The sequence below is a fragment of the Frigoribacterium sp. PvP121 genome (genome assembly GCF_017833115.1).
Classification (GTDB): Bacteria; Actinomycetota; Actinomycetes; order Actinomycetales; family Microbacteriaceae; genus Frigoribacterium; species Frigoribacterium endophyticum.
In genome coordinates, this window is record NZ_JAFIBR010000001.1 from 966,831 (window position 1) to 1,420,836 (window position 454,006).

Annotated in this window: 407 protein-coding genes, 4 tRNA genes, 3 rRNA genes and 1 pseudogene (2 of these 415 only partly in view); 230 read left to right on the forward strand and 185 right to left on the reverse strand. The window is 73.6% G+C overall.

Annotated features, from left to right (window positions below; all coding sequences use genetic code 11):
- The 4 genes in view from JOE43_RS04585 to JOE43_RS04600 are tightly spaced (each overlapping or abutting the next) and all read left to right on the forward strand, a layout consistent with a single transcriptional unit that may run on beyond the window.
- Positions 1–71: the end of a phosphopantetheine-binding protein gene (locus JOE43_RS04585; protein WP_209515128.1), read on the forward strand. 163 nt of this gene lie to the left of the window's left edge; the window shows 71 of its 234 coding nt (coding positions 164–234); its start codon lies off the left edge, out of view; it ends in the stop codon at positions 69–71.
- Positions 68–817: an SDR family NAD(P)-dependent oxidoreductase gene (locus JOE43_RS04590; protein ID WP_209515130.1), complete on the forward strand. Its 750-nt coding sequence runs from the start codon at positions 68–70 to the stop codon at positions 815–817. Before JOE43_RS04585 ends, JOE43_RS04590 begins: the two co-directional genes overlap by 4 nt.
- Positions 814–1,485, forward strand: coding sequence for an acetyltransferase (locus JOE43_RS04595; protein WP_209515132.1), 672 nt, complete (start codon positions 814–816; stop codon positions 1,483–1,485). The genes JOE43_RS04590 and JOE43_RS04595 overlap by 4 nt, the downstream gene beginning before the upstream one ends.
- Positions 1,482–2,504 carry a ketoacyl-ACP synthase III gene (locus JOE43_RS04600; protein ID WP_307803242.1) on the forward strand — a complete coding sequence of 341 codons (1,023 nt, stop codon included), beginning with the start codon at positions 1,482–1,484 and terminating at the stop codon, positions 2,502–2,504. The genes JOE43_RS04595 and JOE43_RS04600 overlap by 4 nt, the downstream gene beginning before the upstream one ends.
- Positions 2,505–2,611: 107 nt before the next feature.
- Here JOE43_RS04600 and JOE43_RS04605 read toward each other — a convergent pair whose 3' ends face one another.
- Positions 2,612–4,165, reverse strand: a complete 1,554-nt coding sequence (locus JOE43_RS04605; protein ID WP_209515147.1) for a polysaccharide biosynthesis tyrosine autokinase — start codon at positions 4,163–4,165, stop codon at positions 2,612–2,614.
- 60 nt (positions 4,166–4,225) lie between these two features.
- On the opposite strand from JOE43_RS04605, the gene JOE43_RS04610 reads away from it, so the two are divergent.
- Positions 4,226–5,563: a glycosyltransferase family 4 protein gene (locus JOE43_RS04610; RefSeq protein WP_209515149.1), complete on the forward strand. Its 1,338-nt coding sequence runs from the start codon at positions 4,226–4,228 to the stop codon at positions 5,561–5,563.
- Here the strand turns inward: JOE43_RS04610 and JOE43_RS04615 are convergent.
- The gene (locus JOE43_RS04615; protein ID WP_209515151.1) at positions 5,560–7,488 is read right to left on the reverse strand and encodes a nucleoside-diphosphate sugar epimerase/dehydratase; all 1,929 of its coding nucleotides are present in this window, start codon (positions 7,486–7,488) and stop codon (positions 5,560–5,562) included. The genes JOE43_RS04610 and JOE43_RS04615 overlap by 4 nt on opposite strands.
- 26 nt (positions 7,489–7,514) lie before the next feature.
- Here JOE43_RS04615 and JOE43_RS04620 point away from each other — a divergent pair, with 26 nt between their 5' ends.
- The gene (locus JOE43_RS04620; RefSeq protein ID WP_209515153.1) at positions 7,515–8,177 is read left to right on the forward strand and encodes an RNA methyltransferase; all 663 of its coding nucleotides are present in this window, start codon (positions 7,515–7,517) and stop codon (positions 8,175–8,177) included.
- A gap of 82 nt (positions 8,178–8,259) precedes the next feature.
- On the forward strand, positions 8,260–8,676 hold the full coding sequence (locus JOE43_RS04625; RefSeq protein WP_209515155.1) for a DUF3151 domain-containing protein: 417 nt from the start codon (positions 8,260–8,262) through the stop codon (positions 8,674–8,676).
- Positions 8,677–8,686: 10 nt separating this feature from the next.
- Here the strand turns inward: JOE43_RS04625 and JOE43_RS04630 are convergent, their stop codons facing one another.
- From JOE43_RS04630 to JOE43_RS04640, 3 genes are read right to left on the reverse strand one after another with little or no spacing between them, the layout of a single operon-like run.
- Complete coding sequence (locus JOE43_RS04630; RefSeq protein WP_209515157.1) at positions 8,687–10,774, reverse strand: YhgE/Pip family protein; 2,088 nt, start codon at positions 10,772–10,774, stop codon at positions 8,687–8,689.
- A complete protein-coding gene (locus tag JOE43_RS04635) occupies positions 10,771–11,493 on the reverse strand; it encodes a hypothetical protein (RefSeq protein ID WP_209515159.1) in 723 nt (240 codons plus the stop codon). The genes JOE43_RS04630 and JOE43_RS04635 overlap by 4 nt, the downstream gene beginning before the upstream one ends.
- The gene (locus tag JOE43_RS04640) at positions 11,490–12,203 is read right to left on the reverse strand and encodes a TetR/AcrR family transcriptional regulator (protein ID WP_307803243.1); all 714 of its coding nucleotides are present in this window, start codon (positions 12,201–12,203) and stop codon (positions 11,490–11,492) included. Before JOE43_RS04640 ends, JOE43_RS04635 begins: the two co-directional genes overlap by 4 nt.
- Before the next feature lie 332 nt (positions 12,204–12,535).
- Here JOE43_RS04640 and JOE43_RS04645 point away from each other — a divergent pair, with 332 nt between their 5' ends.
- Both JOE43_RS04645 and JOE43_RS04650 read left to right on the forward strand, forming a co-directional pair.
- Entirely contained in the window at positions 12,536–13,498 is a 963-nt protein-coding gene (locus JOE43_RS04645) for a GDSL-type esterase/lipase family protein (protein WP_209515163.1), read from the forward strand.
- A gap of 53 nt (positions 13,499–13,551) precedes the next feature.
- On the forward strand, positions 13,552–14,451 hold the full coding sequence (locus tag JOE43_RS04650) for a hypothetical protein (protein ID WP_209515171.1): 900 nt from the start codon (positions 13,552–13,554) through the stop codon (positions 14,449–14,451).
- A 522-nt stretch (positions 14,452–14,973) separates the two neighbouring features.
- Here the strand turns inward: JOE43_RS04650 and xylA are convergent.
- The gene (gene xylA, locus JOE43_RS04655; RefSeq protein ID WP_209515174.1) at positions 14,974–16,167 is read right to left on the reverse strand and encodes a xylose isomerase; all 1,194 of its coding nucleotides are present in this window, start codon (positions 16,165–16,167) and stop codon (positions 14,974–14,976) included.
- 260 nt (positions 16,168–16,427) lie between these two features.
- On the opposite strand from xylA, the gene JOE43_RS04660 reads away from it, so the two are divergent.
- From JOE43_RS04660 to JOE43_RS04685, 6 genes are all read left to right on the forward strand, one after another.
- Complete coding sequence (locus JOE43_RS04660) at positions 16,428–17,444, forward strand: LacI family DNA-binding transcriptional regulator (protein ID WP_245187109.1); 1,017 nt, start codon at positions 16,428–16,430, stop codon at positions 17,442–17,444.
- A gap of 155 nt (positions 17,445–17,599) precedes the next feature.
- Positions 17,600–18,892: an ABC transporter substrate-binding protein gene (locus JOE43_RS04665; protein WP_209515178.1), complete on the forward strand. Its 1,293-nt coding sequence runs from the start codon at positions 17,600–17,602 to the stop codon at positions 18,890–18,892.
- A gap of 6 nt (positions 18,893–18,898) precedes the next feature.
- On the forward strand, positions 18,899–19,921 hold the full coding sequence (locus tag JOE43_RS04670; RefSeq protein WP_209515180.1) for a carbohydrate ABC transporter permease: 1,023 nt from the start codon (positions 18,899–18,901) through the stop codon (positions 19,919–19,921).
- Positions 19,921–20,835, forward strand: coding sequence for a carbohydrate ABC transporter permease (locus JOE43_RS04675; RefSeq protein WP_209515182.1), 915 nt, complete (start codon positions 19,921–19,923; stop codon positions 20,833–20,835). The genes JOE43_RS04670 and JOE43_RS04675 overlap by 1 nt, the downstream gene beginning before the upstream one ends.
- Before the next feature lie 76 nt (positions 20,836–20,911).
- Positions 20,912–23,215, forward strand: coding sequence for an alpha-xylosidase (gene yicI, locus JOE43_RS04680; RefSeq protein WP_209515184.1), 2,304 nt, complete (start codon positions 20,912–20,914; stop codon positions 23,213–23,215).
- 28 nt (positions 23,216–23,243) lie between these two features.
- Positions 23,244–24,446 (forward strand): ROK family protein, encoded by a 1,203-nt coding sequence (locus JOE43_RS04685; protein ID WP_307803244.1) that lies wholly within the window; start codon positions 23,244–23,246, stop codon positions 24,444–24,446.
- Between the two features lie 130 nt (positions 24,447–24,576).
- Here JOE43_RS04685 and JOE43_RS04690 read toward each other — a convergent pair whose 3' ends face one another.
- Entirely contained in the window at positions 24,577–25,299 is a 723-nt protein-coding gene (locus JOE43_RS04690; RefSeq protein WP_209515186.1) for a metal-dependent transcriptional regulator, read from the reverse strand.
- 55 nt (positions 25,300–25,354) lie between these two features.
- The gene (xylB, locus tag JOE43_RS04695; RefSeq protein ID WP_209515187.1) at positions 25,355–26,821 is read right to left on the reverse strand and encodes a xylulokinase; all 1,467 of its coding nucleotides are present in this window, start codon (positions 26,819–26,821) and stop codon (positions 25,355–25,357) included.
- Positions 26,822–26,944: 123 nt separating this feature from the next.
- Here xylB and JOE43_RS04700 point away from each other — a divergent pair, with 123 nt between their 5' ends.
- On the forward strand, positions 26,945–28,231 hold the full coding sequence (locus JOE43_RS04700) for an adenylosuccinate synthase (protein WP_056056131.1): 1,287 nt from the start codon (positions 26,945–26,947) through the stop codon (positions 28,229–28,231).
- Positions 28,232–28,283: 52 nt separating this feature from the next.
- On the opposite strand, the gene JOE43_RS04705 is transcribed toward JOE43_RS04700, so the two are convergent.
- On the reverse strand, positions 28,284–28,892 hold the full coding sequence (locus JOE43_RS04705; RefSeq protein ID WP_209515189.1) for a maleylpyruvate isomerase family mycothiol-dependent enzyme: 609 nt from the start codon (positions 28,890–28,892) through the stop codon (positions 28,284–28,286).
- Between the two features lie 76 nt (positions 28,893–28,968).
- On the opposite strand from JOE43_RS04705, the gene JOE43_RS04710 reads away from it, so the two are divergent.
- From JOE43_RS04710 to JOE43_RS04725, 4 genes are all read left to right on the forward strand, one after another.
- Positions 28,969–29,595 carry a GNAT family N-acetyltransferase gene (locus tag JOE43_RS04710; protein WP_209515192.1) on the forward strand — a complete coding sequence of 209 codons (627 nt, stop codon included), beginning with the start codon at positions 28,969–28,971 and terminating at the stop codon, positions 29,593–29,595.
- 21 nt (positions 29,596–29,616) lie between these two features.
- Positions 29,617–30,036, forward strand: coding sequence for an organic hydroperoxide resistance protein (locus JOE43_RS04715; RefSeq protein WP_056056163.1), 420 nt, complete (start codon positions 29,617–29,619; stop codon positions 30,034–30,036).
- A gap of 168 nt (positions 30,037–30,204) precedes the next feature.
- On the forward strand, positions 30,205–30,561 hold the full coding sequence (locus JOE43_RS04720) for a chorismate mutase (protein WP_056056136.1): 357 nt from the start codon (positions 30,205–30,207) through the stop codon (positions 30,559–30,561).
- Positions 30,562–30,566: 5 nt separating this feature from the next.
- The gene (locus JOE43_RS04725) at positions 30,567–31,658 is read left to right on the forward strand and encodes a beta-propeller fold lactonase family protein (RefSeq protein WP_209515194.1); all 1,092 of its coding nucleotides are present in this window, start codon (positions 30,567–30,569) and stop codon (positions 31,656–31,658) included.
- A gap of 10 nt (positions 31,659–31,668) precedes the next feature.
- Here the strand turns inward: JOE43_RS04725 and JOE43_RS04730 are convergent, their stop codons facing one another.
- Positions 31,669–32,235, reverse strand: coding sequence for a TetR/AcrR family transcriptional regulator (locus JOE43_RS04730; RefSeq protein WP_209515196.1), 567 nt, complete (start codon positions 32,233–32,235; stop codon positions 31,669–31,671).
- Between the two features lie 103 nt (positions 32,236–32,338).
- On the opposite strand from JOE43_RS04730, the gene JOE43_RS04735 reads away from it, so the two are divergent.
- From JOE43_RS04735 to JOE43_RS04785, 11 genes are all read left to right on the forward strand, one after another.
- Positions 32,339–33,871 (forward strand): MFS transporter, encoded by a 1,533-nt coding sequence (locus JOE43_RS04735; RefSeq protein WP_209515198.1) that lies wholly within the window; start codon positions 32,339–32,341, stop codon positions 33,869–33,871.
- Positions 33,872–34,009: 138 nt separating this feature from the next.
- Complete coding sequence (locus JOE43_RS04740; protein WP_209515200.1) at positions 34,010–35,092, forward strand: 3-isopropylmalate dehydrogenase; 1,083 nt, start codon at positions 34,010–34,012, stop codon at positions 35,090–35,092.
- 25 nt (positions 35,093–35,117) lie between these two features.
- Complete coding sequence (locus tag JOE43_RS04745; RefSeq protein ID WP_185231082.1) at positions 35,118–36,239, forward strand: branched-chain amino acid aminotransferase; 1,122 nt, start codon at positions 35,118–35,120, stop codon at positions 36,237–36,239.
- Entirely contained in the window at positions 36,236–37,006 is a 771-nt protein-coding gene (locus tag JOE43_RS04750; RefSeq protein WP_056056144.1) for a fumarylacetoacetate hydrolase family protein, read from the forward strand. Before JOE43_RS04745 ends, JOE43_RS04750 begins: the two co-directional genes overlap by 4 nt.
- A gap of 10 nt (positions 37,007–37,016) precedes the next feature.
- On the forward strand, positions 37,017–38,039 hold the full coding sequence (locus tag JOE43_RS04755; protein WP_209515202.1) for a YeiH family protein: 1,023 nt from the start codon (positions 37,017–37,019) through the stop codon (positions 38,037–38,039).
- Between the two features lie 624 nt (positions 38,040–38,663).
- A 16S ribosomal RNA gene (locus JOE43_RS04760) occupies positions 38,664–40,185 on the forward strand.
- Positions 40,186–40,661: 476 nt separating this feature from the next.
- Positions 40,662–43,785, forward strand: a 23S ribosomal RNA gene (locus tag JOE43_RS04765).
- A gap of 218 nt (positions 43,786–44,003) precedes the next feature.
- A 5S ribosomal RNA gene (gene rrf, locus JOE43_RS04770) occupies positions 44,004–44,120 on the forward strand.
- The 16S, 23S and 5S rRNA genes sit together here, the layout of an rRNA operon.
- A 108-nt stretch (positions 44,121–44,228) precedes the next feature.
- Positions 44,229–45,719: a glutamate--tRNA ligase gene (gltX, locus tag JOE43_RS04775; protein WP_209515205.1), complete on the forward strand. Its 1,491-nt coding sequence runs from the start codon at positions 44,229–44,231 to the stop codon at positions 45,717–45,719.
- Complete coding sequence (locus JOE43_RS04780) at positions 45,716–46,651, forward strand: NAD(P)/FAD-dependent oxidoreductase (RefSeq protein WP_209515207.1); 936 nt, start codon at positions 45,716–45,718, stop codon at positions 46,649–46,651. The genes gltX and JOE43_RS04780 overlap by 4 nt, the downstream gene beginning before the upstream one ends.
- A 55-nt stretch (positions 46,652–46,706) precedes the next feature.
- Positions 46,707–46,778, forward strand: a tRNA-Gln gene (locus tag JOE43_RS04785).
- A gap of 321 nt (positions 46,779–47,099) precedes the next feature.
- On the opposite strand, the gene purL is transcribed toward JOE43_RS04785, so the two are convergent.
- The 4 genes from purL to JOE43_RS04805 form a co-directional block, all read right to left on the reverse strand.
- Complete coding sequence (purL, locus tag JOE43_RS04790; RefSeq protein ID WP_374072748.1) at positions 47,100–49,442, reverse strand: phosphoribosylformylglycinamidine synthase subunit PurL; 2,343 nt, start codon at positions 49,440–49,442, stop codon at positions 47,100–47,102.
- Entirely contained in the window at positions 49,439–50,134 is a 696-nt protein-coding gene (gene purQ / locus JOE43_RS04795; protein WP_192129049.1) for a phosphoribosylformylglycinamidine synthase subunit PurQ, read from the reverse strand. The genes purL and purQ overlap by 4 nt, the downstream gene beginning before the upstream one ends.
- On the reverse strand, positions 50,134–50,418 hold the full coding sequence (locus JOE43_RS04800) for a phosphoribosylformylglycinamidine synthase subunit PurS (protein ID WP_056055429.1): 285 nt from the start codon (positions 50,416–50,418) through the stop codon (positions 50,134–50,136). Before JOE43_RS04800 ends, purQ begins: the two co-directional genes overlap by 1 nt.
- A 309-nt stretch (positions 50,419–50,727) precedes the next feature.
- The gene (locus tag JOE43_RS04805) at positions 50,728–52,029 is read right to left on the reverse strand and encodes an acyltransferase (RefSeq protein WP_209515209.1); all 1,302 of its coding nucleotides are present in this window, start codon (positions 52,027–52,029) and stop codon (positions 50,728–50,730) included.
- A 126-nt stretch (positions 52,030–52,155) separates the two neighbouring features.
- On the opposite strand from JOE43_RS04805, the gene JOE43_RS04810 reads away from it, so the two are divergent.
- Positions 52,156–53,079 carry a ribokinase gene (locus JOE43_RS04810; RefSeq protein ID WP_209515211.1) on the forward strand — a complete coding sequence of 308 codons (924 nt, stop codon included), beginning with the start codon at positions 52,156–52,158 and terminating at the stop codon, positions 53,077–53,079.
- 41 nt (positions 53,080–53,120) lie between these two features.
- On the opposite strand, the gene JOE43_RS16115 is transcribed toward JOE43_RS04810, so the two are convergent.
- Positions 53,121–54,473, reverse strand: coding sequence for a GAF domain-containing protein (locus JOE43_RS16115; protein WP_209515214.1), 1,353 nt, complete (start codon positions 54,471–54,473; stop codon positions 53,121–53,123).
- Positions 54,474–54,709: 236 nt separating this feature from the next.
- Between JOE43_RS16115 and JOE43_RS04820 the strand changes: the two genes are divergently transcribed.
- The gene (locus tag JOE43_RS04820; RefSeq protein WP_209515222.1) at positions 54,710–55,213 is read left to right on the forward strand and encodes a Fur family transcriptional regulator; all 504 of its coding nucleotides are present in this window, start codon (positions 54,710–54,712) and stop codon (positions 55,211–55,213) included.
- Between the two features lie 81 nt (positions 55,214–55,294).
- Positions 55,295–56,797, forward strand: a complete 1,503-nt coding sequence (locus JOE43_RS04825; protein WP_209515224.1) for a catalase — start codon at positions 55,295–55,297, stop codon at positions 56,795–56,797.
- 210 nt (positions 56,798–57,007) lie between these two features.
- On the opposite strand, the gene JOE43_RS04830 is transcribed toward JOE43_RS04825, so the two are convergent.
- The 4 genes from JOE43_RS04830 to purD form a co-directional block, all read right to left on the reverse strand.
- Entirely contained in the window at positions 57,008–57,616 is a 609-nt protein-coding gene (locus JOE43_RS04830; protein WP_209515226.1) for a GNAT family N-acetyltransferase, read from the reverse strand.
- 134 nt (positions 57,617–57,750) lie between these two features.
- The gene (locus JOE43_RS04835) at positions 57,751–58,587 is read right to left on the reverse strand and encodes a VOC family protein (protein ID WP_209519060.1); all 837 of its coding nucleotides are present in this window, start codon (positions 58,585–58,587) and stop codon (positions 57,751–57,753) included.
- 308 nt (positions 58,588–58,895) lie between these two features.
- A complete protein-coding gene (locus JOE43_RS04840) occupies positions 58,896–59,798 on the reverse strand; it encodes a phosphoribosylaminoimidazolesuccinocarboxamide synthase (RefSeq protein ID WP_209515228.1) in 903 nt (300 codons plus the stop codon).
- On the reverse strand, positions 59,795–61,072 hold the full coding sequence (purD, locus tag JOE43_RS04845) for a phosphoribosylamine--glycine ligase (RefSeq protein WP_209515230.1): 1,278 nt from the start codon (positions 61,070–61,072) through the stop codon (positions 59,795–59,797). Before purD ends, JOE43_RS04840 begins: the two co-directional genes overlap by 4 nt.
- A gap of 64 nt (positions 61,073–61,136) precedes the next feature.
- Between purD and JOE43_RS04850 the strand changes: the two genes are divergently transcribed.
- Positions 61,137–61,517 carry a sterol carrier family protein gene (locus JOE43_RS04850; RefSeq protein WP_056051822.1) on the forward strand — a complete coding sequence of 127 codons (381 nt, stop codon included), beginning with the start codon at positions 61,137–61,139 and terminating at the stop codon, positions 61,515–61,517.
- Positions 61,518–61,579: 62 nt separating this feature from the next.
- The gene (locus JOE43_RS04855; protein ID WP_209515232.1) at positions 61,580–62,005 is read left to right on the forward strand and encodes a hypothetical protein; all 426 of its coding nucleotides are present in this window, start codon (positions 61,580–61,582) and stop codon (positions 62,003–62,005) included.
- 14 nt (positions 62,006–62,019) lie between these two features.
- Here JOE43_RS04855 and JOE43_RS04860 read toward each other — a convergent pair whose 3' ends face one another.
- The 3 genes from JOE43_RS04860 to purF form a co-directional block, all read right to left on the reverse strand.
- The gene (locus JOE43_RS04860) at positions 62,020–63,594 is read right to left on the reverse strand and encodes a transporter (RefSeq protein ID WP_209515234.1); all 1,575 of its coding nucleotides are present in this window, start codon (positions 63,592–63,594) and stop codon (positions 62,020–62,022) included.
- Positions 63,576–64,418, reverse strand: a complete 843-nt coding sequence (locus JOE43_RS04865) for an ABC transporter ATP-binding protein (RefSeq protein ID WP_209515236.1) — start codon at positions 64,416–64,418, stop codon at positions 63,576–63,578. The genes JOE43_RS04860 and JOE43_RS04865 overlap by 19 nt, the downstream gene beginning before the upstream one ends.
- A gap of 89 nt (positions 64,419–64,507) precedes the next feature.
- A complete protein-coding gene (gene purF, locus JOE43_RS04870) occupies positions 64,508–65,968 on the reverse strand; it encodes an amidophosphoribosyltransferase (RefSeq protein WP_056051828.1) in 1,461 nt (486 codons plus the stop codon).
- A gap of 71 nt (positions 65,969–66,039) precedes the next feature.
- Between purF and purM the strand changes: the two genes are divergently transcribed.
- On the forward strand, positions 66,040–67,164 hold the full coding sequence (gene purM, locus JOE43_RS04875) for a phosphoribosylformylglycinamidine cyclo-ligase (protein WP_185231091.1): 1,125 nt from the start codon (positions 66,040–66,042) through the stop codon (positions 67,162–67,164).
- A gap of 352 nt (positions 67,165–67,516) precedes the next feature.
- Complete coding sequence (locus tag JOE43_RS04880) at positions 67,517–67,708, forward strand: hypothetical protein (protein ID WP_209515238.1); 192 nt, start codon at positions 67,517–67,519, stop codon at positions 67,706–67,708.
- A 25-nt stretch (positions 67,709–67,733) separates the two neighbouring features.
- Here the strand turns inward: JOE43_RS04880 and JOE43_RS04885 are convergent, their stop codons facing one another.
- The 6 genes from JOE43_RS04885 to JOE43_RS04910 form a co-directional block, all read right to left on the reverse strand.
- Positions 67,734–68,081, reverse strand: coding sequence for a VOC family protein (locus JOE43_RS04885; RefSeq protein WP_209515240.1), 348 nt, complete (start codon positions 68,079–68,081; stop codon positions 67,734–67,736).
- A gap of 45 nt (positions 68,082–68,126) precedes the next feature.
- Positions 68,127–68,327: a DUF3073 domain-containing protein gene (locus JOE43_RS04890; protein ID WP_209515242.1), complete on the reverse strand. Its 201-nt coding sequence runs from the start codon at positions 68,325–68,327 to the stop codon at positions 68,127–68,129.
- 155 nt (positions 68,328–68,482) lie between these two features.
- Positions 68,483–70,507 (reverse strand): glycogen debranching N-terminal domain-containing protein, encoded by a 2,025-nt coding sequence (locus tag JOE43_RS04895; protein ID WP_209515243.1) that lies wholly within the window; start codon positions 70,505–70,507, stop codon positions 68,483–68,485.
- A gap of 49 nt (positions 70,508–70,556) precedes the next feature.
- Positions 70,557–71,483, reverse strand: a complete 927-nt coding sequence (locus JOE43_RS04900) for a carbohydrate ABC transporter permease (RefSeq protein ID WP_209515245.1) — start codon at positions 71,481–71,483, stop codon at positions 70,557–70,559.
- On the reverse strand, positions 71,480–72,568 hold the full coding sequence (locus tag JOE43_RS04905; protein ID WP_209515247.1) for a carbohydrate ABC transporter permease: 1,089 nt from the start codon (positions 72,566–72,568) through the stop codon (positions 71,480–71,482). The genes JOE43_RS04900 and JOE43_RS04905 overlap by 4 nt, the downstream gene beginning before the upstream one ends.
- A 9-nt stretch (positions 72,569–72,577) precedes the next feature.
- Positions 72,578–73,846, reverse strand: coding sequence for an extracellular solute-binding protein (locus tag JOE43_RS04910; protein ID WP_209515250.1), 1,269 nt, complete (start codon positions 73,844–73,846; stop codon positions 72,578–72,580).
- Positions 73,847–74,070: 224 nt separating this feature from the next.
- Between JOE43_RS04910 and JOE43_RS04915 the strand changes: the two genes are divergently transcribed.
- Positions 74,071–75,114: a LacI family DNA-binding transcriptional regulator gene (locus tag JOE43_RS04915; protein ID WP_307803245.1), complete on the forward strand. Its 1,044-nt coding sequence runs from the start codon at positions 74,071–74,073 to the stop codon at positions 75,112–75,114.
- 323 nt (positions 75,115–75,437) lie between these two features.
- Here JOE43_RS04915 and JOE43_RS04920 read toward each other — a convergent pair whose 3' ends face one another.
- Together JOE43_RS04920 and JOE43_RS04925 are read right to left on the reverse strand one after the other, a co-directional pair.
- Positions 75,438–77,699, reverse strand: a complete 2,262-nt coding sequence (locus JOE43_RS04920; RefSeq protein WP_245187348.1) for an APC family permease — start codon at positions 77,697–77,699, stop codon at positions 75,438–75,440.
- A 140-nt stretch (positions 77,700–77,839) separates the two neighbouring features.
- Positions 77,840–78,577 carry a YitT family protein gene (locus JOE43_RS04925; RefSeq protein ID WP_209515255.1) on the reverse strand — a complete coding sequence of 246 codons (738 nt, stop codon included), beginning with the start codon at positions 78,575–78,577 and terminating at the stop codon, positions 77,840–77,842.
- Between the two features lie 62 nt (positions 78,578–78,639).
- Here JOE43_RS04925 and JOE43_RS04930 point away from each other — a divergent pair, with 62 nt between their 5' ends.
- The 5 genes from JOE43_RS04930 to JOE43_RS04950 all read left to right on the forward strand — a co-directional run bounded on the left by JOE43_RS04930 (position 78,640) and on the right by JOE43_RS04950 (position 88,219).
- Complete coding sequence (locus JOE43_RS04930) at positions 78,640–80,139, forward strand: PLP-dependent aminotransferase family protein (protein ID WP_209515257.1); 1,500 nt, start codon at positions 78,640–78,642, stop codon at positions 80,137–80,139.
- 92 nt (positions 80,140–80,231) lie between these two features.
- Complete coding sequence (locus tag JOE43_RS04935) at positions 80,232–83,468, forward strand: efflux RND transporter permease subunit (protein WP_209515258.1); 3,237 nt, start codon at positions 80,232–80,234, stop codon at positions 83,466–83,468.
- A 1,177-nt stretch (positions 83,469–84,645) separates the two neighbouring features.
- On the forward strand, positions 84,646–86,742 hold the full coding sequence (locus JOE43_RS04940; protein ID WP_209515259.1) for a DEAD/DEAH box helicase: 2,097 nt from the start codon (positions 84,646–84,648) through the stop codon (positions 86,740–86,742).
- 146 nt (positions 86,743–86,888) lie between these two features.
- Entirely contained in the window at positions 86,889–87,569 is a 681-nt protein-coding gene (locus JOE43_RS04945) for a hypothetical protein (RefSeq protein ID WP_209515262.1), read from the forward strand.
- Positions 87,566–88,219 (forward strand): hypothetical protein, encoded by a 654-nt coding sequence (locus JOE43_RS04950; RefSeq protein ID WP_209515263.1) that lies wholly within the window; start codon positions 87,566–87,568, stop codon positions 88,217–88,219. Before JOE43_RS04945 ends, JOE43_RS04950 begins: the two co-directional genes overlap by 4 nt.
- 60 nt (positions 88,220–88,279) lie before the next feature.
- Here JOE43_RS04950 and JOE43_RS04955 read toward each other — a convergent pair whose 3' ends face one another.
- Complete coding sequence (locus JOE43_RS04955) at positions 88,280–88,786, reverse strand: DinB family protein (RefSeq protein ID WP_209515265.1); 507 nt, start codon at positions 88,784–88,786, stop codon at positions 88,280–88,282.
- Between the two features lie 64 nt (positions 88,787–88,850).
- Positions 88,851–89,408 (reverse strand): MarR family winged helix-turn-helix transcriptional regulator, encoded by a 558-nt coding sequence (locus JOE43_RS04960; RefSeq protein ID WP_209515268.1) that lies wholly within the window; start codon positions 89,406–89,408, stop codon positions 88,851–88,853.
- A gap of 328 nt (positions 89,409–89,736) precedes the next feature.
- On the opposite strand from JOE43_RS04960, the gene JOE43_RS04965 reads away from it, so the two are divergent.
- The 3 genes from JOE43_RS04965 (at position 89,737) to JOE43_RS04975 (ending at position 93,366) form a co-directional block, all read left to right on the forward strand.
- The gene (locus tag JOE43_RS04965; protein WP_167261745.1) at positions 89,737–90,366 is read left to right on the forward strand and encodes a hypothetical protein; all 630 of its coding nucleotides are present in this window, start codon (positions 89,737–89,739) and stop codon (positions 90,364–90,366) included.
- A gap of 418 nt (positions 90,367–90,784) precedes the next feature.
- Positions 90,785–92,287: a signal peptidase I gene (locus JOE43_RS04970; RefSeq protein WP_209515270.1), complete on the forward strand. Its 1,503-nt coding sequence runs from the start codon at positions 90,785–90,787 to the stop codon at positions 92,285–92,287.
- 95 nt (positions 92,288–92,382) lie between these two features.
- Positions 92,383–93,366 carry a magnesium and cobalt transport protein CorA gene (locus JOE43_RS04975; protein WP_209515272.1) on the forward strand — a complete coding sequence of 328 codons (984 nt, stop codon included), beginning with the start codon at positions 92,383–92,385 and terminating at the stop codon, positions 93,364–93,366.
- Between the two features lie 130 nt (positions 93,367–93,496).
- Here the strand turns inward: JOE43_RS04975 and JOE43_RS04980 are convergent, their stop codons facing one another.
- Together JOE43_RS04980 and JOE43_RS04985 are read right to left on the reverse strand one after the other, a co-directional pair.
- On the reverse strand, positions 93,497–94,144 hold the full coding sequence (locus JOE43_RS04980) for a hypothetical protein (RefSeq protein ID WP_209515275.1): 648 nt from the start codon (positions 94,142–94,144) through the stop codon (positions 93,497–93,499).
- 1 nt (position 94,145) lies between these two features.
- A complete protein-coding gene (locus JOE43_RS04985; RefSeq protein ID WP_209515277.1) occupies positions 94,146–94,862 on the reverse strand; it encodes a B3/4 domain-containing protein in 717 nt (238 codons plus the stop codon).
- A gap of 90 nt (positions 94,863–94,952) precedes the next feature.
- Here JOE43_RS04985 and JOE43_RS04990 point away from each other — a divergent pair, with 90 nt between their 5' ends.
- Complete coding sequence (locus JOE43_RS04990; protein WP_209515280.1) at positions 94,953–95,759, forward strand: DUF805 domain-containing protein; 807 nt, start codon at positions 94,953–94,955, stop codon at positions 95,757–95,759.
- Positions 95,760–95,788: 29 nt separating this feature from the next.
- Here JOE43_RS04990 and JOE43_RS04995 read toward each other — a convergent pair whose 3' ends face one another.
- On the reverse strand, positions 95,789–98,110 hold the full coding sequence (locus JOE43_RS04995; protein ID WP_209515283.1) for an alpha-galactosidase: 2,322 nt from the start codon (positions 98,108–98,110) through the stop codon (positions 95,789–95,791).
- Between the two features lie 157 nt (positions 98,111–98,267).
- On the opposite strand from JOE43_RS04995, the gene JOE43_RS05000 reads away from it, so the two are divergent.
- Positions 98,268–99,464, forward strand: a complete 1,197-nt coding sequence (locus JOE43_RS05000; RefSeq protein ID WP_209515286.1) for an ROK family protein — start codon at positions 98,268–98,270, stop codon at positions 99,462–99,464.
- A 204-nt stretch (positions 99,465–99,668) separates the two neighbouring features.
- Here JOE43_RS05000 and JOE43_RS05005 read toward each other — a convergent pair whose 3' ends face one another.
- Entirely contained in the window at positions 99,669–100,613 is a 945-nt protein-coding gene (locus tag JOE43_RS05005; RefSeq protein WP_209515289.1) for a cation-transporting ATPase, read from the reverse strand.
- A gap of 104 nt (positions 100,614–100,717) precedes the next feature.
- Complete coding sequence (locus tag JOE43_RS05010; RefSeq protein WP_209515293.1) at positions 100,718–101,059, reverse strand: hypothetical protein; 342 nt, start codon at positions 101,057–101,059, stop codon at positions 100,718–100,720.
- Positions 101,060–101,262: 203 nt separating this feature from the next.
- On the opposite strand from JOE43_RS05010, the gene JOE43_RS05015 reads away from it, so the two are divergent.
- Complete coding sequence (locus JOE43_RS05015) at positions 101,263–101,583, forward strand: SHOCT domain-containing protein (protein WP_209515296.1); 321 nt, start codon at positions 101,263–101,265, stop codon at positions 101,581–101,583.
- Positions 101,584–101,693: 110 nt separating this feature from the next.
- Positions 101,694–102,458: an alpha/beta hydrolase gene (locus JOE43_RS05020; RefSeq protein ID WP_209515299.1), complete on the forward strand. Its 765-nt coding sequence runs from the start codon at positions 101,694–101,696 to the stop codon at positions 102,456–102,458.
- A gap of 92 nt (positions 102,459–102,550) precedes the next feature.
- Here JOE43_RS05020 and JOE43_RS05025 read toward each other — a convergent pair whose 3' ends face one another.
- On the reverse strand, positions 102,551–102,913 hold the full coding sequence (locus JOE43_RS05025) for a hypothetical protein (RefSeq protein ID WP_209515302.1): 363 nt from the start codon (positions 102,911–102,913) through the stop codon (positions 102,551–102,553).
- A 702-nt stretch (positions 102,914–103,615) separates the two neighbouring features.
- On the opposite strand from JOE43_RS05025, the gene JOE43_RS05030 reads away from it, so the two are divergent.
- Complete coding sequence (locus tag JOE43_RS05030; RefSeq protein WP_056051908.1) at positions 103,616–104,683, forward strand: magnesium and cobalt transport protein CorA; 1,068 nt, start codon at positions 103,616–103,618, stop codon at positions 104,681–104,683.
- A gap of 88 nt (positions 104,684–104,771) precedes the next feature.
- Here JOE43_RS05030 and JOE43_RS05035 read toward each other — a convergent pair whose 3' ends face one another.
- Complete coding sequence (locus JOE43_RS05035; RefSeq protein WP_209515305.1) at positions 104,772–106,064, reverse strand: acyl-CoA dehydrogenase; 1,293 nt, start codon at positions 106,062–106,064, stop codon at positions 104,772–104,774.
- 203 nt (positions 106,065–106,267) lie between these two features.
- Here JOE43_RS05035 and JOE43_RS05040 point away from each other — a divergent pair, with 203 nt between their 5' ends.
- The 3 genes from JOE43_RS05040 (at position 106,268) to JOE43_RS05050 (ending at position 109,156) form a co-directional block, all read left to right on the forward strand.
- Positions 106,268–107,335, forward strand: a complete 1,068-nt coding sequence (locus JOE43_RS05040; RefSeq protein ID WP_209515308.1) for a MetQ/NlpA family ABC transporter substrate-binding protein — start codon at positions 106,268–106,270, stop codon at positions 107,333–107,335.
- Between the two features lie 140 nt (positions 107,336–107,475).
- Positions 107,476–108,498: an ATP-binding cassette domain-containing protein gene (locus tag JOE43_RS05045; protein ID WP_209519062.1), complete on the forward strand. Its 1,023-nt coding sequence runs from the start codon at positions 107,476–107,478 to the stop codon at positions 108,496–108,498.
- Positions 108,491–109,156, forward strand: coding sequence for a methionine ABC transporter permease (locus JOE43_RS05050; protein WP_056051911.1), 666 nt, complete (start codon positions 108,491–108,493; stop codon positions 109,154–109,156). Before JOE43_RS05045 ends, JOE43_RS05050 begins: the two co-directional genes overlap by 8 nt.
- 134 nt (positions 109,157–109,290) lie before the next feature.
- Here the strand turns inward: JOE43_RS05050 and JOE43_RS05055 are convergent, their stop codons facing one another.
- From JOE43_RS05055 to JOE43_RS05065, 3 genes are read right to left on the reverse strand one after another with little or no spacing between them, the layout of a single operon-like run.
- A complete protein-coding gene (locus JOE43_RS05055; RefSeq protein WP_209515311.1) occupies positions 109,291–110,007 on the reverse strand; it encodes a response regulator transcription factor in 717 nt (238 codons plus the stop codon).
- A complete protein-coding gene (locus JOE43_RS05060) occupies positions 110,004–111,446 on the reverse strand; it encodes a sensor histidine kinase (RefSeq protein ID WP_209515314.1) in 1,443 nt (480 codons plus the stop codon). Before JOE43_RS05060 ends, JOE43_RS05055 begins: the two co-directional genes overlap by 4 nt.
- On the reverse strand, positions 111,446–113,554 hold the full coding sequence (locus JOE43_RS05065; protein ID WP_209515317.1) for a serine hydrolase: 2,109 nt from the start codon (positions 113,552–113,554) through the stop codon (positions 111,446–111,448). The genes JOE43_RS05060 and JOE43_RS05065 overlap by 1 nt, the downstream gene beginning before the upstream one ends.
- Before the next feature lie 170 nt (positions 113,555–113,724).
- On the opposite strand from JOE43_RS05065, the gene JOE43_RS05070 reads away from it, so the two are divergent.
- The gene (locus JOE43_RS05070) at positions 113,725–114,429 is read left to right on the forward strand and encodes a DUF4232 domain-containing protein (protein WP_209515319.1); all 705 of its coding nucleotides are present in this window, start codon (positions 113,725–113,727) and stop codon (positions 114,427–114,429) included.
- Positions 114,430–114,555: 126 nt separating this feature from the next.
- Here JOE43_RS05070 and JOE43_RS05075 read toward each other — a convergent pair whose 3' ends face one another.
- On the reverse strand, positions 114,556–115,263 hold the full coding sequence (locus JOE43_RS05075; protein WP_245187110.1) for a hypothetical protein: 708 nt from the start codon (positions 115,261–115,263) through the stop codon (positions 114,556–114,558).
- A gap of 234 nt (positions 115,264–115,497) precedes the next feature.
- Here JOE43_RS05075 and JOE43_RS05080 point away from each other — a divergent pair, with 234 nt between their 5' ends.
- Complete coding sequence (locus JOE43_RS05080) at positions 115,498–116,790, forward strand: SpoIIE family protein phosphatase (protein WP_209515322.1); 1,293 nt, start codon at positions 115,498–115,500, stop codon at positions 116,788–116,790.
- A gap of 65 nt (positions 116,791–116,855) precedes the next feature.
- Here JOE43_RS05080 and JOE43_RS15880 read toward each other — a convergent pair whose 3' ends face one another.
- Positions 116,856–118,217: a PP2C family protein-serine/threonine phosphatase gene (locus JOE43_RS15880; protein ID WP_209515324.1), complete on the reverse strand. Its 1,362-nt coding sequence runs from the start codon at positions 118,215–118,217 to the stop codon at positions 116,856–116,858.
- A gap of 150 nt (positions 118,218–118,367) precedes the next feature.
- On the opposite strand from JOE43_RS15880, the gene JOE43_RS05090 reads away from it, so the two are divergent.
- From JOE43_RS05090 to JOE43_RS05120, 7 genes are all read left to right on the forward strand, one after another.
- Positions 118,368–118,700, forward strand: a complete 333-nt coding sequence (locus tag JOE43_RS05090) for an STAS domain-containing protein (protein WP_209515327.1) — start codon at positions 118,368–118,370, stop codon at positions 118,698–118,700.
- Complete coding sequence (locus JOE43_RS05095; RefSeq protein ID WP_056051933.1) at positions 118,693–119,100, forward strand: ATP-binding protein; 408 nt, start codon at positions 118,693–118,695, stop codon at positions 119,098–119,100. Before JOE43_RS05090 ends, JOE43_RS05095 begins: the two co-directional genes overlap by 8 nt.
- Before the next feature lie 204 nt (positions 119,101–119,304).
- Positions 119,305–119,685, forward strand: a complete 381-nt coding sequence (locus JOE43_RS05100; protein ID WP_056055461.1) for a LexA family transcriptional regulator — start codon at positions 119,305–119,307, stop codon at positions 119,683–119,685.
- Positions 119,678–120,964, forward strand: coding sequence for a Y-family DNA polymerase (locus JOE43_RS05105; protein WP_209515330.1), 1,287 nt, complete (start codon positions 119,678–119,680; stop codon positions 120,962–120,964). The genes JOE43_RS05100 and JOE43_RS05105 overlap by 8 nt, the downstream gene beginning before the upstream one ends.
- 143 nt (positions 120,965–121,107) lie before the next feature.
- Positions 121,108–123,000 carry a BCCT family transporter gene (locus tag JOE43_RS05110; RefSeq protein ID WP_245187111.1) on the forward strand — a complete coding sequence of 631 codons (1,893 nt, stop codon included), beginning with the start codon at positions 121,108–121,110 and terminating at the stop codon, positions 122,998–123,000.
- A 52-nt stretch (positions 123,001–123,052) separates the two neighbouring features.
- On the forward strand, positions 123,053–123,598 hold the full coding sequence (locus JOE43_RS05115; RefSeq protein ID WP_209515333.1) for an RNA polymerase sigma factor: 546 nt from the start codon (positions 123,053–123,055) through the stop codon (positions 123,596–123,598).
- The gene (locus JOE43_RS05120; protein WP_209515335.1) at positions 123,595–124,242 is read left to right on the forward strand and encodes a hypothetical protein; all 648 of its coding nucleotides are present in this window, start codon (positions 123,595–123,597) and stop codon (positions 124,240–124,242) included. Before JOE43_RS05115 ends, JOE43_RS05120 begins: the two co-directional genes overlap by 4 nt.
- A gap of 36 nt (positions 124,243–124,278) precedes the next feature.
- On the opposite strand, the gene JOE43_RS05125 is transcribed toward JOE43_RS05120, so the two are convergent.
- Positions 124,279–125,550, reverse strand: a complete 1,272-nt coding sequence (locus JOE43_RS05125; RefSeq protein WP_209515338.1) for a DUF2254 domain-containing protein — start codon at positions 125,548–125,550, stop codon at positions 124,279–124,281.
- Positions 125,551–125,622: 72 nt separating this feature from the next.
- On the opposite strand from JOE43_RS05125, the gene JOE43_RS05130 reads away from it, so the two are divergent.
- Complete coding sequence (locus JOE43_RS05130) at positions 125,623–126,645, forward strand: LLM class flavin-dependent oxidoreductase (RefSeq protein ID WP_209515341.1); 1,023 nt, start codon at positions 125,623–125,625, stop codon at positions 126,643–126,645.
- 46 nt (positions 126,646–126,691) lie between these two features.
- Here the strand turns inward: JOE43_RS05130 and JOE43_RS05135 are convergent, their stop codons facing one another.
- Positions 126,692–127,534 carry a FadR/GntR family transcriptional regulator gene (locus JOE43_RS05135; protein ID WP_209515344.1) on the reverse strand — a complete coding sequence of 281 codons (843 nt, stop codon included), beginning with the start codon at positions 127,532–127,534 and terminating at the stop codon, positions 126,692–126,694.
- A 99-nt stretch (positions 127,535–127,633) separates the two neighbouring features.
- On the opposite strand from JOE43_RS05135, the gene JOE43_RS05140 reads away from it, so the two are divergent.
- The 3 genes from JOE43_RS05140 to JOE43_RS05150 all read left to right on the forward strand — a co-directional run bounded on the left by JOE43_RS05140 (position 127,634) and on the right by JOE43_RS05150 (position 131,129).
- A complete protein-coding gene (locus JOE43_RS05140; RefSeq protein WP_245187112.1) occupies positions 127,634–128,536 on the forward strand; it encodes a proline iminopeptidase-family hydrolase in 903 nt (300 codons plus the stop codon).
- A gap of 146 nt (positions 128,537–128,682) precedes the next feature.
- Positions 128,683–130,146 (forward strand): APC family permease, encoded by a 1,464-nt coding sequence (locus JOE43_RS05145; RefSeq protein WP_209515352.1) that lies wholly within the window; start codon positions 128,683–128,685, stop codon positions 130,144–130,146.
- A complete protein-coding gene (locus JOE43_RS05150; RefSeq protein WP_209515356.1) occupies positions 130,143–131,129 on the forward strand; it encodes an acetamidase/formamidase family protein in 987 nt (328 codons plus the stop codon). The genes JOE43_RS05145 and JOE43_RS05150 overlap by 4 nt, the downstream gene beginning before the upstream one ends.
- Positions 131,130–131,244: 115 nt before the next feature.
- Here JOE43_RS05150 and JOE43_RS05155 read toward each other — a convergent pair whose 3' ends face one another.
- Complete coding sequence (locus JOE43_RS05155) at positions 131,245–131,943, reverse strand: hypothetical protein (protein ID WP_209515359.1); 699 nt, start codon at positions 131,941–131,943, stop codon at positions 131,245–131,247.
- 207 nt (positions 131,944–132,150) lie between these two features.
- On the reverse strand, positions 132,151–133,206 hold the full coding sequence (locus JOE43_RS05160; RefSeq protein WP_209515362.1) for a GTP-binding protein: 1,056 nt from the start codon (positions 133,204–133,206) through the stop codon (positions 132,151–132,153).
- 46 nt (positions 133,207–133,252) lie between these two features.
- Here JOE43_RS05160 and ykgO point away from each other — a divergent pair, with 46 nt between their 5' ends.
- The 3 genes from ykgO (at position 133,253) to JOE43_RS05175 (ending at position 134,075) form a co-directional block, all read left to right on the forward strand.
- Positions 133,253–133,375 (forward strand): type B 50S ribosomal protein L36, encoded by a 123-nt coding sequence (gene ykgO / locus JOE43_RS05165; RefSeq protein ID WP_209519065.1) that lies wholly within the window; start codon positions 133,253–133,255, stop codon positions 133,373–133,375.
- A gap of 155 nt (positions 133,376–133,530) precedes the next feature.
- Positions 133,531–133,686: a hypothetical protein gene (locus JOE43_RS05170; RefSeq protein WP_056051970.1), complete on the forward strand. Its 156-nt coding sequence runs from the start codon at positions 133,531–133,533 to the stop codon at positions 133,684–133,686.
- Positions 133,687–133,781: 95 nt separating this feature from the next.
- Positions 133,782–134,075: a helix-turn-helix transcriptional regulator gene (locus JOE43_RS05175; protein WP_056051972.1), complete on the forward strand. Its 294-nt coding sequence runs from the start codon at positions 133,782–133,784 to the stop codon at positions 134,073–134,075.
- Between the two features lie 36 nt (positions 134,076–134,111).
- On the opposite strand, the gene JOE43_RS05180 is transcribed toward JOE43_RS05175, so the two are convergent.
- Positions 134,112–135,275, reverse strand: a complete 1,164-nt coding sequence (locus tag JOE43_RS05180; RefSeq protein WP_209515365.1) for a M20/M25/M40 family metallo-hydrolase — start codon at positions 135,273–135,275, stop codon at positions 134,112–134,114.
- 295 nt (positions 135,276–135,570) lie between these two features.
- On the opposite strand from JOE43_RS05180, the gene JOE43_RS05185 reads away from it, so the two are divergent.
- On the forward strand, positions 135,571–136,749 hold the full coding sequence (locus JOE43_RS05185) for an exonuclease SbcCD subunit D (protein ID WP_209515368.1): 1,179 nt from the start codon (positions 135,571–135,573) through the stop codon (positions 136,747–136,749).
- Positions 136,746–139,973: an AAA family ATPase gene (locus JOE43_RS05190; RefSeq protein ID WP_209515371.1), complete on the forward strand. Its 3,228-nt coding sequence runs from the start codon at positions 136,746–136,748 to the stop codon at positions 139,971–139,973. The genes JOE43_RS05185 and JOE43_RS05190 overlap by 4 nt, the downstream gene beginning before the upstream one ends.
- A gap of 290 nt (positions 139,974–140,263) precedes the next feature.
- On the opposite strand, the gene JOE43_RS05195 is transcribed toward JOE43_RS05190, so the two are convergent.
- From JOE43_RS05195 to JOE43_RS05205, 3 genes are all read right to left on the reverse strand, one after another.
- Complete coding sequence (locus JOE43_RS05195) at positions 140,264–140,524, reverse strand: DUF6458 family protein (protein WP_056051981.1); 261 nt, start codon at positions 140,522–140,524, stop codon at positions 140,264–140,266.
- Between the two features lie 412 nt (positions 140,525–140,936).
- Positions 140,937–141,728, reverse strand: a complete 792-nt coding sequence (aroD, locus tag JOE43_RS05200; RefSeq protein WP_209515374.1) for a type I 3-dehydroquinate dehydratase — start codon at positions 141,726–141,728, stop codon at positions 140,937–140,939.
- Between the two features lies 1 nt (position 141,729).
- A complete protein-coding gene (locus tag JOE43_RS05205) occupies positions 141,730–142,593 on the reverse strand; it encodes a shikimate dehydrogenase (RefSeq protein ID WP_307803247.1) in 864 nt (287 codons plus the stop codon).
- A gap of 144 nt (positions 142,594–142,737) precedes the next feature.
- Here JOE43_RS05205 and JOE43_RS05210 point away from each other — a divergent pair, with 144 nt between their 5' ends.
- Positions 142,738–143,181, forward strand: a complete 444-nt coding sequence (locus JOE43_RS05210; protein WP_209515379.1) for a GNAT family acetyltransferase — start codon at positions 142,738–142,740, stop codon at positions 143,179–143,181.
- A 31-nt stretch (positions 143,182–143,212) separates the two neighbouring features.
- Here the strand turns inward: JOE43_RS05210 and JOE43_RS05215 are convergent, their stop codons facing one another.
- On the reverse strand, positions 143,213–144,157 hold the full coding sequence (locus tag JOE43_RS05215; protein WP_307803418.1) for an EamA family transporter: 945 nt from the start codon (positions 144,155–144,157) through the stop codon (positions 143,213–143,215).
- Positions 144,158–144,362: 205 nt separating this feature from the next.
- Between JOE43_RS05215 and JOE43_RS05220 the strand changes: the two genes are divergently transcribed.
- From JOE43_RS05220 to recQ, 3 genes are all read left to right on the forward strand, one after another.
- Positions 144,363–146,642, forward strand: coding sequence for a bifunctional UDP-sugar hydrolase/5'-nucleotidase (locus tag JOE43_RS05220; RefSeq protein ID WP_209515387.1), 2,280 nt, complete (start codon positions 144,363–144,365; stop codon positions 146,640–146,642).
- 96 nt (positions 146,643–146,738) lie between these two features.
- On the forward strand, positions 146,739–147,683 hold the full coding sequence (locus JOE43_RS16120) for a type II CAAX endopeptidase family protein (protein ID WP_209515390.1): 945 nt from the start codon (positions 146,739–146,741) through the stop codon (positions 147,681–147,683).
- Between the two features lie 31 nt (positions 147,684–147,714).
- Positions 147,715–149,919 carry a DNA helicase RecQ gene (gene recQ / locus JOE43_RS05230; protein ID WP_209515406.1) on the forward strand — a complete coding sequence of 735 codons (2,205 nt, stop codon included), beginning with the start codon at positions 147,715–147,717 and terminating at the stop codon, positions 149,917–149,919.
- Positions 149,920–150,035: 116 nt separating this feature from the next.
- Here the strand turns inward: recQ and JOE43_RS05235 are convergent, their stop codons facing one another.
- The gene (locus tag JOE43_RS05235) at positions 150,036–150,617 is read right to left on the reverse strand and encodes a hypothetical protein (protein WP_209515409.1); all 582 of its coding nucleotides are present in this window, start codon (positions 150,615–150,617) and stop codon (positions 150,036–150,038) included.
- Positions 150,618–150,843: 226 nt separating this feature from the next.
- Between JOE43_RS05235 and JOE43_RS05240 the strand changes: the two genes are divergently transcribed.
- The 10 genes from JOE43_RS05240 to JOE43_RS05285 all read left to right on the forward strand — a co-directional run bounded on the left by JOE43_RS05240 (position 150,844) and on the right by JOE43_RS05285 (position 160,509).
- Positions 150,844–151,593 (forward strand): 1-acyl-sn-glycerol-3-phosphate acyltransferase, encoded by a 750-nt coding sequence (locus JOE43_RS05240; protein WP_056052002.1) that lies wholly within the window; start codon positions 150,844–150,846, stop codon positions 151,591–151,593.
- A 97-nt stretch (positions 151,594–151,690) separates the two neighbouring features.
- Positions 151,691–152,620 (forward strand): NAD(P)-dependent oxidoreductase, encoded by a 930-nt coding sequence (locus tag JOE43_RS16125; RefSeq protein WP_307803248.1) that lies wholly within the window; start codon positions 151,691–151,693, stop codon positions 152,618–152,620.
- Between the two features lie 209 nt (positions 152,621–152,829).
- Positions 152,830–153,915, forward strand: coding sequence for an alkene reductase (locus tag JOE43_RS05250; protein ID WP_209515415.1), 1,086 nt, complete (start codon positions 152,830–152,832; stop codon positions 153,913–153,915).
- Between the two features lie 157 nt (positions 153,916–154,072).
- Positions 154,073–155,215, forward strand: a complete 1,143-nt coding sequence (locus tag JOE43_RS16130) for a septum formation family protein (RefSeq protein ID WP_209515418.1) — start codon at positions 154,073–154,075, stop codon at positions 155,213–155,215.
- A gap of 272 nt (positions 155,216–155,487) precedes the next feature.
- Entirely contained in the window at positions 155,488–156,129 is a 642-nt protein-coding gene (locus JOE43_RS05260; protein WP_056052014.1) for a CDP-alcohol phosphatidyltransferase family protein, read from the forward strand.
- 8 nt (positions 156,130–156,137) lie between these two features.
- The gene (locus JOE43_RS05265) at positions 156,138–156,659 is read left to right on the forward strand and encodes a GNAT family N-acetyltransferase (protein WP_209515421.1); all 522 of its coding nucleotides are present in this window, start codon (positions 156,138–156,140) and stop codon (positions 156,657–156,659) included.
- A gap of 9 nt (positions 156,660–156,668) precedes the next feature.
- Positions 156,669–157,256: a hypothetical protein gene (locus JOE43_RS05270; protein ID WP_209515425.1), complete on the forward strand. Its 588-nt coding sequence runs from the start codon at positions 156,669–156,671 to the stop codon at positions 157,254–157,256.
- 64 nt (positions 157,257–157,320) lie between these two features.
- Positions 157,321–158,277, forward strand: a complete 957-nt coding sequence (locus JOE43_RS05275; RefSeq protein WP_209515428.1) for an SDR family NAD(P)-dependent oxidoreductase — start codon at positions 157,321–157,323, stop codon at positions 158,275–158,277.
- Between the two features lie 294 nt (positions 158,278–158,571).
- Positions 158,572–159,150, forward strand: a complete 579-nt coding sequence (locus tag JOE43_RS05280) for a hypothetical protein (RefSeq protein ID WP_209515431.1) — start codon at positions 158,572–158,574, stop codon at positions 159,148–159,150.
- A gap of 330 nt (positions 159,151–159,480) precedes the next feature.
- Positions 159,481–160,509: a hypothetical protein gene (locus tag JOE43_RS05285; protein ID WP_209515434.1), complete on the forward strand. Its 1,029-nt coding sequence runs from the start codon at positions 159,481–159,483 to the stop codon at positions 160,507–160,509.
- A gap of 39 nt (positions 160,510–160,548) precedes the next feature.
- On the opposite strand, the gene JOE43_RS05290 is transcribed toward JOE43_RS05285, so the two are convergent.
- The 3 genes from JOE43_RS05290 to JOE43_RS15895 form a co-directional block, all read right to left on the reverse strand.
- Positions 160,549–160,881 carry a hypothetical protein gene (locus JOE43_RS05290; RefSeq protein ID WP_209515437.1) on the reverse strand — a complete coding sequence of 111 codons (333 nt, stop codon included), beginning with the start codon at positions 160,879–160,881 and terminating at the stop codon, positions 160,549–160,551.
- A gap of 637 nt (positions 160,882–161,518) precedes the next feature.
- The gene (locus JOE43_RS05295; RefSeq protein ID WP_056052024.1) at positions 161,519–161,731 is read right to left on the reverse strand and encodes a hypothetical protein; all 213 of its coding nucleotides are present in this window, start codon (positions 161,729–161,731) and stop codon (positions 161,519–161,521) included.
- A gap of 157 nt (positions 161,732–161,888) precedes the next feature.
- The gene (locus JOE43_RS15895) at positions 161,889–162,020 is read right to left on the reverse strand and encodes a hypothetical protein (protein WP_255354126.1); all 132 of its coding nucleotides are present in this window, start codon (positions 162,018–162,020) and stop codon (positions 161,889–161,891) included.
- A 212-nt stretch (positions 162,021–162,232) separates the two neighbouring features.
- On the opposite strand from JOE43_RS15895, the gene JOE43_RS05300 reads away from it, so the two are divergent.
- The 3 genes from JOE43_RS05300 to JOE43_RS05310 are packed head-to-tail and all read left to right on the forward strand — an operon-like array spanning position 162,233 to position 165,803.
- Positions 162,233–164,041, forward strand: coding sequence for a circularly permuted type 2 ATP-grasp protein (locus JOE43_RS05300; protein ID WP_374072789.1), 1,809 nt, complete (start codon positions 162,233–162,235; stop codon positions 164,039–164,041).
- The gene (locus tag JOE43_RS05305; RefSeq protein WP_167257887.1) at positions 164,035–164,964 is read left to right on the forward strand and encodes an alpha-E domain-containing protein; all 930 of its coding nucleotides are present in this window, start codon (positions 164,035–164,037) and stop codon (positions 164,962–164,964) included. The genes JOE43_RS05300 and JOE43_RS05305 overlap by 7 nt, the downstream gene beginning before the upstream one ends.
- Positions 164,961–165,803: a transglutaminase family protein gene (locus JOE43_RS05310; protein WP_056052028.1), complete on the forward strand. Its 843-nt coding sequence runs from the start codon at positions 164,961–164,963 to the stop codon at positions 165,801–165,803. The genes JOE43_RS05305 and JOE43_RS05310 overlap by 4 nt, the downstream gene beginning before the upstream one ends.
- A 15-nt stretch (positions 165,804–165,818) precedes the next feature.
- Here JOE43_RS05310 and JOE43_RS05315 read toward each other — a convergent pair whose 3' ends face one another.
- The 4 genes from JOE43_RS05315 to JOE43_RS05330 form a co-directional block, all read right to left on the reverse strand.
- Positions 165,819–166,643, reverse strand: a complete 825-nt coding sequence (locus tag JOE43_RS05315; protein ID WP_307803249.1) for an endo alpha-1,4 polygalactosaminidase — start codon at positions 166,641–166,643, stop codon at positions 165,819–165,821.
- A gap of 22 nt (positions 166,644–166,665) precedes the next feature.
- A complete protein-coding gene (locus JOE43_RS05320) occupies positions 166,666–167,313 on the reverse strand; it encodes a hypothetical protein (protein ID WP_209515440.1) in 648 nt (215 codons plus the stop codon).
- A 107-nt stretch (positions 167,314–167,420) separates the two neighbouring features.
- Positions 167,421–168,758: an MFS transporter gene (locus tag JOE43_RS05325; RefSeq protein ID WP_056052033.1), complete on the reverse strand. Its 1,338-nt coding sequence runs from the start codon at positions 168,756–168,758 to the stop codon at positions 167,421–167,423.
- A complete protein-coding gene (locus JOE43_RS05330) occupies positions 168,755–169,234 on the reverse strand; it encodes a MarR family winged helix-turn-helix transcriptional regulator (protein WP_209515443.1) in 480 nt (159 codons plus the stop codon). Before JOE43_RS05330 ends, JOE43_RS05325 begins: the two co-directional genes overlap by 4 nt.
- 183 nt (positions 169,235–169,417) lie before the next feature.
- Between JOE43_RS05330 and JOE43_RS05335 the strand changes: the two genes are divergently transcribed.
- From JOE43_RS05335 to JOE43_RS05360, 6 genes are all read left to right on the forward strand, one after another.
- Complete coding sequence (locus JOE43_RS05335) at positions 169,418–170,170, forward strand: SDR family NAD(P)-dependent oxidoreductase (RefSeq protein ID WP_209515448.1); 753 nt, start codon at positions 169,418–169,420, stop codon at positions 170,168–170,170.
- Between the two features lie 295 nt (positions 170,171–170,465).
- Positions 170,466–171,143: a response regulator transcription factor gene (locus JOE43_RS05340; protein WP_167257897.1), complete on the forward strand. Its 678-nt coding sequence runs from the start codon at positions 170,466–170,468 to the stop codon at positions 171,141–171,143.
- The gene (locus JOE43_RS05345) at positions 171,136–172,656 is read left to right on the forward strand and encodes a HAMP domain-containing sensor histidine kinase (protein ID WP_307803250.1); all 1,521 of its coding nucleotides are present in this window, start codon (positions 171,136–171,138) and stop codon (positions 172,654–172,656) included. Before JOE43_RS05340 ends, JOE43_RS05345 begins: the two co-directional genes overlap by 8 nt.
- Positions 172,657–173,008: 352 nt before the next feature.
- On the forward strand, positions 173,009–173,653 hold the full coding sequence (locus JOE43_RS05350; RefSeq protein WP_209515462.1) for a PepSY domain-containing protein: 645 nt from the start codon (positions 173,009–173,011) through the stop codon (positions 173,651–173,653).
- 109 nt (positions 173,654–173,762) lie between these two features.
- A complete protein-coding gene (locus tag JOE43_RS05355) occupies positions 173,763–174,632 on the forward strand; it encodes an alpha/beta hydrolase (RefSeq protein ID WP_209515466.1) in 870 nt (289 codons plus the stop codon).
- A gap of 73 nt (positions 174,633–174,705) precedes the next feature.
- The gene (locus JOE43_RS05360) at positions 174,706–175,755 is read left to right on the forward strand and encodes a biotin/lipoate A/B protein ligase family protein (protein ID WP_209515469.1); all 1,050 of its coding nucleotides are present in this window, start codon (positions 174,706–174,708) and stop codon (positions 175,753–175,755) included.
- Positions 175,756–175,842: 87 nt separating this feature from the next.
- Here JOE43_RS05360 and JOE43_RS05365 read toward each other — a convergent pair whose 3' ends face one another.
- Entirely contained in the window at positions 175,843–176,127 is a 285-nt protein-coding gene (locus JOE43_RS05365) for a GNAT family N-acetyltransferase (RefSeq protein WP_056052050.1), read from the reverse strand.
- A gap of 47 nt (positions 176,128–176,174) precedes the next feature.
- On the opposite strand from JOE43_RS05365, the gene JOE43_RS05370 reads away from it, so the two are divergent.
- Positions 176,175–177,089, forward strand: a complete 915-nt coding sequence (locus JOE43_RS05370) for a site-specific DNA-methyltransferase (RefSeq protein ID WP_374072799.1) — start codon at positions 176,175–176,177, stop codon at positions 177,087–177,089.
- A gap of 43 nt (positions 177,090–177,132) precedes the next feature.
- On the opposite strand, the gene JOE43_RS05375 is transcribed toward JOE43_RS05370, so the two are convergent.
- Both JOE43_RS05375 and JOE43_RS05380 read right to left on the reverse strand, forming a co-directional pair.
- Complete coding sequence (locus tag JOE43_RS05375; protein ID WP_209515477.1) at positions 177,133–177,741, reverse strand: MarR family winged helix-turn-helix transcriptional regulator; 609 nt, start codon at positions 177,739–177,741, stop codon at positions 177,133–177,135.
- Positions 177,742–177,983: 242 nt separating this feature from the next.
- Positions 177,984–179,846 carry an MDR family MFS transporter gene (locus tag JOE43_RS05380; protein WP_245187114.1) on the reverse strand — a complete coding sequence of 621 codons (1,863 nt, stop codon included), beginning with the start codon at positions 179,844–179,846 and terminating at the stop codon, positions 177,984–177,986.
- A 205-nt stretch (positions 179,847–180,051) separates the two neighbouring features.
- Here JOE43_RS05380 and JOE43_RS05385 point away from each other — a divergent pair, with 205 nt between their 5' ends.
- Complete coding sequence (locus tag JOE43_RS05385; protein WP_209515480.1) at positions 180,052–180,924, forward strand: M15 family metallopeptidase; 873 nt, start codon at positions 180,052–180,054, stop codon at positions 180,922–180,924.
- A gap of 95 nt (positions 180,925–181,019) precedes the next feature.
- Here the strand turns inward: JOE43_RS05385 and pgm are convergent, their stop codons facing one another.
- Positions 181,020–182,639, reverse strand: coding sequence for a phosphoglucomutase (alpha-D-glucose-1,6-bisphosphate-dependent) (gene pgm / locus JOE43_RS05390; RefSeq protein ID WP_056052061.1), 1,620 nt, complete (start codon positions 182,637–182,639; stop codon positions 181,020–181,022).
- Positions 182,640–182,708: 69 nt separating this feature from the next.
- On the opposite strand from pgm, the gene pheA reads away from it, so the two are divergent.
- Complete coding sequence (gene pheA / locus JOE43_RS05395; RefSeq protein ID WP_167257910.1) at positions 182,709–183,662, forward strand: prephenate dehydratase; 954 nt, start codon at positions 182,709–182,711, stop codon at positions 183,660–183,662.
- 51 nt (positions 183,663–183,713) lie between these two features.
- On the opposite strand, the gene JOE43_RS05400 is transcribed toward pheA, so the two are convergent.
- A complete protein-coding gene (locus tag JOE43_RS05400) occupies positions 183,714–184,742 on the reverse strand; it encodes a diacylglycerol kinase family protein (RefSeq protein WP_209515483.1) in 1,029 nt (342 codons plus the stop codon).
- A gap of 127 nt (positions 184,743–184,869) precedes the next feature.
- On the opposite strand from JOE43_RS05400, the gene serS reads away from it, so the two are divergent.
- The 3 genes from serS to JOE43_RS05415 all read left to right on the forward strand — a co-directional run bounded on the left by serS (position 184,870) and on the right by JOE43_RS05415 (position 187,213).
- Complete coding sequence (gene serS / locus JOE43_RS05405) at positions 184,870–186,135, forward strand: serine--tRNA ligase (protein ID WP_167257914.1); 1,266 nt, start codon at positions 184,870–184,872, stop codon at positions 186,133–186,135.
- A gap of 5 nt (positions 186,136–186,140) precedes the next feature.
- Positions 186,141–186,992, forward strand: coding sequence for an HAD family hydrolase (locus tag JOE43_RS05410; RefSeq protein ID WP_307803251.1), 852 nt, complete (start codon positions 186,141–186,143; stop codon positions 186,990–186,992).
- A gap of 136 nt (positions 186,993–187,128) precedes the next feature.
- Positions 187,129–187,213: transfer RNA gene (locus JOE43_RS05415), tRNA-Ser, on the forward strand.
- Between the two features lie 103 nt (positions 187,214–187,316).
- Here the strand turns inward: JOE43_RS05415 and arfB are convergent.
- A complete protein-coding gene (arfB, locus tag JOE43_RS05420) occupies positions 187,317–187,739 on the reverse strand; it encodes an alternative ribosome rescue aminoacyl-tRNA hydrolase ArfB (RefSeq protein ID WP_056052070.1) in 423 nt (140 codons plus the stop codon).
- Positions 187,740–187,830: 91 nt separating this feature from the next.
- Here arfB and JOE43_RS05425 point away from each other — a divergent pair, with 91 nt between their 5' ends.
- The 5 genes from JOE43_RS05425 (at position 187,831) to JOE43_RS05445 (ending at position 192,586) form a co-directional block, all read left to right on the forward strand.
- Positions 187,831–188,541, forward strand: coding sequence for an NYN domain-containing protein (locus tag JOE43_RS05425; RefSeq protein ID WP_209515487.1), 711 nt, complete (start codon positions 187,831–187,833; stop codon positions 188,539–188,541).
- A gap of 198 nt (positions 188,542–188,739) precedes the next feature.
- Positions 188,740–190,296, forward strand: coding sequence for a sodium:proton antiporter (locus JOE43_RS05430; protein WP_209515491.1), 1,557 nt, complete (start codon positions 188,740–188,742; stop codon positions 190,294–190,296).
- A 31-nt stretch (positions 190,297–190,327) separates the two neighbouring features.
- Complete coding sequence (locus JOE43_RS05435) at positions 190,328–191,014, forward strand: MSMEG_4193 family putative phosphomutase (protein WP_209515493.1); 687 nt, start codon at positions 190,328–190,330, stop codon at positions 191,012–191,014.
- A 105-nt stretch (positions 191,015–191,119) separates the two neighbouring features.
- Positions 191,120–191,785, forward strand: a complete 666-nt coding sequence (locus tag JOE43_RS05440; RefSeq protein WP_185231242.1) for a DUF3090 domain-containing protein — start codon at positions 191,120–191,122, stop codon at positions 191,783–191,785.
- Between the two features lie 33 nt (positions 191,786–191,818).
- Positions 191,819–192,586 (forward strand): SCO1664 family protein, encoded by a 768-nt coding sequence (locus tag JOE43_RS05445; RefSeq protein ID WP_209519072.1) that lies wholly within the window; start codon positions 191,819–191,821, stop codon positions 192,584–192,586.
- A 90-nt stretch (positions 192,587–192,676) separates the two neighbouring features.
- On the opposite strand, the gene JOE43_RS05450 is transcribed toward JOE43_RS05445, so the two are convergent.
- Together JOE43_RS05450 and JOE43_RS05455 are read right to left on the reverse strand one after the other, a co-directional pair.
- Positions 192,677–194,680, reverse strand: a complete 2,004-nt coding sequence (locus tag JOE43_RS05450) for a VWA domain-containing protein (RefSeq protein WP_209515496.1) — start codon at positions 194,678–194,680, stop codon at positions 192,677–192,679.
- Positions 194,673–196,058, reverse strand: coding sequence for an AAA family ATPase (locus JOE43_RS05455; protein ID WP_056052084.1), 1,386 nt, complete (start codon positions 196,056–196,058; stop codon positions 194,673–194,675). The genes JOE43_RS05450 and JOE43_RS05455 overlap by 8 nt, the downstream gene beginning before the upstream one ends.
- Before the next feature lie 370 nt (positions 196,059–196,428).
- Here JOE43_RS05455 and JOE43_RS05460 point away from each other — a divergent pair, with 370 nt between their 5' ends.
- A complete protein-coding gene (locus tag JOE43_RS05460) occupies positions 196,429–197,460 on the forward strand; it encodes a glycoside hydrolase family 6 protein (RefSeq protein ID WP_209515499.1) in 1,032 nt (343 codons plus the stop codon).
- A 20-nt stretch (positions 197,461–197,480) separates the two neighbouring features.
- On the opposite strand, the gene JOE43_RS15900 is transcribed toward JOE43_RS05460, so the two are convergent.
- On the reverse strand, positions 197,481–199,289 hold the full coding sequence (locus JOE43_RS15900; protein ID WP_209515502.1) for a serine/threonine-protein kinase: 1,809 nt from the start codon (positions 199,287–199,289) through the stop codon (positions 197,481–197,483).
- A 266-nt stretch (positions 199,290–199,555) separates the two neighbouring features.
- Here JOE43_RS15900 and JOE43_RS05470 point away from each other — a divergent pair, with 266 nt between their 5' ends.
- A complete protein-coding gene (locus JOE43_RS05470) occupies positions 199,556–200,989 on the forward strand; it encodes an LCP family protein (RefSeq protein WP_307803252.1) in 1,434 nt (477 codons plus the stop codon).
- Between the two features lie 527 nt (positions 200,990–201,516).
- Positions 201,517–201,606 (forward strand) — tRNA-Ser (locus JOE43_RS05475).
- A gap of 63 nt (positions 201,607–201,669) precedes the next feature.
- Here JOE43_RS05475 and JOE43_RS05480 read toward each other — a convergent pair.
- The gene (locus tag JOE43_RS05480) at positions 201,670–202,287 is read right to left on the reverse strand and encodes a Pr6Pr family membrane protein (RefSeq protein WP_209515509.1); all 618 of its coding nucleotides are present in this window, start codon (positions 202,285–202,287) and stop codon (positions 201,670–201,672) included.
- Positions 202,288–202,400: 113 nt separating this feature from the next.
- Here JOE43_RS05480 and JOE43_RS05485 point away from each other — a divergent pair, with 113 nt between their 5' ends.
- From JOE43_RS05485 to JOE43_RS05495, 3 genes are all read left to right on the forward strand, one after another.
- Positions 202,401–205,022, forward strand: coding sequence for an ATP-binding protein (locus JOE43_RS05485; RefSeq protein ID WP_209515511.1), 2,622 nt, complete (start codon positions 202,401–202,403; stop codon positions 205,020–205,022).
- Positions 205,019–205,729 carry a response regulator gene (locus JOE43_RS05490; protein ID WP_056052098.1) on the forward strand — a complete coding sequence of 237 codons (711 nt, stop codon included), beginning with the start codon at positions 205,019–205,021 and terminating at the stop codon, positions 205,727–205,729. The genes JOE43_RS05485 and JOE43_RS05490 overlap by 4 nt, the downstream gene beginning before the upstream one ends.
- A 273-nt stretch (positions 205,730–206,002) precedes the next feature.
- Positions 206,003–207,817 (forward strand): amino acid transporter, encoded by a 1,815-nt coding sequence (locus tag JOE43_RS05495; RefSeq protein WP_245187373.1) that lies wholly within the window; start codon positions 206,003–206,005, stop codon positions 207,815–207,817.
- Positions 207,818–207,855: 38 nt separating this feature from the next.
- Here JOE43_RS05495 and JOE43_RS05500 read toward each other — a convergent pair whose 3' ends face one another.
- Positions 207,856–208,944 (reverse strand): hypothetical protein, encoded by a 1,089-nt coding sequence (locus JOE43_RS05500; protein WP_209515514.1) that lies wholly within the window; start codon positions 208,942–208,944, stop codon positions 207,856–207,858.
- Between the two features lie 327 nt (positions 208,945–209,271).
- Between JOE43_RS05500 and glgX the strand changes: the two genes are divergently transcribed.
- Positions 209,272–211,338: a glycogen debranching protein GlgX gene (gene glgX, locus JOE43_RS05505; RefSeq protein WP_209515516.1), complete on the forward strand. Its 2,067-nt coding sequence runs from the start codon at positions 209,272–209,274 to the stop codon at positions 211,336–211,338.
- A gap of 189 nt (positions 211,339–211,527) precedes the next feature.
- On the opposite strand, the gene JOE43_RS05510 is transcribed toward glgX, so the two are convergent.
- Positions 211,528–211,806, reverse strand: coding sequence for a hypothetical protein (locus tag JOE43_RS05510; protein WP_192128617.1), 279 nt, complete (start codon positions 211,804–211,806; stop codon positions 211,528–211,530).
- Positions 211,807–212,152: 346 nt separating this feature from the next.
- Here JOE43_RS05510 and JOE43_RS05515 point away from each other — a divergent pair, with 346 nt between their 5' ends.
- Entirely contained in the window at positions 212,153–212,620 is a 468-nt protein-coding gene (locus JOE43_RS05515) for a DUF4383 domain-containing protein (protein WP_209515519.1), read from the forward strand.
- A gap of 7 nt (positions 212,621–212,627) precedes the next feature.
- Positions 212,628–213,722 (forward strand): SDR family oxidoreductase, encoded by a 1,095-nt coding sequence (locus tag JOE43_RS05520; RefSeq protein ID WP_209515522.1) that lies wholly within the window; start codon positions 212,628–212,630, stop codon positions 213,720–213,722.
- Between the two features lie 33 nt (positions 213,723–213,755).
- Here JOE43_RS05520 and JOE43_RS05525 read toward each other — a convergent pair whose 3' ends face one another.
- From JOE43_RS05525 to JOE43_RS05545, 5 genes are all read right to left on the reverse strand, one after another.
- Positions 213,756–214,664: an aminodeoxychorismate lyase gene (locus JOE43_RS05525; protein ID WP_307803253.1), complete on the reverse strand. Its 909-nt coding sequence runs from the start codon at positions 214,662–214,664 to the stop codon at positions 213,756–213,758.
- 340 nt (positions 214,665–215,004) lie between these two features.
- Complete coding sequence (locus JOE43_RS05530) at positions 215,005–215,280, reverse strand: hypothetical protein (RefSeq protein WP_209515524.1); 276 nt, start codon at positions 215,278–215,280, stop codon at positions 215,005–215,007.
- Between the two features lie 101 nt (positions 215,281–215,381).
- Positions 215,382–216,398, reverse strand: a complete 1,017-nt coding sequence (locus JOE43_RS05535) for an NAD-dependent epimerase/dehydratase family protein (protein WP_209515526.1) — start codon at positions 216,396–216,398, stop codon at positions 215,382–215,384.
- 131 nt (positions 216,399–216,529) lie between these two features.
- Complete coding sequence (locus tag JOE43_RS05540) at positions 216,530–217,423, reverse strand: metallophosphoesterase (protein WP_209515529.1); 894 nt, start codon at positions 217,421–217,423, stop codon at positions 216,530–216,532.
- Positions 217,424–217,487: 64 nt separating this feature from the next.
- Positions 217,488–217,919 (reverse strand): hypothetical protein, encoded by a 432-nt coding sequence (locus tag JOE43_RS05545; protein WP_056052120.1) that lies wholly within the window; start codon positions 217,917–217,919, stop codon positions 217,488–217,490.
- A gap of 119 nt (positions 217,920–218,038) precedes the next feature.
- Here JOE43_RS05545 and JOE43_RS05550 point away from each other — a divergent pair, with 119 nt between their 5' ends.
- Entirely contained in the window at positions 218,039–218,455 is a 417-nt protein-coding gene (locus JOE43_RS05550; protein ID WP_209515532.1) for a YchJ family protein, read from the forward strand.
- A gap of 42 nt (positions 218,456–218,497) precedes the next feature.
- Here the strand turns inward: JOE43_RS05550 and JOE43_RS05555 are convergent, their stop codons facing one another.
- A complete protein-coding gene (locus JOE43_RS05555) occupies positions 218,498–218,887 on the reverse strand; it encodes a hypothetical protein (RefSeq protein WP_209515536.1) in 390 nt (129 codons plus the stop codon).
- Between the two features lie 51 nt (positions 218,888–218,938).
- Positions 218,939–220,372 (reverse strand): GNAT family N-acetyltransferase, encoded by a 1,434-nt coding sequence (locus JOE43_RS16135; protein ID WP_209515539.1) that lies wholly within the window; start codon positions 220,370–220,372, stop codon positions 218,939–218,941.
- A gap of 166 nt (positions 220,373–220,538) precedes the next feature.
- Here JOE43_RS16135 and JOE43_RS05565 point away from each other — a divergent pair, with 166 nt between their 5' ends.
- Both JOE43_RS05565 and JOE43_RS05570 read left to right on the forward strand, forming a co-directional pair.
- Entirely contained in the window at positions 220,539–221,747 is a 1,209-nt protein-coding gene (locus JOE43_RS05565; protein ID WP_209515542.1) for a VIT1/CCC1 family protein, read from the forward strand.
- A gap of 280 nt (positions 221,748–222,027) precedes the next feature.
- On the forward strand, positions 222,028–226,029 hold the full coding sequence (locus JOE43_RS05570; protein WP_209515546.1) for an Ig-like domain-containing protein: 4,002 nt from the start codon (positions 222,028–222,030) through the stop codon (positions 226,027–226,029).
- Between the two features lie 114 nt (positions 226,030–226,143).
- Here JOE43_RS05570 and JOE43_RS05575 read toward each other — a convergent pair whose 3' ends face one another.
- The gene (locus JOE43_RS05575) at positions 226,144–226,824 is read right to left on the reverse strand and encodes a response regulator transcription factor (RefSeq protein WP_245187115.1); all 681 of its coding nucleotides are present in this window, start codon (positions 226,822–226,824) and stop codon (positions 226,144–226,146) included.
- A 118-nt stretch (positions 226,825–226,942) separates the two neighbouring features.
- On the opposite strand from JOE43_RS05575, the gene JOE43_RS05580 reads away from it, so the two are divergent.
- Positions 226,943–227,221: a GlsB/YeaQ/YmgE family stress response membrane protein gene (locus JOE43_RS05580; RefSeq protein WP_056052134.1), complete on the forward strand. Its 279-nt coding sequence runs from the start codon at positions 226,943–226,945 to the stop codon at positions 227,219–227,221.
- A gap of 73 nt (positions 227,222–227,294) precedes the next feature.
- Here JOE43_RS05580 and JOE43_RS05585 read toward each other — a convergent pair whose 3' ends face one another.
- Genes JOE43_RS05585 through JOE43_RS05595 form a run of 3 tightly spaced genes read right to left on the reverse strand, consistent with a single transcriptional unit; the run spans position 227,295 to position 230,166 of the window.
- A complete protein-coding gene (locus tag JOE43_RS05585) occupies positions 227,295–228,158 on the reverse strand; it encodes a phosphatase PAP2 family protein (RefSeq protein WP_209515564.1) in 864 nt (287 codons plus the stop codon).
- 35 nt (positions 228,159–228,193) lie between these two features.
- Positions 228,194–229,573 (reverse strand): MFS transporter, encoded by a 1,380-nt coding sequence (locus tag JOE43_RS05590; protein ID WP_209515567.1) that lies wholly within the window; start codon positions 229,571–229,573, stop codon positions 228,194–228,196.
- Complete coding sequence (locus JOE43_RS05595; protein ID WP_209515570.1) at positions 229,570–230,166, reverse strand: helix-turn-helix domain-containing protein; 597 nt, start codon at positions 230,164–230,166, stop codon at positions 229,570–229,572. The genes JOE43_RS05590 and JOE43_RS05595 overlap by 4 nt, the downstream gene beginning before the upstream one ends.
- A 129-nt stretch (positions 230,167–230,295) precedes the next feature.
- On the opposite strand from JOE43_RS05595, the gene JOE43_RS05600 reads away from it, so the two are divergent.
- Entirely contained in the window at positions 230,296–230,568 is a 273-nt protein-coding gene (locus tag JOE43_RS05600; protein ID WP_056052142.1) for a hypothetical protein, read from the forward strand.
- Positions 230,569–230,655: 87 nt separating this feature from the next.
- Positions 230,656–230,728 (forward strand) — tRNA-Arg (locus tag JOE43_RS05605).
- 204 nt (positions 230,729–230,932) lie between these two features.
- Here JOE43_RS05605 and JOE43_RS05610 read toward each other — a convergent pair.
- Together JOE43_RS05610 and JOE43_RS05615 are read right to left on the reverse strand one after the other, a co-directional pair.
- Positions 230,933–232,162 carry an acyl-CoA dehydrogenase family protein gene (locus JOE43_RS05610; RefSeq protein ID WP_209515573.1) on the reverse strand — a complete coding sequence of 410 codons (1,230 nt, stop codon included), beginning with the start codon at positions 232,160–232,162 and terminating at the stop codon, positions 230,933–230,935.
- 24 nt (positions 232,163–232,186) lie between these two features.
- Positions 232,187–232,813, reverse strand: a complete 627-nt coding sequence (locus JOE43_RS05615) for an AmiS/UreI family transporter (protein WP_209515576.1) — start codon at positions 232,811–232,813, stop codon at positions 232,187–232,189.
- 293 nt (positions 232,814–233,106) lie between these two features.
- Here JOE43_RS05615 and JOE43_RS05620 point away from each other — a divergent pair, with 293 nt between their 5' ends.
- Both JOE43_RS05620 and JOE43_RS05625 read left to right on the forward strand, forming a co-directional pair.
- The gene (locus JOE43_RS05620) at positions 233,107–233,463 is read left to right on the forward strand and encodes a VOC family protein (RefSeq protein ID WP_209515579.1); all 357 of its coding nucleotides are present in this window, start codon (positions 233,107–233,109) and stop codon (positions 233,461–233,463) included.
- A 250-nt stretch (positions 233,464–233,713) separates the two neighbouring features.
- Positions 233,714–235,180, forward strand: a complete 1,467-nt coding sequence (locus tag JOE43_RS05625; RefSeq protein ID WP_209515582.1) for an MFS transporter — start codon at positions 233,714–233,716, stop codon at positions 235,178–235,180.
- Between the two features lie 101 nt (positions 235,181–235,281).
- Here JOE43_RS05625 and JOE43_RS05630 read toward each other — a convergent pair whose 3' ends face one another.
- A complete protein-coding gene (locus JOE43_RS05630) occupies positions 235,282–235,902 on the reverse strand; it encodes a cysteine hydrolase family protein (RefSeq protein ID WP_209515593.1) in 621 nt (206 codons plus the stop codon).
- Positions 235,903–236,301: 399 nt separating this feature from the next.
- Here JOE43_RS05630 and JOE43_RS05635 point away from each other — a divergent pair, with 399 nt between their 5' ends.
- The 10 genes from JOE43_RS05635 to JOE43_RS05680 all read left to right on the forward strand — a co-directional run bounded on the left by JOE43_RS05635 (position 236,302) and on the right by JOE43_RS05680 (position 256,668).
- On the forward strand, positions 236,302–237,279 hold the full coding sequence (locus tag JOE43_RS05635) for a LacI family DNA-binding transcriptional regulator (RefSeq protein WP_307803420.1): 978 nt from the start codon (positions 236,302–236,304) through the stop codon (positions 237,277–237,279).
- A 238-nt stretch (positions 237,280–237,517) separates the two neighbouring features.
- Positions 237,518–239,077 (forward strand): sugar ABC transporter ATP-binding protein, encoded by a 1,560-nt coding sequence (locus JOE43_RS05640; RefSeq protein ID WP_245187118.1) that lies wholly within the window; start codon positions 237,518–237,520, stop codon positions 239,075–239,077.
- A gap of 179 nt (positions 239,078–239,256) precedes the next feature.
- Complete coding sequence (locus tag JOE43_RS05645) at positions 239,257–240,240, forward strand: ABC transporter substrate-binding protein (RefSeq protein ID WP_056052154.1); 984 nt, start codon at positions 239,257–239,259, stop codon at positions 240,238–240,240.
- Positions 240,241–240,357: 117 nt separating this feature from the next.
- On the forward strand, positions 240,358–241,932 hold the full coding sequence (locus JOE43_RS05650) for a sugar ABC transporter ATP-binding protein (RefSeq protein ID WP_209515598.1): 1,575 nt from the start codon (positions 240,358–240,360) through the stop codon (positions 241,930–241,932).
- A complete protein-coding gene (locus JOE43_RS05655) occupies positions 241,929–243,020 on the forward strand; it encodes an ABC transporter permease (protein ID WP_209515602.1) in 1,092 nt (363 codons plus the stop codon). Before JOE43_RS05650 ends, JOE43_RS05655 begins: the two co-directional genes overlap by 4 nt.
- Positions 243,017–244,075, forward strand: coding sequence for an ABC transporter permease (locus JOE43_RS05660; protein ID WP_209515606.1), 1,059 nt, complete (start codon positions 243,017–243,019; stop codon positions 244,073–244,075). The genes JOE43_RS05655 and JOE43_RS05660 overlap by 4 nt, the downstream gene beginning before the upstream one ends.
- A 348-nt stretch (positions 244,076–244,423) precedes the next feature.
- Entirely contained in the window at positions 244,424–247,747 is a 3,324-nt protein-coding gene (locus JOE43_RS05665) for a family 43 glycosylhydrolase (RefSeq protein WP_209515609.1), read from the forward strand.
- Between the two features lie 547 nt (positions 247,748–248,294).
- The gene (locus JOE43_RS05670; protein ID WP_209515612.1) at positions 248,295–251,240 is read left to right on the forward strand and encodes an immunoglobulin-like domain-containing protein; all 2,946 of its coding nucleotides are present in this window, start codon (positions 248,295–248,297) and stop codon (positions 251,238–251,240) included.
- A gap of 131 nt (positions 251,241–251,371) precedes the next feature.
- Positions 251,372–254,941 carry a LamG-like jellyroll fold domain-containing protein gene (locus tag JOE43_RS05675; RefSeq protein ID WP_209515614.1) on the forward strand — a complete coding sequence of 1,190 codons (3,570 nt, stop codon included), beginning with the start codon at positions 251,372–251,374 and terminating at the stop codon, positions 254,939–254,941.
- 281 nt (positions 254,942–255,222) lie between these two features.
- Complete coding sequence (locus tag JOE43_RS05680) at positions 255,223–256,668, forward strand: glycoside hydrolase family 43 protein (protein ID WP_209515617.1); 1,446 nt, start codon at positions 255,223–255,225, stop codon at positions 256,666–256,668.
- Between the two features lie 83 nt (positions 256,669–256,751).
- On the opposite strand, the gene JOE43_RS15530 is transcribed toward JOE43_RS05680, so the two are convergent.
- From JOE43_RS15530 to JOE43_RS05710, 7 genes and pseudogenes are all read right to left on the reverse strand, one after another.
- Positions 256,752–257,303 carry a hypothetical protein gene (locus JOE43_RS15530; protein WP_245187119.1) on the reverse strand — a complete coding sequence of 184 codons (552 nt, stop codon included), beginning with the start codon at positions 257,301–257,303 and terminating at the stop codon, positions 256,752–256,754.
- A 144-nt stretch (positions 257,304–257,447) separates the two neighbouring features.
- Positions 257,448–257,873, reverse strand: a pseudogene (locus tag JOE43_RS16255) (hypothetical protein); the annotation flags it as partial.
- Between the two features lie 98 nt (positions 257,874–257,971).
- Positions 257,972–258,598, reverse strand: a complete 627-nt coding sequence (locus JOE43_RS05690) for a hypothetical protein (RefSeq protein ID WP_056052186.1) — start codon at positions 258,596–258,598, stop codon at positions 257,972–257,974.
- A 67-nt stretch (positions 258,599–258,665) separates the two neighbouring features.
- Complete coding sequence (locus JOE43_RS05695) at positions 258,666–260,891, reverse strand: family 43 glycosylhydrolase (RefSeq protein ID WP_209515622.1); 2,226 nt, start codon at positions 260,889–260,891, stop codon at positions 258,666–258,668.
- Between the two features lie 126 nt (positions 260,892–261,017).
- Positions 261,018–262,562, reverse strand: a complete 1,545-nt coding sequence (locus tag JOE43_RS05700; RefSeq protein ID WP_235491120.1) for a sugar ABC transporter ATP-binding protein — start codon at positions 262,560–262,562, stop codon at positions 261,018–261,020.
- A gap of 98 nt (positions 262,563–262,660) precedes the next feature.
- A complete protein-coding gene (locus JOE43_RS05705; RefSeq protein ID WP_235491121.1) occupies positions 262,661–263,686 on the reverse strand; it encodes a LacI family DNA-binding transcriptional regulator in 1,026 nt (341 codons plus the stop codon).
- A gap of 136 nt (positions 263,687–263,822) precedes the next feature.
- Positions 263,823–265,061, reverse strand: a complete 1,239-nt coding sequence (locus JOE43_RS05710) for an MFS transporter (RefSeq protein ID WP_209515625.1) — start codon at positions 265,059–265,061, stop codon at positions 263,823–263,825.
- Between the two features lie 420 nt (positions 265,062–265,481).
- Between JOE43_RS05710 and JOE43_RS05715 the strand changes: the two genes are divergently transcribed.
- Positions 265,482–265,688 carry a hypothetical protein gene (locus JOE43_RS05715; RefSeq protein ID WP_156369869.1) on the forward strand — a complete coding sequence of 69 codons (207 nt, stop codon included), beginning with the start codon at positions 265,482–265,484 and terminating at the stop codon, positions 265,686–265,688.
- An 89-nt stretch (positions 265,689–265,777) separates the two neighbouring features.
- On the opposite strand, the gene JOE43_RS05720 is transcribed toward JOE43_RS05715, so the two are convergent.
- The 3 genes from JOE43_RS05720 to JOE43_RS05730 all read right to left on the reverse strand — a co-directional run bounded on the left by JOE43_RS05720 (position 265,778) and on the right by JOE43_RS05730 (position 268,326).
- On the reverse strand, positions 265,778–266,416 hold the full coding sequence (locus tag JOE43_RS05720; protein WP_209515628.1) for an isochorismatase family protein: 639 nt from the start codon (positions 266,414–266,416) through the stop codon (positions 265,778–265,780).
- A 184-nt stretch (positions 266,417–266,600) separates the two neighbouring features.
- Positions 266,601–267,830, reverse strand: coding sequence for an ATP-binding protein (locus JOE43_RS05725; protein ID WP_209515630.1), 1,230 nt, complete (start codon positions 267,828–267,830; stop codon positions 266,601–266,603).
- A gap of 106 nt (positions 267,831–267,936) precedes the next feature.
- On the reverse strand, positions 267,937–268,326 hold the full coding sequence (locus tag JOE43_RS05730; RefSeq protein WP_209515633.1) for a hypothetical protein: 390 nt from the start codon (positions 268,324–268,326) through the stop codon (positions 267,937–267,939).
- Positions 268,327–268,430: 104 nt separating this feature from the next.
- On the opposite strand from JOE43_RS05730, the gene JOE43_RS05735 reads away from it, so the two are divergent.
- Entirely contained in the window at positions 268,431–268,910 is a 480-nt protein-coding gene (locus JOE43_RS05735) for a nucleoside deaminase (protein ID WP_209515636.1), read from the forward strand.
- A 137-nt stretch (positions 268,911–269,047) separates the two neighbouring features.
- On the opposite strand, the gene JOE43_RS05740 is transcribed toward JOE43_RS05735, so the two are convergent.
- Positions 269,048–269,191: a hypothetical protein gene (locus JOE43_RS05740; RefSeq protein ID WP_156369870.1), complete on the reverse strand. Its 144-nt coding sequence runs from the start codon at positions 269,189–269,191 to the stop codon at positions 269,048–269,050.
- A gap of 270 nt (positions 269,192–269,461) precedes the next feature.
- On the opposite strand from JOE43_RS05740, the gene JOE43_RS05745 reads away from it, so the two are divergent.
- A complete protein-coding gene (locus JOE43_RS05745; RefSeq protein WP_209515638.1) occupies positions 269,462–272,962 on the forward strand; it encodes a TIM-barrel domain-containing protein in 3,501 nt (1,166 codons plus the stop codon).
- Between the two features lie 109 nt (positions 272,963–273,071).
- Here the strand turns inward: JOE43_RS05745 and JOE43_RS05750 are convergent, their stop codons facing one another.
- Entirely contained in the window at positions 273,072–273,425 is a 354-nt protein-coding gene (locus JOE43_RS05750; RefSeq protein WP_167257974.1) for a hypothetical protein, read from the reverse strand.
- 216 nt (positions 273,426–273,641) lie between these two features.
- Between JOE43_RS05750 and JOE43_RS05755 the strand changes: the two genes are divergently transcribed.
- Positions 273,642–274,610 carry a nuclease-related domain-containing protein gene (locus JOE43_RS05755; protein WP_209515641.1) on the forward strand — a complete coding sequence of 323 codons (969 nt, stop codon included), beginning with the start codon at positions 273,642–273,644 and terminating at the stop codon, positions 274,608–274,610.
- A 244-nt stretch (positions 274,611–274,854) separates the two neighbouring features.
- Here JOE43_RS05755 and bla read toward each other — a convergent pair whose 3' ends face one another.
- Complete coding sequence (gene bla / locus JOE43_RS05760; RefSeq protein WP_209515644.1) at positions 274,855–275,871, reverse strand: class A beta-lactamase; 1,017 nt, start codon at positions 275,869–275,871, stop codon at positions 274,855–274,857.
- Between the two features lie 218 nt (positions 275,872–276,089).
- Here bla and JOE43_RS05765 point away from each other — a divergent pair, with 218 nt between their 5' ends.
- Positions 276,090–276,248, forward strand: a complete 159-nt coding sequence (locus JOE43_RS05765; protein ID WP_156369872.1) for a hypothetical protein — start codon at positions 276,090–276,092, stop codon at positions 276,246–276,248.
- Between the two features lie 121 nt (positions 276,249–276,369).
- Complete coding sequence (locus JOE43_RS05770; RefSeq protein WP_209515649.1) at positions 276,370–277,212, forward strand: hypothetical protein; 843 nt, start codon at positions 276,370–276,372, stop codon at positions 277,210–277,212.
- Between the two features lie 57 nt (positions 277,213–277,269).
- Here JOE43_RS05770 and JOE43_RS05775 read toward each other — a convergent pair whose 3' ends face one another.
- Positions 277,270–277,518: a zinc-ribbon domain-containing protein gene (locus tag JOE43_RS05775; protein WP_209515651.1), complete on the reverse strand. Its 249-nt coding sequence runs from the start codon at positions 277,516–277,518 to the stop codon at positions 277,270–277,272.
- A gap of 113 nt (positions 277,519–277,631) precedes the next feature.
- Here JOE43_RS05775 and JOE43_RS05780 point away from each other — a divergent pair, with 113 nt between their 5' ends.
- From JOE43_RS05780 to JOE43_RS05805, 6 genes are all read left to right on the forward strand, one after another.
- On the forward strand, positions 277,632–277,952 hold the full coding sequence (locus JOE43_RS05780; protein ID WP_209515655.1) for a hypothetical protein: 321 nt from the start codon (positions 277,632–277,634) through the stop codon (positions 277,950–277,952).
- A 234-nt stretch (positions 277,953–278,186) separates the two neighbouring features.
- Complete coding sequence (locus tag JOE43_RS05785; protein WP_209515659.1) at positions 278,187–279,509, forward strand: ice-binding family protein; 1,323 nt, start codon at positions 278,187–278,189, stop codon at positions 279,507–279,509.
- Positions 279,510–279,633: 124 nt separating this feature from the next.
- The gene (locus JOE43_RS05790; RefSeq protein WP_209515662.1) at positions 279,634–280,074 is read left to right on the forward strand and encodes a hypothetical protein; all 441 of its coding nucleotides are present in this window, start codon (positions 279,634–279,636) and stop codon (positions 280,072–280,074) included.
- A complete protein-coding gene (locus JOE43_RS05795) occupies positions 280,071–281,222 on the forward strand; it encodes a Vms1/Ankzf1 family peptidyl-tRNA hydrolase (protein WP_209515665.1) in 1,152 nt (383 codons plus the stop codon). The genes JOE43_RS05790 and JOE43_RS05795 overlap by 4 nt, the downstream gene beginning before the upstream one ends.
- 119 nt (positions 281,223–281,341) lie before the next feature.
- On the forward strand, positions 281,342–281,677 hold the full coding sequence (locus JOE43_RS05800; protein ID WP_209515668.1) for a hypothetical protein: 336 nt from the start codon (positions 281,342–281,344) through the stop codon (positions 281,675–281,677).
- A 104-nt stretch (positions 281,678–281,781) separates the two neighbouring features.
- Positions 281,782–282,036 carry a DUF4287 domain-containing protein gene (locus tag JOE43_RS05805; RefSeq protein ID WP_209515671.1) on the forward strand — a complete coding sequence of 85 codons (255 nt, stop codon included), beginning with the start codon at positions 281,782–281,784 and terminating at the stop codon, positions 282,034–282,036.
- Positions 282,037–282,154: 118 nt separating this feature from the next.
- Here JOE43_RS05805 and JOE43_RS05810 read toward each other — a convergent pair whose 3' ends face one another.
- Positions 282,155–282,790: a hypothetical protein gene (locus tag JOE43_RS05810; protein WP_209515673.1), complete on the reverse strand. Its 636-nt coding sequence runs from the start codon at positions 282,788–282,790 to the stop codon at positions 282,155–282,157.
- 71 nt (positions 282,791–282,861) lie between these two features.
- The gene (locus JOE43_RS05815; RefSeq protein ID WP_307803254.1) at positions 282,862–284,082 is read right to left on the reverse strand and encodes an MFS transporter; all 1,221 of its coding nucleotides are present in this window, start codon (positions 284,080–284,082) and stop codon (positions 282,862–282,864) included.
- 278 nt (positions 284,083–284,360) lie between these two features.
- Here JOE43_RS05815 and JOE43_RS05820 point away from each other — a divergent pair, with 278 nt between their 5' ends.
- Positions 284,361–284,819, forward strand: coding sequence for a VOC family protein (locus JOE43_RS05820; RefSeq protein WP_209515676.1), 459 nt, complete (start codon positions 284,361–284,363; stop codon positions 284,817–284,819).
- Positions 284,820–284,840: 21 nt separating this feature from the next.
- Here JOE43_RS05820 and JOE43_RS05825 read toward each other — a convergent pair whose 3' ends face one another.
- Both JOE43_RS05825 and JOE43_RS05830 read right to left on the reverse strand, forming a co-directional pair.
- Entirely contained in the window at positions 284,841–285,053 is a 213-nt protein-coding gene (locus JOE43_RS05825; RefSeq protein ID WP_209515680.1) for a hypothetical protein, read from the reverse strand.
- Positions 285,050–285,409, reverse strand: a complete 360-nt coding sequence (locus JOE43_RS05830; protein ID WP_209515683.1) for an ATP-dependent DNA ligase — start codon at positions 285,407–285,409, stop codon at positions 285,050–285,052. The genes JOE43_RS05825 and JOE43_RS05830 overlap by 4 nt, the downstream gene beginning before the upstream one ends.
- 256 nt (positions 285,410–285,665) lie before the next feature.
- On the opposite strand from JOE43_RS05830, the gene JOE43_RS05835 reads away from it, so the two are divergent.
- The 5 genes from JOE43_RS05835 (at position 285,666) to kdpC (ending at position 290,485) form a co-directional block, all read left to right on the forward strand.
- A complete protein-coding gene (locus JOE43_RS05835) occupies positions 285,666–285,827 on the forward strand; it encodes a hypothetical protein (protein ID WP_192128571.1) in 162 nt (53 codons plus the stop codon).
- Positions 285,824–285,913 carry a potassium-transporting ATPase subunit F gene (locus tag JOE43_RS16140; RefSeq protein ID WP_156369875.1) on the forward strand — a complete coding sequence of 30 codons (90 nt, stop codon included), beginning with the start codon at positions 285,824–285,826 and terminating at the stop codon, positions 285,911–285,913. Before JOE43_RS05835 ends, JOE43_RS16140 begins: the two co-directional genes overlap by 4 nt.
- Complete coding sequence (gene kdpA, locus JOE43_RS05845) at positions 285,913–287,586, forward strand: potassium-transporting ATPase subunit KdpA (protein WP_209515686.1); 1,674 nt, start codon at positions 285,913–285,915, stop codon at positions 287,584–287,586. Before JOE43_RS16140 ends, kdpA begins: the two co-directional genes overlap by 1 nt.
- A gap of 3 nt (positions 287,587–287,589) precedes the next feature.
- Positions 287,590–289,806, forward strand: coding sequence for a potassium-transporting ATPase subunit KdpB (gene kdpB, locus JOE43_RS05850; protein WP_209515703.1), 2,217 nt, complete (start codon positions 287,590–287,592; stop codon positions 289,804–289,806).
- 73 nt (positions 289,807–289,879) lie between these two features.
- Entirely contained in the window at positions 289,880–290,485 is a 606-nt protein-coding gene (gene kdpC / locus JOE43_RS05855; protein WP_056052256.1) for a potassium-transporting ATPase subunit KdpC, read from the forward strand.
- 133 nt (positions 290,486–290,618) lie between these two features.
- On the opposite strand, the gene JOE43_RS05860 is transcribed toward kdpC, so the two are convergent.
- Complete coding sequence (locus JOE43_RS05860) at positions 290,619–291,311, reverse strand: YceI family protein (RefSeq protein ID WP_209515706.1); 693 nt, start codon at positions 291,309–291,311, stop codon at positions 290,619–290,621.
- 198 nt (positions 291,312–291,509) lie between these two features.
- On the opposite strand from JOE43_RS05860, the gene JOE43_RS05865 reads away from it, so the two are divergent.
- Positions 291,510–292,019 carry a sigma-70 family RNA polymerase sigma factor gene (locus JOE43_RS05865; RefSeq protein ID WP_056052262.1) on the forward strand — a complete coding sequence of 170 codons (510 nt, stop codon included), beginning with the start codon at positions 291,510–291,512 and terminating at the stop codon, positions 292,017–292,019.
- The gene (locus tag JOE43_RS05870) at positions 292,016–292,885 is read left to right on the forward strand and encodes an anti-sigma factor (RefSeq protein ID WP_209515709.1); all 870 of its coding nucleotides are present in this window, start codon (positions 292,016–292,018) and stop codon (positions 292,883–292,885) included. The genes JOE43_RS05865 and JOE43_RS05870 overlap by 4 nt, the downstream gene beginning before the upstream one ends.
- A 240-nt stretch (positions 292,886–293,125) precedes the next feature.
- On the opposite strand, the gene JOE43_RS05875 is transcribed toward JOE43_RS05870, so the two are convergent.
- Entirely contained in the window at positions 293,126–293,581 is a 456-nt protein-coding gene (locus JOE43_RS05875) for an Hsp20/alpha crystallin family protein (RefSeq protein ID WP_056052267.1), read from the reverse strand.
- A 300-nt stretch (positions 293,582–293,881) separates the two neighbouring features.
- On the opposite strand from JOE43_RS05875, the gene ppk2 reads away from it, so the two are divergent.
- Positions 293,882–294,793 carry a polyphosphate kinase 2 gene (gene ppk2, locus JOE43_RS05880; RefSeq protein ID WP_209515712.1) on the forward strand — a complete coding sequence of 304 codons (912 nt, stop codon included), beginning with the start codon at positions 293,882–293,884 and terminating at the stop codon, positions 294,791–294,793.
- Between the two features lie 56 nt (positions 294,794–294,849).
- On the opposite strand, the gene JOE43_RS05885 is transcribed toward ppk2, so the two are convergent.
- Both JOE43_RS05885 and JOE43_RS05890 read right to left on the reverse strand, forming a co-directional pair.
- The gene (locus tag JOE43_RS05885; RefSeq protein ID WP_209515715.1) at positions 294,850–295,389 is read right to left on the reverse strand and encodes a hypothetical protein; all 540 of its coding nucleotides are present in this window, start codon (positions 295,387–295,389) and stop codon (positions 294,850–294,852) included.
- A gap of 110 nt (positions 295,390–295,499) precedes the next feature.
- Positions 295,500–296,075, reverse strand: a complete 576-nt coding sequence (locus JOE43_RS05890) for a CGNR zinc finger domain-containing protein (RefSeq protein ID WP_209515719.1) — start codon at positions 296,073–296,075, stop codon at positions 295,500–295,502.
- Positions 296,076–296,147: 72 nt separating this feature from the next.
- Between JOE43_RS05890 and JOE43_RS05895 the strand changes: the two genes are divergently transcribed.
- Together JOE43_RS05895 and JOE43_RS05900 are read left to right on the forward strand one after the other, a co-directional pair.
- Positions 296,148–297,131: a DMT family transporter gene (locus JOE43_RS05895; protein ID WP_209515723.1), complete on the forward strand. Its 984-nt coding sequence runs from the start codon at positions 296,148–296,150 to the stop codon at positions 297,129–297,131.
- Between the two features lie 114 nt (positions 297,132–297,245).
- Positions 297,246–297,701 carry an SRPBCC family protein gene (locus JOE43_RS05900; RefSeq protein ID WP_056052276.1) on the forward strand — a complete coding sequence of 152 codons (456 nt, stop codon included), beginning with the start codon at positions 297,246–297,248 and terminating at the stop codon, positions 297,699–297,701.
- Positions 297,702–297,811: 110 nt separating this feature from the next.
- On the opposite strand, the gene JOE43_RS05905 is transcribed toward JOE43_RS05900, so the two are convergent.
- Complete coding sequence (locus tag JOE43_RS05905; RefSeq protein WP_209515725.1) at positions 297,812–297,991, reverse strand: hypothetical protein; 180 nt, start codon at positions 297,989–297,991, stop codon at positions 297,812–297,814.
- A 246-nt stretch (positions 297,992–298,237) separates the two neighbouring features.
- The gene (locus tag JOE43_RS05910) at positions 298,238–298,948 is read right to left on the reverse strand and encodes an SDR family oxidoreductase (RefSeq protein WP_056052281.1); all 711 of its coding nucleotides are present in this window, start codon (positions 298,946–298,948) and stop codon (positions 298,238–298,240) included.
- 154 nt (positions 298,949–299,102) lie between these two features.
- On the opposite strand from JOE43_RS05910, the gene JOE43_RS05915 reads away from it, so the two are divergent.
- Together JOE43_RS05915 and phoA are read left to right on the forward strand one after the other, a co-directional pair.
- A complete protein-coding gene (locus tag JOE43_RS05915; protein WP_167258025.1) occupies positions 299,103–299,708 on the forward strand; it encodes a TetR/AcrR family transcriptional regulator in 606 nt (201 codons plus the stop codon).
- A 229-nt stretch (positions 299,709–299,937) separates the two neighbouring features.
- On the forward strand, positions 299,938–301,812 hold the full coding sequence (phoA, locus tag JOE43_RS05920; protein ID WP_209515728.1) for an alkaline phosphatase: 1,875 nt from the start codon (positions 299,938–299,940) through the stop codon (positions 301,810–301,812).
- Between the two features lie 88 nt (positions 301,813–301,900).
- Here the strand turns inward: phoA and JOE43_RS05925 are convergent, their stop codons facing one another.
- Complete coding sequence (locus tag JOE43_RS05925; protein ID WP_167258029.1) at positions 301,901–302,287, reverse strand: MmcQ/YjbR family DNA-binding protein; 387 nt, start codon at positions 302,285–302,287, stop codon at positions 301,901–301,903.
- Positions 302,288–302,728: 441 nt separating this feature from the next.
- On the opposite strand from JOE43_RS05925, the gene JOE43_RS05930 reads away from it, so the two are divergent.
- A complete protein-coding gene (locus JOE43_RS05930; protein WP_209515731.1) occupies positions 302,729–303,133 on the forward strand; it encodes an ATP-dependent DNA ligase in 405 nt (134 codons plus the stop codon).
- Positions 303,134–303,164: 31 nt separating this feature from the next.
- On the opposite strand, the gene JOE43_RS05935 is transcribed toward JOE43_RS05930, so the two are convergent.
- The 5 genes from JOE43_RS05935 to JOE43_RS05955 form a co-directional block, all read right to left on the reverse strand.
- Positions 303,165–303,362, reverse strand: coding sequence for a hypothetical protein (locus JOE43_RS05935; protein WP_209515734.1), 198 nt, complete (start codon positions 303,360–303,362; stop codon positions 303,165–303,167).
- Positions 303,363–303,565: 203 nt separating this feature from the next.
- The gene (locus JOE43_RS05940; protein WP_056052293.1) at positions 303,566–305,260 is read right to left on the reverse strand and encodes a ribonuclease J; all 1,695 of its coding nucleotides are present in this window, start codon (positions 305,258–305,260) and stop codon (positions 303,566–303,568) included.
- 335 nt (positions 305,261–305,595) lie between these two features.
- Positions 305,596–305,943, reverse strand: coding sequence for a hypothetical protein (locus JOE43_RS05945; protein WP_209515737.1), 348 nt, complete (start codon positions 305,941–305,943; stop codon positions 305,596–305,598).
- A gap of 102 nt (positions 305,944–306,045) precedes the next feature.
- Positions 306,046–306,282: a hypothetical protein gene (locus JOE43_RS05950; protein ID WP_209515740.1), complete on the reverse strand. Its 237-nt coding sequence runs from the start codon at positions 306,280–306,282 to the stop codon at positions 306,046–306,048.
- A complete protein-coding gene (locus JOE43_RS05955) occupies positions 306,254–307,219 on the reverse strand; it encodes a helix-turn-helix transcriptional regulator (protein WP_209515743.1) in 966 nt (321 codons plus the stop codon). Before JOE43_RS05955 ends, JOE43_RS05950 begins: the two co-directional genes overlap by 29 nt.
- Positions 307,220–307,400: 181 nt before the next feature.
- Between JOE43_RS05955 and JOE43_RS05960 the strand changes: the two genes are divergently transcribed.
- Together JOE43_RS05960 and JOE43_RS05965 are read left to right on the forward strand one after the other, a co-directional pair.
- Entirely contained in the window at positions 307,401–308,888 is a 1,488-nt protein-coding gene (locus tag JOE43_RS05960) for an alpha/beta fold hydrolase (RefSeq protein WP_209515753.1), read from the forward strand.
- A gap of 11 nt (positions 308,889–308,899) precedes the next feature.
- Complete coding sequence (locus JOE43_RS05965) at positions 308,900–310,483, forward strand: GMC family oxidoreductase (RefSeq protein ID WP_245187120.1); 1,584 nt, start codon at positions 308,900–308,902, stop codon at positions 310,481–310,483.
- Positions 310,484–310,589: 106 nt separating this feature from the next.
- Here the strand turns inward: JOE43_RS05965 and JOE43_RS05970 are convergent, their stop codons facing one another.
- Complete coding sequence (locus tag JOE43_RS05970) at positions 310,590–311,558, reverse strand: hypothetical protein (RefSeq protein WP_209515758.1); 969 nt, start codon at positions 311,556–311,558, stop codon at positions 310,590–310,592.
- 49 nt (positions 311,559–311,607) lie between these two features.
- Positions 311,608–312,453 carry a Cof-type HAD-IIB family hydrolase gene (locus JOE43_RS05975; RefSeq protein ID WP_307803255.1) on the reverse strand — a complete coding sequence of 282 codons (846 nt, stop codon included), beginning with the start codon at positions 312,451–312,453 and terminating at the stop codon, positions 311,608–311,610.
- A 220-nt stretch (positions 312,454–312,673) separates the two neighbouring features.
- Here JOE43_RS05975 and JOE43_RS05980 point away from each other — a divergent pair, with 220 nt between their 5' ends.
- Positions 312,674–313,252: a PadR family transcriptional regulator gene (locus tag JOE43_RS05980; protein ID WP_209515762.1), complete on the forward strand. Its 579-nt coding sequence runs from the start codon at positions 312,674–312,676 to the stop codon at positions 313,250–313,252.
- Between the two features lie 69 nt (positions 313,253–313,321).
- Here the strand turns inward: JOE43_RS05980 and JOE43_RS05985 are convergent, their stop codons facing one another.
- A complete protein-coding gene (locus tag JOE43_RS05985; RefSeq protein WP_209515763.1) occupies positions 313,322–314,977 on the reverse strand; it encodes a HAMP domain-containing sensor histidine kinase in 1,656 nt (551 codons plus the stop codon).
- Positions 314,974–315,642 (reverse strand): response regulator transcription factor, encoded by a 669-nt coding sequence (locus JOE43_RS05990; RefSeq protein ID WP_209515766.1) that lies wholly within the window; start codon positions 315,640–315,642, stop codon positions 314,974–314,976. The genes JOE43_RS05985 and JOE43_RS05990 overlap by 4 nt, the downstream gene beginning before the upstream one ends.
- 149 nt (positions 315,643–315,791) lie before the next feature.
- Here JOE43_RS05990 and JOE43_RS05995 point away from each other — a divergent pair, with 149 nt between their 5' ends.
- Together JOE43_RS05995 and JOE43_RS06000 are read left to right on the forward strand one after the other, a co-directional pair.
- A complete protein-coding gene (locus JOE43_RS05995; protein ID WP_209515768.1) occupies positions 315,792–316,436 on the forward strand; it encodes a hypothetical protein in 645 nt (214 codons plus the stop codon).
- Between the two features lie 205 nt (positions 316,437–316,641).
- Positions 316,642–317,304 (forward strand): hypothetical protein, encoded by a 663-nt coding sequence (locus JOE43_RS06000; RefSeq protein ID WP_209515771.1) that lies wholly within the window; start codon positions 316,642–316,644, stop codon positions 317,302–317,304.
- Positions 317,305–317,376: 72 nt separating this feature from the next.
- On the opposite strand, the gene JOE43_RS06005 is transcribed toward JOE43_RS06000, so the two are convergent.
- On the reverse strand, positions 317,377–318,702 hold the full coding sequence (locus tag JOE43_RS06005) for a glycosyltransferase (protein WP_209515775.1): 1,326 nt from the start codon (positions 318,700–318,702) through the stop codon (positions 317,377–317,379).
- Positions 318,699–320,969, reverse strand: a complete 2,271-nt coding sequence (locus tag JOE43_RS06010; RefSeq protein ID WP_209515777.1) for a glycosyltransferase — start codon at positions 320,967–320,969, stop codon at positions 318,699–318,701. The genes JOE43_RS06005 and JOE43_RS06010 overlap by 4 nt, the downstream gene beginning before the upstream one ends.
- 222 nt (positions 320,970–321,191) lie before the next feature.
- On the opposite strand from JOE43_RS06010, the gene JOE43_RS06015 reads away from it, so the two are divergent.
- A complete protein-coding gene (locus tag JOE43_RS06015; RefSeq protein WP_307803256.1) occupies positions 321,192–322,067 on the forward strand; it encodes a serine hydrolase in 876 nt (291 codons plus the stop codon).
- Here JOE43_RS06015 and JOE43_RS06020 read toward each other — a convergent pair.
- Both JOE43_RS06020 and JOE43_RS06025 read right to left on the reverse strand, forming a co-directional pair.
- Positions 322,064–322,921: a hypothetical protein gene (locus JOE43_RS06020; protein WP_209515780.1), complete on the reverse strand. Its 858-nt coding sequence runs from the start codon at positions 322,919–322,921 to the stop codon at positions 322,064–322,066. The genes JOE43_RS06015 and JOE43_RS06020 overlap by 4 nt on opposite strands.
- Entirely contained in the window at positions 322,914–323,516 is a 603-nt protein-coding gene (locus tag JOE43_RS06025; protein WP_209515783.1) for a sigma-70 family RNA polymerase sigma factor, read from the reverse strand. Before JOE43_RS06025 ends, JOE43_RS06020 begins: the two co-directional genes overlap by 8 nt.
- A gap of 193 nt (positions 323,517–323,709) precedes the next feature.
- Between JOE43_RS06025 and JOE43_RS06030 the strand changes: the two genes are divergently transcribed.
- The 6 genes from JOE43_RS06030 (at position 323,710) to JOE43_RS06055 (ending at position 329,034) form a co-directional block, all read left to right on the forward strand.
- Positions 323,710–324,432, forward strand: coding sequence for a CHRD domain-containing protein (locus tag JOE43_RS06030; protein ID WP_209515786.1), 723 nt, complete (start codon positions 323,710–323,712; stop codon positions 324,430–324,432).
- A 5-nt stretch (positions 324,433–324,437) separates the two neighbouring features.
- Entirely contained in the window at positions 324,438–325,106 is a 669-nt protein-coding gene (locus tag JOE43_RS06035; protein ID WP_307803257.1) for a class F sortase, read from the forward strand.
- A gap of 143 nt (positions 325,107–325,249) precedes the next feature.
- Positions 325,250–326,533 carry a polysaccharide pyruvyl transferase family protein gene (locus tag JOE43_RS06040; protein WP_209515789.1) on the forward strand — a complete coding sequence of 428 codons (1,284 nt, stop codon included), beginning with the start codon at positions 325,250–325,252 and terminating at the stop codon, positions 326,531–326,533.
- Between the two features lie 214 nt (positions 326,534–326,747).
- Positions 326,748–327,512 carry an SDR family NAD(P)-dependent oxidoreductase gene (locus tag JOE43_RS06045; RefSeq protein WP_209515792.1) on the forward strand — a complete coding sequence of 255 codons (765 nt, stop codon included), beginning with the start codon at positions 326,748–326,750 and terminating at the stop codon, positions 327,510–327,512.
- A 137-nt stretch (positions 327,513–327,649) separates the two neighbouring features.
- Positions 327,650–328,240 carry a sigma-70 family RNA polymerase sigma factor gene (locus JOE43_RS06050; protein WP_307803258.1) on the forward strand — a complete coding sequence of 197 codons (591 nt, stop codon included), beginning with the start codon at positions 327,650–327,652 and terminating at the stop codon, positions 328,238–328,240.
- 224 nt (positions 328,241–328,464) lie between these two features.
- A complete protein-coding gene (locus tag JOE43_RS06055; protein WP_209515795.1) occupies positions 328,465–329,034 on the forward strand; it encodes a recombinase family protein in 570 nt (189 codons plus the stop codon).
- Positions 329,035–329,073: 39 nt separating this feature from the next.
- Here the strand turns inward: JOE43_RS06055 and JOE43_RS06060 are convergent, their stop codons facing one another.
- Both JOE43_RS06060 and JOE43_RS06065 read right to left on the reverse strand, forming a co-directional pair.
- Positions 329,074–329,499, reverse strand: a complete 426-nt coding sequence (locus tag JOE43_RS06060) for a hypothetical protein (RefSeq protein WP_209515798.1) — start codon at positions 329,497–329,499, stop codon at positions 329,074–329,076.
- A 102-nt stretch (positions 329,500–329,601) separates the two neighbouring features.
- A complete protein-coding gene (locus JOE43_RS06065) occupies positions 329,602–330,477 on the reverse strand; it encodes a cyclase family protein (protein WP_209515801.1) in 876 nt (291 codons plus the stop codon).
- 117 nt (positions 330,478–330,594) lie between these two features.
- Between JOE43_RS06065 and JOE43_RS06070 the strand changes: the two genes are divergently transcribed.
- Positions 330,595–331,080: a MarR family winged helix-turn-helix transcriptional regulator gene (locus JOE43_RS06070; protein ID WP_209515804.1), complete on the forward strand. Its 486-nt coding sequence runs from the start codon at positions 330,595–330,597 to the stop codon at positions 331,078–331,080.
- 69 nt (positions 331,081–331,149) lie between these two features.
- A complete protein-coding gene (locus JOE43_RS16260; protein WP_209515806.1) occupies positions 331,150–331,449 on the forward strand; it encodes a DUF2283 domain-containing protein in 300 nt (99 codons plus the stop codon).
- On the opposite strand, the gene JOE43_RS06080 is transcribed toward JOE43_RS16260, so the two are convergent.
- Positions 331,446–332,009 carry a helix-turn-helix domain-containing protein gene (locus JOE43_RS06080; protein WP_307803259.1) on the reverse strand — a complete coding sequence of 188 codons (564 nt, stop codon included), beginning with the start codon at positions 332,007–332,009 and terminating at the stop codon, positions 331,446–331,448. The genes JOE43_RS16260 and JOE43_RS06080 overlap by 4 nt on opposite strands.
- Before the next feature lie 120 nt (positions 332,010–332,129).
- Here JOE43_RS06080 and JOE43_RS06085 point away from each other — a divergent pair, with 120 nt between their 5' ends.
- The gene (locus JOE43_RS06085; protein ID WP_209515812.1) at positions 332,130–332,795 is read left to right on the forward strand and encodes an SDR family oxidoreductase; all 666 of its coding nucleotides are present in this window, start codon (positions 332,130–332,132) and stop codon (positions 332,793–332,795) included.
- Between the two features lie 82 nt (positions 332,796–332,877).
- On the opposite strand, the gene JOE43_RS06090 is transcribed toward JOE43_RS06085, so the two are convergent.
- Positions 332,878–333,519, reverse strand: a complete 642-nt coding sequence (locus JOE43_RS06090) for a TetR/AcrR family transcriptional regulator (RefSeq protein ID WP_209515815.1) — start codon at positions 333,517–333,519, stop codon at positions 332,878–332,880.
- Between the two features lie 113 nt (positions 333,520–333,632).
- Here JOE43_RS06090 and JOE43_RS06095 point away from each other — a divergent pair, with 113 nt between their 5' ends.
- From JOE43_RS06095 to JOE43_RS06105, 3 genes are all read left to right on the forward strand, one after another.
- Positions 333,633–334,760, forward strand: a complete 1,128-nt coding sequence (locus tag JOE43_RS06095) for an FAD-dependent monooxygenase (protein WP_209515817.1) — start codon at positions 333,633–333,635, stop codon at positions 334,758–334,760.
- 321 nt (positions 334,761–335,081) lie between these two features.
- Entirely contained in the window at positions 335,082–336,578 is a 1,497-nt protein-coding gene (locus JOE43_RS06100; protein WP_209515820.1) for an ABC transporter permease, read from the forward strand.
- 89 nt (positions 336,579–336,667) lie between these two features.
- Positions 336,668–337,348, forward strand: coding sequence for an ABC transporter ATP-binding protein (locus tag JOE43_RS06105; RefSeq protein ID WP_209519087.1), 681 nt, complete (start codon positions 336,668–336,670; stop codon positions 337,346–337,348).
- 191 nt (positions 337,349–337,539) lie between these two features.
- Here the strand turns inward: JOE43_RS06105 and JOE43_RS06110 are convergent, their stop codons facing one another.
- Together JOE43_RS06110 and map are read right to left on the reverse strand one after the other, a co-directional pair.
- Entirely contained in the window at positions 337,540–338,850 is a 1,311-nt protein-coding gene (locus JOE43_RS06110) for a cytochrome P450 (protein ID WP_209515823.1), read from the reverse strand.
- A gap of 27 nt (positions 338,851–338,877) precedes the next feature.
- Entirely contained in the window at positions 338,878–339,654 is a 777-nt protein-coding gene (map, locus tag JOE43_RS06115) for a type I methionyl aminopeptidase (RefSeq protein WP_209515826.1), read from the reverse strand.
- 112 nt (positions 339,655–339,766) lie between these two features.
- Between map and JOE43_RS06120 the strand changes: the two genes are divergently transcribed.
- Positions 339,767–340,078, forward strand: coding sequence for a helix-turn-helix domain-containing protein (locus tag JOE43_RS06120; protein ID WP_209515829.1), 312 nt, complete (start codon positions 339,767–339,769; stop codon positions 340,076–340,078).
- 470 nt (positions 340,079–340,548) lie between these two features.
- On the opposite strand, the gene JOE43_RS06125 is transcribed toward JOE43_RS06120, so the two are convergent.
- Together JOE43_RS06125 and JOE43_RS06130 are read right to left on the reverse strand one after the other, a co-directional pair.
- The gene (locus tag JOE43_RS06125; protein ID WP_209515834.1) at positions 340,549–342,045 is read right to left on the reverse strand and encodes a hypothetical protein; all 1,497 of its coding nucleotides are present in this window, start codon (positions 342,043–342,045) and stop codon (positions 340,549–340,551) included.
- Positions 342,046–342,303: 258 nt separating this feature from the next.
- On the reverse strand, positions 342,304–342,849 hold the full coding sequence (locus JOE43_RS06130) for a cysteine hydrolase family protein (RefSeq protein ID WP_209515837.1): 546 nt from the start codon (positions 342,847–342,849) through the stop codon (positions 342,304–342,306).
- Between the two features lie 174 nt (positions 342,850–343,023).
- On the opposite strand from JOE43_RS06130, the gene JOE43_RS06135 reads away from it, so the two are divergent.
- Positions 343,024–344,430: a heparan-alpha-glucosaminide N-acetyltransferase domain-containing protein gene (locus JOE43_RS06135; protein WP_307803260.1), complete on the forward strand. Its 1,407-nt coding sequence runs from the start codon at positions 343,024–343,026 to the stop codon at positions 344,428–344,430.
- Here the strand turns inward: JOE43_RS06135 and JOE43_RS06140 are convergent.
- Genes JOE43_RS06140 through JOE43_RS06150 form a run of 3 tightly spaced genes read right to left on the reverse strand, consistent with a single transcriptional unit; the run spans position 344,378 to position 346,007 of the window.
- Complete coding sequence (locus JOE43_RS06140) at positions 344,378–344,770, reverse strand: hypothetical protein (protein WP_209515840.1); 393 nt, start codon at positions 344,768–344,770, stop codon at positions 344,378–344,380. The genes JOE43_RS06135 and JOE43_RS06140 overlap by 53 nt on opposite strands.
- Positions 344,767–345,435: an Asp23/Gls24 family envelope stress response protein gene (locus tag JOE43_RS06145; protein WP_209515843.1), complete on the reverse strand. Its 669-nt coding sequence runs from the start codon at positions 345,433–345,435 to the stop codon at positions 344,767–344,769. Before JOE43_RS06145 ends, JOE43_RS06140 begins: the two co-directional genes overlap by 4 nt.
- Positions 345,432–346,007, reverse strand: coding sequence for a sigma-70 family RNA polymerase sigma factor (locus tag JOE43_RS06150; RefSeq protein WP_307803422.1), 576 nt, complete (start codon positions 346,005–346,007; stop codon positions 345,432–345,434). Before JOE43_RS06150 ends, JOE43_RS06145 begins: the two co-directional genes overlap by 4 nt.
- Positions 346,008–346,407: 400 nt before the next feature.
- Here JOE43_RS06150 and JOE43_RS06155 point away from each other — a divergent pair, with 400 nt between their 5' ends.
- The 8 genes from JOE43_RS06155 to JOE43_RS06190 all read left to right on the forward strand — a co-directional run bounded on the left by JOE43_RS06155 (position 346,408) and on the right by JOE43_RS06190 (position 351,212).
- Positions 346,408–347,409: a helix-turn-helix transcriptional regulator gene (locus JOE43_RS06155; RefSeq protein WP_209515846.1), complete on the forward strand. Its 1,002-nt coding sequence runs from the start codon at positions 346,408–346,410 to the stop codon at positions 347,407–347,409.
- A gap of 173 nt (positions 347,410–347,582) precedes the next feature.
- Positions 347,583–348,020, forward strand: a complete 438-nt coding sequence (locus tag JOE43_RS06160) for an Asp23/Gls24 family envelope stress response protein (protein WP_209515848.1) — start codon at positions 347,583–347,585, stop codon at positions 348,018–348,020.
- Positions 348,017–348,205, forward strand: coding sequence for a DUF2273 domain-containing protein (locus JOE43_RS06165; protein WP_056052392.1), 189 nt, complete (start codon positions 348,017–348,019; stop codon positions 348,203–348,205). The genes JOE43_RS06160 and JOE43_RS06165 overlap by 4 nt, the downstream gene beginning before the upstream one ends.
- Positions 348,202–348,555, forward strand: a complete 354-nt coding sequence (locus JOE43_RS06170) for a hypothetical protein (RefSeq protein ID WP_209515851.1) — start codon at positions 348,202–348,204, stop codon at positions 348,553–348,555. Before JOE43_RS06165 ends, JOE43_RS06170 begins: the two co-directional genes overlap by 4 nt.
- Entirely contained in the window at positions 348,552–349,133 is a 582-nt protein-coding gene (locus JOE43_RS06175) for a DUF6286 domain-containing protein (RefSeq protein ID WP_209515853.1), read from the forward strand. Before JOE43_RS06170 ends, JOE43_RS06175 begins: the two co-directional genes overlap by 4 nt.
- A complete protein-coding gene (locus JOE43_RS06180; RefSeq protein WP_209515855.1) occupies positions 349,130–349,735 on the forward strand; it encodes a hypothetical protein in 606 nt (201 codons plus the stop codon). The genes JOE43_RS06175 and JOE43_RS06180 overlap by 4 nt, the downstream gene beginning before the upstream one ends.
- Positions 349,736–349,880: 145 nt before the next feature.
- Positions 349,881–350,741, forward strand: coding sequence for an Asp23/Gls24 family envelope stress response protein (locus JOE43_RS06185; RefSeq protein WP_209515858.1), 861 nt, complete (start codon positions 349,881–349,883; stop codon positions 350,739–350,741).
- Between the two features lie 57 nt (positions 350,742–350,798).
- Positions 350,799–351,212, forward strand: a complete 414-nt coding sequence (locus JOE43_RS06190) for a hypothetical protein (protein WP_209515861.1) — start codon at positions 350,799–350,801, stop codon at positions 351,210–351,212.
- 94 nt (positions 351,213–351,306) lie between these two features.
- On the opposite strand, the gene JOE43_RS06195 is transcribed toward JOE43_RS06190, so the two are convergent.
- From JOE43_RS06195 to JOE43_RS16145, 3 genes are all read right to left on the reverse strand, one after another.
- Complete coding sequence (locus tag JOE43_RS06195) at positions 351,307–351,879, reverse strand: hypothetical protein (RefSeq protein ID WP_209515864.1); 573 nt, start codon at positions 351,877–351,879, stop codon at positions 351,307–351,309.
- 168 nt (positions 351,880–352,047) lie between these two features.
- Complete coding sequence (locus tag JOE43_RS06200) at positions 352,048–352,998, reverse strand: aminoglycoside phosphotransferase family protein (RefSeq protein WP_209515867.1); 951 nt, start codon at positions 352,996–352,998, stop codon at positions 352,048–352,050.
- A 41-nt stretch (positions 352,999–353,039) separates the two neighbouring features.
- Complete coding sequence (locus JOE43_RS16145; RefSeq protein ID WP_209515870.1) at positions 353,040–353,678, reverse strand: TetR/AcrR family transcriptional regulator; 639 nt, start codon at positions 353,676–353,678, stop codon at positions 353,040–353,042.
- Positions 353,679–353,814: 136 nt separating this feature from the next.
- Between JOE43_RS16145 and JOE43_RS06210 the strand changes: the two genes are divergently transcribed.
- The 3 genes from JOE43_RS06210 to JOE43_RS06220 all read left to right on the forward strand — a co-directional run bounded on the left by JOE43_RS06210 (position 353,815) and on the right by JOE43_RS06220 (position 355,463).
- Positions 353,815–354,270: a hypothetical protein gene (locus tag JOE43_RS06210; protein ID WP_209515873.1), complete on the forward strand. Its 456-nt coding sequence runs from the start codon at positions 353,815–353,817 to the stop codon at positions 354,268–354,270.
- On the forward strand, positions 354,267–354,566 hold the full coding sequence (locus JOE43_RS06215) for a transcriptional regulator (RefSeq protein WP_056052422.1): 300 nt from the start codon (positions 354,267–354,269) through the stop codon (positions 354,564–354,566). Before JOE43_RS06210 ends, JOE43_RS06215 begins: the two co-directional genes overlap by 4 nt.
- 102 nt (positions 354,567–354,668) lie before the next feature.
- Complete coding sequence (locus JOE43_RS06220; RefSeq protein WP_209515876.1) at positions 354,669–355,463, forward strand: SDR family NAD(P)-dependent oxidoreductase; 795 nt, start codon at positions 354,669–354,671, stop codon at positions 355,461–355,463.
- Positions 355,464–355,573: 110 nt separating this feature from the next.
- On the opposite strand, the gene aztA is transcribed toward JOE43_RS06220, so the two are convergent.
- Positions 355,574–356,269, reverse strand: coding sequence for a zinc ABC transporter ATP-binding protein AztA (aztA, locus tag JOE43_RS06225; protein ID WP_307803261.1), 696 nt, complete (start codon positions 356,267–356,269; stop codon positions 355,574–355,576).
- A 45-nt stretch (positions 356,270–356,314) separates the two neighbouring features.
- On the opposite strand from aztA, the gene aztB reads away from it, so the two are divergent.
- Genes aztB through aztD form a run of 4 tightly spaced genes read left to right on the forward strand, consistent with a single transcriptional unit; the run spans position 356,315 to position 360,777 of the window.
- Positions 356,315–357,208 (forward strand): zinc ABC transporter permease AztB, encoded by an 894-nt coding sequence (aztB, locus tag JOE43_RS06230; protein ID WP_245187396.1) that lies wholly within the window; start codon positions 356,315–356,317, stop codon positions 357,206–357,208.
- On the forward strand, positions 357,205–358,548 hold the full coding sequence (locus tag JOE43_RS06235; protein WP_209515892.1) for an ABC transporter: 1,344 nt from the start codon (positions 357,205–357,207) through the stop codon (positions 358,546–358,548). The genes aztB and JOE43_RS06235 overlap by 4 nt, the downstream gene beginning before the upstream one ends.
- 5 nt (positions 358,549–358,553) lie before the next feature.
- The gene (gene aztC, locus JOE43_RS06240; RefSeq protein WP_209519096.1) at positions 358,554–359,483 is read left to right on the forward strand and encodes a zinc ABC transporter substrate-binding protein AztC; all 930 of its coding nucleotides are present in this window, start codon (positions 358,554–358,556) and stop codon (positions 359,481–359,483) included.
- 28 nt (positions 359,484–359,511) lie between these two features.
- Positions 359,512–360,777 (forward strand): zinc metallochaperone AztD, encoded by a 1,266-nt coding sequence (aztD, locus tag JOE43_RS06245; RefSeq protein ID WP_209515895.1) that lies wholly within the window; start codon positions 359,512–359,514, stop codon positions 360,775–360,777.
- Positions 360,778–360,872: 95 nt separating this feature from the next.
- Here the strand turns inward: aztD and JOE43_RS06250 are convergent, their stop codons facing one another.
- From JOE43_RS06250 to JOE43_RS06285, 8 genes are all read right to left on the reverse strand, one after another.
- Positions 360,873–362,156, reverse strand: a complete 1,284-nt coding sequence (locus tag JOE43_RS06250; RefSeq protein ID WP_209515897.1) for a hypothetical protein — start codon at positions 362,154–362,156, stop codon at positions 360,873–360,875.
- A complete protein-coding gene (locus JOE43_RS06255; RefSeq protein WP_209515900.1) occupies positions 362,153–362,920 on the reverse strand; it encodes an ABC transporter ATP-binding protein in 768 nt (255 codons plus the stop codon). The genes JOE43_RS06250 and JOE43_RS06255 overlap by 4 nt, the downstream gene beginning before the upstream one ends.
- 48 nt (positions 362,921–362,968) lie before the next feature.
- Positions 362,969–363,805, reverse strand: coding sequence for an ABC transporter ATP-binding protein (locus JOE43_RS06260; RefSeq protein WP_209515903.1), 837 nt, complete (start codon positions 363,803–363,805; stop codon positions 362,969–362,971).
- Complete coding sequence (locus JOE43_RS06265; protein ID WP_307803262.1) at positions 363,802–364,920, reverse strand: iron ABC transporter permease; 1,119 nt, start codon at positions 364,918–364,920, stop codon at positions 363,802–363,804. Before JOE43_RS06265 ends, JOE43_RS06260 begins: the two co-directional genes overlap by 4 nt.
- Positions 364,917–365,960 (reverse strand): iron ABC transporter permease, encoded by a 1,044-nt coding sequence (locus JOE43_RS06270; protein WP_209515907.1) that lies wholly within the window; start codon positions 365,958–365,960, stop codon positions 364,917–364,919. Before JOE43_RS06270 ends, JOE43_RS06265 begins: the two co-directional genes overlap by 4 nt.
- Positions 365,960–366,988, reverse strand: coding sequence for an iron-siderophore ABC transporter substrate-binding protein (locus tag JOE43_RS06275; protein ID WP_209515911.1), 1,029 nt, complete (start codon positions 366,986–366,988; stop codon positions 365,960–365,962). The genes JOE43_RS06270 and JOE43_RS06275 overlap by 1 nt, the downstream gene beginning before the upstream one ends.
- A gap of 183 nt (positions 366,989–367,171) precedes the next feature.
- Positions 367,172–367,528 carry a hypothetical protein gene (locus JOE43_RS06280; RefSeq protein WP_209515914.1) on the reverse strand — a complete coding sequence of 119 codons (357 nt, stop codon included), beginning with the start codon at positions 367,526–367,528 and terminating at the stop codon, positions 367,172–367,174.
- Positions 367,529–367,635: 107 nt separating this feature from the next.
- Positions 367,636–368,241: an ArsR family transcriptional regulator gene (locus tag JOE43_RS06285; RefSeq protein WP_209515917.1), complete on the reverse strand. Its 606-nt coding sequence runs from the start codon at positions 368,239–368,241 to the stop codon at positions 367,636–367,638.
- A gap of 40 nt (positions 368,242–368,281) precedes the next feature.
- Between JOE43_RS06285 and JOE43_RS06290 the strand changes: the two genes are divergently transcribed.
- From JOE43_RS06290 to JOE43_RS06305, 4 genes are all read left to right on the forward strand, one after another.
- Positions 368,282–369,346: a spore photoproduct lyase family protein gene (locus tag JOE43_RS06290; RefSeq protein WP_209515920.1), complete on the forward strand. Its 1,065-nt coding sequence runs from the start codon at positions 368,282–368,284 to the stop codon at positions 369,344–369,346.
- 22 nt (positions 369,347–369,368) lie between these two features.
- On the forward strand, positions 369,369–369,539 hold the full coding sequence (locus JOE43_RS06295; RefSeq protein ID WP_209515923.1) for a hypothetical protein: 171 nt from the start codon (positions 369,369–369,371) through the stop codon (positions 369,537–369,539).
- Positions 369,540–369,610: 71 nt separating this feature from the next.
- Positions 369,611–370,921 carry a Na+/H+ antiporter NhaA gene (gene nhaA / locus JOE43_RS06300; RefSeq protein WP_209515926.1) on the forward strand — a complete coding sequence of 437 codons (1,311 nt, stop codon included), beginning with the start codon at positions 369,611–369,613 and terminating at the stop codon, positions 370,919–370,921.
- 9 nt (positions 370,922–370,930) lie between these two features.
- Positions 370,931–371,551 (forward strand): maltose acetyltransferase domain-containing protein, encoded by a 621-nt coding sequence (locus JOE43_RS06305; RefSeq protein WP_056052449.1) that lies wholly within the window; start codon positions 370,931–370,933, stop codon positions 371,549–371,551.
- 49 nt (positions 371,552–371,600) lie between these two features.
- On the opposite strand, the gene JOE43_RS06310 is transcribed toward JOE43_RS06305, so the two are convergent.
- Positions 371,601–372,032, reverse strand: a complete 432-nt coding sequence (locus JOE43_RS06310; protein WP_056052452.1) for a BLUF domain-containing protein — start codon at positions 372,030–372,032, stop codon at positions 371,601–371,603.
- 243 nt (positions 372,033–372,275) lie between these two features.
- Here JOE43_RS06310 and JOE43_RS06315 point away from each other — a divergent pair, with 243 nt between their 5' ends.
- Entirely contained in the window at positions 372,276–372,881 is a 606-nt protein-coding gene (locus JOE43_RS06315) for a class I SAM-dependent methyltransferase (RefSeq protein ID WP_307803263.1), read from the forward strand.
- 30 nt (positions 372,882–372,911) lie between these two features.
- Here the strand turns inward: JOE43_RS06315 and JOE43_RS06320 are convergent, their stop codons facing one another.
- The 5 genes from JOE43_RS06320 to JOE43_RS06340 are packed head-to-tail and all read right to left on the reverse strand — an operon-like array spanning position 372,912 to position 377,223.
- Entirely contained in the window at positions 372,912–373,316 is a 405-nt protein-coding gene (locus JOE43_RS06320) for a Rid family detoxifying hydrolase (RefSeq protein ID WP_209515929.1), read from the reverse strand.
- Entirely contained in the window at positions 373,313–374,464 is a 1,152-nt protein-coding gene (locus tag JOE43_RS06325) for an aminotransferase class V-fold PLP-dependent enzyme (RefSeq protein ID WP_209515943.1), read from the reverse strand. Before JOE43_RS06325 ends, JOE43_RS06320 begins: the two co-directional genes overlap by 4 nt.
- Entirely contained in the window at positions 374,461–375,276 is an 816-nt protein-coding gene (locus tag JOE43_RS06330) for an amino acid ABC transporter ATP-binding protein (protein ID WP_307803264.1), read from the reverse strand. Before JOE43_RS06330 ends, JOE43_RS06325 begins: the two co-directional genes overlap by 4 nt.
- Positions 375,273–376,250 carry an amino acid ABC transporter permease gene (locus tag JOE43_RS06335; RefSeq protein WP_209515947.1) on the reverse strand — a complete coding sequence of 326 codons (978 nt, stop codon included), beginning with the start codon at positions 376,248–376,250 and terminating at the stop codon, positions 375,273–375,275. The genes JOE43_RS06330 and JOE43_RS06335 overlap by 4 nt, the downstream gene beginning before the upstream one ends.
- Before the next feature lies 1 nt (position 376,251).
- On the reverse strand, positions 376,252–377,223 hold the full coding sequence (locus JOE43_RS06340; RefSeq protein WP_209515950.1) for an ABC transporter substrate-binding protein: 972 nt from the start codon (positions 377,221–377,223) through the stop codon (positions 376,252–376,254).
- Between the two features lie 113 nt (positions 377,224–377,336).
- Between JOE43_RS06340 and JOE43_RS06345 the strand changes: the two genes are divergently transcribed.
- Positions 377,337–378,068: a transcriptional regulator gene (locus tag JOE43_RS06345; protein ID WP_209515952.1), complete on the forward strand. Its 732-nt coding sequence runs from the start codon at positions 377,337–377,339 to the stop codon at positions 378,066–378,068.
- Here the strand turns inward: JOE43_RS06345 and JOE43_RS06350 are convergent.
- From JOE43_RS06350 to JOE43_RS06375, 6 genes are all read right to left on the reverse strand, one after another.
- Positions 378,040–380,397 carry an ATP-binding protein gene (locus JOE43_RS06350; RefSeq protein ID WP_209515955.1) on the reverse strand — a complete coding sequence of 786 codons (2,358 nt, stop codon included), beginning with the start codon at positions 380,395–380,397 and terminating at the stop codon, positions 378,040–378,042. The genes JOE43_RS06345 and JOE43_RS06350 overlap by 29 nt on opposite strands.
- A gap of 22 nt (positions 380,398–380,419) precedes the next feature.
- Entirely contained in the window at positions 380,420–381,361 is a 942-nt protein-coding gene (locus JOE43_RS06355; RefSeq protein WP_245187123.1) for a hypothetical protein, read from the reverse strand.
- A gap of 41 nt (positions 381,362–381,402) precedes the next feature.
- Positions 381,403–382,329, reverse strand: coding sequence for an NAD-dependent epimerase/dehydratase family protein (locus tag JOE43_RS06360; RefSeq protein WP_209515958.1), 927 nt, complete (start codon positions 382,327–382,329; stop codon positions 381,403–381,405).
- Entirely contained in the window at positions 382,326–382,973 is a 648-nt protein-coding gene (locus tag JOE43_RS06365) for a MerR family transcriptional regulator (protein WP_209515962.1), read from the reverse strand. The genes JOE43_RS06360 and JOE43_RS06365 overlap by 4 nt, the downstream gene beginning before the upstream one ends.
- 113 nt (positions 382,974–383,086) lie before the next feature.
- Positions 383,087–384,916, reverse strand: coding sequence for an amidase family protein (locus JOE43_RS06370; RefSeq protein WP_209515965.1), 1,830 nt, complete (start codon positions 384,914–384,916; stop codon positions 383,087–383,089).
- Between the two features lie 95 nt (positions 384,917–385,011).
- The gene (locus tag JOE43_RS06375) at positions 385,012–385,764 is read right to left on the reverse strand and encodes a cohesin domain-containing protein (protein WP_209515968.1); all 753 of its coding nucleotides are present in this window, start codon (positions 385,762–385,764) and stop codon (positions 385,012–385,014) included.
- 211 nt (positions 385,765–385,975) lie between these two features.
- Between JOE43_RS06375 and JOE43_RS06380 the strand changes: the two genes are divergently transcribed.
- A complete protein-coding gene (locus JOE43_RS06380; RefSeq protein WP_209515972.1) occupies positions 385,976–386,416 on the forward strand; it encodes a hypothetical protein in 441 nt (146 codons plus the stop codon).
- 21 nt (positions 386,417–386,437) lie between these two features.
- Here JOE43_RS06380 and JOE43_RS06385 read toward each other — a convergent pair whose 3' ends face one another.
- Positions 386,438–387,400 carry a LysM peptidoglycan-binding domain-containing protein gene (locus JOE43_RS06385; RefSeq protein ID WP_209515975.1) on the reverse strand — a complete coding sequence of 321 codons (963 nt, stop codon included), beginning with the start codon at positions 387,398–387,400 and terminating at the stop codon, positions 386,438–386,440.
- Positions 387,401–387,637: 237 nt separating this feature from the next.
- Between JOE43_RS06385 and pgi the strand changes: the two genes are divergently transcribed.
- Positions 387,638–389,365 (forward strand): glucose-6-phosphate isomerase, encoded by a 1,728-nt coding sequence (gene pgi / locus JOE43_RS06390; protein ID WP_209515978.1) that lies wholly within the window; start codon positions 387,638–387,640, stop codon positions 389,363–389,365.
- 103 nt (positions 389,366–389,468) lie between these two features.
- Here pgi and JOE43_RS06395 read toward each other — a convergent pair whose 3' ends face one another.
- On the reverse strand, positions 389,469–390,458 hold the full coding sequence (locus tag JOE43_RS06395; protein ID WP_307803265.1) for a diacylglycerol kinase family protein: 990 nt from the start codon (positions 390,456–390,458) through the stop codon (positions 389,469–389,471).
- A 140-nt stretch (positions 390,459–390,598) separates the two neighbouring features.
- Between JOE43_RS06395 and JOE43_RS06400 the strand changes: the two genes are divergently transcribed.
- Together JOE43_RS06400 and JOE43_RS06405 are read left to right on the forward strand one after the other, a co-directional pair.
- Entirely contained in the window at positions 390,599–391,351 is a 753-nt protein-coding gene (locus tag JOE43_RS06400; RefSeq protein WP_209515981.1) for an alpha/beta fold hydrolase, read from the forward strand.
- A 171-nt stretch (positions 391,352–391,522) separates the two neighbouring features.
- Entirely contained in the window at positions 391,523–396,634 is a 5,112-nt protein-coding gene (locus JOE43_RS06405) for a glycoside hydrolase family 3 N-terminal domain-containing protein (protein WP_209515985.1), read from the forward strand.
- A gap of 86 nt (positions 396,635–396,720) precedes the next feature.
- Here JOE43_RS06405 and JOE43_RS06410 read toward each other — a convergent pair whose 3' ends face one another.
- The 4 genes from JOE43_RS06410 to JOE43_RS06425 all read right to left on the reverse strand — a co-directional run bounded on the left by JOE43_RS06410 (position 396,721) and on the right by JOE43_RS06425 (position 403,084).
- Positions 396,721–398,793, reverse strand: a complete 2,073-nt coding sequence (locus tag JOE43_RS06410) for a fructose-specific PTS transporter subunit EIIC (protein ID WP_209515988.1) — start codon at positions 398,791–398,793, stop codon at positions 396,721–396,723.
- Between the two features lie 33 nt (positions 398,794–398,826).
- A complete protein-coding gene (locus JOE43_RS06415) occupies positions 398,827–399,795 on the reverse strand; it encodes a 1-phosphofructokinase family hexose kinase (RefSeq protein ID WP_209519107.1) in 969 nt (322 codons plus the stop codon).
- Between the two features lie 280 nt (positions 399,796–400,075).
- Complete coding sequence (locus JOE43_RS06420) at positions 400,076–402,679, reverse strand: lamin tail domain-containing protein (protein ID WP_209515991.1); 2,604 nt, start codon at positions 402,677–402,679, stop codon at positions 400,076–400,078.
- Positions 402,680–402,832: 153 nt separating this feature from the next.
- On the reverse strand, positions 402,833–403,084 hold the full coding sequence (locus tag JOE43_RS06425; RefSeq protein ID WP_056052492.1) for a hypothetical protein: 252 nt from the start codon (positions 403,082–403,084) through the stop codon (positions 402,833–402,835).
- 125 nt (positions 403,085–403,209) lie between these two features.
- Between JOE43_RS06425 and JOE43_RS06430 the strand changes: the two genes are divergently transcribed.
- Both JOE43_RS06430 and JOE43_RS06435 read left to right on the forward strand, forming a co-directional pair.
- Positions 403,210–403,653, forward strand: coding sequence for an SRPBCC family protein (locus JOE43_RS06430; protein ID WP_209515995.1), 444 nt, complete (start codon positions 403,210–403,212; stop codon positions 403,651–403,653).
- 76 nt (positions 403,654–403,729) lie between these two features.
- The gene (locus JOE43_RS06435; RefSeq protein ID WP_209515998.1) at positions 403,730–404,116 is read left to right on the forward strand and encodes a cupin domain-containing protein; all 387 of its coding nucleotides are present in this window, start codon (positions 403,730–403,732) and stop codon (positions 404,114–404,116) included.
- Between the two features lie 59 nt (positions 404,117–404,175).
- Here the strand turns inward: JOE43_RS06435 and JOE43_RS06440 are convergent, their stop codons facing one another.
- Positions 404,176–404,937, reverse strand: a complete 762-nt coding sequence (locus JOE43_RS06440) for an SDR family NAD(P)-dependent oxidoreductase (RefSeq protein ID WP_209516001.1) — start codon at positions 404,935–404,937, stop codon at positions 404,176–404,178.
- 102 nt (positions 404,938–405,039) lie between these two features.
- Here JOE43_RS06440 and JOE43_RS06445 point away from each other — a divergent pair, with 102 nt between their 5' ends.
- Both JOE43_RS06445 and JOE43_RS06450 read left to right on the forward strand, forming a co-directional pair.
- On the forward strand, positions 405,040–405,903 hold the full coding sequence (locus JOE43_RS06445; protein WP_209516004.1) for a helix-turn-helix domain-containing protein: 864 nt from the start codon (positions 405,040–405,042) through the stop codon (positions 405,901–405,903).
- A 283-nt stretch (positions 405,904–406,186) separates the two neighbouring features.
- Positions 406,187–406,336, forward strand: a complete 150-nt coding sequence (locus JOE43_RS06450) for a hypothetical protein (protein WP_156369883.1) — start codon at positions 406,187–406,189, stop codon at positions 406,334–406,336.
- Between the two features lie 142 nt (positions 406,337–406,478).
- On the opposite strand, the gene JOE43_RS06455 is transcribed toward JOE43_RS06450, so the two are convergent.
- Both JOE43_RS06455 and JOE43_RS16150 read right to left on the reverse strand, forming a co-directional pair.
- Positions 406,479–407,144, reverse strand: coding sequence for a TetR/AcrR family transcriptional regulator (locus tag JOE43_RS06455; protein ID WP_209516006.1), 666 nt, complete (start codon positions 407,142–407,144; stop codon positions 406,479–406,481).
- A gap of 128 nt (positions 407,145–407,272) precedes the next feature.
- On the reverse strand, positions 407,273–407,875 hold the full coding sequence (locus JOE43_RS16150) for a TetR/AcrR family transcriptional regulator (RefSeq protein WP_209516009.1): 603 nt from the start codon (positions 407,873–407,875) through the stop codon (positions 407,273–407,275).
- A 238-nt stretch (positions 407,876–408,113) separates the two neighbouring features.
- Here JOE43_RS16150 and JOE43_RS06465 point away from each other — a divergent pair, with 238 nt between their 5' ends.
- The gene (locus tag JOE43_RS06465; RefSeq protein WP_056052536.1) at positions 408,114–408,392 is read left to right on the forward strand and encodes a DUF4190 domain-containing protein; all 279 of its coding nucleotides are present in this window, start codon (positions 408,114–408,116) and stop codon (positions 408,390–408,392) included.
- Between the two features lie 122 nt (positions 408,393–408,514).
- Here the strand turns inward: JOE43_RS06465 and JOE43_RS06470 are convergent, their stop codons facing one another.
- From JOE43_RS06470 to JOE43_RS06480, 3 genes are all read right to left on the reverse strand, one after another.
- The gene (locus tag JOE43_RS06470; RefSeq protein WP_209516011.1) at positions 408,515–408,673 is read right to left on the reverse strand and encodes a hypothetical protein; all 159 of its coding nucleotides are present in this window, start codon (positions 408,671–408,673) and stop codon (positions 408,515–408,517) included.
- 173 nt (positions 408,674–408,846) lie between these two features.
- The gene (locus JOE43_RS06475; protein ID WP_209516014.1) at positions 408,847–409,278 is read right to left on the reverse strand and encodes a hypothetical protein; all 432 of its coding nucleotides are present in this window, start codon (positions 409,276–409,278) and stop codon (positions 408,847–408,849) included.
- Between the two features lie 57 nt (positions 409,279–409,335).
- Entirely contained in the window at positions 409,336–410,289 is a 954-nt protein-coding gene (locus JOE43_RS06480) for a helix-turn-helix domain-containing protein (protein WP_209516018.1), read from the reverse strand.
- Positions 410,290–410,532: 243 nt separating this feature from the next.
- Here JOE43_RS06480 and nadE point away from each other — a divergent pair, with 243 nt between their 5' ends.
- Complete coding sequence (gene nadE / locus JOE43_RS06485) at positions 410,533–411,360, forward strand: ammonia-dependent NAD(+) synthetase (RefSeq protein WP_209516031.1); 828 nt, start codon at positions 410,533–410,535, stop codon at positions 411,358–411,360.
- Between the two features lie 151 nt (positions 411,361–411,511).
- Positions 411,512–412,360 carry an alpha/beta fold hydrolase gene (locus JOE43_RS06490; protein ID WP_209516034.1) on the forward strand — a complete coding sequence of 283 codons (849 nt, stop codon included), beginning with the start codon at positions 411,512–411,514 and terminating at the stop codon, positions 412,358–412,360.
- Between the two features lie 74 nt (positions 412,361–412,434).
- Here JOE43_RS06490 and JOE43_RS06495 read toward each other — a convergent pair whose 3' ends face one another.
- Entirely contained in the window at positions 412,435–413,880 is a 1,446-nt protein-coding gene (locus tag JOE43_RS06495) for a nucleobase:cation symporter-2 family protein (RefSeq protein WP_209516037.1), read from the reverse strand.
- A 286-nt stretch (positions 413,881–414,166) separates the two neighbouring features.
- Between JOE43_RS06495 and JOE43_RS06500 the strand changes: the two genes are divergently transcribed.
- Together JOE43_RS06500 and JOE43_RS06505 are read left to right on the forward strand one after the other, a co-directional pair.
- The gene (locus JOE43_RS06500) at positions 414,167–414,442 is read left to right on the forward strand and encodes a GlsB/YeaQ/YmgE family stress response membrane protein (RefSeq protein WP_056052552.1); all 276 of its coding nucleotides are present in this window, start codon (positions 414,167–414,169) and stop codon (positions 414,440–414,442) included.
- Between the two features lie 114 nt (positions 414,443–414,556).
- Positions 414,557–414,874, forward strand: a complete 318-nt coding sequence (locus JOE43_RS06505; RefSeq protein ID WP_209516052.1) for a putative quinol monooxygenase — start codon at positions 414,557–414,559, stop codon at positions 414,872–414,874.
- 10 nt (positions 414,875–414,884) lie between these two features.
- On the opposite strand, the gene JOE43_RS06510 is transcribed toward JOE43_RS06505, so the two are convergent.
- Positions 414,885–415,691, reverse strand: coding sequence for a hypothetical protein (locus tag JOE43_RS06510; RefSeq protein ID WP_209516055.1), 807 nt, complete (start codon positions 415,689–415,691; stop codon positions 414,885–414,887).
- A gap of 256 nt (positions 415,692–415,947) precedes the next feature.
- Between JOE43_RS06510 and JOE43_RS06515 the strand changes: the two genes are divergently transcribed.
- Both JOE43_RS06515 and JOE43_RS06520 read left to right on the forward strand, forming a co-directional pair.
- A complete protein-coding gene (locus tag JOE43_RS06515) occupies positions 415,948–417,375 on the forward strand; it encodes a hemolysin family protein (protein ID WP_209516058.1) in 1,428 nt (475 codons plus the stop codon).
- Positions 417,368–418,408, forward strand: a complete 1,041-nt coding sequence (locus JOE43_RS06520) for a hemolysin family protein (protein WP_209516061.1) — start codon at positions 417,368–417,370, stop codon at positions 418,406–418,408. Before JOE43_RS06515 ends, JOE43_RS06520 begins: the two co-directional genes overlap by 8 nt.
- On the opposite strand, the gene JOE43_RS06525 is transcribed toward JOE43_RS06520, so the two are convergent.
- Together JOE43_RS06525 and JOE43_RS06530 are read right to left on the reverse strand one after the other, a co-directional pair.
- The gene (locus JOE43_RS06525; RefSeq protein ID WP_209516064.1) at positions 418,405–419,097 is read right to left on the reverse strand and encodes a GntR family transcriptional regulator; all 693 of its coding nucleotides are present in this window, start codon (positions 419,095–419,097) and stop codon (positions 418,405–418,407) included. The genes JOE43_RS06520 and JOE43_RS06525 overlap by 4 nt on opposite strands.
- Positions 419,098–419,342: 245 nt before the next feature.
- Positions 419,343–421,088, reverse strand: coding sequence for an FAD-dependent oxidoreductase (locus tag JOE43_RS06530; protein ID WP_374072866.1), 1,746 nt, complete (start codon positions 421,086–421,088; stop codon positions 419,343–419,345).
- A 124-nt stretch (positions 421,089–421,212) separates the two neighbouring features.
- Here JOE43_RS06530 and JOE43_RS06535 point away from each other — a divergent pair, with 124 nt between their 5' ends.
- The 5 genes from JOE43_RS06535 to JOE43_RS06555 all read left to right on the forward strand — a co-directional run bounded on the left by JOE43_RS06535 (position 421,213) and on the right by JOE43_RS06555 (position 433,322).
- On the forward strand, positions 421,213–422,175 hold the full coding sequence (locus tag JOE43_RS06535) for a sugar-binding domain-containing protein (RefSeq protein WP_354555055.1): 963 nt from the start codon (positions 421,213–421,215) through the stop codon (positions 422,173–422,175).
- A 283-nt stretch (positions 422,176–422,458) separates the two neighbouring features.
- Positions 422,459–430,459 (forward strand): pectinesterase family protein, encoded by an 8,001-nt coding sequence (locus JOE43_RS06540; RefSeq protein ID WP_209516073.1) that lies wholly within the window; start codon positions 422,459–422,461, stop codon positions 430,457–430,459.
- A gap of 144 nt (positions 430,460–430,603) precedes the next feature.
- Positions 430,604–431,179: a DJ-1/PfpI/YhbO family deglycase/protease gene (locus tag JOE43_RS06545; protein ID WP_056052581.1), complete on the forward strand. Its 576-nt coding sequence runs from the start codon at positions 430,604–430,606 to the stop codon at positions 431,177–431,179.
- 153 nt (positions 431,180–431,332) lie between these two features.
- Positions 431,333–431,926, forward strand: coding sequence for a hypothetical protein (locus tag JOE43_RS06550; protein WP_209516077.1), 594 nt, complete (start codon positions 431,333–431,335; stop codon positions 431,924–431,926).
- Between the two features lie 148 nt (positions 431,927–432,074).
- On the forward strand, positions 432,075–433,322 hold the full coding sequence (locus JOE43_RS06555; protein WP_209516080.1) for a GAF domain-containing protein: 1,248 nt from the start codon (positions 432,075–432,077) through the stop codon (positions 433,320–433,322).
- A gap of 258 nt (positions 433,323–433,580) precedes the next feature.
- Here JOE43_RS06555 and JOE43_RS15915 read toward each other — a convergent pair whose 3' ends face one another.
- From JOE43_RS15915 to JOE43_RS06570, 3 genes are read right to left on the reverse strand one after another with little or no spacing between them, the layout of a single operon-like run.
- Positions 433,581–435,971 (reverse strand): GNAT family N-acetyltransferase, encoded by a 2,391-nt coding sequence (locus JOE43_RS15915; RefSeq protein WP_209516081.1) that lies wholly within the window; start codon positions 435,969–435,971, stop codon positions 433,581–433,583.
- Positions 435,968–437,320, reverse strand: coding sequence for a lysine N(6)-hydroxylase/L-ornithine N(5)-oxygenase family protein (locus JOE43_RS06565; RefSeq protein ID WP_209516084.1), 1,353 nt, complete (start codon positions 437,318–437,320; stop codon positions 435,968–435,970). The genes JOE43_RS15915 and JOE43_RS06565 overlap by 4 nt, the downstream gene beginning before the upstream one ends.
- Complete coding sequence (locus JOE43_RS06570) at positions 437,317–438,858, reverse strand: pyridoxal-dependent decarboxylase (RefSeq protein ID WP_209516086.1); 1,542 nt, start codon at positions 438,856–438,858, stop codon at positions 437,317–437,319. The genes JOE43_RS06565 and JOE43_RS06570 overlap by 4 nt, the downstream gene beginning before the upstream one ends.
- A 292-nt stretch (positions 438,859–439,150) precedes the next feature.
- Between JOE43_RS06570 and JOE43_RS15920 the strand changes: the two genes are divergently transcribed.
- From JOE43_RS15920 to JOE43_RS06580, 3 genes are all read left to right on the forward strand, one after another.
- Complete coding sequence (locus tag JOE43_RS15920) at positions 439,151–439,285, forward strand: hypothetical protein (RefSeq protein ID WP_280921575.1); 135 nt, start codon at positions 439,151–439,153, stop codon at positions 439,283–439,285.
- A 129-nt stretch (positions 439,286–439,414) separates the two neighbouring features.
- Positions 439,415–440,581, forward strand: coding sequence for an RtcB family protein (locus tag JOE43_RS06575; RefSeq protein ID WP_209516088.1), 1,167 nt, complete (start codon positions 439,415–439,417; stop codon positions 440,579–440,581).
- Between the two features lie 462 nt (positions 440,582–441,043).
- Complete coding sequence (locus JOE43_RS06580; protein WP_209516091.1) at positions 441,044–441,358, forward strand: hypothetical protein; 315 nt, start codon at positions 441,044–441,046, stop codon at positions 441,356–441,358.
- Positions 441,359–441,371: 13 nt separating this feature from the next.
- On the opposite strand, the gene JOE43_RS06585 is transcribed toward JOE43_RS06580, so the two are convergent.
- Genes JOE43_RS06585 through JOE43_RS06600 form a run of 4 tightly spaced genes read right to left on the reverse strand, consistent with a single transcriptional unit; the run spans position 441,372 to position 445,830 of the window.
- Positions 441,372–441,719: a LysR family transcriptional regulator gene (locus JOE43_RS06585; RefSeq protein WP_056052618.1), complete on the reverse strand. Its 348-nt coding sequence runs from the start codon at positions 441,717–441,719 to the stop codon at positions 441,372–441,374.
- A gap of 57 nt (positions 441,720–441,776) precedes the next feature.
- On the reverse strand, positions 441,777–442,604 hold the full coding sequence (locus tag JOE43_RS06590) for a hypothetical protein (protein WP_056052621.1): 828 nt from the start codon (positions 442,602–442,604) through the stop codon (positions 441,777–441,779).
- A 23-nt stretch (positions 442,605–442,627) separates the two neighbouring features.
- Positions 442,628–445,012, reverse strand: a complete 2,385-nt coding sequence (locus tag JOE43_RS06595; RefSeq protein WP_209516094.1) for an SDR family oxidoreductase — start codon at positions 445,010–445,012, stop codon at positions 442,628–442,630.
- Positions 445,009–445,830 carry a hypothetical protein gene (locus tag JOE43_RS06600; protein WP_209516097.1) on the reverse strand — a complete coding sequence of 274 codons (822 nt, stop codon included), beginning with the start codon at positions 445,828–445,830 and terminating at the stop codon, positions 445,009–445,011. Before JOE43_RS06600 ends, JOE43_RS06595 begins: the two co-directional genes overlap by 4 nt.
- Before the next feature lie 86 nt (positions 445,831–445,916).
- On the opposite strand from JOE43_RS06600, the gene JOE43_RS06605 reads away from it, so the two are divergent.
- The 5 genes from JOE43_RS06605 (at position 445,917) to epsC (ending at position 450,972) form a co-directional block, all read left to right on the forward strand.
- Positions 445,917–446,696 (forward strand): SDR family oxidoreductase, encoded by a 780-nt coding sequence (locus JOE43_RS06605; protein WP_209516099.1) that lies wholly within the window; start codon positions 445,917–445,919, stop codon positions 446,694–446,696.
- Entirely contained in the window at positions 446,693–447,616 is a 924-nt protein-coding gene (locus JOE43_RS06610) for a 1-acyl-sn-glycerol-3-phosphate acyltransferase (RefSeq protein WP_209516102.1), read from the forward strand. The genes JOE43_RS06605 and JOE43_RS06610 overlap by 4 nt, the downstream gene beginning before the upstream one ends.
- The gene (locus JOE43_RS06615) at positions 447,613–449,319 is read left to right on the forward strand and encodes an FAD-binding oxidoreductase (RefSeq protein WP_307803266.1); all 1,707 of its coding nucleotides are present in this window, start codon (positions 447,613–447,615) and stop codon (positions 449,317–449,319) included. The genes JOE43_RS06610 and JOE43_RS06615 overlap by 4 nt, the downstream gene beginning before the upstream one ends.
- Positions 449,320–449,468: 149 nt before the next feature.
- The gene (gene cysK / locus JOE43_RS06620) at positions 449,469–450,419 is read left to right on the forward strand and encodes a cysteine synthase A (protein WP_209516104.1); all 951 of its coding nucleotides are present in this window, start codon (positions 449,469–449,471) and stop codon (positions 450,417–450,419) included.
- Position 450,420: 1 nt separating this feature from the next.
- A complete protein-coding gene (epsC, locus tag JOE43_RS06625; protein ID WP_209516108.1) occupies positions 450,421–450,972 on the forward strand; it encodes a serine O-acetyltransferase EpsC in 552 nt (183 codons plus the stop codon).
- A gap of 336 nt (positions 450,973–451,308) precedes the next feature.
- Here epsC and JOE43_RS06630 read toward each other — a convergent pair whose 3' ends face one another.
- Complete coding sequence (locus JOE43_RS06630; RefSeq protein WP_209516110.1) at positions 451,309–452,070, reverse strand: ABC transporter permease; 762 nt, start codon at positions 452,068–452,070, stop codon at positions 451,309–451,311.
- A gap of 55 nt (positions 452,071–452,125) precedes the next feature.
- The gene (locus JOE43_RS06635) at positions 452,126–453,037 is read right to left on the reverse strand and encodes an ABC transporter ATP-binding protein (protein WP_209516113.1); all 912 of its coding nucleotides are present in this window, start codon (positions 453,035–453,037) and stop codon (positions 452,126–452,128) included.
- A gap of 130 nt (positions 453,038–453,167) precedes the next feature.
- Between JOE43_RS06635 and JOE43_RS06640 the strand changes: the two genes are divergently transcribed.
- On the forward strand, positions 453,168–454,006 hold the 5' portion of the coding sequence (locus tag JOE43_RS06640) for a sensor histidine kinase (RefSeq protein ID WP_209516118.1). It continues 391 nt past the right edge of the window; the window shows 839 of its 1,230 coding nt (coding positions 1–839); its start codon is at positions 453,168–453,170; its stop codon lies off the right edge, out of view.

Genomic DNA, 454,006 nt, shown 5'->3' on the forward strand with positions numbered 1-454,006 from the left:
ACGCGCAGCGCCTCGCCGACTGCACCACCGTGCGCGACCTGCACGACCTCACCCTCCCGTCCGTCGCGTGAGCGCGTCGCCCGCCCCGCTCGTCCTCGTCACCGGCGCCTCGTCGGGCATCGGCCGCGCCACCGCGCTCGACCTCGCCGCGAGGGGGCACCGGATCGCCGCGGCCGGCCGTGACGTCGACCGGCTCGCCGGCGTCCTGGCGGAGCTCCCCGGTGACGGCCACGCCTCCTGGGTCGCCGACCTGGCCGAGGCCGACGCGTGCAGCAGCCTCGTCGACCGCGTCGTCACCGACCAGGGCCCCCTGAGCGGGCTGGCGCACTGCGCCGGCGTCCAGGCCGTCCAGCCCGTCCGGGCGTCGTCGGCCGAGCTGGTCGACCAGATGCTGGCGATCAACGTGCGGTCGGCGCTGCAGCTGACGCGGGCGTTCCGTCGGCGGTCCTGCCGGGTCCCGGGCGCCTCCGTCGTCCTGGTCTCGTCGGTGCTGGGCCTCGTCGGCCAGCCCGGCGCGGCCGCGTACTCGGCCTCGAAGGGGGCGATCGTCACGATGACCAAGTCGTTGGCGCTCGAGCTCGCCCGCGAGTCCCTCCGGGTCAACTGCGTCTGCCCGGGCACCGTGGTGACGCCGATGATCGACCAGCTCCGGCGTGCCGTCGGGCCGGCGGGGCTCCAACGGGTCGTCGACGCCCACCCGCTCGGGCTGGGCCGCGCGGAGGACGTCGCGGCCGCCGTGCGCTTCCTGCTCTCCGACGACGCGAGGTGGATCACCGGCAGCTCGCTCGTCGTCGACGGCGGGTACACCGCGCGATGACCCCGTCACCGTCCGCAGCGGGCTCCGCCCGTCTGGTCCTCGTGGGGGCCGGGGGCGCCGGCCACGAGGTCGCCGCGATGATCTCGTCCGCGGTCGGCTGGCGTGGCGCGCACGGCATCGGCGACGTCGTGTTCGTCGACGACACGGCGCGCGGGCCCGGCGTCGTCTCGACCGTCGAGGCGCACGTGCCCCGGCCCGGCGACCTCGCTCTCTGCACCATCGCCGACCCGTCCGCCCGGCGCCGGGTGACGGGAGCCCTCGCCGAGAAGGGCGCCGTCTTCACCACCTTCGTGCACGAGACCGCCATCCTCCTGGCCGGGGCGGAGCTCGGCGAGGGCTCGGTGCTCTTCCCCCACGTGGTCGTGTCGACCTCGACCCGCATCGGGCGTCACGCCCTGTTCAACACCGGGGCCCTCGTCGGCCACCACGTCGTCGTCGGCGACCACGTCTCCGTCCACGGCTACGCACAGTTGCTGGGCAACGTGACGGTCGGCGACGCCGCGGTCGTGGGCAGCTCGGCCACCGTGCTGCCCCGGGCGCGCGTCGGTGCCGGGGCGACCGTCGGGGCCGGGAGCGTCGTGCTCCGGAGGGTCGCGCCCGGTGACACCGTCTTCGGCAACCCGGCGGTCGTGGTCGCCCCCGCCGGCCGTGGCGCGGGCCGCACGTGAGCGTGCCGAGGCGGTACGCGGCCCTGCGGGCGGTCGCCGGCCACGTTCCCGCCACCGTCGTCGACAACGCTCAGCTCGACGCCGAGCTCGCCCCGGTCAGCGTCGCGAAGATCGCGGCGAAGACCGGCATCGCGAGCCGACGCGTCGTGGCGCCCGGCGAGACGACCGCCGACCTCGCCGTGGCCGCCGCGGAGGCCCTCTTCCGCGAGCAGGGGCTGGAGCGGTCGAGCATCGACTTCGTGCTGCTCTGCACCCAGACCCCCGACCACGCCATGCCGTCGACCTCCTGCCTCGTGCAGGACCGCCTCGGCCTGCGCACCGACATCGGCGCGTTCGACCTCGGCATGGGCTGCTCGGGCTACGTCTACGGCCTCGGCACCGCGTCCGCGCTCATCGACTCCGGGCAGGCCGACTCCGTGCTGCTGCTCACCGCCGACACGCTGAGCCGCTACGTGAACCCCTCCGACGCTCCGCTCCGCACCATCTTCGGCGACGGGGCGAGCGCGAGCCTCGTCACCGCGTCGGCCGGGTCACCGGCGTTCCGGGGCTTCAGCTACGGCACGGACGGCTCCGGCGCGCGGCACCTCATCGTGCCCACCGGGGGCCTCGCCGACAGCGACCGCCTCGCTCCCGCGGCGTCGCCGGGCGCACGCGGCCTCGAGAGCAACGGCCACGACCTCTTCATGGACGGCGCCGAGGTCTTCGGCTTCGCGCTGAGGGCGGTGCCGAGAGCCGTCACGGAGACGCTCGCCCGCGCCGACCTCGCCCTCGACGACATCGACGCCGTCGTGCTGCACCAGGCGAACGCCTTCATGCTCGAGACGCTGCGGCGCAAGCTCGACCTCCCGACGGAGAAGTTCGTGGTCGAGATGAGCGACGTCGGCAACACGACCTCGTCGTCGATCCCCCTGGCGCTGGCGGCGGCGGTGCGGTCGGGCCAGGTCCGCCCGGGCATGCGGCTCCTGCTGGTCGGCTTCGGCGTCGGGCTCTCCTGGGGGGCCGTGGTCGTCGAGCTCTGACGCCCTCCTGGTGACGAGGCGGCGGACCGTCGAGCCTGGTGACGAGGCGGCGGACCGTCGAGCCCGACCGCTCGAGACGGTGCCCGGTCAGCGATCGCGAGGCGCCGTCAGGCGCCCCGGTCGTCGGCGGCCCGGCGCGGCGCCGCGCGGCGGCCGCGGGCGCGGCGCTCGGAGCCCAGGGGGGAGGAGCGGGTCGTCGGCGCTGCCGAGACCGTCGGCTCGAGCCCCGACGCCGTGGTCGCGGGCGTCGTCGCGGACGCTCCCGCCGACGCGGCGTCGCGCTCGACCGAGCCGTGTGCCACGACCGGCGCGGAGGGTGCGTACGCCGCGCTGTAGGCGCCTCCGCGGCCGACGGGGTGCATGGTCAGGACGACGCCGACCACCCGCGTGCCGATGCGGTGCAGATGGGCGAGGGCCTCCTCCAGGCGGGCCCGAGGGGTGCGGCCGAGCGCGGCGACGACCAGGGCTCCGTCGGCGACGTGGCTCAGGACTGCCGCGTCGGTGACCGGCAGCAGCGGCGGAGCGTCGAAGAGGACGTAGTCGTAGGTGGCTCGCAGCTCGACCAGCAGCTCACGCATGCGCGTCGAGCCGAGCAGCTCGCTCGCGTTCGGCGGCACCTGGCCGGCCGCGACGACGTCCAGGCCGTCGCGGCCCCACGGCTGGGCGACGTCGCGGAGCCCGGCCCGGCCGATGAGGACGTCCGTCAGGCCCGCCGCGCCCTCCAGCCCCATCATCTCCGCGAGGCGGGGCCGGCGGAGGTCGGCGTCGACCAGCGCCACCCGGGCGCCGGTCTCCGCCAGCGTCACGGCGAGGTTCGCCGTGGTCGTGGTCTTGCCCTCGCCGGGCAGCGCCGAGGTCACCACGACCACCCGGGCGTCGCTGCCCGCGTCGGCGAACTGCAGGCTCGTCCGGAGCGAGCGGTACGCCTCCGCGCGCGTGCCGCGGGGGTCGTGCTGCACGGTCAGCGGGCGGAGCTGGGCGTCGGGGTCGTGGAGCGTGGCCCCGAGGACGGTCTCGCCCGCCGCCTCGACGTCGTCGCCGGAGCGCACCCGCGTGTCGAGCAGGTGCCGGGCGAGGGCACCCAGGTAGCCGACGGCGGCGCCGAGGGCGAGGCCCAGGGGCAGGTCGCGGGAGGTGCGGGGCGAGACGGGCGCGCTGCTCGCGACCGCGGGCTCCAGCACCTCGAGGCCGACGAGGCTCGCCCCGCCGTCGGGCGAGGCCTCGAGGCTGCCGACCACGACGTCGCGGAAGCTCTCGCTGACCGCGTCGGTGATGAGGGCCGCGCGGGCGGGGTCGGTGTCGCGGACGCTGATGGTCAGGACGACGCTGTTCGCGGCCACGGTCGCGGTGACGGCCTCGGCGAGCTCGCTGGTGCTCATCGGCAGGGCGAGCCGCAGCACGACCGGCTCCAGCACGCGTGAGCTGGTCACGACGTCGGTGTAGCTGCGGACCTTCTGCTGCGCGGCGGCGCTGCCCTGGCCGACCTCGATCGCGGTGCTCGTGCTCGTGCCGCGCACGGAGACGAAGAGCTGCGTGCTCGACTCGTACACCCGCGGGGAGGCGCCCGAGACGACGGCCGTCACCGCGAGCCCCAGCAGGGTCACGAGGGCGACGAGCCACCAGGAGCGGCGCAGGACGTGGAGGTGGTCGGACAGGGACATCGGCTCTCGCTCCGATCGGGTGCGGACTCTCGACGGCGAGCCGAGCAGTCGGTATTGTACATGTGCAACATCACAGGCGGGGGAGTGCCCACGACCTGCCGTCTCCGTCGGAAGGCCGCCGTGCGCGTCGTCTACCTCCACCAGTACTTCCTCACCCCCGCGCAGGCCGGCGGAGTGCGCTCGTTCCACGTCGCGACGGCCCTCGCCCGCCGCGGGCACGACGTCCACGTCGTCACGGCCACGCCGCCCGTCGACGCGGTGCCCCTCGGTCGCCGGGGTGCGGTCGGCGACGAGGTCCACGACGGCGTCACGGTCCACCGGGTCGCCGTCGACTACGACGCCGCCATGGGCGACCGGCGACGCATCGTGGCGTTCCTCGCCTTCGCTCTCCGCTCCTCCCGCCTCGCCCGGTCGCTCCGCGGCGACGTCGTCGTGGCGACCAGCACCCCGCTGACGATCGCCGTGCCGGGCATCGCAGCGACCCTCCTCCGCCGGGCGCCGCTCGTCTTCGAGGTGCGTGACAGCTGGCCCGAGGTGCCCATCGCGATGGGGGCGCTGCGGCACCCCGTCCTGCGGGCGTCCGCGCGCCTCCTCGAGCGCCTGGCCTACGCCTCGTCGTCGACCGTGGTGGCCCTCTCCCCCGACATGGCCGACTCGGTGGTCCGCACGGGGCACCCCCGTGGCCGCACCGTGGTGGTGCCGAACATGAGCGACCTCGAGCGGTTCGACCCGGCCCGCGCACGGCCGGAGGCGTTCACGGGTCGCCACCCGCGCCTCCTCGGGCGTCGGCTGGCCGTCTACTGCGGCACCTTCGGCCGGGCCAACGGGCTCGACCACCTGGTCGACGTCGCCGTGGAGCTCGACCGGCAGGGCCACGACCTCGTCGTCGTGCTGCTCGGGGCGGGGGCCGAGAAGGAGGCGGTGCGCGAGCGGGCGCGCCGGCTCGGAGTCCTCGACCGGTCGCTCGTCGTCCTCGACGCCGTGGCCAAGGCCGACCTGCCCGACGTCCTCGCGGCGTCGACGATCGCGCTCAGCTCGTTCGCCGACGTGCCGGCCCTCCGCGCGAACAGCGCGAACAAGTACTTCGACGCGCTCGCGGCGGCGCGGCCCGTCGCGGTCACCATCGGGGGCTGGCAGGCGGAGGCGCTGGTCGAGACGGGCGCGGGCCTCCAGCTGGATCGTGACCCCGGTCGGGCTGCCCGTGCGCTCGCCGACTTCGTCGACGACGCCGCCGGGCTCCGGCGGGCGGGGCAGGCGGCCCGGCGCCTGGCGGAGGAGCGCTACGCCCAGCCCCTGCTGGTCGCCCGGCTCTGCGACGTCGTCGAGCGCGACGCCGCGAGTGCGGCGTCGCGCTCGGGTCGGCGTCGGCGTCGAGGCCGCGGGGCCGGCCGCGGCTAGGCCGTCGCGACGCGGCGCTCGCCCGCCGGGGGAGGGTCGCTCGTCATCGACCGCACGTCGAGGTCGCCGGCGGCGAGGGGCGGCACCACGGTGTGCGAGATGAGCGGGTGGACAGGCCGCTCGTCGACCTCGCCCGCCCCCGTGAGCTCCTCGTGGAGCTTCTCGCCCGGCCGCAGCCCGGTGAACACGACCTCGACGTCACGGCCCGACAGGGCGATCAGCCGCTCGGCGACGTCGAGCACCCGCACGGGCTCGCCCATGTCGAGCACGAGGACCTCGCCGGGCCCGCCGATCGCCCCGGCCTGGAGGACGAGCTGGCACGCCTCGGGGATGGTCATGAAGAAGCGCGTCGCCTCCGGGTGCGTGACCGTGAGGGGCCGGCCCGCCGCGATCAGGTCGCGGAACAGCGGCACCATGCTGCCGCGGCTGCCCAGGACGTTGCCGAACCGCACCGAGAGGTAGCGGCGGCCGGTGGCCTGGGCCGCGTGCGCCGTGAGCCGCTCGGCCACGCGCTTCGAGCGACCGAGGACGCTGGTGGGGTTCGCCGCCTTGTCGGTCGAGATGGTCACGAAGGTCTCGACGCCGACGGCCTGCGCGGCCTCCAGCACGTGGAGGGTGCCCATCACGTTGGTCTGCCAGGCCTCCCCGGGGTACTGCTCCAGCAGCGGCAGGTGCTTGAGCGCCGCGGCGTGGAACACCACCTCGGGCCGGCGGGCCCGGAAGACGGCCCCGAGCGCGACGGGGTCGCGGATGTCGGCGAGGACGACCTCGCGGGTGTCGAGCAGGCCGTGGCCGGCGAGCGACACCTGGACGGACTGCAGGGCCGTCTCGTCGCGGTCGAGCAGCAGGAGCTCGGCGGGGCCGAGCGCCGCCAGCTGGCGACAGAGCTCGCTGCCGATGGAGCCGCCCGCCCCGGTGACGAGCACCCGTCTGCCCCGGACGCTCGCGGCGACCGCCGCGACGTCGGTCTCGACCGGGCGCCGCCCGACGAGGTCCTCGAGCGAGACGTCGCGGAGGTCGGCGACGCCCGACCTCCCCTCGAGGATCTCGTCGATGGTGGGGACGGTGAGCACGCGGAGACCCGCGGACTCGCCCTGGTCGGTCAGCTCGCGGACCAGCGCGGCGTCGGCCCGGGCCATCGCGAGCACGAGGGTGCCGGCGCCCGTGCGGGCGGCGGCCTCGGCCAGCACCTCACGGCCGCCGAGGACCTTGAGCCCCGCGATCCGCATGCCGTGCGTGGCCGGGTCGTCGTCGAGCAGCGCGACCGGGCGGTGTCGGCAGGTCGGATCGGTGAGCATGCGCCGCACGACGTGCTCGCCCACCGACCCCGCGCCGAGCACGAGGGCCGGCGACGGGGCGCCGCGGGGGCGGAGGCGCGCTTCGAGGCGGCCCCGGAGGAGCGCCCGGGCGGCGCCCATCGCGAGGGCGGCGACGCCGAGCGCGACGAGGGGCAGGGCCGGTGGCCAGTCGACCCACGGGCCGAGCCGCGAGGGCGAGACCAGGGGCACCAACGAGACGGTGACCGCGACGACCGCGGCGCAGGCGACGAGGCCGCGGGCCTCGGCGGCGCTGCCGGCCACCCACCGGGGGCGGTAGAGGCCCCAGGCCGTGCCGACGGCGAGCTGTACGGCGGCGGCCGTGAGGGCGCAGGCGGCGACGTGCGGCGCGGTGCCCGGCCCGACCAGGTCGACGAGCACCGCCACGGTCGTGACGGCCACGAGCCAGGCCGCCCCGTCGGCCGTCACGAGGGCTCCGCGGACGGCGGCGGCGCTGCCCGGCCAGCCGAGGCGAGCCGGGGGAGCGGGGTCGGGGACGGTCTCGCTGATGGGGCACCTCTGCGGGTCGGGCCGGCGCTCGTCGATCGGCTCGAGCAGGGTAACATTCCACGTGTCACACGTGCAATGACCGATCGGTCTGCGGACCATCGCGCTGGCCGCCGTACCCTGGGGTCGTGCCCGTCGACGACCCCCGTCCCACACCGCTCCCGGACGACCCTGACGAGCCCCGGCTCGCGCACGGCGTCGGGCCCTGGCCCGGGGGCGAGACCGCCTGGCCCGACGACCCCCGGTACGACCCTGAGCTCCTCCGGGACGGCGACTCCCGGAACGTCGTCGACCGGTACCGCTGGTGGCGCATGGAGGCGATCGTCGCCGACCTCGACGAGCACCGGCACCCCTTCCACGTCGCCGTCGAGAACTGGCAGCACGACATGAACATCGGCTCGATCGTCCGCAGCGCCAACGCGTTCGCGGCCGACACCGTGCACATCGTCGGGCGCCGCCGCTGGAACAAGCGCGGCGCGATGGTGACCGACCGCTACCAGCACGTCGTCCACCACCCCGACGTCGAGACGTTCGTCGCCTGGGCGCGCGACCACCGCCTCCCCGTCCTCGGCGTCGACAACGTCGAGGGGTCGGTGCCCGTCGAGACCTTCGACCTGCCCGAGCGCTGCGTGCTCCTCTTCGGGCAGGAGGGGCCGGGCCTCAGCGAGGAGGCGGTCGCCGCCTCGGAGGCGCTGCTCGCGATCTCGCAGTTCGGCTCGACCCGCAGCCTCAACGCGAGCGCGGCGGCGGCCGTGGTCATGCACGCCTGGGTGCGGCAGCACCGCTTCTGACCCCGCGCCCCGGCGGCGGCCCGGGGGAGCCGCGGCCCGGGCCCGGGCGGGGTCGTCGGGGAGCACGGGCTACCGTGGGGGCATGCCCTCCCAGAACCTCCTCGGCGTGCCCGAGACGCTGCTGCCCGCCGAGCCCGACGTGCTCGCCGACCTCGCCTCCCTCGAGCTGGCCGACGTCGTCGTGGCCCACCCGACCTCGTCCCTCGCCTGGGCGCTGCTCAGCGACGAGGCCGCCGCGCGCGGCGCCGACCTCGAGGCGTACGCCTACGCCCGTGTCGGCTACCACCGCGGTCTCGACTCCCTGCGCCGGGCGGGCTGGCGGGGCCAGGGGCCCGTGCCGTGGTCGCACGAGCCCAACCGCGGCGTCCTGCGCTCGCTCTGGGCGCTCCGCCGCGGCGCCGCCGCGATCGGCGAGGCCGACGAGGTCGAGCGCCTGACGACCTTCCTCGACGACGCCGACCCGGCCGCCGCCCCGGCGCTCGAGGCCGAGCGCGCCTGAGGCCCGGCCGCTAGCCGATCAGCGACGGTCTCAGGTCGCGCAGCGTGCGGCGACGGGTCATCCGTCGCGTCGCGAGCAGCGAGAGCAGCAGCGCCCCGAGGCCCCAGAGGGCGAGCACGCCCGCGTCGCCCCAGGCCGTGGCCGTGCTGCCGCCGTACATCAGCTGGCGGAGGCCGTCGGTCGCGTAGCTCATCGGCAGCACGAAGTGCAGGGCCGCGAGCGGCGCCGGCAACGTCTGCCACGGGAACGTGCCGCCCGCCGTCACGAGCTGCACGACCATGAGCACGAGGCCGAGGAACTGCCCCACGCTGCCGAGCAGCACGTTGAGGGTCATGATGATCGCCGCGAAGGTGACCGAGGCGAGGGCCATCAGGCCGATCGTCGCCCAGGGGTGCACGACGTCGAAGCCGAGCACGAACCGCACGATCGTGAACAGCGCGAGCATCTGGACGACGCCGAGCAGCGCGGGGGCCGCCCACCCCGCCACGACCACGCGCCCGGGGGCGCGCACCGCGGTGACGGCCCGCTTCGAGAAGGGCTTCACGATCAGGAAGAGCGCGTAGATGCCGATCCACGCCGCGAGGCTGATGAAGAACGGCGCGAGCCCCGCGCCGTAGGTGCCGGCGCTGGTGACGGCCTGGTCGGAGACGGACACCGGGTCGCTGATGGCCTCCGACTGCGCGTCGCGGGTCTGCTCGGTGCTCGCGGGGATCTCGCCGAGGCCCGTCTGCAGCCCGTCGCGGAGCTGCGTCGCGCCCGTGTCGAGCGCGCCGAGCCCCTCGCGGAGGCTCACCGTGCCGTCGCTCAGCGTGTGCAGCCCGCTCGAGAGCGTGGCCGCGCCGGTGTCGAGGGTGCCGAGCCCGGTGGCGAGCGAGTCGGCGCCCGTGGCGGCGGACGCGGCGCCCGCGTCGAGCTGCCGTGCCCCGGCGGCGGCGTCGGAGATGCCCGTCGCGAGGGCGGGGGCCTGCGCGTCGAGCGCGGCGGCGCCGTCCGAGACCTGCCGCGCGCCGGTGGCGAGCTGCCCGACCTGGGCGGCCAGCCCCTGCGCCTGGGTGTTCGCGTCGCTCAGCGACTGCGAGAGCGGGGCGAAGTAGCTCGCCACCTCGGCCGCCGAGGCGGCCGCCTGCTCCGGGGTCTGGCCCTGCCCGACGAAGTACTCGACGAGCTGCTGCCCGATCGCCTGCTGCGTCGCCGGGGCGTCGTCGATCGCGGCCTGGCTCGCCGCGGCGGCCTGGGCGACGCCGGCGGCCAGGGCCTCGTTGCCGTCGGCGACATGGTCGGCCCCCGTCGCGAGCTGGTGCGCGCTGTCCGGCAGCGTGGCCGTCGCGGTCTCGAGCTGGTCGAGCCCGCTCGACAGGGTCGTGGCCCCGGCGCTCAGCTGGTCGGTGCCGTCGGAGAGGGTCCGGGCGCCCGCCGCGGCCGACGACGCGCCGGCCGAGAGCTCGTCGGCTCCCGCGGACGCGTCCGAGGCGCCGGTCACCAGCTGGTCGGTGCCCTCCTCCGCGGAGACGACGCCGCCGACGAGCTGGTCGGCACCGTCCGCCGCGTCGCCGATCGACGTCCTGATGTCGGCGAGCCCGACGAGCAGCTGGGCCGCCGCCTCCTTGCCGACCTTCTCGGTCACCGAGGCCCGGATCGTCTTGCCGGCCTGCCCGGCGATCGTGGTCGCCAGGTAGCTGTTGGTGTCGTTCGTCGCGAGGGTGATCTGCGCGCGGGTCGGGTCGTCGGTCGTGGCGCTCGTGAGGTCGGCGCTGAAGTCGCGGGGGATGGTGAACGTGAAGTCGTACGTGCCGTCGCGGAGCCCGGCCGCGGCCTCGGCGGCGCTGACCGTGTGCCAGTCGAAGTCGCCGCCGTCGACGACCTCGTCGGTCACCTCGTCGCCGTAGTTCGTCGTCGTGCCGTCGACCGTGGTGCCGGCGTCGTCGTTGACGAGCGCCGCGGGCACCTGGTCGAGCTTCGCGTACGGGTCCTGGTTGGCCCAGAGGTAGAGGCCGCCGTAGAGCAGCGGCACGGTCATCAGGGCGACGAGGGCGAGGCGGGCGAGCCCGGTCGACGTGAGCCGCTGCAGCTCGGAGCGGACGAGGGCGATGATCTTCACGAGCGGGGGCTTCCTGGGGTCGGGGCAGCGTCGTCGTCGTCGGGGCGGGCGGCGGTGTCGAGGTCTGTGTCTGTGTCGTCGTCCGTGTCGAGCCCGGACTCGTCGTCCTCCCCGAGGTCGGGTGCGGGCAGGGCGCGCACGGTCGCCAGCGCGGCGAAGCCCGTCACGGTGAGCACGACGACCCCGCGGCGGGCGAGGTCGTGCACGACGCCGAGCCAGGCGGCGACGTCGCCGCCGTGCCGCTCGGGGCTGGTGAGCACGAGGCCCTCCACGCCCGGCCGCAGCAGCGCCAGCTCGCAGAGCAGCCGGACGCGCAGCTCGGTCGGCAGCGACGCCAGGCGGGTGCGGCGGTGCTCCGCCAGCCCGACGACGTCGAGGAACTCGGCGACGGAGGCGCGGCCGGCCCGGTGCCCGGCCAGCGCCAGCTCCTCCCGGGCCACCTGCGCGACGGTCAGCGAGCCGAAGGGCTCGGCCACCGTGGGCGTGTCGACGAGGGCGAAGGAGGCGCGGACCGCGTCGGCGTCGTCCCTCCCGTCGAGCGTCACCCGGCCGTGGTCCGGCGCCATCCGGCCGCCGGCGACGAGGGAGGCGAGCGTGGGGGCGCCCTCCGTCTCGACGGCGACGAAGCCGGGTGCGCGACGGTCGGCGACCACCGAGACGGCGGGGAGGGGAGCGCCGGGGCCGTCGCCGAGGGCGACCTGGTCGAGTTCGAGTCTCATGCGGCGGGCTCCGGGGTGACGGTGGGGCGGGTGGCGGTCGGGCGGGGGTCGGCGGGGAGTGGCTGCGGCCCCGGCGGCGGCGCGACGGCCAGCTCCGGGGTCGTCCTCACCAGTTCGTCGGCCTCGCGCCAGCCGAGGCCGACCATGGCCAGCACGGCGAGCATCACCAGACGGTGACCCTCGGCGCTGTCGAGGTCGCGGGCGGTCGCCTCGTCGAGCACGGTGAGCGCGGCGCCCTCGACCAGCCGGGCCAGCGTGTCGACGGCGATGTCGTCGCGCATGCGCCCGTCGGCCACGCCGCGTCGGACGGTCTCGCGGAGGAAGGCCCTCAGCGGCGCCAGCGCGCCGCCGACCTCTGCGGCCAGGGGCCCGCGCACCGTGAGCTGGGCCAGCACGCGCACGTGCTCGACCTCCGACCAGAGCCTCGCGCCGAGGGCGGCGAGCTGGACGACCGGGTCGTCGACGGGGTCGGGCAGCGCGGCCACGCCGATGCGGGCGGCGCCGCGCAGGGTGACCTCGCGGACGAGGTCGTCCCGGGTCGCGAAGTGGCCGTAGACGCTGCGGCGCGACAGGCCCGCCTCGGCGGCGATCGCCTCGAGGGGGACGGCGGCGTCGACGTTCAGGAGCCGGACCGCGGCGGCCATGAGGGCCTCGCGGTTGGCGGCGGCGTCGCGGCGAGGCGCTCGCGGGGTCTGCTCGGTCGTGGTCACGAGGTCCATCGTACGATCTTGCACACTGCTGTGCAAGATCGGATCGGGAACGCGGCGACAGGGCAGGGACATGCCCCCAGTTGGTGGGGTGGGTGGATGGCTGCCGAGGCGCGTCCCATGGGGCGCGACTGCGCCTCCTCGGGTCCTCGAGTGGTTCTGACCTGGACTTTCCCTCGAGGTGTGTCCTCCTTTCGGCCGACCCGGGTCCATGCGTCTGCATTGTCCACGAAGCGCACCGGCCGCTCGCGGCGCTCCTCCGGCGGCGAGACTCGAGACGGGCCCCAGGACGGGTCCGCCGAGGAGACTCGGTCACCGCACGGACGCAGGACACGATGGACCACCGCACCGCCCCCGACGACGCCCCGACCCCGCTCGTCGCCCCCCGCCGCTCCCGAGGCGTGCCCGCGCCCCTCGCGGCGCTGCTCGTCGCCGCGGCCCGACCGCTCTTCCGCGTGCACCTGGAGCTCTACCGCCGCGAGATGGCGTCGTCGATCTTCCCGCGCGACGAGCGTGCCCCGCTCATCGCGGGCCCGCGGCCCGAGCGCCTCGCGTTCATCGGCAGCGTCGCGGTCTCCGGCCTCGGCGTGCTGAGCCACGGCATGACCACCTCGAGCCAGACCGCCGCCCGCGTCGCCGACCGTCGCGGCCGCGGCCTCAGCTGGAGCGAGCTCACCTCGCCCGTGCTCACGATGCACACGGCCGCGACCATGCCCTCGCTCACGACGGAGGGCGCCGACGTCGTCGTCGTGCTCCTCGGCATCGCGGACGTGCTCGCGGCGACGAGCGCCGCCTCGTGGGAGGCCGACCTCCGTCTGCTCGTCGAGCGCGTGCGCGAGGAGGCCGGCCCCGAGGTCGGGGTCGTGGTCGCCGAGCTGCCGCCGATGGCCGAGTTCCGTCCGATCCCGCCCGTCGCCCGCCGCGTGATCACCGCCCAGATCGCTCGCCTCGACGCGGCGAGCCGTCGGGTCGCCGCCGACGACGACGCGGTCACCGTCGTGCCGTTCCCCTCGTGGAGCCTCGACGGCCTCTACGTCCAGGAGCTCTTCTCCTGGGCCTCCATGCACCGCAAGTGGGCCGAGGCCCTGGCCCCCCGGGTGGTGGCCGCCCTCGAGGCGGTCGATGATCGTCGGTCGGCACCGCGACGGCGGCACCGCGCGGCGTCGGCGCTCGCCGGGGCCGTCGCGGCAGAGCTCGCGAGCGTGGCGGGCGAGGTGCGCACCGGTGCGCCGGCTCCGGCCCGTCGACGCGCACGACGACGTGCGGCCCGCGCCGCCGGGGCGCTCTCGGCGCCCTGACCGCCGCCGGGCGGCGACGGCCGGTCGACGGCGTCGGTGGGTACGGTCGATCGATGACCCTCGCCGACGCCGCGCAGCAGCTCTACGCCCTGGCGCCCGGCGAGTTCGTGGCGGCTCGCGACGCGCTCGCCGCCGACGTGCGCCGCGCCGGCGACCGCGACCTGGCGGGCAGGATCCGCCGACTGCCGCGTGCTGCTCCGGCGGCCTGGGCGGTCGACCTGCTCGCCCGCGACGACGCCGGCCGCGGGCTCGCAGGCGCCGCGGCCCTGGGCGACCGGTTCCGTGCGGCGCAGGCGGAGGGCGACCGAGCAGCGCTCGCCACGGCGGCGGACGAGCGGAAGGCCGTGCTCGCGCAGCTCCTCGCCCGCGGCCGTGAGCTCGCCGAGCAGGCGGGCGCGCCCCTGGCCGGCCCGGCCGTCGTGGCCCTCGAGCAGACCCTGCGAGCCGTCGTGGCCGACGCCGACGCGGCCGAGGCCGCCCGCTCGGGCGTGCTCGTCCGGCCGCTCGCGGCGGACGGCCTCGAGCCCGCCGACCTCGACGGGGCCCTGGCCGGCGACGCGGTCGACCGGCCCCGTCCGCGCCGCGCCGGCTCATCGACGTCCGAGCGGCCCGACCCCGCCGGTGGCCCCGACCGCCGGAGCCGGCAGCGGGACGCGCGCCGCGGCGCGCGGGAGGAGCTGCGGCGCGCCGAGCAGGCCGCCGACCGCGCCGAGGCGGACCGGGACGAGGTGGAGTCGCGGGTCGCCGAGCTGGACGAGGCGCGCGACCGCGTCGCCGACGACCTGCGTCGCCTGCGTGACGAGTTCGCGGCCGCCGAGGCTCGTCGAGCCGAGCTCGACGACCGCGAGCGGTTCCTGCGCCGCGAGCGCCGTCGGGCCGGCGAGGACGCCACGGCCGCGCGGCGAGAGGCGGAGCGCGCCCGCGAGGCGCTCGACCAGCTCGACGCCGACTGATCGTCCGCGCCGGGCCCGGGTGGGGCGAGGGGGGATCTCAGTGGGCGTGAAGCCACGCCCCGAGTCGGGCCCGCCAGCCCCGGGGAGGCGCGGCGACGGCCTCGGTCGCGCTCCGCTCGGCCCGCGGCGGGAACGAGATCGCCTGGCACCGCGTGCAGACCTGGATCTGCCGGTGCACCGAGAGCCCCGTGCCGAAGTACGGATTGTCGGCGAGCCGAGCTGGCGCACGGCAGATGCGACAGCGGAGCTCCGCAGCGGCGCCCTCGACCATGTGGCCTCCTCGTTCGAGGGACACCATCGGACGCCCTGGTCGCTCGGTCAGCAGCGGAGGGGGATCGTACGCATCCCGGACAGGGGGTGCGCTGCCGTGCGGGACGGCGGGCGTGGCGACGCCCGGCCCCGAGGGTCGGGGCCGGGCGTCGTGGGTGGGCTAGCGGCGGCGCGCCTGCTCCTAGCTCCGTCTGACGCGCTGACGCGCTGGAGCGCGTCAGCGCGCGCCACGCAGTCGCTTCGCGCCTGCTCTCAGTGGCGCGCGCCCATCAGGTGCTCGAGGGCGAGCTGCTGCAGGCGGACGAAGCCGTAGCCGTGGCCGCCGAAGTGCGCGGAGGCGTCGTACTCCTCGTAGGAGGCGCGGTCGGCCAGGAGCTGCTCGTAGCCCTCGCCGTCGCCCAGGGTCGGCACCGAGAGCTCGGCGACCTGGCTGGCGGCCAGCGCCTCCTGCACCTCGGGGTCGGCACGGAAGGCCTGTGCGCGCTCCTTCAGCAGCAGGTACATGCGCATGTTGGCGGCCGCGGACTCCCAGACGCCGTCGATCGACTCCGTGCGGGAGGGCTTGTAGTCGAAGTGGCGAGGCCCGTCGTAGGAGGGGCCGCCCTGCGGGGAGCCGTGCTCGAGCAGGTCGACGAGCGAGAACGCGTTCTGCAGGTCGCCGTGGCCGAAGACGAGGTCCTGGTCGTACTTGATGCCGCGCTGGCCGTTGAGGTCGATGTGGAAGAGCTTGCCCTGGTAGAGCGCCTGGGCGATGCCGGCGGTGAAGTTCAGGCCCGCCATCTGCTCGTGGCCGACCTCGGGGTTCACGCCCGCCATCTCGGGGTGCTCGAGGGTCTCGATGAACGCGATCGCGTGGCCGAGCGTCGGCAGCAGGATGTCGCCGCGGGGCTCGTTCGGCTTGGGCTCGATGGCGAAGCGCAGGTCGTAGCCCTTGTCGAGCACGTACTGCGAGAGCATGTCGACGCCCTCCTTGTAGCGCGAGAGCGCCGCCTGGACGTCTTTCGCGGCGTCGTACTCCGCGCCCTCGCGGCCGCCCCACATGACGAAGGTCTTCGCGCCCAGCTCGGCGGCGAGGTCGATGTTGCGGAGCACCTTGCGGAGCGCGAAGCGGCGCACGCCGCGGTCGTTCGAGGTGAACCCGCCGTCCTTGAAGACGGGGGCGCTGAAGAGGTTGGTGGTCACCATCGGGACGACGATGCCGGTCGCGTCGAGGGCGCCCTTGAGGCGGTCGATCTGCGTCTGGCGCTCCGCGTCGGTCGAGCCGAAGGCGAAGAGGTCGTCGTCGTGGAAGGTGAGGCCGTAGGCGCCGAGGCGGTCGAGGTTCTCCACGGCCTCGATGACGTCGAGGTCGGGGCGCGTGGGCCCGCCGAACGGGTCGGCGCCCGTGTAGCCGACCGTCCAGAGGCCGAACGAGAACTTGTCTTCGCGAGTGGGGGTGACGGACATCGATGTCCCTTTCCGAGAGTGCGTCTGCGACGTGGCCGGTCGTCGCGACGGGGCCGCGACGAATGTTGTGCGCCTCAACATATCCGGTCCGCGGCGCGAACGGAAGCCCGGTCGGCATTTGTCGTCCGCGGCAACGAAACACTTGCGCTGGCCGTCGTGGCTGTCGTAGTGTCTCGAACCGCGAGCAGTCGAAGCGCTTCCGCACCGAGCGGGAGAGCGTCGGCCTCGCGTCTCTCCACCACCTAGACAGCGAGGTCCCGATGGCGACGATCCACGACGTGGCAGAGGCCGCCGGCGTGTCCATCTCCACGGTCTCGTACGCCCTCTCCGGCAAGCGCTCGATCGCGTCGACGACGCGCCAGCGCGTGACGGAGGCGGTCGACCGGCTCGGCTACCGCCCCCACGCCGGGGCCCGGATGCTGGCCGGCGCCCGCACGAACATCCTCGCGCTGAGCGCCCCGGTGCGGCCCGACAACCACCAGCCCACCCAGATGCGCTTCGTCACCGCGGTCGTCGAGGCCGCCCGCCGCCGCGACTACGACGTCCTGCTGCTGGCCACCGACGACGAGGTGTCGGGCATCCGTCGCGTCGCGTCGAGCTCGCTGGTCGACGGAGTCGTCGCGATCGGCGTCGCCACGGTCGACGAGCGCGTCGACCTCGTCCGCGAGCTCGCGCTGCCGGCCGGCTTCATCGGCATCCCGCAGGGGGCCGACGACCTCGCCTGCATCGACCTCGACTTCGAGTCCGCCGCCGCGATGAGCGTCGACCGCCTCGCCGACGCGGGCCACCGCGTCGTCGGCGTGGTCGGCCACCCCGCCTCCTACCAGGAGCGCGACACCGGCTTCATCCGGCGCTTCGACGACGCGTTCGCGGCGCGGGCCCAGCTGCGCGGTCTCGAGACCGTCACCATCCCGACCGACCTCAGCCGCGCCTCCGGCGGGCGGGCCTTCGACGAGCTGCGGGCCCGCCTCCCCGGCATGACCGCGCTCGTGCTGCACTGCAGCGAGCCGACGGCCGAGGCCGTGCTGCAGCGCATCCGGCAGCTGGGCCTCGAGGTCCCCCGCGACCTCTCCGTGCTCGCCGCCGCCGCGAGCTACGCGGCCGACGAGCTCGAGCCGGCGCTCGACATGATCCCGCTGCCGATCGACGAGATGTGCCGCCGTGCGGTCGAGGCCGCCTTCGAGCGCATCGACGGCCGGCTCGACCGTGGGGTCGAGCTCATCGCCCCCGTCTACCTCGCGCAGGGCTCGGTCACCGTGCCGACCCGCGCCTCCTAGCCTTCCCTGTCCCTCACCCACCCGCACCGCGCACCACCGCACCACGCACCACCGCACCACCGGCACCACCACCGCACGACACCGCAGATCACCGCCCCACGACGATCGTCGAAACGCTTCGACGACGACAGGGGCCTCTACGAGGAGGTAGAACCATGAAGAAACGACGCGTGCTCGCAGTCGGCACGGCCCTCGCGGCCACCGCCGGGCTGCTCACCGGCTGCTCGGCCGGCGGCGGGTCCTCCGACCCCGACACCCTCAAGCTCTGGCACTTCGAGAGCGAGACCAGCGCGATGGGCATCGCGTGGGACCAGGCCATCGAGACCTTCGAGGAGGAGACCGGCGCGACCGTCGAGTTCGAGGCGAAGAGCTTCGAGCAGATCCGCTCGACGGCCAGCCAGGTGCTGAACTCCGACGAGGCGCCCGACATCCTCGAGTACAACAAGGGCAACGCCACGGCGGGCCTGCTCGCCAGCCAGGGCCTGCTGGCGAACCTCGACGACGCCGTCGCCGAGTACGGCTGGGACGACGACCTCGCCCCGTCGATCGCCACGACGTCGAAGTACGACGAGCGCGGCATCATGGGCTCCGGCAGCTGGTACGGCATCCCGAACTACGGCGAGTACGTCGAGGTGTACTACAACAAGGAGGCCTTCGCGGCGCAGGGCATCGAGGTGCCCACGACCTACGACGAGTTCGAGGCCGCGCTGCAGACCTTCGCCGACGCGGGCATCACCCCGCTCGCCGAGGCCGGCGCCGAGTACCCGCTCGGCCAGCTCTTCTACCAGCTGGCCCTCTCGCAGGCCGACCGCTCGTTCGTCGACGACTACCAGCTCTACGAGGGCGACGTCGACTGGCAGGGCCCCGAGCTCACCTACGCGGCCGACAAGCTGCAGGAGTACGTCGAGAACGGCTGGATCTCGAAGGACGTCACCGGCATCAAGGCGGAGGACATGGGCACGACCTTCATGAGCGGCGGCGCGCCGATCATGGTCTCCGGCAGCTGGTGGGCCGGCCGCGTCGCCGACGAGGCGACCTTCGACTGGGGCACGTTCCTCTTCCCCGGCAGCGAGATGGCTCCGGGCTCGGGCGGCAACCTCTGGGTGATCCCCGAGAACGCCGCCAACAAGGAGCTCGCCGAGAAGTTCATCGACATCACGATGCGCCCCGAGATCCAGAACCTGATCGGCAACAACGGCGGCGTGCCCGTGAAGGCCGACCCGGCCGACATCACCGACCCGAAGAGCCAGGAGCTGATCGCGAACTTCAACACGCTGCTCGAGCGTGACGGCCTCGCCTTCTACCCCGACTGGCCCACGCCGACCTTCTACGACCAGCTGGTCGCCGGCACGCAGGGGCTCGTCAACGGCTCGGCCACGCCGGAGGAGATGCTCGAGACCCTGGGCGGCCAGTACCAGAGCGGCGTCGACGACATCACCGGGGAGTAGCCGCCCATGACCTCCCTCGACACGAAGGAGGCGCGGGAGACCCGGGAGGGCCGGCGCGCGACGTCGGCCCTCCCGGGCTCCGGCCCCCGCGCCGCCCGCCCGGCCCGCGCGGCGGAGGAGAGCCTTCTGCCGGGCTCCGGCCGCCGTGGCTTCTGGCTCTATCTCATCCCCGGCTTCGCGCTGTTCGCGGTCGTCGTCCTGGTGCCCCTGGTCTGGAACGTCTACCTCAGCTTCACCGACTACCGAGGCATCCGGCCGCCGACCTGGGCCGGGCTCGACAACTGGCGTGAGCTGATGGCAGACGAGCGCTTCTGGACGTCGTTCCTCAACAGCGTCTTCCTGATCATCGCCATGGTCGTCGTGCCGACCGTCCTCGGCCTGCTGCTCGCCGCGATGCTGTTCGACCTGATCGGGCGCAAGTTCGGCGGCCGCCTGGCGTCGTTCCTCCGGGCCACCTACTACCTGCCGCAGATCCTGCCCGTGGCCATCGCCGCGATCGTGATCGGCTGGATCCTCCGGCCCGAGAACGGCGCGCTGAACAGCGTCCTCGACGCCGTCGGGCTCGGCGCCCTCCAGCACAACTGGCTCGGCAGCCCCGACACGGCGCTGCTCAGCATCATGGTGGTGATGGTCTGGGTCCAGCTCGGCTACCCGGTGGTCATCTTCATGGCGGCCCTCCAGCGCGTCGACCCCGAGCTCTACGAGGCCGCCGAGCTCGACGGCGCCGGCTGGTTCCAGCGCTTCCGCGCGATCACGGTGAGCATCATCCGCCCCGAGATCTTCGTGGTCGTGCTCACCTGCACCATCGCGGCGCTGAAGGTCTTCGGGCCGATCTACGCCCTCACGCGCGGCGGCCCCGGCGACTCCACGATCGTGCCGAGCTACTACGCCTACAGCGAGTTCTTCCAGAGCCAGCAGGTCGGCTACGGCGCGACCATCGCGACGGCGCTGACGCTCGTCATCGTCGTCATCACCATCTTCTTCATCCAGGCCCAGAACCGGGTCGAACGAGCAGAGAGGAGCCGCTGATGGCCACGACCGTCGTCGCGCCGGTGGAGGGCGACCGCATCCGCCCCGCGGTGCCCAGCCCGCGCCTCCCGAAGGCGAAGCAGCGGAAGAAGAAGAAGACGGCCACCGACTGGGTGATCCTGGCCGCGGCCCTGCTCTTCGGGCTGCTGATCGCGCTGCCCTTCCTGCTGATCCTGGTGAACTCGTTCAAGTCGCCCGCCGACTACACGAGCGGCGGGCCGCTGAGCCTGCCGACGTCGCTCTACTTCGACGGCCTGGTGAACTTCTGGAACAGGGTCGAGTTCCCGACCAAGCTCTGGAACAGCTTCGTCATCGCGGGCCTCGTCGCCCTCTTCGCCGTCGTCATCTCGGTGTTCAACGCGTACGCCCTCGGCATCGGCCGGGTGCGCGGCCGCACCTGGATCATCGTGCTCTTCCTGCTCGCGAACATGCTGCCGCAGGAGGCGCTGCTCTACCCGCTGTACTTCCTCTTCAAGCAGGTGGGGCTCTACGACAACATCTGGGCCGTCATCATCATCTTCACCGTGATCCAGAGCGCGTTCGGCACGTACCTGCTGTCGAGCGTCTACGGCACCTTCCCCAAGGAGGTGCTCGAGGCCGCGTCGCTCGACGGGGCCAGCCGGTGGCAGATCCTCTGGCGCGTCATCGTGCCGATCAGCCGCCCGACGCTCTCGGTGCTCGCGATCTTCTTCTTCATCTGGACCTGGAACGAGTTCCTCATCCCGCTGACGTTCCTCGTGTCGAACGACAACCAGACGGTGCCCGTCGCCATCACGGCGCTGCAGGGCGACCGCCTGATGGACGTCACGACGACGAGCGCCTCGGCGCTGCTCGGGCTCATCCCGACGCTCGTCTTCTTCCTGCTGTTCCAGCGCACGCTCACCCGCGGCATCACGGCCGGGGCCGTCAAGTGACCGGGCTCCGCGCCCGCCGCGCCCGCCGCGCGCTCCGGCCCCTCGCCCCGCGACTCCCCTCGAAAGGCACCGCATCGTGAAGTTCACCGACGGCTTCTGGCAGACGCGCCCCGGCGTCTCCTCCCTCTTCGCCCAGGAGGCCTACGACGTCGAGCAGGGGGCCGACGGCCGCTCGCTCGTCGTGACGGCCCCGACCAAGGTCATCGCGTCGCGGGGCGACACCCTCAACCGGCCGGTCATGACCGTCACGCTGCGCTCGCCGATGGAGGGCGTGATCGGCGTCACCGTCGAGCACTTCTCCGGCGGCCGCGACGAGATCGGCTTCGACCTCGTCGGGGCCGAGGGCGGCGAGGCCGGGGTCGGCACGACGACGGTGACCGAGGGAGGCGCCACCCTGACCTCGGGCCGGCTCACGGCCACCGTGGGTCGCGGCGCCCCCTTCGCCCTCTCCTTCCGCGACGGCGACACCGTGCTCACCCGCTCGGGCGCGAAGTCGGTCGGCTACCACTCGGTGGCCGCCGACGCGCAGCTCGACGGCGCGATGGTGGGCAACGCCCGGGCGGGCACCGCGCGTGCGTTCGCCCCGCACTACGTGTCGCAGCAGCTGTCGCTCGGCGTCGGCGAGTTCGTCTACGGCCTCGGCGAGCGCTTCGGCCCGCTGGTGAAGAACGGCCAGACGGTCGACGTCTGGAACGCCGACGGCGGCACGTCGAGCGAGCAGGCCTACAAGAACGTGCCCTTCTACCTGACGAGCCGCGGCTACGGCGTGCTCGTCGACCACCCCGGCCACGTCTCGTACGAGATCGGCTCGGAGGCGGTCGAGCGGGTGCAGTTCTCGGTCGCGGGCGAGGGCCTGACGTACTACGTGATCGCGGGGCCGACCCCGGCCGACGTCCTCGACCGGTACACGCGCCTCACCGGCCGGCCGGCCCACGTGCCGGCCTGGTCGTACGGGCTCTGGCTGTCGACGTCGTTCACGACCGACTACGACGAGGCGACCGTCACCTCCTTCGTCGACGAGATGGCCCGGCGCGACATGCCGGTCAGCGTCTTCCACTTCGACTGCTTCTGGATGCGCGAGTTCCAGTGGTGCGACTTCGAGTGGGATCCCCGGGTCTTCCCCGACCCCGAGGGCATGCTCGCCCGCCTGCACGAGCGCGACCTGCGCGTCTGCGTCTGGATCAACCCCTACATCGGCCAGCGGTCGGCGCTCTTCCGCGAGGCGGCCGACGCCGGCTACCTCGTGCGGAACCCCGACGGCAGCGTCTGGCAGTGGGACCTCTGGCAGGCCGGCATGGGCCTCGTCGACTTCACGAACCCCGAGGCGACCGCGTGGTTCCAGGGCAAGCTCCGGGCGCTGCAGGCACAGGGCGTCGACGCGTTCAAGACCGACTTCGGCGAGCGGATCCCCACCGGGGTGGTCTGGCACGACGGCTCCGACCCTGAGCGCATGCACAACTGGTACACGCAGCTCTACAACCAGGCCGTCTTCGAGGTGCTCGAGGAGGTCCGTGGCGAGGGCGACGCCGTCGTCTTCGCCCGCTCGGCGACCACGGGCGGTCAGCGCCTGCCGGTGCACTGGGGCGGCGACTCGACGTCGACCTTCGAGTCCATGGCCGAGACGCTCCGCGGCGGGCTCTCGATCGCGATGAGCGGGTTCGCGTTCTGGAGCCACGACATCGGCGGCTTCGAGGGCACCCCCGACGCCGAGGTCTACAAGCGCTGGACGGCCTTCGGCCTGCTGTCGAGCCACAGCCGCTTCCACGGCAGCGGCTCGTACCGGGTGCCGTGGGCCTTCGACGAGGAGGCCGTGGAGGTGACCCGGCGCTTCACGACGCTGAAGCTCTCGCTGATGCCGTACCTCTACGCCGCCGGGCTCGAGGCCTCCCGCACCGGCCTGCCGGTGATGCGGCCGATGGCCCTGGCCTTCCCCGCCGACCGCGCCGTCGCCCACGTCGACACGCAGTACATGCTGGGCGACGACCTGCTGGTGGCCCCGGTGTTCTCCGCCGACGGCACCGTCGAGGTCTACCTGCCCGCCGGCCGCTGGACGAGCTGGTTCACCGGCGAGGTCGTCGACGCGGGCACCGGCACCTGGCGCACCGAGGTGCACGACGTCCTCTCGCTGCCGCTCTACGTGCGCGAGGGCGCGGTCGTCCCCGTCGGCGGTCGCGACGACCGCCCCGACCACGACTACCTCGACGGCCTCGTGCTGCGGGTCTTCCCCGGGGGCGACGGCGACCGCACGGTCACCGTGACCACGCCCGACGGCGAGCGGGCCGACTTCGTCGTCCGGCGTGCGGGAGGCGCGGTGACGGTCGAGACCACCGCCTCCGGCTGGAGCCTGGACGAGGTCGGGGGAGACCCCGCGCCGCAGTAGGGTCGGAACGACGAAGGGGGGCGGCATCGTGACGATCGACCAGGTCGCGCGGACCGAGGGCGCTCGCCAGTCGAACCTGGCGGCCGTGCTCGGCCTCGTGCACGCGCGCGGCCCGCTCTCCCGGTCGGAGCTGACGCGCCTCACCGGCCTCAACCGCTCCACCATCGCGACGCTCGTCGGCGACCTCGTCGACCGGCAGCTGGCCCACGAGGCGGACCCCGTGGGGGTCTCGCGCGTGGGCCGGCCGAGCCCGGTCGTCGAGGCGCGCTCCGACGTCGTGGCCTGGTCGGTCAACCCCGAGATCGACGCGGTGACCGTCGGGGCCGTGGGCCTCGGCGGGGCCGTCCGCGCGAGGGTCCGTCGAGAGACGGCGAGCGTGCCCACGGCCGCCGAGGCCGCCGCGCTCGCCGCGGAGACCATCGACGAGCTGCGCCAGGTGCTGCGGCGCAGCGGGGGAGTGGTGGCCGAGGTGGGCGTCGGCGCCGCGGTGCCGGGCCTCGTCCGGGCCGACGGCGGCCTGGTCCGCCTCGCGCCGCACCTCGGCTGGGTCGACGAGCCGTTCGCGGCCCTCGTCTCGGAGGCGACCGGCCTGCCGACCGAGGCGGCCAACGACGCGTCGCTCGCGGCGATGGCCGAGGGCCGCTTCGGGGCCGGGCGCGGGGTCGACGACCTGGTCTTCCTCAACGGCGGCGCGAGCGGCGTCGGCGGCGGCGTCATCGCGGCGGGCCGACCGCTCGCCGGGGTGGGCGGCTACGCCGGCGAGATCGGCCACACCCTGGTCAACTCGGTCGGTCGGCTCTGCCACTGCGGCGCCACCGGCTGCCTCGAGACCGAGGTGGGCCAGGCCTCGCTGCTCGCCGCGACCGGCCTGTCGCGCGCTCAGGCCGACGAGCTCGACGCGGCCCTGCAGGAGGCGCGCCCCGGCTCCGAGGCGCGGGCCGAGGTCGAGCGCCAGGTCGACCAGCTCGCGGTCGCCCTGCGCACGGTCGTCAACGCCTTCGACCCGTCGATGATCGTGCTCGGCGGGTTCCTGGGGTCGCTGCTCGCGGCCGCCCCCGACCGGCTGCTCGACCGCGTCACGCGGCAGGCGCTGCCCGGCCCGGCCGACGACGTCAGCATCGTGCGGGCGCAGCTGGGGGCCGACCGCCTCGTGATCGGGGCCGCCGAGCTCGCGTTCGCGCCGCTGCTCTCCGACCCGGCGTCGGCCTCGCTGCCGCGCACGGCGCGCTAGGCCCGGCCCCGGCCTGCGGCCCCGGCCTGCGGCCCCGGCCTGCGGCCCCGGCCTGCGGCCCCGGCCTGCGGCCTGCGCCGGCCAGGTCAGGACGGCGGCCCGATCCGCCTCCGCCCGACGTGCGGCGTGGTCAGGCGTGCGTGTGCGGCTCGGAGTTCGCCCACACCGACGAGGCGGCCGCGCCCGCGAGCTCGACGGTGCCGAGCGGCCGGTCGTGCGCGTCGGTCAGGACGACCTGCAGCGAGCCCGCGTAGTCCCGGCGCTCGCCGACGCGCACGTGGGCGCCCACGCGCAGGTCGAGCGACGCGAGGTACCGCAGCAGCTCGGGCTCGTCGTCCGAGACGCGGACGACGAACCCGCACTCGCCGCTCGCGAACTGCTGCAGCGGGTGCGCGACGGGCCGGGTCACCGTGCCGTCGGCGGCGGGGATCGGGTCGCCGTGCGGGTCGGCGGCCGGGCGGCCGAGCTCGACGTCGAAGGCCTCGAGCAGCCGGTCGCTGACTGCGTGCTCGAGCACCTCGGCCTCGTCGTGCACCTCGTCCCAGCCGTAGCCGAGCCGCTCGACGAGGTACGTCTCGATCAGCCGGTGGCGGCGGACCATGCCGACCGCGACGCGTCGCCCGAGCTCGCTGAGGGCGATGCGCCGGTAGGGCTCGTAGTCGATGTAGCCGTCGCGCTCGAGCTTGCGGAGGTTGCCCGACACCGTCGAGGCGCCGACCCCGAGCGTCGCCGCGATCTCGTTCGTGGTGATGCCGCGGTCGCTCTCGTCGGAGGCCCACTCCTCGGCCTTCCAGATGACCTTGAGGTAGTCCTCGGTCATCGTGGAGGGGGTCGGCTGGGCGTCCGTCGGCATGCCACCGATCCTAGGTGTCGCGCCCTGCCGACCCGGCCCGCGCCTCCGCCCCCGCTCAGCCGCGGGGCAGCGACCCGAGCTGCTGCGCCGCGCGGTACCGCTCGGCGATGGCGGGCACCGGCGACGCGTCGGCCGACGACCGGATCGCGACCTCCCACCGGGGGCGGCCCCCGGTGAGCGCCCACGCCGCCTGCCGCGCGGCCCCGTCGGCGACGTACTCGCCCGGTGACGGCACCGAGACGGGCACGTCGAAGACCTGGGCGGCGACGGCCTGCACGGCCGGGTTCAGCGCGGCCCCGCCGATGAGCAGCACGCGGTGCACCTCGACGCCCAGGTCGCGGACGGCGGCGGCGCCGTCGGCCAGCGCCGAGAGCATGCCCTCGACCGCGGCGCGCGCGAGGTTCTCACGGGTCGTGGAGGCGAGGGTCAGGCCGGCGAGGGTGGCCGTCGCGCGGGGCAGGTCGGGAGTCCGCTCGCCCTCGAAGTACGGCACGAGCGAGACCCCGCCCGAGCCGGGCTCGGCGGCGAGGGCGAGCCGGGCGAGCTCGTCGTGGTCGACGCCGAGCAGCGACCCGACCGACGAGAGCACCCGGGCGGCGTTGAGGGTCGCGACCAGGGGCAGGAACCCGCCGGCCGCGTCGGCGAAGCCCGCGACCGTGCCGCTGGAGTCCGCCACGGGGTGGTCGGTGACGGCGAAGGCGGTGCCGCTCGTGCCGATGCTGATCACGAGGTCGCCGACCCCGGCGTCGAGGCCGAGCGCGGCGCCCGCGTTGTCGCCGGCGCCGGCCGCGACGACCAGGCCGGCCGGCACGCTCGCGTGGGCGACCGTCGTGCCCGCCGCCTCCGACGGGCCGAGCACGCGGGGCAGCACGACGCCCGTGCCGTCGCCGCCGGCCACCCGGCCGGGGCGGCCGAGCGCGCGCTCGAACAGCTCGAGGTCGTAGCCGTCGTCGGCCGGGCTCCAGTACGAGGTGCCGCTCGCGTCGCTGCGGTCGGTGACGAGCTCGTCGAGGTCGGGGCCGAGGGGCGAGGAGTCGCGGGGTCCGTACCCGAGCAGCCGCCAGGTCAGCCAGTCGTGCGGCAGCGCCACCGCGGCCACGCGCTCGGCGGAGGCCGGCTCGGCGTCGCGCAGCCACCGCAGCTTCGTCGCGGTGAAGGAGGCGACCGGCACCGTGCCGGTGCGCCGGGCCCACTCGTCGGCGCCGAGCTCGTCGACGAGGTCGCGCGCGGCGTCGGCGCTGCGGGTGTCGTTCCAGAGGAGGGCGTCGCGGACGACCTCGCCCTCGGCGTCGAGCGCGACCATGCCGTGCTGCTGGCCGGCGACGGAGATCGCGTCGACGTCGTCGAGGCCGCCCGCCGCCGCGATCGCCTCGAGCAGGGCGGCCCACCAGGCCGACGGGGCGACCTCGGTGCCCTCGGGGTGCCGCGCGCTCCCGGAGCGCACCAGCGCGCCCGAAGACGCGTCGCGGACGACGACCTTGCAACTCTGGGTCGAGGAGTCGACCCCGGCGACGAGACTCATGGTGGGTAGTTTGTCGTACCGCGCAACGAATGCGCCAGCCCCGGCCCCGACCGGCGTGGCGCACCTGTCGGTAGACTCAAGTGCACCTCACCCGGTGCAGTCCCCCGACGTGAGGAGCCCCCCATGCCCGCAGTAGTGATCATCGGTGCCCAGTGGGGCGACGAGGGCAAGGGCAAGGCCACCGACCTGCTCGGCAGCCGCATCGACTACGTCGTCAAGTTCAACGGCGGCAACAACGCCGGCCACACGGTCGTCATCGGCGACCAGAAGTACGCGTTGCACCTGCTGCCCTCCGGCATCCTCTCGCCCGGCGTCACCCCGATCATCGGCAACGGCGTCGTCGTCGACATCGAGGTCCTCTTCGACGAGCTCGACGCGCTGATCGCCCGCGGCGTCGACGTCTCGCGCCTCAAGGTCAGCGCCAACGCGCACGTCATCACGCACTACCACCGCACGCTCGACAAGGTGACCGAGCGCTTCCTCGGCAAGCGCCAGATCGGCACCACCGGTCGCGGCATCGGCCCGACCTACGCCGACAAGATCAACCGCGTGGGCATCCGCGTGCAGGACATCTTCGACGAGGGCATCCTGCGGCAGAAGGTCGAGGCGGCCCTCGACCAGAAGAACCACCTGCTCGTCAAGATCTACAACCGCCGCGCCATCGAGGCCGACGAGATCGTCGAGTCGCTGCTCTCGTACGCGCCCCGCCTGAAGCCGATGGTGGCCGACACGGCGCTCGAGATCCACCAGGCGCTCGAGGCCGACAAGACCGTCCTGTTCGAGGCCGGCCAGGCGACGATGCTCGACGTCGACCACGGCACCTACCCCTTCGTGACGTCGTCCTCCGCGACCGCGGGCGGCGCCTCCACCGGCTCCGGCATCGGCCCGGGCCGCATCGAGCGCGTCATCGGCATCGTGAAGGCGTACACGACCCGCGTCGGGGCCGGGCCCTTCCCGACCGAGCTGTTCGACGCCTCGGGCGAGTTCCTGCGCGCCAACGGCTTCGAGTTCGGCACGACGACCGGCCGCCCGCGTCGCTGCGGCTGGTACGACGCCCCGATCGCCCGCTACTCGGCCCGCATCAACGGCGTCACCGACTTCGTGCTGACGAAGCTCGACGTCCTCACGGGCCTCGAGACGATCCCCGTCTGCGTCGCGTACGACGTCGACGGCGTCCGTCACGACGAGGTGCCCGTGTCGCAGAGCGACTTCCACCACGCCGTGCCGATCTACGAGGAGTTCCCCGGCTGGTCGGACGACATCACCGGCGCTCGCGAGTTCTCCGACCTGCCTCAGGCTGCTCAGGACTACGTGCTCGCCGTCGAGGCGATGAGCGGCGCCCGCATCTCCGCCATCGGCGTCGGCCCCGGCCGCGACGCCATCGTCACGCGCCACGACCTGCTCGGCTAGGCGACCGCCCGCCCCCGCGGCCGCGCCGTGCCCCTCAGGAGGCGCGGCGCGGCTAGACGACGCTGAACCCGTCGGTGAGGCGGCCGCGCCCCGTGAGCGCGAGCAGCACCTCCTCGCCGTGCCCCTGCATCGTGGCGGCGCGCGCCGCCAGCGCGGCCGTGTCGGCGACGGCGGTCGCGGGCAGGGTGTGCGGCAGCCCGGTCGCCCGCGAGAGGTCGATCGTGTGCACGACGAGCTCGAAGACCCGGGTGCGCAGGTACTCGTCGAGGGGGATGCCCATGCCGCCGATCGAGACGATCCGGTTCGGGAGCGCCCGGGCCAGCGCCGCCCGCGAGTCGGCGAGGGCCGCCGCGACGACGGTCGAGGGCGAGTCGCCGAGCCAGGCACCGGCCTCCACGCCGCGCTGGAAGACGCCGTCGGCGTCGGTGAACTGCGAGGCGTAGGCCGAGTACCAGGCCTCCGCCGAGGGGATCGTCACGTCGCCCGGCTCGTCGAGCGCGAGGTACGTCGAGACCGTGAGCACCGCGCGGGAGGCGTGGCCCGCGAGGTCGCGGACGGTCCAGCGGCCGAGCCCGGGCTCGCTCCACTGCTCGGGGCCGACGCGCGACAGGAGGTCGACGAACGACTCGGCGGACTGGCTGAAGGCGGCGGCGGGGCTCATGGCCACGATCATGCCGGACGCACGCCGGTGCCGCGGCCCGCTCGACGGCGACGGCGGGTGCTGGCACCATCGGGGGATGACCGCCACGCGCCCGCCCCTCGCCCCGCTCGTGGGCCGCCACGTCGTGGTCGAGCCGATCACCCCCGACGACCTCGCCGAGCTGCACGCCGCCATCGCCCGGCCGGAGGTCTTCGCCGGGGGCTGGGGCGGCGGCTCGGCGGCCTTCCGCGCCGACCTCGAGGGCTGGTCGGACTTCATGCGGGGCTACCTGCTGTGGGGCACGGGCAACGTCTACGGGGTCCGGCTCGTCACCGACGGAGCACCGGGGGCGCTGGTGGGCACGACGACCCTCGCCGAGTTCCAGCTCGCGAACGAGAGCGCCCACCTCGGCTGGACGGCCTACGCGCCCGAGACCTGGGGCACGGCGGTCAACGTCGAGACGAAGCTGCTCGTGCTCGGCACGGCGTTCGAGCACGGCTTCGGCCGCGTGCAGATCCAGGCCGACGCGGCGAACGCGCGGTCGCGGGCCGCGATCGAGAAGCTCGGGGCCGCCCCCGAGGGCGTCCTCCGCCGCACCCAGCCCCGGGCCGACGGCACCTGGCGCGACACTGCGGTGTACTCCGTGCTCGCCGACGAGTGGCCGCGCGTGCAGGAGGGTCTCACGGCGCGCCTCGCTGGCCATCAGCAACCGTCCAGACTCTAGGTCGACCCTGGAGCCATGACACTGGAGATCGCCTACACCGCCATCGCCCACGCCACCGGGGGCGGCCGCGACGGCCACGTCCGCAGCGAGGACGACCGTCTCGACTTCGAGACCCGCCCGCCGAAGGAGCTCGGCGGCAACGGCGAGGGCACCAACCCCGAGCAGCTCTTCGCGGCCGGCTACGCCGCCTGCTTCCTCAGCGCGATGCACTCCGTCGCCCGCGGCCTCGGCGTCGACACGAAAGACAGCTCGGTCAGCGCGAGCGTCGGCATCGGCTCGAACGGCGAGGGCGGCTTCGGCCTCGCGGTCGAGCTCGACATCTACACGCCGAACGTCCCCGCCGAGCGCCGCCAGGAGCTCGCCGACGCCGCGCACCACGTCTGCCCCTACTCGAACGCCACCCGCGGCAACGTCGAGGTGACCCTGACGCTGGTCGACTGACCCGCTCGCTGCATGGCAGCACCGCAGCACCGAGGAGGCGCGCCCCGCGATCGCGGGGCGCGCCTCCTCGTCCGTCCGCCCCGTGGTGGCCCCTGCCCCACCGGGCCCTCCGTGTCGAGCCCCTCGTCCCGCCCGTCGGGCGCGGGGCGTCGCCGCTAGGCTCGGCCCATGGCACTCGACAGTCCCCTCGGGGCGGACAGCCCCCTCAGCGACGACGACAAGACCGCGATCGAGCAGCTCTCCGGCATCCGGCAGAGCATCGACAACATCGACGCCGCGCTGGTGCACCTCCTCGCCGAGCGCTTCAAGTTCACGCAGTCGGTCGGCCACCTCAAGGCCGCGGCGGGAATGCCCGCGAGCGACCCGGAGCGCGAGCGCGTCCAGATCCAGCGCCTCCGCCAGCTCGCCGAGCAGTCGCACCTCGACCCCGCCTTCGCGGAGAAGTTCCTGAACTTCATCGTCGGCGAGGTCATCCACCACCACGAGCGCATCGCGGCCGACGCCGCGGCGACGCCGGGCGAGTGACCGCGGTGAGCGACGGCACGCCTCCCGAGCAGGTGCCCGCGGGCTCGCCGGAGGCGTCCCCGGCGAGCCCCGCCTCGGCCGCGGCTCCCCACCGGCTCTACATCGGCTCCTACACGGCCTCGAGCGGGGGCTCCGGCACCGGCATCACCGTGCTCGAGCGCAGCGCGCCCGGGTCGCCGTGGCAGGCGGTGCAGACCGTCGAGGCCGACGACCCGTCCTTCCTCGTCGCGACGGAGGGCGCCCTGCACGCGGTCTCCGAGACGACCGAGGGGCGGGTGCTGTCGTACACCGTCTCCGCCGGCCAGCTGGTCGCGGCCTCGAGCGCCGCCGCGGGCGGGGCGGCGCCCTGCCACGTGCACCACGACCCGGCCTCCGGCGCGCTCGTCGTCGCCAGCTACGTGGGCGGCACCGTGGGCGTCCTGTCGAGCGACCCGTCGCACCCGAGCCGCGTCGTGCGGACCCTCGCGCTGCCCTTCGGCCACGGCCCCGTCCTCGAGCGCCAGGAGCGTCCGCACGCCCACCAGGTCGTGGCGACCCCCTGGGGCACCACCCTCGTGAGCGACCTCGGCACGGACCGCCTCGTCGAGATCGTCGTCGACCCGATCTCGCTCGACCCCGAGGTCGTGGCCGTGCACCCGCTGCCCTCCGGCGCCGGGCCGCGCCACCTGGCGTGGCTCGACGACGGCCGGCTGGTCGCCGTCGGCGAGCTCGACGCCCGGCTGCACGTGCTGCGCCGCGTCGAGGGCAAGCTCGTGCTCGACCACTCGATCGAGGTCTTCGAGGGCGCGGCGTCGACGCCGGGCGTGCTGCCCTCGCACCTGGCGGTCGACGCCGGCCGCGTGTACGTCGCGACGCGGGGGCGCGACACCATCAGCGTCTTCACGGTGGGCGACGACGAGCGGCTGCGCCTCGTCGGCGAGTCGTCGTGCGGGGGCCGGTGGCCGCGCCACTTCGCGATCACGCCGGGCGTGCTCTACGTCGCGAACCAGGGCTCCGACACGGTGGCGGTGCTGCCGCTCGACCCCGAGACCGGGGTGCCGGGCGAGCCCGTCGACGTGTTCTCGCTGGGCAGCCCCGCCTGCATCGTCGCCGTCTGAGGGCGGCGGCCTAGGCGCCCCGGTGCGACAGTCCCTGCAGGAGGCCGATGACGTCGCCGATCGGTGCCCGGGCGGCCGCGGGGTCGACCGTCGCCTGGTCGAACGGCCCCGGGGTGAACCAGAGGCCGTCGGCGACGAGGCAGACGAGCCGGGCGACGACCGGGTCGCCCACCTCGTCGAGGACGACGTCGTACCACCGGCGCTGCATCGCGCTCAGCGCCTCCACCGCCCGGGGCCACCGGCCGCTCGCCGCGAGGTTGGTCACCGCGGTGATGCACCGGTCGAAGGGGTCGTCGTCGGCCACCGCGTCGGGTGACGAGGTGCGGATGAAGTAGTCGACGGCGCCGTCCGGGGCGTTCGTCATCGCCGTGACGTCGGCGTCGATCAGGGTCTCGAGCCGCTCGACCAGGCCGTCGACGAGCGCTTCCCGCGAGGGGAAGTGGTAGAGCAGGCCGCCCTTCGAGACCCCCGCCTCGGCGGCGACCGCGTCGAAGGTGGCGGTGCGCTCGCCGCTGGTGGTGACGAGGTGCTCGAACGCGTCGAGCATCTGCTCTCGGGCTGACGGACGGGGACTCATCCTGTTACTGTACCGTCTGGACGGTCTGCTGTACCGTCCGGACGGTACAGCTGGTGCTCGGCGCCCGCCGCACCCCGACCCACCACGAGACCGAGGACCGACCATGACCACCACCGCCCGCCGCCCCGCCGCCGTCCCCGAGCGCGCCGGCACGCGGCAGTGGGCCGCACTGGTCGTGCTCATGCTCCCCGTGCTGCTCGTCTCGGTCGACAACACCGTGCTGAGCTTCGCCCTCCCCGAGATCTCGACGGCCCTCCGGCCCTCGGCCGCCGCCCAGCTCTGGATCGTCGACGTCTACTCCCTCGTGCTGGCCGGCCTCCTGGTGGCGATGGGCTCGCTGGGCGACCGCTTCGGCCGACGACGGCTCCTGCTGATCGGGGCCTCCGGGTTCGCCCTCGTCTCGCTCGCGGCCGCCTTCGCCCCGACCGCCGAGGCCCTGATCACCGCGCGTGCCGTGCTCGGCTTCTTCGGCGCGATGATCATGCCCGCCACGCTCTCGCTGCTCCGCAGCACCTTCACCGACCGTGACCAGCGTCGGCTCGCCATCGCGATCTGGGCGAGCGGCTTCGCGGCGGGCTCGGCCCTCGGGCCCGTCGTCGGCGGGGTCCTGCTCGAGCACTTCGCCTGGGGCTCGGTGTTCCTCATCGCCGTCCCGGTCCTCCTGCCGCTGCTGATCGGCGCCCCGCTCCTCCTCGTCGAGAGCCGCGACCCCGCTCCCGGGCCGTTCGACCCGGTGTCGGTGCTGCTCTCGCTGACGGCCATGGCGCCGGTCGTCGCGGCGGTGAAGCAGCTGGCGACGCACGGGCCGGGCCTCGACGTCCTCCTCCTCGCGGTGCTCGGCGTCGCCTCCGGCTGGCTCTTCGTCCGTCGCCAGCTGCGGCGCGAGCGGCCCCTCCTCGACGTGCGGCTCTTCACCTCGCCGGTCTTCGCGGGCTCGGTCGTCGTGAACCTCCTCGCGGTCGTGGCGCTCGTCGGCTTCCTCTTCTTCACCACCCAGCACCTGCAGCTCGTCGTCGGGCTACGCCCCCTGCAGGCCGCGCTGACCCTGCTGCCCGGGCTCGGCGCGATGATCGTCGCCGGCCTCGTGGTCGTGCCGATCGTGCGGCACGTCAGCCCGCGCACCATCGTCGCGACCGGCCTCGCCGCGGCCGCCGTCGGGTACGCCCTCGTCTGGCTCTCGGGGGCGGGCGCGCCGGTCGGCGTCTTCGTCCTCGCCTTCGCGCTCGTCGGCGCCGGGGTCGGCGCCGCCGAGACGATCTCGAACGACCAGATCATCGCCGCCGTCCCCGCCGACCGGGCCGGCGCCGCGTCCGCGGTGTCGGAGACGGCGTACGAGGTCGGCGCCGTGCTCGGCACGGCCGTGCTGGGCAGCATGCTGACGGCGATCTACCGCGGCTCGCTCGTCGTGCCCGCCGACGTGCCGACCGAGGTCGGCGAGGCCGCCCGCGAGACCCTGGGAGGCGCGGTGGCGGCCGCCGACGCCCTCGACGGCTCCGTGGCCACGCGCCTCCTCGACGCCGCGACCCACGCCTTCGACGCCGGCCTGGTCGCCACCGCGGCCGTCGGGGCCGGCGTGATGCTGCTCGCCGTGGCGGTGTCGCTGGTGTCGCTCCGGCGCGCGTCCGCGAGCGACTGACCCCGCGCCTCCCGCGGGCCCTCCGCGACGGTCGGCGGCGTCGTCGCGGCGGGCTCCCCGGGCGGGCGGCGGAGGTCCGTCGGCGTCGCCGGTCGTGGGTACAGTAGAGCCGTCCACCCCGATCCGTGCAGGAGCCCCATGTCGCGAACCGTCAGACTCGCCGCCGTCCCCGGCGACGGCATCGGTCCCGAGGTCGTGGCCGAGGCTCTGAAGGTGCTCGAGGTGGCCGTGGGCGACGAGGCGACCTTCGAGGTGACGCCCTTCCACCTGGGCGCCGCGCGCTACCTCGAGACGGGCGACGTCCTCACCGACGACGACCTCGCGGCCATCGCCGCGCACGACGTCGTCCTGCTCGGCGCGGTCGGCGGCGACCCCCGCGACCCGCGCCTCGCGGGCGGCGTCATCGAGCGGGGGCTGCTGCTCCGGCTGCGCTTCGCGCTCGACCACTACGTGAACCTCCGCCCCACGACGACCTGGCCGGGCGTCCCGTCGCCCCTCGCCGACCCCGGCGCGGTCGACTTCGTCGTCGTCCGCGAGGGCACCGAGGGCCCCTACGTCGGCAACGGCGGCTCCCTCCGCACGGGCACGCCGCACGAGATCGCCAACGAGGTCAGCGTCAACACGGCGCACGGCGTCGAGCGGGTCGTCCGCTTCGCCTTCGAGAAGGCGCGGTCGCGCCGTGGCCGCCTGACCCTTGTGCACAAGACCAACGTGCTCGTCTTCGCGGGCAGCCTCTGGCAGCGCGTCGTCGACGCGGTCGGCGCCGAGTACCCCGACGTCGCCGTCGACTACCAGCACGTCGACGCCGCCACGATCCACCTGGTCGTCGACCCCGCGCGGTTCGACGTCATCGTCACCGACAACCTGTTCGGCGACATCCTCACCGACCTCGCCGGCGCGATCAGCGGCGGCATCGGCCTCGCCGCCTCCGGCAACCTCAACCCCTCGGGCGAGTTCCCGAGCATGTTCGAGCCGGTGCACGGCTCGGCACCCGACATCGCGGGGCAGCAGAAGGCCGACCCGACCGCCGCGATCCTCTCGGTGGCGCTGATGCTCGAGCACCTCGACCTGCCCGAGGCCGCCGACCGCGTGCACCGCGCGGTCGAGGCCGACATGGCCGACCGTGCCGCCGCCGGCGTCGACGCCCCCGTCCGCAGCACCGCCGAGATCGGCACGGCCGTCGCCGACCGCGTCGCCGCCCTCACCACCTCCGTCGCCTGACGCCGCCCCGTCCGAGAAGAGCACCATGACCACGACCGACGACACCGCCTCGTCCACCGAGTTCGGGCTGAGCTTCGAGCTCACGCCGTCCGAGAGCGTCCGCGCCGACGCCGAGCGCGAGGCGATCCTCTCCGACCCCGGGTTCGGCAAGCACTTCACCGACCACATGGTCTCGATCCGCTGGACGGTCGACGAGGGCTGGCACACGGCCCGCGTCCACCCGTACGGCCCCCTCCAGCTCGACCCCGCGGCCTCCGTCCTGCACTACGCGCAGGAGATCTTCGAGGGCATGAAGGCCTACCGCCACGCCGACGGCTCGGTCTGGTCGTTCCGGCCGGACGCCAACGCCCGTCGGCTCCAGCGCTCGGCCCGGCGCCTCGCGCTCCCCGAGCTCTCGACGGAGGACTTCGTCGAGAGCGTGCGGCAGCTGGTGCGCATCGACGAGTCGTGGGTGCCGTCGGCGCCCGAGACGAGCCTCTACCTCCGGCCGTTCATGATCGCCAGCGAGAGCTTCCTCGGGGTGCGGGCCGCTCAGCAGGTCGACTACCACGTCATCGCCAGCCCGGCCGGCGCGTACTTCAGCGGCGGCGTCTCCCCGGTGTCGATCTGGCTCACGACGAACTACGCCCGGGCGGGCAAGGGCGGCACCGGCGCCGCGAAGACGGGCGGCAACTACGCGTCGTCGCTGCTGCCGCAGCAGGAGGCCTATGAGAACGGCTGCCAGCAGGTGCTGTTCCTCGACTCGTCCGAGAGCTCCTACATCGAGGAGCTCGGCGGCATGAACGTGGTGCTGGTCTACGCCGACGGCACCCTGGTCACCCCCGACAGCGACTCGATCCTCGAGGGCATCACCCGCGACTCCGTCCTGGAGCTCGCCGAGGCCCGGGGCCACCGGGTCGAGCGCCGACGCGTCACGATCGACGAGTGGCGCGACGGCGTGGCGAGCGGCGAGATCGTCGAGGTGTTCGCCTGCGGCACGGCCGCGGTCGTCGTGCCGATCGCCGAGCTCAAGGGCGAGGGCCTGCACATCGGATCGCCCTCGGCCGAGGGCGGTCCTCTCACGATGTCGCTGCGCGAGGAGCTCACCGACATCCAGTACGGGCGTCGCGACGACGTCCACGGATGGATGACGAGGCTCGACGCATGAAGATCGCACGGTTCGCGACCCCGGGAGAAGACCCCCGCTACGGCATCGTCGACGAGCGCGAGCTGATCGTGCTCGCGGGCGACCCGATGTACAGCGGCTACGAGACGACCGGCGAGCGGGTGTCGCTGCGCTCGGCGAAGATCCTCGCCCCGGTGATCCCGCGGTCGAAGGTCGTGGGCGTCGGCCTGAACTACCACGACCACGCCGACGAGCTGGGGCAGACCCCGCCGGAGGCGCCCCTGCTGTTCCTGAAGCCGAACACGACGGTCATCGGGTTCGGCGACTCGATCCAGCTCCCGCCCGACGTCGGCCAGGTCGACTTCGAGGGCGAGCTCGCCATCGTGATCGGCTCGATCGCGAAGCGCGTGAAGGCCGAGGACTACCAGAGCGTGGTGTTCGGCTACACGATCGCGAACGACGTGACCGCCCGCGACGTGCAGCAGTCCGACGGGCAGTGGACGCGAGCCAAGGGCTACGACACGTTCCTGCCGCTGGGTCCGTACATCGAGAACGAGCTCGACTGGACCGACGTGACGATCGAGACCCGCGTCGACGGCGAGGTGAAGCAGCGGGAGTCCACGCTGCAGATGATCCACAAGATCCCCGAGCTGATCGAGTACGTCACCGACGTCTTCACGCTCCTCCCCGGTGACGTCATCCTCACCGGCACGCCCGCCGGCATCGGTCCGTTCACGGCCGGCGAGACCGTCGAGGTCGCGATCTCGGGCATCGGCTCGCTGATCAACCCGGCCAAGAACCGGGTCTAGGCGCCACCCGGTGACGACCCCGAGCAGTGCCGTCGAGCGCCCGCGCGCGGCGTGGCTGCCCGGGGTCGCCGCCGCCGCGGGGGCCGCGGTCGTCGCCTGGCTCCTGCACCTCGCGATCCCGGCGGTGCCGGTGCTCACCGCGAGCGTCCTGCTCGGCATCGCGGTCGCGCAGATCCGGCCCGCCCGACGGTGGCTCGACGGGGTGCTCGCCCCCGGGCTCGCCCTGGCGGCCCGTCGGCTCCTCCGCATCGGGGTCGTGCTGCTCGGCCTGAAGCTCAGCCTCGTCGACGTCGCGTCGCTCGGGGGCGTCACCATCGCCGCGGTCGTCGGCATCCTGGTCTCGACCTTCGCCGTGACGTGGGCGCTGGGCCGATGGGCGCGTCTCCCGGGTGACCAGCCCTTGCTGCTGGCGGCCGGCTTCTCGATCTGCGGGGCGTCGGCGATCGGCGCGATGAGCGCCGTGACCCGTGACCGCGGCAAGGACGCCGCCACCCCGGTGGCCCTGGTCACCCTCTGCGGGACGGCCGCCATCGTCGTCCTCCCGGTGGTCGGGCGCGCGGTCGGCCTGACCGACGTCGAGTTCGGCGCCTGGACCGGGGCCAGCGTGCACGACGTCGGCCAGGTCGTGGCCACGGCGCAGACCGCCGGCGCCACCGCCCTCGCGATCGCGGTCGTCGTCAAGCTCACCCGCGTGGTGATGCTCGCGCCGGTCGTCGCGATCACGTCCGCGGTGGTCCGTCGCCGCGGGGGCAGCTCCGGAACGCGACCGCCGCTGGTGCCTCTGTTCGTGCTCGGCTTCCTCGCCGCGGTCGCCGTCCGCACGCTGGTGGACCTGCCGGAGTCGGTGGTCACCGGAGCCGACACCCTGCAGACCGCGCTCCTCGCGGTGGCACTCGTCGGGCTCGGCACCGGCGTCCGGCTCGAGCGCCTCGCCCGCACCGGAGGCCGCGCGGTGCTGGTCGGCCTGGGCTCGTGGCTCTTCATCGCGGTGCTCTCGCTCGTGGTCGTCCGGATGCTGCCGCTCGGAGCCTGATCGGCCCTCCTGCCCCTCGGCAGGAACGCCCTTGTGCGGCCGTGTGCGGCTGTCTGCCGGGTGTTCAGGTGCTTGACCCTTGATTTTCCGGGGTTCGTGGTTGCGACACGCCCGGGATGTGTGGGGGTTTGGACGTTGGGCGGGTGGTGCCTGTAATGTTCTTTCTTGTCACCACAACGGTGCGGCGGAGCGAAGCTTCACCGGCCTCAAGCTGACCAGCCTCCAAGTCCTCGAGTTGCCTTCACGGCCTCGGACCAAGTGGGTTGCGAACACTGATCCACATGGTGTAGCGTCATGGCTCGTTGCGAAAGCGACACCGGCTCCTTACGGGGGTCTAAGAGCGGTGGTCTTACATGGTGAAGATCGGTGCTAAGGTTTCACAGCTGCCTCGGACGAGGGCCTTTATATAGGTCGGGTTCCGGGTGCGTTTGGTCCTTGAGAACTCAACAGCGTGCACATTGTCAAATGCCAAATTATACCCTGGCATCGTGATGAACTTCGGTTCTGAGTGGTGTTTAGGTTTCTTTGAGATTGATGGACAACAACAATCGTCAGATTGTTTTGTTCTTTGGTCAGCATCAAATTCAGCAGATCCGGCCTTTTTCCGGTTGGTCTGTTTTTTCTTTTACGGAGAGTTTGATCCTGGCTCAGGACGAACGCTGGCGGCGTGCTTAACACATGCAAGTCGAACGATGAACTCCAGCTTGCTGGGGGGATTAGTGGCGAACGGGTGAGTAACACGTGAGTAACCTGCCCTTGACTCTGGGATAAGCGCTGGAAACGGCGTCTAATACCGGATACGAGCTTCAGCCGCATGGCTAGGAGTTGGAAAGAATTTCGGTCAAGGATGGACTCGCGGCCTATCAGCTAGTTGGTGAGGTAATGGCTCACCAAGGCGACGACGGGTAGCCGGCCTGAGAGGGTGACCGGCCACACTGGGACTGAGACACGGCCCAGACTCCTACGGGAGGCAGCAGTGGGGAATATTGCACAATGGGCGAAAGCCTGATGCAGCAACGCCGCGTGAGGGATGACGGCCTTCGGGTTGTAAACCTCTTTTAGTAGGGAAGAAGCGAAAGTGACGGTACCTGCAGAAAAAGCACCGGCTAACTACGTGCCAGCAGCCGCGGTAATACGTAGGGTGCAAGCGTTGTCCGGAATTATTGGGCGTAAAGAGCTCGTAGGCGGTTTGTCGCGTCTGCTGTGAAATCTGGGGGCTCAACCCCCAGCCTGCAGTGGGTACGGGCAGACTAGAGTGCGGTAGGGGAGATTGGAATTCCTGGTGTAGCGGTGGAATGCGCAGATATCAGGAGGAACACCGATGGCGAAGGCAGATCTCTGGGCCGTAACTGACGCTGAGGAGCGAAAGCGTGGGGAGCGAACAGGATTAGATACCCTGGTAGTCCACGCCGTAAACGTTGGGAACTAGATGTGGGGACCATTCCACGGTCTCCGTGTCGCAGCTAACGCATTAAGTTCCCCGCCTGGGGAGTACGGCCGCAAGGCTAAAACTCAAAGGAATTGACGGGGGCCCGCACAAGCGGCGGAGCATGCGGATTAATTCGATGCAACGCGAAGAACCTTACCAAGGCTTGACATATACCGGAAACGGCCAGAGATGGTCGCCCCGCAAGGTCGGTATACAGGTGGTGCATGGTTGTCGTCAGCTCGTGTCGTGAGATGTTGGGTTAAGTCCCGCAACGAGCGCAACCCTCGTTCTATGTTGCCAGCACGTTATGGTGGGAACTCATAGGAGACTGCCGGGGTCAACTCGGAGGAAGGTGGGGATGACGTCAAATCATCATGCCCCTTATGTCTTGGGCTTCACGCATGCTACAATGGCCGGTACAAAGGGCTGCGATACCGTAAGGTGGAGCGAATCCCAAAAAGCCGGTCTCAGTTCGGATTGGGGTCTGCAACTCGACCCCATGAAGTCGGAGTCGCTAGTAATCGCAGATCAGCAACGCTGCGGTGAATACGTTCCCGGGCCTTGTACACACCGCCCGTCAAGTCATGAAAGTCGGTAACACCCGAAGCCAGTGGCCTAACCCCTTGTGGGATGGAGCTGTCGAAGGTGGGATCGGTGATTAGGACTAAGTCGTAACAAGGTAGCCGTACCGGAAGGTGCGGCTGGATCACCTCCTTTCTAAGGAGCATGTACCAGCCCTGCTGTTTACACAGGGATCATCTGGTCAAGTCAGTACTAGAGCGAATGTCTCTGGCTGGCGCTCATGGGTGGAACATTGACAATGGTCGTTTTGTGACGGCGCAGTGCTTAGTACGATCTCTTCGGAGGTTTGGAACGGTGTGGCGCACAAGCGGAACGGTATGCACGCTGTTGGGTCCTGAGGGACCAAGCTTCCACGCCTTTATGGTGTGGGGTTTTACCTCTGGGCCAGGAAAGTCCTGCATGTATCGCAGGGTGATTCTGGTGCCGCCCGTATTTTGAGAACTACACAGTGGACGCGAGCATCTTAGTCGCAAATCAAGAGCCGGCCCTTTCGGGGGTTGGTGACCGGGTTTGTGATACTAAGTGCAATTTCTTAGACCAACTCAGCCTTCGGGTTGGGTTGGCGAATGAGATAACACTGAGCTGCCAGCTTTGGCTGGTGGCAACTTTGTGGTCAAGTTTCTAAGAGCAAACGGTGGATGCCTTGGCATCTGGAGCCGAAGAAGGACGTAGAAATCTGCGATAAGCCTCGGGGAGCTGATAATCGAGCCCTGATCCGAGGATTTCCGAATGGGGAAACCCCGCCAGGCGTTTTGACCTGGTGACTCCCGCCTGAATATATAGGGCGGGTAGAGGGAACGTGGGGAAGTGAAACATCTCAGTACCCACAGGAAGAGAAAACAACAGTGATTCCGTGAGTAGTGGCGAGCGAAATCGGAAGAGGCTAAACCGGTCATGTGTGATAGACGGCGGTCGTTGCATGGTCGGGGTTGTGGGACCCGTTGTCCTGTTCTGCCGGACAGGAGCAGTTACAGCGCAGTATAGGCGAACAGCTTTGAATGGCTGGTCATAGAGGGTGCGAACCCCGTAGCCGAAATGCTGGCGCTGGCTGAATGGGGATCCCAAGTAGCTCGGGGCCCGAGAAATCCCGTGTGAATCTGTCAGGACCACCTGATAAGCCTAAATACTCCCAGATGACCGATAGCGGACAAGTACCGTGAGGGAAAGGTGAAAAGTACCCCGGGAGGGGAGTGAAATAGTACCTGAAACCGTTTGCTTACAAACCGTTGGAGCCTCCTTGTAGGGGTGACAGCGTGCCTTTTGAAGAATGAGCCTGCGAGTTAGCGATATGTGGCGAGGTTAACCCGTGTGGGGTAGCCGTAGCGAAAGCGAGTCTTAAGAGGGCGATCCAGTCGCATGTCCTAGACCCGAAGCGAAGTGATCTATCCATGGCCAGGTTGAAGCGACGGTAAGACGTCGTGGAGGACCGAACCCACTTCAGTTGAAAATGGAGGGGATGAGCTGTGGATAGGGGTGAAAGGCCAATCAAACTTCGTGATAGCTGGTTCTCTCCGAAATGCATTTAGGTGCAGCGTTGCGTGTTTCTTGCCGGAGGTAGAGCTACTGGATGGCCGATGGGGCCCAAAAGCTTACTGACGTCAGCCAAACTCCGAATGCCGGTAAGTGAGAGCGCAGCAGTGAGACAGTGGGGGATAAGCTTCATTGTCGAGAGGGAAACAACCCAGACTACCAACTAAGGTCCCTAAGCGTGTGCTAAGTGGGAAAGGATGTGGAGTTGCATAGACAACCAGGAGGTTGGCTTAGAAGCAGCCACCCTTGAAAGAGTGCGTAATAGCTCACTGGTCAAGTGATTCCGCGCCGACAATGTAACGGGGCTCAAGCACACCACCGAAGTTGTAGATTTCGTATTATAGACAAGCCTTCGTGGTTCAGTCGTACGGAGTGGTAGGAGAGCGTCGTGTGGCCAGTGAAGCGGCGGTGTAAACCAGCCGTGGAGGCCACACGAGTGAGAATGCAGGCATGAGTAGCGAAAGACGGGTGAGAAACCCGTCCTCCGAAAGACCAAGGGTTCCAGGGCCAGGTTAATCCGCCCTGGGTAAGTCGGGACCTAAGGCGAGGCCGACAGGCGTAGTCGATGGACAACGGGTTGATATTCCCGTACCGGCGAAGAACCGCCCAAGCTAATCCAGTGGTGCTAAGAGTCCTAACCCGGCTGAGCGGATCCCTTCGGGGTGATGCCGGCCGGTCTAACGCTCGACCCCATGCTGGTGCGGTTAGCGTATTAACAGGTGTGACGCAGGAAGGTAGCTGAGCCAGGCGATGGTATCCGTAAGGTGAACCTGGTGTAAGGATGTAGGGCTGACGATAGGCAAATCCGTCGTCAATGCGCCTGAGACCCGATGCGTACCCCGATTGGGGGAAATCAGTGATCCTATGCTGCCGAGAAAAGCATCGACGCGAGGTTCAAGCCGCCCGTACCCCAAACCGACTCAGGTGGTCAGGTAGAGAATACCAAGGAGATCGAGAGAATCGTGGTTAAGGAACTCGGCAAAATGCCCCCGTAACTTCGGGAGAAGGGGGGCCGGAACCGTGATGGGATTTACTCCCGGAGCGGGAAAGGCCGCAGAGACCAGTGGGAAGCGACTGTTTACTAAAAACACAGGTCCGTGCCAAGTCGCAAGACGATGTATACGGACTGACGCCTGCCCGGTGCTGGAAGGTTAAGAGGAAGGGTTAGCGCAAGCGAAGCTCAGAATTTAAGCCCCAGTAAACGGCGGTGGTAACTATAACCATCCTAAGGTAGCGAAATTCCTTGTCGGGTAAGTTCCGACCTGCACGAATGGCGTAACGACTTCCCAGCTGTCTCAACCGCGAACTCGGCGAAATTGCACTACGAGTAAAGATGCTCGTTACGCGCAGCAGGACGGAAAGACCCCGTGACCTTTACTACAGCTTGGTATTGGTGTTCGGAGTGGCTTGTGTAGGATAGGTGGGAGACTGTGAAGCTTGGACGCTAGTTCAGGTGGAGTCATTGTTGAAATACCACTCTGGTCACTTTGGATATCTAACTACGAACCGTGATCCGGTTCTGGGACAGTGCCTGGTGGGTAGTTTAACTGGGGCGGTTGCCTCCTAAAGAGTAACGGAGGCGCCCAAAGGTTCCCTCAACCTGGTTGGCAATCAGGTGTCGAGTGTAAGTGCACAAGGGAGCTTGACTGTGAGACTGACAAGTCGAGCAGGGACGAAAGTCGGGACTAGTGATCCGGCAGTGGCTTGTGGAAGCGCTGTCGCTCAACGGATAAAAGGTACCTCGGGGATAACAGGCTGATCTTGCCCAAGAGTCCATATCGACGGCATGGTTTGGCACCTCGATGTCGGCTCGTCGCATCCTGGGGCTGGAGTAGGTCCCAAGGGTTGGGCTGTTCGCCCATTAAAGCGGTACGCGAGCTGGGTTTAGAACGTCGTGAGACAGTTCGGTCCCTATCCGCTGCGCGCGTAGGAAATTTGAGAAGATCTATCCCTAGTACGAGAGGACCGGGATGGACGAACCTCTGGTGTGTCAGTTGTCCTGCCAAGGGCACCGCTGATTAGCTACGTTCGGAACGGATAACCGCTGAAAGCATCTAAGCGGGAAGCCGGCTTCGAGATGAGATTTCCATACCCTTCGGGGTGAGAGGCTCCCAGCTAGACTACTGGGTTGATAGGCCGGATGTGGAAGTGGGGACTAACGACCCATGGAGCTGACCGGTACTAATAAGCCGATAACTTGACAACACTCTTCCCCTGTAGAGGGGAAGAAAGATTGCTTCGCGTCCACTATGTGGTTCCCGGAAGACGGTCGGTAACGACCCGTTCTTTACGGAAACACCCCGCCACCAGGCACCGTTCCCTGGTGCGGGACAACAGAACAGACAAGTCCCATCACCTAGTGGTGGGCATGGTCTGAAACAGACTTCACCGCCACCCCGGGTGGGTGTGTGTGTGGTAAATGTTTCGGCGGCCATAGCGAGAGGGAAACGCCCGGTCCCATTCCGAACCCGGAAGCTAAGACTCTCAGCGCCGATGGTACTGCAAGGGGGACCTTGTGGGAGAGTAGGACACCGCCGGACTCCCTTTAGTGCCCAGCATGACTGGCACACCGAAAGGCCCCTCCACAGGAGGGGCCTTTCGTGTTTAACGCAGGTGGCCACGGGGGCCGGCCGGTAAGATCATCACCGATGTCTGCTCCCTTCTCCACCGCCACCGGCACTGATGTGCGCGTGCGGTTCTGCCCCTCGCCCACCGGTACGCCCCACGTCGGGCTCATCCGCACCGCCCTATTCAACTGGGCCTACGCACGCCACACCGGCGGCAAGCTCGTGTTCCGCATCGAGGACACTGACGCGAGCCGCGACAGCGAGGATAGCTACGAGCAGATCCTCGACGGTCTGCGCTGGTTGAAGATCGACTGGGACGAAGGCGTCGACGTCGGCGGGCCGCACGCTCCTTACCGGCAGTCGCTCCGTCACGACATCTACCGTGACGTCATCGACCAGCTCCTCGAGAAGGGCCTCCTGTACGAGAGCTTCGCCACCGGTGAGGAGATCGAGGCGCGCAACATCCAGCAGGGCCGCGACCCCAAGCAGGGCTACGACAACTTCGAGCGTGAGCTCACGGCTGACCAGCGCGCGGCGTACCGCGCCGAGGGGCGCCAGCCGGCGCTGCGCCTCCGCGTGCCGGACCGTGACCTGAGCTTCGACGACCTGGTGCGGGGCGAGATCACGTTCCCCGCGGGTTCCTTCTCGGACTTCGTCGTGGTGCGCCCGAACGGCGTCCCGCTCTACACGTTCGTCAACCCGCTCGACGACGCCCTGATGGGCATCACGCACGTGCTGCGCGGTGAGGACCTCCTGTCGTCCACGCCCCGCCAGATCGCCCTCTACGAGGCGCTGGTCGAGCTCGGCGTCACCACCTTCATCCCGCGCTTCGGTCACCTCCCGTACGTCATGGGCGACGGCAACAAGAAGCTGTCGAAGCGCGACCCGGAGTCGAACCTCTTCCACCACCGCGACCGGGGCTTCATCCCCGAGGGGCTGGTCAACTACCTGGCCCTGCTCGGCTGGTCGCTCACGCACGACCGTGACGTGTTCAGCATCGACGAGATGGTGGCGGCGTTCGACGTCGTCGACGTCAACCCCAACCCGGCCCGCTTCGACCTCAAGAAGGCGGAGTCGATCAACGGTGACCACGTCCGGCTGCTCGAGGCCGACGACTTCCGCTCGCGCTTGCTGCCGTACCTCGACGGCGTGGTCAGCGATCCTCCCACGGAGGCGGAGACGGCGGTGCTCGTGCAGGCGGCGCCACTCGTCCAGGAGCGCATGACCCTGCTCAGCGAGGCTCGGGGGATGCTGTCGTTCCTCTTCGTCAGCGATGACGAGCTCGTGCACGAGGCGGACGCGACCGCCTCGCTGCCGGACTCCGCGGACGACGTGCTCCGCGCCTCCTCGGCGGCCCTGGAGGTGCTGGAGAGCTGGACGCACCCGGAGATCCAGGAGGCGCTCAAGGGCGCGCTCGTCGACGGGCTCGGGCTCAAGCCCCGACTCGCGTACGGGCCGCTTCGCGTGGCGCTGTCCGGTCGCAAGGTCAGCCCCCCGCTCTTCGAGTCGATGGAGATCCTCGGGCGCGAGTCGACGCTCCGCCGCATCCAGCGTCTGCTCGACCGGTCGTGAGCGACGTGTACGACGTCGCCGTCGTCGGAGCCGGCCCGGCCGGGTTGAGCGCCGCCCTGAACCTCGTGCGGGCACGCCGACGTGTGCTGCTGATCGACAGCAACCGCCCCCGGAACTCCGCGACCCTGCTGTCGCACGGGTTCATCACCCGCGACGGCATCTCGCCGCTCGAGCTGCGGAAGCTCGGCCGCGAGGAGTTCCTGGGCTACGAGGGCGCGGAGCACCGCCAGACGGTGGCCACCGCCATCCACGCGACCGACGGCGGCTTCGAGATCGACTGCGAGTTCCGCGGAGCGGCCTCGTCGGCGACGGCGCGGGTGGTGCTGGTCTCGACGGGGCTGCACGAGACGTTGCCCGACATCGGGTCGCTCCGGGCGTTCTACGGCACCTACGTCCACAGCTGCATCGAGTGCGACGCGTGGGGCAAGCGCGACCAGCCCATCGCCGTCATCGGCGAGCACCCCGACCTGGCGGAGCGCGCCCTGCTGCTGTCGCAGTGGAGCGACGACGTCATCGCCTTCACCCACGGGGCGGACATCGTCACCGCCGACGAGGAGTCCCGGCTCGCCAGCCGGGGCATCCGGGTCGAGCGCCGCCGCGTGGCCGCGATCCAGGGCGACCGCGAGGGGATGCACGGGGTCGAGCTCGCCGACGGCGAGGTCGTCGCCCGGACGGCCGGCTTCGTGCGCCCGACGTGGTCGGGGGCCCTCGAGTACGTCGCTCCCACCGGGGCCGAGCTCGACGCCGACGGCCTGCTCGTCGTCGACGACCACGGGCGCACCTCGGTGCAGGGCCTATACGCCGCGGGGGAGTCCACCGCTCCCGGGCCGCAGCAGCTCATCGTCGCCGCCGGATCGGGGGCCCGCGTGGCGGCCACCATCAACCGCGACCTCGTGGGTGGTGTCGACCACCTCGGAGATGCTGTACAGTAGACAATCGGTTCAGGTTCTGGGCCGACGATGCCGACATCATCACAGGTGTTGTCATTGGGGTATGGTGTAATTGGCAACACGACTGATTCTGGTTCAGTTGTTCTTGGTTCGAGTCCAGGTACCCCAGCAATGCATGCCCCTTGACCTTTCGGTCCGGGGGCATTGCTGTTCGTGCTTGTTCGGCGGCCTGCCGGCCGCTGTCGGGCGAGCTTCGCCGCCCGACGCGCGGGGGCGAGCTTCGCCGCCCCCTGCTGGGGCGGGCGAGCTGCGCCGCCCGGGGGGCGAGCTGCGCCGCCCGGGGAGGGTGGGCTTCGCCGTCCGGGGAGGGCGGGGTCGGCTGTGTGAGGGGCGGGTCTTGCTTCCGGGGAGGGGTGGGGGCCGGTGTGCGGGGGGACGGGGGAGGGCCCCTGCGGTGGCAGGGGCCCTCGGGGGTGGCGCGGGGAGCGCGTCAGGCGGGGATGGTCGCGCCGAAGCGCGCGGGGAGCGTGCCGCGGTGCGTTCGGCGGAGCTCGTCGATCGTCACCGTGAAGCGGTCCTGGATCTCGAGCGAGCCCGAGGCGCCGTCCGTCACGCCGATGCGCGCGACGGGGTAGCCGCGGCCCTCGCAGAGGCCCCGGAACTTCACGTCGTCCTCGCGCGGCACCGACACGACGACACGGCCGGTCGACTCGCTGAAGAGCGCCGTCGCCACGTCGACGCCGTCACGCTCCATCACCTCGTCCAGCCACACGCGAGCGCCCACGCCGAAGCGCAGCACGGCCTCGGCCAGCGCCTGGCCCAGACCGCCGTCGCTGAGGTCGTGCGCCGCCGCGAGCAGCGACTGGTCGGCGCCGGCCGCCAGCAGGCCCGCCAGCTGCTTCTCCGCGTCGAGGTCGACCGCCGGCGGGCGACCGCCGAGGTGGTCGTGCACGACGCCGGCCCAGGCCGAGCCGTCGAGCTCGAGCTTCGTCGTGCCGAGCAGGTAGATGTTGTCGCCCTCGTCCTGCCAGCCCGACGGGACGCGCTTCGCGACGTCCTGGATGACACCGAGCACCCCGACCACGGGGGTGGGGTGGATCGGCGCCGTGCCGGTCTGGTTGTAGAACGAGACGTTGCCGCCCGTGACCGGGATCTCCAGCTCGAGGCAGCCGTCGGCCAGGCCCTCGACGGCCTGCGAGAACTGCCACATGACCTCCGGGTCCTCCGGGCTGCCGAAGTTGAGGCAGTCGGTGACCGCGGCCGGCACGGCACCCGTGACGGCGACGTTGCGGTACGCCTCCGCGAGGGCCAGTCGCGCGCCCTGCTTGGGGTCGAGCTGGCAGTACCGGCCGTTGGCGTCGGTGGCGATCGCGAAGCCGAGCCCGGACTCCTCGTCGACCCGGACCATGCCGCCGTCGTCGGGGAAGCTCAGGGCCGTGTTGCCGAGCACGTACGTGTCGTACTGGTTGGTGACCCAGCTCTTGTCGGAGAGGTTCGGCGAGCCGAGCAGCTGCAGGAACTGCTCGCGGAGCACCGCGTTGCCCGTCGGCCGCGCGAGCGACGACGCGCTGTCGGCCTGGAGGGCGTCGATCCAGGTCGGGTACGCCACCGGGCGCTCGTAGACCGGGCCGTCGACCGCGACCGTGCGCGGCTCGACGTTGACGATCTCCTCGCCGTGCCAGTTGATGACGAGACGGCCCGTGTCGGTGACCTCGCCGAGCACGCTCGTCTCGACGTCCCACTTGGCCGTCACGGCGAGGAAGTCGTCGAGCTTGTCCGGGCGCACGACGGCCATCATGCGCTCCTGGCTCTCGCTCATGAGGATCTCCTCCGCCGTGAGCGACGGATCGCGCAGCAGCACGGAGTCGAGCTCGATGAACATGCCGCCGTCGCCGTTCGACGCGAGCTCGGAGGTGGCGCAGCTGATGCCGGCGGCCCCCAGGTCTTGGATGCCCTCGACCAGCTCGTGACGGAACAGCTCGAGGCAGCACTCGATGAGCACCTTCTCGGCGAACGGGTCGCCCACCTGCACCGAGGGGCGCTTGGTCGGGCCGCCGGCCGAGAACGTGTCGGAGGCCAGGATGGAGGCGCCCCCGATGCCGTCGCCGCCGGTGCGGGCCCCGAAGAGCACCACCTTGTTGCCCACGCCCTTGGCGTTCGCGAGGTGCAGGTCTTCGTGCCGGAGCACGCCCACCGCGAGGGCGTTCACCAGAGGGTTGCCCTGGTACACGGCGTCGAAGTAGGTCTCGCCGCCGATGTTGGGCAGGCCGAGGCAGTTCGCGTAGAAACTGATGCCGCCCACGACGCCGTCGACGACGCGCGCCGTGTCGGGGGCGTCGATGTCGCCGAAGCGGAGCTGGTCCATCACGGCTACCGGGCGGGCGCCCATCGAGATGATGTCGCGGACGATGCCGCCGACGCCGGTGGCCGCGCCCTGGAAGGGCTCGATGTAGCTGGGGTGGTTGTGGGACTCGACCTTGAAGGTCACCGCCCAGCCGCCTCCGACGTCGACGACGCCCGCGTTCTCGCCCATGCCGACCATCAGGTCCCTCTTCATGGCGGGGGAGACCTTCTGGCCGAACTGGCGCAGGTAGACCTTGCTCGACTTGTAGGAGCAGTGCTCGCTCCACATGACCGAGTACATCGCCAGCTCACCGCTCGTGGGGCGACGGCCGAGGATCTCGCGGATCTTCGCGTACTCGTCGGCCTTCAGGCCGAGCGCCGCGTACGGCTGCTCCTTGTCGGGCGTCGCCGCCGCGTCGGCGACCGTGTCGGGCTTGGGGCCCTCGGGGCGGACGTCGATCAGCTCGGCGTGGTCGTCGTTGGTGCTCACTTGGACAGGGCCCTCTCGATGACGGACGTGAAGAAGGTGAGGCCGTCGACACCGCTCGACATGGCGTCGGGCATGTCGGGGCCGAAGCCGGGCTCGGTGGCGTGCTCGGGGTGGGGCATGAGCCCGACGACGTTGCCGCGGGCGTTCGAGACGCCGGCGATGTCGTCCATCGAGCCGTTGGGGTTGACCCCGACGTAGCGGAAGGCGACCTGCCCCTCGCCCTCGATGCGCGCGATGGTCTCGGCGTCGGCGATGAACCGGCCGTCGGCGTTCTTGAGGGGGATGGTGATCTCCTGCCCCTCCGTGAAGCCGTTCGTCCAGTCGGTGGACGCGTTCTCGACGCGCAGCACCTGGTCGCGACGGATGAACTGTTGGTGCGCGTTCCGGGTGTGGGCACCGGGGATGAGCCGCGCCTCCGCCAGCATCTGGAAGCCGTTGCAGATGCCGAGCACCGGCATGCCGGACTTCGCGGCCGAGACGACCTCGGTCATGATCGGCGAGAGCGAGGCGATCGCGCCGGCGCGCAGGTAGTCGCCGTAGCTGAAGCCGCCGGGCAGGATGAGCGCCTCGACGCCCTGGAGGTCGTGCTGACCGTGCCAGAGGGCGACGGGCTCGCCGCCGGCGAGGCGCACCGCGCGCTGCGCGTCGCGGTCGTCGAGGGAGCCGGGGAAGGTGACGACGCCGACGCGCATCAGGCTGCGGGGGCCGCGTCGAGCACCGTGACGCCCACGACGTCCTCGATCACGGAGTTCGAGAGCACGTCGTCGGCGAGGCGGCGCACCTCGGCCAGGACGGCCTCGGTCACCTCGCCCTCGACGGTCAGCTCGAAGCGCTTGCCGATGCGGACGTCGGTGAACGTCGCCCCGGCCTGGTCGGGAGCGGCGGAGCCGAGACGGGCCAGGGCGCCGGCGACGGCCTTGCCCTGGGGGTCGAGCAGTTCAGCCTTGGGCATGACCTCGACGACGATGGTGGGCACGATCAACTCCTGCAGAAGCGGTAGCGGATGGACGCGTCGAGTCTAGGGCAGGGGGAGGCGCGGGCCCGCGGGCACGGGAGGCGCCCGGGCCGGCGGGGAGAGAGGTCGGGCTGGGGAGGGACCGTCGGTTGTCGGCTGTTGCCGAGGCTGCTCCCAGCGTCGTCATCGGAACGCGACGCACCATGGACCCAGCGGCAGGAACAGGGCCTCGTGATCGGGCCTCCTGTCGACATCCGGTCGAGGGTTCCTGATCCGCCCGACACCGTAGGACGCCCGGCCGGCACCCCCCCGACCGGCCGGGCGTCACCCTCACCTCACGCGCGGCGCGAGCAGCTGCACGGCGAGCGGCAGGGCCACGGCCCCCGCGATCGCCAGCGGCAGGTCGAGACCCCGCAGCATCACCGCGAAGGTCGGCGCGACGACCAGCACCGCGGCGACCACGACGACGCCGACGGGCGGGCTCACGGCATCGGCCGACGAGCGCCGCGGCGGCTGCTCGAGACGCCCCGTCAGGAGCGACACCGTGCACGCGAGGCCCACCACCAGCAGCGCGACGGGCCCTCGGCTCCACCACCACGCGGCCGAGCCGGGCTCGGGCAGCGGGCCGCCGAGCGCGAGGCAGACCCCGAGCACGGCGATCAGCAGCGGCAGGTGCCAGAGGTAGATCGTCATGCCCCGGCTGCCCACGGCGAGCACGACGGCCCGGGCGGGCGTCGTCGCCATGAGTCGCTCGAGGAGCGGGCGGAGGAGGGTGAGGACGCAGATCTGGCCGACGCCGAGCACCATCAGCGGCACGGTGGGCGGGTTGAGGCCGGCGAGCATGTCGGCGGACCACGGGCCGACCGTGGTCAGCACGGGCAGCGAGAGCCAGCACGCCACGGCCACGGTGACGAGCAGGAGGCGCGGAGCGCGTCGGAGCCACCCGCTCGCGACGGCGAACCCCAGCTGCTGGACGAAGAGCCAGACGAAGACCAGGTTGAGCAGTCCGACGTCGGTCACGCCGCTCGACCAGCGGGCGGCGTCGACGAGGACGGCCCCGGTCGCCAGGGCCACGAAGGTCGCCGCCGGGCGGGTCTCGTGCAGGCGCGCCATCGTCGGCACCGCCACCTGCGTGATCGCGTAGGCGGCGAGGAACCAGAGCGGCGAGCCGACGCCGGTGGCCACCACGTCGAGCAGGGCGGGGTCGACCCCGAGCAACGTCGCGACGAGCAGGGCCGCGGCGAGCACGACGAACACGGGCACGGCGGGCCGGGCGAGCCGGACCAGGCGACCGGCCACGTGCTCGGAGGCGGTGGCGCCACGGCGGCGGGCGCTCGCCCACGACGTCGCGCTGGCGAAGCCGCCGAGCACGAAGAAGAGGGGCATCACCTGGCCGGCCCAGGTCGACGCCGCGAACCAGGGCTGCTCGGTGAGCGGCTGCGTCGCGGTGACGGCGCCGTCGGCGTCGACCGCGACGCCGACCATCAGGACGTGGATGACCACGACCAGCAGCACGCAGACCACGCGGGCCAGGTCGACGACGAGGTCGCGCCCCGAGAGGTCGAGGCCGCGGTCGGCGGCCGGGTCGCCCGTGCGGTCGGCGCGGGGCCCTGCGTGCGGGGAGGCTGTCATGGTCGAACCGTAGCGACCGGTCTGCCCGTGCGGGGCGTTCCTCCACAGGCCGGCCCCGAAGTCATCCCCAGGGCTGACCGTGGAGGAGGGCGCCGCCGAGCGCCCGGGTCGGTCCAGGATGGAGGCATGAGCACAACCGAGCCCACAGTCGCCGTCGTCGGATCCGTCAACCTCGACCTGGTCGCCCGCGTGCGGGAGTTCCCCCGCGCCGGCGAGACCGTCCTCGGGTCGGAGTACGAGGAGGCGCCGGGCGGCAAGGGCCTCAACCAGGCCGTCGGGGCGGTGCGGCGCGGCACCACGGCCCTCGTCTCCTCCGTCGGCGACGACCCCGTCGGCGACCGCGTGGTCGCGTGGGCGGCCGGCCACGGCATCGACGTGGCCGGGGTGCACCGCGCCCCGGGGCTGACCGGCCGGGCCCTCATCACGGTCGCTCCCGACGGCGAGAACATCATCGTCGTGGCGCCGCTCGCGAACGGCGAGCTGACGCCGGAGCACGTGGCCGCCGAGCTCGACCGCACCCGGCCCGACGTCGTCCTCGCCCAGCACGAGATCAGCGAGGGCGCCCTGCGCGCCGCCGTCGAGTGGTGCCGGGCATCGGGCGCCCGCTTCGTCTTCAACGCCAGCCCGGTGCGCAGCGTGCCGGGCGACGTGCTGGCCGCGAGCGACCCGGTGGTGGTGAACGCCGCCGAGGGGCTCGCCCTGCTGCGCGCGGCGGAGGCCGCCCGGCCGGTCGGCGAGCCGGGGTCGCGCTCGGCCGTCCGCGAGGGCGGGGCCTGGCGTCCGGCGGACGTCGCGCGTCGGCTCCTCGAGCTCAGCCCGTCCGCCGTCGTCACGGCCGGGGGCGCCGGGGCGTTCGTCGCCGACGCGGCCGGTGTCGAGCACGTCACGACGAGCACCCGGGTGGTCGCCCTCGACACGACCGGCGCCGGCGACGAGTTCGCCGGCGTGCTGGTCGCCGAGCTGGCCGCCGGGGCCTCGCTGCACGACGCGGCCCGGGCCGCGAACGACGCGGCCGGCGCACTCGTCCAGGTGCCGCGCGAGCGGCGCTAGGCCGAGACCGGTCGGCCGGGGCCGCAGCGCGGCCCCGCGGGTCAGGCGTGCAGGGCGGCGCGGGCCTCGGCCTCGCGGCGCTCGCGGCGCGTGGCCGGCTGGGCCGGCCCCGCTCCGGGCACGGTGCCCTGGCCGAGCGACGCGACCGGGCCGGCGACCGACTTCTCGTAGCTCTGCAGCTCGGCCTCGGCGCGGAGGGCGAACGCGCGGAGCTTCTCCGGCGACACCGACGACGACTTGCGCGGCCGGACGTCGTGGAGGCAGAACGTGCCGATGGTCTCGCCGGTCGACGAGTGGATCGGGTGGCCCGCGTAGAAGTACCCGTGGTTGAGGTCGAGGTAGGGGTTGTCGGCGAAGCGCTCGTCCTTGCGGGCGTCCTCGACGACGACCAGGTCGTCCTCGGCGACGGTGACGTCGCAGAAGGTCAGCTCGCGGGGGATCGAGACCGGGAGCAGCTCGGTGTTGTTGGCGTACCAGAGCTTGCTGCCGTCGAGCATGCTGACGACCGCGACGTCCACGCCGAACTCGGCCTCCGCCTCCTTCGCCAGCTGCTGCAGCACCTCGGAGCCGCCCCGGGAGGCGTTGTCGACGAGGGTGGCGCCGCCGCTCCACGCGAACGAGCGCTCGGGCAGGCTGCGCGGCAGCCGCTCGTCGAGCTCGACGCGTCGGACGCTGTCGAGGGTCGGCGCGATGCGGTGCGCGATCGTCTGGGCCCACTGGCGGTAGCCCTCGACGCAGCCGTGGGGCGAGTCGGGGCGACGCAGGCCAGCCGGCAGTCGGAAGTAGCTCGCGCCCGTCTCGTCGGCGACCAGCTCGGTGATCGCGTTCATGCGCTCGGCGTGCGTCTCGGCGACGGCGCCGAGCAGCGACTCGAACGGCTTGACGGAGCGCACCGGGGGGACGCCGATCAGCACGGTGCGGGCCGTGGGGTGAGCCCGCCGGGCGAGGGTGGCGACGAGCTGCCGCAGCTCGTGCTCCCAGGTGTCGAGGGGCGTGAGCCGGACGGCGTCGTTGAGCCCGACCAGCACGACGAACGTGTCGTACAGCCCGAGGTCGGTGTCGCGGATCCACGAGCGGGTCGACTCGATGCTCATCATCTCGTCGCCGACGTAGTCGACCGAGCACGCGCGGCCGGTGGCGGCCGACGACGCCCGCGACAGCTGGCCGACGAGGGCCTGGTCGTGCGAGCGCACGCCCCAGCCGTGGGCCGGGCCGTTGCCGACGATGAGCACGGTGTCGGCGTCGGTCGCGGTCGAGCGCGCGGAGGGCTCGTCGCGGGGCGACGCCACGCGGCGCGACCGGGAGAGCCACCAGAGGTACCAGAGGCGCATGGCGGGGCGCAGCCGCTCGTACGACTGCGGGGTGGTGCTGGTGGTGTCGACCGTCCTGGTCACGTGGTGCTCCTCGGGTTGTGCGTCGGGTGCCGTCCCGCCGACCACGCTACGGACGCGCCGTCACGGTCGCATCCCCCACTACTGGGCTCCGGCGGACGTCCACGGGGCGAAGCGGTGTCCGGGAGGCGCGGTGCGGGCGCGCAGGAGGGGCCGGCACCCGGGGCCGCGCCTGTGCAGCGGCTGCGGATGCGGGCACGCTGTCTTGAACTGTTCAAGAGAAGTGCCATGATGGTCAGGTGCACCCCGAGACCAGCGCCACCCACGACCGGCTCCGCGGAGCCGGCCTCAGGGTGACGGCACCGCGCCTCGCCGTGCTCGAGGCGCTCGAGGGCATGCCGCACGCGGCCGCCGACGTCGTCTTCGCGAAGGTCGCCCTGGTGCTGCCGGGCACCTCGCTCCAGGCGGTCTACGGCGTGCTCGCCGCGCTCGCGGGCGCCGGTCTCGTGCGCCGCATCGAGCCGGCCGGCTCGCCGGCGCTCTACGAGCTCCGGACGGGCGACAACCACCACCACGTCGTCTGCACGGTGTGCGGCGACGTCGCCGACGTCGACTGCGTCGTCGGGCACGCGCCGTGCCTGACCCCGTCGAACGACGCGGGCTTCACGGTGCAGACCGCCGAGGTCACCTTCTGGGGGCTGTGCGCGGCGTGTCGCGACTCCGACGACGACGTCGAGCTCGACGCGGAGGCCGGCGGAGTCGGCGACGCGACCGCCGTCGGCGACCTGACCCGCGCCTCCTGAGGGCCCGCCCCACCGTCTTCCCCGGCCGCGTGCCGGGTGCCCGAACGACCCGTGACTGAACACCGAACGAAACGAGGAGTCATGACCGACGCCACCCCCGTGACCACGACCGACAACGGAGCGCCCGCCGCGAGCGACGCCCACTCGCAGACCGTCGGGGCCGACGGCCCCATCGTGCTGCACGACCACCGCCTCGTCGAGAAGCTCGCGAACTTCAACCGCGAGAAGGTGCCGGAGCGCATCGTCCACGCCAAGGGCGGCGGCGCGTTCGGCCGCTTCGTCACCACCGGCGACGTCTCGCAGTACACCCGCGCCGCGCTCTTCCAGCCCGGCGTCGAGACCGAGCTGCTGGCCCGCTTCTCGACCGTCGCCGGTGAGCAGGGCAGCCCCGACACGTGGCGCGACCCCCGCGGCTTCGCGCTGAAGTTCTACACGAGCGAGGGCAACTACGACCTCGTCGGCAACAACACCCCCGTCTTCTTCATCCGCGACGGCATGAAGTTCCCCGACTTCATCCACTCGCAGAAGCGCCTGCCCGGCAGCCACCTGCGCGACCACGACATGCAGTGGGACTTCTGGACCCTCTCGCCCGAGTCGGCCCACCAGGTCACCTGGCTGATGGGCGACCGCGGCCTGCCCGCCTCGTGGCGCCAGATGGACGGCTTCGGCTCGCACACCTACCAGTGGATCAACGCCGAGGGCGAGCGCTCCTGGGTCAAGTACCACTTCAAGTCCGACCAGGGCAACGCGATCCTCACGCAGGACGACGCCGACCGCATCGCGGGCGAGGACGCCGACTTCCACATCCGCGACCTGTCGGCCGCGATCGAGCGGGGCGAGTACCCGACCTGGACCCTCTCGGTGCAGGTCATGCCGTACGCCGACGCCGCCGGCTACCGCTTCAACCCGTTCGACCTCACCAAGGTGTGGCCGCACAGCGACTACCCGCTGATCGAGGTCGGCACGATGACCCTCGACCGCAACCCGGAGAACTACTTCGCGCAGATCGAGCAGGCCGCCTTCGCCCCCTCGAACTTCGTGCCCGGCATCGCGACGAGCCCCGACAAGATGCTGCTCGCCCGCATCTTCAGCTACGCCGACGCGCACCGCTACCGCGTGGGCGTCAACCACCAGCAGCTGCCCGTGAACGCCCCGAAGACCGAGGTGCACTCGTACTCGAAGGACGGCGCGGCGCGCTACCACTTCAGCGAGGCCACGGCGCCGGTCTACGCGCCCAACTCGGTGGGCGGCCCCGCGGCCGACCCGCAGGCGGCCGGCGACACCGGCGGCTGGGAGAGCGACGGCGAGCTCGTCCGCTCGGCCGCGACCCTGCACGCCGAGGACGACGACTTCGGCCAGGCCGGCTCGCTCGTGCGCGACGTCATGGACGACGAGCAGCGCGACCGCCTCGTCGCGAACATCGTCGGCCACGTCTCGAAGGTGACGCGCCCCGACCTGCTCGAGCGCGTGTTCCAGTACTGGAACTCGGTCGACCCGATCCTCGGCGCCCGCGTGCGCGCCGGCGTCTCGCCCGAGGCGCCCGGCTCGAACGAGGACCCGGCGACGGTGGGCGTGCCCGCGTAGTCGAGGCAGCTCCGCACTGCGGGAGGCGCGGTGCCCGGTCGACGGGCACCGCGCCTCCCGCATGTGGCGGCGACCGTGGCCGCACCACGTCGTCGCAGTCGAACCATGTCGTCGCAGTGGAACCACGTCGTCGCAGTGGAACCACGCCGCGGCGTGGTTCGATGGCGAGGACGTGGTTCGTGCCGTGCCTGATCGGCGCGGGTCGGCCGGTCAGACCATCTGGCCGTTCCAGCGGAGGTCTCCGGCGGGCCACTCGGCCAGGTCGGCGCCGACCTCGCGGACGAGCCAGCCCTCGTCCTGGCTGACCAGCACCCCGGCGCCGTCGGCGCTGAACGCCGTGAAGTGGCCGGTGACGCCGTGCAGCGGGCGCCAGCCGGCGCGCTGGTAGAAGCCCTGGACCCCCTCGCCCGTCTCGAGCAGGCCGAACCGGCTGCCGAGTCGGGCGAGCCCCTCGTCGACCCGGCGGAGCAGCTCCCCGCCCTGGCCCGTGCCCTGCAGGATCGGGCTCACCGCCACCATCCCCACCGCGGTGACGAGCAGGTCGACGTCGCCGACCGTCACGAACTGGCGCCGCAGGCCGGCGTGCGCGACCACGACGTCGCCGACGCGGCCGAGGACCCGCAGCTCGGGCTGCATGCCGGCCCAGCTGCGCGCACCGGCGTACCAGTGGTCGTACTCGGAGAAGGCGAGCCCCAGCATCGCGGCGATCGCCTCGTGGTCGGCGAGGGCCAGGTCGCCCTCGGCGACGAGGTCGAAGACGGGGCGGTGGTCGTGCACGGGCGCGTCGGGCTCGACGGAGGGAACGGGCTGGTCAGGCATGGGGTCGACGGTACGCCCCGCGGCTCCGGCGGCGGGGCCGGCGGCGGGGCCGGGTCGGGCCCGGCGGCGGGGCCGGCGGCGGTGCCGAGGCACGGCCGGTGCCGACGCCCGCGACCGAGGGGCCGCTCGCTCGACTACGCCCGGACCCGCACCTCGATGGAGTTGCTCCACGGGTCGTCGAACCCCAGCACCCGCCCGTCGTCGCGCGTCGCCACCCCGTGGTGGCCGAGGCGCTCGCCGAGGGCGCCGAGGTCGTCGCCGGTCGGCACCTCGATGCGCACGGTGCCGAGGCCGAGCGCGAGCTGTCGACGACCGGCGCCGGCGCTGTTCCAGGTGTTCATCGCCATGTGGTGGTGGTAGCCGCCGGCGCTGACGAAGAGGGCCTGCGACCCGAACCGCGTCGTGGTCTCGAAGCCGAGCTGCTCGACGTAGAACCGGTGGGCGGACGCCACGTCGCCCACGCTGAGGTGCACGTGGCCCACCGAGGCGGGGCGGGAGGCGGCGGCGACCAGCGCCTCCTCGCGGACGTTCTGCTGCAGGAAGGCGTTCGGGTCGAGCGCCAGCGTCGCCATGTCGACCTGGCCGTGGGTCCACGACCAGGCGGTGCGGTCGCGGTCCCAGTAGAGCTCGATGCCGTTGCCCTCGGGGTCGGTGAAGTAGAACGCCTTGCTGACGAGGTGGTCGGCGCTGCCGGTGAAGCTGCCCGGGTGGCGGCTCGCGACGCCGTAGACCGCCGACGCCAGGTCGACCTCGGTCTCGAAGAGGATCGCGGTGTGGAAGAGGCCGGCCTCGCGGGCGGCGGCCCGCCGCAGCTCGGGCGCGTGCTCGAGCACGACGATCGGGGTCGTGCCGCGGCCGAGGACGCTCCGGCCCGCGGCGGCGTCGTGCGAGAGCACGGCGAGGGTCACGGCGTCGCGGTAGAACGCGGTCATGCCGTCGAGGTCGGCGACGCGGAGGGTCACCGCGCCCATGGTCGTGTCGGGCGCGAGCAGGTCGAGCGACCGCGCTGCGGGGGCGGGGGCAGCCGGGGAGTCGCGGGTCGGCTCGGGCGCCGAGGTCTCGTCGGTCATGGGTCGCTCCCTGTGTCGGGGCGCGGCACCGGAGTCGATGACGCGTCACCGACCTGCAACCGCGGGGTGGGCGTGGGGATTCCCGTCGCCGCCGCCCGAGGCCCCGCGACGTGGCTCGCGCGATCGAGGTGACGCTACCGGGGCGCTCGGCGGCGGGGAGGGCCCCGGGAGGGGCGCCTCGACGATGCCGGGCGGCTGACGCCGGGCGGCTAGCGGCCGGTCAGGCGCTCGATCAGCTCGCGGTAGCGCGCGGCGGTCCGCTGGACGATCTCGGCGGGCAGCTCGGGCGGGGTGCCTTCGCCGTCCCAGTTCGCCGACAGCCAGTCGCGCACGATCTGCTTGTCGAAGCTCGCGGTGCGGTCGCCCGACGAGTACGCCTCGGCGTCCCAGTACCGGCTGCTGTCGCTCGTGAGCACCTCGTCGCCGAGGGTCAGCTCGCCCGTCGACCGGTCGGCCCCGAACTCGAACTTCGTGTCGGCGAGCACGACGCCGCGGGCCTCGGCGACGACCGCCGCGCGCCGGTAGATCTCGAGCGACGTGTCGCGGAGGGCGGCGGCGACCTCGGGCCCGACGAGCTCGACGGTGCGCTCGAACGAGATGTTCTCGTCGTGCTCGCCCAGCGGCGCCTTGTAGGCCGGCGTGTAGATCGGCTCGGGGAGCCGGTCGCCGCTCTGCAGGCCGGTCGGCAGCACGACGCCGCAGACGGTGCCGTGCTCGCGGTACTCGGCCCAGCCGCTGCCGACGAGGTAGCCCCGCACGACGCACTCGACCGGGTACATGTCGAGCGGCGCCACCAGCATCGCGCGGTCGCGCACCTGCTCGGGCAGCGTCACCGGCGCCGTCGTCGGGTCGACGAGGTGGTTCGGCACGCCGTCGAGCTGCGCGAACCACCAGAGGCTCAGCTGCGTGAGCAGGGCGCCCTTGCCGGGGATGCCGGGCTCGAGCACGTGGTCGTAGGCGCTGACGCGGTCGGAGGCGACGACCAGCAGGTGGCTGGTGTCGTCGAGCGTCGCGACGTCGCCGACCGAGTCGACCACCGGCGCGGGCACGTAGAGGTCGCGCACCTTGCCGGAGTACGCGTGGCTCCAGCCGGGCAGGTCGAGCGCGCTCACCGGGCGCCGCCCGTGACCCGCGCGGCGATGTCGGTCCGGTGCTGCGAGCCCTCGAGCCGGATGCGCGAGACGGCCTCGTAGACCCGGCCCCGCGCCTCCTCGAAGTCCTTCCCCTCGGCCACGACGCTGAGCACGCGCCCGCCGGTGGCGATCAGCCGGTCGTCGAGCCGCGCGGTGGCGGCGTGCGTCACGTGAACCCCCGCGACGGCCAGGGCGTCGTCGAGCCCCGTGATCTCGCGCCCGCTGACGACGGCCTCGGGGTAGCCCTCGCTCGCCAGCACCACGGTCACGGCGGGCGTCGGCACGAAGCGCGGAGCCTCGTGGTTGCCGAGCGACCCGGTCGCCGCCGCGAGCAGCAGGCCGCTCAGCGGGGTGACGAGACGGGGCAGCACGACCTGCGTCTCGGGGTCGCCGAAGCGCGCGTTGAACTCGATCACCCGCACGCCCTGCTCGGTGAGGATGAGCCCGGCGTAGAGCAGGCCGATGAACGGGGTGCCCTCGTGCTCGAGCTGGCGCACGGTCGGCGTCGCGACGGTGTCGAGCACCTCGTCGACGAAGTCCTTCTCGCTGCCGAAGCGGTCGGCGAGCCAGGGCAGCGGCGAGTACGCGCCCATGCCGCCCGTGTTCGGGCCCTCGTCGCCGTCGCGCAGGCGCTTCGAGTCCTGTGCGGGGCTGAGCGGCACGACGGTGTGGCCGTCGCTGAGGAAGAAGAGCGAGACCTCCGGGCCCTCGAGGTGCTCCTCGACGAGCACGGAGCCGTGCTGCAGCCAGTAGGTGACGTGCTCGACGGCGGCGTCGCGGTCGGAGGTGACGAGCACGCCCTTGCCCGCGGCGAGCCCGTCGGCCTTGACGACGTAGGGGGCGCCGAACTCGTCGAGCACGGTGACCGCCTCGTCGAGGGTGCCGACCCGGGTGGCCCGGCCGGTGGGGACGCCCGCGGCGTCCATGACGCGCTTGGCGAAGGTCTTGCTGCCCTCGAGGGCCGCGGCCGCCTTGCCGGGGCCGAAGACCGGGATGCCGCGCGAGCGGAGCGGGTCGGCCACGCCCGCGACGAGAGGCGCCTCCGGGCCGACGACCACGAGCTCGACGTCGTTCTCGAGCGCGTACTCGGTGACGACCGCGCCGTTCGAGGGGTCGAGGTGCACCACCTCGACCTGCTCGGCGATGCCGGCGTTGCCGGGGGCGACGACGATCTCGTGCCCCGCGTCTTCGCGCAGCAGGGCGGTGATGATGGCGTGCTCGCGAGCACCGGAGCCGAGGACGAGGATTCGCACGCGCCGATCCTACCCAGTGGGCAGTCCGGGCACCCTCGGCTCCCGCCCGTATAGGTTGAGCGGCATGGCCAAGGCGAGGATCGACGACGGCACCGGCGCGGCCGCCGTGCGTGAGGCCCAGACGGCGCTCGCCGAGGGCGCGCAGCCCTCCCGCGTGGTCACCGCGACCGCGGTCCGCTGGCTGCTGCAGGTGCTCGCCGACGGCGAGCCCGGCGCCACGGTGGAGGTGCGGGTGCCGCCCTGGGGAGCGGTGCAGTTCCGCGAGGGGCTCAGCCACACCCGCGGCACCCCGCCCAACGTCGTCGAGACCGACCCCGCGACCTTCATCCGCCTCGCCACCGGAGCGCTCACCTGGCAGGAGGCCGTCGATCAGGCCCTCGTCTCGGCCTCGGGCAGCCGCGCGGACCTCACCGGCTACGTGCCGGTCCGCCTGCCCCGGAGCTGACGACCGCTCGGCACCGAGACACCGGGCGTGCACGCGGCCCCGGCTCTGGGAGAATGGCCGACGTGACCCGCGCACCCGACTCCCCGCAGCAGCCCGACGCCGACGCCTCGGCGGTCGACGCCCCGGGAGTCGACGCCCCCACGGTCGGCGGCCCCGCGGTCGACGCCCCGGTGGTCGACGACCGCTCGCACGACGAGGTCAGCGTGCGCCGGGCCCCGAAGATCTCGGTCTTCCTCATCGTCGGCGCGACGGCGGGCGTCGTGGTCTCGTTGATCGTCACGTCGCTCTTCCCGTTCGACGAGGGCGAGGGCATCGCCTCGACCTACGGCTACTTCGCGCTGTGGGGCCTGACCTTCGGCGGTGCGGTCGGCGCCACGGTCGCGATCATCGCCGACCGCAGCTCGATCCGCCGCGCCAAGCGCGTGCGGGCCGAGCGCGAGAGCGTCGACGCTCCCGACGAGCCCGCCGTGGAGGGTGAGCTCGAGTAGAGCCCCCTCGCGGGTCAGGAGCCGGAGGCGCGCCGCAGCCGGGCGAGCAGCTCCGGCCCGCGCTGGTCGAGCGACCGTCCGCCCCGCACGACGCCCACCACGACGAGCGCCCCACCGAGCAGCACGCCCACGACCAACGCCACGACCCCGAGCAGCAAGCTGCCCTGGGCCAGCGCGACGAGCCCCAGCGCGATCTCGGGCAACGCGAACGCGAACGACAGCGCCCACGCCGCGTACATGCCGAGCGCCGACGTGAGGCTCGCGCCCTGCGGCGACTTGAACGGGCTCTCGCCCGCCGCGGGCACCGGCATCAGGAAGCGGGTCGACGCCACGCTCGAGACCCCGAAGCCGGTGAGCATGACGCCCAGGCCGATGCCGAGCAGCGCGGGCGCCTTCGCCAGCTCGCCGAGCACGGCGAGCGGCACGAGCGTCGCGACCACCACCACGGGCACCGCGAAGAGCGAGAGCGTGATGACGCGCCCCGCCCGGTCGGCACGGCCGGAGACCCCGGTCGACAGGTGCGCGGCGAACGCGGTGCCGTCGTACGAGACGTCGGCGCACAGGGTCACGGCGAGCAGGGCCGCGATGCCCGGCCCGAGCGCGTAGAGCAGCCAGTCGCTGCCCGTCGTCGCGGCGAGGAAGACCGCGAGCACCGGCAGCAGCGGCACGATCACGAGCGAGCCGCCGTAGCGCGGGTCGCGCAGCCAGTAGACGGCCGTGCGGGCCGCGACGGCGCCGGTCGGCGTCGCCGGGAACCACCGGAACGGGCCGAGGCCCTTCGAGCGACCTGAGGCGGCCGCGCCCGGAGACGAGACCAGCGCGGCCCGCAGCCCGACGCGCCAGAGCAGCAGCAGCACGGCCAGGGTGGCGAGGGCGATCAGGGCCTTGACCCCCGCCTCCCCGGGGCGGCCCAGGGCGAGGTCGCCGGGCACCGACCAGACGGCCCCGAGGGGCGTGAACGACAGGACCCCGGCGATCTGCGGCAGGTCGTCGCGCAGGCTCGAGAGGCCCGTGCCCGCCAGCGCGATCAACGGCCCGGCGAGGATGAGCGGCACGAAGACGAGAACGCCCATCACTTCGCGGTAGCGCCGGTGGGCGCCGAGCGAGCTGGTCAGCGACTCGAGCGCCCGCGACGCGGCGATGCACGTGAGCACCCCGACGACGCCGCAGACGACGGCGGTGAGCAGCGACAGCGGGTGCCGCCACCAGCTCAGCCCGGTCGCGACACCGGCGACGAGGGTGACGAGCCCCGGCACACCGAGCACCCCGCACGCCAGCAGGGCCACGAGGAGGCGGTCGGCCGGCAGCGGGAACGCCCGCAGCTTCGAGATCGCGAGCGTCTGGTCGACGCCGCGCAGCAGCAGCGGCACGACGACCCAGCCGAGCACGGCGACCGAGCCGCCCAGAACGCCTACCGTCCACGCCCAGGTCTCGGGCGCGAACGACAGCGCGAACAGCCCGCCGACGAGGAGGGCGAGGACGCCGAGGCCGTAGAGGAGCCCGATGATCGCGGCGATCAGCTGCCAGGTGCTGCGACGGAACCCGTTCAGCATCACCCGCCAGCGCAGGCTCAGGAGGTGCGCAACCACGAGGGCCCCTGTGCGTGCTGACGGCCGCCGACGAGCTCGACGAAGCGGTCTTCGAGGCTCGAGCCGGCGCGCACCTCGTCGGTCGTGCCCGCCGCGAGCACGCGGCCCGACGACACGACGGCGACGTGGTCGCACATGCGCTGCACGAGGTCCATCGAGTGGCTCGAGACGATGACGGTGCCGCCGCCCTCGACGTAGCCGTGGAGGATGTCGCGGATGTTCGCCGCCGAGACCGGGTCGACCGACTCGAACGGCTCGTCGAGCACGAGGAGGCGCGGGGCGTGGACGAGCGCGCAGGCCAGCGCCACCTTCTTGGTCATGCCCGCGGAGTAGTCGACGACGAGCGTGCCGCCCGCCTCGCGGAGGTCGAGCAGGTCGAGCAGGTCGCCGACGCGGAGGGCGGTCGTCGCGCGGTCCATCCCGTTGAGGAGGCCGTGGTACGTCACGAGCTGCTCGCCGGTCAGCCGGTCGAACAGGGCGACGCCGTCGCTCAGCACGCCGACGAGCGACTTGGCGCGGACGGGGTCGCTCCACACGTCCGTGCCGAGCACCTCGATGGTGCCGGCGTCGGGGCGCAGCAGGCCGGTCGCCATCGACAGGGTGGTCGTCTTGCCGGCGCCGTTCGGGCCGACCAGCCCGTAGAAGGAGCCGAGCGGGACCGTGAGGTCGAGGCCGTCGACGGCCACCTTGGGGCCGAACGCCTTGCGGAGGCCGGCGATGCGGAGGGCCGGGGCGGCGCCGGGGGCCGGGGCCTTCTCGGGGACCGCGGGCGGGCGCACGGTCGCTGTCTCGTCGGGGGGCACGGGGGAGCCGAGGTCGCTCATGGGCACGAGCCTATTGACGACGGCTCGGGTCGGCCACCGTCTCGTGGGGGAGGCGCGGCCGCCCAGGCCGACCCGCGCCTCCCTCACGGTCAGCTGAGCTGGTTCGCCTCGACCCAGGCCAGGTACTCGGGGGTGACCGAGCCGGTGACGTAGTCGCCGGTGAAGCAGCTCATCTCGAGGTCGACGACGTCGCTGCCCTCGGTGATGGCGCTCCGCATGTCTTCCACCTCCTGGTAGATGAGGTGGTCGGCGCCGAGCTCGCGCGCGATCTCGGGGATCTTGCGGTCGTGGGCGATGAGCTCGTGCCGGGTCGGCATGTTGATGCCGTAGACGTGCGGGTAGCGCACGGGAGGGGCGGCGGAGGTGAAGGTGACCTCGTTCGCCCCGGCGGCGCGGGCCATCTCGACGATCTCGCGCGAGGTCGTTCCGCGCACGATGGAGTCGTCGACGATGAGGATGTTCTTGCCCTTGAACTCGCTCGACATGGCGTTGAGCTTCTGGCGCACCGAGCGCTTGCGCTCCGCCTGCCCGGGCATGATGAAGGTGCGGCCCACGTAGCGGTTCTTGTAGAACCCCTCGCGGTACTCGATGCCGAGCTTGCGGGCGACCTGCATCGCGGCGGGCCGCGACGAGTCGGGGATCGGCATGACCACGTCGATGTCGCCCGTCGGGGCGTAGGTCGCGATCGTGTCGGCGAGGCGGTCGCCGAGGCGGAGGCGGGCGTCGTAGACCGAGATGCCGTTCATCACGGAGTCGGGCCGGGCCAGGTAGACGTACTCGAACGAGCAGGGCACGAGGCGCGGCGCCGCGTGGCACTGCTTCGAGACCATCTCGCCGTCGAGCGAGACGAACACGGCCTCGCCCGGGGCGACGTCGCGGACGATCTCGTAGCCGCCCGACTCGAGCACGAGCGACTCGCTCGCGACGATCCACTCGTCGCGCTGCCCGTCGGCGGCCTTGCGGCGGCCGAGCACCAGCGGACGGATGCCGAACGGGTCGCGGAACGCGAGCAGGCCGTGGCCGGCGATCATCGCGATCGCGGCGTACGAGCCCTGCACCCGGTCGTGGACCCGGGTGACCGCGGCGAAGATCTGCTCGGGGTCGAGGTCGGTGCCGTTGACCTGCTCCTGCAGCTCGTGGGCGAGCACGTTCACGAGCAGCTCGGTGTCGCTGTTCGTGTTGAGGTGCCGGCGGTCGACGTGGAAGAGCTCGCTCGTCAGCTCACGCGTGTTCGTGAGGTTGCCGTTGTGCACGAGGACGATGCCGTAGGGGGCGTTCACGTAGAACGGCTGCGCCTCCTGCTCGTTCGTCGCCGCGCCCTTCGTGGCGTAGCGGACGTGGCCGAGGCCCATCGTGCCGAGCAGTGCCCGCATGTCACGCGTGCGGAAGCCCTCGCGGACCTGCCCCTTGGTCTTGTGCACGTGGAAGATGCCGCGCTCGGCGGTCGCGATGCCGGTGCTGTCCTGCCCGCGGTGCTGCAGCAGGAGGAGGGAGTCGTAGACGAGTTGATTTGCTGGCTCGTGCGCGACGAGACCGACGATGCCGCACATGCGGATCTGGCTCCAGACCGTAGAGTTGGGGTTACTGCGTCAGTCTGCCACGACACCGAACGGATGAACGAATGGTGACCTCCCCTGCCCCCTCGAGCAGCGCCTCCTACGCGGCGGCGGGGGTCGACACCGCCGCGGGCGACCGTGCCGTCGAGCTGATGAAGGCGGCCGTCAGCGCCACCCACGGGCCCGGCGTCGTCGGCGGGGTGGGCGGCTTCGCGGGCATGTTCGACGTGTCGTTCCTCAAGGACTACGACCGGCCGCTGCTCGCCACCTCGACCGACGGCGTCGGCACGAAGGTCGCCATCGCGCAGGCCCTCGACAAGCACGACACCATCGGGCAGGACCTCGTGGGCATGGTCGTCGACGACATCGTCGTCGTCGGCGCCCGCCCCCTCGTGATGACCGACTACATCGCCTGCGGCCGCGTCGTGCCCGCCCGCATCGCGTCGATCGTCGAGGGCATCGCCCGCGCCTGCTCGGAGACCGGCACCGCCCTCGTCGGCGGCGAGACCGCCGAGCACCCCGGCCTGCTCGGCCCCGACGACTACGACGTCGCCGGCGCCGCGGTGGGCGTCGTCGAGGCCGGCTCGCAGCTCGGCGAGCACCTCGTCGTCGACGGCGACGTCGTGCTGGCCCTCGCGTCGTCGGGGCTGCACTCGAACGGCTTCTCGCTCGTGCGCCACATCCTCGCCTCGCGCGACCTCGGCTACACCGACAGCGTCGACGAGCTCTCGGGCACCCTCGGCGAGGCCCTGCTCGAGCCCACCCGCCTCTACACCGCGCCCCTGCTGCGCGTGCTCGACGACCCGGCGCTCGCCGGGGCCGTGCACTCGCTCAGCCACGTCACCGGCGGCGGCATCGCCGCGAACCTCGCCCGCGTGCTGCCGCGCGGCTCGTGGACGGAGGTCGACCGCACCACCTGGTCGCCCGCGCCCGTCTTCCGCGTGCTCAGCGAGCTCGCCGGCTCGACGCTCGAGTCGAGCGAGGGCACCTGGAACCTCGGCATCGGCATGATCGCCGTCGTCGCGGCCGACCGTGCCGCCGCCGTGACCGCGGCCCTCGCCGCGGACGGCGTCGAGACGTGGCAGGTCGGCACGGTCGCCACGTCGACCCGCGACCTGAGCGGCTTCGAGCAGGGCGCCAAGGGCGTCGACGGCGGCGCCGTGCGGCTCGTGGGGGCGTACGCGGGCTGAGGCGGTGCGGGTCGGGGTCGGCTCGGGGTCGGTCGAGGTCGCTGCTCGCTCACCCGCGACTCCCCTTTTCTGCAAATGCCGACCGCAGAGCCTGCAATGCGGAGGAATCCGGGTACCAGAGGGGCTCTGGGGGCGGAATGGTCGGCATGTGCCCCGAGGAGGCGCGGGTCGGGTCGGCGGGGCCGGTCAGGGGAGACGGGGCGGCCGGGGGCCGCGAGGCGGTGGCTGATCGCCGCGGGCGGCCGAGGACGCGGGTGCGGCGGCGGGCGTCGCGCCGTAGGATCAGCGCACGCCCTCCGGGGCGCGACCCGACGACGACGTCGGGACGGACGACGAAGGAGTCGACCAGATCATGACCACGCACCCGCACGCCCTGCCCGCTCGCTCGACCCGCGCCTCCCGGGTTCCGGGCGCCCCGGCTGCTCGTCGCCCCGGCTACACGCCGGTGCGGAGCAGCCGCCGCGTCGCCGTCGTCACCGCGACGGGCCTCGTCGCCGTCGTCGCCGTGGGGCTGCTGCCGGTGCTCGCCCAGCTCGTCGGCTAGGGACCGCTGGCCGGCTTCGCGCCGGTCAGAGGACGCAGAACTCGTTGCCCTCGGGGTCGGCGAGTACGACCCACGACGGGTCGACCTGACCGACGTCGACGCGCGTCGCGCCGAGCCCGATCAGACGGTCGACCTCGGCGGCCTGCTCGTCGCGGCTGTCGGGCCGGAAGTCGAGGTGCAGCCGGTCTTTCACGGTCTTGGGCTCGTCGACGTGCACGAACAGGAGGCCCGGCAGCACGTCGGGCGCGGGCCGGATCTCGGGCTCGTCGTCGCCCGTCGAGACGACCACCCAGCCGAGGGCCTCGGCCCACCACGCGGCGAGGGCGGCGGGGTCGCTCGAGTCGACGACCACTTGTTCCCAGGTGAGGGCCATGTCGGTCAGCCTCGTCGTCTCAGGTCGCGCTCGTGAGCCGTCGGCTCAGGCGCTCTTGTCGTGCTCGTGGCCGGCGTCGTACTCGTCGTCGACGAAGTCGTCGGCCCACTTGTCGACGTACTCGTCACCCGAGTCGCTCTTCGTGGCGAGTTCTTTCTCGAGCTCACCGTAGTTGGTGTCAGGGCTGAAGTACTTCAGCTCTCTGGCGACCTTGGTGTGCTTGGCTTTCTGACGGCCGCGCCCCATGCGTGACCCCCTCTGCTCTCGGCCCGGAAACGGTGTCGGACGAACCGGGTACAGCCGACAGATGACAGTTGCAAAACTGGACACGATCTTATCACGGGGCCCCGCCGCCCCCGTCCCCCCGAGCGGGTGCTCCGTCGGGGGCCCGGGGGCGGTCGTCAGCGGGGCGGCGCGACGTCGTGGGTGGCCGCCCAGACCGCGACGGCGGCCGCCGCGGACCACGCCTGCGGGCGGCACGACGCCGGGTAGGGCACCGGCGCCGGCACCTCGCCGCGGTCGTCGCCGGAGTGCAGCTCGGGCATGCGGTGGTCGAACGACGGCGCCGCCGCGAGCAGGCCCTCGGCGAGCGTCCGCGCCTCGTCGGCGAAGCCCGCGCGCGCGAGGCCCGAGACCGCGACGGCGGTGTCGTGCGTCCACACGCTGCCCCCGTGGTAGCTCAGGGGCCAGAACCCCGCGGCGTCGCTCGACAGGGTGCGGAGCCCGAAGCCGGCCGCCAGCTCGGGCGAGACGAGCCGGGCGGCGACCAGCGCCTCCTCGTGCTCGTCGAGCAGGCCGGTGCCGAGCAGGTGGCCCAGGTTGCTCGTGACGGTGTCGACCGGCCGCTTGGCCGCGTCGAGCGCGATGGCCGGGTAGGCCCCGGCCGCGTCGGAGACCCAGAAGGAGGCGCGGAACCGGTCGCGCAGGCGCGCCGCCCACGCGCGCCAGGCGTCGCCCCCGTCGCGCCCGAAGTGGTCGAGCAGGTCGGCGCCGTGCACCGCCGCCTCGTAGGCGTACGCCTGGACCTCGCAGAGCGCGATCGGCCCCTCGGCCAGGCGGCCGTCGTGCCACTGGACGCTGTCGCCGCTGTCCTTCCAGCCCTGGTTGGCGAGGCCGTGCCCCGTCTCGTCGACGTACTCGAGCAGGCCGTCGCCGTCGCTGTCGCCGCTGTCGCGCATCCAGGCGAGGGCCGCCTCCGCCGCGGGCAGCAGCGCCTCGACCTCGGCGTCGGGCAGGCCCCAGCGCCACGCGTCGTGCAGCAGGCAGACCCAGAGCGGGGTCGCGTCGACCGTGCCGTAGTAGAGCGGAGGCAGGCTGACGCCCTCGCCGGGGATGGTGAGGGTCTGCTGCCGCAGCTCGTGCATCACCTTGCCCGGCTGCTCGGCGGTGTCGGGCACGGAGGCGGTGCCCTGCAGGCGCGCGAGGGCCCGGAGCGTGCCCGCCGCGACGGTGCGGTCGAGCGGCAGGGTGAAGCGGGCCGCCCAGATCGAGTCCCGCCCGAAGAGCGTGAAGAACCACGGCGCCCCGGCCGCGTAGAACACGTCGCCGGGCTCGTCGGCGGTCGTCAGCCGCAGCGCCGCGAGGTCGTCGTGCGCCCGGTCGAGCCACCGGGCCAGGCGGTCGTCGCGCGGCGCCGGGTCGGGCTCGGCCCAGGCGAACGGGCCCGCGACGCCGGCGACGACGGGGGAGGGGCGCGACGCGGTGAGGGCGAGGGCGACCGAGGCCGAGGCCCGGGGCGGGACCACCAGCCGCCACGTGGTCACGAGACGGGTGCCGTCGTGCTGCACCGCGCCTCCGGCACCGCCGTCGACGCCGGCCGCGTCGAGGGAGACGGCGACGCCGTCGGAGGTCCAGGAGGCGCGGGCCCCGTCGCCCGCCACCGTCACGTCGTCGGGGCGCCCGCCCCGCAGCCCGGCCTTGACCAGCTCGAGGGGGGCGGCGTCGGGCCGCAGCGCGAGCGCGACGGTCAGCGTCAGCTCCCGGTCGAGCCTCGACGTCACGGTCAGGCGGTCCCGGAGGGCGCCGACGTCGACCGAGCGCAGCACCGAGAGGCGGACCCCGGGGTCGGCTCCGCGGTCGTCGACGCCGCGCAGCAGCGACTCGACCCGCAGCGTCGACGCGTCGACGGCGACCGTGGCGACGGTCTCGGGCACGCGCCCGTCGACCGTCAGCGTCAGCTCGTCGACGAGGCGCACGTCGCCGAGGTAGAAGCCGTGCACCGCGGCCCGGCCCATCGTGCCGTCGTCGGACGACCAGGCCTGCGCCGGGGCACGGAGCACGACGGTCTCGGCGGCGAGGAAGGGCTGCAGGCCGGGGTGATCGGCGCTCGCCCGGTCGTCAGGCCTGGTTCGGTGCTCGGTGCCGGCCGGGTCGGCGGCTCCGTCGCGCTGGTCGGCGGGGCGGGGGCGGGCGGCGGTCTCGGTCATGTCGGTGCTCCGGGGGTCGGGGCGGGCGTCGGGCGGGGGCCTGCGGGGCTCACTCCTTCACCGCGCCGTCGCTGGCGTTCATGATGCGGCGCTGGAAGACGAAGAACACGAGCGCGACGGGCACGGTCATGATCGCCGCGGCGGCCAGCTTGATCGGGTACTGCGACCCCTGGCTGAGCTGCCCGGAGGCGAGGCTCGCGACGCCCTTGGTGAGGGTCGTCAGCTGGGGGGACTGGGTCGAGACGATGAAGTGCGAGAGCTCGTTCCACGAGCCCTGGAACGACAGGATGATGATCGTCACGAGGGCGGGCCGCGCCATCGGCAGCACGATCGACCAGAAGACCCGGAAGGTGCCGGCTCCGTCGATGCGCGCCTGCTCCTCGACGCTGCGGGGGATCGACTCGAAGAAGTTCTTCATGATGAAGACGCCCGCCGCGTCGGTCAGCAGCGGCACGATCATGCCCGAGTACGAGTCGTACATGCCGAGCTGGTTGATGACGAGGAACTTCGGGATGAGCAGCACGACGGTCGGCACCGCCATCACGCCGACGAGCAGCACGAAGATGAGGCCACGCCCCCGGAACTGCAGCCGGGCCAGGGCGTACCCCGCGAGCGAGTTGAAGAACACGCGCCCGGCCGTCACGAAGACCGTGACGACGGCCGAGTTGGCGAACCAGGTCGGGAAGTCGCTGTTGAGGAACAGCTGCCGGTACGCCGCCGTGGTCGCCGTCGCCGGGATGAGCGAGAGCGGGTCGGAGGCGGCCTCGGGGTCGGTCTTGAACGACGTCGCGACGTTGATGAGGAACGGTGCGATGTAGATCACCGCGATCACGATCAGCACCGCGTAGAGCACCGAGGTGCCGGCCACCCGGGCCGAGCTGCGCCGGGGCCGGCCCGCAGGGCGGGGAGCGGCGGGAGGCGCGGCGAGGGGGGAGGTCGCGGGAGTCGCGCCCTCGAGGGGCAGCGTCGCGGTCATCGCCCGGCTCCTGTCGTGTAGAGCGCCGTGCGGCGCGTCGAGACGGCGCGCTCGCGGAGCACGATGCGCTGCAGGATCGTGAGCGCGACGATGATGACGAAGAGCACGAAGGCGATGGCGGCGCCGCGGCCCCACTCCTGGTCGCTGAAGGCCGAGGTGTACGAGAGGTACGCCGGCGTGAGGGTCGTCTTCTGCGGCCCGCCCTGCGTGCCGGTGTAGATCTGGTCGAAGACCTGCCAGGTGCCGATGAGGCCGAGGGTCAGCACGGTGAAGAGCGTGGGGCGGAGCTGCGGGAGGGTGATGCTCCAGAAGCGCTGCCAGCCGTTCGCGCCGTCCATCATCGCGGCCTCCTGCACGTCGCCGCCGAGGTTCTGCAGCGCCGCGAGGAAGAGCAGCATGAACGTGCCGCTGGTCGTGAAGACGGCCATGAGGATGAAGGCCGACATGGCGACGGAGGGGCCCGCGAGCCAGTCCCAGAGGGTCACGCCGAGCGCGGTGTGCTCGGCGAGGAAGGCCGGCGGGCGGGTCACGCCGACGAGCCCGAGCAGGTTGTGGAGCACCCCGCTCGCGTCGTTGAACCAGGCCGGGCCCGTGATGCCGACGAACGACAGCACCTTGTTGACCGCCCCGCTCTGCGAGAAGAGGAAGAGCCAGAGCACGGTGATCGCGACCGAGCTGGTCACCGACGGGAAGTAGAAGGCGGTGCGGAAGAAGCCGCGCCCGCGCAGCACCTGCCGGTTCACCAGCACGGCCAGCAGCAGCGAGACCGCCGTCTGGATCGGCACGACGAGCAGCACGTACCAGGCGTTGTTGCGGAGGCTGATGCCGAAGTCGCGCTCGGCGAGGCCGCCGCCCGAGAGGAGCTCGCGGTAGTTGTCGAGCCCGACGAAGCCGACGCCGGCGGCGAAGGGCGACCCCCGGCCCGTCCAGTCGGAGACGCTGACCCAGAGGGCCATGAGCACCGGGACGGCGAGGAACAGGCCCAGGATCACCAGGATCGGGGCGACGAACAGCCAGCCCGAGAGGCTCTCCCCCCGCGTCGCGGCGCTGCGGCGACGCGGGGGCTTCGTGACGACGGCGGTCATGGTCGGCGCCTAGTCGAGGATCGCGGCGAAGTTCTGCTGCGCGGACTCGAGGATCGTCGCCGGGTCGCCGTCCTCGAGCCCCGCGAGCTGCGAGTTGAAGTCGGCGATGACCGCGGCGGAGCCGTCCTGCGTCGGCACGCCCTGGGCGAACTCGACGGAGTCGAGGAAGGCGGCCTCGTCGGGGTTCGCGGACTTCCACTCCTCGGCGGCGGACTCGATCGACGGCATGACGCCGAAGGCGTCGGCGAAGGCCAGCTGCTGGTCGGTGCCCGTGAGCTGCTCGACCAGCGCGACCGCCGCCTCCTGGTTGGGGCTGTCGGCCGCGATGCCCCAGCAGTTCGTGAACTGGAGCGTGCCCTGGCCGCCGGGGCCGGCGGGCAGCTCGGCCACCCGGTACGACACGTCGGGGTAGTCGGCGCTCATCGCGCCGGCGATCCAGTTGCCCTCGATGGTCATCGCCGCGGCGCCGGTGCCGAAGGCCTCGCCGCCCCAGCCCGCGCCGAGGTCGCTCGAGTACGCGGCGTCGCCGCTCGCGAGGAGCTCCTGCACGTAGGTGAGCGCCTCGACGTTCTCGTCCGAGTCGAGGGTCGCATCGGTGCCGTCCGCGGTCGTCACGGTGCCGCCGGCCTGCGCCATGAAGGCGCCGACGCGGGCGTACTCGGGGCTGAACGCGAGGCCGACGTGGTCGGCCGTGGTGAGCTGGGCGGCGACCTCGCGGAGGCCGTCCCAGTCGGTGGGCACGTCGGCGTCGGTGAGGCCGGCCGCGGCCCACATGTCGTCGTTGATGATGAGGCCGAGGGTCGAGAAGTCCTTCGGGGCGCAGTAGAACTGGTCGTCGACGGTGAAGCTGTCGACGAGGGCGGGGTAGAAGTCGTCGGCGTTGCTGAGGCGGTCGCCGTAGGCGAGCAGGCTGCCGTTGCCGGCGAAGCCCGCGAGGGCGTCGGTGGAGAGGTAGAAGACGTCGGCCGGCTCGCCGGAGGCGAAGCCCTGGCTCAGCTGCTGCGGCAGGTCGGAGGCGACGCTCACCTCGGCGCCCGTGCCCGAGTCGGAGGACCAGGCGGCCACCGCGTCGGTGACGGCGGTCGCCTCGGCGTCGCCGCTGGCGGCGATGAGCACGCTGAGCGCGTCGTCGCTCGAGGTCAGCTCGCCGGAGGCCCCGGCCCCGTCGGAGCCGTCGGAGGTGTCGCTGAAGCCGGAGCCGCCGCAGGCGGTGAGTCCGAGCACGGAGATCGTGGTGAGGGCGGCGGCTGCTGCCAGCCGGGCGGTGCGTCGTTGCATGAGGGGCCTCTCGTCGCGTCGTTGCGAGGTGGTGCGGTCGGGGGTGCTGTCGGGGTGCTGTCGGGGTGCTGCCTTGATCGTTCATATTTGATCGATCAAATCGGTGTCGCCAGAGTAGGCAGCGGCCCTCGCGGCTGTCAAGCACGACCGCGCGGAGCGGACGACGCGCTGGGGTAGCGTGACGGCAGGCCGGTCAGCGGGGCGGGCCGGGAGCGGAGGTGGGCGTGCCCTCGGTGCCGACACCGCGACTCCCCACGGTCAGCGACGTGGCCGAGGCGGCCGGCGTCTCGCGACAGACCGTGTCGAACGTGCTGAACGCCCCCGCCGTCGTGCGCCCCGACACCCGCGGCCGGGTCGAGAAGGCCATCGCCGACCTCGGCTACCGCCCGCACGCCTCGGCCCGTCGGCTGCGCACGCGGAAGAGCTCCACCATCGGCATCCGCCTCGACCCGGTGCAGAACGGCATCTCGGGCGCCGTGCTCGACAGGTTCCTGCACGCGGTGACGGAGCAGGCCGACCGGCGCGGCTACCGGATCCTGCTCTACACGGCCGCGAGCCCCGCCGACGAGATCGCCCAGTTCGGCCGGCTGCTCGACGGGGCCGACGTCGACGGCTTCGTGCTCACCTCGACCTCGTTCGACGACCCCCGCACCGAGTGGCTGATCGCGGCCGGCGCCGAGTTCGTCACCTTCGGCCGCCCCTGGGGGCTCGACGACGTCGACGACCCCCGGCACCGCTGGGTCGACGTCGACGGGCGCCACGGCATCGGGTCGGCGACCCGGTCGCTGCTCGACGACGGGGCGCGGCGCATCGCCTTCGTGGGCTGGCCCGCCGAGTCGGGGGCGGGCAACGACCGGAGGCGCGGCTGGCGCGAGGCGATGGCGGCGGGGTCGGGGCTGCCGTCGGCGGCCCTCGACGCGCTCGACCTGCACCTCGAGGACTCCGTGGCGGTCGCGGCGGCGGCGGTGCGCGAGCTGCTCGACGCCGGCGAGCTCGACGCCGTCGTGTGCGCCAGCGACACCCTCGCGCTCGGGGCCTCGACGGTCGTCGGCCCCCGCGTGCGCGTCGTCGGCTACGACGACACCCCGGTGGCGGCGGCGCTCGGCTTCTCGAGCGTGCAGCAGCCCCTCGAGGAGGTCGCGACAGCCGCCCTGGAGCTGCTGCTCGACGGTGCGGCCGGTGCTGACGGGCGCGGTGGCGCGGTCGGCGCGGCCGGCGCGGCGGCGGGTCGTCACCGCTTGCTGCGGCCGCGGACGGTGTGGCGCTAGGGGCTGACGACGCGGGCGGGTGCCGGGGGCGGGCCCCGTGCCTCCCGGGGGTGCCTGACCTGATCGGAGAGGGATCCGGGACGGACGGCCGCTGATGTGCCGGACTCCGGTGCGGACAGCGCCGATCACTCTCATGTCGGGACGGTCGGCGGGGGGCAGGGGGAAATGCCGACCATCGGGCCCGTGAGGGAGCTCTGGTACCCGACTTTCGCGGTGTTGCAGGGCCCGCGGTCGGCATCTGCCACAGGTGAGCCGGGGAGGCGCGGAGCGGCGCCTCGGGGAGGCGCGAGCCGGCGAAGGGACGCAGTGCCGCGCAGCCGCCGCTAGCGCTTGCGGCGGGAGGCGGAGCCGCCGGGGCTGTTGCGCGCCGTGGAGCGCGCCTTGCGGGCGGCCTTGGCGGCGGCGCTCCGCGAGCCCTTGCCCTTGCCCGCAGGGGCGCCGGTCGAGCCGGCCCCCGCGGCACCGTAGGGCGACGCGGGAGTGCGGACGGAGCCGGTGTCGGTCGTCAGCGGCTCGGCCAGCCCGAGGCCGACGGCACCGCCCTCGACGGCCGCGCCGGCCCGGCCAGCCGGACCCGCGCCTCCGGTGCCCTGGCCCTCGCCGGCGGAGACGGGCGCCAGCGGCTTGCGCGGCAGGGGTCGGATGGGCTCGCCGCGACGGTCCTGCCCGGGCACCGGCCGCGAGCGACGGCCGTAGAGCACCTCGGACGAGTCGAGCAGCCACGGCACCAGCGAGATGGTGACGCCGTGCACGAGCATGAGCTTCTGGCGGATGCGACGGCTCTTGTGGTTGTGCAGCGCCGCCTCCCACCAGTGGCCGACGATGTAGATCGGCGTGTAGACAGTCACGACCTCGCTGCCGTGCTCCTCGCGGTGCGCCTTGATGTACTTGATCAGCGGCATGCTGATGTCTCTGTACGGCGAGGGCACGATGCGCAGCGGCACCTCGATGTTCTGCTCCGCCCACTGCCGCTGCAGCCGCGCGGTCGAGTCGTCGTCGATGCCGACGTGGATCGCCTCGAGCGACTCGTGCCGCGCCGCGATGGCGTAGTCGAGGGCCTTGAGCACGGGCTTCTGCATCGTGCCGACCAGCACGATCGCGTGGTCGCCGTGCGAGCCGAACTGCGTCGTCGCGTCGGGCTCGATCTCGACCAGCACGTCGCGGTAGTAGCGGTTCACCCCGAGCATCAGCGTGAACAGGATCGGCATGATGACGAAGACGAGCCAGGCTCCGTGCGTGAACTTCGTCACCGTCACGACGATCAGCACCGAGGCCGTCAGCAGCGCCCCGAAGGCGTTGATGCCGCGGGCGCGGTACACGGCGCCGCGGTCGGCGCAGCCCTCGCGCAGCATGCGGGTCCAGTGCACGACCATGCCGGTCTGCCCGAGCGTGAACGACACGAAGACGCCGATGATGTAGAGCTGGATCAGGCCGGTGACGCTGGCCTGGTACACGAGCAGGATGGCGCAGGCCACCAGGGCCAGCACGATGACGCCGTTCGAGTAGATCAGGCGGTCGCCGCGCGTGTTGAGCGCCTTCGGCGCGTACTGGTCGCGGGCGAGGATCGAGCCGAGCAGCGGGAACCCGTTGAACGCCGTGTTGGCCGCGAGCAGCAGCACCGCCGCCGTGCACGCCTGGATCAGGTAGAAGGGCACGCCGAACAGCGAGCCGCCGAACACCGCGCTCGCGATCTGCGCGATGAGGCTGCGCTGCGGCGTGCCCTCGCAGTCGACGAAGCCCTGCAGGTCGCAGGCGTCCTCGGCGTAGTGCACCTTCGCGATCAGCGCGACGGCGACGAGGCCGGCGAACAGCACGATGGCGATGCCGCCCATCAGCACGAGGGTCTTCTGGGCGTTCTGCACCTTGGGGCGACGGAAGGCCGGCACGCCGTTGGCGATCGCCTCGACCCCGGTCAGCGCCGAGCAGCCGCTCGAGAACGCGCGGAGCAGCAGCAGGATGAACGCCGCCTGCGTCAGCTGGTCGGCTTGCACGGTGTACTCGGCGCTCTCGGCCACGGGCGGGTCGCCGAGGGCCGTGCGTACCAGGGCGATCACGATCATCACGAAGACGCTCGACACGAAGAGGTAGGTCGGCACGGCGAACGCCTTGCTCGACTCGCGGACGCCCCGCAGGTTCACCGCGGCCAGCACGATGACGAAGAAGATCGCCAGCTCGACCCGGATCGGCGCCAGCTCGGGCACCGCCGAGATGATGTTGTCGACGCCGGAGGCGACCGACACGGCGACCGTCATGACGTAGTCGACCAGGAGCGCGGAGGCCACGACGAGGCCGGCCTTCTCGCCGAGGTTGCGGTGGGCGACCTCGTAGTCGCCGCCTCCCGACGGGTAGGCCTTGATCAGCTGGCGGTACGACGCGACGACCACGAGCAGCAGCACGACGACCGCGACCGCGACCCACGGCGCGAGGGTGAGGAACCCCAGGCCGCCGATCAGCAGGATCATCAGGAGCTCCTGCGGCGCGTACGCCACCGAGCTCAACGGGTCGCTGGCGAAGATCGGCAGCGCGAGGTGCTTCGGCAGCAGCTGCCCCTCGAGCTTCTCGGAGGGGAGGGGTTCGCCGATCAGCCACCGCTTCGGCGACCGGACGTCGTCAGTCACGAGCGGCGACTCTACTCCGCGGCGAGGGACTGTCAACTCGGCGGCGACGCCGTTCATTCCCGATCCGTGCCTCGGGCTCCGAACCGTCTCGTACCGGGGCTCCGGGCTCAGGGGAGGCGCGCCTCCGGCAGGTCGGCGACAGGCGTCGAGGAGTCGCGGGTCGGCGCCCCGGGGGAGGCCGCGGCCGGCGTCACGGCGGGCGGCGCGCCCGGGGCCTCGGCCGCCGGGCGGCGTCGGGCCAGCGCGGGGATGGTCACGGCGACCATCGGGCCGATCAGCAGCGCCTCGAGGGCCGTGCCGATGCCGACCTGGCCGCCGAGGAGCCAGCCGATCGCGAGCACCGTCACCTCGATCACGGTGCGCGCGACGCCGATCCGCCAGCCCAGCCGCCGGTTGAGGCCGAGCATCAGGCCGTCGCGCGGGCCGGGGCCGTGGTCGGCGCTGATGTAGAGGCCGCTCGCCACGGCGAGCAGGGCGAGGCCGAGGGCGAAGGTGAGGCCCTGGGCCCACCACGCGGTCTGCTCGGGCAGCACCCGCAGCACGACGTCGGCGACGGGGCCGATCGTGATCGTGTTCGCGACCGTGCCGAACCGGACCCGCTGGCGGAGCGGGATCCACGCGAGCAGCACGAGCACGCTCGTCGCGACGACCACCACCCCGTACGAGAGGCCGGTCTGCGCGACGATGCCGGTCGACAGGACGTCCCACGGGGCGAGCCCGATGCCGGCCCGGACCATCAGCGCGAGGGCGACCCCGTAGAGGACGAGCCCGACGGCGAGGCGCGCGAGGCGCTCGAGGTGGTCGCGGCGGCGGCGAGCGGTCAGGGGGAGGCGGGGGTGCAGCACATCGACGATCCAATCGGTCAGGTGGACTGGTCGCAAGGTGCCAATCGCCCTAGTGTGGCCGCATGACCACGGTGACCACCAGCGGACCGGCCGTCTCGTCGCGGGCCCTCGGCTCCCTGCTCGACTCGTGGCGCGCCTCCTCGGCACCCGGCTACGCCGCGCTGGCGGACCGCGTCCGGCTGCTGGTCGTGGACGGACGGCTGCCCGTCGGCACGCGCCTGCCGAGCGAGCGCGACCTGTCGGCCCACCTCGGGGTCAGCCGCACCACCGTCGCCGCCGCGTACGCGTCGCTGCGCGAGACCGGGCACGTGCAGAGCGTGCGCGGCAGCGGCAGCACCGTCCGGCTGCCGGCCCGCACGAGCCTGCCGCGGGCCTCGTCGTCGGCCGGGCTGCTCGACCTCACGAAGGCCGCGCTGCCCGCCGTCGACGGCATCGCCGAGGCCGCCCAGCGCGCCGCCGCGAGCATCGGCGGCTACCTCGCCGACAGCGGGTACGACACCGTCGGCCGCCCGGTGCTGCGCGAGGCTATCGCCGAGCGCTACCGGGCCCGAGGCCTGCCGACCGACGCCGAGCAGATCGTCGTCACCCTCGGGGCGCAGCACGCCATCGCCCTGCTCGCCCGCGTGCTCGTCGGCCGCGGCGACCGCGCGGTCGTCGAGGCGCCGGGCTACCCGCACGCCTTCGAGGCGCTGCGCGGCGCGGGCGCCCGGCTCGCCCCCGTCAGCGTGACGGTGCGCGACGGGTGGGACGAGTCGGCCCTGATGCAGACTCTCCGGCGCACCAGCCCGACGATCGCCTACCTCATGCCCGACTTCCACAACCCGACCGGGGCGACCATGCCGGCCGACCAGCGCGTGCGCGTGCTCGAGGCCGCGGCGGACGAGGGCACGGTCGTCGTCGCGGACGAGACGATGGCGGAGCTGCGGATCGGGGGGCCGCTCGGTGTGGGCCCGCTCGGCGGGGGCTCCCTCGGGGGCGGGCACCGCGCCTCCTCGCCCCTGCCCTCGCCCCTGCCCATGGCGGCCTACGGGCCCGCCGTGCTCATCGGCTCGGCGGGCAAGTCGCTCTGGGGCGGGCTGCGGATCGGCTGGATCCGCGCCGAACGGCCCCTCGTCGACCGCCTGGTGCGGGCGCGGTCGGCGGGCGACCTCGGCACCCCGGTGCTCGAGCAGCTGATCGTGGCCGACCTGCTCGGCGACATGGAGGGGATCCTGGAGGCGCGGGCCGGCCAGCTGAGACGGGGTCGCGACCGCGTCGTGGCCGGGCTGCGCTCCGCGTTCCCCGGCTGGCAGGTGCCGTCGCCGGCCGGCGGGCTCACGACCTGGGTCGCCCTCGGGGCGCCCGTCAGCTCACAGCTCACCTTCGCGGCCCGGCAGCAGGGGCTGCTGCTCGCCGCGGGGCCCATGTTCGGCGTCGACGGCGCGTTCGAGAGGTTCCTCCGCGTGCCGTTCTCGTACCCCGACGACGAGACCGACCGGGCCCTCGCGGCGCTCGCCGCGGCGTGGGAGGGGATCGACGGCGTGCAGGTGCCCCGCGGGGCGGTGATGGCGGAGGTCGTGTAGCCGCGTTCCCAGAGAGACTGACGACAATGGAGGGGTGCACGACGTGCACGTCCTCCTCATCGGCCTTCACCAGCCACGTCTCCGGGAGCCCCGTGCACCTCCTCTCCGTCTTCAGCCTGCGCAACCGCGCCCTGATCGCCCTCGTCACCATCGTGGTCGCGGTCTTCGGCGGCATCGCCCTGACGAGCCTCAAGCAGGAGCTCGCGCCGAGCGTGCAGTTCCCCCAGATCGCGATCGTCAGCTCGTACCCCGGAGCGACCCCCGAGGTCGTCAACGACGACGTGTCGACGCCGATCGAGCAGGCGGTGCAGATCATCCCCGGGCTCGAGGGCACGACGGCCACGTCGAGCACCTCGCAGAGCACGGTGTCGGCCGAGTTCACCTACGGCACCGACCTGAACTCCGCCGAGCAGAAGATCCAGTCGGCGATCAACCGGCTCTCGCTGCCCGACTCGGTCGACACGCAGGTCGTCACGGGCAGCCTCGACGACCTCCCGGTGATCCAGATCGCCGTCACCGGCTACGACCAGGCCGACGCGCAGACCCTCGTCGACCGCCTCACCACCACGACCGTGCCCGACCTGCAGAAGCTCGACGGCGTGCGCGAGGCGTCGATCTACGGCGACGCGGGCCAGCGCGTCACCATCACGCCCGACCAGACGGCGCTCGCCGCGGCGGGCCTCACCGCCCAGGCCTTCCAGGACGCCCTCGACGCGAACGGCACGCTGATCCCCGGCGGCACGATCACCGAGAACGGCCAGACCCTCTCGATCCAGGCCGGTCAGCGCATCACGAGCACCGACCAGATCGCGGCCCTGCCGCTGCTCGGCGGGTCGGGCACCTCGCTCGTCACGATCGGCGACGTCGCCGACGTGCAGCTGACCAGCGCGCCCGTCACCTCGATCAGCCGCGTGAACGGGCAGGACGCCCTGACCGTGGCGGTCACCAAGACCCTCGACGCGAACACCGTCGACGTCTCCGAGATCGTCCGCGACGCCCTCCCGGGCCTCGCCACCGACCTCGGCGACGGCGTCGAGCTGACCGTCGTCTTCGACCAGGCGCCCTTCATCCAGCAGTCGATCGACAGCCTCGCGACCGAGGGCCTGCTCGGCCTCGCGTTCGCGGTCGTCGTCATCCTCGTCTTCCTGCTCTCGGTGCGGTCGACGATCGTCACCGCGATCAGCATCCCCACCAGCGTGCTGATCACCTTCATCGGGCTCCAGGCGGCGGGCTACACGCTCAACATCCTCACGCTCGGGGCGCTGACGATCGCCATCGGCCGCGTCGTCGACGACTCGATCGTCGTGATCGAGAACATCAAGCGGCACCTGACGGCGGGCACGGACCGGCTGCAGGCCATCTCGGTGGGCGTCCGCGAGGTCGCCGGCGCCATCACGGCGTCGACCGTCACGACCGTCGTGGTCTTCCTGCCGCTGGCGTTCGTCGGCAACATCACGGGCGAGCTGTTCCGGCCGTTCGCGCTGACGGTGACGATCGCGCTGATCGCCTCGCTGTTCGTGGCGCTGACGATCGTGCCGGTGCTGGCGTACTGGTTCCTGCGGGCGCCGAAGGCGCACAAGCACGCGGGCGGTGCTGGTGCTGGTGCGGGTGCTGGTGCTGGTGCGGGTGCTGGTGCGGGTGCTGGTGACGGCGTCGGCGCGGAGGCGCGGGTCGGCTCGCGGGAGCCGCTCACCACGGCCGCCTCCGACCCCACCGACCGGACCCCGCTCGACCGACTGCGTCGCGTCTACGTGCCGGTGCTGCGCGGGACGCTGCGCCGCCCCGTCGTCACGCTCCTCGCGGCGGCGCTCGTGCTGGTCGGGACGGGCGCCGTCATCCCCCTGATGAAGACGAACTTCCTGGGGTCGAGCGGGCAGAACACCTTCACGGTGACGCAGACCCTCGCCCCGGCGTCGAGCCTCGACACCCTCTCGACCGCGGCGACGCAGGTCGAGGACGTGCTCGAGGGCGTCGACGGCATCGACACCGTCCAGCTGACCATCGGCTCGAGCGGCACCTCGATCGCGAGCTTCTTCGGCGGCAGCGGCGACAGCACGGTGACGTACTCGATCACGACCGACGAGGACGCCGACCAGGAGGCCCTCCAGGCCGACGTCCGCTCGCAGCTCGACGGCGTCAGCGACGCGGGCACGATCGAGCTGGCGGCCTCGAGCGGCTTCGGCACGAACAACGACATCACCGTCGACGTCTCGGCGCCCGACCCCGACACCCTGCAGACCGCGACCGACGCCGTGCTGGCCGAGGTGCAGGACCTCCCCGGCACCGCCGAGGCGAGCTCGAACCTGCAGTCGGCCCAGCCGATCATCGGCGTCACCGTCGACCGCGACGCCGCGGCCCGGATCGGCCTCAGCGAGGTCGCCGTCGGCGGCATCGTCTCGCAGGCCGTGCAGGCGTTCCGCGTCGGCTCGGTCGAGATCGACGACAGCTCGGTCGACGTCTACACGCTCGACCCGACGCCGCCGGCGACGCTCGACGACCTCCGGGCGATCCAGCTGCCGAGCCCCACGGGCCCCGTCCGCCTCGACTCGGTCGCGACGGTCGACCAGAGCACCGGGCCGACCTCGGTGACGACGAAGGACGCCGTCCGCACCGCGACGGTCACCATCACCCCCTCGGGCGACGACCTGTCGAGCGCGGGCACCGAGGTCTCCGACGCGCTCGCCGACGTCTCGCTGCCGGCCGGAGCCGACGCGGTGGTCGGCGGGGCGACGGCCGACCAGGCGAACGCCTTCTCGCAGCTCGGCCTCGCGGTGCTGATCGCGATCCTGATCGTCTACATCGTCATGGTGGCGACCTTCCGCAGCCTGCTGCAGCCGCTCCTCCTGCTGGTGTCGATCCCGTTCGCGGCGACCGGGGCGATCCTGCTGCAGCTCGCCTCGGGAATCCCGCTCGGCGTCGCGTCGCTGATCGGCGTGCTGATGCTGGTGGGCATCGTGGTCACGAACGCCATCGTGCTGATCGACCTCGTCAACCAGTACCGCGAGAAGGGGCTGCGGGTGCGCGAGGCGCTGCTGGAGGGGGCGTCGCGACGTCTGCGGCCCATCCTCATGACGGCGACCGCGACGATCTTCGCCCTGACCCCGATGGCGCTCGGCATCACGGGCCACGGCGGGTTCATCTCGCAGCCGCTCGCGATCGTCGTCATCGGCGGACTGGTCTCGTCGACGGTGCTGACGCTGGTCGTGCTGCCGGTCATGTACTACCTCTACGAGCGGGTCGGCGAGCGTCGGGCCGACCGGGCGGCGGAGGGTGCCGGGGGTGCCGGCGGTGCCGGCGAGCGTGAGGCTGCGGGGGCGTCGCCGGCGTAGCTGGTCGTTCGTCGTGCCGAGGGCGCCGTGCCACCGAGAGGTGGGGCGGCGCCCTTCGCCGTGCGGGGGCGCACGGGGGATGCGCGCCGCGCCCTGAGTCGCGCTCGGAATGCGAGAGGGATCTGATCGGGGCGGACGGTGTCGTGCGGCTGGGACGGCCGTGCGGGGCGGATCACTCTCAGATTCGGAGGGGGTGCCGTGGTCGGGCTGCAGAACCCGACCGTCGGGGCTGTAGTAGTGGGAGATCCGGGTACCAGGGGCCGTGGTGGGTGCGGATGGTCGGGTTGTGCGGCGGTGTCGGTGCGCGGAGCGCTGGGCAGGGCCGCGCGGCTGGCCGCGCTCGGAATGCGGGAGGGATCTGCTCGGGGCGGGCGGCGGCGTGCGGCTGTGGCGGCTGCGCGGGCTCGTATGGCGCTCAAATTCGGAGGAGGGTGCCTCGGTCGAGCTGCAGAACCCGACCGTCGCGGCTGTAGTAGTGGAAGATCCGGGTGCCAGGGGCCGTGGTGGGTGCGGATGGTCGGGTTGTGCGGCGGTGTCGGTGCGCGGAGCGCTGGGCAGGGCCGCGCGGCTGGCCGCGCTCGGAATGCGAGGGAGATCTGGTCGGGGCGGGCCGTGGCATGCGGCTGTGGCGGCTGCTCGGGTCGTATCGCTCTCGAATTTGAGAGTGCGGCGGGGTGACGGGGGCCTGCGGTGACGGTGTCGGCGCGCGGAGCGCTGGGCAGGGCCGCGCGGCTGGCCGCGCTCGGAATGGGAGAGGGATCTGGTCGGGGCGGGCGGCGGCGGGCGGCCGTGCGGGGCGGATCGCTCTCGAATTCGGAAGGGGACGCCTCGGTGGGCTGCAGAACCCGACTGTCGGGGCTGTAGTAGTGGAAGATCCGGGTGCCAGGGGGCGCGGCCAGGGCGGATGGTCGGCATGTGCAACAGGGGCGGGGGAGGCGGGGGTTCCGCCGGCGGGAGGCGTCGGGTACCGTAGGTGGGTCGGCTCAAGACACCGCGCCTGTGGCGCGAACCGATCGGGCGCTGAGTACAGCGACGATCACGCATAGAGGGTTTGTCAGTCTTGTGGGCCGGATTCTCGACGGATGTCGTCGAGATGAATTCACGAACGTGAACGGTCCTGGCCAAAGGCTGCCCGGGTATCACCTCGCGTCACCGCGCAAGCCCGGAGAGAACCACCATGCCCCCCTACGACAAGACGCCTTCGCGCGCCCGCAACGACGACGGCCCCCGCGGCGGCGGCTCCAAGAGCCCCAAGCACCGCGGTCACCGCCCCGACGAGGCCGGAGCCCCCGCCCGCAAGGACCGCTGGAACAGCGACGCCCGCGCCGAGCGCCGCGGCGAGGCCCCCCGCAGCGGCAGCGGCCGCCCCAACTGGGAGCCCCGCGAGAAGACCGGCAACAGCCGCTTCGCGCCCCGCGACCACGACGCCCGCAACGGCGAGCGTGGCCGTGACGGAGGCGCCCCCCGCTTCGGCCGGGACGGCGGCCGCGAGGCAGCCCGCGCCGGCCGCGACGGTCGCCCGAGCCGCCCCTGGGAGCGCTCGGACCGCCCGGCCCGCGACGACCGTGGCGGTCGTGACGACCGTGGCGGCCGTGACGACCGTGGCGGCCGTGACGACCGCGGCGGCCGTGACGACCGCGCCCCCCGCAGCTGGGACCGCGACGCCCGCCCGCAGCGCGACGACCGCGCCCCGCGCAGCTACGACCGCGACGCTCGCCACCAGCGCGACGACCGCGCCCCCCGCTCGTACGACCGCGACGAGCGCCCCGCCCGCCGCAACGACCGTGCACCCAAGAACTACTCGCCCGCCGGGCGCCCGCCCCGCGACGACCGCGCTCCGCGCAGCGACGCCCGTGCCGATCGCCCGCAGCGCTCGTTCGACCGCGACGACCGCGCCCCGCGCAGCTTCGACCGCAGCGACCGCCCCCAGCGCAGCTTCGACCGCGACTCCCGCAGCGACCGCCCCCAGCGCTCCGACCGCGGCAGCGACTTCTACCCCCAGCGCGACGCGGGCCACTACTCGCCCGAGGACGACGTCAAGCTCGAGAAGCTGCAGGCCGCCGTGGTCACCGCGGCCGACGTCGAGGGCGTGAGCTTCGGCGACCTGGGCCTCGGCGACAACATCGAGCGCCAGCTGGCGTCGATGGGCGCCGCCGCTCCGTTCGCCATCCAGGCGGCGACGATCCCCGACGTGCTGGCTGGCAAGGACGTCCTCGGCCGTGGCCGCACGGGCTCCGGCAAGACGATCGCCTTCGGCGCTCCGCTGGTCGAGAAGCTGATGGAGAACAACGGCGCCAAGGGCCGCAAGCCCGGCCGCAAGCCGCGCGCGCTCATCCTCGCCCCGACGCGCGAGCTCGCGATGCAGATCGACCGCACCGTGCAGCCCATCGCCCGCTCGGTCGGCCTCTTCACGACGCAGGTCTACGGCGGCGTGCCGCAGGCCCGCCAGGTCGGCGCCATCAACCGCGGCGTCGACATCGTCATCGGCACCCCCGGCCGCATCGAGGACCTCATCGACCAGGGCCGCCTCGACCTCAGCGAGGTCACCATCACGGTGCTCGACGAGGCCGACCACATGTGCGACCTGGGGTTCCTCGAGCCGGTGCAGCGCATCATCCGCGAGACCGCCGACGTGAAGCCCAACGGCGACCGCGCCCAGAAGCTGCTCTTCAGCGCGACCCTCGACAAGGGCGTCGCGAAGCTCGTCGACGAGTTCCTCGTCGACCCCGCCGTGCACGAGGTCGCCGGCGAGGACCAGGCCAGCGCCACGATCGACCACCGCGTCCTGCTGATCGAGCAGCGCGACAAGACGGCCGTCATCCAGCAGCTCGCCTCCGGCCCGGGCAAGACCCTCGTCTTCGCCCGCACGCGCGCCTTCGCCGAGCAGCTCGCCGACCAGCTGGAGGACGCGGGCATCCGCGCCACCAGCCTCCACGGCGACCTCAACCAGGCCCGACGCACCCGCAACCTGCAGATGCTCACCAGCGGCCGCGTGAACGTGCTCGTCGCGACCGACGTCGCCGCCCGCGGCATCCACGTCGACGACATCGAGCTGGTCGTCCAGGCCGACATGCCCGACGAGTACAAGACCTACATGCACCGCTCGGGCCGCACGGGCCGTGCCGGCAAGGAGGGCACGGTCGTGACGCTGATCACGCGCCAGCGCCGCCGCCGCATGGAGGAGCTGCTCGACCGCGCCGAGATCGACGCCGAGATGATCGAGGCCCGCTCCGGCGACGCCCTGCTCGACCGGCTCGCCGGCGCGGGCGTGTAACGACCCCGCAGCACCACGGCACCCGACGGGCGCTCACCTCACGAGGTGGGCGCCCGTCGCCGCGTGCGGGGGGCCCGAGGGAGGCGCGGGTCGGCCGGCCCACACCGCCCGCGTCACGGAGGCGGGACCGCCCCTAGGCTCGCGAGGTGCCCCCGACCCGTGAACGCCCCGGCCTGGTGCCGGTGCTCGTCCACGACCGCCGGCGCTGGTACGTCGTCGACCCCGCGCTGACGCCCGACGCGGCCGCCGACGCCGTCGCCGAGCTGCGCCGGTCGGCGGCCCCGACGAACGTCGGGCGCGCGCGGCGCGTGCTGCGGTGGACGCCGCTGGTGGTCTTCGTCGTCACCCTGGCGATCGGGGGCGTCGCCGTCGTGGTCGGCGTGGAGGCGCTGCCCCTCACCGAGGAGTTCGGCGCGACGTCCCTCGGGGGCGCCGGAGTCCTCGCCGTCTTCGTCGGCGCGATCGCCCTGGCGTTCAGCGTCACCGACCGTGCCGCGCCCGACCTCGTCGGCCCCGCTCCCTCGGCGCAGGTCGTCCCGGTGCCGCGTCACGTGCTCTCGTGGCTGGGCGACGACACCCCGGTCGAGGCGGTCTGGCGCGTCACCGCGGCCGTGGGGCTCGTCGAGGAGCTCCGCTCCGCGCGGTGGGACATCCTCGACGTCACCCGCTCGGACGCGGACGAGGCGGAGGGCGCCGAGGGCGACGTCGACGCCCGAGCCGTCGCGGCCCTGCTCGCCGCCGAGGCCGCCGCCGTCGACGACCTCGCGGCCGTCGCGGCCGAGACCGGCTACGTGCCGTCTCGCCGGCACGCCGAGGTGGACCGGTGACGGCGTTCGTGAGCATCCCTGGTGACGACGAGGAGTCGTGCTGGTTCGTCGCAGCCCCGGGGGTGTCCACGGCCGCCGTGGAACGGGAGCTCCGACGTCGGGGCTGGGCCGCCGAGCCCACCCGGTGGTCGACGCGGTGGCTGTACGCCGCAGCGACGCTCGCCGGGGCCTTCATCGGCGTCGCGGTGACCCGCGAGGTGGGTCACCTGCACGAGTGGGCGTCGCTCGCGGCCGGTGCCGTCCTCGGAGCCACGGTCGGCGGGGGGCTCGTCGCCGTCGCCCACGACGTCGTCCCCGGGCCGCGTGGTGATCCGGCGGCCCTGCGCCGGGCCGTCCGCGACGCCCTCGACGATGACGGCGTCGTCACCGTCCCCGTCGAGTTCCGCACCTGGGCCGAGCAGCACGACCCGCCCGTGCCGCACGACGACCTCGCCGAGCTGGCCCGCCGGCTCTCCGACACGGAGGACGCCGCCGACGAGCTCGACCTGTGGCGGCTGGTCGTGCACGCCGACACCTCGCCCCGCGCCTTCGCCCTGGTCGACCCGATCTACCTCGAGCACCACGCGAGGGCGCGGGCGCGGCTCGACGAGGTGGCAGACCGGCTGGGCTTCACGGTGCCGACGAGCTGCCTGCCGGAGTCGCTCCGCTGACGACGCAGGCGGTCCGCGCAGGCCGACCCGCGCCTCCCCGGGCTCGACGGGGTGGCCGGGCTAGCGGCGGTCGAGCAGCCCGCGCACGAACGACGCCTGGCCGAGGTGCTGCTGGCAGTCGCCGAGGATGCTGACGAGCCGCGCCCCCGCCGTGACCGGCGGGTCCCACTGCTCGTCGACGACGTCGTCCCAGGAGGCGGCGTCCAGGTCGTCGAGGTAGCCGCGGGTGCGCAGGGTGACCGCCTCGAGGTAGGCCACGAGCAGGTCGCCCTCGACCCGCACCGAGGCGACGTCGGCGGGCGACATGCCGTAGCCCATCTCGGCGGGGGAGAAGGGCAGGCCGAACGACTCGACCCAGCCGTCGACCGACCACACCTCGTCGCTGCCCGCGAGGTCGGCGACCTGCACGTCCTGACCGCGCGCGGTGTGCCAGACGAGCCAGGCGATCGTGTTGGCCTCGGGGTCGGCCCGCCAGGCGAGGTCGTCGACCGAGAGGCCGTCGACGGCCGAGCGGGCGATGGCGGGCAGGCGCGAGAAGGCGTCGATGAGCACGTCGGAGGGAGTCATCGCGCCACCCTACGACCGGCTGCGCGCGAGGGCCCGGCCGCGAGGAGCGCCGACCGGGGCGGAGCTAGTCGGACGAGGCCGGTGCCTGCGCCGAGCCCTCGGCCGCACCGGCAGCGAGGGCGGCCAGGTCGGCGTCCGCCTGCGCCGCCGACCGGACGAGGGAGTCGCCGATCGCGCGCATCGCCGCGGCCAGGAAGTCGAGGTGGTGCGGATCGACCGCGTCGCGGAACGCCCCGCGGTAGAACTCGTCGATCTCGTCCATGGCCTTGCGGCCCGCGGGGGCCAGCTCGAGCACGACGCTGCGCCGGTCGGTGGGGTGCGGGGCGCGGTGCACGAAGCCGGCGGCGCCGAGCCGGTCGATCAGGCTCGTGGTGGCACCCGTCGACAGCTCGAGCGCCTCGGCGGTGGCCTTGGGCGTCGAGGCGGCGTTCTCGCCGACGAAGCGGAGGCAGCGCAGGTCGCTCGTGCCGATGCCGTAGTAGGTGGCGACGAGGCGCTCCACGCGCTCGTTCTCCTTCTGCAGGGCGCGGAACGCGTCGAGGACGCCCGACACGTCGAGCAGCCCGTCGTCGTGGCGGGGAGGGGCGGTGCCGGCGGGCGGCTGGGGGGAGACGTCGGTCATGGGGTGGGCTCCGGGGCCTCGGGGGCGGGTCGTGCGCGAGCGTGCGGGGCGACACGGTGCGGGGGGTCACGACGAGGGGCGAGGTCGACGCCCGCCGAGGGCGGGGAGCGAACTGCCTCGACGACGAGCATAGCTCGGATGACGAGTAGTTCACCCGTCGAGCCATGTCCCCTTGAGTGGGGGCATGCTTCGGCTTGCGTGCTACTCGGATGGCAAGTAACTTGATTGTCGTACCACTTGAGAGGCCAACCACTCGGATACCGAGCAAATTGTTCTCCGAGGCTCTCCCCCCAACTTCCCGTTCCACCCCAACCACCTGGAGCTCCCCATGTCGCGTCCCACCCCCCGCATCGCCCGCCTCGCCGCCTGGATCGCCATCCCCGCCGCCCTCGTCGCCTCCGGCCTCGTCGTCTCGCAGGCCTCCTACTCGGCGTTCTCGTCGACCACGGCCAACCCGACCAGCAACTGGACCGCGGGCAGCGTCGCCCTCACCGACGACGACGGCGGCACCACGGCCGACGGCTCGACCGGCGCCGCGATGTTCCAGGCCACGAACCTCAAGCCCGGCTCGACCGGCTCCAAGTGCATCGCGGTCACCTCGACCGGCTCGCTCGCCTCGGCCGTCAAGCTCTACAGCAGCAGCTACTCGACCACCAAGGCCCTCGGCGACAACATCACGCTGAACATCACGCAGGGCACCGGCGGCGGCTTCGGCTCCTGCACCGGCTACACGCCCGCCCAGGGCGCCGCCGGCGCCGTCTACTCCGGCACGGTCGCCGGCCTCAGCACCGCCGCCACCAACTACGGCAACGGCGTCGGCACCTGGGCCACCGTCGGCGGCACGACCCCCGAGGTCCGCACCTACCAGGTGACCTACACGGTCAACGCCGCGGCGACCAACGCCCAGCAGGGCGGCACCGCCGCGATCGCCCTCACCTGGGAGGCGCAGAACAGCTAGTCGCCCGGCCGCCGGCCCCGACAGCCGGCGGCCCCGACCGCTGACCGCTCCACCGACTCCCGTCGCCGCTCCTCCCCCCTGCGTCGCGACGGGCCCCACCTCGCCGCCCGCCCCGACCCCCCGCGGGGCGGGCGGCGAGGACCTCCTCCGGCCCCCTGAGCCGGCCGGAGGAGCAGCAGCACCGCAGGACGCCCGATCGCCCGCGACGCCGCACCGCACGACAGCACCACCGCACCACCCGGCCCCCCACCTCGCCGGTCGCACGCCCACCCCGAGCACCACCGCACCGCCCCCGACGCACCACCGCAGCACCGCCCCGCCCGACCCGGAGCGCAGCACGACAGCAGCACCGCACCGCAGCACGACAGCACTCACCACGCACGCACCACGCACGCACCACGAGACCACGAGGCACGCCATGACCACCTTCGACTTCCTCAGCCCGGCCACCGCCGCGGCGCAGGTCGCCGGGTCGCGGCGTGCCTCGCGGTCGTGGTCGCACTGGCTCCGCCTGCTGGTCGGGGTGCTCTCGCGCACCGTCCTCGCCACCGTGGTCGGCCTCCTCCTCTGGGCCGCCGTCCCCGCCGTGATCGGCTGGACCCCCACGACGGTCATGACCGGCTCGATGGAGCCGCGCATCCACCCCGGCGACATCGTGGTCGCGAAGCCCGTCGCCGAGTCGGCGATCCGCCAGGGCCAGGTGCTCCTCTTCCAGGACCCCGACCGGGCCGACCACCTGCGCCTGCACCGCTACCTCGACAACGGCGAGGGCACGACGATCGTCACCAAGGGCGACGCCAACCCGCAGGCCGACAGCACCCCCGTCGCCCGCGACGCGGTCGTCGGCGTCGGCTACCTGCGCGTGCCCTACCTCGGCACGCCCTTCGTCTGGGCCCAGGCCGGCCAGACCGGCCACCTGCTCGTCACCGGCAGCCTCCTGATGCTGCTCGTGCTCGGCGCCCGCGCCGACCGCTACCTGCTCAAGGGCCTGGAGGGCCCCGAGGAGTCGCCCCGCACCTCCCGCCGTCCGGTCGCCCTCGCCGGCGGTCGCGTGGCCGCCCGCCGCAGCGTCCGTCGCGCGGCCCGGCTCCGGGTCGCCGGCAGCACGCTCGCCGTGGTCGGCCTCGTCTCGGGCCTCGCTGTGACCCTCGTCGTCTCCGGCGGCGCCGGCGCCGCCTTCTCGGCCCAGGTCGCGAACCCGTCGAGCGCCTTCGGCGCCGCGTCGACCTTCGACTGCCTGACCGACGCGTACAACGACCAGACCTCGTTCGGCTTCTCGTACAACGAGACGTCGGGCACGACCACCACCGACGGCAGCGCCTTCGCCCGCGTCGGCACCCTGAGCTCCGGCGCCTCGTTCGTCGGCGGCTCGTGCGCGGCGAACTCGAGCCCGTCGCTCCAGCTCGACGGCACGTCGGGCCAGGTCACGACGGCCGTCATGCTCGGCGGCCAGCCCTCCTTCACGGCCGAGACGTGGTTCCGCACGACCACGACCCGCGGCGGCGCGCTCGTCGGCTTCTCGTCGGCGCAGACCGGCACCACCACGACCACCGACCGCGCCCTCTACATGACGAACACCGGCGCCCTCGCGCTCGGCGTCCGCCCCACGACCAGCACGGTCAAGACGACCGTCACCCCCCGCGCCTACAACGACGGCGCCTGGCACCACGTCGTCGCGACGCTCTCGAGCACCGCCGGCGTCGTGATCTACGTCGACGGCCAGGCCGTCGTCACCGACACCACCTCGAAGACCGCCCAGGCCTCGTCGGGTTACTGGCGGGTCGGCTACGTGCCGCTGACCGGCCTCGGGTCGGCGCCGACCAGCAGCTGGTTCGCGGGCCAGGTCGACGGCAGCACGATCTACAACAACTCGGCGCAGACGGCCTCGCAGGTCCAGACGCGGTTCGCGGCCGGGCACTGAGCCGCCGCGCGTCCTCGAGGGGCTGGGTCGGTGCCTCCTCGGGGGCTCGACCCGCGCCTCCTCGGGGCCGGCCCCCGCTCTGGGAGACTGGCCGGATGCCCCTCCAGATCAACGACGTCTACGTCGACGGCCGCCTGCACGCCTCGCACGACACCCTCGACGAGACGTACGCGGCGCTCGCCGAGACCGGCGGCACCGCGTGGGTCGTGCTCAGCGAGCCCGACGCCGCCGAGCTGGCCTCGCTGCAGCAGCGCTTCGACCTGCACGAGCTCGCCGTCGAGGACGCCGGCTCGGGCCACCAGCGCGCCAAGCTCGAGCGGTACGGCACCACGCTCTTCGTCGTGGTGCGGCCCGCGGTCTACCTCGACGACGAGGAGACCGTGGCGTTCGGCGAGATCCACGGCTTCGTCGGGCCCGACTTCTTCATCGGCATCAACCACGTCTCGCACATCGACGCCCGGCACGTCGCCCGCAGCGTCTCGCGGCTGCGCACGAAGCCCGACCTGCTCGGAGCCGGCCCGCAGGCGATGCTCTGGGCCCTGCTCGACGCGGTCGTCGACGCCTACAAGCCGGTCATCGACGGCCTCGAGAACGACATCGACGAGATCGAGCAGCAGCTGTTCTCCGGGGCGCCCGGGGTCGCGCGGCGCATCTACGAGCTGTTCGGCGAGGTCAGCGACTTCCAGAAGGCGTCGCGGCCGCTGATCGCGATGCTCGACGGGCTGCTGCGCGGCGGCGAGAAGTACGGGCTCGGCACCGAGCTCGAGCGGCGGCTGCGCGACGTGCAGGACCACGTCATCCGCGTCGTCGACCGGGCCGACACCTTCCGCGCCGTGCTGCAGAACGCGCTCGCGCTGAACGCCACGCTCGTCGCCCAGGACCAGAACGAGGTCACCAAGCGCATCTCGGCCTGGGCCGCCATCCTCTTCGCCCCGACCCTCGTCGGCGCGATCTACGGCATGAACTTCGACGTGATGCCCGAGCTGCACTGGGCCCTCGGCTACCCGTTCGCGCTCGGGTTGATGGCAGCGATCGGCGGCGGGCTGTGGGGGGCGTTCCGGCTCAAGCGCTGGCTGTAGGAGGCGCGGGGCTGGGCGCGGCGCGGAGCGCGCGCCTGCGGGCATCGAGGTGCCCCGTCGTGGGTGCTCGGCGCGCGTGAGGGCCCGGAACGGGTCACCTCGATGAACGGGGGAGGCGCGGGGCCGCGCGTCAGCGCTGGTACAGGCGGCGAGGCTCGACGAGGGCGTCAGCCGCTCCGGGGTCGAGGGCCATCGCGACCGCGGCGTCGCCGTCGAGGTGCGCGGGGAAGTTCAGTCGGGTGAACCTGCCCGTCGGGTCGTCCGGCGACACGGGGACGGCGACGGAGGACCTGTGCAGGGCCTCGACGAGGACGAGTCGGCGATCGTCGTCGAGGGCCTGCCCTCGGTGGTCTCGGAGGACCGCCTCGGCCCGGGCCGCCTTCCCGGCGGAGAGGCGGAGGGTGACGATCGACGGGCGGCCGCGCCGTCGGACGACGCCGATCTGCGCGGCGTCCACGGCAGCGAGCGAGACCGTCCGGGCACCCGATCGCAGGCTGTCCGAGCCGAGCGACACGGCGGCGACCGGCCACCGGTGTGCTCGGACCAGGACGGTGGCGACGACCACCACGATCGGCACGAGGACTGCGGCCGCCAGGCCTCCGGTGAAGGGCACGTCGAGCAGCCGGGTGAGGAACCACGCGATCTGCATGACGTTGACGGCGACGAGGACGAGGAGGAACCACTGGACCCCGGCCCAGGGCGTCCACCAACGGCGCTCGCCGAGCGTCACCCAGCCCTGGGGCAGGGCGGCGGCGGCGGTGTCGCCGGGGTCGGCCACGTCAGTCGGCTCGGATGACGCGGCGGGCCGTGCGGACGTCGGGGCCGAGCCGGGTCAGGTGCTGCTCCAGGTCGGCGACCGCCGCCTCCAGCTGGTCGTCGGTGAGCGGGTCGAGCGCGTCGAGGATGAACAGGGCCGACGTCGTGTCGTCGCGGAGCGCGGTGCGCGGGCCCTGCCGCCAGTTCCAGCGGCGGCAGGTGACGCCCTCGTCGTCGCACCAGACGACCTCGCCGGCGTCGGGGTGCTCGACGACGAGCTCGCCGCCCGCCGTGGTCTCGAACGTCTCGTCGCCGACGGCGCGGACGAGGCGGGGCGCTCCGACGTAGCGCGAGAGGTCCTCGCCGCCGAGCGGGATGGCGTGCGAGACCGAGACCGCGTTGTAGAGGTCGGTGAGGCGGTTCACCCGCGGCAGGCCGGACTCCGCACGACGGATCAGGGCCTCGGCGCTGTTGCGCGTGCGCTGCGGCTTGGCGCCGAACGCCCGGTACGCGTCGCGCCAGGCGGCGACGTGCGGCAGCTCGTCGACGGGGCGCTCGCGCAGCGCGTCGGCGGCGACCTGCTCGGCGGCGACCAGCAGCGCCTCGCTCTCGTCGTCGCTCGCGCCGGGCACGATGCCGTCGACGGCCACGAGCGCGGCGCGGTAGTCGGGGCGGAGCGCGAAGACGGCGGGGTCGACGGAGGCGGCGGCGAGCAGGCCGGGGAGGTCGCGGTCGGTCATGGGCCCAGCTTGCCACGGGGCGCACGAGCTTCTCTCGGATCGGTACCCTGGCGACGTCGCACGGTGCGACACGAGCAGGGGGGAACGAGCATGAGCGACGACGGACGGAACGGCCAGGGCGGGCAGGGCCAGGGCCAGGGACAGGGCGGCGAGCAGGGGCAGCAGCCCGGGGAGGCGCCTCGCTGGCCGTACGGATCGCCGCCCGCGGAGGGCCAGCCGCGGCTGAGCCCGCAGGCGCCCTCGGGCCAGCACGTGTACGGAGAGCAGTCGCCGTACGGGCAGCAGCCCTCCGGCCAGCCGCCGTACGGCCAGCCGGCCTACGGCCAGCAGCAGTACGGCCAGCAGCAGCCCTACGGCCAGCAGTCCGGCGCGGCGGTCGCGCCGGCTCAGCCGCTCTACGGCACCCCCGTCCCGCTGGCCGCCGACGGCACGGTGCCGCTCTGGGCGCCCCTGTACGGCGCGGGGCCGGTCGAGTCGATCAAGCGCTTCTTCCAGAAGTACGCGACGTTCTCGGGGCGGGCGAGCCGCAGCGAGTACTGGTGGGCCGTGCTGGTCAACACCGTCGTCTACGTCGTCCTGGGCATCGGCGGAGGCATCGCCGGAGCAGCGGGGGCGACGACCGCCGTCGACGGGACCTCGCAGCCGGGCCCCGGCTTCTACCCGTTCGGGATCGTCCTCGCGCTGCTCGGGCTCGCGACGATCGTCCCGTGGCTCTCGATCGGCGTCCGTCGCCTGCACGACGTCGACCTCAGCGGGTGGCTGATCCTGCTCAACCTCGTGCCGTACCTCGGCGGCTTCGTGATCTTCATCCTGTCGGTGCTCGGGCCGAAGCCGGGCGGGGCGCGGTTCGACCGGCCCGCTCCCCAGGGGGCCGCACCGCGCCTCCCGCAGGCCTGACCCGTCGCCGAGGCCCCCGGGGCTGCGGGCTACAGCGCGACCGCCTCGATCAGCACGAGCTGCTCGGGGAAGAGGACGGGCGCCTGCACGCCGACGAGCCGCAGGGCACGGCCGCTCAGCACGACGCCGTCGAGGGCCCAGGCGAGCGGCGACTGGCCGGGCCCGGCGAGCGGCGCCGTCGGGCCGGAGAGGGCCACGCGGTAGTCGCGGTCGTCGTCGAGGCCGGGCAGCGTGACCGGGCCGGGCGGGTAGCTCGCGCTCGTCGCGACCTGCGTGAACGTGTACAACGCGCGGCCGAGGTCGGCGGCGACGACGCCGCGGAGGTCCGTGCCCGCGTCGGGCAGGTCGGCGTGCACGACGGCCCCGGTGTGCAGCAGGTCGCGGTGCGCCTTGTGCACGGCGATCCAGGCGGCCAGCTCGTCGAGGGTCGCGTCGTCGACGTCGGGCGAGCTGATGTCCCACTCGACGCCGAAGTGGCCGGGCAGGGCGACTCCGGCGCGGAACGACAGGTCGTGGCGACGGCCGGTCGAGTGCGAGCGGGGGCCGCTGACGTGCGCGCCCATCAGCTCGACCGGCACGAGCAGGCCGGTGTGCTTCTGGTTCACGAGGCGCTCGACGGGGTCGATGCAGTCGCTCGTCCAGATGCGGTCGGTGTGGTCGAGGACGCCGAGGTCGACGCGGGCCCCGCCGGAGGCGCAGCTCTCGATCTCGAGGCCGGGGTGCCGCGTGCGCAGCTCGTCGAGCAGGCGGTAGAGGGCCACGACGTTCTCGTGGACCGCCGGCCGTGCGGGCGAGCCGGCCCCCGCCTCCAGCAGGTCGCGGTTGTGGTCCCACTTCAGGTAGGCGACGTCGTGATCGGTGACCAGCGCGTCGAGCTGGCCGAGGACGTGGTCGAACGCGTCGGGGTTCGACAGGTCGAGCACCTGCTGCTGGCGCGCGACGGCGGGCAGGCGGCCCTCGCCCGGACCGAGGATCCAGTCGGGGTGCGCCCGCGCGAGCTCGCTGTCGGGGCTGACCATCTCGGGCTCGACCCAGATGCCGAACTGCATGCCGAGGCCGGTGACGTGCTCGATCAGCGGCGCCAGGCCGTCGGGCCAGACCGTCTCGTCGACCCACCAGTCGCCGAGCGACGTCGTGTCGTCGCGACGGCCGTGGAACCAGCCGTCGTCGAGCACGAAGCGCTCGATGCCGACGCGGGCCCCGGCGTCGGCCAGGGCGGTGAGCCGGGCGAGGTCGTGGTCGAAGTAGACGGCCTCCCACGTGTTCAGGGTCACCGGGCGCGGCGTCGAGGGGTGGCCGGGGCGGGCACGGAGGAGGCGGTGGAAGCGCGACGAGAGCTGCGTCAGCCCGTCGCCCCACGAGCCGATCGACCACGGCGTCTCGTAGCTCTCGCCCGGCCCGAGGCGGACCTCGCCGGGAGCGAGCAGCTCGGCGAGACGGGTGTGCGTCGCGCCCGTGACGATGCGCTCGACGCTGACGCGGTGGTTGCCGCTCCAGGCGAGGTGCGCGGCGTGGACGAGCCCGCGCTCGAAGGCGAAGCCGGGCGTGCCGGTCGCGACGAGCAGGGTCGCGTCGGCGCCGGGGCGGCCGCGGCGGCTCTCGCGGTCGTACCGGCCGACCGTCAGGGCGTGGCGCTGGGGCGTGCGCTCGCGGAGGTGGCGGCCCGTCGTGTCGAGCACCTCGCCCGCCGTGTGCGGCAGGGGGAAGCTGGCGGCGAGCTCGCCGAGCTCGTAGGTCGCGGCGGTGTCGAGGGCGGCGGCGGCCGAGGCGTCGAGGCCGCGGGCGTCGTCGCCGGTCGAGCCCGCCGCGGTGTTGCTGAGGCGGAGGCGCTGGTGCAGCAGGCCGTGGACGTCGAGCCGGAGGGTGACGACGAGGCGCAGCTCGGCGGCGGGGTCGTCGGCGGTGACGGTGACGGTGGTGCCGGGGGAGCCGGCGATGCCGGGGGCGGCGGTGGGGGTGCCGGTGGTGGTGCCGGCGAATCCGTTGCTGGCGGTGGTTCCGGAGGCGTCGGAGTCGGCGGCGTCGGTCTCGCGGACGTCGAGGTCGGTGACGGTGAAGGCGGGCGAGAAGGAGGCGCCGGCGCGGCTGCCGAGGAGCCCCGGCGTGCCCTGCCAGCCGTCGGACTCGAGGGGCAGGAGCGTCAGGCGGGCGGGCTCGTCGATCGCGCCCGAGGTGCGCTGGGGGCGGGAGGCGAGCACGAGGCCGGCGAGGGCCGCGTCGCTCAGCTCGCCGAGGTCGGGGCCCCAGTGGACGATGCTCGGCAGGCCGGCGCCCGAGGTGTCGAGCACGACGCTCGTGCCTCCCTGGCGGAGGTGGAGCTCGGGCGTGAGGGCATCGGTGCGGCGCTGCATGTGTTAGTTCTATGACGGAAGGAATAGGGGTGTCAAGTCGGCGTCGGGACCCTCTCCGCGCCTCCTTTCTGTCCGCAGCGGAAGATATGCTCGGCGGGCCGCGTCTCTGCGGCCTCCGTGGGTCCGCCCGCGGCCGCGACGACGCAGGAGGGTGCCCATGGCGACGACGGAGCCCGCACTGAGCGAGTCCGGTCGCGAGCTCGTCCGCGAGGTGCTCATCCACGGGCCGATCGCGCGGGCGGAGCTCGGGCGTCGGCTGGGGCTGTCGCCCGCGAGCCTGACGCGGCTGAGCAGGCCCTTCCTCGACAGCGGGCTGTTCGTCGAGGGCGCCGTCGAGCTCGCCGGGGCCGTCGGCAGGCCGGCGAGGCCGCTCGACGTGCAGGCCGACCTGCAGCGCTTCGTCGGCGTCAAGCTGACCGGCGACCAGGCGTTCGGCGTGCTGACCGACCTCCGCGCGAGGGCGCTCGGCGAGCACGTCGCCGACCTGGCCGGTCGGTCGCCGGCGGAGGTGGTGGAGGCGCTGGTCTCGGTGGTGCAGGCGCTCACGGCGGGCTCGCACGGTGGCAGCGGCAGCGGCAGCGGCGGCGTCACGGGCGTCGCGGGCCTCGCAGGCGTCGGGGTGAGCATCGGCGGCAAGGTGACCGGGCAGCGGACGGTGCTGCGGGCGACGTTCCTCGCCTGGCGGGAGGTCGACCTCGGCGGGATGCTCGCGGAGCGGCTCGGGGTTCCGGTCGTCGTCGAGAACGACGTCGTGGCGCTGACCGAGGCGGAGCGCTGGTTCGGCCTCGGGCGCGGCGTCGACGACTTCGCGGTGGTGACGGTCGGGGCCGGCGTCGGCTACGGGCTGGTGGTCCACGGGCGGCAGGTCATCACGCCCGACACGGGCCTCGGCCTCGGCGGGCACGTCCCCCTCGACCCGACCGGGCCGATCTGCGTCGACGGGCACCGGGGCTGCTCGACGGCGATGCTGTCGACGACGAGCATGTGCGCCTCGGCCGCGGTGGGTCTCGGTCGGCCCGTCAGCTACGACGAGCTGCTGGCGCTCGCCGCCTCGGGCGACCCGGTCGCCGTGCAGGTCGTCGGCACGGCCGGCCGCTCGCTCGGCCGGATGATCGCGGCGGTCGCGAACCTCACGATGGTCGGCACCGTGGTGCTGTCGGGCGAGGGCGTCGGCCTCGTCGACGTGCCCGTCGCCGCGACGGAGCTGCGCGCGGGCATCGCCGCCGACCGCGACCCGGACGCGTCGGAGGTGCGGGTGCTGACCGGCGCCGCCGACTTCGGGGCGTGGGCACGCGGGGCGGCGGCGGTGGCGGTGCAGGCGCGGATCGGGACGCTGGGGGCGCTCGGGGCGTGAGGCGTGTGGGCTGGGCCGGCCCCGGTCGGTGCGGTCAGTTGCCGAATTGTGGGGGCCAGCGGGCTGCTGAACCCCTCAAAATGGCAACTGAGGTGCGCGGGCGCGGCGCTGGTGTGGGGCGGGGGCGACGAGGTGCCTCGAGCTGAGGCTCTGCGGGGGCCGAGGGGCCAGATCGAGGCGCCTGGATGGGCAGGGGGAGGCGCGTCAGCGGTCGAAGAGGTCGCCCAGGCCGGGGATCTGGAAGCCCTCGCCGAGGCCGCCGACCTGCTCGCCGAGGCCGGTGAGGCCCTCCTCGCCGGCCTGCGCAAGGCCGTCGACGCCTTCCGTGAGGCCGCCGAGGCCCTCGCCGAGCCCGGCGATGCCCTCCAGCCCGAAGTTCTCCGCCAGGCCGCCGAAGTCGACGCCGTCCGCCAGCGCACCGGAGAGGAGCGGCGCGGCCACGCTGCTGACCGCGGCACCCGCCGCGACCGTCAGGGCGAGACCGCCGAGCGCGGCGACGCCGACCCCGGCCGCCGCGCCCGCCGCGAACGTCCCGGCGCCCGAGCCCGTGCGGGAGCCCGAGCCCGAAGTGCCCGTGCCGGTGCCGGCCCCGGCGCCGCCGACCCCGGACCCGCCGCCGAACACCCGCTGCATCAGCCCGGGGTGCGCCGTCTCGCCCCGCGTCGCCGCGCGGGCGAGGTCGTCGGTGCCGCCGCTGCGGGGCTGCTCGTGGGCGGGCAGCTCCTCGCCGAGGCGGGCCTGCACGAGCTCGCGCTGCTCGGGGGTGAGCCGCGCGAACGCGTCGCGGTGCACCTGCTCGAGCTGCTCCGGTTCGGCCGTGCGCAGGAGGTAGTCGTACTTGCCGAGCGCGACGCGGTCGGCCTCGGAGGCCCGGGCCTGCGGGGCGGACTGCCCCGCCGACGGGACGGACTGGCGGGGCTGCTGACCGGGGGCGCGGCCGGGGGCCTGGCCCGCGCCTCCTGCACCCTGCTGGCGCTCGTCGCCCGTGAGCTTGTCGGCGGCGGTGCGGACGAGGTCGCGCCAGTCCGTGCCGGAGCCGGGGCGCGAGCCGCCGGGCCCGCCGGCGGACGACGAAGAAGAGGAGGGCGAGGACGACGAGTCGCCGAGCGCTTTCGCGGCGGCGCCCAGGAGGCGCTTGAAGTCGGGCATGGCCACAGCGTGGCGGCCCCCGATGTGCAGACCCCCGGTAGCGCCTGCGCAAGTCATCCGAACCGGATGGTCCGCCCGGTCGTCGTCGCCGCGGGCGGGCCGGGTCAGGGCAGGGGCGTCTCCGACCAGGTGCCGTCCTGGTGGCTGACGGTGCCCCCCTGGCGGACGAGCTCCTGGGTGAAGGTGCCGTCGTCGGCGAAGGCGAGCGTGTGCATCGCGACGTCGTCGTCCCAGTCGGGCGACGGCCACGACAGGAAGACGACGGTGCGGGCGTCGAGCGACACCCAGGAGCCGAAGTGGTCCTCGCCGGCGGAGACGATGCGGTACGAGCCGTTGTCGTGGAAGGTCAGCGTCGCCTCGACGAACGGCTTGTCGGGGTTCAGGGTCGTGTAGCTCAGCTCGAGCACGCGGGCGGTCTGGCCGAGGGGGACGGTCACGTCGGTCACGAGGCTCCTCAGGGTCGGGGGAGGCGGTCGTCGGCGACCGTAGGGGGCGTTCCCCTGACCGGGCTGGCAGTCGACGTCGCGGGCTTGAGTGGTCACGAACTGCTCCTCCCGGGCGCCGGGAGGAGCAGTTCGTGACCACTCGGCGGGCCCCGAGGGCGGACCGGGGCGTGGACCGGTCGGTCGGGGCCTGCGAGACTGAGGCGATGTCACCAGCTCTCGCAGTCCTCCCCGGCTCCAGCCCCGGCGCCTTCGACACCGGCGTCACGCTCGCCGGCTTCGTCATCGGCGTCATCGTCGTCGCGATGGTGGTGCTCATCGTGGTCAAGGTCGTGTCGGCCCGGCGTCGGGGGATCAACCCGTTGACGTTCGACGCCGAGCTCGCCGCGAAGCTCCGCGACTCGTCGGTGCTGCAGCCCGAGAAGTCGGTCGAGGCGCGCCTCGCCGAGATCGACGACCTGCACGCCCGCGGGGTCATCACCGACGCCGAGCGGGAGTCGGCGCGGGCGTCCGTCCTGCGCGGGTGAGCGGGCTGGGGGCGGGGCGTGCTCCGGGGGCGGGGCCCGCGACTCCCTCAGGCCCCGCGCCGGTGGACGACGTCGTCGCCGGGGTGCCGGTGCGGCGGTATGCGGCGGCAGTGCCCGCCGGGGACGGACCCGAGGAGGCGCGGTCGGCCCCCGTGCTCGTCTGGGCCCACGGCGGAGGGTTCTTCCGGGGCGGGCTCGACCAGCCGGAGGCGCACGAGGTCGCGTCCGCCCTGGCACGCCGCGGGGTCGGCGTGGTCACGGTCGACTACCGGCTGACGCCGTGGCCGCTCGTCGGGCGGGTCGCGCGGGTAGGGCGCGGGCGGACGCGGTTCCCGGGGCCGGTCGACGACGTGTCAGCGGTCTGGCGGAGCGTCGCGGCGGCCACGCCCGGCGGCGCGCTGATCGGCGGGGCGAGCGCCGGGGCCTGCCTCGCCGCGGCCGCCACCCTGAGGGCGATCGATGAGGGGGCGGCGCCGCGCGGGGTCGTGCTCGGCTACGGCTTCTTCCACCCCGTGCTGCCGGTCGACCGGGCGCTGCAGCGGTCGGTGCGCGGGCACCGGCGGCTGTCGCACTCCCGCTGGGGGCTCGACCTGATGAACCGGAACTACGCCGGCACCGCCGCGGCGCTCGCCGAGCGGCACGCCTTCGCCGGCGGGCAGGACCTCGCCGGGTTCCCGCGCACGCTCATGGTCGACGCCGAGGCGGACTCGATGCGGGCCTCGGGCGACGCGTTCGCGCGCGAGCTCACGGCGTCGGGGGCTGACCTCGAGCGGCACGTGCTGCCGGGCACCCGGCACGCCTTCCTCGACCGGCCGCGGCTCGCGGAGTTCGGGGCGGCCGTGGAGCTCGTCGCGGGGTGGTGCCTGCGGGGGTGAGGCCGGGCCGAGGGCACGGGCCAGGGCCAGGGCCGGAGCCGGAGCCGGGGCCAGGGGGTCGGGCGCGGGCGACGGCCGGCGGGGCGGTCAGCTCAGGGCTGGCCTGCGACGGCGCGCACGGCGGCGGCCGACGACCGGGCGTTCGCTCCGAGCAGGCCGAGCACGAGGGCGACGACGGCGGCCGCGACCAGCACGACGATCATCGGCCAGGGGGCGTCGACGGCGAGGCCGACGACGACGAGCAGCACGCCGAGCACCGCGGCGGCGGCGGGCAGGGTCCACCCCGGCAGTCGGTTCGCCCGCGACGACCAGCTCGGCATCGTCGCCCACTCGTGCGCGGCGCGGCGCACGGCCGGGTCGGGGTGCGCCTCGCCGCGGCCCGCGAGCCGGACGACCTCGACGCGCGTGGCGGTCGGCAGGTCGGCCCAGGTCAGCGGTGCGGCGGGGGTGGTCACGGGGCGAGCGTAGCGGGCGGCGGGGCGCGGGGCGGGCGCGGGTGCCGCCGCAAGGCGCCGACGCCGGGCAGGGGGCGGCATCAGCGCGGGCACCGGAAGACGCGAGTGATCTCGGTCGTCGACCTCTGCCTCCCGCCTGTCGCCGTCGGTGTCGGGCCGATCGCTCTCAAATTTGAGAGAGGGGAGAGGCGGACGAGCGTCGGCGACCGGGGGAAGGGGCGGACCGGGGGGAGGCGCGGGCCGGGCCGGTGCGACCGTGTAGGGATGCCGTGAGGAGGCTCCCGCCGCGACACCCCCGCGCACTATGCTGCGGGAGGCCCGCGAGGGCGCACCCCGCTCGGGACGCACCCGCCCCGGTCCCCGCGCACGGGCACGACCCGCACGCAGCAGCACCCTGCACCACCCCGCACACCCGACCACGAACGCACGACCGAGAGGCAGGTGACTCGCGACATGACCGGTGATCATGATCGTCAGGGACGCCCTCGCCTCGTCGGCGGAGCGTTCCGGATCTGACCGGCTCGGCCCGCCCCGCGGGTCGGCACCCGGCTCGGCCCGCCCCGGCGGCCGAGGCTCCCCGGCCGCCCAGGCCGCCGCGCCGGCGCAGCCCGCCCGCGCCCGCGCAGCCCGCGCGCTTCCCGCGCGCGCACCGGCGCACCGTCGCTCACTCCCCTGCCTCCTGCACCGACAGGAGACCCGCCCATGGCACTCATCGACAACGGCATCTACGTCGGCGGCACCCGCACGCGGACGCCCGCCGACCTCCGCGAGACCTACGCCGCCCTCGACGACACCGCGGGCGGCCTCGCCTGGATCGGCCTCTTCCGCCCCAGCCCCGCCGAGCTCGACTCGGTGGCGGCCGAGTTCGACCTGCACCCGCTCAGCGTCGAGGACGCCCGCAAGGGCCACCAGCGCCCCAAGCTCGAGCGCTACGGCGAGACGCTGTTCATCGTGCTGCGCTCCGCCTGGTACGACGACGAGCGCGAGGCGGTCGAGTTCGGCGAGGTGCACCTCTTCGCGGGGCCGCGCTTCGTGCTCACCGTGCGGCACGCCGAGCGCCCCGACCTCGGCCAGGTGCGCAAGCGCCTCGAGGCCGACCCGGAGTTCCTCGCCAAGGGGTCCGAGGCCGTGCTCAGCCGCGTGCTCGACGAGCTCGTCGACGGCTACGCCCCCGTCGTCGCGGGCCTCCAGGACGACATCGACGAGATCGAGGACGACCTCTTCGACGGCCAGGTCGACCCCGAGTCGTCGAAGCGCATCTACCAGCTGCTCTCGGAGGTGATCGGCTTCCAGCGCGCCATCGGGCCCCTGCCCGAGATGGTCGACTCGCTGCTGCGCGGCGCCGCCAAGTACGGCACCGACGACGAGGTGCAGGCGCAGCTGCGCAACGTGCTCGACCACACCATCCGCATCACCGAGCGTGCCGACACCTTCCGCGTGCTGCTCGAGAACGCCCTGACCCTGCACTCCACGCTCGTCACGCAGGAGCAGAACGACGCGATGCGCCGCATGACGAGCGCCAGCCTCGCCCAGGGGGAGGAGAGCCGCCGCCTCGCCCGCGCCTCCATGGAGCAGGGCGAGGAGGTCAAGAAGATCTCGTCGTGGGCCGCCATCCTCTTCGCGCCGACCCTCGTCGCGTCGATCTACGGCATGAACTTCGACGTGATCCCCGAGCTGCACTGGCGCTTCGGCTACCCGTTCGCGCTCGGGCTCATGCTGCTGCTCGGCGTCGCCCTCTGGCTCGTCTTCAAGAAGAAGCACTGGCTGTAGGAGTCGCGGGCCGGCCCCCGCAGGGAGCCCGCGCCGCATCGAGATGCCTCGTTCTGGGGCGTCGAGGTCGGCAGGGGCCCAGGACGCGTCACCTCGACGGCGCGGGCGCGGGCGTGGGCGCGCCGGCGGGTGCGCCGGGCGTCGCGGGCGGCACGCCGTTGAGGCGGTAGTCGCCGACGGCGCGCTCGCGGAGGATCGCCGGGTTGTGCGACGCGATCGTCCGCGCGTTCCGCCAGTGGCGATCGAGCGCGAGCTCCGTGTCGACCGCGGAGGCGCCTCCCACCTCGAAGAGGGAGGTCGCCGCCTCGAGCACCAGCGGCAGCACCACCTGCTGCGCCTCGAAGACCCGCACGAGCGCCTCCTCCCAGCGGGCGCCGTGGTCGTCGTCGCCGGCGCCAGCGCGGTCGGCGGCGTCGACGTGCCGCACCGCGGCGAGCGTGATCGCCTCGACCGACGACGCGATGCTCGACAGCCGCCCGACGACGCGCTGCACGAGCGGGTCCTCGCGGGGCGACGACGTGCCGCCGACGCCGAAGGTGCGCGTGCGGGGCCGCACGAACGCGACGGCGTCGCGGACGACCGCCCGCGCGGTGCCGCTCAGCGCCGCGAGCAGCACCAGCTGGTAGAGCGACTGCGCGTGCGCGAGCGGGCGACGCTCGGCGCTCTCGCCCCACGGCAGCACCTGGCGCGGGTCGACCACGACGTCGTCGAAGACCGTCGTGCCGCTGCCGGTCAGCCGCTGGCCGAAGCCTGCCCAGTCGTCGACGCGGGTGACACCGGGAGCGTCGGCGCGCACGCTCAGCGCGACCCGCTCGCCGTCGCGGTCGCCCCCGACCCGCACCGCCCCGACCCAGATCCAGTCGGAGTAGATCGTGCCGGTGCTGTAGAACTTGCTGCCGGTGAGCACGAGGTCGTCGCCGCGCTGCTCGAGCCGCGTCGTCACCTCGGTCGCCGCACCGCGCTCGGCCTGCGCGTTGCCGACGAGCACGTCGCCCGCCGCGAGCCGGTGCAGCCACTCGTCGCGCAGGGGCCCGTCGGGCTGTGCCCGCTGCGTCTCGACGAAGGCCACGTGCCCGCGGAGCAGCTGCGGCAGGTTCGAGTCGGCCTCCCCGAGCCGGACGAGGAGGCGGTACTCCTGTTCCAGCGACGCTCCCCACCCGCCGTGCGAGACCGGCACCCGCAGCGCGCCGAACCCGGCCCGTCGCAGCTCGTCGACCTCGGCCACGGGGAGGCGGCGCTCGCGCTCCCGGGCGACGGCGCCGGCCGCGATGCGCTCCAGCACCGGGGCGAACGCGGCCTCGACACGGGCGTCGACCTGCGCCTCCTCGGGGCTGCTCTGCTCGCCCGTCGTCCGGTCGGTGGTCTGCGTGTCGTGGCTCATGGGGTCCTCTCGGTCGAGCTCCATTCCTCGCAGACGGACCGCGGGCCGGCCACCCCCGGCGTCATGTGACGACACGTCCCGTCACGCACCGTCACTCTCCGTCACGCGTCGACACGGACGCCCCACCGACGGCCTCCCGGCTGGCACAGTCGCTCCCCACCAGCACCACCACGATCACCACGACGACACCCAGGGGAGACGCCATGAGCGAGCAGCACGACCACCACGACGACCAGCCCGGCCGCACCGACGGGGCCGAGGGGCACGACCCGGCACCCGGCGCCGAGAGGGCCGACCGGCCCGCGGGCGGCCTCCGCGCCGGCCTCGACGAGGCGCGCCGGAAGCGGCGCCGAGCGCTCTTCACCGTGCTCGGCGTCGCCGGGGTCGCGGCGCTCGTCGGCGGGGGAGTGCTCGTCGGCACCGCCGTCGGGGGCGGCACCGACCCGGCCGACGCGGCGGACGGCGACGGCGAGCGGCTCAGCGTCCGCATCGCGGGCAGCGGCGAGAGCGAGCTGCAGGACGCCGTGGCGACGGTCGCGGCGGAGGACGGCCTCGACGTGGAGTGGGTCAACTTCGACGACTGGACGTTGCCCAACTCGGCGCTCGTCGCGGGCGAGGTCGACGCGAACGCGTTCCAGCACACGGCCTTCCTCAGCGCGTACAACACGGCGAACGACACCGACCTGACGCCCGTCTTCTCGACGTCGATCAGCCAGTGGGGCGTCTTCTCGGCGACGAAGTCGTCGCTCGACGAGCTCGAGCAGGGCGACCACGTGGCGATCCCCGACGACGCGGCGAACAGCGGGCGGGCCCTCGGGATCCTCGAGGCGGCAGGCCTGATCGAGGTCGACGACGGGGCCGGGATCTTCCCGACCGTCGACGACGTCACCGAGAACGACCTCGGCCTGGAGTTCGTGCCGATCGCCGCGACGACCATCCCGACCCAGTTCGACGACCCGAGCATCGACGCGGTCGTCGTCGGCACGTCGTACTTCGACCCCTCGCAGGAGATCGACGCCGACGACGCGCTCTACCTCGACGACGCGCTCAGCGACGGCTCGCGACCCTACGTCAACGCGGTCGTCACCCGGGCCGACGACGTCGACGACCCCGCCTGGGACGTGCTCGAGGACGCCTACGCCGACCCCCGCGTCGCCGCCGCGCTCGAGCGCGACTCGTTCGGCGCCGTGGTGCTGGTCGACGTGTCGGCGGACGACCTCCGGGCGACGCTCGCCGAGCTCGAGGCGGCCGCCCGCGAGCAGGCGTCGTGAGCGCGGCGGGGAGCGCCGCGGCGGCCGTGGCCGTCGACGGGGCGGGCGCGGCCCGCGGGGAGGCGGGCCCCGCCCTCGGGGAGGCGGGCGCGGCGACCGAGCCGACCCGCGACTCCTCGGGCACCGGGGCGGGCGACGCGATCGTGGAGTTCCGCGGGGTGTCGAAGTCGTACGAGGTGCAGGGCCGGCGGGTCGACGCGCTGCGCGACGTGAGCCTGTCGGTCGAGCGCGGCGACGTCTTCGGCATCGTCGGCTGGTCGGGGGCCGGCAAGTCGACGCTGCTGCGGACGGTCAACGCGCTGGAGCGGCCCACGGCGGGCTCGGTGCACGTCGACGGGCGCGAGATCTCGGCGCTGCGGGGGCGGCAGCTGCACCGGGCGCGGCAGCGCATCGGCATGGTCTTCCAGCAGTTCAACCTGCTCCAGTCGCGCACGGTCTACGGCAACGTGGCCTACCCGCTCCGGCTCGCCGGGCTCTCGCGCGACGCCACCGTCGACCGCGTCGAGGAGCTGCTCGACTTCGTCGGCCTCGGCCACAAGGCGCTCGACCACCCGTCGCAGCTCTCGGGCGGGCAGAAGCAGCGGGTCGGCATCGCCCGGGCGCTCGCGACGAAGCCCGACGTGCTGATCAGCGACGAGGCGACGAGCGCCCTCGACCCGCAGACGACCGCCGAGGTGCTCGACCTGCTGCGCCGCGCGAACGACGAGTACGGCGTGACCATCCTGCTCGTGACCCACGAGATGGACGTGATCCGCTCGATCGCCGACCGGGTCGCGGTGATGCAGGACGGCGAGGTCGTCGAGACCGGATCGGTCTACGACGTCTTCGCGTCGCCGCGGCACCCGACGACGTCGCGGTTCGTCTCCTCGGTGCTGCACCACCGGGCGTCCGCGGCGACGCTGACGCGCATCCGGCAGGTGCACACGGGGCGGCTCGTGCACCTGCACGTCGTCGACCGCGACTCGAACGACCCCTTCCTCTCGCGGGTCGCCCGCGAGCACGGCGTCGACGTCAACGTGGTCTACGGCGGGGTGAGCGAGCTGCAGTCGCGGCTGTTCGGCGACCTGACCGTCGAGCTGCTGGGCGACGACGACCGGGTGGAGGCGGCGCTCCGCGACCTGCGCCGCACGACGACGGTGGAGGAGGTGGGGGCCCGTGCGTGACCTCGACCCCGCGGTGCTCTGGCCGAAGATCGGCGCGGCGCTGCTGCAGACGCTCCAGATGGTGACGGTGTCGTTCGTGCTCGCGACGCTGTTCGGGCTGCTGCTCGGCCTCGTGCTCTACTCGACGCGGCGCGGGGCGCTGCTCGAGAACGCGGCGGTGTCGACGGCGCTGAACGCGGTGATCAACGTGGTGCGGCCCATCCCGTTCATCATCCTGATCGTGGCGATCTCGCCGCTCACGAGGGCGGTGATCGGCACCAGCATCGGCACCGGCGCCGCGATCTTCGCGCTGACCATCGTCGCGACGTTCTCGATCGCGCGCATCGCCGAGACGAACCTCGTCGCCGTCGACCGCGGCGCCGTCGAGGCCGGCGCGGCGATGGGCGCCTCGCCGCTGCGGGTGCTCGGCACGATCGTGGTGCCGGAGGCGCTCGGCCCGTTGACCCTCGGGCTCACCTACATCTTCGTCGCCCTGGTCGACGCGACGGCGGTCGCCGGCCTCGTGGGCGGCGGCGGGCTGGGCAACCTCGCCATCACGTACGGCTACCAGCGCTTCGACACCGTGGTGATGGTCACGGTGATCGTGCTGATCATCGTGCTGGTGCAGGCGGCGCAGCTGCTCGGGAACCGGGTCGCGCGGCGGGTGCTGCACGCGTGAGGGGTGCGGGTCGCGCGCCGCGGTGATCGAGGTGACTCGTCCTGGGGTCTCGACGGCGTGGGGAGGCCAGGACGAGTCACCTGGATGACGGAGAGCGCGGCGCCGCGGCCGCGGCCGCGGCGCGGCAGCCGCGACTAGGGCAGCAGGCCCGAGCGGTAGGCCCAGATCACGGTCTGGAGGCGGTCGCGGGCGTCGAGCTTCGTCATCACGCGGGTGAGGTGCGACTTGACGGTGCTCGTCTCGATCACGAGGCGCTCGCCGATCTCGTCGTTGGAGAGCCCCTCGCCGAGCAGCCGCACGATGCTCTGCTCGCGGGTCGTCAGCACGTCGACGGGCGGGCCGGAGAGGGTCGCGGCCCGGCGGCGCGTGAACTCCTCGATCACGCGTCGGGTGGTCGCGCCGTCGATCGCGGCCCGGCCCGAGGCGAGGGCGCGCACGGCGGCGACGAACTCCTCGGGCTCGGCGTCCTTGAGTACGAAGCCACGTGCCCCCGCCTCGAGCGCGCCGAAGACGTACTCGTCGAGGTCGAAGGTCGTCGCCACGAGCACGGCCGGCCCGCCGCCGGCGCCGACGTCGACCGCGCCCGCAGCACCGCCCGCACCGGCCGCACCCGCCGCACCCGCCGCGCCCGTCGCACCGGCGGTGATGGCCCGCGTCGCCTCGATCCCGTCGCCGCCCGGCATGCGCACGTCCATCACGACGACGTCGGCCCGCGTGTGCTGCAGCAGCGTCACCGCCTCGCGGCCGCCCGCGGCCTCGCCCACGACCTCGATGCCCCCGGCGGTCTCGAGCACCACCCGGAACCCGGCCCGCACGATGGACTGGTCGTCGACCAGCACGACGCGGATCACGCACCGCCCCCGTCGCCGGCCGTCGCCGAGGTGGAGGGGCCCGAGGGCGCGGCGTCCGCCTCGACCGGCAGCTCGAGCCGCACCCGCCACGAGCCCGCCGCCGTCGGCCCCGCCTCGAGGCGTCCGCCGACGAGCGCCGCGCGCTCGCGCATCCCGACCAGCCCGTAGCCCGGGGCCGTGCGGCCCGGCGTCGAGGGCAGGGCGTTCCCGACCACCACGACGAGTCGGCGCGGCTCGGCCAGGAGGTCGACGGCCACGGGCGCTCCGGGCGCGTGCCTGCGGGCGTTGACCAGCGCCTCCTGCACCGTCCGGTACGCGGTGACGTCGGCCAGCGGGGGCAGCGTCGGCAGCGACCCGTCGGCCCGCACCTCGACCACGGTGCCGGAGGCGCGGGCCGAGTCGACGAGGGAGCCCACGTCGCCGAGCCCCGGCACCGGCACGCTGCCGTCGGCGTCGTCGCCGGTCTCGCGGAGGATGCCCACGATCGAGCGCAGCGCGTCGAGCGTCTCGCGGCCCTGAGAGCGGACGCTGCGCAGCGACTCCTTCGCGCGCTCGGGGTCGCCGTCGACGAGCCGCTCGGCGGCGCCCGCCTGCACGACGAGCCCGGTGAGGTGGTGGGCCGCGACGTCGTGCAGCTCGCGGGCCATGCGGGTGCGCTCCGCGGCGACCGCGGCCCGGGTCAGGGTCGCCTGGTGCTCGACCGTCTCGGCGGCGCGGGCGCGGACGTCGTGCTCGTGCCGGCGGCGCAGGGCGACCCACGAGCCGACGGCGGCGCTGACCCCGACGATCAGCACGGCGCTCGTGATGAGGGCCAGCGCCTCGGCGGCCGGGTCGAGGAGGTCGAGCGAGGGCAGGGCGACCGCTCCGAGCGCCCGCTTCGCGACGCCGGTCGCGCCGACGACCGCGCCGACCGACGCGACGGCGACCGCGGCGAGCCCGGCGCCGACGACGACCCGCGTGGGCCGCAGCGAGCCCACGGTGTAGGCGAGCACGACCGGCGCCGCCGTCCACAGCGCGATGCCGGAGGGCAGGACCGCGAGCAGCGCGGCCTGCAGCACCATGACGGCGAGCAGGGCCGGCACCGGCCGTACGCGTCGGAGCGCGAGGGGCACGTGCTGGGCGAGGGCGAGGCCGACGACCAGCCCGGCCTGGGCGGGCGGCACGACGCCGCCCCGGTCGGCGCCGAGGAGCTCGCCGGCGGCCTGCAGCCCGGCGAGGAAGGCGAGGGCGACGAGCGCCCAGGCGGCCGCGAGCACGACGTCGCGGCCCAGGTCGCTCCGGACGCCCACCCGGGCCAGGGCCCGGCGGAGGGCCGAGGGGCGGGCGGAGGCGGTGGCGGTGGTCACGGTAGGAGCTTGCCAGGTGCCGCCGGTCGCCGGGGCGGCCGGGGCCGCCGTGTGCGGGCGGTCGAGGGGCGCGTCGCCCTGTGAGGGGGTCATCAGTAGCTCACGCTCGGCGAGATGAGCCGGTACGCCAGCGCGAACCAGGCCAGGGCGACCAGGGCCAGCACGACCAGCACGCGACCCGTCACCACGAGGGCGCCGCGACGGTCGCGGACGGCCTGCCAGGTCGCCAGCACCGCCGGCACGACGGCGAGCACGCCGACCACCTGAAGCCCCTGGAGCACGCGCAGCGACACTGCGGGCACGTCGACGAACGACAGCGCCTGCACGGCGACCAGGGCCCAGCCGACGAGGGCGACGACGGTCGCGACCTGGCCGAGGCGCGAGAGCAACAGGGTGCGACGACCCCGACGGGCTGCCGCGTCGGCAGGAGCCGCGGCCGGCAGCTCCCCGCGGCGGCGGCGCCCGGCGCCGGCGACGGCGACCGCCGGCCAGGCGACCAGCGAGACGAGCAGCACGACGACCGACAGGGCCACCGTCGGCAGCACCAGCGAGGCGGTGCCCCAGACGGGTGCTCGCAGCAGGGTGAAGGAGGCGCCCCACGAGATCGCCGACACGGTCGCGTCGTCGCCCCCGTCGTTGCGCGTCGCGAGCACGGCGTCGCCGCCGACCTCGCGCCAGGCGTTCTCGCCGACCTGCTCGTACACGCCGGTGGTGGTGCCGAGCGGCTTCGGGGTGACCGCGACGGTGCCGTCGCTGCGCGGCACGATCGTGGTCTGGCCGCTGAGGGCGAGCAGGGCGCCCGGGTTCGAGAAGGGCGACCGGGAGGAGATCCAGGTGCCGGCGAGGGCCGCGGCGGCGCCTGCCGGGTCGGTGCCGGCCTCGGCGACCGGACCCGCGCCTCCCGGGCCCTCGTCGGTCGAGGTCGTGCTCGTCGACGACGACGCCGTGTCGTCGCGCAGGTAGCGGTCGGCGAAGCCCTCGAGCAGGGTGGTGCGCAGCTCGCTCGAGTCCATCGGGTCGCGTCCGTTGCCGTTGAGGGTGACGAAGATGCCGGCGTCCTGCTCGGGGAACATCCGCATCGCCGTGTGGAAGACCTGCGTGTCGCCGTCGTGCCCGAAGGCGGGCAGGCCGGGCGTGCTGTCGTCGAAGAAGGCGAGGTCCATGCGCTGGCCCTCGGCGAGGGTGCCGAGGTCGTCGGCGTCGAGCGCGGGGCGGTGCATCTCGGCGAGCGTGTCAGCCGCGAGCGGCGACTGGTCGGCGGGCAGGTCGCCGAGGTGGGCGAGCATGAAGCGGGCCATGTCGGTGGCGCTCGACGTCATCGCCCCCGCCGGTGCGGCGTTCACGACCTCGGTCGGCCACGACGGCTGCGAGTCGTCGGGGTAGCCCTTCGCGAGGCGGGCGTCGAGGTCGGCGGGCAGCGGCTGCTCGAACGACGACGACGTCATGCCGACGGGCCCGAACACCTCCTCCTGCATGAGCTGCGCGAACGGCTCGCCGCTGACGCGCTCGGCGACGTAGCCCGCGAGCGACGCGCCGTAGTTCGAGTACGCGGGCGTTGTGCCCGGGGCGAAGACCTGCTCGGGCGGGGCAGCCGAGACGGCGTCGCGCAGCGACACCTCGCTGCCGGGCGCCCCGATCAGGCCGGCGATCACCTCCTCGAAGCCCGAGGTGTGGGTCAGCAGGTGGCGCAGCGTCACGGCGCCCCGGGGGGTGTCGAGGTCGAAGTCGAGGTACTGCTGCACGTCGGCGTCGAGGTCGAGCCGGCCCTCCTCGACGAGGCGCATCACGGCCGTCGCGGAGACGACCTTCGAGACGGAGCCGACGCGGAAGAGCGCGTCGTCGGGGTCGACCGGGCGGGCCGGGTCGCCCTCGGTGCCGGTGTCGGCGAGCCCGTAGCCGCGGGCGGTCAGCAGCTGGCCGTCGGCGACGACGCTCACCGACGCGCCGGGGATGCCCGTCGTCTGCAGGGCGGAGCCGAGGGCCCCGTCGAGCCAGGAGTCGACGTCGGAGGCGGTGAGGTCGTGGCCGCCGGGCTGGTGCTGCGGCGGGGCAGGCGGAGCGGGCTCGGCGGCGGCGGTGCCCGCGCAGGCCGCGAGCGGCAGGGCGAGGGCGACGACGGCCGCGGCGGCGGCGAGGCGGGGCAGGAGTCGGCGGTCGCGGCGGCCCCTCGGGGCCCCGCTCTCGGCGTGTGTCGATGTCATGACTCCACGCTCGCGCCCGGAGCGCGCCGCCACAGGGTGCGCAGGTCGTGACCTCGCCTACGACCTCCGACGCAGGCCCGGTGCGACCCGGCGGCACAGCCCTGTCCGCTCGCGGTGGCCTCGCGGGCCCGGATGGACGCTCCGCCGCCCCGCGGGCACACGATGGATCCATGACACGTTCTCGACCGCGCACGCTCGGCGTCGCGCTCCTCGTCTCCTCCCTCGCCCTCACCGTGGCGGGCTGCACCGCCGGCTCCGACACGGCTCAGACCTCCGCCCCGTCGTCGTCGGCCCCGACCGGTACGCCGACGACGGCCCCCTCCGTCACGCCCTCCGCCTCCGCCAGCGCCGTCCCCGACGCTCCCGCCGGGCCGGACGGCGCCTCCGGGGGCGGGGGCGACCTCGGCGAGGGCGCCGGCGACGCGGCGTCGCGCTGCACGGTGTCCGAGCTGTCGGGGTCCGTGGGCGACGGCGGCGGCCTGGACGGCGGGGGAGGCGCGGCCGGCTCGTACGGGGTCGCGATCTTCCTCGACAACGTCGGCGACCGCGCGTGCGTCCTGCAGGGCTGGCCGGGCGTCTCGTTCGTCGGCGGCGGTGACGGCACCCAGATCGGGAACGCGGCGACGCTCGACCGCTCCAGCCCGCACGAGGCCGTCACGCTGCAGCCGGGCGACGACGTGCAGGCGATCCTCCGGATGGTGCAGGCCGGCAACTACCCGGCCGCCGACTGCGAGCCGACGACGATCGACGGCTTCCGGGTCTACCCGCCCGGGTCGCGGCAGTCGCTCTTCGTCGGTGCGTCCGGCTCCATCTTCGAGGCGTGCGCGTCGACCGGCGTCCAGCAGCTCAGCGTGGGCGCCCTGCAGACGTACTGACGCGAGCGCCCCGGGCACGCGGAAGACCCCCTCCTGCTCACGAGCAAGAGGGGGTCCCACCGGGATGCCGGCCCTACGTCGAGGGATGCAGCACCGGCGCGGTCGTCACCGAGCAGCGGGAGAGTGCTACTTGGTGGCGACGGTGATCTTCGCGACGCCGACGAGCATCTCGTCCTGGACGGCGTCGGTGTTGAAGGTCTGGTTCAGCAGCGCGGCGGCGTCCGGGCTGATGTGCACCGTGGTGCCCTCGAGGATGGCGTTGTCGCCCTCGGTCTGCAGGGGCTTCAGCGAGCCGCCGTAGAGGTTGAAGAGGTAGGCGTCCTCGGCGGCGACGGTGCCGTTGGCGGTGACGGTGCCGTAGAGCTTCGACTCGCCCGGGTCGATCCGGAAGTCGGTGAGCTCGACGACGGTGTCGCCGGCCGTGAGGCTGAGGCCCGAGCCGTCGTGGTCGATCTCGCCCTGGACGTAGGGGCGCACGTCGCTGGCGGGGTCGTAGTAGTCGACGTTGCCGCCCGTGATCGGGAAGGAGAACGTGCCGGTGGCGGAGTCGAAGCCGGCGGTGCCGGTGACGCCGGGGGTGAGGCCGAGGCTGGTGAGGGCCTCGACGAAGGACGCGTCGACGGTGACCTGCGTGTCGACGCCCTTGCTCAGGTCGGGCAGCGACGCCAGCGGCGTGGCCTCGGCCGTGGGCTCCGCGGCGGCGGAGGACGAGCTCGACGAGCCGGCGTCGGACGAGGTGTCGTCCATCGAGCAGGCGGCGAGCGAGAAGACGAGCGCGCCGGAGGCGACGAGGCCGAGGGCGGTCTTGGTGATGGTCTTGCGCGTGATGGTCACGATGGGACTCCTTGTCTGTTCTTCCCGGTGGGGAGGTGACAGGGGTTCGCCACCGTCGCCGGAAGGGGTGGGCGTTCCCAGGCTCTGGTCAGCTTCGCCGCCCTCCGGCCCCCGAACGGGGCACGCCCCGAGCTGGCACGCGGCGGGCCCGCCTGCTCTACTGGTCGTCCGTCACCATCGCCCCGACCGCCTCCTGGGCACCACCAGGTCGGGGCCGCCGGATCAGGGAGAGACATGCACGACCGAACGGGAACCGACACCGACCCCACCGCCGACCGGGGCGACGACCCTGCCGGCTGGCACGCCGTCGGCGGCAGCGCGCCCCTCGACGCCGCCGAGCGCGAGCGCCTGGCCGCCGTCGATGCCTCGGCCCTGCTCGGCACCCCGCCGGAGGAGCGCTTCGACCGCATCACGCGCTTCGCCCGCGAGCTCTTCGACGTGCCGATGTCGTACCTCAACCTCGTCGACGACGCCTCGCTCGTGGTCAAGTCGCCCCAGGAGCCGGGGGAGGCGGCGCCCCGGTTCCCGTACGGGGCCGCGTTCTGCGAGTACACCGTCCACGGGACGGGCCTCTTCGAGGTGACCGACGCCTCCCTCGACCCCCGCTTCGCCGAGAGCCCGGCCGTCACGGCCTTCGGCGTGCGCTCGTACGCGGGCGTGCCGCTGCGGGCCGACGGCGGGCAGGCCATCGGGACGCTCTGCATCCTGCACCCCGAGCCGCGACGGCTCACCGGGGAGGAGCGCGGCCGGCTGGTCGACCTGGGCCGGTGGGCGGAGGCGGAGATCCGCCAGGGCCAGGGCCAGGGCCAGGGCCAGGGCCAGGGCCCTGCGCCGGAGGACGCGGCCGTCGCGGCCCCGGCGGTCGGGCGGCAGCGCCCCGCCCTGCACCACGGCGACCTCACCGCCACGGCCCTCGACCGGCCTCACGGCGCGGTGAGCGGCGACCTCCACGCCTGGGCCGAGGGCGGCGACGTCGTCACGGCGACGCTCGCCGACGTGATGGGCAAGGGCGCGGCGGCCGGCGCCCTCGCCGAGGCCCTCCGCCGGAGCCTGTACGAGGGGCCCGACGGCACCGACGCGCCCCCCGCGACGGCGCTCGCCACGGCGGCGCGGGCCCTCGGCCCGCAGCTCGCCGAGGCCGGGTCGTTCGTGACCCTCTTCCACGCCCGCGTCGACACGCGCTCGGGCGACGTCGAGTACGTCGACGCCGGCCACGGCCTCACGCTCCACCTCCGCGCCTCGGGGACGGTCGAGCGGCTCTCGTCGCACGACCTGCCGCTGGGGCTCCAGGACGCCGCCGAGGGCTGGACGACCGGCACGCTGCGCCTCGAGCCCGGCGACGCGCTCGTCTCCGTCTCGGACGGCGTGCTCGACGTCTACGACTCGACGCTCGCGAGCCTCGACCGCGTCGTCGCCGACCTGCGGGCCGAGCGCGACGTCGAGGCCTTCCTCGACGCGTTCTCGGTCAAGGTCGGCGTGGCCCAGGTCGACGACGACGTCACGGTGCTGGTCGTCACGAGGAGCTGAGCGACCGGTCGGGGGTCGGTGCCGGTCGGGGGTCGGTGCCGGCGGGGGTCGGTGCGGCCCGGGCGTCAGGGCGCCGTCGGGGCGGCGACGGCCACGGGAGCGGGCGCGTCGCCCGCGACCGGCGCCGCGACGGGCTCGCGCCGCAGGGCGACCACGGTCACGTCGTCGTCGTGGCCCCGCTCGCGGGCGAGGTCGGCCAGGGCGTCGACGACCGCCGCCGGTCGCGGGTCGAGGCGGGCCAGGGCCGCCACGTGCTCGACGCTGTCGAGCCCGCCGCCGAAGAGGTCGAGCACCCCGTCGCTGAAGCAGACGACGAGGTCGCCCGGTCGCAGGGCCGTGGTCCGCGTCTCCCACGCGTCGTGCAGGCCGAGGCCGAGGCCGATCGGGAGGTCGGGCGTCGACAGGCGCTCGGCCCCGCCGTCCTCCCGCACGACGACGGTCAGGCCGTGGCCGGCGTCCGCCCAGTGCAGCACGTCGCCGCGGAGACGGGCGTGGAAGAGGGTGGTGAACACGACGGAGTCGGGGCCGTCGGCGAGGTCGGTGGCGAGCCCCTCGGAGGCGCGGACGATCGCGGCCCCGGGGTCGGGGTCGCGGCGCGAGCTGCGGACCGTCGCCCGCACCGCCGCCGCGATCAGGCCGGCCCCGACGCCCTTGCCCATGACGTCGCCGAGGGTCATCGCGACCCCGTCGTCGGTGCGGTACCAGTCGAAGAAGTCGCCGCCGACGGTGGTCGAGGGCAGGCAGGTGCCCGCGAGGGAGTAGCCGGGCGTGTCGGCCAGGGCTCCGGGGAGGAGCGAGCGCTGCACCTCGGCGGCGCGGGTGATCTCGGTCCGGACCACCGCCTCCCGCTGTTCCGACAGGCGCAGCTGGGCCGCGTACTGCCGGCTCAGCTCGTTCACGACGAGGGCGAGCGACGTGTAGACGACGATGACGACGAGCAGGCGGGCGAGCTCGGTGGCGCGGTCGCCGGCGCTGATGCCGGCCACGAACGGGGTGAGGATGACGACCATCGAGCCGAGCACCGCCCAGAGCACCGACCGCCGGGGCTCCCGGGCCGCGAACCACACGAGCGGCATGACGAGCAGCGCGGTGAAGATCGACGAGGAGGAGCCGGTCGACCACCGCAGGACGCCCAGGGCGATGAAGTCGAGGGCGGGCACGAGGAGGGCCCACCCGCCGACCACGGCGGGACGTGCGGTGGCGGCGGCCGCCCAGAGCGTGGCGACCGCGGTGACGCCGAGGGCGACGAGCAGCCCCCTGCCGCTGGTGACCACCAGCTGCGGGACGCTCAGCGAGAGCACGACGGCGAGGACGACGAGCAGCGCCGACGGCGCCTGCTTGACCAAGGGGGTCACGCCGTACCGCAGGAGGAACGCGTCGAGCGTGGAGCCCCGGCGTGCCCGCGACGGAGAGCGGTCAGAGGTCACCCCTCGACGATAGGTGTCGCGTGCCCCTCACCGGTACCCCCCGCACTGGAGCGTCGGGGCGGGCTGTGCCGGGGGTCGGCCGCAGCTATGGTGTCGCGGAGGACCGCGCCGAGCCGCGCGCTGGGACGACGAGCCGAGGAGGCTGGCTGGATGGATCTCGCTGTCGAGGGAGCGGGCGCCGACGTCGCCGTCGTGCGCTGCACCGGGAGGCTCAACATGGTCTCCGCACCGGCCCTGCGGGAGGCCGTCACCGGCGCGATCGCCGAGGGCCGTCCGCGCGTCGTCGTCGACCTCGCCGGCGTCGACTTCATGGACTCGTCCGGCCTCGGAGCCCTCGTCGGCTGCCTCAAGTCCGCCCGCTCGGCGGGCGGCGACCTGCGCATCGCCTCGCCGTCGGCCCAGGTGCTGATGGTGCTGAAGCTGTCGAACATCGACCGCATCCTCCGCCCGCACGACGACGCGGCGACGGCGTTCGATGAGTGAGCACCAGCTCGTCTTCGCCACGCCGCCGGACGACGTCAACACGGTGCACGACTTCCTCGAGTCGGTCTGGGGCGACGACACGACCCTCACCGACGAGGAGCGCATGGCCTTCGAGCTCGCCCTCGTCGAGCTGACCAGCAACGTCATCGAGCACGCCGCGGCGGGCGAGGGCGTGGCCTGCCGGCTCTCCGTCGCCATCACCGACGGCGAGCTGACGGCCACCCTCAGCGACACCGCCGAGCCCGGCAGCGTCTCGCTCGTCGGCCGCGTCATGCCCGACGAGATGGCCGAGGGCGGCCGCGGCCTCGCCCTGGTCCAGCTGCTCGTCGACGACCTCGGCTACGAGCGGGTGGGCGACTCCAACGTGTGGTCGATCCGCAAGGCGCGCCCGACGGCCTAGCCGTGGGGCGCCGCCCGACCGGCCACCTCGGTGGAGGCGACGTCGGTGGTCTGGCCTAGGTTCTCTCCGGGAGGCACCGTGAGCGAGACGACAGGCGAGGCAGCGCGTGGGGCGCGCCCTCCGCGGCCGACCCGACCCGCGACTCCTGAGCTGCCGCCCGTCGTGCTCGGGCCCGTCGGGGGCGAGGAGCGCGCCGACGCCGACCTGCCGCGAGCCGCGCTCGAGGCTGTCCACGCCGGCTTCCCGTCGCCCGCCCAGGGCTACTGGTCGGGGCCGGTCGACCTCAACCGGCATCTGATGCGCGACCCGACGGCGACCTTCCTGGTGCGGGTGAGCGGCGACAGCATGACGGGCGCGGGCATCTTCGACGGCGACGAGCTCGTCGTCGACCGGGGGCTCGACGCCCACGACGGCGCCGTCGTCGTGGCCGTCGTCAACGCCGAGCTGACGGTCAAGCGCCTCTCGTGGCGGCAGGGGCTGATGGTGCTCAGCCCGGAGAACCCCGCCTACCCCGAGATCGTGCTCTCCGAGCTCGACGAGGCGACCGTCTGGGGCGTCGTCACGAGGTGCCTGCACCGTGTCTGAGCGCCACGTCGCCATCGTCGACGCCAACAACTTCTACGTGTCGTGCGAACGCGTCTTCAACCCCGCGCTCGAGGGCAGACCGGTGGTCGTCCTCTCGAACAACGACGGCTGCGTCATCGCCCGCTCCCAGGAGGCCAAGGCGCTGAACGTCGACATGGCCGCGCCCTGGCACACGATCGCGCCGATCGCCGCGATGCAGGGCGTCGTCGCGGTGTCGAGCAACTACGAGCTCTACGGCGACATGTCGGCGCGCTCGGCCGAGATCCTCAGCCGGTTCACGAGCCACCAGGAGGTCTACTCGATCGACGAGTCGTTCATCGAGCTGACCGGCGCCGTCGACGAGACCACCGCGCAGGCCCGCGAGATCCGCCGCGTCGTGCGCAAGCTGATCGGCCTGCCCGTGAGCATCGGCATCGCGCCGACGAAGACCCTCGCGAAGCTCGCGAACCGCGGCTCGAAGCAGGCCGCGGCGCTGGCGGGCGTCTGCCACCTTGGCAGCTACTCGTCGGCGCAGCAGACCGCCATCCTCGCCAGCGTCGACGCGGGCGACGTGTGGGGCATCGGCCGACGCACGGCGAAGAAGCTCGTGCCGCTCGGCGTGCACACGGCCGCCGACCTGCGCGACGCCGACGCCGCCCGCATCCGGAAGCGCTTCGGCGTGGTGCAGGCGCGCGTCGTGCAGGAGCTGCGCGGGGTCGACTGCCTGCCGATCGAGGAGGTCCAGCCCGAGCGCGACCAGATCTACCACTCCCGGTCGTTCGCGGTGCCCGTGACGACGGTCGCCGAGCTCGAGGAGGTGCTGTCGGTCTACACGCAACGTGCCGCCGCACGACTCCGGGGGCAGGGCTCGCTGACCCGGATGATGCGCTGCTTCGCCGCCACGTCGCCGTTCGCGACGGAGGCCGGCCACACCAACCACGTCGTGTCGGTCGCCTTCCCCGAGCCGACCGACGACGCGACCACGCTCTACCGGGCCGCGATCGCAGCGCTCGGCCCCCAGCTCGAGCCCGGCAAGCGCTACGTGCGCGCCGGCGTCACGCTGATGGAGCTCACGCCGCGCGCCGAGCACGCGAGCCTCGACGTCTTCGGCGAGGTCGCCGCGGCGCCGCCCGCCTACGGCGACGTGCTCGACCGGATCGCCGGCAAGTTCGGCGACGAGAGCCTCGGCCTCGGCGTCGCCGGTCTGCGGCACCGCCGCGGCTGGGCGATGAAGCGCGACATGGTCTCGCCGCGCGCGACGACCCACTGGGACGAGCTCGCGACGGTGACGGCGCGGTAGCTCCTCCGCGATCGAGGTGCCCCTTCCTGGGCTCTCCGGCGAGGACGGAGCCCCGGACGGGGCGTCTCGACGACTCGCCGAGCATCTCGGTGCACGGTGCGCATCATTGCCCGGAACGCGCCGGGAGCCGTCACGATGGAGGCATGGCAACGACCGAACCGCCCTCCTCCGGGGCCCCCGAAGCCCGACCCTCGACCCTGGGGGAGGCCGTCACGACGACCCCCCAGCTCCGCCGCTGGGTGTTCTGGCCCGCCGCGATCGTCGTCCTCGGCTTCGTGGCCTTCACGCTGATCGCGCCCGCCTCGGCCGAGGCGCTCTTCCTCGGGCTGCAGAGCGGCATCGTCCGCAACTTCAGCTGGTACTACGTGCTGATCGTCGCCTTCTTCGTCGGCTTCTCGGTCTTCGTCGGGTTCAGCCGCTTCGGCACCATCAAGCTCGGCAAGGACAAGGACGAGCCGGAGTTCTCCACCGGGTCGTGGTTCGCCCTGCTCTTCGCCGCGGGGATGGGCATCGGCCTCGTCTTCTACGGCGTCTCCGAGCCCCTCAGCCACTTCGCCTCGCCGCGCCCCGGCGTCACCGGCACGGAGGACCAGCTCGCGCAGCAGGCCCTCACACAGACCTTCCTGCACTGGGGCCTGCACGCGTGGGCGATCTACGTCGTGCTCGGCCTCGCCCTCGCGTACGCGATCCACCGTCGGGGCCGTCCGGTCTCCATCCGCTGGGCGCTCGAGCCCCTGCTCGGCGACCGCGTGCGCGGCGGCTGGGGCAACCTCATCGACGTGATCGCCCTGGTCGGCACCCTGTTCGGCGTGGCCACCTCGCTCGGCCTCGGCGTCATCCAGATCGGCGCGGGCCTCGAGGCCGCCGGCATCGCCGACAGCAGCATCGTGAGCCAGATCGCCATCATCGCCGTGATCACCGCCGTGACGATCGTCTCGCTGGTGACCGGCGTGACCAAGGGCATGAAGATCCTGTCGAACTTCAACCTGATCCTGGCCGCCGCGCTCCTCCTCTTCGTGCTCATCGTCGGCCAGACGCAGTTCCTGCTCCGCGACTTCGTGCAGTCGATCGGCGCCTACCTGCAGAACGTCGTCGGCCTCTCGTTCAACGTCACCGCCCAGCAGGGCGCCGCCGGCGAGGAGTGGCAGGGCGCCTGGACGACCTTCTACTGGGGCTGGTGGATGTCGTGGGCCCCCTTCGTGGGCATCTTCATCGCGCGCATCTCGAAGGGCCGCACCGTCCGCCAGTTCGTCTTCGGCGTGCTCCTCGTGCCGACCGCCCTGACCTTCCTCTGGTTCGCGGTGCTCGGCGGCGCCGCCATCCACCGCCAGACCGACGGTGCCGGAGGGCTCATCGGCGCCGACGGCTCGGTCGACGTCGAGGGCTCGCTGTTCGCCCTCCTCGGCGACCTCCCCGCGGGCGCCGTGCTGACCTTCGGCGCCATCCTCCTGATCGGCGTCTTCTTCGTCACGTCGTCCGACTCGGGCTCCCTCGTGATGGCGATGATCGCCTCCGGCGGCGACATCGAGCCGAAGAACTGGCTGCGCGTCTTCTTCGCGCTCGTCGCCGCCCTGCTCGCCGTCGCCCTGCTGCTCACGGGCGGTCTCGACGCCCTCAAGACCGCGGCGATCACGACGGCGCTGCCGTTCAGCGTGGTGCTGCTGCTCACCTGCTGGTCGACGATCATCGCCTTCACGCGTGAGCGGCGGGCCTACGACGCGGCTGAGCGCGACGTGCTGCTCGAGCACGTCGGGGCCTACTACGGGCTCGAGGTCGAGGCGCCGACGGAGGCCGGCGCACGCGGGCTGGCCCGCCCGTGGGAGGCGGTGAAGGGCCGCCTGCGCGGCTCTCGTCGTGCGGCGGGCGACGGCTCGCCGGTCTCGCCGGTCTCGCCGGTCTCGCCGTCCTCCATGGCCGCCGAGCCGCCCCTCCGCGTCAGCGACGTCTCGGTCGACCCCGCAGTCGACCCGAGCCTCGACCAGCGCGTCGCCGACGACGACCGCGGCGAGGGGACGCACCGCCCCGGCCCGCGCTGAGGTCGGCCCGGGCGAAAGGCGCGCCGGGCGGCGGACATGTGAGGGTGTGGACGTGACCCTGCTGCCCGCCCGAGCCCGCTTCGAGGCCCTCGTGCCCGAGGTCGTCGAGCCCGTGCGCCGGTACCTCGCGCGCCGCGTCGACGCGGCGACGGCCGACGAGGTGCTCGGCGACGTGCTGCTCGTGCTCTGGCGGCGCCTCGACGACGTGCCCGCGGGCGACGAGGTGCCCTGGGCCGTCGGCGTCGCCCGGCTGCAGCTCAGCAACGCCCTGCGGTCGATGCGTCGCCGCGACCGGCTCGTCGCGCGCATCGTCACGGTCGACCCGCCGACCGAGTCGGTGCCCGAGGCCGACGAGGTCGACCCCCGTGTCGCGCTCGTCGCCCCCGCCCTCGCGCGCCTGCGGGAGGTCGACGCCGAGGTGCTGCGCCTGCACGTCTGGGACGAGCTCACCGTCGCCCAGACGGCCGCGGTGCTGGGCACGACGCCGAACGCCGTGTCGATCCGCCTGCACCGGGCCCGTCGACGCCTCGCCGACGAGATCCGCAAGGCGGAGGAGCGTGACGGACATGCACCGGTGACGGGAGGAGACGGACGATGACCACGCACGACGAGCACGAGCACGACGAGCACGACGAGCACGGCGCCGACGACCTGCTGATGCGGTCCGCCGACCCGGCCTCCTCCCTCGCCCCGCTGCCGGCCCGGCAGCTCGCGCACCTGACGGAGACGACCATGAGCACCGCACCCCGCACCCCCGCCCGCACGGCCCCCGGCCGCTCCGCCGCCGCTCCGACCCGTCGACGCTCCCGCCGCCTCCTGGCCGGGGCCGCCGGCGGGGTGCTCGTCGCCGCGGCGGTGGTCGGGGTGCTCGTCGCGACCGGCCCGGGGACGGGCGGGAGGGTGACGACCCTCACCGCGCCTCCGGCGGGCGGACCGGGCGCGATGTGCGCCGTGCCGACCGCGGAGGTGCTGGCGACCTCGACCACGGCCTTCCGCGGCACCGTCGTGGCCGTCGACGGGGGCACCGCCACGCTGCGGGTCGACGACGTCTTCGCCGGCGACCCGGGCGACGCCGTCGAGGTGCCGCAGGGCGACCCCGACGACCAGGTCGACGGGGCGGCGCCCGTCTTCACCGAGGGAGGCGCGTGGCTCGTCGCCGCCTCGGCCGGCGTCGTGAGCTCGTGCGGCCTGACCGGCCCCGACTCGCCGGAGCTCGCGGCGCTCTACGACCAGGCGTTCTGACGCCGGCAGCCGCGAAGGTCGGAGCTGGCTCGGCGCCTAGCGGCCGATGAGGGAGTCGCGGAGCGCCGACGCGTGCTCGTCGAGCAGCCCGGCGCGCGACGGCGGCGCCACCTCGTCGAGACGGGCAATCAGCCGCAGCGCCGCCTCCTGCACCGCCGGCTGCCCGTCGGCGTAGGTGCGCACGGCGTCGAGGACGGACAGGGTGAGCTCCTCGACCGTCGGCCAGCGGACGAGCACGCGGTCGCGGCCCCGGTCGTCCCGGTGGGCGACCACGGCGTCGCTCCGTCGCCAGAGCGGCACGAGCACGCCGGCCGACATGTCGAGCGCGCTCACCGCCGTGTAGGGGTCGTTGCTGCCCGAGGCCAGGCCGCGGACGGCGATCTCGACGAGCTGCTGGAGGGCGAACTCGACGTCCTGGTGCGGCGTCCGCGCGGCGCCGACCGTGACCGCGCGGCGCAGCTCCTGCACCGCCCCGGAGCCGAGGGAGGCGCGGGCCACGACGAGCGCGTCGCCTGCGATCACGTAGCGCCCCGGCATGGCCACGACCTCGACGACGACGTCCTCGCGGGCGGCGACGCGGCACAGCTGCGGCCACGCGAGCTCCTGCACGTAGCCGTCGGCCGAGGCACGCACGACGGCGCCGCCCACGCCCTCGTCGTCGGGGCGGGGCGGTGCTGCCGACGTCGAGGCCGACGCCGACGCGGCCTCCCGGCCCCGCGCCTCCGTCCGCACGTCGTCACCCGGCTCGTCGGGCCACACGGTCGCGGCGACCGCGCGGAGGTCGCTGAGCACCCGGGCCTGGAGCGACGTGATCTGCACCGACGCGGCGATGTGGTGGATGAAGAAGACCAGCACCCCGACGTCGACGACGCCGAGGAGCACCGCGACGTGGACGGCGATGACGGGCACGAAGGCGGAGGCGTCGTCCACCTCGGTGTGGACGGTGCGCATCACGACGATGCAGTAGAGGAACGTCGACGTGAAGGCGGCGAGCACGAGCTGGTTCGACCGGTCGGCCATGAAGTTGCGCACGAGGCGCGGCCCGTAGGTCGACGACGTCGTCGCCAGCACGGAGATGGTGATCGAGAACGACGTGCCGGCCACCGTGAGCATCGACGACCCGATGCCGGAGAGGAGCGACCTGCCGCCGGAGGCGCTGAGGGCCCCGAGCAGGGGCAGGCCCGCGGTCGTCGACGAGGGGATCGACCGGTCGACGGTGACCAGCACCTCGGCGAGCACGAGGGCCGCGAGGGCGAACACGGCGGGGAGGAACCAGAACGACTCCCGCACGCGGGTGAGGGACAGCATGTGGCTGAGAGTAGGCGTGCCCGTGCCGCCGCGGTCGGGCGGGCCGGGGCCGGCACCTGCGAGGATCGGGCCATGCCCGTCGACGGAACACCCCTGCGGCGCCTCGGCGTCCTCACCATCGGCTCGTTCGACCCCGCCTCGCCGGCCGCGGGCCACGAGGACGTCCTGCGCGTCATCGAGCGCGCGGAGGAGCTCGGCCTCGACAGCGCGTGGCTGCGCCACCGCCACCTGCAGCCGGGCATCTCGTCGCCGGTCGCGATCATGGCGGCGGCGTCGCAGCGCACGAGCCGGATCGAGCTGGGCACGGCGGTGACGCCGATCGGGGCCGAGAACCCCTTCCGGCTCGCCGAGGACCTCGCCACGGTCGACGTGCTGCTGGGCGGCCGCCTCAACCCGGGCTTCTCGTCGGGCACCCCGATGAACTTCGACCTCTACCGCGACGCGATCTACCCCGACACCGCCGAGCACGAGGAGCTCGGGCCCGAGCGCCTGCTGCGCCTCCGCGACCTCGTGCGCGGCGACGTCGTCTCGGCCTCGCCTGGTCGTCGCGGCATCGAGGAGTTCAGCGACGTCGTCCAGCCGCACAGCCCGGGGCTCGTCGACCGGCTGTGGTGCGGCGTCGGCAGCACGCGGTCGGCCGTCTGGGCCGGCGAGAACGGGTTCCACCTGCTCGCGTCGAGCGTCACGAAGGCCGAGCGGGGCACCGACTTCGGCGAGAACCAGCGCGCCCAGATCGACGCGTACCGCGACGCCCACCCGGCGGGCGCCTCCGCCCGGGTGTCGCAGGGGCTCGTCGTCGTGCCGACCGACTCGGCCACGCCCGAGCAGCGGGCCCGCTACGCGGCGTACGCCGAGGCGCGCGCCGGCCGCGTGGGCGTGCCGCAGGGCCCGGGGCATCTGCTCTTCGCGGCCGACCTCGTCGGCACCTCGGCCGAGATCGCGGACGCCCTGCACGCCGACCCCGCCTACCAGGCGGTCGACGAGGTCGCCTTCGCGCTGCCGTTCGCGTTCGAGCCCGGCGACTACGCGCAGATGCTCACCGACATCGGCGAGCGCCTGGGGCCCGAGCTCGGCTGGAGCCCCGCCGCCGCGTGACGGCACGCCCCGCGGGCACTCGACGGCGAGCCCGCGGGATCGTCGGTCAGGGGCGGTCGGCGCCGCGCACCACGCGCTCGAGCAGCTCGAGGTCGATGCCGACGTGGCGCCGCGCCAGGGCGGCGGCGTGCGCCGCCTCCCCGGCGCAGATGGCCTCGACGATCTGCTCGTGCTCGGCGAGGGCGCGCAGCTCCATCTCGCGCATGCCGTCCGGGCCGCCCCAGAGGTGGGCCGGCGCGGCGATGCTGACCCGCGACTCCAGCTCGAACAGCACGGCCCGGAGCGTCGCGCTGTGCGCCGCGTCGGCGATGGCGACGTGCAGGCGCTCGTCGGCCTTCTGCGAGGCCAGGCCCGAGGCGGCCGACCGGTAGCCCTCGAGCCGGTCGCGCAGCACGGCGACGTCGTCGTCGGTGCGGTTCTCCGCCGCGGCCTCGGCGACGGTGCCGTGCAGGCGGCCGATCGCGTCGCTGGTGTCGCGGAGGTCCGACCAGCGGGCGGCGAGGGTGCGCTGCGCGACGGCCGCGGCCCGGTCGGTCGAGCGCTCCTGCACGAACGATCCGCCGCCCCGGCCCCGCTGGGTCTCGATGAGCCCCTGGTCGACGAGCCGGGCGAGGGCCGCCCGCACGGTCATCCGGCCGACGCGCAGCGAGGCGGCCAGCTCGCGCTCCGGGGGGAGGCGCTGGCCGGGCAGGTACTCGCCGGTCGCGATGGCCGTCACGAGGCGGTCGGAGATGTCGTCGACCCGGCTCGACGACTCGAGCGGGGCCTCGAGGGCGCCGGGGGAGTCGGTGCCGGGGGAGGCGGCGGCGGTGTCGGGCGAGGAGGTCGCGGCGGTCACCGGGGACCCGGCGCGCGCCTCCGCGGCGTCCACAGGCGTGCCCTCCGTCATGCCGCGTCACCCCTCCCCAGCCCGTCGTCGTGTTACGCCCAGGTTAAGTCACGCGGAAAGGTCTTGGCGTGAGACCTTTCCGGGTGCATGCTGACGCGCATGTCGACGAGCACCGCTGCCACCCTCCCGTTCCGCGACGGCCACACCTGGTACCAGGTCACCACGCCCGACGAGCCCCGCCCCGGCGCGCTGCCGCTCGTGGTGCTGCACGGCGGCCCCGGCATGGCCCACGACTACCTGCGCAACCTCGTCGCGCTCGCCGACGAGACCGGCCGCACCGTGGTGCACTACGACCAGTTCGGCTGCGGCCGCAGCAGCCACCGCCCCGACGCCCCGGTCGAGACCTGGGTGCCCCAGCTCTTCGTCGACGAGTTCGAGGCCGTCGTCGCGCACCTCGGGCTCGAGCGCTTCCACGTGCTCGGCCAGTCGTGGGGCGGCATGCTCGGCGCCGAGATCGCCGTGCGCGAGCCGGCCGGCCTCGCCAGCCTGGCCATCTGCAACTCGCCCGCCTCGATGCAGCTCTGGGTCGACGGCGCGGCCGAGCTCCGGGCCCAGCTGCCCGCCGACGTGCAGGAGGCGCTGCTCCGGCACGAAGGCGCGGGCACGACCGACGACCCCGAGTACCTCGCCGCGACCCAGGTCTTCTACGAGCGCCACGTCTGCCGCGTGGTGCCGATGCCCCAGGACTTCGTCGACAGCGAGGAGCAGATGGAGGCCGAGCCGACCGTCTACCACACCATGAACGGCCCGAACGAGTTCCACGTGATCGGCACGATGCGCGACTGGACGATCGTCGACCGCCTGCCGAGCGTCACCGCCCCCACCCTCGTGGTCGCGGGCGAGCACGACGAGGCGACGCCGGCCACCTGGCAGCCCTTCGTCGCCGGCATCGACGGCGCCGTCTCCCACGTCTTCCCCGGCGCCAGCCACTGCTCGCACCTCGAGCAGCCGGAGGAGTTCCGCCGCGTCGTCGCCGGCTTCTTCGCCGACCACGACGCCTGACCGCCGCCCCCGCCACCCCCCCCTGACGGGCGCGGGCCGCGTCACCTGGACCGACGCGACCCGCGCCTCCCCGCACCGCCCGCACCGCGCCTCCCCGGCACCACCCCTCCCCGCACCGTTCCTCCCTCACCCCGAAGAGAGACACCATGTCCGAGCGCACCGAGTCCCCCGAGCTGAGCGCGCAGGCGCAGCTCGAGCAGTACGGCTACAAGCAGGAGCTGAAGCGGTCGGTCTCGACCGGCGACCTGCTCGTCTACGGCCTGATCTTCATGGTGCCGATCGCGCCCTGGGCGATCTTCGGCACCGTCTACAACGCGTCGTCGGGCCTCGTGCCCCTGGTCTACCTCGTGGGCCTCGTCGCGATGATCTTCACCGCCCTCGCCTACGCGCAGATGGCGAAGTCGATCCCGCTCGCCGGGTCGGTCTTCTCGTACGTGGGGCGCGGCATCCACCCCACGGTCGGCTTCTTCGCCGGCTGGGCCATCCTGCTCGACTACCTGCTCGTGCCGACGCTGCTCTACGTCTTCGCCGCCGAGTCGATGGTCGGCATCTTCCCCGGCACCGCCCGCTGGATGTGGGCGCTGATCTTCGTCGCGATCAACACGGCCGTGAACCTGCTCGGCATCACCTCGCTGAAGCTGATGAACCGCGTCTTCCTCGCCATCGAGGTCGTCTTCATCGTCATCTTCGTGATCATCGCCGTGACCGCCCTCAACGGCGGCACCATCCCCGGCGCCGAGTTCGACGTCAGCCAGGTGTGGGACCCGTCGAAGGTCACCGGCCCGCTGATCGCGTCGGCGCTGTCGATCGCCGTGCTGTCGTTCCTCGGCTTCGACGGCATCTCGACCCTCGCCGAGGAGTCCACCGGCAAGCGCGGAGGCGCGGGTCGAGCCATGATCATCGCCCTCGTCATCGTCGCCTTCCTGTTCGTGCTGCAGACCTGGCTGGCGAGCGCGCTCGCCGCGGGCCGCGACTCCTTCCCCGAGGGGGAGGCCGGCAACGCCTTCTTCGACCTCGTCGCCCAGGCGTCGTCGAGCGGCTGGATGACCGCCTTCTTCGTCGTGAACGTGCTCGCCGTCGGCATCGCGAACGCCATGGCGGCGCAGGCCGCGACCTCGCGCCTGCTGTTCTCGATGAGCCGCGACCGGCAGCTGCCGGCCGTGCTCTCGCGCCTGAACTCGCGCCAGGTGCCGCAGGCCGCCATCCTCGTCGTCTCGGTGCTCTCGGCGATCCTCGTGCTGTTCTTCGTCGGCCAGATCGACGTCATCTCGTCGCTGGTCAACTTCGGCGCCCTCTTCGGCTTCATGCTGCTGCACCTCTCGGTGATCTGGCACTACGTCGTCAAGGGGAAGTCGCGCAACTACCTGCTGCACCTCGTCGTGCCCGTGGTCGGCTTCCTGATCATCGGCTACGTGCTCGTCAACGCGGCCCCCGCGGCGAAGATCGGCGGCCTCGTCTGGCTCGTCGTGGGCGCGGGCGTCTTCCTCTTCTACAAGATCCGGGGAGGCGCGGCGCCGACCCTGGGGCAGGTCGACGAGGGCGACGGGTCGGGAGCGGCCGCCACGGCGACCCCGGCGGCGGACACCCTCGAGAAGGAGGCGGGGCGATGAGCGACGCGCACCGCGACTCCTCGGGGTCGGGGCCAGCGTCGGCCTCGTCCGGCGCCTCGGGCGTCGACCACTTCCTCGGCAACGAGCTCGGCCGGCCCGGCTTCAGCGCCGCCGTCGAGCCCGTGCTGCGCATCACCCCCGGCACGGGCGAGACGATCGGCTTCGAGACGAGCGACGCCGTCTACGCCGAGCTGCACGAGCACCACGACCTGGCGCAGCTGTCGGTGCCGATCAACCCGGTCACCGGCCCGGTCTACGTCGAGGGCGCGATGCCCGGCGACGCGCTCGCCGTGACGGTGCACGACATCCGGCTCGTCGACCACGGCTGGTCGGTCAGCCTGCCGGGCTCGGGCGCCCTGCAGCACGTGATGGGCGACGAGATGTTCACCCGCCGCGTGCCGATCGACGCGGAGGGCGTGCACGTCACCGACCGCCACGTCTTCGCGCCGCGGCCGATGATCGGCTGCATGGGCACCGCCCCCACCGAGGGTGAGAACTCGACGATCATGCCCGCGTACCCGCAGGGCGGCAACATGGACGTGACCGAGAACACCGTCGGCTCGACCGTCTACCTGCCCGTGATGGTCGAGGGCGCGTACCTCTCGATCGGCGACGTGCACGCGATCATGGCCGAGGGCGAGTCGTCGTTCGTGGCGATCGAGGCGCAGGGCACGGCGGTCGTGTCGATCGACCTCGTGAAGGGCGCCCAGCTGCGGGCGCCGCGGATCGAGACCGCCGACGACTGGATCTTCGTCGGCCTCGGCGACCCCGTGCAGGAGAGCGTCCGGCGCGGCTACGAGGACGCCTTCTCCTTCCTGGTCGACGACCACGGCTGGTCGCGCGGCGACGCCTACGCGGTGCTCAGCGCCGTCGGGCACTCCCGGCTCGGCGGGCCGACCGGCTCGGTCGCGCCGGACCCCCTGCACCCGTTCGCGGCCGTCGGCGCGGTGACGCTGCACCGCGTGCCGAAGTCGGTCCTGTAGGAGGCGCGGAGCGGGCCCGGTCGCGGGGCGACGGGTCCGTCCGCGCTGCTGCGGGCTGCCCGGGCCCGACCGCCCGACCGCCCGGCCGCCCTGCCGCCCGGCCGCCCGGCCGCCCTCAGCTCGAGAGGTGCGTGAGGATCGAGCCGAGCAGGTCGTCGGTCGGGTAGTTCGACTGCCCGACGGCGATGAAGAGGTCGCCCCGCACGAAGTAGGTGTCGGTGCTGTCGGTGCCGTACATCTCGACGACGGTGGTCTGCTGGCACAGCCGACCGTCGTGGGCCTCGGAGCAGCTGGCCCCGCGCGCCTCCGCCTGCTGCAGCAGGGCGGCGCTGGTGGCCTCGTCGAGACGGCCCAGCTGCACCGACAGGCCGGTGACGTCCGCCCCCGGGTCGCGCCAGAGGCAGTCGAGCTCCGCCGCCGTGTCGGCGATCATGAAGGGGGCGTCGCCGGCCGCGGGGACGCCGGGCGTGCGGGCGCCGCGGGCGCTGCCGTCACGGCGCGTGTACGCCTCCGGGTTCAGCGGCGTGGAGCCCATGGTCGCCTGGTACGTCGCCGTGTCGACGATCTGCGTGCAGTCGGTCGGGATGGTGACGACCGGCGACGCGTCGGGGGCCGCGGTCGCCGTGGGTGCCGGGGTCGTGTCGGGCTCGGCGGTCGGCGTCGTGGTCGGCGCCGGAGCGGCGTCGCCGGTGGCCGTGGCCGTCGGGGTCGGCGACGCCGTGGCGTCGCCTTCAGGCGTCGCCGTGCAGCCGGCCAGGGCGAGCACGACGAGGGCGGCGGCCGCGACGGCGGTGAGCGGGCGGACGTGCGACATGGTGGTTCCCCTGGGGTCGGCACCGATCGGTGCGGTGGTCGGGCCCGCATCGGGGCCCGGTGCTCACGCTAGTGAGCCGGGCACGGCCGGCCCGTCAGCCGGGAGGATGACCCCGGCGCGCCCCGGTCACGATCTGGTCACGCCGCCGGGCGCACCGACGCGGGGCGGGCTTCCTCGGTGACGGCCGAGCGTGGCTCGACCGCTCCGTCAGTGCCGGTGGTCGTGCCCCGGCCGCCCTGTCGCGTCGTCCCAGGTCGGGAAGGGGTCGACCAGGTCGCGCCACGAGGCCGGGTCGGCGAGCAGCTCGGCGTCCGTGAGGAGGCACTCGTCGAGCGCACGACGGACGAGTCCGGCGTCGAGGTCGAGCCCGAAGAAGGCGATCTGCTGGCCGTGCGGCGAGTCCGGGTGCCACGACGGCCGTGACGTCGGGTCGAGGCTGAGCATCTGGCCGACGCTCGACCAGGAGCCGACCCGGTCGGCCCGGGTCGCGAACTGGGTGAAGCCCCGTGACCGGAGCACGGTGCCGGCCGGCCCGGGGGTGAACGTCTGCTCCAGGGCGACGGCCAGGCGCTCGGGGTGGAAGGGCCGCTCGTCGCGGTAGACCACCGTCGACACGGGGTCGCCCTCGACGACGTCGGGGGCGTCGTCGGAGAGGGCCCGCATCCAGCCCGCGGAGCCGGAGAGGGCGGAGGCGCGGCCCGGCGTGGGCAGGCAGCCCGTCGTCAGCGACGTGATCGGGAGCACCGTCGCGGTCGGGGCCAGCCCCCCGAGCAGGGCCGCGAGGAGGCGGTGCTCGCGCTCCGTCACCGCGCCCACGTCGGTGAGCACGACGAGGGTCGCGTGCTCCACGAGCTCCACGACGTGCTCGGCCGCCGCGAAGCGGTCGTCCGTGCCGCGCAGCACGAGGTCGGCGAGGTCGTCGGCGCTGACCACGCACGCCACGTGCTGCAGCAGCGACGCCCCGTCGGGGCGGCCGAGGTCGTGGTCGAGCAGCGAGCCGAGCAGCAGCGCCGTCGAGCGGGTCGGGGTGCCGGGGCGCAGCCGGACGACGACGTCCACGGGCCCGCCGCTCCGGGCGAGGTCGAGCACGGCACGGTGGACCTCGTCGGCGGCGTCGTGCACGTCGGGCCTCGGGGCCAGCCGGTGGCTGTCCGGGCGGGCGAGCGTGTCGGCGACGTGCTGCAGGGCCGCCTCCTCCTGCCCGGCCACGAGGGTGACCCCCCGGTGTCGTGGGAGGCGCGGGCTCGGCAGGTCGTGTCTCATGCGGCTACTCTAGATGACAACCGTTCTCAACAACACGGAGGCACCCATGAAGGTCCGCAACTCGCTCAAGGCGCTGAAGATCGTCCCCGGCTCGCAGGTGGTGCGCCGGCGTGGTCGCGTCTACGTCATCAACAAGGCGAACCCGCGGTGGAACACGCGCCAGGGCTGAGGCCGCCGCCGGTCGTCGTCGGTCATGGGTCGCGGTGTCTCGCGTTCCTGTCGGTGCTGGTTCTCATCATCGATTGGATGAACGCATTGCAATCCGTGCATGCGTCATGGTGGACTGGTCCTGCCCGCACGACCCGCCCCTCCGGAAGGACCGCCATGACCGACACCGAGACCCACGCCGAGCACACCGTCACCGAGCACCAGCACGGCACCGACTGCGGCCACGAGACCGTCACGCACGACGACCACGTCGACTACGTGCACGGCGAGCACAAGCACGCTCAGCACGGCGACCACTACGACGAGCACTGATCGTCGCGACCGAGGGCCCCGCTCACCGGCGGGGCCCTCGGTGCGCCCGGCACCGCGGCCGCGCGCGTCGCATGCGCCACGGCTAATGTGTCTCCATGTCCACCGAGGGCCTCGAGGCCGCCGCCGAGCTGTTCAAGGCGCTGTCGTCGTCGTCCCGCCTGCGCCTGCTCCGCCTCCTCGGCGAGGGCGAGGCAGGGGTCTCCGCCCTCGTCGAGGCGTCCGGGCTGTCACAGCCCCTCGTCTCGCAGCACCTGCGCACCCTCCGAGCCGCGGGCCTCGTCCAGGTCGACCGCGTCGGGCGCGAGGCGATCTACTCGGTCGCCGACCTGCACGTCTCGCACATCGTCGACGACGCCGTGGCCCACGCGGGCGAGCAGCCCGGCGCCTGACGCGCGCCGTCTGATGCCCGGTGCGGCGCTCGGTCGCTACGCCAGCTCGGCGAGCAGCGCCACGACGAACTCGCTGCGCTCGACCATGCCGTCGATGCTGATCCACTCGTGGCGCGCGTGGGCGCCGCCGCCCACGCCGCCGACCCCGTCGAGCACGGCGGCGCCGAGCGCGGCCGCGAAGTTGCCGTCGCTGGCCCCGCCGACCGACACCTCGCGCAGCTCGAAGCCCAGCTGCCCGGCGACCGCGGCGGCTCGCTCGTAGAGCGCACCCGTCGCCGCCGACCGCTCCATCACGGGGCGGTTCCAGCCGCCGGTGACCTCGACCCGGGCGAGCGGGTCGTGCGGGGCGAGCGACGCGAACAGCCGTTCGACGCGGGCGGCCTCGTCGGCCCGGGTGACCCGCACGTCGACCATGGCGCGGGCGTGCCCGGCCCGGACGTTCGTCCGCGTGCCGCCCTGCACGATGCCGACGTTGAGCGAGGTGCCGGCCTCGACGTCGGCCTCGCCGTGCAGCTGCAGCACGAGACGGGCCATCTCGTCGATGGCGCTCGCCCCGCCGCGCGGGTGGAGCCCGGCGTGCACCTCGACGCCGAACGTCTCGACCTCGTAGATGCCGACGCCCTTGCGGGCGGTCTTGACGGCGCCCTCGGCGGCGGACTCGAAGACCAGCACCGCGCCTCCCCGGCTCACCTCGGCCTCGATCACGGGGCGCGACGCGATGCTGCCGACCTCCTCGTCGCCGGTCAGCACGATGCGCACGCCGGGCCGCGGCAGGCCGAGCGCGTCGGAGACCGCCAGGGAGTGCCCGAGCTGCACGAGCCCGGACTTCATGTCGAAGACGCCGGGCCCGGTCATGCGGTCGCCGTCGATCTGCACGGGCCACTCGGCGAGCGTGCCCTCGGCCCAGACCGTGTCGTAGTGGCAGAGCGCGGTGACCCACTCGGCGGAGCCGGTCGGCGACGGGTGCTCGAGGGTGACGGCGTCGCCGTAGCCCTCGACGACGCTCACCCGGCGGGCGGCGGCGGGGCCGGCCGTCCGCTCGAGCCACGCCTCGATCCAGGTGAGCCCGGCGGCGAGCAGGTCGACGTCGTCGGAGGGGGTCTCGAGCGACGCGTAGGCCACGAGGTCGGCGATCATCGCCTCGCGGCGGGCGGCGACCGCCTCGCGCAGGGCGGTCGTGTCGGTCTCGGTGAGGGTCACGGGGGTCTCCGGGGGCGTCTCGGTCGGTGCGGGCGGCGCGGGCTCCGACCATGTTCCTCCCTCCCGGGGCCGACGGGCGACGAGGAGGCGCGGTGAGGGCCCCGCAGGGACGGCCCGGCCGCGGTTCGGCTCGTCACGACGGGGCGGCGGGTCCGCGTCCTCGGCGGCGGGACGGCGCCGGCCCGCCGCCGAGGACGGCGACCCGCCGCACCTCGGGTGTCGGTCGGCGTCGATACAGTGACGACCGTCCGGCGGCACCGCCGGCGCCACGACCACCGCGAGCGAGAGGGGCCCCGTGCGCATCCTGCACACGAGCGACTGGCACCTGGGGCGCACCCTGCACGGAGTCGACCTCCTCGAGCACCAGGCCGCCTTCGTCGACCACCTGGTCGACCTCGTGGCCGAGCGCTCGGTCGACGTGGTCGTGGTCGCGGGCGACGTGTACGACCGGGCCGTGCCCTCGGTGCCCAGCGTGCGCCTCCTCGGCTCGGCCCTGCGACGGCTGAGCGAGCTCGCCGTCGTCGTTGTTACGCCGGGCAACCACGACTCCGCCGCGCGGCTGGGCTTCGCCGCCGAGCTGATGCGGCCGGGCCTGCACGTGCTCGCCGCGGTCGACCGGCTCGACGAGCCGGTCGTCGTCGACGACGCCCACGGCCCCGTCGCCTTCTACGGGGTGCCCTACCTCGACCCCGACACCGTGCGGCACGCCCTGGCGCCCGGCGGTGCCGACGAGCCCCTCGCCCGCTCGCACGAGGCCGTCGTCGGCGCCGCGCTCGACCGGGTCAGGGCCGACCTGGCGACGAGGCCCGGCACCCGCTCGGTCGTCGTCGCGCACGCCTTCGTCGCGGGCGGGGCCGTCGTCGAGCGGAGCGAGAGCGAGCGCGACATCCGCGTCGGCGGGGTCGACGTGGTGCCCTCGGCGGTCTTCGCCGGCGTCGACTACGTCGCCCTCGGCCACCTGCACGGCGCCCAGCGGGTGGGCGCTGCGGCGGGGTCGCGCCCGGTGCTGCGTTACTCGGGCTCGCCCCTGGCCTTCTCGTTCGGCGAGGTCGGGCACGTGAAGTCGACCGCCGTCGTCGACCTCGCCGCCGACGGCACGGTCGAGGTCGAGCTCGTCGCCGCGCCCGTGCCGCGGCGCCTGGCCGAGGTGACCGACACCCTCGAGCACCTCCTCGACGGCCGCCACGACGACCTCGCCGACGCCTGGCTGCGGGTCAGCGTCACCGACCCCGTGCACCCCGACCACCTGTGGGCGCGGGTCCGCGAGCGGTTCCCGCACGCGCTCGCCGTGCTGCACACGCCCGTCGGCGCCGTCGACTCGCCCCGGCTGCGCGTGGTGACGGCCGAGACCGATCCCGTCGAGGTCGCTGCCGACTTCGTCGCGTTCGCCTCGGGGGCCCCCGCCACCGACGCCGAGCTCGCCGTCGTGCGGGCGGCGTACGAGGCCGCGAGGGCGAGCGAGGGCAGCGAGTGATCCTGCACCGGCTGACCCTGCGCGCCCTCGGCCCCTACGCCGGCGAGCACTCGATCGACTTCGCGGCGCTCGGCGCCTCGGGCACCTTCCTGCTCGAGGGGCCGACCGGGGCCGGCAAGTCGACCGTCATCGACGCGATCGTCTTCGCCCTCTACGGGCAGCTCGCCGGCGAGGGCGCCAGCCGCGACCGCCTCCGGAGCCACCACGCCGCGGCGCACGTCGAGCCGTTCGCCGAGCTCGTGTTCGAGACGGCGGCCGGCGTGCACCGCATCCGCCGGAGCCCGGCGTGGCAGCGGCCGAAGAGCCGCGGCACCGGCACGACGCCCGCGAACGCGACGGCCACGCTCGTCCGCCTGACCTCGCCCGACGCCGTCGACGGCGAGGTGGTCTCCACCAGCACGCAGGAGGTCGGGCACGAGATCGGCCGGGTGCTCGGCCTGACCCGTCAGCAGTTCGTTCAGACGGTCGTGCTGCCGCAGGGCGAGTTCGCGGCGTTCCTCCGCTCGTCGGGGGAAGACCGCCGGCGCATGCTGCAGTCCCTCTTCGGCACCGAGATCTACGAGCTGACGACGGCCCGCCTGGCCGAGGGGCGGCGCGCGGCCCACGCGGCCGTCGCCGAGGCCGACCGGGGCGTCGAGCTCGCGGTCGCCCGGCTGCGCGAGGCGGTCGGGGTCGACGACGACCCGGCCGTCGGAGCGGCGCTGGAGGCGGCGCTGGCCGGGCAGGCCGCCCCGGTCGGGGCGGGTGCCGGGGGCGACTCGGGCGACTCGGGGGATCAGCCCGCCGAGGGCGCCGAGGGTCTCCTGGCCACCGTCGACGGCGTCCTCGCAGCGCTCGTCCGCGACTCCGACGCGGCCGCCGAGCGGCGGGGCGCGGCTCGGCGGGTGCACGACGACGCGCGGCGCCGCCTCGACGAGCAGCGCCGCTTACGGGCGGCCCTCGACCTCCGCGCCGACCTGCAGGCCCGGAGCGCTCGCCTGACGGAGGCGGCGGTCGCGGTCGACGAGGCCCGGTCGCGCCTCGAGGCCGCGGGCCGGGCCGACACGGTGACCGGAGCGGCCCGGGGCCTCCGGGCGGCGCAGGCCGTGCTCGCGGAGTCGGGGGCAGCGCTGGTTGAGGCGCGGGAGGCGGCGACGACCGCCGACTCGGCGCTTGAGTCCGTGCCCGGGCTGCTGATCGTCACGGGGGCGTCGACGCCGGCCGACGGCACTGACGGCATCGGCGGTACCGCTGCCCTCGACAGCTCTGGGGGCGCTCCCGCTCTGCCGGAGGTGACCGCCGCCGTCGCGGCCCACCGCGACGACCTGCGCTCCGACCTCGCCGTGCTCGGCCGGGTCGCCGCCGTCGAGCGGGGCCTGCCCGCCCGTCGCGCCGAGCTGCTCGACGCGGGCCGAGCGCTCGAGCAGGTCGACGTCGACCTCGTGGCGCTCGACGCCGAGCTCGTCGGGCGCCCCGGCGAGAGGGCGGCCCTGGTCGCCGCTCGCGAGGCCGCCCGGCAGTCGGCCGACGACGAGCCCGCCGCCGCCCGTCGGGTCGCCGACGCCCGTGCGCAGCTCGCCGCCGTGCTCGCGACCGGCGCCCTGCGGGAGGAGGCGACACGGCTCGACGAGCTCCTCGCCGATCGGTCGACGGAGGCCTTGGTCGAGCTCGACCTGGAGGCCGGGCTCCGTCGTCGACAGATCACCGGCACGGCCGGCCAGCTCGCGCTCTCGCTCGAGGCCGGGGAGCCGTGCCCGGTCTGCGGGTCGACCGACCACCCGGCCCCGGCCGCCCCGACAGACGACCACCCGACCGACGACGACGTCGAGGCCGCCGCCCTCTCCGCCCGCGCCGCGGGGCAGCGGCAGCGCGACGCGGCCGCCGCCGCGGCCGCGGCCCGTGCCCGTCTCGACGTCGCCGTGGCCGGGCTCGGCGACCTCGACGAGGCCGGGGCCCGGGAGGCCGTCGCCGAGGCGGAGCAGGCGCTCGACCGCGCCCGTGCCGCCGTGGCCTCCGCCCGGGCCGCGGAGCGGGCGCTCGACGACCACGACCGCGAGGCGGACGCGCTGCGCACCCGGGCCGAGACGACCCGCACGCTCCGAGCCACCCGCGCCGAGCGGCTCGAGGGCGATCGACGCCGACTCGCCGACGACGAGGCGCTCGTCGCCGAGGCCGTGGCCGGAGGCGACGCGCGTGCCGACGGCGACGCCGAGCGCACGACCGGCACCGTCGCCGACCGCGTCGGCCTCCTGACCCGTCGGGCCGATGTCGCCGATCGTCTCGTCTCCGCCCTCCGGGCGGCCGAGGTCGCCCGGGTCGCGCACGACCAGCGTCGCGTCGAGCTCGCCGAGGCGCTGGCCGCCTCGGGCTTCGCGACGGCCGACGACGCCGCCGCGGCGGTCCTGCCCGCCCCGGAGCGCGACTCCCTGAGTCGTCGGGTCGCCGGGCACGACGCCGAGCTGGCCGTGGTCGGCGCGGGCCTGGCCGACCCGTCGATCGCCGCCCTCACCGGTGAGGAGGAGGTCGACGTCCCGGCCGCGGAGGGGGCCCTCGCCGCGGCCGAGGCAGTCCTCGCGGCGGCCACCGACGCGGCCGGGCGAGCCGCCGACCGGGCCCGACGGGCGGCCGATGCCCTCGCGGCCCTCCGACGCGCCGAGGTCGCGGGCGAGTCCGTCGCCGAGGAGGCGCGGGCCGTCGTGCGGATGGCCGACCTCACGAGCGCCACCGGCACCGTCAACGTGCGCGGGGTGACGCTCGGCACCTACGTGCTCCTCCGTCGGTTCGACGACGTCGTCGCGGCCGCGAACGCGCGGCTGCGGGTGATGTCGAGCGGCCGCTACGTGCTCGAGGCCTCCGAGGAGCGCGAGCAGGGCTCCCGCTCCCGGCGCACGGGCCTCGCGCTGGCGATCCGCGACGCGACGACCGACACGACCCGCGACCCCGCGAGCTTCTCCGGCGGCGAGACCTTCTACGCCTCGCTGAGCCTCGCGCTCGGGCTGGCCGACGTCGTCCAGGCGGAGGCGGGCGGGCTCGAGCTCGGCACGCTCTTCGTCGACGAGGGGTTCGGCTCGCTCGACCCCGAGACGCTCGACGCCGTGATGACCGAGCTCGGTCGCCTCTCCGACTCGGGCCGCGTGATCGGCATCGTGAGCCACGTCGACGAGCTCAAGCAGCGCATCGCCGACCGCATCGAGGTGCGACGCCTGCCCGACGGTTCGTCGACGCTGCGCTCCACGGTCGGCTGACCGGCGCAACCCGCCCCGCGCCTCCCACCTGTCTCCGCCCGCTGGCCGACCTCGCTCGGCGAGTGGTCACGAACTGCTCCTCCGCGCCGAGTGAGGAGCACTTCGTGACCGTTCGACCTCGTGGGCCGACGACGTCGGCCAGCGAGTGGTCACGAACTGCTGCTCCCGGCCGCCGAGACGAGCAGATCGTGACCACTCGGCCCGACGGACAACGGACGACGGGCCGCGTCCCCGCCACGACCACGAGGGTCGGGAGGGGACGCGGCCCGTCGAGGGGTCGTGCGGGGTGATCAGACGATCGGGCCGCCGTCGTCGCGCGTCGAGCGACGCGTGACCTGCTCGCCGCTGACCGGGTCGACCGCGCTGCGCGAGGTCGACGTCACCTGACGACGACGCGTCGCGAAGACGAGCCCGAGGATCGTGACGATGATGCCCGCCGCGATGAGGATGTAGCCGATCAGCTGGATGTCGATGCCCGCGACCTGGAAGTCGAGAGCGAACGCGAGGATCGCGCCGATCACGATCAAGGCGATTCCGCCGCCGATGCTCATGGGTTCTCCTTCGTGAGCCGGAGCCTCTGCTCCGGGTGCCTGAAGGGTACTGACCCCGCGCCTCCGCCGTCACCATCTCGTCGAGCGCTCCTCTCACCCCTCTGCGCCCTGTGGGCGGCCCTCGGGCGGGCAGGGCGTCGGCTGAGCGTCACCCGGGTGGACGGGGGACGACGGGTCGAGACAGGTCGGGCGGCGAGGTAATCTCGGTCACTCCGGCGGATCCTCGGCCTCGAGACTCCTGTTGAGCGACGCCCGTCGCTCGTTTCCCGGTGGTGGAGCCGGGGCCGGGTCCGCCGGAGGCCCCGCCGCTCCCGACGCGCAGCAGACCACGGGGTGGACCCTCGATCTGGGGGAGGCGCGGTGCGGGCCGGTCCGATCACCGCGGCCGACAGCGCCCCCGGTCAGCCCCGGGTCACGCCCCGTGCAGCAGGTCGAGCGCCGCGCCGAGTGCCCGCGCGTCGAGCTGCCCCGGCGCGCTCGTCGCGCCGACCGCGCCGAACGTCAGGCACGAGCCGACCGTCTCGCCCGCGAGGCGGGAGACGGCGCCGAGCGGCCCCATCGACATCGTCACCGCGGGCACCAGGCCCGGCCCCGCACGGAAGTCGTCGGTCGCCGCCAGCAGGGTGAGCACGTCGGCGGGTGAGGTCGGCATCGCCGCGAGCTTGACCACGTCGGCGCCGTTCTCCTGCTGCTCGACGAGGCGCGAGACGATCTCGGCGCGGGACGGCGTCGCCGTGAAGTCGTGCGACGACATGACGACCCGGAGGCCGGCACCGTGCGCGGCGTCGACGAGGTGCTCGCGCACGTCGGGCTGCGTGTACATCTCGACGTCGACCGCGTCGGGGCGCTCGGCGGCGTCGAGGCCGACGACCGCGTCGAGCAGCGCACCGTAGGCGTCGGGCGTGATGTCGCGCTCGCCGCCCTCCTGCTTCGTGCGGAAGGTCGCGAGCAGCGGGACGTCGTCGCGCAGCGACCGCCGCACCGCGGCCACGGCCTCTCGCACGCGGTCGTGGTCGGCGACGGCGGTGAGGTGGTCGAGGCGGAGCTCGACGACGTCGACCACGCCGCGGGGCAGGGCCGCGAGCTCGACGGCGGTGGCCTCCAGCACGGCGGCGGTGCGCCCGACCAGCGGCACGCAGACGGCGGGGCGACCGTCGCCCAGGGTCACCGAGCGCAGGGCGACGGGCTGCGGGGTGGGCCGCACGTCAGACCACCGCCCGGTCGGTGAGCCCGGCGGCCGCGCGGACGGCCGCGCGCACGACACCCTCGTCGGGGAGCGGCTCGTCGGCCGCGCCCCCCGCGAACAGCCGCACCTGCCCGATCGCCTGCTCGACGAGCATGTCGAGCCCGCTGAGCACGACGCCGCCCTGCGCCGCCCACGCACTCGCGGCGCGCGTCGGCCACGGGTCGTAGGCGACGTCGAACAGCACCGACGTCGAGCTCCGCGGCCGCAGCGGCAGGTCGTCGGCCGCGCCGGCGGGCAGGGTGCTGACGACGAAGTCGAGGGGGCCGATGGAGGGCAGCTCGCTGAGCGGGGCCACGACGACGTCGCCGCCGAGCTCCGCGGCGAGGGCGGTCAGCTCGCCGGCGCGGCCGGGGCTGCGCAGGTGCACCGAGAACGACCGGGCGCCCAGCTGCCAGGCCGCGTGCATCGCGGAGGCGGCCGTCGCGCCCCCGCCGAGGATCACGGCCGACTCGGGACGCACGTCGTGTCGGCGCTGCACGGCCCGGACGATGCCGTCGACGTCGGTGTTGTGCCCGTGCCGGCGGCCGTCGTCGTCGATGACGACGGTGTTGGCGACGCCGAGCAGGGCCGCGAGCGGCGAGACGGTGTCGAGCAGCGGCAGCACCTCGCGCTTGAGCGGCATGGTGAGGCTGAGCCCCCGCCAGCTCGCGTCGAGGCCGTCGACGAAGCCCTGCAGCTCGCCCGAGGCGACCTCGGCGCGGCCGTAGTCGTAGTCGAGCCCGAGCACCTCGTAGGCCGTGGCGTGCAGGGTCGGCGACAGCGAGTGGGCGATCGGCGAGCCGAGCACGGCCAGGCGGCGGCGGGGGGCGTCGGCTCGGGTCACACAGGCTCCTCGGGGTCGGCGGTGCAGACGGCCCATCCTACGACCGGGCCTCCGGGCGGGCCTCGACCCGCGACTCCCACCGGCTCCGCCCGGGCCCCGGGCCCCCGGGACCCCGGCCAGGGCGCCGTCTGGCAGGCTCGACCGATGGAGATCCGCGCCTTCGTCCCCGCCGACACCGAGACCGTCGTCGCCCTCTGGGAGGAGTGCGGCCTGACCCGCCCGTGGAACGACCCGCGCCGCGACATCGAGCGCAAGCTGCAGGTGCAGCCCGAGCTCTTCCTCGTCGGCACCGAGCGGGTCGAGGCGGCCGACGGGGGAGCGCAGGAGGCGGTGGTCGCCACCGCCATGGCCGGTCACGAGGGCCACCGCGGCTGGCTCTACTACGTCGCCGTCGCCCCGGCCCTCCGCGGCGGCGGCCGGGCCCGCGCGCTCGTGGCCGAGGCCGAGCGCCTGCTCACCGAGGCGGGCTGCCCCAAGCTGCAGCTGATGGTGCGGTCGGGCAACGACGACGCGCTCGCCGCGTGGAGCGCGCTCGGCTACGAGCGGCAGGACGTCGTCGTGCTCGGCAAGCGGCTCATCGAGGACTGAGCGGGCGGGCCGTCGACGACGGGGGCCGCGCTCAGTCGAGCGCGAGCAGCACGGCCGCCGCGAGGGCGAGCACGAGGCCGACGACCTGCGACCGGGTGAGCCGCTCGCGCAGCACGACGGCGGCCAGCACCACCGTCACGGCGGAGTAGAGCGCGGTGAGCACGCTCATCACGGTGAGGTCGCCGAGCCGGAGGCCGAGGAGGATGAGCACGTTCGCCCCGGCGTCGGCCACGCCGCAGAGCAGGGCGAGGCGGAGCGCGGGGGCGAGGCCCCGGGTGGCCGACGGCGCGCCTTCCGGTGTGCCTGCCGGCGCGGCCGTGCCGGGGGCGTCACCGGTGGGCACGGCCCCACCCGCGCCTCCCGCGCCCGGCGCACGCCGCCGCCTCGAGAACGCGACGAGGGCGAGCACCGCCACCGCGCCTCCGGTCAGCACCACGTTCGTGACGCGGTTCGCGACCAGCGGTACGAGGCCCGAGTCGGCGGGCGTCTGGTCGAGGAAGACGAGGACGACGCCGATGCCGACGCCCGCGGCGAGGGCCATCAGCAGGCCGGCAGCGGTCGGCTTCGGGGCGGAGGCGTCGGGCACGAAGCCGACGAGCACCACCGCGACGAGGGCGAGCGCGATGCCCGCCCAGCCGGCCGGCCCGAGCCGCGAGCCCTGCAGCAGGCCCACGCCCACCGGCACGATCGCGGAGACCACGGCGGTCAGCGGCGACAGGATGCTCATCGGCCCGATCGCGAGGCAGGCGTAGAGCAGGGCGATGGCGGCCGCGCCGGCCACGCCGCTCGCGACGCCCCAGCCGACCGCGGCGCCCGAGGGGGTGCCGGGCACGACGACGAGCAGCACGAGCAGCAGCACCAGGCCGCTCGCCGCCGAGATCGCGGTGACGCGGAGCGGCGGCAGGCGCCGCGCCGCGAGCCCGCCGAGGAAGTCGCCCGAGCCGTAGGCGACGGCGGCGGCGAGGCCGATGAGCACGGACAGCAACGGGACCTCCGGAGGCGCGGTGGGGGTGGACGACGACCGTCGCGTTAACAGCACGTGACGAAGTCGTGCGGAGCCTTGTGCGGCTCCCAGCCAGATCTTATGTTCGTCGGGTCTGTCCCTCGTCCGAGGGGCGGGCCGCCCCGGGCACCTCCCGCGGGCCTGAGATCACGCACGGACACCAGGAGACACACCGCACATGCGCCCCCGTCACCCCATCGCACCTCCGGCCGAGACGGGAGCGCCGCGTCGTCGCCGTCGCGCCGCCCTCTCGCTCGTCGCCGTCGCCACCCTCGGCGCCGGCCTCGTCGCTGCCGTCCCGGCCCAGGCGGCCCCGACCAGCATCGACATCCTCGGCATCAACGACTTCCACGGCCGCATCGCGCAGGAGGCCTCGCCGGTCGCCGGCGCCGCCGTCATGGCCGGGTTCATCGACCAGTTCCGCACGACCCACCCGAACACGTCGTTCGTGTCGTCGGGCGACAACATCGGGGCCTCGACCTTCACCTCCTTCATCCAGGAGGACAAGCCGGCCCTCGACGCGCTCAACGCCATGGATCTCGACGTCAGCGCGCTGGGCAACCACGAGTTCGACCGCGGCCAGGACGACCTGAACGGCCGCGTCACCGAGGCCAGCGACTTCCCGTACCTCGGCGCCAACGTCTTCCGGGCCGACGGCTCGCACGCCTACGACCCCTACTTCGTCAAGGACGTCGGCGGCGTCAGGGTCGGCTACATCGGCGCGATCACCGAGCTCATGCCCGAGCTGGTCAGCCCGTCCGGCATCGCCGGCCTCACCTTCGGCGACATCGTCGACAGCGTCAACGACGTGGCCGACGACCTGAGCGACGGCGACGCCGCCAACGGCGAAGCCGACGTGCTCGTGCTGCTCGTGCACGAGGGCAACTCGTCGGGCACGGCGCTCGACGCGGGCGGCGACTTCGCCCGCATCGCGACCGACGTCTCGCCGAAGGTCGACGCGATCCTCTCTGGCCACACGCACCAGTCGTACAACTTCTCGGTCGTGCCGACCGGCGGCACCACGCCTCGCCCGGTCGTGCAGACCGGCAGCTACGGCGCGAACCTGAGCCACCTCGCGATCACGTTCGACGCCGACACGAAGGCCACGACGGTCACGAGCGAGCTCCTGCCGCTCTACCAGAAGGCGACGCCCGACCCCGAGGTCGCGACGATCGTCAGCGACGCCGTCGCGGTCGCCGCGGTCGAGGGCGCGAAGAAGGTCGGCGAGATCACCGCCGACTTGCCCCGCGCCGTGCAGTCCGACGGCACCGAGAACCGCGGGGGCGAGTCGACCCTCGGCAACTTCGTCGCCGACGTGCAGCTCGAGGCCACGGTCGGCAACGGCTCGCAGATGGCCTTCATGAACCCGGGCGGCCTCCGTGCCGACCTGCGCTACGCCTCCACGGGCGCCAGCGACCCCGCCGGCAACCTGACCTTCGCCGAGGCCGCCGCCGTGCAGCCCTTCGCCAACACGCTCGTCGTCGTCGACATGACGGGGGCGCAGATCGAGCAGGCCCTCGAGCAGCAGTGGCAGCCCGCCGGGTCGTCGCGGCCGTTCCTCAAGCTGGGCGTCTCGAAGGGCCTCAGCTACACGTACGACCCGGCCGCCGCCTCCGGTGAGCGCATCCGCACGATCACGCTGAACGGCGCGGAGCTCGACCGTGCGGCCTCGTACAAGGTCACGGTCAACTCGTTCCTGTCGTCGGGCGGCGACAACTTCACCGCCTTCAACACCGGCTCGGCCGCCGACAGCGGCAAGGTCGACCTGCAGGCCCAGGTGGACTACTTCACCGTGCCCGCCGGCTCGCCCGCCCGCGTCGCCACGCCGGACTTCACGCAGCGCTCGGTCGGCGTCACCGCGACCCCGTCGCCGGAGGCCGGCTTCGCCGCCGGCGACACGGTGACGCTGTCGCTCTCGTCGCTGCTCTTCAGCTCGCAGGTCGGGCCGGAGACGGGCACCGTCTCGGTCAGCCTCGACGGCGTCGAGCTCGCCTCGCAGCCGATCGACCGCACCGTGGTCGACAAGGGCGACGAGACCGGGCGCGCGACGCTGTCGTTCGCGGTGCCCGCCGGCGTCACGGCCCCCACGGCCGGCCCGGTCGTGCGTCAGCTGCGCGTCACGGTGGCCGGGACGGGGACGGTCGTCGACGTGCCCGTCGTCCTCGCCGCCGCCGCCGAGCCGGTCGTCGTCGACCCGACCCCGGCCCCGACCGACCCCGCCGTCCCCGCCCCCGGGGCCGGAGCGGGCACCGGCGCGGGCACCGGGACGGGTGCCGGCACCGGCACCTCGACCCGCCCCACGCGCGTCACGGCCGCGGGCGACCTCGCCTACACGGGCTCCGACGCCGCGATGACCGGGCTGGCCCTCGCGCTGACCCTGATGCTGGCCGGCGCCGGCGTGGTCACGGCCACGCGCCTCCGTCGCCGCCGCACCGCCTCGGTCGGCACCACCGACTGACGCCCCGCCGCACAGCTCGACCCGGACGGCCCGGTCGCACCCCACGGTGCGGCCGGGCCGTCCGGCGTCGCAGCTGCCCCGGCTAGCCTCGACCCCGTGACCGTCGCCTACCACCGCCTGTTCCGCACGCTGCCGACGTACCGCTGGTACCGGCCGCTGTTCGCGCTCCTGCTCGGCACGGTCTTCTACGTCGTCGCGTCGAACGTCGTCGTGCTCGCCCTCTACGCCGTGGTCGCCGCGGCCGGGGGAGCGGACGCCGCCTCCCGCCTGGCCGAGGGCCTCCAGGACGACCCGCTCGACGCCTCCCAGCCCCTCGTCATGCTCGCGACGCTGGGCTCGATCGCGACCATGCTGCCCTCCGTGCTGCTCGCGACGAAGCTCGCCGGGCTCGGCGGCTGGGGTCAGCTCTCGAGCGTCGCCGGCCGCCTGCGCTGGCGCTGGCTGCTCCGCTGCGTGGGCCCGGCCGCGGCCTTCATGGCCCTCACCGTCCTGCTCAGCTACCTCGTCGTGCCGCTGGTCACGGGCGACGATCTGGGCTCCGGGCCCGTCACGACCCCGCCCGCGGCCCTCGTCTGGTCGGTCGTCGTGATCCTGCTGCTCGTGCCCCTGCAGGCCAGCGCGGAGGAGTACGTCTTCCGCGGCTTCGCGATGCAGTCGCTGGGGTCGTGGATCGCCCGGCCGCTCGTCGCGATCGTCGTGCCCACCGTCGCCTTCGGCCTCTCGCACGCCTACAACGTCTGGGGCGTGCTCGACGTCGCCGTCTTCGGCGTGACCGCCGCCTGGCTGACCTGGCGCACCGGCGGGCTCGAGGCCGCCATCGTCGCGCACGTGCTCAACAACACGGTCCTCTTCCTCCTCCTGGCGCCCTACGCGGGCACCCCGTCGAGCGACGGCAGCCCCCTCGCGCTCGCCGTGACGGTCGTCTGCACGCCGTTCTGGGCCTGGCTCGTGCTGCGCTCGTTCCACAGGTCGGGCGAGCTCGCGTCCTCCCCCGCGAGCGAGCTCACGGGGCGTCCCCCGGTGGAGTCGCGGGTCGGCTGACCGCGTCGGTGGCGCCTCCTAGACTCGCCTGGTGACCGACGCTCCCCCCTCCTCCGCAGCCCCCGCCACCGGCAGCCCGACCGACGCCTCCGGCAGCGCGACCGACGCCTCCGGGCGGGCCGGCTCGCCCGTCGAGGTGCTGCAGCGGGTCTTCGGGTACGACGCCTTCCGCGGCGACCAGGCGGCGATCATCGACCAGGTCGTCGGCGGCGGCGACGCCCTCGTGCTGATGCCGACCGGCGGCGGCAAGTCGCTCTGCTACCAGGTGCCCGCGCTCGTGCGGCCCGGCACCGGGGTCGTCGTCTCGCCGTTGATCGCGCTGATGCAAGACCAGGTCGACGCCCTCGAGGCCGTCGGCGTGCGGGCGTCGTTCCTCAACAGCACGCAAGACCCCGACCAGCGCCGTGCCGTCGAGCAGGCCTTCGTCACGGGCGAGCTCGACATGCTCTACCTGGCGCCCGAGCGGCTGAAGCTCGACAGCACCAAGTCGCTGCTCGACCGCGGCCGGGTCTCGCTCTTCGCGATCGACGAGGCGCACTGCGTGGCGCAGTGGGGCCACGACTTCCGCCCCGACTACCTCGAGCTGTCGGTGCTGCACGAGCGCTGGCCCGACGTGCCGCGCATCGCCCTCACCGCGACCGCCACCGAGACCACCCACCGTGAGATCTCGCGGCGCCTCGAGCTCGACGACGCCGCGCACTTCGTGGCCGACTTCGACCGCCCCAACATCCAGTACCGCATCGAGGCGAAAGACGGCCCGCAGCAGCAGCTGCTCCGCTTCGTCCGCGCCGAGCACGACGGCGACGCGGGCATCGTCTACTGCCTCTCGCGCAAGTCGGTCGAGAGCACCGCCGAGTTCCTGGTGAAGCAGGGCATCGCCGCGCTGCCCTACCACGCGGGCCTCGACGCGGGCACGCGCGCCCGCAACCAGTCGCGCTTCCTCCGCGAAGACGGCATCGTGATGGTCGCCACGATCGCCTTCGGCATGGGCATCGACAAGCCCGACGTCCGCTTCGTCGCGCACCTCGACCTGCCCAAGTCGGTCGAGGGCTACTACCAGGAGACCGGGCGGGCCGGGCGAGACGGCCTGCCCGCCACTGCGTGGCTGGCCTACGGCCTGCAGGACGTCATGCAGCAGCGCCGAATGATCGACCAGTCGGAGGGCGACGCCGAGCACCGCCGCAAGCTCAGCGCGCACCTCGACGCGATGCTGGCGCTCTGCGAGACGGTCGAGTGCCGCCGCGTGCAGCTGCTCGGCTACTTCGGCCAGGCGAGCACCCCGTGCCACAACTGCGACACCTGCCTGAACCCGCCGCAGTCGCTCGACGGCACCGTGCCGGCGCAGAAGCTCCTGTCGACGATCGTGCGCCTCAAGCGCGAGCGCGACCAGCAGTTCGGCGCGGGCCAGATCATCGACATCCTGCTCGGCAAGACGACGCCGCGCATCACGCAGAACCGCCACGAGCAGCTCAGCACGTTCGGCATCGGCACCGAGCTGAGCGAGATCGAGTGGCGCGGCGTCGTGCGCCAGCTGCTCGCCCAGGGCGTGCTGGCCGTCTCGCCCGACGGCTACGGCACCCTGCTCATCACCGACGCCGCGGCCGAGGTGCTCTCGGGCTCGCGGCCCGTCCGTCTCCGCAAGGAGCCCGAGCGGGCCCCCCGATCGCGCTCGGCCCGCGGGGCGGGCGGCTCGTCGCGCGGCTCGCGCACCGGTGCCGGCGCCGCCGACCTCGACGCTGCCGACGTGCCGCTGTTCGAGACGCTGCGCCAGTGGCGGGCCGGGGTCGCGAAGGCCCAGGGCGTGCCCGCCTACGTCGTCTTCGGCGACGTCACCCTGCGCGGCGTCGCCGCGGCCCGGCCCTCGTCGATGACCGAGCTCGCCGGCATCAGCGGCGTCGGGCAGAAGAAGCTCGACACCTACGGCCAGCAGGTGCTCGACGTCGTGGCCGGCGTCTCGCCCGAGGAGGCCGCCGCCGCGGCGGCCGAGCTCGCCCCGGCGAGCTCCGGCCCGAGCTTCGGCGGGGGAGGGGGCGGGGTCGACGACGAGGCTCGGCCCGCCACGGCGCCCGGGGCGGCCCGGCGGGCCGCGCCCGCTCGCTCACGCCCGGCGACGCGCCCCACGCCGGCGGCGGCTCCGGCCAGCGGGGGCGCTCCCGACCTCGAGCCCTACCCGTACGACGACGAGCCGCCCTTCGATCCCTACGTCGACGACGTGCCGCCCGACGACTGGCGCTGACGACCGGCGCCGACGACTGGCGCTGACGACCGGCCGCGCCGGGGCGGGCCAGGGCGAGCCCCGGCGGTCTGATCGCCTCCGACCTCGTGGGTCGGGGCGATCCGTGGGCGTCGTCGTCAGCCCTGGGCCTGACGCGCGTCGATGACCGGCAGTTCGTCGACCTCGGCGACCTGCACGACCTGCGGTGCAGGCCGCACGGGCACCCGGATCGGCCCCGAGACCGGGCCGGCGGAGCCGAGCTGGAGCTCGGAGACGCGTCGGGCGAGCAGCACGAGTGCGAGGGTCGTCCCGACCATCGCCTCGAAGCCGCCGGCGAACCCGCCGCCGTGCAGGCGGGAGACGTACGCGGCCGAGAGCAGGAAGGCGCAGCCCAGGGGAGCGCTCAGGTACAGGGCCTGCACCGGCTGCAGCAGCAGTGGCAGCCCGAGTCGCACCCGAACGCGGATCACCGTCATCGTGACGAGCAGCGCGACGCCGACCGCCGCGGCGAGCCCGTAGAGCACGACGGCGACGTCGGCCGCGACGAAGTCCGCCCGGACCGCCCCCGCGGCCCCGGCGACCGCCACCGCGGCGAAGTAGAGGTAGACCGCCGGCGCGACGGCGTAGGCCGCCCGCCGGAGACGCCCGGCCGGCAGCGCGATGATCGCGTCGGCCCCCTGACCGTCGCGAGTCGTCGGCTCCTGCATGTCGTGCGTCATCGTCGTCCCCCCGGTGCGCCCCCACGGCGCACCTGCATCCCCGCGACGAGCCTAGACAGGTCCGTCGGAGGCGCGCAATCAGTCAGAAGGAGGACACCCGCCGTACCCGCCGCGGGTGGTCCGCCCGCACCGCGCCTCCCGCCCGCCCCTCGCCCGCCGTGCCTGCGGCCGTCACCCGCCGCCCCCGCACCGGCCGTCGACGCCGGGCGAGCATGCCCGGCGGGGCATGCGGCGTCGGGCACCCTGGAGCGTGCTCACCTTCGTCAGCCGGGCTGTCCTCGCGCCCCTCGTGCGCCTCCTCTGGCGACCCCGCGTCGTCGGCCGCCGCAACGTGCCCAAGCGGGGCGCGGTCATCCTCGCCAGCAACCACCTGTCGTTCATGGACAGCGTCGTCATCACGCTGATGGCCCCGCGGGAGGTGTCGTTCCTCGCGAAGAACGCCTACTTCACGGGCACGGGCCTCCGCGGCCGGCTGCGCCGCTCCTTCTTCACCGGCATCGGGGCCATCGGCGTCGAGCGCGGCGCCGGCTCCGCCGCGCAGCACGCCCTCGACCTCGGGCTCGAGCGCCTGACGCAGGAGGCCGCCTTCGCGATCTACCCCGAGGGCACCCGGTCGCTCGACGGCCGTCTCTACAAGGGCCGCACGGGCGTCGCGTGGCTCGCCCTGACGAGCGGCGCCCCCGTCGTGCCCGTGGCCCTGACCGGCACGCAGGAGCTGCAGCCGGTCGGCTCCACCCTGCCGCGCCTGACCCGCTTCACCGTCGAGTTCGGCGAGCCGATCGACCTGTCGCACCACGGCGAGGCGAAGTCGGGCCGCGCCCGGCGCCAGGCGACCGACGAGGTGATGGCGGCCATCGCGCGCCTCAGCGGCCAGGAGCTCGCCGGCACGTACAACGAGCCGCCGAACCCCTCCGTCGTCGAGCGCGTGCGGCGGGCGATCCGCCGCGACCCGGTGGGCGAGGACGCCGTCGACTGAGCCGCCCAGCCGGGGCGGCTCCCCGCGGCGGCCGACCCGTGCCTCCCCCCGGCCCCGGGCGCGCCCCGAGCCGCCCGGCGTACGGTGCACCTCGGCGGTGCACCAGCCCGCCCCCGCACATCGACGCGGCCGCACGACGGCCGCCGGCAAGGAGCACCAGGGCATGCACGTCGCAGTCATCGGCACCGGGATCATGGGCGGCGGCGTCGCCAGGACGCTGCTCCGCGAGGGCTTCGACGTGACGGTCTGGAACCGCACCCGGGCCAAGGCCGAGCCGCTCGCCGACGACGGGGCCCGCGTGGCCGACACGGTCGCCGAGGCCGTCGCCGAGGCGGACGTCGTCGTGACGGTGCTGTTCGACGGCCCTGCCGTGCTCGACGTGCTCCGCGAGGGCGGCCGTGCCACGCGCTCCGCCGACGGCGCGCCCCTCTGGGTCCAGGCGAGCACGATCGGCACCGCCGCCACCGCGCAGGTCGTCGACCTCGCCCGCGAGCTCGACGTGCCGCTCGTCGAGGCGATGATGCTCGGCACGAAGAAGCCCGCCGAGACGGGCGCCCTCGTCATGCTCGCCGCCGGCGACCCCGACCTCGTCGCCCGGGCGACACCGGTGCTCGACGCCATGGGCGCGAAGACCGTCGTCGCCGGCACCGAGGTGGGCCAGGGCACGGCGCTCAAGCTCGCCGCCAACGCCTGGATCGCGTCGATCACGGCGGCGACCGCGCAGTCGCTCGCCCTGACGCAGGCCCTCGGGCTCGACCCGCGGCTCTTCCTCGACGCGATCGCCGGCGGGCAGTCCGACAGCCAGTACGCCCACGTCAAGGGCGCGACGATGATCGCCGGCGAGTACCCCGCCCAGTTCGCCCTCGACGGCATCCGGAAGGACATCGACCTCATGCGCGAGGCGGCCGACGGCACGCCCGTCGACACCGGACTGCTGGAGGCGCTGGCCGGCCTCTACGGGCGGGCGTCCGACCGCGGCCACGGCGGCGACGACATCGCCGCGGTGCGCACCGGCTTCGACGCCTGACGCGCCTCCGCCGCCCCTCGCCCGAGGCGCCGGCGCCCCTCCGCCCCGGACCCGGCGGTGGAACCTGCGCGCCTCCTGAGAGTCCCGCCGCCGCGCCGCCGCGGCGGAATGCCCTCCCCGCACCTGCGGTTGCCCTCGCGGGCGCCGCTGCCTCCGTGCGCCGCACCCGCGGTCGCGCCCCGTCCTCATCCCCGACGAAAGGACCCTCCGTGGACCTCTTCTCCTCCGCCTCGTTCGGCGACCTCACCCTCGCGAACCGCGTCACCATGGCGCCCCTGACCCGCATGCGCGCCGACGCCGGCGACGTGCCCGGCGACCTGATCGTCGAGCACTACCGCCAGCGCGCGACCGTGGGCCTGATCGTGACCGAGGGCACCTACCCGACCGTGGAGGGCAAGGGCTACACCGGCCAGCCCGGCATCGTCACCGACGAGCAGGTCGCCGGCTGGAAGCGCGTCGCCGACGCCGTGCACGCCGAGGGCGGCACGATCGTCATGCAGGTGATGCACGCGGGCCGCGTCTCGCACACCGAGGTCACCGGCACCGACCGCATCGTCGGCCCGAGCGCCATCGCGATCGACGGCGAGATCCACACGCCGAGCGGCAAGTCGGCCTACCCGGTGCCGCACGAGCTGACCACCGAGGAGGTCCGTCAGGTCGTGCAGGACATCGTCACCGCGTCGAAGCGCGCCGTGCTCGAGGCCGGCCTCGACGGCGTCGAGCTGCACAGCGCCAACGGCTACCTGCTGCACGAGTTCCTCTCGCCCGTGTCGAACGTGCGCACCGACGAGTACGGCGGAAGCCCCGCCGCCCGCGCCCGCATCGGCGTCGAGACGGCCACGGCCGTCGCCGCGGCGATCGGCGCCGGCCGTGTCGGCATGCGCATCTCGCCCATGCACAACATCCAGGACGTCGCCGAGACCGACCTCGCCGACGTGACGGCGACCTACGAGGCCCTGCTCGACGGCGTCGCGCCGCTCGGCCTGGCCTACCTCAGCGTGCTGCACGCGGAGCCCCGCGGCGAGCTCGTGCAGCACCTCCGCGCCCGCTTCGGCGGCCCCGTCGTGCTCAACAGCGGCTTCGGCGTCGTCACCGACAAGGCCGAGGCCGAGGAACTCGTCGGCGGCGGCCACGCCGACGCCGTCGCGGTCGGCCGCATGGTCATCGCGAACCCCGACCTCGTCGCGCGCTGGCAGGGCGACACCGAGCTGAACGAGCCGAACCCGGCCACGTTCTACGCCGAGGGCGCCACCGGCTACACCGACTACCCGACGCTGGAGACGGTCTCGAACTGACCCGCGCCTCCTCGCTCGGCCCGACGCCCGGCCTCGCCGTGACCCCTGGTCGCCGCGGGGCCGGGCGTCCCGCGAAGGGGGCGGCGCGCCGTGAGCCCGCGGCGCGTTACGATCCCTCAGGCGGTCGACCCCGACGACGCCGCCGAAGGGGACCACCGTGGCCGATGCCGACCTGCCGCCGACGCACCAGCGCGTCGCGGCGCTCCTCCGCCACGAGTTCTCCGGTCTCGAGCTCACCGACGTCGCGAGCGAGTACCCGGGCACCCGTGCGCCGGCTGCCGCCCTCCGCCTGCGCCTCGGCCACCGTCTCTGGCTCGACCTCGCCGACGACGGCCGGGAGTGGTTCGTCGCCGGCCTCTACGCCGACGCCTCGGGCGTCACCCCGCCCGACCAGCGGTCGCGCGAGTCGCTCGCCGTGCCCCTGGACGCGGAGGCGCGGGTCGTCGCCGACGCAGCCGTCGCGTCGGTCTGGCGCTGGGTCGACGCCGTGGGCCCGGCCGAGGCCGACGCTCCGTTCGCCCGGGAGCGCCCCGCCGCGCCTCCCGCGATCCCCAGCCCCGCCGTGTTCGGGGCGCCGGCCCCTGCTCCGTACGTCCCCCAGCCGGCGCAGCCGCTGACGCCGCCTCCCGGCGCGTGGGCCGGGCAGGGCGCGGGCCAGCCCGCGCCGAACGCGTACGTGCCGCAGGCCGCCCTCGGGGCGTCGCCCTACGGCGCGCCCGGCGGCTACGGCGCCGCGCCCGCCTACGGCGCCTGGGCGCCCGCCGCCCCCGCGAAGCCGCGGAACCGCGGCCTTCTCATCGGCGGCATCATCGCCGCGTCGGTGCTGGTGCTCGGAGGCGTCTCCGCCGCCGTCCTCAGCGGCATCGACACCCTGTCGAGCGAGGTCGCGGCCGGTTCGGACCCGGGCATCGACCCCGACGCCGTGCCCGACACCGGCATCGAGGAGCTCACGGTCGGCGACTGCTTCTCGTTCGGCGGCGCCGACGCGACGGCGGAGGAGGTCTCGATGGTCGACCTCCGCTCGTGCGACGAGGAGCACCAGAACGAGGTCTACCTGCAGGACGAGCTCACGGACGCGGACGCGTACCCCGGCGACGAGGCGACCGCGGCCGAGGCGGACGACCTCTGCTACGGCGCCTTCGAGGGGTTCGTCGGGCTGCCGTGGGAGGAGTCGGAGGTCGAGTACCTGTACCTGACGCCGACCGAGCAGAGCTGGGGCCAGGGCGACCGGAGCGTGCTCTGCTACGCGTACCTCTACGGCGACACGTCGCCCGGCAGCCTGCAGGACTACGGGTACTGAGCCGCCGCTGGTCGAGGAGTGCGGCGGGTCGCCGTCCCCGCGGGTGGGTCGGCGCCGGCCCGCCGGGGAGGACGGCGACCGGCCGCCTTCGCTGAGCGGTGGGCGGGGCACTGGGGGAGGCTGTTCCACTCCGGAGTGGAGGAGCGATCCTGGAGCACGCCCTGCTGGCCGCCGCGCTCCTCGCGGACCGGGCTCGCGCCTCCCGCGCTCGCCCGCCCACCCGCCGCGGCGCGCCCCGTAGGATCGGAGCGCCCCCGCGACCCGCCGGGAGCGTGACCCGAGAGGACGTCGTGCAGCTCGTCGACCGTCTGTTCCGCACCGACGAGTGGCGGACCGTGCCCAACGCGATCACGGCCGTGCGCCTCCTGCTGCTGCCCGTCTTCGTCGTGCTCGTCGTCGGCGCGCACTACTGGTCGTCGCTGCTGGTGATCGCCGTGGTGTTCTTCACCGACTTCCTCGACGGGTTCGTCGCGCGGCGCACCGGCGCGACGTCCGAGCTCGGTCGGTGGCTCGACCCCGTGGCCGACCGGCTGACGGTGATCGTCGTGATGGTCTCGCTCGCGCTGGGCGACCTGCTCAACTGGCCCGTCGTCGTGCTGATCCTGCTGCCCGACGTGCTGCTCAGCCTCTACGCGCTGGTGCGCTTCGGCGGCGCGCCCTTCCCGGTCACGCGCGTCGGCAAGGTGCGCACCGCCCTGATCTTCGTCGGGCTGCTGATGCTGCTCGTCGGTCACGCGGCCGTCGACCAGTGGCGAGGAGTCGCGGGCTCGGAGGGCCTGGACGTCGCGGGCCAGGTGATGATCCTGGTCAGTGCGTTCGTGCTGCTGCTCGGGCTGATCGGGCACTACGTCGCGGCGGTGATCTACGGGCGCGCCCTCGTCGCCCGCCACCGCGAGGACCGCCGGGCCGGCTGAGGTCGCCGATGACGACTCCCGACAACGGCCCGGACGCTGCAGCACTCGACCCCGCCGCGATCGAGCTCGCCGAGGTCGACCCCGACGACCCGAGGGCCGTCTGGTGCCTCGGGCAGTACCTGGCCGAGATCGACGCCCGCTTCGACGTCGGCTACGACCCCGCCGCGGCGGTGCCGACCACGGCCGCGTCGATGCGCCCGCCGAAGGGCCTCTTCGTGCTCGCGACGCGGAGCGGCGAGCCCGTCGGCTGCGGTGCCCTCAAGCTGCACGACGACGGCTCCGCCGAGGTGAAGCGGGTGTGGGTCTCCGGGGCGGTGCGGGGAGCGGGGCTCGGCCGCCGCCTCCTGCGCGACCTCGAGCGCCGGGCCGTCGAGCGCGGCACCACGCTGCTGCGGCTCGACACGAACGCGACGCTCGTCGAGGCGATCCGCCTCTACCGCGCCGAGGGCTGGGTAGAGGTGCCGCCGTTCAACGACGAGCGCTACGCCGACCACTGGTTCGAGAAGCGAGTGGCGCCCGCCGCCTCCTAGGCTCGCCCCGTGACCTCGACCACCGCCTCCATCGGCCTCGACGCCGCATCGCCGGTCGCCCTCGTGCTGCCCGGCGCCGGCTACACCGCGCAGGCGCCGGTGCTCGCCTGGTCCGTCGCGCTGCTCGCCGAGCGGGGCTGGCACGTGCAGGTCGTCTCGTGGACGATCGACGACGCCGCCGAGGGCGACCCGGAGGCGTTCGTCACGGCCGAGGCGCGCTCCGCGCTCGACGCGGCCCGCGCCTCCGGCGCCACCGGGCCCGCCCACGTCGTCGCCAAGTCGCTCGGCACCTGGTGCCTGCCGTGGGCGCTCCGGGAAGGGCTGCCGGGCGCGTGGCTCACCCCGCTGACGACCGAGCCGGCCGTGCGGGCCGCGCTCGACGCCGCCGGCCCCGAGCACCTGGCCGTCGGGGGCGGCGTCGACGCGTGGTGGCGGCCGCAGGGCCTGGGCGGCTCCGGCTCCGGCTCCGGCCTCGAGCTCGTCACCGTGCCCGGCGCGGACCACGGACTCCGGCGCCCGGGCGACTGGCGTGCCTCCCTCGACCTCCAGCGCAGCGTCCTCGAGCGGGTCGACGCCTGGGCCGGCCGCTCCGCCTGACCCGCGGGCGTCGACGCGCCGGGCGCATACCCCAGCCACAGACCCCGGGGCTACCGTTCACCGCATGACACGTCTCACCACCCCGTTCTCCGCCGCCACGACCGCCGCCGAGGTGGTCGACGGCGTCGACCTCACCGGCCGCCGCATCGTCGTCACGGGCGGCGCCTCGGGCCTCGGCCTCGAGACGGCGCGCGCCCTCGCCGGGGCCGGCGCCGAGGTGACCCTCGCCGTCCGACGCCCGGAGCAGGGCGAGGAGGCGGTGGCCGACATCCGCCGCAGCACCGGCAGCGAGACGGTGTGGCACGCCGTCCTCGACCTGCAGCGCCGCGACTCCCTCACCGCCTTCGCCGACGCCTGGCAGGGCCCGCTGCACGCCCTCGTGAACAACGCCGGCGTCATGGCCACGCCGGAGACCCGCACGCCCGAGGGCTGGGAGCTCCAGTTCTCGAACAACCACCTCGGCCACATGGCCCTGTCGCTCGCCCTGAAGTCGGCCCTCGTCGCAGGCGCCGACGACGCCGGGGCCCCGTCGCGCATCGTCTCGCTGAGCTCGACCGGCCACCACTACTCGCCCGTCGTCTTCGACGACGTGATGTTCGAGCGCCGCCCCTACGACCCGTGGTCGGCCTACGGCCAGTCGAAGACGGCCAACTCGCTCTTCGCGGTCGGCGTCACCCAGCGCTGGGCCGACGAGGGCGTGCTCGCCAACGCCGTGCACCCGGGCGGCATCATGACGGCCCTGCAGCGGCACATGCCCGAGCAGGAGATCCTCGACCGCGGCTGGCGCGACGCCGACGGCACCCCGAACCCGGCGTTCAAGACGCCGGAGCAGGGCGCCGCCACCTCGGTGCTGGTGGCCGCGTCGCCGCTCGTCGAGGGCGTCGGGGGCCGCTACTTCGAGGACGTCGAGGAGGCGCTGCCCTTCTCCGAGGACCGCCCGCGCGTCGGCGTCAAGGCGTACGCGCTCGACCCCGAGGCCGCCGACATGCTCTGGCAGTACAGCGCCGGCCTGCTCGACTGAGCCCGCCCCGAACGAGCTCCGGGCGTCCTGGCCTCAGCCTGCACTTAGTCTCCGTTGCTCAGCCTCACAGGCGGGATCGGAGCCGCCCCGACACATTAATAAATACAAGGCTCGGTATGGGAGGTGCCCACCGGGGCACCGAGGAAGGGTCTGCTCGTGATGACCGAACACCTTTTCTAGGTACAGGTTAACCGATGGCTTTATCGAAGGAAGAAAGAGTGGATTCAGCGCTTCGACCTTGATATTCGACAGGGAGACAATTCTCCGGCTGAGTTCAAGGGCTATGGGCGCCAGGTGCTGTTGGACTCACGCTCCTTCGTTGCTCAGGCCAAGCTTGGTCCAGCCATCATCTACAGCCGGCTGGTACCTTCACAGGTTGCTTCGGGTCTATCGGTAAATACGGCTCTATCTGAGCGGCAGCGCGTCCAATGGGATGAACCGTCTTTACCTATCAAGCAAGTCGACTGGTTCCTCGATCCGACGCTGCCGCCGGTAGGACCTGAGGGTCTAGCCGCCTTCGTGAATGAACTCCAGCCATTCGAACGATCCGGTTGGGGACCGGAGGATCTGTACTTCGATGGGGCGGCGGCGCTGGGCGTCGATTGGATGACCGCTCGCGTCGTGGCCTTCAGTAGAGAAGGGCGATTTGAGCTGCTGCTGTGGATGGCGTCCCCATACTTTGAAAGCCACTACTCGCAAGTAAGTCGTTTGTTGACCCATTTGGATCGAGAGGGATTCATTGCCAACGAAAGTGAACTCGAAATCGAGCGAGCAGGAATGATTCGTCCTCATCTAGTGATGGATGAAATCTTCGAGATTGGGCAAACATCGACAATGGATCAAGAGGCCTATCAGCGGCATCTTCAATTTTGAGCCGGTTGCTATTTTCAACCTCATTACTTCGTTCGCAAGCGACCGGATGCGGTAGTAGTCCCGGTTTGGAACCGTTCCGCATGTCTAGGGGAAGCCAATGACCGAGCGCCCGTCAGGCGGTCGTTCATCGGAACATCTGTTGGAGCTCGTATCGGTCGGCTGGAATCAGGCAATGGCTGCCCTGAGGCAGACTGGAGCACGTTGTCGACAGTCGACGGTGGTCGACGTCGCTGGGTAGGCGGCCGTTGGGCGGAAAGCAGATGAGCTGATGACGAGGTGACAGCAGGTCGATTGGTCGTACCTGCTTGGTCGACGGTGTAGCTGCCGCTAATGGGCGCACCACAGGGTGATGTCGCGCGCGTTCCGGTGATGCACGTTGCCGAGGTCAGGAAGCGCAAGGCTCGGGAGAGCATCTTGCTGTGGCCGGATGAGCGCAATGTGCCTCCCGTGACGAACTCGTCGAACGTGAAGGTCCTCAATTCGTGGGTCCTCGAGCCTGAGATGGACGCGCTCGGGCCACTCAAGGTCTTCGGGCAAGTCACCCGCACGATGCCAGATCATGACGAGATCGGCAGCCGTATCAAGGGATGGGCTCCTGAGATGTCCGAGATAGATCGACAGATCGACGAGGGGCGTCCTTATGTACCCAATGACGAGGCCATCTGGCGTGTTCTTGATTGTTTGAGGCCACTGTCGAGGGAAGAACTGGTCCGCCTGTCATCCGAGTCGTGGAGGGACGACCTCGCCGCGGTGAGCGACGGGCCGTGGCTTCGTCGGTTCCACGACGCTTTGATCGATGTTCCTGATGAGTCCCGCGAGGCCATCGGCCGGGGATTTCGATCTCTCGTTGACCGGCGGCGTCGTCAGTCGGGCTCGCCTATGTCGGACACTGAAGCGCTGGCTCTGGTCCTGTGCGGCGGTGCGGCGTACAACCGAGTTACTCGGGCCGGCTTGGAGGTGTCGATGTCACCGGCGCAGGTCGACGGCGCCGCGCAAGTGCTCGACCTTGATCCTGTGATCGCTCGAGGATTCGCAGCAGCTTTTTCCGATCAGGAAGTAACTCCTGTGGCATACGAACTCTTGCCGACCGGTCCGGTGCACGCGTCGACGCGAGGCCAAGCTTTCTGGGGCGATGGCAAGCAGGTCTTCATAGCCAAGGTCCGCTGCACGCTGCGGGGGGGAGTGGGTTGGGAGGATCAGATTTGGCTTCTTCGTGAGGTGACTCCCTGGCGTGCTCACCGCCAGATGCACCAGTTCGTCCTCGACCTCGAAGCCGTCTCGGATTTCCGCTGGATCGATCTGATCGAGACGCACGAAGTTCAGGTGCCGCCGTTTGGGATGCGGCTCGACGAGCGGTAGCTGCCACCGGGCGGAAAGCGTTCGGCCATGTCGTACTGATCAGCTGGGTGCAATCTCGATGCGTCGACCAGTTCCCATCTCGCCGTCAGGCGTGTTGATCGTCGCGTAGGTTCCGGAAGGAACCTGTGCAAGGCGTGAGACGTCCTGAGCGACTCGAATGAGTTCCGCTTCGGACGCGCCGCCGATGAATAAGAGGTACTCGGCCTCTCCGGCTTCGGTGTACCACTCTTCACCATCGTCGATGACTTCGACGGGACCGGTCAGAGTCGCGAGGTGTTCCTCGATTATCTCTATCCAGGCCAGGTCGTCAGGGCTCTCAAGCTGTTCGGAAGCGGGCAGCGAGACGTGGATCTCCAAGATGATTTCCGTCACGTATCTAATTCTGTCCTAGCGGTCATTTGCACATTCATCACGAGAAACATCGGATGTGGTGTGGGGATATACCCCTGTGCTACAAGCGCCCGAGGTGCCACTGGCGTGGCGTTAGAGCCCTGTTTCACCCTTGTGCCTCAGGTTCGCGTCAGGGTCTCGGAGCGGTGCAGCACAGAACGCAGGCCGTGGCCGACGTCCGGGCGAGCTCGGTACATCGCAACTCCGGCCGACAGCTCGAGGCTAGCGGCGACGTCGGCTGGGTCTTCGAGGAGAGTGGTATCGGGTGGGTCTCGAGCGGATCGTGTGGCTCTGCCGACTGCATGCGCAAGGGGTAGGGCAACCACGCAGAGCGCAGCGCCGCAGGTTGATCTCAACGAGAGGCCGCCCGCCTGCCATGACCTGTCCACGTCGCCGTAGGAATGGAACGGGCCCCGGGCGGCAACGGGGGTCATATCGGGGACTCTGCTCAGAGGCTCGGCGGACTCGACGGTCGCTCGAGCTCGGTCTCATCCGACAGCGCGTCCTGCTCGACTGAGCCCGCCCCGAACGGCAGGACGCCCCGTCACGACCAGGTCGTGACGGGGCGTCCTCGCGCTGAGCCGCCCGAAGGGGCGACCTCAGCGGACGTCTGCGGAGCTCAGCTCCAGCGCTTCTTCGCCTTCTTCGCGGCGACCTTGCGGGCCTTGGCGACGTTCTTGCCGGCGCTCTTGCGGGCCTTCTTCACCTGCGGGTCGTTCCAGAACGAGCCGAAGTAGCTCGCGATCTCCTTGTAGCGGCCGTGGCCGGCCTTGGCTCCGAAGGTGTACGCGACGAAGGCGATGACGGCGATGAACAGGAAACGGAAACTCATGGGGTCCTCCCGAGTGGAACGATGTGCGATTCGTCCCGACGCTAGTCCCTGAGGCTGCGCATCGGCTCGCCCGCGAGCATGAGATCGCCGGGTGCGGCCAGCGGCGACGGCGTCGCGCCCGAGAGGAGTCGCCCCCGCGTCGGCAGGGATCGCCCGGTCAGCCCGTCGGGTGCAGGAAGTGGTCGATCGCGTCGTGCCGCGGCCACGCCGTGCCGCCGATCGGGAGGAGGCGCTGCTCGTCGGGCTGGGAGGCGGAGGCGAGCGCCTCGGTCATCGTCATCTGGTCCACGCTGTGACGCTACGTCGCACGGCGCCGTGCGCTGCAGCCCCAGAGCGGGTGCGCCCAGACCGGGGGAGCCCCGCGCGGGGGACGGCGCGGCAGAGGCCGCCGCGACGGCGTCCGGGCCGCCGCCCGCTCGCTCGGCACCCCCACAGCGAGCTCGTCCCCGCGTGCAACGCCGCGGAAACACCCCCGCAACACCCCGTGGATACCGTCGAGCCATGGGAGACCTCTTCGACGGATACGCGGCCACGGCCGACCCGGGCAGCCGTCGCGGCGGGGGCCTGCGGGCCGCCGCCGGGGCCCTCGGGGTCGGCTCGGGCGCCCGCCAGGCCGCGGCCCGGCAGGCCGCCGACCGCATGCCGCCCGCCCGCGCGTGGGACGAGATGTTCGAGCGCGACGGCACCCCGCGCCGGGCGTACCACGAGATCCACGCGACGCTCGAGGGCATGACGCAGGACGACCTGCGGCACCGCACCGCCGCGCTCGCCGACTCGTACCTCGCCCAGGGCGTCACCTTCGACTTCGCCGGCGAGGAGCGCCCCTTCCCCCTCGACGCCGTGCCGCGCGTGATCGAGCAGCCCGAGTGGGCCTCGGTCGAGAAGGGCGTCGCGCAGCGGGTGCGGGCGCTCGAGGCCTTCCTCTCCGACGTGTACGGCGCGCAGCGGGCCGTGGCCGACGGGGTCATCCCGGCGCGGCTGATCACCTCGTCGTCGCACTTCCACCGGCAGGCCGCGGGCATCGAGCCGTCGGGCGGCGCGCGCATCCAGGTCAGCGGCATCGACCTGGTGCGCGACGAGGCCGGCGCGTGGCGCGTGCTCGAGGACAACGTGCGGGTGCCGTCCGGCGTCAGCTACGTGATCTCGAACCGGCGGGTGATGGCACAGACCCTGCCCGAGCTCTTCGTCTCGATGAGGGTGCGGCCGGTGGGCGACTACCCCAACCGCCTCCTCGCGGCCCTGAAGAAGAGCGCACCGTCGGGCGTCGACGAGCCGACGGTGGTCGTGCTGACGCCCGGCGTCTTCAACAGCGCGTACTACGAGCACACGCTGCTGGCCCGGCTGATGGGCGTCGAGCTCGTCGAGGGCCGCGACCTCTACTGCTCCGGCGGCCGCGTGTTCATGCGCACCACCGGCGGCCCCGAGCGGGTCGACGTCATCTACCGCCGGGTCGACGACGAGTTCCTCGACCCGCTGCAGTTCCGCGCCGACTCGGTGCTCGGCTCGCCGGGCCTCTTGATGGCGGCGCGCCTCGGCACCGTGACGATCGCGAACGCGGTGGGCAACGGCGTCGCCGACGACAAGCTCGTCTACACGTACCTGCCCGAGCTGATCCGCTACTACCTGGGCGAGGAGGCGCTGCTGCCGAACGTCGACACGTGGCGGCTGGAGGACCCGGGCGCCCTCGAGGAGGTGCTCGACCGCCTCGACGAGCTCGTCGTCAAGCCGGTCGACGGCTCGGGCGGCAAGGGCCTCGTCGTCGGCCCGGCCGCGAGCCGCCGCGAGCTCGACGAGCTGCGCACCCGCCTGCAGCGCGACCCCCGCGGCTGGATCGCGCAGCCGGTCGTGCAGCTGAGCACCATCCCGACCCTCGTCGACGAGGGGCTGCGGCCCCGGCACGCCGACCTGCGGCCCTTCGCGGTGCACGACGGCGACGACGTCTGGGTGCTGCCCGGCGGGCTCACCCGGGTCGCGCTGCCCGAGGGGCAGCTCGTCGTCAACAGCAGCCAGGGCGGCGGCTCGAAGGACACCTGGATCGTCGGCGGCGACGTCAACGCCTGGGCCGGCCACGACGTCAGCGCCCTGATCGCCGAGCAGACGACGCCCACGGCCGCGATCCCGATCGTGAGCGCCGCGGAGGCGGGCGCGCCGGCGGTCGCCGACCACAGCCCCGACCACGCTCCGCAGGACGACCCCCGCAACGACCAGCAGGCCCAGCAGCAGCAGGAGCACGTCCAGCAGCAACAGCAGCAACGACAACTGCGACGACCGAACGACGACAGCGCCACCACCGAGAGGGAATCATGCTGAGCCGCATCGCCGAGAGCCTCTTCTGGATCGGTCGGTACATCGAACGCTCCGACGGCACCGCGCGCATCCTCGACGTGCACCTGCAGCTGCTGCTCGAGGACCCGTGGATCGAGGAGGACGCCGCCTGCCGCAGCCTGCTCGCGGTGATGGGCAGCGAGGCCCCCGCCGACGTGTCGCTGACCCGCGCCGACGTGCTCGCGATGCTCGCCGTCGACCGGCACAACCCCGCCTCGATCGCCTACTCGCTCGGCGCCGCCCGCGAGAACGCGCGACGGGCCCGCGAGATCGTCTCGACCGAGCTGTGGGAGTCGCTGAACACCACGAGGGCGCGCATGCCCCGCAAGGTGGCCGGCGACAAGGTGCACGAGTTCTTCGGCTGGGTGCGCGAGCGCAGCGCCCTCGCCGTCGGCATCATCGAGAGCGCCACGAGCCGCGACGAGGTCTGGCACTTCTTCACCCTCGGCCGGTCGATCGAGCGGGCCGACATGACCGCCCGCCTGCTCGCGACGCGCACGCTGACCGAGGCGTCCGGCCCGTCGTGGACGACCATCCTCCGCTCCTGCGGCGCCTACGAGGCGTACCTGCGCACCTACCGGGGCGTGCCGAGCGCCCGCAACGCGGCGGAGTTCCTCCTGCTCGACCGCCTCTTCCCGCGCAGCGTCCTGTTCGCGGTGAGCCGCGCCGAGATGTGCCTCCGCGAGGTCGAGCCGACGAACCACCGGGTGGCGGCCTCCGACAGCGGGGTGCGCATCCTCGGCCAGATGCGCAGCGAGCTCGAGTACCGGCCCATCGGCGAGATCCTCGACGACCTGCCCGGCCACATGGACAGCGTGCAGGCGGCGACGAGCGCGGCCTCCGAGGCGATCCGCCAGCGGTACTTCCCGACCAGTGCGGCACCGACCTGGGTCGGCGGGCGCGCGTGAGCCGCCTGCGCATCCGGCACCTGACCGGGTTCTCGTACGCCGGGGAGGCGGTGGCGAGCTACAACGAGGCCCGCATGCTGCCGGCGCACACCGAGGGGCAGTACGTGCTCTCGTCGCACCTGCGCATCGAGCCGGTCGCGGCCTCGCACGAGTACGTCGACTACTGGGGCACCCGCGTCTCGTCGTTCGAGGTGCTGCTGCCGCACCGGCAGCTGTCGCTGACCGCGACGTCGCTCGTCGAGGTCAGGCCCGTCGCGCACCCCGACACGAGCATGGGCTGGGACGACCTCGCGCGCGTCGCGGGCGCCACCGCCCCGTTCGTCGAGCACCTCGAGCAGACGCCGCTGACGACGCCGCCCGACGACCTCGTCGCGCTCGCCGCCGAGGCGCGGGGCTCGGCGGCGCCCTGCGAGGCGGCCCTCGCGATCTGCCGGGCCGTGGGAGGCGCGGTGTCGTACCTGCCCGGGGTCACGAACGTGAAGACCACCGCCGCCGAGAGCTGGGCCGCCCGGGCCGGCGTCTGCCAGGACATCGCCCACGTGACGATCGGCGCCCTCCGCTCGGCGGGCATCCCGGCCCGCTACGTGAGCGGGTACCTGCACCCGAAGCCCTCGGCCGAGCTGCGCGAGACGATCGTGGGCGAGTCGCACGCCTGGGTCGAGTACTTCTGCGGCACCTGGCACGGCTACGACCCGACGAACCTCATCGACATCGGCGAGCGGCACGTGGTCGTCGGCCAGGGCCGCGACTACCGCGACGTGCCGCCGCTGCGCGGCGTCTACGCGGGGTCGGGGGCGTCGTCGCTCTTCGTCACGGTGGAGATCACGCGCGAGGCGTGAGCGGACGGGCGCCCGTCAGCACCGCTTGGACACGTAGCCGGGGTCGTCGGGCCCCACGAGGTCGCGGTCGCGGAGGACTGTGCTCGCCGGCGTCGTCGCCCGGCCGCAGGTGCCGGCGAACGTGTCGCGGAGATCGTCGGAGTACTCGACCGCGAGCACCCGGTCGCCGTACACCTCGGTGAACGCGGGGCACTCGTCGTAGGCGTCGCACTCCTCGACGACCGCGAAGTCGAAGCCGACCTCGTCCCGGCCCCGCGACTCCAGCTCGGCCGTGTTCTTCTGCGCGGCGGCCAGCCCGGCGGCGTGCGCCCGGTCGACGAGCAGCGTCGCGTAGGCGACGGCGTCGTCGAGGCCGAAGGTGCCCTCCGAGCGGCTGTACGAGTCGAGGTTGTCGAACTCGACCGCGTCGTAGCCGTCGTCGGCGCAGCCCTCGATCGTGGCCGTCATGCGCGCCGCGACCGCGGCCCTCGTCTCGGGGCGGGCGAGGTCGAACAGGTGCTCGTCGGGCCACCCGGGGTCGACGAGCAGCTCGCCGGAGGCGCGGTGCACGAGGAGCTCGTCGAGCCAGTCCACGCCCGGCTGCGTCTGGAACCCGTTCACGTAGCAGACCCCGTAGGCGCCGGCAGCGGGCTCGGCCGTGCTGTCGCGCACGACGACGTCGGTGCCGGCCGGGGGCTCGTAGGCGGCACCGAGCTGGTAGTCGAAGGTCGCGCCGGGGGGAGGGGCCTGCGGCGCGCTCGCCGCGCACCCGGCGACGGCGGTGGCGACGACGGCGGAGACGAGCAGCAGCAGCGCGGCGCGGACCGCGCGGTGACGGCGGGGGCGCGGCGAGGTGGGCACCCCGGGAGCCTAGACGCCCGGGTCAGGCGTCGCGGTGCGGGGTCGCCGGCGCAGAGGGCTGATCCACTCCGGAGTGGATCAGGGTTCCCGGCGGGTCGCTCGGCGGGGCGGCTCGTGAGGCAGCTACCGGGGCGGTGTCGCCTGCCGGGGCAGCGCCGCCTGCCGGGGCAGCGCCGCCTGCCGGGGCGCTGCCGGCTGCCGGGGCGCCGACCGCCGAGACGACCCGCGGCGTCACCGTCGTCGGGCGCCGGCCCATCGTCGACCCGTCCGGGCTGTCGGCGAGCACGCGGTCGGCGAGGGCGACGAGAAGCACGACGAGCCCGCCGACCACGACGGCCGCCGCGAGCAGCGCCAGGGCCACCCCGACGAAGTCGCCGCCGGCCAGCGGCGTGACGACGGAGGTGCCCGCGGCACCCGTGCCGTCGACCGCGCCGGGCGTCGCGGCCGCGCCGGCGGTCGCCGTCGCCGCGGCCGACGGCACGGCCGCGACCGGGCTCGCGGCGGCCCCGGCACCCGTCGTCGTGAGCGGCGTCAGCGCGGTGGCGACACCGCCGGCCTCGGCTCCGGAGTCGGCCGTGCGGTCGAGGCGAGCGAGCACGACGAGGCCCAGCGCGCCTCCCACGGTCGTGGTGGCGATCGCCACGACGCCGCTGACCGTCGCTCTGCCCATGGCCGGCCCTCCGCCGCCGAGTCGCTCGGCTCGTCGGTCGACGGCCCGGTTGCTCGTGCCGGGGAGCGTACGCCCCACGGCGACCGCGCGGTGGCCCGGGCCGGTCGCTACGTCGTCTGGCGGACAGCGGCCTCGTCGGCCGCCATCGCCTCGGCGGTCTCCTCGCGCTGTGCGCGGAGCCCGTCGCCGTCGTGCTCGACCCGGAAGCGCGGGTGCAGCACCGACCCGCCCCGGCGCAGCCGCAGGTGCTGGCGGCGGATGAGCCACGCCAGCGCGAGGCCGCCCGCGACGTAGCCGGCGCTCGCGCCGACGCCGATCGCCCAGCGCGGGCCGAGGGTGTCGGCGACCCAGCCGACGATCGGGGCGCCGAGCGGGGTGCCGCCCGTGAAGATCGCCATGTAGAGCGCCATCACGCGACCGCGCATCTCGGGGGCCGCCGACAGCTGCACCGAGCCGTTCGCCGTGGTCATCAGCGTGATCGACGAGAGCCCCACGGTGACGAGCACGGCGGCGAAGCTCCAGTACGTCGGCATGAGCGCCGCCACCGTGCAGGTGACGCCGAAGGCGAAGGCCGCGAGCACCAGCACGCGCATGCGCGGCCGCTCGCGACGGGCCGAGAGCAGGGCGCCCGCCAGCGAGCCGACCGCGATGCACGACGACAGCAGGCCGAAGCCGCTGGCGTCGACGCCGAACTCGACGCTCGCCATCGTCGAGGTGAAGATCGGGAAGTTGAGGCCGAACGTGCCGATCACGAAGATCACGGCGAAGATCACCAGGAGGTCGGGGCGGCCGCGCACATACCGGAACCCCTCCCTGATCTGGCCCTTCGCCCGCGACACCCGGGGCTTCGCCTCGAGCTGCGACACCCGGATGAAGCGCAGCGACACCAGCACCGCCGCGAACGACGCCGCGTTGATCAGGAACACCCAGCCCGTGCCGACGCCCGCGATCAGCACGCCGGCGACCGCGGGGCCGAGGAGGCGCGCGGCGTTGAACGAGGCCGAGTTCAGCGAGACGGCGTTGGCCAGGTGCCCCGGCGGGACGAGCTCGGAGACGAAGCTCTGGCGGATGGGCGCGTCGATCGCGTTCGCCGTGCCGAGCAGCAGCGCGAAGACCCAGACCATCCAGAGCTGGGCGACGTCGGTCAGCACGAGGAGGCCGAGCGCGAGCCCGAGCAGCCCCATCGTCGCCTGCGTCAGCATCAGCATGCGCCGCCGGTCGAAGCGGTCGGCGATCAGCCCGGTGACCGGCACGAGGAGGATCGGCGGCGCGAACTGCAGCGCCATCGTGATGCCGACGGCCGTGGCGTCGTGGTCGGTGAGGTGCGTGAGCACGAGCCAGTCCTGCGCGGTCGACTGCATCCAGGTGCCGGTGTTCGAGACGAGCGCCCCGGCTGACCAGAGCCGGTAGTTGTAGAGGCGCAACGAGCGGAACATGGCGCTCACGAGAGGGTCAGCTTCCGCAGGATCTCGGTCGCGTCGGCCAGCGTGCGGCGCTCGTCGGGGGTGAGGGCGGCGAGCCGGGGCGCGAGCCAGGCGTCGCGGCGGCGGCGCGTCTCGACCACGAACGCGGACCCCGCCGGCGTCGTCTCGAGCACGACGCGGCGACGGTCGGCCTCGTCGACCCGGCGCGCCAGCAGGCCGGCCTCGACGAGCTTGCCGACGGTGCGGTTCATCGACGGCGGCGTGACGCCCTCGTGCTCGGTGAGGGCGCCGATGGTCAGCGGCTGCGACTGGTAGACCCAGCCGAGCGCCGCCATCTGCGCGTCGCTCACGTCGGCCTCGGCCTTCTGCTGGCGGAGGCGCCGCGCCAGCCTCAGCACCGACCCGCGCACCGTCGTGGCCAGCTGGGCGTGCGGCAGCGCACGGAGCGGGGCAGCGGCGGAGGGAGGAGCGGGGGAGGCAGAGGTCACGTCGGTCATCGCCCTCCAGTATGAGCAGTTAGCTCGGCTAAGTAAACATCTCGGGCAGATCGACGACACCTGTTGAGGAAAGGTCGATGCAGGCGTATCGTCGTGGACGGCTCGACGACGAGCCCCACGACGATGCCCCGAGGGGCACCAGGACGCCGGCGCGACAGTGCCGCAGAAGGAAGAAGGACCACCATGGCCAGGTTCACCGACAAGACCGCGATCGTCACCGGCGGAGGCAGCGGCATCGGCGCCGAGATCTCGCGGGCGCTCGCCGCGGAGGGCGCCTCCGTCGTCGTCACCGACATCAAGCTCGACGCGGCGCAGTCGGTCGTCGACGAGATCGTCGCCGCGGGCGGCGCCGCGACCGCCTTCGAGCAGAACACCGCCGTCGCCGAGCAGTCCGACGCCGCCGTCGAGTTCGCGAAGACGACGTACGGCGCCCTGCACCTCGCCGTGAACAACGCCGGCATCGCGGGCGCCCCGGCCGACATCGGCGAGTACGACGTCGCCACCTGGGACCGCGTGCGCAGCGTCGACCTCGACGGCGTCTTCTACGGCCTCCGCTACCAGCTGCCCGCCATCGTCGAGGCCGGCGGCGGAGCGGTCGTCAACATGAGCTCGGTGCTCGGCACGGTCGGGCTGGCCCAGAACGCGGCCTACGTCACGAGCAAGCACGCCCTGGTCGGCCTGACCAAGGTGGCGGCGCTCGAGTACACCGCCCGCGGCGTCCGGACGAACGCGGTCGGCCCCGGCTTCATCGACACGCCCCTCGTGCGCGCGTCGCTCTCCGGCGAGGCGCTCACCGCGCTCGAGCAGCAGCACGCCGCCGGCCGCCTCGGCACCGACGCCGAGGTCGCCGCGCTGGTGCTCTTCCTCCTCAGCCCGGAGGCGTCGTTCATCTCGGGCAGCTACCACCTCGTCGACGGCGGTTACTCGGCGCACTGACCCGCGCCTCCCCGGGGGCCTCGGGCTCGCTGGCCGGTGCGGCGGGCTCGCTGCGCGGTACGGCCGACTCGCTGCGCGGTGCGGCGGGTCCGTGTCCTCGTGGGCGGGTGGGCGCCGGCCCGCCCAGGAGGACGGCGACCCGCCGCAGCTCGAGGTGCGGCCGCCCGCCACGACACCGACCCGCCGGCCGTGGCAGGCCGCGCGACGCCGGCCTCGCCGCTGCTTCAGCGCCGGTTCAGCGCTCGCCCGCCAGACTGGGCGCGTGGGCAGGGCGCCCGCGGGGAGGGAGCCGGCCGTGCGCGTGCTCGTCGTCGAGGACCAGGCGACCCTGGCCGAGGGCCTGCGGGTCGGGCTCGAGGCCGAGGGCATGGCCGTCGACGTGGCCGGCACCGGCACCGACGCCCTCTGGCGCACCCGTGAGGGCAGCTACGACGTCGTCGTGCTCGACATCATGCTGCCCGGCATGAGCGGCTACGCCGTCTGCCGGGCCATGCGCGAGGGCGGCGACTGGACCCCCGTCATCATGCTCACGGCGAAGGACGGCGAGTGGGACCAGGTCGAGGCCCTCGACACCGGCGCCGACGACTACCTCACCAAGCCGTTCTCGTTCGCCGTGCTGCTCGCGCGCCTGCGCGCCCTGGTGCGGCGCGGGGCCCGCGAGCGGCCGGTCGTGCTCGAGGCCGGCGACCTGCGGCTCGACCCTGCCGCCCGCACCGTGCACCGCGGCGACGCACTCGTCGACCTGACGAGCCGCGAGTTCGCGGTGCTCGAGTTCCTGATGCGACGGGCCGGCAGCGTCGTCACGAAGCGCGAGGTGCTCGACGGCGTCTGGAACGACGACTTCGAGGGCGACCCCAACATCGTCGAGGTGTACGTGCGGCACCTGCGCAACAAGGTCGACCGCCCGTTCGGGCGAGAGGCGATCGTGACGCTCCGCGGAGCCGGGTACCGGTTGGAGTCGCGGGGTGGCTGAGCACGCCCTTCCCGTCGGGCGCCGGGGTCGCCGTGGATCGCTGCGCCTCCGCACCACCGCGGCCGCCGTGCTCGCCGTCGCCGTCACCCTCGGCCTCTTCACCCTCGTCTTCGCGGTCGTGCAGCGCGCCGTGCTCGACGACGCCCCGCGCTCGGCGGCGGAGGCGGACGTCTCGCGCGTCGCCTCGGCGCTCGAGGTCGGGCAGACGCCCGCCGTCGCGGTGGCGGGCGACGCGGACGGCACGCTGGTCGTCGTGCTCGACTCCGCCGGCGCGGTGCTCGCGGCCGGCGGCGACGACGACCTCGTCGCCGAGGCGGCCCGGGTCTCGACCGTCCCGTCGGGCGGGCGGGCACGGGTCGACGGCGAGGCCTTCGTCGTGGAGCGCGACAGCGTCGACGTCGACGTCGACGGCGGGGCGACCGGCGGGGCGTCGACGGGCGACCAGCCCTCCGCGTCGGCGTCGAGCGACGACGACGATGACGACGACTCGTCCGGCCGTGGGGGCCGGGGCGCCGACGACGACGACGCGACAGGCGCGGTCGACGCGGACGACGCCGCCGACGCGGCCGAGCTCACCGTCGTGGCCGCGCGCTCCCTCGACGAGGCGCAGGCCGCCTCCGCGGCGAGCCTGGTGACGCTCGGCGTCGCCGTGCCCGTGGCGCTGGTCGTGCTCGGCGTGACGACCTGGTTCGTCGTCGGCCGGGCCCTGCGCCCGGTCGAGGCCATGCGCCGCGAGGTCGACGAGGTCACCGCCGCACGCCTCGACCGACGGCTCCGCGACCCCGGCGGGCGCGACGAGATCGCCCGCCTGGCCCGCACCCTGAACGGCATGCTCGACCGGCTCGACGCCTCGGCCCGCGCGCAGCGGCGCTTCGTCGGCGACGCCTCCCACGAGCTGAAGACGCCCCTGGCGACGATCCGCCAGCACGCCGAGGTCGCGCTGCTGCACCCCGGCAGCATCGACGGGCAGGCCCTCGCCGGCACCGTGCTCGGCGAGGAGGCGCGCCTCACGGCCCTGGTGCAGGGCCTGCTGGTGCTGGCGCGCGCCGACGAGGGGCAGCTCGGCGTGGCCCGACGGCCCGTCGACCTCGACGACCTCGTGGTGGCGGAGGCGTCGCGGCTCCGCGCCTCCTCACCGCTCCGCGTCGACGCCACCGGCGTCGGGCCCGCCCGCGTCGTCGGCGACGAGCCGCTGCTCGGGCAGGTCGTGCGGAACCTCGTGGCCAACGCCGCACGGCACGCCACGTCGACCGTCGCTCTCGCCCTCGTCGAGCGCGACGGCCGGGCGGTGCTGACCGTCGACGACGACGGCGCCGGGGTGCCCGTCGCCGACCGCGGGCGGGTGTTCGAGCGCTTCGTCCGCCTCGACGAGGCCCGCGACCGCGACGCCGGGGGCAGCGGCCTCGGGCTCGCCATCGTGGCCGAGATCGTCCGTGTGCACGGGGGAGCGGTGCGCGTCGACGACTCCCCGCTCGGCGGCGCGCGCTTCGTGGTCGACCTCCCCGCCGGCTGACGCCGCGCCTCCCGCCCTCGACTCCCGCCGCGCCTCCCGTCGAGTGGTCGCGATCTGCGCCTCCCGGGGCTGGCGAGCAGCAGATCGTGACCACTCGACGCCTGCACACGGAAGCGTGCTGCCGCGCCTCCCGTCGAGTGGTCGCGATCTGCGCGTCGCGGGGCCGACGAGCAGCAGATCGTGACCACTCGGCCCGGGGCCGCGCTGGCTGAACGTCCCTTCAGGTCGCTTCAGGGGTGCTTCAGCGCCCGGTCGGCACAGTGGGGTCATCGCCGAGGGGCCCGCCCCGCACCGGCACCGACCACCCCACGACCACCGGCCGCACCGCGGCTCGACGAACGGAGACACCGTCATGAAGAACACGAAGAAGACCCTGCTGATCGTCGGCGGAGTGGCGGCCGTGCTCGTGCTCGGCGGCGGCGGCGTCGCCCTGGCGACCGGCCTCGACGACGACCGGCTGTCGGCCCAGACCACCGACCGTGCCCGGGAGGCGGCGCTCGCCGAGACCGGTGGCGGCACCGTCACCGAGGTCGACACGATCGGCGACGGCCTGCCCGGCTACGAGGTCGAGGTCTCGCTGCCCGGCGGCGGCGAGACGCACGTGTACCTCGACGACGACTACGCCGTGACGTCGACCCGCACGGGCGACGACCGCGGGGGCGACCGGGGAGGCCGCGACGACGACGACCGCGACGGCACCTCCGGCAGCGCCACCGGCGACGCGAGCGACGACTCCGCGAACGGCTCCGACGACGCCACGACCGGCACCGGCACCGGCTCCGACGACGACACCGTCACCGGCGCCGACTACGACCAGGCCTCCGCCGCGGCCGTCAGCGCGGCCGGCGGCGGCACCGTCACCGACGTCGACCGCAGCGACGACGGCGGCGTGGCGTACGAGGTCGACGTCCGGCTCGACGACGGCACCGAGGTCGACGTCGACCTCGACGACGCGTTCGGCGTCGTCCGCACCGACGTCGACGCGCCGCGCAGCTGACCCTGACGCCGCGCAGGAGGCGCGGGTCGGCCCTCGGGAGCCGGCCCGCGCCTCCTCGCGTCCGCCCCGCCGCACCGTGACCGCCCCCGGTCGGTGCCAAGATGACCGCATGCCCACCTTCTCCGCCGCCCGGGGCGACTTCGAGTTCGTCGACGCGCACGGCGTCACCGTCCACTACTACGTGTGGCGGGCGGCCGACCCCCGAGGGGCGGTGCAGATCATGCACGGCGTCGGCGAGCACGCGCTCCGCTACGAGGAGGTCGCGCAGCACCTCGTCCGCGCGGGCTGGACGGTCTACGCCGACGACCACCTCGGCCACGGAGCCACCGGTCTCGGCCAGCACGGCGGCGACCACACGAAGCTCGGGCGCCTCGGCCCCTCGGGCGTGCGGGGCGCCGCGGAGGCGGTGGTCCAGCTGACGGGGATCATCCGCTCCGAGGCCCCCGGCCTCCCCGTCGTCGCGCTCGGCCACTCGTGGGGGTCGCTCATGCTCCAGGCGATCGTCGACCGGCAGGCCTCGCTCTACGACGCCGTCGTGCTCACCGGCACCGCCTACCGTGTGCCCGGCAGCATGAACGGCGGCGACCTCAAGGCCCGCCACGCCCACCTCGGCAGCACCGGCTTCGAGTGGCTGAGCCGTGACCCCGCGGTCGCCGAGGCGATGGCGGCCGACCCGCTCGTCGTCGACGCGAAGGTGATGCAGCTCTTCGGCTGGCGCGACACGCTGCGCCTGCTGGGTCGCCCGTCGAAGCACCTCGAGCACGACGTGCCGGTGCTGATCATGGTCGGCGACGACGACCCGCTCGGCGGGGAGGAGAGCGCGCGCAGGCTCGCCGACGCCTACGTCGACCGGAGCGGCCTCACCGACGTCGAGCTCGTCGTCTACCAGGGCGCGCGGCACGAGATCTTCCGCGAGACGAACCGCGACGAGGTGCTCGACGACCTGACCCGCTGGCTGGACGCCCGCGTCCCCCGCTGACCCGCGCCTCCCCGGGGCCGTCGCCCACCGCAGGCCCGCCGCCCGCCCCGGCCGGCAGGAATAGGCTGCTCGCATGCACGGTGAGTACAAGGTCCCTGGCGGCAAGCTCGTGGTGGTCGACCTGGAGGTGCGCGACGGGCGCATCGCCGAGTTCCGCCTCGCGGGCGACTTCTTCCTCGAGCCCGACACGGCGCTCGACGCCATCGACCGCTCGATCACGGGCCTGCCGGTCGAGTCCGACGCCGCGACGATCGCCGCGGCCGTCCGTGCCGGCCTGCCGGACGACGCCGTCCTTCTCGGCTTCACGCCCGAGGCCGTCGCCGTGGCGATCCGTCGCAGCCTGTCGAAGGCCAGCGACTGGCGCGACCACGAGTGGCAGATCATCCACGACGCCCCCGTGTCGCCGAACATGCACCTCGCCCTCGACCAGGTGCTCACCGAGGAGGTCGGCGCCGGCCGTCGCGGCCCCACCCTGCGCTTCTGGGAGTGGGAGCAGCCGGCCGTCGTCATCGGCAGCTTCCAGTCGCTCCGCAACGAGGTCGACCTCGACGCGGCCGAGGAGCACGGCTTCGAGGTCGTCCGCCGCATCAGCGGCGGCGGCGCCATGTTCATGGACGCCCAGTCGATCGTCACCTACTCGCTCTACGCCCCCGGCGAGCTCGTGCAGGGCATGAGCTTCGCCGACAGCTACGCCTACCTCGACGAGTGGGTCATCACGGCGCTGAGGTCGCTCGGCATCGACGCGTTCTACCAGCCGCTCAACGACATCACGAGCGCGAAGGGCAAGATCGGCGGGGCCGCCCAGAAGCGGCTCGGCAACGGCGCGCTGCTGCACCACGCGACCATGTCGTACGACATGGACGGCGAGAAGATGGTGAAGGTGCTCCGCATCGGCCGCGAGAAGATGAGCGACAAGGGCACGACGAGCGCCGCGAAGCGGGTCGACCCGCTCCGCAGCCAGACCGGCCTGCCCCGCGCCGAGATCATCGAGCGCATGAAGCAGACCTTCACGGGCCTCTACGGCGCCACGACCGGCCACGTCACCGAGGCCGAGCTCGAGGCCGCCGAGCAGCTCGTGACGACGAAGTTCGCCACGCCCGAGTGGCTCCGCCGGGTCCCGTGAGCCGACCCTGACCCGTCTCGCCCCCGAGCCGCCGGCCTGTCGCCGACGGGCGGGGGCCGGGCAGGAGTCGCGGGTCGGCGACCGGGGTCAGCGGGCCAGCAGCTCCTGGTAGTCGACGTGCTCGTCCACCCAGTCGGCGACGAACGGGCAGAGCGGCACGACCCGCAGCGAGGTCTCGGCGCGCACGTCGTCGAGGGCGCCCTGGACGAGCTGCGCACCGAGGCCGGCCGAGCGACGGCTGGGCTCGATCTCGGTGTGGGTGAAGCGGATCTCGTCGCCGACGACGTCGTAGGCGGCGAAGCCGACGGTCTCGCCGTCCTCGACGAGGGCGTACTGGGACTGCTGGGGGCGGTTCTCGACGGTGATGCTCATCCGGCGACCCTACGCCCGGTGAACTGGCCGCTGCCCGGCACGACAGAATGGTGACCATGCCCGTCGACTGGACCCGTGACTCCCCGAGCCTCGTGGTCCACGGCGACAACCTCGACGCGACCCGTCAGCTGCCCGACGGCGCCTTCACGGTGGTCTACCTCGACCCGCCGTTCAACACCGGGCGGCCGCAGCAGCGGCGCTCGACGACGTCGATCCGCAGCGTGGAGGGGTCGGTCACCGCCGTGACCGGTTTCAAGGGGCGGGGCTACGAGCGGATCCGCGGCGACCTGATGCGCTACGACGACCACTTCGACGACTACTGGTCGTTCCTCGAGCCGCGCCTCGCCGAGGCCTGGCGCCTGCTCGCCCGCGACGGCACGCTCTACCTGCACCTCGACTACCGCGAGGCCCACTACGCGAAGGTGCTGCTCGACGCGCTCTTCGGCCGCGAGTCGTTCCTCAACGAGATCATCTGGGCCTACGACTACGGCGCCAAGAGCCGCAACCGCTGGCCGACGAAGCACGACACGATCCTCGTCTACGTGAAGGACGCCTCGGTGTACCACTTCGACTCCGAGACGGTCGACCGGGAGCCCTACATGGCGCCCGGTCTCGTCACCCCCGAGAAGGTCGCGCGGGGCAAGCTGCCGACCGACGTCTGGTGGCACACGATCGTGTCGCCGACCGGCCGTGAGAAGACCGGCTACCCCACGCAGAAGCCCGAGGGCGTGCTGCGACGGATCGTCCAGGCGTCGTCGCGCGAGGGCGACTGGGTGCTCGACTTCTTCGCCGGCAGCGGCACGACCGGCGCCGTGGCCGACGCCCTGGGGCGCCGCTACGTGCTCGTCGACAGCAACGAGGAGGCGGTGGCCGTCATGCGTCGACGGCTCCCGTCGGCGGAGTTCGTCGTCGCGGAGCCGCCGGCCACCGAGCCGGGCGCCGAGGCGGCCTCCGCGAGCTGAGCGGCGCGGTCGACCAGGGCTGAGGGGCCTGGCAGGTGGGGGCTCAGGCGTTCTCGGTCTCGCGGACGGCGCCCACGTTCGGGTGGGCGGCCACGGCGGCCGGCGCCGCGGTCGTCGCGTCGTGACCCTGACCGGCGGGCCCGTCGACCCCGTGGTCGTCGATCTCGATCGCCGAGGTCATGTCGCGGAGGAAGCCCACGACGGCCGCCGACTCGTCGGCGGTGAGCGACTCGGCCGCGCTGATCATCCGCGTGTGCATGCTCGCCATCGTGGCGCGCACCTCGCTGTTCGAGTCGCCGGTCGCCGTGAGCAGGACTCCGCGCTTGTCGGTCGGGTGCGAGTGGCGCTCCATGTGCCCGCTGCGCACGAGGCGGTTGATGAGCACCGAGGTCGAGGCGGAGGTGATGCCGAGGTGGTCGGCCAGCTCCTTGGCGCTGACGGTCTCGCTGCGGCGCTGGGCGCGGAGGAGGAAGCGGACGGCCGCGAGGTCGGTCTCGCCCATCTTCATGGAGGTGCGCGTGCGACGGCGCATCTCGGACTCGGCCGCACGGTAGCGGCGCAGGGCGTTGAGCACTTCGACGCCGCGCTCCTCGTTGCTGCTGGAGTACCAGTAGCCGGAGGCGTCGTAGATCGGGGCTGACCTGTCGGGCATGCTAGAGAGTCTAGCTAGGGGCGGCGACGGTCGCGAGGGGCCCGTCGATCTCCCAGGGAGGGGCCCGCAGCGGGGCCCGGAGACGAGGACGGGCCGTGCACCCTGAGGTGCACGGCCCGGGGTCGTCGTGCCTCCCGCGCTGAGCTTCACGGGCAGGGACCGCCGGAGGCGAGACGACCAGGACGTCAGCGCGTGGCGCCTACGTCCTGGTCAACGTTACTCGCCTCGCCGGCGGAGTCCAGTCACGGTCGCTGATCCGCAGGCTCCTCGGAGCCTGTGTCGGCGGCCGTCCCCCGACGAGGAGCGTCGCCCTCGTCGACCGTCCGGACGCTGCCCGTGTCGGGCGAGACCAACGCGCCCGTCTTCGCGGCCGCCTCCTGCGCCTGCACCGCCGCGTCGGCGGCGAGGGCCGCCTGGGCGTCGTCGTGGGCCTCGTCGATGGCCGACTTCTGCCGCAGCGGCGTCGCCTTGAGGAAGAAGCTGAGCAGGAACGCCACGAGCACCACGGCCAGCGCGACCCAGAAGACCGTCACCGTGGCGTTCGCGAAGCCGTCGAGGAAGGGCGCGGCCAGGCGGCGGTCGGCCGTGTTGAGGAACGACGTGTCGCCGTTCAGCGCACCGCCGACCTGCGAGGTGTCGCCGCCCTGGGCCGACTGGTACAGCCCGAGGATGGAGGCGTTGGCCGGGTCGCTCGCGACGGCGGGGTCGGCGAGGGCGGCCTGGGCGTCGGCTTGCAGGTCACGGTCGGCGAACGCGCCGGCGATGGTCTGCGGGATGCGCGAGAACAGCACCGAGAAGAGCACGGCGGTGCCCAGCGTGCCGCCGATCTGGCGGAAGAACGTCGAGGCCGAGGTGGCCACGCCGATGTCGCGCGGGCCGACCGAGTTCTGCGACGCGATGGTCAGTGTCTGCATCAGCTGGCCGAGGCCGAGGCCCACGAGCAGCATGCCGAACATCATGAACCAGTAGGGCTTGTCGTACGACAGGGTCGTGAACCAGAAGAAGCCCAGGGCCATGAAGGCCGTGCCGGTGATCGGGAAGATCTTGTAGCGGCCGGTGCGGGCGATCAGCTGGCCGGAGACGATCGACGAGATCATCAGGCCGGCGATCATCGGCAGCATCTGGAAGCCGCTCTCGGTCGGCGTCGCGCCGTTGACGAGCTGGAGGTACAGCGGCACCGTCAGGAGGGCGCCGAACATGCCGAAGCCGACCAGGACGCCGAGCACCGTCGACATCGCGAAGGTCGGGATGCGGAAGAGCTTGAGCGGGATGAGCGCGTCGTCGCCCATGCGGCGCTCGACGGCGATGAACGCGGCGATGCCGACGACGCCGACGACGTAGCAGGCGAAGGCGCGGGGCGAGCTCCAGCCCCACTCGCGGCCCTGCTCGGCGACGAGCAGCAGCGGCACGGCGGCCACGATCACGGCCCCGGCGCCGAGCCAGTCGATGCGGACGTTCTCGCGGCGCACCTGGCCGGGGATGTGGAGGAACCGCACGACGACGCCCAGCGCGACGATGCCGATCGGGATGTTGATCAGGAACACCCAGCGCCACCCGGTGACGAAGAGGATCTCGTCGGCCCCGGCGAACAGGCCGCCGACCAGCGGGCCGATGACGCTCGAGATGCCGAACACGGCGAGGAAGTAGCCCTGGTACTTGGCGCGCTCGCGCGGGGCGAGGATGTCGCCCATGATCGTGAGCGGCAGCGCCATGAGGCCACCGGCGCCCATGCCCTGGATCGCCCGGAAGACCGCGAGCTGGTACATGCTCTCGCTGAACCCGGCGGCGAGCGAGCCGACCAGGAAGATCGAGATCGCGATGAGGAACAGCGGGCGACGGCCGAAGATGTCGCTGAGCTTGCCGTAGATCGGCGTCGAGATGGTCGACACGATCAGGTAGGCGGTGGTGACCCAGGCCTGCAGGCTGAGCCCGTCGAGGTCGTCGGCGATCGTGCGCATCGACGTGCCGACGATGGTCTGGTCGAGGGCGGAGAGGAACATGCCGGCCATCAGCCCGAAGATGACGAAGAGGATCTGACGGTGCGTCATCAGCCCCTGTCTCTCGGCGGGCGCGGCGGCGGGGGAGGAGTCGGTGACCCGGGACATGTGTGGTCTTCCTGGTGCGGTGAGTCTGACGGGGTGCGCGGCGGGCCGCGGGGGAGGGGGCAGCAGCGCCGGAGGCGCGGTGAGCGCCGATCGTCGACGTCACGTCGACGAGAAAGTTGCGTGGTACGCAGAAGTTACTCCACGCGGCGTCGCGCCGCCACGTGACGTCCGCTCGACCCGCGGTGCGCCCCCTACCCTGGAGCGCATGTCGTCACGCCGCCCGCGCCTCCGCCCCGCCTCCCCGGGCCGCGTCGGGCGGCGCCGTGCCGCGGCGGCCCTGGCGCTCGGGCTCGTGGCCGCGGTGCTCGCCGGGTGCACCGGCGCGGGCGACTCGGCCTCGGTGACCGGCACCGCGACTCCCTCGGCGACGCCCCGCGCGACCTCGACGCCCCCCGCCCCGGCCCCGACGGAGGACCCCGTGACCCCAGCCCCGGCCCCCGAGCCGGCCGCGCCGGCGACGCCCGCCTTCGACCGCGGCGCCCTCTCGGTCGACGACCCCGCCAGCCTCTGGGTCGTCAGCGACAAGCTGCGGCCGCTCGACCCGGTCGACTACGCCCCCGCCGACCTCGTCACCGTCGACGTCTCGTCGCAGAACCCGCCCGTCTTCCGGAAGGAGGCCGGCGACGCCCTGCTCGCCCTCTTCGCCGCGGGGGAGGCGGAGGGCGCGGGCCCCATGACCGTGCAGAGCGCCTACCGCTCGTACGCGACGCAGGTGACCGTCTACGCGGGCTGGGTGCAGCAGCTCGGCCAGGCCCAGGCCGACGTGCAGAGCGCCCGGCCGGGCTTCTCGGAGCACCAGACGGGGCTCGTCGCCGACATCAGCCCGCTCCCGCTGAGCTGCGTGCTGCAGGCGTGCTTCGGCGACACGTCGCAGGGCCGCTGGCTCGCGGAGAACGCCTGGCGGTTCGGCTGGCTGCTGCGGTACCCGGCCGACAAGACCGCGGTGACGGGCTTCACGTACGAGCCGTGGCACTTCCGGTACGTGGGCGTGCCGCTCTCGACCGAGATGCACCAGCAGGGCGTCACCACGCTCGAGGAGTTCTTCGGCCTGCCGGCCGCGCCGACGTACGCCGGCTGACCACGGCTGTGGCTGCGGCTGTGGTCGCGACGACGAGGAGGGGCCGGGCTGTGATCGCAGCCCGGCCCCTCCTCGTCGTCGCGTGAGCGCCGGCGCTAGCTGCCGAGCGCGGCGTCGACGATCGTCTTCGCCTCCTGCTGCACGCGCGCCAGGTGCTCGGGGCCCTCGAACGACTCGGCGTAGATCTTGTAGACGTCCTCCGTGCCGCTGGGGCGGGCCGCGAACCACGCCTTGTCGGTGACGACCTTCAGGCCGCCGACCGCGGCGCCGTTGCCGGGCGCCTCGCTGAGCGTGGCGGTGATCGGGTCGCCCGCGAGCTCGGTGGCCGTGATCGCGTCGCCGTCGAGCTTGCCGAGGCGCGCCTTCTGCTCCTTGCTGGCGGCGGCGTCGACGCGCTCGTAGACGGGGTCGCCGAACTCCTCGGTGAGCTCGCGGTAGAGCTGCGACGGGGTCTTGCCCGTGACGGCGATGATCTCGCTCGCCAGCAGGGCGAGGAGGATGCCGTCCTTGTCGGTCGTCCAGACCGTGCCGTCCTTGCGGAGGAAGGACGCCCCGGCGCTCTCCTCGCCGCCGAAGGCGACGGAGCCGTCGACGAGCCCGGGCACGAACCACTTGAAGCCGACCGGCACCTCCCAGAGGCGACGGCCGTGCTTCTCGGCGACCTTGTCGATGATGCTCGACGAGACGAGCGTCTTGCCGATCGCGGCGTCCTCGCGCCACTGCGGGCGGTGCGTGTAGAGGTAGTCGATCGCGACGGCCAGGTAGTGGTTCGGGTTCATCAGGCCGCCGTCGGGCGTCACGATGCCGTGGCGGTCGGCGTCGGCGTCGTTGCCGGTGAGCACGTCGAACTCGTCCTTGCGGTGCACGACGCTGGCCATGGCCGACGGGCTGGACGGGTCCATGCGGATCTTGCCGTCCCAGTCGAGCGTCATGAAGCGCCAGGTCGGGTCGACGCCGGGGTTCACGACCGTGAGGTCGAGGCCGTAGACGTCGCGGATGGCTCCCCAGTACTCGACGCTCGCGCCGCCGAGCGGGTCGGCGCCGATCTTGACGCCGGCGGCTTTGATGGCCTCCATGTCGATGATGTTCGCGAGGTCGCCGACGTAGCCGCGGAGGAAGTCGTGGCGGCCCGGGCTGCCGTCGCCGCGGAGCACGTCGACGTTGCCCGCCGCGATGATCTCGTTGGCCCTGTTCGCGATCCAGCCGGTCGCGTCGCTGTCGGCGGGCCCGCCGTGCGGCGGGTTGTACTTGAAGCCGCCGTCGCGGGGCGGGTTGTGGCTCGGCGTGACGACGATGCCGTCGGCCTTGTCGAGGTTCGCCGGGTCGGAGTTGTAGACCAGGATGGCGTGGCTCAGCGCGGGGGTCGGCACGTAGCCGCCCTCGGCGTCGGCGAGCACGTGCACGCCGTTGCCCGTCAGCACCTCGACCGCCGTGCGCTCGGCCGGCCCGCTCAGCATGTGGGTGTCGCGCCCGATGAACAGCGGGCCCGTGATGCCCTGCCCCGCCCGGTACTCGACGATCGCCTGCGTGATCGCGGCGATGTGCGTCTCGGTGAAGGCGGCGTCGAGCGACGAGCCACGGTGGCCCGAGGTGCCGAAGACGACCTTCTGCTCGGCCTTCGTGACGTCGGGGACGAGGGAGTAGTAGGCGTCGACGACCTCACCGGTGTCGATCAGGTCGCTGTCTTGTGCGGGGGTTCCGGCGCGGTCGGTCATGGGGTCATCCTGGCACCAGCCGCCCCGCTCCGTCGCGCCTCGTCGACGGCCCTCAGTAGGCTCTCGGTCATGTCGACCCCCGCCTCCTCGCCGACCTACAGCTACCTCGGCCCGGCCGGCACCTTCACGGAGGCGGCGCTCAAGCAGGTGCCGGAGGCCGCGGGCGCCGTGTGGCACAGCGTCAACAACGTCGGCGAGGCCCTCGCCGACGTCGTCTCGGGCCGCAGCACGGCCGCGATGATCGCGATCGAGAACAGCGTCGAGGGCGGCGTCTCGGCCACGCAGGACGCCCTCGCCACCGTGCCGGGCCTCCGCATCGTCGGCGAGTACCTCGTGCAGGTCGACTTCGTGCTCGTGGCACGGCCCGGCACGACCCTCGACCAGGTGCGCGTGGTCAACGCCCACCCCGTCGCCTACGCCCAGACGCACCGGTGGCTCGAGGCGGCGCTGCCCGGCCACGGCCACCTGCCCGCCACGTCGAACGTCGCCGCGGCCGCCGACCTGCTGGCCGCGCCGGCCGGGGCGGGGCGTGCCGACGCCGCCGTCGCGCCGCCCACGATCACCGAGCACCACGACCTCGACGTGCTCGCGACCGAGATCGGCGACAACCGGAACGCCGTCACGCGCTTCGTGCTGGTCAGCCGCACGGTGCCGGTGCCCCCGGCGACGGGGGCCGACAAGACGAGCCTCATCGTCGAGCTGCCCGAGGACGGCGCGGGCGCGCTGGTCGACATGCTCGAGCAGTTCGCGACGCGGGGCATCAACCTCAGCCTGATCCAGTCGCGCCCGATCGGCGACGCCCTCGGGCGGTACCGGTTCGTCATCGACCTCGAGGGGCACGTGCTCGACGAACGCGTCGCCGACGCGCTGCTCGGGCTCAAGCGCTTCAGCCCGAACGTCATCTTCCTCGGCTCGTACCCCCGCGCCGACGGACGGCCGGTCGAGGTGTCGCCGCGCAACGACGACGACGCGTTCGTCGACGCCCGCGACTGGCTCCGGATGCTGGTGGCCGGGTCGCTCTAGGTCGCGAACCGGGGGGCCGCGCCCGGCCCGGCCCGGCCCGCCTGGGGGGGCCTAGCTGTCGGCGGGCACGCGCACGGTCAGCGCGCCCTCGTCGACGACCGCGCGGAGGGCCACGGCCTTGCCGACGGAGTCGCCGTCGATCTCGAAGTCCTGCGGCGACTCGAGCCGCACCACGAGCTTCCGGCCCTTCATGTAGCGCAGGGTGCGCACCTCACGGCTGTTGGCGGCGAGGATGCGGCGGCCGACCTGGGTGCGACGCAGCACGCCGTTCTCCCACACGATCTTGAACCAGATCTGGAACCAGCCGAAGAAGCCCTCGGGGCGCAGCGCGACGATGTCGAACTGGCCGTCGTCGATCGCGGCGTCGGGCAGCAGCATGATGTTCGCCGGCAGCAGGCCGCAGTTGCCGACGATGACCGTGTGGGCGCGCATCGACTTGCGGCCGCCCCCGTCGAGCTCGTAGCGCACGTCGATCTTGTTGTTGTCGCGCAGGGCACGGATGATGGCGTCGACGTAGGCGAGCCAGCCGACGCGCGCCTTCAGGTCGTCGTTGGTGTTCGCGAGCATCTTGGCGTCGAGGCCGACCCCGGCCATGACGACGAAGGCGAACGTCTCGCGCTGGCCGTCCTCGCGCTCGATGTCGACCACCCCGAGGTCGATGTCGCGGTCGCGGCCCCGGAAGGCGGTGGCGATGGAGTCGTCGAGGTTGTCGAGCGACAGGTCGAGGTTGCGCGCCAGGAGGTTGCCCGTGCCCGACGGCAGCAGGCCGATCGAGGCGTCCGAGCCCCGCAGGGCCTCGGCCACGGCCCGGACGGTGCCGTCGCCGCCCGCGGCGATCACCATGTCGGCGCCGTCGGCCAGGGCCTGTGCGGTGACCTCCCCGCCCGGGTCCTCCTTGCTGGTCTCGTAGAAGCGGGTCTCGCCCCAGCCGGCCTCGCGCTCGTGGCGGGCGATCGACTCCTTGACGGCCTCGATGTCGACCTTGATCGGGTTGTAGACCAGCGCGGCCGTCTTCTGAGTCGTCTCGGCCGAGGGCGTCGAGCCGGGCTCGGCGGGCGAGGAGGAGGGGGAGGGGGTCATGCGCCGAGCGTATTGGTCGGGGAGCCCCCGCGACCGCTTCCGCGACGGGACGGGGGAGAACGGGCCGACCCGCGACTCCGGGGAGGGACGGGGGCTGACGTCCACACGCACTCCTTAGGATGGTCGCGTGATCGATCCCCAGCTGCTCCGAGACGCCCCCGACCTCCTCAAGGCCAGCCAGCGCGCCCGCGGCGACTCCGAGTCGCTGGTCGACGACGCCGTGGCCGCCGACTCCGCCCGCCGTGCCGCGATCTCGGCCTTCGAGGCCCTGCGCGCCGAGCAGAACGCCTTCGGCAAGACCGTCGCGAAGGCCCCGAAGGAGGAGAAGGCCGCGCTCGTCGCCGAGGCACAGGCGCTCGCCGCCCGCGTGAAGGAGGCGCAGGCCGCGTCGACCGAGGCCGACGCCGCGTTCGACCGGGCGATCCGCTCGCTCGGCAACCCCGTCATCGAGGGCGTGCCCGCCGGCGGCGAGGAGAACTTCGTCACCCTCCGCGAGGTCGGCACCCGCCCCGCCTTCGACTTCGAGCCGCTCGACCACGCCGACCTGGGCGAGGTGCTCGGCGCCATCGACATCAAGCGCGGCACCAAGGTGTCGGGCTCGCGCTTCTACTTCCTCCGCGGCATCGGCGCCCGGCTCGAGCTCGCGCTGATGAACATGGCGCTCGACCTCGCGGTGCAGAACGACTTCACCCCGCTGATCACGCCGACGCTGGTGCGCCCCGAGATCATGGCCGGCACGGGGTTCCTCGGCTCGCACAGCGACGAGGTCTACCACCTGCCCGCCGACGACCTCTACCTCACCGGCACGAGCGAGGTCGCGCTGGCCGGCTACCACGCCGACGAGATCCTCGACGTCGAGGCCGGGCCGATCCGCTACGCCGGCTGGTCGACCTGCTACCGCCGCGAGGCCGGGGCCGCCGGCAAGGACAACCGCGGCATCCTCCGCGTGCACCAGTTCAACAAGCTCGAGATGTTCAGCTACGTGCACCCCGACCAGGCCACCGCCGAGCACGACCGGCTCGTCTCCTTCCAGGAGACCATGATGCAGTCGCTCGGCCTCAACTACCGCGTCATCGACGTCGCGGCCGGCGACCTCGGCTCGAGCGCCGCCCGCAAGTTCGACATCGAGGCCTGGGTGCCGACGCAGGGCACGTACCGCGAGCTCAGCAGCACCTCGAACTGCACCACCTTCCAGGCGCGCCGGCTCGACACCCGCTACCGCACCGAGAGCGGCAAGACGGCGCCCGTGGCGACGCTGAACGGCACCTTGGCGACGACGCGCTGGCTGGTGGCGATCCTCGAGACGCACCAGCGTGCCGACCGCTCGGTGGTCGTGCCCGAGGCGCTCCGCCCCTGGCTCGGCGGCCTCGAGGTCATCGAGCCGGTCGCGTGAGCGGCGTGGGCAGCCCGACCGACGTCGCGGCCTCGGCCGCCTCCGCGGGCGTGGCCGACGGCGAGCGCTGGCTCGTCGCCCTCGACGTCGACGGCACCATCATGCAGGAGGACGGCACGATCACCGACGGCGTCGCCGAGCAGATCCGCCGACTGCGCGAGGCCGGCCACGCGGTGATGATCGCGACGGGCCGCTCGGTCTCGACGACGCTGCCGGTGATGGACCGCCTCGGCCTCGTCTCGGACTACGTCGTCACCGCCAACGGGGCGATCACGCTCGGGCGCGACGAGTCGGCGCCCACCGGCTACGGGCAGGTGCACGTCGAGGAGTTCGACCCGACCGACGTGCTCACCACGATCCGCGGCGAGATCCAGGAGGGCGGCTACGCCGTCGAGGACCGCGACGGGGTGCTGCGCTACTGCGGCTCGTTCCCGACGGTCGAGTCGAGCGGCAACGCCGAGAAGGTCGAGTTCGAGCAGCTTTTCGACCGCCCGGCGACCCGCGTCGTCGTGGTCTCGCCCGACCACGGCACCGACGACTTCCTCGAGGTCGTCGAGCGGATGGGCCTCTCGAAGGTCAACTACAACGTCGGCTGGACGGCCTGGCTCGACATCGCGCCCGACGGCGTGACGAAGGCGACCGCGCTCGAGCGGGTGCGCGAGTGGCTGGGCATCCCGCGCGAGCGCGTCTTCGCCGCGGGCGACGGCCGCAACGACATCGACATGCTGCGCTGGGCCTCCGCCCAGGGGCGCGGCTGCGCGATGGGCCAGGCGCCTGACGACGTCTTCGCCGTCGCGAACGAGCGCACCGGCTCCGACGTCGACGACGGGCTCGCCGCGGCGCTCGCCACGCTGTAGGCGAGGTCGCGGGCGACGGGGGCAGGTCGGGGTCGACGGGGCGACCGCCTCGCGGGCTGGGGCATCCCGCCCGTGTCGCGCGCGCCTCCTCGGTTAGACTCGGCCACGGTCGCGCGGGCTCGCCCGTCGCGCACCGGGAGGGCTGTCCGAGCGGCCGATGGAGCTTGTCTTGAAAACAAGTGGGCAGAGATGTCTCGTGGGTTCGAATCCCACGCCCTCCGCACCGCGTCGCCTCGGCGGCGACGAACCATGTCCTCGCACCGGAACCAGGCCGCGGCGTGGTTCGCGTCCGACGACCTGGTGCCTCACGGCCCGAGCTCGCTCCTAGTCGTCGGTGGGGCGTCGGCGCTGCTGCTTCGTGGCCGAGCGCTCGCCCTTGGCGCTGAGCCGACGGCGGTCGGAGCCGCGCGTCCGTCGCGTCGGCCGTCGCGGCGCGGCGTCGGGGGCGAGCGCCGCGGCGACGATCTCGGCGAGCTTCGCCAGCGCCGTCTCGCGGTTGCGCAGCTGCGACCGCTGCTCGGACGACGTGACGGTCAGGGCGCCGGCGACCAGGCGCCCGTCGAGACGCGACGTCAGGCGCTCGCGCTGCGCCTCCGTCAGGCTGTCGGCGTGGGCGACGTCCCACGACAGCTGCACTCGGCTGTCGGAGGTGTTCACGTGCTGCCCGCCCGGCCCCGACGACCGCGAGAAGCGCCAGGTCAGCTCCGCCGCGGGGATCGTGAGCGCACGCGACACGACCAGGTCCATGCCCCCACCCTCGCACGTCGGCGGCGCCCGTGGGCGCGGATCCGTCCACAGGTGCATCGCTGACCCATGCCGTTCTCCTACAGTCGGACGGATGACTGCAGGGCGACCGACAGCGTCCGTCTACGTGGACGGCTTCAACCTCTACCGCCGTGCCCTGCAGGGGCGACAGAACGTGAAGTGGCTCGACCTGCACCGGCTCTTCTCAGAGCTCATGCCCGAGCACGACGTGGTCCGCATCCACTACTGCACGGCGCTGCTGCGCCACGGTCTCACCGCAGACGTCCGTGCGCCGGTGCGTCAACAGGTCTACCTCCGGGCCCTCCGCACGGACCCGCGCATCTCGGTCCATCTGGGGAAGTTCCGCAACGACCGTCGCGACATGCCGGTGCACCCGCAGCAGGTGGACCTCGAGACCCGGAAATTCGTCACGGCGTCCGTCCGGAAGATCGAGGAGAAGGGGTCCGACGTGAACCTCGCGTCGCGCATGGTCGCGGGCGCTCTCCTCGGGCACTCCGACATCCACGTCGCCGTCACGAACGACAGCGATCTCGTCGGCCCGCTCCGCATGCTCAAGGAGGAGCTCGGGTTCTCGACCGGGATCATCTTCCCGATGACGAGGGCGCGCTCCTCGAAGGAACTCGTGCAGACCGACCCGGACTTCATGACGAACATCACGGAGGAAGCTCTCCGGGCGTCACAGTTCCCGGACACGATGCGCGATGCGAACGGCGTGATCCGGCGCCCTGAGAAGTGGTCCTGGAAGTCCGAAGGCCCCAGTTCCCTGGGGCCTTCTAACCGGTAACCGAAGTATCCGGGGGTGTGTCTCGACCCTAGGCCACGGGGAGGAGACCCTGCAAGCCAGGCGCACGCCGCCGGTGGACGGCGGCACTGCCGCAGCAGCGCGGCGGGGCCGGGGCGGGGCCGCGGCGGCGCCGGTCGCGGCGGGCTGCCCGAGCAGGTACCGTGCACCGGTGACGACACGAGGGGTGAGGGCGGCCCGATGATCCCCGAGACGATCGCCTGGGTGGTCGCGGCGGTCCTCGTCACCGTCGCCACGAGCGGAGTCGCGGGTCGCGCCGGCTGGTCGGCCCCCGTCGCGCTCGTCACGGTCGGCGCCGTCGCGTCGTTCCTGCCGTTCGTGCCCGAGGTGGTGATCGAGCCCGACGCCGTGCTCTACGGGCTGCTGCCGCCGCTGCTCTTCGCGGCCGCGATCCGCACGCCCCTCGCCGACATCCGGGCCCGGCGCGACAGCATCCTCGTGCTCTCGGTCGGGGTCGTCGTGGTCACCCTCGCCGCCGTCGGCTTCGCGCTCTGGGCCCTCGTGCCCGCCGTGGGCCTCGCCGCGGCGCTGGCGCTCGGCGCCGTGGTCGCACCGACCGACGCGGTCGCCGTCCAGGCCGTCGCCGGCAAGGCCCGCCTGCCCCGCCGCGTGCTCTCGATCCTCGAGACCGAGAGCCTCCTCAACGACGCCACGGCGCTCGTCGCCCTGAACACCGCGATCGCGGCCGTCGTCGGCGTCGTGCACCCGATCGAGGTGGGCGGCGAGTTCCTCCTGGCGGTCGGTCTCGGCGTCGGCATCGGCCTCCTGGTCGGCGTCGGGTTCTCGGTCGTCCGCCGCTTCCTCCACTCGCCGGTGCTCGACACGAGCCTGTCGCTCGTCGTGCCCTTCGTCGCGTTCGTGCCGACGCAGGAGATCGGCGGCAGCGGCGTGCTCGCCGTCGTCGTGGCCGGGCTCTGGCTCGGCTGGCGGGCCCCGCTGATCCAGTCGCCCGAGGCGCGCATCGCCGAGTCGGTCAACTGGCGCACGATCCAGTTCCTGCTCGAGAACGCGGTCTTCCTGCTCATCGGGCTGAGCCTGTCGGGCATCGTGCGCGGCCTCCGCCGCTCGAGCCTCGACGCGGTGCAGATCACCGGGGTCGTCGTCGCCCTCCTCGTCGTCCTGGTGGCGTCGCGCTTCATCGCCGTCGGCCTCGCGAAGGTGCTCTTCGACCACGGGCCGCGGGCGCTGCGCGAGCGCTCGTGGAACTGGCGCACCGTCACCGCCGTGTCGGCCGCCGGCATCCGCGGCGTCGTCACGCTCGCCGCCGTCTTCCTCCTGCCCGCCGAGACGCCCGAGCGCGAGCTGCTGCAGTTCCTCGCCTTCGCGGTCGTCGTCGGCTCGCTGCTGCTCGGCCTCTTCCTCCCGCCGATCATCCGGGCGCTCCGCCTGCCCCGCACCGCCGACCTGCAGGAGGAGTCCGACCGCGACCGCCTCCTCGACGAGGCCAGGGCGGCGGGCCTGGAGGCCCGGCGCGAGGCGAAGGAGTCGCGGGTCGACGAGCAGGGCGAGCCGGCCGTCGGGGCGGCCGGCCGCGACGAGTCCGACGACCTCACCGACCTCACGGGCGAGCGGCTCGAGCACGACCGGGTGCGGCGCCGCATGATCGAGGCCGAGCGGGCCGCCGTGCTCGCGGTGCGACGGGAGCACCGCTACCCCGAGACCGCGGTGCGCCAGGTGCTCGAGCTGATCGACGCCGAGGACGTCGCCCTGCGCCGGCGGGAGGGGCCCCGCGAGTAGGCCCCCGGCGGCCGGTGTCTAGGCTCGGGGCATGGCCACCGTCATCCTCGTCCGTCACGGGCGCACCACCGCCAACGCGAGCGGAGTCCTCGCCGGGCGCACCCCGGGCGTCCTGCTCGACGACGTCGGGCACCAGCAGGCCGTCCGCACCGGCGAGCGGCTCGCCGTCGTGCCGGTCGTCTCCGTCGTCTCGAGCCCGCTCGAACGGTGCCGCGAGACCGCCGGTCACATCCTCGACCGGCAGGAGGGCAGCCCGACGACCCCGGTCGAGGAGGGCATCTCCGAGTGCGACTACGGCGACTGGCAGGGCCGCACCCTGAAGGAGCTCAGCGCCGAGCCGCTCTGGGCGACCGTGCAGGGGCAGCCCTCGGCCGTGACCTTCCCCGGCGGCGAGTCCATGGCGGGCATGCAGGCGCGGGCGGTGGCGGCGATCCGTCGCCACGACGCCGCCGTCGAGGCCGAGCACGGCCCGGGCGCCGTCTGGGTCGCGGTCAGCCACGGCGACATCGTCAAGTCGGTGCTCGCCGACGCGCTCGGCATGCACCTCGACCTCTTCCAGCGCATCGCGGTCGGCCCGGCGTCGGTCTCGATCGTCCGGTACGGCACGAGCCGCCCCGAGGTCCTCGCGACCAACACCGACTCGGGCGACCTCTCGTGGCTGCGCGCGGCGGCGCCCGCGGCGGACGCCGCCGTCGGGGGAGGCGCGGGGCACGAGTGACGACCGGCACCGTCGACGAGGCGGCCGGCCCGCCCGCCGGCACCGCGACTCCCGCCCTGCACGCAGCCTGAGCCGGGCCGGCCCGCCGCTCGTAGGATGGGCGGCATGCCCACCATCGTCCACGGATTCGACTGGCCCGACCGGATCGTCGTCGGCACGATCGGCCAGCCCGGTCAGCGCGAGTTCTACCTCCAGGTGCGCGACGGTGCCCGTCTCGTCAGCGTCGGCCTCGAGAAGCAGCAGTCCGCGGCCCTCGCGGAGAAGATCGACGAGATCCTCGACGAGCTGAGCTCGCGGGAAGGCACCTCGCTCACGATCCCCACCGTCACCCCGGTCGAGCTCGTCGACAACGAGCCGCTCGAGCAGCCCGTCGAGCCGGAGTTCCGCACCGGCGCGCTCAGCCTCGGCTGGGACCCGACCACGGCCCAGGTCGTCATCGAGGCGTTCCCCGTCGTCGAGCTCGACGACGACGAGTCGGAGGCCTTCTCGGCGGCCCTCGCCGCGGCCGAGGCGGACGACGACGAGGCCGCAGTCGAGATCGAGGTGGAGGCCCCCGAGCTGCTGCGCGTGCGCATCCCCGTCGGCACCGCCCGGGCGTTCGCGGCCCGGACCCACGAGGTCGTCGGCGCCGGCCGCCCCCTCTGCCCGCTCTGCGGCACGCCGATCGACCCCGAGGGCCACGTCTGCCCGGCCGCCCCCGGCCTCGGCGAGATCGGGCCCGACGACCTCGACGACCTCTTCGACGGCGACCGGCCCGACGGTCGGCCGTAGGCCGTGACCGCCGTCCCCGAGCCGGACGCGCCCGTGCCCGGAGATCCCGTCCCGTCGGGCGACCTCGAGCTGACGGGGCGCGTGCGCATCGCGTCGAACGACACCTTCGTCGGCACGATCGACGGCACGGCCGTCGTGTACAAGCCCGTCGCGGGCGAGGCGCCCCTGTGGGACTTCCCCGACGGCACCCTCGCGGGCCGCGAGGTCTCCGCCTTCCTCGTCAGCGAGGCGTTCGGCTGGGGCGTCGTCCCGACGACGTGGCTGCGCGACGGGCCGCTCGGCCCGGGCATGGTCCAGCTCTGGCAGGAGGTCGACCCCGAGCAGTCCGCGGTCGACCTCGTCTCGAGCGACGAGGTGCCCGAGGAGGGCTGGCTGCCGGTGATCGACGGCACCGACGAGCGCGACCTGCCGGTCACGCTCGTCCACGAGGACTCCGCGGCGCTCCGCCGCATGGCCGTCTTCGACGTCGTCGTCAACAACGCCGACCGCAAGGGCGGCCACGTGCTGGCCCTGCCCGGCGGGCACCGGCACGGCGTCGACCACGGCCTCACCTTCCACGTCGAGCACAAGCTGCGCACCGTGCTCTGGGGCTGGCTCGGCGACGAGCTCGCCCCCGACGAGCTCGAGGGGCTCGCGCGCGTGCGGACCGACCTCGACGGAGCCCTGGGGGAGGCGCTGGCCGAGCACGTCACCCCGCTCGAGATCCGCGCGACGATGGCCCGGTGCGACCACCTGCTGTCGTCCGGTCGCTTCCCCGAGCCCCGCGGCCACGGCTCCGCCGTGCCCTGGCCGTTGTTCTAGGGGCTGCGCCCCACGCCGGGTCGTTCCGTGCCGTGTCACGGGTCGCACCGTGCCGCTCGAGGCGGGCGGCGCGGTGCGACCCGATGGGGTTCAGGCGGCGCGGCCGGGGCCCGGCTGCCGCCCGTCGAGGTAGGACTCGACCACCGCGGCACCGAGGTCGTCGGCCTCCGGGGCGACGACCGTGCCGCCGACCCGACGTGCCATCGCGTCGACGAACCGGGCGAGGCCGGGGTCGTCGCCGAGACGGAAGATCGTCGTCTGCGCGCCGAGGCGCATCGAGGCGTCGAGCTCGCGCACGGTGACGGCGATCGTCAGCGGCGCCGGCGGGTAGTCGAACCACGTCGCCCCGTCGGCCTCCAGGTGGGAGGTCGGCTCGCCGTCGGTGACGATGAGCAGCACGGGCTGCGCGGAGGGGTGCCTCCGGAAGTGGCGGTTCGCGAGCAGCAGCGCGTGGTGGAGGTTCGTGCCCTTCTCCCACTTCGCGTCGAGGCCGACGAGCTCCTCGATCTCCATCGTCCGCGCCTCGCGGCCGAAGCCGATCAGCTGGAGGTCGTCGCCGCGGAACCGACTGGTGACCAACGTGTGCAGCGCCAGCGCCGTCCGCTTCATCGGCACCCAGCGGTCGTCCATCGCCATCGAGAACGAGGTGTCGACCAGGAGGGCGACGCACGCCTGAGTCCGGGCCTCGGTCTCCTGCACCTCGACGTCGCCGATCTCGATGCGCACGCCGTCGCGGGTCGACCCGCCGCCGCCGGCCACGCGCGTCACGGCGTTGGTGACCGTCCGGGTGACGTCCCAGGGCTCGGTGTCGCCGAACGCCCATTCCCGCGTCGCGCCCGACCGCTCGCCGGCCGCGCCCGCCCGGCGGACGTCACGGGCGCCGCGTCGGCCGGAGACCGTCTCGGCGATGTCACGCAGCAGCGCCTTGCCCAGCTGGCGCATCGCCTTGGGCGTGAGGCGCAGGCGGCCGTCGGCGGCCCTCGACATCGTGCCCGAGTCGCGCAGGGCCTGCTCGAGGCGCTGGAGGGCCTGCGCGTCGACCACCGCCTCCTGCCCCAGCTGCCGGGTGAGGGCGTCGAGGTCGAGGTCGTCGAGCTGGGAGCCGGGGCCCGTCTGCGCGAGCTGCTCGGCGAGGGCGTCGAGGTCGGCCAAGTCCTGGAAGACACCGGTGCCGTCGCCGAGGCCCATGCCCTCGCCGCCGCCGAACTGCTCCGAGCCGCCCCAGTCTTCTCCGGGGCGGAGCCCGCGGAGCACGTCGTCGAGCTGTGACAGCTGGCCCATGAGCTCGGGCGAGCCGAAGGCCTGCTGCGCGAGCGCGTCGAGCTCGTCGCGCTGCTCGGGGGTCAGCGAGTTGCGCAGCCGCTGGGCGGCCGCCGCGCGGGCCGCGAGGGCGTCGATCAGCTCGTCGACGGTCTCGGGCCCCTCGGGGAAGGCGTCGCCGTGCGCGGCCATGAAGTCGTCGAACTGCTGCTCGACGTCGTCACCGCGCCGGTGGGCCTCGAGGAGGTCGGTGAGGTCGGCGAGCATCTGCGTCGTCGCGGCACGGTCGGCGTCGGTGGCGCCCTCGAGCGCCTGCTTCATGCCGGCGAAGCGCTGGTCGAGCAGCTCACGGCCGAGCAGGTCGCGGATGGCGTCGTAGTCGGCCTGGGCCTGTCGGCTCTGCCAGCGGTAGCCCGCCAGCTCGGCGACGGCGGCGGCGGGCGACGGGGGCAGGCTGTCGAGCTGCAGCTCGGCCAGCGCACGGTCGGCGTCGTCGAGCTCGACGTCTCGCGCGAGCTGGCGGCGCTCGTCGAGCACCGCGCGCTCGAGCAGCGCCGCCACCTCGCGCAGCGTGCCGTCGAGGTCGGTGCCCCGCGTGAGCTCCCGGCGGCGCTCGGCCACGCGACGGGCGAGGTCGTCGAGGCCCCGGCCGTCACTGCCGCCGCGGCGCAGGAACTCGCGCAGCGCCGCCTCGGGCGACCGCCCCGCCATGACGTCCTCGCCGACGGCGTCGAGGGCCTCGCGCAGGTCGACCGGCGGGGCCAGAGGGTCGGGCCCGCCGTCGAACCTCCGGTAGCTCGAGCCGCGCCCGAGCCGCCGGTTCGCCCTAGCCATAGACGGCCTGCCCGTCGCCCGCCTCTTTGCTGACCCGGCGGGCCAGCCAGAGGCCCTCGAGCGCGAGCTCGATGGCCCCCGCACGCTGCCCGTCGCTGGTGGCGCCGAGACGCTCCGCGACCCGGTCGTAGAGGTCGGATTCGCCGAGCGAGGGCAGCCCGGCGAGGAAGTCGCGCGCCGTCACCTGCTCGCCGGTCGTCACCATGCGGCCCGCCTCGAGCGCGTCGACCAGCAGGTCCAGGTCGACGCCCCGCAGGTGCGCGCGCACGGCCTCCGCCGTGGCCGTCCGCAGCAGGTGGTCGAGGATCTCGTCTTCTCGCCCCTCCTCGCCCGACTCGAACTCGATCTTGCCGCCGAGCACGTCGACGGCCGTCTCGAGGTCGATCGGCCGGGCCACGGCCTCGGGCTCGCCCTGGCGCGTCGCGCGGTGCAGCGCGGCCGCGGCGATCGTCTCGGCCCCGGCGATCGCGAAGCGAGCGCTGACGCCGCTGCGCTGGTCGACGGAGGGCGAGTCGCGGAGGGCGCGGGTGAAGCGGGCGAGCACCTCGACGAGCACGTCGGGCACCTCCGCCACGAGGTCGGCCTCCTGGCGGATCACCGCGATCTCGTCGTCGAGCTCGATCGGGTAGTGGGTGCGGATCTCGGCGCCGAACCGGTCTTTCAAGGGCGTGATGATGCGGCCCCGGTTCGTGTAGTCCTCCGGGTTCGCGCTGGCGACCACGAGCACGTCGAGCGGGAGCCGCAGCACGTAGCCGCGGATCTGGATGTCGCGCTCCTCCATCACGTTGAGCATCGCGACCTGGATGCGCTCGGCCAGGTCGGGCAGCTCGTTGACGGCGACGATGCCGCGGTGGCCGCGGGGGATGAGCCCGAAGTGGATCGTCTCGGGGTCGCCCAGGCTTCGGCCCTCGGCCACCTTCATCGGGTCGACGTCGCCGATGAGGTCGGCGACGCTCGTGTCGGGCGTCGCGAGCTTCTCGACGTAGCGCTCGTCGCGCCCGCGCCAGGCGACCGGCAGGTCGTCGCCGAGCTCGGCCGCCCGGCGGACGCTCTCGGTCGTGATCGGCTCGAACGGGTGCTCGCCGAGCTCCGAGCCCTCGATCACCGGCGACCACTCGTCGAGCAGGCCCGCCAGGGTGCGCAGCAGGCGCGTCTTGCCCTGGCCCCGCTCGCCGAGCAGCACCACGTCGTGGCCGGCGAGCAGGGCCCGCTCGAGCTGGGGCAGCACGGTGGTCTCGAGCCCGTGCAGCCCGGGCCAGGGGTCTCGGCCCTCGCGCAGGGCGGAGAGCAGGTTGTCGCGGATCTCGGTGCGGAGCGGTCGCAGCCGGTGCCCGGAGGCTCGCAGCTCGCCGACGGTCGTCGTCGTGGGTCGTGTCACGCGAGCGACGGTACGCCTGACCACCGACGTCCACCAGGGCCCGGGGCGGGCGCCGGGTCGGCTCGCGGCCGGCACCCAGGGAGCGGGCGGCGCGCTGCCGGCCCGGGTGCGGGAGGCGTGCAGCCACCGTGCCCGCGACTCCCACGGCTCCCGGGGTCAGCCCCCAGGAGGCGCGGGCCGGGTCGGCCGGAGGGGGGACGACGGGCGTGCCCCCACCCCCGAAGACGGGCGGCGCCGGCACCGCACGGGGGCTTGAGGCGCACGGGGGCCCGTGCTGCACTGACGGCACCAGGTCGGCGTCACCCGCGTCCGTCGCCTGGTCGACGGGTGCTCCGCCCCGCCGCCCTCCTCACCGAACGGAACCCACCCCGTGACCTCCCTCGCCCGCCGGGGCGCGGTGCTCGGGGCCGCCGTCGCGCTCGCGACCGGCCTCGTCGCCGTGCCCACCGCCTCCCCCGCCGACCCCGCGGCCGCGGCGACCGCCGCGTCGTCCGCGACCGTCACCGCCGCCACGATCCGCACGGCCTCGGCCGGCACCGTCTACCGAGGCGGCCTCTACGTCGACCCGACCGGCGCCGCCGCGACGGCGGCCGCGCAGCTGCAGGCCGCGGGCCGCACCACCGAGGCCGCCGCGGCCCGGACGATCGCCGACCAGTCGATCGCGACCTGGCTCGGCAGCTGGTACGACGACGTCATGCTCGTGAAGGTCGTGCAGCGCACCCTCGCCGCCGCCGAGGCGAAGGGGCGCACGCCCGTCTTCGTCACGTACGAGATCCCCGGCCGCGACTGCGGCGGCTGGTCGGGCGGCGGGGCGGTCGACGACGCCGCCTACCTGCGCTGGAACCAGCTCGTCGCCGACACCCTCCGGGGCCACCGCGCCGTCGTGCTCGTCGAGCCCGACTCGCTCGGCCACCTCGGCTCGTGCCCCGAGACGACCACGACCCGGACCGCGACCCTCGCCGCCGCCGTCGCGGCCCTGGCCGACGCGGGCGTGCCCGCCTACCTCGACGGCGGCAACTCGAACTGGGTCCCGCCCACCGAGATGGCCGCCCGGCTGAAGGCGGCGGGCGTCGACCGCGCCCGGGGCTTCTTCACGAACGTCGCGAACTACTACGGCGTCGACCCGGAGCGGGCCTACGCCGACAAGGTCTCGGCGGCGCTCGGCGGCAGCCACTACGTGATCGACGTGTCTCGCAACGGGAGGGGCTGGAAGGGCACCTGGTGCAACGCCCCCGGTGCGGGCCTCGGCCAGACCCCGCGCGTGACGGGCGGCACCACCGGGCTCGACGCCCTGCTCTGGGTGAAGACGCCCGGGGCCAGCGACGGGCCCTGCAACGGCGGCCCCCCGGCGGGGCAGTGGTTCCCGGCCTACGCGGTCGCGCTGGTCGCGAACCGGAAGTAGGAGGCGCGGGGCGGGCGGGCTCAGTCGGTCGCGGTGCCGGGGCCCTTGCCCTTGTCCTTGCCGTTGCCGGGGCCGGTGACGACCGTGGCGTCGACTCCGGGAACGGCGGCGCCGGCGCCGGTGGGCTTGCCGTTGCCGTTGCCGTTGCCGGTGCCCTGTCCGGGCACGGTGCCCGACGGCGGCGTCGCCTGCCCGGGCCCGCCCTCGTCCTCGTCGGGCTCGTTCTCGTCCTCGTCCGGCTCCTCCTCCGACGGTGCGGGTGCCGTCGTCTCGGGCGCGGGCGCAGGCGCAGGCGCGACGGTGGGCTCCGTGCTCGGCGACTCCTCGGCGGGAGCCTCCTCGGTCGGGGCGACGCTCGGCTCCGGGCTGGTCTCGGTCGTCTCGAGCGGGGCGGTCGGGTCACCGGCGGGGTCGCTCCCACGCCCTGCCCCGAGGGCGAGGGCCACGGCGGCCAGCACGGCGAGCAGCACGACGGCGACGACCACGCCGACCAGCACGCGACGGCGGCCCGGTCGCTCGTCTTCGCCGCTGTTGCCCGCGGCCCCCGAGGAGGCGCGGGTCGACCCGAGCGGTGAGGTCGCGGCCCCGGCGGCCGCGGCGGCCCCGGCCCCCGCGGCGGCCCCGGCCGATCCGGCAGGCGCGAAGCGTCGCGTGGGGGCGTCGTCCGACGGCAGCGCCCGAGTCGGGGCGTCGCCGGCACCGGCCGCGGGGTCGAGACGGGCCGTCGGGGAGCCCCCGACGGGGAAGCGGGCGGTGGGGGCGTCGTCGGCGGGCATCGCGCCGGTCGGCTGGTCGGCGCCGGTGCCGGCTCCTGCTCCGGTGGCCCCGGCTGCGGCGCCGGCACCCGCGGCGAGACCGGCACCCGCGGCGAGGCCGGCCCCGGCGGCGAGGCCCGCCACGGCAGCGCCGCCGGCCCCGCGCCCGTCGCCGGTCGCCCCGGGGGCCGTCGCCGCGCCTCCCGCACTCGCTCCCGCGGTCACGACGGGCGCAGCCGCGGCGCGCGCCTCGCGCAGCACGTCGAGGGCGGTCGGGCGGGCCGCGGGGTCGCGGGCCGTCATCGCCGTGAGCAGGGCCTGCCAGTCGGCGCCGACCGACGCCGGCACGACCGGGTCCCGGCTGAGGCGGGCGCTCAGCGACTCCATCAGCGTGCCCGGGAACTCGCGGCGGCCCGTGACCACCTCGAGCAGCACGAGGCCGAGCGACCAGATGTCGGAGGCCGTGCCGACGTCGCCGCCGAGGGCCTGCTCCGGGCTGAGATAGGCGGCGGTGCCGAGAACGGAGCCCGGCGCCGTGAGGCGGGTGGCCCCGCTGAGCTGGGCGATGCCGAAGTCGGCGAGCAGCGCGCGGAACTCCTGGCCCGGGACGGGCGACGGCGCCAGCAGCACGTTGCCCGGCTTGAGGTCGCGGTGCACGATGCCGGCGGAGTGGACGACGTGGAGGGCCTCGGCGAGGTCGGCGGCCATGCGCTGCACCTCGTCGCCCGCGACGGGGCCGTCATGCAGGCGCCGGTCGAGCGTGGGGCCGTCGACGAGCTGCATGACGAGGTAGGGGCGCTCGTCGCCGTCGACGACCGCGACGTCGGCGTCGTAGAGGGTCACGAGGGCGTGGTGCTCGAGCGAGGCGAGCAGGTCGATCTCGGAGTGCGCCCGCCGCAGGTCGTCGGCGTCGCCGCTGTTCGGCGCGAGCAGCTTCAGCGCCACCGGGCGCCGGAGAGCCGTGTCGACGGCGCGGTACACGGTGGCCATGCCCCCGCGCCCGAGGACGCCGTCGAGTCGGTAGCGGTCGCCCAGGAGGGCTCCGCTCAGGTCACGGCTGCGGTCGTCGCCCATGTCGTCCCTCCGGCAGGTCGACTCCCCACTGTAGGCGGGGACCGCACCACCGCGTGCGTCGAGGCGGGGGCCGGCGGGGCCGCGGGCCGTCCCGGGCGGGCCCCCGGCGCGGCACCCCCAGAGAGGGGCTTCGTCGGCCCGTTCCTGTGGCGGGCACCTAGGGCGCTCTGTCTACAATGCCTTCTGCCCGCCCATCGCACGGGCGCCGCCGGCCTCCTCGTGAGCGTGCCGGTCGTGTGCCCGCGACGACCGAGAGGACCCCCTGCGTGAGCGATCTCCGCGACCGACGTGACCGACGTGACCGCTCTCCGCGACGTGACCGCGCGACCGGGGGCCACGGTGCCGGCCGGAGCCGCACCACGCCCGGCCCGGCCGACGAGACGGTGCACCTCTCCCGGCGCGCGGCGAGGTCGGGCTCGACGGGGATCGCCCGCCACGGCCGCCTCCGCTCGGGCGGCCCGGTCGGCGGCGTCGCCAAGATCCTCGCCGGGGCCCTCGCCGTCGTGCTGGTCAGCGGCGCCTCCGTCGGGGCGATCGCGGCCTACCAGGTGAAGAGCGACCTCGGCACCGGCGTGGCCCTGCCCGCGGCCAAGGGCGAGACGAAGGCCCCGGAGGCCCCGTCGATCGCCGCGTTCGAGGGCGGCTTCAACATCCTCGTGGTCGGCACCGACAACGACGCCTCGCAGGACGCCGCGGCGTTCGGCGAGCGTGACGCGACCCTCAACGACGTCAACATCCTGCTCCACGTCTCGGCCGACCACACCAACGCCACGGCCGTCAGCATCCCGCGCGACATGGTGGTGCCCATCCCCGCCTGCGCCCGCGAGGACGGCAGCGGCTACTACTCGGCGATGTCGGCCCGGCCCATCAACGAGGCCTGGTCGTACGGCGGACTGAGCTGCGTGGTCTCGACCGTGTCGGCCCTCACCGGCCTCGACATCCCCTTCGCCGGCATGATCTCGTTCAACGGCGTCATCGAGATGTCGAACGCGGTCGGTGGCGTGCCCGTCTGCGCCGCGACGCCGATCACCGACCGCTACACCGGGCTCGACCTGCAGGCCGGCGAGACCGTGCTGTCGGGGGCCGACGCCCTGGCCTTCCTGCGCACCCGTCACGGCGTCGGCGACGGCTCCGACCTGGGCCGCATCAGCAGCCAGCAGGTCTACCTGTCGTCGCTGCTGCGCACCGTCAAGAGCGCCGACACCCTCGGCGACCCGACGAAGCTCTACTCCCTGGCCCGCGCGGCGGCGAGCAACATGACCCTCTCCGAGGGCCTGACGAACGTCACCACGATGGTGCAGATCGGCAGCGCCCTGAAGGACCTGCCGCTCGACGCGGTCAACTTCGTGCAGTACCCCGGCACGACCGGCGGCACGGGCGTCTACGCGGGCAAGGTCCAGCCGACGACGTCGGTGGCGACGCAGCTGTTCGACGCCATCGCCGCCGACGTGCCGTTCACCCTTCCCGAGGGCAGCACGGGCATCGGCTCGGAGACCACCGAGACCGCGGCGCCGACCGACCCGGGGGCGGCGGCTCCGGCACCTGCCGACACCGCGACTCCTGCGCCCACGGCCGCGCCCACCACCGACGCGGGCACGACGACGACCACGCCGCCGGCCGCGGGGTCGACCGAGGTGATCACGGGGCTCACCGGCCAGACGGCCGCTGACCAGACCTGCTCGGTCGGGTTCGGCAAGTAGGTCGCGAGGCCTACAGGCGGGCCCGAGGTGTGACCGGGAAGTCGTCCCGGCGAGTAACCAGCTCGCCGGGACGACCCGGGTCTCACGCGGCGGCCCGAACCGGCACGCATGAGGGGCCCTGCGGCGCCGGGATCAGGGGTTCGGCGCCGCAGGGGGACGGAGTCGACGTCGCTGTCGGCGGGGGTGTGCCCACCGCGGGCGTCGGGTACGCTCGCGGAGTCGGGGTGGCACGGTGACGCGCTCGGGCAGCGGGGGAGTGTCCGGCAAGGGGTGGACGTGCTCGTGCTGTCGAGCTGCCGCACCTCCGCCGTCGTCGGCGTCAGGGGTACTCTATGTGTCCGCATAATGGCGGACAAGCCGGTCGTGGCCCCCAGGAGGGGGGCTTGCGGGTGAATCACGGGTGAGAGACCACGGCCCGACCGACCGTCGAGCGGCGGGGCACGCGGTGCAGGAGGCGCGGTTCGGCAGATCGCGCTCGGCCCGCTATGATCGTCGGTGCGCGCTGTCGTCCATGACCCAGCGCTCGAGGAGCCGTCGCATAGTTCGGCCTAGTGCACCACCCTGCTAAGGTGGAGTTCCCTTTGTGGGAACCGTGGGTTCAAATCCCACCGGCTCCGCTGGAAAGCCCCGATCGAACACCTCTCGCCAGGTGCCGACCGGGGCTTTCCTTCGTTGACGGATCAGATCCGGGCGCGGCGGCGGCGCCCGACCAGGACGACCAGCGTCGCGAGCACCGCCAGGGCGACGACCAAGGCGACCAGGTAGAGCGCGACGCCGCCGACGCCGCCCACGGCCGACGGGTCGTAGAACGGGTACGGGTAGAACCCGATGACCGCTCCGCGGACGAGCGAGTACACGCTGTACACGACCGGGTAGACGAGGCACACGGCGGCCGCCCACCAGGGAAGGCGCCGCTCGGGCGGCCACACGACCCAGTCGACCAGCACCGCCACCGGCATCAGCATGTGCACCACGACGTTCACCCACGGTACGAGGGCCCCGACGTCGAGGCCCGCCAGCAGCACGTTGAAGACGATGCCCACGAAGACCATGGCGACGACCGTGCCGGCCCGCACGACCGACCAGGCCCGGGTGTCGGGGGCGCCGCGGGCGACCCTGATCGCCCCGACCGCGAACACGACGGTCGCGAGCAGGTTGCTGAGGTTCGTGAAGTACGAGAAGAAGTTCGCGATCGAGGAGTCGTCCACGAGCGTCACCCGGAACTGCGCGGCCACCGCCGTGAGGGTGAGCGCCGCGAAGACGAGGCGGTAGACGATCGTGACGGGGCCGGGGCGCATGGGCCGACCCTAGCGCTCGCCGTGCGTCCTCCCCAGGTGGACGCGTCGCGGTGCCCTCCCCGGCGCGATGGGCCCTCGACGCCCCGGTCGTGCGCGGGTGCGATGCTGAGCGCATGACACGAGGACGACTGCGGGTGCTGCTCGGCGCGGCACCGGGGGTGGGCAAGACCTACACCATGCTCGAGGAGGGGCGTCGGCTGCGCGACGAGGGCAAGGACGTCGTCGTCGCGGTCGTCGAGACGCACGGCCGCGCCGCGACGGCCTCGGTGCTCGGCGACCTCGAGGTCGTCCCTCGCCGCGTCGTCGAGCACCGCGGGGTCGAGCTCGACGAGATGGACCTCGAGGGCGTGCTGGCGCGTCGGCCCCAGCTCGCCCTCGTCGACGAGCTGGCCCACACGAACGCCCCGGGCGGCACGCACGACAAGCGCTGGCGCGACGTGCAGGTGCTGCTCGACGCCGGCATCTCGGTCATCTCGACCGTCAACGTGCAGCACATCGAGTCGCTCAACGACGTCGTCGAGCAGATCACCGGCACGGTGCAGCGCGAGACGGTGCCCGACGCCGTCCTGCGGTCGGCCGACCAGCTCGAGGTCGTCGACCTCGCGCCCCAGGCGCTGCGCGACCGCCTGGCGGCGGGCGACGTCTACCCCGCCTCGCGCGTCGACGCCGCCCTCTCGAACTACTTCCGCCTCGGCAACCTCACGGCCCTCCGCGAGCTCGCGCTGCTCTGGCTCGCCGACGAGGTCGACAGCGCCCTGAAGGCCTACCGGGTCGAGCACGGCATCGACAGCCCGTGGGAGGCACGGGAGAGGGTCGTCGTCGCGCTCACCGGCGGTGCCGAGGGCGAGACGCTCGTGCGGCGGGCGGCCCGCATCGCGGCGCGGTCGGCCGGGGGCGAGCTGATCGCCGTCCACGTCAGCAGCCAGGACGGCCTGCGGCAGGGCGTGCCGGGAGCGCTCGCGGCGCAGCGCGCCCTCGTCGAGAAGCTCGGCGGCACGTACCACCAGGTCGTCGGCGACGACGTGCCCCGGGCCCTGGTCGAGTTCGCCCGCGGCACGAACGCCTCGCAGCTCGTCATCGGCGTCAGCCGGCGGGGGCGGGTCGCGACGGCGCTCACGGGCCAGGGCATCGGCGCGACCGTCATCCGCGAGTCCGGCCAGATCGACGTCCACATCGTCAACCACGACTCGGCCGGTCGGGGCTGGGCGCTGCCGCGGATCGGCGGCGCCCTGTCACGAGGGCGCGTCCTCGCCGGCTTCGCCCTCACGCTGCTCGGCGGCCCGCTGCTCGCGTGGCTGCTCGTCGGGCACCGCAGCGAAGACGGCATCGCGGGCGACGTGCTGCTCTTCCAGCTGCTCGTCATCGTGGTCGCCGTCGTCGGGGGACTCTGGCCCGCGCTCGTCGCGGCCCTGCTCTCGGGCGTGGCGCTCGACCTGCTCTTCATCGCGCCGGTCTACGAGCTGACCATCGCCGAGCCTCTCCACTTCCTGGCCCTGGTGCTCTACGTCGTCAACGCGGCCCTCGTCAGCTGGGTCGTCGACCAGGCGGCCCGGCGCAGCAGGGCGGCGGCGCGGGCGCTGGCCGAGACCGAGCTGCTCGCCACCGTGTCGGGCAGCGTGCTGCGCGGGCAGGACGCCGTGCAGGCCCTCGTGGAGCGCACGCGAGAGGCGCTGGGCCTGACGCGCGTGCGGGTGCTGCAGGGCGACGTCGAGCTGGCGTCCTCCGTCGCCCCGGCCGGGGCCGCCGGGGCGGCCCCTCGGCCCGCGCCGAGCTCCGACGCCGACTCCGACTCCGACTCCGTGGCCACGCTGCCTGCGGGGTCGGGGGCTGCCCTCGAGCTGACCGGCGGCGGGCTCCAGGCGGCCGACCGCCGCCTCCTCGTCGTGGTGGCGGCGCAGGTCGAGGCGGCGCTCGAGCACTCCGCCCTGAGCCGCGAGGCCGGCCAGGTGGCGCCGCTCGCCGAGGTCGACCGCATGCGGAGCGCCCTGCTCGCCGCCGTGGGGCACGACCTCCGACGCCCGCTGGCCGCGGCGACGGCGTCGATCAGCGGGCTGCGCCAGGCCGACGTCGACTGGAGCGACGCCGACCGCGACGAGCTGCTCTCCACGGCGTACGAGAGCCTCGAGTCGCTGGCCGCCCTCGTCACCAACCTGCTCGACGTGAGCCGCGTCCAGGCCGGTGCCCTGGCCGTCTCGACCGACGACGTCGACGTCGACGAGGTCGTGCTCGGGGCGCTCGACGAGCTGGGGCTCGGCCCCGCCGACGTCGAGCTCGCGCTGCGGGCCTCGGTGCCGCCCGTGCGGGCCGACCGCGTGCTGCTGCAGCGGGTGCTGGTCAACCTGCTCGACAACGCCCTGCGGTTCTCGCCGGAGGGGCAGCGGGTGCGCATCTCGACGAGCGGCTTCGCCGACCGGGTGGAGGTGCGGGTCGTCGACCGGGGGCCGGGCATCCCTCCCGAACGACGCGGCGAGATCATGACGGCGTTCCAGCGGCTGGGCGACACCGACAACGCGACCGGTCTCGGGCTCGGGCTCGCGCTCAGCAAGGGCTTCACCGAGGCGATGTCGGGCACGCTGACCCTCGACGACACCCCGGGCGGCGGGCTGACGATGGTGGTCTCCCTGCCCGACGGCGACGGCGACGGCGACGGCCTCCGGGATCCTGACGCGATCCCTACGCCGGGGGCCCTCGCCGTGGCCGGGGCGTCGGGTACGGTCGGCGAGGAGGAGCCGTGAAGATACTGATCGCCGACGACGACCCGCAGATCCTGCGGGCGCTCAAGGTGACCCTGGGGGCTCGGGGGTACGAGATCCACACCGCGGCCGACGGCCGCGAGGCGCTCGACGCCGTCGTCGCTCACCGCCCCGACCTGGTGATGCTCGACCTCGGCATGCCGCGGCTCGACGGGGTCGAGGTGATCGCGGGCATCCGCGGCTGGTCGACCGTGCCGATCCTCGTGGTCTCGGGGCGCACCGACGCGGCCGACAAGGTCGAGGCGCTCGACGCGGGCGCCGACGACTACGTGACGAAGCCGTTCGCGATGGAGGAGCTGCTGGCGCGGCTCCGGGCGCTCACGCGCAGGCTCGCGCCCGGCGACGACGACGCGCCCGTCGTGGCCTTCGGCGACGTGCGGGTCGACCTCTCGTCGACCACCGTCACCCGGGGCGGCGAGACGGTGCGGCTGACCCCGACCGAGTGGCGCGTGCTCGAGCTGCTGCTGCAGAGCCCGGGCAAGCTCGTCACCCGTGAGACCCTGCTGACGCAGGTGTGGGGTCCGTTCCACGCGAAGGACACGGGGTACCTCCGCCTTTACTTCGCGCAGCTGCGCAAGAAGCTCGAGCCGGTGCCCGCGACTCCGCGCTACCTCGTGACCGAGCTCGGCATGGGCTACCGCTTCCTGCCCGACGAGACCCCCGCGGGGGAGGCCCGCCCCGAGTCCTAACGCGATCCTCACGCCCGCTCGGCTCCCGGCGCACCACCGGGGCTTAGCGTGGTGTGCGCGCGCCGTCCCGAGGCCGCGCGAGCGAGAGGTCCGACCGTGTCCACAGTCTCCGAGAAGTCCGGCAGTGGCGCCGATGCGCTGGAACCGCAGCCGACCCCGGTGGCCGGCGCGCGCCTCCGGAACTGGCTGCTCGACGGCCTGACCGAGAACTCCGGCGCCCACCAGGGCCCGCACGCCGAGAAGGTGGAGAAGACCCACTCGTGGTGGCGCGTGATGTGCCTCACCGGCGTCGACTACTTCTCGACCCTCGGCTACCAGCCGGCCATCGCCGCCGTCGCCGCCGGCCTGCTGTCACCGCTCGCGACGATCGTGCTCGTCGTGCTGACGCTGCTCGGCGCGCTGCCCGTCTACCGTCGCGTGGCCCGCGAGAGCCCGCGTGGTGAGGGCTCCATCGCCATGCTGGAGCGCCTGCTGCCCTGGTGGGGCGGCAAGCTGTTCGTGCTCGTGCTGCTCGGCTTCGCGGCCACCGACTTCATGATCACCATCACGCTGTCGGCGGCCGACGCGACGGCGCACGCGGTCGAGAACCCGTTCACGCCCGAGTGGTTCCACGGGGCAGAGGTGCCGATCACGCTCTTCCTGGTCGCCCTCCTCGCGGCGGTCTTCCTCCGCGGCTTCAAGGAGGCGATCGGCATCGCCGTCGTGCTGGTCGGCGTCTTCCTGCTGCTGAACCTGGTCGTGATCGCCGTGTCGATCTTCCACGTGGCCGAGAACACGGTGGTGATCGGCAACTGGTGGCAGGCGCTCACGGTGCAGCACGGCAACCCGGTCGTGATGGTCGGCATCGCGCTCATCGTCTTCCCGAAGCTCGCGCTCGGGCTCTCCGGCTTCGAGACCGGCGTCGCGGTCATGCCGCAGATCACCGGCGACCCCGACGACACCGACGAGCGGCCCACCGGGCGCATCCGCGGCGCTCGGCGACTGCTCACCACGGCGGCCCTGATCATGAGCTCCTTCCTCATCCTGTCGAGCTTCGTCACGACGCTGCTGATCCCGCAGGAGGAGTTCCAGTCCGGCGGGTCGGCGAACGGCCGCGCCCTGGCGTACCTGGCGCACGAGTACCTCGGCAACGGCTTCGGCACGCTCTACGACGTCAGCACCATCTGCATCCTCTGGTTCGCCGGCGCCTCCGCCATGGCCGGGCTCCTGAACCTCGTGCCGCGCTACCTGCCCCGCTACGGCATGGCTCCGCAGTGGGCCCGGGCCGTGCGGCCGCTCGTCCTGGTCTTCACGGTGATCGCGTTCGTCATCACCATCGTCTTCGACGCGGACGTCGACGCCCAGGGCGGGGCCTACGCGACGGGCGTCCTCGTGCTGATCACCAGCGCCTCTGTCGCGGTGACGCTCTCGGCACGTCGTGCCCGTCAGCGCAAGCGCACGATCGGCTTCGGCGCCATCGCGCTCGTGTTCGTCTACACGACGATCGTCAACGTCGTCGAACGGCCCGACGGCGTGCGGATCGCCGCGATCTTCATCGTCGGGATCATGGTGGTCTCGCTCGTCTCGCGGGTGCGGCGGTCGTTCCAGCTGCGGGCGACGTCGATCACGTTCGACGACACGGCGCTCGGCTACGTGCGGGAGGACGCCGACGAGTACGGCTCGATCCGGCTCATCGCGCACGAGCCCGGCCGCGAGGTCGCGGAGATCTACAAGAAGAAGCTGACGGCCGAGCGGCGCTACAGCGGGATCCCGCAGCGGGCGCCCGTGATCTTCGTCGAGGTGCACCCGGGCGACTCGTCGAACTTCGAGGAGGACCTCGTCGTCACCGGCCACGTCGTGCACGGCTACCGAGTTCTGCGGGTCACGAGCGGTGCGGTGCCGAACACGCTCGCCTCGGTGCTGCTGGCGATCCGCGACGAGACCGGGGTCGCGCCCGACATCTACTTCGAGTGGACCGAGGGCGGGCCGCTGTCGAACATGGGCCGCTTCCTGGTCACGGGCGCCGGCGAGGTCGCCCCGGTGACGCGCGAGGTGCTCCGCCGCGCCGAGCCGAACCGCTCCCGCCGCCCCGACGTGCACGTCAGCTAGCCCGCCGCCGCCGTTCGCCTTTCCGCACCCCGTTCCGTTCAACGCACCCCCTCGTAACGAGGTTCATCGAACGGAACGGGGTGCGGAGGGGGTGCGTCGAACCGAAGCCGAGCGGCGGCGGTCGCCGAGCGCACTCGGCGGGGGTCCAACCGCACCCCCGCGTCCTGGAGCAGAGTGGCGAGGCGCTGAGGGGCGGTCACATCGCCGTAGTCGCAGTGGACCACCCCGGCGATCTCCGGCAGCTGCAGCAGGCGTCGATCTCGACGGTTCTGGTTCCGGACCACGACCGCCGCGGTCCTTCCTGCGAGCATGACAGGGTCGTGGTACTTCACGAGGCCGTCCAGTTCCACCGCGACGTCCCAGTCCGTGAGGAAGGAATCACAGCGCCCGACGAACACCCCTCCTGAGCTGAAGGACCGCTGCAGCTCCACGGGGCCCGCACCCAGCTCGTGGAGGGCGATCCTCATGAGCGACTCCCCGCCGTTCTCCGCCCAGGGCGATGCGAAGTCGATGGCGCGAGCGGCTCGGAGGCTTCCTCGGGTCGACCTGGCCTCGGCGGCGGCCATGAGCGCGCGCTTCTGGTCAGCGAGGGCCTCGTCGACCGCCGCTCCGTCCCGGTGCCCTTTCGGCAGGAGTTCCCGGCGCAGGAAGGCGTCGAGGCAGAGGACCGCATCGGCGAACGGGGCGCAGCGTGCGAGGTCGATCACCGTCCGGGCTGCTGTCGTGACCGGCATCCCCTGCACCACCACCTGGTCGCTCGGGTCGAGACGTCCGGGACGGCGCAGGAGGTGGGCCGATGTCTTGGTCGTGGTCCGCCGAGGGTCGATCACGTCGACGCGAGCAGGGACCTCCAGTCGGACCCGGGGCATGTCGTGCAGGACCGACGCGGATCGATGCGACACCACGCACTCGGCGGAGAGGCCCGCGGTCACGGCACGGACGCGGATCACGTGTCGGCCTCGAGCGTCGAGGCGCGACCACGTCTCTTCCTCCACGTAGACCCCGCGGTGCACCCTCCGCAGGACGCCCGCTGCCGCACCGCGCCGGAGGCCGAGCGCCGCGTCGTGGTCGCCGTGGGTGGCTGCGAAGAGGAGACGGACGAGAAAGGGATCCGGGGGAGAGTCCATCGTGGCAGGGTCTCGCCTCGCTGCGCGCAGGTGTGGCGTCGTCGCGCGGCTCGACCGTTCCGGTGGCGACGCGCATCCTGGGGAGGGATGAGCACTGCACCCCGTTCCGTTCAACGAACCCACTTACATCGGGGTTCGTTGAACGGAACGGGGTGCGTCGGACATGCCCGGGGGCATGCGGTACGCGCCCGGGGGCACCCGGGCGGGGCGGGGAGGGGCGGGGAAGAGGAGGGGCGGGGCGGGTTTGGGGGGGCGGGGGGAGGGGTACGGGGGCGAGCGGACCGCTCAGCTTGGCCCGCGCCTCCCGCGCTCCTGTAGATCTGAGTGATGACCGCATCTCGCTCCAAGCCCTACCCCCTCGGCGTCACGCCCCTCGACGGCGGCGGCGCCCACGTCGCCGTGTACTCCGAGACCGCCGACCACATCTGGTTCTGCCTGTTCGACGACGACGCGGCCGACGGCACCCCCGGTGCCGAGCACCGCACCGAGCTCGTCGAGCGCACCGGCCACGTGTTCCACACGGTCGTGCCGGAGGCGCGGGTCGGCAGCCGCTACGGCTTCCGTGTCGCAGGCCCCTGGGACCCTGCCGCGGGCCTCCGCCACAACGAGAACAAGCTGCTGCTCGACCCGTGGGCCACCGCCCTCGACGGCACCTTCGACTGGGGCCAGGCCGTGTTCGGCCACGACATGGACGACCCCGAGACGATGGACACCACCGACTCCGCCCCCGCCATGCCGCGCAGCGTCATCGCCGACCGCAGCTTCGACTGGGGCGACGACGAGCGCCCGCTCACGCCCCTCGAGGAGACGGTCGTCTACGAGGTGCACGTGAAGGGCTTCACGCGCCAGCACCCCGAGGTGCCGGAGGAGATCCGCGGCACGTACGCGGGCCTCGCGCACCCCGCCGCGATCAAGTACTTCACCGACCTCGGCGTCACCGCCGTCGAGCTGCTGCCGACGCACCAGTTCGTGCAGGACAGCCACCTCGAGGAGAAGGGCCTCCGCAACTACTGGGGCTACAACTCCATCGGCTTCTTCGCCCCGCACGACGAGTACGCCTCGAAGGCGGCCGGCACCCGCGGCGGCCAGGTCGCCGAGTTCAAGGCCATGGTCAAGGCCTTCCACGAGGCCGGCCTCGAGGTGTGGATGGACGTCGTCTACAACCACACCGCCGAGGGCAACCACATGGGCCCGACCCTGTCGTTCAAGGGCATCGACAACGCGGCCTTCTACCGCCTCGTCGAGGGCGAGGAGTCGGCCTACTTCGACACGACCGGCACCGGCAACAGCCTCAACGTCAGCCACCCCGCCGCGCTCGCCCTCATCATGGACAGCCTCCGCTACTGGGTGACCGAGATGCACGTCGACGGCTTCCGCTTCGACCTCGCCACCACGCTGACCCGCCAGGGCGGCGAGGCGAGCGAGCACAGCGCCTTCCTCACCCTCATCCACCAGGACCCGGTGCTGAAGAGCGTCAAGATGATCGCCGAGCCCTGGGACACCGCGGGCTACCAGGTCGGCGGCTTCCCGGCCGACTGGTCGGAGTGGAACGGCAAGTTCCGCGACGACGTCCGCGAGTTCTGGAACGGCGAGCCCGGCGTGCTGTCGACCTTCTCCGACCGCGTGCTCGGCAGCCCCGACGTCTACGAGGACTCGCGGCGCTCGCCGCTCTCGAGCGTCAACTTCGTCACGGCCCACGACGGGTTCACCCTCGCCGACCTGACGATGTACCAGGAGAAGCACAACGAGGCCAACGGCGAGGACAACCAGGACGGCGAGAGCGACAACAAGTCGTTCAACGGCGGCATCGAGGGCCCGACCGACGACGGCGCCGTCAACGCGTACCGCGACCGTCAGCGCCGCAACTTCCTCGGCACGCTGCTCGTCAGCGCGGGCGTGCCGATGATCCTCGGCGGCGACGAGATCGCGCGCAGCCAGGGCGGCAACAACAACGCCTACTGCCAGGACAGCGAGATCTCGTGGTTCGACTGGCAGCAGGCCGACCTCGAGCTGCTCGAGTTCACGCGCGAGCTGATCACGCTGCGGCGCGAGAACCCGGCGCTGCGCCCCGACTGGTTCCGCTACGCGCCCGAGGTCGAGAGCGACGACCACGTGCAGGTGCGCCGGGCCGACGACCACTCGTTCTCGAGCGGCGACTGGCAGCAGGGCGAGAACAAGGCGATCACCTTCGTGCTGACGCACAAGGACGCCGACGCCTTCGCCTTCCTTACCAACGGCTCGACGAGCGTCGTCGAGTTCCAGGTGCCCGAGGCGCCCCACGGCGAGTGGGAGCTGGCCAGCTCCAGCGACCCCGACCAGGTGGTCGAGGGCCCGGTGACCACGCTGCTCGTGCGCGACGCGAGCTTCACGCTGCTGCGGAGCCGCGCCTCCTAGGGGCCTGCCGGAGGCGCGGGCCGGCCACCCGGGGGAGACCCCGGTGGCCGTGCCCCGCCTCCGCTCCCGCCCCCCCCCCCCGCGTCGTCGGAGGTGGCACGGCGAAGGGCGGGTGCCCCGTCACCGTGGTCGATCGAGATCGACCCGGCGACGGGGCACCCGCCCTCCGTCGTGCGGTGCGGCGGCCCGCTACGCGGTCGCGAGCTGGCGCGACGTCTCGAGCCGCAGGAAGTCCGCGTAGGTCGGCTCGGCGACCGCCGCGGGGGCGGCGTCGACGTGCACGGTCGTCGGCTCCGACGACAGGCGGCGACGCTTGGGGTAGGGGTGGATGCGGGCGGCGGGCACGCGCTCGTCGCGGAGGTACGAGCTGTCGCTCGTGACGTCGACGCGCGACCGGACGTGGCGCACGAGCTGCTCGGCCGTGAGGCCGGCGAGCTGACGGGCGGAGGGGTGCAGCGGGGTGGTCATGTTCATCTCATTCCTGGCGGTCCTGCGAACGCCTAGAGGGGAACTCGGGGCTGGTGACGCCGCCGTGAATCGGCGTCGAGACGAGTGTGACACGCAGATGTCTAGAAGAACTAGCTAGCGCCATGAACGTTCGCTTCGTGGATACCGGTGTACCCCGCCCGGACCGGGCGCCCCTCGAGCGGCCTCGCCGGGGCCGCCGTCGGCGTCGGGCCGGGCTCGCTCCGTCCGCCCCTGCGCCCGCGCGTGCCCCGTGCTCCGTGCCCCTGTCAAGGCCCGGACACCGCCGGGCCGGGCGGCCTTCATGGGACGGGACCGACCACCAGGGCCCACCACGAAGGAGATCCCCATGAGCACCTCAGCTCGGACCACCACCGCCCGTCACCGCTTCGCCGAGACCCCCGTGCAGAAGGCCTCGCTCGTCGTCGGCGTCGTCTTCCTCGTCGTGGGGCTGGCCGGCTTCATCCCCGGCCTCACGACGAACGTCGGCGAGCTGCACGGCGCCGGCCACGGCTCGGGCGCCCTGCTGCTCGGCGTCTTCCAGGTCTCGGTGCTGCACAACGTCGTGCACCTCCTGTTCGGCGTGCTCGGCGTCGCGCTGGCCCGCGCCGTGCGGAGCGCCCGCCTGTACCTGATCGTCGGCGGCATCGTCTACGCCGTGCTCTGGATCTACGGCCTCGTCATCGACAAGGAGAGCCAGGCCAACTTCGTGCCGTTGAACTCGGCCGACGACTGGCTGCACTTCGTCCTCGCGATCGGCATGGTCGCGCTCGGCGTCCTCCTCGGCCGCCGCGGCACCACGCGCTCGGCCGTCTGACGCCCCGGTGAGGACGCCGCGCTCGCTCGCCGCCGTGCTGCGCCGACCCGGCCGCGTCCGCGACGGCGACCTCCGGCCCCTGGCCGAGCAGGTCGTCGTCGTCACCGGCGCCACGAGCGGCATCGGGCTCGCTGCGGTGCGGGCCCTCGCCGCGCGCGGCGCGGCCGTCGTGACGGCCGCGAGGGACAGGGAGGCGCTGATCGCCGAGGAGCAACGGCTGCGGGCCCGGGGCGCCCGCGTCGTGCACGTCGTCGCCGACGTCGGCGACCCGGACGACGTCGACCGCATCGCCGAGACGGCCGTCGAGCAGTTCGGCGGCGTCGACACCTGGGTGAACGTCGCCGGGATCTCGGTCTTCGGCGGCGTCGAGGAGGTCACCCTCGACGACATGCACCGGCTGTTCGACACCGACTTCTGGGGAGTCGTGCACGGCACCCGGCGGGCGCTCGCGCACTTCAGGGCCCGGGCGGCGGAGGAGGGGGGAGGCGCGTTCGCCCTCGTCACCGTGGGCAGCGTCTTCGGTGACCGTGCGGCCCCGCTCGAGTCCACGTACTCCGCGGCGAAGCACGCGGTCCACGGCTTCGTCGAGGCCACCCGCACGGAGCTCGAGGCGCAGCACGTGCCCGTCTCGGTGACCCTCGTGCACCCCGGCCGCGTCGACACGCCGTTCGACCGCGACGCCCAGAGCTACCTCGACCAGCACCCGGCGCACCGTGACATGACGTACCCGCCGGAGGCGGTCGCCGAGGCGGTGCTGCACGCCGCCGAGCACCCCGTGCGCGACCTCTTCGTGGGCGGCCAGGCGAAGCTGGCGGTCGTCGCCCAGGCGATCAGCCCCCGCCTGGTCGACGACGTCACGGAGCGGTACTTCTTCTGGGGGCAGCGGAGGGACGCCCCGTCGCCGCCCCGCGAGACGAGCGGCCTGCACCACCCGGGGGGCGGGCACGAGGTGCACGGCGACCACCCGGCGTGGGCCCGATCGCACAGCTGGTGGCTGCGGGCCGAGGAGCACGCGCCCGCACTGCGCCGGGCGGCCGCCGTCGCGGGGGCGGTGGGGGTCGGCGTGCTGGTGGCCCGGAGGAGGCGGCGGTCGGGTCGGTAGGCGACCCCCGCCTCCCCTGGCCGTGCCGCGCCGCTAGTCGCGCCGCGCCTCCATCGCGTCGGCGAGGTCCTGCGAGAAGTCGCGGTCGAACGCGACGGGGACGCCGTCGAGCGACGAGATCGGCGAGATCTGCCGGCCGCTCGACGCGAGCCAGAGGGCGTCGGCCGCGCGGACGCTCTCCATCGGCAGCAGCTCGTACGCCGTCTCGTGGCCGAGGGCCTCGAGCGTCTCGAAGACCGCGGCCTGCGTCGTGCCCTCGAGGATGCCCTGGTCGGTGCTCGGCGTGACGAACCGGTCGCCGAAGCGCGCGATCAGCGACGCCGAGGGGCCCTCGAGCGCGTAGCCGTCGCTGCTGACGAAGATCACGTCGTCGGCCCCGCGGCGGGCGGCCTCGCGCAGCACGCTCTTGTTGACGGCGTACGAGAGCGTCTTGGCGCCCTGGAGCAGCCAGGGCGAGGTCTGCGCGACGTCGTGGCGGTAGCCGCGGTCGAGCGCCACCACGGCGAGGCCGTCCCGTCGCTCGTGGGCGTGGTCGGGCATCGCGTCGGTGCGCACCCACGCGGTGGGCGTTCCGTCGCCGCCCTCGACGCCCCGGGTGACGACCAACTTCTGCAGGAGGAAGGGCGCGGGCTCGTGCAGCCGTGCAGAGGCCAGGCAGGCCTCGCGGACCACGTCGAGGTCGAGCTCGGGCAGGTCGAGCATCGCGGCCGACCGCGCGAGGCGGCGCAGGTGCGGCTCCAGGGCCTGGATCGCGCCGTCGGCGACGCCGAGCCCCTCGAAGACGCCGTCGCCCCGCGTCACGCCGAGGTCGGCCACGTCGATGACGGGCTCGTGCGCTTCGACCACGTGCCAGCCCGTCTCGCCCTCGGCCAGCGGCGGGCCCCCCGCCGTGACCTTGTCGATCAGCACGAGGACGGGCGCGGAGGCGGGGGAGTCGGTCACGTCGTCAGCATAGGAGTCGCGGGTCCCGTCGGGCCATGACCTCACGGAGCCCAGCGGTGAGCACACGCTCGTCCACGACCTCAGGCCGGTAGCTAGACAGCCTCGTTAGCCCGTCTAGCTAAAAACAGCGGCTGATCAGCTTTTTCTGGGGTACGCAACCCCTGGTGGCTCCCAGTTGGACGCCGTACCGTGGGCTGTGCCCGCCTAGGCCGGCTCGTGGTTCCCCACAGGGTGCGGAGCTTCACACGCAGGGGCGTCTCCTGTGGGGGACCACCACGAGCCGGGGCCAGGGCCAGCTCCGCGGCCGTCGCGGCCGCCAGGCCACGCCGGCCTGCTCGGGCTACTCGGGCTTCGGGTGCCCCGGGATCGAGTCCCCCGACAGGTTGAGCTCGGACGGGTCGACCTCGATCTCGCCCACGTCGTCCGGGCCGCCGGTGCCCGGCAGGGTCTTCACGGCGTCCGCGTCGATCTCGTCGTCGTCCAGGGCGGGCGAGTCGCCCGGCTCGGTCGACTGCATCTCACGGATGGTGCCGTCGCTGCGCGGGCTGTCGAACGTCGGGTCGTCGGTGGTCTCGGTCGCCTCGTCGAGGCCCTTGGAGTGATCGTCGTTGGTCATGCCGTGACGCTACGCCGCGCTCGTCGGGGCCGTTCGGGTCACGCACAGCCGCCGCCGACATCCAGGCGACGCCCACCGCCAGCGCCCGACGCCCGACGCCGTCAGCCGCTGAGCGGGTGCGAACCGTCGTGCGAGCCGCGGAACGCGATCGCCCGGGCGAACTCGCGGAGCGTCGCGTCGGAGCTGTGCCGGGGCGCCCAGCCGAGCACGCGGCGTGCACGGTCGGTCGACATGACCGGGATCTTCGCCGCGATGTCGAGCCAGCCCGGCTCCGTGGGCTGCAGGCGCAGCAGCCAGGTGACCGAGACCAGAGCGCGCATCGCCCGGTACGGCACGGGCAGCAGGCGGGTGCCGAAGGCCTCGGCGACGTGCTCCGGGGTGACCACCGGCTCCGCGGCCAGGTTGAACGCGCCTCCGGCCTGCCTGTCGATCGCTCGCCAGAACCCGTCGGCGACGTCGTCGGCGTGGACGACCTGCGAGACGAAGCGCGGGGCGAGCGGGAGGAAGGGGAGCCGGTGGCGCTGCATCCAGCGCGTGGGCACCCAGCGGCCGAGGAAGAGGCCGACGATCTCGCTCGCCGCGGCCGGCTGGAAGACCAGGCCGGGGCGCATGCGAGTGAGGGTCACCTCGGGGTGCTCGCGCTCGAACTCGTCGAACGCGCGCTCGTTGGCGGCCTTCTGTCGGGAGTAGCTCGAGCGGCGCACGCCCTTCGTGCGGTACGTCTCGTCGACGCGACGGCGCTTGGGGCCGCGGCTGTAGGCGCCGACCGACGACGCCGCGAGCACGTGGGGCACGCCCGCGCGCACCGCGGCGGCGAGGACGTGGGAGGTGCCGGTCACGTTGGTGCGCCACATGCCGTCGCGGTCGTGGCTGGGCTGCAGGGCCCACCCCAGGTGGACGACGGCGTCGGCGCCCTCGAAGGCGTGCGCGAGCTGGGCCACCGCGACGTCGTCGCCGACGTCGATCGAGAACCAGGCGACGCCCCCGTAGGGCGGCGAGGCGGTGCGGGGCGCCCGGCGAGCGACGCCCGCGAGCTCGGTCACCTCGGGCTCGGCCTGGAGCCGGGTCAGCAGGGCCGTTCCCAGGTTGCCCGTGGCTCCGACGACGACCACGCGCATGCGGGCTCTCCTCCTGCTCGGGCGGGGGCGACGGGAGCCCCCGGGTGCTGCGTCGAGCGTACGCCGGGCCGCCTGGGCGCGCCGCGGGTCGCCGCGGGTCGCCGCCGGCCGACGCGGGCCGCAGCGGGTGCTCAGCGGAGCGGGGCCGCCGGGCCGGCCTCCGCGGCGATGCGACGCACCGCCTCCTCGTCGAGCACGAAGACCTCGTCGCCGTCGCCGCGGGCGTGCGCCCGCACCACGGTCGAGCGCACCGGGCCCTCGGCGAGCACGTCGACGACCAGGAAGGCCGAGCCCCGCACGGCCCGCTCGGTGCCGTGCGGCGCCGCGACGTCGGTCTCGTTCGTCACGCCCGGCGCCACGAGCACGGGCACCCCGGCCAGCGAGCCGACGACGTGGTGGTGGTAGTGCCCGGCCAGGACGACGCGGACGTCCGTCCCCTCGACCACCGCGCCCAGCGCCTCCGGGGCCTGCAGCGCCAGCGACTCGTGCAGCGTCGTCGGTGCGGGCACGGGCGGGTGGTGCAGCACGAGCACGGTGCCGCGCTCGGCCGGCGTCGCCAGCAGCTCGCCGAGCCAGGCGAGCTGCGCGGGGCGGAGCGAGCCCCAGCCCGCACGCGGTACCGAGCTGTCGAGCGTCACCACGCGCCACCCGTCGAGGTCGGTCACCCCGTCGATCGGCACCTCGACGGAGTCGGGCGCCGACCCGCCGTGCCCGTCGCCGAGCACGGCGCCGAAGCCCTCGCGCACGTCGTGGTTGCCCGGGGCCAGCACGACCGCGGCGTCACGACGGCCCGCCCACGCCTCGAGGCGCTCGCGCAGCAGGGCGTAGGAGTCGCGGGTGCCGTCGTCCGACAGGTCGCCCGAGCCCACCAGCAGCCGCACCCCCTCGACCCGGTCGGCCTCGGCGAGGACGCGGTCGAGGGCCGCGGTCGTGTCGACGACCCCCTGGTGCAGGCTGCCGTCGCCGGAGAGGTGGGTGTCGCTGAGGTGGACGAGGCGGAGCGCTCCCGCGGGCAGGGCGTACATGGGGGGAGCGTACCGCCGCGGCGGCGCCGTGCGGCGTGCGGTGCGTGCTCGCCGCGGGCGGGGTCTAGGAGCTGAGCTCGTCGACCGGGCAGAGCCGCGCGTCGAGCAGGCGGCCGAGGCGGTCGAACATGCCCGTGACGCTCGCCCACTGGTCGGGGGTCGGCGCTGTCGGCTCGACCCAGAGGCCGTAGAAGCGGCGGCCGAGCGAGAGGGACTCGAGCAGGATCGTGCCGGTGAAGTCGGTCAGCACCGTGCCGTCGCGCTTGAGGTCGGCGGCGAGCACGAGGTCGCCGGCGTCGGTGCGGAAGCCGTTCGCGGCCAGGGTCCGGGCCGTCCTCGCCGCGGAGAGCCGGGGCAGGTGCGCGCGACGGGCGAGCGCCCCCGCGCGGGTGCGGTCGCCGTCGAGGGCCGCGGCGCCGTCGAGCCGGGCGCGCACGTGCGCGAACACGAGCGCGGGCTCGTGCACGGGGCGGGCGGCACGGTCGTCGGGGAACATGCGCCCAGCGTGCCAGCACAGCGGGCTCCCGGGCGACGCCCAGTTCGGGGAGCCCCGGGACGGGGGAGGCGCGGGTCGGGCCGCGGTCGGGTGGCCGCCGACGCGGCAGGATGGTCGCCATGGACGACGCCACCCGCTGCCCCTGCCTGAGCGGCGAGACCTTCGGGGCCTGCTGCGGGCCGCTGCTCCGCGGCGAGCGGCCCGCCCCGACCGCCGAGCGCCTCATGCGCAGCCGCTTCACCGCGTTCGCCCTGCACGACGAGGCGTGGCTGCTCGCGACCTGGCACCCCTCGACCCGGCCGGGCGACCTCGAGCTCGACCCCGGCACCCGCTGGTACCGGCTCGACGTGCTCGGCACCCGTGCCGGCGGCCCGTTCGACGACGACGGCGTGGTCGAGTTCGGGGCGCACCACCGCTCGGCCGACGGCGCGGGCGTGCTGCACGAGGTCAGCCGCTTCGTCCGGGAGCGGGTGCCGGGCGACGCCGGCGGCCCGGCCGACCGGCGCTGGCTCTACGTCGACGGCGACGTCGGGTGACGCCGACCGGGCGCTGAGGCCGGGGCGGCGACGCGGCCGCGGTCAGCGCTGCGGCGCGCCGCCCTCGACGTGGCCGGCGCTCGCCGCGGCGGCGTGGCCGAGCGCGGTGGCGACGTCGACGAAGGCCGAGTGTGCCCGGGAGGCGCCGATCGCGCCGCCCTTGACGGCGGCCGTCCCGAGGTCGCGCGAGATGCGGGCCACGAGCCGGCCCTGGTCGTCGACGAAGTAGGCGAGCCAGAGCGTGACGTGGAACCCCTTGCCGGCCAGCCCGCCGAACAGCAGCGTCGTGGCGAGGTTGCCGCGGACGGCCTTCGTCGTGCCGTTCGGCATCGCCTCCAGGGCGAAGCCCTGGGCCTGCACCGTCGAGTCGATCAGGTGCCGCGCCGCGTCGTGCGGCCCGCTGAAGAAGTAGTCGTAGCTGCTCTCGGCCATCGTGGCCCCCCGGTCCGGCTGTCGCGACGCCCCCGCCGGGCGTCGTCGGGCTCACTGTAGCGGCAGGCGGAGCTCCCGCTCGAGGGCGGTCGGGTCGAGGGGGTAGGGCGAGGTCGCGCCGGTCGGGGCGAAGCCATGGCGACGGTAGAACGCGATCGCCCGGTCGTTGGCCTCGTGCACCTGGAGGAACAGCGCGTCGCCGTGCCCCCTCGCCCACGCGACGACGCCGTCGAGCAGCGCGTCGGCCACCCCGGCGACGGCGCCCCGCGACGTCGGCGTGACGTACACGCCGACGAGCATGGGGTGCCCGGGCTCGGGCAGGTACCCGCCCATGGTGCCGAGCCAGCGGCCGTCGGCCTCGTCGACCGCGGCCAGGAAGACCCCGGTCGCCGAGGTGCCGCGTGCCGCCCGCAGCCGCCAGGCCTGCTCGTCGAGGGGCTGCGCGGCGGCGAGCGTCTCGCCGAACGCCCGCGGGGTGTCGGCCAGCATCTCGAGCCGGAGGTCGCGCACCTCCCGCCAGTCGTCCGCGACCGTGGGCCGCACGGTGACGCCGGGCGGCGGCCCGGACGCGCGGCTCGGCGCGGCCGCCGTGGCGACCGGATGCCCCCGCAGCGGCTGCGGCGCCGGCTGCCGACGCTGCTCGTCGCGGCACGGCGTGAGGATCGTGGCGCGACGCCCTCGCGCATCCGGCTCGGTCGCGTGCCCGAGCACCTGCAGCCGACCCGGGGCCTGCGCCCGCAGCGACGCCGTCCACGCGCAGACGAGGGCGTCGAGCAGGTCCTCCCGGTGCTTGTAGGCCCGGTCGACGAGCGGCGACGGCTCGTCGAGCAGGAGGCGCGACACCGGGTGCGAGCGCAGCTCCAGCGCCGGGGAGGCGGCCGAGAGCGTGCCCAGCCGGCGCAGCAGGTCGTCGCAGACCGCTGCTCGGGCCTCGCGCCGCGCCTCCGGCGGGAGCGTCGTGTCGGGCCGCTTGTAGCGCGGCCGACGCTCGTCGTAGCCGAGCTCGGCCGCCCCCACGAGCGTCGTGTACGGGTAGCACTCGAAGTAGCTGGCGCTGCCCTCGGGCACGGGCTGCACGCCGTCGTCGAGCACGAGGCCTGCGCGCTCGAGGCGCTCGCCGAGGTCGCGGCCGCCGAGCCAGGGCAGGGAGGCGCTGCTCGCGTTCGCCGCCACGTGCCACCGCCCGTACGACCGCGAGACCTCGCGCTCGCTCGCGCGCATGCCCGTCGCGTTCGGCACGAGCACCGGCGCGTCGATCGCGACAACCGACCCGGGGGTCGCCCAGCGCAGCACCCACTCCTCGACGGCGTCGACGCCGCGCGCCCAGCCCGCGTCGAGCACGGTGCCGTCGGCCGCGACGACGGCGAGGCCGGTCTCGTTCGCGGGTCGCCCCGGCGTCGAGTCGCGCCAGGCGAGGTCGACCCCGAGGTAGCGCGGGGCGGCCGCGGAGGGCCCGGCGGGGGAGTCGGCGGAGGCGCGGGTCACCCCGGCCACGCTAGTCGCGTCGTCGGCCGGTCACCCCCGGCGCCCGGGCCTGCCTCCCGGCCCCGCGGCCGGTCCGGAGGTCGCGGGGCGCGCCTCCCGCCGGTCCGAGCAGCGCTCCGTGACGGGTCGGCACGCGCGGGCGGCCCCGAGGAGGCACGATGAGGCCATGACCGACACGAGCGACCTCCGCCGCTGGCGCCGCTACCTCGCCGACGAGCGCGCCGAGGAGGCCACCTACCGCGACCTCGCCCGTCGCCGCACCGGCGAGGAGCGCGCCATCCTGGTCGCCCTCGCCGACGCCGAGGCGCGGCACGCGCAGCACTGGCTCGACCTGCTCGGCGACGACGTCGGGCGGCCGGTGCGCACCGACCTCCGCACCCGCGTGCTCGGCCTGCTGGCCCGCCGCTTCGGCTCGATCTTCGTGCTGGCCCTCGTGCAGAGCGCCGAGGCACGGTCGCCGTACGCGACCGACGCCGACGCGACCGACGCGATGGCGGCCGACGAGCGCATCCACGGCGAGGTCGTGCGGGGGCTCGCGGAGCGCGGGCGCAACCGCCTCTCGGGGTCGTTCCGGGCCGCGGTCTTCGGGGCGAACGACGGGCTCGTGAGCAACCTCGCGCTCGTGCTCGGCATCAGCGCCTCGGGGGTGCCGAACCGGGTCGTGCTCGCCACCGGCCTCGCGGGCCTGCTCGCCGGGGCCCTGTCGATGGGGGCCGGCGAGTACGTCTCGGTGCGGTCGCAGCGCGAGCTGCTCGACGCCTCGACCCCCGACGCGGCGGCGCGGAGCGTGCTGCCCGACCTCGACGTCGACGCGAACGAGCTCGCGCTGGTCTACCGGGCGCGGGGCATGTCGCCGGTCGACGCGGAGGCGCGGGCGCGCGACGTCCTGCGCGCCGTGACGCCCGTGACGTCGCCGTTCCGGCTGCCGGGCGAGGCGGTCGCGACGACCCGCGGGGCCGAGCCGGCGGGCGACGGGGCCGACACGGCCGACGCCCTTCCCGGCGACGCTGTCGACGCGGGCGGTGCCGGGAGCGCAGGAGGCGCCTCCCGCGCCCCCGAGGGGGCCCCGACCCCCGCCCCGGTCGAGCACGAGACCCTCGGCACCGCCCTCGGCGCGGCCGGCTCGAGCTTCTGCTTCTTCGCGTCGGGGGCGGTGATCGCCGTGCTGCCGTACCTGTTCGGGCTGCAGGGGCTGGTCGCCGTCGTCGTCGCCGCCGTGCTGGTCGGGCTCGCGCTGCTCGGCACGGGCGCCGTGGTGGGGCTGCTCTCCGGGGCGAGCCCGCTCCGGCGCGCGCTGCGCCAGCTCGCGATCGGCTACGGGGCGGCCGGGGCGACGTACCTCCTCGGGCTGCTGCTCGGCACGGGCGGGCTCTGACCCGGACGGTCGCCGACCGACCCACCGTGTCGCCCCCTCTCGTCCGCCGTCGCCCGCTGCGGGATCGGGAGGCACCCCGTCCTCGCCCGCGAACCTCGCCGCGGCGGGGTTCCCGTGCGAGAACAGGGTGCCGGACGGCAGAACGCGCTGCACGGTGCGCAGATCGGACGCCGCCCCTTCCGATGTTTGCGCAAACACCGTACGCTCCCGTTCGGGGGTCGACGACGACCACCCGGTCACCGTCAGGGGCGACCGTCAGCACGACAGAGGGGCTGCATCGATGACGATGCGACGATCACGATCTGTAGTACGACGAGCACTCGCGGGGGCGAGCGTCACGGCGCTCGCGGCCGTGGGGCTGGTCACCGGGCTCCCGCCCGCCGACACCGCAGCGGCCGCGGCGACCGCCGAGGGGGTGACCATCACGCCGAACCCCTGGTACGCGGGCGACCCGTTCCAGGGCTGGGGCACCAGCCTCGTCTGGTTCGCGAACGCCACCGGCGGCTACCCGGAGGAGCTCCGCGAGGACCTCTACCAGGCCGTCTTCGGCGAGGAGGGGCTCGACCTCAACATCGCCCGCTACAACATCGGCGGCGGCAACGCGACCGACGTCGTCGACTACCTCCGCGCCGGCGGAGCGGTCGACGGCTGGTGGGCGCCCGACGCCGACGGCGGCGCGGGCACCTACGGGGGCGCCTCCACCGCGTACGCGGACCGCGAGGCCGTCCGCCAGGCCTTCGACCCCGACGACCTGTCGCAGTACGACCTCGACGCCGACGCCACGCAGCGCTGGTGGGTCGACCGCCTCGCGGCCGACGACCAGATCACGCACTGGGAGACGTTCGCGAACTCCGCGCCGTACTTCATGACCGAGAGCGGCTACGTGTCGGGCGGGTTCGACTCCACGGCGCAGCAGCTGAAGACGGCCTCCGAGGCCGACTTCATCACGTACCTCACGCGGGTCACCGAGCAGCTCGAGCAGACCTCGGGCATCGAGGTCGAGTCGATCGACCCGTTCAACGAGCCGAACACGAACTACTGGGGCACGACGATCCGGGACGGCCAGCCGACCGGACGCCAGGAGGGCATGCGCGTCTCGCCCGACCAGCAGGTGCGCATGATCGCCGACCTGCAGGCCGAGCTCGCCGAGCCCGGCACGACCACCGACGCGATGATCGCGGCGATGGACGAGACCAACCCCGGCATCTTCGCGACCAACTGGGCGGCCTACCCCCAGGAGGCGCGGGACGCGGTCGGGCGCATGAACGTCCACACCTACGGCACCAGCGGCCGCCTCACCGTCCGAGACCTCGCGAAGCAGGCGGACTCGCCGCTCTGGATGAGCGAGATCGAGGGCAGCTGGGTGAACGGCTGGGATCCCTCGAACATCGAGAACGGCCTCGGCATGGCCGGCCGCGTGGCGGACGACCTCCGCGAGCTCGAGCCCGACGCGTGGGTGCTCTGGCAGCCCGTCGAGGACCTCTACAACATGGAGCCGCAGGGCGAGGACCTCAACTGGGGCTCGATGTTCATCGACCTCGACTGCGTGCCCTTCACCGAGGGCGGCGTCGAGGTCTGGAAGAGCGAGCGCCGCGTCGCCGACGCGGGGGGCGACTCCACCGCCGTCGAGCCCTGCTCGGTGAAGGTGAACTCCAAGTTCTCCGCGCTCCGCAACTTCACGAAGTTCATCCAGGAGGGCGACCGCCTGGTCGCCGTCGACGACGTCGACACCACCGCGGCCGTGCGCCCCGACGGTGACGGCGCCACGCTCGTGCACCGCAACACGACCGACGCCCCTCGCACCGTCACGCTCGACCTGTCGCGCTTCGGCGCGATCGCCGACGGCGCGGCCGTCACGCCGTACACGACCACCGAGGCGCCCGAGGGCGCCGAGGTCACGTCGACCGGCGTCGTCCCCGGCGCCCCGGTGGCCGTCGACGTCGCCCGCGGCACCGCGACCCTGACGGTGCCCGCGAAGTCGGTCACCACCTTCGAGGTCGCCGGCGTCTCCGGCGTCGCCGCCGACGCCCCCGCGGTGCTCGACGGCCACGACTACCAGTTCGTCGGCGTGCAGAGCGGCAAGGCCCTCAGCACGGGCACCGGCACCGGTGCGGCCACGACCCTCACCTCGTCGGCGACCACGACGGAGGCGGCGGCGCGGCAGTCCTGGACGGCCCGCACCGTGCCCACCGAGTCCGGCGACGAGCGCCGGGTCACCCTCCGCGCCGCCGACGGCCGCTACCTCGCGGCGACCTCCCGCGGCACCGAGCTGAGGAGCGTCGACGAGGCCACCGCGGCCGGCGACCCCGCCTCGCGCTGGTGGGTCACCACGACCGACGGATCGACCTTCTCACTGGTCGGCGAGGGAGTCGCGCAGTCGCTGGACGTCAACGGACAGTCCTCCGCAGAGGGCGCGGGCGTCGGCGTCTACGGCTCGAACGGCGGCGCGAACCAGCGCTGGGCCGTGCGTGACCTGGAGCCGGCCGTCGGGCAGACCGTCGCGCTCCGGACCGACGTGGGCGTGCCTCCGGCGCTCCCCGCCACGGTCGTGGCCGGCTACTCGTGGGGCTCCGGCGCCGCGGCGAGCGTGGTCTGGGGCGCGGTCGACGCCGCGGCCTGGCAGACGCCCGGCCGCGTCGAGGTCGGCGGCACCGCCACCGACGTGTTCGGCCGCGAGTTCGCGGTCACGGCGCTCGTCGACGTCGGCGGCCTGACCGTCACCGACCCCGTGTCGCTCACCGTCGCGGTGGGCAGCGCGGTCGACGGGGTCGTCGCGGCCCTGCCCGAGACCGTGCCCGCCCGGGTCGGCGCCTCGGAGCAGACCTTCGACGTGCCCGTCACCTGGAGCTCGTCGAGCCTCACGGTCGACGACCTCGCCCGGCCCGGCGTCGTCACGCTGGCCGGCACGGCGACGGTCGACGGCGGCGAGCTGCGCGCCGAGGTCTCGCTGATCGTCACCACGGCGACCCTGCGCAACTTCGCCCCCGACCAGGGAGTCGCGGCCTCGGCCTCGTCGACCGAGTCGGGCTACCCCGCCGACCGCACCCGCAACGGGGTGTCGGGCGACAAGGGCTGGTCGAACTGGGTGTCGTCCAACAAGCCCGCGCAGAGCTGGCTGCAGTACTCGTTCGACGCTCCCCGCGACGTCTCGCAGGTGACGGTGCAGTTCTACCCGGACGGCTCGGCCACCAGCTGGGCGCAGTCGATCCAGCTGCAGCAGAGGGCGGCCGACGGCAGCTGGCAGCCGCTGCCGGGCTACGAGACCCCGCAGCCCGTCGCGGTGCCGACCGCCGGCGCCCCCGTCGTGACGGCGGAGTTCCCGACGGTGACCACCTCGGGCGTCCGCGTCGTGATGGACGCCTACCCGAACACGCACCTCACCGTGAGCGAGGTGCAGCTCTTCGAGCCGGTCGCCTCCGACTCGTCGGTGAGCACGGCCGCGACCCTGCGCCTCGACGGCGTCGAGGTCGAGGGCTTCGACCCCGCCACGTCGGCGTACGCGGCGACGGTGCAGGGCGAGCGCTGGCCGCTCGTCTCCGCGATCGCCACCGACACGACGGCCGACGTGGTCGTCGAGCAGGCGTCGGAGGCCACCGACGGCGTCGCCACGGTGACGGTCACCTCGCCCGACGGCACGACCACGACGACCTACACGGTCGACGTGACGCGCCAGGTCGCGCTGGGCTCCGTCGTCGTCACCGGCGAGGCGCGCGTCGGGTCGGAGCTGCGCGTCGTCGCGGTCGCCGACCCGGGCGAGGCCGAGCTGACGGCCGAGTGGCTGCTCGACGGCGAGCCCGTGGCCCCGGCCGCGGCGCCCGGCGACGAGCCCGCGACCCGCGCCGCCGCACCGGTCGAGAGCGCGACCTTCGTCGTGCCGGCCGGGTCGGAGGGCCGCGTGCTGAGCGTGCGGGTCACCGCCCGCGCGGCCGGCTTCGCCGACTCGGAGCCCGTCACGAGCGACGGCGTCACGGTGCTCGCCGCACCGGTCGACCCGCCCGTGGGCGGCACCGACCCCGGCGCCGGCACGCCCGGCACGCCCGGCACGCCCGGCGGCACGGCCCCCGGGACCGGAGCGGGAGCCGGCACCGGAGCGGGGTCAGGCACCGGCACCGGCACCGGCACCGGAGCGGGCGCGACCGACACCGCCGCCCGGGCCGAGGCCCGCCGCCTCGCGATGACCGGCTCGGGCCCGGCGCTCGGCGTCGCGCTCACCGCGGCGCTCGCGCTGCTCACGCTCGGCGGGGCACTCGTCGCCCGCCGTCGGGGGCGCGCCGCCGAGTAGCGGACAGCACCACCTCAGGGAGGCGCGGGTCGGGCACGAGCCCGGCCCGCGCCTCCTGCGCTGTGCCCCTGCGCCGTGCCGGTCTGCTCGTGCCGCTGCGCCGCGCCGCCGGCCTCAGGGCCCGCCGAGCCAGTGGTCGATGCGGTGGTGGTCGGGCGTGAACCCGTTCTGCACGCCCCAGAGCACCGCCTGCGTGCGGCTCGTCGCCCCGATGCGCCGGTAGACCGAGCGGATGTACGACTTCACCGTGTTGGGGCTGAGGTAGGTGAGCGCGGCGACCTCGGCGTTGCTCTTGCCCTGGGTGATGAGGGCGAGGATCTCGCTCTCGCGGTCGGTGATGCCCTCCTTCTTGCCCGGCCAGTCGAGCCCGGGCGCGCTGGGGGCCCGGTGCCGGACGTCGCTGACGACGAGCTCGCCGCGGTGCACGGCCTCGAGCGCCTCGACGAGCTCGCGGGCCCCGAGGGTCTTCGAGAGGTAGCCGTGCACGCCCTGCGCGAGGGCCGACTCCACCAGCTCGGGGTGGAAGTTCCAGGTGTAGACGACGACGCGGCGCGCGGAGGGGTTCGCGACGAGGGCCGCGAGCTCGTGGTGGTCGGACTCGGGCTGGGCGAACGAGTCGTAGAGCACGATGTCGACGCTGTCGGAGAGCGCGGTGGTGGCGTCGATCTCGGCCACCGTCACGCGGTCGCGGTACTGGTCGAACATGTGGGCGAGGCCGGTCAGCACGACGTCGTAGTCGTCGACGAGGGCGACGGTGATGTAGCTGGTCTGGACGGGCAGCTCCGCGGTGGTCATGGGCTCACCATCCCACCCCGAGGGGTGTGCCGCCACACCTTCAGGGGTGGTCTGCTGTGACACGGCGACAGCACGGCACCGACGGTGCCGGTCGCCGCCCCCCTAGAAGGAGAACACCATGCTCGGTCTCATCGTCAGCCTGCTCGTCATCGGCCTGGTCGCCGGCTTCATCGCCCGCGCCGTCGTCCCCGGGAAGCAGAACCTCTCGATCGTCGCCACGATCGTGCTCGGCGTCGTCGGCTCGTTCGTCGGCGGGCTGCTCGGCTTCCTGCTCTTCCAGCACGACCCGACCGACGGCTTCTTCCAGCCCGCCGGCATCATCGGCTCGATCATCGGCGCCATCGTCGTGCTCGTGATCTGGGTGTCGGTCTCGGGTCGTCGCGGCGCTCGCCGCTGACCGCTGCTCGTCGCACCTCCAGGCCCCGCTCGGCACGCGCCGCAGCGGGGCCTGCGCGTCGTGCGGGGGCGGCTCAGAGCCGGCGGTCGAGCTTCCAGGCCAGCCAGCCCGTGACCAGCACGACCCCGGCCGCGGCGAGGCGGGCGCCCATCAGCACCCCGTCGCCGGTCGAGGTGGTGACGCTCATGTCGCTGCCGATGCCGATGCCCCAGGTCGCCCCGGACGCGGCCAGGCAGACGACGAGGGCGAGGCCCAGGACGCCCGACGTGACCCCGTGCGCCTTGGAGCCCACCGACTCGTCACGGCCCCGACGGTCGCCCGTGTAGCGCGCGGCGACGCCGCGGACGACGCCCAGCCAGAGCAGCGCCACGGCGCAGGCGCCGACCACGTCGCTGCAGCGGTGCCAGCCGTAGGCGACGGTCTGCTCGGCGACGACGGCCGCGAAGCCGGTCGCGACGACGTAGACGACGGGCCGCGAGCGCCGGCCGAAGGCGGTGAGCACGGCGAACATCGCCGCGACGGCCACCGTCGTGTGGCCGCTCGGGAAGCTGTTGGCGTACACGTCGCCGGTGAGCTCGGGGCGCGGCACGACGACCTTGAGCACCTGCGTCGTCACCGTGGCGCCGATGACGAGGGCGCCGGCCTGGAGCGCGGCCCCGGGGCGGCGTCGCGCGAACGCGACGAGCATCGTCACGCCGACGACGAGCAGCAGGGCCGAGGGCGAGATGGCGTCGAGGGCCGAGCCGGACTGCAGCAGGGTGTCGCCGTCGACCGAGCGGAGGATGCTGTCCTCCATCGCCTGACCGGTCGGGGTCAGGACCGCGACGACGTACACGCCGACGAGGCCGGCGGCCGAGAGGCCGGAGGTGAGCATCCACCGGTGGGCCACGCGACGGCGGACTGCCGTGCTGGCTCGGGCGGTGGTCGATGCGGTCACGGGACAATGGAACAACACCGCCCCTGGAAGCAGCCTCACACCGACCTCCCAGAGCCCGGAGTGCGGGCGGACTCACAGGCTGCCGGGGCGCGCTCCATCTCCCGCCACGCGCCTCCCGCCAGGGGAGAGAGCGTCACGACGACGTAGACGGCGGCGACGACGCCGAACGCCACGGCGAGGCCGACCGTGTCGGCGGCGACGCCCCCGAGCAGTGCCCCGAGCGGCACCCCCGCCCACGCCCCGGCCGTGATCAGCCCGAAGACCCGGGCCCTCAGGTGCTCGGGCACGCGCTCCAGCTCCACCGCGCCCAGGATGGGGTTGATCGCCCCCGCCGCCAGCCCGGAGACCGCCGTGGCCGCGACGAGCCACGCCAGCGGCAGGTCGAGCGCGAACGCGGCCGACGAGGGGCCGCCCGCGAGGGCGAAGCAGACCGCGAACGTGACGCGACGAGGCACGCGGTGGGCCACCAGGCCGAAGCCCACGCTGCCCACGAGGGCGCAGCCGCCCATCACCGCGACGATCAGCCCGAGCGCGGCGGCGCCGCCCAGCCGGTCGTCGGCGTAGATCGGCAGCAGCGTCGAGCTGCGGGCGGCGTCGAGCAGGTTCGTCACCAGCACCAGGGCGACCACGAGGCGCATCAGCCGGTCGCGGGCGACGAACCGGGCCCCCTCCGCCAGGTCGGTCCAGAAGGAGGCGCGGTCCGCGTCCGTCTGCCCTGCCGCACCCGCCGTCGACGAGCCGGCCCGTGACCCCGCCGTCGCTCGCGGCACCAGCAGCAGCGTCAGCAGCGCCGAGACCACGAACGACGCCGCGTCGACGACGAGCGTGCCGAGGGGCCCGAGCAGGGCGACGAGCAGGCCCGCGAGCGTGGCGCCGACGAGCTTCGCCAGCCGCTCCGAGCCGTCGAGGAACCCCACGCTCCGTTCGAGGCGCACCCCGGCCGCCGTCGAGAGGGACGGCAGCATGACGCGGCGAGCGGTCTGCCCCGGGGCGTCGAACAGGCCGCTGACGAAGACGAGGGCGAGCAGTGCCCAGAACGGCAGGCCGACCGTCACGGCGAGGACGGGCACCGCCAGCACCGTGACGCCGCTGACGACGTCGGCGACCACGGCGCTCCGACGGTGACCGACGCGGTCGGCGACGACGCCGCCCAGCGGCCCGCCGACGACGACGGGGAGGGTCGCGGCGACGGCGGCCACGCCGACCTCGACCCCGCTGCCGCCGGTGCCGAGCACGTAGAAGGGGACGGCGAACGAGGTGACCACGTTGCCCGTCTGGCTGACCGCGTGGGCGGCCAGGAGGGCGGCCAGGGCCGTGCGGGGGCGGGCGTGGGGCGCGGTGTGCGCCGCCTCCCCGGTGCCTCCGTCGGCCGCTGCGGGCTCCGAGGCGCCGGCCGGGACCCTCGGCTCCCTCACGGCGCCGTGGGCCGCCGGTACGCCTGGTGCGCCCAGGTGACGTGCTCGACCGCGGGGTCGCCGGGCTCGTGGGCGGCGGAGACGTCGAGCCACCTCTCGGTGAGCCCCTCGAGCTCGTCGCGCAGGGCGGCGAGCTCGTCGACGGTGAGCCGGAGGGTGCGGTCGCCGAGCGCGGCCGCGGCGACCCACTCGCGGGGGAGGGACGGTGCCTCGTCGAGGTAGCGCCCGTACTGCGCGGCGAGCACCTGCGCGATCGAGCGCTGGAACGCGGTGGACGCGGCGGCCCGCTCGGGGTCGTCGAGCATGTCGGCCGGCTCCCACGCGGTCAGGTCGCTCGTGGCCCGCCACCAGCGTTCGCGGCGGTCGGGCCCCTGGGCGTCGGCCTGCTCGATCAGGCCGACCGCGGCGAGCTTGCCGAGGTGGTAGCTGAGGGTCCCGGGGGCCTCGTCGACGACGTCGGCGAGGAGGGCGGCGGTCTGCGGGCCGCGCTCGCGGAGGAGCCCGAGGAGGCGCAGCCGAGTGGGGTGCGCCAGTGCACGCAGCGAGGCGGCGTCGGTGAGCTCGGCACGGCGGTCGGACACGCGAGGGGTCATGGGCTCGACCCTAGATGCGCAAGAAGTGTTGCGCAATGCCTCTTGTGCATGGCGAGCCCTTGTCTGAGACGGGCCGCAGCCGAGGGAGCAGACTCGACCTCACATGACCCGAGCCACAGGAGGCACGCCATGACAAGCACCAACACGAACGAGCCGCACCAGGGCGGCGTCACCGACGAGACCGCCGAGTTCGGCGACCGCACCCGCGTGCCCGTCGCGGGCAGCACCGAGAACCACGGCGACGTCGAGACCGACGAGGGCGCCGAGCGCGGCACCGCCCACCTCAACGGCCGCGACGCGACCGGCGACGTGATGGACCGCAGCGGCACCGTCGACTCCGGCGACGTCGACCGGCTGCTCGGAGAGCGCAAGGACGACGACGAGGGGCCGCGCGCCCCGTAGCCCGCCCCGAGCCGGGCCCGGTCGCCTCGATTGGCGAGCGGGCCCGAGCTCGTGTATGGTTTCCTCTGGCCGTTCGGCCGGAGAAATGCGCCTGTAGCTCAACGGATAGAGCATCTGACTACGGATCAGAAGGTTGGGGGTTCGAGTCCCTCCAGGCGCACGAGATCGAGAATCGCCCCTGCCCTACACGGCAGGGGCTTTTCTCGTTCTCGGTGCTCGTCTGGCCGCCTGCCGGCGGCGTGCCGGTGGCGCTTCGCGCACCGGCGGTGCGACGGCGCTTCGCGCGTCGGTGGGGCGACGGCGCTCCGCGCGTCCGCGGAGGGCGCCTGCCTACGGCCGGTCGCCGGACGGAAGCGATGGCGGGTCAGCGGCGGGTCGCGCCGATGGCCCAGACCCGTGGCGGCTGGACGTCGTTGACGGCGTGGTCGCCGACGATGCGTGCCTTGAACACCCACGGGTTGTGGCTGCCGGCGGTCCGGGCGTTGCGCCAGTGCCGGTCCAGGTTCTTGGTGGTGCTCACGCCGGACGCCGCCAGCGCGTCGAACAGGTGCGAGGTCGCCTGCGTCGCGAGCGATGTCAGGGCGACCTGCGCCTGCGCGGTGGCGAGCTCGGCGCGGTCGTTCCTCCGCTCGTCCTCGGTCTCGTCCAGGAAGGCTCCCTCGTAGGCGCCTTGGAGGGCCTGCGCGGCGCGGTCGACGATCGCCTGTGCGGCGAAGCCGGCGGCTGAGACCTCGCCGACGACCTGCAGGATCTGCGGGTCAGCAGCGAACGTGTCGGCGTTGCCGTGCGAGAACACGCGGGTGCGGTTCCTGACCTCGACCGCGATCTCCCTCTCGGCAGCTACGACGGAGCCGGCGAGGACGCTCAGCAGGACGGCCTGGTAGAAGGCCGTCTGGTACTTGAAGCGCTCGTCGAACAGCACGACGTCGTCGGCACCGACACGAGCATCACGGAACGTGCTCGTGCCCGAGCCCGTCGTCCGCTGACCGAACCCGTCCCAGTCGTCGGTGTGGGCGACGCCGTCCTGGTGGGCGTCGACGATCGCGATGACCCGGTCGCCGGTGTCCGTGCGTTCGGCGTACGTGTCGATCCAGTCGGCGAAGATGCTGCCGGTGGAGTAGTACTTCTGCCCGGTGACGCGGAACCCGCCGTCCGGATCGGGGCTGACCTTCGTCGTGACGTCCCCGACCTGCACCGTGCCCACTTCGGTCCAGGAGTTCCCGGCGATCTCGCCGCGGCCGAACCGTTCGAGCCAGACGTCGCGCTGCCCGGACCGGGCGACGAGGCGGTCCTCGACGAGGGCGAAGTGGCCGCGGAGGGCCTGGGGGATGTTGCTGTCCGCCGCCGCGAGCTCGGTGAGCAGTCGGAACAGCTGAGGGAGGGTGGCGCCGGAGCCCCCGAACTCGACGGGGACACGGAGGGCTCCGAAGCCCGCGTCGGCGAGCTCGCGGATCTCGGCCACGGGGAGGCGGTGCTCACGGTCGCGTTCCGCGGCGCCAGCGGCGATGCGGTCGAAGAGCGGGCGGAAACGCGCGGACAGCGTCTCGTCCGTGGGTGCCGCGGTGGTGACGGATGTGGTGGTCGTCGTGGTCATGGGTCTCGGTTCCGTTCTGGTGGGTCAGGCAGCGGCGGGGGCTTGCGTGCGTTCCGGTTGGGGGCGTGTGGCGGCTCGGCGGGTGAGCAGGGCGGCGCCGCCGAACACCCCGACGAGCGACAGGAGCGCGGTCGTCGTGGCGATCGAGCCGGCCGGCCAGTGCCCGGTGAGGCCGAGGAGCGCGGGGACCGTGGTGGTCACCTGGCTCGCGAGGACGAGGGCCCACCCGGTGTAGGTGCCGATCGCTGATCGGCCGAGGGCGAGCAGGACGAAGAAGAGCGCCCAGAGCGCCGCCCATCCAGCCCAGAGCACGGCGAGGAAAGGGTCGTCCGCGACGTGGACGACCGCGAAGGCGACGGCGAGAGCGGCGACCAGGCCGCAGAACCAGCCCAGGCCCACGGCGCCGAGTCCGAGGAGGGAGTCCACGCCGACGTAGAGGTAGGTGACGCCGAACAAGAAGGTGCCCGAGATCGCGAAGAGCGCAGGCAGGGAGCCGTCGGCCGACACGGCCACGGCCACGCAGAGGACGAGCTGCAGGCCACCGATCAGGACGTTGAACACGCCGCTGTCCCGGCCGGGGACGCGCCCGAGCAGGGTGAGGCCGTTGACCAGGAGGGCGGCCCCGGAGAGGACCAGACAGATGAGCGCCATGCGGCGACCTTGGCAGCTCTTGCCCCTCGGCCGGTGTCTTGTGTCCGATCATGTCCGTCCGCTACGCCCTGTGACCCGTCTCGGTGCCCGTAGAGACACGATGGGCCGAAGAGCGGGACATTAGGCGATCCCTGAGCGAGGTGAGCGCTATGAAGGATGGGCACCGAGAGCGACTACATCGGCTGTGAATGGTCGGTGGCTTCCCGCGTCTTCAGCCGTGAGGAATGCCCACGTAGGCGGGTAGTCATGAACCACCGCCGAGAAACATCTCGGGGTGATCAGAGGAGAGAAGCATGGCAAAGGACGTCGTCACAGTGTGGGTTCCCGTCGCGGACATGAAGCGCGCTGTCGCCTTCTACCGCGACACCCTCGGCCTCGAGGTGAAGAAGGAAGAGGACGAGTGGTCCGAGCTCGACGCCGGCGGACTCGTCATCGGCCTGAACGGCCACGAGAACGCTACGGTCTCCTCGGACGGCGGTGCCGTCATCACGTTCCAGCCCGAGGGCACGATCGAGGACAAGCTCAGCGAGATCCGCGAGCGTGGCGGTGAGATCGAGGGCTCCATCAGCGAGCACCCCTTCGGTCACCTCCTCCCGTTCAAGGACTCCGAGGGCAACGACCTCCAGTTCTTCACGCCGCCCGCCAACTAGAGCCCAGGCCCTGCACGTGACCCCGCCTCGATCCGAGGCGGGGTCGCCTGCGTTCAGGGGCGCACCACTACCGGGAACGACTGCATACGCTCGGCCCAGTCGGGGGATCAACTGACTAAAATCGGTCCGATTGAGTTATGATCGTCCTCTGACCGATTCTGATCGGTGCGGTCGACAAGGCATCTTGCCGCGGTCGGTCCGAGGCTGAAAACCTCCGGCATCCCCATCGAAGCCCGGAGATTTTCTCTCTATGTCCACGTCCTCGTTGTCTGCCTCCAAGACTTCCTCTTCCCCCAAGCGCTGGTGGGCGCTCGTCGTCCTCGCGCTCACCCAACTCGTCGTCGTGCTCGACGGCACCATCGTCAACATCGCCCTCCCACAGGCTCAACAAGAACTCGGCCTCAGCGACGTCGAGCGCCAGTGGGTGGTCACGGCCTACGCCCTCGCCTTCGGCGCCCTGCTGCTGCTCGGCGGTCGAGTCGCTGACTACTGGGGCCGCAAGCGCACCTTCCTGGTCGGCATGCTCGGCTTCGGGGTGGCCTCAGCCTTCGGCGGCCTAGCCCAGAGCGGCACGGAGCTGATCATCGCCCGTGGCCTCCAGGGCGTGTTCGCCGCCCTCCTCGCCCCGGCCGCTCTCGCCCTGCTGACTGTGACCTTCCCCAGCGGACGTGAGCGGAACACCGCCTTCGCCGTGTTCGGCACCGTTGCAGGCGCCGGCGCCGCAGTCGGCCTCGTCCTCGGCGGTGTCCTCACCGAGTTCGCTGACTGGCGCTGGTGCCTCCTCGTGAACGTCTTCTTCGTGATCGTCGGACTCATCGGCGGCATGCTGCTGGTCAAGGAGTCCAAGGCCGAAGGGAACAACCGCTACGACATGGCCGGTGCTGTCACTGTCACTCTCGGCCTGGGCGCCCTCGTCTACGGGTTCAGCCTGGCTGAGCACGGCTGGACCCAGATCCAGACGATCGGGTTCCTGGCCCTGGGTGCCGGACTCCTGGTGCTCTTCGTCGTCATCGAGAGCCGCGTCGCCCAGCCGCTGCTGCCGCTGCGCGTCGTCACGGACCGGGTGCGAGGTGGTGCGTTCCTCATCCAGGCCATCGTGGGCAGTGTCCTGATCGGAGCGATGCTCTATGTCGCGTTCCACCTCCAGATCGTCCTCGGGATGGACCCCCTGCCCGCGGGCCTCGCCACCCTCCCCATGACCCTCATGATCATGATCATGGCGCCGGTCGCCACCAAGCTGCTGCCCATCATCGGACCGCGTCCGATGATGATCGGCGGTCCGCTGATCTCCGCCGTCGGTGTCGGCTACCTCAGCCGTATCACGGCAGACGGCTCCTACGTCGTCCAGGTGATGCCCGCACTCATCGTGCTGGGGATCGGGATGGCGTTCGTCTTCATCCCCCTGCAGAACCTCGCCCTCACAGGCGTCAAGCCGCAGGACGCCGGCGCCGCCTCGGCCGCCCTGAACTCCGCACTGCAGATCGGCGGGTCGATCGGCCTGTCGGTGTTCACCGCCCTCTACGCCTCGGCAGTGGCCAGCTACGGCGGCGGCGGGTCTGAACTCGACGCGTTCACCAGCGGCTACTCCGTAGCGTTCTTCGCTGCGGCCATCGGGCTCGTCCTCGCGTCGATCATCGCGGCCGTGTTCATCCGTGGCTCGAAGTCGGAGCTGCTGCCCCCGGACTCGGACCACGAGGCCGCCCTGCCCGTCCACTGACCTGCCCTGAGACACCGAGACGGCCCCCGGCGCCACATGGCGCCGGGGGCCGTCTCTTGTCTCGTGTGGTGGGCGTGATGATCTCGTGCCCTGCCGGGCAGCTAAGCGGTGACCGCTGCACCAGAGGCGCTGAGGGCCGGTTCGCCGGTGACCGCAGCGAGGGCTTCCTGCCACGGCAGGACGGTCGCGAAGGCGGCACCCATGATGGCCAGCGAGGCCTCGTGCTGGCCCGGGGCCCCCAGGACACAGTCGGATGCGACGTACATGTCGAAGTCGCGCATGTAGCCCGAGCGCGTGGTCGACTCGACGCAGATCGACGTCACGGTCCCGGTGACGAGCACCTTGTCGACGCCGAGGGTGCGCAGCACCTGCTCGAGGGGGGTGTTCAGGAAGGCGTCGTAACGGTTCTTGTCGATGACCGCCTCGCCGTCCGCAGGGGTCAGGTCTGAGTGGACGTCCGCGTCCCAGCTGCCCCGCTCGAGGATGTCGAAGTTCGGCGGCAGGAATCCCTCCATGCGCATCGGAAGATCGACCATCCCGGGGCGGAAGACACTGCGAGTGTAGATGACCGGGACGCTAGCGGCGCGGGCAGCGGTGATGACCTTAACGTTCTCGGCGATGACCGATTCGACGCCGGGCATCCCCATGCCCAAGCTCGGCAGGGACCCCTCGGGGTGGACAAAACCGTTCTGCATATCGATCACGAGCAACGCACTGGACATGGTGTCTCCTTGCTAGGCAGGTGTGACGCGGCCAGCAACAGCGGGACCGCGCGGCCATGGTCGGCCTGCGACCCGGCGCGTTAGACCCAAGAATTCGCTGTAGAGCAATCCAGAGTGCCTCCCCGGCAAGCCATGGAATTGCTCGCGGGCGCCCCCGCCGAGGACTCGTCCAGCGAATCAAATCTGCGAGACACGGACGTATCGGGGGCATTACGGTCGCGTAAATTCGCATGCCCGCACCGGTCGACCCTCCACGGGCGCGGGGCCCCCGTACAATGATCCAGCGCCACTGAACGACGTCAACGCCGGCGCAGATGACGCCAAGCTGCGTTGCGGAGCGTGCAGGATGGAGTCTGGGTGAGCGTCAGAGGCGGCGGAGAGCGTCTCGGTCTTCGCGAGGTGGCCGAGCGTGCCGGTGTATCGCACATGACCGTGTCCCGTGTGCTCAACGGACATCCTCAGGTGAAGGAGTCCACGCGCCAACGCGTGCTCGAGGTCGTCGCCGAGCTCGACTTCCGGCCCAACAGCGCTGCGCGCGAGCTCGTCACGCAGCGGGCTCTCCGGATCGGCGTGCTGATCGAGAGCGCCGTCGAGTTCGGCCCCTCGAGCATCCTTCGGGCCATCGAGCGATCAGCGCGTGACAGCGGGTACTCCGTGGCCTCGTTCGCGCTCCGCGACGACTCCGCGACGCCCGAGGAGGCCGTCCGCCACCTCACGGGCCAGGGCATCGACGCGCTCTGCGTGGTCGCTCCGCGCTCGTCGTCCGTGGCCGTGCTCCGGACCATCACGACGGGGCTGCCGACCCTGGTCGTCAAGGCCGAGAAGGACCCGGCCTTCCTCACGGTCTCGGTCGACCAGGCCGCGGGCACGAAGCTGGCCGTCGATCACCTCGCGTCGCTCGGTCACCGCGACGTCCTCCACCTCTCCGGGCCCCTCGACTGGTTCGACGCGCGCGCTCGCGAGCGTGCCTTCCACACGCGGACCCGGGCCTGGGGCATGCACGAGAGACCCATCGTGATCGGCGACTGGTCGAGCGACTTCGGTTACGACTTCGCTCGCGGGCTCGCTGGCGTCCCCGAGTACACAGCGGTGTTCGTGGCGAACGACGAGATGGCGCTCGGGGTGATCCACGGCCTCCACGACCGTGGCATCCGCGTGCCGGAGGACCTCAGCGTCGTCGGCTTCGACGACCTGCCCGTCTCGCGCCACTTCCTCCCGCCGCTCACGACCGTGCGGCAGGACTTCCCGGCGCTCGGGTCGCTCGTGGTGGACGTCCTCATCGCAGCGATCGAGGGCCGCGAGATCCCGCAGAACAGCCGGATCCCTGCCGAGCTCGTCGTGCGCGACTCCAGCGCGGCTGCGCGCCAGATGGGCTGACATGGCCATCTGAGGTAATCAAGCTCGTCGCCGTTCGCCCGCGTGCATCCCGACAGCTACAGTCGTGCACGTCGGGCACCGCCCGGCACGAGGCCGTCGAGGCCTCCGACCCGAGGAGCACCACGTGCGTCACGTACGGGCATCGACGACGATGCGCCCGATCGGCCCCCAGGCCGCGGGCCCGACCTGGTCCGGTCGCGGCGAGCGGCGAGACGGACCTGCCCACCCCACGGTCCAGATGCGGGGGATCACCGTCGCGTTCTCGAACGGCGTCGCACTCGACAGGGTCGACCTCGATCTCCACTCGGGCGAGGTGCATGCTCTCCTGGGCGAGAACGGAGCGGGGAAGTCCACGCTCATCAAGGCGCTGCTCGGCGTCTACCCGATCGAGGCAGGGGAAGTCTTCGTCGACGGCGAGCCCGTCCGTCTCGGCGGTCCGGCGGACGCACGGGCCCTCGGCATCCAGGCGGCGTTCCAGGAGACGCACCTGGTCGAGAACCTGAGCGTCGGCGAGAACGTGATGCTCGGCCACGAGGTGCACGGTCGCGTCGGCATCTCCTGGCGCGCCACCCACGCACGTGCCGCCACGATGCTCGCCGAGCTCGGACTCGCCGAGCTGGACCCGCGAGCCCTCCTGGCCGATCTCGCCCCCGCGAGCCGCCAACTCGTCTCCATCGCCCGCGCCATGGTCGACCGACCACGGGTGCTGGTGCTGGACGAGCCCACGTCGAGCCTCGATGCGGGCGACGTGGCGCAGCTCTTCGAGGTGATCCGCCGCCTCCGCGACCAGGGCGTCGCGATCCTCTTCGTCTCGCACTTCCTCGAGCAGGTGCTGGCACTCAGCGACCGGATGACCATCCTCCGCGGCGGCGTGAAGAAGGGTGACTACCTGCCGCACGAGATCGGCCGGGCCGAGCTCGTCGCGCGGATGATCGGGAAGGACATCGCGCACCTGCAGCGCATCGGCTCGGAGCGTCGCGCCCATCGTGTGGATCCGGTCGGCCCGCCGCTGTACCGGGCGACCGGTGTCGGGCGCCGCGGGATGTTGCGGCCGGTGGACTTCGAGCTGCACGCGGGCGAGGTGGTGGGCATCGCGGGGCTTCGCGGCTCCGGTCGGACCGAGCTCGCGCGGCTGCTCGCCGGCGCCGACCGAGCCGACGGTGGCGTGGTCACGCTCGGCGGTCGGGCCGTCGTGATCGACCGCCCCGCGGACGCACTGCGGAACCGGGTGGCGCTGTCCGCCGAGGACCGAGGAGCGGAGGGACTCATCAACGAGCTCAGCGTGCGGGAGAACATCGTCCTCGCGGTGCAGGCTCTGCGTGGGTGGGCACATCCGCTCTCCAGGGCCGAGCGCGAGGACCTCGTCGAGCGGCACATCGAGCACTTCGACATCACGCCGGCCGATCCGGCGACGCCCGCCGGCGAGCTCTCGGGCGGCAACCAGCAGAAGGTGCTGCTCGCTCGCTGGCTGGCGATCCGGCCGCGCGTGCTGATCCTCGACGAGCCGACCCGCGGCGTCGACATCGGCGCCAAGGTCGACATCCAGGCGCACATCGCGCAGCTCGCGCTCGAGGGCGTGGCCGTCGTGTTCATCTCGAGCGCGTTCGACGAGCTCGTGCGTGTGAGCGACCGGATAGTCGTGCTCAAGGACCGGGAGAAGATCGGCGAGCTGAGCAACGGGCCCGGGGTCACGGTCGACACGCTCGTGGAGCTCATCGCCGCCCCGGACGACGAGGACGACGAGGACGACTTCCCTCCGGCCTGGCCCGACGCACCCCTCCCGCGGCTGAGGCCGTAGCACCGCTGGGGCTGACGCCCCTGTCCACCGTCGGCCGGATGTTTCTCGGAGCTCTTGTCTTCTCGAGACTGTTACCGGTAACATTCCCGACAAGCGGAAGCACCCGAGCCCACGCAGCACTACCGGCCCCCATGGCCACGACGGGACGCAGACGTCCCGTCATCTCAAGGAGGAGATCCATGTCCACGAAGAGGCGCATCGCCACCATCGCCGCCGCAGGGGCCATCGCCCTCAGCCTCGCGGCCTGCAGCTCCGGCACCGGCTCGACCGACGGCGGTGACGATCTGGCCACCATCGGCTTCGTCGCGGTCGGCCCCGAGGGCGCCTGGCGTCAGGCCAACGAGTCGAACATCCAGGACACGTTCACGAAGGAGGCCGGGTTCGACCTCAAGTACGCCCCCGCCACCAACAACGACCAGAAGTCGCAGATCGACGCCTTCACGTCGTTCGTGGACGAGGGCGTCGACGTGATCCTGCTCTCGGCCACCGAGGGCTCCGGCTGGGAGGACTCGCTCGAGCGGGCGAAGGAGGCCGAGATCCCCGTGGTCCTCATCGACCGTGGCATCGAGCCGGACGACACCTCGCTCTACGCGACCCGGATCGCCCCCGACAACATCGCCGTCAGCGAGTCGGTCGCCGACTGGGCCAAGACCGCGTTCCCCGAGGGCGGCAAGTACTTCACGCTCGAGGGCCCTGCCGGCGTCTCGGTCGTGAACGAGCGCAACGAGGGCTGGGACGACGTGATCGGTTCCGACAGCTCCTTCACGAAGATCGGTGCGCAGACCGCCAATTGGTCGACGGAGGAGGCCAAGAGCGTCTTCGAGACCGTGCTGAAGTCGAACGGCAACGACGTGCAGCTCGTCTTCGCACAGAACGACGAGATGGGTCTCGGCGCCGTCCAGGCCGTCGAGGAAGCGGGCCTCACTCCCGGTGTCGACGTGAAGATCGCCACGATCGACGGCACGAAGAGCGCGCTCGAGGCGCTGTCCGCCGGCAAGCTCAGCTTCGTCGCCGAGTACAACCCGCTGTTCGGCGACACGGCCCTGGAGGCCGTGCAGAAGCTGCTCGACGGTGACAGCGTCGAGTCGTCGATCGTCGTCCAGTCGGCCACGTTCGACTCGCCCGAGGCGGCCACCACGGCGCTGCCCGACCGGAAGTTCTGACCAGTCCGCACGGCCACACCCGGCGGCGAGGCGGACCTGACCGCCTCGCCGCCACCCGCCTCTCCCGCCCCTGCCACGGCAGCGGACGGGAGAGGCGGCAGACAAGGAGCACACGCCATGCAGGCATCCAGTCCGATCGTGGAGATGCAAGCCATCACCATCGCCTTCCCCGGGGTCAAGGCCCTCGACGGGGTCGACCTCCGTCTCTTCCCCGGCGAGGTCCACACGCTCATGGGCGAGAACGGCGCCGGGAAGTCGACGCTCATCAAGGCGCTCACGGGCGTCTACGGCATCGACTCCGGCCGTGTCGTGGTCGACGGCACCGAACGTCGTCTCTCCGGCACCGCCGACGCGCAGGCCGCCGGGATCTCCACGGTCTACCAAGAGGTCAACCTCTGCAGCAACCTCACGATCGGCGAGAACGTCATGCTCGGCCACGAGCGGCGTGGCCGGTTCGGGATCGACTGGAAGGGGACGCACGCCGCCGCCTCCGAGGTCCTCGCCCGTGTGGGACTGGGTCACCTCGACCCGCGCACCCCGCTCTCCTCCCTCAGCCTCGCTCTGCAGCAGCTCGTCGCGATCAGTCGTGCCACGGTCGTCGACGCCAAGGTGCTGATCCTCGACGAACCGACCTCCAGCCTCGACGCTGACGAAGTCGAGGGGCTCTTCCGCGTGATGCGACGGCTCCGCGACGAGGGAGTCGCCATCCTCTTCGTCTCCCACTTCCTCGACCAGGTCTTCGCGATCAGCGATCGCCTCACCGTGCTCCGGAACGGCAAGCTCGTCGGAGAGCACCTCACCCGGGACATCGACCGGGCCGGGCTCATCGCCGAGATGATCGGGAAGGACCTCCAGAGCCTCCGCTCCCTCGACCGGGAGCGGGCCAGTCGACAGGTGGCGGAGGGCGAGCCCGTCTACCGAGCCACCGGGATCGGCCGGAAGGGCTCGCTCGACGCGACCGACGTGGCTCTCCGTCGAGGCGAGGTCGTGGGCCTCGCGGGGCTCCTCGGCTCCGGCCGCACCGAGCTCGCACGCCTCCTCTACGGGGTCGACCGACCAGACACGGGGACCGTGACCATGGACGGCGTCCCCGTCGCCATCTCCTCTCCCGCGAAGGCGCTGAAGCACCGCATCGCGTTCTCCAGTGAGAACCGCCGTGACGAGGGGATCATCCGCGACCTGAGCGTCCGCGAGAACCTCGTGCTCGCCGTCCAGGCCAAGCGTGGCTGGGCCCGGCCGCTCTCCGCGAAGGAGAAGGACCGAGTCGTGAACAAGTACCTCACCGAGCTCAACGTCCGTCCGGCGGATCCCGACAGGCCGATCCGGAACCTGTCCGGCGGCAACCAGCAGAAGGTGCTGCTCGGGAGGTGGCTCGCGACCGAGCCCGAGCTGCTGATCCTCGACGAGCCCACCCGCGGCATCGACGTGGGCGCCAAGGCCGAGATCCAGGAGCAGGTCGCGGCCCTGGCCGACACCGGCGTCGCCGTCGTGTTCATCTCCTCGGAGCTCGAGGAGGTCGTCAGGCTCAGCGACCGGATCGTCGTCCTCAAGGACCACCGCAAGATCGCCGAGCTCGAGGCGGGACCAGACGTGACTGCTGAGTCCATCGTCGCCGCCATCGCCGAGGAGGGCGTCTCCGAGACGCCCCTCGCGACCGTCACCCGCACCACGCCCGAGGAGGCAACCCGATGAGTGACCCGACCACCACCGTGACCAGGCGCCTGGGCGCGCACGGCCTCGGAGACGTGCTCCACCGACCCTGGGTCTGGGGGACGGTCGCGATCGTCCTCCTGCTCGCGATCAACGTGGTGAAGGACCCCGGCTACCTCGCGCTGTCGGTCAACCCCACCACGGGCAACCTCGTCGGCAACCTCATCGACATCCTCCGTGCAGCGGCTCCCGTGCTCATGATCGCGGTCGGCATGTGCCTCGTCGTCGCCACCGGCGGCATCGACCTCAGCGTCGGCTCGATCATGGTGGTCGCGGGTGCCGTCTCCATGGAGTTCCTGAAGGCAGCAGGCTCCGACTCCCTCGGAGTCGCGCTCGCCGCCATGGGCCTGGCGCTTCTGATCGCCGGCGTCCTCGGGGCGGTCAACGGCATGCTCGTCTCGGTCGTGGGGCTGCAGCCGTTCATCAGCACACTCGTGATCATGCTCGCAGGCCGTGGCCTCGCGAAGGTCATCACGGGCGGCCAGAACACGGCCGCCACCAACGAGCCGTTCCGGTGGGTCGCCAACGGCTACCTCGTGGGGCTGCCGGTCGTGTTCCTGCTCGCGGTCGTCATCACGATCGGCGTGGCTGCGCTCGTGCGGCGCAGTGCGCTGGGGCTCATGATCGAGGCGATCGGCATGGACCCGAAGGCCGCGCGCCTCGCGGGGCTCGACCGCCGCGCGCTCCTGTTCACCGCGTACATCGGCAGTGGCCTGCTCGCCGGCGTCGCGGGGATCTTCGCCACGTCGAGCGTCATGACGGTCGACGTCTCCCGCACGGGCTACCAGCTGGAGCTCGACGCCATCCTGGCCGTCGTGATCGGCGGCACGTCGCTGGCAGGCGGCAAGTTCCATCTGCTCGGAGCGGCCGTCGGGGCGTTGCTGATCGCCACCCTCGACAAGACCGTCGTGTTCCTCGGCGTCTCGTCGTCGGCCACGCCTGCCTTCAAGGCGATCGTGATCGTCGCGATCGTTCTCCTGCAGTCCCGGCGCGTCCGCGCCCTGTTCACGAGGCGCCGACGTCCGGTGCCCACACCCGTGCCCACCGAGAAGGAGGCCGTGTCCGCATGAGCGCCACAACGATCCGCCCGCCCCTCACCCCGACGCCGGCACCTGGTCCCGGCCGAGGGCCCCTCGAACCGCGGCGCCGCATGCGACTCCGGCTCGACTCCCTGCCGACCGTCGCCGCCCTGGTCATCCTGGTCGCGATGCTGGCCTACGGGGAAGTCGCGTACGGCCGCATCCTGCAGGCCGCGACCCTCTCGAACCTGCTCATCAACAACGCACACGTCATCGTCCTCGCCGTGGGGCTCACGTTCGTGATCCTCACGGGCGGCATCGACCTCTCGGTCGGCGCGATCGTCGCCGTCAGCAGCGTCGCCGGCGTCCTGCTCGCCAACGCCGGCTGGAACCCGTGGGCAGTGATGGTCCTCATGGTCCTCATCGGCACGGCGTCAGGCGTCGTCTCCGGCGTGTTGATCCAGTTCTTCGACGTGCAGCCGTTCATCGCGACGCTCGCGATGATGTTCCTCGGCAGAGGTCTGGCCTCCATCCTCAGCACGGTGCCCGAACGTCTCGGCGACGAGTCGCCGATCCGCTCGCTCGCCACGAACATGAAGGTGATCGACGGCCCGAAGGTGAACGACGTCGTCACGACGCCGGGCGTCCTCATCGCCCTGGTGGTCGTGGCCGTCGCGTTCTTCGTGCTGCACCGCACACGCCTCGGCCGCACCGTGTACGCGATCGGTGGATCCGAGCAGTCGGCCGCCCTCATGGGGCTCCCCGTCCGCCGCACCAAGCTCGCGGTCTACGTCATCAGCGGCTCGCTCGCCGGGCTCGCCTCGGTCATCTACACGGCCCGACTCGGGAGCGCGCAGAACATCACGGGCATCGGCTGGGAGCTCGACTCGATCGCCGCGACGGTGATCGGCGGCACCCTCCTCACCGGAGGCGTCGGCTTCGTGCTCGGATCCGTCGTGGGTGCGCTCGTGCTCGGACTCATGAACGTCCTCATCACGCGAGACGGAGGCATCCCGCCCGAGGCGACCACCATCATCACCGGCGGGATCCTGCTGGTCTTCGTGCTCCTGCAGCGCGCCGTGATGGCGAGACGGAGACAGACCTGAGCGACTCCTGAGGCGCGCATCGTCCGCGTGCTCCCCAAGAACGGCTGCGCTGCACATGGATCAGGTTCGGGGTGCAGCGCAGTCTCACTCCCCGCGAACGGCTGCTCTGCACACCACATGAGTGTGCAGCGCAGCCGTTCGCCATGACCGGCGCAGCCCGGGAGGCACCTGCTCCCGGGCGCTCTCGACTTCCCGGGAACAAGTCTTGTTACCGTGAACAATCTGCATTAGGTTCAGCGTGTCGACGCGGATGTCTCGTCCCGCAGGTCGGCTGGTGTGGCGCACTCGCGCTGACGCTCCCGCTCCATCCGCACTGGATTCAGAGGCGAATCCTGAGAGGAACCGTCGATGTCGACGTCCCCCCGCCCAGCCCGCTCCGTGTCGAAGGTCCCGCATGTGCCCGTCACGGTCACCGCCGCCGTCGCGACCGCCGCCCTGCTGATGGCCTGCGCAGTTCCCGCGGCGTCGGCAGCGGACGCGACCGCGTCCCCGGAGCAGAGCCTCCTCGCCGACTTCACCTTCGACGCGGCTCCGGCCGACGGTGCGTTCGTCGACCGCACGACCCGTGCAGCCGTCCAGGGCTCCACCGACCTGGTGGCTGGCAGATCAGGGCAGGGGACGGCCGCGCGGCTCTCCGCTACGTCGTGGCTGGACCTGACCGCCACTGACGGGAAGCCACTCCTCGCGGGCCTGCCGAGCGTCACGATCTCCTACGACAGCAAGCCTGACTCGTCAGCGAACGCTGGCTGGACGGTCTTCGCCGCTCGGTCCGCCGCTCGCCAGGAGTACGCCCAGGAGCACTATCTCGGAGTGCTCGACCGGACCTCCGGCATCACCGTCGAGCGTTACGACAACGCCACCGCACGCAACTCCGCCGGCAACCTGGCGGCGACCACGCCGAACCCGGAGTGGAAGCACGTCGACCTGGTCGTCACCGACACGACGACGCGGCTCTTCGTCGACAAGGAGCCCGTCGCCGTGAACGGTTCCGGGATCCCTCTGAGCCAGATCCTCGGATCATCCGGCGGAGTCCTGCAGGTGGGCAAGGCGAACTGGGGCTCAGGCGAGTACTTCTCCGGCCTCATCGACAACCTGCGCATCTACGACCGGGCGCTGTCCGGGGCGGAACTCGGTGCAGAGGTCGCCGCCTTGCCGTCCGACGTGGGTGCCGCCCTGGCAGTCCCTGCCACGGTGCTCGGAGATCTGCCGTCGCAGGTCCTCGGCAAGCAGGTCACGTGGACAGCCACCGGCGCCGGAGCGAGCAGAGTGCAGCCGAACGGGACCATCGACACCGCAGGTCTCGGCTCGGCAGCGGTGGCTGTGACGCTCACGGCCGCCGTCGAGGGCACCGCCCAGACCTTCCGCTGGGACAGCCGCATCGCGTCTCCCGGTGGGCGCATCGCCACCTACGTCAAGACGGTGACGACCACCGGGGGGACGAAGGACGATCCCTTGGCCTACGACGACGACCGTCGTGCCGACGCGGTGTACGCCGCGGCTCTGCCGACCGGCAGCAGCAGCTGGGAGCCGTTGAACCGCTCACAGGCGATCTTGTACGTGGGCAACGACGGCGACCAGGCTTCCAGGCCGAGCGCCCAGGTGGGGTCACCGAGCCTCTTCCGCCTCGCCGACGGTGCTCTCGGGGCCGTGTCCTCCCAGAACAACGCGACCGATTCCGTCTACGTGTGGAACTCGCCTGACGGCCGCACGTTCGCCCAGCAGCGGTCCGTGAAGATCGCTCCCGGATCTGTCGTGACCGACCCTCGCATCGTGTTCGACCCTGCCGCCCAGAAGTACAAGGTGTTCTGGACGGACCTGCTCACCGGCAGAGGTCGAGTGACGATCCTCGCAGATCTGACCACCAGCACCCCGCTCGGCGTCACGTCCGAAGCGGACGTCCGAGTGCTCGGCGTACAGGGGGCGGGGCTCCCGTCGTGGGCCGCACAGAGCCAGGCGAGCGACGACCTGCTGTCCACGACGGAGTTCGACGCCTTTTACAAGAACTACGTCGACCTCCAGAACACGGGCGTCGAGAAGATGGACGCCTCCGTCGCCCAGGGCGCCGGCGCCGAGGGCGTCGCTGCAGCGTTGCCGAAGCAGGCGGCCCTGACCTACAACGACGGCTCGAGGAAGAGCCTCAACGTGGACTGGCAGGACGACCTCACCGGCGTGGACACCACCAAGCCGGGCAGCTACCAGGTCTCGGGGACGCTCCAGCAGGACCCCGAGGAGATGGTCAGCGACGCGCGCGCCGATCCGTACGTGTTCCACAATCCTGACGACGGCTACTACTACCTCACCGGGTCGCACTACGGACAGCCCTCCCTGGGGCCGATCGAGGAGAGCTCGAGCTACCGCAAGATCGGCCTCAAGCGAGCGACGACGCTCGCGGGGCTGCGGGACGCCCCGGAGCAGATCGTCATCGACCCCGACGAGGGCACGCCCGGCAAGGAAGCGCAGTACCCGAACACCTTCTACGGCTGGGGCGGCTACATCTGGGCGCAGGAGTTCCACAAGATCAACGGCACGTGGTGGATCGTCGCAGGCATGAACAAGGGCTACGCGCCCGTCGGCGGGTGGTGCGACAACACCGTCCTGATCCCGTACACGGGCACGGACGCCTCCATCGCGGCGGGCGGGTTCCTGGACCAGACGAAGTGGGGCGAGCCCGTCGTCCTCGACGGCGCCGCATTCGATGTCAGCTACTTCGAGCGCACGGAGGCAGGCAAGCAGCAGGGCTACTGGATCATGCCCGCCGGCGGCCAGATCCTCGTGGGGAAGGCCGTGGCGGGGCCGAAGGGCACCGTCCCGCTCGTCGACGGCGAGCTCCGGCGCGTCTACGGCGAGTCCCAGCCGTGGGAGATCGGCAAGCAGTCTCCGACGCCCCGTGACACGTCCGAGGGAAGCGACCAGGGGGTCGTCGAGGCCCCGTTCATGGTGCAGCAAGGAGATGCCATCTCGATCACCTACTCCGGCGGCACGGTCGACAAGTACTACAGCCTGGGCCTCCTCACGACGACTGCCGACGCGGACCTCCAGGACCCGGCGAGCTGGAGGCAGACCAGCTTCCCCGTGCTGGACACCAACGACACCGCGACGGGCCGTCTCGGGGCGGACGAGACCCGCTACTACACGAGGCAGCAGGCCGGTACGGGGCACAACTCGTTCGCGAAGGACGAATCGGGCAACCTCGTCCTCGCCTACCATGCACGTCCGTACGAAGATCCTCACCTGCTGACGGACCCGCAGAACGCCGGCGGCCTCTTCGACTCCGACCGCAACACCTGGTTCAAGGGCGTCAACGTCCGCGCCAACGGCACCCTCGACCTGTCGTTGACGAAGGACCAGGAGGTGGCTCCGAGCAATCGGACCGTCACGGCCACGGTGGTCGTCCGCGCCACGGCCTCGGCCGTGACCTCCATGGCCACGTCCAGGTGCATCGCGGGGAAGGCCGTCGTTACCATCGTGACCAAGAACCCTGGAACGGCCACGGTCGTCACCTGGGCGACCCCCTGGGGTGAGCGGTCGCAGAGCGTCGGCGCGCAGAAGACAGCCTCACTCGCGATCACGACGCGGGCGGTCGCGATCACCGCGGGGACTCTCGTCGGGACGGCGGTCACCGGAGGCGTGAGCACACCGGTCACCGTGGCCTACCCCGCAGCTCGCTGCTGACAGGCCTCGAGAGTGCGGGGTCGGCTCGATGGTCGGCCCCGTTCTCCCGCCATCTGGTCACGCCTCCCTTCGTGATCGTCGACATGGTGACCGGCAGGGCCCGGAACGTGGGCATTGGCTGTTGTTCACGGTAACAAAAACGGATACAGTGATCGATCAGAGGCCGCGCAGGACACGATCCAGCCGACTCGCCCCGATCTATCGGCTCGAAGAAGAGCCTGAGAGGAACGTCGATGACGACGTCGCCAACCCTTCCCCCGACGAGGCCGCCAGGCCTGGTCCGCAGGTCCACGTTGCTGCCTGCCAGCATCTGCCGGTCTGCATCCCGCTGACGAGTACACGGGCTGACCCTTCGCTATCCCCGCCCCCACCGGGGCTGCTCAGCGCTCAGCCCGAACCGAACGAGCAGCGCGCGCTTCCTCACCGTCCTGCATCGCTGGCCGCCGCGCCCTCCCCACCGCCGCTCCGCTCCTGCTCGCCCTGCGCGAGAAGCAGACGGCCACCTGGCATTCCCTCCCCGCCCGCCCCACCATGCGAAGGACTCCTCATGTCACGATCTCTCCCGCACGAGCGCACCAGGCGCTCACGCCTTCCTCGCGCAGGCCTCGCGCTGACGCTCGCCGCCGTGTCGCTGAGCGGAGCACTGGCCCCGATCGGGGTCGCCGGAGCGGCGGAGAGCGTCCCGGCGCCCGTGTTGCAGTACTCCTTCGACGCCATCGGCTCGACCCTCGCCAATGGTGCCGTCATCGCGGACGCAGCGGTGGGCAACCACCCCGGGACGCTGGTCAACTCGGGCGCGACGAGCGTCGCCGGTGCCTCCGGCGCCTCCGGCGACCGCGCGCTCTCGCTCCCGGGCGGGTCGAGCACGTCCGCTGCCCCGCACGTCCGGATCGCGCCCGGCCTCATCCCGGCCGGCGCCCAGGACGTCACCATGTCCGCCTGGCTGCGCTGGAGCGGCGCTCCGGACTGCACCTGGCCCTTCACCCTCGGCTCCAGTGTCGACTCCCACGTCCTCGCGACCACCAAGTGCGGTCCGGCCGGCTTCGGCGCGGTCAAGAACGGCTCCGAGGTGAGGGGCGCAGGGAACACTGCCGTCGCCGCGGACCGCTGGGTGCACATGGCGGTCGTGGTCAAGGGCGGCCAGTCCGTCTCGACCTACTTCGACGGCGCTCTCGTGGGCCAGGGCAACACCTCCTCCACCGCCGCGTCCGCGATCGGCACCTCCACCTTCTCGGGCTTCCTCGGCAAGTCGTTCTACGGCGCGGACGCCTACTGGGCCGGTGCCATCGACGACATGCAGGTCTGGACCTCCGCGCTGACCGCAGGCCAGGTGCAGCAGAGCGCTGCCAGCGTGCACGCCGTGCTCGCGAACCAGGACGCCACCGTCTCGCTCGGCGACACCTCCGCCGTCACCTCCGACCTCACCCTCCCCACGTCCGGCGCCGCTGGCTCCGTGGTCACCTGGGCGTCGAGCGCCCCGGGCACGGTCAGCCCCACCGGCGCCGTGACCCGACCTGCCTCGGGCAACCCGGACGCGACCGTGACGTTGACCCCCACGGCCGTCCACGGCGGCATCTCCGCCGTCGGCCGTCCGATCACCGTCACCGTTCCCGCCTACGCCGCGGGCGAGACCGCCGAGTCCGAGCTCGCCCGGGCCGTGGCCGACGCCATCAGCGCAGATCCCGCACTCGCCGGCCCCGTGCGCGGCAGCCTGGACTTGCCCTCGACCGGAGCTGACGTCGCAGCCACGGCCTCGCGGCCCGGCAGCTCGGGCGCGGCCGTCAGCTGGACCTCGTCGAACGAGGCGGTCATCACCTCCGGCGACAAGGGAACGGCGCCCGACCTGGTCGCCAAGGGATCGCTCACGCGTCCCTCCGCCGACACGACCGTCACCCTCACCGCCACGGTGACCGTGCCGGGAGCCTCGCCCGTCGTGCGGACGCTCACGCGCACCGTGCCGGCCGCGGCCCCCGTCGCCGCGAGCGACCTCGACGCCTACTTGTTCGCCTACTTCACCGGTGACAGCGTCGAGGGCGAGAAGATTCGCTTCGCCACCTCGGACGGCAACGACTCGCTGCAGTGGAAGAACCTGAACGACGCGCAGCCGATCCTTACCTCGACCCTGGGCACGAAGGGCCTGCGCGACCCGTTCGTCTTCCGCTCGAAGGAGGGCGACAGGTTCTTCCTGATGGCCACCGACCTCTCCGTCGGCACCACCGGCTTCGGCGGATCGACCAACCGCGGCAGCCGCCACCTCGAGATCTGGGAGTCCACCGACCTCGTCAACTGGGGCCAGCAGCGCCACGTCGAGGTCAACCTCCCCAACGCGGGCATGACCTGGGCGCCGGAAGCCACCTACGACCCCACCATCGACGCCTATGTCGTCTACTGGACCTCGGCTCTCTTCACGGACAGCACGCGGAACGTGGAGGACGGCAACGGACCGCAGATCCTCACCTCCACCACCCGCGACTTCCGTGACTTCACGACTCCGGAGGTGTGGTTCAAGGCCGCCGACGTCCCCTCGCTCAACAAGGGCAACGGGCTGATCGACGCCACGATGCTCAAGGACGGCGACACCTACTACCGCTTCACGAAGGCGACCCAGACCACCGGCTGCCCCTCGCCCGACATCATCGGGCAGAAGTCCGCCGACCTGCGTGCCATCACGGCCTCCGGCGCGTGGAGCCTCATCGACACCTGCATCGGCCGCGACGCCGGAACGCCCGAGGTCGAGGGTCCGGAGATCTTCAAGACCAACGAGGGCGACCGGGCGGGGTTCAAGTACTTCCTCTGGACCGACAACTACGGCGGACGCGGCTACATCCCGCTGGGCACCGACTCGCTCGAGGGCGACATCCGGTGGACGATCCCCAGCAGCTTCTCGCTGCCGGCCTCGCCCCGTCACGGGTCCGTCGTCTCGATCACCGCCAAGGAGCGCGACGCGCTCGCCGCCAAGTGGAACCCGTCGCTCCTGGTCACCTCCGTGGACCCGGTGGCACGGACGGTGCAGGCTGGATCGAGCGCCGTGTCACTCCCCGCGACGGTGGCGGCGTCCTTCAAGGACGGCCACCGGGAGACCGTGGCCGTGACCTGGGAGACCGCGGACCTCAGCTCGCTGAAGCAGGCCGGCGACACCGTCCAGGTGCGCGGACAGCTCGCCAACTCGGCAGCGACCCCCGCGGTCGCGACGATCACGGCGACGGCGCCTCCTGGACCGGCCGTCCAGGCTTCGGCCTCCAGCCGCTGCGTCGCCGGCAAGGTCACGGTGATGGGGACCGGCACCAACGCCAGCGACTCGACCGTCGAGCTGACGATGTCCTCACCGTGGGGGAGCAGGACGTTCACAGGCGTCGCCCCCGGGAAGACGGTCTCCGCGGCGTTCAGCAGCCGCTCTGCCTCCATCGCGGCAGGTGAGCTCAGCGTCACGTCCAAGGCCGCGTCCGGTTCCCGGACGGTGACGGCGCCCTACGCGGCGATCGTCTGCCGCTAACACGGGATCCGAGAGAGCAGCCGCTCTCTCGGATCTCCTGCGCTCGGGAGCCTGAGGTTCCCGCCCAGCGGGGAGCGCGGACCGAACGGCCCGCGCTCCCCGGATGCACCTCTCACGGAAGTTGACGAACGATGCTGTTCCGACGCACTACGGCCCTGATGGTGGCCGCGACCTTGACGGCGGGGAGCGCTGCGCTCAGCGGCGCACCCGCGCAGGCCGCCGTACCCGGCCCGATCCTCTCCTACGACTTCGCCTCGACGACCGCCGCGGGCGCCCCCGTCGCCGCGGGGACGGCCTTCACCGACTCGGTCGGGAACCGATCCGCCACGGTGCGCGGGAGCGGCGCCACGACGGTCGTGGGTCCGCGAGGCGGGAACGATCGCGCTCTCCGTCTACCCGGAGGCGCCGCCGGGAGCTCGGCTGCATTCGCCGAGATCGCGCCTGGACTGACCTCGACGTCGACCGCCGACCTCACCGTGTCAGCCTGGCTGCGATGGGACGGCGGCCAGAGCTGCAGCTGGGCGTACGCCCTCGGGCAGTCGACCGAGCGGTACCTCTTCGCCACCCCGCAGTGCGGCGGGAACCTCATCGGCGCGGTGAAGGACGGCTCTGAGCAGCGCGCAGCGGACACCGGCCCCGCGGCGTCCGACCGTTGGAGCCACGTCGCCGTCGTGCTCCGCAGCGGAGTCAGCGTGTCGACCTACGTGGACGGTCGGCTCGCGCAGACGACCCCGACCTCCGCGACCGGCGCGGCGACCGTCGGCACCTCGACCGCCTCCGGACTGCTGGGCAAGTCGCTCTACGGCCCTGACCCCCTCTTCGCGGGCGCGATGGACGACGTGCACGTGTACTCCAGTGCCCTGTCGCAGGAGCAGGTGCGTGAGGACGCGGCTCCCGCCGCCTCCGTCATCGCGGGCTCCGATGCCGCTGCGGCGACGTTCTCGGTCACCCAGCCCGTCACCGGCGACATCGCCCTCCCGACCCGCGGCGCGGGCGGCTCCCTCCTGACCTGGTCGAGCAGCGACCCGTCGGTCATCGGTGCCGACGGGACCGTGCGCCGACCGGCACCCGGAACAGCGAACGCCGTGGTCACCCTCACGCCGAGCGCGACCTTCGCGGGATCCGCCGCGACCGGCACCGCGCGCTCCGTGACCGTCGTGGCCGACACCGAGGCCGACGCGACAGGACGCCTGCGCACCGCCCTGGTCGTTCCCCCCACCGTCGCGTCCGGCACCACGTTGCCCACGATCGCCGGGTACACCGTGTCGTGGAGCGCCGACGGCAGCGGCCTGTCAGGGGGACGCCTCGTCAACGACACGGCATCCGACCAGGCGATCTCGCTCACCGCCTCCGTGGCGGTCGGCAGCACCACGCTGACGAAGACCTTCCGCACCACCGTCCTCAGCGCCACCTCAGGGAAGACCGTCGTCGCCTACACGCGGACGCCCACCGGCGAGCTGAAGGCCAACCAGGACACGGTCGCCCGCAGCGTGCACCTGGCTCTCGGGTCGTCCGTCGACACATCGGCACCCCTCGCCGACAACGGGGGCGTCCTCTTCGCCGAGGGCGTCTTCGTCGGGACCGACAAGGTGGACAACCGTGCCGTCGCGGCTCCGTCGCTCTTCACCTTCGCCGACGGGACCGTCGGCGTGCTCGCCACCCGTGTCCGCGAGGGAGGCGGACCTGACGGCACCGAGACCTCCAGCGCTCTGGTCTTCAAGGCCACCGACGCCACCGCGACCGACTTCACCGAGCTCGGCCTCATCGATCTCGGCACCACCGGAGGCGTCGCCTCGCCCCGCGCTGTCTACGACAGCGACCAGGAGCGTTACCTGGTCTCGTGGACGGATGCAGCGGGAGCAGCGAAGTACACGACCGTCACGGATCTGGCCCGCACGGAGCTCCGGACGCAGGCCTTCTGGCCGAAGGACGGCGGCCGCCGGAGCGTCGTCGTGACCGACGGGAACCGCGGACCGGTCCTCGGCGGGAGCCCCGCGACCGTGGCGACCGCCGACCTGTCCGCATTCGCCGGGCGTGTCGCCGACGCGGTCCCGGGCGGTGCGCTGGCTGTCTCCGCCTCGACCGCCGACGCGCTGACGAAGGCCTTCGGCCGCACGGTCAACACCGGATCGTCTGTCGCGCCACAGACGATCGAGCAAGGGGACGTGACCGCCCTCACGGAGGCGAAGGCCCGCCTGTCGTACGCCGACGGCTCGACCGGCAGCCTCGGCGTCGACTGGGACCCGCAGCAGCTCGCGGACATCGGCACGAAGGGCCCGGGGACGTACGACCTCTCGGGCACCGTCCGCCAGCGACAGTACGACGAGCCGTTCGCCTACAACCGCGCCGACCCGACCATCTACCGGTACGAGCGCGACGGGAAGACGCAGTACCTCTTCACGGCTACCGACGACACGGGCAACGACAACATCGCCTCCGAGCACCTCCCCATCCGCGTGGCCGACAGCATCGACCAGCTCAGCGACGACGACGGCGGGCGTGCCAGGGAGGTCGACCTGCTCAACCGCAGGACGCGGATGGACCGCACCGCCGAGGGGAAGGTGATCGCGGGCTGCTACTGGGCCCCCGAGATCCACGAGATCGGCGGCAAGCTGTCGATCCTGTTCGCCCCGTGCTTCAACCCGGGGAACGACCAGTCGAACCAGGACGCCGCGTGGTACACGGTGCAGGCCCACATCATGCAGCTGCGCGACGGGGGAGACCCTGCGGACCCGGCTGACTGGTCGGCGCCCCGCGCAGTCCTGAGGAGCGACTCGAGCGCCCTCGGACGAGCCGGCACGGGGCGCAACATCAGCCTGGACATGACCTATCTCGAGTCCGGCGGGACCGCCTACTACGCCTGGTCGCAGCGCTACGTCGACGGAGGCGCCAGCGACCCCGCGACCTGGATCGCGAAGGTCGATCCGAGCGATCCGACTCGCGTCATCGGCGAGCCGACACCGATCATCGTCCCGTCGCTCTCGTTCGAGGACCATCTGTCTGAAGGGGCGTTCGCGATCCAGCGTGACGGCAAGATCACGCTCGTCTACTCCAGCAGCGGCGTCAGCCCGAAGTACATCGTCGGCGGTGCCTGGGCGAAGGAGGGCAGCGACCTGACCGACATCGCCAGCTGGACCAAGTACGACGCTCCGCTCTTGAAGAGCGTCCCCATGCCGGACGGAGTCGTCGACTACCGCGCGTACGAGCAAGGACCCGGCCACGGGTCCGTCACACGCGACGAGGACGGCAACGACGTGTTCGTGTACCACACGTGGGGCAACGGGGTCGGGGGGGACGGCAGGGACACGCGGCTCGTCCGCATCCACTACGCCGCCGACGGCCGCCCTGTGCTCGACGTGACGCGCGACGAGGAGGTGGCGCCCGCCAACCGTGCGGTGACGACCACGGTGACCGTCCTGTCGCGACCCTCCGTGAGCGCCGTCGTGACGACGCGGTGCATCAGCGGCAAGGTCGTCATCACCACCGTGGTGAAGAACACGGGCACCTCGGCCATCGACGTCGCCACCGCGACTTCCTTCGGGTCGAAGACCGTGAAGGGAGTCGCTCCGGGAGCGTCGGGCGCGACTGCCACGACGACGCGGGCAGCGTCCATCACGTCGGGATCGGTCGCGATCACCGCGACGTCCACCACGGGCACCTCGCGGGAGAGCGTGGCGTACGCGTCGCGCAGCTGCGGATGAGCGGGGAGAGCGCAGGCGGGCCGATCGGCGGTCGTCTGTCGCGTCTGAGGGGAGAGCTCGACAGGGACCTCGTCGACGGGAGCTCCGGGTCCGACGACGACGTCCTGGTCATCAACGGCAATGCCTTCACGATCACCTAGAAGTCGGCCTCGGCGCGGTGCACGCCGCCGCCGTGACTCACCCGCTCACGTCTAAGGAGGCATTCTCAGCACATTCCCCACGGCGACGTCAGACGTCCCCACCCCCGATAGACCCCACTGAACCACCCTAGAAAGCGAACCATGTCAACAAGATCGAACTCCATCGCCGGCCCCGGCCGCAGCTCGTGGCGGCGCCGTCTCGGGACCATCGCCGCATCCGCCGCCATGATCGGCGCGTTCATCGTGGCGTCGCCGCAGACAGCCCCCGCTGAAGCAGCGACAGTCAACAGCGCCTACGTCATGGCGTACTTCAGAGAGAGCCCCAACGGGTCCGGCAACTCCAACAACGTGCACCTCGCCGTGAGCAAGGACGCGCTCGAATGGACGGCCCTCAACGACAACGCCCCGATCCTCGTCCCGACGCTCGGCACGAAGGGGATCCGCGACCCGTTCCTCTTCCGACTGCAGGACGGCAGCTGGGTGATGACGGCGACGGACCTCAAGAACGAGAACTTCGGGGCAGCCAACCCCTCGATCCACATCTGGACCTCGCCCGACCTGGTCAACTGGTCGAGCGACCGGCTGCTCAACATCAACAGCGCGAACCCCAACTCGTTCACGTGGGCACCTGCGATCTTCTGGGACCCGGCACGAGCGCAGTACGGCATCACGTTCAGCGCGAGTCCTACGGGCGGCCCCTTCGGCACGATCCTCGTCGTCTACACATCCGACTTCGTCACGACGACGGCGCCCGTGACGTTCTTCGACAACAACGGCCAGGGCGGTGTCATCGACTCCGACGTGCAGACCGACATCAACGGAGTGAGCTACCTCTACTACCGTTCCCCTGCGCCCAACCAGACCGGCCTCATGGGCGCCCGCTCGTCGTCCCTCACGCCGGGCTCGTTCACCCCCTACACGACCGGCCTGTACCAGGGTGGCTGCGTCGAGGCGCCCACCGTCGTTCGATCTCTGTCAGACCCCAACTCCTGGTGGCTCTGGGGTGACAACTACTGCCCCAACAACAAGTTCAACGTCTGGCAGGGAAGCGTCACGACTGGCTCGTGGACGCCGCTCAGCCAGCGGAACTTCACGGCGCCCATCGGCTCCAAGCACAACAGCATCCAACCCATCACGTCGACCGAGTACAACGGCTTGACCACGAAGTACGGGCAGAGCAGCTCGACCCGCCTCAAGTCGTCGAACTTCCCCGACCGCTACGTCCGCCACCAAGGCGGGGCTGCGCGCATCGATGCGTTCCCCTTCGACCCCCAGCAGGACTCGCAGTGGAAGATCGTTCCCGGTCTGGCCGATCCGAGCGCTGTCTCCTTCGAGTCGGTCAATTTCCCCGGACAGTACCTTCGGCACTCGAACTTCTCGGTCGTCCTGAACGCCAACGACGGCAGCGCCGGCTTCGCGGCTGACGCGACGTTCAAGAAGGTCGCGGGACTCTCCGACCCTTCCTGGTCCTCGTTCCAGAGCTACAACTACCCCACCAGGTACCTGCGGCACAGGGACTTCTCGTTGCGGATCGACCCGCTGTCCAGTTCCGAGTACGCAGACGCCACCTTCCGGCTCGTCCCCTGAGCCCTCCCGGACTCTGAGCCACACGCGAAAGCCGCCCCGAGGGGCGGCTTTCGTCGTTCGCGTTCATCGAGGCGCCGAGCGGCTCAGCGATCGTCCGCGTTCGCGGTCACTCCCTCTGCACGACCGGGACGCGCGCCCTCCCGGCGGCCTTCCTCCTTGGCCTGCCGCACGAGCGCGGCGACACGGCTGCGCGAGCGTGAGCGACCCGCGAGGAGAGCCGAGAGGACGAGTGCCGTTCCGAGCACCACGAGCAGTTGTGACCACGGAACTGCGGCCGCCGTCGCCGTAGCGGTGACCGGCTCCAGATCGACGGCCTCCCCTCCGTCCGGTGTGACCACCGTGGGGGCGACCTGCAGTTCGGCGCTCGCGACGATGAGGGGCCAGACGCTCCTGAGCGGGATCGACACCGCCCTGCGGTCGCCCGGCAGCAGTTCCTGTCGCGCGGCGTCGTCGGCGACGATCGGCGCGGAAGATCCCTGTGCGCGGACGGTCCCGTCGAGGACGAGGCGGACGTTGCCGGTGTTGACGATGTCGGCCTCGACGGTCAGCGACCCGGCGGCGAAGGGGTTCCACGACATCTGGTAGTCGACCCGCATGCCGTCGACGGCGACAGCCGGAACGACGTCGCCGGTCACCCTGGTCATCACGCGGAAGCCGATGCGGCTCTCGACCCCGACGGACGCGCCTCCGGCGCCGGCGCCGACCGACACCAGGGACGCCGCTATGCCGGCTGCGTGGTCTCCGGGCTCGGCATCCGAGGGCACCGAGACCGTGAACGGGACGATGCCCGTCGCTCCGGGCTCGACGGTGACCGTCTCGGGAGCGGAGATCCACGTGCCGGCGTCCGTCGACGGCCTGTCCGAGGGGAGCATGGAGAAGCGGCCCGCGTCCGTGAAGTAGCCGTCTGCCGCGTCGATGCGGAACGTCACGGTCTCGTCGCTGAGATTGCGGACGGCAGCTTCATCGGAGGCGGTGGCACCGGGGCCGAGGTCGAGCTCGACCCAGGACCGCTCGTCCGGAGCACCGTCCGTGGCGGGGCTCACCGCCCACGTCACGCCTTGGGGGGCTGACGCGGCTGACGCGGCCGGAGCGGCCGCCGCGACGAACCCCCCGGTGACGAGACCGACGAGAACGAACCCGGAGAGCGCGTGGAGGCGCGTCGCCGGACGGTGCCCGCCGGAAGAGGATCGGCGTGGACCGGTCATGGAAACCTCTTGATCTTGAGTAGGACGCACGAAGCGGCCGGGCACGAGGTGCCCGGCCGCTCACGGCTGACGGGGGACGAGGGCGTGCCTCGTGGAAGTCACTCGAACAGGGAGAGCGTGATCGTGGAGCTGTAGTCGCCGGCGTCGACGGTCGTCGGCGTCTTCAGGGTGAGCGCCGCGTCGGCGGTCCACGACCCCTCGCTCGCTATGCCGGCGGAGTCGTCGGTGATCGCGAGGAGCTCCTGGTCGACGAGGCCGACACCGTCGGGCCCACCATCGATGGCGGTGTCGACGACGTCGCCCTCGGCGACGAGGCCACTGTCGCCCCCGTCGATGAGGTTCGGAGCCCAGCCGAGGTTCTCGGCGCCGATCGTGCTCAGGCCGTCCGAGGAGACGAAGTCGGTCGCGGTCCCCAGGACGTACCAGCCAGCGTCCGCGGGGATGTCGGCGGGATCGCGGGTGTCGGTCACGGTGACGGTGGGCAGGGTCCCGGTGAACTGGCGGATCACGCCGGTCGAGCCGTTCTCGGCCAGGGCGGTCGAGGTGCCCGCCACGGACATCGCCAGAGCGCCTCCTCCGCTGAGGGGTGCGATCTGGACGGTGACGTCCACGTCGTCGGTGCCGATCTCAGGTTCTGCGGCGGCCGCCGTGCCGGCGACGCCGAGGAGGAGCATGCCTCCGGTCAGGCCGACGGCTCCGCGGGCGAGGAGGGAGCGGGTGTTCATCTCGGGTGTCTCCGTTCTGCGTGGGCAGCATCGCCGACGCGGTGGGGTGGTGAGGGTGGGACAGGGGTCAGCGGCAACTAGCAGCGGGATAGGGGGCGACAGCGCTGGTCGTCGCGGGCTCGCCCGAGACGAAAGCCGTGGCGGTCACGCTCACCTGTCCGCCGGCGACGCTCGCGTCGCGGGTGGTGAACGCGTGCGTGGCGCTCTTCCCGGCACCGATCTCGTCGATCGTCTTGACGCCGTGGGCCGAGGTGATGACGACCTTGATCGCGAAGGTGTTCGGGTTGGTGACGGTTACCGAGAGGAAGACCTTGCCCTGTACGCAGCGCGTCCTGCTCGAGGCGGCGACGGTGACCGCGGGCACGGCCACGTCGGCGATCTCCTGAGCGCCGGCGCCCTCGAGTGTCGGTCGCACCTTCTCCATGAGGCCGGTCGTCGGAGAGAACGTGACCCGGTCGATCGTCGTCTCACGGTGCGTGCCGTCGCCGCCGGAGAAGGCGAAGCGGTGGTAGGCGATGTACCAGTCGTCGGTGCCCGGCACGTTGATGACCGAGTTGTGGCCCGTGGCGAGGATGCCCAGGGCAGGATCCTTCTCGAGGACCACACCTCGGTAGGTCCAGGGGCCGTCGATGCTCGTCGCGGTGGCGTACCCGACCCTGTAGTTCTCGGACCCCGTGTCGTCTATGGAGTACGTCAGGTGGTACAGCCCGTTGCGCACGTTGACGAAGGCGCCCTCACGGAAGTCGGTCAGGCCGTCGATCCGCTTGATGGTGTCCACCTTGATCGAGAGCATGTCGTCGGCGAGTTCGGCGTAGACGGGAGCTCCGTTGCCCCAGAAGAGGTAGCTCTTGCCCGTCGCCGGGTCGGTGAACGCGGCTGGATCGATGGCCTGCCCGGAGTTCACGGCCTCGCCGTTCGTGATCATGGCCGTCGGCTGCGCGGCGAAGGGGCCTGTCGGGCTGTCGGCGACGGCGACTCCGATCGTCTTGCGGTCGAGCGCGGCGTTGTGGCCGGAGAAGTAGAAGTAATACTTGCCGTTCTTCTCCGAGATCGTCGGTGCCCAGGCGTTGCCGGCCGCCCAGGGGACGTTCCCGTTCGCACCGTCGAGGGTCAGGATCGGTCGGTCCGAGCGGGTCCAGTCCACGAGGTCCTTCGACGACCACACCCAGAACTGGTTGCCGCCCCAGCCGGGGACGCCGTCGGTCGTGGCGTAGACGTAGTAGGTGTCTCCGAAGGCGGCGATGTTGGGGTCGGCGTAGAGCCCGGGGATGGAGGGGCTCCCCATCGAGATCGCCTTCAGCGTCCAGGTGGTCGTCGAACTGCCGTCGAGCGGCGTCAGCACCACCCGCTGAGGTGTGGACAGATCGCGCACGGTCCCGGAGGCGGGGCTGGCGACGACGCCGGCCGCGGTCGTGTAGGTGGGAGCCAGGGAGGTCAGCGCGACACCGGGCTTCACCGGCAAGGTGACGACTCGGTTGACCGAGTCGATGATCGGCGCGGTCTTGAGGACGTCTCCGCCGATCGTCACGTCGGACAGGGTCGTCGTGTTCCCGGAGGCGGAGAGCACCTCGGCCGGGCTCAGCGCTCGGTCGTAGATCGCGAATTCTCGGATCTGGCCTCGGAAGCGATTGTCAGCGTCGTAGTTCGAACGGCCGATGTAGTTGGCCGTCGTCCTGCCGGCTCCGATGTCCTTCGGATCGATGGTCACGGTCGAGCTGCCCACCTTCACCCCTTCGAGGTAGAGGGTGGCGGTCGTTCCGGCGAGCGTGTACGTGAGGTGCGCCCAGGTGCCGCGCGGCACTGCTGCACTCTGCGACACCGTCTGCTCCGTGGTCCAGTTGCCGGTGGTCAGGCTGGTGCGGTAGTCGTCTCCGGAGGTGAAGAGGTATCCGTCGCCTGCTCCGGCCGTCGTGTTGCCCAGCCCGTAGAGGAAGTAGGGGGAAGCCTGGGCGGGGTCGATCCAGACGTCGGCCTCGACAGTGATGTCGGTGACATCGGCGAGCAGGTCGTCCGGGAGCCTGACGAAGTCGTCGACGCCGTCGAGCTGCAGAGCACCGTCGTTCCACGTACCGCCTGCGACGAGCTCCCCGTCCCGACCATGTCCAGAGCTGTCGAGGACAGATGTGCCCGCATCGGCGTCGAAGGCATATCGAAGGATCTCACCCGATGCACCGACAGCATCTGCCGGGGCGTCACCCTGGGCTGTAGCGGCGGACGCTGACGACGTCGCCAACACGGGAGCCATGAGGGCCACGGTCGTCGCGAGGACGAGCGGTCGCAGGAAGGGCTTCATCACACGTGCTCCTAGTTCGGCGTCATTGCTGAGGAGGGCTGAGGCTGTCAGTGATGTTCACGGTAACACCCAAACGGGGGTCAGCGCGAGCGAACTGGCCCACTCGGTCTGCCCGTCGCTTCCCCCTCAGCGGTCGGCGGCGATCATCTCGACGATCGTGTCGACCGTCAGCCACGGGCCGTTGCTGACCTCGCCGATCTTCTCGCGGTCCTTGAACACGACGATGCGATCGCTGAGGCGAACGACTTCGTCGAGGTCGGACGAGATGTAGACGATGGCGACGCCGTCCGTCGCGAGCTTCACGACATGGGCCTGGATGTCGACTTTCGAGGCCACGTCGATCCCCTTGGTCGGCTCGTCGAGCACGAGGAGTCGAGGCATGGTCGCCAGGCACCGTGCCAGCACGACTTTCTGCTGGTTGCCGCCGGAGAGGTACTTGGCCAGGAGGTCGGGATCCGCCGGCGATATGTCGAGCGAGTCGACGTAGGCACGGACGAGGCCGTCGGTCTCGGCGGCAGAGAGGGGTCGAGACCAACCGCGAAGCGCCTGGATGCCGAGCACGATGTTCTCGCGGACCGAAAGCTCGCTGATGATGCCGTCCTCGTGGCGGTTCTCGCTCGCGTGCGCGATCCGATTCCGCATGCCCGAGCGGGGTTCGGCAACTTGCGTGGGCTCACCGTCGATCAGGACGCGTCCGCGATCGAAGCGATCGGCGCCGCTGAGCAGGGAGGCCATCTCCGTGCGACCGGAGCCTCGCAGCCCGGCGAAGCCGACGATCTCGCCACGATGCAGCTCCAAGTCGGTCGGTGCGACCGCTCCTCGACGGCCGAGGCCGAGAGCCTGGTACATCGGCGGGCCGACGGGCTGCCGGCGATGCTGGCGGCGGTCTGCGCCGATCCGCCGTAGCGCCTCGATGTCCTCGCCGAGCATCGAGGCGATCAGCTCGGCCCGGTCCATGGAGTGCGCGGGGTATTCGCCGACCGTGCTGCCGTCGCGCAGCACGGTGATCCGGTCGCTCAGGGCCAAGACCTGTTCCAGGAAGTGCGAGACGAACAGTATCGCCACACCGCTGTCGCGCAGGCGTCTCAGGACTGCGAAGAGCCGGACGACGTCGTCGAGGTCGAGACTCGAGGTCGGTTCGTCGAGTACGAGGACGCGGGGGCGGTCGATCATCGCCCGACCGATGGCCACGAGCTGGCGGAGCGCCGGCGACAGCGAGCGCACGGATGCTCGCGGATCGACGGCTCCCATTCCGAGCTCTCCCAGCACCTCGGCTGCTCGCTGGTGGGTACGCGACCAGGAGATGCCGAAGCGGCCACGGACCTCGTGCCCGAGCATCATGTTCTCGCCGATGCTCAGGTTGTCCGTGAGCCACTCATCCTGGAACACCGCCGAGATGCCGGCCGATCGTGCGTCCGCCGGCCCCGAGAAGCGGCGCTCGACGCCGTCCACCGTGACCGTTCCGGCGTCGGGACGATGAATGCCTGTGAGGGTCTTGATCAGCGTCGACTTGCCAGCGCCGTTCTGCCCCATCAGCCCGTGGATCTCTCCCGGGGCCAGACACAGACGTGCGCCGGTGAGAGCCGGGCCCGAGGTGAAGACGACGTCGATCCCGACCATCTCCACCGTCGGGTGGGGAGAACCAGGAGTCGCCGTCGACTGCAGATCCACGTGCCGCCCTCGGATCGTGTGCGGCACGGCATCGAGGCTGCCGTGCCGAGGTGTCGCCGATGATACGCGACAGCTGACGACGGATCACCTCACGATGATCAGGCGCGCGGCGGCGCAGTGGAGTCGCGAACCACCAGCTGTGTCGCGATGCGTGTGCGCCGGGGGATCTCCTGGCCGTGCACGTGGGCGTGGATCACGTCTGAGACCGTCGTCCCCAGCTTGTCGAAATCCTGCCGCACAGTCGTCAGCGGAGGCAGCATGTGGCGAGCGCTGGGCAGATCGTCGAAGCCGATGACGCTGACGTCCTGCGGAACACGGATCCCCCGTTCGGCGAGACCGTGGATCACGCCGAGGGCCATGTCGTCGTTGGCGACGACCATCGCGGTGAACTCCGGGACCGAGGTCAGGCTCGCGGCGAACTCGTAGCCGGAGTCGGGTGTCCAGTCGCCGACGACTATGGGGCGTTCTCGCATCCCCCAGGACTTGGCGCGCGCGTGGAAAGCACGTTCACGAGATCGAGCGTCGAGCCAGTCCAGAGGGCCGGAGAGGTGCAGGACGTCACGATGCCCCAGCGACGCGAGGTGGTCGACCGCCTCCGCTGTGCCCGCTTGTTGATCGACCGAGACCGTGAGGAAGGTCGGGTCGTCCTCGGACTTCACCACCAGTGTCGGGACCCCGATCTCGATGGTGCGGAGGGTCGCCACGGACGAGGAGCGCGGCGCGATGATGCACAGGGCGTCGATGCCCAGCCCCGTCAAGTGCTCGACGGCGTCGACCGGAGTCATGTCCCGTTCGTCTCGCAGTGCGACGGACGTCACTGAATAGCCCCTCGACCGCGCGGCCCGCTCGATGGCACGCAGGGTGCTCGAAGGACCGAAGGCGTCTCCGCTCTCGACCAGCACGCCGATGCGCTCCGTGCGCTGCGTGACGAGCGATCGAGCCGCGACGTTGGGTCGGTAGTTGAGCTCGTCGACTGCCTTGAGCACCTTTGCGCGAGTGGAGTCCCTGATGTTCGGGTGGCCGCTCAGTACGCGCGAGACGGTCATGTGCGAGACGCCTGCCACCGCGGCGACTTGTTTGAGGCCTGGCCGACCGGACACCACGACGATCTCCTCCCCGATCACGGGCATGCGAGTCCCGGGCCCCTGAGCGACTGGTAAAAACGCCGATCGCTCAACTCCAGCTTAGTGACGCAGGAGAGGAGGGCTCGACGTCGTGACCCTCGCTTCGCGCCCTCAGTGACCTGTGCACCTCACGCGTTCAGGCCTCCCGCGCGGCGAGTTGGTGTCGGAAGTGTCGCCGGATGGCTGTGGCGCTGATGAGCCCGAGGGCTGTGATGATCGCGGTGGCGATGAAGACTGAGTGGGTGCCTGCGATGCCTCCGAGCCATCCGGCGAGGACGGGGCCGGCGACTTGGCCGATGTACTGGGCCGAGACGTTGTAGCCCAGCACCAGTCCGACGCTCGTGTCGGGGAGGAGTCGGCGGATCGTCGCGACGACTGTGGGGGTGATGCCGCCGAGGGCGATCCCGGTGAGGAATCGCAGGATCGCGAAGGCGATCAGGTCATCGACGACCGCTTGCGCGGCGAGGAAGAGCGTCGCGGCGATCAGGCTCAGGGTGAGGACCTGCATGTGGCCTATCCGGTCAGCGAGTTTGCCGAGGTTGGGACCGGAGAGGATCGTGCCGAACGCGGTGATGGAGAACACGACTGCGGCGTAGAGGGCGGTGTCGTCGGCTGAACCGGTGAGGGAGCGGACGTGCTCGGCGATGATCGGTTCGACTGAGATGGTCGCGAACATCAGCAGGGTCGAGAGGCTGAGCAGAGCGATGACCGGCAGCTTGTAGGGGACGGCGGCCCACGAGCTCGACGGCTTGGACTTCTCCGTTCCGCGATCGAGCCTGGGCGCCTCTTTCAGGAACAGGGTCGTTCCGAGGAAGGCGAGGAAGATCAGACCGCCGGTCGCGAGGAACGCTCCCTGAACGCCGATCGTCTGTGCGAGGGTTCCGCCGATAAGAGGGCCTGCGATGGTGCCGGCCATGATGGCGGAGGAGAGGGTGCCCAACGCCCACGCGGAGCGGTCTCTGGGGGTCTGAGCGGCGACCAGGATGGTCGATCCGGAGGCGTAGCCGCCGAGGAGGCCGACCAGCAGGCGCAGGAGCACGAGTTGTGTGACGTCTTGGGCGAGTCCGATGAGCGACATGGCGATCGCCATGCCGAGGCTTGCGCGGATCAGCATCGGCTTGCGTCCGAAGCGGTCACCGAGATAGCCCCAGAGTGGGGCTGTGAGAGCCGCGGTCAGGAACGTGGCGGCGTAGGCGATGCCGGACCAGAGGGTCACGGCTGCCCTGTCCTCGACGCCGAGGTCTCGGACGTAGAGAGGCAGGATCGGCAGGATCAGGGTCATGCCGATGATCGTCGTGAACGAGCCGAGCGCGCACACGAGGAGGTTGCGACGCCAGATCTGGGATGTGTCAGACGGCAGAGGGGTGGTGGTCATGAGCGCTCCGTGCGAAGGGGATGTGCGCAGGCAGCACGTCCACCGCGACGGGGGCGCCTACCTAGCTAGGACCCGTCGCGGCGAAGAAGGAGCTGCCGGATGACCATGTGCTGCACACCATAGCCCAGGCTGGGCCTGGCTCGAGGACTCCCCGAGAACCACGACGACGCCCTCACTGCTCGATCCCCGTGCCCCGCATCGCCTTCGGCCGGGCACCGAAGGAGAGGACCGAGATGCCGGGCACCACCGCCGCCGGCAGCACCACAGCCCTGAGCAGGAGCGGGATCGGCGACGGCCGTCGTCCTGCTCCTCGGGCGCTACGCACTGCAAGCGATGGGGGCGACCGAGGGCGATGCGCCCAGTGAGGCGCCGATGGGCTTCCCCGTGACGGCCGTGGTCACATCAGCGAAGGAGGAGTGCGTGTCAGGCGGCTGCTGGACCGTCTTCGACGTCGAACCGGCCGACGACGTGATGCAGGAGCAGCTGAGGGCCGAGCTCGAGACGGAGCTCGGCGACAGCATCCCGGGCACCTTCCTCGACCCCCGCCGCATCAGCGTCTACATCGAGGACTCGGGGCACGGTCTCGACGTGCGCGGCGACTTCTGGAGCTGGCCGGCGGCGCCGTGACCGGTCTGATGGTCGAGACGCAGGCCGTGCGCGCGTCCGCACGGGGCTCGAGCGGCGGTGGTCCGATCCGTCGACCCACCCGGCGGGCATCAGCGGGCCGCGGCGGCCTCCGCGCCCGCGGCGCCCGACGTCGCGAGGTCGCTCTTCTCCAGCGGCTGGCCGGCACCGAGGGCGGCCGTCCACGCGTCCGTCGTCGCGACGGCGGCGAAGTTCGAGTGCAGCAGCGCCATCAGGGTCGTGTGCACGGTCTCGGCGTCGACGGTGCCGGCGGCGTTCGAGATGCTGATCGCCCCCGTCGCGTCGGAGAGGACCTCCACGGCCACGCCGTGCGCCTCGGCGTCGGCGGCCGACGCGACGATGCAGTTGTTGGTCATGTAGCCGACCAGGGTGACGGTGTCGATCTCGGAGTCGCGGAGCACGCCCAGGAGGTCCGTGTGCGCGAACACGGAGCTGTACTGCTTCGTGACGGCGTGCCAGTCGTCCCGCCGACGCCGCTCGATCTCGGGGTGCAGCGCGAAGCGGTCGGTGCTCGGGTCGAACACCGGAGCGCCCTCGCCGGCGGTGTGCTGCACGACGACGACCAGGGCCCCGGCGTCGGCGGCGGCGTCGATCGCCGCCCCGATCCGCTCCAGCGAGTCGGCGACGGGCGGGTGCTGGATCTCGAGGGGGCCGTCGGAGTACTCCTGCTGGACGTCGACGACGACGAGGGCTCGGGTGGGGGTGGGCATGGTGTCTCCTGGCGGGACGGGACGGGGCGGGTGCGTCGTGACGATCCTCGCTGCTGACCCGCGGATCCGCGGTCGGCGCGCTGCTCCGTCACGATGCTTCCGAGCCGAGGAGGTCACGCAATCGAGATCGCCGTGACGAGTGGCTCCTCGTTGAGACCCACCGCCCGCTGTCGACGGTCCGGGATCAGGCCCGAGGCCAGTCCGTCGTCAGGTAGGCCTCGACCGCGCGGTTGCGGAACGAGTAGGGCTTTCCCCGAGTGATGATGCCCCGAGTGGTGTCGAGGCGGCGGGAGAACGGGCCGACCTGGGTGGCCGACGCCAGCCCCATCGACTCGGCGATGTTCGTCAGGGTCCGTTCGGACGGCGCGAGGGCGCCCATGGCCTCGACGAACTCGTGCTCGCGCGGGGGGAGGCGGCCGAGGATCCGCTCGACGTGGGCCGACGCCTCGCCCGCCGCCGATCGCCAGCCCGTCAGGACGTCGTCCTCGGTGACGACGTCTGCCTGGCCGGCGTTCCAGGCCCCCTGTCCGGCCAGCTGGAAGAGGAAGGGCTCCCCGCAGCAGAGCTCCACGATCGCCCGCGCGGCCTCGGTGCGCATGGTGACCCTGTCGACGCCGCCGTCCCCGTCGGCGGTCTCCCATCCAGAGATGACGAAGGGCTGGAGGGCGGCGAGCAGGTCTCCCTCGTCGAGGGCGGCCAAGGTGACCGTGCGGAAGCGTCGAGCGAAGGTGGCGCCCTTGCGCGCCCCCGCCATGTCCTCGAAGTCGGGCAGGCCGGTCAGGTAGACGACGATAGGGAGGAAGCGCAGCGCGGAGCCCCCGCCGGGGAGCCGGACCTCGACCTCGTGCGACAGCGCGTCACCGAGGGCGATGAGGAGCTGTGACAGGGCGGCGTCGTCGGAGATGTTCTGCACTTCGTCGATGTGGATCAGGACGACCACGTCCTGCCGGATCGCCGCGTCGCCCAGCTCGACGAGGAGGTCGAAGAGCGCCGTCGACGGTTCGGGCCCGTCGCTGCCCCGTACGGACAGGGCGAAGCCCGAGATCGCGACCTGCTCGACCCTGTCGAGGATGTCGGTCACGCGCTGACGGGCCGACGCTCGGAGGCCGGCAGCATCGGCGAGGCGGAGGACCGCCGACGCGACCAACTTGAGGGGGTCCGCTCCGGACGGCATGCGGATCTGGGGCGTCACCCAGTCCCCGGTGTCCGCCGCGTCGCGAGCGATGCGACGGACGAGGCTCGACTTGCCCGTGCCCGGCTCACCGAGGATGGTCCGGCCCGTCTCGTACAGGCCTGCCAGCCGTCGCGGCCGCAGGACGTCGCGCCAGTCGCTGAGCTGGTCGGCGCGCCCTGCCCATACGTCGGGCACGACGTCGGAGCCGGCCTGGAAGGGATTGGTGAGAGGTGAACGCACGATGAGGATTTTATCAGACAGTCGACGCGAAATCGATAAATTTATCAAGATGGGGTCAAGCCGACGATAAACTTATCGAGCACCGTGCACCGTGCACCGGGGGGGCTCAGACCTCGGCGGGCCGCGACCTCGTCGGGAAGGGGTCGTTGGGGCCGGGCGACGGCGTGCCGTGCGTGTCCTCCTCGTCCTGCGAGTGGCCCGAGGCGGCGTCGACGAAGCGCGCCCCGCCGACGGCCGCCGTGCGCCGGACGAGCTCGGCCACGAGGGCGTCGTCCTCGGGCTGCAGGGCGTCCTCGGGAGCGACCTCGACCATGACCTGGCTCGCGGGGCCGAGCAGCAGCTCGGCCGTCACCGCCACGCCGTCCTCGTCGGCCGTCGGCACCTCGACGATGTCGGTGGTGCCGTTCTGGCCGAGCGCGGCCGCGTACGCGAGCACCGCCTCCGCGATCGCGTCGCCGGTCATGACTCGGTTCTCGCCGTAGACGATGTACTTCACAGGGGGAGTCCTTTCGTAGACCACGCCACTCAACCCCCTCGACCCCGGCGGGGCCCGCCCGGTCGCCCGGCGACCTCCGAGGGGCGGAGGAGCAGTCTCGACCGATGACCGACAGAGACGACACCTTCACCGCCCTCAGCGTCCAGCGCGCCCTCGAGAACGTCGAGGCCGGCGGCAAGCCGTTCGCGTGCCTCCTCGTCCGCGACGGCGAGGTCGTCATCGAGGCGGCGAACCACGTCGCCCAGACCGGCGACCCGACCGCCCACGCCGAGATCCGCGCGATCCGGGCGGCCGCCGAGCAGGGCATCACCGACCTGCGCGGCTTCGACGCCTACGTCACCGCCTACCCCTGCCCCATGTGCCTCGGCGCGCTCTACTACGCGCAGCCCGACCGCGTCGTCTACGCGGTGTCGCGCGAGGAGGAGGGCGAGCACTACGAGGACGGCAACCGCCTCATGTCACTCGCGACCTTCTACGACGAGTACGCGAAGGGCGTCGACGAGCGGGCCCTCCCTGCCGAGCACGGCACGGCAGACGACGCGACCGCCCCGTTCGTCGCCTGGACGGCGCGGCACGGGTCCTGACCGAGCCCGGGCGACGCCCGCCCGAGCTCAGCCCCAGTAGCCCTCGAGCTCGGCGGGCGTGAGCTCGACCGCGGCGACGAGCCGGTCCGCCACGGCGCGCAGCAGCTCCTCGTGGCGGAGCGCCGCGAGGGGGGCGCTCACGAGAGGCCGAGGACGAACAGCACCCCGGCGACGAAGGTGCCGCACGTGGCGACGGCCGACGTGGCGACGACGAAGAGGGTGACCTGGCGGTCGCGGTCGCGGACCTCGGTGAAGGGGCTCCTGGCCGTGTGGAAGCTCATGAGCTTCTCGTCTCCGGCAGCCCTGCGGCGCTGCCCGTTCCTGCGGTGTCTGCCCGCCGTTGACCGGGCATGTGCCGGCGTCGCGGGCACGGCCACATCGTCGCATCGATGGGGGTCCAGATGGTTGACGACGTGAACTACTGCGTTCCGCGGACAGTGACAGCTCCCATTCACGCGCATCGATCGTTGACAGGCCCCTGACAACCTTGTCAGGATCGCTGTCGATCACCTCGCACTTCCCCTCACACCCCTCGGACGACGGAGTCCTGCATGCCCTCATCCCCCCGGCGCCGCACGGTCGCCGCCACCTCGATCGTGACGGCGGGCCTCCTCGCCGCCCTCACCGGCCTCGGCACGGTCGCCCCGGCCGCCGCGGCGCCGACGGCCGGGGAGGTGGCCGCGGCGCAGACGGTCACCGAGGGCGACGCCCGCTTCCAGGTGCTGTCGCCCACCCTCATCCGCACCGAGTTCGCGCCGGGCGGCGCGTTCACCGACGCCGCGACCTTCACCGTCGTCGGCCGCGACTCCTTCGCGGCCACGCCCTTCACCACGACGCGCGACGACGGCTGGCTGACCATCGACACGGGGGAGGCGCGGGTCCGGTACGAGATCGGCTCCGGCTCGTTCGACCAGGGCAACCTGGAGCTCAGCCTCACGACGGGCTCGGGCCAGCAGGTCGTGGCCGCGCCCTGGCAGCAGGACGACCCCGCGCGCTGCGTCGTGGGCGTCCGCTGCGAGGCCGAGACCCTCGACCTCGTCGGGCTGGCCCCCGCCACGAACCACACCGGCGCGACCGGCGACGGCTTCGTCGCCGGGTTCGAGCGCGTCGGCGACGCCGCGAGCTTCTCGGTGACCGCCGAGCAGGCCGGCCCGCACGACCTCGTCCTCCGCTACGCGAACTCGCAGGGCGGCGACGGCCAGGTCACGACGCGCACCCTCAGCGTCACCGTCGACGGCGGCGCCGCGCAGACGATCTCGCTGCCGCCGACCGCGGGCTGGGACGACTGGGCGCTGGCCCGGGCGACCCTCGACCTCGCCGAGGGCGAGCACGACGTCGTCGTCGAGCGCGCCTCCGGCGACTCCGGCAACCTCAACCTCGACGGCGTCGCCGTCGTCGGGCCCGGCGCGGCGTACCCCGCCGAGGCGCCCGCCGCCGTCGAGACCGTCGACTGCGCGTACGGTGCCCCGTGCGAGGCCGAGACGACGGCCCTGGCCGGCGGTGCGAGCGTCGGCGACGACCACGACGGCGCCTCCGCCGAGGCGTTCGCCGCCGGCCTCGGCCGTGGCGCGTCGTTCACGGCGCACGTCACGGGCGTGCCCGCGGGCGAGCACGTGCTGCAGATCCGCTACGCGAGCGCGCAGCCCGACGCACGCACCGTCTCGGTCAGCACCGGTGCCGGCACCGTGACCACCGCCTCCCTCGAGCCCACCAGCGGCTGGGATCACTGGCGCACCGTCAGCGTGCCCGTCACCCTGACGGAGGGCGAGGACGACGTGACCGTCGGCTGCCCCGACGACGCGAGCTGCCAGCTCAACGTCGACACCGTCGCCGTCGCGTCGGCCGCCGCACCGTTGCTCGCCCCGCACGCCGCGCTCGGCGGCTACCGTCGCGACCTCGACACCGCGAACGGCACCGTCGACACCAACGCCGGCCTGCTCTACCAGGACGGCTGGTCGCTCGTCGACGACAGCGCCTCGGCGCAGTACGACGAGGCCACCGAGACCCTCACGCCGCGCCCCGTCGCCGACGTGCAGGACGGCTACCTCTTCGCCGCGGGCGACGCCCACGAGACGGCCCTCGGCGACCTGGCCACCCTCACCGGCCCCTCGGTGCTGCTGCCCCGCTGGGCCTACGGCGTCTGGTACTCCGAGTACTACGACCGCGCGCAGTCCGACTTCACCGACACGATCGTGCCGCGCTTCGCTGAGGAGGGCGTGCCCCTCGACGTGCTCGCCGTCGACACCGACTACAAGGCGCCCGACAAGTGGAACGGCTGGGAGGTCGACGAGACGAGGTTCCCCGACATGGCCGGCTTCCTCGCCGGGCTCAAGCAGCAGGGCGTCCACAACACGCTGAACGTGCACCCGAGCATCACGCAGGGCGACCCGCAGCTGCCCGCGGCCCAGGCCACGGCGCAGGGGAACCTCATCCCGGACGGGGAGCGCTTCCTGTTCGACTGGTCGGACCCGGCGCAGCTGCAGGCGTACTTCGACCTGCACGACGAGATCGCCGACCAGGGCGTCGACGTCTTCTGGCTCGACTGGTGCTGCAGCGACGCGTCGCGGTACTCGCAGCCCGGCGTCACGCCCGACGCGTTCATCAACGAGCAGTACGCGCAGCGCACGGCCGACCGCATCGGCCGCGGCTTCGCCTTCTCGCGGGCCTACGGCGCCCTGACCGCGGGCGGCTACGGCAACCCGCAGCCGGTGCCGACCGGCCCCTGGGCCGACAAGCGCACAACGCTGCACTTCACCGGCGACACCACGTCGACGTGGCAGATGCTGCAGGCGCAGGTCGGGTACACGCCCGGCGAGTCGGCGGCGACCGGCCTCTCGGCGATCAGCCACGACATCGGCGGGCACACCGGCGGCACCACCTTCCCGGGCGCGGAGGCCGAGAGCACGAAGCTCGCCGACGACCTCTACGCGCGGTGGGTGCAGTTCGGCACGTTCCAGCCGATCGACCGCCTGCACAGCAACCACAGCGACCGGCTGCCCTGGCAGTACGGCGCGGCGGCCGACGCCTCCGCGACCTCGTTCCTGGACCTGCGCGAGGCGCTGATGCCGCTCACCTACACGCTGTCGGCGGAGGCCACGCGCACCGGCGTGCCCGTCGTCCGGCCGCTCTACGTGCAGTACCCCGAGCAGCAGGAGGCCTACGCGATGGCCGGCAGCGAGTACCTGTTCGGCCCCGACGTGCTCGTCGCCCCGGCGGTGACGCCCGGCGAGACCGCCACGACCCGCGTGTGGTTCCCCGAGGGCAGCACCTGGACGGACTGGTTCACGGGCGAGACGCACGCCGGCGGCACCACCGCCGACGTCACCACCGGCCTCGACGCCATGCCGGTGTTCGTCCGCTCGGGCGGCGTCGTCGCGACGCGGAGCACCGACGTCGCGAACGACGCGACCCCGCTGACCGAGCTCACGCTCACGGCGGCGACCGGCAGCGACGGCGCCTTCTCGCTCTACGAGGACGACGGCGTCAGCGCCGACCTCACCGCCTCGGCCCGCACGGCCGTGACGTACACGGAGCAGGCCGACGGGGGCGTGCTCGACGTCGCCGCGGTCGAGGGCAGCTTCGACGGGCAGGTCTCCGACCGCTCCCTGACGGCGGTCTTCACCGACGCCGAGCGCCCGGCGGTCGTCCGGGTCGACGGCACGCCCGTCGCCGCCGAGGCCTGGAGCTGGGACGAGGCCACGCGTCGCCTCACGGTGCCGGTCGCGAGCCGGCCGGTGGCGCAGGCCACGTCGGTGTCGTTCTCCACGACCGCGGTCGTCGACCCGGGCCAGCCGGGCGACCCCGGCGCCGGGCCGGGCGCCCCCGTCGACCCGGGTGCGCCCGGCGTCGACCCGACGCCCGCGCCCCCCGTGGCGGCTCCCGGTGACGGGACGGCCCCCGGGCAGGGCGCCGGCACGGCGGGCGACCGCGGGCCCCTCGCCTTCACGGGCTCGGACGTCGCCGGGGTGCTCGCCCTGGTCGCGGCCGCCCTCGTGGGCACGGGCCTGCTGGTGACGCGGGCGTCGCGCCGACGGGCACGTCGGGAGGGCTGACAGCCGGAGGGACGACGGAGGCGCGGTGCAGGTCGACCTGCACCGCGCCTCCGTCGTGCGTGCCCCGGGCCCGGCGACGTCGATGCCCCTCGGCACCGCCGGGCCCGGGTCACTCCTGCGTGCTCACCCAGTCGTCGATGTCGAAGTCGGCGCCCTCGGCGGGGAGCGCCGACGGCTGCACGTCGTGCGGGGCGATGCGCTGCGCGAGGCGCCCCTCGATGTAGGCGACCGTCTCGGCGTTGTCGGGCTCGGGCAGCGGGCTGTTCGTGCTCTCGGCGACGAGGGCGACCCCGGCCGACAGGAACAGCGTGGCCGAGACCACGTCGCCGTCGGCGCCGTAGGCGGTGAGGTCGATGGAGTCGGCGGAGCCCGTCTCGCCGAGCATCGCGGCGTACTCGAGCACGGCGTCGGCGATCGCGTCCCCCACGAGGAAGTCCTTGTCGGCGAAGGTGATGTGCTTCATGCGGCCCACGCTAGGCAGGCGACGCCGGGTGCGACCGAGGGTTGACGGAGGCGGGGGGCAGGGGGTAGCTCGTCAGCGGAGGCCCGTCGCGTCGCCGAGCGTCGTGCTGTGCCGGCCCGGGCGCCGCGCGTCCTGTGCCGGCCCGGTCGCCGCGCGTCCGTCGCCGGGCGGGGGCGCCTCCCCGGGGTCGCCGCTCGCGTGTGCTGTGCTGGGCACATGGATCAGGAGACGACGACGTGGGTGCTGGTCGCCCTGCTGGTGCTGGCTCTCGTGGGGGTCGTGGTCGCGATCGTCGTGGGGCGTCGACGCAGCCGGGCCGCCGCCGCGGCGGCGACCGCCCGGGTCGAGGCCGCCGAGGCGGCCCACCGCCAGGAGCTCGAGCGCGTCGCGGCCTCGCACGACGAGGGCGTCAGCAGCCTCGAGGCGCAGCACGCCCGGGAGCGTGACGAGCTCGACGCCCGCCGCCGCGACGCAGAGGAGCGCGCCGAGCAGAGCCAGGAGTTCGCCACCCGCAGCATGCGCTGGGACGAGCCCTCGCAGCGGGCCGTCGTCGACGCGTGCACCGAGCTCGGGCTCGACGGCGTGCTGATCACCAACGTCGTCTTCGTGCCCGTCGACGCGCCGCGCACCCGTCGCTTCGTCGCGCAGGTCGACCACGTGCTGCTGCTGAGCTCCGCGGCGGTCGTCATCGAGAACAAGGGCTGGAAGGGCGTCGTGCTCGACGGCGTCCAGCCGCGCGACGTGCACTCGTCGATCGGCACCCTCTTCGGCGACGTGACCTTCGAGGCGCCGTTCGCGGTGCAGGTCTCGCGCGAGTCGCCGACGTCGTTCCGCATCACGAGCCACGAGGGCCGCGAGTCGCCGGCCGCGCAGGTCCGCCGACAGGCGCAGCGCGTCGCCGACCTCGTCGGGGCCGAGACGAGCCGCACGCAGTGGTTCGACACCGCCGTCTTCTACTCGCACCCCGACGCCGAGGTCTGGGCGGCCGAGACCGACGCCACCGAGGCCGGAGTCACGACGACGATCGTCGCGGGCGGGCGTCAGCTGCGCAGCTTCCTCGAGCGGGTCGGCGACCGCCCCCGCACCCTCGCGCCCACCCGCATCGCCGAGCTCGCCGAGCTCTTCGCCCGGCACGGCGCCGACGTGCGTCGCTTCGGCGCGATGGCGGTGCCGGAGGGGCGCTAGCCGAGCCTCGGCTGGCCTCGGCCCTCGGCCCTCGGCCCCAGCCTCTCGCCCGCGGCGCCCTTCCCCCTGCTCGCCGCCGCCTCCTGACGCGATCACGCTCAAATTTGAGAGCGATCGGCTCGACACGGGCCAGGACCTGGGGGAGTCGCGGGTCGGCAGCCCGGATCTCTCTCGCTTTCCCGAGAGACGGCGGTCCGGCAGTCCGGCGGCCCACCCGGGTCCCAGCAGGCACACTCGGCCGCCCCTAACCGCGCTGCACGGCCTCGAACGCCGCCCGCGCCGCCGCCGCGACGAGCGTGTCGTCGTACGCCGCCGCCGGGTCGGTCCGCGTCGTCAGCACGGCGATCACCACGGGGTCACCACCCGGCCGCGTCACGACCGCGACGTCGTTGCGGACCGGCCCCGCGCCTCCGGACTTGTCGGCCACGGCCCAGCCCACGGGCGCCCCGGCCCGGACGAGCGCGTCGCCCGTCGCGTTGCCCGACATCCAGTCGAGCAGCTGGGCGCGGTCGTCGTCGCCGAGCCAGTCGCCCGCGACGACCCTGGCCAGCAGGCCCCGGACGGCGGCGGGCGTGGTGGTGTCGGCCGTGCTCCCGGCCGTCGGGCGGTTGAGCTCGGGCTCGCCGTTCACGACGTCGGTGACGTCGTCGCCCTGGGCCGCGAGGGCCGCGTCGAGGGCGGCCGGCCCGCCGAGGTGCTCGACGACGAGGTTCAGCGCCGTGTTGTCGCTCTGCCGGACCGCGGCCTCGGCGAGCTGCCCGAGGGTCAGGCCGGTGCCCGTGGCGGCGCTCGTGGCGGGGGAGTACCCGGCGGCTGTCACGTCGCCCGCCGTCCAGGTCACGACCTCGTCGAGGTCGGCCGGCTCGGTCGCGTCGAGCAGCGCGGCGGCGGCCAGCGCCTTGAGGCTCGAGGCGTAGAGGAACCGTTCGTCGCCGCGGTGCTCGAGGGCCCGGCCCGTGCCGGTGTCGACGACGCTGACGCCGACGCGGGCTCCGTGCTCGGACTCGAGCGCGGCCAGGGCGGCGTCGAGCTCGGGGTCGTCGACCACCGTCGCGACCGGCGCGGTCGGCGAGGGAGTCGCCCCAGCACTGGTCGACGTCGTCGAGGAGTTGCGGGTCGGCTCCCCGGGGCCGGCGCCCGACCCGGCGTCGGCCGTCGTGAACCCGGCCAGCGCCACGACGAGGGCGAACCCGGCACCGCTCGCGGCGGAGAGGCGGCGGACGACGGGGCGGGGGAGGCGCGGTGACGGAGAACGGGTCATGCCTGCATGCTCGCACCCCGCCGGGGCCCGTCGGCGGGGGATCGTCCCCCGGCCGCCGGAGATCAGCCGAAGGGATGACGCCGCGGCCGCCGGGGCGCGAGAGGGTGAGGTCGACCCCGGTGCGACCCGGGGGTCAGCCCCCTGTCGCGGTGCCCCGCGAGACGATGTGCTGGAGGTCGACGCCGAACGGCGGCGTCGACGCCCGAGAGGAGAACACCGTGACCGACGGCCGTCCGCCCCTGCCCCGCCACTTCGTCGTCACGCTCGCCGTCGCGTCGCTGCTGCTCGGCGTCGTCGCCTGCACGCCGGGCCTGCACGACCTGCCGGGTGCGCGCGACGCGCCCGATCGCCCGGCGGCCGAGCTCGTCCACGACTGACGGAGGACCGCAGGCCCGTCAGCTCGACTGTGGAGAACTCCACCCCGCCGACGTCGCCCCCCGGTGGACGTCTCCTGGGAGTCGCGACACGTGTCGTGCGCACGCCACTACCGTCCAGCCCATGAGCCAGACACGAGAACGACTCACCACAGCTCTCCTCGTCGCCGGCGTCCTCGGCCTCGCCGCCGGGTGCACCTCCGACGACCAGGTCAGCGCCGCCCCGGCCGCCACCGACGTGGCCCCGACGCCGGGCGCGACGGCCTCGCCGACGCCCGTCGAGGCCGCCAGCCCGGAGCAGGCGCTCGTCGCCGAGTACCTCGACGCGGCCGCCGCCGGCGACGCGGCCGCCGCCTGGCAGCTCCTGACCCCCCAGGCCCAGCAGTTCTACTCGACCGAGCAGACCTTCGCGGGGCTCTTCGGCCGCGACGGCACGGTCTCCGCCGACGAGGCGGGCCAGCTGCTCGCCGGCGAGATGGTGTCGAGCGAGGGCCCCGAGGGCGCGTTCACCCTCGTCAGCGTGACCACCGACTCCGAGGCCGACGCCTGGGTCGTGCGGGCCGTCGACGGCGACCCCGCCGACCTGCGCATCGACGACGCAGGCGTGCCGCCGACGGGCGGGTCGCTGTACGAGTGGCGGAACCCCGCGGCGGGCGCGGAGGACGCTCGCTACGAGGCAGGCCCCGCCGCGCTCGACGCCAGCCAGCCCGCGACCCTCTCGTTCGCGAGCCCCGCGAGCATGGACAGCGACGTGCCCTCGACCGTCGGCTACCCCGACGCGCTCTTCGGCTGGGTCGACGGCACCTCCGTGCCCGTCGAGCTCGGCGCCGCCGCCGGGTCGGAGCGCCAGTTCACCGCCGACGTCGAGCCCGGCGAGGGGGCTCCGACGGCCCTCACCGTCGTGTGGGAGACCGGCCTCGACGGCGGGGCCCCCGCCTCCTGGCGCAGCAGCACCGTCCTGCTCTAGCACCGCCGACCGCGACCACGACGCCGAGGCCGGTGCCGGTGCCGGCACCGACCACCCTCAGCCGCGGGCGGCCGACTGCGCGACCGCGTGGTCGGCCTGCTCGCGGCTCAGCTCGGTGAGGCCGCCGCAGTTGCTGCACCGGTCCAGCCACCGCTTCCGCAGCGTCACGAGCGGCACGAAGAAGAGCGTGGCCTTCGTCGCGTGCTCCTCGACCTGGTGCGGCACCGTCTTGTCGCAGAACCGGCAGGCGAAGACGACCACGGCGAGCACACGGCTCTTCACGGTGGTGCCGAAGAGGATGAACATCGGTCGACCGTAGCCGCCCGGCCTGCGAGGAGGCACGGTGGGGGCAGGAGGCGCGGGCGCGTTCCTGGGACGCGTCCGCGCCTCCTGCGGTTCACTGTGAGCGGGAGGCAGCGATGAAGCACATCCACTACGACGGCAGCACGATCACCACCGGCGACGACATCGCGGAGGCGGTGGTCGAGTACGCGGCCGCGCTCGGCGCGAACGGGAAGACGGACACCGTCCACGTGCCCACCTTCGACGCGCACGGCACCGCGACGACGTCGACGATCCTGATCGGGCCCGCGAGCCAGATTGTGGTCTCCGACGCGGACGAGGACGAGCTCGAGCCCGAGGACGAGGGCTTCGTCGGGCGCCTGCGGGAGGCGTCGGCCGCCGCCGGGTCGGTCGAGGTCGTGCACGCCGACCGCGGGCCGTCGGCCTCGGAGTGCTGACGCCGGACTCGGTGCGAGGGCGGCCGGGAGGGCCGGAGCAGGCCCCGCGGGCGTGGCCCCCGAACGGGTGATCTGCACGATGTGTCACGGAATGGTCGGACGGGGGCGGATTGTCAGCTATGCTCGCCGCTCTTGTGGCTCCGGCCGGAGTGGGCGTATAAACGACAGGTAACGGGGAACACTCGACGCAGTCACGCGGAGATCAGGTGCCTCCTCTTCTCAGTCAGGCGCCTCATGGCCCGTTCGACCTCCTCCCGTCCCCTCTTCTCCGCCCGTCCGGTGCTCGCCGGGGCCGTCGTGCTCGGCGTCGCCGCCGCGCTGGCCCTCTCCACGGCTCCCTCCGCCCGGGCCGTCGGGCTGATCGACCTCGGCGACGCGACGAGCTTCGCGGTGCTCGGCGGCCAGACCGTCACGAACACCGGCGTCTCGGTGGTGCAGGGCGACGTCGGCCTCTCGCCCGGCACGTCGATCACCGGGTTCCAGGGCGGCCCCGGCGTCGTCACCGACGGGACCCTGCACGCCACGGACGCCCTCGCAGCCCGGGCGCAGGCGTCGCTGCAGCGGGCCTACGACCAGTCGGCGAGCCTCAGCCCGCAGGCCAGCATCTCGCTCGCCGACCCCGCCGACCGCCTCCTCACGCCCGGCGTCTACGCGTCCGACGGCGTCGACGCCCTGCTGCCCGACACCGCCGCGCTGACCTTCGCCGGCGACGCGGCGTCGACCTGGGTCATCCAGGTGCCCCAGGACCTCACCATCGGCAGCGGCACGTCGATGGTCTTCACCGGCGGCGCCAGCGGCTGCAACGTCTTCTGGCAGGTCGGGCGCTCCGCGACCATCGGCGGCGGCTCGGCGTTCGCCGGCACGGTCATGGCCCAGACCTCCATCTCGGTCGTCGCGACCTCGACCGTCGACGGGCGCCTCCTCGCCCGCACCGGCGCCGTCACCCTCGACACGACGCGCATCGTCCGCGACGCCTCGTGCAACGAGGCCCCGCAGATCACCTCGTCGGCCCCGACCGACGCCACCGCCGGCACGCCCTACGCCTTCACCGTGACCGCCACCGGCAGCCCCACGCCGACCTTCACGTCGACCACGCTGCCCGCCGGGCTCTCGCTCGACGCCACGACCGGGGTCATCTCGGGCACGCCCACGACGCCCGGCACCACCACGGTGACCGTGACGGCCACCAACGGCGTCGCGCCCGCCGACACCGCGACCTACACGATCACCACCCTCGAGGCCGCCGTGGTGACGCCGCCGGTCGTGCCGGTCACGCCGCCCGTCGTGCCCGTCACGCCGCCCGTCACGCCGGTCACGCCGGTCGTGCCCGGGACGCCGACGACGCCGGGCGCCACCACGCCGCCGGTGACGACGACCCGCATCACGCCCGTCGCCGACCGCGGCCGCGTATCCGCCCGTGACGGCGGAGCCCTCGCCTACACCGGCTCGGAGGCCACGCTGCCCCTGGCCGTCGGGGCCGCCGCGCTGCTCGCCGGGCTCGCCCTCGTGCTGGGCACGCGCCTCCGTCGTCGCGGGGAGCAGCAGCACCGCGGCTAGTCCCGTCCGCGGGCACGGAGCGTGCCGCGTGCGCCCGCCGGCTGTCAAGCCCCGGACGTCGCCCTGACCGCCGGGTTCGGTGGGTCGTGACCGACACCACGACCACGGGAAGGCAGGTGACCTCGTGATCGAACGAGGGAACACGACGCACGATCCGGAGCAGGACGAGCAGCTGGCACACGAGGCGCAGGGCCTCGTGCAGGGCCGGGGGGGCGTGGGCCACGTTGAAGAGGCCCGCCAGACCGAGCCGCTGCCCGACGACACGGACTCCGCCGAGGTGCAGCAGGCTGCGGGCCTCGACGGCGAGCTCGTCGACGTCGAGACCGCGGTGACGCCCGAGCCGGCGAGCACCGTGGGCGACGGCAAGGACACGCTCACGGAGACCGCCGCGGGGCTCAGCGCCGACCCCGTCGCGGTCAGCACGGAGACGCCCGAGGGAGCCGACGTCGAGCGCGCCGAGCCCGACGGCTCGGACCCGTCGGCGCCCGGCCAGCCCGTCACCGACGTGGCCGGGGCCGACGCACGAGCCTCCGAGGGGGCCTCCGCCGACGGAGCGGGCTCGTGACCGACACCGAGGTCGGCGACTCGCTCGCCCCGCTGCTGCGCGGCGACCGGCCGACGACATGGGCCTACGCGGACGTCTCGGCCGACCGGGAGGACCCGCGCGGCTGGGCCGACAGCGTCGCCACCGCGACCCTCGACGCGCTCGTGCAGGCCGGCGCCCCGGTGGACGACGCCCGCGTGCTCGCCGAGGAGCTCGTCGCCCCGCCCGGAGTGCCCGCGCCGGTCAGCCGGTACGTGCTCGTGCAGGGCGGCGAGGTCGTGCTCAGCGAGGTGCTGCCCGGCCCGGCGAAGGCCGCCGACGCGCTCGGCCACGGCCCCGTGCCCGACGCGCTGCCGCTGCTGGCGCACCGTCCGGTCGACCTGACCTTCCTCGTCGTCGAGGTGGGGCGCGACGGCGGCGGGTTCCGCGTGTACCGCTTCGGCCACGGCGAGGTGCAGCGCGAGCAGCAGGTGCAGGGCCGCACCGACACTCTCCACAAGATCCAGGGCGGGGGCTGGGCGCACAAGAGGATGCAGTCGCACACGGAGGAGCTGTGGCGACAGAACGTCGGCGAGCTCGGCGACGCGATCGACTCCGCCGTGCGACGTCACCGTGCCGGGCTGGTCGTGGTCGCGGGCGACATCCGGGCCCGTCAGCTGCTCGAGCTCGAGCTGTCGGAGGAGACCCGTGGCCTGCTGTCGGTGGTGCCGACCGACACCCGGGCGCCCGACGCCGCCGACGACGCCCTCGTCTCGCAGGTCGAGGTCGCCCTCGCCCGCGTCGTGGCCCAGCGGGTGCACGACGCCCTCGACCTGCTGCGCACCCATCTCGGGCGCGGCGACGGCACGGCGGTGAGCAGGGTCGGCGAGGTCGTCGCGGCGCTCGCCGCGGCGCAGGTCGACACGCTGCTGCTCGATCCGTCGGCGGTCGACGACCGCACGCTGCTCGCGCTCGGCGACGCCCCCTGGGTGGCGACCGCCCCCGAGGAGGCGCTCGGGGCCGAGGTGCTCGCGGAGCTGCCCGCCGCCTCGGCCCTGGCCCGGGCCGCGCTGCTGACCGACGCCCGCGTCGTCCTCGCGAGCGCCGGTGCCCTGCCCGGCGGCACCGGCCTCGGCGCCCTGCTGCGCTGGCCCGTCGGGCCGGCGAGGCCCGGTACCGACGCGGGCTGAGCGCCGGCCGGCCTGGTCGGCACCCGTCCGACCGACCGACCAGCACGCACCGCACGCACGCCCGAACCGACCGACCGCACGCACCGACCGACCGACCGACCGCACCGAGGAGGACCCCCGTGAGCGACGACTCCGCCCTGCCCCTGCCCGACTACGACCACCTGCCGCTCGGCACGCTCGAGACCCGGCTGCACGCCCTCGACGAACCCGCCGTCGCGGCCCTGCTCGAGCACGAGCGGGCGCACGGCGACCGGCTGCCGGTCGTGCAGCTGCTCGAGGCGCGGCTGGGCCGCCTCCGCGACGGTGCCGAGCCGACGGGCAGCCTCCCGGCCGCCACCGAGCCGTCGGTCGGCGGATCCCCCGCGGGCGGCTCGCGCGTGAGCCCGGCGACGGCCGGCCCGGCGATGAACCCGCCGTCGCAGGGCGACCCGACCAACCCCGCCCAGCCTCGGTGAGCCCGACCCGGCGGGGCGTCTCACCGCGGCCCGGCGACGGCGCGCAGCCCGCCCGGCTGCGGGGAGGGGTGGAGGCGCCGGGCGCGTCTCACTAGCCTGGGCCCGTGAGCAGAGACCGAGTCCTCGCCCCCGCGCCGCCCGCCGACGGGTCGAGGCCGAAGGGGCCGGCGTCGTACTTCCCGAGCATCGAGGCCACCTACGGCCGGCCGGTGCAGGAGTGGCTCGACCTCGCCGCCGACCGGCTCGACGTCGAGCCGCACATGCAGGTCGTCGCCTGGCTGAAGGGCGAGCACGGCCTGGGCCACGGCCACGCGAACGCCGTCGTCGCGTACGTCAGGGCCGCCCGCGCCGCGCAGTAGCCGCCCCCGCACCGTCGTCCCGCCGCGGACGGGCGCCGCACCCCGTTCCGTTCACCGCACCCCGATGCAGCGGGGTGCGGTGAACGGAACGGGGTGCGATGGACCCGGGTCCGCGGGGTCAGCCGTGCTGGCCGGGGAGGTCGCCCGCGAGGGCGAAGACCCGGGCGCCGAGCGCCACGTCGCGCTGCAGCTCCGCCGCGACGTCGAGCACCCGGGCCCGGAACGCCGCCGGGGCGGTGCCCCGCTCCTCCTGCCAGGGCGCCTCGCGGCGCAGCTCGACGAGGGCGGCCACCGTCGAGGGGCGGGCCCCGACCTCGGCGGCGCGGACGACCCACGGCTCGTCGGGCGCCCAGTCGACCACGTCGTCGGCGTGGCCGGGCGAGGAGGCGGTGAGCAGCAGGACGGTGTCGGTCGCGCCGACGCGGCCCCGGCGACGCGGCGGCACGTGGTCGACGCCGCCGCCGGCCCCGCTGGTCACGACCCACCCGTCGCCCAGCTCGCGCTGCACCCGTGCCGCGAGCGAGAACGACCACACCCGGTGGTCGAGCTCGACCACCGGCGACGGGAAGCGGAACTCCGTCAGGGAGATCGCGTCGAAGACGTCGTTCCAGGCGCGGAGGTCGTCGCGCAGCACGGCCGACAGCCCGAGCCCGGTCGCGTCGAGGAGCCCCCACTCGGGCCCCCGGCCCCAGAGCGGCGAGTCGCCGACGGCGTACTCGGCCATCAGCTGGAGCTTCTGTGGGGCGTCGGTCACGAGCGTCACGCTACCGCCGCCTCCCCGTCGTCCCGCGTCCGACGTCGACCGCACCCCGTGGCGCCCCGCGCTCAGCCGGCGTCGACGAGGCCGCGGCGGCGGTGCACCGCCCAGACGGTGCCGGCGACGCCGATCAGCACGGCCGAGACGACCATCAGCGCGGGCCAGCCGCCCATCGGCCACACGGCGCCCGCCAGCGCCGAGCCGATCGAGCCCCCGACGAAGTTGCCGACGACGAACGCGGTGTTGAGCCGGCTGCGCGCCGCGGGGTCGAGCGACAGCAGCCGCGTCTGCAGCAGCACCTGCGACGACTGGATGCCGACCGACAGCAGCGCGACGGCGATCAGCACCACGACGAGCGACCCGCCGCCGAGGCCGGCGACGACGAGGGAGACGAGCGTCACCGCGAGCCCGACCCCGATCGCGGGCACCGACAGGCCGCGGTCGAACAGGCGGCCCGCGCGCTGTGCCCCGACGGCGCCGGCGACGCCGACGATGCTGACGAGCCCGATCCGCGCCGGCGACCAGCCGTACGGCTCGGCCGAGAGCAGGAAGGTGAGGCCCGTCCAGAACATCGTGAAGACGGCCATGACGGAGGCGCCGATCACCAGCGAGACCCGCACCTGCCGTCGACGCGCCACGGTGGTCAGCACCGACCAGAGCAGCTGCCGGTACGGGGCGGCCGCGCGGCGGGGCAGCGACGGCACCGACCGCGCCATGAGGGCGGCGAGCACGACCAGCAGCACCGCCGCGACGACGTAGACGGCCCGCCAGCCGAGGGCGTCGGCGACCAGGCCGCTGATCGCCCGCGACACGAGGATGCCGAGGATCAGCCCGCTCGCCACCGTGCCGACCACCCGCCCCCGGTCGGCGTCGGTGGCGAGGTCGCCCGCCAGCGGCGTCAGCATCTGCCCGGCCACCGTCGTGAGGCCCACCAGCGTCAGCGCCACGAGCAGCAGCGGGAAGCTCGGGGCCGCGGCGCTCGCCGCGAGCGCCAGGGCGGAGAGCAGCATGATGAGCGGCACGGCCCGCCGTCGGTCGACCCGGTCGCCGAGCGGCACGATGAAGAAGACCCCGAGGGCGTAGCCCACCTGCGTCACCGTGATCAGCAGCCCGGTGGAGGCGGGGGAGGCGTCGAGGTCGCCCCCGATGATGCCGAGCAGGGGCTGCGCCCAGTACAGGTTGCCGACCGCGGCGCCGCCCGCGACCGCGAAGAGCAGGGTGCGGCCCCGGGTCATCGTCGCCGTCGAGGGCGAGCCGGGCGAGGTGGGGGCAGGAGCGTCGTTCGTCACCCGGTCGACGCTACGCACTCCCGGGCGGCCGAGGGAGGCCCGGGCGGTGACCCCTCCAGGTGCGCGGCGTAGCGTCGACGGCAGCAGGTGCGCCCCGCCTGCCGGGGCCGGCTCGCCGGCTCCTGGTCCCGACTCGTTTCCCGGAGCCGGGGCCGCCCCTCGTCCTCCGCCCGACTCGCCCTTCCCCTCCGGCCCGGCCGGTGCCACGATGTGCACGAGCGCCGACCGGCGCCGACCGGCCGCCGGCCGGTGCCGACCTCGACGACGAGGAGTCGACCATGTCCGTGCAGCTCACCCCCTACCTCGCCTTCCGCTCGCAGGCGAGTGAGGCGCTCGACTTCTGGGCCTCCGTGCTCGGCGGCACGCCGACGACCACCCGCTTCGGCGACTTCGGCGTGGGCACGCCGGCCGAGGCCGACAAGGTCATGCACGGCCAGCTCGAGACCGACGCGGGGCTCGTGCTGATGGCGGCCGACCGTCCCGACGAGATCCCGCTCGAGTCGGAGAACGCCATCTCGTTGTCGCTCAGCGGCGGGGCCGACGACGAGGAGGTGCTGACGCACTGGTTCGACGGCCTCGCCGAGGGCGGGCACGTGCACGTGCCGCTCGCGAGGGCGCCGTGGGGCGACTCGTTCGGGATGGTCGACGACCGGTACGGCATCCACTGGATGGTGAACATCTCAGGCGCGGGCGCGGGCTCTGCCGCTGATGCCGACGCGGGCCCCGACGGCGCCTGACCCGAGCGGGCCCCCGGCGGCCTACTCCTCCGTGATCGCCACGAGGCTGATCGGCACGCCCGGCGAGACCAGCAGGTCGGCCCGCTGGTAGCGCCCCTCGCCGATGTTGACCTCGAGCCAGAACGCCTCGCCCCCGGCGACGGCGGCGAGCACGCGCTCGCGCACCGCGTCGAGCTGGTCGCCGGGCAGCGTGTAGAGCACCCCGTCGTAGTGGACGTCGACGCGCTTGGTCACGAGGCGGCCCCGTTCGTGACGGGGGCGGCCCCGGGGGCCGTGCCCGCGCCTCCGGCCGGCCCGGCGGGCTCGTCGACGACCTGCAGGCCGATGTTGGTGTTGGCCGTCATCTCGAGCGCGCGGACCCACTCGGGGTTGATGCGCGGCAGACGGCTGCCGTAGTACTTGTAGACGAGCGGGATGGACGGGTGCAGCCAGATGGCGGTGCGCCCGTCGCCGACGGCATGGTCGTCCTTCCACGAGAAGTAGAACGACTCCCCGCGGCGCAGCTTCATGCCGATCACGATCTGCAGGTGCGCGAGGGTCCGGTCGTCGAAGTCGACGCTGAGCGCCTTGTCGTACGCGAACTTGCCCATGTCTGCCCCTCCGGCTGGGTGGGGGCGGCCCGGCCGGTCGCCCCTCCGCGAGCCCTGGCCCCCGGAGGGGACGAGGCTGCCCTCGAACGTATCGGTCCCCGCCCGGTGCCTGTCCAGGGCTTGTGCCACCCCCTGCTCGGGGGGTAATGGGCCTCGGCCCTGCGGTGTCCGGGCCCTGCCCGCGTCAGCGCCGCGTGAGGATCGGGCCGCGCGGCGTGAGGAAGCCGTGAGGAGCCCCGGTCGGCCCCGCTGCCCGGTGTCTACTGACTCGCTGTGCCCGCCACGGGCACCGGGCCCGAGCGGGCCCGCCCCGTCAGCCTCCCTGGGAGTCGTCGTGCTCGACATCGTCTACCTGCTCGCCGTCATCGCGGTCTTCGCCGTGATCGCCTTCGTCGCGAAGGGGGTCGAGAAGCTGTGATCGTCTTCGAGATCGGCGCCGCCGTGCTCGCCGTCGCCGCCCTGGTGTACCTCGTCTGGGCCCTCGTGCAGCCGGAGCGCTTCTGATGGACGCCCTCCTCGGCGTCCTCCAGGTCGCCACCGTCGCCGCGGTGCTCGTCGTGGCCTACCGCCCCCTCGGCGACCACATGGCCCGCCTCTACTCGAGCACCCGCCACCTCCGCGCCGAGCGCGTCGTGTACCGGCTGATCGGGGTCGACGGCTCGGCCGAGCAGAGCTGGCCCGCCTACCTCCGCGGCGTGCTGAGCTTCTCCGTCGCCGGCGTGCTCGCGCTCTACGCGATCCAGCGCCTACAGGCCGTGCTGCCCCAGTCTCTCGGCTTCCCCGCCGTGCCCGAGGGCCTCGCCTTCAACACCGCCGCCTCGTTCGTCACGAACACGAACTGGCAGTCGTACTCGCCCGACCTCACGCTCGGCTACGCCGTGCAGCTCGGCGGCCTCGTCGTGCAGAACTTCGTCTCCGCCGCGGTCGGCATGGCCGTGGCCGTCGCGCTGATCCGCGGCTTCGCCCGCGTGCGCACCGGCACCGTCGGCAACTTCTGGGTCGACCTGACCCGCGGCGTCGTGCGCCTGCTGCTGCCCCTCGCGCTGCTGAGCGCCGTCGCGCTGATGATCGGCGGCGTCGTGCAGGACTTCACGGGGTTCACCGACGTGACCACCCTGACCGGCGGCACGGCGACGATCCCCGGGGGCCCCGTGGCCTCGCAGGAGGCCATCAAGATGCTGGGCACGAACGGCGGCGGGTTCTTCAACGCGAACTCCGCCCACCCGTTCGAGAACCCCACGCCGTGGACGAACGCGCTCCAGGTCGTGCTCATGCTCGTCATCCCGTTCTCGCTGCCGCGCACCTTCGGCACCATGGTCGGCTCGCCCCGTGAGGGCCGCGCGATCGCGCTCGTCATGGCGCTGTTCTTCGTCGTCTCGCTCACGGCGCTCACGATCTTCGAGCTCCGCGGCGCCGGCACGGCACCCGAGCTGGCCGGCGGCGCGATGGAGGGCAAGGAGGCGCGGTTCGGCATCATCGGATCGGCCCTGTTCGGCACGACCTCCACCCTGACCTCGACCGGCGCCGTCGACTCGATGCACGACTCGTACACGGCGCTCGGCGGCCTGATGCCGCTGCTGAACATGATGCTCGGCGAGATCGCCCCCGGCGGCGTCGGCTCGGGCCTCTACGGCATGCTCGTGCTCGCCGTCATCACGGTGTTCATCGCCGGGCTGCTGGTCGGCCGCACGCCGGAGTACCTGGGCAAGAAGCTCGGCCCGCGCGAGATCACGCTGGCCAGCCTGTACATCCTCGTCACGCCGACCCTGGTGCTCACCGGCACGGCGCTGAGCTTCGCGTTCCCCGCCGTCCGGGCCGACGTCGAGGCGACGTCGATCTGGAACCCCGGGGTGCACGGCTTCACGGAGGTGCTCTACGCCTTCACCTCGGCGTCGAACAACAACGGCTCGGCCTTCGCCGGGCTCACCGCGAACACGCCCTGGTTCAACACCGCGCTCGGGGTCGCCATGCTGCTCGGCCGGTTCGTGCCGATCGTGCTGGTGCTCGCGCTCGCCGGGTCGCTCGCCGCCCAGGACAGGATCCCCGCCACCGCGGGCACCCTGCCCACCCACGGGCCGCTCTTCGTCGGCCTCCTCGCCGGTGTCTCCGTCGTCGTGACGGCGCTCACCTACTTCCCCGTCATCGCACTCGGGCCTCTCGCCGAAGGGCTGAACTAGACCATGCCGACACCATCCGACACCTCCACCGGGGCCTCGACCCGCGACTCCCGCACGACCGGCTCCGCCGGGGCCCCCGGCGACCCGACCGGCGAGGCCGGCACCGGCGCCCCCGCCGCGGGCCGCCCCGCGGCCTTCGGCCCGGCGCAGCTCGCCGCGGCCCTGCCCGGCGCCCTGCGCAAGCTCGACCCGCGCCGCATGTGGCACGACCCGGTGATGTTCATCGTCGAGGTGGGCGCCGCCTACACGACGCTGCTCGCCGTCGCCCAGCTCTTCGGCGTGGGCGACGCCACCTCCGGCGGCTCGCCGGTGCCCGGCTCGTTCACGGTCGCCATCGCCGTCTGGCTGTGGCTCACGGTCGTGTTCGCGAACCTCGCCGAGTCGGTCGCCGAGGGGCGCGGCAAGGCGCAGGCCGAGACGCTGCGCGCCACCCGGACGAGCACGACGGCGCGTCGCGTCGCCTCGTACGACGCCCACGGCGACGCCTCGGCCGAGCACGCCGCCGTCGACGACGTCTCGTCGGCCGACCTCGGGCTCGGCGACGTGGTCGTGGTGACGGCCGGCGAGCTCGTGCCGGGCGACGGCGACGTCGTCTGGGGCATCGCCTCGGTCGACGAGTCGGCCATCACGGGCGAGTCGGCCCCGGTGATCCGGGAGTCGGGCGGCGACCGCAGCGCCGTGACCGGAGGCACCCGCGTGCTCTCCGACCGCGTGGTCGTGCGCATCACGAGCAAGCCGGGCGAGACCTTCGTCGACCGCATGATCGCGCTCGTCGAGGGCGCGAAGCGCCAGCGGACGCCGAACGAGATCGCCCTGAACATCCTGCTCGCGAGCCTCTCGATCGTCTTCGTGGTCGTCGTGCTGACCCTGAACCCGATCGCCGGCTACAGCGACGCGTCGGTGAGCGTGCCGGTGCTGATCGCGCTGCTCGTCTGCCTCATCCCGACGACGATCGGCGCGCTGCTCAGCGCGATCGGCATCGCCGGCATGGACCGCCTGGTGCAGCGCAACGTGCTCGCCATGTCGGGCCGCGCCGTCGAGGCGGCGGGCGACGTCACCACCCTGCTGCTCGACAAGACCGGCACCATCACCTACGGCAACCGCCGGGCGGCCGAGTTCACGCCGCTCGACGGCGTCGCCGAGGCCGAGCTGGTGGAGGCGGCCGCCACGTCGTCGCTCAGCGACCCCACGCCCGAGGGCCGGTCGATCGTCGACCTCGCGCTCACCACCGGCTGGCACGAGCAGGGCGTCGACCGCTCGACGATCGTGCCGTTCACGGCGCAGACCCGCATGAGCGGGCTCGACCTGCCCGACGGCACCGAGATCCGCAAGGGCGCCGCCGGCTCGGTCATCGCGTGGGTGGAGGAGGGCGGCCGGCTGGCCAGCACCGAGCACGACGAGCTGACCGGCCGCGTCGAGGCCGTCTCGACGGCGGGCGGCACCCCGCTCGTCGTCGCGGTCAAGGACGCCGGAGGCGCGGCGCGCGTCCTCGGCGTCGTCCACCTGAAGGACGTGGTGAAGGAGGGCCTCCGCGAGCGCTTCGCCGAGCTGCGCGCCATGGGCATCCGCACCGTCATGGTCACGGGCGACAACCCGCTCACCGCGGCGGCGATCGCCCGCGAGGCCGGGGTCGACGACCACCTCGCCGAGGCCACCCCGGAGGACAAGCTCGCGCTGATCCGCCGCGAGCAGCAGGGCGGCGCGCTGGTCGCGATGACGGGCGACGGCACGAACGACGCCCCGGCGCTCGCCCAGGCCGACGTCGGCGTCGCGATGAACACCGGCACGTCGGCCGCGAAGGAGGCCGGCAACATGATCGACCTCGACAGCGACCCGACGAAGCTGATCGACGTCGTGCGCATCGGCAAGCAGCTGCTCATCACCCGGGGCGCGCTGACGACGTTCTCGATCGCCAACGACGTGGCGAAGTACTTCGCGATCATCCCCGCGATGTTCGCCGGCGTCTTCCCGGGGCTGGGGCTGCTCAACGTCATGCAGCTCAGCTCGCCGTCGTCGGCCATCCTCTCGGCGATCGTCTTCAACGCCCTGGTCATCGTCGCGCTCATCCCGCTCGCCCTCCGCGGCGTCCGGTACCGGGCCGCGTCGGCGTCGTCCATCCTCGGCCGCAACCTGCTCGTCTACGGGCTCGGCGGCGTCGTGGCGCCGTTCGTCGGCATCAAGCTGATCGACCTCGTCGTCAGCCTGCTGCCCGGGTTCTGAGCCCGCGCCTCCCGCAGCACCACCTCTCGCAGCACCCACCTCGCAGCACCAGAGACAGACAGAAGGACTCACCATGAACGCACGCAGCACGCTGCGTCAGTACGGCACCGCCCTGCGGGCCGTCGTCGTCGCCACCCTCGTGCTCGGCGTCGCCTACACGCTCGTCGTGACGGCGGTCGGGCAGCTGGCCGTCGGGCACCGGGCGAACGGCTCCGAGGTCGAGGTCGACGGGCAGGTCGTCGGCTCGTCGCTGATCGGCCAGTCGTTCACCGACGACGACGGGGCCGCCCTGCCCGAGTGGTTCCAGTCGCGGCCCTCCGCCGCCGGCGACGGCTACGACGCCTCCGCGTCGAGCGGCAGCAACTGGGGGCCGGAGGCCCCCGACCTGATCGCGGCGATCGAGGAGCGCCGGGCGGCCGTGGCCGAGAGCGACGGGGTCGACCCGGCGAGCGTCCCGGTCGACGCGCTCACCGCCTCCGCGTCCGGCCTCGACCCGCACGTCAGCCCGGAGTACGCGCGCGAGCAGGTCGAGCGGGTCGCCGCCGCCCGCGAGCTGCCCGTGGCCGAGGTGCGCGAGCTCGTCGAGCAGCACGTGCAGGGGCGCGACCTCGGCTACCTCGGCGAGCCGACGGTGAACGTGCTCGAGCTGAACGTGGCCCTGGCCGAGCTCGGGCGCTGACGAGGGGCGGTGCCGGGGGGCACTGACGAGGGGCGGTGCCGGGGGCGCACGAGGGCCCGGGCACGTGATCGTGCCCGGGCCCTCGTGCTGCCGCGGTGCGCCGCCGCGGGGCGGTCACCGCGGGGCCGGGAGCCTAGGAGGCGGGGGTCGCCGCGACGAGGAACTCCACCGTGCCGCTGTCCTCCACGCTGACGAAGCCGAGGTCGGGGGCCTGCACCCCGTAGTCGGAGAAGGTGACCGGGATCGACCCGCTGATCTGCACCCCGTCGCCCGAGAGCGCGGCCTGCAGCGGAACGGTGACCTGCTGCGTGACGCCGTGCATCGTCAGCTCGCCCGTGGCCTCGGTCGTCGCCACCTCGCCGTCGGCGGGCACCGCGGCGTCGATCGGCTGCGTCAGGGTGAAGGTCGCGGTCGGGAACTGGTCGGTCTGGAGGGCCGTGCCGCGGAAGTACTCGTCGCGGTTGCCGCTGTCGGTCGCGATGCTCGCGACGTCGACGTCGATCGTGGCGGCCGAGACCGACGAGCCGTCGACGGTGATGGTGCCGGTGACCTGGTCGGTCGTGCCGACCACGGTGACGTCGGTGCCGTTGAGCACCTCGTCGACGCGGTAGCCGGCGGTGCTGCCGTCGCCGACCTGCCAGTCGCCGGTCAGCTGGCTGGCGTCGAGGGTGCTGCCGCCGGCGGTCGGCGCGACGGTCGGGGCGACCTCGGGGGCGCCGACGACGACGTCGCGGTAGAAGGCGGGGCCGGCGAACGCGGCGGTGGCTCCGAGGCCCACGACGACGGCGGCACTGACTCCGATGATGATGCCGGTCTTCTTCTTCACGGTGTTCTCCTGCTGGTCGAGGGCGGCGACGACGGAGGTGCCGTCACTGGGAACGACGGGCAGCGGCTGTCCGGGGTTCAGCCTCCCAGCGCACTGTCAGGTCCGCCGCGACCGCGGAGCGGGCAGCCCGGGGTGCGAAGATGCCGCGACGGTGAACCATCCGGCCCCCCGTCTCGTCGTACAGGTGAGGAGGTGGCGATGGACGTCGACGGAGCAGCCCGGCTGCGCGCCCTGCACGACGCGCACGGCGACGTGCTCGTGCGCTACGTGCACCGCCTCACCGGCGACCACGGCCTCGCCGAGGACGTCGCGCAGGAGGCCCTGCTGCGCGCCTGGCGCAGCGCAGCCATCCTCGCGGAGGACGACGAGCCCGCCCGCCGCTGGCTCTTCACCGTCGCCCGCAACCTCGTGATCGACGACCGCCGCAGCGCGCGCCGCGCCCACGAGTTCCCCACCGACGACCTGCCCGAGGGCGCTCCCGTGACCGACGCCTCCGACGCCGTCCTCGACCGCCTCCTCGTCGCGGACGCCCTGGGCTCGCTCTCGGGCGAGCACCGCCGCGTCGTGGTGAGCTGCTACTGGCTGGGTCGCACCGTCGCCGAGACCGCAGAGATCGAGGGGGTGCCGGCCGGGACGGTGAAGTCGCGGCTGCACTACGCCGCGAAGGCCCTCCGGCTCGCCCTGCAAGAACGAGGAGTCACCCGATGACCGACCGCGACGGCCGCCCCGACGCCCGCCGAGAGCCCGAGCTCCGCCGCGAGCACGACGCGGTCCACGAGTGGGACGCCGCCTACGTGCTCGGCGGCCTGAGCACCGACGAGCGCGCCCGCTTCGAGCGGCACCTCTGCGGCTGCGAGGCGTGCACCGCCTCCGTCGCCGACCTCGCCGGGCTCCCCGCCGTGCTCCGCCTGCTGCCCGTCGACGACGCCGTGACGGTCGCGGGGGAGGCGCGGGTCGCCTCCCCGGAGCCCGCCCCCGTCGAGACGGGGGTCGGTGCCGCCGAGCCCGACCCCGAGGAGTCGCGGGCCGGCACACCAGCCCCCGTCGCCGACCCGTCGCGCGGCTCCCGCACGCCCGCCCGTCGACCGGGCCGTCCTGCGCCGCGACCCCGCGCCTCCGGCCGGCCCTCCTCCCCGCGGCGGCGCGCCCTGGTCGGCGCGGCCGCGGTGCTCGCCGTGGTGCTGCTCGCCGGCGGCGGCTACGCGCTGGGCTCGTCGTCGGGCCGGGGCGCTGAGCCCACGGCCTCGGTCACCACCCCGACGCCCGCCGTCCCCGTCGCGATGACGTCGCTGGTGGGGGGCGCGGTGACCGCCGACCTCTCCGTCACCGCGACTCCCTGGGGCACGCGCTTCGACTGGGAGTGCGCCTACGCCGCCGACCTCGAGGGCACCGGCGTCTACGACCTCGTCGTCGAGGAGGTCGACGGCACCCGCACGGTCGTCGCCACCTGGGACAGCGCGCCGGGCGGCGCCGCGGGGCTCGCGGCCTCGTCGAAGCTGCCGCTCGACCGCCTGCGCAGCGTCGAGATCACAGCGGCCGACTCGACCACCGTCCTCACCCGCACCACCCTCTGAGCCGCAGCGCCCTCTGCCCCGTCCTCCCGGGACGACGAGGGCCCCGCCCGGCCGGTGCCGGGCGGGGCCCTCGTGTCGCCGCTCAGTCGGCGTCGACGTCGTCCGCTGACGGGTCGTAGTACGCGCGGTGCTCGCCGAGCGGCTCGGCGAGCGCCCGCGACAGGAACGTGCGGCGTTCGAGCATGGTGCACCTCCTCCGAGGTCGACGGGCGGGCAGGGGCGGCCGGTGCGGGTCGACGGCTACGCCGTCGCCGCCTCCGGCGAGGCCGACAGCTGCTGCGCCCCACCGTCGCCCGACCGGGCGCTGCCGACCTCGATCCGCCGCGGCTTCGCCCGCTGGCTGACCGGGATCACCACCGACAGCACGCCGTTGTCGTAGTTCGCCGTGATGCCCTCGGTGTCGACGCCGTCGCCCAGGCTGAACTGGCGCCGGTACGAGCCGTGCGGGCGCTCCTGCGCGAGCCAGGTCGCCCCGGCGTGGTCGCCGGCCGTGCGCCGGGCCGTGATCGTCAGCAGCTGGCCGTCGACGTCGACGTCGACGGACCCCGGATCGATGCCGGGCAGGTCGGCGGCGAGCACGTACTGGTCGCCCTCGCGGTACAGGTCGACGGGCATGGCCTTCGGGCCCTGGCGCTGTGACAGCAGGGTGCCGGCGAGACGGTCGAGCTCGGTGAAGGGGTCGAAGGACAGGGCCATGGGTGCTTCCTCTCTTAGTCGTGGCCGAGACCTTGAGTCACCTCGACTCAAGGTCGATGACACGATGATAGGAACGCGGGGGCGTCCCTGCCTCAACGGATCCTCCGAGCCCGCTCAGACCTCGCTGAGAAGCCCCTCCTCACGACGACGAACCACGTCCTGGCCCGCGAACCAGGCCGCGGCGTGGTTCCGCTGCGACTTCGTGGTGCATCCGGGGACGCGGCGAGACCCCGTGACCACGAGGAGGCGCCGAGCGCCACGCCCGGTCGGCTCCGACCCCGGCTCGGTACCGTCGGGGGCATGACCCTCGACCCCACCACAGGACAGTCGCTCCGCGAGTACATCGAGCAGCTCCGGCACGAGGGCTACCGCGTGTCGGGCGGCCACACGGTCGAGCCCGAGCTGATCGACCCGGCGGGCAACCCGGTCTACACGTGGCGCGAGGACTACCCGTACGACGAGCGCCTCGACCGGAGCGAGTACGAGCTGGAGAAGTACCGGCTCCAGGTCGAGCTGCTCAAGTGCCAGAACTGGTTCGTCGAGACGGGCCGCAAGGCCGTCGTGCTCTTCGAGGGGCGCGACGCCGCCGGCAAGGGCGGCACGATCAAGCGCTTCACCGAGCACCTCAACCCCCGCACGGCGCGGGTCGTCGCGCTCAGCACGCCGAGCGACCGGGAGAAGGGCCAGTGGTACTTCCAGCGCTACGTGGCCGCCCTCCCGACCTCCGGCGAGCTCGTCCTCTTCGACCGCAGCTGGTACAACCGGGCGGGCGTCGAGCGGGTGATGGGCTTCTGCACCGACGACGAGTACGAGACGTTCATGCAGCAGGCCCCCGTCTTCGAGAAGATGCTCGTCGACGCGGGCGTGCACGTCACGAAGTTCTGGTTCTCGGTGTCGCAGAAGGAGCAGCGCACGCGCTTCGCGATGCGGCAGCTCGACCCCGTGCGTCGGTGGAAGCTCTCGCCGATGGACCTCGAGTCGCTGGGCCGCTGGGACGACTACACCGCCGCGAAGGACGAGATGTTCCGCCGCACCGACAAGAAGCACGCGCCGTGGACGATCGTGCGGTCGAACGACAAGAAGCGGGCACGGCTGAACGCGATGCGGTTCTTCCTCGGCCAGTTCGACTACGACGGGCGCGACGACGCCGTCGTCGGGCAGCCCGACCCGCTCATCGTGATGCGGGGCAAGCGGTCCGGCGACGGCGACTGACGGGCGGGCGGAGGAGCCGGGGGAGGCGCCCCCGCCCGCAGGGGGATCGGTCCGGCCTAGCGGCGCCAGCCGAGCAGCCCGGCGAGCGGGCGCTGCTGCTCGCCCTGCTGGGCGCCCATCACGAGCACGACCCCGGTCAGCACCGGGATGACGAACTGCAGCGCCTTCTGCTTCTTCTGCGCCGCGGCGAGGGTCTTGGAGGCGGTGGCGTCGGGCTCGGTGACGCCCTCCGCGCCCTGCTCCGCGTTCTTCGCCATGATGCCGCCCTCGATGCCCGACCACACGGTCGCGCCGACGGCGGCGAGGGTGACGACCGACTTCACGACCGTGTTGCGGCGCGACGACGGCTGGCCGCCGAGGCGGCTCTTGTTGCCGACGATCAGGCCGACCCCGCCGATGCCGTGGGCGATGATCGCGGCCCACTGCACGGGCGCCCACTTGGCCCAGCCGATCGACGAGAGGCGGAGGCGCTCGACGGGGTCCTTCGCCTCCGCCGTGCCGCCGTTGAGGCCGACGGCGCCCATGAGCGTGCCGCCGAACCAGGCGGCGGCGCCGAGGTCGTGCAGGCTGCGGACGAAGGTGTTGCGCTGAGACATGAGTTCTCCCCGAGGTCGATGGTGTGCGGTCCGGGGCACGGTAGGCCGCCTCCGCGGAGCCCGGAGGGCCTTGACGAACGGGCTCGGATGCGCTCCGCGCGGGCGACGGCTCAGCGGTCGACGGGCCGGTCGGCCTCCTCGGCGGCCCGACGCTCGCGGAACGCGACCATGTTCATCCGGTTGCCGCAGCGCACGCTGCAGAACCGCTTCGAGCCGTTGCGCGAGAGGTCGACCAGCAGCCCGTCGCAGTCGTCGGCCGCGCAGGGGCGCAGCCGCGCCGTCTCGTCCGACCGGACCACGTCGACGAGGGCGAGCACCGCCTCCACCAGGATCCTGTCAGCGAGCGGCGCGCTCTGCGGGGTGGCGTGCAGGTGCCAGTCGAGGTCGTCGTGGCGCACGAGCCGGGGCACCGCGTGCAGGCGCTCGAGCAGCTCGTTGACCGGGCCGACCATCTCGTCGCGGGGCAGCAGCCAGAGCTCGCGGAGGCGCGTGCGGGCCCGCCGCACCGCCTCGAGCTCGGCCTCGTCGCGGTCGCGCCGCCCCGAGAAGCCGAAGGTCGTCATGAGCGCGTCCAGCTGGGCGGGCGTCGCGAGCTCGTCGTCGCCCGAGCGCGACGCCCCGGCCGTCGTGTTGACCAGGGCCGCGTTGAAGTCGAGGACGTCTTCCGTGTCAGGGGCGAAAAGCAATTTGACTCCTTGTCGTCTCCCGCTCTAGCGTCAGGATCAACAGGCCGTACGGCCCTGACTGGAGGGTACCCCGTGTCTCGTCGCCATCTCTCGACCGGCCTGCTCGTCGCGGTCGTGGCCGCCGCCTCATTCGGGGTCTCCGGGCCCTTCGTGAAGCCGCTGCTCGAGGGCGGCTGGAGCCCCGTCGCCGCGGTCGCCCTGCGTGCCCTGGTCGGCGGCGTCGTGCTGGCGCCGTTCGCGCTCGTCGCGCTGCGGGGCCGCCTCGCCCCGGTCTGGCGCGCACGACGACGGGTGCTCGGCATGGCCGTGGTCGGGGTCGCCGGCACGCAGGTCTTCTACTTCGCCGCCATCCAGCACATCCCCGTCGGCACGGCGATCCTGCTCGAGTACACGGCGCCCCTGCTGCTCGTCGCCGTCGCGTGGGTCGCCACCCGGCGACGGCCCGCCGCCGTCGTGCTCGTCGGGTCGGCCGTCGCGGCGGCCGGCCTGCTGCTCGTCGTCTCGCCCGCCGGCGGGGGAGCGCTCGACCCCGTCGGCATCGCCCTCGGCGTCGCGGCGATGGTCTGCTGCGCCGGGTACTTCGTCATCGCGGCCCTGCCCTCCGACGGCCTGCCGCCCGTGGCGCTGGCCGCGTCGGGGCTGCTCGTCGGCTCGGCTCTGCTCGGCCTGCTGGGGCTCACCGGCCTCGTGCCCTTCACCGCCACGGCGGACGACGTCGTCGTGCTGGGCAGCACGGTGCCCTGGTGGGTGCCGATGCTCGTCGTCGGCCTCGTCGCGACCAGCCTCGCCTACGCGACGAGCATCACCGCCAGCTCGATGCTGGGGTCGCGCCTCGCCTCGTTCGTCGGCCTGCTCGAGGTCGCGGCGGCGGCGATCTGGGCGTGGGTGCTGCTCGACGAGCAGCTGACCGCGCTGCAGCTCGTCGGCGGGGCGCTGATCGTGGCGGGCATCGTCGCCGTGCGGGCCGACACGAGCGCCGAGGCCGACGACTCGGCGAGCGTGCTCGTGGCGGCGGGTGTAGAGGAGCCGGAGCGGTCGGCGCCGTCCCCCACCTGACCGTCCGTCGTGCATCTGGCCCTCGCCGGGCGGACCTCCCTAGCGTCGAGGGAGAAGTCGGGGAGGCGCAGCAGCGCCGAGCCGACGACCACCCCATCGATCAAGGAGCACACTATGGCACAGGCCATCGAGACCGTCGACGTCAGCGTCCCCGTCTCCGTCGCGTACAACCAGTGGACCCAGTTCGAGGAGTTCCCCAAGTTCCTCGACGAGGTCGAGTCCATCACGCAGACCACCCCCACCCTCACGGTGTGGAAGGTCAAGGTCGGCCCCGTCGAGAAGACGTTCGAGGCGGAGATCACCGAGCAGCACCCCGACGAGCGCGTCGCCTGGAACAGCACGGGCGGCGAGGTCGACCACGCCGGCGTCGTGACCTTCCACAAGCTCAGCGACTCCGAGACCCGCATCACGGTGCAGATCGACTGGACGCCCGAGGGCTTCCTGGAGAAGGTCGGCTCGTCGCTCGGCCAGGACAACCGCGCGATCAAGAAGGACCTCCAGAACTTCAAGGAGTACATCGAGTCGCAGGGCCAGGCCGACGGCGCCTGGCGCGGTGACGTCCAGGCCTGACCCGGCCGGGCTCACCCCCGCACTCCCCGAGACGCCTCGCGGCGGACGACCACGGTCGACCGGCGCGGGGCGTCTCGTCGTCGTGGGGCGCCGGCGCGGGCCGCCGGGCGTCAGCCGATCGGGGCGGCGGCGGGGGGCGCGAGGCGCAGTCGCTCCTCGCGGGCGGTGTCCCAGACGGCGGGGGCGACGTCGTCGTCGCGGTACGACGGGCGGCGCGGGGCGTGGGCCGGGGCGGTCGCGGCGTTGGGGGCGGCGAGCTCGGGCGTCTGCGGGGCGACAGGCGTGGTCATGCGGTTCTCCTGGGTGTCACGGCGGGGTGCGTCAGACGATGGTGCGTCACGGAGTCCTCCACGTGCTGCCCCCAGTAGGAGGCGGGAGGCGCGTCCGGCCCCGCCCCCGGGCGTCCGTCGTCGACGAGCGATCGTACCCCGTTCCCAGCGTGCTCGGAGACACGGCCGCGCCTCCCTCGGGTCGTCGGCCCGCGCCTCCCGGGCCGGCGCCGGACGTCGCGCGGGCCGGCCCGGAGTCGCCGTCGCTCAGCCGCGGGCGAGCTGCGGGTAGAGCGCCTCCAGCGGCGCCGACAGGGCGGCCTTCACCTGGCGCGAGGTCTCGTCGGCGAGCACCTCGTGCTCACCGGCCTCGAGGGCGTCCAGCACGTCGGCCACGAGCACGGCGGGGTCGGTCTTCGCGTCGTCGACGCCGGCGGCCATCGCCGTGTCGACGTAGCCGACGTGCACGCCGACGACCTGCACGCCCGCGGGCTGCAGCTCGAGGCGGAGCGAGTTCGTCGCCGACCAGAGCGCGGCCTTCGTCGCCGAGTAGATGCCGGCGACCGCGAACCAGGAGAGGGCGGAGTGGATGTCGATGATCGCCGTGCCGCCGCCGTGGGCGCGGAGCAGGGGGGCGTAGGCGCGGGCCAGGAAGAGGGGGCCGAAGAAGTTCGTCTCGACGTTCTCGCGGATCTCGGCGTCGGTGTTCGCGAGGATGCCCGGCTCGGGGGCGTTCGCCCCGGCGTTGTTGACGAGCACCGTGACGTCGGGGGCCGCCTCGACGACGGCGGCGATCGATGCGGCGTCGGTGACGTCGAGGGTGAGCGGCACGACGCGCTCGTCGCTCCAGCTGCGCGGGGTGCGGGCCGTGGCGTAGACCTTCGCGGCGCCCCGGGCGAGGGCGGCCTCGACGAAGCGGGTGCCGATGCCGCCGTTGGCGCCGGTGACGAGGACGACGGAGTCGCGGATGGTGGTCATGGGGTTCCTTCCAGGGTGTCGGGGCGGTGCGGTCGCGTCGCCCCGGGCGGGTCGTCGTCGCTCGTGAGTGGGATGATGCGGTGCGCGTACCCGATCGCCAGCGACTGACCCTCGTCACAACTGAGCGGAGTCAGTTCTCATTCCAGGAGTTCCCATGTCGTCGACATCCGCCCCGCTCGGCCGTCGAGAGCGCAACAAGCAGGAGAAGCTCGAGCGCATCACCCGGGCCGCGTCCGACCTGTTCTCGCGGCACGGCGTCGACGAGGTCACCACGCAGCAGGTCGCCGAGGCCGCCGACGTCGGCGCGGGCACGCTCTTCCTCTACGCGCGCTCGAAGGGCGAGCTGTTGCTGCTGGCGCAGAACGCGGCCTACGAGCGCGCGCTCGAGCGGGGCCTCGCCGCGGCGGCCGGCGAGGCGGCGCTCGTCGACGCGGTGGTCGCCCTCGTCACGCCGATCGTCGAGTGCAACCGCAGCCACGTCGAGAACGGCCGCACCTACCTGCGCGAGATGGTCTTCGGCGACGCCGCCGAGCCGCACCACGCGGCGGCGCTCGCGATCGTGGCCAGGACGGAGGAGGCGCTGGCCGACATCGTCGCCGACCGTGCCGGTCGGAGCCCCGAGGAGGCCGCCGTGCTCGCCCGCGTCGTCTCGGCCGTGCTCATGGTCGCGATGGCCTCCGCGGTCGACGAGTCGCTCGAGGTGCCCGAGATCGTGGCGGCGCTGAGGGCTCAGCTGGAGGTCGTGCTCCGCGGGCAGTGACGAGCGGCGACGCGGGGGCGTCCGTGTCGGTGCACAGTGTGCAACTCGTTGGGCTGCGGTCACTCGGGCGACTCCGCGGCGACACCGGCCGTTCACCCTGCCCGACTGCACTGTGACGGTCCCCCGATCAGGGGGTGACGACCTCCCCCCGCACCACCGATCACCTGGAGCTGGACCACACGATGTCACCACCACCCGCCGCACCCGCGCGGCCCTCGCCACGGGAGCGATGGCGCTCGCCGCCTCCGTGGCCCTCCTCCCCGGAGCCGCGTTCGCGGCGACCCCCGCCGACGTCGCCGAGAACGGCGGCGCCGCCCGCAGCTCCGACGACAGCACGCAGGCCCTGCTCGACTCCGTGCAGGCCGGCCCCGCGAAGAACGTCATCCTGCTCATCGGCGACGGCATGGGCGACTCCGAGATCACCTCGGCCCGCAACTACCAGTACGGCGCCGGCGGCGAGCTGCCCGGCATCGACGCGCTGCCCCTCACCGGCCAGTACACGACCTACTCGCTGACGAAGGCGGGCAAGCCCGACTACGTGCCCGACTCCGCCGCCACCGGCTCGGCCTGGGCCACCGGCACCAAGACCTACGACAACGCGATCTCCGTCGACATCGCGGGCACTCCGCAGGACACCCTGGTCGAGATCGCCAAGGCCAACGGCAAGAAGACCGGCAACGTGTCGACCGCCGAGATCCAGGACGCGACGCCGGCCGTGCAGGCCGCCCACGTCGCCGCCCGCAGCTGCTACGGCCCCGACTCGGTGACCCAGTGCGGCGCCGACGCCCTCGACCAGGGCGGTCTCGGCTCGATCAGCGAGCAGATCATCGGCACGCGCGCCGACCTCACCCTCGGCGGCGGCTCGGCGTCGTTCCGCCAGACCGCCCGCGCCGGCCAGTACCAGGGCGAGTCGCTCTTCGACCAGGCCGCCGACCGCGGCTACCAGGTCGTCGGCGACGCCGCCGGCCTCGGCGCCCTGACGGCTGCCGACCAGGCCTCGCCGGTGCTCGGCACCTTCACCGACGGCAACTTCCCGACCCGCTTCGCGCCCAGCACGGCGACGGTCGGCGGAGCCGACCTCGCGCCCCAGGCGTGCACGCCGAACCCCGCCCGTCTGTCGACGGACCTCTCGCTCCGCTCGCTGACCGAGAAGTCGATCGACCTGCTCGACGGCGACCAGGGCTTCTTCCTCCAGGTCGAGGGCGCCTCCATCGACAAGCGCGACCACAGCGCCGACGCCTGCGGCCAGATCGGCGAGGTGCTCGACCTCGACGAGGCCGTGCAGGCCGCGCTCGAGTTCGCGAAGGCCGACGGGAACACGATGGTCATCGTCACCGCCGACCACGCGCACACCAGCCAGATCGTCGACAGCACGCCCCCCGCGACGCTCAGCACCGCGCTCCTCACCACGGAGGGCAGCACGATGAAGATCGCCTACGGCACCGCCGCGGCCGGCGGCTCGCAGCAGCACACGGGCACGCAGCTCCGCGTCGCGGGCTACGGCCCCGGCGCCGCGAACGTCGTCGGCCTGATCGACCAGACCGACAACTTCTTCACCATCGTGAACGCGCTCGAGCTCGACCGTGACCTCGACGGCCTGAGCGCCGACGGCACGATCTCGGCCCCCGCCGAGGTCGCCCCCGGCACCGACTTCACCGTCACCGCCTCGGGCGTCGAGGGCGACCGTCAGGTCTCCGGGGTCTACACCCCGGCGTCGGGCGACCCCGTCGACCTCGGCTACGTCGACGTCGTCGACGGCGTCGCGACCTTCACCGTCACGGCCCCGACCGCCCTCGGCGCCGGATCGCTGACGCTGATCGGCGTGCAGTCGGGCGTCGAGCTCCGCGCTGACGTGCTGGTCGCGGCGGGCGCGCCCACCCCGGCCCCCAGCGCCTCGCCGACCCCCGCCGCCGTCCCCGGCGGCTCGGGCACGGGCGCCGGCGGCGCCGGCACGACGGCCTCGGGCTCCGGCCCGCTGGCCTTCACCGGCTCCGACGTGGTCCCCGCGCTGCTCCTCGCGCTGATGCTCGCGGGCACCGGTGCGGTGCTGGTCGCGCGTCGTCGCCGCCGCTCCGTGATCGACCACTCCGGCGCCCAGCTGTAGCGGACGGGCCGGGCGACCGGCAGATCACAGGAGGCGCGGTGCCCGACGGCACCGCGCCTCCCGTCGTCCTGCCCCGGGCCTCGCCGCCTCAGCCCACGCCGCCCGCGAAGGTGGCGGGGTCGACGGGGCGCCGGGCACGAGGGAGCCCCTCGACGACGAGGAGGTACGACTCGGTGACGAGGTCGTCGAGCAGGTCGGCCTGCACGTCGTCGCCGGGCCGGACGGTGATCCAGTGCCGCTTGTTCATGTGCCAGCCGGGCGACACGTCGTCGTGCTGGGCGCACAGCGCGGCCGCGTCGTCGGGGGCGGCCTTGACCGTCACGACGGGCTGGCCGGCGACCTCGGCCATCAGCAGGAAGACCTTGCCGCGCACCTTCCAGACCTCCCAGTCGGGGCCGAAGGGGTGCTCGAGGCCGGCACCCGGCAGCTCCTCGGCGCGGGCGGCGGCGCGCTCCTGCAGCGAGTCGGCGTGCATGTCTCCTCCGGGGGTCGGGGGGGCGGGGGCGGCGGCCGCGCGGGCGGAACGACGAGCACGAGCCTACGACGACGTCCGTGACGCAGCCCTACCCCGCGGAGCGCCTTATGTCCAGAACTACCTGGGCCGGTCACGCTCCGGCATCGTGAGGGAGTCTCGGCCGGGGTTCAGGTGGCCGAGGCGTGCTCTCGCCGGTCGGGCCCGGGGGAGCGGCGGCAGGGCCCCGTTCGGGTCGGGTCCCTGCCGCCACGGCCCGTCACGACCGCTAGCCTGGGCACCTGAGGAGAGCCGAGCGGGCGCGTCACCGACGTGGTCACGCCGCCGAGGGCGGCGCCGCTGAACGGGCTGGCGCAGTGCGGGGTGCCCCGCACGGACACACCCCACCGCAGCCCGGACCCCGCTGCCCAGCACGGTCCGTGCGCCTCATCAACGGAGCACCCCATGGGATACATCGTCTACGACGGTGAGCAGCTCGAGTTCAAGGTCGAGGACCGCCTCCTCGCCCACCTCCAGATCGTCATCGTCAACAAGTTCCGCGCGGGCGAGTCGTTCGTCTTCTCCTGGAAGGAGCCGATCGAGACCGGCGACGGCCGGTCGACCGTCTGGCTCGCGCCCACCATCGGGCTGCGGTTCAAGTTCGCCGGCAGTCGAGCGATCGACATCAACCCGACATGGCTCGACGCGCTGTACGCCGGCGCCGCCTCCGGTCGGGGCCTGCGCCCGGAGCCCGAGCCCGAACTCGACCCGAGCACGATGCTGCCGGGGTCGGCGGGCGCCCAGGTCGACTGGGCCAGCGACCGCCCGGAGCCCCCGAGGACACGTCGGGCACGGCCGCCCGTCGGGTAGCACCGTCGCTCGGCGAGGTGCCGGGGAGGCGTCAGCAGTCGCGGCCCTGCGTGGTCAGCGACGTCCCGCACCGGTGGCAGCGCCAGCGCACGACGTGGATGCCGTGCGGCACGACGCGGCCGCTCATCGTGCGGGGGCCGCCGCACGCCGGGCAGTCGCGCGAGGGCAGCTCCCGGGCGAGGGTGGGGCCCGGCGCCGTGGTCGACGTGATGCGGTCCGTGGTGGTCATGCGCGCCTCCTCCGCCCTCGGGGGCGTCCTCGTCGACGCACCGGTGGGCTGACCTGGACGGTACGCCGACGAGCCTGACCGTCGTGGGGGGTTGCCGGAGGCGCGGTGCGCGAGGTAGGGCGCGCACGCCGAGAGCCCAGGAGGTCGTGACCTCCGGGGCTCTCGGGCGCCTGTGCGGGCGGGTGGTGCGGGGTGCCGTCGGCTCAGTCGGCGTCGACGACCACGGTCGTGATGACCGGGGTGCGACGGTGGCGGCGGAGGAACCAGCGGCTGAGGCCGTCCTCGATGGCCTGCTCGGCGGCTTCGCCGTCGATCTTGCCGCGGGCCGTGGCCTGCTGCAGCGCCTTCTCGGCGACGTCCTCGGCCTGCTTCTCCCAGCCGGCGGCCTCGACGAAGCCGCGGGGGATGAACTCGACCGGGTCGACGAGCTTCTGGGCGCCCTCGTCGAAGATGCCGAGCACGGTGATGTGGCCCTCCTCGGCGAGCGAGAGGCGGTCCTTCAGGGCGTCCTCGGTCGCGACGCCGATCGTGGCGCCGTCGACGAACACGTAGGGCGCCGGGATGCGGCCCGCGATGCTGGCGCGGCCCCGGTCGAGGTCGACCACGACGCCGTCCTCGACGACGAGCACGCGGTCCTCCGGCACGCCGGTCGCGATGGCGAGGTCCGCGTTGGCCGTGAGGTGGCGCCACTCGCCGTGCACGGGCAGCACGTTCTTCGGCTTGACGATGTTGTAGCAGTAGGTGAGCTCGCCGGCGCTGGCGTGGCCGGAGACGTGCACCTTCGCGTTGCCCTTGTGGACGACCGTCGCGCCCCAGCGGATCAGGCCGTTGATGACGCCGTAGATGGCGTTCTCGTTGCCGGGGATCAGCGAGCTGGCGAGCAGGATCGTGTCGCCCTCGCCGACCTTGATGATGTGCTCACGGTTGGCCATGCGCGACAGCGCCGCCATCGGCTCGCCCTGCGAGCCGGTGCAGATGAGCACGATCTTCTTGTCGGGCATCTTGCTGAGCTGCTTGAGGTCGACGACGAGCCCCTGCGGGATGTTCAGGTAGCCGAGGTCGGACGCGATGCCCATGTTGCGCACCATCGAGCGACCGACGAAGGCGACCTTGCGGCCGTGCTTGTGGGCTGTGTCGAGCACCTGCTGGATGCGGTGCACGTGGCTGGCGAAGCTCGAGACGACGATGCGCTTGGGCGCCTCGCGGAAGACGCGGTCGATCGCAGCGCCGAGGTCCTTCTCGGCGGTCGTGAAGCCGGGCACCTCGGCGTTGGTCGAGTCGGTCATGAACAGGTCGACGCCCTCGTCGCCCAGGCGGGCGAAGTGGTTGAGGTCGGTGATGCGCTTGTCCATCGGGAACTGGTCCATCTTGAAGTCGCCCGTGTGCAGGACGAGCCCGGCGCTCGTGCGGAGCGCGACGGCGAGGCCGTCGGGGATGGAGTGGTTCACGGCCACGAACTCGAGGTCGAACGGGCCGGCCTGGTGGTGGTCGCCCGCGGCGACCTCGTGGGTGATCGGCGTGATCTTGTGCTCCTGCAGCTTCGCCGTGATGAAGGCGAGCGTCAGCTTCGAGCCGACCAGGGGGATGTCGGGGCGCTCCTTGAGGAGGTAGGGCACGCCTCCGATGTGGTCCTCGTGACCGTGCGTCAGCACGATCGCCTCGACGTCCTTGAGACGGTCGCGCAGCGCCGTGAAGTCGGGCAGGATCACGTCGATGCCGGGCTGGGTCTCTTCGGGGAAGAGCACGCCGCAGTCGACGACGACGAGCTTGCCCTTGTGCTCGAAGAGGGTCATGTTGCGGCCGACGTCGCCGAGGCCGCCCATCGGGGTGACGCGGAGCGCGCCGCGCTTCAGGGGCTGGGGCTTCTTGAGGTCGAGCTCGTGCTTGATCGTGGACATCGGTCTTCTTCCGTCGGAGGGGTGTCGCTGAGCGGAGCACGCGGTCGAGCGGGCCTCGCGGTCGGGAGCCGGCACGTTCTGCCGGTCTCCCTGATGTCGTGGAGGGCGTGGTCGCAGGCCGTGGAGGCAGGGCGACGACGCCGTGTGGTGCGGGCCGTGGGCGGCTCCCGTGAGGAGACCGGCACGGCCGTGAGGTGCAGGGCGGGTGTCGTGCGGAGGCCCGGTCGTGACCGCGGCTCGCCGGCGAGACGGCGTCCTGCGGCCTCGTTCTCCCCTGAGCATGTCACGAGTGGGGCCCAAGTGGGAAAACGGGAGGCGGCGGGCGGCCGCGGGGGTCAGCGCGCGAGGCGCTCCATGTGCTCGGTCGTCTTCTCGGTGAGGAAGGCGCAGAGCCTCGCCACCGAGCCGACCTCGTGGGCGAGGGCGAGCACCTGGTCGGCGGTCGCCCGGGCGTCGCGCTCGCGGGCCTCGAAGGTGACCGTCCACTCGGGCGAGCCGCCGATCTCGCGCCGGAGGAAGACCTCGGTGCCCGAGGTCTCGAGCCGCACGACGATGAGGGCGGTGTCGACCATCGACTCGTCCCACGACGCGTCGACCGCCTGCGGCGACGACGGGTGGGCCTGCTCGAGGGCGTGGAACTCGCGGACCCAGCCGTCGAGCTCCTCCGAGGTCAGACGGGGCACGGGCTTCTCCTCGACGGTCGGGGCGGTGCCGCCGGGCGGGCGGCCGACGACCATCCTGCCGTGTCCGGCCCGGGTCTGCCCGCCGTTGCCCGGGGCGCGTCGTCAGCGGCGACGGAAGAGGTCGGCGAAGGCCCCGGGGCCGGGAGCGAGGCGCACCGCCATCTCGTCGCGCACCCGCGCCTCCTGCTCCCGGTCGCGGGTCAGCTCGGTGATCTCGGCCGTGGCTGCCCACCACGTCGCGAGTCGGGCGCGCAGCCCGGGGCGGACGGGGCGAGGGGAGGCGGCGGTGCGGACGTCGCCGCAGCCGGGCTCAGCGGGGCGGTCGGGGACGCTCAGCACGGCCTGCCTCCTCAGGGGCTCGGGTCGGGCGGGCGGCGTCGGGGTCGCCGGGGGCGGGCACCGCGTCGGCGTCGACGGTGGCGGCCCAGCTCGCGAGGAGGCGGAGGCGCTCCTCCGTGGGCGAGCCCGGCTCGGCCGCGTAGACGAGCAGGTTCAGCCCCGGCTGGCCCATGGGCTCCATGGCCTCGTAGACCATCTCGAGGTCGCCGACCACCGGGTGCGTGAAGCGCTTCTGGCCGGAGACGTGGTGGCGCACCTCGTGCGCGCCCCACCGGACGCGGAACGCGTCGCTGCGGGTCGAGAGCTCGCCGACGAGGTCGTGCAGGGCGCGGTCGTGCGGGTCGCGGCCCGCCTCGGTGCGGAGGATGGCGACGTTGATGTCGGCCGCGACCGACCACGACGGGTAGAAGCGCTCGGCGAGGTCGCGGTGCAGGAAGACGAAGCGGGCGAGGTTGACCGGGCGCTCGGGCAGCGCGTAGAGGTCGCTGTAGAGCGCGCGGAAGAGGGCGTTCTCGGCGAGGACGTCCATCCGGCCGTTCCGCAGGAAGGCCGGGCCCGCCGTCACCGAGTCGAGGGTGAGCTGCATGGCCCGCGAGACGCGGCTCGGCGGGCGGGGGCGACGCCGGGCCGCCAGCGGCGACTCCCGGGCGGCACGGGCGAGGTCGGCGAGGTGGGCGCGCTCGGCGTCGTCGAGCAGCAGGGCCGTGCCGAGCGCGTCGAGGACGGCGGCGGAGGCGCCGCCGAGCCGGCCTCGCTCGAGGCGCGTGTAGTACTCGACGCTGACCCCGGCCAGCAGGGCGACCTCGCTGCGGCGGAGCCCGGGCACGCGACGGCCGGGGCCGCCCGGCAGCTCGACCTGCTCGGGCCGGACGCGTGCGCGCCGGCTGGTGAGGAAGTCGCGGATCTCGGTCTCCGTGCTCGTCGCGTCGATGTCCATGCCCACGACGGTACGACGGGACGGCCCCCGGGAGGGCGCCCTGTCAGGGCCCCTCTCCGCCGGCTGGCCGCTCCCGGAGCGGCCGGGGGCCGAGCCCGTACCCCGGCTGCGAGTTCTGTCGGGGGTCGTCCGTACTGTCAAGGGGCTTGTACTTCCCTCTCGCGACCCAGTAGGAGAACCCATGACGTCGACCGAGACGCGCCCCCTCCCGGTGGCCTTCTGCCTGCACGCCCTCGGGTCGAGCGCGCGCGAGTTCGACGGGGTGGCCGAGCGGCTCCGCGGGGTCGTCGACGTCGTCGCCCTCGACCTCCCCGGCTTCGGCGACGCCGACACCCGCGACGGCGTCACCGTCGACGACATGGTGCGGCTCGTGACCCGGCGCATCCGCGAGAGCGGCGCCTCGCGCTGGTTCCTGGTGGGCCACAGCATGGGCGGCAAGATCGCCTCGATCGTCGCGTCGCGCACCCTGGCCGGCAAGGGCGGCGTCTTCGGCCTCGCCGGCGTCGTGCTGCTCGCGGCCTCCCCGCCGTCGCCGGAGCCGATGGAGGAGGAGCGCCGGGAGGCGATGATCGGCTGGGTGACCGGCCGCGACGGCGAGGCCGTCGGCGGCGGCGCGGGCACGGGCGCCCTCGACGAGGCCGCCGCCCGCGAGTTCGTCGACGCCAACGTCGGTGCGCCCCTCGACCCCGCGGCCGACGCGGCCGCCGTCGCCGACGTGCGCCGCGCCTCCGGCGAGGCCTGGCAGGCGTGGCTCGAGCAGGGCAGCCGCGAAGACTGGTCGGCCGAGGTCGGCGTGCTCGACCTCCCCGCCCTGATCGTCGCGGGCGGCGCCGACGGCGACCTCGGCCCGGACGCCCAGCGGCGGGTCAACGGCCCCGTCTACGCGCGGGCCCGGCACCTCGTGCTCGACGGCGCCGGCCACCTGCTCCCCCTCGAGCGGCCCGACGAGGTGGCCGACGCGGTCGCCACGTTCTGGCGTGAGCAGGCCGGCGTGGGCCCGGCTCCGTCGCCCGACTTCGTGGCCACCCTCGCCTCCGCCCGCACGACGGCCAAGACCCGGGGCATCCTCGCGCGTCGGGCCGTGGCCGACGACACCGACTACCGCCCGGTCGTCCTCGACGACCGGCAGCTGACCACGCTCCGCACCCTGGCCGACCTGGTCGTGCCGCAGCGCGGCGCGGCCATCGACCTGGCGGCCCGCGTCGACGCGCAGCTCGCCCGCGGCGAGGGCGACGGCTGGCGCAACGCCGACCTGCCGAGCGACCCGGAGGCCTACCGCACGGGCCTCGACGCCCTGGTCGGCGTCACCGCGATGAGCGCCGAGCAGCGGTCTGACCTCGTCACGGCCATCGTCGCCGGCGACCCCGACCCCGAGCTCGTCGCGCACGGCGACAGCGGCGGCGGCAGCTCGCACCACGGCGCCGACGGCGACGAGGGGCCGCCTCGCGACGACGAGGCGCACCCGTTCACGGTCGCGCAGCTCACGGCCTGGTTCGAAGACGTCAGGGTCGACCTCGTCCGCCAGTGGCTCGCCCACCCGGCGACGATGGAGGAGATCGGCTTCGACGGCTTCGCCAACGGCGGCGACGGCCTGCGCATGCAAGGATTCCGCCGGCTCGCCGCCGGTGAACGAGAGGGCTGGGAGCCCCGGATGGAGGTGGTCCGATGAAGCTGGACGACATGACCAGGTACGCCGACGACGAGGTCGTCGACGCCGTGGTGATCGGCACGGGCGCGGGCGGTGCGCCGATCCTCGCCGAGCTGGCGGCGGCCGGGCTGCGGGTCGTGGCCCTCGAGGCCGGCTCGAACCTCGGCCCCGCCGACTACACGTCGGACGAGGCGGAGGCGGTGGTCATCAACTGGATGGACGAGCGCCTCAGCGGCGGCGAGACCCCCACGGCCTTCGGGCAGAACAACTCGGGCAAGGGCGTCGGCGGCTCGACCCTGCACTGGGGCGCCTTCACGCCGCGCCCCGACCCGCGCGACCTCACCCTGGGCTCGCTCACGGGCCAGGGCGTCGACTGGCCCGTCGACCACGACGAGCTGATCGGCTACGTCGAGCGGGTGGAGCGCTTCGTCGGGGTCTCCGGCCCCGCCGAGTACCCGTGGGACGCTTCGCGGTCGTACGAGCTCCCGCCGCCCGCGCGCAACGCGTCGAGCGACATGATGCTGCGCGGCTGCGAGGCCCTCGGCATCCGCGCGACGGACGCCCCGGCGGCGCTGGTCACCCGTGACTGGAGCCAGGAGGGCGGCGGCCTCCGCCAGGCCTGCGTGAACTGCGGCGGCTGCCACCAGGGCTGCCGCAACGGCGCCAAGGTGAGCATGGACACCACCTACCTGCCCAAGGCCGTCCGCGACGGCGCCGAGATCCGCGCCGACTCGGTCGTCACGGGCATCGAGCTGGACGACGCCGGCGAGGTCTCGGCGGTCGTCTACGTCCGTGACGGCGTCGAGCACCGCCAGCGCACGGCGGCCCTCTTCCTCTGCGCCGGCGGCGTCGAGACGCCTCGCCTCCTGCTGCACACGGGGCTCGCGAACAGCAGCGGCCAGGTCGGCAAGAACTTCATGGCGCACGGCGCCACGCAGGTCTGGGCGACCTTCGACGACGAGATGCGCGGCCACCGCGGCTACCCGTCGTCGATCATCTCGGAGGACTTCTACCGGCCCGAGGGCGCCGACTTCGTCGGTGGCTACCTCATCCAGAGCCTCGGCGTCATGCCCCTCACCCTCGCGACGACCCTCGCCCGTGGTGCGGGCCTCTGGGGCAGCGAGCTCGTCGACGCGATGCACTCGTACCGCTACATGGCGGGCGTGGGCATCAACGCGGAGTGCCTGCCGTACGAGCAGAACACCCTCGAGCTGACCGACGAGCTCGACGCCTTCGGCGTGCCCAAGGTCGTCGTGACCTTCACCCCCGGCGAGAACGAGAAGGCGCTCGACCGCCACGCCGTCCGCACCATGACGGCCATCGTCGAGGCCGCCGGCGGGCGCGACGTCCGGGTGCTGGCCCGCACCGCTCACACCATCGGCACCTGCCGCATGGGCACCGACCCGGCCGAGGCCGTGGTCGACGCCGAGGGGCGCAGCTTCGACGTGCCCAACCTGTGGGTCTGCGACAACTCGGTGTTCCCGAGCGCCGTGGTCGCGAACCCGGCGCTGACGATCATGGCGCTCGGCCTGCGCACGGCCGAGCGGTACCTCGCCTCGGTCGGCATCACCGCCTCCTCGGCGGAGACGACCAGCCACGAGGTCGTCGCGGCCTAGCCGCAGCCGCGTCGAGGTGACTCGACCTGGGCCCCCCGCCGCGGAGAGGGTGCAGGACGAGTCACCTCGACGTTCTCCTCACGCGCGCTGCGCGACGCGCATCGCGTCAGCGGCGCAGCCAGGCGTCGACGAGGAGGTCGCCGCGGATCTCGCGCAGCCGGTCGAGCAGCAGCGGCACCGTCGTGCGCCCCAGGCCGCCGACCTGCAGGTCGTACGGCCCGAGCGCGGGCAGCTTGCCCGTCCGGACGCGCACGACCTCCCAGCCGACGCCGCGGAGGGCACGGTCCTTACGGCGGTCGGCGTCCTCGCGCTTCCCCACGTGCTCTAGCCCGTGCCGCCCGGTGCTGTCGTACTCGATCGCCACCCGCAGCTCGGGCAGCACGATGTCGGGCCAGGCCTCGACGTGGTCGAAGAACGGCTTGCCGAGCCGGACGGCGTTCTGCCCGGGCGTGAACTCCAGCCGCTCGGTGAGGTCGGCCCGCAGCTGGGCCTCGACGGCGGAGGCCGGAGGCGGTGCGCAGCTGCTGACGAACGGCTCGCCCGGCGGCAGGTCGGGCGTCGCGCGGCAGAGCCCGGGGGAGGCGCGGGGTGCGCGGGCCCGGACCGGTCGCCCGCCCGAGGCGCCCGCCGTCGACCGCCGGTTCGCCCAGGTCGCCTCGAGCTCACGGCCCCGCGTCGATGCTCCGCTCGGCTGGGCCACGGGCCCCGTGACGAGGGGGCTGTCGCCCGGCAGGCGCACCGTCGCCGCCATCGGCAGGCTCGGCGTGCGGGGCCGGGCGAGCTCGGTGCAGTCGGCGCACCACGACGACCGCCGTCGTTCACGCCCCGGTCGGGACCGCTGCTCGTCGGGCGTCGCCACGACGAGGTGGCCGGCGTCGCAGAGCCAGGTGAGCCACACGTCGGCGGCGGGCGGGATCTGCGTCAGCACGACGCCGCCGTTGAACTCGGGTCGATACTGCCGGATCAGCACGGGGAACGACGCCCACGCCTCGCGGAACCGCCCCACCTCGTAGGGCACGTCGGTGCCGCGCGACCACTGGCGTCGCGCCCACCACCTCGCGATCGGTTCCGGCACGGCGTCACGCTAGCCGCGGCCTCCGACACCGGCCTCGCACCGGCCGGGCTCAGCGCCCCAGGTGGGGCAGCACCGCGCGGATCGTCGTCAGCACGCCGCCCTCGGTGTTCGCGGGGGCCAGGTGACGGGCGCGCTCGCGGACGAGCGGGTGCGCGTTCTCGACGGCGTACGACCAGCCGGCCGCCTCGACGAGCTCGAGGTCGTTGAGGTAGTCGCCGAAGGCCATCGTCTGCTCGCGGGTGACGCCGAGCTCGCGCTGCAGCCGCTCGAGGGCGCGGCCCTTGTTCACGCCGCGGCGCATGACGTCGACCCAGTTCGCACCGGAGACGACGACGTCGACGTCGAGCCCCAGAGCCCGGACCGCGGGCCCGGTGCGCTCCTCGGCGCGACCGTGGTCGTAGACCGCGAGCTTCAGCACGTCGTCGTGGCGGGAGGCCTCGAGCACGTCGTCGACGACCTCGAGGGCCGCGTAGTAGCGCTGCACGTGCGAGACGAACTCGGGGTCGACCCGCTCGATGTACGCCGAGCGCGCCCCGCAGACGACGAGCCCGGCGGCCGGCTGCGCGTCGCTGGCGGTGCCGTCGCGGGCCTCCCCGCGGGCCCACGCCACGAGCGGCGCGACGCTCTCCCGGTCGAGGGGCTCGATCGCGATCGTCACGCCCTCCCGCACGACGTTCGTGCCGTTCTCGGCGATGAACACCAGGCCCGGCCGCTCGCCGAAGACCTCGACGAGAGTCTGGTACTGGCGCCCGCTCGCGGGGGCGAACAGCACGCCCGCCCGCACGAGGTCGTCGAGCAGGGGCCAGAAGGCGTCGGGCACGTTCCCGTCGCCGTCGAGCAGGGTGCCGTCCATGTCGCTGGCCACGAGTCGGATGTCGGGGATGTCGTCGGTCACGGTCACCCACTCTGCCGCACCGGGGCGGGTGGCCGGCACCGCGCCTCCTCGGGGCCGTCGAGGGGGGCGCGGGGCCCGCCGCGCCTCCGGGACACCCCGTGCGCCCTGCGGACGAGCCAGGCTGCGGCTCGCGGGCCGCACGGGTGAAAGCGCGGGTGGACAGGGGCGTCCACGGCCGGAGAGCCCGGGGAGCGGGGCCGGCCGTCGACAGACTGGAGGGATGGTCCTCGACATCCTCGTCCTCGCGACGCTCCAGGAGGGGCCCCTGCACGGCTACGAGCTCAAGCGCCGCGTGGTGCGGCCGAGCCTCTCGACGGTCAGCAACAACTCGCTGTACCCGGCGCTCCGCCGCTTCGAGGAGAGCGGTGCGGTCACCGTCGCGGTCGAGCAGCAGGAGGGGCGCCCGGCCCGTCGCACCTACAGCCTCACCGAGGTGGGCCGCCGCCAGCTCGTCGAGCGCATCTCGACCCTGCCGACCGAGAAGGCCGCGAACGACGAGGAGTTCCACGTCCGCTTCGCCCTGTTCGACCAGGTCGGGCCGGAGGCGCGGGTCGCCGTGCTGCGCGAGCGCCTGTCCGCCGTCGAGCACAAGCTGGCGACCGCCCGCGAGCTCGTCACCGCCCACGACGCGCACTCGCCCGCCAGCCACCGAGACCTCGCCGCGGCCCGCCTCGTGGCCGTCCTGGACGACGAGCGTCGGTGGACGGCAGAGCTCATCGCCGCCGAGGCCGTCCGGGCCGACCCGGACGCGCGGGGCCCGGAGACCGGAGCCCCCGCCGTCGCCAGGCTCCTCGGCTAGTCCCTGGTAGACTAGGTGACCGTGGACATCGTCCACAGGGCGCCTTCGGGTGGCGCCCGAGAGGAACGGTCATTCGGGTCTGTTCCTCTCCGCTCCTCCATGCCACGTCGGGTGTGCATGGAGGGGCGTCTCCGTCTGTTCCGCCGGCAGCCGCAGCTCGAAGCGCGCGCCGCCGAGCCCCGGGTCGGCATCGCCGCCCGCTGCCCGAGGCAGGCAGACCACGTCGCCGCCGTGCGCCCGCGCGATCGCGCGCGCGATGGGCAGCCCGAGCCCCGACCCGCCGTCGCCGCGCGCGCGGGCCTCGTCGAGGCGCACGAGACGGTCGAAGACGCGCTCGCGGTCGGCGTCGTCCACGCCCCGGCCGTCGTCGTCGACCCGCACGACGACCTCGGCCGTGTCGTCGACCCCGCGGCTCACCACCGAGACCCGCACGGACGACCGCGCGTGTCGCACGGCGTTGTCGAGGAGGTTGCCGACGACCTGGCCGAGCCGGTCGGGGTCGCCCGAGACCGGCGGCACCGGCCCGCTCGTCACGACCTCGACGGCCACGTCGCCGCCGCGCACCCGCTGACGCTCGGCCGCTCCTCGCGCCACCTCGGCCACGTCGAGGGGGCGGGGGTCGAGCGCGAGCCCCTCGTCGAGCCGGGCCATCAGCAGCATGTCACCGATCAGCCGACCGGCCCGCAGCGACTCCCGCACCACGTGCACGGTGAGGCGCTCCCGCTCGTCGTCATCGAGCCGCGACCGCACGAGCGTGTCGGCGGCGGCCTGGATGCCGGCGACCGGGGTGCGCAGCTCGTGGGCCGCGTCCGACACGAACGACCGCAGCCGCGCCTCCGCGGCCAGCGCCGCCCCCTCGGCCCGCTCCAGGTCGTCGAGCATCTCGTCGAACGCGGTCGCCGTGCGCCCCAGCTCGGTGGTCGGGCTCGTGGGCCGCAGCCGTCGGCCGCGGTCGCCGCCCGAGATCGAGCGGGCGACGTCCGTCATGCGCTCGAGGGGCCGGAGCGTCCGCCGCACGACGAGCACGAGCGCGCCCGCCGCGAGCAGCAGGAAGGCCGCCGACGCCCCGAGCAGCACCCCGCGCAGGGTCGCGAGCGTGTCGTCGATCGAGCTGGTGCCCGCGGTCAGCGCCAGCTCGGTGCCGTCGCTGAGCACGGCCTCGTAGCGGATGAGGTCGCCGTCGTCGGCGACCGAGCTCGACGTCACCGACACCGTCGCGTCGGTGCCGATCGCGCCCGTGCTCGCGGGGTCGGTGCTCGCGGGGTCGGGCGGCGTCGTGCTGCCGGAGCCGCTCGTCCCGCCGTCGGCGCTGCCGGAGTCGCGGGGCCCGCCCGCCGGGCCCGGCAGGTCGCCGAGGGGGTCGGCTCCCGGCCCCGCCCTCAGGTCGTCGGGGCTCGGCCCCGCCGTCACCGCGCCTCCGTCCGGGCTGGTGACGACGACGGAGACGCCCTGCGCCGAGAGACGGTCGGCGAGGTCGTCGTCGTCGACCGTGCCGACGAGCGCGGCGGCCGCGGCGGCGCGGTCGCCGAGGCGCTCGACGACCTGGGCGCGGAGGCGGTCGCCGACGAGGGCCTGCACGGTCAGCGCGAGGGCGAGCAGCAGCACGGCGAGCAGGGCCGTGACGGCGACGACCGTCCGGGTGCGCAGCGAGCCGGTGCGGAGCGGGGCCCCGGGCGCGGGGGCCGCCTCCGACGCCGGTCGGGCCCGCGAGCGGGTCGGCGTCACGCGCTCACCTGGTAGCCGAGGCCGCGGACGGTGTGCACGAGCCGCGGGCCGTGCGCTTCCATCTTCCTGCGAAGGGCGCTGAGGTGCACCTCCACGAGGTTGGGGTCGACGTGGTCGTAGCCCCAGACCTGCGTGAGGATCTGCGTCTTCGACAGGGTGCGGCCCCGGCTCGCCGCCAGGTGGGCCAGCAGGCGGAACTCGGTCGCCGTCAGGTCGAGGTCGTGCCCGCCCCGCCGGGCGAGGCCGGCGTCGGGGTCGACGACGAGGTCGTCGATCTCGATGACGGCCGCGATCCGGCCGCGGCGGCGCAGGACGGCCGTCACGCGGGCGACGAGCTCGGCGACGACGAACGGCTTGACGACGTAGTCGTCGACGCCCTCGCCGAAGCCCCGCAGCCGGTCGTCGACGCCGTCGCGCGCCGTCATCATGATGACGCCGGCGTCGGTGGCCCGCCGTACGCGCTCGGCGAGCACGATGCCGCTCGGCCCCGGCAGCATCCAGTCGAGCACGACGAGGTCGGGCACGAAGGTCCGGAGCTCGTCGGCCAGCTGCTCGCCGGACACCAGGCCGCGGACGGCGAACCTCTCCGCGGCGAGGGCGGACACGACGGAGGCGCGGATCGCGTCGTCGTCGTCGACGACGAGCACGCGGGCGGGAGGCAGCATCCCTCGACCGTAGGCGGGCCGTCCATGGGCGAGCAGCCCGTCACCTGGGCGAACGCTGTTCTTAAGCACCGCTTCAGGACCGCTGATGAACCTGGTGGAGAACCGGTCGAGAGGCCCCGCCCCGAGGGCCCGCCGGACGAGGAGACGACATGACCCACGACGACACCCCCACCCAGCCCCTCCCGCCCGTGCCCGGCGACGGCCGCGCCGACGCCGGCCCCGGCAGCTCGCTCCGTCGGCGCCGCCCCCGCCTCGTCATCGGGCTCGCCGTCGGCGTGCTCGGCGTCGCGGCGCTCGGGTCGACGGCCGCCTTCGCGGCGGGCCCCGGCTCGTCCGGCTCCGGGTCGACGAGCGCGACCTCGGCGGCCACGTCGTCGCCGAGCCCGGGCAGCGCGACGCCGACCGCACCGTCGACGACCGGCCCCGACCAGGGCGGATCGGCGACGGGCGACGAGGCCGAGGGCGACGCGACGGGGGCGCCCACGCCGCCCGCGCCTCCTGCCGGGGACGACGCCGACGCGCCGACCCCGCCCGCGGCGGGGGAGTGCGGCCCCGGTGCGACCGGCGGGCCCGGAGCCGGCCCGGCCGGTGCCGACGGTGCCGACGGGCCCGCCGGGCCGCTCGGCGAGGGCCGGCCCACGCCGCCCGCGCCGCCGACCGACGGCTCGGCGCCCACGCCGCCGACCGACGGCTCGACGCCCCCGGTGCCCGGTGACGGCTCGGCGCCCACGCCGCCGACCGCTCCGACGGATGCGCCCGAGGCGCCGGCCGACGACTCGTCGATGGGCAGCTGAGCAGGCGGGACCCGGCCGAGCGTCGGGTCCCGGCGGCCGACGCCGTCACGACCGGGGAGCGCGGTCCAGATCCGCTGATCCACTCCGGAGTGGATCAGCGATCCTGGACGGTGCTCCTCCGGTGCCCTGCCGGCCGGAGCCCCGCCCACCCGCCCGGTGACCCCACGGCACGTCGGCACCGCGCACCCCCGGTAAGCTCCCGCCCATGGTGACCGTCGTGATCCCGTGGCGTCCGCAGCCCAGTCGTGTGCCGGCCTTCGAGACCGTCGTCGCCTGGTGGCGGCGTGCCCTGCCCGACGCCGAGATCGTCCCCGTCGACACCGACGACGACCTCTTCAACCTCGCGCGCTGCCGCAACGTCGGCGTCTCGCGCGTGGCCGCCGACGAGGTCGCCGTCATCGCCGACGCCGACACCCTCCCGCAGCTCGAGCCGCTGCTCGCCGCGGTCGCCGCGGCCCGCACCTCCGGCCGCGTGCACCTGCCGTACACGGCGTACCACTGGCTCGGCGCGACGGGCAGCGCCCAGTTCGCCGCCGGCACCCCGCTCGAGGAGTGCGACCACGAGCTCGTCCGCGGCGCCTGCTCCGGCGTGTACGTGACGACCCCCGCCACCTGGCGCAGCCACGGCGGGCAGGACGAGCGCTTCCGCGGCTGGGGCTTCGAGGACGCAGCCTGGTACCTCGCCCACGAGACCCTGCTCGGCGAGGCCCCCGTCCGCCACGAGGGCAGCGTCTTCGCCCTGCACCACCAGGCGGAGTCGCGCGAGGGCCCCCAGTACGACGCCAACGCCGCGCTGATGCAGGCCTACCGCGAGGCCGCCGTCGACGAGGCCACGATGCGCGCCTTCCTGCAGGTCCCCGCCGCCTGAGGCCCGCCCAGCGCGCAGCGCCCGGGCAGCGGGCCGAGCGCCCAGCGCCCAGCGCCCAGCAGCCCCCAGGGCTCAGCCCAGGCGCCCCGCCGCAGCGGCGTCCACCGCCGCGAGGGCACGGAGCCGGCCCGGCTCCCGCCGCAGCGACCCCGAGAGCGCGACCAGCGCCTCCCGGGGGGCCTCCGGCAGGTCGAGCACGTGCGCGACCGCGCTCGCGAGCTCGTCGACCGACGCCGTGTTGGGCGGCAGCACGACGCCCACGCCGGTGCGCTCGAGCGCCGCGGCGCCCGCGAACTGGTCGGTCGAGAACGGCAGCACGACGAGCGGCACCCCGTGCGTCATCGACTCCGTCACGCTGTTGTTGCCGCCGTGCGTCACGCCCGCGGCGGCCCGCGAGAGCAGCCGCACCTGGGGCAGGAACCCCCGCACCAGCCACGACGCGGGCAGCTCGCCGAGGTCGCCCGGCGCCGCGGAGCCCGTCGCGATCGCAGCCCGCACCCCGAGTCGCCCGAGCGCCGCCGCGACGCGCGCGAGCACGTCCGACCGCACCGACAGGAAGCTGCCGAAGCTCACGTAGACGAACGGCTCGTCGCTCGACGCCAGCCACTCCTCCACCTCGGGGTCGAGCGGCTCCTCGCGGACGGCCGAGCCCAGGTGGGCGTGCGGCGGCAGCAGCGGCGTGCGCTCCGGGTCGGCGAGCTCGGCCGGGTAGTTGTAGAGCAGCAGGTCGCCGTGCTCCGAGAACGCCGACGCCGAGGGGGCCGCGGCGGGGTCGAGCTCGGCCAGGGCGGTGTTCCACTCCCGGGTGAAGGAGGCGCTGACCCGGTCGCAGAGGGAGCGCAGGTCGGCCAGCCCGGCCGGGTCGAGCGCCGCCTCCCAGCCCGCGGGCCACTCCGGCGGCAGGCCGTAGACCTCGTCGCCGAAGGGCAGGGCCGAGGGGTGCCCGAGCACCACGTCGGTGTGCGGCACGTGCCCGGCGACGAGCGCGAGCCGGGCGCTGAAGGCCAGGTGGTCGACCAGGACGGCGTCGGGCTGCACCTCCGCGACGACCGCCTGCACCGCGCGGGCGGTCTCGACGGGCTGCCACATGAGGTCGGTGAGCCGCTCGCGCGCCTGGTAGGCGAGGGTCTCGACGCCGCCGCGACGGGTCGCGTCGAAGAAGCCGCGCAGCGAGTCGTCCTCGCCCGCAGGCTGCTCCTCGGCGCGGATCACGCCGGGGTTCGAGCCGCGCGCCAGCTGCAAGTGCGCCCGCTCGAACCCGAACGAGGCCACGATGCCGGCCGTCGCCTCGCCCGTCGCGACCACGACGCGCTCGCCCCGGTCGCGCCAGGCCGTCGCGAGGGTCGCCAGCGGCAGCAGGTGCGACGCGTAGTCGGGCGAGATCACCAGGAGCGTCATCGGAGCCACGCCGTGTCGAGGGCCGCGACCTCGTCGAGGTGCACCCCGCCGTAGACCGACGCCAGGGCCGAGGCCATCGCCTGGATGGTGAAGCTGCGCTCGACGGTGGCCCGCGACCGGGCCGCGCGCCGGTCGTCGGGCTCGCCGGCCGCCAGCGCGACGGCACGGGCCATCGCGGCGGAGAGCGCGTCGACGTCCCAGGTGCTGGTCAGCACGCCGGTGACGTCGCGCTCGACGTAGGTCGAGGGGCCGCCTCCGTCGGGGGCGACGACGAACAGGCCCGAGCCCATCGCCTCGAGCAGGGCGATGCCGAACTCCTCCTTGAGGCTGCCGCAGACGTAGACGCCGCGCGGGGCGGCGAGGCCGGGCACGCCGAAGCGGGCGGCGGCGACCCAGCGGGCGACGGTGTCGTTCGGCCGGTGCCCCGGCAGCAGCAGGCCGGAGGCGCGGTGCGTCTCCCGAGGGAGGGTCGCGTGGATCAGCTCCAGCTGCTCCCGCTCGTCGGGCGACGGGTGGGTCAGGTCGCCGCCCACGAGCAGCAGGTTCGCCCGGTCGCGGAGCGGGCCGCGGGCCCAGGCGTCGACGATCGTCGCCATGCCCTTGACGCGGTGGAAGCGCCCCACGCTGACGACGAGCGGCAGGTCGCGGCGCTCGGCGGGCAGGGTCTCGAGCAGCTCGCGCAACTCGGCGAGCGGCGGGGTCGCCGGCTGGCCCGCGGCGTGGGCGGCGGCCTCGCCGACCGCCCGGTCGACCACCGCGAGGTCGATGCCCTCCGGCACGATCGTGTGGCGCTCGGGGTGCGACGTGATGTCGATGCCGACGAGGTCGCGCAGGTCGGCGGCGAGCTCGGGGCGGGGGAAGAGCACGGTGTGCGACGCGTTCGAGGCGAGCTGCTGCACCAGCCTCGCCCGGAACCAGAAGTGCTCCTTCACGTCGACGTCGCCGAAGTTCTCGCGGGTGAGGCCGCCGGCGAGGTCCATCGACTGGATGACGGCGTGCGGGTCGGGCGCGACCGTGAAGACCACGGGCACGTCGAGCTCGCGGGCGACGTCGGCGGCGGCGAGGCTGCCGACGTCGGCCATGCGCAGGTGCAGCACGTCGACGCCGCCGCTGGCGCGCAGCACGCGGCGGATGCCGCGGCGCGCCGCGACCCGCAGCGGCCATGCGGCGGCGGAGGGCACCGGCCCGCTCAGCAGCGGCACCCGCCCGTAGACGTGGCCGCGGTCGTAGCCGGCGAGGTCGCTGACGCTCTCGAGGGCCCCGGCGGACGAGCCCCGCGAGAGGGTGACCACGCGGCTGACGGTGAGCGGCGGGCCGTCGTGCACCGCGCCTCCCGCCGACGTCGGCAGCCCGGAGGCGGTCGAGGAGTCGCGGGTCGAGACCGCCTCCGGCCGCACGTCGACCGGGTGCTCGGCCGTGTCGGCCACGAGCGCGTCGCCGAGGCGCACCAGCAGGGTCGCGATGCCCCCGTTGTCGCCGCTGCCCGCCGCGGTGAGGTCGGCGTCGATGTCGGCGTGGAGGAAGAGCTGGGCGACGGTGAGGCCGCGCTCGGCGGCGTCGTCGGCGCCGGCGGCGGAGCCGGGGCCCGCGGCCAGGTCGACGAGGGCGAGCCGGGCGACGTCGGCGAGGTAGCCCTCGCCGTCCGCCCAGCGCTCGAGCGCGACGGCCACCCCGGGGGCGCCGCGGCGCTGGCCGAGGGCCGAGACGGCGGCGACGCGGACGTGCTCGCACTCGCCCTCGTCGCCGGCGACGGCGAGCAGCGGGCGCGTCGCGATCCGGTCGCGCACGAGGCCGAGCGTCTCGACCAGCCGGTAGCGCGCCTCCGCGTCCCGGACGCCGATCAGGCTGCCCTCGACCGACACGGCCACGAGGTCGGGAGCGGCGTCGGACCACTGCTCGAGGGTGCGCTGCGCGAGCATGCCGACGAAGCCGCCCTCGACGACGAGCGCCAGCAGGCGGCCGACGGTCTCGGGGCGGGGGAGGCGCGACGACAGCGCCCAGGCGGCGTGCTCGCGGAGGAAGGCGCGCTCGCTCGAGAGCACGGCGCTGAGCGCGAGGTCGGCCTGCTCGTCGTGCACCTGCGCGAGCGCGTGCGTCGCGGCGATGGCGACGAGCTGGTCGCTGCTGCCGAGGGCGCCGGTGAGCAGGCGGATGGTGCGCGTCCCGCCCGTGCGGGCGGCCTCGAAGGCGAGGTCGTCGGCGAGGCGCATGGACTCGACGAGGCCGGTCGCCTGGTGGACGGCGTCGAGCGAAGTCTGGATGCCCACGGGAGCCCCTCTCGCGGCCGGGGGTCGTCCGGCTCGCCGGCTCCGGGTGCGGGGCCGATCCGACGATAGCGGGGAGCGGGCGGTGCGTGGCCTGGGAACGCCGCCCGGGAGGCCCGCCTCACCTGGTGCCCCGGTGCCCGGCACGGCAGACTCGGGCGGTGACCCGTGCCCCCGACCGTGCCCCGACCGACGCCCCGACCCGGGCCGAGACCGTCCGGGACCGTGCGGGACCACCTCGTCGCCGAGGTCGAGCTCACGGGCTTCCGGGCGCACGGGCTGCACGTGCTCGTCGGCGACGACGTCGCCGAGCACCGCTGGTCGCCCGACGTCCGGCGCGAGGTGCACTCCGTCGCCAAGGCCGTCTGCGCGCTCGCGGCGGGGATCGCCGCCGACGAGGGCCTGCTCTCGCTCGACGAGCCCGTCGCGGCGTGGCTGCCCGGCGCCGAGCTCGGCGAGGGCGTCGAACACGTCACGCTCCGCCACCTGCTCTCGATGACGAGCGGCGTCGACCTCCCGTGGTCGCCGACCCTGATGACCGACTGGCCCGACCTCGCCCTCGAGTTCGTCGGCCGACCGTCGCGGGGCCGCGTCTTCCAGTACTCGAACGCGAGCACGTACACCGCGATGCGGGTGCTGGCGACCCGGGTGGGCGACGTGCACGACTTCGTCCGGCCGCGACTCCTCGGCCCCCTCGGCCTCGACGACGTGGCCTGGGAGCGCTGCCCGCTCGGCTTCGTCACCGCCGGCGACGGGCTCGCGCTCCGCACGGAGGAGGTGGCGCGGCTGGGCCGGCTGCTCCGTGACGGCGGCACCTGGCGGGGGAGGCGCGTCGTGTCGGAGGCGACCGCCGCGGCGGTGCACTCGGGCTGGGTCGCGGCGGGCACGAGCCCGGGCTACGAGCGCTACGGCCTCGGCGCGTGGAGCGGACCGGGCTCCGCCTGGCGCCTGCACGGCGCGCTCGGCCAGCTCGTGCTCGTCGTCGACGACGAGGTCGTCACGCTCACCGCCGACGACCACGAGCGGGCCGACGCCGTGGCGGCCGCGGTCGTGAGCGAGCTCGAGGGGCTGCGGGAGGGTCCGCCCGCGGCGGAGCGCTAGGCCTCGACCGCGGGCACCGTGGCGACGGCGAGCTCGCCGTCGGCCCCGCGGATCTCCACCGAGCTGACGTGGTCGCGCGTCACCGCCGCGGTGAGCTGGCAGTCGATCTCGACCTCCGTGCCGAGGAAGGCGCCCGAGGGGTGCTCCCCGCCCTCGTCGTCGATGACGACGACCGAGAACGCCGTGCCCACGGGCAGGCCCGTCACGGTCAGCAGCGTCTCGGTGCCCCAGGTGTGCGCGACGAGGTCGCCCTCGACGCGCACGCCGGTCGGCGCCCCCGCGAAGTCGATCGGCTCGACGACCCCGAGCGTGCCGGCCGGCCCCTCGGGCGTCGAGTCGCGCGGGGCGGCCACGAGCGCGCCGACGCCCGCTCCCAGCGCGAGGCAGGCGGCGGCGCCGAGCACGGTGAGCAGCGGTCGGCGCCGCGGCCGCAGCGGCGTCACCGGGGCCGAGGGCGCCGTGGGCGCGGGTGCGGAGGCGTGGCCGGGTGCCTGGGGGGCCCGGGGTGCCGGAGGCGCGGTGCCGGCGACCGGGGCCGGCCCCGGCGTCGAGGCGGTCGCTCCGGACGCCTCCGGCCCCGCGACTCCCTCGACCCGGCGGCGCAGCTCGGCGTTCGGCTCGGCGTCCTGCCACGATCCGAGGCCGGCGAGCGCGCCGGGCAGCCCGCCCAGCTCGGCGAGCTCACGGTCGATCGTGGGGTCGGCCGCCCGCAGCCGCGCGAACTCGTCGGCCTCGGCCGGGCTGAGGTCGTCGCCGAGGGATGCGGCGATGAGCTCGGCCCGTCGGTCGTCGTCGCGCAGGTCGTCGTCGTGCCGGTCGTCGGAGCCGGGCGTCCCGGGCATCGGTTCAGGCATCGGTCTGGTCCCCTTCGTCGAGGTGCGAGCGGAGCGCGCGGAGCGCGTAGAAGACGCGGGTGCGGAGCGTGGCGACCGGCACGCCGGTGGCGGCCGAGAACTCCTGGTAGCTGAGGCCGGTGAGGTGCACGGCGACCACCGCCTCCCGGTGCTCCGTGCTGAGGCGGGCGAGCCCCTCGACGATGCCGAGCCGGTCGAGCGGGTCCGCCCCGGTCTCGGCCGGCACGTCGAGCTGCTCGTCGTGCTCGACGAGGGCCGGCCGACGGGCCCGGGCGCGGAGGGCGTCGAGCACGACCCGTCGCTGGATCGTGAAGAGCCAGGTGCGCTCGCTGCCGAGGGCCGGGTCGAAGGAGGCGCGTGACCGCCAGGCGCGGAGGAACGTCTCCTGCACGCAGTCCTCCGCCGCGCTGCGGTCGCGGAGCGCGTTGACCGCGAAGCCGAGCAGGGCCGAGCCGTGCTCGGCGAACGCCGACGGCACGTCGAAGGTCGGCAGGGCGACGGGGTGCACGTCGACGCCGGGCTCGGGCGTGCTCATCGGGCTCCACTCGGGTGCGGGTGCGGGTGCGGGTGCGGGACGCGTCAGGGCGAGCGTCATCAGGTGCCTCCCACTGTAGGGGCGCGCCGGTCGTCGCCCTCGAGGGGGATACGACCGACCGGGCGGCTCCGTTCACCGTCCCCCAGAGCGGTTCCGAGAATTCTCGGGACTCGGGTGAACGCGGCCCCGCCCTCCGGCGTACCTCCCTGCAGAAGCGCGCCCGACCGGGCGGCTCCCGTCGAGAGGCAGACGAATGTCGAAGAAGCGATCCATCCGCATCCTGACCATCGGGGGCGCCGCCGCGGCCGCCGTCACCCTGCTCGCCGCCGCGCCCGCGTCGGCCGAGACCGAGGTGCAGGCCCCGTCCACGTTCACCAGCGCGTTCACCGTCATGGCGACGCCCGACCAGGTCGTCTCGACCGCCGGCGCGCCGGCGCCGGGCGAGGCCGGTGCGACCGGCACGTTCGACTTCCGGATCAACAGCGACCAGGAGATCATCTGCTACGACATCACCCTCACCGGCGTGACGGGCGACTACATGAGCCCGGCGAAGACGGCGACGCACCTCCACCAGGCCGCGGTCGGCAAGTCGGGCCCGCCCCGCATCGCCTTCCCGAACCCCGTCGACCAGGGCGACGGCACCCGCACCAGCAGCGGCTGCCTGCAGGGCCCCTTCACCACCGGCGTCATGAACGACGCGGGGGCCGACACCGGCACCGGCTTCACGCTGGCCCAGATCGAGGCCGACCCGGCGTCGTTCACCGGTGACTCGCACACCGCCGCGTTCACCTCGGGCGTCGTCCGCGGCCAGCTGACGCAGGTGCCCGTCGGCGGCGTCGACACCGGCTTCGGAGGCGCGGCGCAGGCCGGCACCGGCTCCGACCTCGCGCTCGGCGCGGGTGCGCTCGGGCTGGTCGGCGTCCTCGGCACGGCGGCGTGGCTCGCCGTCCGCCGCCGTCACGCCCAGGAAGGCTGACCCGCGTGCGACGGCCGCTGCCGGCGCTCGCCGCGGCGGTCGTCGTGCTGGGCGTGCTGACCGGGTGCTCGGGCACGGGGGCCGGGGTCGCCGCTGACGCGACCGGTGCCGGGGCCCGCGCCGCGACTCCGTCGGCTCCCGCCCCGGCGCCCGACCCCGCCTCGTCGCCGAGCGCGGCGACGGCACCGCCCGCGCCGGCCGAACCGGAGGCCGCGGCGGTGCCGGCCGTCGGCGTCGCGCCGGCGCGCGTCGACGTCGCCGCGATCGGCCTCTCCGAGCCGCTGATCGACCTGGGGCTCGACGCCTCGGGCGCCATGGAGGTGCCCGTCGACGCCGACGACGTGGGCTGGTTCACCGGGGGAGGGCGCCCCGGCGGGCGTGGTCCGACCGTCGTCGCCGGCCACGTCGACTCGGCCTCGGGGCCCGCCGTGTTCGCCCGGCTCGACGAGCTCGTCGTCGGCGACGAGGTCGTGCTGACCGACGTCGACGGCGGCGTCGCGCGCTACGTCGTCTCAGAGGTGGTGGACGTGCCGAAGGCCGAGTTCCCCACCGCCCGGGTGTTCGGGGCGCAGCCGACCGACGAGCTGCGGCTCATCACCTGCGGCGGGGTCTTCGACCGGGGATGGGGCCACTACGACCAGAACCGCGTCGTCTTCGCCGACCGCGTGGGGTAGCCGGCCGCGTGGTGTAGCCGGCCGCGCAGCGCCCGGGGCCCGTGCGGCGGGCCACCCGCGGTGCACTACCGTCGAGGAGGCGCGGGCCCGGTCCGCGCCTCCTTCCCCTTGTCCCTGGACGGCCCGCGGGCCCGGAGGTCAGCGTGCGCACACTCGCCATCGGAGACGTCGGCGTCGTCGACGACATGATCCACATCGGCGACGAGGCCATGACCGAGGAGCTCGTCGTCCAGCTGCGCCGGCGCCGCGTCGACGCCGTCACGCTGCTCTCCAGCGCCCCCGACGAGACCGCCGCCCGCTACGACGTCGACGCCGTGCGGCCGATCGGCTTCGCCCCCGGCCCGCTCGGCGGCCGCGACGGCCAGGTCGAGCGGCTCGAGCGCGTGCTCGCCGCGGCCGAGGGCAGCCGCACCGCCCTGCCACACGACGACCCGGCGCTCGCCGTGATCGAGGCCGTCCGCGAGGCCGACGCGGTCGCCGTCGCGGGCGGCGGCAACATGGCCTCGCGCTGGTCGCTGCACGTCTTCGAGCGCGCCGCCCTCGGCGCCGTCGCCCGCGTGGTCGGGCGCCCGCTGGTCGTGACGGGCCAGACGATCGGGCCCGACCTCGTCGCCGACGACGAGCGGCTCGTGTCGGGGCTGCTCCGTGACGCGCGCCTCTTCGGGGTGCGCGAGAGCGCCTCGCACACGCTGATGCGGCGCGTCGCCGACGACACCGCGCCCGACCTCGCGCGCAAGGTGGTGCAGAACGTCGACGACGCGAGCTTCCTCGGGGCCGACGCCGCGCCTCCCGCGGTCACCGGCCTCGACGCGAGCGCCTCGGCCGGGCCGGGGTCGCTGCTCGTCGGAGCCGACTCCTTCCCCTACTGCGCCGTCAGCCTCTCGACGCACGTCGGCGACGCCGACCGGCGGCAGGTCGTCACCGCCCTCGCGCGGCTGCTCGACCGGGTCGCCGACGAGACGGGGCTCGAGATCGCGTTCCTCGCGCACTGGGCGTCGCTGAACGAGGGCGAGGAGCGCGGCGACTCCGTGCTGCACCGCCGGGTCATCGACGCGATGACCACCTCGCGGGTGCGGATCGAGCCGACCACCGACTCCGTGGCCGCCGCGCGGTTCGCGCGGGGTGCCTCCCTGCACCTGACGAGCCGCTACCACCCGGCCGTGTTCGCGGTCGCCGGTGGGGTGCCGACGGTCGGCATCTCGGTCGACGAGTACACGCGCGTGAAGCTCACGGGGGCGCTCGGCGCCTTCGGCCAGACGAGCGTCGCCTCGGTCGAGGCGCTGGTGCTCGGCTCGGCGGCGCGGCTCGCGCTGGCGACCTGGGACGACGCCGCGCAGGTGCGGGCCCGGTGGGAGTCGCGGGTCGAGTCGGTGCGCACCGCCTCCGCCGGCTGGTGGGACCGCGTCGCGGAGGAGCTCGGGGCGTAGCGCGCGTCGCCCGGTCGCGCCGCGCGCTCGCGCCGCCACGTCGACGAACCCCGTCTTCGCACCGGAACCCTGCCGCGGCGGGGTTCGGATGCGAGGACGGGGTTCGTCGTCCGGGGTCTGCCACCCTCCCGGCCGACGCGCAGCCTCTTTCTGGCACCGCGTGTCACAATGCTCGGGACCGGCATCGAGGCCGGTCCCGACGAAAGAGGCAGCCATGGCCGACCTGACCACCACCCCCGACCGTTTCCGCGGCAAGACCGTCATCGTCACCGGGGCGGGCAGCGGCATCGGCCGTGCGTCCGCGCTCCGCTTCGCGCGGGAGGGCGCCCGCGTCGTGGCCGCGGACGTCGTGGCCGAGCGCCTCGACGCGCTCGTGGCCGAGAACCCCGAGCTCGACCTCGTGCCCGTGACGGGCGACATCACCACCGAGGAGGGCGTGCAGGCGGTCGTCGCCGCCGCCGAGGGCCGGGTCGACGCGCTGGCGAACGTGGCCGGCATCATGGACGGCTTCCTGCCCGCCGCCGAGGTCGACGACCGCACGTGGGAGCTCGTCTTCGCGATCAACGTCACGGCCGTCGTGCGCCTGACGCGGGCCGTGCTGCCCCTCATGATCGAGGCCGGCTCGGGCGCGATCGTCAACGTCGCGTCGGAGGCGGCGCTCCGCGGCTCGGCCGCCGGCGTGGCCTACACGGCGTCGAAGCACGCCGTGGCGGGCATCACGAAGAACACGGCCGTCGTCTACGCGAAGCACGGCATCCGCACCAACGCCGTCGCGCCCGGAGCCACCATCACCAACATCGAGGCGCCGATGAAGTCGCAGGTCGCCGCGGCGGCCCTCGGCCCGATCATGCAGACGACCGTGCCGACGCCCGTCGAGGCCGACGTGCTCGCCGCGTCGATCACCTGGCTCGCGAGCGACGACGCCACGAACGTCAACGGGGTCGTGCTGCCCTCCGACGGCGGCTGGTCGGCGATCTGACCCGGTCGGGCCGCCGGGGGCTCGGCGGCGGCCCGAAATGGGGGTACCGGAGAGGATGCAGGCGCATACAGTGGCCGGAGCGCCGGGGGGAGCATTCCTGTACTCCTCGCCCCCCACGCCCAGACCGGACGGCCCCCGTGACCCTCACCTCAGAACTCCTGCTCCGGCAGGACCCGAGCGAGGACGACCTCGTCCTCGCGACGGCGCAGGGTGACCAGAGGGCCTTCGCCCAGCTGTACGACATGACGTCGTCACGGGTGCTGGGGCTCGTGAGGCGCATCCTCGTGGACCCGGCGCAGTCGGAGGAGGTCGCGCAGGAGGTGTTCCTCTCCGCCTGGCAGGAGGCTGCGCAGTTCGACCCCGCGAAGGGCAGGGCGGTGTCGTGGCTGCTCGTCCGTGCTCGTCGTCGTGCCATCGACCGGGTCCGCTCGGCGCAGGCGAGTCGGGTGCGTGACATGACCGTCGGCATCCGCGACCTCGACGACGTCCGCGACGACGTCGCCGAGACCGCCGCCGTGCACATCGAGCACGCGCGGGTGAGCCGGGCGATGAAGGGCCTCACCGCCGCCCAGAGGCAGGCGCTCGAGCTGACGTACTTCGGCGGTCTGAGCCACTCCGAGGCGGCCGGCGAGGCGGGGGTGCCGCTCGGGACGATGAAGACGCGCACGCGCGACGCCCTGATCGCCCTGCGGAAGCTCCTCGGCCCGGACGCCGTCGCGCGCGGCTGAGCGCCGGGTCCCTGTTTCCAGGCCACCAGCAGTCGCCTTCCGCCGATGCCGAACGAGTACTGCCCCGGGCGGCTGTTGCCGTTTCATTGAGCGGTCGTTCATCGGGACACTCTTCGCGACCGTGTTCGGCCGGCTGAGGTCAAGTGGCGCCTGGCCTGCGGATTCGCGTATGCCTGTCCCGCAAAAATGCCCGGTGACGGGGGTCTAAACGCTACAGTCCTGGAATGCTCATCGGATACGCCCGCGTCTCAACGTCCGGACAAGATCTCGCAGCACAACGTGACGGTCTTGCAGCGCTCGGTGTCGACGATCAAGACGTCCATGTTGACCATGGTCTCTCGGGCACGACTCAAGCCCGGCCAGGTTTGCGCGAGGCCCTGGCCGCGTGCCGCGCCGGCGACGTCCTGGTCGTCACAAAGCTCGACCGCCTCGCTCGTTCACTTCGCGACGCGACCGACATCGCCGGCGAGCTCACGAAAAAAGGCGTCGCCTTGAACCTCGGGGGAGCGGTCTACGACCCCACCGACCCCGTCGGCCGGCTACTTTTCAACGTCCTCGGCATGGTCGCGGAGTTCGAGGCCGACCTGATCCGTGCCCGCACCCGGGAGGGGATGGCGATCGCAAAGGCCGCCGGTAAGCTCCGCGGCCGCAAACCCAAGCTCACCCCCTCGCAGGAGAAGCACCTGGTGCAGCTGCACCGCACCGGCGCTCACACGACGAGCGAGATCGCGGAGCTGTTCGGGGTCGCCCGCTCGACTGTCTACCGCGCAGTCCATAGGGCAGATGTGGCTTAGGTGTCCCCGGGTCGCTGTAGCCGGTACTGGAGTTTAAGTTCACTCGACCGCACGGTCGGCGCGAAACTTCGCTCGTCGTGCCGCGGCTTCGGCTCTCCGTGCTTCCAGCGCCGCGCGCTCGGCGTCACTAAGTGCGGCCATGCGCGCGTCCTTAGCTGCCTTGGTGGCAGTGCGCCGTTCCTTGACACGTTCATCCCTCTGTTTGATGAGCTCCAACTGATCGTCAGTCACGATGCGCCACGACTGATCTGATCTGTCCCAGAGGAGGTGATCACTCTTGAGCTTGCCGAACTCACGCAGGATCGTTCTATTCATAGCCCAGTTCCCGTTTTGATTGCGGTACGACCAGGCTTCTCCGAAGTCGTTCCGATTGGCTCTCACGATTCGCTCCTGGTACGTACGGCGCTGCCCGTTGTCCTGAATTTGTGTCAGTAGCCAGCGGGCGATCTCCTGCGCGGTTGTCATGCTTTCAGCGTATGAGTACATGTCAACTGTGAGCCACTACGGGCAATAGGCGGTGGCCGATAGACGATCGATCATTGCGATCCGCACGGCCGTGGTGTCGGTCTAGAAGATGGCTTGGGGGTTAACGGGCACGCCGGTGAGGCCGTGGAGGCGGGGCGGGGCGATGCTGAGCAGGAAAGTGTGTCGGCCGAGCTCGGCGCAGGTCGCGGCGAGGTCGTCGGTGGCGACGCTGTCGACCAGGGGCATGCCCAGGCGGGCCAGTCCGACCATGTGCATCGGCATGGGCATGTCCGGGTCGCTCGGCGGGAAGGAGTCGCTGACGTCGCCGGCGTAGAGCGAGACGCCACGGTGGTGCATCCACGTCACTGCGTCGACGGTCATGCCCGGCGCCTGGGTCTCGGCGTCCCAGCTGAAGCCCCAGCCGCTCCGGACCACCACGGCGTCACCGGGCAGCACCTCGACCCCGGCCCTCGCCTCGGCCGCGTCGAGATCTGCCGCGGTGACGGGGTGCGCAGATGGCAGCCGCCCCTCCGGTGCCAGGTCGAGCAGGACTCCCCGCGTCGTGATCCCCGCGGTGAAAGCGGTCGTGGAACCGTGCACGACGCCTCCGGCCGTGACGGTCTCCTCGAGGGGGCGACCCGGGTACACGGTGCCGTCGATCGGCATGTGGGCGAAAGCATCGATGTGCGTCAGCGCCGGGTGATGCGGCGTCACGACGAGGACTTCGGACATCCCCATGGGCGGCGTGCCCGTGTAGAGCAGCGCCTGCTGCACGGGGGGCGACGGCGGTGCCGGGGGAGCGAACGGTCCGCCGAGCATCGAGGCGGGTTCGACCGGGTGCGCGAGCGACACGCTCCGGCCGACCCGCACCTCTTCAGCGGCGCGGGCCCTCGCGGCGTCGTCGATCAGGTTCAGCGTGCCGAGTTCGTCATCGGCGCCCCAGCGGCCTCGGTCGTCGGGGAGTGCGGGTGTCGTCATGGTGCCTGTCCTGTCATGTCAGTTCGGTATCGCGCGGATGGGTGGTGCACACTGCAAGGAGGCCCTGAGAAGCAGGTTCCTGCACCATAGCCTTAAAACAGGATCCTGTTTATCTAGGTGGGCGACGAGGAGGCACATATGGGTGACGATGGAGGTCGCGGGCTCGAGTCCGTGCTGGGCTGGAACGCGGTAAAGGTCGCGCGCATCATCGGCTCCCAGATCACCGCGGGGATGGCGGAGCACGACGTCAGCCTCGTGCAGTTCGGCGTGCTGTCGTGCCTGGCGGACGGTGCTGAGCTCACGTCGGCGGAGATCGCTCGGGCCGTCTTCGTTCGCCCGCAGAGCATGTCGGACGTGCTCGACGGGATGGAACGTCGCGGTCTCGTCCGCCGGGTGGGCATCCGCGCCCGCGGCCGGAGGAACCCCGCCGCGAGCACGCCAGCCGGCCAGGCCGTGCTCGACGCGGTGCAGCAGGTGGCCCTGGCGACGAACGACCTCAGTATGTTCGGGCTGGACGCGTCGCGGAGCGCACAGCTCAACGCACTGCTGCTCGCTGTCATCGAGGGCGCGGAGAAATCACCGGGCATCGGCGACGCTTACTGATACACACCCGATAGGGGATGGGTCTGCGGGCTCCTAGGGCGTTCCCGTTCGACCTGCAACGATCAGTGCATGTCTCGCGATGAACGCTTCACACACGACCCAGACAGTGACTGTGCCTATTTATACGTGGCGCCGTCGATTGCTGACGGCGAAGCCGTCGAGCAAGTTGTCGTGGAGCGTGAGGGCAGGGGACACATCGTGCTCGACTTCGATTCCGAGGGTCGACTTCTCGGTGTCGAGATCGTCGGGGCCCTCGCGCTGCTCACGGCCGAGTCTCTCGAGACGGCTTCTCAAACACGGCCTCTGGATGTAGGAGCGCCCGATAGGGGATCGGCCAGTGCGACACCGGGCCTTGCTGACTCGAGCTAGGCGGTCCAGGCTGCAGCAAGACCACGATCGACGACGCGCCGCCAGCCGACGGGCGCTGAAGGATCGCGGCTCGCAGTCCCGGCCATCCAGAGCACGGCCATGAGGTCGTCGGGGGTGAAGTCTTCTGACAGAGCGCCCACGGTGTGGGCGTTGTCGACGAGTTCCTTCCCGAGTGCTGTGGATCGCTCGCAGGCGGTGATGAGGGCTGTGGCGTCCGGGTATCGCCGGAGCATGGCGTCGTTCATGACGGGATCGCTGAGCTGCAGCTCGATCATCTCCGAGATGAACGTCTCCAGCTGTCCACGGGGGGACTGCTGGCTCAGCGTCCTCTCGGTGAGCGCCTTCAACTTCTCACCCGCGACGGCAGGCACGACAGCGTCGATCAGTGCCTCCCTCGAGCCCACCCGGTTGTAGAGCGTCCCGATGCTCACACCGGCCTCCCGGGCGATGTCCTCCAACGGCGCGGACAGGCCGCGGCGCGAGAACACCGCGAGGGCCGCCGTGTGCAGCTTCTCGAGGTTCGCCTGCGCGTCACGGCGAAGGCCCGGGGTCTTCTTCACAGCAACTCCACTGGATATTGAGGGTCGTCTCAACATAGGCTGCACCCGGGTTGAGGACGACCTCAACTTAGCCCACCAGCGCGACGCCCTGACCAACGACGGGCCACGAAAGGAAGCACCATGCCTCTCATCACCATCATCGGAGCCGGCCCTGGCCTCGGCCTCGAGATCGCCCGCGCCTTCGGTCGAAGGGGTTTCGATGTCGCCCTCGTCGCCCGCGACCAAGCCAAGCTCGACACCCTCGCAAAGACCCTCGAGGGCGAAGGTGTCCGTGCTCGGGGGTTCACCGCCGACGTCAGCCGCCCCGAGACGATCACGAGCGCCCTCACCGAGATCAAGAGCGCCCTCGGCCCGATCGACGTCCTCGAGTTCTCACCCGCCGACCCGACCTTGGCTGCCGTCGACGTCCTCGACGTCACGATGGAGAACTTGCTGCCGCAGATCGACTTCTACCTCGGCGGAGCGCTCACGGCCGTCGGAGCGGTGCTGCCCGACATGATCGCCGCCGGGAACGGAACGGTCCTCGTCACCACCGGGGGCGGGTCGATCAACCCAATGCCCTTCCTCGGCAATGTCAACATCGCCGCCGCGGGTCTTCGGAACTGGACTCTCAACCTCCACAACGCACTCGCCGAGAGGGGCGTCTACATCGCCCACGTCGGGATCACCGCCCTCATCGGAGCCGGCCACCCCGACGCGGAGCCCGACGTCATCGCCCAGGCCTACGTGAAGCTCTACGACGAGCGGAAGGACGCGGAGCTGCACCACGTCGCTTACGACGGTTGACGCGTGCATCGGCTTGTCTTGAGGCAGATCCTCTCGAACGGGCATTGTCGTGCCCGATAGGGGATCGTTTACCGAGACGCGTTCAGTTGGCGTACTCCCGGTGCCACCAGGTCGACAAGTGGTCAAGGGTCGCCGTGGCTGCCTCGTCCAGACGCTCGCGGGTGTCTCCCCGATGAGCATCCGAGAGGACCGCATCGCCGATGCTCGCGGTGGTTTGCTGCACCACCGAGACGAGCGCGGCCGCGTACGCCCGCTCGGACATCGCGTTCGGTCCGGTGCCTGCGAGTTCAGCTGCCACCGCGGTCGTGACGTCGTCGTAGAACTCCAGAGCGCGGCGCCGGAGAAGCGCGCTGAGCCGGCACTGCGCGGGGAACTCGCCCTTCGCCAATTCCTCGTCCTCCTCGACGTACCGATCGATGTCCTCGAGGACGAGGGAGCGCATCGCATCGGCCGGTGACTGCTGGGGGTCTCGCCGGGAGATCGCACCCCTGATCTTCTCGAGCACTTCGTCTGCTCGGTCGAAGACGAGGTCGGGCTTAGTCGGGAAGTAGTTGTAGACCGTCGGCTCCGATACGCCCGCGACGTCCGCGACGTCCGCGATGGACACCTGGTCGTACCCGTGCTGCGCGAAGAGTCGAGCCGCCACATCGCCCAGACGCTCGCGGGTCTCTCGCTTCTTACGCTCTCGGAGCCCTGATCTGGCACCCACGCTCGCTTGCTCCATTCCACGAGTCTGCCACGGAACATAAGGTGACCCAAAGTTTCTGCTATCTTTGCCCTCGTTTGAAAGTTAGGGTCACTATAAGTTCGGCGGGAGCCGGGAAACGAGAACGATCAATGAACACGCACGCGCAGGAACAGGTGCTCATCTCGGGAGCGAGCTTCGCGGGTCTCGCGACAGCACTGTGGATGCGTCGGCTCGGTCATGAGGTCACGATCGTCGAGATCGGATCCGGACTGAAGCGCGGCGGCACCCCCGTCGACATCCGCGAGGACACCATCGCGATCGTCGAACGGATGGGCCTGCTCGAGGAGATCCAAGCGAAGGCGCTTGCTCCTCGCGTGACCGAGTTCACGACGCCGGAGGGAGAGCTCATCGCGCGGATGGACCCAGAACCGCCCACGGACGACTCGGCCGGCGACGGCTACGAGATCCACCGAGACGATCTGCTCGACATCCTCGCCGCCGCGACGGAGGGGGAGGTCGAGATGCTGTGGGGCAACTCCATCAAGTCGTTGACCGAGCCCGACGAGGACAGTGTCCACGTGGTCTTCCGCGACGGCACAGAGCGGGACTTCTCGATGGTGTTCGGGTGCGACGGCAACCACTCCACGGTGCGGCGACTGCGCTTCGGTCAGGAAGCACTCCACACCCACTTCCTGCAGACGTACTTCTCCGTCGCCACCCTCGACCACCTCATCATCGACCGGCAGACGACCCAGATCACTAACGCGCCCGGCGTGACGATGCTAGTGAACTCCTACGACACGACGACCGACCTCGTGCTCGGCTTCCGATCCGAGCAGGAAATTCCGTACGACCACCACGACGTCGACCAGCAGAAGCGCATCCTCCGCGAGCACCTGCTGCAGGCTGGCGCACCGTTCTCAGACCACATCGACGAGGCGGTCAACGTCGACACCTTCTACTTCGACAAGCTCAGTCAGATCAAGATGCCGGCGTGGACGTCCGGACGCATCGCGCTCGTCGGTGACGCTGGCTACTGCGCATCACCTGCCGCGGGCATGGGTGGATCGCTCGCCATCATCGGCGCCACTGCCCTCTACGACGCCTTCCGAGCTGCTTACGGCGACGTCGAGCAGGCGTTCGTCGAGTACGAACGCGCACTCCAGCCAATAGTCGAGGAGATCCAGCACAACGCCGAACACTTCGGCGTCAGCAGCTACTTCCCCGCTACCGAGGAACAAATCCGGGTCCGCAACAACAAGCTGCTCGGGCACTGAACAACGATCGCCCCGCGAAGGACAACTCCGCGTCCACCAGCGACGCGGTGCCCGGTAGCCGATCGTCCACCGGCCGCGGCATGACGTGAACGCACACGAGGCAGCCCGGTCCAGTGGCCGTCGGGATCGTCCCATCCTCGAGGGTGCGGCATGGCTCGTGGACCCGCGACAGGTCCGACCATGACGGCGGGCGGGCGGGCGGGCGGGCGGGCGGGCGGGCGGGGGCTGGGTGCCATAGGGGTCTCTTAGCGGGGCCATCGGGTGCTGAGGGCGGTGTTTCCTACCGTGTTCCTCGTCCTGATCCCTGCACCGAGGAGAACCATGTTCCTGACCTACCTGCTCAGAGAGCTGAGCAACAGACGCAAGCAGACCGTGATCATCGCGACGGGCATGGCCCTGGCCATCGCCCTCGTGATGATCGTGAGCGGGGTGGCGGCCGGTGTGAAGAACGCCCAGTCGACCGTCCTCGAGTCGGTCTACGGCGTCGGCACCGACGTCACCATCACGCAGACCGCCGAGCCGGGCGCCGACGGGCCCGGCCAGCAGTTCGCCTTCGGCTCCGGCGACGGCACCACCACCGACGACGGCAGCACCGAGGTCGCCCAGAGCACCCTCTCCGCCGCGCGCGGCACCGCGACCTTCGACTCGTCGGCCCTGACCACCGTCGAGGGCGTCGACGGCGTCTCCGCCGCGACCGCGACCCTGAGCCTGCAGGCCTCGAGCTTCTCGGGCACGGTGCCCGACTTCTCCCAGGGGGGTGCAGGAGGCGCGGGTGCCGACGGTGCGACCGGTGACGGTACCGACGCGGGCACGCAGGCCGCGCCTCCCACCGGCGGGGCCGACGGCGCGGGCGGCAGCGCGTTCGACGTCGACCAGTTCTCCGTCACGGGCCTCGACCCCGCGACGAACGCGGTCGGGCCCCTCAGCAGTGCGTCGCTCGTCGACGGCCGCGGCTTGACCGCCGCCGACGCGGGGACCGACGTCGTCGTGCTCGACCAGACGTACGCGACGAGCGCTGATCTCGCCGTCGGCGACACGCTCGCCATCGGCGGCACCGACTTCACGGTGGTCGGCATCGTGGCGTCCACGTCGTCGGACGCCGCCACCTCCTCGGACACGTACGTGCCCCTCGACACCGCTCAGGCGCTCAGCGGGCTGACGGCCCAGATCAGCGACGTGTACGTCACGGCGTCGAGCGCCAGCGGCGTCGACGCCCTGAAGTCCGCCCTGCAGGCGGCATTGCCCGACGCCACGGTGAGCACCCAGTCCGACCTGGCGTCGAGCGTGTCCGGCTCGCTCTCGACCGCGTCCGACCTGATCGGGAAGCTCGGCACGTGGCTCTCCGTGGCGGTGCTCGCCGCCGCGTTCCTCATGGCGATCCTCTTCACCGTCTCGGGCGTCAGTCGACGCACCCGCGAGTTCGGCACGCTCAAGGCCATCGGCTGGAGCGGCTCCCGCATCACCCGTCAGGTCGCGGGGGAGTCCCTCGTGCAGGGCCTGCTCGGCGGAGTCGTCGGAGTCGCGGTCGGCCTCCTCGGGATCCTGGTCGTGAACGTCGTGGCACCGACCCTGTCCGCCGCGGCCACCACCCAGGCGGCAGGGCCCGGCGCCGGCGGCCCCGGATCAGCGGGTGGAGGCGGCGTCGGCCAGCAAGTGGCGCAGGCCACCACCGACGTCGCCCTGACCGTGCCCGTGACGGCGTCGATCGTCGTCCTCGCGGTGGGCCTGGCCGTCGGGGGCGGCCTGCTCGCCGGAGCCGCCGGGGGATGGCGTGCCTCGCGCCTGCGCCCCGCCGAGGCCCTGAGGAGCGTCGCGTGACCGACATCCACGAAGCAACGGACCCGACCGCCCTGCCGACCGCAGCCGGCGAGACCGACCCGACTACCGCCTCCGGAGGCACAGCACCCATGTACACGCTCACCGCGGTCACGAAGACCTACCAGCAGAAGAAGCGCACGGTGACGGCCCTCGCCGGCGTCGACCTCGTCATCCCCACAGGGCAGATGGTCGCGATCCAGGGGCCCACCGGCGGAGGCAAGTCGACGCTGCTCCAGATGCTCGGCGCGCTCGACCGACCGACGAGCGGCACGGTTCGGCTGGGCGACTCGGACCTCTCGGCGGCAGGGGGCCGTGCCCTGGCGGCGGCACGGGCCCGCGAGATCGGCTTCGTGTTCCAGGGCTTCAACCTCATCCCGACCCTGACGGCGGCGGAGAACGTCGAGACGGCCTTCGCGGACGGCTCGACGCCGCGGGCGGAGCGCCGGGAGAAGGCGAGGGCGGCGCTGGCGTCCGTGGGGCTCGCTGAACGAGCCGACCACCTGCCGAGCGAGCTCTCGGGCGGGCAGCAGCAGCGGGTGGCCATCGCGCGGGCGCTCGTCAAGGAACCGAGCGTGCTGCTCGCGGACGAGCCGACGGGCTCGCTGGACGAGGCCACCCGCGACGAGATCATGGACCTGCTCGAGGGCGTCTGGCGTGACCGAGGGCTCACCGTGGTCATCGTCACGCACGACTCGGCCGTGGCCCGGCGCGCACAACGCCGCCTGCGCATCGCGGGCGGAGAGCTCGCGGAGCTGGGGCCGGCTGCCTGACCTCACACGCCGTGGCCGCCGGTCAGATGAACGGGTAGCAGGTCGGTCACGGGGCGGAGATCCTGCGAGGTCGACGCGGTAGCCGCCGGAGGCGCCGGCACGGAGCGGGCGCGCCCCGGTGATCGCGGCTCAGACCTGGGGAAGGTCGAGGGAGGCTGAGAGGTGCATCCCCGTGGAGCGTCCTCGCGGCGTCAGTGGAACGGGCAGCGGGACGGCGCTCCGGCGGCTCGGATCCGTCCGCCGGACGACGGCTTCGTCGGCAGTCGCCGGCGGTCGACCGAGAGTCCCTCGTCGAGGATCGTCAGGCGGGGGTCGCTGAGGGCCGTGACCGCGGCGGCGAGGCCCGCGATCGCGAGCTTCTCGCCCGGGCACCGGTGGCCCGCGGCCGGGTCCCCGCCACCGTGCGGGACGAACGTCGTGATCGACTCGTAGTCGTCGACATCGACGAAGCGCTCCGGATCGAACTCGGAGGCGCGGTGCCAGGACGCGTCGTCGGTGTCGGTGCCGAGGATGTCGAGCAGCACCCGGCACCCAGCCGGCAGTCGCTGCCCGTCGAGCTCCACGTCGTCCCGCGCCCAGCCCGGCAGCATCGGCACGAACGGTGCAGTCCTCCGGACTTCCTGCGCGAAGGCGACGGCGAGAGGCCCGCCGGTCAGGGTCCCGCGCTCCGCGCCCTCCGCGGCGATCCGCCCCCGCCACTCCGGGTGGTCGTGCAGTTCCCCCGCCGCGAACGCGACGAAGCGGGCCACGGCGATCATCGGGCGGATGCTGTTCTGCAGCTCGATCCCCGCCAGCTTCGCGGGCAGCAGGGCACCCTCGCGGTCGCGGTGCCAGGCCCACTCGTGCAGAGCTGTCCCCGCGTCGGGCTCGAGAGTGCCGGCACGGACAGCCTCCACGAGGTGTCGAGCGTGACGGTCCGACCACGCGCGGTTCGCCGCCGCGAGCAGGTACTCAGGGGAGTACGGCACGCCGAAGCCGTCGACGATCTGTGCGAGGCGCGCGGACCATCGGGTCCGTGCTGCCGCCGTCCCGGGCAGGCCCGCCCAGGTCATGCTCGCTCGCCCGAAGGCTCCGACGGCCGCGTCGTAGGCGGAGCGTCGACCGCCGGCCAGCCACTCGTCGACCTCACGGCGCCACTCGCGCTCGAGCAGCGGCGTCAGCCGTGCGACCTGCTCATCCTCGTAGGCGACGTCGAGGAAGGTCGCCTTCCGGTGCCGGTGCTCCGCCTCGTCGAGGCTGTGGACCGACCCCCGGCCGAACAGCGTCTGCTGGACGACCGCGGGCATGGCTCCGTGCCGTGCGATCCGCTGCTCGTCGTAGAACAGCTCGACGGCCTCGGCGCCGCGCACGAGCAACGCCGGCCGCCCGAGGAGCCGGAGAGGCACGGCACGCGCACCCGAGCGGGTGCGGCCCCACAGTCGGGCGCCGAAGCCGTAGCCCCGGGTGAGCACGGAGAGGGAGTCGTCACGCAGCGGATTCGTCAGGGCAGTCGAGTCGGACATGCGGCCATCGTGCCCCCACTCGCGAGTTCAGGACCGGCGCGGAGGCAGCGTGAGGATCTCGGCGCCGTCGTCGGTGACGAGCACCGTGTGCTCGCTGTGCGCCGTGGCGCACCCCGTGGCGCTGCGCAGCGTCCAGCCGTCGGGGTCGGTGACGAGCTGGTCGGTGTCGGCCATCACCCACGGCTCGAGGGCGAGCAGCAGGCCTGGTCGGAGGCGGTAGCCGCGCCCCGGGCGGCCGTCGTTGGCGACGTGAGGATCTTGGTGCATCGTCGATCCGATGCCGTGCCCGCCGAACTCGAGGTTGACGGCGTAGCCGGCGTCGGTCAGGACGGTGCCGATCGCGTGGGAGAGGTCGCCCACCCTGGCACCGGGGCGGACGGCCGCGGTGCCGGCGGCGAGTGCCCGCTCGGTCGCCGCGATCAGCGCCGTGGCCTCGGGTGCGGCCTGGCCGACGACGAAGCTCACCGCGGAGTCGGCGGCGACGCCGTCGAGGGAGACCGCGAGGTCGAGGGTCACCAGGTCGCCGTCGACGAGGCGCTGTGCCCGGGGCTTCCCGTGCAGCACGGCGTCGCCGACGGAGGTGCAGAGGTGGTGCCCGAAAAGGCCGCTGCCGAACGAGGGGGCGTAGTCGACGTAGCAGGAGTCGGCGCTGGCTCGGTCGATGAGCTCGCGAGCCCAGGCGTCGAGCTCGAGGAGGTCGGTGCCCACCTCGGCCCGGGAGCGGAGGGTGTCGAGGATGCTGCCGACCAGGGCCCCGCTCCGACGGGCTCGGTCGATCTCGGCCGGGGCGAGGATCTCGATCACGGGGGCTCCCAGGGGTCAGGTCGTCGAGGTGCGAAGGGCGCACCGTCCACGGTCGGTATTGTTATCCCGGTAAGACTATCCCGCCCCGGAGCCCGTCGGCTACCATCGCCCCATGGTCCGCCTCCCGCTCACGCCCGCCGAGATCGAGCGTGGCCGCCGGCTCGGTGCCGTGCTGCGCCGCACGAGGGGCGAGCGCCCCCTCCTCGAGACCGCCCTGGCCGCGGGGATCTCGCCGGAGACCCTCCGCAAGATCGAGTCCGGTCGCGTCGCCACGCCGGCGTTCGCGACGATCGCCTCCGTCGCTCGCGTCCTGGCGATCTCACTCGACGCGCTCTGGGCAGACGTCGAACTGCCGGACGTCGAGGCGCCAGGCAGCCTCCTCGGCAGCGGTACCTCCGGCAGTCGCCCGGCCCTCGCCTCCTGACGTCGTCGCGGCGCTCCGCGACGGAGAGGGCCGACGTCGACGTCACCGAGCTCGTCGTGCACCCTGCCGCGCAGCGCTGACCGCGGCGACGTCGGCCTCGAACAGTGCCGGGTCGAGCGGCGCCAGGTTGAGCAGGACGTCGACCTGGCCGTCCAGAGCACCGCGCACGCCGGTCGCGGTGTGGTCGATGACCTGATCGGAGCCGGCGGAACGGACGGCGTCGGCGCTGCGGGGGCTCGCGGTGGCGACGACGTGGGCGCCGAGTCGCTTCGCGAGCTGGATCGCGTACTCGCCGACGACGCCGCCCGCGCCGATGACGAGGAGCCGCTGGCCGGCCTGCAGCTCGCCGCGTGCTCCTCGCCGACGGCGGCAACCGGTCGATCACCACGGAGACGACGTGCGACCGCCCCGCGGGGTGACCACTGACGTCGTGGTCGCCTCACGGGGCGGTCGGAGGTGCTGATGCGGTGCTACTCGGTCGGGGCGACCGCCAGGGTGCGGCGGTGACGGGCGGCGACCAGCAGGCCGCCTCCGACGAGGAGCAGGAGAGCTGCACCGATGACGCCCTGGCCGGCCTCTGCGCCGGTGTAGGCGAGACCCGTCGGCCGGACGACGGGCGCCGCCGGGGTCACGACGGGCGGCACCGCGGCGGCGGGGGCTGCGACGAGGCTGAAGGCGACCACGTTCGAGAACTCGGACACGCCTCCCGCCTCGTCGACGGCACCGTCGGACGTGAGCTCGGCGGCGACGGCCTGGGCCACGTAGTCACCGGGCAGCAGCGAGACGGTGATCGTCCAGTTGCCGGCGTCGTCGACCAGGATCGGGTCGCCGAGGTCGGTGAGGTAGAACCGGCCCTCGGCAGGGGACTCGAGGTCCGTGCCGTCGAAGAACGACTGCTCGGCGACGGTCAGGACGATGCCCGAGCCGACCGGACCGGTGCCGGAGACGGTGACCGTCCCGCCCGAGACGACCTGCCCCTCCGTCGGGCTGGTGATCACCGGCGTCGGTGTCAGGACGACGACCTCGTCGACGACGGTGACCTCGGCCGTGAGGACGATGCCTGAGCGCACGCCGGTGAGGGTGATCGTGTAGTCGTCGGGAGCGACGGTGTCCGTGAACACCAGGGTGTCGGCGTAGGCGCCGAGGTCGTTCTCCGCGTAGTAGTTCAGGTCACGGTCGGCGAGCTCGACGGCGGCTCCGTCAGAGTCCGTGACGACCGTGCGCACCTCTTCGCCGGGGCTGAAGCCCGTCGCGGCGACCGCGATCCCGGTCGTCGTGGCCTGCTCGACGGTCACCTCGTCCGGGGTCGCGGTCACCGTCTGTGCGATGGCGGGCACGGGAGGCTGCGCGAAGGTGAAGGCGATCGAGAGACGACCGACCTGGGCGTCCGGGTCCGTCTGGGTGACGGTGGCGCCCGACCCGAGCGAACCGGGCGCGAGGTCGAGGAAGGTCGTGGGCACCGAGTACGCCCCGCTCGGGTCCGCGACGGCGGTGCCGGCGACCGAGTTGCCGAGGGCCTTGTTGCTGTAGGTGACCGTGACCGTGCTGCCGGGCTGCGCCGTGCCGGTGAAGACCGGAGTCGTCGTGTCGACGACCTCACCGGTGCCGGGCGAGGTCACGGTGAAGGGGAACGAGGGGTTCGGCGCGACCGCGAGCTCGAACGTGTACGCCGACGGCGTCACCTCGGGGTCGGCGACGCCGGACTGCGAGTCGGCGCCGGAGACGGTCGCCACGACGGTCGTCTCACCGGGGGGCAGCTGCCCGAAGTTGGCGTTGACGGAGAACGACCCGTCAGCGTTGTGGGTCGTGCCGCTGAACAGGGCCTGGGCGGCCGTGCCCGTGCCGATGTCGTACGTGAGCACGAGGTCGTCGGCCGTGGGGAGGCCCGTCCCCGATATCGGCACGACCTGGGGGAGGCCTGCCGTGTTGTCGTAGGTGGACCCGGGAGCCGGCGACGTGATCGTCACGGGAGCCGCGGCGGAGGCGGGGCCCGCGGCGAGCAGGACACCTCCGAGTGCGAGTGCGAGGGCCGTCGGCACAGCGACGAGGCCCCTGGTGGCTGATGAGCGCAAAGGAGTGCTTTCTGTCGGAACGGATACATGCGTCATTGCAAGTCCGTCGGGGCCCAGCACCTCGACGAGCAGAAGAGGGCCTCGGCCCCTGTCGAGAAGCTATCAGTTGCTCACGTTCTTGAGGAGACGAGTTCTGGCACCTGGTCGCCGCACCTACCGGCGGCTCGTCAGCTGCACCCGGTCGTGCGTCTGGACTGCGAAGTGCTGCCCCGGGTAGCGGAGGCCCGCGAAGTACATGTTCGTGTGGGCGACGATCTGTTCGCCGGTGATGACGACGCCGTCGTGCTCGGCGTCGGTGGTGGTGTGGGCGTCCGACACCAGGGTCACGTCGAAGCCCCGCACGGCCGCCGCCTGCGTCGTCGTCCGGACGCAGTAGTCGGTCTGGGCGCCGGAGACGACGAGGTGCTCCGCCCCCAGGCGCTCGAGCACCTCGGCGAGGTCCGTGCCGACGAACGAGTCGCGGCGGTCCTTGCGGACGAGCGGCTCGTCGTCCGCCCGGGCGAGCGGCGGAGCCAGCTGCCAGTCGTCGGTGCCCTCGGGGAAGTCGTCGTGGTCCTGCACCCAGACCACGGGCACGCCCTCCGCCCTCGCCCGGTCCACGAGACGGGCGGTCCGCTCGAGGACGGCGTCGGCGTCGACGCACCCGACGACGACGCCCCGCTGGAGGTCGATGACGAGGAGGGCGGTGGCGGAGGTCATGCCGCGAGCATCCCAGCGCGGGGCCTCGCGCCGCAACGTCACCGCGGGCGGCCGGCCGGGCCGACGCCCCCGGACCGACGCGGAGCACGCGCGAAGTGGGGCCGTCACGGAGCTCCGCGGTGCCCTATCTTCGTCACGGCCCACCTCGGGCCGAGCCCCCGACGAAGGACGACCGTGCCCGGCCCTGCCCCCGCCCCCGACGCCCTCCCCGCCCCGGCCCCGTCAGCCGGCGCGCTGACCGGCACCGCGCCTCCGCCCGTCCGCGGCCTGCGCCGGTTCGGCCGGCCGCCGCGCGTGATGGGCGTCGACGTCGCCCGCGGCGTCGCCGTGATCGGCATGATCGGGGCCCACGTCGGGGTTACCCAGGCGTTCCGCTGGGGCGACGTCAGCACCTGGACCGACCTCGTCCACGGCCGCTCCTCGCTCCTCTTCGCCCTCGTCGCGGGCATCTCGATCGCGCTCCTCACCGGTGGGCGCACCGTCCCGGCCCCCGAGCGCCTGCTGCGCCTGCGCCTGCTGCTCGTGGGCCGCGGCGCCGTGGTCTTCGCCCTCGGCGTCGCGCTCGAGCTGCTGGGCACCGGCATCGCGGTCATCCTCACCCTCTACGGCGTCCTGTTCGTCGCCGTCGTCCCGTTCCTCCGGTGGCGGCGTCGCCACCTCTTGATCACCGCCGCGCTGCTCGCCCTCGTGGGGCCGTTCGCCCTGACGGTGCTCGGGTACGTGGCCGTCGACGCCTACGGGCCCGGCATCGACCTCGTGCTCTTCGGCAGCTACCCGGTCACCGTCTGGCTCGCCCTGCTGCTGACCGGCCTCGCGATCGGGCGCAGCGACCTGCTCTCGCGCCGCACGGCCCTGCGGCTGCTCGTCGTCGGCGTAGCCCTCTGCGCGGTCGGCTACGGCGTCGCGGGGCTGACCGGGAGGTCCGCCGCGTCGTCGTCCGGCTCCAGCTCGTCGTCGTCGTACGAGGAGGGCGTCACCGTGCCGGGCGGCGACCTCGACCTCACCGACTGGACCTGCTGGTCGTCGCCCGACTACGTCGACTGCTACCCCGACAGCGCCGACGTCTCCGGCAGCAGCGAGTCGACCGTGTCGTTCACGCCGACCGACGCCGGCACGGGCGCCGTCGAGCAGCTCGGCGTGCTGGCGGAGATCCTGCCCGACAGCGGCGTCGTCGACGCGGTCGTCGACGCGTCGCCGCACTCCGGCGGGTCGGCCGAGATCGTGGGCAGCGGCGGCTTCGCCATGGCGATCGTGGGAGGCGCGCTGCTGCTGAGCAGGCCGCTGCGGTGGGTCCTGCTGCCGGTCGCCGCGCTCGGCTCGATGCCGCTGAGCGCCTACGCGGCGCACGTCGTCGTGATCGCGGTGACGCTGGGAGCGGCCGGCACCGCGCCGGACGACGCGCTCTGGGTCGTCCTCTCCCTGTCGCTCCTCGTGGCCAGCACGCTGTGGGTGCAGGTCGTGGGGCGAGGCCCGCTCGAACGGCTGGCGGCCGCGGGTGCCCGGGCCATGGCGGGAGACCCCCGCCGGCCTACTCCGCGGGCGGAGCCGCCTCGAGAGGCGCCTCGACCAGACGCGCCGTGACGCTGACGACCACCTCGTCGGCGTCGGTGCCGAGCTCCGCCACCGTCTGACGGATCACGTCGGCGGCCCGCGCGAGGGTCTGCGGGGTGGGCACCGCCACGTCGGTGGCGACGTGCGCGGCGACGGAGAGCAGGCCGCCGGAGCGGTCGACGTCGACGAGGCCGGTGGGCTCCGCGAGCTCGAGCCCCTCGGCGACCAGGGTGACGGCCGCCTCGACGACGGGGTGGGCGTCGAAGACGTCGACGACGCCGCGGGCACCGCGCAGCGCCCGGGTCAGGGCGCGCGACAGGGCCTGGTCGGTCTCGGCCGTCTCGGGGGCGTCCAGCATCTCGTCGGTCATCTCCGCGCCTCCTCGGTGTCTGTGTCGGTGGGGCCGCCGTCGGGGCCCCCGCCGGAGCCGGTGCCCGTGCCGCGGTCGCCCGGCAGCCACACGTCGTCGACCGTCACGTCGACCGCGGTCACGGCGAGCTCGGTGTGCAGCCCGAGCGTCGCGGCCACGCGGTCGCGCAGCTGGTCGGCCACGGCGTTGAGGTCGAGCCCGTAGCGCACCGCCGCCGTGACCCGCACGACGACGGGCGCTCCCGCCGTGTCGACGTCGCCGTCGAACGAGGTCGAGCTGAGCAGGACCCCGTCGACGTCGTCGCCGGCTCGGCGCACGAGCCCGCGCGCCGCGGCCTCGGTGACGCTCAGCTTGGTCGCCGGGTCGGGGTGCCCGACCGGGATGTCGCGGCCGCCCACGACCTCATGCCGGATGGTCTCGAGCAGGCCGGTGATCCAGGTGTCGTCACGATCGGGCTCACGCTCGGCCTCGCGCTCGAGGGAGGCGTGCGAGAGACGCGTCACCCGGTCGAGCGCCTGCAGGTAGAGACGGCACTCGGCGGACCCCTCGATGCGCGGGTCGCGCGGTGTCCGGCCACGGTCGAGGTAGTCGGCGAGCTCGTCGACGGGCACGCCGTCCACCAGCTCTGCCGCGTCGAGGGGCGCGGAGTCGTCGATCGGTGTCATCGCCATGCCTCCATCTCGCCCATCAGGAAGACCCGTGCCCGGGCGATCTGCCCGCGCACGGTCGAGGTCGGCAGGTCGAGGGCCTGCGCGATCTCGGCGTACGAGTAGCCCGCGGTCTCGCGCAGCAACCAGCAGCGTCGCTGGTCGAGGGGCAGCTTGTCGAGCGCCGACCACATCGCGTCGAGCTGGAGGCGCGTCTCGACCTGCCGGTCGGGGGCCTCCGAGCGCGGTGCCGGGCGCTCGTACGCGTCGACGTCGTCGTGGTCGCGGCGCACCCGCAGCCGGTCGATGCTCCGGTTGCCGACGATGCGCATCAGCCACGCCCGGAGCGTGCCCGGGTCGTCGAGGTCGCCGAGCCGACGCCAGGCGACGAGGAAGGCCTCCTGCACGACGTCGTCGGTCTCGACGTCGGAGCCGAGCAGCCGGCCGGCCAGCACGCGCATCAGGGGGCCGTGACGCCGGGCGATCACCTCGAAGGCGTGCACGTCGCCGTCCCGGGCACGCGTCGCGAGCGTGCCGTCCGAGGCGTCGAGGAGCGGGTCGTCGGCGATGGTGTCGACCTCCCGGGCGATCGGGCGGGGTGCGGTGCACCTCGCCGGGCGGGGCTCGTGCCCGCGGCGGAGCGCGGGAGGGTGACCCGCGCTGCTGTCGTTGCTACCACGGCGTGCTGGGCGGGCGGCGGGTCCTGGCCGCTGGTCGAGTCCGGGGGCGACGCGATCCGCGCCTCCCGGACCGCGCTCCCGGGCCGCGGCCCGGGCCGCGCTCCCGGCCCGCGCCTCCTCACCGGGTGCGCGACCCGTCGGGGCGGACGACCCGGTCCGCCCGCGTTCTGGGGTGCCGCCACGACCTGTCGATCTCGCCGGTAGACACGAATCATCCTCACTGCACGACGGATCCGTGACGAACCTGCCACGTCGCACGTCCTGTCAGTGGTGCCCGCCCGAGGGCGTGCGCACCGGAGAGGAACCGAGCATGACCACGTACAAGACGCTCGCCGTCGCCCCTGCACCCGCCGACGGCCCGGGCGCCTCCGACCGACCCCGCCGGGCCAGCGCGTCCGGCACCGACCCCGACGAGGCCTGCCTGCACTACGAGCAGGTCTGGGGCGGACGCGGCTTCCGGGCCCAGGCCGTCGACGAGGCGTTCACGTACCGCTGCTCGTCGGTCGACGACGGGCGCGTCACCCTCCTCACGTCGACCTTCGGCGGCCGGCTGCACGGCGAGGTGCCGTGGCCCGACCGCTACGCCGTCGGCTGGTTCCGCGAGGGAGCCGGGTCCGTCGACCACCGCCGGGGCGGTCACCGCAGCCGCGCCTCCGACCCCTTCCCGCTGCCCACCGAGCTGCCCTACGAGCTGCGGCTGTCGCCGCACGTGCAGCACGTCGTGCAGGTCGAGCCGGCCTTCCTGGAGCAGACCGCCCGCGAGCGCCACGGCGGCCCGGCCCAGCTCGTCGTGCTCGACGGCTCGGAGGCCCCCGCGCCCGAGGCGGTGCAGGGGTGGAGGCGCGCCCTGGCGGCCGTCACCGGCCCGCTCGTCGAGGTGGGCACGTCGCCGCTCCTCCGTGCCGAGGCGCAGCTCGTGCTCGTCCACGCGATCCTCGACCTCTTCCCCTGGAGCGTCTCGGACGTGCCCGCCACCGTCCGCTCGGTCGGCCCGGGCCGCCTCCGCGACGCCGTGGACTTCGTCCACGAGCACGCGCACGAGCCGATCACGCCGTCCGACGTCGCGGCGGCCGCGGGGCTGCACCCCCGCACCCTGCAGCAGTCGATGAGCCGCCAGCTCGGGGCCTCGCCCGCGGCCTACGTGCGGCAGGTCCGCCTCGACCGCGTCCACGCCGAGCTGCTCCGCGCCGCCCCGCGGGAGGTCCACGTCGCCGACGTCGCGACCCGGTGGGGCTTCGGCAACCTCGGCCGGTTCTCGGCCTCCTACGCCCGCCGGTTCGGCGAGCAGCCGCGGGAGACCCTGCGGAGATGACGGAAGCGCGGGCGAGATGTCCGGGAAGTGAGTGTCCTCACCACGCTTCCTGACAGCAGCCTGAACGGCCGTGACACCTGACCACGTCGATGCGTCTGAATGATGAGTCCCACCGACGGGAACACCGCACCACCACCCGGTGGGGCGCCACCAGCACGAGAAGGAGACAGACCATGACCAACGTCACCCCCGCCACCAGCACCAGCACCGCTGCCGCCAAGCACACCGGCGACGCCGCCGGCAAGAACACCATCGCCGAGGGCGTCGTCTCGAAGGTCGCCGGCATCGCGGCCCGTGAGGTCCCCGGCGTGCACGACCTGGGCAACGGCGCCGCCCGTGCCATCGGCGCGATCCGCAACGCCATCAACCAGCAGGACCGCGGCCAGGGCGTCTCGGTCGAGGTCGGCGAGAAGCAGGTCGCGGCCGACATCATCATCGTCGCCGAGTACCCCGTCGAGCTCCAGAAGGTCGCCGACGACGTCCGCAAGTCGGTCACCGACGCCATCTCGCAGGTCGTCGGCATGGAGGTCACCGAGGTCAACGTGACCGTCTCCGACGTCTACATCCCGTCGGACGACAACGACGACGCCGACGACAGCCGCGTCCAGTGACCGCGACCACCCGAGGCATGCTCGTCGGCGCGGTCCTCGCGCTGACGGCCCTGCAGTTCGGCTTCGGAGGCCTCCTCCTGGTCGCCCTCGCACTCGTGATCGGCTACTTCGTCGGTCGCTTCACCGAGGGCAAGCTGGACGTCCGCGGTGTCGCGGACGCCCTCCGCGGGCGGCGGTCCTCGTGACCGCGGCGGTGACGGCCGACCAGGCCTCCCACGGCCGCACCGTGATCACGTCGCGCGCCGTGCGCCGTGTGGTGTCGGCCGTCACCGCGGAGGCACTGGACGCGAAGGCGTCCGACGTGTCCGTGGAGCTGTCCGACCGTGACGGCGGGCTCACCCTCGTCGCCAAGGCCCCCGTGCGGCTCACCCCGCTCGGCGTGCCGAACCGCACGGCGGGCACCCTGCTGGACCGGCTCACGTCGGCCCAGTCCACCATCCGGCAGCGCGTCCTGCAGCTGACCGGCACCGAAGTCGAACGCGTCGACCTGCAGGTCACCGGCGCCGAGCTCAGCCAGAGGAGGCGGGTCTCATGAGCACCAGCAGCACCTACCGCCGCGTCCTCCGGCGTGAGACGCACTCGTCGAGGTCCGGCGTCGCCGTGACCCTGGCCGTCCTGCTCGTCCTGGTCTTCGCCTGGATCGGCACGGAGTCCGTGCTCGCCGCGCTCGGCACCGCGCCCCTGCTCGTCGCCCCGGCCGACGCCGCCTCGGCCGTGCTCGGCGCGGCCGGCGCCCCGGTCGGAGCGCTCACCGCGATCGGTGCCGTCGTCGCGATCGTCGGCCTCGTGCTGATCGTCGTGTCGCTGGCCCCCGGCCGTCGTGGTCGCCGTGCCGCCACGGCGGACCGCACCGCCGCCGTGGTCGACGACCGAGTCATCGCCCGGTCGCTCGCCCGCACGGCGAGCTTCGCCGGCGACGTGCACCCCGACCGCGTGACCGTCAGCGTGGGCAAGAAGGTCGCACTCGTCGAGATCGACCCCGTCTCGGGCCGCACCGCCGACCTGCGCAGCATCGAGGAGGCCGTCCGCGGCGAGATCTCGAGCTACGACTACTCGCCGACGCTCCGCCCCCGCGTGAAGCTGTCCAAGAAGAAGGGGAAGGTCGGTCGATGAACGACACCAACCGCGCTCTCAACCGCATCGTCGTCTTCGTCGTCGGCCTCGTGCTCCTCCTCGCCGGCGCCGCCGTCGCGGTGGGCGCCCTGTGGCCCGACGTGCAGCAGACGGTCTCGGACGGCGCGTCCGACGCGACCGGCCCGGTCACGGACGCCCTCTCGGGCGGCCAGGTCTGGATCCTCTGGGTGACGGCCGCGGCCTGCCTCGTGCTGGCCCTCCTGCTGGTCGTCTTCATCGTCCGTCAGGGCGGCGGGCGCACCAGCACCCTGCTCGACCTCTCCGAGGCCGACGGCAGCCACTCGCCGACCGGCGGGCACGTCGTGGTCGACGCCAAGGTCGCCGCCGACGTGCTCGAGGAGGCGCTGTCGAGCACGCCCGGCGTGCTCGCCGCCGACGTCGTCGCCTTCCGCGTCAAGGGCGAGAACGTGCTCCGCGTGACCGTCGACGCCCGCCGCGGCGCCTCGCCGGTCGACCTCCGTCGCGCCGTCGACGAGGCCGTCGCCCGCTGGGACGAGCTGCTCGGCACGGTCACCCCCGTCGTCGTGCAGATCAACGGCGGGCTCCGCACGCAGATGTCCGGAGCGACGCGGCTCGACTGAGCACCGCCCGGCACGACGCACCCGCACCACCGACGCGGCCCTCGACCTCGACCGAGGGCGAGGGCCGCTCTCGGTCCCAGGACCTCCCACCCGTACTTCTTCCAGAGCCGCACCCGCGGCCGACCGCCCGAGAAGGGGCCGCACCATGAGCACCAGCGCCACCCACCACGTCACCCGGATCGACCTCGACTCCCTCGGGCCGGTCGACGCCTCGTCGCCCGAGGCCGCCCTCGAGCGCACGATCGCGCTCACCGTCCTCGGCACGACGGGCGTCCACGCCCTCGGCACCCCCTCGGCGCGCCTCGTCGGCGCCGTCCGGTCGCGCCTCGGCGCGGGCGGCGTGACCGGCGTGACCGTGACGCAGGCCTCGACCGGCCTCCAGGTCGACGTGGCCCTCGTGGCGGAGTACCCGACCAACGTCACGGAGCTCGCCGAGAAGGTGCGCACGCAGGTCGGCCACGCGGTCGGCCAGCTCGACGGCGAGCCCGTCACGGTCGACGTGTCGGTGGTCGACGTGCACGGTCCGTTCGACGACGTCGCCCCCGCCGACGACGACTCGGCCGACCCTGACGACGCCGGGTCGCGGCGCGAGGCGGACCCCGAGGAGTCGCGGGTCGAGGAGGGCGCACCGGCCGACGACCAGAGGTCGCTCGGTGACCGTGCCGCAGGCCTCGCCGACTCGGCGCGGAACGCGATCGCCGACGCCATCGACGGCACGGCCGACGCGGTGGACGACGCGGCCGGCGAGGCCCGCGACGCCGCGGCCCGTGACGCCTCCGCCCGTGACCCGAAGGCGGAGCCGGTCGCCCACGACGACGCGGCCGCGGCCGAGTGGGAGCGCGCGGCCGACGGTCACGACGACGGTGACCGCACCGGCCCCGTCGAGGCCGAGCGCGACGCCGCGGACGCGGCGGTCGACGCCGCCGAGGCGGCTGCCCGCGCCGCGGAGGCCGCGGCCGACGCCGCCCGTGCCGCCGCCGCCGACGACGACGCCCGCCGGGCCTGACCCGGCCCCCGCACTAAGAGACCCGCACTGACCCGACCACACGCAGGAGGAACGACGATGTTCGGACGACGCACCACGACCAGCCGCCGACCGCACCGCCCCCGGGCGGTCTGGTGGGCCCTCGCCACCGGCGTGGTGGTCTGCCTGCTCGTCGTGGGCGGGGTCTTCCTGCCGGTGCTCGCCCTCATCGGCGCGGCCGACGGCGGCACCGCCGGGGCGCTCGACGTGCCCGTCGGGTCGATCGCGGGCGCGGCGGCCGTGGGCTTCCTGCTCGCGCTGGCGCTGCTCGGCCTGGTGTTCCTCTCCCGGCACGGCGCCCTCGCCTGGGTGCTGGCGGTCGCGGCGGTCGTCTCGACGCTGCTCGTGTCGCTCTGGCCGCTCTTCGCCACCGCCCTCGCCGGGGTCGACCAGGCTCGTGACGTGTGGCCCTTCATCCAGGACCTCGTGGCGCGGGCGGGCGTCGGCGGCTGACCCGCGCCTCCGGCACCTCCCTCGAGTGGTCGCGATCTGCTCCTCCCCGCCCCGGGGGAGAGCAGATCGCGACCACTCGGCCGTGGGGCGGGTCTCAGGACGTGAGGCGGAGGAGGACGACCACGACGACGACGAGCGCACCGGCGCCCGCGACCGCGGCGACGACCCTCGCGCGCACGACGCCGGCGGCGGCCGCCGGCACCGTCCACAGCATCGGGACGAGCAGCCAGTCGAGCAGACGGAGATCGGCTGCCGGCCCGGTGAGCAGACCCGACCCCGCCCCGGCGATCAGGGCCGCCTGGGCGACGAGGAGCACCGCCAGGGCGGCGGAGAAGACCCCGGAGAACCTGCTGCCCCGCTGACGCGTCCGGACGAACGCCCTGACGACGAGGGCAGCGACCAGGCAGGCGACGAGGATGCCGCCGGCGAGGGCCAGGAGGACGACGCCGAGCCCCTCCCAGCCGCTCGGCGACGCGACGACGGCCACGACGAGCACGACGACGACGGTCGCGAGGCCGGCGAGGACGCCCGAGGCCACGGCGGCGAGCGACCGCCCGACCGTCAGCGGCACGGCGTCGACGGTGCCCCGCCAGCCGCCGCCGCGGAGCGCGGGCGGGAGGGTCGAGAGGTCGGGGAGGCCCTCCGGCCCCCGGTCGTCGTCGGTCATCTGCTGCTCCCCGCTGCCGGGCCCCCGGCCCGTCGCCCCGACGCTAGCGCAGCGGCGCCGAGTGGTCACGATCTGCTCCTCCCGGCCCCAGATCGGAGCAGATCGTGACCTCTCGATCGTCGGCGGGTCAGGAGTCGCGGGGCGGCCGAGCGAGGTCGGCCAGCGCCGTCACCGTCGGCGTGCCGCCCGGCGGTCTGCCCACCAGCCAGCGGCGACGACTGCTTCGCGGTGCTGGAACGCCCTCAGGGTCGGCATCCCCTCGGGTGCCGGTCGCCGGGCCTTGTCGAAGAACGACCCCGCGACGGCGGCGAGCACGGCGTCGACGTCCTCGGCGGGCACGTCGGCCAGCAGGCGGTGCGACCGGAGGGCGGCCTCGACGTCGACGCGCTCGCCGCGCACGAGCACGTCGAGCAGGTAGAGGGCGCCGTCGATCCAGCGGGCGCCGACCGCGGCCCACGGCCAGTCGACGAGCCAGGCGGCGCCGCCGGCGTCGACGAGCACGTTGTCGGCGCGGCCGTCGAGGTGCAGCAGGTGGTCGCCCGCGGCGGCCTCGGCGGCCCGCGCGGCCGCCGCACGGAGCTCCGGGAGGTCGCGGCGCACCTCGTCCGGGAGCGCGTCGAGCGCGCCGTCCGCCTCGAGCCGGTCCCAGCCGGCCGCCTCGCCGCCGAGTTCGTCGGCGGCCTCGGGCAGGCCCTCGAACGCGATCGACCCCCGGGCCACGGGCAGCGTCGCGAACGCGTCCAGGACAGCGTCGACGTCGGAGCCGTCGCGCGCCTCCCCGGGGTGCCGCCCCTCGACGTCGTCGAGGACGAGCGCGACCCAGTCGTCGGTGACCCACGACCCGAGCAGGGCGGGGGCCCGCACGGTCGCGGGCAGCGCCTCGGCGACGGCCAGCTCCCGTCGGTGCAGGTCGGCCGTGTCGGGGCTGCGGCGCCGGTCGGCCGTCTTGACGAAAGCTCGGCGTCCGTCCGCGGCGACGACGCGGTCGGCGCTGCCCGGTGAGAACCCGGCGACCTGGCTGACGGCGGTCACGACGGGGCTGCCGAGCACCCCGGCGACCGTCTCTCGCAGCTCGACGGGCAGGTCGTCCCAGCGGGCACGTGACGGCGTGGAGTCCATCGGCCCACGCTAGCGCGCAGCGAGCGGCGGGCCAGGGCGGGTCAGGAGTCGCGGGGCGGCCGAGCGAGGTCGGCCAGCGCCTCGAGCGCCTCGCGGATCGCGGCGTCGGGTCGTTCGTCGTCGCTCTCGACGGCCCACCAGCGGAGGGCGGCGTACGTGGCGGCGCTCAGCGCGTCGGCGAGGACGACGATCCGGACCGTCCCGACGAGGTCGGGGCGGCGCTCGGCGATGAAGGCCGCGAGCGTCGTGGAGCGGCTGCCCATCCGCGAGCCCACCTGCGTCAGCAGCTCCGGGTGCGCGGCGATGATGCGCAGCCGGGCCCGCGTCGCGGCGAGGTCGAGAGCCGGCACCGCGAGGCCGGCGACGAACGCGTCGCCGTAGGCCCCGAGGAGGTCGCCGCCGGGCGGGCTCGACCGGAGCCTGCGCTGCATCTCGTCGCCGACCGGCTCGGCGCCGTCCCACACCAGGTCGGCCTTCGTGGGGAAGTAGCGGAACAGGCTGCGGCGTCCGATGCCGGCCGCCTCGGCGACGTCGGCCATGCTGACCGCGTCGTAGCCGCGCTCCTCGAAGAGGGCGACGGCGGTCCGGGCGAGCGCCGCGGGGTCGATCTCGGCGGGGCGGCCGCGGGTCGGCCGGTCGCCCGCGGAGGCGGGAGCGTCGGCGTCGGCGGTCGGGGGCACGGTCCGAGGGTACCGGCGGTGCCGACGGTCCCGGTGACTGTCTCGCGGAAAGTACTTGTCAATCCGGAAAGTACTTGCCTAGAGTGGAGGCAGACGGACGGGCACCGAGGCCCGGCCACCACCGAAGGAGCCCCTCATGAGCACCGAGATCCCCGCCTCCGCCTCCGCCCCCAGCCCCGACGAGGCCCGCCGCCTGCTCGCCGAGGCCCACGCGACCGGCCGGCTCACGACCGCCGCCGCCGGCTGGCCCGCCGTCGCCGTGATGCTCTCGCTCGGCACCGCCGTCTCGATGGGCACCCTCGCGATGGGCCTCACGGCCGGCGCGAACTACCTCGTCGCCCTCGTCGGCCTCCTCGCGTGGGTGCTCGTCGTCATCGTCTTCCAGCTCGCGGTGATGCGCTCGACCGCGGCCGGCGCCTCGCGCCGCTGGATCGGCTTCATCGTCGCGCTCTTCGTCGTCTACGTGCCGGCGATGATCGTCGTCGCGGGCTCGCAGGGGGAGGCGGTCGTCGCGACGTGCCTGCTGGCCGGGGCCCTCATGGCGATCACCGTGGGCTTCGCGGCCGTCGAGGCCCGGGAGGCCCGGCGATGAGCGATCCGCACCCGCGACTCCGCCTCTCCGAGGTGCTGCACCAGCCGGTGCGCTTCTCGATCACGGCCGCGCTGGCGGCCGCCGACCAGCTCGACTTCGGCGATCTGCGCGACGCCGTGCAGGTGACCGACTCCGCCCTCAGCAAGCAGATCAGCACGCTCGAGACGGCCGGTTTCGTCAGGGTCAAGAAAGGCTTCGTCGGCAAGCGGCCGCGCACGACGCTGTCGCTCACCGCGGCGGGGCGCACGGCGTGGGCCGAGCACCTGGCGACCCTCCGCGAGATCGCCGCCGGCTGAGCCGCTCGCCCGGCGGCCCGCCCGCCCGGCCGCGCCTCGACCGCCCGCGGGTGCACGATGGGGCGGCGGCGCCCTCGCCGCCCCGACGGAAGGACCACGCCCGTGCAGATCGACCTGACCGGCAAGACCGCCCTCGTGACCGGCTCGACCCAGGGCATCGGCCGCGCGATCGCGCTCGGCCTCGCCCGCTCGGGCGCGACGGTCGCGGTGAACGGGCGCACCGCCTCCCGCGTCGACGACGCGATCGCGGGGCTCCTCGACGACGCACCGGGCGCCTCCTTCACGGCCGCCCCCGGTGACGTCTCGACGGCGGAGGGCGCGCTCGCGGTGCAGGGCCTCGTGCCCGAGGTCGACGTGCTCGTCAACAACCTGGGCGTCTTCGGCTCGGCCGACCCGCTCTCGATCGACGACGACGAGTGGCGGCGCTACTTCGAGGTGAACGTGCTGTCGGCCGTGCGCCTGACCCGCCTCTACCTGCCCGGCATGACGGGCGCCGGCTGGGGCCGCGTGCTGAACATCGCGAGCGACTCGGCGATCGTCACGCCGGTCGAGATGATCCACTACGGCATGTCGAAGACGTCGCTGCTGGCCGTGTCGCGCGGCTTCGCGAAGGCGGCGGCGGGCACCGGCGTCACCGTCAACTCGGTCATCGCCGGGCCGACCCACACCGACGGCGTCGAGGACTTCGTCTACGAGCTCGTGCCCCGCGACCTGCCGTGGGAGGAGGCGCAGCACCGCTTCATGGTCGAGCACCGGCCGCAGTCGCTGCTGCAGCGGCTGATCGAGCCGGAGGAGATCGCGAACATGGTCGTCTACCTCGCCTCGCCGCTCGCGTCGGCCACGACGGGCGGGGCGCTGCGGGTCGACGGCGGGTACGTCGACTCGATCCTGCCCTGAGGCGCGGGCGCGGCGCGCCGGCGCGGCGTCGAGGTGACCCGTCCTGTGGCCTCGACGAGCGTCAGGGCCCAGGACGAGTCACCTCGACGTCCGGGCGACGCCGCCGCGCCTCAGCGCACGCGCCGCCCGTCGACCAGGTGCACGACGGCCACGTCGGGCCCGCGCAGCGACGCGTCGTGCGTCGCCTCGACGACCGTCGCCCCGCGGGCCAGCTCGGCGTCGACCGCCCGCCGGATCGCCGCCGTCGCCGCCGCGTCGACCCCGGCGGTCGGCTCGTCGAGCAGCAGGAGCTCGGCCCGCCGAGCCAGCCCCTGCGCGACCAGCGCGCGCTGGCGCTGACCGCCCGAGAGGCTCGCGAGCGGCCGCCCGGCGAGCCCGACGATGTCGAGCGCCTCGAGGCTCTCGTCGACGATCGCGCGGTCGCTCCGGCGCAGCGGGCGCCAGGCACCGCGATCGGCCCAGCGCCCCATCGACACGGTCTCGCGCACCGTGATCGGCAGTCGGTCGGTGACGGCGCTCCGCTGCACCACGACCGCCGTCGTCCGCCCGCGGGGCCGCTCGACGGTGCCCGACAGGTCGTCGTGCGTGCCGGCCAGCACGCTCAGCAGCGTCGACTTGCCCGAGCCGTTCGGCCCGACGAGCACGGTCAACCGCCCCCGCGCGACGTCGACCGACACGTCGTCGAGCGCCACGGCCCCGTCGTGCCGGGCCGTCACGCGGATCAGCCGGGCCAGGGGAGGGGCGTCGAGGCCGGGGGAGGCGCGGGTCGGGTCGAGCGGGGCAGCGGCGAGATCGGAGACGGTCACATGAGAATCATAACGAGAATCGTTTTCATGTAGGGTCGGCGAGTGATGTTCCTCCTCGAGCCCTTCTCCACGGCCTTCCTGCTGCGCGCCCTCGTCGGCGGCGTGCTGGTCGCCGCGCTGTGCGGCGTCGTGGGCACCTGGGTCGTCGTCCGCGGCGCGGCCTTCCTCGGCGAGGCCATGGCTCACGGGGTGCTGCCCGGTGTCGCGACCGCCGCCCTGCTCGGCCTGCCGCCGGTGCTCGGCGCCGCCGTCAGCGCGAGCGTCATGACCGCCGGGGTGGGCATCGCCTCCCGCCGCTCGCGGGTCTCGCCCGACACGGCCATCGGCCTGCTCTACGTCGCCCTGCTCAGCCTCGGCGTCGTGATCGTCTCGCGCTCCCGGTCGTTCGCCACCGACCTCACCGCCGTGCTCTTCGGCGACGTGCTCGCGATCGACGCCGGCGACCTGGTCTTCCTGGCCGTCGCCCTCGTCGTCGCGGTCGCGGTCGTCGTCGCGTTCCACCGACCGTTCGTCGCCCTCGCCTTCGACCCCCGGGTGGCGCGCACCTCGGGCCTCCGGCCGCAGCTCGCCCAGGTGGTGCTCATCGGGCTGGTCACGCTCGTCGTGGTGGCGTCGTACCAGGCCGTCGGCAGCCTGCTCGTCGTCGGCCTGCTGCTCGGCCCCGCGGTCGCGGCCGGCCACTGGATGCGCCGCATCCCGACCACCATGCTGCTCGCCGCCGCCCTCGGCGCCGTCGCCGTCGTCGTCGGGCTCCTCGTCTCCTGGCACGCCTCCACGGCGGCCGGCGCGAGCATCGCGTTCGTCGCGGTGGCCCTCACGGCCGTGTCGGCGGCGGTCCGCGCGACGGCCACGCGCCTCCGGCGCCCCTCCACCTCCGACGCGCACGGCGCGTCGACCGCCCTGCCCGCCCCGACCCCGAAGGAGACGGTCCACCCGTGACCTCGCGCCCCGCCCGCCCCTCCCGCCGCCCCTCCCGCCGCCCCGCCCGCTCGTCGACCGCCCGTCGCCGCGCCCTCCTCCTGCCCGTGGCCGTCGCGTCCGCGCTCGCGCTCGCCGCGTGCGGCAGCGGCCCCGCGACCGACACCGACGCCGACGCCGCCGACCCCGACGCCGCCGCGACCGCCACCACGGGGGCAGGCCACGGCTTCGTGGAGGGCGCCGACGAGCTCCAGGAGCCGCAGCTCCGCCTCGTCGCCCTCGCCGACGGCGCCCTGACCGCCCTCGACCCCGCGACCGAGCAGAGCGTCACCCTCGCCGCGGGCGTCGACGCGACCCGGCTCGGCACCGACGGCCGGTACGTCCTGGCGTCGACCGACGACGGCGTCGTGACCCTCGTCGACGGCGGAGCCTGGACGGTGCCGCACGGCGACCACTCCCACTACTACCTGGCCGACCCGCGCGTCGTCGCGGAGCCCGGCGAGATCGACGGCGGCGACGGAGCGGGGGAGGCGCGGATCGCCTCGAGCGCCTCGCTCACGGCCGTCGCCTTCGACGGCTCGGGGACGGGCGTCGTGCTCGACGGCGAGGCGCTGGCCGACGGCGAGCTCGACGAGCGGGCGCGGGTCGAGGGACTCGGTGCCGAGGGCGTGCTCGTGCCCCTCGGCGGCCTGCTGGTCGCGAGCACCGCGACGGGCGCCGCCGGCGAGGACGTGGCCGACGCCGTCCGGGTCCTCACGGCCGACGGCGACGAGGTCGACGGCGCCCTCGCCTCCTGCCCCGACCTGCGCGGCGCCGCCGCGACCCGGGTCGGCGTCGTCGTGGGCTGCTCCGACGGCGCCGTGCTCGTGACCGAGGGCGACGACGGGGCGTCCGCGGCGGTCGAGCGCGTCCCGTACCCCGCGGGCACCGCCCCCGCCGACGTCGCGACCGCGTTCGAGCAGCGCCCCGGGCGACCCGACCTCGCGGCCGTCGCCGGCACCCGCGGCGCCTGGCTGCTCGACGCCCGGGCCCGCGCCTGGACCCTGATCGAGACTCCCCAGCCGCTGCTGCGTGCGACCGCGGTCGGCGACCCCGACGACACGGTCGTCGGGGTCGACGCCTCCGGGCGCGTGGTCGTCCTGTCGCCCGACGGGCTCGTGGCGCAGACCGAGCCGCTGCTCGCCGGCGACCTCGTCGACGGCGCCCTGCCCGAGGGCGTGCGGCTCGAGGTCGACGCCTCGCGCAGCTACGTGGCCTCGCCCTCGACCGGCCGGGTGCACGAGATCGACCACGCCGACGCGGCCCGCGTCGCGCGCAGCTTCGCCCTGCCGGCGAGCCTCCTGGTGGAGACGGGCCGATGAGCGCCGTGCGCACCGCCCTCGCCGCCGCCGTCGCGGCGGGCGCCCTGCTCGCCGCCGCCGGCTGCACGGCCGCCGGCACGGGCGCCGCCGGCACCGACGACCGGCCGCGCGTCGTCGTGACGACGAACGTCCTCGGCGACGTCGTCGGCGAGCTCGTCGGCGACCAGGTCGACGTCGTCACCCTGATGCCCCCGGGCGCCGACCCGCACTCCGTCGAGATCTCCGCCCGCGAGGCGGCCGAGATGCTCGACGCCGACCTCGTCGTCTCGAACGGCCTCGGCCTCGAGGAGGGGCTGCAGCAGCACGTCGACGCCGCGGGGGCGGCGGGCGTGCCGGTCGTCGCAGCGGGCGACCTGATCGAGCCGCTCGCCTACGTCGACGGCGACGCGGAGGGCGAGCCCGACCCGCACCTCTGGACCGACACGGGGCGCGTGCTCGACGTCGTCGACGGGCTCGAGCCCGTGCTGGCGACCGAGGTCGACGGGATCGACGTCGACCGCCTGACCGCCGCCACCGCCTCGTATCGGGCCGAGCTCGAGACGCTCGACGCCGAGCTGACCGCGACGTTCGCGGCGATCCCGGCCGAGCGCCGCGCGCTCGTGACGAACCACCACGTCTTCGGCTACCTCGCCGAGCGCTGGGGCTTCCGGGTCGTCGGGGCGGTGCTGCCGAGCGGCACGACCCTGGCCGCGCCGAGCGCCTCCGACCTCGCCGACCTCACCGAGGCGATCGAGGAGGCGGGGGTCGCCACGATCTTCGCCGACTCGTCCCAGCCCGACCGGCTGGTGCAGGTGCTCGCCGACGAGGCCGACGTCGACGTCGAGGTCGTCGCCCTGCACACCGAGTCGCTCAGCGCCCCCGGCGGGGGCGCCGCCACGTACCTCGAGATGATGCGCTCGAACGAGCAGCTCATCTCGCACGGCCTGTCTCCCTGACCGGCCGCCACCCCGAAGGAAGGACCCCATGACCCAGCGACACCAGCGACACCCGCGACGCCGTCGAGGCCTGGCCGGGCTCGCGCTCACGGCCGGCGCGGCCCTCGCCCTCACCGCCTGCTCCGGAGGCGCGGGCACCGACGCCGAGGCCGGCGCGGGCTCCGAGGCCGGCGGCACCACCGCCTCCGCCGCGCAGCCCCGCGTGGCCCTCACCTACGACGGCGGGCTGCTCGTGCTCGACGCCGACACCCTCGAGCAGCGGGCCGACATCGAGCTGGCCGGCTTCAACCGCGTCAACTCGTCCGGCGACGGGCGCCACGTGCTCGTCTCCACCACCGACGGCTTCCAGGTGCTCGACACGGGCGCCTGGACCACGGCCGACGGTGAGCACCGCGTCGCCGAGCCCGAGCTGACCGACCTCGTCTTCGACGCTCCGACCCCCGGCCACGTGGTGCGCCACGGTGACAAGACGATCCTCTTCTCCGACGGCACGGGCGAGACGACGGTCTTCGACACCGCCGACCTGCTCGACGCCCCGTCGACCGGCGAGCTGCCCGAGACGGAGCAGATCCCGGCGCCCGAGGCCCACCACGGCGTCTCGATCGAGCTCGAGGACGGCACCCTGCTGACCACCATCGGCGACAGCGAGGGCCGCACCGGCGTGCGGGCGCTCGACGCCGACCGCGAGGAGACCGCGCGCAGCGAGGAGTGCCCGTCGGTGCACGGCGAGGGCACCACCGCCGACGAGGTCGCCGTCTTCGGCTGCAGCGACGGCGTGCTCGTCTACGACGACGGCACGTTCACGAAGCTGCCCGCCGCCGACGCCTACGGCCGCACGGGCAACGCGTACGTCACCGACTCGTCGCCGGTGATGTTCGGCGACTACAACTCGGACCCCGACGCCGAGGGCTACGAGCTCACGCAGCTGACGATGGTCGACACCGCGGCGAAGTCGTCGAGCGTCGTCGACCTGCCCGAGGGCGTCGCGTACACCTGGAAGGGCGTCGCCCGCACCGCCGACGACGACGTGCTCGTGCTCGGCACCGACGGCGCGCTGCACCGCCTCGACGGCGAGACCGGCGAGGCGACCGACTCGTGGCCGGTCATCGACCCGTGGGTCGGCCCGGTCGAGTGGCAGGACTCGCACCCGAGCCTGACCGTGGTCGGCGACTCGGCGTACGTGACCGACGCGTCGACGCGCTCGATCCACCGCGTCGACGCGGCGACCGGCGAGGTGCTGGCCTCGGCCGAGCTGCCGGCCGCGCCGAACGAGATCGCCGTCGTCACGGGCTGACGCCCGAGCGACGAGCCGACGCCCCGGGGAGGCGCGGTGCCGGTGCGACCGGCAGCGCGCCTCCCCGGGGTCGTCCGTCGTGGAGCGCCCGCGCCTCAGGCGTCGGCGAGGTGCCGCACGACCGGCCCCCGCCGCGCCGAGAGCACCGGGGCGACGGTCACGGCGACCATGACGACCGCGCCGAGCAGCAGCACCGCCGGGAGGGGGCGGAGCGTGTCGAGTGGCGACCCGATCGTGCCGGGGATCGACACGACCGCCGCGGGGACGACCACGAGGGCCGCGGTGACGACGACCACGAGGGCCTCGAGCACGGCGGCACGGAGGGCGAGGGAGGCCGTGCCGCCCCCGACGACCAGGAGGGCCGTGTCGCGTCGCCGCCCGCGGGTCGTCATGGCGACGGTCGCGGCGCCGGTGACGAGCACGAGCGCGACGGGCGTGCCGAACAGGGCCAGGCCGTTGAGGTAGTAGGCGGGGTCGTCCCACACGCCGGCGAGGCCGGTCAGGCTGCCGAGCATGCCCGTCACGGCGAGCAGCGACACCGCCGCCTGCGACCGCGACGCGTGGTGGAGGGCCGACCGCCGCGCGAGGAACCACGCGTCGGAGCGGGAGGGCACGAGCCTCGTCCACCGCTCGAGCAGCCACGGCACGGCCCACGGCGACCCCGCGACGACGGAGGCCATCGCCGGGACGAGGAAGAGCGCGGACGGGCCCTGCGCCCCGAGGGCGCTGAGCACGAGGAGCGCGAGGGCCGCGGCGCCGGTGACCGCGGTCGTCACGAGCCGCGCGCGACGAGGCCGGGCGACCTCCTGGTCGGGCTCGCGGACGGCGGTGAGGAGGGGCGTGCGCGCCGCCGACCGCCCGGCGCCGAGGGCGCTGGCGACGACCACGACCGCGAAGGCCCCGGAGGCCACCAGCGCCTCGGGCACGCCGAGGGTCGCCGTCAGCGCCGGGGCCCCGGGGGAGCGCAGCGGCGACGCCAGCACGGTCATCACGCCGTCGAGCACCCACGGCAGCCCGGCGAGGGCGACCGCGAGCGACACGGCGGCGAGCAGCAGCGCCTGGAGCACGACCACCCGCAGCACGAGCGAGGGGCCGACGCCCGACAGCTGCCAGAGGGCGTAGGTGCGGCGCTGCAGCTGCACGGTGAACGACACCAGCACGGTGAGCGCGACGAGCACGACGAGCCCGTTCATGGCCGAGAAGACCAGCGCGTGGTTGCGCAGGCCCGCGGCGTCGACCGGGTCGGCCAGGGTCGCCGCCGTCGAGAAGTCGGCGGCGCAGACGAGGGCGACGAGCGCCCCGGCGGTCATGACGGCCCAGGAGGCGGCCCAGAGCCGCCAGCTGGCGACCAGGTCGCCGAGCACCAGGCGCGCGATCACCGGTCGCCCTGTTCGACGGCGGCGTCGGCGACGGCCGCGAGCACCCCGGCGGGCGTGGCGCCGCGGAGCTCGCGGTGCAGACGGCCGTCGCGCAGCACGAGCACGCGGTCGCCGAGCGCGGCGGCCTCGAGGTCGTGCGTCACCATCACCACGGAGCGGTCGCCGGCCGCCGCTCCGCGGAGCAGCTCGAGCACGGCCCGCCCCGACTCCGTGTCGAGCGCGCCGGTGGGCTCGTCGGCGAAGACCACGTCGGGCTCGGTCACCAGCGTGCGGGCGATCGCGACGCGCTGCTGCTGACCCCCGCTGAGCTGGCTCGGGCGGCGGTCGGCGAGGTCGGCGAGCCCGACGGTGCCGAGCGCGGCCCGCACACGGGCCCTGGCGTCACGATCGCCGCGGCGCGACCGGTCGCCGCGACGGCGGGCGAGGCGCAGGGGCAGGGCCACCGCCTCCGCGGCGGTCAGCGACGGGATGAGGTTGTACGACTGGAACACGACCCCGAGGTGCGCCCGGCGGAAGGCGGCGAGGGCGTCGCCGGCCAGCGACGCGAGGTCGACGCCGGCGACCGTGACCCGGCCGCTCGTCGGGGCGTCGAGGCCGGAGAGGCACTGCAGCAGCGTCGACTTGCCCGACCCGCTCGGGCCGACGACGGTGACGAGCTCGCCGGGCTCGACGGCCAGGGTCACGCGGTCGAGGGCGGTGCTCGACCGCCCGTCGGGGGCTGCGTGGTGCTTCGTGAGCTGCTGGGCGACCAGGAGCGGGGGCATGGGGTCTTCTCTCGTCGGGGGCGGGGCCACAGACCAGCATGCGACATGTCACCTGGGGGAGGGCTGGCCCCCCGGCGTCGGCTCGGCCACGACGTGGTGCCGCCCGAGCGGGAGCATCATCGGCGCGCCCGTCGTGGGGTCGGCGACCACGCGGCTGTCGAGCCCGAAGACGGCGCGGACGCAGTCCTCCGTCAGCACCTCGGCGGGGGTGCCCGCGGCGTGCACCCGGCCCGCGGCCAGGGCGACGAGGTGGTCGGCGTAGCGCGCCGCCAGGTTGAGGTCGTGCAGCACCATGACGATCGTCGTGCCGCGGCGACGGTTGAGGTCGGTCAGGAGGTCGAGCACCTCGACCTGGTGGCTGACGTCGAGGAAGGTCGTCGGCTCGTCGAGCAGCAGGACGTCGGTCTGCTGGGCGAGCGCCATCGCGATCCAGACGCGCTGGCGCTGGCCGCCCGAGAGCTCGTCGACCGAGCGGTCGGCGAGGGCGGTCGTCTCGGTGGCCTCGAGCGCCTCGGCGACGGCGCGGTCGTCGTCGCTGCTCCAGCGCGAGAGGAGGCCCTGGTGCGGGTGGCGGCCGCGGCCGACCAGGTCGGCGACGGTGATGCCCTCCGGCGCGATGGGCGACTGCGGCAGGAGGCCGAGGGTGCGGGCGAGCTGGCGGGCCGGGGTGCGGTGCACCTCGCGCCCGTCGAGCACGACCTGCCCCGACCGGGGCCTGAGGAGGCGCGACATCGACCTCAGCAGGGTCGACTTGCCGCAGGCGTTGGCCCCGACGATCGCGGTGATGCGCCCGGGCGGCACGACGAGGCTGAGGTCGTCGACGACGGTGAGCTCGCCGTAGCCGAGGGTGAGGTGCTCGGCGTCGAGCGTGTGGTCGGCGGTCACAGGGAGCCTCCCGATCGGTTGGTGCGGACGATGAGCCAGATCAGGTACGGCGCGCCGAGCACGCCGGTGACGACCCCGACGGGGAAGCGCGTGCCGAGCGCGTACTGCCCGACGACGTCGGCGACGAGCACGAGCAGGGCGCCGACGAGCGCCGACGGCACGAGCAGCGACCCGCTCGGCCCCACGAGGCGCGCCGCGATGGGGCCGCTGAGGAAGGCGACGAAGGCGATCGGGCCGCAGGCGGCCGTCGCGAACGAGATGAGCCCGACGGCGGCGACGATGACGACGAGGCGGGTGCGGTCGACCCGGACGCCGAGCGCCGACGCGGCGTCGTCGCCGAGCTGCGTGGCCGCGAGGTCGCGTGAGCGGCTGAGCAGCAGCGGCGTCAGCACGACGAGGGCCACGAGCACGGGCACGACCTGGGGCCAGCTGCTGCCGTTGAGGCTGCCGGTGAGCCAGCGGGTCGCCTCCTGCAGGTCCCACTGCGCCGCGTTCGACAGCACGTACGCCGTCAGGCTGTCGAGCATCGCGGCGACGCCGATGCCGACGAGCACGAGCCGCGTGCCCGCGACCCCGCCGCGCTTCGACAGCAGGTAGACCAGCACCGCGACCGCGAGGCCGGCGGCGATGGCGAAGGCCGAGACCTGGCCGTCGTCGAGCGACAGCGTCACGATGGCGAACGCGGCGGCCGCGCTGGCCCCCGAGCTGATGCCGATGATGTCGGGGCTCGCGAGCGGGTTGCGGAGCATGGTCTGGAAGGTCACGCCGCCGAGGCCGAAGCAGAGGCCCGCGGCCACGGCGAGCACCGCGCGGGGGAGGCGGAGGCGGCCCACCGTGAAGGTCGCGCCGGGCACGTCCTGCCTGAGCACCACGCCGAGCACCTCGCCGGGGCCGTAGAAGGTGCGGCCGACCATGAGGCTCAGCACGAAGACGACGACGAGGGCGGCCACGAGCACGCCGACGACGGCGCGGCGTCGGCGGCCCCGCCGGGCACGGCCCGCGGCGACCGAGGCGGCGACGGCGTCGAGGCGGCTCGAGCCGGGGCGGGCGGGCTCGCCGCCGGGGCCGCCGGGCGGCACGGGCGCCGACGCCCGGAGGTCGGTCGGCGCGCTCACAGGGCCCTCACCTTCGAGCGACGGACGATCCAGATGAACACGGGCGCTCCGATCAGCGCGGTGACGATCCCGACGTCGATCTCGGCCGGGCGGGCGACGACGCGGCCGACGACGTCGGCGCCCGTGAGCAGCACGGCGCCGGCCACGGCCGAGAAGGGCAGCAGCCAGCGGTGGTCGACGCCGGTGAGCAGCCGGCAGGCGTGCGGCACGACGAGGCCGACGAAGCCGATCGGGCCGGTGACGGCGGTGGCCGCCCCGCAGAGCACGACGGCGCCGAGCGCGGCGGCCCCGCGGGCGACGGCGACGCGCTCGCCGAGGCCTGCCGCGAGGTCGTCGCCGAGGGCGAGGGAGTTGAGGGCCTTGGCCGAGAGCAGGCAGACGACGACGCCCACCACCAGGAAGGGCGCGACCTGCTCGAGGCTCGCCCAGGTGCCGCCGCCGACCCCGCCGATCTGCCACGAGCGGATGCTCGACGCGATGTCGCCGCGGGGCAGCGCGATCGCGGTGATGAACGAGGCCAGGGCCGCCGAGGTGGCCGCGCCGGCGAGCGCGAGCTTGAGCGGCGTCGCCCCGCCCCGGCCGAGCGAGCCGATCGCGTAGACGACCAGCGCCGTGGCGCCGGCGCCCGCGACGGCGACCCAGATCGTCGTGGTCGAGGCGCTGAGGCCGAAGAACGCGATGCCCGCGACGACGGCGAGGGAGGCGCCGGTGTTGACCCCGAGGATCCCCGGGTCGGCCAGGGGGTTGCGCGTCACGCCCTGCATCACGGCGCCGGAGACGGCGAGGGCCGCGCCCGCCGCGACGGCGAGGACGGTGCGCGGCACCCGCTTCGCGACCGACGCGCGGTCGAAGCCGTCGGTCGCGCCGCCGAGGGCCGCCCACACGTCGGCGAGCGACACGTCGCGCGAGCCGACCGTCACGCTGAGCAGCACCACGCCGACCAGCACGGCCACCAGCACGAGCAGCCAGACGGCGCGCAGACGCCGCGGGCGTCGCACGACGGCGACACCCGCGGCGGGCAGCGGGGGGGCTGTGGTCACTACGACTTCGCGGCGGCCTGCGAGAGGAGGTCGACGTAGTCGTCGAGGATCCACGAGATCGACAGCGGCGTCGGGTTGGCGGCCGTGCCGAGCGGGGTGGTGCCGGGCAGGGCGACGATGGCGCCGTTCTTCACCGCGGGCATCTGCGAGAGCACGGGGTCGGCCTCGAGCGCGTCGACGAGGGTCTCGTCGCCGTAGGTGACGATAACGTCGACGTCGTCGAACGCGTCGGCCTGCTCGGCGCTCTGCGTCAGCGAGAACAGCTCGGTCGCGTCGCTCGCCTCGGTGATGCTGCCGGGCTGCTCGAGGCCGAGGTCGTCGAAGAACTGCACGCGGGTGTCGTGCGTCGTGTAGAAGCTGACCTCGCTGAGGTCGCCGGTGTCGACGTGGGTGAGGAACATCGCCGAGGTGCCGGCGAGCTCGGGGTGGGCGTCGGCGGTGTCGCTGATCTCGGACTCGAGGTCGCTGACCAGCTGCTCGCCCTCGTCGGCCATGCCCATGGCCTCGCTGTTGAGCTCGATCATGTCGCGCCAGGCGGTGCCCCACGCGGTCTCGGGGTAGGCGACGACGGGCGCGATCTCGCTGAGGGTGTCGTAGTCCTCCTGCGTCAGGCCCGAGTACGCGGCGAGGATGACGTCGGGGTCGGTGTCGGCCACGGCCTCGAAGTCGATGCCGTCGGTCTCGTCGAAGAGCACGGGGGTCTCGGCGTCGAGCTCGGTGAGCTTCTCCTCGACCCAGGGCAGCAGGCCGTCGCCGTCGTCGTCGCCGAAGTTCGCGGCGGCCATGCCGACGGGCACGACGCCGAGGGCCAGCGGCACCTCGTGGTTCGCCCAGGCGACCGTGGCCACGCGCTCGGGCTTCGTCTCGATCGTCGTCGTGCCGAGGGCGTGCTCGATCGTGATCGGCGTGAACCCGGACGACTCCGAGGAGGCGTCGGTCGAGTCACCGGCGTCGGCGGAGCACCCGGCGAGGCCGAGGGCGAGGGCGGACGCTGCGCTGATCGCGAGCAGGCGCGTGGTGCGGGGCATGGGGGTCCTTCCGGGGACGGGTGCAGGGGCCCGGCTCGACGCTCCGGGAGGGCGTGCTCGGGAGCACGCCGCGTCGGAGGGGTGCTCGTGATCGGAGCGACCCGTGGTCGGCCTTAGGTGAGCCTTACCTTAGCAGTGGCCCCGCCGCGATCGGCAAGCCGGTCGTTCGGCGTCGAGTGATCGTCAAGATCGTGCACGGCCCGCAGAGAAGGGCGGCATCATCCCGACGACCTTCTCGCAGGCGTCGACGAGGGCGAGGGAGTCCTGGAGGTTGTCGCGGACATCGTCCGGGTGGAGGTCGGTGAGCGTGTAGTCGCCCTCGTGCCGCAGGCGCCTGACGACGTCGTAGACCCCCAGCAGCCCTCTCCCGCCGCCGAGCATCGACTGGACGGCTCGACGAGGGGCGATGTGCCCGCCCTTCTTGGTGGATCTGAGACCGCGGTCGAGGAGCACGGCCTCCAGCGCCTTCCTGTTGCCGGCGTGCAGGGCGTCGGCGGCGATCTCCGTGTCGTCGTCGAACAACGACCGCGCTGTCTCCACGTGTCGGCGGGCCTAGGTCAGCAGCGCTCTCGCGCCCGCGGCATCGGCGGGACAGGCCTCCAGGTCTCCGTCGGAGACCATCGCTTCGAGATCGGCCTGCCCGTAGCTCACGGGAGCAGCTCCAGCCTCGGCTCGCCGAGGATCCTCGTCACGATCTCGTCCTCAGCAGCGTCCCAGCGGTCATCGCTCAAGAATGTCACATTCACCTCGCGTCGCAGGGCCTGGTCGAGCGGGTCGAGGGCGTCGTAGACATCGCGACGGACCGGGCTCCCGACGATGAGCAGGTCGATGTCGTCCGGCGCCGCTCCCGGGGCTCCCGTGGACCGCGCGGCGAACGACCCGAAGATGAGGGCCCGGCTGATGCCGGGGACATCCGCGAGTGCCGTCCTGATCAGGGCCTGCGGGCCGCGCGACAGGGTGATGAGCGTCCGCAGCGGCGCGACGGCAGGGTTCGCCTCGTCAGGAGCGAACAGTGCGCTGCGGCCGACCGTGGTGCGTACGAGCAGCCCTGCGTCGACGAGCCTCATGAGCTCGCGGTGGAGGGTCGGCTGGCTCGCGCCCGTCGCCGTGATGATCTCCCGCGTCGAGAGCGGCCGATCGCTCAGCAGGAGTGCTTCGAGCGCAGCAGCCTGTGCTGCCGTCTTGAAGATCGGGAGGGTGCCGTCGTTCCTATTCATGATGTGGATCATGCTATTCATTTTCTGCATGAACATGGGAATGTCCGTGTCGGAGGTGGCGGGTAGACAAGGGGCGATGACTCCCTCGCCGCTGCTCGACGTCCGTCGCATCTACGCCGAGCCCGAGGCGGCGGCCTCGCCCCGCGGGCAGGAGATCATCGGGCGCTGGCCCGAGGCCACGGTCGTGCCGGTCGAGTCGCACTGGCGCATCCCCGAGGTGCACGGCGACGAGGCGAACGTGCGCCGGTGGGTGCGCATCAAGACCGAGGCCCTCGTGCTCGGCGTCAAGAAGAGCGTCGTCACCCGGCCGAACGGGCGCTCGGCCGACTTCATCGCCCCGTCGCTGGCGAACGGCTGCGCGATGGCCTGCGTCTACTGCTACGTGCCGCGGCGCAAGGGGTACAGCAACCCCGTCACGCTCTTCACGAACGTCGAGCAGATCTCGCGGCACCTCGCGCGCCACGTGCGGAAGCAGGGCCCGAAGACCGAGCCGAACCAGTGCGACCCCGAGGCGTGGGTCTACGACATCGGCGAGAACAGCGACTGTTCGGTCGACGCGCTGCTCGCCGAGAACGTGCGTGACGTCTGCGAGCTCTTCCGCATGACGCCGACGGCCAAGGCCTCGTTCGCCACGAAGTACGTCAACCGCGAGCTGCTCGACTGGGACCCCCAGGGCCGCTCGCGCATCCGTTTCTCGCTGATGCCGGCGGAGGTCGCCAAGGTCACCGACCTCCGTACGAGCCCGATGAGCGAGCGGATCGCCGCGGTGAACGACTTCGTCGCGGCGGGGTGGGAGGTGCACCTCAACTTCTCGCCGGTGATCATGACGCCGGGGTGGCTCGACGACTGGCGCGAGCTGCTGCGGGAGGTCGACGACGTGCTGTCGCCGGCGGCCAAGGAGCAGGCCGCGGCGGAGATGATCTTCCTGACGCACAACGCCGCCCTGCACGAGGTGAACGAGCGCTGGCACCCGAAGGGCGAGGAGCTGATCTGGCGCCCCGACCTCCAGGAGGTCAAGACCTCCGAGAACGGGGCGGAGAACCTGCGCTACCGGTACGACCTCAAGGCGCAGGGGGTCGCCGCCCTCACGGCGCTCGTCGCCGAGGTCGCGCCGTGGTGCCGCATCCGGTACGCCTTCTGACCGGGGAGGTACCCTTGTCGTCGTGTCCGCCTCCCTGTGCTCCTCGTCGCGCCGCCGGGCGCGCGTGCGGGCGCAGGCGTTCCCCAACCGCCTGGTGCTGACGAAGCGCACCTGCGGCACGAACGGCTGGATGAGCCTCTGGGGCAGCAACGCCCACGGCGAGATCGCCGGCTGCCCGCCGCCAGGCGCCTAGACCTGCAGGCCCCCGAGCCCGGCAGGTCGCCCCCGACTCGTCACCGCTCGACTCGACCCCTCTAGGACACCGTGCCCGACTCCGCCACGCCCGCCCCCGCCTCCCCGACGCCGCCCTCGCCCTCGGCCGCGCCCGCCTCCCGGGCCCAGCGCCTCTCGCGCTTCGTCAGCCGTGACACCACGGGCGGCCTGCTGCTGCTCGGGGCGACCGTGCTCGCCCTGGTCATCGCGAACAGCCCGGCCGGCTCGTTCTACGCGCAGGTCCGTGACACCACCTTCGGTCCGGAGGCGCTGCACCTCCACCTCAGCGTCGGCACCTGGGCCGCCGACGGCCTGCTCGCGATCTTCTTCTTCGTCGTCGGCCTCGAGCTAAAGCAGGAGTTCGTCGCCGGCTCGCTGCGCGACCCCCGCGTCGCCACCCTGCCGATCGCCGCGGCCGTGGGCGGCGTCGCCCTGCCGGCGCTGATCTTCACCGCGATCAACATAGGGGCGGGGCCCGACGCGCTGCAGGGCTGGGCCATCCCCGCCGCCACCGACATCGCCTTCGCGGTGGCCGTCGTCGCGGTCGTGGGCAAGAAGCTGCCGCCGGCCCTCCGCACCTTCCTGCTCACCCTGGCCGTGGTGGACGACCTCATCGCCATCACGATCATCGCGATCTTCTACACGGCGGGCATCGCGGTCGTGCCGCTCCTGCTCGCCCTGCTGCCGCTCGCCGCCTTCGCCGTGCTCGTGCGCCGCGGGGTCCGCTCGTGGTGGCTGCTCATCCCGCTCGGCGTCGTCGCGTGGGCCCTCGTGCACGCGTCGGGCATCCACGCCACGATCGCGGGCGTCGCACTGGGCCTCCTCGTGCCGGCGATCGCCACCCGGCGGGCCGGCGTGACGCACGTCGACGCCGACGGCCACGAGGAGCGCCACGCGCTCACGCACCACTTCGCCGAGCGCTGGAGCCCGATCTCGTCGGGCGTCGCCGTGCCGATCTTCGCCTTCTTCTCGGCGGGTGTCTCGGTGGGCGGCTTCTCGGGCCTCACCGAGTCGCTCCGCGACAGCGTCGCGATCGGCATCGTCGTCGCCCTCGTGGTGGGCAAGTCGGTCGGCATCACCGGGGCCTCGCTGCTGGTGACGCGCCTCCCCGGCATCAAGCTCGACCCGAGCCTCCGCTGGCCCGACGTCGTCGGCCTCTCGCTCGTCGCGGGCATCGGGTTCACCGTCTCGTTGCTCGTCGGCGAGCTCGCCTACGGCACCGGCAGCGAGCAGGACGACGTGGTCAAGGTCGGCGTGCTCGTCGGGTCGCTCATCTCAGCCGTGCTCGGCGGCGTCGTGCTGTCGGCGCGCGGCCGCTGGCACGAGCGCCACCGGACCGAGCAGGGCGTCACCGCCCCGTAGCCTGGCCCGATGAACGAGCGCGACGACGACGTCCGCCGCCGGATGGCGGCCCACGAGCTGTACACCGACGGGGGCCCGGGCCTGGAGGACCTCGCCGAGCGGCGCGTGCGCGGCAAGGAGCTCGCGTACGACTACAACGCGACGCGGCCTCGGGAGACCGAGCGTCGCCGCGAGATCCTCGACGAGATGCTCGGCTCGGTCGGCACCGGGGTCTGGGTCGAGCCCCCGCTGCACGTGGCCTACGGCGACAACGTCGTGCTCGGCGACGAGGTCTACGTGAACTTCGGCCTGACCGTGGTCGACGACGTGGCCGTCGTGGTCGGCGACCGGGTGATGATCGCGCCGAACGTGACCATCAGCACCACCGGGCACCCGGTGCACCCCGAGGTGCGGCGCGACGGCAGCCAGTTCTCGGCGCCGGTCCACCTCGGCGACGACGTCTGGGTCGGCGCGGGCGCGGTCATCCTGCCCGGCGTGACGGTCGGCGCCGGCTCGGTCGTCGCGGCCGGGGCGGTCGTCACGGCCCACGTGCCGCCGATGGTCGTCGTCGGGGGAGTGCCGGCCAGGGTCCTCCGTGAGGTCACCGACGCCGACCGCGACCACCGCTGGCGCGAGCCGCGCTCGCTCTGAGGCAGGCAGCCCGGGGGAGCAGGGCTCCCGAGGAGTCGCGGGTCGGGCCTCAGGCGCCAGCCGGCAGCGGGGCGCGGAACCAGTCGAGCAGCGACCGAACCGACGGCTCGAGGTCCGGGCGCGAGCGCGCGACGTCGAGCGAGGCGCCCGACACGTCGGCGTAGCCCGGGATCTCGTCGACGAGGGTGTCGGTCGTGGCGCGGTAGCCCATCGTCCACGCGCCGAAGCGGCGCTCGTCGATGGTCTCGCGGAGCAGGACGTCGAGGTCGGTGTGCCGGGGGTCGGCGGCGATGAGCGCGTAGCGCTGCTGGACGGCCTCCTCGGGCCCCTCGAGCACCTGGACGAACCGACCCTGCTTGTGCATGAGGAAGCCCGAGAGCCCCAGGCGACGGTTGTTGGCGCGGCTGTTCATCAGCAGGGTGGCCAGGTCGCCGTCCGAGAACGGGGTGCGGGCGGCACTGGTGTAGACGAGCGAGAGCACGGGGTCCTTCCGAGAGAGGTGCTCACCGAGCCTGCCCCATCCCGGCACCCGGTGCCACACCCCGATCTGGGGCGTGCCAGGAGCGCACCGGAGGCGTGGCGGGGCGCGACGACGTGCGACGAGCGGGAGTCGTGGTCCAGGAACGCTGATCCACTCCGGAGTGGATCAGCGTTCCTGGACCGTGCTGCTCGGGGGCCCGGCCATCGCGCTCCGCTGCGCCGCGCCTCCTCGTAGGCTCCCCGCGTGACCTCCGACGTCGAGCACGCGTACTCGCTCCGAGCCGGCGAGTACGTCGAGCACCTCGGGTCGATGTCGTCCGTGCACCCGTCCGACCGCCAGCTGGTGCAGGCCTGGGCCGCCGACGTCGACGGGCCCCTGCTCGACGCCGGGTGCGGGCCCGGGCACTGGACCGCCCACCTCGCCGGGCTCGGCGCCGACGCCCGGGGCGTCGACCAGGTGCCGGCCTTCGTCGAGCACGCCCGCGCCGCCCACCCCGCCGTGCCCTTCACGGTCGCGAGCGTCGACGCCCTGCCCGACGGGGCGGGGACGCTCGGGGGAGTCCTGGCCTGGTACTCGCTGATCCACCACGAGCCCGCGGCGGTGGGCCGCGCGCTCGCCGAGTTCGCCCGGGCCCTCCGCCCCGGCGGGCGGCTGCTCGTCGGCTTCTTCGTCGGCGACGAGCTGGAGACGTTCGACCACGCAGTCGTGACCGCCTGGCGCTGGCCGGTCGGCTGGCTCGCCGACGAGCTCGGCGCGGCGGGCTTCGAGGTCGTCGAGACGCACACCCGGACGGGCTCGCCGGAGGGTCCGCGGCCCCACGGTGCGGTGCTGGCCCGCTCGCGGGGCTGAGGCGTCAGTGCGGCTCTCGCCGCGCCTCCCTCACGCTCCGACGGCGGCGACGAACTCGATCTCGACCCGTGCTCCGCGGGGCAGGGCTGCCACCTGGTAGGCGGCGCGGGCCGGCAGGACGCCCCCGGAGAAGACCTCGGCGTACGCCTCGTTCACGACGGCGAAGTCGGCGATGTCGGCCAGCAGCACCGTCGTCTTGACGACGAGCTGCACGCTCGACCCGGCGGCCTCGAGCACCGCGGCCCCGTTGCGGAGCGCCTGCGCCGCCTCCTCACGGACCCCGGGCCCGGCGAAGTCGCCGGTCGACGGGTCGATCGGCAGCTGGCCGGAGACGAAGACGAGATCGCCGACGCGGACCGCCTGCGAGTACGGACCGATCGCGGCCGGGGCGGCGTCGGTGTGCACGACGCGGAGGGGGTCGGGGCTGAGGGTCATCGTCGTCCTCCCAGGACGCTCAGGGCCGCGTCGAGGGCGGCGGGGGTGGTGGTGGCGTGGACGCTGAGGCGCACGCGGTCAGGACCGTGGACGGTGGCGGTGACGCCGGCGGCGTCGAGCATCGCTCCGATCGCCGGTGCCTCGCCGGGGGCGACGCCCGCGACGACGAGACCGGCTCGCCGCTCGCGGTCCGTGGGCGACAGGACGGTCACCCTGGCGGCCGTCAGCCGGTCGATCAGGTCGCCGGCCGTGTCGGCCACGAGCGACGCGACCGTCCCGACCCCGACGGACTCGAGCTGCTCCAGCGCCGTGGCCAGGGCCCCCGACGCGAAGGGCGAGCCGTTCGTGACCGAGAGGCGCTGGGCTCCCGGCAGCGGGGCGTGGGGCACGCCGTCGTAGCGCGACGCCCCCTCGACGCCCGTCCAGCCGCCGAGCAGCGGGCGCAGCCGGTCGAGGGCCCGGGGCGAGAGCCCGACGAATCCCGTGCCCCAGCCCGCCCGCAGCCACTTCTGGCCGCCGACGACGAGAGCGTCGGCCAGCGACCAGTCGGCGTCGACGACCCCGAAGCCCTGGATGCCGTCGACCACGAGGAGCCGGTCGCCGACCGCCTCCCGGAGGCCGGCGAGGTCGGCGACGGTGCCCGTGCGGAAGTCGACGGCGCTCACGGCGACGGCCACGGTGTCAGGCCCGACGGCGGCGGCCACGCGCTCCGGCGTGACCGGCGCGAGCGGCTCACCCGTCACGGGGGGCAACGGGCGCACGGTCGTGAGCCCGGCCTGCTCCGAGCGCCACCACGCGTAGAGGTTCGAGGGGAACTCCGCGCTGCTGACCACGACCTCGCCGCGGGGCAGGCCGAACGCGACCTGCATCAGGCCGAGCGACGTGCTGCTGGTGAGGGCGATGCCTCCCCGGTCGAGGCCCGTGAGGCGCGAGACCGCGGCGAGGGCACGGTCGTCCTCGGCGTGCAGCCCCGCCGACGGGGCCCCCGCGCTCGCGGCGGCCGCGAGTCGCCCCAGCGTCGCGACGACGTCGCGGGACGGGGGGCCGTAGCTGCCGAAGTTGAGGTAGCCGACCGGCTCGGCGAACGACCCGAGGTAGGAGTCGAGCGCCGAGCCGGGCGTCGCCGCGCGGCCAGGACTCGACGTCACGACAGCACCCGCTGCAGGAACTGCTTCGTGCGGGCCTCACGCGGGGCGCCGAGCACCTGCTCGACCGGCCCCTGCTCGACGATGCCGCCGTCGGCCATGAACACGACGCGGTCGGCGACCTCGCGCGCGAACTGGATCTCGTGCGTCACGACCAGCATCGTCATGCCGTCCCGGGCCAGGTCGCCCATGACCTTCAGCACCTCGCCCACGAGCTCCGGGTCGAGGGCCGACGTCGGCTCGTCGAAGAGCAGGAAGAGGGGCTTCATGGCGACGGCACGAGCGATGGCCACCCGCTGCCGCTGCCCGCCGGAGAGCTGCCCGGGGTAGGCGTCGACCTTGTCGCCGAGGCCCACGCGCTCCAGGATGGCGACGGCCTCCGCCCGTGCCTCCGCCGACGACCGGCGTTGGACGCGCACCGGTCCCTCGACGACGTTGCCGAGCACGGTGAGGTGCGGGAAGAGGTTGAAGTGCTGGAACACCATGGCCGTGCGCGCCCGCTGCGCCGACAGCCGTCGCTCGCTCAGCTGGTGCAGCACGCCGTCGCGCAGCTCGAAGCCCATGGGCTCGCCGCCCACCCACACCTCGCCGGCGTCGGGCTCCTCGAGGCGGTTGAGCGTGCGCAGGAACGTCGACTTGCCCGCGCCGGAGGGGCCGATGATGCACACCACCTCGCCGCTGCGGACCGTCATCGAGACGTCGCGCAGCACCTCGTGGCTGCCGTAGGACTTGCCGATGCTGATCGCCTCGAGGACGGGTGCTCCCTCGGCGGCGCTCGCCGCGCCTCCTGCGGTCGGGGTGGGCGTCGCGGTCACGGGGTGCTCCTCACGAGGGGTGCGCGGCCGAGGTCGGCAGCGATCTTGCGGCGCAGGGCTCGCGCGTTCGGCGGCCCGCCCGGACGGCGGTCCTGCCGGTCGAAGCTGCGCTCGAGGTAGTACTGGCCGACGCTCGCGACGCTGACGACGACCATGTACCAGACGGCCGCAGCGATCAGCGTCTCCATCACCTGGAGGTTGAACGACGAGATGTTGTTCGCGGCCTTGATCAGCTCGAGGTAGCCGATGACCGAGGCCATCGCCGTGCCCTTGAGCATGTTGATGAAGTCGTTGCCGGTCGGCGGGATGATGATGCGCATGGCCTGGGGCAGCACGATGCGCGCCATGCGCTGCATCGGCGTCTGCCCGATCGACTGCGCGGCCTCGATCTGGCCCCGGTCGACGCTCTTGAGCCCTGCTCTGACGATCTCGGCCATGTAGGCGCTCTCGTTGAGGGCGAGGCCGAGGAAGGCGGCGACGAAGGTCGTCATCACGTCGTTCGTGCTGACGTCGAGGAACACCACGTCGGTGAACGGCACGCCGACGGTCAGCCGCGGGAAGATCAGGGCGAGGTTGTACCAGAGCAGGATCTGCAGCAGGACGGGCAGGCCGCGGAACAGCCAGGTGTAGCCCGCGGCGAACGCCTGCGCGACGGGGTTCGCCGAGATGCGCATCAGGGCGATGACGACGCCGATGACGACGGCGCTGACCTGGGCGACCACCGCGAGCACGATGGTGCCGACGAGGCCCTGCAGGATGATGGGCGACACGAGGTAGTAGGGGATGTCGCCGTAGGCGATGTCGCCCTGCGACGCCCCGTAGGCGAGCGCGACGAGCACCACGACGATGACCGCGGCGCTCACCCACCGCCCCCAGTGCTTCAGGCGCACCTGGGGCAGCAGCTCACGCCCTGCCGAGGAGGCGCGGGCCGGGTCGACCGTGTCGGCCCCGTCCCGCGGTGCGGGCGTCGTCACGCTACTTGCCCCCGTTGACGGTCGCCTCGGTGACGCTGCCCGAGGTGATGCCCCAGGCGTCGAGGACCTCGCCGTAGGTGCCGTCGTCGATCAGCGAGTCGAGGGCGGCGGCGATGGCGTCGCGCAGCTCGGGGTCGTCCTTGTTCACGCCGATGCCGTACGGGGCGCCGTCGATGACGTCGCCGGGCACGACCTCGAACGCCTCGCCGTCCTGGGCGGTCTTCGAGATGTAGACCGCGCTCGGCAGGTCGTTGACGATGGCGTCGATGCGGCCGGTGCGGAGCTGCGTCTGGTTCTGGCTGTCGCTGTCGGTGACGGTGATCTCGAGCGGCTCGTCGCCGTCGGACTCGCACTGCGTGCTCGTCGACTCGGCGAACTCCTGCTGGCTCGTGCCGGTCACGACCGCGATGGTCTTGCCGCAGAGGCTGTCGGGCCCGGTGATGTCGGCCGGGTTGCCCTTCTGGACCATCAGGGTGATGCCCGAGGTGAGGTAGTCGACGAAGTCGATGGCCTGCTGGCGCTCGGCGGTGTCGTTCATCGCGGCGATGGTGACGTCGACGCGGCCCGACTGCAGGCTCGTGATGAGCGAGCCGAAGTCCTGGTTCTGGTACTCCACGTCGAGGCCGAGCTTCTTGCCGACGGCGGTGATCAGGTCGTGGTCGGAGCCGATGACGGTCGAGCCGTCGGCCGCGAAGAAGTTGTTGGGCGCCGACTGCACGTTCGAGCCGACGGTGAGCGTGCCGGCGTCGGCGATGTCGGCGGGCAGCTGCGCGGCGAGCGAGTCGTCGACCTCGACGCCGTCGAGCAGAGCGCTCGTGTCGGGGATGCTCGACGTCGCGGCCGACGAGGCGTCGTCGCTCGCGTCACCGGGCTGCGGTGCGCTCGGCCCGCCGCACCCGGTGAGGGCGAGCGCCAGGGCGGCGCCGGTGGCGACGGTGCCCCAGAGGGCGGTGCGGGTGCGGGGTCGGGTCATGGTCGAGCCTTTCGTGAGCGTCGTCGGTCATCGGAAGCTAGCCGATCTCTCGGCACGATGAGAGAAAATTATCACACTGCGAACGTTTTGTTACATACCGGTAACCTCGGGGCATGACGTCTTCCTCGAGCCCTACCGTGGTCGACCGCAGCCGGGTGCTCCGGGCGGAGTTCGCGCCCTACCTCCCGCTGATGGACTTCCTCGCCGAGCTGCTCGGCCCACGCACCGAGGTGGTGCTCCACGACACGAGCGACCTCGGCCGGTCGATCGTCGCCCTCACGAACGGCCACGTCAGCGGACGCACCGTCGGCGGCCCCGCGACCGACCTCGTGCTCAAGGTGCTGCAGAACCACGAGCACGACGACCGTGACTACCTCGCGAACTACCTCGCTGAGTCGCGCACGGGCGGGACCTTCCGGTCGTCGACCTTCTTCATCCGCGACGAGGCGGGCGACGTCGTCGGCATGCTCTGCCTCAACATCGACGACGAGCCGCTCACCCGGGCTCGCGACCTGCTCGCCGCCATCACGGCCACGACGGGCCTCGTGAAGGGCGCCTCCGAGGGAGGCACGCCCGGTGCGCCGGAGAGGCCCGCGGCGGTGGCCGAGCGGCTGAGCACGACCGTCGACGAGCTCGCGCTCGACGGCGTCGCCCGGATCGTCGCGGCCCGTGGCGTCGACCCGCAGCGGATGACGCCGGAGGAGAAGGTCTCGGCCGTCCGCGACGTGGAGCGAGCCGGCGTCTTCCTGCTCAAGGGAGGCGTCGCCCAGGTCGCCGAGGCCCTGCACGTGTCGGAGCCCACCGTCTACCGGTACCTCAAGCAGGTCCGCCGCGCCTCCTCGTAGGCTCTCCGCCGGCCGTGCCCGGGCGCGGGATCGCGACCCACAGGTCGACCTCGTCGTCGACGTCGAGCCCGAGGGCGGCGGCCGTCTCGTCGGTCGTCAGGGCGACCACGGTGACGGCCGTGTCGGAGTCGGGGCCTCCGCTGCGCACGACGATGCGGCTCGACCGCACTGGCTCCAGGTGCCGGGCGACCTCGTCGAGGAGGTCGTCGAGGTCGGCGGGCGCGATGTCGTCGAGGCCGCCGTCGTCGAGCACCTGCACCAGTGCGCCGCGTCGACGGTGCGCCGAGACGGTCGCCCGCACCGCGTCGTTGAGGAGCCCGCGGCCGCGGATCTCGTCGCGCAGCGCCTGCTCGAGCACGCGGCACTCGGCCCGCGCGGCCTCGTCGAGCTCGCCTCCGGCGTCGACGATGCGCTGGAGCATCGGGGCGGCGGTCCGCCGGGCGTGCCGCAGCCGGCGGCGTCCCTCGGCGTGGAAGGCGTCGAGCTCGGCGTGCTTCGTCGTCAGCGCGCGGTGCGTGTGCGCGGCCACGTCCGCCGCGGCGCCGACGCGGCGGACGGCGCGGTGCATCAGCAGGCCGGCGACGACGATGACGATCTCCGCCGCCAGGCCGAGCCGGAGCACCCCGTACGGCCCGGCCCACACGGCGATCTGGACGACGAGCACCCCCACCGCGACGAGGGGCGGACCGCGGCGGCCCGCCATCCACCCCATCACCGCGCCGGCCAGGACCCCGCAGGTGTACCGGGCGATCGACACGCAGTCGAAGGTCGCCGGGTCGAGCCCGATGGTCGCCACGGCGCAGAGCAGGCAGCTGACCGCGGTGGTGCCCCAGGCCGCGAGGTCGGACATCGTGCCGGCCCGGGCTCCGCGGAGGAGGGTGGGCAGGATCAGCAGCCCGAGGAGCGAGGCGACCACGGAGCCGTAGGCCCGCGTGACGATCAGGGCGTCGAGCGAGGCGGCGAGCACCGCGACCAGGATGAGCGCGCCGAGGGCGTGGTACAGCCGACGGCGGGGGACGAGCTCGAGCAGGTCGCGGCCCGGCCGACGGACGGGCCCGGAGGTGCCCCCCGTGCCCGGGCGCCACTCGAGCGTGACGACCGTCCCCTCGCCCGGCGCGGAGACCACGTCGGCGACGCCGCCGACGGAGGCCACGCGCTCGAGGACGGAGACGCGGACGCCGAGCCGCTCCGCCGGGACGCCGGCCGTGTCGAACCCGACGCCGTCGTCCGACACCGTCACGCGCACGCCCCCGCCCGGCAGGGGCACGGCGACGGCCGCCCGCGCCACCGCCGCACGGGCCGCCGCCCCGCCAGCGTGCCGCACGCTGTTCGTGAGCGCCTGCACGGTGGCCCCGACCAGGGCGTCCGCGACGTCGTGGGGGAGGCGGACGTCGCGCGCCGGGGCCAGGTCGAGACGGGCGTGCCCCCGGAACGGCGACAGCTCGCCCTCCGCGGCCGACACCGCCTCCCCGAGGGTGAGCGACGGGCGGGCTGCCGTGGGGCGGCCGTCGGGCACGGTGAGGACGTCGAGGGAGGACCGGGCCATCGCCGAGGCACGGCCGGAGGCGCCGCCCGCGGCGGCGGCGAGGAGGGCGGCCAGCACGGTGTCGTGCAGCAGCGCGTCGGTGTGCGCTCTCTCGGCGTCCGTCGCGACGCGCCGCTCGTGGGCCTCGACGAGGAGGCGGGCCCGGCGCTCGACGTCGTCGGCCCGGTCCGCGCTCGCCCGCAGCGCCCGGACGCCGAGGACGAGGGCGGCGGCCAGGAGGCCGAGCCCGATCAGGTCGACCAGGGTGTGGGTCGCCGTGGACCGACCGGCGTAGACGCAGGCCAGGGCGAGGTCGAGGCCCGCGCAGATCGCGGCGGCCCGCGCCGGGCTCGGCTCCGCGACCGCGGTGCAGCTGAAGGCGATCAGCGACAGCCCCAGGAGCCACGGCGTCGACCCGGCGGGGAGGGCGTCGCGGAGGGTGAAGGGCTCGACGACGAGCAGGCCGACGTAGGCGACCACGGGCAGCCACAGGCCGGTGTTCACCGGGCCGGGGTGCCGCAGGAGCGCGAGCGGCAGGGCCGCGACCATCGAGCCGGCCAGGGCCAGCGACAGGACGACCAGCGCGGGCCCGACGGCGTGGTGGTCCGCCGCCCAGGTCGGCAGGGCCAGGAGCACGAACAGCAGCGCCGCGACCGCGAGGGTCGCGGCCATGCCGCGCTCCACGCCCCGACGGAGCGGGCCGCCGCCCCGGCGGTCGGGTCCGACCGGGGTGGGAGGCCCCGGCGGCGCCGACTCCGTGCCCCTGGCCAGCTCGCCCGCCAGGTCGACGGAGCTCGTGGTCATGTCGTCACGGTATTTCTGCGCGTCAGGTGTGGTCGACACCCCCGAACGGGCCAGTGCGCATCCTGGATGACGGGGTGCCGAGGGCGCGGCCGCCGCCCCGGGCGACGACGATGAGGGCGCCGGCGGCGGCGGCCCCCGCGACGGCCCACGCCGCGGCGGCGACCGCTCCCGCGGGGTGGGCCACCGACTGCCCGAGCGACGCCTGCAGCGCGAGCAGGACGGTCGCCGCGCCGTACGCGACCGCCGCCACCAGCACCAGCCGGAGCTGGACGACGGCCGACGCGAGCATCGGCACCCGCCGCCCCAGCGCGCCGAGCAGCAGCGCCGCGAGCGGCAGCGCCTGGAGGGCGTGCATGCCGACGAAGTGGGCCACGCGGTAGTCGCCGCCGACCGTGCTCCACCCGAGCAGGGCGAGCCCCGGCCCGCCGTCCACGACGCCCACGGCGTGGGCCCCGACGATGCCGGTGGGGCTCGCGATCTGCGCCCCCGTGGGCCCGGTCATCAGGAAGGCCACGCCGATCCCGCCGAGGGCGATCAGCGCACCTGCCCGGACGGCGACGGTGAGGGCCGGCGTGGGGAGGCGCAGGCCGACGAGCATCAGCGAGGTCACGAAGGTGCAGAGGTACATGACCGTGATGGCGGCGGCCATCGCGCCCCAGACGACGACGTGCAGGCCGTCCGAGACGTTGAAGTGGCTCGTCGTGCCGGTGGCGACCGCCCAGACGATGAGCACCTGCTCGACGAGCAGCGTCGCGGCGATCACGGTGCCGAGGCGCGCGGCGAGCACCCGGCGGCGCGGCAGGTGAGCGATCAGCCACGCCCAGGTCACCGCGTAGAGGCCGATCGAGAGCGAGAACTTGAGGGGCTTGGCCCAGGCGGGCGCGCCGAGGATCGTCCGCGGGTCGGCCACGAGCCCGACGACGCAGGCCACGGCGCACACGGCCATCACGGCGGCCAGCCCCATGAGCGGAGGGTGCCAGGCGACGGCCCGGCGCAGCCCGGCGGTCACCGGGCCACCGCCCGGGCGTGCTCCAGCGTGGCGGCGACGCCGACCGCCGCCGGGGTCGCGGTGAGGCCGAGCTCGCGGGAGGCGCGGGTCGAGTCGAAGACGTACGGGGCCGTGCTCTGGTACGAGAGCTCGAGCGTCTCGCGTGCGGCCGACGCGAAGAGCGCGCCGAGGCGGAGCGTCGCCGGGCTCATCACCGACATGCGGTCGCGGGCGACGCCCGCGAGCACGCCCCACTCCCGCCCGGTCAGGGGCGGTGCCGTCGGCACGTGCCAGGTCCGGCCCCGGGCGCGCTCGTCGGTGCCGAGCACGGCCAGCGCGTCGCCGACGTCGGGCGTGTAGGTCAGCGAGTGCGGCTGGTCGGCGTCGAGCAGCCAGGTGGGTCGCTTGCCCGCCACCACGCGGTCGACCACGAAGCCCTGGAACGCGCTGGTGGCGGCGCCGGGCCCGTAGAAGTCCGCGCTGCGGGCGGTCGTCACGGTCAGCCCGCGGCCGCGGAGGGCGTCGAGCTGCCCGAGCGCCTCCGCCCGCACCGCCCCCTTGCGGCTGGTCGGGCGGAGGGGCGTCTCCTCCGTCATCGGGCCCTCGACCGGACCGTACGCGTAGACGTTGTCGAGGTGGACGAGGTGGACGCCCTCGTCGAGGGCGGCCCGGGCGGCGTTGCGGACGACGATCGGCCACTGCTCGCGCCAGGTGCGGGTCGAGTACGGCAGGCCCGCGACGAGGTAGGCGACGTCCGCGCCGCGCAGCGCGCGGCGCACGTCGTCGCCGTCGAGGAGGTCGGCGACCACCGACGTGCCGTCCCCGTCCGTCACGGGGCGTCGGCCCACGGCGACCGGGTCGTGGCCGAGGGCGCGGAGCGCGCGGGCGGTCTCCCGCCCGACGACGCCGTGGCCGCCGAGCAGCACGTGCCGCGACGCGCTCACGAGCGTCGGCCGTCCTCGTCGGCGACCGGGAAGAGGTCGTGCGTGACGTCCTCGTGCGCGAGGCGGCGGAGGCCGGCGAAGAGCGGGTCGCCGAGCACGGTGCCCACGACCATCAGCTCCGCGACGCCGTCGCGGTCGTGACGGCCGCCCAGCGCCGCCACGTCCGCCCGGGCGGCCGTCGCCGCCGCGGTCAGGTACGCCTGCAGGTAGTCGTCGGTGGGCTCGAAGTCGATCGTGCCCAGACCGTCGAGAGCGCGGGCGGCGGCGTCGAGGCCGGGGTTCTCGTCGGTCGTCGCCCAGCCGGCGGCGCTCGTCAGCGCGGCCACGCGCTCGCGGGCCGCGGGGCTCGGCGCGGCGTCCTGCGCCCGGGGCGAGCTCATCGCGTGCTGGGCCGCGGCGAACGCCTCGGCGAGCGGGGCGTCGTCGGCGTCGAGGGCGGCGAGGACGTCCTTCGCGGCCGCGACCGAGAGGCCCCCGACCTCGAGCAGCGCCCGGACGAGGCGCACCCGCCGCACGTGCCGGTCGTCGTACGAGGTCTGGTTCGGGGAGGTCTTCTCGCCCGGAGGCAGCAGCCCTTCACGTTGGTAGTACTTGACCGCCGTGAGCGGTGTGGTCGCCTCCTGGGCGAGTTCGGATATGCGCACTATCGGAGAGTAGCGCTATCCATTCGTGCAGCACAAGAGGAATTGCCCCCGTCGACGACGAGGAGGCGCGGTGCAGGTCTCCCCGCACCGCGCCTCCCGCAGGCCGCCCGCGCCTACTTCGTCAGCGGACCGTAGAGCGCCGGCGACGTGCGGGCGTGGGTCGCCTGCTCGAACGCGTAGCTGAGGCCGATGAGCGTCGACTCGTCGTAGTCGCGGCCGAGGAACTCGAGGTTGACGCCCGCGCCCGTGACGGTCGCGTCGGCCGCGATCGCCTGGCCCATCGGCACCGTCACGGCCGGCATGCCCGTGTTGGGGCTGAGGCGCATGTTGGTGCTGAACGAGTTGTACGCGACCGCCGAGGGGTAGATCAGGGCGTCGAGGTCGCCCCCGTCGAGCATGCCCGTGACGAGCTGCTGGCCCGCGGCGATCTGCGTCGTGTGCGACCCGGTCGGGCCGGCCCAGGCCTGGTACTGCGCCTCGGTCACCGCGGCGCGCGCCGTGTAGATGCTGGCCCGCGACTGGACGTACCGACCCGACGCCTGGATCTCGGGGATCGTCCGCGCCGTCACCTCGGGGGCGAGGTGGTCACGGGTGTAGGCGGCGAGGTCGTGGGCGAACTCGTTCGTGCTGCCGCTCGACTCGGAGAGCACGCGCGCGAACCCGGCGGGCGGGGTGACCGCGACGACGGTCGCGCCCTGGGCCCGGAGGGTCGCCAGCGACGCGGCGAAGAGCCGCTGCGTCGTCACGTCGGTGCTGACCATCGAGGCGACGTAGCCGATCCGGGTGCCCTCGAGCGCCGTCGGGTCGAGCGCGGCCGTGTACGAGGTCGGCACGCGGCCCTGCTGCTCGGCGGTGACGGGGTCGCTCGCGTCGACGCCCGTGACGGCGTCGAGCGCGATCGCGGCGTCGGTGACGCTGCGGGCGAGGGGGCCGCCGGTGTCCTGGCTGAGGGCCAGCGGCACGATGCCGGTGCGGCTGGTCAGCCCCACCGTGGGCCGGACGCCGACGAGCTGGTTGTACGACGACGGGATGCGGATCGAGCCGCCCGTGTCGGTGCCGAAGCCGATGCCCGCGAGGTTCGCGGCGATCGCCGCGCCCGTGCCGCCGCTCGAGCCGCCGGCGGTGCGGCTCGTCACGTACGGGCTGGCGACGAGGGTCGTCTGCCCGGCGGGCTGGCCCGCGGTGTACTCCGAGGCGAAGCCGTAGGCGAACTCGTCGAGGCTGGCCTTGGCGAGGACCACGGCGCCGGCGTCGCGGAGTCCCGCGACCATGGTCGCGTCGTCGTCGGTCTGGTTCGCGTCCCAGCAGCCGCAGCCGGCCGTGGTCGGCATGTCGAGGGTGTCGTAGTTGTCCTTCACGGCGATCGGCACGCCGAGCAGCATGCTCGTCATGCCCTGCGAGGCACGGGTGGCGTCCGCCGCGGCGGCCGCGGCGAGGGCCTCGTCGTTCGTCGTGATGATCGAGTGCAGCGGGCGCCCGTCAGCGGCCGGGTCGACCTTCGCGGTGTCGTACGCGGCGATGCGGGCCAGGTAGTCGGTGGTGAGGTCGACCGAGCTGACGACCCCGGCGTTCATCGCGGCCTGCATGTCGACGGCGCTGGCCTCGACGAGCTGGAACTCGCCGTCGTCGTAGATCGCGCGCTGCGACACCGCGGCGACGTCGGCCACGGTGATCACGCCGTCGGCGTCGACGTCGGCCGTGGCGACCGCGTCGAACTCGGCGGAGGGCGACGTGGCCCCGAGGGCGGCGGAGACCAGCTCGAGGTCGGCCGCGGTGACCTGGTCGTCGCCCGTCAGGTCGAGCTCCGTGTAGTACGGCGCGAGGAACGCCGCGACGGGCGCGTCGTCGGCGGCGGCGCCGGGCGCGACGACCAGCCCGCCGACGGCGAGGGCCGAGATGATCGAGGTCGCGGCGACCGTGGCGGTGCGTCGGCGAGGGGTCATGGCGGGCAGTCTCCGGGGTGACGGCGACGAGGGCGTCGCGGGGGCGAGGGGAGCGTGGGAGTCGCGGGCCGGCAGCCCGGCCCGGTCGCGGGCGCTCATCGGGTCGCCGCCGCACGGCGACGGAGGGCCACGGCGGCCACGACGAGCAGGCCCAGCACGAGCAGCCCGGCACCGCCGGCCACGAACGGCCAGCTGTCGGAGCCGGTGAACGCGAGGTCGTCGCGGGAGCCGGTGGCGGTCGGGCGGCCGGCGGCCGCGCCCGTGACGGGCGTCGCGGCGGTGGGGCTCGCCGAGGGCGCGGGGGCGCCGGCCGTCGGGCTGGCGGAGGGCTGCGGGGCCACCGGTGCGGCGGCCACCGCGACGACGGCGGAGGCCGTCGGCGTGACCACGAGGCTGCTGCCGTCGGCGCCGATCAGCTCGACCGAGTCGAGCGTCACGGCGGCGCCGCCCGCGGCGACCGCGGTGAACTGCAGGTCGACGGTGAGGTCGCCGGTCAGGGCCGGGGAGCTGCCGAGCCGCGTGTGCAGGATCGAGAGCGACCCGTCGGCCACCTGGACGTCGTCGAAGCCGCCGCTCGGCGACGTGGCGCTGTCGGCGACGTAGTCGAGGGCGACGTCGTCGAAGCCGACCTCGAGGTCGTACGCGTAGACGTCCCCGGTGCCGGTGAGCACGACCGAGACGTCGACGACGTCGCCCACCGTGGCGGTCGCGGGGGCCGTGACGGTCGCCGAGGCGAGGACGGGGGCGGCGGAGGCGGGGGTGGCGCCGAGCGCGACCGCGGCGAGGGCCAGGGCGACGGCCGTCGCGGAGCTGCGGGCGCGCGGGGGGCGCCGACGGAGGGGCTTCATCGGGAGGGAGTCCTTCTCATGGGGAGGAGCGGCGGAGGGTGGTGTGCAGGAGGCTCGAACGGTATCCAGGGCGTGTTTCCGGCTCACGCTCAGGTCGGTTTCGGGTTCGTTACGTCTGCCCGCGGCCCGGTCTGCTGGTCGGCGTTGTGCGCCTCCACCCGGCCTGTCACCATGAGCGCGGGCGGCTCGCCCCCCACAGACAGGAGACGACATGGCCGAGGACGGCTTCACGAAGGAGGAGCGCGCCGCGATGAAGCAGCGCGCCGCCGAGCTGCGGGTCGAGGCGAAGCGCCAGAAGCTCGCGGACAAGGCCGCGGCGGAGGAGGCCGACGCGCTCGCCGCCATCGCCGCCATGACCGAGGTCGAGCGGCCGATCGCGCAGATGGTGCACGAGATCGTGGCCGAGCACGCCCCGAGCCTCCGGCCCAAGACCTGGTACGGGTTCCCCGCCTACGCGCGGGAGGACGGCAAGGCCGTCGTGTTCTTCCAGCCGGGCGCGAAGTTCGGCACGCGGTACTCGACCCTCGGGTTCCAGGACGGCGCGCAGCTCGACGACGGGGTGATGTGGCCCACGGCGTACGCCGTCACGGGCGTCGACGACGCGACCCGCGCCTCCCTCGGGGCCCTGGTCCGGCGCGCCGCCGGCGACTGACGGGCGGTCGCCCGCGGCGGGTCAGACGCTGTCGGGGTCGAGGTTGATCGTGTTGCCGTAGATGAGGTACTGCTGGTCGCCGGTGACGAGCAGGCCGGCGTTGAGGTAGATGAGGGCCGCGGGCGTGATGCCGAAGCGCGCGGCGACGGCGTCGATGGTGTCGCCGGCCGCGACGAGGTAGCCGCGCGGGCCGCCCGCGGCCGTCGACGACACGACGGTGCCGGTCGCGAGGTCGGCGGAGCCCGAGTCGGCGACGACGATGTTCGTCTGGCGGCCGGGCACCGACCACGTGACCGGCGTCACCGCGAGCACCTTCTCGGGGCCGATCTCGACGGGCAGGTCGGCTCCGTCGGTGGCGGCGGAGTAGGTGACCAGGGTGCCGAGGTAGCCGGGGGTGCTCGTCCCGAGGAGGGTCGAGGTGGCGAGGGCGGGCTCCGTCGTGGGGCCGCCGAGCTGGAGGTCGCCCGGGCCGTGCGCCGTGAGCCCGTCGCCGACGCTCGGCGCGATCTCGATCAGGGTCGCGCCGACCGGCACCGGCAGCGTCGAGGTGAAGCCGGAGTACTCCATCGAGAAGGTGTCGTCGCCGTTCGCGGTCGCCCGCCAGTGGTAGGCGACGCTGCCCTTCGGCGAGCGGACGTCGCCCTCGGAGACGACCGTGCCGGCGGCGACCGGCGTGACGAACGGGGCCGGGACGGCGGGGTCGGCCGGCGGTGCCGTCGCGGGGCGCGGGGTCGGCGAGCCGGTGGCGGTCGCGACGGTCGGCGTCGACGAGGGCGTGCTCGGCGCGGCGGCCTGGGCGGTGCGCGTGGCGGTGGTGGTCGGCGTCGGCTCGGCCTCACCGGGCCAGAGGGCCCAGCCGACCGCGCCGATGGCGATCGTCGCCACGGCGACGACGCCGCCGACGATCGCGATCACCCGGCCACGGCCGCGCCGCGGCGCCTCGGTGCTCGTGGTGGTGCTGCCCGTGGTGGTGCTGTCGTCCATCTGTCGTTCCCCCTCGGGCCAGCCTAGGGGGGTCCGCGGGCCGGGCGCGAGCAGCGCCGCCCCCGCACCGCAGCAGCGCGGGCGCTCGCGCCTGAGCCCGCCCGGCGCAAGCCCCCGTCGCACATCGGACGAGGCGGGGCGCACGGCGGAGCGGAGCAATAGAGTTGGGCCCGGTCCGTCACGCGACGGCGCGTCTCCCGCGGGCCGTACCGCTCATCCGCTCCAGGAGGACCACCCGTGACCGAATCCGTTCCCGTCGACCCCACCTCGACCGAGGCGTGGCAGCAGCTCGCCCGCATCGCCGACGGCTTCTCGCCCGACCTCCGCGCCTGGTTCGACGCCGAGGCCGACCGTGCCGAGCGCCTCACCTTCCAGGCCGCCGACCTCACCGTCGACCTCTCCAAGGGCCTCGTCACCGACGAGGTCCTCCAGCACCTCCTCCAGGTCGCCACCGACACCGGCGTCGCGGAGCGCTACCAGGCCATGATCTCGGGTGAGCACATCAACGTCACCGAGGACCGCGCCGTGCTGCACACCGCCCTGCGCCGCCCGAAGGACGGCGCCGAGCTCGTCCCCGCGGCCGGCTTCGTCGTCGACGGCCAGGACGTCGACGCCGACGTCCACGCCACGCTCGACAAGGTCTACGCCTTCGCCGAGAAGGTCCGCTCCGGCGAGTGGGTCGGCGTCACCGGCAAGCGCATCGAGACCGTCGTCAACATCGGCATCGGCGGCTCCGACCTCGGCCCCGTCATGGTCTACGAGGCGCTCAAGCCCTACGTACAGCAGGGCCTCGAGGTCCGCTTCGTCTCCAACATCGACCCCACCGACGTCTCCGAGAAGACCGTCGGCCTCGACCCCGAGACCACCCTCTTCATCGTCGCGTCGAAGACCTTCGGCACGCTCGAGACCCTCACCAACGCGCGTCTCGCCCGCGACTGGCTCTGGCGCGGCCTCGCCGCCGCCGGCGCCCTCGACGACACCGACGAGGCTCGGAAGGGCGCCGTGGCGAAGCACTTCGTCGCGGTCTCGACCGCCCTCGAGAAGGTCGCCGCGTTCGGCATCGACCCCGAGAACGCGTTCGGCTTCTGGGACTGGGTCGGCGGCCGCTACTCCGTCGACTCCGCCATCGGCACCTCGGTCGTCATCGCGATCGGCCCCGACGCCTGGCGCGAGTTCCTCGCCGGCTTCCACGCCCTCGACGAGCACATGCGCACCGCTCCGCTCGAGCAGAACGTGCCCGTGCTGATGGGCCTGCTCAACGTCTGGTACTCGAACTTCCTCGGCGCGCAGAGCCACGCCGTGCTGCCCTACTCGCAGTACCTGCACCGCTTCCCCGCCTACCTCCAGCAGCTCACGATGGAGTCGAACGGCAAGAGCGTCCGCTGGGACGGCTCGCCCGTCACCACCGACACCGGCGAGGTCTTCTGGGGCGAGCCCGGCACGAACGGCCAGCACGCGTTCTACCAGCTCATCCACCAGGGCACCCGCATCGTGCCCGCCGACTTCATCGCGGTCGCCAACCCGGCGCACCCCCTGAAGGACGAGTCGGGCGACGGCAGCACGGTCGAGCCCGGCCAGGACGTGCACGCGCTCTTCATGGCGAACTTCTTCGCGCAGTCGAAGGCCCTGGCCTTCGGCAAGACGGCCGACGAGGTCCGCGACGAGGGCACCGCCGAGGCGGTCGTCCCCGCCCGCGTCTTCAGCGGCAACCGCCCCACGACGTCGATCCTCGCCCCGGCGCTGACCCCGAGCGTGCTCGGCCAGCTGATCGCGCTCTACGAGCACATCGTCTTCGTCGAGGGCACCATCTGGGGCATCGACTCGTTCGACCAGTGGGGCGTCGAGCTCGGCAAGCAGCTCGCGCTGCAGATCGCCCCGGCGGTCGACGGCGACGTCGCCGCGCTCGAGGCGCAGGACAGCTCGACCGGCGCGCTCATCGCGAAGTACCTGGAGCTGCGCGACTAGCGAGCGACGAGGTCACCGGGCGAGGGCCCGGGGGAGGCGCGGTGCAGGCTCGACCTGCACCGCGCCTCCTGCGTCCGGGCCGTGTCGTCGGCCCCCGCCGGGCTCAGCCCGCGGGCGGCACGCGCACGGTCAGCGCGTGGTGCGCGACCGTGATGGCGACCTCGCTGACGAGGCCGCGGGGGTCGCCGTCGATCTGGATCTCCTGCGGGGCGGCGAGCTGCACGCGCATCGCCCGCGCCTGGGCGAAGCGCATCGAGCGGGGCCGGGGGCTCCACCGGGTGACGACACGGCCGACGCCGGTGCGGTGCAGCAGGCGGTTGAAGGCGAGCCGGTAGCCGATGTACGTCCACCCCTGGCCGCGCCCGGGGCGGAGCACGACCGCGTCGAGCAGCCCGTCGTCGACGACGGCGTCCGGGATCATCAGGATGCCCGCGGTCAGCGTCCCCGAGTTGCCGACGATCACCGTGTGCACGCGGGTCGACACCGGGGGCTCGTCGTCGAGCGCGTACGTCATGTCGAACTGGCGGTTGCCGAAGACGCTCCGCGCGATCGGGTCGGAGTACGCGAGCCAGCCGATCCGGGCCTTGAGCCGGGGGTCGGTGTGCCCGGCCATGTGGGCGTCGACGCCGATGCCGGTCATGACGAGGAAGGCGTGGCTCGTGCTCGTCCCGTCGGGGCGCCCGAGCTCGACGGTGCCGACGTCGACCGGGCGGTCGCGGCCGCCGAACGCGGTCTCGACCGCCGAGCGCAGCGCGTTGAGGGGCAGGCCCAGCTCCCGGGCGAACAGGTTGCCGGTGCCCGCGGGCACGAGCCCGAGCGGGGTGCCCCGCCCGGCCGCGACCTCGGCCACGGCGCGCAGGGTGCCGTCGCCCCCGGCCACCACGAGGAGTCGCGGGTCGGCCCCCAGCGCCGCCTCGGCCGCCGAGCGCCCGTCGTCGCCCGCGCTCGTCTCGAACCACGTCGCGGGGACCCAGCCGAGCCGCTCCTCCTGCTCGGCCACGAGCTGCCGGAGCGCGGCGACGTCGACCTTCACCGGGTTGACCACCACGGCGGCCCTGGCGGGTGTCGGAGCGTCGTGCCGGGGTGGTTCCACGGACGAGACCCTAGTGCAGGGCGCCGGTCCGCCCGCCGGTACACTCCCAGACGGCAGATCCCCTGCCTCGCCCGCCCGTGGAGGACGCCATCGCCGAGTCGTCCCCCCGCCGCGGCGGCCCGCCGGCCGACCGGCCGTCCGTGCACTGGTGGTCCGCCCGCGGCCCGGAGCGGCACCCGGCCGGAGCGCCGGTCTTCGTGCTCGTGCACGGGCTGGGCCTGTCGCACCGTTCGTTCAGCCGGCTCGCGGCCGCGCTCGTCGCCCACGGGCCCGTGCTGGCCCCCGACCTGCCCGGCTTCGGGCGCTCGCCCGGCCCGGGGCGGCGCCTGACGATCCCGCAGCTCGCCGAGGCCCTGCTGCCGAGGCTCGACGCGCTCGCCTCGGCTCCGCTCGCCGGCCCGGTCGTGCTCGTCGGGCACTCGCTCGGCGCGCAGGTGGTCGTCGAGATGGCTCTGCGTCGCCCCGACGTCGTCGCGGGCGTCGTGCTGGTGGGCCCCGTCGTCGACCGCGTCGCGCCGAGCGTCGTCGGCCAGGGCCGCCGGCTCGCCCTCGACATGCTCGGCGAGCCGCCGCTCACGAGCGCCATGGTGACGCGTGACTACCTGCGCGGCGGCCTGCTGTCGTACGCGGCGGGCACCCGCTCGATGCTCCGGTACCGGATCCACGAGCGCCTCCCCGGGCTGGCGGCGCCGCTGCTCGTGCTGCGGGGCCGCCACGACCCCGTGGCGCCCGCCCGCTGGGCCGACGAGCTCGTCGCTCTCGTCGCCGACGGCGAGGCGCGCGACGTGCCCGCCGCCGTCCACAACGTCGTGCACTCGCGGGCCGCGGAGGTGGGCCGAGAGGTCGTCGACTTCGCCCGACGGTGCTGCCCGGGGGCAGGGTCGCAGGTCTGACATCGATGTCGTCCACCCCTTGCCTCGGAATGAGCTGTGTGGATACGATCAGCCGGTCGAGCCCCTGGCCCCCGATCACGGGGTCGGTGAGGGCCGACGTCCCCCTGGTGAGCCACCGCGCACGATGTCGTGCGCACCGGCCCGCCTGCTCGTGATTACAAGGGAGTAGTCGTGACCGTCGTCCCCACCCGCCCACCTCGAGGCCGAGCCGGCAGGGCGACGCGCCGCGTCGCCGTCGGCACGGCCCTCACCGCCGTCTCGGCCCTGCTGCTGTCGGGCCTCCCGGCCCTCGCCGCCGTGGCCGCCCCGGTCGACCTCGCCCGCTTCGGCACCGTCACCGCGTCGGCCTCGCAGTCCGACGCGGACGGCACCTTCCCCGCCGAGGCCCTCAACGACGGCGACGCCGCGACCCGGTGGGCCAGCGGCAACGGCCCCGACGAGGACGTCCCGTTCACCGCGTCGGTGATCGTCGACCTCGGCGGCGTGGCCCGCGTCGACTCGATCGGCCTCGACTGGGAGGCCTCGTACGCGACGCGCTACACGGTCGACGTGACCACCGGCGACCCCGCGCTGGCCGAGAGCTGGACCACCGCGCAGACGGTCGACGCCGGCGACGGGCAGCGCGACGAGGTCGCCCTGTCGGCGCCCACGGACGCCCGCTACGTGCGCGTCAGCATGCTGCAGCGCTCGGCGGCGACCTGGGACGCCTCGCGGCCGCACTGGTACGGCTACTCCGCCTACGGCCTCCAGGTGTACGGCGAGGCGCAGACCCGTTCCGTCAGCTTCGACCGCGCGACCGCGACGGTCGCCGCCGGGCAGACCCTCACCGCCGGTCTCAGCCTGACCGGCACGAGCGACGAGCCCGTCAGCGTGCGGGTCCGCTCCACCGGCGGCACCGCCGTCGCCGGCACCGATTACCGGGCCGTCGACGAGACCGTGACCTTCGCGCCCGGCGAGACCACCGCCTCCGTCGCGCTCGAGACGATCTCGACCGGCGCGCTCAGCCCCCGCCGCACGGTCGAGCTGACCGCCTCCGACGCCAGCGAGCCGACCGTCGTCGGGTCGCGCGGGTCGCTGGCCGTCACGCTCACCCCGACGGGCGAGCTGCCCAACGTCGGCGAGACCCGGGTGCTCGACGACTTCGAGGCCGGGGTGCCCTCGGGCTACTTCGGCTGGGGCGCCAGCGCCGCGGTGACGCCGGCGCTCTCGACCGTCGCCGCCGAGCGCGAGGGGGCCGCCGGCACCCAGGCGCTCAGCGCGGTCGTCGCCGGGCCCACCGCCCCCGACAGCTGGTACGGCTTCTCGCACGACCAGCCCGCCGCCGACTGGAGCGACGCCGACGGCTTCTCGTTCTGGTTCAGGGGCGCGGCCAGCGGCCAGCAGCTGCGGTACGAGCTGAAGAACGGCGGCGTGCTCTTCGAGACGAGCGTCACCGACGACAGCACCGACTGGAAGCGCGTCAGCGTGCTCTTCGCCGACCTGCGCGTCAAGGGCCAGCCGACCAGCGACACCCGCTTCGACCCGTCCGCCTCGACCGGCTTCGCGGTGACGCTGACGCAGCTCGGCGCCGGCACGTACCTGGTCGACGACGTGGCCGTCTTCGACCGCGCCACGATGATCGAGGACTTCGAGGGCGACGTGCCGCTCAGCACGACCGCCGACCCCGTCGGCTTCTTCACCTGGGGCTCGCCGGCACCGACCGAGCCGACCATCAGCCGCGAGGTCACCGTGCAGGAGCGCGGCGGCGACGCCGAGAACCACGTGCTCTCGGGGCAGTTCTCGATCCCCTCCGGGGGCTACGGCGGGCTGAGCCACAACTTGGCCGACAGCCAGGACTGGTCGAGCTACCAGGGCATCCGCTTCTGGTGGTACGCGTCGCAGTCGAACAACCCGGCCTCGCCCACGGCGGGCGCCGACATCAAGCTCGAGATCAAGGACGGCGACCCGGCCGGCGGCGACACCGCCGAGACCAGCGAGCTGTGGGCCACGACCTTCAAGGACAACTGGGGCAGCAGCACCTCGCGCTGGAAGCTCGTCGAGCTGCCCTTCTCGTCGTTCACGCCGTCGGGCTACCAGCCGGGCGACGCCGCGACGACGAACGGCACCCTCGACCTCACGGCCTCGTTCGGCTACTCGTTCACCTTCACGCCGGGCACCCCGGCGCCCGTCGGCTGGGCGATCGACGACACGCAGCTCTACGGCACGCCCGCCTCCGCGGCGTCGGTGACCGTCGACTCCACGCAGGACGTCTGGCTCGTCGACGCCGGCCAGCCGGCCGAGGTCGCGCTGACCGTGACGACCGCCGGTGACGAGCCCCTCGCCTCCGACGTGTCCGTCGACTGGGCCACCGCCGACGGCACCGCCGTGGCGGGCACGGACTACGACGCCGCGTCGGGCACCGTGACCTTCCCGGCCGGGAGCGCCTCGGGTGCTCAGCAGACGGTCACCGTGGCGACCCGCGCCTCCACGGGGGCCGCCGAGGCCAAGGAGCTCCAGGTGACGCTCGCGTCGACCACGGCGAAGGTCGGCGACGGCCCGCGCGTCGTGCTCGCCGCGCACGACCTGCCGTACCTCGACGCCTCGCTGCCCACCGCCGACCGCGTCGCCGACCTGCTGGGCCGGATGACGCTCGAGGAGAAGGTCGGGCAGATGGCCCAGGCCGAGCGCCTCGGCCTCACGTCGACGAGCGACATCAGCGACCGGGCCCTCGGCTCGCTGCTCAGCGGCGGCGGGTCGGTGCCCGAGGGCAACACCGCCGTCGCCTGGGCCGACATGGTCGACGCCTACCAGCGCGAGGCCCTGTCGACCCGCCTGCAGATCCCGATGATCTACGGCGTCGACGCCGTGCACGGCCACAGCAACGTGGTCGGCGCGACGATCTTCCCGCACAACACCGGCCTCGGCGCCACCCGCGACCCGGCCCTCGTGGAGGAGATCGCCCGGGTCACCGCGCAGGAGGTGCGCGCCACGGGAGTGCCGTGGACCTTCGCCCCCTGCCTCTGCGTCTCGCGCGACGAGCGCTGGGGCCGCAGCTACGAGTCGTTCGGCGAGGACCCCGCGCTGGTCCGTACCTTCGCGGCCCCGTCGGTGCTCGGCCTGCAGGGCGACGACCCGACCGACATCGGCGGCGCCGACGAGGTGCTGGCCACGGCCAAGCACTGGGCCGGCGACGGCGGCACCACGTACGACGAGTCCGTGGCGGGCACGGGCGCCTACCCGATCGACCAGGGCGTCACCGAGGCGGGGTCGCTCGAGGAGTTCACCCGCCTGCACGTCGACCCGTACCTCCCGGCGCTCCAGGCCGGCGTCGGCACGATCATGCCGTCGTACTCGGCGGTCGACCTCGGCGACGGGCCCGTGCGCATGCACGAGAACACCGCCCTGAACACCGACCTGCTGAAGGGCGACCTGGGGTTCCGGGGCTTCCTCATCAGCGACTGGGAGGGCATCGACAAGCTGCCCGGCGGCACGTACGCCGAGAAGGCGGTGCGGTCGGTGAACTCGGGCCTCGACATGGCGATGGCGCCCTACAACTACGGGGCCTTCATCGACAGCATCGTGGCGGCCGTCGGCTCCGGCGACGTCTCGCAGTCGCGGGTCGACGACGCCGTCCGTCGCGTCCTCACGCAGAAGTTCGACCTCAACCTGTTCGAGCAGCCCTTCGCGGACCGCACGAACGTCGACGGGGTCGGCTCCGCGGCGAACCGCGCCGTGGCCCGCCAGGCCGCGGGCGAGTCGCAGGTGCTGCTGACGAACGAGGGAGGCGCGCTGCCGCTCTCGAAGACGGGCTCGCTCTACGTGGCCGGCTCCAGCGCCGACGACCTCGGCCGCCAGATGGGCGGCTGGACGATCAGCTGGCAGGGCGGGTCGGGCGACACGACGACCGGCACGAGCATCGCCGAGGGCATCCGCGAGGTCGCCCCCGACGCCGCGGTGACCGTCAGCCCCGACGCCTCCGCCCCGATCGGCGCCGACCAGACCGGCGTGGTCGTGGTGGGCGAGCGCCCGTACGCGGAGGGCCAGGGCGACGTGCCCAACAACGGCTCGAGCCTGTCGCTGACGGCCGCCGACCAGGCGACGGTGGCGAAGGTCTGCGCCGCGACGGCCACCTGCGTGGTGCTCGTCGTGTCGGGCCGGCCGCAGCTGCTCGGCGACGTCGTCGGCCAGGCCGACGCCGTGGTCGCCTCGTCGCTGCCCGGCTCCGAGGGCGCCGGCGTCGCCGACGTGCTGTTCGGCGACCGGCCCTTCGCCGGCCGCCTGCCCGTGACCTGGGCGGCCAGCGCCGACCAGGTGCCGATCAACGTCGGCGACGCCGACTACGAGCCGCTGTTCCCCTACGGCTGGGGCCTCCGCACCGACGGCGCGCGTGACCGGGTGGAGGCGCTGGTCGCCGGCCTGCCCGAGGGCGCGGCCCGCGAGGCGGTCGAGGCCCTCCTCGACGCCGACGTCTGGGGCGACGACGGGAGCGTGACCGACCCGGCCGCGGCCCTGCGCCTCCTCCTGGCCGCGGTGGGTCCGTTCAGCGGCACCGACCTCGGGGCTATGACCACGGCCGACGTGCTCGTGTCGCTCGCCCGCGACCTCGCCCAGGCGGCGATGGTCGACGGCACGGCCGTGGCGGGCTCGGACGCCCTCACGGCCGACGCCGAGGCCGCGCTGCAGCGCGGACTGCCCGACGTGGCCCTCCGGGGCTTCGCGGCGGTGCTCGGCATCGACCTCGACGTCGACGAGCCCGCGAAGGCGGTCGTGCCGGCCACGCTCGACCCCGCGACCGCCCGCCCGGGCGACTCGGTGTCGATCACGGCCACCGGCTTCGTCGCCGGCGAGGCCCTCGCCGGCACGGTGTTCTCGGAGCCGCAGTCGATCGGCACCGCGACCGCGACGGTCTCGGGCGTCGGCGTGCTGCGCTTCACCGTGCCGGCCGACCTCGAGCCGGGGGCGCACGTCGTCGAGCTCGAGGGCGCGGGGCAGATCGCCCGCGCGACGCTGACGGTGCTGGCGGCCGACGGCCCCGGCGACCCCGGCGACCCGGGCACGCCGGGCACGCCGGGCACGCCCGGTGCGGGCACGCCCGGCACGCCGGGAGCCGGCACGCCCGGCGCCGGGGCGCCCGGTGCCGGAGCCGGCGGCTCCGACGGCCCCGGCCGCGTCTCCGCCGCCCGCGGTCCGCTCGCCTTCACCGGCTCGGACGCCTGGGTCGGCATCGGCGCGGCGGCCCTGATGATGATCGTGATGGGCGCCTGGCTGACGCTCCGTCACCGTCGTCGACAGGGCAACGACTGAGCGGTCGCGCCACGTCGCACTGACGACGGAGGCCCCCGTCCCTTCCCGGGGCGGGGGCCTCTGTCGTGCGGTGCAGGCGGCGGTCGCTAGGCGGCGACCGGCTTGCGCTGGCCGACCACGGCGCCGGCGTCGGCGGCCTGGGCGGCCTCGACGGTGACGCTCTCGCCCGAGCGGCGGACGAAGCGCTTGAGTCCGACGAGCACCACGGCCGACACCACGGTGCCCGCGAGGATCGCGACGACCCACATGCCGAGGTTCCCGATCGCGAAGAACACGAAGAGGCCGCCGTGCGGGGCCTGCGACGTCACGCCCGCGGCCATCGAGATGGCTCCGGTCACCGCGCCTCCGACCATCGAGGCCGGGATGACGCGCAGCGGGTCGGCCGCGGCGAACGGGATGGCCCCCTCGGAGATGAAGGAGGCGCCCAGCAGCCACGCGGCCGTGCCGTTCGAGCGCTCGACCTGCGAGAAGCCCTTGCGGTACAGCACGGTCGAGGCGAGGGCCATCGCGAGCGGCGGCACCATGCCCGCGCCCATGACGGCGGCCATGATCATCAGCGGTGCGGGGTTGTCGGTGAGCGAGCCCGCCGAGAGGCCGGCGACGGCGAACGAGTAGGCCACCTTGTTGACGGGGCCGCCGAGGTCGATGCACATCATGAGGCCGAGCACGACGCCGAGCACGACCGCGCCCGTGCCGTTGAGGCCGTTGAGGAAGTCGGTGAGCGCGACGGTCAGCGCGGCGATCGGGCCGCCGAGCACGAGCACGAGCAGGCCGCTCGCGAAGATCGACGCGAAGAGCGGGATGATCACGACGGGCATCAGGCCGCGCAGCCAGCGCGGCACGGTGGGCCGGCCGATCCAGTACGCGGCGAAGCCGGCGAGCAGGCCGCCGACGAGGCCGCCGATGAAGCCGGCGCCCATGAAGACGGCGACGGCGCCCGCGACGAAGCCGGGCGCGATGCCCGGGCGGTCGGCGATGGCGTAGGCGATGTAGCCGGCGAGGGCCGCGACCAGGAAGCCCATCGACAGGTTGCCGATCTGGAAGGCGGCGGCGCCGAGGAAGTACACCAGGCCCTCGGGCGGCAGGTTCGTCAGCGAGTAGTCCGTCAGCACGGTCGCGGCGTTGCCCGCGATCTCGTAGCCCGAGAGCAGGAAGCCCAGGGCGAGCAGCAGGCCGCCGCCGGCGACGAACGGGATCATGTACGAGACGCCGGTCAGCAGCCAGCGCTTCAGCGACGAGCCGAAGCCCTCCTTCGCGCGGGTCTCCTGCGCCGACGCGTCGTCGGCCGAGCCGGCGACGCGGGGAGCCGCGGGGTCGGTGGCCGCGGCCATCGCCTCCTTCACCATCGCGTCGGGGGCGTCGACGCCGCGCTTGACCGGGCCGCGCACGACGGGCTTGCCGGCGAAGCGCGACTGGTCGCGCACGTCGACGTCGACGGCGAAGATGACGGCGTCGGCCGCGGCGATCACGGCGGGGTCGAGCGGGGTCACCTTCGACGAGCCCTGCGTCTCGATCTGCAGGTCGGCGCCGAGGCGGGCGGCGGCCGCGACCAGCGCGTCCGCGGCCATGTAGGTGTGGGCGATGCCGGTGGGGCACGCGGTGACGCCGACCAGCTGGGGGCGACGGGCGCCGTCGGCCGGGGAGGTGCCGGAGGCGCTGGTCGCGCCCGCGGGAGCGGTGCCGGTGGTGCCCCGCGCCTCCGCGACGTCGCCGCTGACCTCCTGGTCGACGAGGGCGACCACGTCGGCGGGGGTGCGCGCGGCCCGGAGCGCCGCGGTGAAGTCCTCGCGGATCAGCGCGCGGGCGAGGGTGGAGAGGACCGTCATGTGGTCGCTGTCGGCGCCCTCGGGCACCGCGATCATGAAGACGATGTCGGCGTCGCCGTCGGGGGCGCCGAAGGGCACCGTGCGCGCGAGGCGCGAGAAGGCGAGCGTCGGCTCGGTGACGGAGGTCGACCGGGCGTGGGGGATGGCGATGCCGCCGGGCACGCCGGTGCCGATCGAGGCCTCGCGGGCGATCGCGTCGTCGGCGAGCGAGTCGGCGGAGCCGGCGCGGCCGGCGGCGGCCACGCGGCCGGCGAGCACCCGGATCACGTCGGACGACGTGGCTCCCAGGTCTTCGTCGAGGCCGACGAGGTCGGTGCTGATGAGTGCGGACATGGTGGGGTGCTCCTTGGGGTCGGGCGTCGTTGCTCAGCGGTGGCCGACGGCCACGGGGGCCATCGGGACGACGTCGATGTCGTCGGGGGAGGTCTGGTCGAGGGAGGGGACGATGCTGCCGGGCAGCGCCGCGGCGGCGGCGCCCGAGGCGACGGCCTGCGCGAGGCGGCCGGCCGGGTCGGCGCCGGCCTGCTCGGCGAGCAGCCAGCCCGAGAGGGAGGAGTCGCCGGCGCCGACCGTGCTCAGCGGCACGATGCGCGGGGCCGCGGCGAACCACGCGCCGGAGTCGTCGACGAGCACGGCGCCCACGCTGCCGAGGGTCAGCAGCACCGCGCCGACGCCGAGCTCACGGAGGCGCTGGGCGCCCGCCACGGCGGCGTCGAGGTCGCGCTCGTAGGTCTCGGCGTCGCCGCCGACGACCTCGGCGAGCTCCTCCGCGTTCGGCTTCACCAGGTCGACCCGCACGCCGGAGGCGACGAGCGCCGCGAAGGGGGCGCCCGACGAGTCGACGGCGATGCGGGGCGCGGCGTCGCCGTGGGCGGCGCGCACGGCGCGGACGACGTCGGCCAGCCAGGTCACCGGCAGCCCCGGGGGCAGCGACCCCGCGAGCACGAGCCACGACGCGAGCGGGGCGTGCTCGACGACGAGGCCGGTCAGCGCCTCCACGTGGGCTCCGAGGTCGGGGCCGACCTCGTTGATCTTGGTCGTCGTGCCGCCGGGCTCGGTGACGGTGACGTTGGCGCGCAGGCGCTGCTCGATCGGCAGGTTCACCGTGGGCACGCCGCGCTGGCGGAGGGCCGTGAGCACGGGGTCGTCGAGCAGCCCGGGCAGCAGCGCGACGGTCTCGGCGCCCGAGGCCGCGAGGGCCCGCGAGACGTTGACGCCCTTGCCGCCGGGCTCGTCGGTCGTGCGGGCGGCGCGCTGCACCTCGCCGCGGCGGAGCTCGTCGGTGAGCTCGATCGTGCGGTCGAGGGAGGGGTTCGGGGTGACGGTGAGGATCATCTGCCGGGCGGGCGCGCCCTCGGCGGGGCCGGTGCCGCTGCCCGCGGGGCCGGGGGCGGTCGGTGCTGTGCTCATCGTCGGACCTCGTCGTCGTCGGGAGCCTGATCGACTCCGTTCCGGACGATGAAACCACATGATCGGGCAGAGAACAACAAGAACGGGCATCCGATCTGCCCCGGATCGGTCTGCTCGTCTCGTCGACGCCTTCGAACGCAGCGCGAAGTGCCTCGTCCTGGGCCCTGCAACCGACCCAGGGCCCAGGACGGGTCACCTCGATCGGTCAGGCGCGACGGCGGCTGACGAGCAGCCCTCCCGCTCCGGCGAGGAGCAGCAGCGCCGCGAGCGCGGCGCCGAGGCGAGCGTCGGTGCCGCCCGTGTAGGCGAGCTCGCCCGCGCGGGCAGGCGTGCCGACGACGCGGGTCGGCGTCGTGCCGGCCGGGACGGCGCCCGTGCCCGTGCCGGTGCCGGTGCCGGTGCCGGGAGCGCTGGCTCCCGTCCCCGGCACGACCGGCGTCGTCGGGTCGGTCGGCGCCGTCGGCGCCTCGCACGGCAGCGTCCCGGCGCGGAGCGAGAAGCCGTCCGTGTCGGCGTCGTCGGCGTAGAACGTCTGGCGCGCGCCGTCGGTGCAGGTCGCGGCGTCGGCGACGGCGAAGCCCTCGTTGGCGAGCCCGCGGTCGGCGTTCAGCGGGGCCTCGTAGACGACCTGCTCGGCGAAGGCGCCCGAGGCGTCGACGTCGAAGAGGGCGGTGCGGCCCGAGCAGGCCTCGTCGCAGACGACCCAGAGGGCGTCGAGGTCGGCGTCGAACTGCACGTCGGCGACGAGGTCGAACGAGGTGGCGATCGTCGCGACGCGCTCCGCCGATCCGTCGGTCGAGAGGGCGTAGGCGTAGACGCTCGCGGTGCCCTCGACGCCGACGAAGAACAGGCCGTCGCCGTGGCCGGGGCGGGCGGCGGGGTCGTAGGCGGCGCCGGTCGACTCGTCGACGAAGCCGCGCTCCGTCAGCCACGAGTCGGGCACCCAGGTGACGCCCTCGAGGCCGGCGTTCGCGCCGAGGCCGGGGAAGTCCGCGGCGAGGTCCCACTCCTGCGTCGCGACGAGCGTCGTCGCGCTGCCGGCGGCGGCCACGTCGTAGCGCAGCACCGAGGGTCGGCTGACGCTCGAGGCGGCGTTGTTCCGCTCGGACGAGACGTACACGCCGCCGTCGCTCGAGTCGCCGGTCACGGTGACGCCCTCGGCGTCGACGCGGCCGGTGCCGTCGGGGTAGCGCAGGGCCTTGCCCGCGGACCAGCCGGAGTCGGTGGCCGGGGCCCATCCCCCCGCGCCGTCCGAGACGATGCGGTAGAGCAGGCCGTCGCCGTTCTGCACGGCCCAGAGGGTGCCGTCGGCCGAGGTGCCGGACGGCTCGTAGTCGAGGCCGCTGAGGTCGCCGGTGAAGGTCGCCTCGTCGTCGAGCGGCAGCTCGTCCGGGCCGCCGGGCCACGGCTGGGTGAGGACGGTGCCCGCGGCGATGTTCGCCGAGCCCTTGGTGGCCTCGAGCGTGCCCGTGACGTCACCGGTGCCGTCGGGGCTGCGGCCCCAGGTCACCGCGGCGTGCTGCGTCCAGGCGTACGAGTCGACGAGGGTGACTCCGTCGCGGGCGAACAGGCGGACGCTGTCCGCGCCTCCCAGTCCGAAGTCGAACCCGGCGGGCGTCGTCGTCGTCAGCTCGTCGAGCACGAGGAAGCCCCCGGGCTGGATGACGGAGCCCGTCGGCAGCACGTACCGGTGCGTGTCGTCGCTGTCGCTGAGCACGAAGCCGCTGACGTCGACGGGGGTCGCGCCGACGGTGGTCAGCTCGACCCAGTCGCCGGGCGTGCCGCCGCTCGACTCGATCTCGTTCAGGCGCACGGGGGAGGAGCAGTCGTTCGCCGCGCCCTTCGTGCTCGTCGTCGTGGTGGCGAACTCGCCGGTGCCGTCGGGGCATCGCCCGTAGCTGACGAGGCTGTGCTCGGTCCAGCTGTAGGTGAGCGCCAGGGCGCCCGAGGTGTCGTAGACGCGGGCGGAGTCGGCGCCGCCGAGGCCGAAGTCGAAGCCGGGGCGGACGCCCTGGGCCTGGTCGATGACGAAGAAGCCGCCGGGGGCGACGGTCGAGCCGGCCGGCAGCACGTACTTCGCGTGCGAGTCGTCGCCGTCGAGGAAGGACCAGCCGGAGACGTCGACGGCGGTGCTGCCGACGTTGGTCAGCTCGACCCAGTCGGTGTCGTCGCCGTTCGACTCGACCTCGTTGATGCGCAGCGTCGTCGTGACCGGCGCGGGTGCGGGCGTCGGAGCCGGGGTGGGCGCGGGGGCCGGAGCCGGCGTCGTGTCGGGGTCGGTCGGCGTCGGCGTCGGCGTCGTCGCCGCGGCGTTGGCCGTGCCCTTGCTCGAGGCGGGCGTGACGCCGAAGGCGCCCGTGCGGTCGGGCAGGCGCCCGTACGTCGTGGCGGCGGCGGCCGTCCAGCTGTACGAGTCGAGGAGGGTGGTGCCGTCGGCGTCGAAGAGGCGCACCGAGTCGGCCTTGCCGAGGCCGAAGCTGAGGCCCGCAGCCGGGTCGGTCGACTCGTCGACGACGAGGAACCCGAGGGCCGGGAGGGTCGTGCCGGCCGGCAGGGTGAAGGCGTGGGTGTCGTCGTTGTCCTTCAGCACGAGGCCGGAGACGTCGACCGGGGCCGAGGTGGTGTTGGCGAGCTCGATCCAGTCGCCGGGCGTGCCGCCGTCCGACTCGATCTCGTTGACGACGACCGTGCCGGGGAGCGTCGGGGCTCCCGTGGCGGCCGAGGCGGGGGCGGCGGTGCCGACGAGCCCGACGGCGGCGACGCAGCCGACGAGGGTCGTCGCGCCGAGGCGCCGGAGGAGGGGGTGCATGCGTGATCCGTTCGTGGGGTGACGTGGTCACCCGCACTCTCGTGCCCCGCGACGTGCAGCCGGTGAACCCCCGGTGAACGACAGGTGGTGCGCATCACCGCGTCGACGCGAAGCCCTGCGTCCCGTCGGGCCGGCGGCCTGCCCGGAGAAGGCTCAGGCCTCCTCGTCGTCCTCGTCCTCGTCGCCCTCCGCGTTGCCCGCGGCCTCGACCCAGTCGGTCGCCTCGTCGGAGAGGTAGAACTCGTCGTCGGTGCCCTCGCCGACCCAGGTGTCGTCGTCGCCCGGCTCGCCCGTGACGGCGGTGATCTGCTCGAGGATCTCCGGCGGCACGGCGTCGCCGGCGTTGTCGATCAGCCACTGCCGCGTGCTCGGGATCAGGTCGGGCCACCACTCGTCGATTCGCATGCGCCGAGCCTGGCACGCCGCGGCGGGCCGTGCCAGCCCGGAGGGGCGTGGTCGGAGCGGGCGTGGCCGGAGCGGGCGTGGCCCGGAAGGGTGCGACAGGGCCGGCCCGGCGCTAGTGTCCCGGCATGACCTGGCCCGTCGTCCACCTCTCCCGCTCGCTCGACCACGACGTCGCCGCGGTGTCCCGCATCGCCGGGGACCCGGCGAACCTGCCCGCGTGGGCGGCGGGCCTCAGCGTGGGCGTCCGCCAGGAGGGCGGACGATGGTTCGCGGACTCCCCGATGGGCGTCGTCGAGGTGGCCTTCACCGGGCCGGTGGAGCTGGGCGTCCTCGACCACGACGTGACCCTGCCCGACGGGACGACCGTACGGAACCCGTTCCGGGTCGTGGCCAACGACCAGGGCAGCGAGGCCGTGTTCACCCTCTTCCGGCGTGACGGCGTCTCCGAGGCGGACTTCGACGCTGACGCCGCCGCCGTGCGGAGCGACCTCGACCGGCTCGCGGCGCTGCTCGACGAGCGGCTCCCTCGAACCCGCCAGGTGCCGCCGGCGGACGTCGACCACCCTTGAGGTCCTCCGACGACGAGCGCCGTCCGCCGGTGGTCTCGGCCTCCTCTCCGCACGGCGGAGGGCCGATGATGGAGCCATGACCACCACACTGCACGGGATCGACGTCGCCGCTGAGCTCCGACAGGTCCGAGAGCACTGGACGCCGAGGGTCGTCGGGCAGGTGAACGACCAGTACGTGAAGGTCGCGAAGCTGCTCGGCGAGCTCGTCTGGCACGCGCACGACGCCGAGGACGAGATGTTCCTCGTCGTCTCGGGGCGCCTCCGCATCCAGCTGCCCGACGACGAGGAGGTCGTGCTCGGCCCGGGGGAGTTCTGGGTCGTGCCTCGAGGGGTGCAGCACAACCCTGTGGCGGAGGAGGAGGTCGAGATCGTCCTGATCGAGACCGTCACCACGGCGCACACCGGCGACGTCGTCGTCGAGGGCACCGTCCCGCTCGAGAGGCAGGTCGGCGACTTCCGCTGACCCGGCCCGCCGCAGGCCCTCGCGACGACCCCTCGCGGCCCGGCCCGGGAGGGAGCCGCCTAGAAGGGCGCGACGCCCGAGCGGTCGATGAACGTTCCGGTCGGCCCCTGGCCGCCGCGGGTCGCGAGCTCGACCACGGCGTCGGTGCCCTCGGTCACCGTCTGGTGCCCGCTGTTGCCGTTGAGGTCGGTCGCCGTGTAGCCGGGGTCGGCGGCGTTGACGCGGATCTCGGGCAGGGCCTTCGCGTACTGGACGGTCAGCATCGTCACGGCCGCCTTCGACGCGGTGTACAGCGGCGCGACGACGGTCGACTCGATGCGGTCGGCGTCGTGCACCGCCGTGAACGACCCGAGGCCGCTCGTCACGTTGACGATGGTCGGCGCCGACGAGCGTCGGAGCAGCGGCAGGAAGGCCGTCGTCGTGCGCACGATGCTCGCGACGTTGGTGTCGAGCACCTCGAGGGCGTCGGCCCCGGTGAGCTGGTCGGGCGAGGAGTGCGACCCGGTGATGCCCGCGTTGTTGACCAGGACGTCGAGGCCGCCGGCCGCGGCGATCGTCTCGGCGGCGGCGGCGACCGAGGCGTCGTCGGTCACGTCGAGCTGCACGAACCGGGCGCCGAGCTCGTCGGCGGTCGCGCGGCCCCTGGCCTCGTCGCGGGCGCCGATCCAGACCGTGTGGCCGGCCTCGAGGAGGCGCCGGGCGGTCTCGCGCCCCAGCCCCTTGTTGCCCCCGGTGACGAGGGTGGTCGTGGTCGCGGCGGTGTCGGCGGAGGTGGTGTCGGGGGAGGTGGTGGTGCCCGTGGCGGGCGTGTCGTTCGTCATGACCCGAGTCTGCGCCCGACCCGCGACGCCCATCCAGGCCCGCCGCGTCGGGAGGACTCGCAGTACCACCCCGCCGGCCCCGGGCGCTGCGAGACTGACGAGGTGGACACCCCTGCCGGCGACCTCGGCGCCCTGCTGCGCGCGTGGCGCGACCGCCTCTCGCCCGTCGACGTCGGCCTGCCCGCCGGCGAGCAGCGCCGAGCCGCGGGCCTGCGGCGCGAGGAGCTCGCCGCGCTCGCGGGCCTCAGCGTCGACTACGTCGTGCGGCTCGAGCAGGGCCGGGCGCAGCACCCCTCGGCACAGGTCGCCGCCGCGCTGGCCCGGGCCCTCCAGCTGAGCGACGCCGAGCGCGACCACCTCTTCGTGCTCGCGGGCCTCGTGCCCCTGTCGCCCGCCACCGTTCCCGAGCACGTGCCGCCGGGGGTGCAGCGACTGATCGCGCGGCTCGGCGAGACACCGCTGGCGGTCTTCACCGCCTCCTGGGACCTGCTCAGCTACAGCCCTCTCTGGGGCCGCCTCTTCGGGGAGCCCGTGGGGGAGGGGGGCGAGCGGCCGAACCTGCTGCGGTCGTGGTTCGGCGGCACCGGCGCGATCACGCCGGGCGAGCGCGTCGAGCACGGCCGCGACGGCGGCCTCCGGGCGTTCGAGGCCTCGCTCGTCGCCGACCTGCGGCGGGTGCACGGTCGCTACCCGGGCGACCCGCGCGTGCGACGCCTGATCGACGACATGACCACCGCGAACGACACGTTCCGCGAGCTCTGGCGCACCGGGGCCGTCGGCGAGCACGTCTCCGAGCGCAAGGTGATCCGCCACCCCGTCGTGGGCGACGTCGAGCTCGACTGCGACGTGCTCACCGTGGCGGGCACCGACCTGCGCCTCGTCGCCTACACGGCCGCGACCGGCTCGCCCGCGGCCGCCGCCCTCGACTTCCTCCGCGTCGCCGCCGTCACGGCCGACGCCCGCTGAGGCGGCCCTGGCCGCTCCCCGCGCTCGGTGACGCTGTACCCCGGTGCGAGCGGCTCGACGCAGCCCTGCGGCCGACCGGTCGACGCCAGCCCGTGGCCCTGTCCCCCGAACGGGAAACGCGGGCCGCTGTCCGATTCACGCAACTAGCTAGACCGTCTAACTGTTCGGTGTCATGATCGTCCCGTACCGGTTCACGGCGGTACGCGGCCCTGGCGACAGGGCCGACCACACGGTCACCACGGTCACCGACGGCAGCGCAGGGCTGCCAGAGACGAGCAGCACCATGAGCCTCATCCACGGCAGCAGGAGCCCCTTCTCCGAGATCCGCGACGCGGATCGCCAGATCACGCTCCTCGTCATCGCCACGTCGGCGCTGGCGACCTGCGGCACCGCGATCGCCGGCATGCTCGTCGTGCTCGGCGCCGGCGCCTGACGACCTCACTCGCCTGACGCATCCGCGTCGCCCCGGCCCGTACCAGCCGCCCACGTCGTGGGGGGCCGACGAGGGCCACGTGCAGAGCCTCCTCCGGGAGGCTCTCCGCACGTCCGGGGGCGCCCGGGTCAGGGCGTCCGGGTCAGGCCGCGCCGACCAGCGCCAGGTCGTCGAGGTCCCAGGTGGGCGCCGCGTAGGGGCGGCCCCACCCGTCGCGGAGCCGCGTGACGGCGCGGTCGTACGCGTCGAGGAGGTCCATGCGTGGCCGCACCATCGACTGCAGCTGCAGCCCCTCGTAGAGGGCGAGCAGCTGCTCCGCGCCGCGGGCCGGCGCCATGGTCGCGGGCTCCCGCCCGAGCTCGACGTCGCGGCGGAGGCCCTCGGCGACCATCCGGTGGAACCGGTTCCAGTCGCCCTGCAGCAGCTCGGAGAGCGGGTGCCCGGGAGTCGCGGCCACGTTGACGAGGGAGCTCAGCAACCGCATCAGCGACGGGTCCTCGATGTTCGACTGCACGATCCGGCGCAGGAAGAGCACGGTGCCGTGCGACGCCATCACCGGCAGGAGCGGGGAGGTGCGCTCGGCCGTCCAGCGGTCGACGGCCGCGAGCAGCAGGCCGTTCCAGTCGGGGAAGTGCGCGGTCACCGCCTCCAGGGGCAGTCCCGCGGTCTCGGCCACCGCCTCCAGCGTGGTCTCGTGGAAGGCGCGGTGCCGGAAGGTCTCGATGGCGGCGGCCACGACGCTGCGGCGCAGCTCGACGTGGGCCGACTCGGCGTAGAAGTCGTCGGGGGAGGCGTTCTGGTCGTTCACGACAGCAATGTCACCAGAGCCGCGCGCGCCTGACGAGTCCCCGTTCTGGGGAAGGCCCGGGGAGGCGCGAGGTGCGTCGGTCGGCCGCGGCGCGGGCCGTGGGCGGTCGCCTCAGGCGCGCCGCGCGGTCACCACGAGCAGGTGACCTCCGCGAGGGCGTGGTCGAAGGCCGTCGTCGGCTCGAAGCCGGGGCGCAGCAGCATCTGCAGCTGGAGGCCCTCGAACAGCGCGATGAGGGTCGTCGCGAGCGCCTTGACGTCGACGCCGGCGGGCACGACGCCCTCGGTCACGTCGAAGGCGAGCCCCTGCTGCACCATCGTGTGGAAGTCGCAGTACCGGTCGCGGAGGTAGAGCGCCGCGAGGTGCCCGGGGTCGGTGCCCTCGACCGCGAGCGACAGCAGCGTGCGGGAGAGCGCGGGGTGCTGGGCGCTGTAGGCGACCAGCCCGCGCATGAAGCCGAGCGTGGCGCCGCCGGCGGTCTCGCGGGCCACCTGCTCGAAGCGGTCCTGGTTCCAGCGGTCGAGGGCCGCGAGCACGAGGCCGAGCCACGACGGGAAGTGGCGGCGGACGGCGGCGACGGTCGTCTGCGCGGTCTCGGCGACGTCCTCGAAGGTCGTCCCGGCGTACCCGAGGCGCTCGAGCGTCTCGACGGTCGCGACGACGACGTCCTTGCGGTCGGCGACGGCGAGGTCGAAGGCGCTCGGATCAGGGGCGGTCGTCTCGATCGTCACGGTTCTCCTCGAGGGGTGGTGGGGTCCTCGGCCTCAGCTTGTCGGGGTCGGCGGTCGCCTGCCACGCCCCCTTCGGGGGCGGAGGGAGCCCCGGCGCCACAGGCTCCGGCGTGCCCTGTGGAGAGAGAGCGCCCCGCCTCGTGCCCGCTGCTACGGTGAGGGCGCTCGGTTCCGGGGGGATCCACGACCGGACGAGCAGCTGCCCTGCTCCGTTCCATCGACCCTCCAGGAGAGAACCATGACCACCCCCCAGCCCTACGGCGCCGCCGGCGCCCCCGTCAAGACCGACAAGACCAACGTCCTCGCGATCGTCGGCATCATCCTCGCCTTCTTCGTGCCCCTCGTCGGCGTCATCCTCGGCTTCGTCGCGCGCTCGCAGATCAAGCGCACCGGCGAGAAGGGCAGCGGCCTCGCGCTCGCCGCGATCATCATCGGCCTCGCGCTGATCGTCATCGGCATCATCACGAGCGTCGTGCTCGGCATCGCCGCGGCGAACTCGGGCGTGTCGACCTACTAGGTCGAGCACGCCACCCGGCCACGGCCGGACGGCAGGAGGCGCGGTGAGCGATCACCGCGCCTCCTCGCTGTCCCGGGGGTCGTCCGTCGCGCCGCGCCGTGACGCTCGAGGGGCCCGAACGCTCAGGCGGCCCCGAGGGCGACGAGCATGCCGGCCACGAGCATGCCGCACGCCGACACCGCCGACGTCGCGACGACCAGGAGCGTGGTGCGCCGCTCGGCCTCCCGCACCTCCGAGAAGGGCGAGGCCTCGGCGAACGGAGACTGTCGGATGATGCTCATGGCGGTTCTCGTTCCTGACGGCCCTGCGCCGTCGTCCGTACCGGGCCCCGCGGGGCCGCATCGCCGTGAATCGATGCACATGCATATTCACACACGGGTAGCTAGATCGCCTAGCTACACCCGCTAGAGGTCGCGCTCAGCGGACAGGGCCCGCGACCAACGGACCGTGACGGTCAGGAGGCCGGGCCGAGCAGCACCGCGAGCATCGTCGCGGCCGAGCCGACGAGGAAGATCGCGGTGCCGAACTGCATCGTCTTCGTCTTGTTGCGGTCCGAGACCGGCACGCTCACCTCGAGGATGGGGCAGCCCGACCAGCCGATCAGGCCGAGGCTCAGCGCCACGGCGCCGGCACCGACCCAGAACAGCACCTCGCCGGGCGTCGACAGGAGCTCCGGCCGCCAGCCCGAGAGCAGCACCGCCGCGAACGCCAGGGCCACGGCCACGACGCCGCCGACGAACCACAGCGTGCCCGTCCACATGATCCGCTGGAGGTTCTCGACCGGGCCCATCAGGTCACGCCCGCCCGGCAGCGGGGGCTGGCCGACCGTGGGCGCGGGGTCGGGCGAGGAGGCGGGGGTGCGGGGGGTCGGGTCGGTCTCGTTCACCCCCCTACGCTGCCACTGTTCGCGCCGGAACGTGCACACGACGCACGTCTCCGTGCGTCAGCGCTGCAGCGTCGCGCTCGGGTACTCGCCGAAGCGCTCCCGGTAGGTGCCCGAGAAACGGCCCAGGTGCCCGAAGCCCCACCGGCGGGCCACGTCGGCCACGGTCGCCCGTCGGGGGTCGAGCTCGGCGAGCTCGGCGCGAGCCCGGTCGAGGCGGACGGTGCGGAGGTAGAGCGTCGGCGTGGTGTCGAGGTGGCGGGCGAACGCCGCCTGCAGCCCGCGGCTGCTGAGGCCGACCGCGGCCGCGGCGTCCGCCACGGCGATCGGCTCGTGCGCGTGGTCGCGGAGGTACTCGACGGCGCGGCGGAGGCGCGAGCCGGAGGCCACCAGCGCGAGGGGCGACGACGCCCCCGCCTCGTGGGGGAAGGTGTCGAGCACGGCCAGGGCGAGGTGCCGGTCGGCCTCCGACCGGGTCAGCAGCGGGGTCGCGGCGTCGAGCAGCAGGGGCGTCGTGGCCGCCAGCACGCGACGCCACCGCGCCAGGGCGTCCCGGCCCGGCTCGGCGGCGTGGTGGAAGAGCAGCCGGCCGGGCTCGACGCCCTCGTGCTCGGCGGCCAGGCTCTCGAGGTAGCCGCCGTCGAGGTGGACGAGGTTCTGCCGGTAGTCGGCGTAGTCGAACTCGTACGCCCGGGTGGGCGCGACGTGCGGCACGTGCAGCGTCTGGGCCGTCTCGTCGCGCCCCACGTCGGTCACGCCGTGGCCCTCGTGCAGCCACGAGACGATGTACTCGCGCGTCTCCTCCGCGACGCCGTGGGCGGTGCCCCGGAACTCCGACGTACGGAGCGTCACGACCGCGTCGCCCGTCGAGGTGTAGCGGTACGAGAACGGGCCGTCGCCGTGCTCGAGCCGGAAGCCGTCGCCGGGGTAGGCGGTCTCGTAGAGCAGGCGCGCCTCGTCGAGGTCGTGGCCGTTCGTGGCCGACCTCGTCATCGAGCCGTCTGCGTCATCCATCCCGACCCCGATCCTGGCACGGCCCGGGCCGTCCTCCCATCCGCGTCTGCCACGATCGGTGCGACCGACCCCGACCGGCAGGAGCCGACCCATGGACAACGCCCAGATCGCCACCTTCTTCACCGTGCTCATCAGCGCCGTCACGGTCGCGGGCCTCGGCCTCGTGGTCGCGTCGTTCGTGGCCATGGGCTCCTCGAAGTAGGGCCCCGCGCAGCTGTCGGGCGTCGTGGCTACTCTCGACGCATGAGACCGCTGCAGCAGACCATCATCGCCGAGCTCGCCGTCGCCCCGCAGATCGACCCCGACACCGAGGTCGAGACGCGCGTGGCGTTCCTCCGTGACTACCTGGAGACGACCGGCGCCGCGGGCTTCGTGCTCGCGGTGAGCGGCGGTCAGGACAGCACGCTCGCCGGTCGTCTCTGCCAGCTCGCCGTCGAGGGCGTGCGCCGCGACGGCGGCGAGGCCGAGCTCGTCACGGTCCGCATGCCCTACAAGGTGCAGGCCGACGAAGACGACGCGCAGCTCGCGCTCGGCTTCATCGACGGCGCCGAGGGCCTGGTCGTGAACATCCAGGGCGGGGTCGACGGCACCGCCGGCGACGTCGCCGACGCCCTCGGGGCGCCCGTCAGCGACTTCGCGAAGGGCAACGTCAAGGCCCGCACCCGCATGGTGGCCCAGTACGCGATCGCGGGCGAGCGCGGCCTGCTCGTCGTGGGCACCGACCACGCGGCCGAGGCGCTGACCGGCTTCTTCACGAAGTACGGCGACGGCGGCGTCGACCTCACGCCGCTCACGGGCCTCAGCAAGGGCCAGGGCGCCACCCTCCTCCGGTACCTCGGCGCGCCGGCCCGCCTCTACGAGAAGGCGCCGACGGCCGACCTGCTCGACGAGACGCCCGGCCAGACCGACGAGGCGAACCTCGGTCTCACCTACGCCGACATCGACGCGTACCTCGAGGGGCGCGACGTCGACGACGCGACGGCCGAGCTGATCGAGCAGCGCTACCTCGCCACCGAGCACAAGCGCCGTGTGCCGGCCACCCCGCACGACACCTGGTGGCGCAAGGCCTGAGCCCGCGTCGGCTCCCCGCCCCGGCTCCCCGCCCCGCGGGGCGGTCCGGGGAGCGCGCCGGGCGGTGCGCTCCCCGGACACCCTCCGGTCGCTCCCAGGGCGCGGGGCCAGTGTCGGGGTCACATCCGACACGACACGAAGGAAGGCAGCCATGCCCACCATCACCGTCCCCTCCGCCTCCGGCCCCGAGGTCGAGCTCCACTACGAAGACGCCGGCAGCGGCGCCCCCGTCGTCCTGATCCACGGCTGGCCCCTCAGCGGCCGCTCGTGGGAGGGCCAGGTGCCCGCGCTCGTCGAGGCCGGCCACCGCGTCATCACCTACGACCGCCGGGGCTTCGGCCAGTCGTCGCAGCCGTGGGACGGCTACGACTACGACACCTTCGCGGCCGACCTCGAGGCCGTGCTCGACGCCCTCGACCTGCACGACGTGACGCTCATCGGCTTCTCGATGGGCGGCGGCGAGCTGGCCCGCTACGTGAGCACCTACGGCCAGGGCCGCATCGCGAAGCTCGTCTTCGCCAGCGCCGTGCCGCCGTACCTGTACAAGAGCGACGACAACCCCGACGGCGGCGTCGACGACGACCTCGCCGCGTGGTTCCACGACGGCATCGTGGGCGACCGCCCGGCCTTCCTGGAGGAGTTCGTCCGCATGTTCTTCACCGCCGGCAAGCCGTCCCTGCTCAACGGCCCGAAGGTCAGCGACGCCCAGATCGCGTACAACGTCGCCATCGCCGAGATGGCGTCGCCCAAGGGCACGCTCGACTGCACCGTGGCGTTCGCGACCACCGACTTCCGCGACGACCTCACGAAGATCACCGTGCCGACGCTCGTCATCCACGGCGACTCCGACAACACGGTGCCGTTCGAGGTCAGCGGCGCGCGCACCCACGCGGCGATCGCGGGCAGCGAGCTCGTCGTGATCGAGGGCGGCCCGCACGGCGTCACCGTCTCGCACAAGGACGAGTGGAACCGCCACGTGCTGGCGTTCCTCGCCAAGTAGGCCCTCCTGCACGACCCGGCCCGCGCCTCCTCGTCACCGGGGAGGCGCGGGCCGTGTCGTGCGCGCCGGCCCGGTCAGCGGGTCGGCGGCTCCGGGTCGGCCGCGAGCTGCGCGCCGCGGACGGCGTCGTGGGCGGACGGGCCCTCGGTGGCGCTGCGGCCGCCGCGGGCGCCCCGCTCGCCGCCGAGCAGGAGGTTGAGGGCGATCGCGACGATCGCCCCGGCGCTGATGCCGGAGTCGAAGACCAGGGTGAACCACGACGGGAACCGCTCGTAGATCGTCGGCGACACCGTCGGCAGGAGGCCGACGCCGACGGCGAGGGCGACGACGAGCACGTTCCGGTCGGTGAACCGCACCGTCGAGAGGGTGCGCACTCCGCTCGCCGCGACGATGCCGAAGAGGGCCACACCGGCCCCGCCGAGCACGGCGAGCGGCACGGCCTCGACGACGGCGCCGAGCTTCGGCACGAGCCCCAGCGCGATCAGCATCACGCCGGCGCAGGTGGCGACCCAGCGCGACTTGACGCCTGTGATGCTGACCAGCCCCACGTTCTGCGCGAACGCCGTGTACGGGAAGGTGTTGAACACCCCGCCGAGCACGGTGGTGAGCCCGTCGGCGCGGAGCCCGTCAGCGAGGCGACGGGGCGTCAGCGGCCGGTCGACGATCTCGCTGACGGCGACGATGTCGCCGGTGGTCTCGGTCATGATCACGAGGCCGACGATGAGCATCGAGATGACCGCCGCCGCCGGGAAGGTGGGCAGCCCGAACTGGAACGGCGTCGAGAAGCCGACCCACGGCTGCTCGCCGACGCCGCTGACGTCGACGAGGCCGAGCGGCACGGCGGCGAGCGTGCCCACGACGAGCCCGAGCAGGATCGACAGGCGCCCGAGGGCCGGCGGGGCGAAGCGCTCGATCAGCACGATGACCGCGAGGGTGCCCGCCGCGAGGGCGACGTTGACCGGCGGGGCCCCGTCGGTCGCGCCGTCGATCACCCAGCCGCCGGCCACGCTCATCAGCGACAGGCCGATGACGAGGATGACCGTGCCGGTCACGAGCGGCGGGAAGAACCGCACGAGCTGCGAGAAGACGGGGGCGATGGCGAACATCATCAGCCCGCACATGATCACCGAGCCGTAGATGGCGCCGACCCCGTGCTCGGTGCCGATGGTGATCATCGGCCCGACCGAGGCGAAGGTGCAGCCCTGCATCAGCGGCAGGCGGGCGCCCACCCGCCAGAACCCGACCGACTGGAGCACCGCGCCGATGCCGGCGACGAAGAGGTCGGCCGTGATCAGGTGCGGCAGGGCGCCGGGGTCGAGCCGCCCGGCCTCGATCAGGGCGGTGCCGATCACGAGCGGCACCGCGACGGCGCCCGCGTACATCGCGAGCACGTGCTGCAGGCCGAGCGGCAGCAGGCGGCGGAGCGGAGGCACCTCGTCGACGGGGTGCCGCGGCCCCGTCGGACTCGTCGTCGTCGCGCCCACGACGGTGGCGGGGGCGGATCGGGGGTGGTCGCTCATGCTGCTCCTCGCTGGGCCCCCGGCGGGGCCCCCTGACAGCTTGGCGTGCCCCGGGGGCCGCGCCGCGCCTCTGCCCTGATGTTTCACATGACCGTAACGCGGGAGGCGTGGGTCGCCCCCTACAGGACGATCGCGTCACGCGCCCAGATCGCTTAGCCCACGTCGTGCTCCAGCACCAGTTCTCGGCGAGACGTAACAGCGAACGCTCAGGCGTGGTTCAGTGGTCGGAGCGGCTGACCCGGCCGCTCTCGCATGTCGCAGACATGACAACATCAAGGAGAACACCATGATCGGCCTCATCATCAGCCTTCTCGTCATCGGGCTCATCGCCGGTGCCGTCGCTCGCCTCGTCGTCCCGGGCAAGCAGAACATCTCGATCCCCATGACCATCCTGCTGGGCGTCATCGGTTCGTTCGTCGGTGGCTTCCTCGCCTACCTGCTCTTCGGCAGCGACAACGCGGACGGCTTCTTCCAGCCCTCCGGCATCATCGGCTCGATCATCGGCGCCATCATCGTCCTCGTGATCTACATCCAGGTCACCGGTCGTCGCAGCCGCCGCTAGGCAGCAGCAGCACGGGCTCGGCCCGTCGCGCACCGAGGGCCCCGGCACCAGCCGGGGCCCTTCGTCGTACCCCGACGCCGCGGTCGCACCGGGGCGGGGGAGCAGAGTGGCCGCATGATCATCGTCACCGGACACCTGCTCGTCGACCCGGAGCTGCGCGACGACTACCTCGCCAGCCGTGCCCCCGAGATCGAGGCCGCGCGCGTCGCGCCCGGCAACCTCGACTACGCCCTCTCGCCCGACGTCGTCGACCCGGCCCGCGTCAACGTCGCCCAGCGCTGGGTCTCGGAGCAGGCGCTCGACGACTTCCGCGGCGAGGGCGCGTCGGAGGAGGACGAGGCCGAGGCCGAGGTGCGCGAGTCGCACGTGCACGACTACGCGCTCACCGGGCCGGAGGAGCCGTCGCTCTCGCCGGACGGCGACCTGGTCTGAGCGGGCCGCCCTAGTCGGTGCCGTCGATCCCGCCGAGGCGCTCGAGCACGCCCGTGAGGATCGTGCCGGCGGGGTCGGGCAGCACGTGGTGGTTGAGGTAGATGCCCTCGAGCCACGAGAGCACCTCGTCGGCGGGCATGCCCACCGCCTCCCAGTCGACGCCGGGCACGGCCCGGGTGACGGGCTGCTCGGTGCCGGGCCGCAGCCAGGCCTCGGCGATGGGGGAGTCGGGGGTGCCGTCGGCCTCGGCCGTCCAGAGCAGGGCGATCGGGTGCTCGCGGTCGTCGTCGACGCCGTGGTCGAGGGCGCCGTGCACCGACTCCTCGACGTGGTCGTGCTCGACGTGGCCGGCGCCGAGCCACGGCAGGGTGAGCAGCTCGCCCTCGATGTCGACCTCGATCAGGTCGAGCTGCGTGGGCTCCTCGACCTCGCAGACCCAGAGGGTCAGGCCGGCGTCGTGCCAGGCGGCCGCGTCGTCGACGTCGTCGAGCAGGTCGGGCACGAGCTGGTGGAAGTCGGAGAGGAGCGCCGACGACCAGTCGAGCAGCTGTCGTGTGTCGTCGCCGTTCCAGGGGCTGACGTCGGTGTCGTCGCCGCTGAGGTCGTGGAAGTGGTGCTCGATGCCCGTGGGCGCGGTGTCGAGGTGGATCTGCCCCGTGCCGAAGCCGACGTAGAGCGTGCTCTGCTCCGTCTCGTCGTCCCACTCCGCGAAGAGGTTCGGCGCGCCGAGGGTCGTCGGGAGGGGCAGGCTGGCCGCGCGCCGGGTGCCGAGCGCGAAGACGGCGCGGAACCGCGTCGTCGGGAGTCGGAGGCTCATGTCAGTCACGGGGTGGTGGTCCAATCTCGATCGGCTCCACAGTACGGCCTCCCCGGCGCCGGACCGCCCGCCGCGAGCGACCGACCGTGCGGGGCCTGGTCGAGCCGCGCCAGGGCGTGCAGCGCCTGCACGTTCCCAGGGGGCTGTCGGCGGGGGCCCCTACCGTTCTCCCTCATGGACGACCCTCCCTCCCACATGCCCTGGCCCTTCCCGGCCCTGACCGCCTCGGCGGCCGCACCACGGGGGGAGGGGCACCATGAATGAGTGGGTGATGCTGGGCATCGGTCTCGTCCTCACCGTCGGCACCGGCCTGTTCGTCGCGTCCGAGTTCTCGTTGGTCAACCTCGACCGCAACGACCTCGAGAAGCGCCAGGAGAGGGGCGAGAAGCGCCTCGGCCCGACCATCAAGGCCCTCCGCATCACGTCGACCCACCTCTCCGGCGCGCAGCTCGGCATCACTCTGACGACGCTCCTGACGGGCTACACGTTCGAGCCGGCGATCAGCTCGCTGCTCGAAGGCCCGCTCACCGGGCTCGGCGTGCCCGAGGCGGTCGTGCCCGGCATCGGCGCCGTCGTCGGCATCCTCGTCGCGACCCTCTTCTCGATGGTGATCGGCGAGCTCGTGCCGAAGAACTTCGCCCTCGCCCTGCCGCTCGCCACGGCCAAGCTCGTCGTGCCGTTCCAGGCGGCCTTCACGACGGTCTTCAAGCCGGTCATCCTGCTCTTCAACAACACGGCCAACGCGGCCATCCGCCGCATGGGCATCGAGCCGAAGGAGGAGCTCTCGGGCGCCCGCTCGGCCGAGGAGCTCAGCTCGCTCGTCCGCCGGTCGGCGCTCGAGGGCGTCCTCGACGACGACCACGCGACCCTGCTGGGCCGCACCCTGCGCTTCTCCCAGCACGACGCCGTCGACGTGATGACGCCTCGCGTGCGCATGACGACCGTCCGGGCCACCGACACCGCCGCCGCCGTGGTGGAGGCCTCGCTGAGCAGCGGGTTCTCGCGGTTCCCCGTGATCGGCGACGACTCCGACGACATCCTCGGCGTCGTGCACGTCAAGCAGGCGTTCGCCCTCCCCCTCGAGGAGCGCGACGAGGTGCTCGTGTCCTCCCTCGTCTCCGACGCGCGCTTCGTGCCCGAGACGATGGGCACCGACACGCTGCTCGGCCTGCTCCGCCGCGACGGCTTCCAGATCGCCGTCGTCACCGACGAGTTCGGCGGCACCGCCGGCCTGGTGACCCTGGAGGACCTCGTCGAGGAGATCGTGGGCGAGCTGGAGGACGAGCACGACCGGGCGCGCGTCGGCATCGTCCGCTCGGGCGGCACCGTGCTCTTCGACGCCGCGCTCCGCCCCGACGAGCTGCACGACCGGGCCGCGATCCGCGTGCCCGACGACGGCGACTACGAGACGGTCGGCGGCTTCGTCACCGAGCGGCTCGGGCGGCTGCCCGAGGTCGGCGACGAGGTGGAGGTCGAAGGCGGCGCCCTCCGCGTCGAGCGCGTCGTGGGCCAGCGCACCGAGCGGCTGCGCTTCGTGCCGCGGGCGGACGACGACGCGACCGGCCCGGCCGGCTCGACCCGCGCCTCCGGCCCCGCCACCCCCGCCGAGAGCCGCGGCCGCGCCGACCGCGCGGAGCACGACCGCATCGCCACCGCCCTCCGAGAGGACATGACCCATGAGTGAGTACCTGCCCGGCATCGTCTGGCTGGTGGTGCTGCTCGTCGTCAACGGCTTCTTCGTCGGCGCCGAGTTCGCCGTCATCAGCGCCCGTCGCTCGCAGATCGAGCCGCGCGCCGAGGCGGGCAGCAAGGCCGCCAAGACGACCCTGTGGGCGATGGAGCACGCCACGCTCATGCTCGCGACCAGCCAGCTCGGCATCACGGTCTGCTCGCTGGTGATCCTGAACGTGTCGGAGCCCGCGATCCACCACCTGCTCGAGATCCCGCTCGGGCTGACCACGCTGTCGGCCGAGGCCATCGGCGTCGTGGCGTTCGTCATCGCCCTCGTGCTCGTGACCTTCCTGCACGTGGTGGTCGGCGAGATGATCCCGAAGAACCTCTCGTTCTCGGTGCCCGACCGGGCCGCGCTCATCCTGGCCCCGCCGCTCGTCGTCGTGGCCCGCGTGTTCAAGCCCGTCATCTGGTCGCTCAACGGCATCGCCAACGGCGTGCTGCGGCTCTTCGGCGTGACGCCGAAGGACGAGGCGACCAGCACCTACACGCTCGACGAGGTCGCCGGCATCGTGCAGCAGTCGACGCGCGAGGGCGTGCTCGACGACGCGTCGGGCACCCTCAGCGCTGCGTTCGAGTTCACGACCCGCAAGGTCCGCGACGTGGAGGTGCCGGTGGCCGACATGGTGCGGCTCGCCCCGGCGGCGACCCCCGCGGACGTGCAGCGGGCCGTCTCGGCCCACGGCTACTCGCGGTACGTCCTCACCGACGCCGACGGACAGCCCACCGGCTACCTGCACCTCAAGGACGTCATGGACCTCACCACCCCGGAGTCGTTCGACGCCCCGGTGCCCGAGAAGCGCATCCGCCGACTCGGCGCCGTCTCGCACGACGCTGATCTCGAGGACGCCCTGGCGGCCATGCGCCGCAGCGGCGCCCACGTGGCCCGCTCCGTGCGGGCCGACGGCACCACGACCGGCGTGCTCTTCCTGGAGGACATCATCGAGGAGCTCGTCGGCGAGGTCGACGACGCGACGACGGTCTAGGCCGCGACCGGCCCCGGCCCGCCCCCGCGCGCCGGGGCGGGCCGCTCGCCCGGCAGCTCGTGGAGGGCCTCGGCGGCGAGCTCGGCGGTGATCGGGTCGCCGTCGAGCGTGGCGTGCCGCAGCAGGCGGTACTGCTCGGCCATGCCGGCCCAGTTCAGCACCTGGACGATGTTCGGCAGGCGGAGCTTGTAGGCGAGGCCGTCGGTCACGTCGCGGCAGACCCGCTGCAGCGAGGCGTTGCCGCAGTGGTCGACGTAGGTCGAGAAGAGCGCCACCGTGTGGGCGTTGAGCGCGGGGCCGTCCTCCGCGTCGAGGTCGGCGAGGCAGGCGTCGATGCCGGCCACGATCTGCGCGGTCACGCCCGCCGAGAGCAGGGGGACGGCCAGGCGCACGGCGCCGCCGAACAGGACGCCGAGCGTCTGGACCGCCTCGATGGCCTCCTCGGCGCGGGGGGTCGCGACCCGGGTGTAGCGGTTCGGCGCCATCTCGACGAGGCCCGCGCGCACGAGGTCGCCGAGCGCCTCGCGGATGGGGGTGCGCGACACCTGGAGCCACGCGATCAGCTCGTCGTCGTGCAGGCGCTCGCCCGGCTCGAGGGTGCCGTCGACGATCGCGTCGCGGATGCGCGAGCGCACCGTGTCGCGCAGCAGCTGACGCTCGGCGGCGGGGGGGGAGGTGGGGATGGGCACGGCGGTCTCCGTTCGGCACGAGGTCGGTACGGCACGACCCTATCGGAGAAGTGTCACATACCAGTCCGTCGTCCGGGGGAGCGGCGGCTGTGGACGGCGGCCCCGTCACGCACGAGACCCGCCCGGCCCCGAGGGGGCGGGCGGGCCTCTCCTGGCGTGCGCACCGTGTCGGGTCAGGAACGCGACGCGCACGGACCGGTGCACCGCGCCTCCCGGGGCCCTCGCGGGTCAGGAGGCGCGGGTCGTCACTTCGAGGCCGGGGCGGTCTCGCTCGGCACGTGCTGCGAGCCGACCTCGACGCCGTGCGAGGAGCGCAGCGTCTCGATGGTCGTCTCGATCTCGGCGTCGCGCTGCTCGTCGCTCCAGTCGAGGGCGCGGCCCAGGACGTCGGCGATCTCGGTGAGCAGCTCGATCGTCACGCCGCCGACGAACGCGAGGTTCGTGCGGCGCAGCACGACGTCGGCCAGGTGGACGGCGTCCTCGTGCTCGGCGAAGTAGGCGATCTCGGCCTCGGTGAGCTCGGGCTCGCTGGCGAGCGGCTGCGACGGCTGGTCGAGCAGCGTCTCGATGACGCTCTCGGCACGGGTGCCGTAGCGCGTCAGCAGGCGGTCGACCTGGTCGCGGTCGAGGCCGTCGGCGTGCGCCGCGACCCACGTCGTGCGGGCCGCGTCGGTGGTCGGGAAGCCCGCGCCGCCGCCGATCGCCATGCCGGTGGTGTCGACGGTGCGCTCGACGCCCAGGCGCTTCGTGGCCTCGGTCGACAGGTGCGCCGAGAGGGCGCGGAAGGTGGTCCACTTGCCGCCGACCAGGCTCAGCACGGTCGAGGTCAGGCCCGCGATGGGCGTCTCGACGATGCGGTAGTCACGCGACACGAAGCCGGGGGCGGTGTCTTCGTGACGGGGCAGCGGGCGGATGCCCGAGTAGCGGTAGACGATGTGGTCGCGGCCGAGCTCGATCTGCGGGAAGACGTGCTTGACGAGGTCGAAGAAGTAGTCGACCTCCTCCTCGGTGCAGACCGCGGGCTGCGACGGGTCGGCGTCGATGTCGGTCGTGCCGATCAGCACCCGGCCCTTGAGCGGGTAGATGAGCACGATGCGGCCGTCGTTGTTCTCGAAGAAGATCTCGCGGCCCTTGGTGGCCTCGAGCAGCTCGGCGTTGTCGACGACGATGTGCGAGCCCTTGGTGCCGCCCATGTACGCCGACTCGCCGCCGAACGCCTGGTTCGTGAGGTCGGTCCAGGGGCCGGAGGCGTTGATGACGACGTCGGCCTGCACGACGAACTCGGTGCCGCTGACGACGTCGCGGAGCAGCACGCCGCCGTCGCGCTGACCGACGGCCTCGACGTAGTTGGCGCTGCGGGCGCCGGTGCCGACCGCGAGGCCGTCCTTCAGCACGTCGAGCGCGAGGCGCTCGGGCTCGTGGACCGACGCGTCGTAGTAGGTGCCGGTGTACTTGACGCCCTTGTTGAGGGCCGGCATGTCGTTCAGCGCGGCCTTGCCGGTGCGGAACACGTGGCGGGGCACGGAGCCGCCGTCGCGCGAGAAGGAGTCGTACAGGGTCATGCCGACCTTGATCAGCAGCGCGCCGCGCTCCTTGGTCGAGCGCTGCTTGTGCGTGAGCATGCGCAGCGGGGCGTTGAGGATGCCGGAGAACGTCGAGAAGATCGGCATCGTCGTCTGCAGCGGCTTCACGTAGTGCGGGGCGATCTTGAGGAGGCCGTTGCGCTCCTCGACGCTCTCGCGGACGAGGCGGAACTCGCCGTTCTCGAGGTAGCGGATGCCGCCGTGGATCATGTGCGACGAGGCGGCCGAGGCGCCCGAGGCGTAGTCGTTGCGCTCGACGAGGACGACGTCGACGCCCTGGAGGGCGAGGTCGCGGAAGGTCGCGATGCCGTTGATGCCCCCTCCGACGATCAACACCTTCGCGGTCGGGCGGTCGATGATCGCGGCGACGTTCTTGCGGATGCTCTGTGTCTTCTTCGACTCGGTCACGGGGTCTTCTTCCATCTGGGGGTGGTGGCGGGGCGGGTGGACGCACCGTCTCGCCGGTAACCTCATGGTCGACCCCTCGGAGCGAGGGTGCAACGTATCTGCACACATGTGCACGGAGGTGCTCGTGGCCGAGCTGACGACGGCGGAGAAGACCCAGGAGGCGCTGCGTGCGGCGCACCTCTACTACATGCAGGACCTCACGATGGAGGCGATCGCCTCGGAGCTGGGGACGTCCCGCTCGTCGGTCTCGCGCCTCCTGAAGTCCGCCCGCGAGTCGGGGCTGGTCGACATCCAGATCAAGTCGCCGCTCGACCAGGCGACCGCCGTCGCCGAGGGGCTGCACCGACGCTTCGGCGTGGTCGCCCACGTCGTGCCGGTGCCCGACCAGACGAGCGACGTCGACCGGCTCGAACGGGTCGCCCTGTCGGCTGCACGAACGATCACGCCGTACGTCGACTCGAACATGGTCATCGGGGTGGCCTGGGGCTCGACCCTCAGCGCCGTGAGCCGGTCGCTGGTGCCGAAGCCCACGCACAACTCGGTCGTCGTGCAGCTGAACGGCGCCGCGAACACGCGCACGACGGGCATCGAGTACGCGAGCGAGATCCTGCGGCGCTTCGGGCAGGCGTACACGGCGGCGATCCAGCAGTTCCCGGTGCCGGCGTTCTTCGACGACCCGGCGACGAAGCGCGCCCTCTGGCGCGAGCGGAGCACGAAGCGCGTGCTCGAGCTGCAGGCGTCGATGGACCTCGTCGTCTTCGGCGTCGGCTCGCGCGACGCGCGCGTGCCGAGCCACGTCTACTCGGGCGGCTACCTCGAGCAGAGCGACCACGACAGCCTCGACGCGGACCACGTCGTCGGCGACGTGGCGACGGTCTTCTACCGGGCCGACGGCTCGTCGACCGACATCGAGCTGAACGCGCGCGGCACGGGGCCCGACCTCGCGACCGTCCGCCGGGCGCCCCGGCGGGTCTGCGTCGTCGCCGGCGAGGCGAAGGTCGCGGGCGTGCGCGGCGCCCTCGCGGCCGGCCTGGCGACCGACCTCATCCTCGACGAGGGCACGGCGCGGGCGCTGCTCGCGAGCTGAGGCGGGCGCGCGCCGACGACCCGGCCCGGAGGGCGGAGGAGCCCCGAGGAGGCGCGCCCGCAGCGCCGACGACACGCCGACGTGAGAGACCCTTGCGTCTGGAGCTGTGCGTCCCCCATGATGGGGACGCTCCGGGGCCCACCCCACCTCGGAGTGAGCGCTCACCCGAACCTGCGATGCACGATCGCCGCGCACCCGTCCCGCCCCACGGCCCCCGGTCGTGGTGCGTCGGCGCGTGCCCGGGCGGTCGGTCGCCGCGCCTACCCGAAGGCACCCCACCGCCATGCCCGGTCGTCCCGTCACGCCCTCTCCCGACCCCGCCGCCGTCGCCCCGTCCCCGCGGGCGCACGGCCGACGCGCCGCCCGCCGCCGCGGCGCCTCCGCCCCCGGGCGCACGCGCGCCGTCGTCGCCCTCGCCGCCGTGGTCGCGCTCGCCGGCGCGGCCCTGCCGATCCAGGCCGCCACGGCCGCGGCCGACACGACGCCGCCGTCCGCGCCGAGCAGCCTGAAGGTCAGCTACAGCGGCGGGGTCGGCAGCTCGCTGAGCTGGGGCAAGGTCTCGGCCGGCGACCTCGCCGGGTACCGCGTGTACCGCTCGGCCACGTCGTCGGTGTCGACGTCGTCGACCCTCGTCGCGAGCCCCACGACGCCGTCGGCGGTCGACGCGACGATCACGGGTGGGGCGAAGGCCTCCTACGCCGTGGCCGCGGTCGACCGCTCGGGCAACGTCTCGAAGCTCTCGAGCGTCAAGTCGGTCACGGCGACCGACACGACGAAGCCCTCGTCGCCCGCGAAGCTCAAGGCCGCAGTCTCCGCCGCCGGGGTCGCCCTCGACTGGGCCGACGCGACGGAGCCCGACGTCGCCGGCTGGACGGTCACCCGCACCGCCTCCTCCGGCGGCTCCGCCGTGCAGCTCACCAGCTCGCCGGTCACCAGCTCGCAGTTCACCGACGCCCAGGCCCCCTCGGGCGTGAAGTCGACGTGGCGCGTGACCGCCGTCGACCACAGCGGCAACGTGTCGTCGGCCACGACGGTCAGCGCCACCCGCCCCGCGGGCCCCGCCGTCGTCCCCGCCGCCCCGACCGGCCTCGCCGTGAAGCTCAGCAGCGCCGGCGTGCCCACCGTCTCGTGGTCGGCCACGCCGGGCGCGACCGGCTACGTCCTCTCCCGGGGCGCCGCGGCGTCCGGGCCGTGGGTGCGCGTGCCCACCTCCTCCGCGACGGCGACGAGCGCCGTCGACGCCGCCGCCCCCGCCGGGGCGACGTCGTGGTGGTCCGTCGTCGCGACGAACGCCGCGGGGCAGGGCCCGGCGGCCGTCGTCAGCGCCGCCGTCCCCGGCGACACCACGCCGCCCCGCGCTCCGTCGAGCCCGAAGGTCGTCGTGCTGGCGACCGGAGGCGTGACGGTCTCGTGGACGGGCGGGGGCGAGGCCGACCTGGCCGGCTACACCGTCACGAAGCGGAACGGCGACGAGGTCTACGTGCCCCACCTCCCGGCGGGCGGGCAGGGCGTCCTCGTGGCGCCGACCTTCACCGACCCGACGGTCGCCGAGGGCGACACCGTCTATTACCGCGTGCGCGCCGTCGACCGCTCGGGCAACGCGTCGTCGTACCTCGCCGTCACGGCGAAGTCGCCGAACGTCGCTCCGGGTGCTCCGGGATCGCTGAAGGTCGCCGCCGGCCCGACCGCCGGCCTCGCGCTCTCCTGGACGGCCCCGAAGGACCTCGACCTCGCCGGCTGGGCCGTGTCGCGCAGCGTCGCGGGCGGCACCTGGACCCTGCTGGCGACCGTCCCCCTCGACGCGGCCGGCGCCTCCCCCCGGTTCGTCGACACCAGCGCCCCCCAGGGAGTCGCGGCCTCCTACCGCGTGACCGCCCAGGACCGCGTCGGCAACGTCTCGAAGGCCAGCGGCGTCGTCACCGCGACCTCGCGCACCGCCGCCGTGCCGCTGCCCGTCGTCCAGACGGTGCTGACCGTCGGGCCGCAGGGCACCTACGCCACCGTGGGCGCGGCGCTCGCGGCGATCCCGCGCGCCTCGCTCGACGCGTACCGCGTCGACGTCGCCCCGGGCACGTACGACGAGTCGTTCGAGATCTCGCGCCCGAACGTCCAGGTCCACGGCACCGGGGCGACCCCCGGCGACGTCGTGATCCGGTCGGCCCGCGCCTCGGGCAGCACCGACCCCGACGAGCCGGAGTCGACGCTCGGCACCGCCGGCAGCGCCGTCGTGCTCGTCACCGCCGCGAACGTGACCCTCGACCACCTCACCGTGGCCAACACCTTCGACGAGGCCGCGAACCCGCAGATCACCAGCGCCCAGGCCGTCGCCCTGCGCGTCGAGGGCGACCGCTTCGTCGCCGACACCGTCCGCCTGCTCGGCAACCAGGACACCCTGCTGGCCGACACCCCGAAGCCCACCACGCGCATCCGCCAGTACTACGTCGACAGCTACGTCGAGGGCGACGTCGACTACGTCTTCGGCGCCGGCACCGCGGTGTTCCAGCGGGTCACCTTCCGGTCGCTGGACCGGGGCAAGGCGAACAACGGCTACCTCACCGCCGCGAGCACCGACACGGGCAGCAAGTACGGCTTCCTGATCACCGACAGCAAGGTCGTGAGCGACGCCGCCGCCGGCACGGTCAACCTCGGCCGCCCGTGGCACCCGAGCGCCGACCCCGACGCGCTCGGCTCGGTCGTCGTCAAGGACACCTGGCTGCCCCGCGCGATCGACGCGGCGGCCCCCTGGGACGACATGTCGTCGACGAACTCGTCGGGCGTCAAGGTGCCCTTCTCCTGGAAGGACGCCCGCTTCGCCGAGAGCGGCAACACCGGCCCCGGCGCCGGCACGAACGAGAACCGTCCGCAGCTGACGGCCAAGGAGGCCGCGGCGGCGACGCCCGAGAAGTACCTCGCCGGGAAGGACGGCTGGGACCCCGTCCGTGCCGCCTCGACGGCGCTGCCGGCGACCCCGACCGACGTCGTCGCCTCGCCCGACGCCCGCGTCGTGCACCTGAGCTGGAGCGACGACGCCTCCGCGGCCGTCACCGGCTGGCAGGTGCTGCGGGCCGACGAGACCGGCCCCTTCGTGCCGGTCGCCACCGTGGACGCCCCGACCTGGAGCGACACGACCGTCAGCACCGGCTCGACCTACCGCTGGGCCGTCGTGGCGCTCTCGCGCGCCGGCGCCGTGTCGGCGCCCTCCGCCGAGGTGACGGCGCTCGTCGCCGCAGCCCCGCTCGTCACCGACGTCGTCGTCGACCCGGCGGCCCCCGCCGACGGCGTGACGCGCTTCACGACGCTCCGCGACGCGCTCGCCGCGGCCCCCGCGGGCACGGCCACCGACCCCACCGTCATCTCGCTGGCCGCGGGCCGCTACGCCGAGTACGCCACGATCAGCAAGCCCCACACGATCCTCGTGGGCGCCACCGGCCAGGCCGGCGACGTCGTCATCACCGGCGACCGCGCCGCGGGCACGCCGACCGGCACCACGACGAACGGGGTCGCCGACACCTACGGCACCTCGGGCAGCGCCACGCTCGTCATCACGGGCAACTCGGTGCAGCTGCGCGACCTCACGGTCGAGAACGCCTACGTCGAGGGCACGTACGCCTCCGGCCAGGCCGTCGCCCTCCGCACCACCGGCGACCGCCTCGTGTACGAGAACGTGCACCTGCTCGGCAACCAGGACACCTGGTACGCCAACAGCCCGTCCGCCGGCGTGACGGCCCGCTCGTACTTCCACGGCGGGTACGTCGCCGGCGACGTCGACTTCGTCTTCGGGCGCGGCACCGTCGTCATCGACGACTCCACCCTCGCGGCGCTCGACCACGGCACGTCGCCGAACGGCGCCGTCACCGCGGCCAGCACCGACGTCTCGCAGCGCTTCGGCGTGCTGATCACGGGCAGCCGCATCGTCGGCACCGCCCCCGACGGCTCGCAGTCGCTCGGCCGCCCCTGGCAGCCCGGCAAGGCGCAGGCCGACGGCACGAGCGTCGCCGACTCGTCGGCGATCGCCCAGGTCGTCGTCCGCGACACCTGGCTCGGACCGGTGATCAGCTCGACCCAGACCTGGACGAACATGGTCAACAGCGGCGTCACCACCACCTGGCAGAGCGCCCGCTTCGCCGAGCACGGCAACGTCGGGCCCGGCAGCGGCACCTCCGCCACCCGCCCCCAGCTCACCGACGACGAGGCGCGCGGCTACACGGCCGCGACCTACCTCGCGGGCAGCGACGGCTGGGACCCGGTCGCGACGCCGCGCCCCGACGTGGCGCCCCTCGCCGTGGCCGGCCTGGTCGCCAGCCCCGACGAACAGCGCGTCGGCCTGTCGTGGACGGAGTCGATCGAGGCCGACGTCACGGGCTACCGGGTCTACCGGTCGACCGGTGACGAGCCCGTCGCCGTCGACCCGGCCCAGCTCGTCGCCGAGGTCGCGAAGCCGACCTTCGTCGACACGGGCCTCGTGAACGGCACGGCCGTCCACTACCTCGTGGTCGCCGTCGACCGGGCCGGCACGTCGTCCGCCGCGGCCGCCGTCACCGCGGTGCCCGCCCCCGCGCCGCTGGTCGCCGACGTCACCGTCGCGGCCGACGGCTCGGGCGACGTCACGACCCTCCAGCAGGCCCTCGCGGCCGTCCCCGCCGGTACCGCGACGAAGCCCTCCGTGGTCGTCGTCGAGCCCGGCACCTACCGCGGCGTGGTCTCGTCGTCGAAGTCGAACCTCGTCATCGCCGGCAGCACGGGCGAGCCCCGCGACGTCGTGCTGACCTTCGACAACGCCAACGGCACGCCCCGCTCCGCCACCACCTGCCCCGCCGTCGTCGCCGCCACCTGCGGCACCGCGGGCAGCGCCACCGTCACCCTGTCGGGCGCCGGCGTCCAGGTGCGCGACCTGACGATCAGCAACACGTTCGACAAGGCGGAGCACCCCGAGATCGGCACCTACAACACGCAGGCCGTCGCCCTCCGCGCGACGGGCGACCGCCAGGTCTACCGCGACGTGCGCCTCCTCGGCGTGCAGGACACCCTCAACGCCGACGCGTCCGGCAACATCACCGCCGACGGCAGCGGCTACCCCCGCCAGTACTACGTGGACAGCTTCATCGAGGGCAACGTCGACTTCGTCTTCGGGCGGGCGACCGCGGTCCTCGACCGGACGACGATCCACGCGACCGCGCACGGCGGGGGCACGATCTTCGCGCCGAGCACCGCCAGCAAGGCCCGTGGCTACCTCGTGGTCGACAGCCGGATCGCCAGCGACGCCGACGAGACGTTCGCGCTCGGCCGGCCCTGGCGCTCGTGGAGCGACGGCGCCTACGGCGACGTCTCCCGCGGCCAGACCGCGCTGGTCGACACCTGGATCTCGGACGGCGTCTCGACGTCGCAGCCCTGGGTCGACTTCGCCCCGAACGTCTGGACCGACGGCCGGTTCGCCGAGCACGGCACGACGGGCCCCGGCGCCACGGTCAACGACAAGAGGCCGCAGCTCAGCGCGACGGAGGCCGCCGCCGCGACGCCGTCGGCCTGGCTCGCCGGCACCGACGGCTGGGACCCGACGCTCGCGCCGGTCGCCGACGTCGCGCCCACGGCCCCCGTCGGCCTCACCGCCGCGGGCGGCAGCGGCCAGGCCGTCCTCACCTGGGACGAGTCGACCGAGGCCGACGTCGTCGGCTACCGCGTCCAGCGCGACGGGGTCGAGGTCGGCACGACCACGACGCAGGGCTTCACGGCCACGGGCCTGACCAACGGCACGGTGACCTCGTTCACCGTCACGGCGGTCGACGCCTCCGGCGCCGAGTCGGCCCGCAGCGCGGCCGTCGCGGTGACGCCGGCGCAGCGCGTCGACGCGGTCGTCCAGGCCGGCGGCCCCTACCCGACGCTCCAGTCGGCGGTCGACGCCGCCACCGGCTCCGGCCCCTGGGTCGTCCGGGTGGAGCCCGGCAGCTACGTCGGCAGCACGACCATCGCGCGGTCGAACGTGACCGTCCTCGGCGGCGGGGCCAGCGCCTCCGACGTGACCCTGACCAGCAGCACGTCAGCGCCCGCCCTGTCGATCACCGGCTCGGGCGTGACGGTGCAGGGGCTGTCGGTCGAGAACACCTCGGGCGCCTCGAACGGCCCGGCCGTCTCGATGACCGGCGACCGGGTGCTCCTCACCGGCGTGGCGCTGAGCGCCGTCGACCGCGCCGTCTGGGCCGACGTGCCCACCGCCGGCGCGACCAGCCGACAGATGATCGAGTCGTCGACGGTCCGCGGAGCGAGCAACGTCCTGCTCGGCCGGGCGTCGCTGGTGGTGCACGACACGACCATCACGCCGACCCGTACCTCGGGCACCGTGCTCATCCCGTCGACCACCGCGGTCGGCGGACGGGGCTTCCTCGTCGTCGGCTCGACGATCGCCCCGGCGGCCGGGGTCACCGACGTGCGCCTCGGCGGCCCGTACGCCCAGGGCACGACGACCGCCGCGAACGCGCCCCAGGCGATCATCCGCGAGACCGTGCTGGGCACCGGCGTCAAGTCGTCGCCCTGGCAGGACTTCAACGGGTACGCCTGGACGGCGGCGCGGTTCGCCGAGTTCGGCAACACCGGGCCCGGCGCCGTCGTGGCCGCGACCGCGTCACGGCCGCAGCTCACGCCCGCCGAGTCGGTCACCGCGACCGTGTCCGCCTGGCTGGGCGCCGCCTCCTGGTACCCCGCCGTGGCCGACCCGGCTGCTCCGGCCGACGCCACCGCCCCGGGCGCGGCCACCGCGCTGACCGCCGTCGCGGGCTCGCGGTCGGCGACCCTGGGCTGGACGGCGCCGGCCGACGCCGACGTCGTCGGCTGGTCCGTCCACCGGGCACCCGGCACGACCGTCACGCCCTCGGCCGCGAACCTCGTCGCCTCGGTCGGGCCGGTCACGAGCTGGAGCGACACCGGCCTCACCGACGGCCAGCCGTACACCTGGGCCGTCGTCGCGGTCGACGCGGCGGGCAACCGCTCCGCGCCGGCCACCGTGACGGCGACGCCCGCCACCGCCGTCACGCCGGTCACCCCGACGGAGCCGGTCGACCCGGGGGCCGTCGCCCCCGTCGCCCCCACGGCGGTCACGACGACGCTCGGCAAGGGCTCGGTGACCGTCGGCTGGGCCGCGAGCACCGCCTCCGACGTCACCGGGTACGACGTGGTCCGCAGCTCGGCCTCCGCCGGCTCGGCCGTCGTCGCCTCGCTCGGCGCCGACGCCACCCGGTTCGTCGACCAGACGGTCGTCGTCGGCACCGCCTACTCGTGGTCGGTCGTCGCGAAGGCCGGAGGCGCGGTGTCGGCCCCCTCGGCGGTCGCCTCCGCGACCCCCGTCAAGGTCGACTACGTGGTCGCCGCCGACGGCAGCGGCGACGCCACGACGCTGCAGGGCGTGCTCGGCCAGGTCGACGCGGCCGGAGCCCTGGTCGCGGCGTCGCCGGGCCTGCTGCCGAACAACGCCGACTACACGACCCAGGGCGGCCGCACCGTGCTGGTGCTGCCGGGCGCCTACTCGGGCCCGGTGGTGAGCGGCAACCGCTACGGGGTGACGATCGTCGGCGCGACGGGCGACCCGGACGACGTCGTGGTCACCGCCCCCGGGGGCGCCGTCGCCGCGATGACGATCTCCGGGCCCCAGTGGACCCTGCGGGCCCTCACGCTGAAGAGCGTGGCGAGCACGCCGGGCGCACAGGCGACCGCGCTGCAGGTGAAGTCGGGCGACAAGCAGGTCGTCGACCACGTGCGGCTGCTCGGCGACAAGCAGACGCTGCTGGCCTCCACGGCGAACACGTCGACCTTCAGCCGCGTCTTCGTCACGGGGTCGTACCTCGAGGGCGGGGCCGACCTGGTGCTCGGCCGTGCCGTCACGGTGATCGACCACAGCACCGTGCACGTGCTCGACCGGCCCGGGGCCTCGCTCACCGACTCCTCGGTCTCCGCGGCGTCGCCGTTCGGGTTCCTGGTCACCGACAGCACGATCGTCACCGACGGCGCCGCCGGGACGATCTACCTCGGCCGGCCGTACTCGACGCAGGGCAAGGCGCAGGTCGTCGTCCGCGACACCGTGCTCGGGTCGGCCGTCGCGGTCGACAAGCCGTGGAACGACTGGGACGCCGTGACGACCTGGACGGCCGGCCGGTTCAGCGAGTACCGGAACACCGGCCCCGGCGCCGTCGTGACGACGCCCGCGACCCGCCCGCAGCTGAGCGACGAGGCGGCGGCCGGCATGACGGCGGCGGCGTACCTCGCCGGGACGGACGGCTGGGACCCGACGCGGCGCTGAGCCCGGCGGCGCGCCGGTGGGCGGCGCCGAGCCCGGCGCGGGCTCCGGGGGACACCGTCCCGGAGCCCGCGCCCAGTGGCCCGGCGTAGACCGGGAGGGTCATCACACGAGGCCCGCCCGGCGGGCCACCGAGGAGGAACCCCCATGGCAGACACCGATCTCACCGGTCGCCGCGTTCTCGCGATCGTCACCAACTACGGCGTCGAGCAGGACGAGCTCGTCGTGCCGACCGAGGCGCTGCGGGCGGCCGGCGCCACCGTCGTCGTCGCGGCCCAGTCGACCGGCCCCGTCGAGACGCTCGTCGGCGACAAGGACCCGGGGCAGTCCGTCCGCCCCGACACCACCATCGAGGAGGCCTCCGCGGCCGACTACGACCTGCTGCTCGTGCCCGGCGGCACCATCAACGCCGACACGCTCCGCCAGGACGACGCCGCGGTCGCCCTCGTGAAGGCCTTCGCCTCGGCCGGTGCGCCCGTCGCGGCGATCTGCCACGGGCCGTGGCTCCTAGTCGAGGCCGACCTGCTGAAGGGCAAGGAGCTCACCTCCTTCGCCTCGCTCCGCACCGACGCGACGAACGCCGGCGGCAGCTGGGTCGACCGCTCGGTCGTCACGGACGTCGAGGGCGGCTTCACGCTCGTCACCTCGCGCACGCCCGACGACCTCGACGACTTCGTCGGCGCCGTCCGCGACGCGTTGACGACGGAGCCCGCGGGCGCCTGACGCCCGGTCGCCCCGGCCACGACCACGGCCCCGCCCGCCCTCCGGGGCGTGCGGGGCCGTCGCCGTGCCCGGCAGGTGGAGGAGGGACGGGCCGAGACGTGCTTTGATCGACGGGACGCTCGGAGCCGAGCGGGTGATCGGGAGGAGACCGGCGTGAAGTGGTCGAGGAGCCCCCGGGGCGACGCCGCCGAGCCCGCCCCGGTCGACCCGGTCGCCCTCGAGCGCGCCGTGGGGGAGGGCCTGCTCATCGCGCGGGCCGCCGCCGTCGTGTCGGTCGCGAACCGCATCGTCGTCAGGGCGCTACGCGACGACGACGTCTTCGACCGTGACGAGACCGCGGAGGCGGTGGGCCGGACCCTGCACCGGCTCGCGGAGGAGCAGCGCTACCAGAACAAGCGCATCGAGGCCGCCCGCGCGAAGACCAAGGGCAGCCGCGGCCGCTCCCGCCACCAGCACGACTACCGCAGCGCGGACGACGCGACCCTGTGGTTCCGCGAGAACACCTACGTCGCCGTGGCCGACCGGCTCGACGCCCTCCGTTCCGACCGTGACTACGTCGACGGGATCGTCGCCTCCGCCGTCGAGCGCGCCTGGGCCGACGTCGGCTCCGCCGTCGTGACGCGCGTGCGCGCCGCGGGCGCCGTCGACCCCGCCTACGAGGCCGAGCGCGACGAGCGGCTCGCCGGGCTCGGCGACGACCTCGCCGCGCTGGGGGAGGCGCGGCGCAGCCCCGACGACCGGGGCTGACCGGCCGCTCGACCCGCGACTCCCCGCGCCCCCGTCCGGGGGCTTGCCGGCGGGGCCCGCCTCGGCCAAGATCGAACGTCCACGGTCAGGCCCCACCCCCGCCCGGTCCGCCACCCTCTCTCCCGTCACCCGGGGACGGAGCTGCCGCATGTCCTTGATGCACCGAGCCGTCCGAACGGTCGCCCGCGGGCGCTACCGCGTCGTCGACGACCTCCTCACCACGCCCCGCCCCGACGACGCGCCCTCGGCGCACGCGCCGGGCACCGACCCCGACCGCGTGCTCGTGTTCGGCAACGGCCCCGCCGTCGGCTGGGGCGTCCGCAGCCACGACCTCGCGCTGCCGGGGCACCTCGCCCGCCGGCTCTCCGCCCTGACCGGGCGCGGCGCCGACGTCGACGCCCTGGCCGACCCGCACGTCACCGTCGCGACCGCCCACGAGCTCGCCGCGTCGCGCCCCCTCCGCGGCTACGACGCCGTCGTCGTCGTGCTCGGCATGAGCGACGCCCTCCAGCTGCTGCCCGGGCACCGCTGGAGCAGCCACCTCTGCGCCCTGCTGTCGCAGCTCGAGCAGGCCACCGACCCGAGCTGCCACCTGCTCGTGGTCGGCATCCAGGCCCCGAGCTCGGTGCAGAAGTTCGGCGCCGCCCGCGGCGGGGCGGCCGACCAGCAGGCCGACGTGCTCAACCGGCTGTCGGCCGACCTCTGTGCGGGGCGCGAACGCCTGCACTTCCTGCTGCCGCCCGTGCCCTCCACGGGCGCCGACGACCAGCAGGGCCGCCCGGGGGCCGCCCCGACCGGCGCGGGCGACCGCCGCGGCCAGGTGCTGCGCTACGGCGCCTGGGCCGCCGACCAGGCCGCGCTGCTCGCCCCCCTGATCGACCGCGAGCTCGAGCGCGGCGCCACGGCCCGTCGTGCCCGGCACGCCCCTCAGGACGCCGAGGCGCAGCTCGCCGCCGTCCGCGCCCTCGGCCTGCTCGACACCCCGCCCGAGAAGCGGTTCGACGACATCGTCGAGCGCGCGCGCGTGCTGCTCGGCGGGCAGGGCGCGTCGTTCGCGCTGATCGACGAGGGCCGCCAGTGGAACAAGGCCGTGTCGGGCCAGATGCGCGTCGAGCAGCCGATCGCCGACTCGTTCTGCGCCCACACCGTGCGCGACGGGCAGGCGCTCGTCGTGCCCGACGCCTGGGCCGATCCGCGCTTCGCGCACCACCCGTCGGTGCGCTTCTACGCGGGCCACCCGATCGAGACGGCCGACGGCGTGCGGGTCGGGGCGCTCTGCGTCACCGACGTCGTGCCGCGCAGCGCCGAGAGCGTCGACCTCGTGCTGCTCCGCGAGCTGGCGCTGCAGGTGCAGCGCGAGCTGCAGGACCTGCCGGCTCGAGCGCCCTCGGCGTGAGCTGGGCTGATCGGGGTACAGTGCGTCCCCCGATCCGGGCGGCCGGGCCCCTACGGTGCCGGGTGCCGTCTGGCCACCCCCCTGACTCGACACGTGTCGTCCGGTAGCGTCGACGGCGTCCCGGGCACGTGAGGCCTCCGGCCCGGTCGACGGTCGGCACCCGCCGACGGGGCGCGGCCGGGAGGATTCGGGTCCGACCCGGCCGTGCTCCCCTCGCCCTCCCTCGCCGCTGACCCGCGCCTCCGGCCGGCGGCCTCCTCAGCGGGCGATCGGGTTCGGCAGGGTGCCGGCGTAGATCAGCGACGACGACTGCGCCCCGAGGTCGACCATCTGCCTCGTGTCGCGCAGCTGCAGACGGTTCAGGCACGAGTGGTCGAACCGCGCCGCGCGCAGGTCGACCGCGCCGTGCAGCCCGGGGTGCTCGTCCGCGTGCCGGTCGACGCACTCCGCGACGAGCCGCCAGGAGAGCGCCTCCGGCAGCACCCCGTCGACGTCGAGGATCGCCGTGAGGTGCCGCAGCACCCCGTCGAAGACGTCGGTGAAGACGGCCAGCGCCTTCTCCCGGTCATCGACGGGCGAGACGACGCGGCGCAGCTCGGCCGGCAGGTCGGCGGGCGACGACGGCTCGGCGAGCAGGGCGACCTCCTCGCCGATGTCCTTCATCACGACGGCGGTCGGCACGTGGTCGCGCAGCACGGTGATCACGTTCTCGCCGTGCGGCATGAAGGCGAGGTCGTGGGCGAGCAGGCAGTGCACGACGGGCCGCAGGTACGCGTGCAGGTACGACCGCAGCCACTGCTCGGCGCCGACGCCCGAGGCCCGCACCATCGCCGTCGCCAGCGCGTGCCCCTCGCGGTCGCGGTGCAGCAGCGCCGCCATCGTCGCGAGGCGCTCGCCCGGCGCGAGCAGCGGCACCGGGCTCTCCCGCCAGAGGGCCGCGAGCATCTTCCGCTGCGGGGACGCCGTCGCGGTGCGGTGGTAGACGTCGCCGGTGTACCCCAGGGAGGCGCGCTCCCGGAGGACGCGGAACCGCGCCTCCCGCAGGGTGGGGTCCGCCGAGATGAGGTCGTGCACCCAGTCGTTGATCGCCGGCGTCGGCCGCATGTACTCGGGGGAGAGGCCGCGGAGGAACCCCATGTTCTGGATGGCCAGGGCGACCTTGACGTAGCTGCGCTCCGGGTGCGTCGGCGCGAAGAACGTGCGGATCGACTGCTGCGCCCGGTGCTCGACGTCGCCCTCGCCGAGGAGGACGAGGTCGCGGCGGGCGACGTCGGCGGCGAAGGTGACGGCGACGCGGTGCTGCCACTGCCAGGGGTGCACCGGGAGGAGGTGGAAGTCGTCGGGGTCGAGGCCCCGGCCGCGGAGGGTCGCGGCGAAGCGCTCGAGCGCCTCCTCGCCGAGCTCGGCGCGGCGGTGGGCCGCCTCGTCGAGGCCTCGCCCGAGGGCGAGGTGCGCGTGGGCGCGTCGGGCCGCCAGCCAGAGCAGGCGCACGGGCTCGCCGTTCTCCGGGGCGTAGGCCCGCGACTCGTCGAGCCCGAACCCGATGCGGCCCGCGTTCGCCACGAACGAGGGGTGGCCCTCGGTCATCGCCGCCTCGATCGTCGCGTGGTCGGCGGTCGTCAGCTGCTCGCTCGACGGCCCGCCCCGGTGGTGCTTGTGGGCGAGGCCGGCGAGGGTCGCCGAGACCTCCTCGAGGTAGGTGGCGAGGAGGTGCTCGGGCACGGCGAGGAGGGGCTGCAGCTCGACGACCAGCTCGAGGGCGTCGAGCGGGGCGGGGCGCCCGTCGACCGTGCGCGTGACGCTCGCCTCGTCGATCGCCCAGTGCTCGAGGGCCAGCCGCCGGGCGCGGAAGCGGTAGGCGACGGCCGGGGTCGGGGTCGGGGTCGGGGTCGGGGCCGGTGCCGCTGCCGGTGCGGCGGACGGCGTCGGGGCCGCGGCCGCGCCCGCCGTCGGGTCGTGCCGCGGCAGTGCGGCGAGCACCACCTCGTACGCGTCGCCGCCCCGGCTGGCCGGCGCCAGCAGCCGCTCGTGCGAGAACTCGGCGAGGGCCTTCGTCACGAGGTGCCGGTGCGCGACCGCCATCGGCTCGGGCGCGAGGTGCGCCGCGGCGCGGTCGTCGCGGGTCAGCACCGACAGGGCCGCGCGCTTGTCGGGCAGCTCCAGCTCGCGCAGCACGCGGAAGCCCGCCTCGTCGTTCTTCGCCCTGACCGTCGCGTTCCGCACGTCGGGCTCGACGACGACCCTGGTCGCGCCCAGCCCGTCGAGCACGAAGCTCGTCACGGCCGCCATCACGGCGGAGGTGAGCCCGTGCACCCGTCGCTCGACCGGCGGAGCGACGAGCAGGTGCATCCCCGCGTCGCCGGGCCGCACCTCGGGCACCCCCGTCAGCAGCACGCGCGTGGGGTCGTACGTCTCGACGTAGAAGAGCGGCTCGCCGTCGACGCGGCCCAGCCAGGCCCGCTGGTGCGGGTCGGCCTCGATCGCGGCGAGGTGGGCGCGGACCTCGTCGGTGCTGAGGCCCGCCATGCCCCACCACGAGGAGGCGGGGTGCGAGAGCCAGCGCCGCAGCGGCACCGCGTGCGGGTGCGCCTCGAACGGCTCGACCGTGACGAGCCCGCACGAGGCGCGGTGCTCGGCGACCGCGGTCATCGGGCCGTCACCCCCTCGGCGGCGGGGGCTCCCGGGGAGCCGACCCGCGCCTCCTCGGTCGGCAGCCCGAACGTCTGGAAGGCGACCCGACGCTCGACCGGGTACACCTCGCGGCCCGTGATCGACGCGAGGATGCTCGAGCTGCGCCAGGCGCCCATGCCCAGGTCGGGCGCGGTCAGGCCGTGGGTGTGCTCCTCGCCGTTCTGCACGAAGACGCGGCCGCGGCCGCCGTCGACGCTGTGGTCACGGGCGACGGCGAGCCGCCCGCGGGCGTCGCGCTCGACCTGCTCGCCGAGCGGGTCGAGCACCGAGGTCGACCGCGGGGCGTACCCCGTCGCCAGCACGAGTGCGGCGGACTCCCGCACGGCCGTCGTGCCCAGCTGCGCGTGGCGGAGGGTCAGCGTGAACAGCCCGCGGTCGGCGTCCCAGGTCGCGTCCGTCAGCTCGGTCTCGGTGAGGAGCGTCGTGTCGAGCGGGCCGTCGACGCTGCGGCGGTAGAGCGTCTCGTGGACGTCGTCGACGAGGTCGCCGCTGATGCCCTTGTAGAGGCTGCGCTGCTCGCGGCCGAGCCGGTCGCGCTCGGCGAGGGGCAGGCCGTGGAAGTGGTCGGTGTACTCGGGGCTCGTGAGCTCGAGGGTGAGCTTCGTGTACTCCATGGCGAAGAACCGGGGGGAGCGGGTGACCCAGTCGAGCCGGGCGCCGGAGCCGGCGACCCCCTCGTGCCCGACCCCGTCGAGCAGGTCGCGGTAGATCTCGGCCGCGGACTGCCCGCTGCCGACGATCGTCACGGAGGGGGCGTCACGCAGCCGGTCGCGGGCGCCGAGGTAGTCGGCGCTGTGCACCACCGGGCCGTCGAGCCCGGTCAGGTGCGCCGGGACGGCGGGCTCGGTGCCCGTGCTGAGCACGACGTGCCGCGTGCGCCACGTCTCGTCGCCGGCGTGCACGAGCAGCGTCCCGTCGTCGAGGTCGGTGACCGCCGTCACGCGACGGCCCCAGCGCAGCGTGCCGAGCTGGTCGGCGACCCACCGGCAGTAGGCGTCGTACTCGACGCGGAGCGGGAAGAAGCTCTCGCGGACGTAGAACGGGTAGAGGCGCCCGGTCTGCTTCAGCCAGGCGAGGAAGGAGAACCGCGAGGTCGGGTCGGCCATCGTCACGAGGTCGGCCAGGAAGGGAACCTGGATGGTGGCGCCCTCGATCATCATGCCCGGGTGCCAGCGGAACCCGTCGGCGGCGTCGAGGAAGACCGCGTCGAGGTCGTCGACGGGGTCGCTGAGGGCGGCGAGGCCGAGGCCGAAGGGGCCGAGGCCGACGCCGACCAGGTCGTGGACGTGCTCGGGGACGGCGCTCATCGGACGACCGCCGCGGTGGTCACGCCGTCGGTGCTGTCGACGTGCAGGGCGCTCGCCGTCTCGCGGACGAGGTCGAGCACCGCCTCGACGTCGGCCAGGGTCGTGTCGGGGTCGAGCAGCGTGAGCTTGAGGCACGGCCTCCCGTCGATCACCGTCTGCGCGACCGCGGCGCGCCCCGACTCGAACAGGGCGCGTCGGACGAGCGGCACGAGCCGGTCGGCCTCGGCGTCGTCGAGCCCCTCCGGGCGCCAGCGGAACAGGACCGTGCTCAGCTGCGTCTCGCCGATCAGGTCGAGGTCGTCGGAGTCGCGGACGACCCCGGTCGCGGCCGCTCCCAGCTCGACGACGCGGTCGATCATCGCGCCGAGCCCATCGGCGCCGACGGCCCGCAGGGTCGCCCACAGCTTGAGGGCGTCGAGTCGCCGGGTGGTCTGCAGCGACTTGTCGACCTGGTTCGGGTCGGCCGCCCCGGCCGGGTTCAGGTAGTCGGCGTGCCAGGCGAGCGGTTCGAGGTCTGCCCGGTCGCGCACGAGGAGCGCGCTCGACGACACGGGCTGGAAGAAGGTCTTGTGGAAGTCGACGGTGACCGACCGGGCCCGCTCGACGCCCTCGAGGAGGCGCCGCCGCGTCGTCGAGACCAGCAGGCCCCCGCCGTAGGCCGCGTCGACGTGCAGCCAGACGTCGGTGTCGTCGCAGACGTCGGCGATCGCGGCCAGCGGGTCGAGGCAGCCGCGGTCGGTCGTCCCCGCGGTCGCGACGACGGCGACGACCACGTGCCCGGCCTGGACCAGGGCGTCGAGGGTCACGCGGAGGGCGTCGGGCCGCATCCGGCCGAGGTCGTCGGTGGGCACGGCGACGACGCTGTCGGGGCCCAGGCCGAGCACGCGCGCGGCCGTCGAGACGCTGAAGTGGCTCTGGTCGGTCTCGAGCACCACCATCCGCTCGAGGACCTCGTGCAGGGAGCGCGGGCGACGGTCGGGGCGTCGACCGGGCCCGCTCGTGCTCCTCAGCCGCGCCTCCTCGTCGAGGTCGTGACGTCGGGCCCGCCCGGCGGCGCGCTCGCGGGCCAGCAGCAGGGCGTGCAGGTTCGACTGCGTGCCGCCCGACGTGAACACCCCGTCCGCGGTGTCGGCGGGGAGGCCGGCGCGCTCGGCCGTCCAGGCGATCAGCCGCCGCTCGACGAGCGTGCCGACGGTCGACTGGTCGTACGTGTCGACCGACGGGTTGACCGCGGCGAGCACGGCCTCGGCGGCCACCGCCGGCAGGGCGACCGGGCAGTTGAGGTGCGACTGGTAGGCGGGGTGGTGGAACCAGACGGCGTGCGCGGTGAAGAGCTCGTCCACCTCGCGGAGGGCGGCGTCGGTGCCGGCGCCGGGGCCGTCGAGGTCGACCGCGTCGACGAGGGCCTCGAGGTCGGCGCGGGGCACGCCCGACGACGGCTGGTCGACGAGCCGGAACCGCTCGGCGAGGCGCTCGACGACCGCGGTCGTCGAGCGGGCGTAGGCGTCGGCCGTGGCGGCGGACAGGAGGTGGGTCACGGTGGTCTCCCGGTGATGCGTGATCGCGGCAGGCTCTCTGCGGCCTGCCCGAGGTTAGGCAAGGCTCACCTAAATCGCAAGGCGCTGCCGCATCATGAATCTGGCTCATGACCAGGGGTTCACAGGGTGTCCGCCGAAAGGACGACCTGGAGGTCGCCCGGAGCGACAGACGCGACACGCCCGGGGTGTGGACAGCGACACGCCCGGGCTGTACTGTCGCCTCTCGTGCCGATCGTCGGCACGACCCGTCGCCTCGTCGACGTCGAGCACCCCCGAGAGAGAGGCCAGCACCGTGTCGAACCGCACCATCACCGACCTGCGTGCACCGCGCCTCCTCGACGGCAGCGGTCGCTCCTGGCACCCCGGGCAGTACGCATCGCCCGAGCAGCAGGAGAAGACCATGCTCGAACTCGACACCCTCTCGTAGGCCCCGCGCGTCACTCGACGCCCCAGCCCACGAGGGCCGGGGCACCTCTCGCATCCACCGACACTGCAGGGTCGGAGTGCGTCCGTCCGCCCCGGACGACGACACCCCCCACAGAGGACCGAGAGGACCATGGAGAAGATCACCGCCCGGCTGTTCAGCTGGGCCAGCCTGCTCGAGGAGAAGACCGCACAGCAGGCCAGGACGACGTCGACGATGCCGTTCATCTACCCGCACCTCGCACTGATGCCCGACGCCCACCTGGGCCTCGGCGCCACCGTCGGGTCGGTGATCCCGACGCTCGGCGCCGTGATGCCGGCCGCCGTCGGCGTCGACATCGGCTGCGGCATGATCGCCGTGCGCACGCAGTTCACGGCGGCCGACCTGCCCGCCGACCGCAAGCCGCTGCGCGAGCAGATCGAGCGGGCCGTGCCGACCTCGGCCGGCGCGTACAACCGCAAGGTCGTCGCCACGGCCGAGCCCCGCGTCGCCGAGCTCGAGGCGCTGGCCGCCGAGGCGGGCTTCGACCCGGCGTCGTACGCGAAGAACTGGCAGCTGCAGCTGGGCACGCTCGGCAGCGGCAACCACTTCATCGAGGTCAGCCTCGACGAGACGGACGCCGTGTGGCTCTTCCTGCACTCGGGGAGCCGGGGCGTCGGCAACAAGATCGCGCAGGCGCACATCAAGGTCGCCCAGGCGGCCATGACGCGCTGGTGGATCACGCTGCCCGACCCCGACCTCGCCTACCTCGTCGAGGGCACGGCCGAGTTCGACCGGTACATCGCCGAGCTCGGCTGGGCACAGCGCTTCGCCCTGCTGAACCGGGAGGAGATGATGGACCGCGTCGTGCGCCAGTTCGCCGACTGGGTCGGAGCGCCCGTGCAGGAGCAGGAGCGGATCAACTGCCACCACAACTTCACGCAGCGCGAGCGGCACTTCGGCAAGGACGTGTGGCTCAGCCGCAAGGGCGCCATCTCGGCCCGGGCGGGGCAGGCCGGGCTGATCCCCGGCAGCATGGGCACCGCCTCCTACGTGGTCGAGGGGAAGGGCAACCCCGTCGCGCTCGAGTCGTCGCCGCACGGCGCCGGCCGGGCGTACTCGCGGAGCGCCGCCCGCAAGAAGTTCACGCACGACGAGCTGCGCACCGCGATGGAGGGCATCGAGTACCGCGACACCGACGCGTTCCTCGACGAGATCCCCGCGGCGTACAAGCCGATCGACCAGGTGATGGCCGACGCGGCGGAGCTCGTGACGATCCGGCACACGCTGCGCCAGATCGTCAACGTCAAGGGCGACTAGGGGGAGGCGCGGGCTGCGGCTCGCGCCTCCTCGTCGCCGCCCCGTGTCGACGGTTCAGGAGGGGGCGGCTCGGGCGGCCCGTGCGGGCGCGCTCGCGCGGGTGTCTCCTGAGTCGTCGACGCGGCGGGCTGCTCGGTGGTGGGGCGGTGCGGCGGGGCCGCGGTCGTCGGCTGCGCTGCGCGCGGCGGTCGTGTCGACGGTTCAGGAGGGGGCGGCTCGGGCGGCCCGTGCGGGCGCGCTCGCGCGGGTGTCTCCTGAGTCGTCGACGCGGCGGGCTGCTCGGCGGTGGGGCGGTGCGGCGGGGCCGCGGTCGTGGCTGCGCTGCGCGCGGCGGTCGTGTCGACGGGTCAGGAGCGGGCGGCGCGGGCGGCCCGTGCGGGCGCGCTCGCGCGGGTGCCTCCTGAGTCGTCGACGGGGCAGGCCGCCCGGCCGCGCCGCGCGCGCCCCGGGCAGACTGGCCCTGTGACCGACCCGCTCGTGACCCCCGACGGCCGCTACCTCGTCGTGCGCGGCCGGCTGTGGCGGCGCACCGACCCGGCCCTGCCGGAGGAGAGACGGTCCGAGCTCGTCCACGAGCTGATGGACGCCCGCCGCGCCAAGAAGGCGGCCCTGGCGGCCGACGACCACGCCGGCGTCGAGGCGGCGAAGGCCCGGGTCGACGCGGCCAAGACGGGCCTCGGCGAGCGGGGGCCGGTGTGGTGGAGCGACGACGCCCCCGACGAGACCCGGCGCATGGCAGAGAACACCCGCTACGCGGAGTGGTTCGCCGCTCTCTGACGAACCGGCGGAACTAGCGCCCCTGGCGCTTCTTGAACGGCTTCGGCTGCCCCTTGACCGCCGGGGTGCGCCCCTTGCCCTTCGACGCCTTGGCCTTGCCGCCCGCCGGCACGGGAGGCGGCGGCGGAGGAGTCGACGGGCTCGCGAGCTCCTCCTCAGCGACGACGATCGCGGCCTGGCCGGCCTTCGTCAGCCGGTAGGGGCTGGCGTCACGGTCGAACAGCTTCGTGCCGAACTCGAGCTCGAGCGCCTCGATCGACGACTCGAGCTTCTGACGCGAGATGCCGAGCTTGTCGGCCGCGACCGGGAAGTGCAGCACCTCGGCCGCGACGAGGAAGTGCCTCAGGTGGCTGGTCTTCACGGTGTCGCCTCTCGCTGGTCGGCCGGGTGCCCGACGCCCCAGACTACCGCCGGCGGCTCAGGCCACCGACACCCCGCCGGCGACCGGCGACGTGTGGCTGACGCCGAGCCCGTCGAGCGCCTTCTGGAAGATCTTCAGCCCGGTCATGCCGGGCAGGTTCGAGATGTTCGAGTCGAGCTTCTCGGCGGCCTTGCGGCCTTCCTCGCCGCTCATCAGCTGGCCGAACACGAAGCGGACGTCGTCGATCTCCATGATCGACGAGCCGACCGGGGCCCAGACCTTCTGCAACAGGAAGCGGGTCAGCTTCTGCGCCTTCTTGCTCTTGAGCAGCCGCTCGCGGGCCTGCGACACGTAGAAGGCCACGTGGCGCGACTCCTGGCGGGCGATCCGGACGAGCAGCTCGGCGAGGACCGGGTCCTTCTCGAGGGCGGCCATGCGCTTGTACGCGGCGACGGCCGAGTACTCGTTGGCGGCGCCCCACGACATGTGGACGGCGACGAAGTCCGAGCCGACGAACTTGCCGAGCAGGCCCTGCTTGACCGGGTCGAGCTTGTCGCGCCAGCCGAGCTTGAGGCGGTTCGCGCGCAGCTGGTCGTAGTCGACCTTGACGCCGTGCACCTCGAGGATGGCGGCGAGGGCCTCGCCGTGCCAGAACTCCTCGCGGTTCCACATCGTCATGAAGGTCGAGACGTCGCCCTCCTTGTGGGAGGGCGTGGTCAGCAGGTCACGGGTGTAGCACACGGTGTGGTACTCGACGTCGGCCATGTAGCGGAGGGTGCGGAGCGAGTCCGCGCTGAGCGGGTTCTCCTTGAAGTGGTCGAGGTCGAGGTCGTCCCACGTGATCCGCTCGCTGGTCGCGGCGAACTTGTCGATGTCGAATGCCATGTGGTGTCGGGAGGCGCGGGTCGTCAGACCTGCCCTCCGTCTCCTTTCCGTGTGGTGCTGCCGCCGGTCGTCGCTGTGACCGCGCCCCGGGCCCTGGCCCAGTCGCGGATGCTCCATCTTCTTCGGAGCGCCTCGCGGGCGAGATTGGAGTCGGGGTTGACGGCGGACGGGTTGCCGAGCAGCTCCAACCAGGCGAGGTCGGCGTGGGAGTCACCGTACCCGTACGACCCCGTGAGGTCGATCTCGTTCTCCCGTGCCCACTGCGTCAGCCACGCAGCGCGGGCTTCGTCCACCAACGGCGGCTGGGCGAGGTACCCGGTGAGCACTCCGTCGCGCTCGTGCATGGTGCTGCCGACGACCTCGTCGAACAGGTCGGCGATCGGCCCGGCGAGGGTCGCGATGGAGCCCGTGACCAGCACCGTCCGATGACCGGCGGCCCGGTGCTCCGCGATGCGGGCGAGCGCCTCGGGCAGGGTGTGGCGGCGCACGGCGTCGGCGTAGCCGCCGGAGCGCACCACTCCGCGGAGGCGCGAGACGGGCATGCCGCTGTACCGCCTCAGGAAGCTGCGGATGAACTCGCCGCGATCACGCGACTCCGCCCGGAGGTAGGCCGGCAGGCCGGTCAGCAGCGACGCGACCTCGCCCGGCCAGGCCGCCTTGCGGAAGCCGTTCGAGCGCACCCAGAGGTACTGCTCGACGATGTTCGAGTCGAGCACCGTCCCCTCGAGGTCGAAGACGGCGACCACGTCGGTGCGGGGCGGCAGCGGCCGGGTGTCGACGACGGCGCCGGTGGCGGCGGGGCGCACCGAGAAGGCGCGCGTCATGGCCGTGATCGACGGGAAGTGCACGGTCTGGAAGTAGTGCTCCCAGTCGATGTCGCCGACGTCGAAGCCGACGTCGGCGGGGGAGCCCTCGGGCAGCCCGGCGTGCAGCGCCCGGGTGCGGCGGTCGTCGAAGATGATCTCGGACTGCACGTAGTGGCGGTAGAGGTCGGTCAGGCTCTGCAGCGACTCGAGGTCGGCGCGTCGGGTCTGCACGTCGCTCAGCGCGGTGCGCGTGCGCTGGTTCGAGGGCAGGTGCGTGAGCACGCGCTCGCGCCAGTCGTTCGTCCGCTGCTTGAAGCGGATCGCGCCCTCGACCTTGCGCACGCCGGGGAAGTCCCAGTGCGGCACCGGGATGGTCGTGTGCTCGTCGCGCGGCAGCGGGTTCGCCGTGAAGAACGCGTTGAGGTTCTCGAACATGCGGAGGATCGGGAACGGGTTCGCGTTGCCCGACGCCACGTGGAAGTACTGCGCCTCGGGGCCCGCAGGAGTCGCGGTGCGCGGCGCCGGCACCGCCGCGGCCGCGTCGTCGGTCACCGGGCGCGCCGGGGGGTTCGCCGCGACCGCGAGGATGACGTTCACCACGAAGTCGACGGGCACGATGTCGAGCACGCTGTCGGGCACCCCGGGGAACTCCGGCAGGAGCCCGCGGGCGTACGACATGATCAGCGGGTCGGCGACCTTGAAGCCGTCGATCCAGCCCGGGTACGGGTGGCGGAGCGCGCTCTCGACGATGGCGGGGCGGACGACCGACAGGCGGTGGCCCTCGGCGGCCCACAGCTCCTCGGCGGCGCGCTCGGCGAACGCCTTGGTGAGCGTGTAGACGTCCGTCCAGCCGAGGGTCTCGGCCCGGGTGCGGCCGTAGTCGACGAGACGGGCGGCGACCCAGGCGACCCGCGCCTCCTCGGCGGCCGTCGCGACGGCCTGGGGCCCGGTCTTGCCGTGGCGGGCACGGCCCTCGGCGAGGAACCGGCGGAGGGTCTCGGGCTGCCGCGACGCGGCCTCGACGCGGGCGCGCGCGTCGCGGGCGGCGGCGTGCTCGGCGCGCCAGTCGACGGCGTGCGTGAGCGCCGCCTCGGGGAAGACGCCCTTGCGGATGCCGCCGACGTACGCGGTCGACACGTGAACGACGTGCGGGTCTCCGCCCGCGCGGCGCAGGGCCTCGTACAGGCCGACGGCCCCGCCGACGTTGGTGTCGAAGGCCTGGTCGATGGGCGGGTCGAACGAGACGGTCGACGCGCTGTGGATGACGACGTCGAGGTCGGCGGGCAGGTCGGGCAGCGAGCCGAGGCTGCTCTCGACGACGCGCAGCCGCTCGGTGAGCGCGCGCTCGACCTCGTCCGCGCCGACGCGCTCGCGCCAGCTCGCGAACACCGGCTTCTTGAGCAGGTGCCGCAGCCGACCGAGGGCCGGCGTGCCGGCCTTGGGCCGGATCAGCAGGGTGACCGTCGTGTCGGGGTGGGTCGAGAGCAGGCGCTCGAGGATCGCCTGGCCGACGAATCCGGTGCCGCCCGTGAGCAGCACGTGCGCCGAGCCGAGGCTGGCGACGGTGGAGCCCGGCGTGGCGGAGGGGAGGGGTGCGGTCATGCGGTGAGCTTTCGGGTCACGGTGGAGCCGACGCGGGCGTCGAGCCCCGGCAGGGCGGCGACGCGGTCGCCGACCGAGTCGGCGCGGAGGTGGCCCTCGGCCCCGCCCCAGACGACCGTGTCGAAGAAGGTGCGCTCGGAGTCGGCGCGCTCGATCGCGCCGATCGGCCAGACGGCCTTCGCGAGGGAGGCGCGGGTCTGCTTCACGGCACGCGCCGAGTCGGCGAGGCGCCAGTGGGCCTCGAGGTCGAAGAACCGCTCGTGGCGACGCTTGATCGCGCGGACGCGGTCGAGGACGGCGCTCAGCGCCGGGCTCGCGGCCCGGAGCTCGAGCACGTCGTAGGCCTCGCCGAGGACCCACTCGTCGACGAGCCCGGTGATCATGTGCTCGGCGACGATCGGCACGCCCTTGTTGATCGCCTCGAGGGCGCGCGTGATCGGGCCGCGGCGCTCGGCGGCCTCGGAGGCGGCGTGGCGGCGCGGGCCCTCCTCGTCGTCGCGGAGGCGCGGGCGGCCGTGCGCCTCGAGCACGGCGTCGAGGGCGTCGGCCAGCCAGAACTTCTCGAAGGCCCACGTGACGAGGAAGGCGGTGACGCGGGCGTCCTTGTGCGTCGCGGTGACGAGGAGGTTGCGGAGGTGCTCCATCGTCGCGGCCTCCAGGCGGCCGAGGTGGCGCAGCAGGCGCAGCTCGTCGTCGCCGAGCGGGGAGGCCTCGAAGGGCGTCAGGTCGAGCTCGGGGCGGAGGGTGCCCTGGGCCGTCAGGGTGAACTCGCGCATGTCGAACTCGGTGGTGTCGTAGGGGTCACCGTCGATCGTCATGACCAGTGATCCTCTCGTGACGCGTTCGTGCGGGCGGGCGGGGCACGATGCACGCTGCGAGCCCTCAAGACCGTATCGTAAGCGGCATGGCAACAGCGCTCGTCACCGGGGGCACGTCCGGCATCGGAGCCGAATTCGCCCGCCAACTCGCCGCACGTGGCTGGGACCTCGTCCTGGTCGCGCGCGACGCGACCCGACTCGACGAGACGGCCGCCGCGCTCCGCGCGACGGGCCGCCGGGTCGAGGTCCTCTCCGCCGACCTCGGCGACCGCTCGGACGTCGACCGGGTCGCCGCCCGGCTGGCCGACGACGCCTCCCCGGTCGAGCTGCTCGTCAACAACGCCGGCTTCGGCGTGCACACGCCGCTGACGTCGGAGGACGTCGCGACGCACGACGCGGCGTTCGAGGTGATGGTCCGCAGCGTGCTGGTGCTGTCGGGGTCCGCGGCACGCGCCATGCGCCTCCGGGGCCGCGGCCGCATCGTCAACGTGTCGAGCACCGCCGGCTTCATGACCATGGGCGGCTACTCGGCCATCAAGGCGTGGGTGACCTCGTTCAGCGAGAGCCTGTCGGTCGAGCTCGCGGGCACGGGCGTCGGCGTCACGGTGCTGCTGCCGGGCTGGGTGAAGACGGAGTTCCATCAGCGCGCCGGCATCCGGTCGTCGAGCATCCCGAACGCATTGTGGCTCGGCGCCGAACCACTGGTCGCCGCGTGCCTGCGCGACGTCGATGACAACAAGGTGGTCTCCATGCCCACGGTTCGGTACCGCGTGCTGTTCTGGTTGGTGCGGCACGCTCCGCGCAGCGTCGTCCGCCGCGTCTCGGGCGCCATCTCGTCGAGCCGACGGAAGCCCGCGGAGTCGTGAGCGACCCCAGCCGGCCCGGCCACCCGCGCCGCGAGGCCGTCGCCCGCGCCGCGACCGACGTCACCGACCGCTTCAGCTCGCGCGGCCGGGCCATGGCCCGGTACGTCGCCCAGCGGGTCGTCCTCAAGCCGACCATCTGGTCCATCACGAGCGTCACCGTCATCGACCGCGACCGGCTCAAGGGCGTCGAGGGCGGCTTCATCGTGGTGGCGAACCACTCGAGCCACCTCGACGCGCCCCTCATCCTCGGCGCCCTGCCGCGCCGGCTCGCCCGCTACCTCGCGACGGGGGCCGCGGCCGACTACTTCTTCGACGTGCCGTGGCGTCGTCAGCTGACCGAGCTGTTCTTCAACGCCTTCCCGGTGCAGCGTGGCTCGTCGACCGCGACGCCCGCCGGCACGCCCGGCTCGGCGACGCCCCAGGCCCCCGGCGCCGTCGCGGCGGCGGCCGCGGCCGCCGCGCACCCGTCGACCGGCGCGACGCCGACGCAGTCCGCCGCCCGCCGCAAGGCCGCCGCGAAGTCGGCCGCCCGCAGGCGCGCCGGCCAGCCCACGGTCAGCGCCCGGTCGCTGCTCGAGCGCGGCTACCCCGTGCTGGTCTTCCCCGAGGGCACGCGCTCGAAGGACGGCTCCGTCGCCGCGTTCAAGCCCGGCGCGGCGGCGCTGTCGGCGGCCTGCGACGTGCCGATCATCCCCCTCGCCCTGATCGGGGCGCACATCGCCCACCCCCGTGGGTCGGCCTGGCCGAGGCCCGGCCGCCTGCCCGTCGGCGTGGCGTTCGGCGACCCGATGCGGCCCGAGCCCGGCGAGACGCCGGTGCAGTTCTCGGCCCGCCTGCGCGACGAGATCCTGCGTCTGAAGGACGCGAACACCGCCCGTATCCTGGGTCCCGAGACCCCGTCCGAAGGAGCACGACCGTGACCGACGTCCAGAGCAAGCCGGAGACCGAGGTGCGCGACCACGGCGTCGCGCACATGAAGTGGTGGGGCTGGGGCGTCGAGGGCGTCGCCTTCCACCACGACGACAAGCCGGGCTTCGCCCCGTTCGTCAAGAAGATCGTCGGCGTCGAGCTGTCGCAGGGCCAGCACGACACGGGCCTCGACTTCTCGCAGCTGACCGTGCCGGCCTCGCGCGCCTCCTCCGAGGTCGTCGACTCGCTCGTGCAGATCGTCGGCACCGAGCACGTCGACCAGGGCGACCACGACCGCGTCGTCCACACCTACGGCAAGAGCATCCGCGACCTCATCCGCATCCGTACGGGCGTCCTCGACCGGGTGCCCGACGTCGTCGTCTACCCGGCCGACGAGGCCGAGGTGCAGCAGATCGTCGACCTCGCCGTCGCGAGCGACGTCGTGCTCATCCCCTTCGGCGGCGGCAGCAACATCGTCGGCAGCCTCGAGCCGATGCCCACGGAGGAGCGCACCGTCGTCTCGCTCGACATGGGCCGCCTCTCGAGGGTGCTCCACGTCGACGAAGACAGCGGACTCGCCCGCATCCAGGCCGGCGGCCAGGGCCCCGACCTGGAGGAGCAGCTCAACGCCCGCGGCTGGACCCTCGGCCACTTCCCCGACAGCTTCACGCACTCGACGATGGGGGGCTGGGTCGCGACCCGCTCCTCCGGCATGCAGAGCGACAAGTACGGCGACATCGCCGACATCACCAAGGGGCTGCGCGTCGTCCGCCCCGGGGGCGTGCTCGTCATCCGGGCCGTGCCCAGCGCCTCCACCGGGCCGTCGCTCCGCGAGATGATCATCGGCTCGGAGGGGCGCCTCGGCGTCATCACCGAGGTCACCGCGCAGGTGCACCGCCTGCCCGAGAAGCGCGAGATCCTCGCCTACCTCTTCCCGTCGTGGCACGACGGGCTCGCGGCGATGCAGGCCATCGCCGAGAGCGACGCCCACCCGTCGGTGACCCGCGTCAGCGACGCCCACGAGACCGCGTTCTCGTTCGCGACCTCGAAGGAGAGCAAGGGCATCTCGAAGGTCGTCAACGACGCCCTGCCGAAGGTGCTCAGGGCCAAGGGCTGGGACGTCGAGGCGATGTGCCTGTCGTTCATCGGCTACGAGGGCAGCCCCGAGCACGTCGCCCAGACGCAGAAGGCCGTCGCCAAGATCGTCAAGGCGAACCGCGGCATGAGCGTCGGCAAGGGCCCCGGCAAGCTCTACGACCAGAAGAAGTTCGACACGCCCTACCTGCGCGACTTCTTCATGGACCACGGAGGCGCGGCCGACGTCAGCGAGACCGCCGCCCCGTGGTCGAAGCTGCGCGACGTCTCGGCCCGCGTCTACGCCGCGGCCAACCAGGCGTTCGACCAGATCGGCGTGCAGGGCTGGATCATGGGCCACCTGTCGCACTCGTACCACTCGGGGGCGTGCCTCTACTTCACGTTCGCCTTCGAGCACGGCGCCGACGCCGAGGCCGAGTACGACGTCGTGAAGCACGCGATCCAGCAGGCGTTCATCGACACCGGCGCGACCGTGTCGCACCACCACGGCGTCGGCCTCGAGCACGCCCCGTGGCTCGAGCAGGACGTCTCGACGCAGGGCATCCAGGTGATGCAGGGCCTGTTCGACTCGGCCGACCCGGGCCGCGTCTTCAACCCGGGCAAGATCACCGGCGCGTAGCGACCGGGCAGGAGGCGCGGGTGGGCCCTCGGGCCGGCCCGCGCCTCCTGCGCGTCCTGCACCTCCGGTCACCGGGAACACGGTCGACCTAGGATGTGTTGATCGCAGGTACCGCTCGCACCCGGCGGGCCCTCACGGAAGAGACGCGCATGACCGGAATCCACGGCGACATCACCTCGGCCTTCGGCGACACCCCCCTCGTGCGACTGAACGCACTCGCCGTGCCCGGCGGCGCGGAGGTCGTCGTCAAGCTCGAGTTCTACAACCCCGGCGGCAGCGTCAAGGACCGCCTCGGCGTCGCCATCGTCGACGCGGCCGAGGCGAGCGGCGAGCTGAAGCCGGGCGGCACGATCGTCGAGGGTTCGAGCGGCAACACCGGCATCGCCCTCGCGCTCGTCGGCGCCGCCCGCGGCTACCGCGTCGTCGTCACGATGCCCGAGACGATGAGCGTCGAGCGCCGCACGATCATCGCCGCCTACGGCGCCGAGGTCGTGCTCACCCCCGGCGGCGAGGGCATGCGCGGCGCCGTCGAGCGCGCGAAGCAGATCGTCGACGAGACCGAGGGCGCCGTCTGGGCCCGGCAGTTCGAGACCGAGGCCAACGCGGAGATCCACCGCCGCACGACCGCCCCCGAGATCCTCCGCGACACGGACGGGAAGATCGACTTCTTCGTCGCCGGCGTCGGGACGGGCGGCACCATCACGGGCGTCGGCCAGGTGCTGCACGAGCAGGTGCCCGGCGTGAAGGTCGTGGCCGTCGAGCCCGCCGACTCGCCGCTGCTCAGCGAGGGCAAGGCCGGCCCGCACAAGATCCAGGGCATCGGCGCCAACTTCGTGCCGGAGCTGCTCGACCGGTCGCAGATCGACGAGGTCTTCCCCGTCCAGCTCGACGACGCCCTGCGGGTCGCGCGCGACCTCGCCGCCAAGGAGGGCATCCTCTCCGGCATCTCGTCGGGCGCGATCGTCCACGCCGCGCTCGAGATCGCCGCCCGGCCCGAGAACGCCGGCAAGCGCATCGTCGCCATCGTCTGCGACACGGGCGAGCGCTACCTGTCGACGGTCCTCTTCCAGGGCCTCGCGGGCGCCGGCGCCGGCGCTTAGCGTGCGGGCGGTCGCCCGCCTGGCGGAGGACGTCGCGGCCGTGCGGCGGCGCGACCCCGCCGCCCGCGGGCGCGTCGAGACGGCCCTGGTCTACCCGGGGCTGCACGCCGTGTGGCTGCACCGCGTCGCGAGCCGCCTGTGGCGGGCCGAGGGCCTGCCCCGCCGGCTCGGCAGCCGCGTCGTCGCCCGGCTCGTGGCCCACGCGGCCCGGTCGCTGACGGGGGTGGAGATCCACCCCGGGGCCCGCCTGGGGCGCCGCTTGTTCATCGACCACGGGATGGGCACGGTGGTGGGCGAGACGGCCGTCGTCGGCGACGACTGCACCCTCTTCCACGGCGTGACGCTCGGCGGCAAGGGCGGGCGGGGCGCGGGGGCACGTCGCCACCCCACGCTCGAGGACGGCGTGACGGTGGGCGCGGGTGCCTCGGTGATCGGCGGGGTCGTGGTCGGGGCGCGCAGCGTGGTGGGCGCGGGCGCCGTCGTCACGAAGGACGTGCCGGCGGACTCGGTCGCGACCGGGGTGCCCGCGGTGAGCCGGCCGCGCGGCGCCTGAGCGGCGGCGCCTACGGCTCGGCGCTCGACGCGAGTCGCGACGCTGCGGCCGCGCGCCCGCTCTGCTCGGCGTGCCCGGGGCCGCCCCGCTCCGCGTCGACGGTTCAGGAGTCACTGACTCGTCGGGCTCTCCGCGCACCCGTCGCGCCGGGTGCTCCTGAACCGTCGACGCCGCGCGTCCGCCCGAGCCGCAGAGGCCCGTGGCCGGCGGGCGGGGGTGCCAGCCGTGCGCAGGTCGACGTGCGTCGACGTGCGTCGACGGTTCAGGAGGCGGCGGCGTTCCGTGCTCGCCGCGGGCGTCGCGCGCGGGTCGCTCCTGAACCGTCGACGCGCGCCGTCAGCGCCGCGGCTCCCAGCGGAACGACCGCGTCGCCGCGACGGCCCCCACCACGGCCCACCCCGCGCTCGGCAGCAGCAGCACCGGCAGCAGCCCCAGGTCGCCGCCGTCCCACGCCAGGGTCACCAGCTCCATCAGCCCGCCGCCCGGCAGCAGCCGCTTGACCACGGCGAGGTCGTCCACGCCCGTCAGCTGGAACCAGATCCCGACCCCGAGCGTGAGCAGGAAGAACGGCATCGTCGTGTACTGCGCGTGCTCCGGCGACGTGGTGACGCCCGCCGTGGCCAGCGCGGCCCCGACGAACATCGCCTCCGCGATCAGCACGGCGACGACGAGCAGCCCCGCGTTCGCCGGCGGGCTCTGCACCCCGAGCACGCCGAGCACGACGACGAGCTGCGCCAGGCTCACCGCGACCACGGGCAGCACGAGCCCGGCGAGCAGCCCGCGGTCCGACACCGACCCGCCGCGCAGCCGCTTGAGGTACAGCGTCTGTCGTCGGGCGGCGAGCGTCGTCGTCACGGTGACGTAGACGCCCATGCCGACCATCCCGAGGATCTGCACGCCGGCGAGCACGCCCGCGCTGTCGGCCCCGTCGAGCGCGAGCAGCAGGGCGCCGAAGGCGAGCGGCACGAGCACGGCACAGGCGGCGACGGTGCGGTTGCGCACCATCATGCGCAGCTCGGCGACGCCGATCGCGAGCACGGCGTTCACGGGCCGCCCGGTCGTCGGGCGGGGAGGGGCGGTGGGGGTCGAGGTGGTCACGAGAGGTCCTTCCGGTGGGGTGTGCAGGAGGCGCGGGTCGGCACGAGCGGTCCGCTCACGCGTTGCTCAGCGAGCGGAACACGTCGTCGAGCCCCGACTCGTGCGCGCTGAGGCGCTCGAGCTCGTGCCCCGAGGCCGCCGCCCAGGCGAGCAGGGCGGCGACGTCGCGCTGGGGGTCGGTGGTCTCGACGACGACCAGCCCGTTCTCGGTGCGGGCGACCGGCAGCGGCAGGTCGTCGAGCGGGCCGGGCGCGACGAAGCGCACGGTCGAGGTCGACCCCGCGGTGAGGTCGGCCACGGTGCCCTCGCGGCGGAGCGTGCCCCGGTGCATCAGCCCGATGCGGTCGGCGTGCTGCTGGGCCTCCTCGAGGTAGTGGGTGGTCAGGAGGAAGGTGACCCCCGCCTCCCGCAGCTCCGTCACGACGGCCCAGAGCCGGTCGCGGGCCTCCGGGTCGAGGCCGGTGGTCGGCTCGTCGAGGAAGACCAGCTCGGGCGTGCCCCAGATCGCCCCGGCGAAGTCGACGCGGCGCTTCTCGCCGCCCGACAGCTGGAGCACGCGGGCGTCGGCGCGGTGGTCGATGCCGACCCGGGCGAGCACGGCGTCGACGTCGTCGGCCCGGCCCGACACGGCGCCCGACAGGGCGACGCTCTCGCGCACGGTGAGCTCGCCGGCCAGGCCGGAGTCCTGCAGCATCAGGCCCACGCGGGGCCGGGTGCGGGCACGGTCGGCGGGGTCGCCGCCGAGCACCTCGACGCGCCCCGTGGTGGGCCGCCGGTGCCCTTCGAGCACCTCGAGCGTGGTCGTCTTGCCGGCGCCGTTCGTGCCGAGCAGGGCGTACAGCTCGCCGCGGCGCACGGTGAGGTCGAGGTCGGAGACGGCGACGTGCCCGTCGTAGGAGCAGCCCAGGCCGGAGGCGCGGATCACGTCGTCCGTCGTCGGCGGGGCCGGTCGTGTGGTGTCGGTCATGACCACGACGATCCCCGGTGCGGGCGTCGGTGCCCAGTGTCGCCGGGGCACGAGTCGACGTGACAGTTGTCACGTCGACGGGTGACGGGAGGCCGGTCCGGCCGGCGGGGGCGGCCGTTACCGTGGGGGGATGGACCTCCCGGGCGTGACCGCCGACCGACCTGCCGAGCCCGTCGAGCCGGCCGGGCCCGCCGGGCCCGTCGCACGGCCGGGGCGCACCGGGTCGGGGCGCCCCGGTGACCGGACCACCGCCTCCCCCCTGGCCCGGATGCGGCGCTACACCACCCTCTCGTTCTCGGGCATGGTCGGCGTGCTGACCGGAGTGCTCGTGCTCGTGACGGCGACCGCGACGCGCTCGCCCGCGGCGGTCGCGGCCGCCCTGATCGTCGGGGCGCTCGTCACCGTGCTGTCGCTGTCGTGGGAGCACGGCCCGCCCCGGTCGCTGGCGATCGTCGCCCTCGTTCTCGCGGAGGCCGCCTGGTGCGTCTCGCTCGCCCTCGGCACGAGCTCGTGGGGAGCGCTGCCCGTCGCCGTCGCCGTGGCCGTCGTCGCCACGACGCCCCGGTCGGGGGCGCCGCGGGGGAGCGCACCGCGCGGCTGGCCCTGGCTCGTGGGGGGCGTGCTGGCCGTGGCCGCGCCCGCGGTCGTCGCCGGGGCCCTGGGCGAGCTGCCCTCCGCCGCGGTCGCTCCGGTGACGACGAGCGCGGTCGTGTTCGTGCTGGCCGCGTGGAGCGCCTACCGCCTCAACCGATACCAGTTCGCGCTGTACCTCGAGATCGACGCGGCGCGGGCGACCGAGGCCGAGCTCGCCGTGCTGCGCGAGCGCTACCGGTTCTCGAGCGACCTGCACGACATCCAGGGGCAGGCCCTGCACGTCAGCCGGCTGCAGCTGCAGCTCGCCGACAAGACCCTCGACCGCGACGTCGCGGCCGCCCGCGGTCACCTGAGGGAGGCCGAGCAGCTGATCGC

Bases quoted from the DNA above. Each gene is read 5' to 3' on its own strand.
- JOE43_RS06565 (WP_209516084.1), bottom strand. From the start codon at position 437,320: ATGAGCGCCGTCCCCGAGCACGTCCACGACCTGGTCGGCGTCGGCCTC.
- pgm (WP_056052061.1), bottom strand. From the start codon at position 182,639: ATGACCGACCGCGCCGGAACCCCCGCACAAGACAGCGACCTGATCGAC.
- JOE43_RS05375 (WP_209515477.1), bottom strand. From the start codon at position 177,741: ATGCCCGACAGGTCAGCCCCGATCTACGACGCCTCCGGCTACTGGTAC.
- JOE43_RS05995 (WP_209515768.1), top strand. From the start codon at position 315,792: ATGACCCACGACGACACCCCCACCCAGCCCCTCCCGCCCGTGCCCGGC.
- JOE43_RS05160 (WP_209515362.1), bottom strand. From the start codon at position 133,206: ATGAGACACGACCTGCCGAGCCCGCGCCTCCCACGACACCGGGGGGTC.
- JOE43_RS05400 (WP_209515483.1), bottom strand. From the start codon at position 184,742: ATGACCCCCTCCCCCTCCTCCTCGCCCGCCGAGCCCGGCTCGACGCCC.
- kdpA (WP_209515686.1), top strand. From the start codon at position 285,913: ATGGACGCCCTCCTCGGCGTCCTCCAGGTCGCCACCGTCGCCGCGGTG.
- JOE43_RS04660 (WP_245187109.1), top strand. From the start codon at position 16,428: ATGGCGACGATCCACGACGTGGCAGAGGCCGCCGGCGTGTCCATCTCC.
- JOE43_RS05430 (WP_209515491.1), top strand. From the start codon at position 188,740: ATGATCCCCGAGACGATCGCCTGGGTGGTCGCGGCGGTCCTCGTCACC.
- JOE43_RS06065 (WP_209515801.1), bottom strand. From the start codon at position 330,477: ATGACGACACCCGCACTCCCCGACGACCGAGGCCGCTGGGGCGCCGAT.
- JOE43_RS05675 (WP_209515614.1), top strand. From the start codon at position 251,372: ATGCTGTTCCGACGCACTACGGCCCTGATGGTGGCCGCGACCTTGACG.
- JOE43_RS04910 (WP_209515250.1), bottom strand. From the start codon at position 73,846: ATGCAACGACGCACCGCCCGGCTGGCAGCAGCCGCCGCCCTCACCACG.
- glgX (WP_209515516.1), top strand. From the start codon at position 209,272: ATGACCGCATCTCGCTCCAAGCCCTACCCCCTCGGCGTCACGCCCCTC.
- JOE43_RS05940 (WP_056052293.1), bottom strand. From the start codon at position 305,260: ATGTCCACGATCAAGCACGAGCTCGACCTCAAGAAGCCCCAGCCCCTG.
- JOE43_RS06045 (WP_209515792.1), top strand. From the start codon at position 326,748: ATGGCCGACCTGACCACCACCCCCGACCGTTTCCGCGGCAAGACCGTC.
- JOE43_RS05595 (WP_209515570.1), bottom strand. From the start codon at position 230,166: ATGACCCCTCGCGTGTCCGACCGCCGTGCCGAGCTCACCGACGCCGCC.
- JOE43_RS04865 (WP_209515236.1), bottom strand. From the start codon at position 64,418: ATGAGCGACCTCGGCTCCCCCGTGCCCCCCGACGAGACAGCGACCGTG.
- JOE43_RS05480 (WP_209515509.1), bottom strand. From the start codon at position 202,287: ATGCGCCCCGGCCCCGTCACGATCGTCTACCGCCTCGTCTTCGCGGCG.
- JOE43_RS06575 (WP_209516088.1), top strand. From the start codon at position 439,415: ATGGAGAAGATCACCGCCCGGCTGTTCAGCTGGGCCAGCCTGCTCGAG.
- JOE43_RS04810 (WP_209515211.1), top strand. From the start codon at position 52,156: ATGAGCACAACCGAGCCCACAGTCGCCGTCGTCGGATCCGTCAACCTC.
- JOE43_RS04955 (WP_209515265.1), bottom strand. From the start codon at position 88,786: ATGACTCCCTCCGACGTGCTCATCGACGCCTTCTCGCGCCTGCCCGCC.
- JOE43_RS05645 (WP_056052154.1), top strand. From the start codon at position 239,257: ATGTCCACGAAGAGGCGCATCGCCACCATCGCCGCCGCAGGGGCCATC.
- gltX (WP_209515205.1), top strand. From the start codon at position 44,229: ATGTCTGCTCCCTTCTCCACCGCCACCGGCACTGATGTGCGCGTGCGG.
- JOE43_RS06505 (WP_209516052.1), top strand. From the start codon at position 414,557: ATGATCATCGTCACCGGACACCTGCTCGTCGACCCGGAGCTGCGCGAC.
- JOE43_RS05435 (WP_209515493.1), top strand. From the start codon at position 190,328: ATGGCCACCGTCATCCTCGTCCGTCACGGGCGCACCACCGCCAACGCG.
- JOE43_RS05930 (WP_209515731.1), top strand. From the start codon at position 302,729: ATGGGATACATCGTCTACGACGGTGAGCAGCTCGAGTTCAAGGTCGAG.
- JOE43_RS05300 (WP_374072789.1), top strand. From the start codon at position 162,233: ATGGGAGACCTCTTCGACGGATACGCGGCCACGGCCGACCCGGGCAGC.
- JOE43_RS06435 (WP_209515998.1), top strand. From the start codon at position 403,730: ATGACCACCACACTGCACGGGATCGACGTCGCCGCTGAGCTCCGACAG.
- JOE43_RS05575 (WP_245187115.1), bottom strand. From the start codon at position 226,824: ATGACCACCGCGGAGCTGCCCGTCCAGACCAGCTACATCACCGTCGCC.
- JOE43_RS06185 (WP_209515858.1), top strand. From the start codon at position 349,881: ATGAGCACCAGCGCCACCCACCACGTCACCCGGATCGACCTCGACTCC.
- JOE43_RS06110 (WP_209515823.1), bottom strand. From the start codon at position 338,850: ATGTCCGACTCGACTGCCCTGACGAATCCGCTGCGTGACGACTCCCTC.
- JOE43_RS05550 (WP_209515532.1), top strand. From the start codon at position 218,039: ATGGACGACGCCACCCGCTGCCCCTGCCTGAGCGGCGAGACCTTCGGG.
- JOE43_RS05240 (WP_056052002.1), top strand. From the start codon at position 150,844: ATGCGGCGTCGGGCACCCTGGAGCGTGCTCACCTTCGTCAGCCGGGCT.
- JOE43_RS06320 (WP_209515929.1), bottom strand. From the start codon at position 373,316: ATGACCCTCAGCCCCGACCCCCTCCGCGTCGTGCACACCGACGCCGCC.
- JOE43_RS16260 (WP_209515806.1), top strand. From the start codon at position 331,150: ATGTCTCGCGATGAACGCTTCACACACGACCCAGACAGTGACTGTGCC.
- JOE43_RS05155 (WP_209515359.1), bottom strand. From the start codon at position 131,943: ATGTCGCACGTCCGCCCGCTCACCGCCGTCGCGGCCGCCGCCCTCGTC.
- JOE43_RS05925 (WP_167258029.1), bottom strand. From the start codon at position 302,287: ATGCACGCCGACTCGCTGCAGGAGCGCGCCGCCGCCCGCGCCGAGGAG.
- JOE43_RS05735 (WP_209515636.1), top strand. From the start codon at position 268,431: ATGACCGACAGAGACGACACCTTCACCGCCCTCAGCGTCCAGCGCGCC.
- JOE43_RS05135 (WP_209515344.1), bottom strand. From the start codon at position 127,534: ATGACGGAGGGCACGCCTGTGGACGCCGCGGAGGCGCGCGCCGGGTCC.
- JOE43_RS04690 (WP_209515186.1), bottom strand. From the start codon at position 25,299: ATGCCGACGGACGCCCAGCCGACCCCCTCCACGATGACCGAGGACTAC.
- JOE43_RS05095 (WP_056051933.1), top strand. From the start codon at position 118,693: ATGAGTGAGCACCAGCTCGTCTTCGCCACGCCGCCGGACGACGTCAAC.
- JOE43_RS05955 (WP_209515743.1), bottom strand. From the start codon at position 307,219: ATGGACATCGACGCGACGAGCACGGAGACCGAGATCCGCGACTTCCTC.
- JOE43_RS06025 (WP_209515783.1), bottom strand. From the start codon at position 323,516: ATGACGCTCGCCCTGACGCGTCCCGCACCCGCACCCGCACCCGCACCC.
- JOE43_RS06600 (WP_209516097.1), bottom strand. From the start codon at position 445,830: ATGACGATCGACGGTGACCCCTACGACACCACCGAGTTCGACATGCGC.
- JOE43_RS06020 (WP_209515780.1), bottom strand. From the start codon at position 322,921: ATGCCTGAACCGATGCCCGGGACGCCCGGCTCCGACGACCGGCACGAC.
- aztD (WP_209515895.1), top strand. From the start codon at position 359,512: ATGACCCAGCGACACCAGCGACACCCGCGACGCCGTCGAGGCCTGGCC.
- JOE43_RS04850 (WP_056051822.1), top strand. From the start codon at position 61,137: ATGGCCAAGGCGAGGATCGACGACGGCACCGGCGCGGCCGCCGTGCGT.
- JOE43_RS04930 (WP_209515257.1), top strand. From the start codon at position 78,640: ATGACCACGGTGACCACCAGCGGACCGGCCGTCTCGTCGCGGGCCCTC.
- JOE43_RS05910 (WP_056052281.1), bottom strand. From the start codon at position 298,948: ATGACCACCATCCGCGACTCCGTCGTCCTCGTCACCGGCGCCAACGGC.
- purF (WP_056051828.1), bottom strand. From the start codon at position 65,968: ATGTGCGGCATCGTCGGTCTCGTCGCGCACGAGCCAGCAAATCAACTC.
- JOE43_RS05690 (WP_056052186.1), bottom strand. From the start codon at position 258,598: ATGAACACCCGCTCCCTCCTCGCCCGCGGAGCCGTCGGCCTGACCGGA.
- JOE43_RS06340 (WP_209515950.1), bottom strand. From the start codon at position 377,223: ATGACCCGACCCCGCACCCGCACCGCCCTCTGGGGCACCGTCGCCACC.
- JOE43_RS05865 (WP_056052262.1), top strand. From the start codon at position 291,510: ATGGACGTCGACGGAGCAGCCCGGCTGCGCGCCCTGCACGACGCGCAC.
- JOE43_RS04735 (WP_209515198.1), top strand. From the start codon at position 32,339: ATGACCACCACCGCCCGCCGCCCCGCCGCCGTCCCCGAGCGCGCCGGC.
- JOE43_RS04825 (WP_209515224.1), top strand. From the start codon at position 55,295: ATGACCGACGCCACCCCCGTGACCACGACCGACAACGGAGCGCCCGCC.
- JOE43_RS06370 (WP_209515965.1), bottom strand. From the start codon at position 384,916: ATGACCCCTCGCCGACGCACCGCCACGGTCGCCGCGACCTCGATCATC.
- JOE43_RS06385 (WP_209515975.1), bottom strand. From the start codon at position 387,400: ATGGACGACAGCACCACCACGGGCAGCACCACCACGAGCACCGAGGCG.
- JOE43_RS06440 (WP_209516001.1), bottom strand. From the start codon at position 404,937: ATGACGAACGACACGCCCGCCACGGGCACCACCACCTCCCCCGACACC.
- JOE43_RS06160 (WP_209515848.1), top strand. From the start codon at position 347,583: ATGACCAACGTCACCCCCGCCACCAGCACCAGCACCGCTGCCGCCAAG.
- JOE43_RS06375 (WP_209515968.1), bottom strand. From the start codon at position 385,764: ATGAAGCCCCTCCGTCGGCGCCCCCCGCGCGCCCGCAGCTCCGCGACG.
- JOE43_RS05370 (WP_374072799.1), top strand. From the start codon at position 176,175: ATGGTGACCATGCCCGTCGACTGGACCCGTGACTCCCCGAGCCTCGTG.
- JOE43_RS05570 (WP_209515546.1), top strand. From the start codon at position 222,028: ATGACGATGCGACGATCACGATCTGTAGTACGACGAGCACTCGCGGGG.
- JOE43_RS04720 (WP_056056136.1), top strand. From the start codon at position 30,205: ATGGCACTCGACAGTCCCCTCGGGGCGGACAGCCCCCTCAGCGACGAC.
- JOE43_RS05670 (WP_209515612.1), top strand. From the start codon at position 248,295: ATGTCACGATCTCTCCCGCACGAGCGCACCAGGCGCTCACGCCTTCCT.
- JOE43_RS05640 (WP_245187118.1), top strand. From the start codon at position 237,518: ATGCGGGGGATCACCGTCGCGTTCTCGAACGGCGTCGCACTCGACAGG.
- JOE43_RS05530 (WP_209515524.1), bottom strand. From the start codon at position 215,280: ATGACCAACGACGATCACTCCAAGGGCCTCGACGAGGCGACCGAGACC.
- aztB (WP_245187396.1), top strand. From the start codon at position 356,315: ATGTTCCTCCTCGAGCCCTTCTCCACGGCCTTCCTGCTGCGCGCCCTC.
- JOE43_RS15915 (WP_209516081.1), bottom strand. From the start codon at position 435,971: ATGACCGCGGTCGCCGAGCACCGCGCCTCGTGCGGGCTCGTCACGGTC.
- JOE43_RS05060 (WP_209515314.1), bottom strand. From the start codon at position 111,446: ATGACCCCCTCACAGGGCGACGCGCCCCTCGACCGCCCGCACACGGCG.
- JOE43_RS06345 (WP_209515952.1), top strand. From the start codon at position 377,337: ATGACGTCTTCCTCGAGCCCTACCGTGGTCGACCGCAGCCGGGTGCTC.
- JOE43_RS06120 (WP_209515829.1), top strand. From the start codon at position 339,767: ATGGTCCGCCTCCCGCTCACGCCCGCCGAGATCGAGCGTGGCCGCCGG.
- JOE43_RS06155 (WP_209515846.1), top strand. From the start codon at position 346,408: ATGACCACGTACAAGACGCTCGCCGTCGCCCCTGCACCCGCCGACGGC.
- JOE43_RS06085 (WP_209515812.1), top strand. From the start codon at position 332,130: ATGCCTCTCATCACCATCATCGGAGCCGGCCCTGGCCTCGGCCTCGAG.
- JOE43_RS06105 (WP_209519087.1), top strand. From the start codon at position 336,668: ATGTACACGCTCACCGCGGTCACGAAGACCTACCAGCAGAAGAAGCGC.
- kdpB (WP_209515703.1), top strand. From the start codon at position 287,590: ATGCCGACACCATCCGACACCTCCACCGGGGCCTCGACCCGCGACTCC.
- JOE43_RS06060 (WP_209515798.1), bottom strand. From the start codon at position 329,499: ATGACAACCGCGCAGGAGATCGCCCGCTGGCTACTGACACAAATTCAG.
- JOE43_RS06605 (WP_209516099.1), top strand. From the start codon at position 445,917: ATGGCAACAGCGCTCGTCACCGGGGGCACGTCCGGCATCGGAGCCGAA.
- JOE43_RS05220 (WP_209515387.1), top strand. From the start codon at position 144,363: ATGCGCCCCCGTCACCCCATCGCACCTCCGGCCGAGACGGGAGCGCCG.
- purM (WP_185231091.1), top strand. From the start codon at position 66,040: ATGGTGACCTCCCCTGCCCCCTCGAGCAGCGCCTCCTACGCGGCGGCG.
- JOE43_RS05120 (WP_209515335.1), top strand. From the start codon at position 123,595: ATGACCACGCACGACGAGCACGAGCACGACGAGCACGACGAGCACGGC.
- JOE43_RS05275 (WP_209515428.1), top strand. From the start codon at position 157,321: ATGACACGTCTCACCACCCCGTTCTCCGCCGCCACGACCGCCGCCGAG.
- JOE43_RS05450 (WP_209515496.1), bottom strand. From the start codon at position 194,680: ATGGCTAGGGCGAACCGGCGGCTCGGGCGCGGCTCGAGCTACCGGAGG.
- JOE43_RS05565 (WP_209515542.1), top strand. From the start codon at position 220,539: ATGACCGACACGAGCGACCTCCGCCGCTGGCGCCGCTACCTCGCCGAC.
- JOE43_RS06380 (WP_209515972.1), top strand. From the start codon at position 385,976: ATGGCCGAGGACGGCTTCACGAAGGAGGAGCGCGCCGCGATGAAGCAG.
- JOE43_RS04740 (WP_209515200.1), top strand. From the start codon at position 34,010: ATGTCGCGAACCGTCAGACTCGCCGCCGTCCCCGGCGACGGCATCGGT.
- JOE43_RS05030 (WP_056051908.1), top strand. From the start codon at position 103,616: ATGGCACTCATCGACAACGGCATCTACGTCGGCGGCACCCGCACGCGG.
- JOE43_RS05750 (WP_167257974.1), bottom strand. From the start codon at position 273,425: ATGAAGCACATCACCTTCGCCGACAAGGACTTCCTCGTGGGGGACGCG.
- JOE43_RS06510 (WP_209516055.1), bottom strand. From the start codon at position 415,691: ATGAGCCTCCGACTCCCGACGACGCGGTTCCGCGCCGTCTTCGCGCTC.
- JOE43_RS05555 (WP_209515536.1), bottom strand. From the start codon at position 218,887: ATGGCCGAGAGCAGCTACGACTACTTCTTCAGCGGGCCGCACGACGCG.
- JOE43_RS04905 (WP_209515247.1), bottom strand. From the start codon at position 72,568: ATGACCGCCGTCGTCACGAAGCCCCCGCGTCGCCGCAGCGCCGCGACG.
- arfB (WP_056052070.1), bottom strand. From the start codon at position 187,739: ATGGACCTGGTCGTGTCGCGTGCGCTCACGATCCCCGCGGCGGAGCTG.
- JOE43_RS06210 (WP_209515873.1), top strand. From the start codon at position 353,815: ATGAGCACCGAGATCCCCGCCTCCGCCTCCGCCCCCAGCCCCGACGAG.
- JOE43_RS06595 (WP_209516094.1), bottom strand. From the start codon at position 445,012: ATGACCGCACCCCTCCCCTCCGCCACGCCGGGCTCCACCGTCGCCAGC.
- JOE43_RS05350 (WP_209515462.1), top strand. From the start codon at position 173,009: ATGAAGAACACGAAGAAGACCCTGCTGATCGTCGGCGGAGTGGCGGCC.
- JOE43_RS05915 (WP_167258025.1), top strand. From the start codon at position 299,103: ATGTCGTCGACATCCGCCCCGCTCGGCCGTCGAGAGCGCAACAAGCAG.
- JOE43_RS04960 (WP_209515268.1), bottom strand. From the start codon at position 89,408: ATGACCGACGTCTCCCCCCAGCCGCCCGCCGGCACCGCCCCTCCCCGC.
- JOE43_RS05365 (WP_056052050.1), bottom strand. From the start codon at position 176,127: ATGAGCATCACCGTCGAGAACCGCCCCCAGCAGTCCCAGTACGCCCTC.
- JOE43_RS06545 (WP_056052581.1), top strand. From the start codon at position 430,604: ATGGCAGACACCGATCTCACCGGTCGCCGCGTTCTCGCGATCGTCACC.
- JOE43_RS05210 (WP_209515379.1), top strand. From the start codon at position 142,738: ATGGAGATCCGCGCCTTCGTCCCCGCCGACACCGAGACCGTCGTCGCC.
- JOE43_RS04965 (WP_167261745.1), top strand. From the start codon at position 89,737: ATGTCGCGTCCCACCCCCCGCATCGCCCGCCTCGCCGCCTGGATCGCC.
- JOE43_RS04835 (WP_209519060.1), bottom strand. From the start codon at position 58,587: ATGGGCGCGGTGACCCTCCGCGTCGCCGACCTCGACGGCATGACCGCG.
- JOE43_RS05080 (WP_209515322.1), top strand. From the start codon at position 115,498: ATGCACGACCGAACGGGAACCGACACCGACCCCACCGCCGACCGGGGC.
- JOE43_RS05005 (WP_209515289.1), bottom strand. From the start codon at position 100,613: ATGCCCGACTTCAAGCGCCTCCTGGGCGCCGCCGCGAAAGCGCTCGGC.
- JOE43_RS04890 (WP_209515242.1), bottom strand. From the start codon at position 68,327: ATGGGGCGCGGCCGTCAGAAAGCCAAGCACACCAAGGTCGCCAGAGAG.
- JOE43_RS05820 (WP_209515676.1), top strand. From the start codon at position 284,361: ATGTCCGTGCAGCTCACCCCCTACCTCGCCTTCCGCTCGCAGGCGAGT.
- JOE43_RS05740 (WP_156369870.1), bottom strand. From the start codon at position 269,191: ATGAGCTTCCACACGGCCAGGAGCCCCTTCACCGAGGTCCGCGACCGC.
- JOE43_RS05235 (WP_209515409.1), bottom strand. From the start codon at position 150,617: ATGACGCACGACATGCAGGAGCCGACGACTCGCGACGGTCAGGGGGCC.
- JOE43_RS04970 (WP_209515270.1), top strand. From the start codon at position 90,785: ATGACCACCTTCGACTTCCTCAGCCCGGCCACCGCCGCGGCGCAGGTC.
- JOE43_RS04895 (WP_209515243.1), bottom strand. From the start codon at position 70,507: ATGACCGAGACCGCCGCCCGCCCCCGCCCCGCCGACCAGCGCGACGGA.
- JOE43_RS05150 (WP_209515356.1), top strand. From the start codon at position 130,143: ATGAGCGACGCGCACCGCGACTCCTCGGGGTCGGGGCCAGCGTCGGCC.
- JOE43_RS15900 (WP_209515502.1), bottom strand. From the start codon at position 199,289: ATGGGCGACGACCGCAGCCGTGACCTGAGCGGAGCCCTCCTGGGCGAC.
- JOE43_RS05935 (WP_209515734.1), bottom strand. From the start codon at position 303,362: ATGACCACCACGGACCGCATCACGTCGACCACGGCGCCGGGCCCCACC.
- JOE43_RS05600 (WP_056052142.1), top strand. From the start codon at position 230,296: ATGACAAGCACCAACACGAACGAGCCGCACCAGGGCGGCGTCACCGAC.
- JOE43_RS04990 (WP_209515280.1), top strand. From the start codon at position 94,953: ATGAGCGACGACGGACGGAACGGCCAGGGCGGGCAGGGCCAGGGCCAG.
- JOE43_RS06195 (WP_209515864.1), bottom strand. From the start codon at position 351,879: ATGACCGACGACGACCGGGGGCCGGAGGGCCTCCCCGACCTCTCGACC.
- JOE43_RS05775 (WP_209515651.1), bottom strand. From the start codon at position 277,518: ATGTTCATCCTCTTCGGCACCACCGTGAAGAGCCGTGTGCTCGCCGTG.
- JOE43_RS06500 (WP_056052552.1), top strand. From the start codon at position 414,167: ATGATCGGCCTCATCATCAGCCTTCTCGTCATCGGGCTCATCGCCGGT.
- JOE43_RS05425 (WP_209515487.1), top strand. From the start codon at position 187,831: ATGACTGCAGGGCGACCGACAGCGTCCGTCTACGTGGACGGCTTCAAC.
- JOE43_RS05380 (WP_245187114.1), bottom strand. From the start codon at position 179,846: ATGTCCCGGGTCACCGACTCCTCCCCCGCCGCCGCGCCCGCCGAGAGA.
- JOE43_RS05295 (WP_056052024.1), bottom strand. From the start codon at position 161,731: ATGAGTTTCCGTTTCCTGTTCATCGCCGTCATCGCCTTCGTCGCGTAC.
- pheA (WP_167257910.1), top strand. From the start codon at position 182,709: ATGTCGACCCCCGCCTCCTCGCCGACCTACAGCTACCTCGGCCCGGCC.
- JOE43_RS06095 (WP_209515817.1), top strand. From the start codon at position 333,633: ATGAACACGCACGCGCAGGAACAGGTGCTCATCTCGGGAGCGAGCTTC.
- JOE43_RS04745 (WP_185231082.1), top strand. From the start codon at position 35,118: ATGACCACGACCGACGACACCGCCTCGTCCACCGAGTTCGGGCTGAGC.
- JOE43_RS05660 (WP_209515606.1), top strand. From the start codon at position 243,017: ATGAGCGCCACAACGATCCGCCCGCCCCTCACCCCGACGCCGGCACCT.
- xylA (WP_209515174.1), bottom strand. From the start codon at position 16,167: ATGTCCGTCACCCCCACTCGCGAAGACAAGTTCTCGTTCGGCCTCTGG.
- JOE43_RS06635 (WP_209516113.1), bottom strand. From the start codon at position 453,037: ATGACCGACACCACACGACCGGCCCCGCCGACGACGGACGACGTGATC.
- JOE43_RS06450 (WP_156369883.1), top strand. From the start codon at position 406,187: ATGAGCCTCATCCACGGCAGCAGGAGCCCCTTCTCCGAGATCCGCGAC.
- JOE43_RS05320 (WP_209515440.1), bottom strand. From the start codon at position 167,313: ATGGGCAGAGCGACGGTCAGCGGCGTCGTGGCGATCGCCACCACGACC.
- JOE43_RS05305 (WP_167257887.1), top strand. From the start codon at position 164,035: ATGCTGAGCCGCATCGCCGAGAGCCTCTTCTGGATCGGTCGGTACATC.
- JOE43_RS04675 (WP_209515182.1), top strand. From the start codon at position 19,921: ATGGCCACGACCGTCGTCGCGCCGGTGGAGGGCGACCGCATCCGCCCC.
- JOE43_RS06030 (WP_209515786.1), top strand. From the start codon at position 323,710: ATGTCGAAGAAGCGATCCATCCGCATCCTGACCATCGGGGGCGCCGCC.
- JOE43_RS05770 (WP_209515649.1), top strand. From the start codon at position 276,370: ATGAGCCAGACACGAGAACGACTCACCACAGCTCTCCTCGTCGCCGGC.
- JOE43_RS05905 (WP_209515725.1), bottom strand. From the start codon at position 297,991: ATGACCACGCCTGTCGCCCCGCAGACGCCCGAGCTCGCCGCCCCCAAC.
- JOE43_RS05720 (WP_209515628.1), bottom strand. From the start codon at position 266,416: ATGCCCACCCCCACCCGAGCCCTCGTCGTCGTCGACGTCCAGCAGGAG.
- JOE43_RS05285 (WP_209515434.1), top strand. From the start codon at position 159,481: ATGGGCGCACCACAGGGTGATGTCGCGCGCGTTCCGGTGATGCACGTT.
- JOE43_RS05145 (WP_209515352.1), top strand. From the start codon at position 128,683: ATGTCCGAGCGCACCGAGTCCCCCGAGCTGAGCGCGCAGGCGCAGCTC.
- JOE43_RS06430 (WP_209515995.1), top strand. From the start codon at position 403,210: ATGACCTGGCCCGTCGTCCACCTCTCCCGCTCGCTCGACCACGACGTC.
- JOE43_RS05485 (WP_209515511.1), top strand. From the start codon at position 202,401: ATGACACGAGGACGACTGCGGGTGCTGCTCGGCGCGGCACCGGGGGTG.
- JOE43_RS06275 (WP_209515911.1), bottom strand. From the start codon at position 366,988: ATGCCCCGCACCACGCGCCTGCTCGCGATCAGCGCAGCGTCCGCCCTC.
- JOE43_RS05665 (WP_209515609.1), top strand. From the start codon at position 244,424: ATGTCGACGTCCCCCCGCCCAGCCCGCTCCGTGTCGAAGGTCCCGCAT.
- JOE43_RS05110 (WP_245187111.1), top strand. From the start codon at position 121,108: ATGGCAACGACCGAACCGCCCTCCTCCGGGGCCCCCGAAGCCCGACCC.
- JOE43_RS05655 (WP_209515602.1), top strand. From the start codon at position 241,929: ATGAGTGACCCGACCACCACCGTGACCAGGCGCCTGGGCGCGCACGGC.
- JOE43_RS05385 (WP_209515480.1), top strand. From the start codon at position 180,052: ATGTCGTCACGCCGCCCGCGCCTCCGCCCCGCCTCCCCGGGCCGCGTC.
- JOE43_RS06145 (WP_209515843.1), bottom strand. From the start codon at position 345,435: ATGACACCGATCGACGACTCCGCGCCCCTCGACGCGGCAGAGCTGGTG.
- JOE43_RS06090 (WP_209515815.1), bottom strand. From the start codon at position 333,519: ATGGAGCAAGCGAGCGTGGGTGCCAGATCAGGGCTCCGAGAGCGTAAG.
- JOE43_RS04700 (WP_056056131.1), top strand. From the start codon at position 26,945: ATGCCCGCAGTAGTGATCATCGGTGCCCAGTGGGGCGACGAGGGCAAG.
- JOE43_RS05265 (WP_209515421.1), top strand. From the start codon at position 156,138: ATGACGACTCCCGACAACGGCCCGGACGCTGCAGCACTCGACCCCGCC.
- JOE43_RS05070 (WP_209515319.1), top strand. From the start codon at position 113,725: ATGACACGTTCTCGACCGCGCACGCTCGGCGTCGCGCTCCTCGTCTCC.
- JOE43_RS05785 (WP_209515659.1), top strand. From the start codon at position 278,187: ATGGCCCGTTCGACCTCCTCCCGTCCCCTCTTCTCCGCCCGTCCGGTG.
- JOE43_RS05870 (WP_209515709.1), top strand. From the start codon at position 292,016: ATGACCGACCGCGACGGCCGCCCCGACGCCCGCCGAGAGCCCGAGCTC.
- JOE43_RS06410 (WP_209515988.1), bottom strand. From the start codon at position 398,793: ATGTCCGCACTCATCAGCACCGACCTCGTCGGCCTCGACGAAGACCTG.
- JOE43_RS05130 (WP_209515341.1), top strand. From the start codon at position 125,623: ATGCCCGTCGACGGAACACCCCTGCGGCGCCTCGGCGTCCTCACCATC.
- JOE43_RS05755 (WP_209515641.1), top strand. From the start codon at position 273,642: ATGGATCAGGAGACGACGACGTGGGTGCTGGTCGCCCTGCTGGTGCTG.
- JOE43_RS04730 (WP_209515196.1), bottom strand. From the start codon at position 32,235: ATGAGTCCCCGTCCGTCAGCCCGAGAGCAGATGCTCGACGCGTTCGAG.
- JOE43_RS04805 (WP_209515209.1), bottom strand. From the start codon at position 52,029: ATGACAGCCTCCCCGCACGCAGGGCCCCGCGCCGACCGCACGGGCGAC.
- JOE43_RS06515 (WP_209516058.1), top strand. From the start codon at position 415,948: ATGAATGAGTGGGTGATGCTGGGCATCGGTCTCGTCCTCACCGTCGGC.
- JOE43_RS04610 (WP_209515149.1), top strand. From the start codon at position 4,226: ATGTGCAACATCACAGGCGGGGGAGTGCCCACGACCTGCCGTCTCCGT.
- JOE43_RS05495 (WP_245187373.1), top strand. From the start codon at position 206,003: ATGTGCCTCACCGGCGTCGACTACTTCTCGACCCTCGGCTACCAGCCG.
- JOE43_RS06005 (WP_209515775.1), bottom strand. From the start codon at position 318,702: ATGACGCTCCTGGTGATCTCGCCCGACTACGCGTCGCACCTGCTGCCG.
- JOE43_RS04900 (WP_209515245.1), bottom strand. From the start codon at position 71,483: ATGACCGCGACGCTGCCCCTCGAGGGCGCGACTCCCGCGACCTCCCCC.
- JOE43_RS05140 (WP_245187112.1), top strand. From the start codon at position 127,634: ATGTCGACGAGCACCGCTGCCACCCTCCCGTTCCGCGACGGCCACACC.
- JOE43_RS04885 (WP_209515240.1), bottom strand. From the start codon at position 68,081: ATGGCCCTCACCTGGGAACAAGTGGTCGTCGACTCGAGCGACCCCGCC.
- JOE43_RS04615 (WP_209515151.1), bottom strand. From the start codon at position 7,488: ATGGTCCGCAGACCGATCGGTCATTGCACGTGTGACACGTGGAATGTT.
- JOE43_RS04625 (WP_209515155.1), top strand. From the start codon at position 8,260: ATGCCCTCCCAGAACCTCCTCGGCGTGCCCGAGACGCTGCTGCCCGCC.
- JOE43_RS04995 (WP_209515283.1), bottom strand. From the start codon at position 98,110: ATGCAGCGCCGCACCGATGCCCTCACGCCCGAGCTCCACCTCCGCCAG.
- JOE43_RS05000 (WP_209515286.1), top strand. From the start codon at position 98,268: ATGGCGACGACGGAGCCCGCACTGAGCGAGTCCGGTCGCGAGCTCGTC.
- JOE43_RS05885 (WP_209515715.1), bottom strand. From the start codon at position 295,389: ATGTCTCAGCGCAACACCTTCGTCCGCAGCCTGCACGACCTCGGCGCC.
- JOE43_RS05500 (WP_209515514.1), bottom strand. From the start codon at position 208,944: ATGGACTCTCCCCCGGATCCCTTTCTCGTCCGTCTCCTCTTCGCAGCC.
- JOE43_RS04975 (WP_209515272.1), top strand. From the start codon at position 92,383: ATGCCCCTCCAGATCAACGACGTCTACGTCGACGGCCGCCTGCACGCC.
- JOE43_RS05545 (WP_056052120.1), bottom strand. From the start codon at position 217,919: ATGTTCCCCGACGACCGTGCCGCCCGCCCCGTGCACGAGCCCGCGCTC.
- JOE43_RS06465 (WP_056052536.1), top strand. From the start codon at position 408,114: ATGACCACCCCCCAGCCCTACGGCGCCGCCGGCGCCCCCGTCAAGACC.
- JOE43_RS06420 (WP_209515991.1), bottom strand. From the start codon at position 402,679: ATGCACCCCCTCCTCCGGCGCCTCGGCGCGACGACCCTCGTCGGCTGC.
- JOE43_RS05125 (WP_209515338.1), bottom strand. From the start codon at position 125,550: ATGCTGTCCCTCACCCGCGTGCGGGAGTCGTTCTGGTTCCTCCCCGCC.
- JOE43_RS04750 (WP_056056144.1), top strand. From the start codon at position 36,236: ATGAAGATCGCACGGTTCGCGACCCCGGGAGAAGACCCCCGCTACGGC.
- JOE43_RS04985 (WP_209515277.1), bottom strand. From the start codon at position 94,862: ATGACCGACCGCGACCTCCCCGGCCTGCTCGCCGCCGCCTCCGTCGAC.
- JOE43_RS05680 (WP_209515617.1), top strand. From the start codon at position 255,223: ATGTCAACAAGATCGAACTCCATCGCCGGCCCCGGCCGCAGCTCGTGG.
- JOE43_RS05610 (WP_209515573.1), bottom strand. From the start codon at position 232,162: ATGACCACGACGACCACCACATCCGTCACCACCGCGGCACCCACGGAC.
- JOE43_RS04670 (WP_209515180.1), top strand. From the start codon at position 18,899: ATGACCTCCCTCGACACGAAGGAGGCGCGGGAGACCCGGGAGGGCCGG.
- JOE43_RS04710 (WP_209515192.1), top strand. From the start codon at position 28,969: ATGACCGCCACGCGCCCGCCCCTCGCCCCGCTCGTGGGCCGCCACGTC.
- JOE43_RS05090 (WP_209515327.1), top strand. From the start codon at position 118,368: ATGGATCTCGCTGTCGAGGGAGCGGGCGCCGACGTCGCCGTCGTGCGC.
- JOE43_RS05830 (WP_209515683.1), bottom strand. From the start codon at position 285,409: ATGGGCAAGTTCGCGTACGACAAGGCGCTCAGCGTCGACTTCGACGAC.
- xylB (WP_209515187.1), bottom strand. From the start codon at position 26,821: ATGAGTCTCGTCGCCGGGGTCGACTCCTCGACCCAGAGTTGCAAGGTC.
- JOE43_RS05440 (WP_185231242.1), top strand. From the start codon at position 191,120: ATGCCCACCATCGTCCACGGATTCGACTGGCCCGACCGGATCGTCGTC.
- JOE43_RS06255 (WP_209515900.1), bottom strand. From the start codon at position 362,920: ATGCCCCCGCTCCTGGTCGCCCAGCAGCTCACGAAGCACCACGCAGCC.
- JOE43_RS04650 (WP_209515171.1), top strand. From the start codon at position 13,552: ATGACCCTCGCCGACGCCGCGCAGCAGCTCTACGCCCTGGCGCCCGGC.
- JOE43_RS05960 (WP_209515753.1), top strand. From the start codon at position 307,401: ATGACGTCGACCGAGACGCGCCCCCTCCCGGTGGCCTTCTGCCTGCAC.
- JOE43_RS06495 (WP_209516037.1), bottom strand. From the start codon at position 413,880: ATGAGCGACCACCCCCGATCCGCCCCCGCCACCGTCGTGGGCGCGACG.
- JOE43_RS05360 (WP_209515469.1), top strand. From the start codon at position 174,706: ATGCACGGTGAGTACAAGGTCCCTGGCGGCAAGCTCGTGGTGGTCGAC.
- JOE43_RS05330 (WP_209515443.1), bottom strand. From the start codon at position 169,234: ATGACCGACGTGACCTCTGCCTCCCCCGCTCCTCCCTCCGCCGCTGCC.
- JOE43_RS05965 (WP_245187120.1), top strand. From the start codon at position 308,900: ATGACCAGGTACGCCGACGACGAGGTCGTCGACGCCGTGGTGATCGGC.
- JOE43_RS05620 (WP_209515579.1), top strand. From the start codon at position 233,107: ATGGCAAAGGACGTCGTCACAGTGTGGGTTCCCGTCGCGGACATGAAG.
- JOE43_RS05990 (WP_209515766.1), bottom strand. From the start codon at position 315,642: ATGCTGCCTCCCGCCCGCGTGCTCGTCGTCGACGACGACGACGCGATC.
- JOE43_RS06590 (WP_056052621.1), bottom strand. From the start codon at position 442,604: ATGGCATTCGACATCGACAAGTTCGCCGCGACCAGCGAGCGGATCACG.
- JOE43_RS05780 (WP_209515655.1), top strand. From the start codon at position 277,632: ATGAAGCACATCCACTACGACGGCAGCACGATCACCACCGGCGACGAC.
- JOE43_RS06355 (WP_245187123.1), bottom strand. From the start codon at position 381,361: ATGGGGCTGGCCGCCGTGATGGCCGTGTGCGCCGTGGCCTGCGTCGTC.
- JOE43_RS04635 (WP_209515159.1), bottom strand. From the start codon at position 11,493: ATGAGACTCGAACTCGACCAGGTCGCCCTCGGCGACGGCCCCGGCGCT.
- JOE43_RS04880 (WP_209515238.1), top strand. From the start codon at position 67,517: ATGACCACGCACCCGCACGCCCTGCCCGCTCGCTCGACCCGCGCCTCC.
- JOE43_RS06305 (WP_056052449.1), top strand. From the start codon at position 370,931: ATGAACGAGCGCGACGACGACGTCCGCCGCCGGATGGCGGCCCACGAG.
- JOE43_RS06425 (WP_056052492.1), bottom strand. From the start codon at position 403,084: ATGCGAATCGACGAGTGGTGGCCCGACCTGATCCCGAGCACGCGGCAG.
- JOE43_RS05335 (WP_209515448.1), top strand. From the start codon at position 169,418: ATGGCCAGGTTCACCGACAAGACCGCGATCGTCACCGGCGGAGGCAGC.
- JOE43_RS06480 (WP_209516018.1), bottom strand. From the start codon at position 410,289: ATGGATGACGCAGACGGCTCGATGACGAGGTCGGCCACGAACGGCCAC.
- JOE43_RS04595 (WP_209515132.1), top strand. From the start codon at position 814: ATGACCCCGTCACCGTCCGCAGCGGGCTCCGCCCGTCTGGTCCTCGTG.
- JOE43_RS05900 (WP_056052276.1), top strand. From the start codon at position 297,246: ATGGCACAGGCCATCGAGACCGTCGACGTCAGCGTCCCCGTCTCCGTC.
- JOE43_RS05650 (WP_209515598.1), top strand. From the start codon at position 240,358: ATGCAGGCATCCAGTCCGATCGTGGAGATGCAAGCCATCACCATCGCC.
- JOE43_RS05510 (WP_192128617.1), bottom strand. From the start codon at position 211,806: ATGACCACCCCGCTGCACCCCTCCGCCCGTCAGCTCGCCGGCCTCACG.
- JOE43_RS05355 (WP_209515466.1), top strand. From the start codon at position 173,763: ATGCCCACCTTCTCCGCCGCCCGGGGCGACTTCGAGTTCGTCGACGCG.
- JOE43_RS05035 (WP_209515305.1), bottom strand. From the start codon at position 106,064: ATGAGCCACGACACGCAGACCACCGACCGGACGACGGGCGAGCAGAGC.
- JOE43_RS05515 (WP_209515519.1), top strand. From the start codon at position 212,153: ATGAGCACCTCAGCTCGGACCACCACCGCCCGTCACCGCTTCGCCGAG.
- JOE43_RS06130 (WP_209515837.1), bottom strand. From the start codon at position 342,849: ATGACCTCCGCCACCGCCCTCCTCGTCATCGACCTCCAGCGGGGCGTC.
- JOE43_RS05580 (WP_056052134.1), top strand. From the start codon at position 226,943: ATGCTCGGTCTCATCGTCAGCCTGCTCGTCATCGGCCTGGTCGCCGGC.
- JOE43_RS06100 (WP_209515820.1), top strand. From the start codon at position 335,082: ATGTTCCTGACCTACCTGCTCAGAGAGCTGAGCAACAGACGCAAGCAG.
- bla (WP_209515644.1), bottom strand. From the start codon at position 275,871: ATGACCCGTTCTCCGTCACCGCGCCTCCCCCGCCCCGTCGTCCGCCGC.
- JOE43_RS05625 (WP_209515582.1), top strand. From the start codon at position 233,714: ATGTCCACGTCCTCGTTGTCTGCCTCCAAGACTTCCTCTTCCCCCAAG.
- JOE43_RS06180 (WP_209515855.1), top strand. From the start codon at position 349,130: ATGAACGACACCAACCGCGCTCTCAACCGCATCGTCGTCTTCGTCGTC.
- JOE43_RS05980 (WP_209515762.1), top strand. From the start codon at position 312,674: ATGGTCCTCGACATCCTCGTCCTCGCGACGCTCCAGGAGGGGCCCCTG.
- JOE43_RS05175 (WP_056051972.1), top strand. From the start codon at position 133,782: ATGTCCACCGAGGGCCTCGAGGCCGCCGCCGAGCTGTTCAAGGCGCTG.
- JOE43_RS05195 (WP_056051981.1), bottom strand. From the start codon at position 140,524: ATGAGCATCGGCGGCGGAATCGCCTTGATCGTGATCGGCGCGATCCTC.
- JOE43_RS06285 (WP_209515917.1), bottom strand. From the start codon at position 368,241: ATGTTCATGCAGAAAATGAATAGCATGATCCACATCATGAATAGGAAC.
- JOE43_RS06290 (WP_209515920.1), top strand. From the start codon at position 368,282: ATGACTCCCTCGCCGCTGCTCGACGTCCGTCGCATCTACGCCGAGCCC.
- JOE43_RS06415 (WP_209519107.1), bottom strand. From the start codon at position 399,795: ATGATCCTCACCGTCACCCCGAACCCCTCCCTCGACCGCACGATCGAG.
- JOE43_RS06540 (WP_209516073.1), top strand. From the start codon at position 422,459: ATGCCCGGTCGTCCCGTCACGCCCTCTCCCGACCCCGCCGCCGTCGCC.
- ykgO (WP_209519065.1), top strand. From the start codon at position 133,253: ATGAAGGTCCGCAACTCGCTCAAGGCGCTGAAGATCGTCCCCGGCTCG.
- JOE43_RS06175 (WP_209515853.1), top strand. From the start codon at position 348,552: ATGAGCACCAGCAGCACCTACCGCCGCGTCCTCCGGCGTGAGACGCAC.
- JOE43_RS04940 (WP_209515259.1), top strand. From the start codon at position 84,646: ATGCCCCCCTACGACAAGACGCCTTCGCGCGCCCGCAACGACGACGGC.
- JOE43_RS05630 (WP_209515593.1), bottom strand. From the start codon at position 235,902: ATGTCCAGTGCGTTGCTCGTGATCGATATGCAGAACGGTTTTGTCCAC.
- nadE (WP_209516031.1), top strand. From the start codon at position 410,533: ATGAGACCGCTGCAGCAGACCATCATCGCCGAGCTCGCCGTCGCCCCG.
- JOE43_RS06555 (WP_209516080.1), top strand. From the start codon at position 432,075: ATGTCCTTGATGCACCGAGCCGTCCGAACGGTCGCCCGCGGGCGCTAC.
- ppk2 (WP_209515712.1), top strand. From the start codon at position 293,882: ATGACCCTCGACCCCACCACAGGACAGTCGCTCCGCGAGTACATCGAG.
- JOE43_RS05695 (WP_209515622.1), bottom strand. From the start codon at position 260,891: ATGAAGCCCTTCCTGCGACCGCTCGTCCTCGCGACGACCGTGGCCCTC.
- kdpC (WP_056052256.1), top strand. From the start codon at position 289,880: ATGAACGCACGCAGCACGCTGCGTCAGTACGGCACCGCCCTGCGGGCC.
- JOE43_RS05535 (WP_209515526.1), bottom strand. From the start codon at position 216,398: ATGCGCGTGGTCGTCGTCGGAGCCACGGGCAACCTGGGAACGGCCCTG.
- JOE43_RS06055 (WP_209515795.1), top strand. From the start codon at position 328,465: ATGCTCATCGGATACGCCCGCGTCTCAACGTCCGGACAAGATCTCGCA.
- phoA (WP_209515728.1), top strand. From the start codon at position 299,938: ATGGCGCTCGCCGCCTCCGTGGCCCTCCTCCCCGGAGCCGCGTTCGCG.
- JOE43_RS06520 (WP_209516061.1), top strand. From the start codon at position 417,368: ATGAGTGAGTACCTGCCCGGCATCGTCTGGCTGGTGGTGCTGCTCGTC.
- JOE43_RS06200 (WP_209515867.1), bottom strand. From the start codon at position 352,998: ATGGACTCCACGCCGTCACGTGCCCGCTGGGACGACCTGCCCGTCGAG.
- JOE43_RS05615 (WP_209515576.1), bottom strand. From the start codon at position 232,813: ATGGCGCTCATCTGTCTGGTCCTCTCCGGGGCCGCCCTCCTGGTCAAC.
- JOE43_RS06470 (WP_209516011.1), bottom strand. From the start codon at position 408,673: ATGAGCATCATCCGACAGTCTCCGTTCGCCGAGGCCTCGCCCTTCTCG.
- JOE43_RS04665 (WP_209515178.1), top strand. From the start codon at position 17,600: ATGAAGAAACGACGCGTGCTCGCAGTCGGCACGGCCCTCGCGGCCACC.
- JOE43_RS05710 (WP_209515625.1), bottom strand. From the start codon at position 265,061: ATGACCACCACCCCTCTGCCGTCTGACACATCCCAGATCTGGCGTCGC.
- JOE43_RS05015 (WP_209515296.1), top strand. From the start codon at position 101,263: ATGTCACCAGCTCTCGCAGTCCTCCCCGGCTCCAGCCCCGGCGCCTTC.
- JOE43_RS05540 (WP_209515529.1), bottom strand. From the start codon at position 217,423: ATGTACGCCCTGCCCGCGGGAGCGCTCCGCCTCGTCCACCTCAGCGAC.
- JOE43_RS05745 (WP_209515638.1), top strand. From the start codon at position 269,462: ATGCCCTCATCCCCCCGGCGCCGCACGGTCGCCGCCACCTCGATCGTG.
- JOE43_RS06140 (WP_209515840.1), bottom strand. From the start codon at position 344,770: ATGACCGACGAGATGCTGGACGCCCCCGAGACGGCCGAGACCGACCAG.
- JOE43_RS04645 (WP_209515163.1), top strand. From the start codon at position 12,536: ATGGACCACCGCACCGCCCCCGACGACGCCCCGACCCCGCTCGTCGCC.
- JOE43_RS06350 (WP_209515955.1), bottom strand. From the start codon at position 380,397: ATGACCACGAGCTCCGTCGACCTGGCGGGCGAGCTGGCCAGGGGCACG.
- purQ (WP_192129049.1), bottom strand. From the start codon at position 50,134: ATGCGCGTCGGCGTCGTCACCTTCCCCGGCTCCCTCGACGACCGCGAC.
- JOE43_RS06190 (WP_209515861.1), top strand. From the start codon at position 350,799: ATGTTCGGACGACGCACCACGACCAGCCGCCGACCGCACCGCCCCCGG.
- JOE43_RS05040 (WP_209515308.1), top strand. From the start codon at position 106,268: ATGAGCGAGCAGCACGACCACCACGACGACCAGCCCGGCCGCACCGAC.
- JOE43_RS05170 (WP_056051970.1), top strand. From the start codon at position 133,531: ATGACCGACACCGAGACCCACGCCGAGCACACCGTCACCGAGCACCAG.
- JOE43_RS06215 (WP_056052422.1), top strand. From the start codon at position 354,267: ATGAGCGATCCGCACCCGCGACTCCGCCTCTCCGAGGTGCTGCACCAG.
- JOE43_RS04605 (WP_209515147.1), bottom strand. From the start codon at position 4,165: ATGTCCCTGTCCGACCACCTCCACGTCCTGCGCCGCTCCTGGTGGCTC.
- JOE43_RS04705 (WP_209515189.1), bottom strand. From the start codon at position 28,892: ATGAGCCCCGCCGCCGCCTTCAGCCAGTCCGCCGAGTCGTTCGTCGAC.
- JOE43_RS06000 (WP_209515771.1), top strand. From the start codon at position 316,642: ATGGTGACCGTCGTGATCCCGTGGCGTCCGCAGCCCAGTCGTGTGCCG.
- JOE43_RS06490 (WP_209516034.1), top strand. From the start codon at position 411,512: ATGCCCACCATCACCGTCCCCTCCGCCTCCGGCCCCGAGGTCGAGCTC.
- cysK (WP_209516104.1), top strand. From the start codon at position 449,469: ATGACCGGAATCCACGGCGACATCACCTCGGCCTTCGGCGACACCCCC.
- JOE43_RS04830 (WP_209515226.1), bottom strand. From the start codon at position 57,616: ATGCCTGACCAGCCCGTTCCCTCCGTCGAGCCCGACGCGCCCGTGCAC.
- JOE43_RS05065 (WP_209515317.1), bottom strand. From the start codon at position 113,554: ATGACATCGACACACGCCGAGAGCGGGGCCCCGAGGGGCCGCCGCGAC.
- JOE43_RS05875 (WP_056052267.1), bottom strand. From the start codon at position 293,581: ATGGCCCTGTCCTTCGACCCCTTCACCGAGCTCGACCGTCTCGCCGGC.